Raw genomic sequence first — 461,373 nt, 5'->3', positions numbered from 1 at the left:
TCCATCATGACACTGAGATTTGGTGGCCATTTAACAAGCGCATGTTGTCGGACTGGTTTTCCGCTGCGCTCCAAACCAGCCGCAAATGCGGGCGTTATGTGTCAGAGATAAAATGAGCGATTCTAAACTAACAAAAGAACAGGCTTTCTTGGCGATGTACGCATTTCTAGATGAGTACTACCAAGCAACAAAGTCTGACGATGTTGGCGGCTTACTCGGTAGCATGTCACTACTTAGCGATGGTGGATCAGCTGACCCAGCAGTTCAGAAAGAGTGGGAAGAGGCTATTCAAAAAGTTATGGATGGTAGTGTTAATGCGCAGCTTAGTATCAAAAACACATAACAAGTTTGTCAACGATCGCCCTTCGGGCTGGACCGCTAAAAGCGTGACTTCGCCACAACGCGGCCCGTTACAAAGGCGTTAGTCAGAATAAAGCGTGAAAGAAGTATTAATCTTAATATTGTTTTTTGTGTCGAGTACAGTTATGGCAGAGTCAATACCCGAGGGTGCAGATCTGGACATCCGATCTGAAATCGGTCACCCACCCTCTATAGAAAGCTTGCACTTTAATTTGCAGAGTGCAGGAGAAGAAGGTGTCTACATCCTTTCTGTTTATGAAGGTCTTGAATATTATCTTGGCTCTGAGTCATTTGATGGACTAGAAGAAAGGTTTTCCGCAATTGATGGCGTATCCGGTGCTGAGCACGCGGATCGAGAAATCTTCGTGGTTTATTCACAATCACTGCCATTAGACGATCTGCGTAGCAAGCTCTGGGCAGTGCTCCTGTCGGCAGCTAGCGAGTCATTCCCCGGTGCCTAACAAAGCAAAGCACGTTCGCCAGCATAGCTGGCTGGACCTACATTGAAACCTTCCCCCATTGAGTAGACGCCTACCTTTTGAATAGGGTAGGAAAAAATGCCGAAAATACTGAGTGAAGAGCGAGTTGTTGAATATTCAACAGAGTTCAAAGTTAGAGTGGTAGCTCTCACTAATCAACTGAAAGTAGATACGACTACTATCGCCAACATTATTGGTTTGCATCCAATAATGGTGTATAGATGGCGACAGGAAAGTAGAGAAGGCAAGCTGGTCGAGAAGCCCAGCCGTAGAATAAGTATGACAAAAACAACGAAAAATTGGTCTCAAACCGATGATAAAGAGATAAGACGTCTAAAAAAGCAGGTCGAGAAATTGCAAAAGGAGAATGATTTCCTAAAAAAGTGGGAAATGTACCTGAAAGATCCAAAGCCGAAAGATTCTCGTTCATAGCTCTTAATCGATCAGACTTTGGTGTCAGGTACTTATGTAGATACTTGAATGTTTCACCCCAAGGGTTTTATAAGTGGCTCAACCGCGATGAGAGCACTAGTGACATAGAAAATAGGCGAATTCTAGGGTGTATCGAAGCTATCTATACGCAGCATGATGGTAATTATGGAAGTCCAAGAATTAGCGCAGAACTGAAAGCTAAGGGTGAACGAATAAATCACAAACGCGTTGAACGCCTTATGAGAGAGGCTGGAATCGTGGGGAAAGCTGGAAGGATCTATCGTCGACGCCCTTTGCCTGGAAATCCTTGCATTAAGGTTGAAAATTTACAAAGAGAGCATGGTATGCCGAGTAAGCCAGACTCTCAATGGGCTGGTGATGTAACTTATCTGAAGATCAATGGGCAATGGCAATATTTAGCAGTGATTATTGATCTTTACTCCCGGAAAGTGTTGGGTTGGGAGCTATCGGATACTCGAACTGTTGAACTAACACTGTCAGCGCTAAATAAAGCCGTCCGTCGCAGAAATATAGAATCAGATCTAATATTTCACAGCGACCGAGGGTCTGAGTACGGTGCTTATGCATACCAAAACCGACTCAAAGAACTGGGTATTGAGCCGAGCATGAATCGTCCAGGATTTATGAATGATAATGTGTATGTAGAATCATTTTTTCAAACACTGAAAACTGAGAGTTTTAAAGGATTTAATTTTGAGTCCGTTGAGGAGCTAAGAGCTAACTTAGCTTGGTATCTTGATAGGTACTATAACTTTAAAAGAAGACATGGTTCACTTGGGTTCAAAAGCCCAGATGAATATGAAAGAATGGCCGCATAAGATGAATATAAGGTGGCGTCTACTTTAAGGGGGGAGGCTTCGTTTCTTAAGGAAGGTATGGAGTTTATCAGTTTAATTTTCTATATTGCTTTTGCTATTCTTGTGTGGCACGTAGTTGTAGCAGTAAAAAGACACGTTAGGAGATAGGCTAGGGTGAAATTCCATAGAGAACCAAAACCCTTGACTTTCTCTGTGTCAGAACTGTATAAAAACCCCATGCTGGGATAAATATGCAGCTTCCTAGCGAAGCTCTCTGAAGCCCGTTTAATACGGGCTTTTTCATTTCTGCTCTCAAATAGATTCCTCGGTATTGGAGTCTTGCGGGTGTAGCTCCATCGTTGATTTATAGTGGATACTTAAGCATAGTAGGAGTTCTCGCTAAGTATCATGTCGCTGGCGCGACTATAGCTTTAATGAAAAGAAACTATATGTATGAAAGTCTCCAGGACTTGCTTGGAGATCTATGTGTTGATTATGGATTTTGCCTATCCTCTCCTTTTTGGGAGGCAATTTCGTCACGAAAACAATACTCAGCTGGTGCATTTGTTCGTGATGTCTTTATTGCGGATAGAACGGGCCCCAAAGATAGAGAGATATATGGTCCTGTAATCAGGAAGCTGTTCATAGATAAGTTTGGTGCTGAGGCTTACTTCTGGAATCGAAGATTTCAGGCTAGACCAGGAAAGCGCATATCTATGAAGGAAAAAGATATCATATTGCTAGAGTTTGCAAGACGAGAGCGCTCCATAAATAGAAGAAACCCTAAGGCTGACCAGCTCAGGGCTAGATACAGAGGTTTGGTTGGGCTTAAACAGGGCAGAAAAAGGCCCATAGACTGTGAGTTAGGTGCTGGGTAGTAGAATTCTAAATATAAGTTTCCAGGAAAAGGCAATTAAGCAATGGCGATAGCTATAAATAGAACGTCTACGATTACCTGTCCAAAGTGTGGTTCCAAACACACGGAAACTATGCCTATAGATGCTTGCCAGTGGTTTTATGAATGTAAAAAATGTGGTGAGTTACTAAGCCCTAAGAAGGGCGATTGCTGTGTATTTTGCTCTTACGGAACGGCTCCATGCCCGCCAGTTCAGCAGGATGGGAAGTCTTGTTGTTCTTCCTAGAGGCCCTTAGCAAAAACCCCAAAAACCAATCAATTGGAAACCCTTGACTTTCTCTGTGTCAGAATTGTATAAAAACTCCATGCTGGGATAAATATGCAGATTTCTAGCGAAACGCCCCAAAGCCCACCTGAGGACGGCAAGCTGTATCATCACTTCCAGTAGTTGTTAGCTGCTGCAATGGTTTGAAATTCAATTGCTACAACCTGGCTTGCAGCTATTAAACTATCTGGATCAGTTGCATATTTTTCACGACCGGCTACAAGCTTATCAAGGTCTGATTGGATGTTATGGATCGTATGGCGAGCAATCATCATCGCTAAGGATCTTCCCTCTTCTGGGGTAGCGGTGATTAAACTCCCGCCAGGTATCATAGTTAACTCTTCTTTTGGCAATTGATTCATTATGTGCTCCTTAACTGGATACATATGGGTTTTCGCCAAAAGAGTAGCAGGGGAAGTGGTACTTAGAGAATATTTTATCTTTCCGTTGATTTGTACTTAACTTGTATATTGCGATCTTTTTAGGACTAAGATTGCGTCAGGCCCCACTCCTCAGGTGTGATCCAAATCATTCCTGAGCCCCACTGTTGGGTTTTTGTGTGTCAGATTCTTGAATTGTCGCATAAGTAAATTGTTGTATATGTATACAGTCTGTATGTATTGATAGTACTTGTGGCTAGGGATTACTGTGCCCATAGCTGCTCTGGTTTTCATGCAGCGACCATCCTTTCTTAAGCCGGCCCCCAAGCCGGTTTTTTTATGCCATAAATCCATCTGAAAAAATGATGCCTTAGTTTCTATGTCTGAACTTGCCTCTATAGCTAAATGGTAGCGAAAGTGGACTAAATCTAATCTGGAATATCTTAGTCATTCACTCTAGGGGCTTTGCGCCTGGAGGGCACTACAGTAGAGCCTCCTTCAGGTCTGCCCCGGCATCAGTGCTTTCTAAGTTGGGAACTGAGAAAGCATTTTTCACGGTCGATGTGTCACCAAATGACAATCTGAGTGTCGCCAATTTAAATGTATAGTTATTGAATGGTGGGTCACGGTATGAACGCTGAATATGTGTGTTGCCGAGATGTATATTTAGATAATAAAAATAGAACGTGGTGAATATGGCAGGGTTATCTGATATTAGAAATGGGCGAGAATATGAGTTTACTGAAATTGTAAAGCAAAGGCACTTTGTATATGAGGGGGGAGTGTCTGTTCTTTCAGAAATTAAAAACCTCCATGGTTTTTCTGTAATCATAAAAACAGGGAATGTTTCAGGGTCAAAGAATCAGTATATATCAGCTATCAGTGATGCCTTTAAGATACTTTCTTCATTTGGCTTTCATAAAGGTCTTAATAAAAAGATCATAATATATCTTAGTGATCATAAAATGGTAAAAAATATTGCCTTCATGAACGGTGAGAATATTACTATTTTTCTAGGGTCAAGAATAAAGAATCATATGTCGGCAGCTAAACCAAGTAAAAAACCTCCAAGTGTATCAGTTAAAGGTGGAGTTACCGCTGGAGTGGGGCGTGCTCGTGGTATTGCGGACTATATGTATGATGTTACTTCTCGGCAGCTTTTCAAAAACCCTAAAGAATCTTCGATGATAAAAGCGGTTGTGATCCATGAAATGGGGCATGCATTGCATGAACATTTTCATCCTGAAATCTTTTGGGACTTGAAGAGAGAATCGACAGCTCAAGCTTACAACTCTTGTGGATGGATAAATGCATCTTTTGATGTTAGCCAATATGCGACCACGAATGCTCTTGAATTTGTGGCGGAAACTTTTACTGGAATGTCTCTCGGAGAAAAATATGGCAAGATTGTAGAGAGCGCCTACTCAGCGCTTGGAGGGCCGCAATAATCTTTGGCTAGTTAAATATCCCTATAATCTCAAGGCCCGCTCAATGCGGGCTTTTTTGTGTCTGAAAACCCCTGAGGCCCCATGTTCCAAAACGACTATTTCACTGAGTCGGAATTGGCCTGTCGTTGTTGTGGCAAAAATTATTTTAAAGAAGAAACGCTAAAGCGCCTGATAAGAGTCAGGAAGCGCTTTGCCAAGCCAATGATTATCAATTCCGGTTACCGCTGCCTAGTTCATAACGCTAGGCTAAACGCCACTATGACCCATGCCACCGGGCAGGCTGTTGATGTTCAAGTGGCCTTGGGTCGAGCTTACCGGTTAATTCAAATCGCCCAAGAGGAGGGCTTCACCGGTATAGGTGTAAAGCAGAAGGGACAGTTTAAAAGCCGGTTCCTTCACTTGGATGACCTTGAACCAATACTCAGCGAGCGCACCCGCCCCACAATCTGGAGCTACTAATGGCTTTTGACCCACTAACGGCAATTTTTGATGCCGGGAAGATGGCCATTGAACGTATATGGCCTGACCCGGTTAAACGTGCTGAGGAAGTGCGGAAGCTGGAAGAACTGAGACAGAAGGGTGACTTGGCAGAACTTGATGCTCGGGTTCAATTACTCCTGGGCCAGTTGAAGGTTAACGAAGCTGAGGCGAGACACAAAAGCATATTCGTTGCTGGCTGGCGTCCCTGGATTGGCTGGGTTGGGGGCTTGGCTCTCGCTTATCAGTTTGTTTTATATCCATTGCTCTGTTGGGTCTGGGCTATCTACAGCGCTAAGGGCTCAATACTTACAGGGGTGACTCCACCGCCAGTGCTAGAAACTGGTGCACTGTTCTCAATGATAACGGCCATGCTCGGTATAGGTGCTATGCGCTCATACGATAAAAACCGAGGTACCCAGACGGACAATCTCTAATGGCACTGAACGATGCGATGAGGGAACTACCGGATAAGGCTAGTTACATCATAGTGGTAGGTGCTGGCACATTTGCCGGCTGGCTCTCTGATAACTGGCTTGGTCTTATAGGCGTAGTGATAGCTGCACTGGGTTTGGCGGTGAATTGGTATTACTCACACCAACGGCACAAGCTTATGAAAGAGCAACAGAATGACCAGACGCAATCACAATAATCTTACTGATAAGTGGCAGGTCTTCGCAGATGCCTATCTGGTTGATAAAGATCTAAATGCAACTAAGGCTTATAAGTTAGCCTACCCCAAAGCAGCTCAGCGCAGTGCAGAAGTAGAGGCGGCAAAACTCCTGAGAAAACCTGAGGTAGCTGTATATATCGATAAAGCGCAGAAAGCCCGCTCAAAACGCACTCAGATTAATGCGGATTATGTATTGAATCGCCTGGTTGAAATCGACCAGATGGATGTGCTGGACATTATCGAGGATGACGGCTCGCTTAAAGCTATCAGTGAGTGGCCAAAAGTCTGGCGGCAATACTTGGGAGGAATGGATCTTGCCGAATTCTGGGAAGGACGCGGCGATGATAGGCAGATGATTGGCGTACTCAAGAAGATCAAGTGGCCGGATAAAACGAAGAACCTGGAGCTTCTGGGTAAGCATGTGAACGTCCAGGCCTTTAGCGAACACAGAGAAGTAAAAGTTACTCTGCAATCGCTGATTGACGAGCTGGTTGAGTAGTGGATCTTGAGGCTGAAATTTCCCCGGATGAAGTGGAGTCGGTTCGGGGGTTACTGCAGAACTGTGTTCAAGACTTTGCCTTCTTTGCTTTAAAACAACTCAAGATCGCCACCAAGCGCGGTGCATTAGAACCGCTAAAGCTCAACCGCGCACAACGCTATGTGCATAGCCGTCTCGAAGATCAGCTGTTTGAATTGGGCATGGTCCGAGCCCTGATCCTGAAAGGGCGCCAGCAGGGGATCAGCACTTATGTCGAAGGCCGCTACTACTGGAAGACCCGGTTTCGTAAGGCGGTAAAGGCTTTCATCCTGACTCACTTACAACAGGCAACAGATAACCTGTTCGATATGGTGTTCAGGTACCACGACAACCTGCACCCTCTGCTAAAGCCAATAACGACCAGCGCAAGCACCAAGGAACTGCACTTCGCACAGAACGACAGCGGCTACAAGGTGGCTACCGCCGGCAGCAAAGGTGCTTGTCGCTCCAGCACAATTCATTACTTTCATGGTTCTGAAGTCGCTTTCTGGCCTCATGCTGAAACCCATGCAGCTGGTGTACTACAGGCGGTACCGGAAGGTGAGAACAGTGAGATCGTATTTGAAAGTACTGCCAATGGTATTGGTGGCTACTTTCATGAGCTGTGGCAAAAAGCCGAGTCCGGCGAATCGGAATTTATTGCGATCTTTCTACCCTGGTATTGGCAACCGGAATACCGCAAGACAGCGCCTATTAATTGGAAGTCCAGTGATACAGAGCTGGAAACGGCTAAGACCTACAATCTGGACAGAGACCAGATCTACTGGGCGCATCAGAAAAATATTCAGCTCGGTGGAGATGTTGGCGAGTGGGGATGGCTTTTCCTGCAGGAATATCCGTTTTGCGCAGCGGATGCTTTCCAGCAGTCGGGACAAGACACGCTAATCAATACGGCGCATGTTGCTTCTGCACGCAGGAGAGTTGAAAACTCTGTCAGTCATTACGGCGCTCATATCGTTGGGGTTGATCCAGCACGCTACGGCGGTGATCGAGCCAGCTGGATTCATCGGAAAGGCAACAAAGCCTGGGGCCTGAAAAGTTTGCAAAAAACCAGCACCACGCAACTTGCCGCGAAGATTGCTAATGAGTGCGATGTCTGTGCGGGAGAGGGTAGTCCTGTGGAAGCCATCTTTGTTGATGAAGTAGGCCTGGGCGCAGGCACTGTTGATGCCCTGGAAGATATGGGTTACCCGGTAATTGGTATTAATGCGGGTACTGCGGCCAGTGATCCGGAGAAGTATTTTAATCTGCGCGCTGAGATGTGGGACAACACAGCAGATTGGTTGAATGGACCCGTTTCTATTCCCGATGTAAACAGTTTGCATGCAGACCTGATCGCCCCGCAGTACACCTACAACGTAAAGCAACAGCTGGTGCTGGAAACCAAAGAGCAGATGAGAAAACGTGAAGTGCGCTCTCCGGATGAAGCGGAAGCGCTGGCTTTAACACTGGCTATCCCTGTGGCTGCGCCTGAAAAACCGAGAGGCAAGCGTGGAAGGCGTCGGCCACCGCGCAACTGGAGGGCTATGTAATGTCCTTTGGAATTGACTATGCGGAAAGCCACGATGGCCTCGCGTTGAAAAAACTGGAGCGATTCCTTGATGATGTGCGGGTTCAGCCGGAATGGCGCAGTGAAGCGGACCGCGCCTGCGCTTACTACGATAGCAATCAGATTACTCCTGAAATGCGCAAGGTGCTGGAATCCCGCGGCCAGCCGATTCTGATTCACAACTTGATGGCGCCGGCGATTGATGGAGTTCTTGGTCTAGAGGCGCGTACCCGTGCGGATTGGGTAGTACGCCCTGACGATGACGACAGTGTTGAAGTGGCTGCAGCTATTAACGAAAAGCTCAATGAAGCGGCAAGGATGACACGGGCAGATAAGGCCTGTGCCGATGCCTTTGCCGGGCAGGTGAAGTGCGGCCTCGACTGGGTGGAGATATCCCGCAATAGCGACCCCTTCGCCTATCCCTATCGCTGCAAGCGTGTGCATCGCAATGAGATCTTTTGGGACTGGCATGCGGAACCGGATCTCTCCAATGCGCGATGGTTGTTGCGCAGGCGTTGGGCGGATAAAGATCAGGTGGTTTTTGCATTCCCCGGTTACAAAAACCTGATTGAGTTTGCCTGCCAGGGCTGGGATGGATTTGATACTGAATACCAGCTGATGCAGAGGGATGATTTACTGGGTGCTTACTCGGATTACACTTCTACCGATATGTTTTTACAGGATTGGTGGGACAGTGATCGGGAGCGTGCACTGATCTATGAGGTTTATTACCGCCACTATGTTCAGCGACCGGTGATATTTACCCGGGACGGCCATGTAATGGAAGTGCAACCGCGTAACCGAATGCATCAGGCATTACTCACCAGCGGTAAGGTGCAGGTGCGCAATATGGCATTTCCCAAGATGCGCTTGGCTTATTTTATCGGCCCTCATCGACTGGTGGATGTACCCAGTCCGCATCCACATAACAACTTTCCCTATGTGCCTTTCTGGGGTTTTCGTGAGGACAATACCAGTGTGCCCTATGGATTAGGGCGTCGCATGATGCCGGCACAGAATGAGGTGAATGTGCGTCGACAAAAGCTGACCTTTCTTTTAAACAAAGTGATGGTCATCAAGGATGAGGATGCACTCGCCGGGGATCTGTCCGATGAAGATATGCTCGATGAGTTTTACCGCGCCGATGGTGTGGTTAACCTAAATCCTAACCGCCGCAACAAAGACAAGAATGCATTCCGTATTGAACAGGAGACCCATGTTGCCGCCCAGCAGTTTTCCATTATGCAGGAGGCACAGCAGATTATTCAGGAGACTGCTGGAGTCTATTCGGCTTTTCTGGGCCAGGAGAGCGGAGCCAAGTCAGGCGTTGCCATAGATTCACTGGTAGAGCAGCAGGGCAGTACAACACTGGCGGAGCTCACTGATAACTATCGCTTCGCTCGGCAGCAGGTGGGTGAGATGCTGATGGCCCATGTAATTAATGATCTCAGTCACCGCCAGGACTATGAGGTAGCGCGCAATGTGGGCACTCCAGACAAAACCAAAATCATTGTGCTGAATGGCAGTGAAGGTTCTGGTCAGCCGCACTCCAACCTGGTTACTAAAGCCAAGCTGCAAGTTGTTTTGGGCGATATCACCAGCACGCCGAGTTATCGCGCTCAGGTTTCCCAGCGGATGATGGAGCTTGCCAGTAGTCTGCCACCAGAGCTGCAGATGGTGATGCTCGACTTAATTGTCGAGAGTACGGATTTACCCAAGCGCGATGAAATCGTGAAGCGTATTCGTGAAGCCACTGGGCGCGGTCTCGATCCCGATGATATGACACCCGAGCAGCGCGCGAGGATGGAGCAGGAACAGCAGTTTGAACAGGCAATGAAACAGTTGGGCTTGGCTGAGGCCCAGCAAAAGGTGGCCAAACTCTCTGCAGAAGCGCGCAAGTTGGAAGCCCAGGCCGTTGGGGAAGAGGGCAAGGCCAATATGTCCGAATCCGAATTGCGCCACCTGGATATGCAAACTGAAAAATTGATTGCCGAGATGAAGAGCATCATCGCCGATGTCGCTCTGAAGCGCTCGCAATTTCGATTCCAGCAGAAGTATGGAGAGACTGGATAACGTATTGGCCGGCAGTGGCCAACTGGATATGAAGAACCCGCCTTGTGCGGGTTTTTTTATGCATTCGCACGCCTGAGCGATAGACGGCAGCAAACCTCGCAACCATGCGACAACTGGTAAAGGTGGAAGATGAGTAAGTTTGAGTTGAATGATGTCGATCTCGATGATTTGGGTAAGTCTTCAGAGGAAATCGAGGAGATTCTTGAAGGTGGTGATGAAGACGCTATCGAGGAGCTGCTAGGTTTTGATGATGAGCCCAAAGAGGAGTCAAAGGAGGAAGAGGTTAAGAAGGAGGAAATTACTCCGCTCGAAGTTGATGGCGATAAAAAACCTGGAGAGCATGATGCTGGAAAACAGGGCGATAACGACGGCACCCCGCCCGATGCCGACCAGCAGAATGAACCTGACAAATCTGATGAGGGTATGCAGTTTGTAGAGAGTCGGGATGGCAAGCACAAGATCCCTTATGAAGTGCTGCAGGCAGCGCGGGACCGAGCGAACTCTCTGCAAAATTGCACCACAGAATTGGAGCAGGATCTCACCGGTACCAAGGCAGAGTTGGACCAGCTGCAGACGTTGAATGACCAACTGAAACAGCAGCTGCAGGACAATAACCTTACACCTGGAGAGGTACTGAAGCAGGCTGATATTGACGATGCCACGCTCGAAGCGCTGGGCGAATACGGCGATATCGGTGAAGTGGTGCGTGCCCTGGCGTTGCAGAATAAACAGTTGCAAGATGCCATTAGTAAGGGGCAGGAAGAGCCGGGTTCTCAGACAAAAGAGTCCGAGTCAGAGCCTGATGTGCTCCAGCAGCAGGTTGAAACTGCCATTGCCAATAACCCGAGCCTATCCGACTGGAGGGAAAATGATCCCGACAAATGGGATATGGCCACTATCGTCGACAACCAACTCAGACAAGATCCCACGTTTAAAAATGCATCCTTCGAAGATCGTTTCAATGAGGTTGTGAAGCGCACTCAGGCTGCATTTGGTATCCCCGACATTCCTGCATTGGGCTCTGAAGCAGAAGATAAAGAGCTTGCTGATAAGGCCAAGGAAAAAGTCGAGGAAGCCAGTAAACAACAACACCCTCAATCACTCTCCGATTTAGGCCAAGCCCCTACCGCTCAAAAGTCCCGTGCCGATACATTTGCCGAGATGTCCGAATCCCAGTTGGAATCGGCCCTGGCCAATATGTCCCAGGACCAGATAGAGGAGCTGATGGCTGAACTCGGGGAATAACCGGTAAACAATTATGTCTACGTCTATTCCGGCGGGTAGCGCTGCGCGCAACCGTATCTTCAACGCGGCACTCTTTATGGAGGCTACACGCCGCAATTCCTTTACCAATGTTCTGACTGGGCCCGCACCGAAGAAAGCCGATAAGAAAAAGATCGATGGCAAGAAGCAAACCAATCCTGGTGCGCCTATTGTTCGCATTACTGACCTTTCCAAGGAGGCCGGTGATGAAGTTACCGTGGATCTTTACCACCAGCTGCGTCAGAAACCCGTAATGGGTGATAAGAAGTTGGCTGGTAAGGGCGCAAGCTTGACATCCAGCCAGTTTAATCTGCTGATCGATCAAGGCCGGACCATGGTGGACTCCGGCGGTAAAATGAGCCAGCAGCGCACTGCGCATGACCTTAAGCAGCTGGCGCGTACTCTGCTCGGGCCTTACTACAACACTCTTGAAGATCAGCTGGTGTTGATTCACCTGGCTGGTGCTCGTGGAGTACACAACGATTCTGACTGGATTGTGCCGCTGGAAAATGATGAAGAGTTTAATGAGATCTGCATTAACTGGCTGACGCCGCCAACTTATGACCGCCACACCTATGGGGGTGATGCTACTGCGCTCGAGAATATCGATAGCGCTGATACGTTCACTCTTTCGAGCGTGGACAATATGCGGTTGATCCTTGATGAAATGCCATTCCCACTTCAGCCGGTGAAGTTTGAGGGTGATCCTCAAGCAGAGGATGCGCCTTTCTATGTTCTGTTTGTGTCGCCGCGCCAATGGCATGACTTCTGGACTTCTACCAGTGGCAATGATTGGCGTGCTCTATTGGCAAACGCGCACAACCGTGCGGCAGGTTATCGGCACCCCGTATTCCTGGGGGAGTGTGCGATGTGGAATGGCATTCTGATCCGCAAGATGAAGAGGCCAGTGCGCTTTATTGCCGGTACCAGTGTGAAGGTTTGCACCAACAGCGCTGGTGCAGCCACAGCTATCCAAACGGCTAATACCACTATTGACCGCTCAATCTTGCTAGGTGGTCAGGCTTTAGCTAATGCCTACGGCCGTAGTGGCAAGAAAGCCAAAGGCGGTATGCACTTCTCCATGCACGAAGAGAAGACCGATCATGAAAATGTGGTGGAACACTCTATTGCCTGGATGAATGGTAAAGCCAAGATCCGCTTCAAGGGCACTAATGGCCGAGTAAATGACCATGGTGTGATGGTGCACGATACGGCCGTGAGTGGTAACTAAAAGGCCTACCTTCCAGTTAAATTCTCGGAGAAATCCAGATGAAAACCCCAAATATCAATACGATTCAGCAAAATGGTGAGTATGGGAATCTTTGCGTGGCTACAGGGAAAGCTATTTACGAAGGTGATCCTGCAGGCACCATTGGCTCTATTATCAAGCTGCCGGCGATGACCAAAATCATTGGGCTGCGTATGGTGAATGACGCCCTTGGCTCATCGACAACTGTTGAAGTGAGTGCGGTTAGTGATTCAGATGGTACGCAAGTACTGCCGGCAACCTCCACGGCCTCCGCCGGTGCCGAGTCCTACAGCGGTAAATCAATACTCCTACCTGAACCCACAGCGTTACAGCTTACCCTGGCGGGAGGCAGTGCTACCGGGGATGTGGAGTGTATTGTCGAGTATGTCTATGTCGGGGCATGAGCGGCTCCTATTTTAGGCTGGATTGACGGTTGAAATATTATTTTGATAGTTAAGTTCTGTGGCAAATGTCAGGCGTCAAGAGCAGCTTCATTTGTCCAGTAGGGAAAACAATCGTGCATTCAGCTGAGAGCTCTGCATTCCAAGCCCAGAATTAAAGAGCCATGGCTGACATCCACAGAAAAGCCTCTCTAAGTTGTTGATTTAGTGAGGGGCAAAATCTGTTAAAGAGCCAACGGATGAACTGGGCAACTTGAGCAGTGGCTCACTATCTCTGGTTGCTATATGATTGGAGATCTATAACCTATTGTAAATAGTGGATTTTCTTCAGAGCTTGCACGGGCGACGCCAGAAATAGTAGCCAAGGTGATAAAGAGCCACTGGCTCTTTATTAAACTGTTATCTTTCTCTACAGAATACTGACTTAGGTTTTAGCTTGATGAAAAAAATATTATTAACGACTGTTCTAAGCTTTGCCTGCATAATAGCACCAGTATTGTCCGCATCTAACTCAAATCTCATGACCAATGAAGCGATTGGCCATAAGGCTTCAATCGATTTTCCGAATAATGGTGCTGAGTATTGGGCAGTGAGAACCAAAGCCGTAGACTACGCAAAAAATAGTGAGTGGGACAAAGCCATCCCATTGCTAGAGCAACTGACGATGCAGTATCAGGACGATGGAGATACTTGGTTTTTATTAGGTCATGGGTACTTGCAAGCTGAACAATATCAAAAGGCGATACCGGCATTGGAGAAAACGCTTAAGATTGGCACAATAATGTCAGGGATAAAGTCAGCATCATCTCCATCAAACGATATAATGATCAAAATTGCTCAATCCTATTCCGCTATCGGAAATAAGGCTGAAGCACTAGCATGGATTCAAAAATCACTTGAATTTAGGTGGGACGACAGAAAGTCTCTTATTAACAACGCCAAATTTGAGAATATTTCTGGTGATGTACACTTTCAGAAGCTTTCAGGTGAATTCCTCGCTCCGGATTTATCAAGAAACGATGCCTGGGCTAATGATTTACAATTCTTATTAAGTGAAATAAAACGTCTTCACGTTGACCCATACCATAGTGTTTTTGTCGAGGAGCTCGAATTAAAAGCAAAATTAATCGTCGAAAAAATCCCGAAATTAAGCGATGAGCAAATCGTATTTCAATTTATGGATCTGCTAGCTAGCGTGGGTAATGGGCATAACTTTATTGTGCCGACCAACTCCCTGAAAGGCGCTTTTACTCGCCTACCGGTACAGTTCTACTGGTTTAACGATGGTATTTACATTGTTAGAGCTAGCGATCGCTATAGGCATTTAATTGGCCGAAAAGTCATTTCAGTGGCAAATATTCCTGTTGAACAAGTAATGGAGCGGATTGAGAGGATTAATGCCAGAGATAATGAAATGCAACAATATTGGCTAGGACCTTACTATCTAGCTATCCCCGAAGTCCTCAAGGGGTTAGATGTAGTGAAGGACACCAAAGGTATTGCTTTTTCTTTAGTTGATGAGAACGGCGAAGAGGAAAAAGTAATGTTTTCGGGAGAGCCATTTAGCTTTGGCGGTTTTCCGAGATTGCCGGAGCTTGAAAATGCTGATAATCCAGAATATCTGACAAGGATTAGTGAAAATTACTGGTATTTTGAAAACAGAGAAGATAATTATTTTTACATACAGCTAAATGCCGTTGCCCAGAGCAAATCACAATCTCTTTTCGAGTTTAGTGGCGAAGTTCGCCAAAATATTAAGAAAAGCAATATAAAAAATGTAATTCTGGATTTGCGACATAATAGTGGAGGAAATGGATCTATTACTCCTCCTCTCACAAGAGCTTTAATTCACTTTGTAGAGCAAGATACAGATAACAAGTTGTTCGTTATAGTTGGTCGCAATACATTTTCAGCCGCACATTTATTACTGGCAGATATCAACCGGCTGACAGATGCGATCATAGTCGGCGAACCCAGTGGGAGCAGGCCGAACCATCTTGGTGAAGCCGGTTGGTTTAAGCTTCCATACAGTGGTGTTTGGGGAATAATTTCTTCTCAGTATCATCAAGCTTCGAAGGCTGAAGATCATCGTATATGGATTGCTCCGCATTTACCTGTATCTCTGTCATCCGCGAGCTACTTTTCGGGTGAAGATCCTGCCATGAAGCAGATAATTGAAGTCGTTAAAAACCAATAATTATGCTTAAAAGATAACAAAGCGTTGCACCGGACAAGCCGGTGAACGCGGCGTTAAACGTCTCAGATAATTATGTCGTGGATTGAGGGATACAAACCCGAGTGGGTGCTTGAGAAAGATAAGGCAGAAGAGCTTGTCAAACGCTGGTCCAAGAATTGGATCGGGAAAAGCATTGATAAGACTTTTGTAGGTTGGTACGAGCCTGATGACTCCTGGTACGAAGACTTGCCCATTATTCTAATCATCGGTGGTGATCGTATAGAAATATGTTGGCAAAAATTTGATAGTCTATCTATCACCAAGAACCAAATTGATATTAACAATTGCATGTCGTACGAAAAAAAAATTCCGTACAAAGAAAATGCTCACCAAGCATTAAATGAAGCTATCGGTAAGAAAATACTAAATGTAAAGCTTGGTATGTCATCAATGACATTAGAAGAAAAAATAATACCCATGATAAATAGCTTAGACTTTGAGCTGGAAAATGGCTTCCTTACTATATTCAACGCACTTGATGAGAACGGTTTAAGTAATGTGCCAGCCAACGTTTAACAAGTGCAGGTTAGGGACGCGCGTAAACGCGCGCCCCAACTACAGGCGTTAGAGTTTTCATTTGCCATCTGCCGATAGGGGCATTATGTACATTAGAAAAATTATTAGTTTTGAAGATTCTTGGACAAAACTGGATAACAAGATTGAACAAATCAACGATATCCATGGTTTTATAGAAAGTATTACCGTTGAAAAAATACGAGAAACGGAAGTGCCATTTGCTAGAGATATTAAAAATAACGAGCTAAGCCCTCATAAATTCAACAAATGCTGGAGGGAGGTTCTAAAAGCATCGAGCTGGATTCAAGCAAGAAGTTACCTATCAGATGATGTTGAAAACCGTAGTTATTATGGCTCTTTAGGTTATTGCTCTAAAGATGTTTCTTTAAATTTCATTATTCATCGTGATTTGGTAAATCGCTGGCTATTTAGTTCTACACCAATAGCCTACAAGAACTCTATTATTGATATTCCAGTGGCTATCATGTTAACTCCGGATGCGGAAAGCACCCTTTGGGGCGAACGAAGACCAGGTATGATGACAGCTAATGTTGAAAAGACAGTTGCTGAATTAAAAGCTTTATCTCCATTATCTCATTCTCATCCGTTTGTAGTTATAGGTATTTCTTTTGAAGAAGGGGATATTGACGTTGTAAATATTGAATCCGAGTTAGGGATCGCAGAAAAGCAGATAGTAATAAATAGGGCAATAGAGTTTCCTCCAGAGTACCACAGCGCTGGCCTAGGAATACTTAGCTATTTCGGTACAGTTCTCAGAGAAAAATACCCAGAGCAGGAAGCTAAAGTAAAAATAGAACAAGATGATCTCAATGTTCGAATGATAATAGAAACTAAGGACGGTAATAGGGAAATAATTGAAAAAGCACTTCAAGAATACGAATTAGTTGTGATTGGTGAAAAACCACCTGAAAGCTTATATGACGATGCTCTTAAAGTTATAGAACTTAAAACGGAACTAAGAGTTGCATATACAAAAATTGAAGGTCAGAGAGACTTGTTAGCTCATAAAGGCGAAGAGCTGTCCAATTTAAAAGCTCTTTTTGAAAATGTACTTAGTGGTAATTCGCAATCGCCTGCACTTACAGTGTCTCCAGTAATAAACGTAACTACAAGCCAAACTAATAATACAGTTATAAATAATGATATTTTAGATGTTGCTGATGAGATTAAATCTTTAATATCAAAGAGTGGCAATGATGCAGGTACGGAGTTAAGACTTTTAGATTTAAATGAATCTGTAGATCACATAAATTCAACTGCCTCTCCAGATGAAGTCAAATCTTCGATTGGATTTACAAAATTAAAGCGCTTTATAGAAGAGGCAACAACTGTTGGCAGTGATGCAAGCAAATTCTTTGAAAATATTTCTTGTGGTGCAGATAAGTTAAAATCTCTAGCTTGTAAATATAATTCTATTGCAGAGTGGTGTGGTGCGCCTCAGATACCTAAGGTGTTTGTAGAGTAAAGCTCTAACAAATCGTTTAAAAGGACAAAAAAACAGTTGGCTTTTGCTCCTTCGTCGCTAATTTTAGCCAGCTATTTTATTGCCTCTTAACGATGCGTTCAGGATGTAGAAAAACTAATTTGCTTGTCTGATCTATCAAAATTGATCAAATTATGGGCAAAAAAGACAGCTCTATGTGAATTCTGAGTAAGTTTTCTTAGCTGAACACTCTAATTTTCACATAGAATAACAATAGGAAAAGTGGCGTGGAGTTTTTCTACACCCTAGTTAAGTGATACAAGGAGAGCAAATGAAATCATCCATAATTAATCTTGCCGGCCTAGTTGGGTCTTGGTACATGATCGATCTTACTTCCGAAAAATTGCTTAATTCTGTTTTCGCTCCGTTGGTATTTACGGGTTTCCTAATTTACAGTGTACTGTGGTTTGTTGTGAAGTTTGGAGTAACTCAGGGATCTAGCGCTGGTGGTTACTTTGGCAGTGGTGATTCGGGAGGTTTTGGTGGTGGAGATGGAGGGGGTGGTGATGGTGGGTGTTAAATCACTTAACAAGCGCATGTTGTTCGCCGCTATTGCGGCCGGACGGCTTACGCTACGCTTAACCCTCCGCAAATGCGAACGATAGGCTTCTCAAGGCCTGCACCATTAAAAGGAAATTTTGACTATGTTGTTAAAGTCTAAATTCAGTAAATCTATTATTGTTTTTGCTGCTGCTTCAGTGCTATTTGCTTGCGATAATTCTTCATCATCCTTAAATGGCGTGGCGAAAACGGATGTTTGCAAAGCTGCTATCCAATATCTTTCCTCGATGAATGGTGATCGTAACGAGGCCGTAGACCAAGGCGGCATGGTAAGAATCAACCAAACAAGAGCAAGTGACGGTAAACGTTTTTATTACGACTGCAAAATAAGCGGTAACAGAATTTCTTGGCGAATGAATCAAGCCGATGGAAGCATGGGGAGATGGAGAGACGGCGAATATGACCCAAAAGTTACGTTCTCTGTATCTAATGGCCGTATTTCGATTCATGAAAACTGAAAAAGCCTAACAACTGCCGGCACAATCGCGCACTTCGTGTGCTGGACTCGCAACAAGTTGCTCGAATATGGATCGGATAGATTGATTTCATGAAAGTTGTAGCATTTGGCCCAGAACACACAAAAGACAAACATGAAAGTGATATTTTCATAGTTAGTGACGATGAAAATGGTTTAACAATTTCTGTGGATACGGTTGATGTTAAGGGAAACCGTATGTGCCTCATTGTAAATTTTGAATTCATTCGCGGCTATCGCTATCTAGATGAAGGCGATCTAATGTGCTACTGGAAAAGTGGCGCTTTTGCTTCACCTGTTCACGTCTTTCAAGTTTTGGCAGGCGGTTGGAGCAATGGAGAAGCTTGCGAGCCTGGCGTGCTAAATGTAAGTAAAGCTATAGACATTAAAGAGTGGTTTGTAGGTACCACAAATGGTTGCATTTCTATACTTTCTGATGCAATCCCAACGATTGAGAGCAAAAATGCATAACAAGACAATTAAAGGCGCCCCTTTGAGGCTGGACCTCCGCACTGTGTGCTCCGGCCCATGCTGACGGCGTTATACGTGAGTAATGCACAAACACATGAGAAATATAATTAATACAATTAATAATACCTTTGACATTGAGTTGCCATCTTTCTATACCGATGCTCTTATAAATTATCCATTCCCACCATCTGATGATCCAGATCGTATTGAAGGACAACTTGTAAAAGACCTAGACTGGCTTATAAAAACTAACCGGAAGCTTCGTGAAAATGGTTTCTGTTATCAAGATTATTGGCCAAATCATTTTTTTGCAATAGGCTTCGACGGCTTCGGAAATTATTATTTTATCAATTTACGCCAACAAGATACTTCTATATATATCGCAGATCATGAAGAGGATTTTAATCACAAAGAAATTTCAAGTATGGAACTAGCTTCAAACATTGAAGAATATATCAATGACTGTCTTGAAGAGTAGAAAATTTTAACCGAAAGCATATAACAAAGTCATTAAATACGTTTCGGCCAAAAAACGGCCTTCACCGGGCTGCCTACGCGTTGCTTCGGCATCCGTTTATGGCGGCGTTAGCTTAAATATGAATCGAAAGAAATCGTTATCGATTCTAGTTTTAACAACTCTATTAATAGGGGTTGTTTTCTCTATGGTGCCTTTTTTTCATCGCTTCAGCCTAATGCTAAAGCTGAAGCAACCCTGTTTAGGCTAGATATATCAAAGATTAATAATGGCGAATTTATAATTTTTGATCACCCAAACTACGGTGATTCAATCAGAGGCTATAAATGGAGCGTAATGATCTACAAAAGCCATAGTGGCTCCATTACTGCTTTTGATATTCCCCGCAAAGGTAAAGCAACAGGGCTTCCCGATATGTACTGGTGGAGGCCTGCTTGGCCATGCTTTAATTTTGGGCCAACCTTTTCAGGAAGCAAGGTTGATGAAAGCATGCCCATTAAGTGCCACGACAACAGAGAGGAGCTTGACTATTGGCTTCCCCAGGTTGAATGGGACCTAAGTGGAAAAACCATAAAAGGAGGCATGGATAATATGCTCCCAACATTAGGTACAGTGGAGGGAAAGCACTTTGTATTTGGAAAACGAAGCTAACAAAGGCCTGCACAATCGCCAAATGCAAAAAACGCATTTGACTGGACTCGCTAGACTGCGTTTCGTTCGCTTGAGCTTAGAAAATTATACAAAAGGATAATATAGGAATGAATGTCAAAGATGTTAAGGATTTGGTCTCAGCTTATAATTCAGCAATGTCAGAAGTTCCAAATATTGATAAGAGTGATCACTACCCAGTCTATCCTGATGAAATATCCGAGTTCATGCGGATTTTGCAATTAGATCCGTGGATCGCAAACGATTACAAACCTGTCAGAACACGTGAGATATTAGATACTATCGAAAGTGCCTCTATCAAAGAGGTTAGATGGGTGCTAACCGCGGCTGCCAGATCTGAGAGGTTTGGTGATGGCTCATGGGTAAAAATTCTCGAAGAGAAGATGTTAGATCCTGTGATAAAGAGATTGCAGGTGCTAAGTGTTTCATAACAGATAAGGCATCTGCCATCTATTCCACTGATCGATTTTGTGATGGCGGTATCGCTATCATCCGACCCTTACAGCTGCTTGCGTCGTTATGTGTAAATGTAAGTTATGACATGCCTGATTCTCACAATACTTATAGTTAGTATTTTTTCTCCGTTAGTAATTCCTTGGGGGAAAAGGTTGCTCACTTATTGCTTGGCTGTTTGGTTCTCACTATGGTTTTTGTTGTTTCTTCAGCTTGATAGTGAAAAAGTGCCAACTTATAATTCGGGTATTATTAGCGATAGCGTATTTATTTTTGTTGGTGTTATTGTTTTTGTTGTGGTTATAGCGCTCCGTAGTTTCGCACAGTTTATTTGGTCTAAATGCAATAAAAAAATCAAGTAAGATTAGCTGTGCAAGTTTCTGCAGCCTGATTAAGAAACTGACAATGCTTTGCGAGCGTCGTACAGGCTATCGCACAATTGCTAGTGACGTTAGAGGATACTTATGAGTCTTTACTCTCCACCAGAATCACAAGTTGCAGAGCCGGCAGGCCCAGTTCCGGCTCTTGTAAAAATAGTTTTATCGATGTTGATTTTTTTATTCATTTTGACGATATTCAGTTCGTTACTCGTCGCTATGAGTGAAGGGCATTTAGAGCTTAATGATCCTATTTTTATTGGCTTTAATCTAGTGTGGCTAGCTATCGTCATTTGGATTTCACATGACTTGCTCAAAGCAAGAAGTAACCCTCAGTATACTTTTTTAATGCTTGCTATTGTTGTGATGTTTATGACTGTTGCTGACCCTGTTAGCAAAATGGTCTTTTATACAGGGCTGTTAGAGTCTGTTTGCTACCTCGTGTGCTTCATTATTCTTCGGGCTAAATCACTGGATTTATGGTTTTTAAAGTGAGTTTCATACCGTTTTTTAAAACTAATAGTGCGGTGACCAAATGCCGTATTTTGTTCGAGTTTGGCGTTTTCTATAACTGTTATACACATTTGAATTGTAAGTGTGTGTGGAATGCAGATGGCTACTTTAAATAAAGTAGAAGTTAAATAATCTAATATTGATGACCCTGTTGTTTTGAAAATAAATTGTAAGTTTATATGTCGTAGCATCAATTCCCACAAGCCTGTCATGGCGGGTTATATTTAGGAGATTTCCTATGACTGAACCCACAGTCCTGATTAAATATATTGGCGATAAGCCAATAAAGAAGGATACCGTTTGCGGAACCAGTACGCTTTGGGCGGGCAATGGTGATGTGCAGCCTTTTCCGCGCAATAAATCTGCATTACTCCTGAGGCACAAGTTTGTTTGGTGTGCTGCCAGCGAACAGGAGGCCGCTGGTAATGGTTATGGCCCAGCGATCGGTATTGCTTCGGTAGATAAACCACCGCTACAAGCGGAGGCTTCTGTACATGATGAAGAGAATGATGCTCCACCCAATGAGCGTCGTGCAGTTGGGCAGCCAACCCTGACGAGTGAGCCGGTAAAAGAAATCGGTCATGAGGAAAATGATCCGGAGCTGATGAATTTTCCTCAAACAGAGCATGAAGTGTTGGCAGAGGCCCCCGAGGAAAAGCCAGTTGTTCCCGAAGCTAAGCCTCAAAATCGCAAGGCTGATTTGGTAACTCTCATTCGCTCAATGCCCAAGGATGCTGAGCACTTTTCGCCGACCACCGGTAAACCGATTGTCGCCAAGGTGCGGGAGTTGGCCGGAGATGAATCCATTGCTGCAGTGCATGTAAAGAAGGCTTGGAGACAGGTCAGTGGCGGCCGTTAGCGATCTGATCGCAGAACTTCGTGGAATGCTTCGTGATGCTGGCTTTGACTTGTACAGTGATACTGCAATAAGTAACGCGCTCTACGATGCTGAGCTTGTTACTGTTGCCTATAAGCCTGAAGCGACGGCAAAGGATGTAGAGATAGCCACGGCTGATGGTGCCCGCCAGGAGGTTCCTTCCGAGTATCTGCGAGTGATGGATATTAAGTACAACGGATCTCTCGCCGCTCCAGGGCGTGGAATCAGCATGGTTGCTCGAGAGCATCTGGATCTGATCTCGCCGAGTTGGCGCAGTGCTAACCTGGTCGAGGAGGCCCGCCAGTACGCTTATGATGAACGCAATCCCAGGGTCTTCGAATTGTTTCCGCCGGTTGTCGCCGGTTCGATAGTGGCAACATTAGTGCTGCGCCCGCTTAAGTACGGCGATCTGACCAGTGCTACAACGACGGTCGGCGATGAATATCGCCCGGCCCTGATTGAATATGCACTCTATCGCTTGTTCAGCGAAGACACTGAAGGCACGCCCAACGAGTCTCGTAGTCGGAAGCATTACACCAACTTCTTTAACTTCCTTGGGATAAAAGTGCAGAACGAAGCTCGGGTTTCCCCTCGGCAGCCGGAGCATAAAACCTGATGCTCGAGCATGAACTTGCCAGTATCGATACATTTTTTCCGGGGATCTTAGTCAATGTACCCGATGTCCCTGAGCCCCTGATACGACACCAGTTATTGTTGGTGTTGCAGGACTTCTGCGAGCACAGTTGTTATTGGCGTGAACCGTTGGCCGATGTGTTTACCATCGATGGCATTACCAGCTATTTCCTGGAAGGCCCTGGCAATACTGATATTGTTAAGGTGTTGGAGGTGAAAGATGCTCAAGGTACAGATCTCACTCTACGCTCAGGTCCACTCTCTGGTGAACAGTGGTGGTGGCAATCCCAACCTGGAGTTTTAGAGGTCTCCACAAATATTGGTGGACAATTTTTAAAGGTGTCTGCGGCGGTAAAGCCTGCTGTTGGTGCAACGAAAGTTTCCCGCAGGATTATCATAGACTATCGTACTGCGATAGAGCAGGGCACATTGGCCCGCTTATACAACATGCCAAAAAAGCCCTGGTCCGAACCGCACCTTTACCAGTTGGCCCAGGGCCAATATATCTCACAGCGCGACCAAGCCGCGCGCAAAGCCGGTCGTGGGTTTTCTACCCAACCACGTCGAAGCCAGCCCAAGCCTCGCAATTTCTATTAAATAGGTCCTTCGATGGCTAGCAAACTGAACCTTACCGATACCGTGATCGGGGATAGCCTGAGCCTGCCTCTCGTGTTTAAGGATGAGAGTGGTGAGCCTATTGATATTTCAGGTCGCACATTTTGGTTCACCTTAAAGCTTAACCCGCAAGTACCTGACGATCAGGCTGACGCGCAGGCAGTGGTGATTGCTCCGGTCGATGCCAACAGCCAAAACGGTGAGGTGTTTATCGGTTACACCGCTGAACAGACAGAGAACCTGAATGCTACCAGCTATAACTATGACGTGCAGATGGCTACGCCAATTCCCGGTGGTGAACAGGAAGTGAAAACCATTGTGTATGGCCGTATCCGCTTTGTGCAACAAATCACCCGGAGTCGATTAAATTAATTCCTAGCTTTGCTATAATGCCCGAGCTAGTATCGCTGAAAACGTATAACTTTTTGAGAATTTTTAAAATGAAGCGCTTTCGTAATAATTCAATTTCTATGCTCCTTGCTTTTTTCATTCCTTCAGCTTTTGCGCTTGAGGATTTTGGGGCCTCTCAATATTATTTGACGGAAGGAGCTTCTATTATCGGTGGAGGGGAAGGTTATAGCGATTATTGCATTAGCAATAAACCTGTCGTCAATAATCTGGAGGAGTTTATCAATACTATTAGTAGTGCTGTTGCTGGAGATGTTATCTACATCGACGACGATGCCATAATAGACTTGACTGGGCGTGCCACTATTAATATTCCTAAAAATATCACGATTTGTAGTGGAAGAGGGCGTGAGGGATCACTTGGAGGAAAGATTACTAAAGCCCATAGTGGAAGTCATGATGTTATGTTTAATGCAGTGGGTGAAGGAATTACGATTACAGGATTGCGGTTAGATGGCCAAGATCCTGAGATTCGAGGTGATCTTGAAAGTACATATGATGAGCCACTCATATCGGGAATATATATTTGCGACAATCAGATTACTGCTCAAAACCCGGTTGTAGTATCTAATAATGAAATAACTGGGTTTAGTTACTATGGTGTGGCCACAGAGAGAGGGTACAATAACGGTTTGGGTGAGCTGTCAGTAATAATTAAGAATAATTATATTCACCACAATCGTAGAAAAGGACTTGGGTACGGTGTAATGGTGGATGGTGATAGTAGTGTTTTAGTCGAGGCAAACTATTTTGACTTTAATCGCCATGATATTGCTGGGACTGGTGATCCCGGACAAACTTACGAAGCTCGCTATAATTTGGTAGGTTCAGGGGGGAGTAGCCACAATTTTGACATGCACAGACAGAATGGTGGAGATGGATACACAAATGGTGGTGATCTAATTCGTATTCATCATAATTCATTTAGTTTGACTTCGTATCCAAATGTAGTTATTCGTGGGGTTCCTGATACAGGCGCATCTATTTCTTATAATAGTTTTCCAAAAATCAGCTCTGAATCGGCAGTTCAATATTATGGAAGTGGTCGATTTGATGTCTCCAATAATTTGGAAAATACACGTGAATGGATGATTTCGGAGTCTGCTTCGAAAGACTGGCGGATGATAAATACTAGCCGGATTGGGAAAGAAAACCTTCGCTATGGGGATTTTGTTGGAGATGAAAAAATTGACGTATTTACTAGCTTTCAAGGGCAGTGGTACGTATCGGATGCTGGCATTAAACCTTGGCAACCGCTTGCGCAATCTGAGTATGCTATCACTGACTTGAGGTTTGCGGACCTTATTGGTGATGAAAAAACAGATGTATTTCTCGTGAAAAACGGCCAGTGGTTTGTATCTGAAAGTGGAGTAAAAACTTGGGTTAGTATAGCGAGCTCTAACTACTCATTAGATGACCTTGTATTTGCCAATGTGATAGGTGACGCTAAAGATGATGTGATTTATATGTCGGGATCGGAATGGTTTGCTTCTGATGGAGGACAGTCAGCGTGGATTTTTTTGGGGAAATCAACTGTAAGGCCTAATGATATTTTGGTAACAGATATCATAGGTGCTAGTAATGATGATTTTTTTATAGCCACTGGATATGAATGGTTCGCATCAGAGGGTACTCCAAACTGGCAGTCATTGACGACTTCTCAATCTTTAGTTGGTCAGTTGAATGTTGGGGATGTGGTAGGCGATGAAAAGGGGGATATTTTAATTTCAGAGAACGGAAAGTGGCTGGTGTCTGAAAGTGGAGTGGGGTCTTGGCAGCCGATAGGGAGTTCAACTTATGATATAAGTGGGCTTGTTGTTCGGGATTTTATTGGTGATGCAAAGGATGATGTTTTGCGGATCAAGTAACACAGGGTCATTTTCTAGGATCTTTCGACCCTAGAAAAGTAGTGTATTGTCGGCTTCCTTTTTTTTTGGACTTATGAAGGTGTCGCAGCACTTAGAGTGTGTTGCGATAGCTTTATTTTTCGACGGCCAGTGGAGCCAGGGCTAAACCATAGTATCCAGGGGCAGTTTTCCCTGATAAATTTTCTCCCAATACGTATTCCTAGTAACCGAGCCCATAAATGGGTCAAGAACAGTGCCGCCTGGCGGCACTATCTTCACTGGCTGATTTAAGTGCTTGCTATCATTGTTATTAGATTTACCTACCTAGCTAGATTTCTACAGTGCGGAGGGCCTTTATGTGTTACTCCTTTGCTGTTCCTAATGACAACTTGTTGGCAGAACTTCCAGTTGATTTTTTGCGTGATGAGAAGGCTTGGGGGCAATTAAACTTCGACCAGGAATGGGAAAACTCATCAGGCAAGGAGGAGATTAAACATGTATTGGGCCTGAAGGGGCAGCCCCGAGTGAGCCAATTCCGGCTTGCAGCGCCTGGTGAGCGTGTATATCCACGGTATTTTGCTCCTGGTATCGCAAGTGATGGGGGTAAGAATTGGCTACGCCCACTCCGTTACTCGATACGCCCGTCCAATTCAGTTTGGGATCTAGCAACAAAGTACAGTCTTTATAACGCCCGATTAGATAGATTACTTGAAGCCAAAACTTGGAGGCCTCTGATAGGCCGCCAACACGGTATATTGCCTTTCACGAGCTTTTTTGAGTGGGTAGAGCGTAAGGGTAAGAAGGCTCAAGTCCAGTTTATCCCAAAGGGTAAAGATTTGATGTGGGCACCTATTCTTTGGGACTACTGGGAATCTCTGGGAGGTGAGGTTGGGTACTTCTCCTGCACCTTGATAACAGATGATCCAGCTCCAGAGGTTAAGGCGGCTGGGCATGACCGAAGCCCCATCTTTCTAGGGGCAGACCATATGAAGACCTGGTTAGAAGCAGAATCTCAGTCAGCTGATAATTGGCAGGAGTTCTTAAAGGGCCACCGTGAGTCGGTAGCCTACAACCATTACTTGATAGCATGAGCAATGAAGGCTGTTTGGTCAGGTATTAAGCTTGCCCGACAGCTTTTCATATTCATATGCTGTATATATAAACAGTATTTGGTGCTTGTTATGAAGTTATCTCCGCTTTTCAGCAGTGGTGTCGCCTGCGGCTTCCCCTCTCCAGCAGATGATCATAAAGAGGCTGCTCTCAGCCTTGATGAACATTTAATAACTAATCCACCTGCGACCTTCATGGCTCGTGCCAATGGCGACTCTATGCAAGGCGTTGGTATCTTTGATCGTGATGTTCTCATCGTTGATCGCTCTCTTACGCCTGGTCATGGCGATGTAGTGGTGGTCGCCCTGGATGGCCAGCTGACCTGTAAAATTTTGGATAGAAGGTTAGGGCAACTAATACCGGCAAATGACAAGTACAAACCCATTCCCATTTGGGAAGGGCAGGAGCTAATAGTGGAAGGGGTGGTGAAGGCTTCAATTCGCTACCACCGTGGCGGTTAGCCTGGGGGCCTTGAGGTCAGAAAAGCACCTACGGGGGTATAGGGGGAGCGTTCTTTAGCTTTTGCCGAGTGGGGGACCAAGTGGGGGACCGCAGAGGGTAGAAACAAAAAAGCCCTGATAAATCAGGGCTTTATGTTTAAAAATGGCGGTGGGGCAGGGATTCGAACCCTGGGACCTGTTACAGTCAACGGTTTTCAAGACCGCCGCTTTCGACCACTCAGCCACCCCACCAAATTGTGCTGCGCATTATACATAGCTTCGTGCTACATACAAGCGTCATTATGATTTTTTTTAAGTAGTTCAATGGGTTAGGTGATTTATTGACCAGTCCGGACAAATGCTTCGGGCATAAAAAAGCCGCCAACCCTGTAGGGTTGGCGGCTTTAGAGGTTTCGCTTAGCCGGCTTCTGCTGAGTCGCGGTCGTTATTCGCGTCAGTGTTTTCCTGGGTTGTCTGGCGCGCCATACGGGGGTCGTTGGCGGGGCGAGACAGTGAACGAGGGCTGTGCGAGATTGCTGCTGGTTGGGCGGTATCCAGCGGTTGCTGGGAGCCTACCTGGCGGTGCTCGGTCACGATGGACAGTTCGAGTAATGGTTTGGGGTTGTTGCGCGGGTCGTTACTGGCGCGTCCCTGGGTTGCAGGGGAGGCGGCCAGTTCGGAGGCCTCAGCTTCCTCGACTACAACCTCCACCTGGGCAGCAGCATTGACTGATTCACTGCGCTGCTCCAAAGCTTCTGCAGCTGCACTGGCTTCGGTCAAGGCAATTTCCTCGGCGTCCTCCGGCACAGTCTTTGTAGCTTCTGCTGCGACCGTGGATTCCACAACCTGCGCCGCTGGAACGGCTGGCTTTTCGCTAACTGGAGTTTTAGGAGCGCTTTCTGCTTTCGTTTCTCTAACGGTAGGAGCGGCAGGCTCTTTTGCTTCAGTTTTAGCCGGAGGTTTTTTTGCTGTTATAGGTGCAGTTTGCTCTTTGGCCTGTGCTGGTGCTGGAGTCTCCTCCGCTGCTTTTTCTACTTTTGCAGTAAATGCAGCATAGGGCTCAGCCTGTTTTGTCTCAGCAGATGGCTCTGCTGTGGACTCAGTCTTTGCAGCCATTGGTGTGCGCGTGGGAGCTACTACAGCCGGTTTGGATTGCGTCGCCGGGTTGGCGGACTTTGCAGGTCTTTGCTCTCTTCGCTCGCTTTTGCGCTGGGGCGCTTCATTGTGGCCCCCGGTAGCGGTTTCGCGAGATTTTCTGGCTTCACCTTCCGCTTCATCGATAGCTTCGTTCACTTCACGGTTCAGCTCTTCCTGATTTTGAGCGACGGAGGACGCAGCGGGATTTTCTGAACGACGGCCGCGACGGCGAGCTTGCGGGCGACCACGAACATTGCTCGGGCGGCGCGCTGGGCGTTGCTCGGTGCTTTCGTCAGCTTGCTCGATGGATTCGCTGGTGCTTTCGTTCTCAGTCACTACATTTCGATTGTCGTCTCTGCGGCGGTTGTCGTTGGTGCGACGTCGACGGCGACGGCGCTGGCCTTCGCCGCGCTCAGCTCCAGATTCGCGTTCTTCGAATTGCTTGGCCTGTTGTTTTTCTTCTCGCTGATCATCACGTTTGGAGTCCTCGCGACGATCGTCCTTGCGGCGAGAGGGGCGCCCACTGCGGTTACCGCGACCACCGCGTTGATTGCGGTTGCGATTGCGATCACGATCGCGCTGGTAGTCCTTCCCTCGATTTTTTGACTTCTGGTGCTTCTTGGGCTCTTCCTCTTTGCTCTCAAAGAGGGAGGCAATCGCAGTCATCAGCCGGCTGAAAAGACTGGGTTCCGGTTTCTTTTCCGGGGTGGGGGCCGGCGCGGTGTGGGTAATCTGCTGAACGGCAGGTTGGGCCGGGGCGCGCTGGGGTTTTTCATCCTTCTTGGTGATGGATTCTTCCACTGTTCCGGAAATCTTGTAAGAGGTTTCCAGGGTGGCGGTATCGTCATCACGCAGGCGCTGTACTTCGAAGTGCGGGGTTTCGATATCTGCATTGGGTACAACAACAACACGGGTATTGTTGCGGGATTCAATCTGGGAGATCGTCTTACGCTTTTCGTTGAGTAGGTAAGTAGCGACATTCACTGGAGTGATGGCGCGGATCTCTGCGCTGCGTTCTTTCTTGGCTTCCTCTTCCACCAGGCGAAGAATGGATAAAGCCAGGGATTTGGTGCCGCGAATAGTGCCTTGGCCGCTACAGCGCGGGCATACACGGAAGGTGGTTTCGCCAAGAGATGGGCGCAGGCGCTGGCGTGACATTTCCAAAAGGCCGAAGCGGGAGATACGGCCAACCTGAACGCGGGCGCGGTCCATGCTGAGAGCTTTCTCCATGCGCTTTTCAACTTCGCGCTGGTTGGATTTGCTCTGCATGTCAATAAAGTCGATTACAACCAGGCCGCCCATATCGCGCAGGCGTAGCTGGCGAGCGATTTCGTCGGCCGCTTCCAGGTTGATATTGCGTGCAGTTTCTTCGATATCGCCGCCCTTGGTCGCGCGGGAGGAGTTGATATCAATGGATACCAGTGCCTCTGTGACATCAATCACGATTGAGCCGCCAGAAGGTAGTTTCACCTCGCGTTCAAAAGCGGTTTCGATCTGGCTTTCGATCTGGTAGCGATTGAAGAGCGGAATGGCATCTTCGTAATACTTGACCTTGTTGGTGTAGTGCGGCATTACCTGGCGGGCAAATTCCGCAGCCAGCTCGAAGGCGCCTTTGTCATCGACTATCACTTCGCCAATGTCATCGCGCATGTAATCGCGGATAGCGCGGATAATGACGTTACTTTCCTGGAAGAGGAAGTGCGGTGCCTTGGAGGTGTCGGCCTCTTCCTTTATGGCGACCCACAGCTTCAGCAGGTAGTTGAGGTCCCACTGCAGTTCTTCGCCGCTGCGGCCGACGCCGGCGGTGCGCACAATTATGCCCATGCCGGAGGGAACTTCGACGCTGGACAGTGCATCCCGCAGCTCTGAACGCTCATCACCTTCAATACGGCGAGAGATGCCGCCTGCGCGAGGGTTATTTGGCATCAGTACCAGGTAGCGCCCAGCGAGGCTGACGAAAGTAGTCAGGGCTGCGCCTTTGTTGCCGCGCTCTTCCTTGTCCACTTGCACAATAACTTCCATACCCTCTTTGACGACATCTTTGATTTTGATGCGTCCTTCAATGTCTCTGGGCTGTTTGAGGAAGTACTCACGAGAAATTTCTTTCAGGGGGAGGAAGCCGTGGCGCTCTTCGCCATAGTCAACGAATGCGGCTTCGAGAGAGGGTTCTACGCGGGTGATCTTACCTTTGTAGATGTTGGCTTTTTTTTGTTGACGTGTGCGATTTTCAATATCCAGATCATATAGCCACTGGCCGTCTACCAGGGCTACACGCAACTCCTCAGGCTGGGTTGCGTTGATTAGCATTCTTTTCATGCGTGTCGTTTTCCTTGCGTTGCGCAAAGGTATGACACCGCTGTTTGCAGGCTTGCTTGTTGGCCGCCATCCGGAGAGGACCAGATGGCGGGGCAGGGAAAAGGGTGGCACTTTCTCTGCCGCAAATTCGATCTACGCGGCTTTTCGAGACGAGTGTTCGCCCATTGTTCTCACTGCAAAAACTCCGGATAAGCATTGCTGTGCTGTTATCCGCTGGTACCGTTAGTACCTTTCTTCCTTAAGTACCTTTTGTTAGTACTGCCCTGTACCTGTGCCATAGGCTCCCATGGCAGGGTTGGGCGCCACCCTTCGGTCAGTTTCTAGCTGGGTGACAAGGTCTGCGTCAATATAGCTGGCTCTGTAGCTCGGCTTTTGGCCGATATCTATCTTCTGTATTTTGTTCGCTGGATATGCGGAAGCTGGAATATCCAGGTTGCCAGTGCGGTCGCTGGCATTATTTTCTACAGAGCGGGACGCAAGTTTATGAGTCGTCCTTTCAAGCGCTGCGGGTCACGGCCCGTCTTACCTTCGCGATATTTACCCACTTAACTGTGGGATGTTTTTGCCGCTGAGGCCCCCATAAGGTTCTCGTTGTCGGGAGGCGCTCATCAGCTGAGTTTTTATCAATGACGCGGCATTCCCGCGCACCGGCCGAACAGCGGTATTTTCTCTGAAGCCATGGCTATCTCTTCATGTGGGAAGCTGCCAGTGGCCGAAAACCAGCCGAATTCAGGCCGGCCGAATATAGCACGGGCAGAAGGGTGCTTCAATTGTCCTTGCTGCGGCGCTATGATGCGCGTCATGCGAAGTATACCCCCCCTTAAAACGGCTGAGGCCGATACCCCCTCTGACACCTGGAATCCCTCTGGCGGCGTACAGTTTCTGACTGTGCCGGATGAGTTGGCCGGGCAGAGGATCGACAACTTTTTGCAGGCGCGCCTTAAAGGTGTGCCCCGTTCAAGAGTCTACCGAATCCTGCGTAAGGGTGAGGTAAGAGTAAATAAAGGACGGGTGAAGGCGGAATACAAGCTGGTGGCGGGTGATGTGGTGCGTGTACCGCCAATACGTGCGGCAGAGCAGGCGCCGGCACCGGTTGCGGGAGAGCAGCTGCGCCAGCTGGTGAAAGAATCCATACTGTACGATGACAATGGGCTGTTAGTGATTAACAAGCCTGCGGGGCTTGCCGTGCACGGCGGCAGTGGTGTGAGGCTTGGCTTGATTGAGGTACTGCGGCAGATGTATCCGCAGAGCCGCTTCATCGAGCTGGTGCATCGCCTAGACCGGGATACCAGTGGAGCCATTATGGTGGCGCGTAAGCGCGCAGTGTTACAGCATGTACAGTCTGAGCTGCGCAATGGCAAAATCGGCAAATCATACCTGGCTCTCGCTGTGGGCAAATGGCCCCGTGGTCGGCGGCTGGTAGAGGCTCCCCTACGCAAAAACACTCTGAAAAGTGGTGAGCGGATGGTGTCGGTTCACCCGGAGGGCAAGTCCTCTGAAACGCGCTTCCAGCTGCTGGAGCGCTTTAAGGCGGCCACTTTACTCTCTGCTGTTCCTGTGACAGGGCGCACCCACCAGATACGGGTTCACGCCCAGTTTGTGGGTTGCCCCCTTGCGGGTGATAGCAAGTACACCCCGGATGAGGTGAATCGAGAGTTCCGCGGTCGCGGGCTGAAACGCCTGTTTCTCCATTCTGCCTCGGTGCGTTGCACGCTCCCTGGTGGGGAAGAGGTTCATGTTGAGGCGCCTCTGCCGGGGGAGTTGGAGGTGTTGCTGAAGAAATTGAGGCAAGAATAGGATTGCAAGTTGTATGTTGGTGATTCTCGATTGGGATGGCACGGTTTGTAATTCCGAGTCCCGAATTGTGGCTTGTATGCTGGGCGCCGCTAAGAGAGCGGGCTTGCCGGTACTTGAGCCTGAGGCGGTAAGCAATATTATTGGGCTCGGCCTGCCAGAGGCGGTTGCAACACTATTTCCGGAAGCGGCAAGCGATGATAAGCAGGCTTTGCGTCAATTCTATTCAGAGGAGTGGATGGCCGCCCGGATTGAGCCGTTGCCATTATTTGATGGGGTGCTGGACACCCTTGATAGGTTGCTTTGTGCTGGGCATCAGCTGGCAGTTGCAACCGGGAAAAGTCGAAGGGGTCTCAATCGCGAGTTTCAGGAGCATGGAATGGGGCACTTATTTGTCGCTAGCCGCTGTGCTGATGAGACGGCTTCCAAGCCTGATCCATTGATGCTTAACGAGTTACTTTCGGAAACTGGTCGTACCGTTGAGCAGGCGGTAATGGTTGGCGACACAGTGTACGATCTGGACATGGCGGCAGCAATTGAGATGCCTTCCATTGGGGTTAGTTACGGCGCGCACTGCCCTTCGCGCTTACAAGGGAGTCGCCCGAAAGCGATAATTGATGAGTTCTCCGGCCTGCTCAGCTGGCCGCCCCTGACCCCTTAGCTACTGGCGCCAATGGGCTGACGCCGAATTCTCCAAGAAAGTCTACCAGGCGAATTAGTGGGAGGCCCACCAGTGTATTTATGTCTGAACCTTCCAGTTTTTCAAAGAGGGTAATCCCCAGCCCTTCCACCTTAAATGATCCCGCGCAGTCGTAAGGCTTCTCCAGTTCTACGTATCGCTCTATTTGCCCTGCATTGAGTTGGCGGAAGTGGACGGTATAGGTCTCTACCGAGCTAATTTGTCTTCTAGTTGCGCTGTTAAAGACAGATAGGCCGGTATAGAAAGTAACCCGGCTGCCTGAGCAGGCGCTCAGTTGCGCTATAGCCTGCTCCCGGCCACCGGGTTTGCCCAAAATACGGCCATCGCACTCAGCTACCTGGTCAGAGCCGATAATCAGAGACTGTGGATTGATTGGTGCCAGTGCAAGAGCTTTTTCCTCCGCGAGCCTCAATGCCAATGAGTTGGCGCTCTCTCCAGGCTTTGCCTCTTCATCTATATGGGGTGCGGCGTGCCCAAAGGGGAGGCGCAATTGCTGCAGCAGTGCTCTGCGGTAGGGGGAGCTTGAGGCTAGTATCAGTGAGAAGGCCATTCTTGGGGCGTTTCCGTGGTTGACTGGTCGAAGTTTGTGACTGGGGGATACTGCAGTGCCTTAATTGTTTTGACAAGGGTAGGGGGAGTCCATAGAATTGCGCGCTTATGTCGATAGCCCCCTCAAAATCAGTATTGCCGAAGAGCATTGATGCTCGAAAATTGGTGCAGCGCGAACAGTATCTGGATGGTATTTTGCCATTGGAGTCACTGGATCGGCTGCGTGCAGCTGTGGAGTCTGTGGATGGGGAGATTGTGTCTGAACTGCAGTTTGGGCGCGACCTGCAAGGTCATCTCACGGTAAGCGGCAAAGTGCTGTGCATTGTTGAGTTGCTGTGCCAACGCTGCTTGCGCCCTGTGCGCGAACAGGTTGAGGCGCAGTTTTGCTGGGGTATCGTTTGGACCGAGGAGCAGGGTAAAGCCCTGCCCAAGGATCTGGACCAGGTGATTCAGGATGGCGATGAGCTGGATCTGCACCTGGTTCTTGAAGATGAAATTTTGCTCAATCTGCCGATGGTTGCTTATCACAATGAGGAATGTGTCTCCAAGGAGAGCTTTCACGTTGGTGAGGAGAAGGCGGAAGCAGGTGAGCAACGGGAAAACCCCTTTAAAGTGCTGGAGCAGTTGAAGGGTTCCTCGGGTAAATCCTAGATTTATTTGGGGAGTTTGGGCTCGCCGGTAGGCGCCCCGGTTCCAGCGAAATTTGTTTATTTTAGGAGCTAGCAATGGCTGTTCAACAAAACAAGAAGACTCGTTCCCGTCGCGGTATGCGTCGCTCTCACGACGCCCTGGGTGCAGGTGCAACTCTCTCCGTAGATCCGACTACCGGTGAGAAGCACCGTCGTCATCACGTGACCAAAGATGGTTTCTATCGCGGTCGCAAAGTGATCGAAATCGGCGGCGGCTCCGAAGAAGAGTAAGCTTTGTCCAGCCAATTGCGATTGGCCGTGGATGCTATGGGCGGGGACTTAGGTCCCCGCTCTGTCGTTCCGGCCTGTGTTAGATTCCTGCGAAACTTCCCCAAGGCGCAGCTGAAGTTATTTGGTCCCCGCGCCCAGCTCGAGGCTCTTGTCCTGGAGCTACACAAGCCCCCATTTTTAGACCGCCTCGAAATTGTCGACTGCGAACAAGTGGTTACGCAGGAGTGCAATCCCCTGCAGGCCGTGCGCCATAAGCGTGAATCCACTATGGCTGAGGCGTTAAAAGCAGTTGCCTGTGGCGATGCCCAAGCGGTGGTCACCTCTGGAAATACCGGCGCGCTTTTGGCTTTGAGTCGCAGTATTCTGGGTAACATTGACGGTGTCCGGAAGCCTGCATTGGGTAAGTCGGTCCCATCGGGTCATGGCTCCTGCTATCTTTTGGACCTCGGTGCGAATGTCGGTTGTAGTGCGGAAGACCTGCTGCAGTTTGCGCGCATGGGGATAGAGGCCCAACACATCCATACAGGGTTCCCCCGTGAGAATATTGAGGTTGCCTTGCTGAATATTGGTGCCGAGGCGCACAAAGGGACTGCTGAAATTCGCCGTGCTGCAGAGATGCTTGAGGCAGATCCGAAGGTGAATTATGTGGGTTTTGTTGAAGGGCACGACATATTTACCGGTTCTGTGGATGTGGTGGTTTGCGATGGCCTGATGGGCAATGTGGCAATGAAGTCCGCCGAAGGCGTAATCCGACTAATGGGTCAAAAAGCATTCACTATTGAAAAAAAGGGGTGTTTCAAGCGTTTTTTTGGCCAATTAGCCATAAAGCTGTTGCGAAAATGGCGTACACAGGTAGAACCTGCCCGCTATAATGGCGCCAGCTTTGTAGGGGTGAAGGGTAACGTGATCAAAAGTCACGGAGGAGCCAGTAGCGAGGCTTTTTACCGGGCAATGGTGACGGCGAAGGAGTGTGCTGATGCCAACCTGGCCGCCAAAGTCGGTGCCGCCATGGCGCAGGCCGGTGAGCGAAACTCAAAGGAAGTGGGGTAAGAAGTACGTTCCCCTCCTACAGAAATTTGCCAAATAGGTTTAAGGATATTTTATGACTAATGCTGCGCTTGCATTTGTCTTTCCGGGGCAGGGATCTCAGAAGATCGGTATGCTCTCTGAGGTTGCTCAGGAGGCCCCCGAAATCCAAGCCACTTTTGCCGAAGCTTCAGAGGTCCTGGGTTATGACCTTTGGGATCTCTGTCAGAACGGTGAGCAGGAGGCGATCAACCTCACTCAGCGCACCCAGCCTCTCCTTTTAACTTCCAGTGTTGCTCTGTATCGCCTTTGGCGTGCTCGCGGAGGTGCTGTGCCTGCACGCATGGCAGGACACAGTCTGGGCGAATGGTCTGCTTTGGTTTGTTCTGGTGTTCTGAATTTCAAGGATGCTGTACATCTTGTGCGGGAGCGCGGCCGCTTGATGCAGGAAGCGGTTCCTGTGGGGGCCGGTGCCATGGCTGCGATCATTGGCCTTGAGGATGAGGTGGTAGAGTCTGCTTGTGCTGGGGCCGCAGAGGGAGAAGTGGTTTCAGCTGTAAATTACAATTCCCCTGGGCAAATTGTTATTGCCGGCAGCGCTGCCGCAGTTGAGCGAGCGATTGAAGCCTGTAAAGCGGCTGGCGCGAAAAAAGCCATGCCTCTGCCTGTGAGTGCGCCATTTCATACTGAGTTGATGCGCCCGGCGGCGGATAAACTTGCCCCGCAGATAGAGGCGGCAAAATTTAATGCGCCTGAAATTCCTGTTGTGCACAATGTCCATGCGAAAGTTGAGTCAGACCCAGTGGCAATCAAGGCCCTGATGATCGAGCAAATCTATCGACCGGTGCGCTGGACCGCCTGCACCCGCAAGATTATCGATGATGGTGCTGAGCAGCTGGTTGAGTGTGGGCCTGGTAAAGTGTTGTCTGGGTTGACCAGGCGCATTGATCGCAGTGTTGCTTGTCATAGCATCGATAGCCCTTCCAGCTTTAATGAAGCACTGAGAACTACAGCGGTTTAAGTCGTGCAATGGCGGCTGCCATTAGCTGAATAAGGATAAAGCAAGTATGAGCTTAATGATTTCCCTCGAGGGTAAAGTGGCCCTGGTTACCGGCGCCAGTCGTGGTATTGGTGCGGCAATTGCAGATATGCTGGGTGGTCAAGGTGCGACAGTGATTGGTACTGCCACTAGTGAAGGCGGCGCTGAAAAAATCAGCGCGCGCTTTGCTGAGAAAGGTATCAAGGGGGCCGGAATGGTGCTGGATGTCACCAGCGCCGAGAGTGTTGCCGGGGTGCATGCTGCAGCGAAGAATGACTTTGGTGTGCCGACCATTTTGGTAAACAATGCTGGTATCACCAAAGACAATTTGTTAATGCGTATGAAAGACGACGAATGGGACTCTGTTGTGGAGACGAATTTGTCCGCAGTCTTTCGCATGACTAAAACATGTCTGCGGGACATGGCTAAGGCGCGCTGGGGGCGAATTATAAATATTAGCTCTGTGGTCGGCAGTATGGGGAATGCGGGGCAGAGTAATTATGCGGCCACCAAAGCTGGGGTTGCTGGATTTGCTCGCTCTCTGGCCGCCGAAATCGGCTCCCGTGGAATTACCGTGAATACTGTAGCTCCGGGCTTTATTGATACTGACATGACCAAGGTGTTACCCGAAGCTCAGCGCGAAGCGCTACTTGGAAAAATTCCCCTGGGCCGACTTGGGCAGCCTGAGGAGATCGCATCTGTGGTAGCCTTCCTGGCGAGTGATGCCGGTGGCTATGTCACTGGCGAGACAATTCATGTCAATGGCGGCATGTACATGACCTGATATATATTTGAAAATATCTCTTTAAGTCATTGATTTTTAGAGTATTTTGTTATTTGCTGATGGTGGTGCAGGGCCGTGCATTACATCCCCAAAAACTTGGGGTACAATGGCCTCTGAATTATCCAAAAGCTGTGTGAGCCGGTCGTTATCACCGCTAACTGAATTGGTGAAATACACAATAGCGACTAAAACAGATTTTTACCCACTAGGAGTTAAATTGAATCATGAGCAGCATTGAAGAGCGCGTTAAAAAGATCGTTGCTGAACAACTGGGCGTGAAGGAAGAAGACGTTAAGGCTGAAGCCTCTTTTGTTGAAGATCTGGGCGCGGACTCACTTGACACAGTTGAGCTGGTTATGGCTTTGGAAGAGGAATTCGAAACTGAAATTCCCGACGAAGAAGCTGAGAAAATCACTACCGTTCAGCTGGCAATGGATTACATCAAGGACAACCTTGGTTAATTCCTGCTGGGTAGTTTAGGCGCGAGCAGTTTAGTTTCTGAGCGTGGCCAAGCGATTTTGAGAGCCGTTCTATGTCACATAGCGCGGCTCTCTTTTTATGAGCATTATGGAATTGTGACCGCTGACCGAATGTGGTCTCCCTCACTGTGTTGGGGGAGTACAGCGGCAGCAAGAGTTTCGGGGGGACCGCAGTGTCGCACAGAAGAGTTGTTGTAACCGGAATGGGTGTAGTCAGCCCTTTGGGTAACACCGTAGGAGAGACTTGGTCTGGCATTCTGAAGGGGGCCAATGGCGCAGCCCCGATAGAAACCTTTGATGTTTCAGCTTTTTCAACCCGCTTTGCCGCTACGGTAAAAGATTTCGATCCCACTCCCTATATGCCTGCAAAAGATGCGCGCAAGATGGATACGTTTCTGCAATACGGTCTGATTGCGGGTATCCAGGCAATGCAGGATTGTGGCCTTGAGGTGAGTGAAGAGGGTGCCCAGCGTATGGGAACCTGTATCGGTTCCGGCATGGGTGGCATTATGGCCATCGAAGACAACGCAATGTTGATTGCCGAGAAGGGGCCGCGCCGCGTGTCGCCTTTCTTTGTACCGGGCGCCATTATCAATATGGTGGCTGGTAACCTGTCGATTAAATACGGTCTGCGTGGTCCCAACCTTGCAGTGACTACTGCCTGCACAACTGGTACCCACGCACTGGGGCTCGGTATGCGTACGATTCAGTACGGTGATGCCGATGTCATGGTGTGCGGCGGTGCGGAAATGGTCACCACGCCGGTCGGGCTTGGCGGCTTCTGTGCAGCCAGGGCGCTTTCCACACGCAACGATGACCCCAAGGCGGCCAGCCGTCCCTGGGATAAAGACCGGGATGGCTTTGTTTTGGGCGAGGGCGCGGCAGTACTTGTGTTGGAAGAGTACGAGCATGCGAAGGCGCGCGGAGCGACTATTTATGCTGAGCTGACTGGTTTTGGTATGAGTGGTGATGCCTACCATATGACATCCCCACCAGAAGATGGTGCGGGTGCAGCGCTTTCTATGCGGAATGCGCTCAAGGATGCTGGCGTGAGCATCGATACGATCCAGTACATTAATGCCCACGGTACCTCCACACCCTTGGGGGATAAAGCGGAAATCCAGGCGGTACAAAAGATTTTTGCAGGTGCCACTGAAAAGCTGGCTGTAAGTTCAACCAAATCCATGACGGGCCACCTGTTGGGTGCTGCCGGTGCAATCGAGGCTGTTTTCTCAGTGATGGCGCTTCGTGATCAGGTGGCTCCACCCACGATGAATCTTGTTGATCCAGATGCAGCATGTGCTGGTATTAATCTGGTGCCCCAGGAGGCGCAGCCAATGGCGATTGATTCAGTACTCTCCAACTCATTCGGATTTGGTGGCACTAACGGGTCACTAATCTTCAAGCGAATCTGATCCAGTCCTGCCCGCCATTTCGGCGGGCAACTCCCGCCTCGAGGAGAGCATGTCCAAGTTACCGCAATTCTATTTTTGTGGGAAACCGGCAACCCAGCTGGTGCCTGATGGTGACTATATAAATGGAATCCTCGAAACCATGCGTTGTCACAACGGAAGTCTGCCGTTGTGGCCATTGCACAGATCCCGACTGATACGCAGCTGCGTAGTAAGTGGGGTAATTCTTTCTGAAATTGATAGTTGTATCGCACAACTGGCCCCTAAATGTAGCCAAAGTGCAGCTATTGCACGGCTTCGGGTAGGTTTTCTTGATGGGGATGAGTGTTGGGATCTGTCCTTTCTGCCCCTGCTACAGGCTCCTGAGGTGGAGCTGGGTGTTCATTTGTATCCGTGCAGGACTAATTTGCCGGTTTTGAAAACTAAGAACTTGGGCTGCAAATTTTTGGCCCGCAGCCGATATAATGCAGCGCGAGCTGAGCTTCCTGAGGGTAAGCGTCTCGATGGCTTGATGTTTGATAGTTCGGGCAGGGTGATTGAAAGCCTGCGTTGCAATTTGCTGGCGCGCTTTGGCGATACCTGGGTGACTCCAGATCTGAGCAGATGTGGTGTTCAAGGTGTTATGTTGAACTGGCTTTCTGGTCATACCCGGTGGCAGACGCGGGACATGGATCTCCAGGCGCTCTGTAAGGCCGATGAAGTTATCCTGTGCAATAGCGTTCGTGGGGTATTACCCGTTGTCGAGATTATTGGCTATAAAAGTTGGCCGATTGGGGCCGGTGCACGGAGGTTGCAGCAGTTGATCGTGGAAGCATTGTGGTGAAGAAAAAACGGTCCGGTTTCCTTGGAACGCTGGGGAAGATCCTTTTTGGAGGAATATTGCTGGCGTGCCTGCTGACGGCGGCATCCGTATGGATGTTGCAAGCAGCTCTGGCGACTCCTCTTCAGCTGCAGGAAGACGGCTTGCAGTTGCAGGTAGAGAAAGGCAGTAGCCTCTCTAGGACGCTTAAGCAGTTGAAGCGTGATGGGATAATCAGCTGGCCGCGCTTGCTGCTCGCTTATGCCTACTGGGAAGGCAAGACCAATATCCATTCTGGAGAATATCTGGTGCCCCATGGCAGTACCGCTATGGACCTGATCGCCCGCCTACATCGGGGTGAGGTCACCAGTTACCGGGTAACGCTGGTAGAAGGTTGGACTTTCCGCCAGGCACTGCAAAGAATCAGGGCCGGGCAGAACATAGTAAAGTCTGAGGCGGGCAGAACTGTCAGAGCTGCGGCCAAAGCTCTGGGTCTGAAAGAGGGCGCTGTGGAGGGGTGGATTTTCCCCGATACCTATGTCTACCGCTCCGGCACTACTGATATTGAACTCCTGCGTGAAGCTTATGAGCGCATGCAGCAGGTTTTGGAAGAGGAGTGGCAGGCCAAGGGGGATGACCTTCCCTATAAGTCTCCCTATGAGGCGCTGATTATGGCCTCGCTGATCGAAAAGGAAACCGGACAGCCCTCTGAGCGCAGCGAAATTGCTGGTGTTTTTGTCCGTCGTTTACACAAGGGTATGAGGCTGCAAACCGACCCTACTGTAATCTATGGGTTGGGAGAGGATTACAATGGTAACCTCACTCGCGCACACCTGCGCCAATCAACCCCCTACAACACCTATGTGATCGATGGTCTTCCCCCTACGCCGATTGCTTTGCCGGGACGTGCGGCGATTAGGGCGGCGCTGAATCCGAAACCGGGTAAAAGCCTTTATTTTGTAGGAAAGGGGGATGGTTCCCACCATTTTTCAAGCACTCTGACAGAGCACAACCGTGCGGTACGGGAGTATCAGCTGAAAAGGCGAGCGGATTACCGTTCAAGTCCGGCAAAAGGAAATTAGAGATAGTGTCGCGCGGAAAATTTATAACCCTGGAGGGGGTGAGGGGGTTGGTAAATCCACCAACCTGCAATTTATTACCCAGTGGTTAACAGATCGTAATATCCCGTTCATTCAAACTCGCGAGCCTGGCGGTACGCCACTGGCTGAGCAGTTGCGTGAATTACTCCTGGCTAAACGTGAAGAGGCTGTGGACCCAACCGCTGAGCTACTGATGGTATTCGCTGCCCGTGCCCAGCACTTAGCCCAGGTTATTGTGCCGGCACTGGATCGTGGTGAGTGGGTGATTTGTGACCGATTTACCGATGCCACTTACGCCTATCAGGGTGGTGGGCGCCAGCTTGATAGGTCATTGATTGAGCAGCTTGAAAAAACAGTACAGGGGGAGCTTCGCCCCGACAAGGTATTACTTTTAGATCTCGATCCCGAAATTGGTCTACAGCGTGCGGCCCGCACGGGCGCCGCGGACCGTTTCGAAAGTGAGCATCTTGCCTTCTTTCATCGAGTGCGCGACGCCTATCGCGAGCGAGCGGAGGCTTCGCCATCCCACTATGCTATTGTCGACGCCAGCCAATCGCTGGGCCGCGTCCAGCAGGATCTTGGTCGGGAGCTGGAACACCTACTGTAACTAATCGGGTATCCGCTCTGCATTTGCTGTGCCGGGCTCGACGATTCCAAGATCATTTTCCGGATTACAAACTTGGCGATAGTCAGTGTCTGAAACTTTTGAACATACTCCAATCCCTGCATTGATGCCCTGGCAGGCCCCGCAATGGCAGCGCCTCGGTGCGCAGTGGCTGGCGGGACGCTGCCCGCATGCTTTATTGTTGACGGGCCAGGCGGGCCTGGGTAAGCGCGCTTTTGCCGAGGCATTTTCTGCTTTGGCACTATGCGGGCAACCTAGAGATGGGCAAGCTTGTGGAAGCTGTAAAGATTGCCGTTTGTGGCAGGCGGGTTCCCACCCTGATTTCCTGCGCGTGGAGCCAGAGAAAGTCGGCTCTCCGCTGAAAGTGGAGCAAATTCGCCAACTGGGTGATTTTGTCTCGCGCACCAGTGGCCGCGGCGGGGCCAGGCTGGTTTGGTTAGCGCCGGCAGAGGCGATGAATATTAATGCGGCTAACGCCTTGCTAAAGAATCTTGAAGAGCCGGCAGCATCGGTTATTTTCCTGCTGATCAGCGATGCTCCAGCGGGACTGTTACCCACGATTCGTAGCCGCTGTCAGTCAGTTGCCTTTCCTTCTCCAGCGGAGGGGATGGCTCTGCAGTGGCTGCATGATCACGGTTTGGAGGAGCAGCAGGCGCGGAGAGCCCTGGCCCTTTCTGGAGGTGCTCCATTGTTGGCCGCCAGGTTGGCAAAGCCTGATGCCAGCGAGGTGCGCGAGCAGTTTTTGAACGAACTTACCCGCGTAGCTGAAGGAGGCGCCAGTGCGGTTACAGCAGCTGGGCGCTGGGAAATGCCCCCTGAACACACGAGCTTGGGGCAGCTTCTGCATTTTTGGCAGCAGTGGATCACGCAAATGGCCCAGGTGCGCAGTTGCGATTTAAGCGGTGACAGTCAATTGATGTTGTTGTTACAGCGGTTGCCCGGTGTTGGCGAGGAAAGCCTGCGCCCGCTATTTGGTTTTTACGACCATCTGTTACAAGCGCGTAAGGGCTTGACGAGCGGGGCCAATCCTAATCGCCGTCTGCTGCTCGAGGAGTTGATGATTCGCTGGGCGAGGCTTTTTGCTGTTTAGCAATCACCTACAAAGGGGCGCGAAATTACTGTTGATTTCTCGCAAAAATACAGAAAAGCGCTGTTTCTGGACAGAATCAGTGCGCTCAGATAAGTTAGCGCAACATTAAAAACATTGAGGTTGAGCATGAAAGCCATGGGAGGCGGTGCCCGCAATGGCATCCTATCGCTGAAGATCCAGGACAAATCTGTTCTCTACGCAGCTTATATGCCTTTTGTGAAGAATGGGGGCTTGTTTATCAGTACAGACAAATCCTACAGTCTTGGCGATGAAGTGTTCTTGCTATTAAGTCTGATGGATGAACCGGAAAAAATTCCAGTCGCTGGCAAGGTGATCTGGATTACGCCGAATGGAGCCCAAGGAAATCGCACACCGGGAATCGGCGTTCAATTTGGCGATAAAGACAATATTGCCCAAAACAAGATAGAAACTTATTTGGCTGGCACACTGGAGTCCAGCCGACCCACTCACACGTTGTAACTCTCACATGCTCGTAGATTCCCACTGTCACCTGGACAGATTAAAGCTCGATAAATTTGATGGCGATCTCGACGCGGTGCTCGACCTGGCTCGTAGTCGCGGTGTCGGTAAATTCCTTTGTGTTGGCATTAGTCTTGATAATGCTGATGCCGTTGTTGAAATTGCTTCCCGCTATAAGGATGTTGTCTGCTCAGTAGGTATTCATCCGCTAGATGTAGAGTCCGGCTTGGCCGGAGTGGATGAATTAATTTTAATGGGTGAGCGTCCCAATGTGGTTGCACTGGGGGAAACTGGTCTCGACTACTACTACAGTACGGAAACCAAAGAAGTTCAGCAGCAGAGTTTTATTGCCCACCTGCAGGCAGCCGGGCGTGCGGAATTGCCAGTGATCGTACATACCCGTGACGCACGTGAAGATACAATTAAGCTGATTCACGCACATGGTAATCTGGAGACTGCCGGGGTCCTGCACTGTTTTACTGAGAGTTGGGAAATGGCAAAGTCTGCCTTGGATCTCAACTACTATATTTCCCTGTCTGGTATTGTCACTTTTAAGAATGCCGAGGAGCTGCGTGATGTAGCGCGCAAGCTGCCACTCGATCGCTTGCTTGTGGAAACTGATTCACCCTACCTGGCACCGGTCCCTTACCGGGGAAAGGCCAATATTCCAGCCTATGTGCGCGAAGTGGCGGAATTTATCGCCGAGCTGAGGGGCATCCCATACGAACAGCTGGCCGAAATTACCACAGAAAACTTTTTCAGATTATTCCCTCGGGCAGCTTAACCTGATCCCGACTATAGGAAGCACCCCAATGATGAAGCAGCAGTTGCAGGTCATGCTGACCCTGCAGGATAAAATTAATACAGTAGTTAATGAAAACTGGCGGGCCCAGAATTTTGCCTGGTATCGCGCTATCTGGGTGGAAAGTGCCGAGCTACTGGATCACTACGGTTGGAAGTGGTGGAAAAAACAGCAGCCGGAAATAGATCAGGTAAAACTGGAGCTGGTGGATATTTGGCATTTTGGTCTCAGTCTGGAGTTGCAGCAGGGGTCTCCTGAGCAAGTGGCTGCGACCATGCTGGGTGAACTGGAAGTAGGGCAGCGTATGCCGGGAGAATTTCGTGAGAACCTGGAATCCTTCACTCTCAACACCCTGGCTAGTAAGCAGTTTGATCTGGTGGGATTTGCGCAATTACTCGCTGATGTGGAGATGTCCTTTGCTGAGCTTTATCAGCGCTATGTCGGTAAAAATGTACTCAACCGATTCCGTCAGGATAACGGCTACAAAGACGGCACTTATGTGAAAAACTGGGCAGGCCGTGAAGACAATGAGCATCTTGCTGAAATCGCCGGGCAGCTCGATCCCTCAGCTGAAGATTACAGTGATCAGGTTTACCGCTCACTGCAAGAACGTTATCGGGAAATTGCACTGGCATAATCTGCCTTTGTGCGTACCGGCCGAATGTCAGAGGCTTCTGTTAAACAAATTGAGCCGGTAATTTCTCTGCTTGAGGTGAAATTTGCTCGCGAAGCCCTATAATGCGGCCGCTTACAAACGAGGAGAACTATCGTGAAAGCACCTGTTCGTGTTGCTGTTACCGGCGCCGCCGGTCAGATCAGCTATTCGCTGCTGTTCCGTATCGCTTCCGGTGAAATGCTGGGTAAAGATCAACCGGTTATTCTGCAGTTGTTGGAAATTACTCCAGCGCTGGAGGCGCTGAAAGGCGTAGCCATGGAGCTCGAAGACTGCGCTTTCCCGCTGCTCTCGGGTATTGTTCAGAGCGATGACGCTACTGTTGCATTCAAAGATGCCGACTATGCCCTGCTCGTGGGCGCACGCCCCCGTGGACCGGGCATGGAGCGCAAGGATCTGTTGGAAGCCAACGCAGCCATCTTCTCCGCACAGGGTAAGGCCCTGAACGATGTTGCCTCGCGCAATGTAAAAGTACTGGTTGTTGGCAACCCTGCTAACACCAACGCTTTGATTGCCCAGCGCAATGCACCGGACCTGGATCCGCGCAACTTTACCGCTATGACTCGCCTGGACCACAATCGCGCCCTGTCGCAACTGGCCAACAAGACTGAGTCCAGCGTTAATGACATTACCCACATGACTATCTGGGGTAACCACTCCTCCACTCAGTACCCTGATCTGTACCAGGTAAAAGTTTCTGGTACTCCGGCTATGGATAAAGTGGAGCAGGACTGGTACGAGAACGATTTTATTCCGACGGTCCAGCAACGTGGTGCAGCAATCATCAAGGCACGTGGCGCTTCTTCTGCCGCATCTGCGGCTAACGCTGCTATTGACCATATGCACGATTGGGCGCTGGGTACTGCTGAAGGCGATTGGACCAGCATGGCTGTATACAGCGATGGTTCCTACGGCATTCAGGAAGGCCTGATTTACTCTTTCCCCTGCACCTGTAAAGACGGCGACTGGGAAATTGTACAAGGTGTTGATATCAGTGAATTCTCCCGCGAGAAAATGTCTGCCACTGAGCAGGAGCTGGCGGAAGAGCGCGACGCAGTGGCGCATCTGCTGCCATAAGCGCATTGATAGGCCAGCCTGGTGGCAGGCTGGCCAACCTGAAAAACCCGCACAATTGTGCGGGTTTTTTTATGGTGTTTCCTCTATGTTACAAAGAGCTGAACCGATGGGTCGCCATGCACATGTGGGCTGGTGGCGCTGGCACTACACTGATTGTAAGTATTTGCCGGAAGCGTTTGCCATGGTCACAGAAGTCGGCCGCCACTCCTCTCGATGCGCCTGTATTCTCTTGCAGCCAAACCAATCCCTGTCGGTTTCTGGCAACTTATGGGTATTTTTCTCTCTCGTGGCAGTTTCTCTGGGTATCAGCCTAGCCTTCGCCTTTGCTGGAGCCTGGATGATTCTGCCGTTCGCCGGCCTTGAGATACTGTTGCTTGCAGTGTTGTTCGCCTATGTGTGTATTGAGGGTACCCGTCGTGAAGTAATACGTATCAATGACGAGCGGGTGGTACTTGACTGTTGTAAAGGCTTTAGGCAGCAAAGTGTTTACCATCGAGAGTTTTCCCGTGAGAAGCTGGCACTTTTGGTGCGCATGGGAGCCAGTTCGGCCGAGCCAGCCAAAGTGAGCTTTAGTGGGCCTGAGGGTTGCTTGGAAGTGGGGGAGTTCCTCACAGATGCGGAGAAGGCCGACCTGGTGCAGAAGCTAGGGCGGATAGGCATCGCTGCGCGTAAAGAGCAGGAGTTTCACCTGCGCCAGTTTTGATATGGCGTCCCGTTAAGCACTTTTCGATATAATCCCCGCATTATTTACAACAACTCCCCAGGGGATCTCTAATGGCTTTTCCCAAAATTGGCAATCTGGCACCGGCTTTTACTCTAACAAACCAAAGTGGTGAGAAGGTTTCGCTCAAGGATTTTCGAGACAAGGCTAATGTAGTGCTGTATTTCTACCCGAAAGCGCTGACGCCAGGTTGCACTACCCAAGCCTGCGGCATTCGCGATAGCGAGAGTGAGTTTAAGAGACTCGATACTGTAGTGCTTGGAGTCAGCCCGGACCCGGAAGCCAAATTGCAGCGTTTTATCGACAAACATGAACTGAATTTTGATCTCCTGTCTGATGAAGATCACAAAATTGCTGATAAGTATGGCTGCTGGGGCCTGAAAAAATTTATGGGCAAAGAATATGTGGGGCTGATCAGAACCACTTTTGTCATCGATAAGGGTGGCCGCCTATGTCATATCATCGATAAGGTCAAAACCAAGACCCACAGTGAAGATGTGCTCAACTGGATTAAAGAAAACCTGGACTGATTTTGGAACTCAATGGGCGCTAGGATGGGGAGCTCGTTTGTGAGCTGTCCCCGCTCCCCAAGGTCAGGCCGGGGCGGAAAAAACGAGAGCTATAACCATGCGTTTCTGCCCTATACAGCACAATAAGATGAAAAAAACCGCTGTCGCCCCTTGCATTCTCAATTCTTGGTCTATACTGGTCGTTGTAAAGGAAAGGTGCGCCGGCGAAAGAGTTATTCTCTGAGGGGTATTGCCGGAGCGGTTAGTTTAAAAATTGTACATCTCTGTGAAGGATTCGATGTCTGTTTTTGGTGCATCCCGCATCGAGTAGTAGTCCACCGAAGAAGTTGGTGTGTTGGTGTGGGCAGGGGCAACCGGGATTCGCTGGATGCGGACATAGAAAAATAACTGCGGCTCACGGAACTCAAAAGGAGCAGCTCGATGAACCATACTCAGCCCGACCAGACTTCGCTCTCTGAAGATAAATCCCTTCAGCAGGCCAGGATATCCGGTGACCCGAATATTCTCGACCAGCTGCTGGCTCCCCCGGAGGCTACCAGCTTTGGCATTGCTGCCAGGGTGATCGATGTGCTTGAGCAGCGCATCGGCAAGGCCTCCCTCGCAATTCGCCCCGTTGCTTCCGACTTAAGCATGTCCACCCGGACCCTGCAGCGTCGTTTGCAGGAGCACAACCTGAGCTTTGCCTCGCTGCGCGATCACGTACGTTTTCGCCATGCGGTGCACTTCCTCAAGGATACCGCGCTCAGTGTCGATGGAATCTCAAGAATTCTGGACTTTTCAGACAGAACCAGCTTCACCAGCGCCTTTAAACGCTGGACCGGTATGTCACCTACTGGCTATCGCCGCCAGGTTCGCCAGCGCTTTTAAGTGGAAATTGGTTTGGTCGATCCTTTTTGGATCGGCCCGATCCGTTGCCTCAGCGGGGCAAACCCGTTAGAGTTGGCGGCAATTTTATAGGCTGACTCTTTGAGGTTTTGCATGAGCTTTTTTATTCCCTCTGCGATGGCACAGGAAGCGGCGCCAGCAGCGCAGGGTAATCCGATGATAACCCTGTTAATGTTTGCAGGCCTGTTCGCGTTCATGTGGTTTTTTATTATCCGCCCTCAGCGCAAGCGCCAGAAGGAGCACCAGGAGTTGGTTGGTGCCCTGAAAAAAGGTGATGAAGTTGTAATGAGCAGCGGCATGCTGGGTCGCGTGGACAAAGTGGATGAAGACTACATCGTGCTGGAAGTTGCAGACAATATGTCCCTGAAGTTCCAGAAAGTGGCAGTTCACGCAGTTTTGCCGAAAGGCACGATTAAAAAGATCTGATTGCCCCCAGGGTTCGATCTTTCAGCTGCTTCGCAGGAAAGCCCGGTAATTGCCGGGCTTTTTTATTGATGCCGCCAGCGGGTGATTAATCTTTAATCAATGGAAAAAATGCAGGTAAATGGCTACATGGAATATTGGTTGGGAATAGCAGGGAACCCAGTGTTTTCACAAAGGTAGATCTTTCTACGTAAATCGCGACCTTTTTACCCAGCTATGTCTCCATGTTTTTTGGGAGCCAGAATTATCTGAGAATTGAGGCCGCAAACTGTGATTAGCCCTGTTACCGTCGAAATGGTGTTGGTTTATAAAGGGACTTGGAACTCCTGCTGACTTCGCAAATATAAAGGTAGGAAAGAGCTGGCGGACCCCTATTAATTTCGATTCTATCAATTGAAGTGGAGTTTGTTTTGCCCAAGAGCCTGCCAGTCAAACTACCTGAGCGCCTGCACTTAGCCAACTTGCCAACTCCTTTACAGTCCCTCGACCGAGTTAGTGAACTCTACTCTTTTCCTTTTAATGGGCCGAAGATATGGGTAAAAAGGGATGACCTGACAGAATCCGGAATGTCCGGCAACAAGCTGCGCAAACTTGAGTTTGTTACTGCTGAGGCTCTCAGAAGGGATTGCGACACCCTGATCACCTGCGGGGGTATTCAATCCAATCACTGCCGCACCACTGCCCTTGTTGGCGCCCGCCTTGGGCTTAAGGTTCATTTGTTGCTGCGCGGCGAGAGTGATGTGGCAGTGGATGGGAATCTGTTGCTGGATCATCTCGCTGGTGCGGAAATTACAATCTACCCGCGTTCAGAATACGCTGGAAATTTAAGCCGGATTTTTACTCAGTGGCGCGAGGAGTACCTTGCGCGGGGTCGCCGCCCATTTGGTATCCCCACTGGAGCCAGCGATGGCCTGGGCATCTGGGGTTATCTGGCAGCTGCACGGGAGTTAATAGAGGATTGCAATACTCTGGGGTTTGAGCCCGAGCATATAGTTTGCGCTACTGGCAGTGGGGGAACCCAGGCAGGACTGACCCTCGGTTGCAGGTTGCTCCAGGTTAAAGCCGGGGTTACTGGATACGCGGTGTGTGATGACGCAGGTTACTTTCAGGATAAGGTTCGCGAAGATATTCGTCACTGGAAAGGCTTGACTGGGAATGATATCGACCTGAAGTCCCTGAAGGTTCATGTGAACGCGAAACATATAGGGCCCGGATATGGTGAGGCGGACCCTGCGATCTATCAAACAATTTCCGAAGTGGCGAAGCTTGAAGGACTCTTACTAGATCCGGTCTATACCGGAAAAGCCTTTCATGGACTTTTACAGGATCTGAGTAATGGTAAGTACGTTGGCTGTCATAACTTGATCTTTGTCCATACTGGCGGGCAGTTCGCCTTATTTCCCCATCGGCAAAATTTTCCATTTCAGCGGGTTTAGTCCCCCATTACTGTTCTACTGCTGCGTAAGCTGCTAACCTGCGCAACAAAATTACGGCTACAGCTGTATATAAAACAATCAGAATTAAGTCAGAGGAGTGGGGGGTTAGTTTGGATTTCTTTAATCAACTGTTGCTGTCATTGGATGGTATGCTCGGTTCGGCACCTTGGTTTCCCTGGGTGTTGCTCGGAGTAGGTTTCTTTTTCACCATTTATCTCGGGTTCCCGCAAATTCGCTACTTCGGGCACGCGATCAAAATTGTACAAGGCAAGTACGACAAGCCCGGAGACCCTGGCGATACCTCTCACTTCCAGGCTCTGGCCACAGCGCTTTCCGGTACCGTTGGTACCGGTAATATCGGTGGTGTAGGCCTCGCTATTTTCCTGGGAGGGCCGGCAGCATTATTTTGGATGTGGATGACTGCCTTCCTCGGTATGACAACCAAGTTTGTCGAAGTCACCCTTTCACACAAGTATCGTATTAAAGCGGCGGATGGTTACTATGCTGGTGGCCCCATGTTCTATATGGAGCGCCGTCTCAATATGAAGTGGTTGGCAATTCTGTTTGCCATTGCTACGGTGATCTGCTCGTTTGGTACCGGAAGCCTTCCGCAGGTGAACAATATCGCCCAGGCGATGCACGATTCATTCGGAATCGAGAAAGCTTTGACCGGTGGTGTGCTGGCCATCTTGCTGGGTATGGTGATCATTGGCGGTATTACGCGGATTGCCAAGGTGACTTCCACCATTGTTCCCGCGATGGCCCTGATCTATGTGATCGGTGCTCTGGGGGTGATTTTCTATAACATCGAAAATATTATCCCTTCCTTTGCTACTGTTTTCCGAGATGCCTTCAATGGCAGTGCTGCAGCTGGAGGCTTCCTCGGCGCCAGCTTTGCTTACGCTTTCAATCGTGGTGTAAACCGGGGTCTCTTCTCCAACGAAGCGGGGCAGGGTTCGGCACCAATTGCCCACGCCGCGGCACGTGCAGATGAGCCTGTTTCTGAAGGTATGGTTTCCCTGCTTGAGCCCTTTATCGATACGATCATTATTTGTACGCTGACTGGTTTGGTGATCCTTTCATCCGGTGTTTGGACTGAAAAGCATGAGAACCTTTTTGAGGGTGCGGATACTTATGTGGTTGCTGGCAGCTATATCGAAGAAAATCCGGAACAGGTCAAACAGCTGTTCAATTACCTCAGCAGCCAGCCGAGCGACGTGAAACCCTATAATGGCTCGGTGGTTGTGACCGATGGCCATCCGCTGAATGCACAGGAATTTACTCTGATTCATGCACGCTCCATTGCTGAAGATCTAGACTTCCGTGTGGGTGATGACCAATTCAGCGGTGTCCTCAATGTGGTGGATGGCAAGTTTACCAATGAAGATGTGGATATTTGGGGTAAATCCCTGGTTCACTCAGTCGCACTTACCAGTAAGGCCTTCCAGCGCGGCTTCTTTGGGGAGTATGGTGGCCTGATTGTGACTTTGGGCATTCTGATGTTTGCCTTTTCCACTGCGATTGCTTGGTCCTATTATGGCGACCGCTCCATGATTTACCTGTTTGGTCCCAGGGCGGTTATGCCATACCGGATTGTATATGTGATCGCCTTCTTTTGGGCTGCAATTGAGGATACGACCGTAATCTGGAATCTCTCTGCAGTAGCCATTGTGATTATGACTTTGCCTAACCTGTTTGGTATTACGGTGCTGGCGAAGGAGATGAAGGACTCAGTAAAGGATTACTGGAAGGACCCCAGCCATAAGTAGTGTGATGGCTCGGGGAAAATCCTGAATTAAAAAAGGCAGCCAAGGGGCTGCCTTTTTTATACCCGGCCTGACTGGTATGGCAGCCAAACCGGGAATTGCTCAGAAGAAAAGCTTATTCTGCCTGAGCGCTGAGCGCCACACCTGAGTAAGCTTCGTAGCCACGAATACTGATGTGCCAAGTGCCAGCCTGCGGGTTGCTGATGCTGCAGCTTTCATCATTACCCCACTTGTATGGGCGGCAATCCCAGTCGCTGCGGGTAGGGGCTGAACCGTAGCGTACATAGAGGTCGCCGTCGCCACTGCCACCGGTCATAACTGCATTCAGGGTTGACATACCGCTATCCACTTCCAAGGTGAAGTGTTGCCAAGCATTGGAGGAACCGGATAGATTGGTTTCTTCCCAGCCACCGGAGTTGCCGCCGCCACCGGTGAAGCTACCTACCAAGCTTACGCCTGAGAAGGAGCTGTAACCGCGAACCATCACATAGTAGGTGCCGGCTTGCACATCACCATCGTCGATATCACAGGTCTCGTTATTGCCACCACTGAATGGGCGACAGTCGTAGGTGGAGGTAGTTGGAGCCGCGCCGAAACGCACGTAGAGGTCTGCATCACCACTACCGCCAGACATGGCGAAGCTCAGGCCGGTAGCACCTGCTGGGACTTCCATGGTGTAGTGAAGTTCATCACCAGAGCCGCCAGATAGGCCATCCACGGACTGACCGTTTTCCAATTCGCCGGGAGGGGGAGGAGGGGTATCGTCACAGGTAACGCCGACAGTATTAAATGCAGCAGTAACATCTGAAGAGTTGTAGCCTAAATCCTCTGCTGCGGAGACCACACCACAAGCGGCTTCATCATAGTCAGAGTACTGGCCCCAGTACATTTGGTTGGCGAGCACAAAGACGTCAAAAGCTGTGCGGGTATTCCAGCCACTGGTATTGGCGAGCAGGTAAAAAGCGCGGTTGTACACACCGGAGCTATAGTGAACGTCCAGGCCATCGTAATAGTCGCTGGCATGCCCGATAGATCTACCATCCTGAGTGGGGTCTTCAAAATAACGAAGGGCACCATTGCCTTTAAATATTTGTCCTCCAACTAGCCAGTCGTTACTACCGGTCATAAAGTACTCAGCAGCCTCACCTGCGATATCGGAGAAGGCTTCATTGATGCCTCCAGGCTGACGACTGTACTCAAGATTTGAGTTTTGCTCGGTAAAGCCGTGGCTGACCTCATGTGCGGTAACGTCCAGGCTGACCAGTGGATAGAAGGTGTTGAGACCATCACCGAAGGTCATCTGGCTGCCATCCCAGAAGGCGTTTTCATAACTGTTGCCATAATGTACGCGAAGGCGCAACTTCTGAGTTAGTGGCGAGGTGTTGTACCAGTCGCTAAACATATTGAAGACTACATTACCGAAGAAGTGGGCATCATTTAGCGGTGAGTAGGCACCATTGATTTCCTTGTGATCATTGTAGGGGCAGGTGAACTGGTGAACGCTGCCGCCACTAGTGCCGTGGTTAAGGTCCACTGTTTCTACATTTGCGGTATCCATGCGGCAATTGTTATCAACTTCCATGGAAGGGAAGTCCGTGCCGTACTCATAGCGACCTGTCTTTTGGTTGCCACCGGGGCCCTGGGCATCCTGGAAGGTCAGGCCGTCCCAGTGCTTGATGACTTCCCCAGTCATTGCATCAATAAAGTAGAACGGACGTTTGGGCTCCTCTCCATATTCAACCCAATTTATCAGGTAGGCTAGGCGAGCCTCATCCTGTTCATTGATGTAGACGTAGAGTTCTTTTTTCTGGTTCTTGGCTTCCAGTTTCAGAACAGGGACAGAGAGAGCTCCCTGCACAATACCCTGCTGGGCTCGCTGAGTGATCTGGTGGCTCATGGCGCGATCTAAAGCATTATCGGCATTGATTGTCGCCCGCACAGTGGGGACCTCAAGCTCCAGTCCGGTGAGGACGTTGCCATGCATTTCTGTAATCAGGCCCTGGCCGGAGCTGGTGACGGTTTGGCCCCAAACAGGAATACCCTTGTGGGTCTGTTGGTAGCGGGCAACCGTTTTACCATTTCCGAGAGTACGTTCACGGACTTTTACCAAGGCCATATCAGACCCCGCCGTGGCGGTCAGTGTCTGGGACGAGAGCATATCCGGGGTCGCGGGGACGCGATCGGCTGCCTGGGCACTTATAGCCAGGGCTAAAGTGCAGGTAACTCCTATTAGATGCTTCATTGCTAGCTTTCCCTATATTACTTTTTATATGAAACCGGATGCCCGGAGCCGAGGAAATCCTTGAGGGTTTTCACAATAAATCTGGCTGTTCGGTACGGCCGGTCTTTTAGTACGGTAAGACAGCAGAAGATGGCCGGGCGTCAAGGGTAGGGCCGCAGTTACGGTAATGACGCACGCTTTCTCAAACCTGTTACCCGATATTAGCGGGCAACCTGAGATTACCTTGCGTACGCATAGTGGCAACAAAAAGGTGATGACAAACCTATATATTTGAATTGTTTTCGATATTTTTGCTCAGGTAGTCACAAATCAGCAATTAATATCCTGCCGGGGAAATCCAAAAGATGCGTGTAATTAATCCTGCTGAACGAGTAGAGCGCCAGTTAATTATTATTTTTAAGAGAGATTTGTGATCATTTTTCTGGTGGAGGTTTACACATTAAGGAGAAGATATTCTCTTTCCCATGAACTTATTACTCTGTTGAATTTTTCATATTCATCACGTTTTATTGCACTCCATGCTTTTACGAATTTCCTGCCAAACATTTCAGCCGCTTCTTCACACTCCAATAAAAGATTTAGCGCGTGTTCCTGTGTGCGAGGTAAAGTGATGGTTTCTTTGGAACAGTCGCCCTGATAGGGTGCGCTGGGCGCCACCTTATTGATCATTCCCAGGTAGCCGCAAGCGAGAGAGGCAGCGATGGCAAGGTAAGGATTGCAGTCTGCACCGGGAAAGCGATTTTCAAGTCTTTTTCCCTGGGGAGAGCTATCTGGAACCCGTAATCCTGTGGTGCGATTGTCGTAACCCCAGTGCAGGCTGGTTGGCGCTGCCATCTCGGGGGTGAAGCGCCGGTAAGAATTTACATTTGGGGCAAAAAAGCTGATGAATCCAGGGGTGTATTTTTGCATGCCGCCAATAAAATGCATGAAATTATTGTTTTCTTTTCCGCTATCATCCGCAAAAATATTTTTCCCGTTTTTTTTATGAACAACACTTTGGTGCAGGTGCAGTGCGCTGCCGGGTTCATCCTCCATCGGTTTGGCCATAAAGGTCGCATAAATTCCGTGGCGCAAGGCGGTTTCGCGCACTGTGCGTTTAAAAGTGAAGACCTGGTCGGCGAGTAGTAACGGATCTCCATGCAAAAAATTAATTTCCATCTGGGCGGTTCCGGATTCGTGAATTAAAGTATCCACATCCAAACCTTGCGCTTCGCAAAAATCATACATGTCCTCAATAATGGGTTCATACTCGTTGGCCGCGTCAATGCTGTATGACTGTCGCGTTTTCTCTGTACGGCCGGAGCGTCCTACAGGAGCGGATAGTTTTTCATCCGGGTCCAGGTTGCGCTTTATCAAGTAAAATTCTACTTCCGGTGCAACAATTGGCCTCCACCCTTTTGCTGAATATTTTTCTAGAACAAATTTGAGGATATTCCGTGTGCTAATCGGATGTGGTCGACCATCTCGTGTATAGCAATCATGAATAATTTGAGCAGTGGGGTCGTTGGCCCATGGGTTTAGACGAACAGAATCGGGATCCGGGACCAGCAGCATGTCAGTATCAGCTGGGTCAACAAGTTCATTGTGCTCATCGACATAGTCGCCAGTAACAGTCTGGACCAGGATGCTTTCGGGGAGGCGGCTGTCCTGGGTGAGGAACTTATCTGTCGGGGTAAACTTCCCCCTGGCATTTCCCGACATGTCGGGTACCAGGCACTCCACTTCGGCGATGTTGTGCTCGGCAAGCCACCTGGTAATCTTTTCCATCGTAATCCTTTAGCTAATATGACCCTGCCTGGGAGTTGCTTCAGTATATGCTTTGGCGCCTGTAAGCGCTGTTGTAAGGTACATCCTTTGCTGGGTGGGCATTACTGAATAGTGTGGCGGGCAAACTTTGATTATGGCAAAAAGCCGAATTATTATTCAGTCGTGCGCCGTTAATAACCCGCTAAATCAAAGACCTTTAACTGGTCTTGTAAGCTCAAGGAGCTGCGCCAATGAAAGCATTGGATGGACATACGGAATCCTATTACGCGGCGACCACCAATATGGCTCTGGATTACCCGCAATTGGATGAGGATGTCGAAGTAGATGTTTGTGTGATTGGCGCGGGATATACCGGCCTCTCGAGTGCATTGCACCTAGCCCAGCGAGGCTACAAAGTGGCTGTCCTTGAAGCGGAGCGAGTAGCCTGGGGGGCGTCAGGGCGAAATGGTGGTCACGTGGGTGTGGGGCAGCGTCGGTGCCAGAGCGATCTGGAGGATATGTTTGGTAATGATATTGCGGTGCGCCTCTGGCAATTCAGTATTGAAGCGGTGCAGCTGGTCGAGCGGCTGATCATGGAACACGGAATCCAGTGCGACCTCAAGCGCGGAATTATGCACCTTGCGGCTAAGCCCAGCCATGACAATTACCTACGTGAGGAGGCGGAGTTATTACAGGATCGGTATGGCTATAGCGGCGTCCGCTATGTTGATGAACAGGGAGTACAGGAAATTGTCGGCTCTGAACGTTATCTGGGAGCGCAGATAGATAGCGATTCCCTGCACTTGCACCCTTTGAATTACGCTCTGGGGGTGGCCGGGGCTTGTGCCGGGATGGGGGTTAAAATTTATGAGCGCAGTCGAGTTTTGCGCTACCGGGGCGGGAGCCCCTGTGAGGCCGTGACTGCAAAGGGGCGGGTCAGGGCGCAAAATATTGTATTGGCCTGCAATGGGTACCTGGGAAATCTCGAGCCGCGCATGGCTGGCAAAATTATGCCAATTAATAATTTTGTACTCGCCACCGAACCGTTGCCTGAGCCTTTGGCGCGTGAATTGATTGCCAATGATCACGCTGTGCAGGATACCTACTTTGTTATCAATTACTGGAAGCTCTCTGGAGATAACCGTCTTATTTTTGGCGGCGGGGAAAATTACACTTCCCGATTTCCCACTGATATTCGGGGGTTCGTGCGTAAAAACATGTTGAAAGTCTATCCGCAGTTGAAGAAAACTCGTATCGACTATGGCTGGGGAGGTACCCTGGCGATCACCTTGAACCGCATGCCGCATATGGGCAGGTTGGAACCTGGCGTCTACTACAGCCAGGGGTACTCAGGACATGGTGTTCCCACAGCTACTTTTGCAGGAAAGCTCCTCGCGGAAGTGATTGCCGGGACTGAAGAGCGCTTCGATATTATGGCCAGGATACCAACAGACACCTTTCCCGGTGGTACTTTGATGCGCTGGCCGGGGCTTGTGTTGGGAATGCTCTACCACAGTTTGCTGGATAAGTTTGGGCGATGACCCCGAGGAGTTTTGTCCCACTCGAAATTGTCAGTAGATGAGAGGCATAAGTCCTAAATTAAACGAAAACAGGCATAGCCTTTGGCGGTAAAATGCCAGCTACTGAAATGCAGGAATCCAAGTTTGTCCAATGCCGAGCAGCGAAAACGTAAAAGTCAGCTTACTGCCAGACGTGAGCCTGTGCAGGCCCGTGCTCGCGAGAGGACCCGCCAGATCCTCGATGTCACAGCGCGCTTGCTCGAAGAGGTTGGACTCAATGATTTAACCACAATTTTGATCGCTCGCGAGCTGGATATTTCTGTGGGCTCCCTATATCACTATTTCCCCAATAAACACGCGATACTCTATGCCATGGGTGAGCAGTGGCTTGCCAGTATCAGTACAGCTATGCATGAGCTGGCACAGCGGGACCTGGAAACTATATCTCTCGAGAGGTTCATTGATGACTTTAGTGGTTGCTTACTGGGCGTATATCGCGAGCAGCGCGGGTTATTGCCGTTGGTGCAGGCTATGTGGGGGATTCCTGAATTGCATGAACTGGACAAGCGTCATAACGCGCTGGTTATCAGCCATCTGGTGGAAATCTACCGGCGCCTTGGCTTTAAGTGTCCACCGAATGAATTAAACCGCCTTGGGAGGCTTGCGCTGGAGACTTGTCATGCCTTGCTGTTGGTAGTGATTAATCAGGCGGAAAAGCGCGCTCAACGTACCCTGGAAGATCTACGGCAGATGCTGTTGGTCATACTCAATGAGCGGCGTAACGATAACAGGCCGGCGGGGCTGAATGATGTGGAGGCGCCCTGATGGCTGCTCGACCGGATAAGTTGGTAATTGCTATTTCTTCACGGGCGCTGTTTAACCTGGGCGAAAGTCATCGGGTATTTGAGGAACAGGGATTGCAGGCCTTTTCCCGTTATCAGGTTGAGCGGGAGAACGATGTGCTGGAAAAGGGTGATGCCTTTCCTCTGGTGGAGAAGTTTTTAAAAATCAATGAGCTGCTTGGAGGGGAGCCCCGGGTCGAAGTTATTCTGCTATCCCGCAATAGTGCCGATACCGGACTGCGGGTGTTTAATTCCATCGAACACTACGGTCTGGATATTACCCGCGCGGCATTCTGTAATGGTGAGAGCCCCTACCGGTATATCGGCCCCTTTGGCTGCAATCTGTTTTTGTCCACAGATGGGCTGGATGTGCGCCGTGCACTTGAGCAGGGCGTGGCTGCTGCAACCCTGGTGGCGGGTGGTAGCCGAGCGCATCGGGATAATGTGTTGCGCTTTGCTTTTGATGGTGATGCCGTTATTTTTTCTGACGAGGCGGAGAAAATTTATAAACGCGACGGGCTCGCCGCTTTCACCGAGGCGGAGCGCGCTTCAGCACAAGAGCCCCTGGAAGGCGGGCCATTCAAGGGTTTTCTTGAGGCTCTGCAAAAGCTCCAGGCAGAATTCGGTCTGGATACCTGCCCTATTCGTACGGCCTTGGTAACGGCTCGATCTGCACCGGCTCATGAGAGGGTGATTCGTACACTGAGAGCCTGGAATATCCGCGTGGATGAATCGGTGTTCCTGGGAGGTTTGCCAAAGGGGGAGTTTCTGCGTGCTTTTGGAGCAGATGTCTTTTTTGATGATCAACCTACACATTGCGCCTCAGCCGCTGAACATGTGGCAACAGGCCACGTGCCTCACGGTATCGCCAATGCAGAGGCCTGATCAAATAATTCCGCCAGAATGGGACAGAATTCCCAAAGTCGATTGACACTTGCCACTCTTCACCGGATATTCATCTGCCTGTTGGCCCGGACTTTGATTCGCTGCTATTCTTTTCGCGCATAACTCAATATGTTTTTTATAACAAACAACTAATCTGTCAGGGTTGCGCTCGTCCTGGGACGGGGTGATTGATAGCAAGGGAGGACCTATGAAGCTGCAGCAGTTGCGATATATCTGGGAAGTGGCACATCACGATCTCAACGTTTCTGCTACTGCGCAGAGCCTTTACACCTCTCAGCCGGGCATCAGCAAACAGATCCGTCTGCTTGAAGATGAGCTTGGTGTGGAAATCTTTGCTCGCAGTGGTAAACATCTTACGCGGGTAACCCCCGCAGGTGAGGCGATTCTCAAGACCGCTGGCGAAATTATGCGCAAAGTCGAGAATATCAAGCAGGTTGCACAAGAATTCAGCAACGATAAAAAAGGTAGCCTTGCTGTTGCCACTACTCACACCCAGGCTCGCTATGCATTGCCTCCGGTCATAAAGTTGTTTATTTCCCGCTATCCCGATGTGTCTCTGCATATGCACCAGGGTACTCCGATGCAGATTTCGGAAATGGCGGCGGATGGCACCGCAGATTTTGCCATTGCCACTGAAGCCCTGGAATTGTTCAGTGACCTGGTGATGATGCCAGTTTACCGCTGGAACCGTTGCGTACTGGTGCCAAAAGATCACCCCTTGTGCCAAGTCAGTAAGCTGAATCTTGAAGAGGTCGCGAAATACCCGATTGTGACTTATGTATTTGGTTTTACTGGCCGCTCAAAACTGGATGAGGCCTTCCTAGAGAGGGGGCTGTCACCAAAGGTTGTGTTTACCGCCGCGGATGCGGATGTGATCAAGACCTATGTGCGCCTGGGGTTGGGGATTGGTATCGTAGCGGATATGGCGGTGGATGGTGAGGATGAGGACCTGGTTGCCCTGGACGCCAGCGACTTGTTTGAATCCAGCGTAACGAAAATCGGTTTCCGTAAGGGCATTTTCCTGCGTGGCTTCATGTACGAATTCATCCAGCAGTTTGCCCCGCATCTAACTCGCGAGCTGGTTGACCAGGCTGCCCACGCTACATCCCGTGCAGAGGTTGATGCACTTTTTTCTGATCTGGAATTACCAGTGTATTAATTCAACGGGCTAAAGTGGGGAAAGGTAGAGGCTAGGAGGCCTCTACCTGAATCATCGGCTGTAACACTTCTTTGGCGAACTTAAAGTAAACGGTGTAAATTTCCGCTTCCTGGCCTTCCTGCTCAACTACAAAAAAAGGTGCGCGTTCCACCTGGTGCTGTTGAGCGATTTTCATGCCTGCACTCTGCGAGTCGCGGACATCGGCTATCAGCGTCTGGTCGATAAATCTGAGCTGATCATTTCCCTCCAGCTTCTCCTGCACGTCGCGGCATTTGGCACAGGGAGAGCCATCGGCGAGTACTTTTTTGACCATTGTGATCTTCACAATAAATTCCTTGATCCGGTTGTAGCATCGACATCGGTGCTACTGGCCAAGAATCTATCAGAAGGTCTAATAACTTTGAAATATCGATCCTGGATAAATTTATAACCAAAAATTGTAGTGAGACTACAAAATTGGACACCATGGGCAATTTTATTCCAGTCTCAGATGTGGATTAGCACAGAAATTGCTCGGTAGTATCCAGTAGCAAGCGTACCTTGGCCAAGCATTCACGATGTTCGGCAGCCGGATCAGAGTCTGCGACAATACCGCCGCCCGCTGCACAGGTCATACGGCCATTGCTGGCACTGAATGTGCGGATCGCAATATTGGTGTCGGCACGGCCACAGCTACTGATGTAGCCGATACTGCCGCAGTAGATTCCACGGGGGCTGGATTCAAGTTCGCGGATAACTTCCATCGAGCGCCGTTTAGGGGCGCCGGTAATAGAGCCGCCGGGAAAACAGGCGGCAAGAAGGTCGCTGTAAGCGGAATCCTCCGGCATCTCTCCGGTAACAACACTGACCAGGTGGTGGACATTGGCAAAGCTTGCCAACTGGAACAAGTCAGGCACACGCACACTGCCACTGCGGCACAGTTTGCTGAAATCGTTGCGCAGCAGGTCCACGATCATCAGGTTCTCGGCGCGATCCTTGGGGCTTTTCTGCAGGGTGAAAGCTGCTCTCTGGTCAGCTGCTGGATCGGCAACCCTGGCAGCGGTGCCCTTGATGGGCTCTGTGCGCAGGCTGCCACCATCAGCGCGAATAAAGCGCTCTGGTGACATGCTCAGCAGGCTTCCCTGGGGCAGTTCCATGTAGGCGGAAAAGGGCCCTGCAGCCCGGCTGCGCAGGGCCAGGTAGGCGCTCAACAGGTCACCCTCGTAGGGAGCGCAAAACCGTTGGGTGAAGTTTGCCTGGTAGACATCACCGGCGGCGATATATTCGAGGATGCGCTCGATACGTGCGCGATAATCCTCGGCACTGAGCTCGTGCTCAAAAGGTGCCAGCAGGCGGAACTCGCCCGAGATCAGGGGTTTTTCCCATTCCACCGATGCAAAGCGTTTGCTCACTTCCCGCACTTGCCTGGGAGGGCAGGCAGGGTGAAATATCAAATGGCTACTACCCAGTTGGTGATCGGCGATATAGGCCCAGCCGTAAAGGCCAAAAAAGCCTGCCGGCAAGTCGGTGGAGCGGTTGTCGGACGGCAGGTAGTTACCTTCCACTCCAAGTTCATACCCCGCGTAGCCAATTACGCCACCACAAAAGGGCAGTTGCGAGTCCCGTTCCTGGGGGCACAGCTCGCAAATCAAATCGTCAAGCTGCGAAAAAGGCTCATGACTGTCGGCATGTAACTCCAGACTGTTAAGTGGATCTGCGCTGATAATGTCAAAGCGCCCGCTACTCAGCGGCCGGCCACTATCGAGCCACACCGGTGCGGGCAGGTCCGACACGGTGGCAAAGGCTGCTGCGGAGTTCAGCGAGTAGGGCAGGGAGACAATTTGCATATATCAAAACATGGCAGTCCGGAAGACGGCGCACACTACACATTTTACGGCGATGTGAAAAGGCCGTGTGGCTCTTTAGTCAATTCTGCGCTCGATACCTGCCTGGGACATCAGGCGGGTAGCGAGCTCTTCAACCGAAAGCTGTGTGGCATTAAGGAAGGGCACTTGTGCCCGGCGCAACATCTGCTCGACCTGGCGCACCTCAAATTCACACTGCTCCTTTGAAGCGTAGCGGCTATTGGCGCGTCTTTCCTGGCGGATTTGCATCAGACGCTTTGGATCTATGGTCAGTCCAAACAGTTTGCGACGATAAGGGCGCAATATTTTTGGAAGGGTAGTGGAATCCATATCTTCTTCGGTAATGGGGTAGTTGGCGGCGCGCAGGCCGAACTGCAGGGCCAGGTACAGGCAGGTGGGTGTTTTGCCGGATCGGGAGACGCCGAGAAGAATTACATCCGCTTGCTCAAACTCACTGATTCTGCGCCCATCATCGTTGTCGATGGCGAAGTGAACAGCTTCAATGCGCTCACTGTAGCGGCGATTATCGGCGATACCGTGGGAAACATTGACGGTTTGCGCCGGGTCGCAACCGAACAGGTTGGCCAGTGGGGTCAGATAATTTTCAAAAACATCCAGCATCAGGGCGGGGCTCTGATGAAGTTGATCGCGGATCTGATCTGAAACAATACTGGTGATAATGATCGGTTGCAGGCCGGATTCTTTGGCGACTTTCCCTATACGCTGGAGCGCTTGCTGTACCTTCTCGGTGGAATCGATATAGGGCAGGGTCACCTGTTCCACTTGCTGGTCCTGGAATTGGGCCAAGAGGCTGTGACCAATAGCCTCTACGGTAAGGCCGGTTCCGTCGGAAATAAAAAAGGCGGTGCGCTTGTCTTTTGCCATGTTTCTTCTCTGTCTGTTGGCATGGGCCGGGTGGCGAAGAGGCGTTCAGTATAAAAGGGGTGGGGCGAAAGGTCTTTTATTCTGGGGTTCTATCTTTTGTAGAAAATTTACAACATTTTCAGTGTTTTTTACGGGCTATTTTTTACAAGACTCATCCTTATAATCAGCGCCCACTAATACCTGATTTCATAGGGGCTTCACTTGACGAACTTCACCATCGACTTCGCAAAACTGGGTATGGACGATGTCGACAAGGTCGGCGGTAAAAACGCATCGCTCGGCGAGATGATCTCTTCTCTTGCCGGCGCTGGTGTGAGTGTGCCGGGCGGCTTCGCAACCACCGCGGAGGCCTTTCTGGCCTTCCTCGCCCACGAGCAGTTGGAGCAGCGAATCGCCGAGCGCCTGAAAGGGCTGGATGTTGCTGATGTTGTGGAGCTGGCAAAGGCTGGAGACGAAATTCGTAATTGGATCTTGCAAACACCTTTCCCTGCACAGCTCGAGAAAGAAATTCGCGATGGCTACGATGCTCTGGGTGGTGGAGAGACCGCTGTGGCAGTACGCTCTTCCGCAACTGCAGAAGATTTGCCGGATGCTTCTTTTGCGGGCCAGCAGGAGACTTTCCTGAACATTCGTGGTGTCGATGCGGTGCTACAAGCGGTGAAGGAAGTATTCGCTTCCCTCTATAACGATCGCGCTATTGCCTACCGCGTACATACCGGTTACGCAGATGTGGGCGTGGCCCTGTCTGCCGGTATCCAGCATATGGTGCGCAGCGAAACCGGTGCTGCCGGTGTGATGTTCACCCTCGATACCGAGAGTGGTTTCCGCGATGTGATCTTTATTACCGCGGCCTTCGGCCTGGGTGAGACTGTTGTGCAAGGTGCGGTAAACCCTGATGAATTCTACCTATACAAGCCTGCTGTGGATGCCGGTCGCCCGGCAATACTGCGCCGCAATCGCGGTAGTAAGGCGATTAAGATGGTATACGATCAGAGCGGTGAGTGTGGTCGCTCAGTGAAAACTGTCGAGGTCGCAGAAGAAGACCGCCAGCGGTTTGCTCTTAATGATGATGAGCTGACCAGCCTGGCGGTACAGGCGCGCAAGATTGAAGAGCACTACGGTCGCCCGATGGATATCGAGTGGGCCAAAGATGGGGATACCGGCGAGCTGTTTATTGTGCAGGCGCGTCCGGAGACAGTGCGCTCCCGTGACCAAGGCACCAGCATTGAGCGCTACAGTTTGCAAGAGCGTGGCGAAGTACTATGCGAAGGGCGTGCGATTGGCCAGCGTATCGGTGCCGGTCGCGTGCGCAAGCTGAAGTCTGTTGAAGATATGGCTGCGATGCAGGACGGTGAAGTCCTGGTGACCGATATGACCGACCCAGACTGGGAGCCTGTTCTGAAAAAGGCCAGTGCGATCGTTACCAACCGTGGTGGTCGTACCTGTCACGCCGCTATCATAGCCCGCGAGCTGGGTATTCCTGCCGTAGTCGGTTGTGGCAATGCCACTGAGCTACTGGAAAGCGGTACTCCGGTGACTGTGTCCTGTGCTGAAGGTGATACCGGTTTCGTGATGTCTGGTGAGCTGGATTTCCAGCGTGAGGAAACTGAAGTTTCCGAAATGCCGGATCTGCCTTTCAAAATTATGCTCAACGTGGGTAATCCGGATCGCGCCTTTGCCTTCAGCCACTTGCCCAACCAAGGTGTTGGCCTGGCGCGCTTGGAGTTTATCCTCAACCGTATGATCGGTATTCATCCAAAGGCCCTGTTGGAGCTGGACAGCTTGCCGGAAGACCTGCAGCAGAATATCCGTGAGCGCATTGGCGGTTATGCCTCTCCGGAAGACTTTATTGTTGAAAAACTGGTTGAGGGTATCGCTACCCTGGCTGCTGCGTTTGCGCCTAACCGCGTGATCGTGCGCCTGTCGGACTTCAAGTCGAATGAATACGCGCACTTGGTCGGCGGCCAACTGTATGAGCCCAGTGAAGAGAACCCGATGCTCGGTTTCCGCGGCGCTGCCCGTTACCGCTCAGAGGATTTCCGTCAGTGCTTTGCTCTTGAGTGTCGCGCCTTGAAGAAGGTACGTGACGAGATGGGCCTGACCAATGTGGAAATCATGGTGCCCTTCGTGCGCACTCCGGAAGAGGCTGCGGAAGTTGTTGGTCTACTCGCGGACAACGGCCTGCGCCGTGGTGAGGGTGGCCTCAAGGTCATCATGATGTGTGAACTGCCCTCCAATGCTTTGCTGGCCGAGGAGTTCCTGCAGCACTTCGATGGCTTCTCCATCGGCTCCAACGATCTGACCCAGCTTACCCTGGGCCTGGACCGCGATTCCGGCCTGGTGGCAGACCTGTTCGATGAGCGCAATCCTGCAGTGAAAGCACTGCTGTCACGTGCCATCCAGGCCTGTAAGAAAGCCGGCAAATATGTCGGTATTTGCGGGCAGGGCCCCTCTGACCACAAAGACTTCGCCCGCTGGTTGATGGATGAGGGAATAGACAGTGTTTCCCTGAACCCTGATACCGCTGTGGATACCTGGCTATTTTTGGCCAATGAGGAAGCCTGATTTCCTCTCTTAAGCGGCCCTTTTGGGCCGCTTTTTCATTTTGACTGCCCCCAGATCCAGCAGAATTGCCTCAATTTATTTTTCCAGGCCGGCCGTAACAGTGTCGAAAATTTAGGCGGCTGTTGCCAATTCTGATAAAAATGCCGGATTTTTTCCCAGTATTTTATGTGTGAGACCTCACCATCACACCCTACCCAAAAAGTTCAAACCTCTATCAGCGTCTGCCAAGAGAATAATTCAATCTAAGTGTCCTCATGCATCTCTATAGAATCGGAAGGGTCCTGAGGCTGCGCGTTAACCGGAATAAAACTTCGCGCAATTTGCTTTGGTGCTGATTCACCAGCAGAGGGAGTTTCCCGGTGTTGAGCTTTAAGTGGTACCGGTTTGGCTGTTTTCCTTTCCGCCCGCTTTGGCAAAGCAGAAAAAGTTGTTGAGGTGAGCTATGCATATGAGCAGACAGTTACAGATCCCCATTCTGCACATTTTCCTAATGTTAAGCCTTTTAGCGTTTTTGGCAGTGCCTTCCGCAATGGCGAAGCCGCGTGGCGGTAACTGGTTTGACGACCGGGCTGCCGCTAGGGGAGGGAGTCCCTCTATTAGGATTGATTTAAGTGAACAGCGTGCTTACTTGTATAAGGGCGGCAAATTAGTGGGAGTATCCAGAGTATCCTCTGGCAAACGAGGATACAGTACACGCGCTGGGCACTTCCGTGTGCTTTCCAAGCATCCATATCATCGATCTTCGATTTACGGAAGTTATGTAGATAGACGTTCAGGTCGTGTAGTGAGATCCAACGTAAATACCCGCAAGCACCGCCGCCCCGCCGGTGCTGTGTACCGCGGGGCCAGGATGAACAACTACATTCGTTTTAACGGTGGTATTGGTCTGCACGCATCGGGGCATGTGCCCGGCTATCCCGCTTCGCACGGTTGTGTGCGTATGCCTCCGCATATGGCGAGAAAATTTTATCGACACGTGCGTATTGGTACCCCAGTTCGTGTGACACATTAGATTGATTTGTAACAGCGAAGGCTTTACCGGGTATTATCCACAGCGGTGATACCCGGTATTTTTTTTCATCCCTGCCGGCATTGTTGCAGTATCGCTATCATCCTTCTTTTGCCAACGATTGCGAGATAGCTTATGCCAATTTCAACCCCCGATCTGTGTGATGCCCATGGCGATAAGGTTCAGGTCGTTGAGCCGATGTTTGTCAATTACGGAGGTCGAGAGCGCTTTGGCGGGCAAATAGTAACCATCAAGTGTTTTGAAGATAATTCTCTGGTGCGTGAATTGGTGGCGGAACCGGGGCAGGGCAAAGTGCTGGTAGTGGATGCCGGTGGTTCAATGCGTCGCGCCTGCCTGGGAGATATGCTGGCCGAGAAAGCGGTAGTGAATGGCTGGGAGGGGATCGTGATGTACGGCTGTATACGTGATGTGGATGAAATATCTGCACTGGATTTGGGGGTGCAGGCCCTGGGGGCACATCCGATGAAAACCGATAAGAAAGGTATTGGTGAGAGGGACCTGACAGTTACTTTTGGTGGTGTAGCTTTTCGTCCGGGAGAATATCTCTATGCAGACAACAACGGTATTATCATTGCAGGCAAAGCCCTTGTCTGAGCTGAAGCTGTCCTTTTAATCTGGGGGCTTACAAGTTTGCCGATAAAAAGCTAATACAGAGACTGTGCACAGATTTTTTGGAAACGGCAGCAGGAAATTAAATTGAACTGCTGCCGGTTTCCTTAGCGATAATTTATCTGTACTTGGCACCTAACGGGCGCCAATAAGGTCAACCACCGGATCCTCCGGCATTCGCAGTGACATCAGAAAGTTGAGAATTTTATTTTGTTGTCCTTCACTGAGAACCTTGAAATTCTGTGCGGCAGCGCTGGCTTCACTGCCGGGATTATCGTGTAGCAATATGGCCTCCACCAGCGTGAGTGCCCGGCCGTCGTGCAAGTAGGGCGCGGTATCCGCAACCCCCCATAGACGTGCGGTAATAAACTCCCGGTTTTGTTGCTCATTGAGAAAGAAAGCACTTTCTGCAAGCTCCTCGCCCATGTCGTGACGTTTTAGGTCGGAAAACATGGGAACTGCAATTCCTCCATTGTTAGTTGGCTTAAAAAACATGGGACCTTTGCTGAGGTCAACCTCGTAAAACGTATCTGTAAAAGGTGCTTCCGGGGAGCCAGTCAATTTATAGGGCAGGGTTTTACGCTCTGTGACCATATCGGAGCGATGGCATTCAGCGCAGCCGATATCAGAGAATAATTTTCTGCCCTGCCGGTGTTTTCTGGACTCAACTTCAATGGGGTGCTCCAGTGTGGTGATAAATATACTGAGGGCAGACAGGTCGCCGACGGAAATCTCGTTGGTAATCCCATCTTTATCGGCGTCTGCATACTCACCGCCAAATGCTTCTGCTGCCTGCATACCGAGGTGAAATGCGAGGGCGGTTACATCGAATTCCCTGACGGAGGCATTGTCTCCCTTCCTACCGAAAGGCCGTACAATCAGATCCTCATCGATCCCTTCAACGTTGCTGGTGTTCAGATTGCCATGCTCATCGGCGATGATTGTGCCGAAGTTCACCGATTTGGTATCCAGACTGACAATGGTTCCCGGGTTATCAAGGGCATACTGTTTGAGGGCCTGTAGTTCGAGGGTCATCTCCCTACCAACAAGCTCAATACCGCCAGCACCAAATAAAAAGAGGGGGTTGATTAAGCGGCCATCATATTCAGCGTGCCCATCAAAGTTTTCGTCAATCATGTCAAAGTTGATCGGACGGAACATGGCGCTGGTGCTGAATCCACCACCGCCGCCAATACCCAGAGTCGCCGGAACGGTCCGGTTGCTGACAATAGTGTGGCATTCCAGGCAGTTTTGAGAATCGAGGCCATTGGTGCGCAGGAATACCCCGTTACCCTGGAGAGTGGGTCGATTTCCCGTATCTGGAGAGTGGTTGTCTGGTTCAGATAGATCGTGCTCACCATCTCCATAGCCGTCAAAGCGGTTGAAGGGGGTGGAGAATATCAACAGGCCCGCTTCACGAATCTTATCCAGCGACAGTTCGCCACCGGCAATTTGTTCCTGAGTAATCCTGTCTCCTGGATCGAGTCGGGGGCCTTCTCCTACAAGGTCAGCATGGAGTATTGGGGATACTGCCAGCCCGAGACCGATAAACGATATTGTTGAAATAAACTTCATGAGAATACCCTTATTTTATTTTTACCCCCAATTCTTCGCAGGGCCAGCTTTCTTATTGGGCCTGTAAAACAAGTATTTGAGAGGGATTTCCGGTGATTTGTGCTGAGTTATGAGCCGGGGGCCCTATTGGAACCGAGTGAAGGATAGGTCTATTCACGATAACTGCCGTGCCCCAAAGCGCCAGCCTTCGCTACCTTGATAACAATAACTCCAGGCGGGTCATCCATTTCTTCAGGGATAAGCTCACCAGCAGAAATCGTCACCTATCATTGTGCTTTGATAACCCTCAATGACCCGTGGGAAATGGCAGGGTATTTCGCCGTTACTGCCACTATGGAAGGTAAAAAATGAGCGAATGGCGCAAGAAGTTCTTTACCGGACCTCTCTTGAAAATTATCAAGCGGGTTCTACCGCCAATTTCCGAGACTGAACGCGAGGCGATGGAAGCCGGTGAGGTCTGGTGGGATGCCCAGTTGTTGTCGGGAAAACCGGACTGGAGCCAGCTGTTGGAAATGGGGCCACCGGAATTGAGTGAGGAGGAGCAGGCCTTTTTGGATGGTCCTACCGAAGAGCTCTGCCAAATGGTAAACGACTGGCAAATCAGCTTTGTCGATCACAATATTCCTGAGCATGTGTGGGACTTTCTGAGAAAGAACCGCTTCTTTGGAATTATCATCCCCAAAAAATATGGCGGGCTCGGCTTTTCCCCCACGGCGCACGCCGAGATAGTTACCAAGATCTCCACCCGCAGTAACTGTGTGGGTGTGACGGTGATGGTGCCAAACTCTCTGGGCCCTGGAGAGTTATTGTTATCTCACGGCACCCAGGAGCAGAAAGATTACTATTTGCCCCGCCTTGCTGATGGCACTGATATCCCCTGTTTTGCCCTGACCAGCCCCCAGGCAGGCTCGGATGCTGCGGCCATGATTGACCGGGGTGAAGTTTGTTACGGTGAATATAAGGGCGAGAAAGTCCTCGGAATGCGCGTGAACTGGCACAAGCGCTACATCACTCTGGGGCCTGTAGCCACGGTACTGGGGCTCGCATTCAAGCTCTATGACCCGGAGCAGATTCTGGGGGATAAGGAAGCGCTGGGTATTACCGTGGCACTGGTGCCTACCGATACACCGGGAGTGACGATTGGCCAGCGTCACTTACCGGCGATGCAGTCTTTCCAAAATGGTCCCAATTGGGGGAAGGACGTCTTTATCCCAATGGACTGGATCATCGGCGGTGAGGAAAACGTGGGTAAGGGCTGGGAGATGCTGATGAGTGCTCTCGCTGCCGGGCGCGGTATATCCCTGCCTTCACTGTCGACGGGTGGGGCCAAAATGGCGGCTCGCACCACAGGTGCCTATGCGCGTATCCGTGAACAGTTCAATGTACCGGTAGGGCGCTTCGAAGGCGTGCAGAGACGCCTGGCTGAGATTGCCGCAATTGCCTTTGTGCTCGACAGCGCCCACAAAACGACAACCTGTGCCCTTGATCATGGGCGTAAACCAGCAGTAATCACCGCCATTATGAAGGCTAATGCGACCTCTGGTTTGCGCCATGCCATTAATGACGCGATGGATATCCACGCCGGCAAGGCGATTATGGATGGCCCAATGAATTACCTGGGGAATGCCTATCGAGCAATACCGGTGGCTATTACGGTAGAGGGTGCCAATCTGCTCACCCGCAGCCTGATGATTTTTGGCCAGGGCGCGATTCGTTGTCATCCCTATTTATTGGATGAAATGCTCGCGGCAGAGAACCCGGATACTGAAGAGGGCCTGGATCAGCTGGATAAGCTGTTGCCCAAACATATGTGGTTCCAGGTAAAAACCCTGCTGCGTGGCATTTTTCATGGCTGGACAGTCGGGCTATTTGCCAGCAGCCCACGCAATGTTGGAGGAGCGGCAAAATACTACCGCCAATTGAATCGTTACTCGGCGGTACTCACTTTGGTGACTGAAATCTCATTGATGAGTTTGGGGGGTGAACTGAAGAGAAAAGAATTGATCTCTTCCCGCCTGGGGGATGTGTTGAGTCAGCTCTATTTGTTGAGCTGTACTCTCAAGCGTTTTTATGATGATGGTAATCCGAAGGATGATTTACCCTTGCTGGAATTTGCCATGCGCGATGGCCTACATAAGATAGAGGTCAATCTTCTTGAGGTGTTCCAGAATTTCCCGCGTCCTTTCTTCGGCCAGGTGATGCATTTCCTGACTATGCCCTGGGGGCACAGCATACACACCGCATCAGATCGCCAGGCTCATGCCTGTGCCGAATTACTGCTGAGTCCCTCTAAAACCCGCGATCGCCTCACCAGCGGAGTCTTCCTTGGCAACCCCGGTGATGGGGTAGATATCGTCGAACAGGCTTTTATAAAAGTCTGTGCCACAGAGCGGGCAAGGGAAAAACTTAAGAAAGGTGGGATACGAAGCCTCAGTCGTGAATCGGTGGATGAGGGACTGCAACGCAACCTGATAAGCGATGAAGAGGCCAGTGCGTTGCGAGATGCCGCAGATGCAGTGGATAAGGCGATCCAGGTAGACCATTTTGATCACCTGGGGGACGAAGCTGGGAAGATAGAATAACGCTGCGTGGAAAAACAATTTTCCATGGAAGCCTTTTCCAAAGAAGCCCCCCAGCGCTTTGCCAGTGTTGAAAAATGCATTGATGCGCTGCTGGAAAAAACTGGCAATAAAATCGTGCTGGGGTTGCCCCTTGGCCTTGGTAAAGCCAATCATTTTGCCAATGCACTTTATGCTCGCGCCGTTGCCGATTCTTCAATTACCCTGACTATATTTACCGCTTTGACACTGGAGCGCCCACGGGGCGACAGTGATATCAGCCGTCGTTTTATTCAGCCATTGCTGGATCGTCTCTATAGCAGTTACCAGGATCTCGGCTATGTCTCGGCCCGCCGCAAAGGGCGGCTGCCGGATAATATCAATGTGGTTGAGTTCTTTATGGAGCCTGGTGCGCTGCTGGGTAACCACTATGCCCAGCAGCATTATGTGAGTGCAAATTACACTCTGGTGCCAGATGATCTACTGCGTTTTGGTGTGAATGTCATTGCCCAGATGGTGGCGCCGGCTGAGGGGGGAGGTCGCTACAGCCTGAGTTGTAATCCAGACCTGACCCTGCCGCTGCTGAAAATGACTGCGAACCGTGGACTGAATCCGTTGATATTGGTGGGTGAGGTCAACCCTCAATTACCCTATATGACCGGTAGCAGTGAGTTGGATGAGAATGCGTTTGATTTCTTGTTGGAAGGGATGGCTTTTGACACTCCTCTCTTTGCTGCTCCAGCTATCCCGGTCAGCTTTACCGAGTACAGTATTGCATTTCATACCGCCAGCCTGATTGCCGATGGTGGCACTTTGCAAGTTGGGATAGGAGCGCTAGGGGATGCAGTCTGTCACGCGCTACGCTTGCGCCAGACGGAAAATGCCAAATTTCGCCAGATCATTGAAAAACTGATTCGTAGCGACCCCCTTGCTTACCGGAAAGATCTGCCCCTGCTGTCTGAAACTTTCCAGCATGGTTTGTATGGTGCCAGTGAAATGGTGCCTCATGGTTTTCTACACTTGCGGCGGGCAGGTGTTCTGTCCCGTGAAGTCTACGCAGATGCTGTTTTGCAACAGTTGCTGGATGGAGATGAAATTACCGAGACGGTGAATGAGGAAACCCTGCTCGCATTAAAAAAATCCGGCCGGATAAGTTGTCCACTGACCCCCGAAGATACCAGATTCCTGCAGAGTTTCGGCATAGTGGATCCCAGCTACAGTTGGCGCGGGCACAAATTGTTGACCCCTGATGGAGAGGAGGAGGAATGCGACCTGCACAGCGAGCATGGTCGCAGGCGCTTGATAGGCAACTGCCTGAATAAAAAGCTGTGCGGTGGGACCTGGTTGCATGGAGGGTTTTATCTCGGCCCCGAGCTGATGTATCGGGAACTGCGCGACCTGCCTCCAGGGGAACGTGCGGGAATTGATATGACCGCGATTGATTTTACCAACGATCTGCGGTCCGAAGGAGCGCTGAAGCAGGTACAACGCAAGCATGCCCGCTTTGTTAATTCTGCCATGATGGTCACCTTGGGCGGTGCGGTGATTTCCGATGCGCTGATGGATAATCAGGTCGTCAGTGGGGTGGGTGGACAGTACAACTTTGTTGCCCAGGCCTTCGCCTTACCGGATGCGCGCTCCATTATTGCTCTTCCCAGCACACGCGTACGCGGTGGTATATGTGAGAGCAATATCGTATGGGAATACCCTCACGCTACAATTCCCAGGCACTTGCGCGATGTAGTGGTCACGGAATATGGCGCTGTGAATCTGCGCGGTAAAACTGACCGGGATGTTATGGTGTCCATGTTGAGTATTTGCGATGCTCGTTTCCAGGCTGTATTGCTGGAACAGGCTAAGTTTGCCGGCAAAATCGAGAAGAGTTTTGCCATTCCACAGGAATTTAATAACAACACGCCTGAGCATATTGCAGAGGTGTTCTCTGAGGAAACATCCCTGGCAATGCTGCCTTATTATCCTTTGGGAACCGATTTCACTGATGAAGAGGCGCTGCTCGCTGTTGCACTACAGCAGCTGAGAGCTGCGGATCGCAGCTGGTGGAAAATGCTGATGGCAGTGATCAAGGGGCGCAAGGTGTGGCATGACAAGTCTGCAGGGACTGAAGCGATCCAGCGCTGCCTGGAGCGCATGGGATACGACCACACCGAAACTTATGAGCATCGCCTTGAAGCCTATATCGTTGCAGCGGCACTGTGGGAATATATCGATAAGCGCCGTCCCCTGCGCTGGGAATAGTCAGTGATTGGCTCTGTGCTGGTTATCCCTTTGTTGGGCCTGGATTGCCGTGAGGGCGATTGTGTAGACAATATCGTCTACCAGAGCCCCGCGGGATAAGTCATTTACAGGCTTGCGCAATCCCTGCAACATAGGCCCAATGCTCACCAAGCCAGCACTGCGCTGTACCGCTTTATAAGTAGTGTTGCCGGTATTAAGGTCAGGGAAGATAAATACAGTTGCACGTCCGGCCACCGGGCTGTGTGGTGCTTTCTGTGCGGCTACATTTTCTGTTACCGCAGCATCGTATTGCAGGGGCCCATCAATTATCAGCTTCGGCCTTTTGCGTTTGGCAATTTCAGTAGCCTCACGCACTTTGTCTACATCGGAGCCACTGCCAGAAGTGCCGGTGGAGTAGCTGATCATGGCAACACGGGGCTCTATGCCGAAGGCCAGTGCGGAATCTGCAGATTGTATGGCAATTGCGGCCAGCTGCTCCGCGTTGGGGTCCGGGTTGATGGCGCAATCCCCATAGACTAATACCTGTTCCGGAAGCAACATAAAAAATATGGAGGATACCAGTTCTTCGCCCGGTGCAGCTTTAATCAGCTGCAGGGCTGGGCGGATGGTGTTTGCCGTTGTGTGAATTGCGCCGGATACCAATCCGTCCACTTCATCCAGTGCCAGCATCATGGTGCCGAGTACCACATTGTCATGCAGGTGCTCCATTGCCACCACTTCGGTCAGGCCCTTGTTTTTGCGTAATTCCACCATGGGTTCCACATAATTATCACGCACATGCTCGGGGTCAGTAATGTGTACTTTATCGGAGAGTGTTAAGCCCTGTTGCTCCGCCACCCTGGAAATAGTTTTGCTATTGCCAAGCAGGATTGGTTGGGCAATGCCGCGTTCAGCGCATATCAATGCCGCACGGATGGTGCGTGGCTCTTCACCTTCTGGCAATACAATACGTTTCTGTTCTCGACGTGCCAGCTCGGTCAGGTGGTAACGGAAGGCTGGGGGTGACAGTCGCCGGGGACGGTTGGAGACCTGGCTTAGTGAGTTAACCCAGTTTTCATCCAGGTGACTGGCGAAAAAGTCCTGCACCCGGTCCACCCGTTCGCGGTCGTCTGCCGGCGTGCGCAGGTTGAAGGTCTGTAAGTCCACTACAGTGCGCCAGGTATTGCCACTGACCAGCATTACCGGTAACCCGGTTTCCATTGCCGGTGTGCAGAGTTTGTGCACTTCGCGGTCAAGCCGGTAACCCCCGGTTAACAAAAGGCAGCCGATTTTTACTCCATTCATCGCCGCCAGGCAGGCTGCAGTGACCACATCGGGCCTGTCTGCGGAAGTGACTAGAAGGGCGCCCGGCTTAAAGCGTCTGAGCATATTGGCGAGGGAGCGCGAGCAGAAGGTGACATTGTGCAACCGTCGGGTTTCCAATTCGCCCCGGTTAATCACCTGTGCGTTGAAATGCCGTACCAGATCCAGCGCGCGGGGGGCTAGCAAGTCTGCATTCCAGGGGATGCAGCCGACAATACGCAATGGCGTCTGCCGGTAAAGGGATTCCCTGGTGATAGTCGCTGTGTTTTCTGTCGGGGTTTCCCGTCCGGCTCGCATGCCCGCGGGTTGGGCGCCGGGAGTATCGGTTTGTTCAATGGGGGCGCCCAGTTTGTTGATAATGCAGCCCACTACCCGGTTGGATTCATCGCCGCCAAAGGATCGAACTGCGAACTGCAACCGCTCTCGTAGTTGCCGGGCATCTCCACCGTGGGGGCAGGTTACCAGTACCACCTCCGCATCCAGGGTTTTGGCGATTTGGTAATTGAGTTGGTTGGCGAATTGGCTGTCACTGCTGGGCAATATGCCCTCGATCACTGCGACATCCGCATGTCGGCCGCCGCTCCGGTATCGTGCCAGTATGTCTTCGAGTAAATCCGGCATTTTGCCGGTGGATACCATGGATTCGACGTGTTGTGCGCTAAAGGAGCGTGGAATTTCCAGGCTGGAAGTTTGCCGCAGAATTTCGGTAGTGCGCTCAATGGTGCCATCCGGGGGAGGTGGCTCTGCCACGGGCTTGTAAAACTCCACCTCTACACGGTTGCGCTCCAGTGCGCGGATCAAACCCAGGCTGACAGAGGTGATACCCACACCCGCGCCGAGAGGAACCAGCATAACGGTGCGGCTACTGTGGGGCATTCTTAGCGCTCTCCGGATGCCAGCCTGGCGGCATCCCTGGCGATCACCCAGTCTTCCCGAGTGGGGATCACAAATATATCCACTGTGCCGGCTTTGGAGATCAGTCCCTCAGCACCAAAGCGGGTGGCCTCATTGCGTTCACGATTAATCTGGTAACCCAGAGCGCTGAGCCAGTGGATTGTCCTGTGCCGCACCCATGCAGAGTTCTCGCCTATACCGCCGGTAAAGGCCAGTGCGCTTACCCGGCGCAGTGGGATGGAATAGGCTGCAATGTATTTTGCCAGTCGGTAGCAGAAAACCTCCAGGGCCAGACGCGCACCTTTGTGGCCATTTTCCATCGCTTCTTCCAGCTCGCGACAGTCGTTGCTTAATTCTGAAAGGCCAAACAGGCCACTCTCCCGGTTAAGCAGCTGTTCCAGTTCGGCCAGGGAATAGTCCAATGCCTCGCCAAGGTGCAGCAGCAGTCCTGGGTCCAGGTCACCGCAGCGACTACCCATAACCAGTCCCTCGAGGGGAGTCAGTCCCATGCTGGTGTCTACACTTTGCCCGCCTTTGATCGCAGCGACGGAAGCTCCATTGCCAAGGTGCGCGGAAATCACATTGGTCTCCGTGATTGGTTTTCCCTGTAGTTCAGCAGCGCGCTCGGCAATATAGCGGTGGCTGCTGCCGTGCATGCCGTAACGGCGAATATGATGCTCCCGATATAAACGGTAAGGCAGGGCATAGAGGTAGGCGTAGTCCGGCATTCCCTGGTGAAAAGCTGTATCGAATACAGCGATTTGCGGTAGCTGCGGAAAGGCAATCAGGGCGACCTGGATTCCCTGTAGGGCGGCTGGATTGTGAAGTGGTGCCAATTCACAGCAAGATCGGATTGCAACGAGAACTTCTTGGTCTATCAGTACTGAATCGGCAAACTGCTCACCGCCGTGCACCACCCGGTGTCCGATAGCGACCAGACGGGTCTTGAGATCTGACCAGGGTCCGTCCAGTTTATCTACCAGTCCTCCCATTACACTTTCGAAGTCGTCACTGGGGGAGAGCTGCCGGACATGATCTTCGCCATCATGGCGCCACTTCAGTACAGCGCCAGAACTACCCAGGGCGTCGGCCTGGCCAGATAGATGCTCTTCTCCACTGAAGGGGTTAAGTACGGCAAACTTTAGTGTAGAGCTGCCGCAGTTAAATATAAGTACTAGGCCTGGGTTGGGCATAATTCGGTTGTTCCGACGGATATACCCTAAGGCTAGCTAAAATGGCGTAAAAGTCCTCTGAAAGCGTATATGTGGCTAAGAATAAAAAAGGGCCGCGATTGCGGCCCAAATTAAAAGTGCAGAGACTAAAGCGCAGTTTACTCCAACTGTTCTTCTTCGGCAGAAGCATCACCCGCTAATTGATAAGCGCATCGGGTTAATACCTGATGAAGGCGGCTCAAGCCGCCCTCAATGTAACGAAAAAGTATAAAAGCTTACTTAGCTGAACTGGTTCATGGTGTTGTCTTTACCAGAGGCTTTCAGGGCAGCTTCGCCGGCGAAATACTCTTTGTGGTCGTCACCGATATCGGAACCAGCCATGTTCTGGTGTTTAACACAGGCGATACTCTGGCGGATTTCCTTGCGCTGTACACCCTTCACGTAACCCAGCATGCCTTGTTCACCGAAGTACTCTTTGGCCAAGTTGTCGGTGGACAGAGCCGCGGTGTGGTAAGTCGGCAGAGTGATCAGGTGGTGGAAGATACCCGCTTCACGGGCAGCATCTGCCTGGAAGGTACGGATCTTCTCGTCAGCGGCGGCAGAAAGCTCGGAGTCGTCGTACTCTGCGCTCATCAAATTGTCGCGGTTATAGGCGGAAACGTCCTTGCCTTCTTCAGCCCAGGCATCGAATACCTGTTGACGGAAGTTCAAGGTCCAGTTGAAGGATGGGCTGTTGTTGTAAACCAGCTTCGCGTCTGGAACCACTTTGCGGATTTCGTCCATCATGCCGCCGATCTGGCGAACATGGGGCTTCTCGGTTTCGATCCAAATCAGGTCAGCGCCGTTCTGCAAGGAAGTGATGCTGTCCAGGATACAGCGAGCTTCACCGGTGCCTTTGCGGAACTGGAACAGGTTGGAAGGCAGGCGCTTAGGACGTAGCAGTTTACCTTCGCGATTGAGGACAACGTCGCCATTGGCCAGGTCGGAAGGTGCGATCTCTTCGCAATCCAGGAAAGCGTTGTACTGATCGCCCAGGTCGCCCGGTTGCTTGGTCACGGCGATTTGCTTGGTCAGGCCGGCACCCAGAGAGTCGGTACGGGCAACGATAACACCATTATCTACACCCAGCTCCAGGAATGCGTAGCGAACAGCACGGATCTTGGCGAGGAAGTCTTCGTGGGGAACGGTCACTTTACCGTCCTGGTGGCCGCACTGCTTTTCATCGGAAACCTGATTCTCGATCTGGATACAGCAGGCACCCGCCTCGATCATTTGCTTAGCCATCAGGTAAGTGGCTTCAGCATTACCAAAACCGGCGTCGATGTCGGCAATGATGGGTACAACGTGAGTCTTGTGGTTGTCGATCTTGTCCTGGGCTGTTTTCTCGGCAGCTTTGTCACCGGCTTCGCGGGCAGCATCCAGCTCACGGAACAGGTCGTTCAGTTCACGGGCATCGGCTTGGCGAAGGAAGGTGTACAGCTCGTTGATCAGGTGTGCAACAGAAGTCTTCTCGTGCATAGACTGGTCAGGCAGAGGACCAAATTCGCTGCGCAGCGCGGCGACCATCCAGCCGGACAGGTACAGGTAACGGCGATCAGTATTGCCTTCGAAGTGCTTCTTAATAGAAATCATCTTCTGTTGACCAATAAAACCGTGCCAGCAGCCCAGAGACTGGGTGTACTTGGAGGTATCCTTGTCGTAGTTCTCCATATCTGCACGCATGATATTGGCAGTGTATTTTGCAATATCCAGGCCGTTCTTGAATTTGTTCTGGGCGCGCATGCGGGCAACAGATTCGGGATTAATAGCGTCCCAAGTGCCGCTTTTGCTGTCACGGAGCTTAGCTACCGCATCGATGTCTTGAGTGTAAGTGGACATGACAGTGTTTCCTTAAAACGGTGACTGCGATTAGGTGTTGAGTATCTTAGGAGGAGTGGCATAATTTGCCTAATTTATTGATTTTATTTTCACTATCGATCTGGCGAATGATGTATGCAACTGGAAAGAGCTGACCTGAACCTGCTGGTATACCTTGATGTACTGCTGCGTGAACGTAATGTCACCCGCGCGGCCAATTACTTGGGACTCTCACAGCCAGCTATGAGTAATGGCCTGAAACGCCTGCGGGAACTGTTCGATGACCCCCTTTTAGTGCGTACCCGCGAGGGTATGATGCCCACTGAGCGCGCCCTGGAATTACAACCTATGGTGCGCGAAGCACTATCCAGCATTGACCGGGTGATTCAGCCAAACCGGGACTTTGACCCCGCTAGCACCCGCCGCACTTTTCGTATCATGGCCAGTGATTATGCTGAGTCCACTTTGATACCGCCGCTGCTTAAGCAGTTGCGCGAAGAGGCTCCCGGTATCAGCCTGGATATCATGACACCGAGTGATGTGAGCTTTGTGGATGTGGAACAGGGTAAGGTGGATATGGTGATTAACCGCTTTGACAGCATGCCGCAGAGTTTTCATCAGGCCACGGTCTGGCGCGATAGTTTCTCCTGTGTAATGCGGGCGGATAACCCCATGCTCGAAGATTACAATCTGCAAAGTTATTTGAAGGCTCAGCACATCTGGGTGAGTAAAACCGGTATGGGTGTAGGGGTTGGGGTCAACCCGGAAGATGTTCAACGGCTCGGCTGGGTGGATGAGGCGATTGGCCGGTTGGGGGAGAAGCGTGATATTTCCGTGTTTACCCGTCACTACCAAGTGGCCATGCTGCTGGCAGAACAGAGTGACCTGATTGTGACTGTTCCCACTCGCTTGGCACAGCTGGCCAGGGATAACCCCAGAGTGGTGCGCAGGGACCCACCACTGGATATTCCCCCACTGGAGCTCAAAATGGCATGGAGCCCTCTGTTACAGCAAAGCGCACCTCACCGTTGGCTGCGCCGCCTGATCCTAGATATTGGTCGGGCTCTGTAACTGACCAGCCAGTAAGGAACCATGCGCCTTAGCGGTGGACGGGCGGTTTTAACAGTAAAGTTTCATCCGCCAACCACGCTCATAAAAATTCGATCTATGAATAGTGGAAATTGCGCCTATAAATTAGCGGTATGTCGAAATGGCTGTTTAGAATGCCGTAATTCCAACAATTAGCGAGAGGCCCAGGGTATGACGGAACGAGTCCAAATCGGTAATTTGCAAATCGCGCCAGAGCTTTACAATCTGGTCTGCGAAGAAGTGATCCCAGGAACGGGGGTCGATGCCGATAAGTTCTGGACTGGGCTTGATGCCATCGTCCGCGATCTGGCACCGGTCAACCGCCAACTTTTGCAAAAGCGCGACGAACTTCAGGAAACTCTGGACCGTTGGCATATTGAAAATCCAGAAGGTTTTCGCGATTTGGAGGGTTATCGTGAATACCTGCGTGAAATTGGCTATTTGGTTGATGAGCCTGATGATTTCACCGCTACTACCGAGAATGTTGACGAGGAGATCGCCAACCTAGCCGGTCCACAGTTGGTTGTGCCGGTGATGAATGCTCGTTATGCCCTAAACGCCGCCAATGCACGCTGGGGCAGTTTGTATGATGCGCTCTATGGCACTGATGTAATCAGCGAGGAAGGCGGCGCTGAAAAGGGTACGGAATACAATCCCGTGCGCGGAGCCAAGGTCATTGAATTCGCACGCAACTTTCTCGACCAGTCAGCTCCACTCACCTGTGGTAGCCATAGGGATGCTGTGCAGTACCGTGTAAATGGCTCCCTGCTGGAAGTGGTACTGGCTAGTGGCGATATAGCCACCGTTAAAGACGGCAAACAATTCGTCGGCTATCGTGGCGACAGTGAAGAGCCCAGCTGCATTCTGTTCAAGCAACATGGCCTGCATTTTGAGGTTCAGGTTGATCGGGAAAGCTCTATCGGCAAGACCGATGACGCAGGTATTAATGATGTATTGGTAGAATCCGCGCTAACTACCATCATGGACTGCGAGGACTCGGTAGCCGCAGTGGATGCCGAAGATAAGGTGGTGGTTTACCGCAACTGGCTCGGCTTGATGCGGGGTGACCTGAAAGAAACCATTAATAAGGGTGGTAAAACCTTCGAACGTAACCTGAATGCTGACCGTGAATACACTACTCCGAACGGCAATCAGCTATTCCTACCTGCTCGGAGTCTGATGTTTGTGCGTAATGTCGGGCACCTGATGACCAATGATGCCATTTTGTATGGCGATGGCCAGGAGATCCCGGAAGGTATTCTCGATGGTATGGTTACCAGCCTGATTTCTCTTCACGATCTACGTGGTGATAGCGAAATCAAAAACTCTCGTACAGGAAGCATCTATATCGTAAAGCCGAAGATGCACGGCCCGGAAGAAGTGGCTTTTGCCAATACCTTATTTAACCGTATCGAGGATGTCCTTGGCTTGCCACGTTTCACTGTGAAGATGGGCATTATGGACGAGGAGCGACGCACCACGGTAAACCTGAAAGCGTGCATCGCTGAAGCCAAAGAACGGGTGGTATTTATTAATACCGGCTTCCTTGATCGTACCGGTGACGAAATCCATACCTCCATGCTCGCGGGCCCAATGATCCGTAAGGGTGATATGAAACAGTCCACCTGGATCAACGCCTACGAAGAGTGGAATGTGGATGTAGGTCTTAACTGTGGTTTGAAAGGCAGGGCACAAATCGGCAAAGGTATGTGGCCAATACCTGATCAGATGTCGGCCATGATGCATGCCAAGTTAGCTCATCCTATGGCTGGTGCTAATACCGCTTGGGTACCGTCACCTACTGCAGCCACATTACATGCACTGCACTACCACAAAGTCGATGTGAACCGCCGCCAGGAAGAGATTCAACACCGTCACCACGCGAAGCTGGAAGATATCCTTACTGTGCCGGTTGCCGAGAACACTAATTGGAGTGCCAAAGAGATCCAGCGGGAATTGGACAATAATGCCCAGGGCATTCTCGGTTATGTAGTACGTTGGGTAGAGCAGGGTGTGGGCTGTTCCAAGGTGCCGGATATCAATGATGTAGGCTTGATGGAAGATCGTGCAACCCTGCGTATTTCTTCTCAGCATATTGCTAACTGGCTTAAGCACGGCATTGTCAGTGAGAAGCAAGTACGTGAAACTATGGAGCGTATGGCTGCTATTGTTGATCGTCAGAATGCTGGTGATACCAACTACAACAATATGGCTCCAGACTTCGATAAGAGCGTCGCCTTCCAGGCAGCCTGTGAACTTGTTTTTGAAGGCTGCGCGCAACCAAATGGCTATACCGAACCGGTTTTGCATCGTCGTAGACGAGAGTTTAAGGCCTTAAATGCATGATTGCTAATTGATTGGTTAATAAAGGCCCCACGAGGGGCCTTTTTCATATGCTTAATTCACTTATACCGATAGAAAGTGTCTCTCGATATACCACGCATCTTGCAAGCTTTGGATATGTTGCCGAGATCTTCTGTCAGATTTAGCAATCCAGTCTTTTGTTTGATGATGCGATCATTAGTATGGATCATGGGGTTTATCCTTGGTTTTGCTTTTAGGTTTAGGCACCTTCATCAAAATCGGTACACCCCTCTTTTTCAAGAGGATGTGTCAGATTTGGTCTGAAACAATCCGGTTTAAGCAAGTTTTGTGCGCTTTTTTAAAATAAATAAGTCTCTGTAACTTACTGCTTTATTTGAGATGTTTGGCAGCGTTTTCCCAGCTTCATTGTGAAGATATTTTTATGTAAGTGTTTACTCACATAAAAATCTATTCGGTGGTCAGTTTTTCTATTCTCACAAGTTTTTTAAATTTCTCCTGCACGATTCCCCTCAATCTCCGGATATATATCTAAACGACATCAAAAACTTGGCGCCAAGCCGAGTTAACAAAGCCTGTAGTTGTGCAGGTTAGACAGGATATATCTTAGGGGGAGTTATGGTCGCCGTTATCAGCGGAGAAGCACTGGGTCTGTTTAATAGCATAAAGACCGGTGTGGGTTCGGCGAACTTTGGACAGGGACGTGAATCTATCTACGTCAATGCATCCACTGGCAACCTGGTGTTGCGCCAGCAGGATGAGTTTGTTGCGGCCTCTGGCCTGGACTTGTCCCTGTTGCGTACTTACAACAGCCAGGGGCAGTTGGATGGCGATAACATTGACGGCTTTCGCTTTAACTTCTCCAATCAGCTGACTAATTTGGTTGGTACGCCCAACCAGCCCGGTAGCCAGATCACCCGTATCAGTGGCGATGGTGCCGAGACTTTATACACCTACGATGCCAGCCTGCAGGCCTATATCTCCCCTGATGGTGCCGGTGCACACGACCAGATTGTGTTCGACAGTGGTAATAATCAATGGGTGTGGCGTGAAGGCTCCAGTCGCACCGAAGAGGTCTACGGCAATATCAATGGCAACTGGAAACTGGTGGCCCGCGTCGATGCCGAAGGCCGCCAAGTAGCCTTTGGCCACAACAGCAGTGGTTTGGTGAACAGTATTACCGATGCCGCCGGCCAGACACTCGCGATTACTTATACCGGTACCCGCGTTACCGCAGTGACCGTCAGCAGTGATGGCGCCACTGAGCAGCGCCTGCACTACAGCTACGATACCCAGGGCCGCCTGGAAACTGTCACCGTCGACCTGTCCCCGCAAGATAGCAGTATCGCCGACGGTAATGTGTACACCACTACTTATGGGTACCATGATGACAGTACCCGCGTCGCTTCAGTTCAGCAAAGCGACGGTACCCTGATGCTCTTTTACTACACGAATGTAGATGGGCAGGGGGATTACCGTATTTCCGAAGTGCACACTGGCCGGGTAAATGCCAGTGGCATGGCGCAGGAATTTGATAACAGCGACCGCCGTATCACCACCTACAGCTACGACCTGGCCAATCGCAAAACGACGATTACTCAAATCAGTAATCCGGAAGCGGCAGTGAGCGGCCGAGTTGGTATTCAAACCGAACTGACTTTCGACAGCGCCGGGCGCATCACCGAGATGGAAGCCCCCGCCGACCAGAGTGGCGTGCGCGAACTGACCCAGTACAGTTACGATGCCGACGGCAACCTGTTGAGCCTCACCGACCACAGCGGCGATACCACCGTCTATGAATATGACAGCCGCGGCAACCAGACCCTGGTACGCGACGCCCAGGGCAATACGGTCGAACGGGAATACGACAGCTATAACCAGCTGAGTAAAGAAACGGTCTACCTGCGCCCGGACCCCGATGGCGATGGTGCCGAGCAACCGGCCGAAGCTCGTGTCACCCACTATGTCTATGACGACCAGCAGCGCCTGCGTTTTGTGATTGGCCACGACGGCACCGTCCAGGAAACCCGCTACAGCGATGCCGCACAGAACGCCGAGTACGGCATTCCCGCCCGCACAGTAAGTGCCATTACCTACTTGCAGCACGGCTACTTCGACCAGTTCGATGCCGCCAACTACAGCGAAGCGAGTAGCGGAAACCCCGTCGACTTCACTTATGCCAGCCTCAATAGCTGGGTGCAAAATACCCAGGGCGATATCCAGGCCAACAACCTGCACAACGCCACCCGCAGAAGTGACACCCGCCTGGATTTCCGCGGCCAGGTCTACAGCATCACAAGCTACAGTCAGGTGGGCAGCAACGGACAGGGGATTGCCGACGGCAGTGAATCCACTCAATACACCGTCTACGACGCCAACGGCCAGCTGCGCAGCACCATAGATCCCCGCGGCAGCGGGCAGGACTCAAGCACCTATAAAGCCAGTTATGTCTACGACGGCCTCGGCCGCCTGCTCAGCAGCACCGATGCCGAAGGGCACACCAGCACCACCCTGTACAACGACGCGCAAGCCCAGGTGATCAGCACCGATGCCGACGGCCTGCAGGTCACCCGCAGTTACGCCACCAACGGCAGCCTGATCAGCGAAATCCGCCACGACACCACCAATGGCAATGCCACCCTCGGTGAAACCCGTTACTTCTACGACACCCTCGGGCGTATCCGCGCCACCCAGGACGCGATTGGCGCTATCAGCCACAGCCTCTACGACGACAAAGGCCAGATGGTAGCCGTGATCAGCGCCTCCGGCGCCATCACCGAATTCCACTACGATACTGAAGGCCAGCAGGTACAAAGCACGCACTACGCCAACCGACTCAGCGGCAGCCAATTGCAGAGCCTGCTGCAGAAAGACAATGACGGCAATGTGATTGGCATTGAGCAGAGTGTCACCCTGGCAGACCTGCGCCCAACTGCCGTGCCCGGCAATGACCGCAGTACTTACCAATACTACGATGACGCCGGTCAGGTGCGTTTCTTTGTGGACGGCGAAGGTTACCTGAGTGAAACCCAATACAATGCCCAGGGGCAGGTGCTGCGCACCACCCAGTACGGTGTAAAAATACAAAATCCCCAGGGAGAGACCACCGCAACCCTAGCGGCTAACTACGCAGCCAGTAATGCCAACCTCAGCGTTACCAGCGACAGCGCCACCCAGTGGGTAGACCCGCAGCAGAGTTATGCCCAGGCAGACAGCCTCGGTTTTAACCAGCGCAGTATTGTCAATCAAAGTGGCAGTATCGACCTCAGTCAATCCGCCACCACACGCCCGGCGCAAAATCCCTACGTCCTGAGTGGCACCACTAATGCGCGGGTCGAAAATACGCAAATAGAAAGGGTGAGTGGCAGTGCTATTACTACTGCCTATACCCGCCCGCCGGTACAGCCCTATACTTATGCCAGCACGGCGATTGTTGCAGAGCAGTTTACGGATACTGATAGCCGCACGTTGAGTGTGGCCAGCCCCCTCACGAGCCGGAATCCACAGTTGGAAGGAGATTTATCATTCTCCACAGTGGCTCTACAGAATATTGGTGGTGCACAATCACAGAGCAAGACGGTTACAGTTTACCGCGAGCATACCAAGGTAAATTCAACTAATAGTAGTACCAAGCTTATATCGGGAGCATTTACCTCTAGAACTGCAGGCCCCGATCACTCTTCAGATAAGTTTCATAGCTGGAGGCTTTCTGTAACAGTTACAAGAACTGACACATCTTTGCCTTCTGGATATGACGGGATATTTTCATACTCAATAACGAGTAAAACCTGGGATGGTAGTGTAGATTTAACTAAATATTATGGTGACAACTTACCAGCGGGCACATATAAAATAACAGTAAAGGCTGAGGAAAAAAGGGAAACATTTCGCTATATTAATAGCAATCCTGGCGAGCCCGGAGGAGAGATTTGGATTTGGGAATCTCAAGGAACCTATACTAAAAATACTTATTCACAAATAAAAACTTATAATTTGGGAGTTCGTTTAGTCTGGACTGATCCAACTTATGCTCAGGATAAAACCACTAAATTTTATTATAAGAGCGGTAGTGGCTCTTGGATATCCAAGAGTTTTTCTTCTAGTGGCCATGCAAATACAGTAAGATTTGATAACCCCGGCAGTGGAACTTACAGCTATCGAATAGACTACTATTCAGGTAGTGAAGTAATGATGCGAGGTGAAAATTCTTTTACTGCTATCGCTACTTCAAATCAAAGCAAGAGCACAGTTTTTCGGGCCCAAGTAAAATCTGTTTCTGGCTCGACTGCTGTCAATAAATATTCCTCAGCAGTAAATATTAAATCTATAAAGGCTATTTCAAAAAACCAAGAAACAGGACAAACATATACTACCTGGACTTACCCACAGGATATTTCGGGTGATGGGTTTGCTTGGGGTGGGAAAGTCAATTTACGTATTGGGAGTGCGCTACCGTCTGGAAAATATGATGTAACCCTGTCGATAACCATGGCCGATGGGAGCACTTCCAATGATAGCTTTGTATATGAGTCAGGGAAGCAATATTTTTATAATCCTACAGAAGTTATCTGGCCCGCCTCCACCCAGCCAGATAGTGCCGCAGTTGTTTTTAAATATCGTGTAGATGGCAGCAACGATAATTGGACCAGTGTTTCCCCAACTGTAGAGGGTGCCAATCACATTGCGGATCTCGGTGTGATAGGTGATACGGGGACAAAAACAACTTATGAATACCTGATAGAGTATATCGACGGCAATCAGGTGGTGAAGTCGGCTGGTGGAACTTTTGTTGTTGATAAAGATGGTAAAACCACCGATAGCAGTTCTGCCACTGCGAACTTTAAGTTCGCCTCCACTAAATATGTCCAAGTGGGTACTGCATCCAGTGTTTCCGGGTATTTTTCTGAAGGTACAGCAGCATCGGTCTCCCGCGCCGATATCGTGGTGCGGGATAAGGTTAGCGGTCAGGTTATTTATAGCGGTACCGATTACCCGGCGGATTATTTAGCCTGGCTCAAAGCGGAAAATCCCAGTAACTATACCTATAACGGTAACCTCAATATTTCTGCGGACTTTGTCCGTCACAGCTTTAACACCAGCCAGAATATCAATAACAAAAATTGGCAGATTTACGACAGCACTCCAGCTGGTGCGACCCTTAATAGCGTGTATGACAGCACACTAAAGCGCAATGTTATCGAGATCTCCGGCGATGGTACCAGCAATGGTTTCCGCACATTGCAGGGTGGCCAAATCGATGCCTGGAATATCACCGATGGTACCAAGGCTCGGGCGGAGCTGAATCTGTCCGGCGAAGCAATTCTTTATTATCGACTGGAGACTTCAAAGGGGCCGGCCTATGTAAGCTACAGTTCCGGTGTGCAGGAACCTTATATCAATTTTTCCTCTTCATCCAATACGACCTATTATACCTTCCCGCTGGAAGATAAATATCTGGATGGCAACTGGCATACCTTCGAGCGGGATATCCTCGCCGATGTGGCCTTCCTGGATCCGGCTGCCGAGGTGCAGCAGATTAAAGCCTTTTATATCCGTGGCAATGGGCGGATAGGCACCATTGAAGTGGATACCCATACGCCCACCGGCAAGGGGGAACTGGGGAATGGCCGCTACGAAGTGGAAGTCACCACTTATGACCTGCACGGGAAAAAGGCTGGCACCAACACCTTTGACTATGAAATCGGTACCCAAACCGAATACCACCCCACCACTTTCCAATGGCCTGAGAGCTCGCGCCCCGCAGGCAGCACTGCCATTTTCGAATATGAAGCATCTCCCAATGTCTGGAAGTCGGTGCCGGTATTAGAGGACGGTGCCAACCTTAAAGTCATTCTCGGTGATGTGGATGATGGCACGATTGTGGAGGGCAATTACAACCTCCGTATTCGCTACGAGCAAAACGGAATTGAAGTTAAAAAGACCACAGGCAACCCGTCGCTGACAGTGGGCAAGGGCTCTACCAAAGCCAGCAGTTTCGATTTCGAGTACAGCGTGGTCTCCCTGCAAAGTGGCAGTGGCCACGCCATTCAGGGTTACCCGGTTTCTATTGGCAGTGATCCCGCTCTCAATAAAATTGTCGCACAGGTTAAAAATAGCAGCGGCCAGTTGGTATCCACTGCCGAGACCTATCCGCAGCTGTTTGGCAACTACAACGGCGAAGTCAATTTGGCTATCGGCTCTGAATTGGCTGCGGGGCAGGCCTATAGTGTGACCTTGGCCCTGCACTACGACGACGGCAGCAGTGTGAGAGCGGCTTTCCCGGTGGAAGTGGGGGAGCAGCCGGTACAGGACCGGGTAATCCAGTGGTCCGAGTCCGTCTATACCCCTGTTGCGGGCGAAGTTACCCGCTTGGAATACCGCCGTGTCGTTGGCGATAGCAATGTGGTGAGTTATCGTTTTAATGATGTCGATAATGTCAGCAGTAGTAATTGGCAAATCTATGACAACACCCCTGGTGGAGCTACCGCCACTAAAGTGTATGACCTGCAGTTACAGCGGGATGTGATTGAGCTGAGTGGTAGTGGTATCGATAACGGTTTCCGTTTGCGCAATGGTACTAATGGTCAGTTTGAAAGCTGGAATATTACCGATGGCATTATGGCCAAAGCTGAGATTCAACTCAGCGGCGAGGCCACGGTTTACTATCGGTTGAGCACTTCCAGTGGAGTTGCTTTTGTAGCATACCGCTCATCAACCAGTAAGCCTTACACTTTTACCGATAGTAATGGGGTAATTTTTTATAATTTTCCCTTGGAAGAAAAGTACCGGGATGGTAGCTGGCAGACGTTTAAGCGGGATATCAGGGCTGATGTTGCTTACTTTGATACCAGCATTGAAATAGCAGAGATTGATTGGTTTGCTGTGCGCGGTAGTGGCCGTATTGGTACTGTTGAAATCACAAATAATGATGGTTGGTTAAGTGCCGGGGTCAACCAAAGCGGCAGCGGCTTCACCGCCAACCTGGGCTATGAACTGTCCGGCGACTACGAATACCGTATCGCCACCTACCGCGATGCCGACGGCAACGGTCTCAGTGATAACGATCGTTTATTGCGCACCCTGTCCGGCACCTTTGCCGCCAACGACAGCGGTACCAAACCCGCCAGCTGGGCGGTGCCGGGCTATGAGCGCAGCAGCGCCGAAGGCTATGCCATTGAAGGCTATCTGAGCGCCGCCGAAGCGGCGGATATCGCCTATCTGGAAACCGTGGTAATCGACAATGCCACCGGTTCCCCCATCAGCGCGCAGCCGGTGCAGACCTGGATCGACCCCGCCACCCTGCGCGACGGCTCCTTCGCCGGGCGCCTCAACCTGCTGGTGGGCGAGACCCTGGCCGATGGAGATTACAGCGTGCAGGTGACCCGCCACTATATCGGCGGCAGCAGCCAAGTGGATGCCAGCTTCCAGCAGCAGGTGGGGCGCCAGCTGCAGTCGGTGACCAACCCGCAACTGAGCCTGGGGCTGGACGAACCCTATGCTGCCAGCGGAGTGAACCTGTCTATCCGCCCGCTGGGCAGTTCTAACTGGGAGAGCCTGTCGCTCGACCCAGCCACAGGCGCGGTGGAGCTGGACAAGGCCAGCCACCCCAACGGCGTCTATGAATACCAGTTGTCCTACACCCTGGATGTGGGCGGCGCCCCGGTGAGCAAGAGCGGGGTGGGGCGCTTTACCCTGGCCGCCGGCGAGAGTTATACCCAGGCACTCAGTGCCGCCGCCACGGGGGTGGACCTGGCAGATGCGCGTATTGAGCGCAGCTTCTACGACGATGCCGGGCGGGTCTCGGCCACCCTGGATGCGGAGGGTTATCTAACCGAGTACCGTTATAACCGCGCCGGCCAACTGGTATCCAGCACCCGCTACGCCAACCGCGTGGCGGATTACGACCAGAGCAGTCACTGGCTCAACAGCGGCACCTTGCAGACCCTGCGCCCCGCCGCAGATCCGGCGGCGGATCGCAGCAGCTACTGGCTCTACGACGGCCAGGGCCGCGAAGTGGCCGAGATCAATGCCGAAGGCTATGTCACCGAACACAAATACGATGTAGCCGGCAACCGGGTGAAGAGCACTCAGTACGCCACGGCTCTCGGAGATCTGGATAGCGCTCTAACAGCAGTGCAGGGGGATCCCGCACGCCTGAGCCTGGGCGGGGTGGACTTTGTGCGTCACCGTTTTAATAGCGGCGATAATATCGATGCCAGTAACTGGCAGCTTTATGACAATGACCCCACTGGCGCCAGTGTTACCCGCGCTTACGATGGTCAGTTACAGCAGGACGTGGTCGAGCTGGCTGGCAGTGGTACCGATAATGGCTTCCGCCTGCGTATCAGTGATAACGGCGGGTTTACCAGCTGGAATATTACCGGTGGCACCATCGCCTCTGCGCAAATCAAGCTTACTGGGAGCGTTAATCTCTACTATCGGGTCAGTACCTCTTCCACCAGCAGTGCCTATGTCGCTTATCGTTCATCGATTAGCCAGCCGAGCACCTTTATCGATAGTAACGGAACCACTTTTTATAATTTCCCACTGGAAGATCGCTACCTGGACGGCAATTGGCAGACCTTTGAGCGGGATATCCAGGCTGATATTGCTTACTTTGATGACAGTGTTGAACTGAAAGAGATCGACTGGTTTACCGTGCGCGGCAGTGGCCGTATCGGTGGAGTAGAGATCCTCACCGATACCCTCGAAGCAGCAGGCACTGATATTCCAGGACAACTGCGTCCGCAGGCCTCCGGTGCCGACCGCATCAGCGAATGGCGCTACGACGGGCGCAACCAGGTGACCCACGCCACCGATGCTTCCGGCAACACCAGCACCTTTACCTATACCGCCGGCGGCCAGCTGGCGAGCAGCCGCAGCGGCATTATTGCCAGTGGCTCCATCCTGGATAACTACCTGGATAACTACCAAGGCGACCCCACCTTCAGTGCCAACGACAGCGAGGCGCGGGATTACCAGTTTGAGTACGACGTACAGGGCCGGGTGATCGCCGAGCGGGATCACCAGGGTCGGGTGGTGTTGAGCCACAGCTACGATGACAGCGGTCGCCGTATCAGCAGCACCGATGCCAATGGCTACACCACCCACTTCGCCTACAGAGCCGACGGCCTGCTGAAGTACAGCCTGGCACCGGTGTTCAACCCCGGTAACAACGCCCTCGAATGGCAGTTGAGCAGCTTTAGCCACAACGCCTTCGGCGAAGTGACCGGCACCCGCCAGTATGCCAGCCGCCTCAGCAATACCGCGCTCAACAACCTGGGCCTGGCCGGCGACGCCGCCACCCTGGACAGCCTGGCGGCCAGCCTTGTCGATGGTGAAGACACCGTCACCAGCACCGTCTACACCCAGCGCGGCCAGGTGGACAACAGCACGGACGGCGAGGGCTTTGTCAGCACCTCCCAGTACAACGCCTTTGGCGAACGCACCCGTTTAAGTCGGGCGATTGATGTTGCCAACAGCCGCCAGGCGGTCACGGACTTCAGTTACAGTCGCCGTGGTGAACTGGAAACGAGCAGTGCGCAACTGAGCAGTGGTCCCTTCGCCAGCGTGGGCACCAATACGGTGTACAACGCCTTCGGCGAAGCGGTATCCAGTACCGATGCGCGCGGTTTTAGCACCGACTACGCCTACGACCGCCTGGGACAATTGGTGACTCAGACCAATACCCTGAAACAGCAGACCCACTTAAGCTACGACGCCTTCGGCCGGGTACTGACCCGCACCGATGCGCTGAACCGCAGTACCCGCTACGAATACGACGACGCCAGCCGCAGCCAGACTGTCACCACTCCAGAGGGAGTACAAACTCGCACCGTCAACAATATCCACGGTGAGACCTTCGAAGTCTCCATCAAAGTCGGGGACAGCTGGCTGCGCCAGGTGCGCTATGACTACGACACTCAGGGCAACCTGACCGGTACCACCGACGCCCTCGATAACCGTGCCCGCAGCGAGTACAACGCCGCCGGCCAGCTCACCGCCAGTGTCGACGCCAGTGGCGTGCGCACCGAGCTGACCTATGACCCCCAGGGGCGGGTACTGACCCGCACCCAGGATGTGGGTGGTCTCAACCTGACCACCACCCAGCGCTACGGCCACCGCTATGAGGAAAGCGTGGACGCCAGCGGCAGCGTGACCCGCACCGAGTACGATAAAAATGGCCGCGTGAGCCGGGTGATTGTCGATGCCAGCAGCGATGGCTCTGGCCTCAACCTGCTGACCCAGTACCGCTACGACGGCCAGGGCAATGTGCTGCAAGTGCAGGAGGGCAGCCTCAGCGGGGGTATTGATGGCAGCGCCACGATCAAGCGCACCACCGCCTACAGCTACGACGAGCTGGGCCGGGTGTTGAGCGAGACCCTCGATCCCAATGGCCTCGCCATTACCACCCGCTACGAGTACGACCAGGCCGGCAACCGCACCGCGATAACCAACGCCCTGGGGCACAGCACCTACTTTGTCTACGACGAACTGGGGCGTGAGCGCTTTGTGTTGATGCCACACTCAGCGGATGGCACTTGGTATACCGCTAGGGAAAGGCAGTACGACGCCGCCGGGCAACTGGTTGTTAGTACAGAGCATCACGGCGCCCTCAGGCTGCCGGCGACCCTGGATATCCCCTCGGTGGCAGCGATATATAACAGCATCACTGGCTGGGACCGCACCACCCGCTACGTCTATAACGACGACGGCCAGCTGACTCACACTATCGACGCCCTTGGGTATGTGACGGAGACGGTGTACAACAGCAGTGGGCGCGTCAGCGCCGTGATCCGCTATGCCGACAGGATAGATCCGTCCAGCGAAACTGTGGCCGACCTGGTGCGCGACAGCAGTAAAGATCGCGAGACCCGCTACCAGTACGACGCCGCCGGCCGCCAGACCCACACCCTGCGGCTGTTCGAACAGGGCGGGGTGCAATACGCCTATGTCACCGAGAGCCTGTACAACAGTCGCGGTGAAGTAGTCGGTGAGATCGCCTACGCCCGTGCCCTGAACCTCGCCAGCGAGACCACTGCCCAGCTGAACGCGGAAGCCGCAGACAACCGCCACAGCACCTTTATCTACGATGCCGCCGGTCGCCGCACCCATACTGTCGACAGTCTCGGCCATGTCACCGAGACCCGCTACGACGATAGCAACGATACCGAGACGGTGATCCGCTACGCCAACGGCATCAGTGTACCCGCCGCCAGCAGCTGGACGGACCTCAGAGCAACGGACCTGGGCATCAGCGCCAGCAGCCAGCACGACCAGGTGATCGTCACCCAGTTCGACGCTGCCGGGCGCAAGGCCAGCCTCACCGAGAAAGTGTGGGCGGATGGCGCCCTGCGGGATTACGTTGAAAGTTACCAGTACGACGCCCTCGGCAATCGCACCCAGATCAGCGACCCACTGGGCTACAAGACTTACCTCAGCTACGACGCCGCCGGCCGCCTGACTCACAAGCAGGTCCCAGCCAACGGAACCCAGGGCTATCTGTCCACCTGGAGTTACGATGCCCTGGGGCAGGTGTTGAGCGAGACCCACTACAGCCAAGCGGTGGCGCAAAACACCGACCCCAGTGCTATCAATACCAATACCCTGGCCCACGCCCAGGATCGCAGCAGCCAGTACACTTATTTATCCAGCGGCAAACTGCATACAGAAACCGATAGTGCCGGGGTAATCACTGAGTATACCTACACCACCTTCGGCGAAATCTGGCGCACGATTGAGGCCAAGGGTCTGGCCGAACAGCGCGTGACCTTCCGTAGTTTCGACCAACTGGGTCGCCTGATGGAAGAGACCAGTGGTCTGCCAGACTGGGAACAGAGCACCATAGACAACCGCCACAATCTCACAGAAGCGGAGCTGGGTGCCGACGAGCAGGTTGCGACAACCCGCTTTGGCTATAACGCCTTCGGCGAACTGGAGAAGCTGGTCAGCCCCCGCGGCCCCGGCTATATCAGCCAGCAGCTGCACGACCAGCTGGGGCGCAAAGTGGGTGAGATCGACGCCCGCGGCGGCAGCACCCAGACGGTGCTGGACGCCTTCGGCAATATCGTCGCCACCACCGACCCCAACGGCAATACCGGGGTCTTCCTGTACGACGCCAACAACCAGCTCACCCACCAGGTGACCCCGGATGGTGCCGTTACTACGTACAGTTATGACGCCTTCGGCCAGGCCGTGGACGTGCGCACCTATGCGCAAAAGCTGGCCGACAGCACCGATATCGCCGCTCTCAACCGCGCCGGTTTGGACGCTTTACTCAGCGGTTTACAGGATGCTGTGCGCGACCGCCACAGCGTCAGTGTGTACGACAACCGCGGCCAGCTGCTCACCAGCACCCAGTACGGCTACGACCTGATCAACGGTCACGCCACCGCCAATGTCACCACCTATAAATACGACGCTGCCGGCAACCGCACCGCCATGATCGACGCCCGCGGCGCGCGCACGGATTATCTCTTTGACGCCCAGGGGCGGGTGACCCAGGAGACCGGGCACGAGTACTACGCCACACTGACCTCGCATCAGACCAGTACCACCCTGGTGCGCGCCATTACCAAGTACAACTACAACGCCTTCGATAAGACCTTCGAAGCGGAAGGCTATTACTGGGATGTCAGCGCCGGGGAGGAGAAGGCCTCGGTATACGGTATCCAGAACCGCTATATGCGTTACGACCACAACGGCCAGCTGCTGACACTGCTGGGTCCCGCCTTTATCGGCACCACAGGCAACGCCCAGAGCAGTGCCGACTTCGACGGCACTATCGACACGGTGCCGATGCGCACGGTGACCGAGCGCCGTTACGACGCCCTCGGCCGCCTGGTGTATGAAGGCCAGCGCGGTCTGCAGAATGCCAGCCTGAACGACGACGGCAGCGCCAGCGGTGTCCAGCACGGCCAGATCCAGGCCAGCGCCTACCACTACAACCGCCTGGACCAGCAGGTGTACGCCCTGGATACCGACGGCGGCCTGACCTACAACCGCCACGACGCCGCCGGCAACCTGCGCAGCGAGACCCGCTACGACCAGCGTCTCACCATTAACGGCAGCCCCTGGGACGGCAGCCTCAATGGGCTCAACCTCGACAGCAGTGTCGAGCACTGGCGCAGCGACGCCCAGGCTTTGCAGAGCAGCGAGTCCAGCACCGGACGCACGACCCATTACCAGTACAACGCCAACAACCTGGTGACCAAAACCGAATCCGATGCCGGGGTCTTCTTCGACCTCAACAACCTGGTGGCCCCGGACTCCACCAGTGGCGACCAGCAGGAACTGCAAAACGGCTTCAGCCTCGGCAGCACCCAGGGCAGCCAAGCGCTCTACGATGCCAACGGCAACCCCATTATCCAGATCGACGGCAAGGACCAGGCCAGCTTCGCCCTCTACGATGCCGCCGGCAACCGCGTACTGGAAGTGGACCGCCTCGGCTATGTCACCGAGTATATTTACGACGGTCTCGGCCAGATCACGGCACAAACCCGCTACGCCGGCGCCCTCGACTTCGCCAAGCTCGGCGCCCCCGCCGACAACGAAGCCCGCCACGCCTGGCTCGACAACCTCTACGGTGGCAACCGCGCTGCCCTGGTGGCCAATGTTGCCACCGGCGACGAGCGCACCACCGAATATGTGTACAGTGGCCGCGGACTACTGCTGGAAGAGCGCACCAAAGGGGAATCCTTCGTGCGCATCAGCAACTCCGGCACCGCCCTCAATGTCAGCCGGGTCAGCAGTGACCTGGTGACTCGCCATGACTACGACGGCAACGGCTGGGCCACCACCACCGTGCGCTACGACGGCGATGAAAACGCCGCAGACAGCCGTGTGGAAAGTGTTGACTACAACGTGTACGGCCAGCAGGTACAAACCCGCGGCGCCGAGTACACCGACTACCGCGGCCAGAGTGTGCGCGGCACCATCAGCTACCGCTACGACCTGTTCGGCAACCGCACCGCCGAGATAGTGCACAACGACAGTGGTGGCCAGGTTACCAGCCACCACTACAACATGATCGGCAAGCGGGTGGAGACCCGCGACGCGCGGGAAAACCGCGGTGAAGCCAACTACGAAGGCAAGACCCGCTTCTACTTCGACGCCTTCGGCAACGCCGTCTACCAGAGCAAAACACAGACGGATATCGACAACGCCCAGAGCCAGGTCACCACCTGGCTGCAGTACGACGCCCTCGGCCGCGAGATCGCCCGCAGCAACAACGTCGACAAGACCGAGCAGGGCGGCCTGGTGCAGCACGATATGGCCTACAACACCCACGGGCAGATTATCGGCAAGGGCATTAATACCGATGTCCGTGACTCGGTGATTGGTGGTAAATACCAGGAGTACTACGTCTACGACGAACTCGGACGGTTATTTAAAACCAACGCCGACAACGGCTCCCCGCGTATTTACCTGTACGACCAGAACGGCAATGCCACTTTAGAAATTACCGCGATCAACAACAACAGCCTGAGCGGAATCCAAACCGCGCGGCAGGCTATGAATGAACTCACCCAGAGTGAGACCCAGTGGAAGTACAGCCTGTACGATCAGGAAGACCAGTTGATTACCGTAGTGGATGCCCCGCTGGCGACGCCCACTGATAATTCCGATCTGGATGTGAACTGGGACGTGGACAACGACGGCTCTGAAGTGATCAATGCGGTGGACAGCAAAGCGGGCACTAACCCGAGCATCACCAGCACTGGCTCCAGCAAAAAAACCACCAACAGCACCAGTAACTCTACGGTCTGGGTCAGCCTCAACAACAGCAATATGCCCAGCACCGCCGATGCCGCGGTGAATAACAAACACAGCATGCCCGCCGAGCGCGTGCAGAAGACTGTGCGCGATAACAATATTGGCTACGTGGGCAATGAAGGCGAAGGCTATGCCAGCAACCCCGGCGGCGCCACCGCCGTGGACAGCAGCCGTTCCTGGGAGGACAACACCGATGAACTGTTCTACCTGAGCAGCAACGACCCGCGCCTCAACTTTGAAGACCTCGGGCTCACCGCCAAACAGCAAACCGATCTCGCCGGGCTGCTGGGCAGTACCAGCTACCAGCTCGATGGCACCAGCCAGGGCAGCCACAAAGGCTATATCGAACGGGATACCCGGCACTACTACACCAGCCGCCAGGTCACCCTCGACAGTGGCCGAACCATTACCGTGTTTACCAACCGTATCGAAGTGGAAGAGCAGGTACATATCTTTGTGCCCCTGTCCAAGGGCAACACCGAGTACGGCTGGCGCGAAGTGGTGATCACCACCAACACCTACAACTACGACATCACCAGCGACTTCCTGCAGGCGGATGACAGTGCCGCGGACAGCGCCCTGGAAGATGCGCAGAACAACCCCCTGCAGGTCATGCCGAGCCTGGACTGGTCGGTGAACGGCAACACCCTGAGTCTCGACAGCAGCGACGTGGCCAGTGTGTTCGGCAACAACACCAAGGTCAAAGTGCTGGCGAAGAATGCCAGTGGCCAGGTGGTGATGAACAACACCCAGTACAACTGGAGCGATGGCATGGACATCGCGCTCAACAGTAATGCCGCAGCGGTATCGCTGACATTCCTGAGCGCAGATGGGCTGGTATTGCATGCAGTGGACCTCTACAGCAACAGTGCCGACAGTTTAAGTGGCAGCGTGGGTCTGCCGGGGGAAGGGGTTGGCCTTGAGCATCTACCGGAGGTGAATAAGTTCTGGTTGTCCGCCGGTTACCAATCCTCGAAGCAGGGCAGTTCGAGAAGTACGAGTCTAGCTTACAGTGACTCGGCGAAAATCAATGAGACTACTTATGCTGCAGTTGGTGGGCAGGGAGCTATCAGTAAGCCTGGGAGTGTCGATACAAAACGAATTACTGTTGAGTTTACGAATGCCGGCACAAATGTCATTAGCCGAGTGGTTACTGGAAGTGAACCAGGATTTATATATTACGACTATACCTATGAACAATTAGTAACAATAAAAGTATCTGGTCTGCCTACTAATGAATCTGTATATCTATATATTAATAACAAGGCGGTATTAATACCTGGAAACGGGGTACACATGCTTTCTGGTGGAGAAAAAACTACCAGTAAAGTTGTGAATTCTAACGGAGGCAGTCCATCACTGGAGTATAGTACCTCTGTTAAACTAAAATCCTTTGGGCAAGAGTGGGGAGCGCAGACCATTGCTCATGGTCGACCTGGGACAACAAAAACCTCCGATGAATACGTCCGTATTTTTAACCTCGACAGCTCTGCAAAAACAGTAGAATTCACAGCCGATGGCAAAACTGTAACGGCCAGCGTTGTCAACGGTATGGCTAATGTTGGTACCACTGGTATGTCCAACAGCAGTAGCCTTGCCTTCACCATGAAGGTAAAAAACAGCAGCGGTACAGTAATTAATGAAGCTAAAGGCAATTTCAATAATACTGCCCCAGCGACCGTTAATAATTTAACCAACGCAGTAAAGAAAACCGTCACCACCAATACTTATACCCGCAGCGTTTCTTCAGAGGGCGACAGCTACACCTCCGTCTTCTACTCCCAGACCGGCCTGTACAACCGCGAGGCCATCCGCAATATCGCCTTGCAACTGACCGGTGCCGCCAACGACGAGACACTGATCGCCCACCACGCCAGCTACAACGCCTTTGGCGAGAACGTGGCGTCGATCGACAACAACGGCAACACCACCCTGTACGAGTACGACCAGCGCGGCAATGTGGTGAAGGAGCTGAAGCCGGAAGCGGACGTCTACACCGAGCAGATGACCAAATTCCGCGCCCACACCGCCACCGAATACGGCGTCAATGCCTTTGGTGAAATGGTGATGGAGAAAGTCGGGGCTGAGGCTGCCGCTGGCGCCAGCAGTGCCACCCGCAGCGCTGTTACCAACTACAACACCCAGCACGAACAGGTGCGCCTGCAGGACTATGAGGCCGGCTTATTGATTGCCAGCCAGGACGGCGAGGGCGATTACGACAGTCAGGTCTACGACCAGGCCGGCAACCTCAAGGGCAGCAGCCAGTTGGTGTACCGCGCCAACGAGCGCGGCAACGGCACCAGTGCACTCTACTACCAGGTGGCCTACCACTACGACGCCAATAACCAACTGGTGCGTATGAACCGCTTCCAGGACAGTTCCCTGGCGATTGACTACGGCTACAGCGCCTCCGGTCGCTACGACGAGTGGGACTACGACGAGTTTGGCAACCGCATCCGCCACCGCAACGCCCTCTACGGCGACACTAACCCTGTGCTCTACGCCAGTTTCAACAGCGGTGGCAGTGTCGGCAGCAGCGGCACCGTCGGCCAGGAGACCTACCGCTACGACGGCATGGGCCGGGTACTGCAGTACAAGAGCTACAACGGCAAGATCACCGACTACGCCTACGCCTGGAGCGATGCGGTGAGCCGTAATGTGCTCGCCGCCACCGGCCAGCAGGCCCAGGGCGCCGCCGATCAAGTGCAGCTGGGGGGGTATATCACCGCCATCGCCAAGTCCGGTATGGGCGGCGTGGTGGACACCGACTGGAACCAGTCCTCCCACGAGGATGTACTCAGTGACGCCGTCGACTACTTCGGCAAAGCCGTCTGGCACGACGACCTCGGCGGCCATCGCATCGAATACGCCTACAACTACGCCGGCTGGCTATCGCGCCAGACCGGCAATACCGCCCTGAGCGGCGACGGCACCTGGGAAGCGCGCAACAACCAGGATATCCGCTACACCTACTACCACAACGGCAACCTGTTCCGCACCTACGACTACGGCAACAACGGCCTTGCCGATGGCGACCAGACCGCCGCCAACAGCGATATCGCCCCCGCCGTCACCGAATACCGCTACGACAAAGCGGGCAACCGCACTGGCGAGCTCTACTACCGCTCCAACGACCTGTACAACAACCTCGGCCGCGTGGTGTACCAGCACAGCAATGCCGTCTACGACGAACAGGGTCGTATCACCAGCATCGAAGGCTACGACGAATACGGCAATGCCTACCAGATCGACTACACCTTCGACGCCTTTAGTAACCGCCGCAGCGTCAGCAGTGTTTACGACGGCCGCTACGTCGACAACCTCGACGGCACCATCGACGGCAAGACGCAATCGTTCTACTACACCTACGACAAGAACAACCGCTTCACCCTCACCCTCGGCGAGTTTGAAAACGGCCAGATTGTCCTGGGTAAAACCGGCACCGCCATCACCTATAACGGCCTCGACCAGCGCTATCTCGCCAGCCGCGCCAGTGACGGCAGCATCCGCGAGAAGTACGCCTACGACAGCAACGGCCGCCTCACCACCGTGCATATCGACCAGGGCAGTGGCTTTGTTCTGCGCGCCAGCCGTGTCAACAACGATGCGGGGCAGGTCACCGCCTACTACGAGTACGACTCCGCCGGCAAACTGTCCAGCGCCACCGACAACTACTACAACGCCGACGGTATCCAACTGGGTTACGCCACCACCCAGTACGATGAGAATGGTTTAGCCACCGACGAAGTCATCCGCAGCCGCAACACCTTCCTCGGTGACGGCCAGACGGTGGACACCAACATCACCAGCGCCTACCCCGAAGACGGCGCCGCCCCCACGGTGACCACGCTGTACAACTCCTACGAAAAGTGGGATAGCTACAAAACCAAGTCGGTGGTAATCAGCGCCGACAACAAGGACCTACACCCCAAGCAGCGCGACAGCTGGGAGAACGGCGAAGCCTTCTACACCTACGACTCCAATGGCCATATCCGCCGCGTCTACGACGTGGAAGGTCAGCGCGCCATCGCATATGTCACTGACAAGGAAGGCCGCACCCTGGTGCGCGAAGAGATCAACGACGACGGCCAGAACAGCTACGGCCGCGAGATGCGCCACTTCTACTACTTCAACGGCCACGCCGTCGGCGATGTGGGCAACGACCAGGTACCCAGCCGCTACGACTACGTCAAAGCCCTGGCCCAAGCTGAAGGAGCAGGCAATCGCCACTCCCACAGTAATGGCGACCACGTACAGGCGGTGCAATCGGCGGACTTCGACCAGAACTACCAGCCGATCAACCCCAACTATCCCACGGCCAGTTACTCAAGCTTCGAGGCCCAGGGCGGAGAGACCCTGCAGAGCATCGCCGCCATGGTCTGGGGTGACTCCAGCCTGTGGTATCTCCTGGCCGATGCCAACGGCATGAAGGGCGACGAGGTACTGACCAAAGGCCAGCGCCTCGAACTGCCCAATGTGGTTACCAATATCCACAACAACAGCGATACCTTCCGCCCGGTAGACGGCGCCCTGCAGATGGGGGATACCGCCCCGACCCTGCCGGATGTGCCGCCGCCACCGCCGGTGGATAACGACGGCGGTTGTGGTGCGCTGGGTATGATCCTGGTGATTGTGGTTGCGGTGGTGGCCACGGTGTTGACAGCAGGTGCTTTCGCTGCGGCTGCCGGCGCTAGCATCGGCGGTATGATGACGGCGGGCGCGAGTGCTATTGCCACTGGTAGTCTCGGTTTTGGGGCCGCATTTGTGGCGGGTGCCGCGGGCTCGATTGCCAGCCAAGTAACTGCGATGGGCCTAGGGATGCAGGAGGACTTTAGCTGGAGCGATGTGGCTATAGGAGGCTTTACCACGATGGCAACGGTGGGTGCGGCCGGCTACCTGAACGGAATTGACAGCTTCACCAAAGTGGTCGACGGGGTGAGTAAGCTCAACTGGGCTGGCTCAGCGCTCCTCGGCGCGAGCAATGTGGTTAGCAGCTACGGCATCAACAAAGCGTTTAATAAGGATGTGAGCTTTAGCTGGCGCAACGTGGCCACCTCTGCGGTTACCTCCGGTGTTGCTTCGGGACTAACGGAAGGTTTTTCACAAACCAGTGAATCGGGAGTACTCGGTGGAGTTCTGCAAGCTGGAGGCTCAATCGGAGCCGACGTGGGCCGAGAGCTGACCAGCGCCCTGATCAACGAGTCAGTGCAGAGTGCTATCTGGGGTGACAGTTTTGACTGGGGTGGTGTGGCAATTGCCACTGCTGCCGGAGTCGCTCAAAGCTCGATCAAGCGCTTAGGTGGTGATGGTGAGCCGGTTGCCGGCGGCGGTCTGGATGCGGGTTCAGTTACTAGCAATGAAAAAACCAGTACTGGAGAACAACGTCTTACTGAACAGTTCAGTAGCTCAACAAGCAATATAACTTCCAGCTGGTCAGGACAGGAATTGGTGGTGACTGCTAGCCAAAGTGGTATTTGGGGCAGTGAAAAGGACTACTGGTCTAACAGTTCGGTGATCCAGCGGAATACGCAAGTGATGATGCACTCCGCCGGTTTTAATAGCCGGCTAGATGCAAAGCTGGCGAATTATGAAGCACGCACGATACAGGCCAGGGCCGGTGTACAGGCTGTTTGGGATGACTTCCATGCAGGTGTTGCAGCGTCTGCAGCGAATACGCATTTTGCGAGTGTGGGGGGGACTGATTTTTCTGAACAGGTTGCGTCTTTTAATAGTTACTCTACTTGGCGCGAAGGTGAAATAGCCCGTTTCAATAGTGAATGGGCGGGCGCCAATGGCGGCATCCGTATGCTCGGAGAGTTGTCGGCTGCTGTCTGGGGTGCCTATGAAAGCTTCGGCCGTACGGTTGAATATGGTTTTGGGCTCACTGGCGCTTTAGGCAGTGATATCCAGTCTGCGAATTGGGAAAGCTTCACCGATGGTCTGGTAGTCGCCGGCAAGTTAACAGCCGGGGTTGCCCTACAGAGATACGCTCCGGAGCACGAGTACGCTCAATTTGCCAGGGAAACTCTGGTTAATGGTGCGGTGACGTACAAAGATTCGGTCGTAGCTACCTATGAACGGTCTGGCCTAGCCGGAGCGATAGGTAAGGTGGGTGGCGATATCGTTGGCGGTGCCGTGGTGAGTATTATCACCGGTAGTGGGTCCGTTAGCTCGGTTCGTCATGTCAGCTTGGCCGGAGGGCAGATGCTTGAAAATGCGCTTACCAGAACCTCAGGTGGTAGAATGGCAGCGCAGTGGGGGGCTGTTGGGGACTTGGAGACTAATCCGCTTAGGGCTGGAGGTGTTCCAAACTTACGAAGTGCGTATTCTGGAAGTGTTTACGATTCAGGTTTCGTAGGGCCTGTAGACTGGGTTACATTCTATCGGGGTGAAGGTACTCCAAATACCCAATTCTTATCATCTCTTGCTCAAGAAAAAGGTATTGGTGCATCAAGAGCAAGCTTTTTAGATGCTAAAGCCAATGGTACTTTAGATAACCTTTTTGATACTCATGGTAATGTTGGTAGCCAAGGTCTTCCAACTATTGGGGTGACGAAAGATCCTGTAGTGGCTGAGTACTTTGCAAAAGGGCCTAATGGGAAAAATTTAGAACCGACTGTAACTGAGTTTAGAATGCAGCGGCATGAGTTTGATGCCCAAGCAATGAGAAACTATGAAAATAGGAGAGATGTCTTTGACATCAATTTGAATATTGGTCGTCAAGAACAAGAGTTTCTGTTTAATACGGAAATTCCTTCTGAAGCCTTGGTGCGACAATGGTTGGTAAAATAGTATGAACGATAATATCCGGCTGAAATGGGAGCCTTTAAATAGGACTCCTTTGGATGAAATTGAAGTACAGTTAAGTGAATTCTTTGCAGATAAAAGTACAGGTGTAACTATTTTAAAAAATGGTACTCTGCTTTTTATAGATGATGAGGGAAATAGTGTTGAGAATGCTAAAGAAGCTATGAATGAAGCTCGGTTCATCTTAGATTTTAGAGTCGCTCCTATAGGTGATGAAGCTTTTCTTGTAGTGTTACACAGTGCTATTGCTGTTTATGTTAGCAAAGAAGAATTTGAATCAGTAAAGGATGAAGTGAAGGCTAGAATTTCAGAGCTAAGGTTTCCTAGTGAAGAACATATTGTGCCTAGTGGCTGGTCTGAAAATGACTATCTTGTTGGAGTATATGGTAGAGGGAAGCTTCAATTCGATGCATATAATTTTGAATATCACAAAAGACTAGAGTTTGGTAATAAATAAGCTGTTGTTCCAAACAGTTCAATTTCTGCTGCCCAGATAGAAGAGATTGCAGGAATAAATGCCTCTGGCGTTAAAGCTCAACGAATTCTCCCCGGCACTAATGGCAAGGTTGCAATTATTGGTCGTAATATGGGTGGTCGAAAAGAGAAGAAATTCTGGACACCCATAGATTAGAGAAAGGCGCCAGCAGCGTTGCTGGCGCTAGTCCCAGTGGCTATTCCTTTCTGCTTTATAGTTAAGGGGACATGAAATGCTGCATATCTATGCTTGGGCTTAGAAAAACTGTGACTTTAGAGAAAAAGTGGAAAGTAGTATCGAGAGAATCGGTGGGAACTAGCAGGGTGTGGCAGAAAGGTAGTGTCGACAGTCGCTTATGCCGTGTACCCAGCTTTATGGAGTTGAATACGGGTTTGTCGTACAGTCTCCACTAATCCCTAAGCCTTTAAAGCGGGTATATAAACTTTCGCCTGATATAAAACCAGTATTGGGTGAGTCGCTCAGCCTTATAGAATAGGGGAGGTGACTTCGGCAATAAAACCTTACTTTCCGAGACCCAAATACCGGTCACCCCGGCCCGCTAGCCCAAAAATGATAAACCGCAACAAAAAAGATCGCACTCCGGCCCTATTGGTCTTCTCTTTCCTGTTACTGATAGTAAATAGAAAAGTAAACAGGAATAGAGGTCAGTCACCAAGACCACACTACATAAAAAACGATCAAAAAGCACCCAGCATCAACTGGTCAACCTTAGCTAGGAAATAAAAGGCAAAAAAAAGTCTTGTCGTCTATAATCAAACTGCCAACCACTCCAGCCACTATTCTAAATAATGACCGAATAGCAAAAGAATCGCGTCACCGGATTTAGTGGCTATCTCCTTCTTGTCGGAGATGGTAAGCAGAATGAAGAATAGGGGAGTGTCTGGAATCAGGGTTGCATAAGCAATAAACAACCGGTCAAAAATATCTGCTACAGATTGATCTGGGCTTGGTGGAAAGTAAGCCTCGACAATCGTACAACCGGCACCCTAGTACTTGCGCACCTTTATCTAGGAGCAATTCTGGACACCCATAGATTAGAGAGAGGCGCTAACAGCGTTGCTGGCGCTAGTTCCAGTGGCAATTTCTTTCTGCTTTATAGATAAGGTGAGGTGAAGCCTGAAGATTTATACTTGGGCTTAGAAAAATTGTGGCTTTGAATAAAAGTGGAAAATGGTATCGAGAGAGTGGGAGGGTGTTAGCAGGGTGCCGCAGAAAGGTAGCGTCGACAGACGCTTATGCCTGTACGCAGCGCTTATCGAGTTGCCTGCAAGCGTTTCGTACGGCCTCAGCAGAACCTACAAAACCTTTAAAGCGGCTTTCAAAATTCCGGCTGAGATAGTGCCAGTGCTTAGGTGAGATAAAGATAAAGGAGAGGGTAGGGGCGTAAGCTTTAAAAATTCTTATAAGTATGTTGTTGCTACATTTTAAATGTAGAATGCGAGTTAGAAGTAAGTTTAACCTTTCTCAATTTTTACATAAGAAAACCTTCTTTACGCCATAAACACCTGGATGCCAAAATAATCGCTTTTGCGTGTGGACAACATCTAGATGCAGGATAGATTAAGGCGCCTTCACGGGTGATGAAGTGGGTTAAACTTAGTTGAATTAGCTTCTTAAGTCTCTGATTTACCTGTCCCTCTATATGCCATACTACTTTCGGCCAACCGTCACAAATTAATCGTATACATGCCCTTTAGCGCCAAAGAATAAACAGGTGTTGTTGAGGTATCGTGAAAACTGTTGGAGATAACTTTGCATCTGTCCCGTAATGCGAAAGAGTCGATAAAAATTGCGCTGTCCTTAGTAGTTGTTTATGCCATCGCAATGAGTATTAATTGGGAGAAGCCATTTTGGGGCGGATTTGCTGTTATTGTATGCAGTCAGGCAAATCTAGGGCAGTCTTTAAATCGCGCCATTTTGTGGATTCTCGGGACTCTCTTTGCTCTACTGGGGGGGTGGATAATTGTCGCGCTGTTCCCCCAAGATCGATGGCTCTTTATGATCGCGCTCTCTATTTGGGTTGCCGGTTGTGTATATTTTCTGCAAAGGTCAAAGCGCCAGTATTTTTGGATGACATGTGGTTATGTCATATTATTATTGTGGGATGCGACAGGCGGAGATTTATCGATCTCTTATGAGGAGGGTATTTTACGTATTCAGGAATCTTTGCTCGGGATTATCGTTTATGGTCTCATCGCGGTATTAATATGGCCTAATTGTAGTCGTGAAGAGCTTCACAAGGCCGCAATTGCTCTTTTAGAGTCGCATCGGATTTTTGCGGATAGATGTTTTAGCAGTATCCAAGATCGAAAAAAAGTAAAAATTCTTAGAGAAAAGCGTGTTGAACTGTTAAAGGCTGACTCACGTTTACGCGTTGCGATTAATGATGCCACTTCTGACAGTTACGAAATTTGGGAATGCCGTAAGCAATGGGACCGTTTTGGGTATTGTGCAACGGCTGTGACACAGTCGCTACTTAAGTTGGAAGAGAGCCTGGCGCTTTCCAGTGATCTGGGAATAACAAAATACCTTATAGGAATGAGGGATTATTTGAGGGAAATGTCGAGTCGTTTTAAGAAAGTGAGTTTTGCGATTGAGGAGGGGAAGCCGGTAGGCAGCGCACAGGAAAGGGTTGTCAGGGGGAATATTGAAAAAGTAAAAGAGTTGTCGACTTCCGAGACGGCGGGGCTAGCGGTAACACGCCGCTCGCTAAATGATCTGGAGGTTGAATCCCGAGCACTAATATATTCTGTAAACGATATCCAAGATCCTGGGGCCTCATATTTAAGTGATTCAGGTGAAGGAGAGGTATATTGGTTTGGTCTCTTTATGCCGGACCCTGACAGGCTCGCCAATGTTGTTCGTGTACTTGTCGGTATATGGATCTCTTACCTGGCCTATTTGTTTGTTCCAGATATGATTGGTGGTTTGTTAGTTGTACTATTAATTACTATTATAGCGATCATCGCAGCCGTTAGCCCGCAAATTAGATTGTTTGAAACATGCTTGTATACAATTCTGGTTTGCTTAATGTCTGCGCCTCTATATTTTTTTGTTATGCCTAAACTGCCTGGATATTATTCTTTGGGGTTGATGATATTTGTCTGGACTTTTGTTATTTCTTATTTTGCAAATAAGGCATTCGGGGCTCAGTCAATGATAAGAACCCTGGTTCTTATCTTTCCACAGATTATCTTTAATTTTAGCAATGAGCAGGTGTATAGCTTTGTTGTGTATACAAATTATATATTTGTGTTGGCGATAATTTTTTGCATACTGGCTATTTCAAGAAATATACCTTTCACTTCACACCCTGAAAAAAATTTCAAAAAAAATATAGATAGACTTCTGAGTAGTGCTGCTCGATTGGTGGTGGAGGGTGATGTATCGCCATCTAAAAGATACTCTATCTTTTATCGATTATATATATTGTATCATTTGAATATCGTCATGATTTCCCATAAGAATATTCTTTATTGGAAAGAGGGTATCGATAAATCCCATGTCAGGGGTATGTCTGAAGATCAATTGAAGAGGATTATTGACTTGTTGATGTTGGTTGCCAACCAGGTCAGGATTTTACATGGAATTGACAGTTCCAAGATGAATTTGGTTGCAACGAAAAGAATGCTTCGTGAAGCTTTCATTTGGCGCTGTCTTGCCGCAAAAATACTGTTCTATCTTTCTGGAAAGAAAAGAACAATTAATATTGAGTCATTGAGGAGGGGGTATAAAAGGATTTTTGACAGGGCGAATGTTGATGTCAGTGAGTTGATGGAGCTGCGAGAATGTAGTGAGCAATCAAAAGAGGGAGTGTCAAACTTTCTGTATTTCCTGGGTGTTACACACTGTATTAATAACTACCTGGCTGAATTCTTTCGCCTGTCAGAATCTGTAGATTGGGAATTTTTTTGTGAAGAAAGATGCCTTTGAGTTAAATAGGTTAATGTATGGAAAAGATACCCCATGATGTGTCAATAGGTGGTTTTTTTCTTTCCCCGGTTTTGGTGGCTGGGGTGTTGGGAGTAATTGCAGCATTAGTGACTGCAAGGCTTCTGGATCGTTATCGCCTTTCGAGATATTTTGCAAATCCTCCGGTTGTTGTTATCTCGTTGAGCATAATATATTCAGTTTTTATCGGTTCCATATTTGTGGGTATATAAGAGTGAAGAAGTATAGAAAATACATCTTTACCGCAGGTGTAGTTTTTATTGCTCTACTTTCGTTGGTACTTCAGTTTTGGAAGTACCTTAATAACCCTTGGACCAGAGATGGAAAAGTTCAGGCAGATATAATTCAGGTCACTCCAAGAGTTTCTGGCCAAGTCGTTGAGTTGCCAATAAAAGATAATCAGTTTGTCAACCAGGGAGAGCTTCTGTTTCAGATAGATCCAAGAACCTATGAAGCTGCTTTAGCAGAGGCCAAGGCTCAGTATGAAGAGGCTATCGATACCTATAACGCTGACAGAGAGAATATTCTCGCCTATGAAGCCAGGCTACGTGAATCTTCCGCAGCGATAGATCTGGCAAAAAGTAATATCAATGCACTGGATGCCGAGATTATCAAAGCCAGGGCTGAGTATGAGCGCCAACGGGAATTGCTTCCGCAGCGCGCTACTTCGGTGCGATCCCTTCAGGCAGCCGAAGCTGAATATGAATCATCTATAGAATACCGTGCTGGTGCAGAGGCCAGCCTTGCCGAATCCATAGCTGCTCTGGAGCAATCACAAGCAGACCTGGCAAGAGTTCGGGCACAACTTGGAGCCCTTGGAGCAGATAATCCAGGTGTACGTGCGGCTCTTGCCATGGTACGCCAGGCGGAGCTTAATCTTGAATATACTACTGTAATCGCACCTGTTTCGGGTTTTGTGACCAATCTAGACTTTCGCTTTGGTGATCAGGCGGTAGCCAATCAACCGGCACTGTCGATTGTAGATGTCAGCACCTATCGAGTAGAAGGCTATTTTCGTGAAACCTTTATCCGACGTATATCGCCAGGAGATCGTGCAATAGTGACATTGATGGCCTATCCGCACAGACCTCTTCAAGGCTATGTAGAAAGTATTGGCTGGGGGATAGCGCAGGACGATGGAACAGCTGGTAATGACCTACTACCGAGAGTCAACCCGACATTTGAATGGATTCGCCTTGCTCAAAGGATACCCGTTAGAGTCCATTTAACTGAAACTCCTGAGCTTGTGGAGCTTCGTGTTGGTTTCACTAGTTCAGTGCTCATATTGAGCGATACTGCGAGCGCCGAACAAGATGAAGCGGCGCACTCACCTTAAGCTCAATAATATAAGCTCTTTATGCCTGCAAGTAGTTGTCGGTATTCTTTCAACTTCCTTAAGTGGCGGTTGTATGTTAGGTCCAGATTATCAGCCGCCTCCTGTCACGGTGGAGGATTCTTGGATTTATGGAACTGACATGCGATTAGATACTCTGGAAGCAATCAACCCATTTTGGTGGAAATCCGCATTTGCTGATCCAGTACTGGACGAACTGGTGGCCCAGGCGATCGACAATAACTTGGAACTGAGATCTGCTGCCTTGAGGGCACTACAGGCCCAGCAGATAGTGGCCATTGCTATCGGTAATCAATATCCCCAGCTGCAGCAAATTGAGGGGCTTGTGGATCGTTCAAAATACGTGCGATCAGGGTTGCCGGGTGATGTACAGAGTGAATACTATTTCAATTTCAACTTGACTTGGGAATTGGATATGTGGGGGCAATTAAGGCGCTCTGTAAACTCTGCTGCGGCGGACTTTGAGGCCAGCTTGGCTGAGTATGATGGTCTCCTTGTCTCAATCATTGCCCAAGTAGCCCAGTCATATATCAATATTCGCACAGTGAAGCGCCGCCTCGAGGTTGCAAGGGAAAACATCCGTATACAGAGGGAGGGTTTAAGAATTGCCGAAGTTAAATTTCGAGCTGGCGAAGTCAGTGCACTGGATGCTGAGCAGGCCCAGACCTTACTCAGTAATACTGAGGCTACTGTACCAGGGCTGGAGATTATTCTTCAGCAGCTTAAAAATACTCTGGCAATACTCCTTGGAATGCCCCCTCATAGTTTGAATGATTTACTTTCGGTATCTCCAACAGTGCCATATGCCCCTGCTATAGCAGTTATTGGAATGCCTCAAGACCTTTTGAGGCAGCGCCCGGATATTCGTCAAGCTGAACGTCTGCTTGCTGCACAGGGTGAGCTTATAGGGGTGGCAAGAGCAGAACTCTACCCAAATTTTTCAATTGGTGGACTGATCGGCGCAATTAATATCAGGGGAGGGCAGCTTAACGGTAGCAGTGATGCTTGGGATATGTTTGTGGAGTTTGATTGGAATATATTCAACTATGGACGACTACGTAGTAATATTCGGCTTCAGGACGCAATTTTCCAACAGCTGGTTTCTGATTATCAACAAGTTGTTTTGCAGGCACAGGTAGATGTCGAGAATGCAATTGTTTCATATCTTAAGTCACAAGAGCAGGAGGCCTTTTATAGAACCGCGGCAAGGGCTTCTAAAGAAGCCGTAGATCTTTCTTTAACCCAATATATTGGTGGTGAAATAGAATTTAATACAGTCATTACTACCCTGCTGTCCAATCTTAACCAGCAAGATATACTGGTGGTAGCGCAGGGTGCGGTTGCTACTAGTCTGGTACAAGTGTATTTATCTTTGGGGGGAGGCTGGCAGATACAGGACGGCCTTATGCCTTTGGAGCTGCTTCCAGAAGAAACAATAGAGGATTTACTTCGACGTACGCATTATTGGGATAAATTGCTGAATTAGATTAAAGGTATCCATCTTTGCCTAATTGTGAGGTACCTTTGTAAATACAGACTTATATGCCTGAAAATTAGTTAAGTGGTCAGCCAGCGCCGAAACTTAGAACTTTTTGTCTTGCTGGAAATTAGTGGTTCATCAATATTCAATAAATAGATAGCTAAAGTGTCCTTGCCATAGTTTTCAAATCGTTGAATATATTTAATGTTGATTATATCACTGCGACTGATTCGGAAAAAGTCCTGAGGGTTTAATTGAGATTCTAGATCAGTAACTGAATTCTGTATTAAAATGTGACTTAACCCCCTTTTATCGTAAGCAATAATTATACCTTTGCTTGCCCGTAGGCAAATTATATCTTCTACATCTAGAACCTCCATGCTTTTTCTTTTTTTTAGTAGTAACCTGCGTTTGTAGTCACTATTTTTGGTATCTATTTTCGTGGAGCACTTTTTTGAAAAGGCAACTTTAAGTTGTTCGAAAGCAATCATGGACTCTATAAATCGCTTATAAGAGAATGGTTTGAGTAAATACTCTATTCCCATATTTTGGAATGCTTGCATCCAATAATTATCATAAGCAGTGATAAATATAACTGGGCACGGCAGGTCTAGTTCGTTTAAAGATTGAAATACAGATCCATCAAGTAATTCAATGTCGGAAAAAATAAGATCTAAAGGTCTATTCTTGTTAAAGAACACTTTAACCTCTTCTACTTTATCGAGCGGGCCCTGAATTTTTGCCTGAGGGCTATATCTAAGTATATATCGTGATAACTTTTCAGCTGCTAATGGCTCGTCTTCTATTATTAGTATATTCATAATATTTTTCGATTTATGGGCGGATAAGTGGAATTTTCAATGTAAAGTCACTGGCTGTTTTATTGAGCTCTATGGGTTTTCCCAGAATTGACCTTGATCGAATCTCTAGGTTTTTTAATCCAAAACCACTTGAAGCTTTCACATATGATTTTGGTCTGATTTTATTGTGGATGTTAAGCCAGGCACCATTAATTTCAACCTTAATTGGTAATGGGTTTTCCTTGTCACCCTGGTTGTGCTTTATTACATTCTCCAATGCCAGTTGAAGAGAGCAGGGTAAGGTCAAATATTCCAAATCAAGCTCTCTTTTGTAGTCCATGCTAAGATGATAGGCGCCAGCAAAACGCTGGTTTAATAGGGACATGTAGTCTTGGGCAAAGGAAATTTCTTGATCTAGAGTGATGGTTTCCAATTTTTGACTGTCGAAAACATAGCGATAGATATTGGTGAATGTATCAAGATAATTTTCAGCCATTTCAGGCTTGGATATAATTAGAGCAGATAAGGTGTTGAGATTGTTAAACAAGAAATGAGGATCCAGTTGCTTTTGTAACTGCTTGACCTGATTCTCTAATAAGGCCTTTTTGGTTAATTCAAGATCCAATTGTTGAAAATTCAGATTCTCTATTAGTTTCAGGGCAATGACCGCTCCACCATTGAGTGTGTGCAATAAAAAAAGGCTGATTGTAAGCGCTAAAATGTGGCTTTTGTCAATTTCCTGGTAACCGAAGGCCCATTCTATGAGTAGAGTAAGTACGGTTAATGGAAAAACGAAGCACAGATTGCTAAGTACAAATACTTTTATGTAGTGCGTGGAGGTCGGTATAGCGATATTAGAATTGACGGTTAGCTTTTGGTGAAACTTAGCTGTAAGCCATTGGGCACAGAAACACTGCATAGCGATCCAAAAAGGCGCATCGTAATGGATTTTTATTGTTTCTTCTGGCTCGGTTTGTAGAATGGCTGAATATAAGACAACCAGAAATGAAAAGCAGACTGTTATTATGATAATGGTTGTCTTATTCAAGGCTTTACTATTCCGCTCTACTTACTTTTGGGGAAGGCTCATGATAACTTCTCCCTTTGGGCTAAGAAACTCTAACTTTGCCTCTCCAGATTTGGTTACTATCATTTGGATCCGGTTATTGCCATCGGCATCATTAAGTTGAAGTTTTGAATCTCCGTTTAGAGTCCCATAAAAAGCCCTTCGAGTACCACCAAGCTTCTCTTTATCATATTTTTTTGCAATTTTCTTGGTTTTTCTCGTGTTCCCATGTTTTTTTGCTTCGATATACTCCCTGGCTAACTCAAAATCCATGTCCTGATCCGGGCGATCCATAACAGTTAATCCTGTGACCATATAATTCGGTTGTTCTATATGTTGCACCATCAAAGTTTGGTCTTGATTGTACCGGTCAAAGGATAAGTGCAGGCCATGATTAGTTGTACCATCTTCCTTTTTCCCCCGGAATATAAAGCCTCCATTTTCTGTCCCCTCATCGTTATAAAAGATCATTCCGGGTCTGGGTGAGGATGTTCGGAAGACTTCCTTGCCAAACTTTTCTGCCCCCGGAGCCTTGTCTGAGTTCGCAAGTACCATGCGCTTTAGCCCGCTCTTTTCGACGATATTGATACGTTCTGCTGAAATCTCTTCAAACTCTGTCACAGAATTGGCAATAGCTACGTATAACCCCAAACTAATAAGGCCCACACTGAGTAGAATGTTGATTCTCTTTTGTTGATTTATTGCCTTCTCATAGCTTTCCATAATTATCTCCTTGTTTCTTTAGTGATTTAGGCTAAAGAGTAGGGGCTGGTCATGGGAGGATGAATAAATGTAGAGGGGGATAATTCTTCTAAACAGGGGGAAATCTGCACTGACCAAAGTTTGCTAGTTTGCGAAAGGGGAGATCTCTGTGAATCAGCAGCCCAGCTAATATTAAGTATCTAACAGAGAGCTAATCTGGCCTTTTCATGTAGAACTACAAGTTTTTGTTCAAACTTTTTGAATTACCTGGGTTAGCCACGTTTTTAAGAGATAAATGGTATGGTTTGTCCTCTCTTGATCTGGTACACAATTACTATACATGAAGCATCTCCCCAGAAAACTGAACTGTGGTCCCAATGCTAGGACACTTGCTGCATCTGCGCCAGATCTAAGTACGATCTTCATTAGTGGGGGATTTTATCCTGGTAAGTTGCTTTAAGTTTATAAGCTATAGGTATAGTGTCTTCTCTCAAGTCGAGTTGGCGAGCGCCGTGGATTGAAATGATCACTCCATCGGCACCTAAAATAATTTATTGACTAAGTGTACTCAGCGACAAATTAGTTCGGAGGGTTTGATGCTGGGTGCCTTCCCCACGGTCGATCAGGTTCCAGTCTTTTCCCTGGCTTTCAATTAATGTGAGGGCGGTTACTTTTTGATCTTTTGTGGGTATACCGGACGATGTACCTATAAACAGTAATTCGAATGCTTAAATGTCTCTGTAATCACTTTCCAATCATACGCTATCAAGGCAGGTAGGGAATCTATGATCAGTGGGTTTAATAATGACATTGCGAGAGCTGTATTTGATAAATCTTCTACTTGGTATTGACCTCAAGCAAGGTTGAGGTAATAGACTGTTTTTCACTGTTGAATGGCCAAGAGGAGTTTAGTCATATGACAAAGAGTGCAAATAATATCGATCTGCAAGCTTATTTTAAGCGCATTGGCTACGATGGTGTGCCCGCCAATGACCTGCAAACCCTTAGGGACCTACTTACCCATCATGTTCGAACTATACCTTTTGAAAATGTAACCTCTTTTCTTGGAAGCCCGGTGGATATTGAGATATCCGCTATTGAGGATAAATTAGTGCGGCACCGGCGAGGGGGCTATTGCTTTGAGCAGAATGCTTTGTTGCGCGAGGTGTTACAGCAGGTAGGTTTTACTGTCACTGGGCTTGCCGCCCGGGTCTTATGGCAAGCTTCTCCGGATCATCAACCTGCTCAGTCCCACATGATTTTACAGGTGGAAGTGGGTGGGGCCCCCTATCTGGTGGATGTGGGGTTCGGCAGTAATACTCTGACGGCACCGGTGCGCTTGGACTCACCAGCCCCTCAAAGCACACCTCATGGAACCTATCAAATAACGCGAACAGGTGAGGATTACCTTCTGCAAGTAAAGGTCGAAGGAGTTTGGCAATCTATGTACAGCTTTGATCTCAGGTCCCGTACCTTGGGCGATTACAAAATTGCCAACTGGTTTTGTTGTACTAATCCGGAATCCCGTTTTGTACAACATCTGATTGCAACGCGGGCGTTCCCGGAGGGACGCCATGCGTTATTGGATCGTCAATTGAGTTACCAGCCAATTGTGGGCCCGAAGAGTGTCATTATGCTGGCGAATGTGGAGGAACTTCGTCGTACTCTCCTGGATATATTTGGTATTGAAGTTCCAGCCGGGCTCATAGCTGAGCAAAAACTTGAGGCTATCTTCCCGGAAAAATCTTTATCCCAGCTGGTGAAAGGCAAGGATCTCCTTATGAACCGGGAGGTGTCATGAGTAAAGTTGGTGTTGTGTATCATTCTGTTTGTGACAGTACCAGAGGTTTAGCACAAGCCGTTGTTGAGGGAGTAAATAATGTATCTGGCTGTGAGGGCGTAGAGCTCACTATTCTAGGGGAGGATATTCAACTTGGACGCTATAGAAATTCTGAACTCATGGTCCAGCTGGATCGTTGCAAAGCGATAGTGCTGGGCTCACCTACTTTTATGGGATGTGTCTCGGCGCAGTTTAAGGCTTTTATGGATACAGCGAGTGAACGATACAGTGATCGCAGTTGGATGGACAAGCTGGCAGCAGGTTTTACTATCGGTGGAAACTTCAGCGGCGACCAGCTGAATACTATTCAGACTATGCAAATATTTGCTGCGCAAACGGGGATGCTTTGGGCTCCTCTGGGTATTTTGACTGATTCGGAAGGGAAGGGGAGAAACCGCGGAGGCTGTCAGTCGGGCCTTGTTGCTGTTGCGGAGAGAGATGGGGGTTTACATCAGCTGGATCTCCTTACCGCCCAGTATCTGGGGGAGAGGGTAGGGGGGCTTTCATTAAGGCTGTTGCCTCATTAGCTTTTTCACAATGCTGGCATGGGGGTATCAGGGCTGAAATAGGGCCTTTGGGTAAAGGATTGTTTATCTGCCCCTTGTCCGCATTAAGTCAGGCTTTGACGGCTGGTCACCTTATATAGGTAACAATTGTTGGGGGCTGGGAAGAAAACCCAACTACTTTCACTCCGAAACCAATCTTGCTACACAGGCTAGGACCTGGAAGACACACTAGTGCTCTGGTGAGCTTTCCATGTGTCTACGGTGACTTTGTTTTTAGCTAAAAGTAGGGTCAAGAGGCACAGAACTCCTTGAAGGGTGGCTTCGCACGGCATTCAGATGTCGTATTTAGCTATCTTGGGTGCTGAGGGAGTACTTGATAGTAAAGCCTAAATGTATACACTTAAAAAGTCGTTATCAAGTTAAATTTTATTTGGTGCCAATAATATCCGAAGACTAAGTAATCAGGGGTTAAGCTTGTGATGGGTTAAAACTCAGATAGCTCCCACCAAACCAAAGGTTTGGTGGGCTTTAATTTAAATTTAATCGTCTCAACTTGGTGAGCATGCGTCACAAGTCATTTCTCTCCAGCCGTATTAACGCTCTTAGCGATGGCGTTTTTGCCATTGCCATGACGCTTTTGGTGTTCAATATCCAAATTCCTGATCTGGGGGATTTCAAGCCAGAAGAAAATTTTCAAACAAAAATGCGTGAGCAAATACCGCATATATTTTCCTGGTTATTGAGTGTCGCGATCCTTTGTCGGCTATGGCTTAATCACAATCATTTGATGTCCGATCACGAAACTAAGTCGGTAGGCTTTACCAGTTTTAACTTCCTGCTGCTCGGAGCTGTTGCTTTTATTCCTTTTCCATCGGCATTACTGGGAGAGTATCCAGATCAGGCTTGGTCAGTAATTTTGCTATCCATCAGCTATGCGGTGGCAGCATTGGCGATTGCAGGAATGTGGTATATAGCTCCGAATCGGTCGAGTTTAAGTGGAAAAAGGGTTTTATTGGTGAGCATGGTGATGTTGCTAACCAGTATACTGGCTTGTCTTTTGACGGCCTTTAATCCCTATTGGGGGCTGGCTCTCTGGATCGTTTATGTGGTAGGGATTGCGCCATTCGCATATTTGATGGAGCGTTATGTTTTCACCGAGGGTGATTAGGGCCCATGGAAGCGGCACATAGAACATTATGGGCCCGTCTTCCCGGTGAAAGTTATCTCAACTCTCGCGCCATTTTGATATGGGGGATACCAGCTTCGTAAAAAACAGGCCCTTTTTTACAGAAACCGGCCTTGGTATAGAAGCCCTCGGCATGTTGTTGAGCATGTAGGTAAATTCGGTGATAACCAGATTGCTGAGCGTAATCGCAAATCGCCCTTAGTAATTGAGCACCAAGGCCCTGGCCTCGAACTGTCCTACTGATCGCCATACGACCAACTTTGCCCTCTTTGGTTAGCCGACCAGTACCAACAACTTTTTCATCAAGAAAAACCAGGAAGTGTTGTGCGCTCTCTTCCTGATCATCCCACTCGAGATCCGCGGGAACCTTTTGTTCCTGTACAAAGACCGTCTCACGGATGGTACGAATACTACCTCTTTCACTATGCCAGTCGGCTGGGCGAACGAGAATTGCCATGTCAGAAATCCTCTGGTGGGTAGATTAAGGTGCCTTGGGATACCAGCTGGTCAACCAGTCCGTCAGCCATGGCGACTTCTGGGAAAGCTTCGATATTATTCCAGGAAATTTCGTGGAATTTGGCAAAGTGTTCTGCGAAAGAGATTGGTGCAGGGAAGGCTTCTCCATCGACAAACAGAGTGGCTGGTTCCCTGCAGAATGCCACACGTGATGCGGGGTTCAGAATCAGCTGTAATCCTTGCGGTAGCTGTTCGCGCCAGTCGGCGGCATCATCTGCATCCAGGGCAACAGTATCTGGATACTTTGCCTCGGTCATAACCGCGCCAAACCACTGGGCGATTTTCTCCGGTTGCTTCAGCCACTCCCCAAGTTGTTGTTGCAATCGGGTGACAGAGGAGGGGTCAATTTCGGCGGGGCTCGTCGAGGGCTCAGCTCCGGCATCGGTATAGCGCAGGCTATCCGGTAATCCCATAGCTACTTCGGCAGCCAGGTCTTCGAGAATTGCGGCAGCCGAAGGAGCGCGGAAACCAATGGAAATGGTGGTACAGGCTCCATCGGCGATGCCCCAATGACTGTACTGTGGTGGGAGGTAGAGCATGTCGCCAGGTTCCAGCACCCAGCTATTCTCGGCATCGAATTCTTTAAGAATATTGAGGGGAGTCCCCTCCAGTCGTGGGTTCGTTTCGTCCACTTTGGGCCCCTGGTGCCAGAGGCGATTGCCTTCAGCCTGCAGCAGGAAGACATCGTAATGATCGTAGTGGGGTCCGACGCTGCCCTTATCGGCAGCGTAGCTGATCATTACATCGTCCAGGCGCCAGTCGGGAATAAAGCGGAAATACTCTTTCAGTTCAGCAATTTCTGAAAGCCATTGGTCCACGGCTTGTACCAGCAGAGTCCAGTGACTTGGGGGGAGCGAGAGGAAGTCCTCTTCGGTAAAAGGGCCGGTACGCAATTCCCATGGGCCGCCTTCGCCATTCTCCAGTACCAGGCGTGATTCAATTGTTTCTTCCAGAGCCATGCCGGCGAGCTCCTCACCAGATATCGGTGACTGGAAATCGACAAAAGCATTGCGAATCAGTAGTGGCTTTTGCTGCCAGTAATCGCGCATGAAAACTTTGATCGGTATATCACCGAGATGGGTAAGGGGGCTGGCCACGGTAACTCTCACTGTCAGTAAAGCTGGGTACGCTTTATCCCGGCACTCAAGGTAGTGCAGATAATTGCCGGGGGCGAAGTTCTTTTTTTAGGGTGCCTGCAAGCCACTTCTTGTGGCCTGCAGTGGAGCTCATTTAGATTTTTTGAGCTTGATCTATGGCATTACCGATATAAGAAGCCGGTGTCATTTCTAACAGGGCGCCCTTGGCTTCTGTAGGAATGTCCAGGTTCTCAATAAATACTTTTAAGGTTTCACGGGTGATACCCTGGCCGCGAGTGAGCGCTTTCAGTTTTTCGTAGGGCTCTTCGATATTGTATCGACGCATCACGGTTTGAATAGGCTCTGCCAGGACCTCCCAGGAATTGTCCAGATCTTCTGCCAGGCGTGCACGGTTGATTTCCAGCTTGCCCAGGCCCTTCATAGTGGCGGCATAAGCGATTGTGGAGTAACCAGCGCCCACACCCATATTGCGCAGTACAGTGGAGTCGGTCAGGTCGCGCTGCCAACGGGAAACCGGCAGTTTAGCGGCCAGGTGCTGGAAAACTGCATTGGCCAAACCCAGGTTACCCTCGGAGTTTTCGAAGTCGATGGGATTAACTTTGTGCGGCATGGTGGAGGAACCCACTTCACCGGCGACTACTTTTTGCTTGAAGTAGCCGAGGGAGATGTAACCCCAGATATCGCGATCAAAATCGAGCAGAATGGTGTTAAAGCGTGCAATGGCATCAAACAGTTCGGCAATGTAATCGTGTGGTTCAATCTGGGTAGTGTAGGGGTTCCAGGTCAGGCCGAGGGAGGTTATGAACTCTTCAGCATTCTTTTCCCAGTCGATATTCGGATATGCCGACAAGTGCGCATTGTAATTGCCTACTGCCCCGTTGATTTTACCCAGCAGGGGCACAGCTTTTACCTGGCTTATCTGCCGACGCAGGCGCGCTACGACATTGGCTAGCTCTTTGCCCACGGTTGTAGGGCTTGCAGTCTGGCCGTGGGTTCGGGACATCATGGGTACGTCGGCAAAGTCTTGCGCGAGATTGGCAACTTTTTCTACCAGGGCGTCCATAGCAGGCAGCATTACGCTATCGCGTCCGGCACGTAGCATCAGTGCGTGGGATAGGTTGTTGATGTCCTCGGAAGTGCAGGCGAAATGTACAAACTCGCTGACTTTAACCAGCTGTGCATTGCTGCTGATTTTTTCTTTGAGAAAATACTCAACTGCTTTTACATCGTGGTTGGTGGTGCGTTCGATATTCTTGATGCTTTCGGCATCTTCTAGGGAGAAGTCGGCTACGATGCTATCCAGCAACTGGTTTGCTGAGTCATCAAACCTCTCAACCTCGGCGATTTCTGTATGCGCGGAAAGTTTCTGTAGCCAGCGTACTTCCACTTCAACGCGGGCGCGGATTAGACCGTATTCACTGAAAATTTCACGCAGGGGGGCAGTCTTGCTCTCGTAGCGACCATCAATAGGGGATACCGCTGTGAGTGCGGAAAGCTCAACTGTCATAGTAAATCTCCGGGGTTAATCATTTGTAGATTCGATTTTCGCGATCCATTCGTTGGTCGCTTGCAGTAGTTTTTTGCGTTGGAAAAGTAGGTGCAGGCGGCGTCCACCCAACTGTCGCCACAGAGTTGCCGAGCGAACGCCGGCAAATAACATAGAGCGAATTTGGTTGGCGATACGCTGCTGTTGCAGGTAATTGAAATCACCGAGTACCTGTATGCGAAAACGGAAAGTGCCTAGGGTGTCGCTGTAAATGCTGGCGAGGTTGGAGAAGATATTTTCGTGAGTGAGCGAAAAATGCTCAGCCTGGAGCTGGGCCTTTTCCAGTCTACTGCCAACAATTGAAAGCAGGTCTTTTTTCTTACTCAACTGTCGCTGCAGGTAAAGAACTGAGAGCGTGTAGCGCAAGCAGTCAGTGTATTCGGGGTGTTGCCGGGACTGCAGTATCTGCTTGGAAACCTGCAGGCCGGGCAGCAGGTGCTCCGCTCCGACGAATATATCCTCAGTGCGTTCGGGGTTGATCTGGAAGAGGCTATGCACCCCGGTTTCCAGCTGTGCCTGGGGCGCTGTACCAGTTTTGGCCAGGCGCTCTACCAGTGTTGCGGATTGAAAAATTCCGGCCAGTGCTAATGCCTGATCCCGCCAGTTATTCAAAATTGCTCCTTAGTGCTTCTTGTATTTTTCCGGTACGGCGGAGCCGATGCCCGTGGCTCTCTCAATAACTGCGCCGCCGAGGCATACCTCGCCATCGTACAGTACCAATGATTGCCCTGGTGTGATGGCGCGCTGTGGCTCATCAAATACGACAATCAGGTCTCCACTCTCCTGAACCTGGACTGTGCAGCCCTGGTCCGGCTGGCGGTAGCGGGTTTTAGCATTGCAGCGGAACGTTTCACCCAGTGAGGAGCCATTAATCCAGTGAGTCTGGGTTGCCTCTAACCCTGTCGCATAGAGCAGCGGATGATGCGCCCCCTGGGCTACCAGCAGAACATTACGCTCCAGATCCTTACCCACCACATACCAGGGTTCTTCGCCAGCGCCTTTGACACCGCCAATACCCAGGCCCTGGCGCTGACCTATGGTGTGGTACATCAGACCGGCATGGCGCCCCATGACTTTGCCTTCGGGAGTCTCCATGTCTCCCGGCTGGGCGGGCAGATATTGCTCAAGGAAGTCCTTAAAGCGACGCTCGCCGATAAAACAAATGCCGGTGCTGTCTTTTTTGTTATGGGTGATAAAGCCGTTTTCTTCGGCAATGCGCCGGACCTCCGGCTTTTCCAATTCCCCCAAGGGAAAGAGGGAGCGGGCAAACTCCTCCTCTCCAACGGCGTGCAGGAAATAGCTCTGGTCCTTATTGGCATCGAGCCCCTTGAGCAGGTGGGTGCGGCCATCTACGTCGCGGCGGCGTGTGTAGTGCCCGGTAGCAATAGCATCCGCTCCCAGAACTTCGGCATATTCCAGGAAAACTTTGAACTTGATCTCCCTGTTGCAAAGGATGTCCGGGTTCGGTGTGCGCCCGGCTTTATATTCTGCCAGGAAGTATTCGAATACATGATCCCAGTACTCGGCGGCAAAGTTGGCTGTATGCAGTTTGATACCGAGCTTCTCGCAGACAGCCTGGGCATCTGCCAGATCGGCTTTTGCAGTGCAGTACTCGGTGCCATCATCCTCGTCCCAGTTTTTCATAAACAGACCTTCCACCTGATAACCCTGCTGCATCAGCAGTAGTGCGGCTACAGAGGAGTCCACACCGCCGGACATACCGACGATGACGCGTTTTGGCTGTTTGTTGTGCGTGGAATCAGGCATAAAAAGGTCAGTCACTACTTCACTGAATTGGAAAGGGGGCGAATTTTACCCGCGAATAGCCCCTCTGACCAAGACTGCTTTGATCTTCGCTTATAGTTTATTGTTGCCGGCGGGGGCGATTTCGCTTTTGGGGTGGCTTCTGTTTGGGTGTTGGCGGGCTGAAAACCTCCTCTATTCGATATTCACCGGGTTGTAGGTTTTCCAGGTGCCAATTACCAATCGCCATGCGTACCAGGCGCAAGGTAGGGAAGCCGACAGCGGCTGTCATACGTCGTACCTGGCGATTGCGGCCCTCGCGGATAGTGAGCTTCAGCCAGCTGGTGGGAATGGATTTACGTTCGCGGATTGGCGGAGTGCGCGGCCAAATATCAATATTTTTAAGGCGCTTGGCCTTGGCCGGCGCAGTGCGCCCATCTTTTAATTCCACACCCTGGCGCAGTGCCGCGAGCGCATCATCGTTGATTTCCCCCTCTACCTGGGCCCAGTAAGTTTTAGCTACCTTTCTCTTCGGGTGGCTGATTTGATGTTGTAGCGCTCCATCATCAGTTAGGAGCAGTAGCCCCTCCGAGTCATAGTCGAGCCGGCCGGCCGCATAGAAGCCTCTGTGCCGGATATAGTCGGCCAGCGTGGCGCGACCCTGATCATCGGTGAATTGGCTTAGCACGCCAAAGGGTTTGTTGAGGAGAATAATCTTGGCCATAAGAAAAATTGAGTATTGTAATCCAACTACAAAAATTAACCGATGCTGCTATAATCCCGCCGATTTTTAACCCCGCCCAATGGTCCCGGGGGAGCGGTGGAAGCAACGCTGGACCTAAAAAGTCATAGAATTTTGGGAGTTTACGCAATATGGGTCACATCCAAGTGCCGGCAGACGGCGAAAAAGTTACAGTCAATTCCGACGGTTCGCTGAATGTTCCGAATCGCCCGGTAATTCCGTTCATCGAGGGTGACGGCATCGGTGTGGATATCACCCCGGTAATGCGCAAAGTTATCGATGCAGCCGTAGAGAAGGCTTACAGCGGCGATAAGAAAATCGAGTGGATGGAAATCTACTGCGGTGAGAAAGCGGCAGAGACCTACGCTGGCGACTGGTTCCCGGCCGAGACCCTCGAAGCTATCAAAGAGTACGTTGTTAGCATTAAAGGCCCCCTGACCACCCCGGTCGGCGGCGGTTTCCGCTCCCTGAACGTAGCTCTGCGCCAGGAGCTGGATCTGTATGTCTGTCAGCGCCCTGTTCGCTGGTTCAGCGGTGTACCTTCTCCGGTAAAAGAACCGAACAAGGTAGACATGGTGATCTTCCGTGAGAACTCCGAAGACATCTACGCTGGTATCGAGTGGAAAGCTGATACTGACGAAGCGAAAAAAGTCATCAAGTTCCTGCAGGACGAGATGGGCGTTAAGAAAATCCGCTTCCCTGAGCACTGTGGTATCGGTGTAAAGCCGGTTTCTGCTGAAGGTACCAAGCGCTTGGTACGCAAGGCTATCCAGTACGCCGTTGACCAGGATCGCGATTCCGTAACCCTGGTACATAAAGGCAACATCATGAAGTTCACCGAAGGTGCCTTCGCCGACTGGGGATACGAGCTGGCTCGTGAAGAGTTCGGTGCACAACCTCTGGATGGTGGCCCGTGGCACAGCTTCAAGAACCCAAAGACCGGCAAAGAAATCGTTGTTAAAGACGTGATTGCCGATGCCATGTTGCAGCAGGTCATTCTACGCCCGGCTGAGTACGATGTAATTGCCACCCTGAACCTCAACGGCGACTACCTGTCCGACGCACTGGCTGCGCAGGTTGGTGGTATCGGTATCGCTCCGGGTGCCAACCTGTCTGATGATGTTGCCCTGTTCGAGGCGACCCACGGTACCGCGCCCAAGTACGCTGGTCAGGACAAGGTGAACCCTGGTTCTCTGATTCTGTCCGCGGAGATGATGTTGCGCCACCTGGGCTGGAATGAAGCTGCGGATCTGGTCATCAAAGGTGTAGAGGGTGCTATTGAAGCCAAGACTGTGACTTACGATTTCGAGCGCCTGATGGACGCTGCCGAGCTGAAATCCTGCTCTGAGTTTGGTGGCGAAGTCGTCAAGCATATGGCCTAAGTTGCCGGATTTGAGACTGGGCCCTGCGGTCCGGTTTTGAATAAAAAAGCCCTTCACCGCAAAGTGAAGGGCTTTTTTGTGTGTGCGGGCTGCCAGAGGCGAGATTAGTCGATAGCCTCTGCTTCCTTCTCCAGGACACTTTCGGCGTGGGCCGTTTCGGTGCTGGGTGTGGAAGGCGTGCTGGGGGGGCGGAATCGCCCGAGGATACGGGCGAAATATTAGCTGCGTGATAGCCTTTGTCACCCCTGACGATGTCAAAATTGACTTGCTGGCCGGCCTTCAGGGTTCGGTAGCCTTCCATCTGAATAGCGGAATAGTGCGCGAACAGATCCTCCCCTCCTTCATCTGCAAGAATAAACCCATATCCCTTTGCGTTGTTGAACCACTTCACGGTACCGGTAGGCATAACGATTCCCTCTAATTGCCTGAGTGGCCAATTGGCCACCTTACAGAGTTTTTATATTTATTTGACCTGCGGATTAATCGACTGCGATCCTATCTGCGATTAACGGTTGTGAACGTGCAGGCACTAACTCTTGTAGACAACTGGTATGGGAATGTCAAGAAACCCAGGTGGAGTCTGTGATGTCTCTGTGTCGTTGGACAAATAAGGTTACAATGGCAGGTCGTTGATGGTTGCGTTAGTTGCAACATCGAAGCTCGAAAGAATTCATTGATAATTGTTATGAGTATTCTGCAGATCATTAAACTAAGCTCCGATGAGATTGATGGAGACCGCTATGACCAGGAAGATTCCGAGGGCGATCTCGCATTGGAGGAGGCGCCACCACAGCTAAAGCGGCCTCCAATGTATAAGGTCATCATGCTTAATGATGACTACACCCCCATGGACTTTGTTGTAGAAACCCTGGAGCTGTTTTTTTCAGTCAACCGGGAGCGCGCCACACAGTTGATGCTGCAAGTACACACGCGGGGAAAAGCAGTGTGCGGTGTCTATACTCGGGATATAGCGGAGACAAAGGCCGCGCAGGTCAATCAATTCGCCCAGGAGAATGAACACCCCCTGTTATGCGAAATTGAGGCGGATGAAAGTAAAGACGATTGATCTTGAGTAGAGCTGTTTTTATGCAAGGGTCCCGTCACCTGAAGGGAATCAGCCAGGATATAGACGCCGGCAAAGGGTGCGCGCCTACCAGCGGAGTCGGCGGGAAATATTGGCGATTAGGGTTTGAGGTTTAGATGCTCAGCAAGGACTTAGAGGTAACGCTTAATCTGGCGTTCAAGGGTGCGCGCGCAAAACGGCACGAATTCATGACCGTAGAGCACCTATTGCTGGCGCTTTTGGATAATGAATCGGCTGCTGATGTGTTGCATGCCTGTGGGGCCGATCTAAGCGCGTTGCGACGTGAATTGCTGGAGTTTGTAGACTCCACAACACCATTGATTCCTGAGGCTGACACCGATCGTGAGACTCAGCCAACACTTGGATTCCAGAGGGTCCTGCAGAGGGCCGTTTTCCATGTCCAGTCATCCGGCAAGAAAGAAGTTACCGGTGCCAATGTCCTGGTCGCCATCTTTTGTGAACAGGAAAGCCAGGCGGTTTACTACCTGAAGCAACAGAGCGTTGCACGTATTGATGTGGTGAATTACATCACCCACGGTATCTCCCGTGTTGGGTCCAGCGGCAATAATCACCACCACGGCTCCGATACAGCACCGGAGCAGGTTGATGAGGAGATTAGTGGGGGTGCTGAACCCGGTGGCTCCGATCCCCTGGAGAGCTACGCGACCAACCTTAACCAGGAAGCCATTCTCGGCCGTATTGACCCCTTGGTAGGACGTGGGCCTGAAGTCGAGCGGGTTACCCAGGTTTTGGCCCGCCGCCGCAAGAACAATCCGCTATTGGTTGGCGAGTCTGGTGTTGGCAAGACTGCCATCGCCGAGGGGTTGGCTCGTCGTATTGTTGATGAGGACATCCCCGAGCCACTGAAAGACAGCACAATTTACTCACTTGATCTCGGTTCCCTGTTGGCCGGGACCAAGTACCGCGGTGATTTCGAGAAGCGATTCAAGGCATTGCTGGCCGAGTTGAAGAAACGAGAGCATGCGGTACTGTTTATTGATGAAATCCACACGATTATCGGTGCCGGTGCGGCTTCCGGTGGTGTGATGGATGCTTCCAACCTGCTCAAACCATTGCTTTCCAGTGGTCAGCTGCGCTGTATAGGTTCCACTACATTTACCGAATATCGTGGTATTTTTGAGAAGGATCGTGCACTTTCCAGACGTTTCCAGAAGATCGATGTGAATGAGCCCTCGGTCGATGAGACCATACAGATTCTGCAGGGCCTGCGGAGTTGTTTCGAGGACCACCATAAAGTGCGTTTCACCGATGCAGCTCTGGATGCGGCGGCACAGCTTTCCAGTCGCCATATTACCGAGAGATTCCTGCCTGATAAGGCGATTGATGTGATTGACGAGGCCGGCGCCTATCAATCCCTGCTGCCGACAGAGGATCGCACGGAAGTGATCGGTGTTTGTGAGATTGAATCCGTAATCGCAAAAATGGCCCGGATACCGGCCAAGAGTGTCTCCGCGTCGGATAAAGAGCAGTTATCCAGGCTTGATGACAACCTTAAGATGGTTGTTTTTGGTCAGGATGGTGCGATTGAAGCTCTCAGTACGGCAATCAAGCTAAGTCGCGCAGGTCTTGGTGCCGAGGAGAAGCCTATAGGTTCCTTCCTGTTTTCGGGCCCCACTGGCGTTGGTAAAACCGAGCTGTGCCGCCAGCTGGCGAAGGTGATGGGCATCGAGCTGATTCGTTTTGACATGTCCGAATACATGGAGCGTCACACGGTTTCCCGCCTGATTGGTGCACCACCGGGTTATGTGGGTTTTGATCAGGGCGGGCTGCTGACAGATTCTGTGACCAAGCACCCACACAGCGTGGTGTTGCTGGATGAAATTGAGAAAGCACACCCCGAGGTATTCAACCTGTTATTACAGGTGATGGATCACGGCACATTGACGGACAACAATGGGCGCAAGGCCGATTTCCGCAACGTGATCTTGATTATGACCACAAACGCGGGCGCTGAATTGATGAGTCGACGTTCAATCGGCTTCTCCAGTCAGGATCACTCCAGCGATGGCATGGAGGAGATCAAGAAGATGTTCACTCCGGAGTTCCGCAATCGCCTGGATAGTATTATCCAGTTTGGTTCCCTGCCATTGGATGTGGTCAAGACGGTGGTGGATAAGTTTATTGTTGAGTTGCAGGCGCAACTGGACGATTCCCGCGTAACGCTGATCGTGGATGATGAAGCGCGCGAGTGGCTTGCTGTTCGTGGTTACGACGAAAAAATGGGTGCACGCCCTATGTCGCGCCTGATTCGCGACAAGCTGCGTAAGCCCCTGGCTGAGGCGGTCTTATTTGGGGAGCTGGCGGAAGAGGGCGGTCGCGTAGCCGTTACCATCGAGGATGATGAGCTGGCGATAAAAACTGCAATACCCGCCTGATTTTAGGCTGGCGCAAATCAAAAAAGCCACCGAAAGGTGGCTTTTTTGTGTCTGGACAAGCGGCCGGTAAAGGCGCTTTCCCAGGCGAGCAGTTTAACGGGCGCGGTAGGTAATACGCCCTTTGCTCAGGTCGTAGGGGGTGAGTTCCACCTTGACCTTGTCGCCAGTGAGGATGCGAATGTAGTTCTTGCGCATTTTTCCAGAAATGTGCGCAATTACCACGTGTCCGTTTTCCAGCTTTACGCGGAAAGTGGTATTTGGCAGGGTGTCAATCACCTCGCCTTCCATTTCAATATAATCGTCTTTTGCCATGCGGCAGCAACCTTCAAATAAACTTGATCAGACCATTTACCCCGGTGGCACACTGGCCTAGCCGCGGCTCGACGGGCGAGCATTTTGCACGAAAAGGCTGGATAGAGCAAAGGGCGCGTATTAATCCGCTAGAGAGGCTTTAGTCTCCAGCGGTTTTCCTTGAGCATTTCAATTGGCCGAAACTGGCTTTTATAGGCCATTTTGTGGCATTTCTCGATCCAGTAGCCCAGATAGAGATTGGGAAGCCCGAGTCGCCTGGCCCACTCAATCTGATAGAGGATACAGTAGCTGCCCAGGCTGCGTTTGTCCTCATCCGGATCGAAAAAAGTATAGATTGCGGAAAGGCCCGCAGTGAGCAGGTCGGTAACCGCCACAGCAATCAGCTTGCCCCGCGCGCGCAATTCGATATAACGCGTGGCTCCCCAGGCCTGGCTCAGGAAACTGCGGTACTGATCACGGCTCGGGGGATACATCTCGCCATCGGCATGGCGTTGTTCGATGTAGCGGGCATACAGCTCGTAATGTTCGTCGGTGTCGATGGACTCAATGTGGAAGATATCCAGGTCCCGATTGCGCCTCCAGCAACGGCGCTGGTTGCGATCCGGAACGAACAGGCTCACAGGTACCCTTGCCGGTACGCAGGCTTGACATGTAGCGCACTGTGGTCGATACAGGTAGGCGCCACTGCGCCGGAAGCCCAGCTCGGACAGACGATTGTACAGGCGTTGATCCACCTCTGTCTGTGGGTCCACAAATACAGTAGTGGCCTCCCGGTCCGGCAGATAGCCGCAAGGGTGAGGAAGAGTGGCTAACAAGCGGACAGAGTCCAGTTGAGAATATTTACCCATAAGTCCACGAAAGCTTCCAAGGCTGTGAAAAGGCAGGCTGCTTCACGCCGCTTTCCAGCAAGTGTTCGAAATCCCGGCGACACAATTCAACAGCGCCCAGGCTGGTCAGGTGCGGGTTGCTTACCTGGCAGTCGACCAGCTGGCAGCCCCACAATTCTAATTGCCGGATGAGGTGGACAAAAGCGACTTTGGAGGCGTCGGTTTCACGGTGAAACATTGACTCCCCAAAAAACACTCTACCGATGGCCAGACCATACAGTCCGCCGACAAGTTTGCTCTCCCGCCATACTTCCACAGAGTGGGTATGGCCAAGGCGGTGCATTTCGATATAGGCCTGACACATCTCATCTGTAATCCAGGTGCCATCCTCGCCGGACCTGGGTGCACGACAAGCCTCGATAACATCTTCGAACGCCTGATCAAATGTAACCTGGAAGGTCTCCCGGCGCAGTACTTTTCGCAGGCTGCGCCCGATCTTGAACCCCTGGGGAATTACCACGCAGCGAGGGGAGGGGCTCCACCATAGAATTGGTTGTTGATCCGAATACCAGGGAAATATACCGCGCCTATAAGCTGCGAGTAGCCACTCGGGAGTCAGGTCGCCACCAACTGCGAGCAGGCCATTGGGATCATCCAGAGCGGACTCTGTGGGAGGGAAGTCGATATGGTTTTGATCGAGCCATATCAAGCGGCTTTGGGTATTCCTTGCCACGAGCTGACTCCTGTCAAAATTGGATGGGGGTACCCGGGTGGAGAGGTTTCCTCCCGGGTCGGGGGCCTTTATTGAGCGTCGAGGAAACGCTCGGCGTCCAGGGCCGCCATACAGCCAGTGCCGGCAGAGGTCACTGCTTGACGATAGATGTGATCAGAGACGTCGCCTGCAGCAAAAACACCGGGTACAGAAGTCTGGGTCGCATTACCTTCCAGGCCGCTTTGGACGATGATATAGCCACCATTCATTTCCAGCTGGCTTTCAAAGATGCCGGTATTCGGTTTGTGACCAATGGCGATAAACACACCGGAAACGTCTAGCTCCTTGGTGGAATCGTCCTGGGTACTGCGAATGCGCAGCCCGGTTACGCCATTGTCATCACCCAGAACCTCGTCGAGGGTGTGGTGCCAGCAAACCTTGATATTGCCGTTTTCCACTTTGTCCATCAGGCGGTCTTGCAGGATCTTCTCTGCTCGTAGTTCATTGCGGCGGTGAATCAGGGTCACTTCACTGGCGATATTGGACAGGTAGAGCGCCTCTTCAACCGCAGTATTACCACCGCCAACAACGGCAACTTTTTGGTCGCGATAGAAGAAACCGTCGCAAGTCGCACAAGCGCTGACGCCGCGACCCTGGAAGGCCTCTTCGGAAGGCAGGCCGAGGTATTGAGCGGAGGCGCCGGTGGCGATAATCAGCGAGTCACAAGTGTAGGTTTCATTGCCCTTAAGGGTGAACGGGCGCTGTTTCAGATCTACCGATTCGATGTGATCGAAAATGATCTGGGTATCGAAGCGCTCGGCATGTTGTTGCATCTGAACCATCAGGTCAGGACCCTGCAGTTCCGGTATGCCACCTGGCCAGTTTTCGACTTCTGTAGTAGTGGTCAACTGACCACCTTGCTGCATACCGGTAATGACTACCGGGTTTAAGTTGGCACGGGCAGCGTAAATGGCGGCGGTATAGCCAGCGGGGCCCGAGCCGAGAATGATCAGTCGATGATGGTTATTGCTCATGAAACTCTCTTTTTGACTGTCGGTGTGCAAAGTTTACCCGGCTAACCGGGGTTTCACTCTCCCGGCCATTTTTTGATCAGCCGAGACTATCAAATTGGCCGATATAATAGGCGATAGTTACAAGTCGGCGAAATAGTTTGGCTTAATTTGTTCCATTGGAAAGCGCTATTTGTGGCTGGCCTTGCGTCATGGGGGGTAGCGAAGTGGCGATGAATATATTCAAAATATATCCATAATTGGCATTAAGAAAAGAAGTTAATTAATTGATTTATATGGATAAAAATAATTTTTTTGAGCAAGGTTTATTCTAAGGCGGAAACATAAATTTGGCTATGAACTAGACATCGGTCAATTTTGCGGCAGTCCAGGTGCTATCGCTGAAGCCTACAAATAAGGCGGTGGTTTCATGCAATACCGCGAGTAACAGGGCAGGTCACCAGGATGAGACTGAATAGAAGATTTGTCCCACTCAATCTGGATGAGGATATTACTGGACACCCAATCATGCTTTTTAGCTTGAGCGAGGAAGCTCAGGCTTTCGTTTCGGAGATTGTGGATGATCAGGCTCTCTATCGACCTGGAGCCGTGAGGGCAACAGCGAGCGAGTTTGCATGGACCGCCGGATTTGGCTGAGCTATTTGCATCGCACAATCTGCAAGCCAGGTGCGATATCGTTGCGGATGGGTACAATGTCGGCACTAAGGTTCTGGACTTGATGTGTGGTGATGGTGAAGTGAGCTAGGCGCTGGGTGAATGCGCAAAACTCGCAATTTCTGCGCATTGGCCCGGGAATTCGCGCTAGAACTGTTGAGATCAAGGTGGGAGATACCAGGGCACTGCCTTATACCGGGGAATCTTTTGATGTGCTAGTGCTCAAAATGGGCCTCCATGAGGTACCCAGGATTGACCAGACACTGGTCTTTCGGGAGGCTTACCGGGTAATAAAACGGGTGGCCGTTTTGTTGTCTTGGAGCTGTTACCGGGCTTTGGTGTTTTGCAGGATGCTATTGCAGGTGTTGTACAAAAATCCAGCATGTTGGCACTTTGTGAATCCCAGGCATTTGACCGCTATTTTCCCCGGGAGGACCAGTTGCTGTGGTATTTAAAAAGTACGGGGTTTGTGGGCACTGAGCAGGTTTTCAATTCTGTTTTTTGATTCAGCACTCAGGCAAGGCTGGATGCCGAACTGGCCGGTGACCACAGCAAACTGGATATTTTGAACCGTTTTGCGCGGGATAGGATGACGCAAGCCTTACTTGATGAGGCATCCTGGCGGGAAAATGGAGAGGATATATCCATGGATATATCCGAATGTATCTTTCGCACTTACAAGCCACAGTCAGGCTCGCGACAATAGAAACAAACCGCGAGCCAACTAACTGAATGTTGTTGGTAAAAAGTTTAAGGTTGGGCGCCCACCGGAAACATTGGGCTGTACGATGATTGATTAAAAATTGACTGTGGTCAGGCTTCACTGTCCAAATTTTGCCCGACAAAAAAGTGACTATCGGTATAGATTCCAAACAATTGCCGATCTGCTAAAAATTCTGCATACAACAAAATAGTATTGAGGTAAGCCATTGAAGGCCGAAAGCGCAACTGAAGAGACCTCTGAGAAGAGCGGTGCTTTGCCGGATTCACTGATCGCCCGTTTAATTCGTGAAGGGGCATTGATCAGTCTGCTGGCTGGGGCACTGTTAATCGCCATCAGCCTGCTGAGTTACGATTCGCAGGACCCCGGCTGGTCCCATACCGGACAGTCCAGTCAAATTCACAATGCCATCGGTCCAGCCGGAGCCTGGCTTGCCGATGTGTGTTTGTCACTGCTCGGCTGGATGGCTTATTTATTTCCATTACTTATCGGTTTAAGAGCCTACCGCATTTTGCGTGATCGCAATGCGCGCTTCCATGGCCCCCTTTTTGCTCTTAGGGTTTTTGGCCTCATTCTGGTATTGGTCAGTGGCGCCGCACTGGCAACACTCTGTTTTGCCCCTGCTGAGAACCCACTGCCATTTTCCAATGGTGGAATTATTGGTGCGGCGCTGTCCGGTGTGACCGCTGCCAGCCTTGGCTATGTGGGTGCTACGATTTTATTGCTGGCGGTTTTTGCTATTGGTATTACAGTATTTACCGGTCTGTCCTGGCTAAAGCTTGCGGAATCCATTGGTCGCAATGTACTCGGGTTGTTCGCCCTGCTTGCCAGTCTCTTCAAGCGCTGGCGCCAGAAGCGCATAGAAACCCGTGTGGCGCGGGAGGCCATAGTCGTGCGTAAGGCGGCAGTAGAAGAGGAGAAACAGCGCACGGCCAAACGCATACCGCCAAAGATTGAAGCAACAGCGCCAAAGCCCAAGCAGAGCCCGCGTGCGGCCAAGGAGAAGCAGGGTGAGCTTTTCAAGAGTGGCCCGGTTACCGGCATCTTGCCGCCCCTCGGTTTATTGGACCCTGCTGACCAGAATAAGAAGGCGGGCTTCTCGCGGGAATCCCTGGAAGCTTTATCCCGTCTGCTGGAGTTAAAGCTGAAAGATTTCGGTGTTGTGGCTGAAGTGGTATCCGTTCTGCCTGGCCCGGTAGTGACCCGCTTTGAAATCCAGCCGGCTCCGGGAGTGAAGGTAAGTAAGATTTCCAACTTAGCCAAGGACCTCGCTCGCTCCCTGGCTGTAATCAGTGTGCGTGTAGTAGAAGTTATCCCTGGCAAGTCGGTAGTGGGGGTTGAGATCCCCAACGAGAACCGCCAAATGGTGCGCCTCAGTGAAGTTCTGTCAGCGGATGTCTACGATAACGCCAAGTCCCCTCTGACCCTAGCTTTGGGGCACGATATTTCCGGCCAGCCAGTGGTGGCAGACCTCGCTAAGATGCCGCATTTACTGGTGGCGGGTACAACCGGCTCCGGTAAATCTGTGGGCATCAATGTGATGCTGCTCAGTCTGCTGTACAAGTCGACCCCTGATGAAGTGCGCTTGATACTGGTGGATCCAAAAATGTTGGAGCTGTCAGTTTACGAGGGTATTCCCCACCTGCTTACGCCGGTCATTACCGATATGAATGATGCTGCCAACGGCCTGCGTTGGTGCGTTGGCGAGATGGAGCGCCGTTATAAGCTGATGGCTGCAATGGGGGTGCGTAACCTGGCCGGTTTTAACCGCAAAGTGAAAGAGGCTGAAGAAGCGGGTGAACCCATACTTGACCCGCTGTGGCAACCGGACCCCGCCTTGAGTGTGCCGGAAGAGAACCAAACTGCGCCGGCGTTAAAGGCCCTGCCCGCCATCGTGGTGGTTATCGACGAGTTTGCTGACATGATGATGATTGTCGGCAAGAAAGTAGAACAGCTAATCGCGCGTATTGCACAAAAGGCGCGTGCTGCTGGAATTCACCTGTTGCTGGCCACACAGAGACCCTCGGTGGATGTTATTACCGGTCTGATCAAGGCGAACGTGCCTACCCGCATCGGTTTTCAAGTGTCTTCCAAAGTGGACTCTCGCACCATTCTTGACCAGGGCGGCGCTGAGCAGCTACTTGGGCATGGCGATATGTTGTACCTGCCTCCGGGTAGTGGCGTACCTGTGCGTGTGCATGGTGCGTTCGTGGATGACCACGAGGTACACAAGGTGGTCGCGGACTGGGGTCGTCGCGGCCAACCGGATTACATCGATGGCATCATCGATGACAGTAATAACAGCATCCCGGTGCCTGGCCTGCAATCTGAGGGGGGAGAGGATGAAGATCCCGAATCCGATGCCCTCTATGATGAGGCGGTCGCCTTCGTTACAAAGTCGCGTAAGGCTTCTATTTCCTCTGTGCAGCGTCAACTGCGGATCGGCTACAATCGGGCCGCGCGAATTATCGAAGCAATGGAGGCGGCCGGTGTTGTTTCCCCGCCAGGGCACAATGGCAATCGCGAGGTACTGGCCCCCCTCCCGCTTGAGCAGGAGGGCTTTCCGGGCGGGAGACAGGTTAAGCTACCGTTCACCTGGCCGTGGATAATCTTTATGGAAATCAACACACTGGAATTCAAGTATGAAAAGTGTTCTGCGCAGTTTATTAATAAGTCTGGCTGTTGCGACCAGTGCAGCTTGGGCCGATGCTACCGATGATCTCAGTACTCTGTTACAACCACTGGCAACTTTGTCCGGGAACTTCAAGCAGACCCTGATTGATGAGCGCGGCAAGGTGACCCAGAAAAGCAATGGCAGTTTTTCTGTGCAGCGGCCCGGTAAACTGCGCTGGAAAACCGGTGAGCCTTATGCCCAGCTGTTGGTAACCAACAATAAAACCCTGTGGCTCTACGATCCCGACCTGGAACAGGTAACAGTACGTCCAGTTGATGCGCGAATCAAAGAAACTCCTGCGTTGTTACTCGGCGGTAAGGTTGAAGAAATTCGTAAGTCTTTTAACGTAAGCAAGAAGGATGGGGTCTATCATCTGACACCGAAAAACCCCAAGGCGCCTTTCAAGTCGATGGAAATCCATTTTACAGAAAGCGGTCTGCCAGCTTCAATGACTGTCCGAGACAGCATGGGGCAAACAACCAAAATCAAATTCAGTGGTATGAAGGCTAACCCCAAACTTTCCGCTTCTCTTTTTACTTTCAAACCACCAGCGGGTACCGACATTATCAAAGATGAGTGATTTGTTTCAGTCTCCTCAAAGACATCAACCACTGGCTGCGCGTATGCGGCCTGACTCCCTGGCCTGTTATGTGGGCCAGTCGCATTTATTGGGAGAGGGAAAACCACTGCGCGAGTCAGTGGAGCGTGGCCAGCTGCACTCGATGATCCTTTGGGGGCCACCGGGAGTGGGGAAGACCACCTTCGCGCGTTTGCTCGCCCAAGAGTGCGATGCGCGTTTCGCAACACTCTCCGCGGTGCTGGCTGGGGTAAAGGATATCCGGCAGGCGGTAGCAGAGGCCGAGCAGCACCGGGCGCAGTCGGGTCGCGGCACTATCCTGTTTGTGGATGAGGTTCACCGCTTTAACAAAGCCCAGCAGGATGCGTTCCTTCCCTATGTGGAAGAGGGCACAGTGACTTTTGTTGGTGCAACTACAGAGAATCCGGCCTTTGAACTGAATAATGCGCTCCTGTCCCGCTGTCGTGTCTACCTGTTGCGCAGTATCCCCGAAATCGATCTGCTGGAACTGCTGCAGAGAGCATTAAAAACCGATCATCAATTGCTCGATCGCAAAGTTAGTGTATCGGAGGATGTATTGTGCAAGATTGCCCGCGCGGCAGATGGCGATGCGCGCAGTGCGCTCAATCTGCTCGAAGTAGCCTGCGACCTGGCTAGGGAGGAATCCGGAAAACTGGTTGTTGATGAAAGTGTGCTTACGGAGGTGCTTAGCGCGGACGTACGTCGCTTCGACAAAGGGGGCGATTACTTTTATGACCAGATTTCCGCCATGCACAAGTCCGTGCGTGGTTCAGACCCAGATGCAGCACTTTACTGGTTTGTGCGAACGCTCGACGGTGGCTGTGATCCACTCTACGTCGCACGCCGGGTAGTGCGCATGGCCAGTGAGGATATTGGCAATGCGGATCCGCGGGCACTTCAACTGGCACTCAATGCCTGGGATGTCCAGGAGCGCCTCGGAAGTCCCGAAGGTGAGCTGGCCATTGCTCAGGCGATTATGTATCTCGCTATAGCAGCGAAGAGCAATGCAGTTTACTCCGCATATAAACGCGCAGCGGCCGATGTACGTCGCGATCCAAGTTATGATGTACCTGTACATTTGCGCAATGCGCCCACCAAGCTGGCTAAAAGCCTGTCCCATGGGGCTGAATATCGCTATGCACATGACGAGCCTGATGCTTTTGCTGCCGGCGAAAACTATCTTCCCGAGGAGATTGCAGACCGCCAGTATTACCAGCCAGTTCCCCGCGGGCTGGAGCTGAAGATTTCAGAAAAGTTGCAGATGTTGCGACGTCTCAATGCTGAAAGTGCCCAGCAGCGCTACAAACAATCCGTAAGTAATAGGGGAAAGTAGCAATGCAGTGGCTCGCTATTGCCGTTGGAGGTGCACTTGGGGCAATCCTTCGTCATCTGATCACAATTTGGTGCTCCCCGGTTTTTAACGGCAAATTTCCCCTTGGTACCTTGGTGGTCAATATAACCGGTTCATTTTTGATCGGCATTGCTTATATATTGATCATCCACCGCGCGATGCTGGGAGAGGAGTGGCGTCTCCTGCTGATGACAGGGTTGTTTGGTGCCCTCACCACCTTTTCCACTTTCTCCCTAGAAAGCCTGATACTGTGGCACAATGGCCAGCCATTGGTGGCAATTGGCTATATTGTCGGCAGCTTAGTGAGTTGCCTGTTAGCCACTGGGGCCGCTGTCGCTTTAGCGGCACGGTATTTTTAACCCAAGTTTATTCAATATTTTGTTGTAGGAGCCTGATTACAGGCGAACTGGAAACGATGCTCGATCCCAAACTGATTCGCACGGATATGGACCAGGTGGCCGCGGCCCTGAAAAAGCGCGGTGTGGAACTGGATACTGCCAAACTGGAAGCCCTCGAGGAGCGCCGCAAAGAATTGCAGGTACGCACTGAGAGTTTGCAAAACGAGCGCAATAGCAAATCGAAAAATATTGGTCGTGCCAAGGCCAATGGTGAAGATATTGCGCCACTGCTCAAAGAGGTGGAATCCCTCGGCGGTGAGTTGCAAAATGCCAAGCATGCACTGACTGAATTGCAGGAAGAGCTCGATGCAATCCTTTCAGCAATTCCCAACTTGCTGGATGCGTCTGTACCCAAAGGCGAGAGCGAAGACGATAATGTTGAGGTTCGCCGCTGGGGGCAGCCCCGCGCATTCGATTTTGAAGTCAAGGACCATGTGGACCTGGGTTCCCAGTTGGGTGGCCTCGACTTTGAAATGGCTGTAAAGCTGACAGGCTCGCGCTTTGCTGTAATGAGCGGAGAAGTGGCTCGCCTGCACCGTGCCCTGGCTCAGTTTATGCTGGATACCCATATTGAAGAGCATGGTTACAATGAAACCAACGTGCCGGTTATTGTTAACAGTGATTCTCTTTTCGGTACCTCCCAGTTACCTAAATTTGAGGAGGACCTGTTCAAGCTTAAAGATGAGCGAGGTTTCTACCTGATCCCAACTGCCGAAGTGCCGCTGACCAATATGTACCGTGATCATATTGTCGAGGAGGGCGGAACCCTGCCGCACAAACTGGTTGCGCATACAACCTGCTTCCGCTCTGAGGCCGGTTCCCATGGTCGCGATACCCGCGGAATGATTCGCCAACACCAGTTTGAAAAAGTGGAATTGGTCTGGATAACACGCCCGGATCAGTCTGAAGAGGCCCTGGAGACTCTTACCGGCAATGCCGAGGCTATTCTGCAAAAGCTGAACCTGCCGTATCGCACTGTGGTACTGTGTGGTGGCGATATAGGCTTTGCCGCACGCAAGACTTACGATATCGAAGTCTGGATTCCTTCCCAGGATAAGTATCGCGAGATTTCTTCCTGCTCCCTGGTAGGTGATTTCCAGGCCCGCCGGATGAAGGCACGCTGGCGCAACCCGGAAACCGGCAAGCCGGAACTGGTGCACACCCTCAATGGTTCCGGCCTTGCAGTAGGCCGCACCCTGATCGCAGTTCTGGAGAATTACCAGCGCGAGGATGGCAGTATTGATGTTCCTGAAGTATTGCGCCCCTATATGCGCGGCCGGGAAGTGATCACAGCTTCCTAAGCGCAGCTATTTGAAGGGCGGGCATTGTGTTCGCCCTTTTTTGTTGTCGGAAGTCAGTTTCACATTGCCTGCTATTTGACGGAATAAGAAGTTGCGCTATTTACCTCTCGCATTTGATATCAAAAGCCGCTCTTGCCTGATTGTTGGTGGGGGCTCCATAGCTACTCGCAAGGCCCGCTTGCTCAACAAAGCAGGTGCACGCCTGTTAGTGGTTTCCCCGGAAATTACCGATGAACTCCAACAGCTGGTTGCCGGTTCAAAAGGGAAGTGGTTTGAGGCAGGCTATTCTGTGGAATATCTGCAGCAGGCAGAGTTGGTGGTAGCGGCATCCGATAGTGCGAAAGTCAACGCACAGGTGTCTGCTGATGCACAAGCACAGCGCTTACCAGTCAATGTGGTAGATGCGCCGGAATTGTGCACTTTTACTTTCCCGGCAATTGTGGAGCGGGGGGACCTCTCTATTGGTATTAGCAGTGGTGGCGCTGCACCAGTATTAGCACGGAGAATTCGTGCCCAGCTTGAAGCATTGCTTTCACCGGGTGTGGCATCACTAGTGGATTTGGCTGCCCGGATGCGCGACAAGGTAAAAGAAGCCTTACCGGAAGCCCGCCGCAAGAATTTTTGGGAGTGGGTATTTGCCGGACCTGTTGCCAGCCGGATGGAGGCAGGGAAGCTTGCAGACGCAGAAAGAGAACTGCTTAGTGCCCTGCAAGACTGGCAGGAGAGCCCCAACCCGGTTGGTGAGGTTTACCTGGTGGGTGGCGGACCCGGTGATCCCGACCTGCTGACATTTCGCGCACTGCGCCTGATGCAACAGGCGGATACTGTACTTTATGACCGACTGGTTTCTCCGGAGGTTCTGGAGCTGGTACGGCGAGATGCTGAGCGGATTTATGTCGGCAAGAAAAAAGCATTCCACTCGGTACCTCAAGGCGACATCAACCAGTTGCTAGTGGACCTGGCCCGTGAGGGCAAAAAGGTGCTGCGCTTAAAGGGCGGAGACCCCTTTATCTTTGGTCGCGGTGGCGAGGAGATTGATAAATTGGCTGAGGCGGGTATACCGTTTCAGGTGGTACCGGGAATTACTGCGGCAGCAGGTTGCGCCAGCTATGCGGGCATTCCTCTGACACACCGCGATCACGCTCAATCGGTGCGCTTTATAACCGGGCACCTGAAAGAGGGGAATCTCGACTTGCCATGGCAGGACCTCGCGTCACCAGGTCAAACACTGGTTTTCTATATGGGCCTGACCGGGCTTCAGACAATTTGTACAGAACTTGCCCGCCATGGACTCCCGGCTGATACACCGGCGGCACTGATTGAAAAGGGGACCACACGGGCCCAAAGGGTGACTGTGGGAGATCTTACTACCTTGCCAGAGCTAGCGGAGGCAAAGGCTGTACGCGCGCCAACCTTGACCATTATCGGTGGGGTTGTCAGCCTGCATGAAAAACTGAATTGGTATCAGCCGGATTAAAAGTGCCTGGAGAATAGAGAGAACGGGCTTATAGCCGGGTTTGGCACAGAACCTATACTGAGGTGAGTTTCTCGGTAGGGTATGAAGTATGCTGTTGGCGATCCTTCGCTTCTATTGCACTAATTTTGTGCGTTTTTTTCTTCCGCAACAGCGGGAGTTTCCACTTTTTGACCGTGATTTTTTTCACGCTCGCCGTTACAGCTATCAATATCGACAAAAGAAAGGCCTGGTAAGATGGTTGTGGATCGCCGTGTTAGTGGTGATGCTGTGCTTTCCATTGTTGCCCTTGATGCTCGGGCTCGGCTTTTTCACTACCTTCCTATCATTTGCCATTCTCGATGAAACTGCCTGATACCCCTGAGAAAAGAGGCGCTCAGGCAATTGAGTAGTCTTCCGCTGTGTTAGTGCAGAGTGAGTTGGTAGCGGGTTTCCCTCTCGATCATGGGGGAAGGATTACCCTTCACCCAGTCGCGGTGACCGCGGTCAAAAAATGGGGAGAGAGGGTGGGCGCTTTGCCCGGTTGCCATATGAAAAATACCTTCAGCTTCCCGCCCCGGTGAAATCACCATTCGTTCAGACGCACCGTGGGTAGGCGACTGAAAGCGCGGCATATGGGTATCCCCATCCAGTGGGTCACTGGGCATTGCGGTAAACCAGTTTATTGCAGGAACTGCTTTGGCAAGTGGGTGGTGAATTGCAGCTGTGTTTTGAATACCCCAGGTTTGTTGTTGCAAAGGTTTCCCAGTCGATGCCATTTTGTCCAGAACCTGATCCAATGCCGTGAGCTTAAGCGCTGTCCATGATTCAAAATCCGGATTCAGTAATTGCTGCGGTTCCTTTTGTGTCAACGCCCACATAGGATATTCGAACTGTCGTTTCAGTTGGCCAAAGGAAAAACCCGAGTTGTACCTGCGCATGTAGGTCAGGATTGGAGCTGTACTCAGCTCCATAAATTTCAGTCGATAATTGCGTACGATCCGATAGCCTACAGAGTCGGTACTGGCGTGTGCGCCCCAATCCTGAACTTGTCGATAAACTTCGCGGTAACCTTCCTGGTCCTGCAACAGTTCGACCAGGTGTTGTTGCCAGCGTTGCAGAAAAACGGCGCGGTCATCAAGCTGGATGTCCAGCAGGGCTTGTTCATCGAAGTGCTCACGGGAGAGCAGGCCGTCGCGAATCTGTTGTTGACGGGCGCCGAGGGCATAGCCGTGATCCCCCATCAAAGTCAACCAGTTACCGCTTGTGGTGCGGGCGTTGGCGGTCCAGATGCGGTGTGAAGGCGGGTTGTAAATACGCGGTTGCTCTTCGGCAGAAAGATATCCATCCCAGTAGGCCTCCCCATCGGCCCAGCTGACTGATCGGCTACCATCAAAGCCAATACGTCGGGGGATCGCTCCAGCGACAGTCCAGCCGATATTGCCGTCCAGGTCGCCGACGACAAAGTTTTGGTGGGGGATACCAATTTCTGGTCCAAGGTCCAGGGCCTGGTTTGCTGTAGTAGCGGCCTCAATACGCAGCAAGTTCATATTGCCGCCGGGAATGTCGTGTGCAATCCAGCGATAGGCTAATGGAATTCCGCGATGATTGCGGCCGATGACCGGCCCCCAAATTGTTTTGCGGATCTCAATAGTTTCATCTTCAGCGCCATTAACGGTGATGGTTTCTTTTTCAATAGTGAAATCCCGCCAGCCATCCGGGGTCCGGTATTTACTACCGTTCTCATTCAATTCGAGGGGAATAAGATCGCCCCAGTCCCCACCGGTGTTGGTAAATCCCCAGGCTACTGCGCCATTACTACCCGCAACAATGATTGGACCGCCGGGTAGGGTAACCCCCCGTATTTTCCTGTTGGTGCCGGGGATATTCCAGCCGGCGCGAAACCAGATATTGGGAACGTTCAGTCTCAGGTGCATATCATTGGCCACGATAGCGCCACCATGTTCGGTCAATGCTCCACCAACCACCCAGTTATTACTGCCGTACACTTTGTCGTCGCTTTCCATCTCCTGGTAAACAATGGGGTCAGGCGAGTTCAGCAGGGTGGATATGGGAGTTTCGGGAATTTGAACCTCAGCTGCACTCGTGCCGATAAGAGGAGCATCCCAAAGGCCGCCAGCCGGAAAAAAGAATGAGTAAAGATCTTCTGGTAATAATTCGGCCAGGGCGGTATCGCGCCTTTCAAAATTTCCCTCTTCGCTTTGTAACGTCAGGTACATGCTATAAGTGGTCAACAGGCTGTCAGCTGCATTCCAGGGTTGAGGTTCCTGGCCCAGCAGTACATATTCCCAGGGTTTCGCCCCCAGCTGGGCCAAGCCAAAGTTGACTCCTTGTACATAATGGTCGAGAAGTTGCCGTTGCCCTTGGGGCATGGCAGCGATATTTCGTTCCGCCCGTTTGCGGAATTGGTGCCTTCGTACCTTTTTGTCGTTTTTCAATACGGCCTGGCCCAATAGTTCGGAGAGTTCACCCGCAGAACGGCGTCGCAACAGGTCCATCTGGAAAAAGCGCTCCTGCGCATGCAAAAAACCAAGTGCAAAGGCGGAGCTGTTTCGGTCTTTGGAGAGGATCATGACCACTCCCTGGGCATCGCGCTGGATTGAGACTGGTTCCTTCAGGAATCCCGTATTGATTTCGCCATTTAATATAGGCAGGCTCAAGCGCCACCAGGCCCATATTGAAATTACAGCCAGGGTAGAAAGGGCTGCGAAAACAAGTAGTAAGCGGACAATTCTGCTTTTTAAATAAGACGGGCGCGCCATAGCTCTTCCTGAAAGAAATTATTTTATTGGATGTTTACCACATCGGGTAAAAACACTATTTACAACTGCTGGGTTACTGCAAAACACACTTAAGTAACTTTTCGTGACGCTACCTTGTGCACTACCTCAAGGATTAACCTGTCTTTTCATGCAATTTTTCACAAAACTGACCAGTCACCAGAAAAAGGTCATGTCGGGGTTTTAAATCCGAAAATGCGATCGTAAGATGGCGTGGAATAACAAAAATAATAAACGAAGAACATCACGCTGTATAACAATAAACGCGAGGACGCGATGATGCACGATGTTGGTAGAACCGCAAAAACCCGTCAATTTAATCTTTCTATCCTCTCCGGGGCCATTGCCTTCATTACTGCTGTCAGCAGTAATGTGCAGGCCGCTGAAATCGAAGAGGTGGTAGTTACTGCACAGAAACGGGCGGAAAATCTACAGGAAGTTCCTATCGCGATTTCCGCTTTTACTGGAGAAAATATAAAAGAGTCAGGTGTCAAAAATCTGACGGACCTGGGTAAATATACGCCAGGTGTGGAAATGCATAACGATACTGCGCTTCAGCCGATGTATAGCATTCGCGGTATCCAGACTAATGATTGGACCGTGGGATCAGATCCCGCTGTCGCTGTCTATGTCGATGGAGTCTATACAGGGCGCTCTGCAGGTGCAGAAATCCCCCTGACTGATATCGAAAGGGTTGAGGTGCTCAAAGGCCCCCAGGGTACATTGTTTGGACGCAATGCAACTGGTGGCGCAATTCACATCATTACAACTAAACCGCAAGCTGATAACTCCATGGAGTTAAATCTCACAGCGGGTAATTACGGGCGCCAGTCATCGGATTTACTGGTAAACCGCCAGTTTGCAGACAACCTCTATGGTCGTTTCTCTGCGTCAACCAATCGCCGCGACCCCTTTGCCGATAACCTGGCTGGTGGCTTCAATGTAGGTGATCAGGATACCCAGACTTATCGAGCATCAGTATTGTGGGAACCGTCCCAGGATACTGAAGTGCTATGGCGCGCTGATTACGGTGTGATGGATCAGGGCAGTGCCCTGCGCACGACTATAGTGCCCAGCTTGCAAGGTGAAACTGATGTATTTGGTGATTTCGCCCTGGATACTCCCACAATCGAAGACAGGGATTCATTTGGTACTTCTCTAACGGTAACCAGTGATTTTGATAATTTTACTTTCACCTCGATCACTGCTTATCGAGAATTCGATGCGCATCTGCAGCAGGATGAAGATGGCACCGCAAACCCGGACCATATGTTTGGTTCGGCCAATACCGATGACCAGAGTCAGTTTTCCCAGGAATTCAGGCTGAATGGCGCCACTGATAATATCAAGTGGACTTTGGGAGCTTCCTACTCCCAAGAAGAAGTGGATCATACAACCTATGCCTACTTTACCACCGGGTCTGTGGAATCCTTTGCTGTCTACGAAGGCGTTAAGGCTGCCAATCCGGACCTGAGCCAAACCGAACAGGAGGATCTGGCTGTAATTACCCGCCAGCTTCTGCAACAAGCAGGCCAGGAAGGTGTGGCCAGCGCCACTTTTGTCTACGATTTAATGCTGCAAACCGGACAGGTGGATGATCTTCTACTTGCCCTCGGTGCGCCGAATTATATCTCGGGAAGCATGTTGAATTCCCAGCAAGTTGTTGGGCAAATGATGGCTGCGTTTAATCCCTGGATTGCTTCTGATACGCCGTGGAATGAGAGTGTGCGCAATACAGGCGATTATCGCTCCAGTGCCATATATGGCGATATGACCTGGAGTATCACAGATAAAATGGACCTGACAGTGGGTGCCCGCTACACCTACGACCAAAAAGATTTCACTATTGAAACTGCCTATGCAAATGGAATCCCATTGGCGCTGTCGGGTGGAAGTGTTGATCTCCATGATGAGGACGGTAATTATCTTGGTGCTATAGATCTGCCTGCGATTGACCTTGGCTACCAGTTATTTGGTATTGCCTTCTTCAATAATGGTCAACCTATGCTCGACTCCAAGCTCAGTGACAGCTGGAGCGATATTTCCGGTCGCATAGTGCTCGATTATCGCTGGACAGAGGAGATGATGACCTATGTGTCCCTTGCGGATGGCTTTAAAGCCGGAGGATTCAACAGTCTTAATTTTGGGCCGGGTGTTGATGCCTCGTTTGACCAAGAAGATGTCGTAAACTTGGAAGTCGGTCTCAAGAGCAGTCTGTTCGACAACCGCGTGCGCTTAAACGCTTCCGTATACTCCTACGAATACAAAAACCTGCAGGAACTGGATCTGGTGGGCGCTCCTATCCCCAGTTACAACCTGAGGAATGCTGACGCAGAGGGTACGGGGGCTGAAATAGAAGTGCAGTGGGCAGCTACGGATAACTTCTTCGTCGCCGGTAATTACTCCTACCTGGATACCGAGTTCACTGATTATCAGATTATCGAGGCTATTGGTGAAACCGAAGAAGATTCCAGGGTGGGCCAGGCCAGGGTTTCCACGCCTGAGAGCAAGTTCAACTTAATGGCTGAGTACACGGTTGATATGGCTAGTGGGGGTGAATTTAAATTCCGCGGTGATTACAACTGGACAGATGAGCGTATAGGTTCAATTACCGATAGAACCCGTATCGTTGAAGACTTCCAGTTACTTAACCTGCGAGCTGCCTGGAATAGTGCCTCGGATAATTACTCGGTAGCTCTTTGGGTGCAGAACATTACCGACGAGGAAATTGCTGGGGGATATGGTGGCACAGGTTCAGCTATAGGCGCGAGCCCGGCTTGGCGCTTTATGCCGAGAATGTATGGGGCTGATTTCACTGCACGATTCTAATTGATTATTTAGATTAGTATGATGAGAGTGTGGGCCGGTTTTACCGGCCCTTTTTTTTGCGCAGTTCTTCTTTTGTAAACAAACTGGCGTGTGTTTATTCCTGTAGGCCTGCAAGCTGATAGGAATACACCTAAAACTGCGTATTATGATTTCAATAGAACTGAATTGTGTCGCAGCTGATTACCGATATGGCAATATTTGCGGGTGAAGTATCCCAAGAAGAAGTACAGCAACAAGTTCTCACAGCATATCGAAGAGTTCGTGGGGAGACAGAGCGTCTTGCTGAGCCTTTGTCTGCTGAGGATATGCAGCTGCAATCCATGCCGGATGCCAGCCCTACCAAGTGGCACCTGGCTCATACCAGTTGGTTCTTTGAGACTTTTGTACTCTCTTTGCGCCTCCCTGGTTACCAGATCTTTGATCCCCACTTCCATCATCTATTTAACTCCTATTACAACAGCCTGGGTACACCATTCATGCGGTCCCAGCGGGGGTTGATATCCCGCCCGGATATTGATCGTGTCTATGCCTATCGCATGGCTGTAGATGCGGGGGTTGAGAAGCTGCTGAGTGAATATCCCTATTCAGCAAGTCTGGGGTCTTTAATCGCCTTGGGGCTCAATCATGAACAGCAGCATCAGGAGCTTCTACTCACAGATATTAAACATGCCCTGTCACTAAATCCCGGAGCGCCTGCCTACAGCGATGGAGTGCCTGAGGATGAGCTATCCGGTGCCGAGCCACTACGCTGGCTGGAGATCCCCGGAGGTTGCTACGGTATTGGCAGTGAGGGGGAGGACTTTTACTTTGATAATGAGGGGCCTGTTCATCAACAGCTTTTACAGGATTTTTCGATTGCTTCACGCCTAGTCAGCAATGGTGAGTACCTGGCGTTTATTGAAGATGGTGGCTATCAGCAACATAGATTGTGGCTGTCTGATGGGTGGGCATTACTTCAACAGAATTCGCAACGGCATCCTTTGTATTGGAGAGATACCGAGAGTGGTTGGCAGCAGTTTACCCTACATGGTTTACAGCCCGTAAATGAGGCTGAGCCAGTTCATCACTTGTCATTCTATGAGGCCGATGCATTTGCCACTTGGGCTGGCAAGCGTTTACCCACAGAGTTTGAGTGGGAGGCCGCCGCCTGTTATTTGCGCCAGTTGGACCAGCTGGCCACAGCTAACCTGTTGGAAAAGCGCTTTCTCAAACCTTTGCCAGCCAGGCGCGGGCAGACCCAGTTCCTGGGGGATTTATGGGAGTGGACTTCCAGTGCTTATCTGCCTTATCACGGCTTTAAGGCCCGTGAGGATGCGGTAGGCGAATACAATGGAAAGTTTATGTGTAATCAAAAAGTTTTGCGCGGTGGTTCATTTGCTACACCGTCGGATCATATCAGGATCAGTTATCGAAACTTCTTTTACCCACATCAAGCGTGGCAATTTACCGGTGTCCGTTTAGCAGGAGACTAAATGTGAAAGCAGCCTTATCGTCCGTTCCAGAAAAGCAACAACAGGATAGTGAGTTTCTCAGGGAAGTACTGGAGGGATTGGGAGGTAAAAGAAAAACATTGCCCTGCAAATATTTATATGACGAGGTAGGTTCCCGACTTTTCGAGGATATCTGTGAGGTTGGCGATTATTATCTGACCCGTACCGAAGCAAGCATATTCGCAAACAATCTTAGGGATATTGCCAGTGAAATTGGCCGCGATGCACTATTGATCGAGCCAGGCGCAGGTAATTGTGAAAAAGTGGAAGCGTTACTAGCTGTACTGGAGTCTCCACGAGGCTATTACCCGATTGATATTTCTCCAGAGATACTTCTCGATGCTGAACGCAGGATCAAGGCAAACCTGCCTGAAATGCAGGTTTGGAGTGAGGTTGGGGATTTCACTCAACCGGGCGTTTGGGACAGGTTATCCATGATTCCCTCGCGTAAACGGGTTGTTTTTTTTCCGGGTTCAACTATTGGTAACTTTGAGCCGGAAAAGGCCGAGGAGTTGCTGGAAATGTTTGCCGCCAATCTGGGGACTGGGGATGGCCTGCTGATCGGTACCGATTTAGTCAAGGACTCGGTGAGGCTTGAACGAGCCTATCATGATAGTGAGCATGTTACTGAAAAATTTAATAAAAACCTTCTCAGCCGTATCAATTCAGAGCTCGGGGCGGATTTTGACCTTTCCCTGTTTGCCCATCGCGCCTTCTATCATCAGCTGCGCAAGCGGGTTGAAATGCATTTGGTCAGTTTGAAAAAACACAGTGTGTCGATAGCTGACACACGTGTTGATTTTTCTGAGGGAGAGACTATCCACACGGAAAACAGCCATAAGTATTCAGTTAGTGATTTTAATCAGTTGCTTGCCAGAGGAGGTTTCAGGCCAATTTGTCACTGGAAAGATAGCGCTGACTCTTATGCAATCCACTATGCTCAGGCGATTTGATATTCACGCGCGAACCCTTTTATTCTCGCTCCTGTGCGCCCTGTTTATTGGTAACGCTACTGCTGAAGAGAGTAGTGGCGATACCAGCCATTTTATTGTTTATAAGCACCCCCTGTGCTTTTGCTGTAAAAAGTGGATTAAGCATTTGCAAGACAATAAGTTGCAAGCCTCATCTATCTTTAAAGTAGATATGCAGTCAGTAAAGCGGCAGTGGGGTATACCCAGGGGAATGGAGGGGTGTCATACGGCTGTGTGGCAAGGTCGTTTTGTATTTGAAGGCCATGTGCCAGCACAATATATACAAAAATTTTTGACTTCGCCCCCTGAGGGTGGTATTGGCCTGATTGTACCTGGGATGCCGATAGGCAGTCCGGGTATGGAGGCAAAAGATAAATTTGAGCCTTACAACATCTATTTACTGTTGATCGATGGGGATTACCGCCTCTATGCACGTATTGAGAAGCCGGATGCTGTATAGTTAATTCTATTAACCTCTCCACCTGAAACTGATTCCTTCCTGATTTCTTTCTTTCCTGTCTCAATTCCAAAGTGCGGTTTTCTCGTAGATTCAATTTTACTTTGCTGCGTACCACAGAATCCAGAAGTAACTTATGAGCACGCTGGCGATACTTACAGGAAACATCAGGTAGAAGAATTGCCAGAAAGTAAATGGCGTGATGCCAAATTTCTCTGCTTGTTGCAGGACAATGACGTTACTTGCCGCACTGATAATAAACAAGTTGCCGGCATTGGTAGAAGTGGCGGATAGCATCATCAGTGTTTGTGTTTGTGTTTGTGTTTCATGTTGATGTAATAGCTTCAGGTATATCTCCACCACGGGAACGTTGGAAAATAGTTGGCTTGCGAAAAAACTTACAAAGGCAACGGTTCCCGGTTCGTCTAAATCAATACCACTTTCCTTGAGAAAAAATTGCAGTGATCCCGATTTTAAAAGGGAGCCTGTAACTACAAACATCGAGATAAAGAATAACAGGGTGGGCCAGTCAACTTCGCGTAAGATGTGGCGTCTTTCATAACCGAAAAAGTAAATGGGCAGGCATGCAATCAGCCCTATCTGACCTATGGTAGGGTGATAAATGCCTTCTACATTATGTAAGGCACTGCCCAGAATAATAAGAATCAACAACAGCACCGCAGACAGCAGGGCAGGCCATTTTTGTGTAACCTTTGACTCCTCTTGATATTTTCTTGTCACCTCATAGTTGTCGATATCGTTGGTTTTAAGGAAGCGTTTAAGCCATATCGTGGATACCAGCAAGGTTATGGCCGCAGGAATAAATATCCATTGAGCGAAAACGGTGAACATATTTTCGAAATCGCCTTCATTGGCAATCAGTATGTTTTGTGGGTTCCCTACCGGTGAAACCATACTACCGATTGTTACCGTGGCACATAGGATGATAAGTAAAGGAATCAAGCCCCAGTTCATTTTTCGTGCCAGCATCATTGCAATAGGGACGCCGATCACTGCAGCGGCATCATTGGTAAGTATCGCTGCACAAATCGCCATAGTCATGACATAGGCCATCAGAACCAGATTCGGATGTTTAACTGACAGGATAAGATTACTGGCCTGCACGGAAATCCCAGCGTTGTATAAAGCGGAGGCGATGGAAAAAACCGAGAACAGATAGAAAATAAGATTCCAGTCTACAGCAAAGAAAGCTTCCATTAGTGAGATTTGACCCATTAGCAACAGGACGATCGCACCTAGAGTCATTATGTGCCAGATACGTATCGCTGAGGGAAGCCACTGACGTGCGGCAATCAAGAGAAAAATGATTGCTGAGACAACGAGGCTTATCGACATGAATGCTGACCTAGGCCTGGCCCCTTGTAGCATCTACGCTGGAAATCGATACTTGCTAGTACTGCAAGTGCTAAAATAACAGTACAGGTGAAAAAGGATCAAAAATAAGGCTGAATTATGAGTTTAAACAAGCTTGCAGCGTTTTTCTTTTCACTTTGTCAATGCTGCCTCTGGTAAGCCAGTAGCCCTCACTCAATTCCATTGTTATTTAAGCTGTAGCCTTTACCTCGGTCTGTATTATAAGCGGATTGTTGAGGATGATGTTTTTCAAATGTGCGGCGAAGGCCAGTACCTGGAGGCGCAAAATTATTTGCCTGGTCGACGTCTGTATAAACTTGATTTGCGCCATCTTTTTTATATCGGCGGGCAACCCGCTCTTTTTATTGTGGCGATTATGCGCAGTGTTTTGACTGCGGTGTGGCATTTCTGTCGTTGGCAGGGACTGCTGTTGTCGCCGCAACTTTCTTGTGAGGCTCGCTCCAGTAACTATTCGTAGGCAGGTTGGGTGCTGGAAGGTTGGTGGCTGCTTGGGTTTTATGCCATGCGACTCCTGGATAAGCTGATCCGGTCGCGGAATACCTTCCTTCATGCAACCGATGCAGGTTATATACTGAATACAGTCGTGCCAGTTTTGGGATACCAAAAGCGACCTGATTTGTGGCGACTGCTTTGGCCTGTTTGTTAGTAGAATACCCTGTCGTTGGGGTTTATCAGGTGCCAGATTTGCCTGCATGACCGCTGATTGTACGCAGTGCAGGGGAGGATTCATTGTGCCAGTGGGACTTGATGTATGACTGGAAAGTTTATTCCCGCAACAGGCCTTGGAAACTGCCATCTTCAAACCGTATTTGGCCGCTTGCACAGGCCCTCTCCCTGGATAAACACCAGTTACCGCTGGTATGAAACCCCCGATGGCGATTGCCTGGCGATGCATTATCCCCGCCCACTGGTGGATGACCCTGATCTTCCGCTGGTACTGATCCTCCATGGCCTGGAGGGGTCTGTAGCCTCTCCCTATGTACAGGGTCTGATGCAATCATTGCTTGAACGGCACTTTCAGGTTGCTGTGATGCATTTTCGCGGCTGTGGAGGCATCCCCAACCGCCTGCCGCGCGCCTATCACAGTGGCGACAGTGAAGATCCCCGATGGATGGTAGAGCAATTGCGGGGGCAGCTACCATCCACGCCCATACTGGTTGTCGGCTATTCCCTCGGAGGCAATGTACTGTTGAAGATGTTGGGAGAGGACGGCTCCTGCAGTCCGGTAGTTGCTGCGGTAGCGGTATCCTCACCGATGGACCTGCATGCCTGCAGCCGCAGGATCAATACCGGTTTGTCCAAGCTTTACCAGCGCCACCTGCTTGGCTGTCTGCGCCTCACCCTGAAGCAAAAGGCGGAAGATCCCTGTATCGCTGCCGCCATGCCCGATGTGGATGATGTTACTTACTTTGTAAATTTCCGCCGCTTTGACAATATATTTACCGCGCCCTTACACGGTTTTCGTGATGTCGATGACTACTACACTCGAGCTTCCAGCAAAGGACTACTCAAGGAAATCCGTGTACCGACAATGATTATCAATGCAATTGATGACCCTTTTGTCTGTCCGTCCGCTATCCCGGCGCAGAATGAGGTCAGCGCAATGGTCAGCCTTGAGATCAGTGCGCGGGGTGGACATGTGGGATTTGTCGGTGGCACGGTGTGGAACCCTTATTATTGGTTAGAGCAGAAGATTCCTACTTTTTTGGACTCTGCCCTAGGGCGCAATCGTTACCGTTAAAGATGCCGGCGCCCTGCTCATTTCTGCTGTGGCGGGGTGTATAGAAGCGGGGCAGCCGGATCAGACTTTGGGGCTAAGGGTGCCTAGCAACACTGCTCGCCCGCACCGCCACTTTGTTCTCCCCCCTCAGAGAAGGGCATTTCACGGCCGCAGCCAGGGAACAGGCCGAAGTGCTGAGAGAAGTCACCGACATAATCAAAGTGGGCCGCCAGCCTGGTCTCCGCCAGCATTCTCCAGGTATTTCCACATACTGGAAAAACCCGTCCTTTCTCAATGACATGGTGCCCATCCAGGACAAATTCCTGCGGATTGCCGGGAATGGTGCCTTTATATACCACTGCCTGGCCATAATCCTCACAGTCCTTTTCCAGTTGGGCCAGCTTGAACAGACGGTAGGTGGCGGAATAGAAGCGTACGGAGCCGCAGCGTGCAGCGAGGGCGGGGTTAGTAACCTCCAATGGGCGGCTTTCCACCAGGCGGCTATCGCGGAATCCGTTATTCTGAGCCAGCTCCAGAAAGTCATTCCAATAAAGTGCACCGCCGAGACACTCGCCAACCAATTCCGGATCGGTTCGCAGGGTGTCGGGGACACGGCGGTCTGCGTAGACATCAGAGAAGTAAAATTCCCCCCCCTCCTTGAGCAGGCGATACAGACCGCGCAGTACTGCACCTTTATCGGTTGAAAGGTTGACCACGCAGTTCGACACTATGACATCAAAACTGCCGGGCTCCAGATTCAGGTCTTCCAGCTGTTCGATATAGCCGTGCAGGAAGGTAACGTTGTCATAGCCAAACTTTTCTGTGTGATAGCCCTGGTGCTGTTGAGCAACCTGAAGTTGCTCATCGGTCATATCCACCCCGACCACTTCGCCACTCGGCCCTACCAATTGAGATAGCAGATAGACATCGCGGCCGGAACCGCAGCCGAGATCCAGAACCCGACAGCCCTCAAGTAAAGGAGGGCACACAAGGCCACAGCCGTAGTAGCGTGACAGGACTTCAGGGTGAATATTGGCCAAAAGTGGCTTCAACCATTCAGGGACGGCGCTGGCGTCACAGCAGGCATCGGTTTTCAGGTCCGATGAGCTTTTCAGTTGATGTCCGTAGTAGTCCTGTACAATGTCGTGCATCGGTTTTTACCTTTCGCAGAGTTATTTACCCAAGTGACGCCAGCGCGCCTTTGCGGGGATCTTTTTACCTGTGCTTGCAGTCTGTAACAAGTGCAGGGTTTTCACGACCAAGTATTAGTACCTGGCAAAAGGTTAAAGTTGCCTTTTGATGTCAGTGCGAGCTGGTTGTTAGATAATCTCTGTTTTTTAGTTAATATCCCCAGTTCCGCGTTGATATTATGAGGGAACGTAATTGAGCGATTACCTTGTCCCGAGCACCTCGTCAGAAGCGAGTGCCGAAGACTCACTGCAAAATTCACAATTCCTTGTGGATTTGCGTCAGCAGATGCTCCGTTTTGCCAGTTTGCAACTGCAAGATACCCAGCTGGCTGAGGATGCCGTGCAGGAGGCCCTGATGGGGGCGCTGAAGAACTCCCGCAGTTTCACCGGCCGCTCTGCGCTCAAGACCTGGGTTTTTGCCATCTTGAAAAACAAGATCGCCGATGTCCTGCGTCAGCGCCAGCGCTTCGTGGATGCAGACCAGCTCGTACATGGCGACAGGGAGGAGCATGATCATGATGAATTGTTCGATCAGACAGGTCACTGGCAAAAGGATGAGCGTCCCAAAAAATGGGCCGATCCTGAGTCCGCAATCCACGATAAGCACTTCTGGCGAATTTTTGAGGCTTGTCTCAATTACTTGCCTTCCCGCCAGGCCCAGCTCTTTATGATGCGCGAATTCATAGAACTGGAAAGCCACGAGATATGTGCTGCGGCAGAAGTTTCGGTGAGCAACCTGAATGTGACCCTGCACCGGGCGCGCTTGCGTCTGCGTGAGTGTCTGGAAGACCACTGGTTTGGTGTGGAGGGCTGAGCTTATGAAATCGTGCCGGGAAGCTACACGGCTGATGTCAGAGTCTCAGGAGCGCAACCTGCTTTTGCGCGAGCAGGCCAGCCTAAAACTGCATTTGGCAATGTGTGCACCATGCAGGAACTTCAGCAAGCAAATGCAAATGCTTCGCCGTATCAGCAGGTCTTATACTGAGGGTGGGCCAGAGAAAACAGAAGAATAACCCCGCCGTGTATACCAGCGGGGTGCTAGCAGGTTATCTGACTTTTACTCGCCGCGGGGGTGGCACATGCCGGTAGGCGATATGGCCTGCTACGAAGTGGGGTTCATACCAGTAAGCTCCACAGTGCTCATATGTCACATTGCCGATAGAGACCCTCACACAGCTCGGCGGTAGTGTATACAGCCAACCCCCCACTCCCACCGCAGTTACCCCCCAGTATGTAGGGCCAGGGTAGGGCCAGTGGCGCGGCCTCCAGGGTGGAGGGTAGGGCGGATGATGCGGATGCAGGGGACGATTAGGGTGAAATGGAGGATGATTGGGGAATCTGCGCTCAAATTCTCCAGATCGGAATTCGCCGTGAAAGCCACCTCCGGGCATGGGCCGAACGGCATTGAAATGCCCGCCAACATTAAAGTGGGCCCCGGCTCCGCCAAAATGACCGCGTGCTGCAACTGTGGTGCTGAATAGAGACATCAACAACACAGCGGATAACAATAGAAGGGGCGTCGGCCCGACCAGGACAGTGGGCCTTATGGGAGTAGTACTGTTCATTGGGTACCCCCTACCTGCTTATTCGGCTCTGCTTTCTTGAATTTTATCTGCTTGAGCTTTTCAGTAGACGGCTTGAATTTACCGGCTGAGCCTTGCTTGGCTTCCATCCACTTCAGGGTTGCAAGGAAGCGAGGCTTGGAAGGATCACGGGTGTTTACCGTAGAGATGCGCAATGGCAGCGGCTGGTCGCCCACTTTGATCCAGATCTCCCAATCCAGGTTTTCCGAGCGAAAAGCCCAATGCTGTGTACGCTGGCCATTCACCATCGGTGAGTTCACCAGGAACCCCTCCTTTATCCCGGCCCAGGTTTCCGGCTTGCGACCCCATTCGAGCATGTCGGCAAATGGTATCTCGATACCGTAATCCTTGGCAGCCTGGGTGAGCACCTCGGCTGTGGGCTGGGAGGCCTCCATTTCGGCAAAGTAGCCATTGCGTGGAGCCAGCATGGTGAACTTGTTGCCATTGTGGAAGAACTGGCGGGTAATTGAATCGGTGGTCAGGTCTACCCGAAGTTTGTCGGGGGGCGTTGCCATGTACATGACCTTGCCGCCGATCAAAAGCTTCTGCTCGTTATCCAGCACAACCTCGGTAAAAATCTGTGCGTTGAACATCAATGTCTTCATGCCCGCCAGGTATTTCCCCATACGCTGCAAAGCTTCCATAGCTTTGGGATCAATTGGCTGACCGGATTCAGCATTTTCCATTTGGCTTGTAGGGGTTTCTGCCCCAGGTGGTTGGCTTGGCGGCTGACCTGGTGGCGGAGAAGGTTTGGGGACCGAGCCATTAGGTTCAGCTGGTTGGCTCTGGCTTTCAGCGGTTTCAGCTGGAGAAGTGGTTGAAGTCTGGGCTATTGCGGTGGGGACTGCAACGACTACCACTGTGAGGATTAGGGCACGAGCCAGGCCACCTAAATGTTTCGGAGCAAGCATTTAACGGTACCTCATAAGTCACAATCATGGCATTAAAATCAGTGTAGAGGACTTACTGAGCGAAGCGAAAAGGTGAGCTATGGAAGATTGAAAACAACTCCCATATGGAAGGCGGTCTCGCCAAGGGGAAACTTCTGGGTCAACGATAGCGGCTGGCGTAAATGAGTGACCAACTAGGCATTTTGTCGTTAAAAATGAATAACTTGAGGTAAACCTATTTGAGCTGATCGGACTTGTTTGCTAGAGTCCAGCGTAAGATTCTCTGGTTTTGTCGTTTTCATGAATGTTGTTCGACTGTCTTTTTTATTGATCGCTCTGCTGGTCTTCCAGACTGCAGGTGCTTTCTATGACAGTCACGAAGAGCTTCAGGATGTCAACAGCCACCTGCCACTACACCATGTGGATCAGGAGGGGCCCTCAGGGCATCCGTCGCCTGATGAGCAGGAAAATCCCTCAATCGATCTAGATATTCAGGTATCCCAAACCGGGGGTGAACCTGGTCAGTCTGCTCCACTTCTAGACTTTTGCAATCACTGTTGCCATTGTCACGCCAGTTCTCTTACTGGACTGTTAGGGCAGGCATTTCAACCTATTCTCCTGGGCAGTATCACCTATCGTGAACTAGCAAGCGCCGCTGTGCCCAGTGGTTACTTTTCTCCTCTACTGCGCCCACCTATAACCCAAGTCTGATTCTTTATTTTGCGAATGGGCAGTTAATAGCCCGCGCGCGCCAAACGAGATGTGATTTGGGAGATATCCATGGATTTATATCGCACACTCATAGCGAGTGTGATTCGTCGCCGTGCCCTGTGGCCGATGGTGGTGACGTTGCTGTGTTTACCTGTGCAAACTGTATTTGCGCAGGAGGGGGACTTACTGACACTACCGGATGCGGTTGGGCTGACGCTCGCTCAGAATCCGGAGTTCGCAGTGTTTCAATTACAAAAGAGAGGATTAGACGGCGAAGGGCAAACGGCAGCGTTAAAACCCGCCTTGAATTTGGGTGGTGAGGCCCAGTACAAGCGCTTTGGTGACGGCGGTGCGAACGTTGCACCCGATCCCGAGGATGATGCTGACAACGAACTTGAGCTGACAATTACTTTATCCTCCGTGATTGAGCTGGGCGGTAAGCGCAGGGCACGGGTAGATGTGGTTAATGCCCAGCGCGATTTGCTGATTGCCGATGAACAGGTCAAAGCCCTCGATCTATTCTCGGAGGTAATTCGTCGCTATGTCCAAGTTCTTGCTGCACAAGAGGTTGTGCTGCTCGCTGAAGAGAAAGTCTCTCTGGCGAAAGAAACTCTAAGGGCTGTCGGTGTGAGGGTGAGTGCTGCTGCGAGCCCGGTGTCAGAACGGATGCATGCTGAAGCTGCTTTGTCCAAGGCAATTCTCGCCGAACAGACAGATAAGAACATGCTGATTTACTACAAGCATGCACTTTCCGTCCTGTGGGGGCAGCCGGGCGGAGATTATCAGGTGGACTCCAGTGAACTCTACCGTTTTGAACCCGCTGCCAGTTTTGAGGAGCTTTATGCACGTGCGCGGGAAAACCCGGCAATCGCCCGCTTTGCTTCTGAAGAGCGTCTCCGGGTATCGCAATTACGTCTTACCCAGGCCCACTCAAAGCCCGATGTGGGCTGGTATGCAGGCTACCTAAAAAATAGGGCGGTAGATGAAAACACTTTCCTGGCGGGGTTTGAGGTTCCACTCTTTACCTCAAAGCGCAATCGCGGAGCCATTACCGCTGCGATGGCAGAGCTTGACCAAGTCATACTGCGCCGTGAAGCGGCCTTGTTGCATCTCTACCCACAACTCTTTCTTGCAGTGACCAGTCGTGAGCAGGCTCTCAGTACGGTTTCTACTCTGCAAGACTCCATCATTCCCAAGCTTCGCCAGGTATTAAAAGAAGTTGGTCGCGCATACCGCAGCGGCCGGAGTTCTTATGTCGACTTGATCGCTGCCCGGGAAGAGTTACTTGATGCAGAGCACTCACGAATCGAAGCAGCGCGATCCGTACTTCTTTTAGGCGCAGAGATTGAACAGTTGACCGCCAGGCCCCTAGGGCCAATTGGTGTTGATAGCAGCAAATAATTTTGGATTGAGATATGAGCAAACCAACAAAAGTGATTTGGCTGGCGATGTTGTCCCTACTTCTTTCAGGGTTTTGGCTGGCACCACTGAGTTTTGCCAGCGGTGATCACGGTGGAAGCCATGGTGGGCATAATGCGCATGAAGTGGAAAAAGGCCCTAATGGTGGCCGTTTATTAAAAGAGGGCGATCTCACCGTCGAACTGCTTATTTATGAAAGCGGGCTATCGCCGGAATTCCGTGCCTGGGTTAGTCGCGATGGTAAGCCTCTGGAAAATGCCCGCCTCTCTGTCGAGCTGGAAAGGCTCGGCGGTCATGTGGATCAAATTCCTTTTACCTGGGATTCCAATACCGGGTATTACCGTGGCGAGGGCATGGTGAGGGAGCCTCACTCTTTCAATGTAGCAGTATCTATTTTTTACAATGGCGAACGTACCGATTGGAATTTTGAATCTCATGAAGGCCGTGTGCAAATTACAAAACAGATGGCAGAGAAGGCTGGGATTAAAACGGCTGTCGCTGGTCCTGGCACTATCAAACAAAGTGTGACTCTATACGGCAAAACCGCGATAGATCACCGCAGTATCAGTCATGTGCGTGCCCGCTATCCGGGAACTGTACTCAGTATCGAAAAAGCGCTTGGTGATTTGGTGGAGAAGGGGGAGAAGCTCGCTACTATCGAATCCAATGACAGCCTGCAAACTTATCCTTTGGTAGCGCCTATAAGCGGCCAGATAATCGATAAGCAGACCAGTCGTGGCGAGTTCAGCGGTGAGCGCGTGTTATTTACCATTGCCAACTACAGTCAATTATGGGCCGAGCTGCAGGTATTTCCCACCCGTCGCGGCCAGATCAGCCGGGGTCAGAAGGTTTCCATTGTTGCTGGAGACCGCACTTTTGACTCCACCATCACCAGCCTTGCTCCAGGTGGCAATGGCCAACCCTTTGCGATTGCACGGGCAGTTATTGAAAACCCCAATGATCTCTGGACTACAGATCTGATGGTTCAGGGGCAGGTAGTGACTAGTGAAAATCCTGTGCCTTTAATAGTTGAGAACCGCGCGCTGCAACCCTTCCGACAATGGACGGTGGTGTTTATCAAAGTGGGGGATACTTACGAGATTCGCCCGCTGAAATTAGGGCGTAGTGATGGCAATGTTACCGAAGTGTTGAGCGGCCTCAATGTGGGTGATCGCTATGTCACCGAGAACAGCTACTTGATTAAAGCGGATATCGAAAAATCCGGCGCTGCGCACAACCACTAAGTGAGGCCAGAAGATGATTGAAAACATCCTGCGCTTCTCTATTGAGCGGCGCTACTTCGTTTTGTCCCTGATCTTTATATTGGTAGGGCTGGGGGTTTGGAGTTACCAGAAGCTCCCGATCGATGCGGTACCCGATATTACTAATGTTCAGGTGCAAATTAATACCGAGGCACCCGGCTATTCCCCCTTAGAGGCAGAACAGCGGATTACCTACCCAGTGGAAGCTGTTCTCGCCGGTCTGCCAAATCTGGAATATACCCGTTCAATTTCCCGCTATGGGCTGTCCCAGGTAACGGTAGTTTTTAAGGAGGGCACGGATCTCTATTTTGCGCGGAACTTAATTAATAGCCGCCTCAGCGCCATTAAGAGTAATCTGCCCCCGGAACTGGAACCGGAAATGGGGCCGATCGCCACTGGGCTCGGTGAAATTTTTATGTACACCGTTGAGGCATTACCCGGTGCTACCCAGCCAAATAGGCAACCCTACGATGCCACCGCCTTGCGCGAAATCCAGGACTGGATCATCAAACCGCAATTGTCCCTGGTACCCGGTGTTACTGAGTTGAACACCATTGGCGGCTATAACAAACAATATCACGTTACTCCCGATCCCCGGCAGATGCTCAACTTTGGTGTATCTATGGAAGATATTGCCGAGGCCCTGCGTCGCAACAATGAAAGCCGCGGTGCCGGTTATCTGGAGAAGAATGGTCGCCAATTGCTGGTGCGCTCACCAGGGCAGCTGCAAAATATCTCCGAAATTGAAGATGTAGTGATTGCCAGCCGCGCCGGCGTGCCGGTAAAAATTTCCGATGTGGCGGAAGTGGCTATTGGCAAGGAACTGCGCACCGGTGCCGCCACCCGCGATGGGAAGGAAACGGTACTGGGCACTGCCATGATGTTGGTGGGGGAGAATTCCCGTGAGGTAGCACGTAATGTAGCGGAAGCCCTGGAGCGGGTAAAAACTACGGTACCGCAAGGTATCAAGGTGGAGGCAGTTTATGATCGCACCACTCTGGTAGATAAAGCCATCGCCACAGTGCAAAAAAACCTTGTCGAAGGTGCGCTGCTGGTTATTGTCGTGCTGTTCCTGTTGCTGGGGAATATTCGTGCGGCCTTTATTACTGCTGCAGTTATTCCGCTCTCTATGCTCGCTACGATTTTCGGCATGGTGCAAACCGGCGTTTCCGCCAACCTGATGAGTCTTGGAGCCCTCGACTTCGGCCTGATTGTCGATGGGGCGGTCATTATTGTAGAGAACGCCATCCGCAGGCTTGCAGAGGCGCAGCACCGAAATGGTGGCAAGTTGCCGCTGCAAGAGCGCTTGGAGCTGGTATTCCAGGCCACCAATGAAGTTATTCGTCCAAGTTTATTCGGTGTACTGATTATTACTGTTGTATATATCCCGCTGTTCACCCTTACTGGTGTGGAGGGCAAAATGTTCCACCCAATGGCTGCAACTGTGGTGATGGCTCTGTTGGCTGCGCTGGTGCTTTCTCTGACCGTGGTTCCCGCAGCAGTTGCCGTTTTCCTCACTGGTAAAATCAGTGAGAAAGAAAACAAGGTGATCGTTGCCACCAAATACCTGTATAAGCCACTGCTTATTGCTGCGATGAAGGTTCGCTGGCTGGTGCTTTCCGGAGCTATGACGTTGGTATTGTTCTGTAGCTGGCTCGCCACCACACTTGGTTCGGAATTTATTCCCCAGCTCAACGAAGGCGATATCGCAATGCACGCCTTGCGCATTCCCGGTACCGGTCTGGAGCAATCGGTAGAAATGCAGCGTTTATTAGAGCAGCGTATTAAGGAGTTTCCACAGGTAGACAAAGTATTTGCCAAGATCGGTACACCAGAGGTGGCTACTGATCCAATGCCACCGAATGTGGCCGATAACTTTGTGATCCTGAAACCCAGGGACCAATGGCCTAACCCTAAACTGCCTCAGGAGCAATTGGTGGCGGAAATCGAAGAGGCTGTGCGCCAGTTGCCGGGCAATAATTATGAGTTTACCCAGCCAATCCAGATGCGTTTTAATGAACTGATTTCCGGTGTGCGCGCAGACCTGGGTATTAAAGTGTTCGGCGATGATCTGGATCAGCTGGCGGCATCTTCCAATGAAATTCTCGGCGTGCTGAATGGGATAGAAGGTGTTGCCGATGCGCGTGTAGAGCAGGTGGAAGGCTTACCGGTTCTCTCTGTGGTACCCAAACGCATCGCACTCGCCCGTTACGGTATCGATCTGAAAACTCTGCAGGATCTAGTGTCTACCGCTATTGGGGGTGAAGAGGCTGGCTTGATTTACGAAGGTGACCGTCGTTTCCAGCTGGTGGTACGTTTGCCGGAAAGTTTGCGCCGCGATTATGAAAACCTTGGTGATTTACCAGTGCCGTTACCCGCTGGCAGCGCATTGGGTAGCTATGTACCCCTGTCTGAAGTTGCCAGCCTGGAAATGACTCCAGCTCCCAACCAGATCAGCCGCGAAAACGGCAAGCGCCGGGTTGTGGTAACAGCTAACGTGCGCGATCGCGATCTGGGATCTTTCGTTGAAGAGGCGAGGGCGCGTATCGAGCAGCAGGTTTCTCTGCCCGCGGGATACTGGCTGGTTTACGGTGGTACTTTCGAGCAATTGGAATCTGCCAGCACCCGCCTTTCCATCGTTGTCCCACTGACGTTGCTGGTAATCCTAGGATTACTGGTAATGGCCTTTGGCTCATTCAAGGATGCCTTGATTATCTTTACCGGCGTTCCACTGGCCCTAACGGGAGGAGTCTTGGCCCTGTGGTTGCGTGATATGCCTTTGTCGATTTCAGCAGGGGTAGGATTTATTGCGCTTTCTGGTGTGGCAGTCTTAAATGGTTTGGTAATGCTCTCGTTTATCCGCCAGTTGCGCCAGCAGGGCGGTGAACTGCTGACCTCCATTATTGATGGAGCCATGATCCGCCTGCGCCCGGTATTAATGACCGCGCTGGTGGCCAGCCTCGGTTTCGTTCCGATGGCATTAAATGTAGGTACAGGAGCAGAGGTACAGAGACCGTTGGCAACGGTGGTGATTGGGGGGATTATTTCCTCTACGCTCCTGACCCTGTTTGTTCTGCCTTTGCTGTATCGGATTGTGCATGGAAGGGATGGAGTGATTAGAGAAATTACAAACCTGGCTTGATATTAATCCACTGCTGCCTGCCTTTTCTTGCGGAGTGGTAGGCAGCACCTTAGGAAAACTACTTCTACTATTTTAGGTTTTCACTGCTTGTTTCGAGTGGATGGTTAAGGTGTAAGGTGTACGGTCGTACGATATCTGTTGGTGGTATATATATTACTGAGCGGAGTACTTTTAGTGCAAGAATATTCCCACCTCTAACCAATACTTTTAACAATTTATATATGGGAATGACTTGTCTGATATTAGTAAATATCACTCTATAGTGAAGGTTCCAGTTTCCGCTTTTATAAGGGTATGATATAAAAATTAGAATAATGGTTGCAGTTATAGCTTTTGTATTGACACCTGCAGCATCCCCGCTGAGAAAAAATGCTCATGGTGAAATTAAAGAAATTATTGAAGCTTTTCGGTTATTCATAATTGAAAAGGATGAGGGAGAGTTCCACAGTCTTTTTCGCGATAAATCTGTTTTATTGTGAGGGATTCTTGTGTATAAAAGAACAGGGTTATTACCCGATCAGCTGTTCTGACTACCCATCAATGATCATCTAGGCACAATGTATAGGGGAAAGAGATGCACCATCACAAGCTGTTTAATGACAAGTCAGCGTTATATGAGGGTGCCAGGCCAAGTTATCCATCAGAACTGTTTGAGTGCTTATCTAATTTGAGTCCCTCGAATGAACTTGCGTGGGATTGTGCTTGCGGGAATGGGCAGGCCGCCGTAGGGTTGGCCGACAAATTTGATAATATATATGCTACAGATATTAGTGAAGAGCAGATCAAGAACTCCAAGGCACACTCTAAAATTAACTATACGGTAGCGCCGTCTGAGAAGTGTGAACTACCTAGTGAAAGTTGTGATCTTGTATGTGTGGCCCAGGCATTACACTGGTTTGATTATGATGCCTTTTGGCCAGAGGTTCTGAGGGTATTGAAGCCTGGAGGTATTTTTTCAGCCTGGGGTTACAATTGGCCAATCTTAGAGAGTAATTTGGAGTCTGTTTTTAATAGGCACATACTAAAAATAATAGCCCCTTACTGGGCGCCTCAGAATAAATTAATGTGGAACCATTATGCTGAGGTCAATTTCCCTTTCGAGGCCATAGTTGTTCCAAAACCAACCATGGAAGTTAACTGGAGCCTGGACGAGTTTTTTGATTTTATACATACATTCTCAGCTACACGTCGATGTATAGAGGCTATCGGAGACGGATTTTTCAGTCATGCCTATGATGAGGCGAGTAAGGTTTGGGGGATGCCTGAGGAAAGGAGGGGAATTACTTTTGATTTTGTACTATATGTTGGGCGTAAATAAGCTTAACAAGATGATATGGGTGCCTATTTTTAATTCTCTTAGTATGACCCCTATCAAGTTAAAGTGGCGGTGTTGTATAAAATCAGTGGTGAGTTATCTGTCCAATATCAATTATTAGAGGATTTTCAAATGTCTTATGCAGACGGTTTTGTAGCGGCTGTGCCTACAGCAAATAAAGAAAGCTATCTTGAGCATGCAAAAGTTGCTGCAGAAATCTTTAAAGCGCAAGGTGCTCTGAAAATTGTAGAGACGTGGGGGGATGATATACCGAGCGGTGAAGTAACTTCATTTCCTATGGCTGTAAAATGTGCTGAGAATGAAACAGTGGTATTCTCATGGGTTATATGGCCTTCTAAAGAGGTTCGTGACAGAGGGTGGCAAGTTGTTATGGATGACCCAAGAATGCACTCAGAGCAAAACCCAATGCCTTTTGATGGCAAGCGACTCATTTATGGTGGCTTTAATGTTATTCTTGAACAGTAATTGATATACGTAAACTTAGATCGAGCCTGACGCTGCAAGTTTTACTACTTTGTACTTGGCTTCACCAAGTAACCTTAAAGCTCCTCTATGCTTCATCCGCATTCTTGTAATATTAGGCTCTTTATGTAGTGATATTGTTAATCAGACCACCACATGAGGTGCATCACGATAAAGACATGTAATGCAGTCCAAACTGAGGGTGAAAGGTCAATCTGTTTAAATTTGATGTAAGAGACTAATCGAAGCTTGCCTGAGGCAGAAAAAATTTTTACACAGTCACCCGCGTGGCTCTTTCGTGGGAATGCAGCAGTTGGCTACGGTAGATTAAAGGATTGTATCGGGTTTCGGGCTGGCTAAAGGAGGAAGGACTGTCAATCAGTCTCGAAGCCATTTATCTGAATGTCTGGGCTGATAAGCATGGTAGCGACACACTGTACAAGAGCTTACTCAGTGATTTCCCTGGCCGTGAGTGGGTGTTCTTTCCTTAGCACTTCCAAGCTTAATTGCTCTTGCTCAAAGTATGGTGAAGTTGAGTGAGAGATATTTAAGGGTGGGGCGATGACTGCCAATTTTATCAGAAATCAATGTCCCGGATAAATAATATCTGGCGCTGTTTTGATTTATTTATAAGCGTGAAGTGGCTGCCCAAGGGATCTGTCGCAATAAGCATCTGTTCTGCTTCAACCTTCTGAGATTTCCGTGGGAACTCAAGTCCTCAAAAGGCTGGGGAGCAAGTGCCAATTTAAGAAAGTGTGGAAGTGATGTTCTCCAATCCCTAATTGAATGAATCTGCTATAAACGATTTCTTGCAAAGTTTTTATGCATTCTGTTTAGTCTGGATTTTTGTGTCATGAGGTAGTCTTATGTCAATCTGGGTGGATTATTATGTCATCAGCAGATAAAGGTTCGTCAAAAGAAAACCTTAAGTTGAAGCTTAAGTCAAAAAAAGAATGTGATTCTTGTGTTGAACCCGTAGTTCATAAATATGGAGCCAATAAGCTTTGTGTCACCGACAAGGTTGGATTTCCTACTTTAGGTAATAAATCCCCGTTGGATCTGGTGTTGCATAGCGGTGAAGGGTACATTCCATTATGGGAGAAGGGCGCGACTCTGAGATGGAAGTTTGATAAGGAATCACTGAAGTATTTTAAAAATCCAGATGAGATAAAGGGGTATATTCGTGCTCTCCTGGGAGAGGCATTGTTGAAGTGGGGCGATGCTTCCCCTGTGAGATTTAACGAGAACCCAAATGTTTGGGATTTTAAGATTAGGGTGGAGCCCACAGAGAACTGTAGTGTAGTTGGTTGTACTTTAGCGCGTGCCTTTTTTCCAAACCCGGGGCGCAATGAGTTAGTGCTTTATCCCACAATGTTTGAGCAAAGTCGGAAGGAGCAGGTTGACACAATGATTCATGAGTTGGGTCATATATTCGGGCTTAGACATTTTTTTGCAGATGTGAAGGAAAAGGCCTGGCCCAGTGTGATTTATGGTGAGCACAAGCCTTTCTCAATTATGAATTATGGAGAAAAAAGTGAACTCACAGAAGCTGATAAGAATGATTTGAAAAATCTGTATAAATTGGCATGGGCAGGTGAGCTTACAGAAATTGATGACGCACAAATCAAGTTTGTTAAGCCATGTCATGAAACTATCCTTCTTGAAACAATGCCTTATGAATGTTCACATGGATAAAAGAAAAGCTCGATTAGAGATGTCCTAGAGGCCTGAGGCACTTTAAATAATCAAATTTATGTTATTAGCTTGTCAGTGAATGGCAATGTTTCAGCCTCTCTTGGTTTTAAGTTAAAAAGTCGCTGTATCTTAAGTCGAAAAATCTCCTCTACAGACGCAATAGGTAATCCGGGCTTCAGAGAATCGGATCTAGTGTTTTTGGCAGATAGTTGGGTTTCACTCCCTTTTTTGGGCCTCAGTTGACATTCCAGTACCTTTCCACTAGTTTCGCGACCACGATAAGAGGTGCCTTCTGCCTGTAATTGGCTGGGAAGGTTAAACGGGAAGTCCGGTATTCCGGCGCTGCCCCCGCAACGGTGATCCGCTTAAGAGAGCGGTAAGCCCGATACCGGCCTCTATTCGAAACACGATGGAGCGGAGGGCTACCATCTTGCAATACGATCTACCACGCTTTTGCGTGCCGCATTGCTATTCCTCCCTCGATCCCATGAGCTTATGTCCTTAGGGGTTGAAACTTGAAAAAGTCTTTATTGAGTCTGGCTGTACTGTCAGCTGCGAGCTTGCCAGCTTTTGGTGAATCCACCGATAGCGAATCATCTATTCCTGACCTGGAAACTGTAGTCGTAGTGAGCTCTCGTCAAAGCGAGCCACTACGCAGGGTTGCTACCTCGGTGACGGTACTGGACGAACAACAACTAAAAGCGCGGGGGTTGGCTTCCCTGGCTGATGTCCTGCGTAGTGTGCCGTCGGTTTCCGTAACCAATACCGGCGGAATGGGCCGGACAACCTCCCTGCAGGTGCGAGGTGAGTCTGGTTTCAGAACCCTGGTGCTGATGGATGGTATCGATATTTCCGATCCCTCAAACCCCCAGGGCGGCGCACATGTTGAACATATTATGAGTAGCAACCTGCAGCGTGTTGAGCTTCTACGTGGTCCTCAAGGTATGCTCTATGGTGCGGATGCTGGTGGTGTACTCGACATCTCGACTCGACGTGAGGATGAAGGGCAGCAATATGAACTATCTGCTGAGGGTGGCCGCTACGATTCCCAGCGCTACAACGCCAGCGCCAGCGGTGGTAATGACACACTGGATTATTTTCTGTCCGTAGCGAAGGCGGAGACTGACGGCTTTAATACGAGCAGTGACGATACCGAATTTAGAGATGATGATGGCTACGATAATGAGACGATGCACGGTCGCGCTGGGTGGAATCTGTCGGAGCAATGGCGAGTAGAAGCGGTAGTGCGGGATACTGATGCCATGGGGGAGTATGATCGCTGTGGTGGGCCGGAAAGATTGGATGACTGTACATTTGAGTATAGCCAGGAGAGTGCGCGAGTCAGCTTGGCCCACAAAGGTGAGATTGGGCAACAGGAGTTGTCTTATACACACTTAGATACGAGTCGTACTTATGTTTCTGGCTGGGGTCCTTACCATACTGAGGGAGATGCTAAAAAGCTAAATCTCACCGGTTCCCATGACTTTTCTAACGATCATTCAATGCTTTATGGAGTGGAGCAGCGAAAGGACACTATGGGGGATGCAGATCGGGATCAGTGGGCCCTGTACTCTGAGTATCAGGGAAACTATGCCGATCAGGCATTTGTCACCTTGGGACTTCGCCATGATGACAGCTCAGATTTCGGCAGCCATAACAGTTTTCGGGCCAGCTCGGCTTACCTGTTTGATCAGGTGGCAGGTGGTGCAGTAAAGCTAAAGGCCAGCTATGGTACCGGCTTCCGTGCTCCCAGCTTGTATGAGGTTAACCACAATGCCACCGCAACTGATTGGTTGACTTTTGAGCCGCTAGAACTGCCAACACTATCGCCGGAAGAGAGCCGGGGCCTGGATATTGGTGTCGAGTATTTTGGTGAAGATACGCTGTATCTTGAGATTGTGCTGTTTAACCAGGTCATTGAAAATGAAGTTGGCTGGGATGGGAATGCGAGTGGATATCTTCAGAGCAGTGGAGAAAGCAAATCCCGTGGAGTTGAATTGAATACTGAAACCCAGGTTACCGATACCCTGTTGTTATCGGCCAACTACACCTTTACCGATACCGAAGAGGCTGATGGTTCACCGCGAGCACGCCGTCCAGAGCATCTGGCTAATCTGGGCTTTACCTATAAGCCGACCGGCGCTCTCAGTCTTCTGGTGAATCTCCGTTCCAGTGCTGGAGCGGAAGATAAAGATGGCTCCTCCATAGATGATTACCAAGTGTTGGATGCTAGCGTACGTTACCAGTTGAATAAGGCTACCACTGTTTACATTCGTGGAGAAAACCTCACGGATGAAGACTATGAGGAAGTGCCAGGGTATAACACCGCAGGCGCTGCTGCGTATGCTGGTGTGGAATTTAGCTTCTAAAGCACTCTCTATAATAGATTCTTGAACTGAGGTGACCATGTCGGAAGATCAGCAGAAAAAAAATGCCAAGCACAAACAGGCAATGCAAAAACACAAGGCCAAGGTTGATGCAAATATTGCAGCGGCCGATGTCCAGCGTGGAGTTGCTGTATTGTTAACTGGTAATGGTAAGGGAAAGTCCAGCTCTGCTTTCGGCATGGTTATACGAGCATTGGGTTATGGCCAGAAAGTGGGTGTGGTGCAATTTATTAAAGGCGCGCAGCACTCTGGGGAAGAACTCTTTTTGAAGAATCACTGTCCGGAAGTAACCCTTTACCAAATGGGTACCGGTTTTACCTGGAATACCCAGGATCGCACTAGCGATATAGCGGCAGCGGAGAGAACCTGGACAGAGGCAGAGAAAATGCTTACCGATACCAGCTATGACCTGGTGGTGTTGGACGAATTGACCTACATGCTCGCCTACAAATACCTGGATGAATCACAGGTATTGGAAACGCTGGCTCAGCGTCCGTTAGAGCAGAGTGTAGTAGTGACCGGCCGCGGTGGCGGTAGTGCGTTGCAAGAGCTTGTGGATACTGTGTCCGAAGTAAAAGATATAAAACACGCGTTTAAGGCTGGAATAAAAGCCAGAAAAGGAGTTGATTACTAAGGTCTGTTAGCACTACTAAGTTGTACTCACTATGTCCGTTTTGATGATCCAGGGCACCACTTCTGATGCCGGTAAAAGTACATTGGTGGCGGCGCTCGCCCGCTATTTCTCCCGCCGCGGTGTACGTGTTGCACCATTCAAACCGCAAAATATGGCACTTAACAGCGCGGTAACTGCGGATGCGGGTGAAATAGGGAGGGCACAGGCTCTGCAGGCGCAGGCGTGTGGAATAGAGCCGCACAGCGATATGAACCCCGTGCTGCTTAAACCTGCTTCAGACACTGGGGCCCAGGTGATTATCCAAGGCAGGGCGCTGGGAAATATGCAGGCTCTGGATTATCACCATTACAAATCCACTGCACAAAATGCTGTGCTGGATTCCTTCGAACGCCTTAGTAACGAGTATGATTTGTTACTGGTGGAAGGTGCCGGTAGCCCGGCGGAAATTAACCTGCGGGAAAACGATATTGCCAATATGGGTTTTGCCGAGGCAGTGGATTGCCCGGTGGTATTGATTGCCGATATTGATCGCGGTGGTGTTTTCGCTCACTTAGTGGGTACCCTCGAATTATTGTCCCCTTCAGAGCGTGAGCGCGTTGTTGGTTTTGTGATCAACCGGTTTCGTGGTGACCTGCAATTGTTACAGCCAGGGCTTGACTGGCTGGAAGAGTACACCGGTAAACCTGTGCTCGGTGTATTGCCCTATCTCCACGACCTGTACCTTGATGCGGAAGATGCGATTAGCACACAGCAGGCTGATACTGATGCCCGGTTAAAGGTAGTGGTACCTGTGCTACCGCGCATTAGCAACCATACAGATTTTGATGCACTGAGATTACATAGGGATATCGACCTGCAATTTGTCAGTGTCCGCGAGCCAATTCCCTCTTGCGACTGGATTATTCTGCCAGGAAGTAAAAATGTACGGGCTGATCTGGCCTATCTAAAGGAAAATGACTGGCCTACACAGCTGGATCGACACTTACGTTACGGTGGAAAACTCATAGGTATTTGCGGTGGCTTACAGATGCTGGGAAAAGAGGTACAGGACCCAGATGGGATAGAAGATGCGCCTGGAAGTGAACGGGGCCTTGGATACCTGGATTACACAACCAGGCTGCAGCCAGTAAAGGCACTGAAAAATGTTACCGGGTTTCTTTCTTTGGGAAATCAGGAAAAAGAAAAGACGAATATCGTCATACATGGCTATGAAATTCACTGCGGGACTACAGAGGGACCATCCTTGGAGACTCCTGCGGTATACCTGCATGAAGAGGATGGAAACCTCAGGCCAGATGGTGCTATCAGTGCGGATGGCCAGGTGATCGCTACTTATGTGCATGGATTTTTTGATTCACCCCAAGCGCAAAAGTTGCTGCTTGCCTGGGGCGGTCTAAAAGGTAGCCTGCCGCTGGATCTGAATGCCTACCGCCAGAAACAATTGGACAGACTGGCTGATTCGATTGCCGAACATATGCAGGGCACTTGGCTCAAGCAGTTTGAAACGACTCAGAATATGGCGGCTCTGCGAGGGGAGAGCCAGTGACTATTACCCGTATCAGAGCTTTGAGTCTTGCCTGGTGGGTGCTGCCGGCATTACTTGCGTCATGTTTCGTCACCGCAGTGGCGATAGGGGCGGTGTACTTATCTCCATCGCAGGTATTCGTCGCGCTGAGTGGGCAGGGCGAAGGGGGACTGGCCCGTGATATCGTTCATGCAATACGTCTGCCTAGAGCACTACTGGCCGCAGCGGTAGGAGCGGTGCTCGCTATCTGCGGCGCCATGTTACAGGGTTTATTTCGTAATCCACTTGCGGATCCATCATTAATAGGTGTTACCGCTGGCGCTTCTTTCGGTGCCTGCCTGGCTATTCTACTCGGCGCGGAAGTGGCGGGAGCCTTTGGAAGCTTGCCAATGGTATCGATAGCTGCGTTTTGCGGCGGCCTGATAGCGGTGGCACTGGTTTATAAGGTGGCAAAAGGTATCAATGGAACTTCAGTGGCAACCATGCTGCTGATGGGTATTGCCGTTACCGCCTTTTCTGCCAGCTTGGTCGGGTTGATGGAGTATTTTGCCGACAATGAAATGCTTCGCCGTATCAGCCTCTGGCGGATGGGCGGACTGGATGCGGCGAGCTATCCCCGCGCTTTTCTGGTTTTGGCGGTGCTAGGTTCCTTGCTTGTTAGCATGTCCCGATTCGGGGCTTCACTTAATGTTCTTCTTTTGGGGGAGTCCCAGGCGCGGCATCTTGGAATCGATGTCGAGCGGGTAAAAACCACCCTGATTGTGCTCGTTGCTGCAGGGGTGGGAACTTCGGTCGCCGCTGCCGGCAGTATCGCTTTTGTCGGCTTGGTGGTACCGCATATGGTGCGCTTGTGGGTGGGGCCGGATCACCGCCAGCTGCTGCCCCTATCCGCACTGGCTGGGGCAATCCTGTTACTGATCTCCGATACCCTCGCGCGCACGGTTATTGCTCCGGTGGAGATACCGGTGGGACTGATTACCGCACTGATCGGGGTACCGTTTTTCGTTTCCTTGTTGCGCAAAAGCCGAGGGGGTCTCTAGTGGCTCTGCTATACGCAGAGGGAGTCTCTGTCAGTGTGGACAATCGACCACTACTTACCGACGTACACCTTGAGGTTGATGTCGGCGAACTGGTTTGTGTAATTGGTCCGAATGGCGCTGGTAAGTCGACTCTGTTACGTGCACTTTGTGGCGAAGCCGCGATGGAGAATGGGCGGGTTTATTTTAAAAGTGAGTCTCTCTCCAGTTTGCCTGCCCGTAATCGAGCAAGGCAACTGGCCGTTTTACCGCAGAACAATTCGCTTTCATTTGCTTTTACCGGGCTGGAACTGGTGGCTCTTAGTCGAACACCACATGCGACAGGAACTGAGCGAGATAGGAAAATCTGTCTGGAAGCCATGGCGGCGCTAGATGTTAGCCACTTATCCGAACGTCTCTATCCCACACTATCGGGCGGTGAACAGCAGCGATTGCAGCTGGCAAGGGTAATGGCCCAAATCTGGCGTGCTGAAGACGGAGGCGATCGTTTGCTTTTGTTAGATGAGCCGGCCACCAGCCTCGATATCGCACATCAGTATGGAATGATGAGGGCTGTGCGGGATTTTGCCCGGAGCGGCGTGGCTGTTGTGATGACGGTGCACGATCTCGCCCATGCCAGTGGTTACAGCGACCGGATTCTCGCCCTGAAGCAAGGGCGCAGTATGGCTTATGGGAGCGCTGAAAACGTGCTGACAGCAGAAAATATGCAACAGCTTTATGGGTACAGTGTCACGGTGATACCACATCCAGTGACGGGTAAATCTCTGGTGGTGGCTGATGTATAGCAATAGTGAAGTGCACTTGATACTGGGCGGCGCCCGCAGCGGTAAAAGCCGACTGGCACAGCAGCGCGCTGAACACTGGTTACAAAGCAATAACGCAAGCGGGCTTACTTATGTGGCAACTGCCACTGCAGGGGACGAGGAAATGCGTTCGCGTATCGCTCAACACCAGAGTGAACGGGATCAACGCTGGCAGACCATAGAAGAGCCCATCGCTCTGGCTGAAGCTCTGATAGCAGCTCCACACACCCACTGTATTCTAGTGGATTGCCTGACCCTGTGGCTCAGCAACTGTATCCATCAGGGGGTATGGGAACGCGAACGTAACGCACTGCTGCAATGCATCGAGCTAAAGCGTAGCAATCCAAACAACGGCGCTACTCCCTGGATTTTTGTTAGCAATGAGGTTGGCTCGGGCATAGTGCCACTTGGGCAGTTATCCCGGGAATTTGTGGACGCTGCAGGGTGGTTGCACCAGGCGTTGGCGGAAAGGGCAGACAGCGTAACCCTGGCCATTGCCGGTTTACCGCTAACTGTTAAATAAATTGAGCGCGAGAGGCATATAACCATGGCGGATAAAATGCACTGGCTTTATCAGCCGGCTCCAGCGCCGGACCAATCTGCTCGACATGCAGCTACAGCTCGACAGAAACAATTAATAAAGCCGGAAGGTGCGCTCGGCCGGCTGGAAAGTATCGCTATAGATTTTGCCGGATTCCAGGGCAGAGAGCGACCTCAGCTGGAACACCTGTCTGTACGTGTGTTCGGAGCCGATCATGGTATCGCTGCCCAGGGAACATCCCGGTTCCCCCAGGCAGTCACTTCGGTGATGCTCAATATTTTTTGCGAGGGTGGTGCTGCAATCAATGTGTTGAGCCGCGAGCATAATGCCGATTTTGCTGCAATCAACCTGGGCTGTGTGGTACCTGTTGAGCATCCTGAACTGATAGATGAATTCATAGCGCCCTCTACGGCAGATTTTTCTCAGAGTAATGCTGCGATGACTCAGACGCAGCTGGTATGTGCACTTAATGCTGGGCGCCGACAGTCCAGCAATAGTGACTGTTTTATCGGCGGTGATATGGGCATCGGCAACACCGCCTCAGCGGCTGCTATTTTTGCAGCGCTGTTCGATTTGAAAGTGGTCGATATCACAGGCCGTGGAACTGGTATTGATGATGAGGTACTCGCTCGCAAGGTTGAGCTGATTGAATCGGCGCTGGAACAGCACCGTTCAGCGTTGAGCTCTCCACTAGACATTCTGCGTATTCTGGGCGGTTTTGAAATTGCCGCATTGGTCGGGGCTTTTATCGCCAATGCCCAGCGCAGTACTCCGGTATTGGTCGACGGATTTATGGCCACGGCCGCAGCCGCTATTGCGGGGGCTATCAACCCCTCAGTAAAACCCTGGTTACTTTATGCCCATTTATCTGATGAATTCGGTCACAAATTGGCTCTAGAGTGTATGGGGGTTAGCCCCATGCTTAACTTCAATATGCGGTTGGGGGAGGGCACCGGTGCTGTATTGGCGGTGAGTATTATCAGGCAAGCACTTAACCTGCATAACAAAATGTTTACCTTCAGCGAAGCAGGTGTACCTATTGCGGATTGATTTGTTACGCCATGGTGCCTGCTCTGGCGGTAGTATATTTCGTGGGCAGATTGATGTCCCCTTGACTGACGAAGGCTGGGCTCAGATGACTCGTGGGCTTGAGGAGCTAGCTGGCTCATGGGATCGAATCGTTACTTCCCCACTGGGTCGATGCCAGGCTTTCGCTGCCCAACTTGGCTTCGATAAAAAGTTGCCAGTGAGATCCTCTTCGGGTATCCGCGAAATTGGTTTTGGGGAGTGGGAAGGGCAGTCGGTCGATAAAATCTGGACCGAGCAACAAGCATTGTGTGATGCATGGAGCCGTGAGCCAGACAAGTACTCCCCCCAGGTGGCGAATCTTTTACAGCTTTTAAGTCCAGGGTACTACAGACTATTAGCGAGCTGGCTGTTTGCTACTCGGGAGAATCCTTGCTATTGGTGACCCATGGTGGCGTGATCAAGTTATTGCTGAGCATTGCCCATGGTTGGGGCCCCAGTCAGATGATGTCGTTACAGGTGGGGTATGGATTTGCCGCATCAATGGAATACGACTGCAATAGCGAGACTTTTGGGATTCCCTACCCGGAGCAGGGTGCCTATGTTTATTGTCCGTAAGTTTTCAGATCTTATCCAGGCATTCCTATATGCACTGGTCTTTCTCACCCGGCTGCCAGTAGCTGGATTGTTGCGACGGGTCGATAACGAAACAGTAGAGCGGTCAATATACTTCTATCCGTTAGTTGGGGTTGTTATTGGACTCCTATTATCTGCCGCAGCATACCTGCTGGCCCCACTGGGAATTCAGCTACAGGCGTCAATATTGCTGGGATTTTGGGTCATTTTAACTGGTGCCTTACATCTTGATGGCCTTGCCGATTGTACTGATGCCTACTTTGCCGGTCACAAATGCGCTGCCCCTGAAGAGCGGCGCAATCGAATCCTGACTGTAATGCATGATCCACATTGTGGCTCAGTTGCGGTTGTTGCCCTTGTTGTATTTCTACTGATTAAATTCGCAGCGATCGCAACTCTACTTACAACCCAGCCGGATGCGATAGAAAACTGGATATACCTGCCGCTGGTACTGTCGCCGATGTTGGCCAGGGCAGCAGCGTTATCTCTAATGAGTATTTCAGACTACGCCCGTGTGGAGGGTTTTGTTCCACCATCTGGCTCAAAGAGAAGGTGGGAACTATTACCTGTGGTAGTTATCGTTATGGCCATCGCCTTTGCAGCAGCTCCTATAGCCATCGTAGTTGGAATGGCTATTGCTTTACCTGTGCTGATTCTTTGTTGGCGCCACTTATGGGAGAAAACTATCGGTGGCTATACCGGTGATTGTCTGGGTGGCCTGGTCGAAATTATCGAACTTACAGTACTAATTCTGTGGGTAGCTCTTGCCAGTATTTGAAATTTGAGTGTTACAAAACAATAAATTTAGAGTTAGACGAGTTAAATGATGTCTCGCAGTATTTTCACAATCTTCATTACTACCCTGAGCCTTTTTTGGGTAGGCTCTTGTTGGGCCGATAAACCAGTACGTGTACAGGATGCACGGGGGCACTGGATCGAATTGGCAGCGCCGGCAGAGCGTATTGTTGCCCTGGCTCCACATATTGTAGAAAATTTCTACAGCGCAGGTGCGGGAGAGAAGCTGGTTGCTGCTGTTAGCTACAGCGATTATCCCGAGCAGGCAAAGAAGTTACCAAAGATTGGCAATTACAAGGCACTAAGCTATGAATCTTTGCTGGCTCTGAAACCGGATCTGATTGTCGCCTGGGGGTCGGGAAATGGCGATGAAATGATTCAAAAGCTGGATGATCTCGGCTTTACGGTATTCGTTACTGAGTCCCGAACTCTGGAAGATATTGCAAAGAATGTAAGACTATTTGGTGAGCTTGCCGGCACAACGGAGAATGCGGATCGCACCGCAAGCGAGTGGCTTAAGAGGCTAAATGAACTCCAGCATAGCAACAAGAAAAAAACACCGGTAAGTGTATTCTACCAGGTATGGAATGACCCACTCCAAACACTCAACGGCGAGCATTTGATCAGCGATGTGATCCAAACTTGTAGTGGTCGTAATGCATTTGCTGATGCAATGGTTTTAGCGCCCAAGATCAGTATCGAGTCTGTTCTTAACCGGAATCCTGACGTGATTATTTCCAGCGGCATGGGAGAAAGCCGACCAGATTGGCTGGATGCCTGGAAAGACTATCCGACACTCACTGCAGTGAAAAATGACAGCCTCTATTTTGTACCCCCAGATATTATCCAGAGGCATACCTTTAGAGTGTTGGATGGGATGGAAATGGTTTGTGATTATCTGAACAATGAGCGAATGAAGATTGATGCAGGTACTACAGCTAAAGATGGTCTGTAATTCTCAATGAAGTGGAAAAATAAAAAATTCCGGCGAACACTAAAGGTAATTTATATATTAGGCAGTGGTGGCATTCAGTGTTTGAGAGGTGCACATGCTGAAAATATTCTCCTAGTTTATGAGTAGTACAGTCGATATGGACCAATTCTGCTTAAACCATCCGAAGATTTGCCCTCTTATAAAGAATTAAGTGCCAGGGCTATTGACATATCGGGGAATACCATAAAATATTGAGATCGCTTTCAGGCAAAAGCGTGTATACCCATGGTCTATTCGTGAGGTGATCAAGTATTGTTCGTCCTGATTGCCTGTCATGATTATCTGTTCCGCTATGTATGATGTGCTTTGTATAGCGCTCCTTAAAGTATCTCCGTAATCAGAAGGAGATGGATTTTTTATGATGCATAAATAAACTGATAATTATATTTTAAATTAATTTCTGGGTTTTAATAAAAATTGGAGGGAAATGATGTTTACAATAGACGAAAATGACTTCAATCGAACGTATGATGAAAAGCGCGACACTCTAGTTTTAAAAGATGACTTGCCTGTTGCGGTTAGAGATGAGCAAGTCTTAAGGAGTCTTGGAACCGTTATATCAATCCCAGGAGTTACTTCAGATAATGCTCTCCGCCTAAAAAATATTACAAACTCGACACTGAGGGATTATATTCCAGAGGAAGAGCATATTTGGGTCAACCCTAATTATACAAGTTATGGAACTGCGTGGGAGAAAGCTGGTTTCGAAAAGCCTGATAGTGGTCTGGGTGACTTGGATCACCTTCATTCCAAAGAATGGGCAAAAAAAGGGGGATATGGGTATGTTGTCCTGATTCCCGTCAGATCGGGCGTAAATAGAAGCGCGGGTACCCTCGAAAAAAGCCAGGTAAGTTTAACCTCGCGAAATCATAGCCTCAAAGAACCTATTTTCTATGGCAATCATATTCACTGGGGCAAAATATGGAAACTTAAAATCGATCTTAGACGTGATTGAATGCAGATTTTATAGTGTTAAATCTGATTTTAGGCTTGATTCCACAGTGACATTTTTAGAGGGTGCTTGTCAGGTGAATTCTAATTTAGTAAAGATAAACTAGCATAATTGACCGTATTTTGGTTTCTCACTTATTGTTATCAAATAGACCTGAATCGTTCAGTATCTCCTCCTGGTTTTTCAATTTAAAGCCTATTCAATTAAAGGTAACTTTACTCAAAGTTTGTTAGCCTATCATTGCCTTTCCGTATCTTCCATGTTCCTATTTATTCACTGCTAAGAGATCCTGCCGGGGAGAAATTGCGGTGTTGTCACCCTTGGCTTGTAGTAGTCCAAACTAAAATATCCAAATAAATTCCAGTATAAAAGGAAAATAGTTTTGAATAAGGTTATATTGACGGTTCTGCTGGTCGTATTCAGTTTTAAGGTGTTCGCATCAGATCCTAATGTAGAGCAAGCACGAGAGTCTCTGGATATCATCAAAGAACTGACTCCCTGGCCTTGGGAAGAGCCCATTACCCCGATATTTGATAGTTACTTAGCTGCTGATTTCGATCAATACCAGGGAAGGTATAAGTCTTTATACATGGTAGAAGATCTACTGATGCATAAGTGGGGCCAGTCTATTACTGAGTTTATTGTGCTGGCTGAACTATTGTACACTTTCCAGCCGGAAGATTATCAACAAGAGCACCTGCCGGCATTTGAAGCAGCTATTCATGAATTGGATGAGTTCAGGTTAGCGATTAATGAATTTTTATTGCCCTATGTGCCGAGCTACAGTCTCAAACAGCAAAGTTTAGTTAGGCATTTTGATGGAGAAGGGATCGTTATAGCGGTATTCGATTTATTTGACCCTGCGCGATTACAGCAGCAACGCGAGATGTATCCAAATATTGAAGCTGAAGTTCAATTTGGAGATCCCATAACATTCCTTCACGGAAATACCGTGATTGATATCATTCTGGATATCGCGCCTAAGGCCACTATTGTTCCAGTGAGTACAGAGAGTAAAACTTACAATGAAGCTATGGAGTATATGCGTGCTCGTGAGGACATCAGTGTTATCAACATGAGTAGGGCATTTCACATTACTGACGATCAGTTAGATCAGGAGTTCGCCGATCATTTATCCAGTATCCTGCAGACAAAAATCTTTACAAAATCCATTGGTAATACAGGAACAGACTTGGATGGAGCAAATACAGATGTTCGTGAGCACTTAGGTCTGCCGCCGCTAGGCAGCTTTTTCACTTACGATCTGGAGTTAATAAAATCTTTCCTTGCACAAAATGAAGGTCAGCCAGGTGATAAGAACTTAATGTTCGCAATCAATTTACAGCCTTTTTCAAACGAGGTTTCACTGACCGCTACCGTGCCTGGGTACAATCAGTTGGCTAGTGATCGAAGCTTTGCAATCTCGGGTGATGCGGTCTACTCAGCTTCAAGCACCAATTTTGAGTCCGGCAGTTCCTTTTCCGCACCGCAACTGGCAGCAGTGAGCGTTCTTTTGCTGGATGCTGCAGAACACTATGGTTTCTCCGGGAGTGAGGCAGCTCAAAGGGTAGTACAAGCTCTTCAGTCGACAGCAAGACACTCACACTTGGGGGCTAACAATACAGGTCTCGGTTTTGTTGATGCTCAAAGAGCGTGGCATAAGGTGAAAGGTAAGGGCAGATATAAGCCCCATCCACGTACTGCAGAAAAGTAGTTATTACTTGATACTTAGAAGATTTCTAATCTGGCAGGGATTACTCTGCCAGATTAGAAAACATAGATTTACTGGCGGAATCAAGTCATATAAGGGTGTCCTCAGAGTAGGCATCTGATGATATTGGGTAAAGGGTTGGATGGTGAGTGAACGCTTCCTATTTGATAATGATGGTACTTTAGTTGACAGTGAATATTTCTGTAATCTTGGGTTAGCTCTAATGTTTCAGTAAAGCTATGTGGCCTGAATCAGTGTTTTGGAGATAATATATACCGCTCTTATATAGCTGCTATGTTTGTGCTCTATTAGGCCCTGACTGGCGGTGTTTAGTTTTTTTGGCAGATTTATAGTGTCTGAATCAATGTAAGGTATATTAGGACAATGAATGTTACGAAACGCTGCCTGAGAATAATTGCTTTTTATCTTCCTCTAGTATCCGGCTTTGCCTGGGCCTCTGAAGGTTTGATCTGTGATGAATCATGTACTTTTGTTCTGAAGAATGAGCGGGAGTCCAGATTTACGGTTGTCAATGAGAATAGGGCGGATATCAGGCTTTCACCTTTTTCCACTTTCAAAATACCAAATACCCTGATTGCCTTGGATTTGGGTGTTGTAAGTAGCCTAGAGCAGGAACTCACCTACGATCATGAGAAGTATCCTGCACAGAAATGGTGGCCTACGGTTTGGTATGAAAAACCCCTTCCGATAAGGGCGGCATTCCAAAATTCTGCGGTTCCAATCTATCAGCAAATTGCCTTTCAGGTCGGCGCGGAGAGAATGAATCAATACTTGACAAAGTTTAACTATGGAAATATGGATATATCTTCTGGAGTGGATCGTTTCTGGTTACACGGTAGTCTGAAAATTTCTGCCCGAGAGCAAGTCAATTTTCTGCATAAGCTGTTTAGTGGGCAACTGCCTGTGTCCTCAGATACATTGGCTTCATTCAAGCAGGTAATGTTGGTTGAGGAAACTGACAGTTACAAACTCTACGCCAAAACTGGCGGAGGACAGATAGCCAAGGGTTATGCTTTGGGTTGGTATATTGGCATCGTCGAGTCCAAAGATAATGTGCATTACTTTGCAATTAATATGGATCGGGAGACCTTTGGAGGCGTTCGACAGGAAAGGGTTAAAGTAGCTCGACAGCTGCTGAAAAAATATGGCGTTCTCTAATTCTAGGTATTTCTTGCATTACCAATTGGATAGTGTGGCTCGAAAGGCCAAGGTACACGGCTACTCACTTTAATTTTAGATATAGCAGTTGTGATGTGGCGATTGTTTTCAATGGCTGCTTGGCAATGCGAATGAATTGAAGTTGGCATAGCCCCAAATGCCCCCCTGCTTTGCCGACTCTTTTATTTGGAGCATTGCCCAAAAAAGATCTGAAAAATAAAAACCTATTGACGATCGGTTTTTACATGACTACCATCGTTCAACGAATTACTTTCACTATTGGGATATCGGTCTATGCGACTGGGTGATCTTGAGAAACAGGTGCTCCAATACCTTTGGAGTGTGAAATCTGCAGACGCCAAACAGGTCCACTCGGACCTGAGCAGGGTCCGTGGAGGTTCTCTCAATACCATCCAGAGCACGCTGGATCGCCTCTACAAGAAAGGTTTGCTGTCCCGGGAGAAGCAGGGGCATGCATTCCAATACAGCCCGGCAGTGGAGCGCTACGAATTTGTCGGGCAACTGATTCAAGACGTTACTCGTGAGTTCGTTGATGATGAGAACGGGCTGGTAGCCGCATTTACCTCCATCTCGTCGGAGCTGAGCGAAAGCCAATTAGAGCAGCTGGAGCAGTTGATCGAAAGCCAGAAGATTAAGCGCCAGCAGGGTGATCGCTAATGATTTTGGGGCAGGTTGCACTCTGGCTAAACCTGCTGACTATTGCAGCGCTTGGCCTGTTTGTCGGTATTATACTGGTATCAGCTGCCTGCCTTTCTGCTTCCCGGTATTCACTTCGCTTGTCTGCCAGTAGCCGACGTTTATTGCTATGGAGCGCGGTATTGTTGCCGTGGTTCGCGGCTTCCACTGCCGCTGTTATCCTGGCTTTCCCCAGCCTTTTGGGAGGCGTTGTATCATTGGCGCACTGGCACCATATCAATGCTTTTAACCTCTACAGCTGGCATGGTGTTTTTACCATTGCGTTTCTTTTCCTTAGCGGGTTTTTGGTGTTTCAAAGTTTTAAACGAGCTCATCATCATTTGGCGCAGCTCCGTTTGTTAATGCAACTTTGCGAAAGGGATAAGTCTGATCAGAGTATTATCCAGGCAAAGGGGCCCCAGGCTTTCACCAGTGGTCTGCTCCGTCCGCAAGGGTTTTATACCAGCGGTCTGCGAGACCAGTTAACAGCGGAAGAATTTGAGGTGGTGCGACTTCATGAGGAAGCCCATGCGCAAAAATTTGATCCTCTGAAGAAATTAATATTCGCTTTGTTTGCCAGCTTTTTCCCTACGCGTTTGGGGAATTACCTGAATCGGCAGATGGCGCTGTGTATGGAGCAGCGTGCAGATGCTTATGCCCATAGGCAGGGGTGGAGTGAGACCTTTATCGCCCAAACTCTACTTAAAGTAACCCGTATCTCCAATGGGTTGCAGCCCAAAGAGAGAAGTTCAGCAATGGTCTGTTATTTCGCTCTTGACCAGCTGGATGCCCGTATTCGTTACTTGTTGTCTGATGATAAGGGGCGCAACTTATCCCCTTTATTATTAGCTGGATTGTTTGTGGTTCTTACTGGTACTTGCCTTGTTTCGGTGGATGCACTCCACCACACCGTCGAAACCCTGTTCTCCCACTAAGGAAGCTGAAGTGTTTAATTGTTTGCGTTTCGTCATAATCAAAAAACCGACTATAGATCGGTTTTTTGTGGCCGGGGCTGTGTTCTTTTTAGTCGCATTAAGTGGGTCCCTTAAGGCAGAGCAGGGCGAGGAGTTATCGGGCCTTACTTATGAGCAGGCAATCCTTAAAAGCTTGCAAAATCATCCTGAACTGGCGGGTTACCGATATCAGTTTGAGGCTGTGGATGCTTTATCCAAGCACGCCAAGCTTGGACCACGCCCGGAGCTTAATGTTGCCGCCGAGGGGCTGGGAGAGGACAAGAGCAGCGATGGCAATGGCAGCTCCCAGGTAACAGTAGGCATCAGTTGGCTATTACAGGGTGATCTCGCAGAAAAACGTGTAATGGCTACACGCAGTAAGACTTCCGTGATTGAGGCCCAAAAGCAGGTTCTTGAGTTAGAAGTTGCCGCTAATACCGCACGTTACTTTTTCCAGGTCCTGGCGCAACAGGAACGCCTCAAAATTGCTAAAACAGCTGTCGACCTGGCTCGCAATATGACCGCTGAAATTAATCGTCAGGTTAGTGTTGGCAGAACGAATGAAGCCGATGCTTTTCGGGCGGAAGTCGATTTGCAGCGTCGACTCTTAGCTGTGGAAGATGTCGAACACGAATTGGATATAGCCAGATATCAATTAGCTGCCCAGTGGGGTTCCAGAGAGCCCAGCTTTCTTGGGGTGGCGGGCTCCCTTTCCAGTGTCATTCCAGAAGCCGATTTATCTAGATTGCGAAGCTTGGTGGCGAGCAACCCAAATTTGGAAATATTCATGAGCCGCGAGCGCGTGGCGCAGGCGGAAATTGATTTGGCACGTGCAGAAGCTGGCATTCAGTGGCGGATTGATACAGGAGTTCGTCACAACGATGCGAGCGGGGATTATGGATTGGTGGCAGGTTTCGCAATCCCACTAGGTAAGGGCGATCGCAATCGCGGCAAGGTATCTGCTTTGAGGGCGGAACAAAATCGTTTCCGAGCAGAAAGAAATGCGAAAGAGATTGAGTTGGATACACAGCTCTTTGTGATGACCCAAAGGCTACAACATCACCGGCACGTGGCTGCCGCCTTGAATGAAAAGATGATTCCTAGTCTGGATAAGGCGCTCACCGCTACGCAAAAAGCCTATCGACGTGGCCGCTATAACTACTCGGAATTGGCACTTGCCCAACAGGGACTTACCGATGCGCAGCTTTCACTGCTCCAGGCACAGTACAACGCACACCTTAGCCTGATTGAAATTGAAAAACTCACCGGCCTGTCAGTGGCACAGATAAGCGAGAGCGAGATATGAGATCCGCAGTTTTTTCCAGCCTGATATTCAGTGCTCTACTTTCCTTGTTACTTAGTGGCAGCGGCAGTGTCTATGCGGCCGGAGCTGTCGCGGGGGCGGAACCGGAAAAAGGGCCCAATCGTGGGCGCATGTTGCGTGAAGGTGATTTTGCCGTTGAGCTAAGTATTTATGAAACCGGTGTTCCCCCGGAGTTTCGGGTTTGGGTGAGTAATGATGGAGAGCTGGTTAATCCTCAGCAGGTTGATCTTAAAGTGGTTCTTACAAGGCTTGGAGATGGAGAGGATCATATCGAGTTCAGGCCTGAGGGGGATTACCTGCGTGGTGATATGGTGATCTATGAGCCCCACTCATTTGTTGTGACTCTAACCGCCAAGTACCAGGGGCAAGAGTACCGTTGGCAATACGATAATTTTGAGGGGCGAACCCGTATCGAATCCGGTATTGCTGAATCAATGGAAATTGATACGGAAACCGTCGGCCCCGCCAGGATGAGTGAGACCAGCCGCGCTTATGGCAGGCTTATTGTAGATCCAGAGCAGGTACGTGAAATTAGTGCGCGTTTCGATGGCTTTGTAGAAACTGTGCAGGTGGGGTTGGGGGAGCGCGTTAAAAAAGGGCAACCCCTAATTACCATTAACAGCAATCAAAACCTAAACACCTACACTATTCAATCCCCAATTGCCGGTGTAGTAGTCCAGCGCAATGTAAACCCTGGCGAACAGACCGCAGGTCGAGTTTTATTAACAGTTGCCGATGATACTGCTTTGTTGGCAGAGCTGGATGTTTTCCCCTCGACACGCCCCCAGATTCGCCAGGGCGCGCCCGTTTCCGTCAATATAAGGTCCCTGGAAACTCCTCTGCTCGGGGTAGTGAAACAAATTGATACTTTGATGAAACCCAACCAGGCCACCGCCGTTCGAGTGTCACTGCAAGATATTCCCCCAGGCCTCGCACCAGGTTCTTTTGTAAGCGGCGATATCCAAGTTGCTGAATATGAGGTGCCTCTCGCCGTAAAGCGCTCCGGTTTACAGGCGTTCCGCGATTTTACTGTCGTTTATGCCAAGGTGGGCGATCAATATGAGGTGCGTATGTTGGAGCTGGGGCGTGAAGCAGGCGATTGGGTAGAGGTGCTGGGGGGGATTCGACCGGGAATCGAGTATGTCACCGGCAACAGCTACATCATTAAAGCGGACATTGAAAAGTCCGGTGCATCCCACGATCACTGAGGGTTCGACATGCTTGAGTACTTGATAAGAACCTCAATTCAAAATCGCGGGCTGGTTATTACCTTTGTGCTTTTACTGTGCGGTTTGGGCATTTGGAATTTCACCCGGCTGCCCATTGATGCGGTACCGGATATCACCAATATCCAGGTGGTTATTAATACGGGGGCACCGGGGTATACCCCAAAAGAAGTTGAGCAACGGGTTACATACCCTGTGGAAAATGCAATGGCTGGATTGCCGAGCCTTGCTTATACCCGCTCCGTTTCGCGGTATGGACTATCTCAGGTTACGGTGATTTTTGAAGATGGCACCGATATTTATTTTGCCCGCCAGTTAGTGAATGAACGGCTCACTAGTGTACGTGGCGCACTGCCTGCTGGTTTGGAACCCGAGCTCGGACCTATCGCCACAGGCCTTGGTGAAATCTTTATGTTCACAGTGGACTCCGAACCGGGAGCCACCAATGCTGACGGCAGTGCGGTAACACCCAAGGACTTGCGTTCGGTGCATGACTGGATTGTGCGCCCGCAGTTACTGCGTGTACCTGGTGTGGTGGAAGTCAATCCGATCGGCGGCTTCAAGAGAGAAATTCTAATTGCTTTAGAGCCGGAGAAACTGCTGGCATTTGGCCTGACCCAAGAAGACCTGATTCGCTCGATCGAGGAGAACAATCGTAACCGCGGTATAGGCTTTATTGAACACAGTGGCGCCCAGTGGTTGTTGCGGGTTCCGGGGCAGGCAAGCTCGTTAGAGACACTGAAGGATTTCCTGGTTGCGGAAGTGAATGGCGTTGCTGTTCGCCTTGGCGACTTGGCCAAGATCGAAGAGGGGCGCGAAATGCGCACCGGGGCGGCTACTCAGAACGGCAGGGAAGTGGTGATGAGCACCGTTTTCATGCTGGTTGGCGAAAATAGTCGCACCGTTGCAGGTGCAGTTGGTGAAAAGTTAGAGGATATCAAACAGAGTCTACCACCTAGTATCACATTGACTGCAGTTTATGATCGTACCGGTCTGGTTGACCAGACATTGCGCACGGTCCAAACCAATCTTATGGAAGGTGCGCTGCTGGTTATCGCGGTTCTTTTCCTGCTACTTGGGAATGTTCGCGCAGCAATCCTAACCGCGCTGGTCATTCCGGTGGCCATGTTAATGACCGTCACCGGCATGGTACAGGCCCGCGTAAGTGCAAACCTGATGAGTCTGGGGGCGCTGGACTTTGGCTTGTTGGTGGATGGGGCCATCATTATTGTCGAGAACTGTCTGCGACGCCTCAGCGAATCCGCCCGCGAGCGTGGCCAGTTAGATCTAAAAGAACGGCTTACCCTGGTATTCCAATCGACGCGGGAAGTGATTCGCCCGGCCATGTTTGGTGTGTTCATTATCACAGCAGTGTATTTACCCATTTTTGCCCTGACTGGAGTGGAGGGCAAGATGTTCCATCCAATGGCTATAACCGTGGTGATTGCGCTGCTTTCTGCGATGTTTCTTTCCATCACTTTGGTGCCAGCCGGCATAGCGCTGCTATTCCGCAAACCGGTGATCGAAAAGAAAAATCCTGCACTTGAGAAGCTGAATAGCATTTATCGCCCGGCCTTGGAGTTTGCACTGCGCCAGCGTGTCATGGTTGTCGCTATTGCTGCGCTACTGGTGTTGGTTTCCGGCTATACGGCAAGCAGAATGGGTAGCGAATTTGTGCCGAATCTGGATGAAGGCGATATTGCCATGCACGCCTTGCGCATTCCCGGCACATCCCTGGAACAAGCGATTGCATTACAAAAATCCCTGGAGGAGCGGATTAAAGAGTTGCCCGAAGTGGAGCGTGTATTCGCCAAAATTGGTACTGCAGAAGTGGCTACCGATGCCGTTCCCCCAAGTGTTGCCGATAACTTTATTATCCTGAAACCCAGGTCTCAGTGGCCAGATCCGGATAAGCCAAAAGAGCAATTGGTAGAAGAGCTGGCAAAGCTGGTAGAGCCAATTCCCGGCAACCGCTATGAATTTCTCCAGCCAATCCAGATGCGCTTTAACGAGCTTTTAGCGGGGGTGCGTGCGGAATTGGCGATCAAAGTCTTTGGCGATGACTTTGAGCAATTGGAGCGTTTGGGTGATGAAATTGAAGCGGCTATCGGCAGTGTAGAAGGCGTTGCTGATATACAGATGGAGCAAACCAGCGGTTTACCGGTTCTCGCCATTGTTCCTGACCAGGCCGCGCTAACACAGTATGGGCTGGCCATTAGCCAGGTACAGGAGCAGCTGGCAACCGCCCTGGGAGGTACGGTTGCTGGCCGCTTTTATGAAGGGGACCGCCGCACCGATATTGTTGTGCGTTTGCCAGAGGTATTGCGCCAGGATTTGGATGCGCTAAAGAAACTGCCGATTCATCGATCCAATGGCAACTATGTGCCCCTGGAGGAAATTGCCAGCTTGGAGCTCACTGCCGGTATCAACCAGGTTTTCCGCGAGAACGGTAAACGCAGGGTAGTGGTAACGGCTAATGTGCGGGGTAGGGACCTGGGTAGCTTTGTTGCTGATGTACAGCAGTCCGTTTCCGATAAAGTGGAAATACCACCCGGCTACTGGGTTGAATACGGCGGAACCTATCAAACCCTACAGTCTGCTACTGAACGCTTATCGATTGTAGTGCCGCTGACCCTTGTGTTGATTATGGGGCTTCTCCTGCTGGCGCTTCGCTCCATAAAAGATGCGGCAATTATCTTTACCGGTATACCCCTCGCATTAACCGGCGGTGTGCTCTCTTTAATGTTGCGGGACATCCCTTTCTCCATTTCCGCAGCCGTTGGTTTTATCGCACTTTCCGGGATTGCCATCCTTAACGGCCTGGTGATGGTTTCCTTTATTCGCGACCTGCGTGACCACGGTTACAGTATAGAAAAGGCCATTATTGAGGGCGCCCTGATCCGATTACGTCCGGTCATTAGTACTGCTCTGGTTGCCTCACTCGGTTTTGTGCCCATGGCCCTGAATACTGGTATTGGCTCTGAGGTACAGCGCCCACTGGCTACGGTGGTTATTGGCGGTATTGTCTCATCAACAATCCTGACACTTTTAGTGTTGCCGGCACTCTACAGAATTTTAGATGGCAGGGAGTCCAAGTCGAAAAGCTCACAAGGGAACCCTGAAGTGGCTCTGGCTGGAGCCAGTTAACTGGGCCTGTGTGCGCTTTGGTTCACAAGAATTTAGAACTTTAATAACGGGAGATAGTAACGTTGCACAATAGTTTAAATACAGTTTTCGGCTTGATGGCGCTGATAGCAGGTATGGTGATATCCATGCCGCTATTTGCCCATGGAGTGGACGATGCTACCAAGACTTTTCTTGCCGGCAACGAAGGGGTATCTATTATTCCCTTTCTATATATTGGCGCCAAGCATATGGTGACTGGCTATGACCACCTGCTGTTCCTGGTGGGAGTCATTTTCTTTTTATATCGATCAAAAGATGTTCTTATCTATGTAAGCTTCTTTACGCTCGGTCATAGCTTAACTTTGTTATTTGGAGTGCTTAACGACACCCATGTGAATGCCTATTTGATCGATGCCATTATTGGATTATCCATTGTCTATAAAGGCTTCGATAATCTCGGCGGCTTCAAACGGGTTTTTGGCTTCCAGCCTAATACCAAGGCTGCCGTACTGATTTTTGGACTCTTCCACGGTTTTGGTTTGGCAACCAAATTACAGGAATTCAAGCTGTCCAGCGATGGGTTGGTGGAGAATATCCTGGCCTTTAATGTCGGAGTAGAAATTGGTCAGTTTGTTGCGTTGCTGTTTATTCTTCTCGCCATCAATTATTGGCGTCGCTTTGACAGTTTCCTGCGCTTTTCCACCATGACAAATACCTTACTAATGAGTGGTGGACTGATGTTGGTGGGTTACCAGATGACAGGCTACTTCGTAGGTTAGATAGCCAGAAAGTGACTTTATAAAGTTAATTGAACAGAAAGAACACAGATTTAGAGCTTACAGAATGAATACAACTGAAATGCCAGTGCAGACTGCACAAACGCTGATTAAATCCACACTTGCTGCTGGCGTGCTTGCAGCCATTATGTTGACCACAGTGATCCTGCCAGCTGAATACAATATAGATCCTACTGGAATCGGCAGTGCACTGGGGCTGACTGAATTAAACAGTCAAGAGCAGGAAATCGCTGTACCGGAAATAGTGCAGCGTGGTGAGCAGTCCTTCGCTTATCGGTCCGACACCACAACTATTGAAGTGCCGGCTGGCCGTGGGATTGAATACAAATTTCAACTGGGTAAATACGGCCATCTGGAGTACGAGTGGGTAACGGAGAGTGGTGAACTTTACTTTGATTTTCACGGCGAACCCGCAGGCGATACTACCGGTTACTTTGAGAGCTTTGCTATTGCTACCGCAAATAAAATGAGTGGCTCTCTCACCACGCCTTTTGATGGTTCCCATGGCTGGTATTGGAAGAATAACAGTCAGGAGTCTGTGAATATTACTTTAAAGACAAAGGGTTTCTACGAGGTTATTGGACTTAAGCAGTAACACTTTTTTATCAACATTTACTCAAGCCGAAAAGAAAGAGAGCATTATGAACAAACTCATTCGAGTTATTTGTGTATCAGTTACCTTAGGCTTCGCAAATCTTGCTTTCGCTCATGGTGACCATGAGAGAGACAATTTTTCCAGTGTCTCTATGGTAGAAGCCAAGGGCATCGCCAGCCAGGAAGTAGCTCGTCTAATCAAAGAGGGTAAGCTCAACAAATCCTGGGCTGACAAGTCGCTCAGCGCCGCTATGCAGCGTATTAACAACCAGCGCCAGTGGGTTGTTACAGCAAAAGAGCAGAGCGATGTTTTGAACCAACAACTGCAGGTTTTTCTGAGTGCTGAAGGCTACTTTCTCTCATTCGAAGTGGTGACTCGTTAAGCAGTCAGTTAGAGCTCAGGCAGTGGTAGATTAGATTTACCGCTGCCTATCATTTTAGAGTTCACTTAGGCACTTTTATCAAAACCGGTAACCCCTTTTTTTCAAGAGGATGTGTCAGATTTGGTCTGAACTAATCCAGTTCAGTAGCTTCAATTACGTTCGGGCCGTTACAGGTATTTACAGTCATTGTTCTCATTTTGATTCCCCAAAAGTGTACTTTCTGTAGAGTTTTATCTAAGTATCAGAAGTAAGTAGGGCACCGCAGTCTGCAAATCGACCGATGCCCGATTGCTACTGTTAGTTTATTTTTTGTACATCCATTACGAGTTGGTTCCAGTTCCGCTGATTTTCAATATCGTGTTCCAACCCTTGTTCATCTGCGATAGAGAAGCGTTTTAGGGCAGGTGTTTTACTGGTTGCTTGATACAGCCAGTAGGCCTCCGCTTTTAGCGCTTCACTGATAGGCTTATCGATTGACTCATAGACCGCTTGCTTACAGGCATTGATTGATTCTGCTGGAAATTGAGCAATTCTCTTCGCCAGGTTATCGACATACTCTCCAATTTCATCTGGGTTTAGTGCTTTGTTGATTGTTCCGAGTCTTTCCGCTTCGTCAGCATCGAAATCACGGGCGCTGAGAATAATTTCCAGAGCTTTACCCAGTCCTGTCTGGCGAGCCATCCTTGATGCGCCTCCCCCACAGGGGAGGATTCCCATACCGACTTCCATTTGCATAAACGTATATTTTCCTCGAGCTGCGAAACGCATATCGAGTGCCAGGGCCAGCTCATGGCCACCACCTCTAGCGAAACCTTCTAGTTTAGCGATCGTTGCTTGGGGCACTTTGCTGATTCGCTCGCAGATAGCCTGTAAATCCAGAAGCTGAGCTTCTTCACGAGATACAGCCTCGTCGGACATGTCTTTTAATAGCTCCGTATCGTAATGACACACCCAAACCTCCGGATTCGCAGACTGAAACACAACGACTTTGGTTTCTCGATCCCGTTCCAGCCGCATTGCCAGGCTGTTTAAGTCGGCCAGCATTTCTTGCCCTTGAACATTCACTGGACCAAAGTCAAATGTCACAGTTAGGATACCGTAATCTTGTTTCGCCGTGAATGTTGTAAAACCTTCATATTTCATGGTGAATTCCTTTTAATTGATTGCGTTAATGTCTTAGGTATTTTTAATGTCGAGTTTGTCGAGAATGTTCTCAATTTCTTCAATAAGTACCTTTCTCTTTTTCTCATCTAGTGCGTCTGGGTGCGGCTGGGACCAATTGCCTATGTCATTGTCAAAGTATTTACCGCTAGTGTTTGAGAACTCATCATCGAGCGCAGCCCGAGCCAATATGTTGGCGCCGATGCTTAAGTCTTTTCCTTGGGTTCCGTAAGCATCTTTCACCATTTTACTACCCAGAAATGAGGCGGGATTGATTGCAATAAATGCCGGAGCTTTGTTTCCAAGTGAGTGGGCAAGTTGAAAGGTCCACATGGTGAGAGCCAATTTACTTTGGGCATAAGCATCACTGTCGGATAGTTGTTGGTGACCATTGAGAGCTTCTAGGTTCACAGTTGCTTGTGCCGCAGAGGACAGATTGATAATACGGCCGTCGGTACTAAACAGCGGCAATAGCCCTATCGTTAACAAGTAGGGGGCAATAACGTTTACGATAAAACGAACATCGTAACCCGTGTAAGTTATTGGGTCCTGTACTTTAAATATGCCGGCATTATTGATAAGAATATCAATATTTGAATATTGATTTTTTACCTTTGAGACCAGTGCCAACACATCTGATAAATTGGATAAGTCTGCTCGGAATGTATCTATGTGAGCCTTAGGAGAGCTTTGCTTTATCGCTTCTTTTGCACTTTCTAGTTTTGTATCGCTACGGCCATGTAAGAGCAAAGTTTGATCCTTTGCTGCTAGTAATTTTGCAGTTTTTAAGCCGATACCGTCAGTACCGCCTGTTAATAAAATAATCTTCCGCATATGCTAATCCTTTTCACTAAAGCGTGGGAGAATGACTTCTGAATTTGTTCTAAGAATTCCTTCAATATGTGCTTTTTTAAATCGGAGGTTCAGAGCAACATGATAAAGCATCGTTGGAACTGGATTTGTTGCTTAATTTTCTCTGGGGACCACAAGTCCCACCGAGCGTTTGCCCAGCTTAAATACAGCGTTGTAACCCGCATTGATACTAGCAAAGTAACTGGCTTGATCTTTGTAATTTGAGTGCAATATGGTAGCTCCTATGCATCTCGAATAGGAGAGAATTGGCGGCTAAAGCTGCAGGCTACGTCGCTATGGGCTGCTAGAGCCTGGTCACTTTTTGCGCCGCCGTTCATAAGCATCCTTACACTCATCTTGATCCTACCCACCAACGACGGACACTCTGTTAAGCGATAAACTACGCAGCAGAGGTGCTCTATGACAAGACCAAATAAACCAACCAAAACCACTCGTAAACAATACCCAGAGGAGTATAGAAAAGATGCTCTAGCCCTGGCACTCAAGGTCGGAGTAAGCGTTGCCGCTAAACAGCTTGGGTTGCATCCTTCCCAGATTTACGGATGGCGCAGTAAGGCTAAGCTACATCAGAGCCGTGGAGATTCCGAGAGAGAGCTGGCCACAGAGAATGCTCGACTTAAGCGGCAGCTGGCTGAGCAGGCAGAGGAGCTGGCGATCTTAAAAAAGGCCGCAGCGTACTTTGCAAAGAGCCTGAAATGAGGTACGCCTTAATGCATATAGGGACTGACGACGTGCTTGGATTGGTTCACCATATCGACACAACAGCAGCCAATGCCCATGATATTACCGCGACAAAAAACCTCTTACATGGCGATGAAAAAAGAGTTTGGGGTGATTCTGGCTATACCGGAGTGGAGAGACGCAAAGAGCTGGATAGTAAAGAAGTAGATTGGCATATTGCGATGAAGCCCAGCAGGCAGAAATCCCTTCCTGGAGGGGATGCTGTAAAGAGAGCTGAGAAGATCAAAGCGCAGATCCGTGCAAAAGTAGAGCACCCATTCCGCTATATCAAGCGAGTTTTTGGATACAGCAAGGTACGCTATAAAGGATTGGCCAAGAATACACAACGTCTACACTTGCTGACAGGCATTACCAACTTACTGATAGGAAAAAAATATCTCATCACTTAGGGAAAGTGCGCCCAAAATCCGATCAATACGGATTTTGGGCATGCAAATTTGAGGGGTTTAGCCATGAGAAGGTAATTTACGACCAATATATAGCCAATTTTTATGATTTAAAGCAGGATAGGGAAAGTCTGCCGTATTCTTCAGAGGTTCCCTAGCACAACCCTTTATAAGTAACATTGATTGCTGCGCCAGATATTTTTCTATAAGTGATTTTTTACTTAGGATGGCGGCAAGGTTTTCTTTATTGCTAAAGTGACGATTTGTTTTTATATTAAATAAAGTAATCATTTGGATGAACCCGTAAGATAATACTATGATTAACGATGGGGGACACCAGGTGGAGAGTTTAAAATTTAGGAATAATGTATGAGTAGTTAGCTGCCAGGCTGGTCGATTTTAGTGTAAAGTGCATAGCATTATACTGACATATAAATATTCTTATGGCTGGTTGAAATCATTAATAATGTTTTAAGAGTCGGAGATTTGATTAACACAAAATACCTACATAATCATGCTCAGTATAGCTGTTGAAAATAGATAAATGTTTTATGCGGAAATATTATAATGATTAACTCTTTAAATATAAATTTTTCATGTTTAGCATAAGGTTTGTCAAAAATACAAGACATATACTTCACAATTACTATATTTTGGAGAGGCAGATAACCCTAATTTGAATGTAGTGAAAATTAGAGGATCATATGTGTGGAATTGCAGGTGTATTTAACCACTGTAGAAATAATTATGTAGAGGAACAATTATTAATTAATATGGCTGCAATCCAAGCACATCGTGGACCAGATGGTTACGGCTATATTAGTTTAAAGAATCTTGGTTTAGGTATGAGTCATGTTAGGCTAGCAATAATTGATTTAGATATAGATCGAGGGAAACAACCATACATATCAAAGGATAGTAATTATTACTTAGTACATAATGGCGAAACTTATGACTATCAAAAAATAAGAGCTCAATTAAGCGTAGTTGGTGTCAAATTCGAAAGCAAAAGTGATTCAGAAATTGTTCTTCACCTGTGCTCAAAATTAGGAGTAAATAGAGCTGCAAGAATTTTAAGAGGTGAGTTCGCATTTGCGATCTATGATAAATATGAAGATTGCCTGTGGTTGGTGAGAGATCGTTTTGGAATAAAACCTCTATATTGGACCGAAACGCACGATGGCATTATATTTGGATCTGAGTTGAAGGCTATATTTTCACATCCGAGTACTCAGCCACAGTTTACCGGTGAGCTATTATATCATCAATTAATCCAAGTCATAATCCCTGGAACTACTGCTTTTAAAGGGGTTAATCAAGTCAATCCAGGCTGTATTCTTAAATGTAAAAGAGTTAATAATAGTATTGAGGTAAGCGAAGAGAAATACTGGGATATCAGTTTCTCTGTCCTCGATAAATCATCCACAGAAGACGAAGAGTACTATATCGAGGGTATAAGGGAGAATTTAATTAATGCCGTACAACTTCGTATGAATAGTGATGTCCCTGTCGGCTGTTATGTCTCAGGAGGTATTGATTCCTGTTCAATTTTAGGAATTGCCTCTGAGTTATCTCAAACCCCTTTAAAAACATTTACAATTGGGTTCGATAGTGTCGAATATGACGAAACTCAAGATGCATTAAGTATGGTACATAAAACAGATGCAGATCCATTTGTACTTAATATTCAATCGGAACATCTATATAAAGAATATGCTAAAACAATTTGGCATACTGAACGAACCATAGATAATTGTTATGCAGTAGCAAAATATATAATGAGTAAAAAAGTTTATGAGCATGATTATAAGGTGGTTTTGACTGGTGAGGGGGCTGATGAATTATTCTCTGGATATCCATTTTTTCGGCAGGATATGTATAAGTATGGTTTGAATAATAAAAACCCTAAAAAAATTCAAAAGTTACTAAATGACCTGGAGAAACAAAATGAAATATTTAAAGGATGTATGTTTTCTTGTAATGCACTATCATCCCCAGGAATAGAAAAAAAGATAGGTTTTACACCATCATTTTTCCAGGCTTGGCTTCAATACGATCCACTTGTTACCAAAATTATGGATAAAGAATTATCTGTTAGCTTGAAAGATTATGACGCTGGAGACGCTATAGTAGACGCGCTTGATTTAGGCAAGATGGCTGGAAGACATCCTTTGGATAAAGCTCAGTACATGTGGATCAAAACTATGTTAGAAGGGCAGATATTAACATGCGGCGGAGATCGTGTTGATATGGCTAATTCAATTGAAGCGCGGCCTCCATTTTTAGATCATCACTTAGCTGAGTTTGCGGCTACTATACCGCCTAATTTAAAGATTAATGGAACAACAGAAAAGTATATTCTAAGAAAAGCAATGAAGGAATTACTTCCGAAGAAGATTTATAATAAACAGAAATTTGCATTTATGGCACCTCCAGGCCACTCAAAGCCAACAAACTGGGTATTTATGAAAAATTTGACTGACCGGTTTTTAGGCAAAAAAATATTAAATGATTCAGGTCTTTTTGACCACAAGGAAGTAAAAAAAATTATTAAACGGTATGAAGATCCCACGATAAATTTTAGTTGTAAGGCACAGTTAGACACCTTAATTAATAATGCCTTAAGTGTTCAAATTTTACATCATTATTTTGTTTCTAAAAATATCCCGAAGTTGGCATACATGAAAGCGCAAGAGTTGGGGTGGTTGGTGGGTTGAGGATTGTTGATATGTTTATATATTTCCAATTGCATTTAAAATGCAAATAAAGTGGAGTCTTCAGGTTTTGAAAACTTTAAAAAATGTATCACACAAAGATTTGCTGGAGTTAAATGGAAAAAAAATGCTTCTTGAAGTTGAAGTTGAGGGGTTAGACATCTTTGAATGGGCAAGAGAATGTCATGAGGATATAGATCGGCTAATTAGAGATAGTGGAGCCCTCCTAATTAGAGGGCTTACGTTTTCTGGAGTTAGAGATTTTGGAAAGGTATTATCTATCTTATTTAATGATGATTTACTCAACTATACATATCGATCTACACCTCGTACTGAATTGGAAAATAGAGTATATACTGCGACCGAATACTATTCAGATCAAACGATCCCTCAACATAATGAGAATTCATACTTCAACAGTTGGCCAATGCGGATCGGCTTTATGTGTATAAAGCCTGCTGAAAACGGTGGAGAAACTCCAATATGCGATAGTCGTGAAGTATATAGTAAGATACCAAATAGAATCAGGAGCAAGTTTGAAGAAAAAGGCGTGATGTATATCCGTAACTATTCTGATATAGATTTGCCATGGAAAGATGTATTTCAGACAGAGAAAAAGAATGAAGTAGAGGCATTCTGCAAATATAATAAAATAGATTTTGAGTGGATTGGAGATGAACATTTAAAAACTAAACAAGTGAATCAAGCATCAGCTGAACATCCTGTATCTGGTGATAAAATATGGTTTAATCAGGCTCATTTATTTCACATTAGCAATCTAGAGAAAGAAATTCGTGAGACACTTCTTTTACTTAAAAAAGAAAGCGAATTACCTAGGAGTGCATGTTATGGAGATGGAAGTTTTATTGACTCTAATGACTTAGATGAAATAAGAATGATATATAAACAGAATTTAATATCATTTATGTGGAAAGAGAATGATATTCTCCTATTGGACAACATGCATTTTTCACATGGAAGAGAGCCATACACCGGGGAACGTCAAGTAGTAGTGGGTATGGGCTGCGCAAAAAATTCCAATGTAATTATGACTAGCCCACGTCTTTTATAATTTGATTGGCATGTGGATTTGTAAACTATTCAATTAGAATAATTTTAATCTAGTATAACTATCAGAGGAGTATATGGATAAAAATGCTACTAAAAGGAAAAGTTTTGTGTGTTAGCTCACAGGAATCCAAATTAGTTGTCTTATATTTAGCAGTTTTTTTATTGGGGTATGATTTTACTGCTTTGCCAGTCGCTATACCCAGTATTCAAAGAGAGTTTGAAGTAAATCTTACGACCGTACAATGGATTATCAATGGTTATACCCTGGTACTGGGTGTACTTATTATTACCGGCGGGCGTGTGGCAGATATGTTTGGGCGGCGCAAAATGTTTATTTGGGGCGCTATCATTTTTATTTTTTTCTCAATTTTAGCAGGAATTTCCGATAATATAGGACTGTTAATTGTATTTCGCTCCTTAATGGGGATCGGTGTCGCGTTGATGTGGCCAGCGCTACTAGGAATGATTTACGACTTTATGCCCGGTGAGCAGTCAGGTTTTGCTGGGGGTATGATTGTTGCAATAGTCGGTATATCCAACGCAATAGGACCAATCATTGGTGGGGTCTTAACCGATTTAATGAGTTGGCGTTGGATTCTTTTTGTAAACATTCCGTTTACGGGGGTATTAATTTTCCTATTTTATAAGCTAGTTCCAAAAATTGATATTGAGGTGGACAATAAAAAAATAGACTATATGGGTGTAGCTACATTATCAATCTCACTTTTATGTATACTCATTGCTTTAGATCTTTCGGTTGATATGGGTTTCAAAAGCCCACTGATTGTTATCTTAATTAGTGCATTTTTTGTATTCATTGGAATTTTTAGCATTGTAGAATATAAAGAAGGGAAGAGCGCTCTAATTCCATCCGATGTGATTGGTAACTATAAATTTTTATTTGCTGGAATTTCAACCCTATTAATTTCAGTAGTATTTCTTACCGCACTACTACTTGTACCACAATATCTTAATTTTACTAACGGTAATTCCGTAATTTCTATTGGGTTAAGTCTATTACCGATGATGTTAGCACTCGGTTGCGTATCATATGTATCTGGACAATTTTATAAAAAATTAGGTGCTAAATCACTTGCTTCGGCTGGTGCACTATGTGTATTTATTGGGATGTTTATACTAGCTCATATTCATAAATATAGCAGCAATTTACAGATGGTTTCTGGGTTGATTCTTCTTGGAGCTGGTATAGGAATGTTTTTCTCCACGATTACAACACTCGCTATTACTGTAGTCGATTCTTCCAGAGCAAGCTTGGCTGGTGGTATTATTTATATGCTTGACATTATGGGCGGATCACTCGGTTTAGGACTGAGTACAACAATTGTCGCATTAGCACCGGATTTTTTAACGGGGATAAGTCGTGCTTTTACCGTAAACGCTTATCTTGCGCTTGCTGGATTTATAATTTGTATCTTTTATGTTAGCGAAGGATCTATAACAAAAAATTGGAAATAGTAAAAAGTTATTAATTTTGTGTATAGCTAAGTAATGTAGACCTTCCTTATAAAGAAATCTATTTTGGTTAAAGTAATAACTACAATTCCTTTATGCTGCAAGGAGATCATCTTGTTGCCCCATAAATAATTCATTCGGCGACCTTGCACCCCGACTTGCTCTTGGTCTGCTATTCAGGCGATCCATTACAAATTGAACCTGCTCGTCTGTTACTTTATTAAAGTCGGTACCCTTTGGGAAATACTGTCAAATGAGGCCGTTAGTATTTTCATTGATCCCCCACTCCCAAGATGAGTATGGGTGAGCAAAGTAAATAGCAGCGCCTAAGTCTTTCGCAATCGTTTCATGACCAGCGAATTCTAGAACATTGTCGAAGGTAATTGTTTTGATTTTATCTTTGAATCTCACCATATGACTAACCGCCGCTTCAGCCAACAGGTCTGATCGTTTACCTGTCAATCCAACAATAACCGTAAATAACGTCTTGCGTTCAAGCATAGTCAGTAAAGCTCCGCCACGTCCCTTGCCTATAACGGTATCGCCTTCCCAGTCACCTATCCGATTCATCCGATCAACAACAGCTGGCCGATCATCTATGCTCACTCTGTTTTTGATCTTTCCGCGTCGATCATAATTCCCGTAGCGCTTGCGATAGCGCTCAGGTACAACCCTAAGATGCTTGTATAAGTCTCCACCATTTGTCTGATCTAAATAATAATTTGATAGATCGTCTCATGATGTAACGATACACCCGTATGCTTCCTTAAATAGCTTGCGGCCCGCTGAGGACTTAATTCTTTCCGAGTTAGGATATCTATTTGTTGCCACACGCTATCAGTCACTTTCTGTGCCTTATACGCTTGATGGCGTCTTAGCTCCGCAAGCGTATGTGCTTGTGCTGACCGATATCCTCGTAAACCTGTATTACGACGCAGCTCTCGGATGATCGTCGAGGGATGCCTCTCTAACAATTTTGCTATTGCTTTCTGAGTTTCTTAAGCTGTAAATCTGGTATCGTTCGTTCTCGCTCAGTTGGTTGTAGCTCATCAGTGCCTTTCTCTTGGTTGGGATAGGTGCCAACTCTACCAGCTGAGTCCTCCCTTACTAATTGCACTTATTATCCGAAATCAAGTTATTTAATAAATAAAGGCACCCTTATTCACATCGTGGATCTTGATTTAGCTATGATCCTAGCGGAGGTTTATATTTTGGAAAATACAAACCTGTTTAAATGGAGAAATGAAACTATTCCATTAGTTTCGAAGCCTAATTAAGGGTGCCATTCCAAAACATAGATGTCTGAATATACCATTAATTTTATATATCTAATACGCAAATATCCTCTAAATATTTACTTAGCTGGGAAATAATGATGTCCAAAAATATCAAACAAATACAAGAAAAATATAATCAAAATTGTATCTCTGAAATCTTTGAAAACGTAGTTAAAGAGAAACCAAACGATATCGCTATTACCTTTGAAGGTAAAAATTATACTTATAGTGAAATTAATGAAACAGCAAATAAGCTAGCTAGATTTATTCGAGATGAATGTAGTACTCTTGAGTTAAGTTCAACTATAAATTTGATAGTTGGAATATGCATGAGCAAAAGTGTTGAAATGATACTTAGTATTATTGCTGTACTCAAAGCTGGAGCTGCATATACACCGATTGATCCAGAATACCCTGAAAACAGAGTTAGATATATTTTGTCAGATGCTAATATAAAATTTATTTTAACGGAAGATAAGCTAGCAAAAAAATTATCGTCAATAAGCGAAAGTAAAGTTATTGCCTTAAATCCTAGTTTGTATAACAATAAATCTAATAAAAATTTAAGCTACTCTAGTGATGTCAATGATTTGGCATATATTATATATACTTCAGGAAGTACCGGACACCCCAAAGGTGTCATGATAGAGCAGAGATCTGTAGTCAATTATATGATCAATGTTTCCAGTATACTTTTAGGTGAAGTTAAACGCATAGACTATTCCACAAGTCTTTCTTTCGATCTGAGCGTGACCACAACTATCGTGGCTCTTATGTTAGGTAAGCAGATATGTATTTATTCTGGTTCTCTAGAAGATACTGATTTGTATGTAAAGCACCTCATTGATAATAAAATAGATTTTGTAAAATCCACTCCATCATATTTTTCTCTTATCCCTGATTCAAGTTTTAATGGTTATAAAATTAGGCAAGCCTTTATTGGAGGCGAGAAGCTAACAACCTATCAAGTTGAAAAAATATCCAAATTTGTAGAAATTATACACGATGAGTATGGCCCTACTGAGGCAACTGTAGGGGTAACAATTTGTCAAAAAATACAAACTACAGAAGAGGGTTTAATAGGTGAGCCATATTCTGGGATTAAATTATATATAGTCGATAAAAATAATAAGCACGTAAGTTATGGAGAAGTTGGAGAGTTACTTATAGGTGGATTAGGTCTAGCCAGAGGGTATATAAATAACGATAAATTAACAAAAGAAAAATTTATAGAGAATATATTTCCTGATCAAGATAATTTAATAAATGGTTGTAGCAGGCTGTATAGAACTGGTGATATGGTGATGCTTCTTCCGGATGGGAAATTAAAATATTTAGGTAGAAATGACGACCAAGTTAAAATTAGAGGCTATAGAATTGAGTTAAGAGAAATTGAAAGCTTAATAGTGGGAATCAATGGCGTTGAGCAGGCTATAGTCATAGCCGAGAGTGATCATGAATGTAGAAATTTAGTTGTATATTATACTTTAAATGAAAATTCTCATATAAAAAAAGAAGATATCGAAATAAAATTATCAGCTGAATTGCCTAATTATATGTTACCATCTACATATATTTATATGGATGAAATCCCACTAACTCAAAATGGCAAGATTGATAGAGGTAAATTACCAAAAATAGTATCAGTTCAAAAAAACCTTTCGCTCTCTACTAATGCAGAAAAACTTCTCCAAATATTGACTGAACTAATAGGTAGACCTATAACTAGTCTGTCTGAAAGTTTAGTTTCACAAGGCTTCAATTCCTTATTACTTATAAGGCTCTCAAATACCTTAAAAAGAGAATTTAATATTTCTCATGATGTGAAATTTATTTTCGATAAGTGTTCTTTTAATTCCATTCTAAAACGGATTGAAAGTGTATCTAATAAAAAAGCATGTAGTAATGCAGCCAGCCCCAATAGGATAAAAAAATCCAATACTAAAACTAATGTACCTTTGAGTTATCAGCAATTACCACTATGGTTTATCCATCAAACATCGCATCAAAGTTTGGCTTACAACGCTCAATTTACTGTGCACTTTTATGGAGAGTTAGATATTGGCGCTTTGAAGTCTTCCCTTGATTCTATGATAGAAAGGCATGAAATATGGAGGACAACTTTTCATGCTGATGAGAAAGACAATGGATATCCAATACAAAAAATGAATCCCCCTTGGGAAGCTGAAATAGAGATAATTAATTTAATAAAAATTGATAGAGATGAAGTAAAAGATGCCATTTCGAAAGAAATAGAAAGAAGGGTTAAAGTCCACTTTAATCTCGAAGAGCTGCCATTGATTACATGGACTCTTTTTAAAATTAGCGATAAAGAAAATATTTTATTACAAACTGATCATCATTTTTTACATGATGGTTGGTCCGTTGCAGTATTTTCTTATGAGCTAAATATATTATACGGCCAGTTTTCTAAAGGCATCAATCCAGTAATTGAGAAGTTACCTATTCAATATAGTGACTTTGTATTATGGCAAAGAAGGTCTTTACCTACTTTAGAGATAAAAAAAGGAATCAATGCATTTAAAAAGAAGTGCTCAGGTATACCACATCGATTAGGATTGCCAACTGACTTCCCTAGGCCCGTTGTAAACAACTATCAGGGAGAAAGATTAGATGTTCCTCTACCCAATAGATTGCTTAGCAAATTAGAAAGATTCGCCCATGAGCATGAGAAAACACTATATCCAATTTGTCTTGCAGTTTTTGGATATTTGATGAGTATTTATTGCCGTCAGGATAAAATGCTGATCGGTACTTCTAACGCAAACCGGTCAATAAAGGATTTAGAACCCCTAATGGGGATGATTGTAAATACTTTCCCATTGAATTTAGCAGTTAAACATAATGAAACGTTCAACGAACTATTGTCGAAAACAGCTAAATCTCTGAGGGATGCCGAAAAATGGCAGCATATTCCATTTTTCGAAATAGCGAAAGAAGTATGCTTAGATTTCTCATTGACCACAAACCCCCTTTTCCAAGTATTATTTGGATTTCATGATGCCCCATTATCTGATTTAAAGTGGGAAAAATTGAGTGGCGTGATAACTCCCCAGCATAATAAAAGCGCTAAGATGGATCTCAACATTATATTTATCCCAAAAGTACAAAGACAAGAAAAAAAGAACTTAGAGAAATGTGATTTTTTGATGACCTGGGAATATAATGCAGATTTATTTGAAAGATCTACTATCTATGGCATGATATCAAATTATATAAATATTCTTGATGCATGTTTACAAGACCCGAATATTACTTTATCAGAATTAAATCAAAAAATGATTTTCGAAAAGTATAATTTTAGGGAGGTAGCGTCTAATAGACAACATCTAGTACCAATAAGTTCCCAAGAAGGAAGTGTGATCGGCTTATTTGAAAGTCAAGTAAAGAATAATCCAGAAGGAGTGTCTATCTGTTTTGATGGATTGCGCTTAACTTACAAAGAGCTTAATGAATTATCCAACCAGCTTGCTAGAATATTGCTAGAAAATAATACAAGTAGAAATAAATTAATATTTTCTATATATCTAGAAAGATGTCCTGATTTCATAATTAGTATATTGGCTGTAATGAAGATAGGTGGTACATATTTACCGATGTGTACCGAGGATCCAATACAACGCACTATAAATATTTTAGAAAATAGTATGTGTCGAACTATATTAACGCATACCTGTCATGCTGGCAAATTCTCAGATGATGTAGATTATGATGTGGTTAAACTCGATGAATTGAAGTATATAAATGTAAGCAAAAAAAATATTAAAATAAAGAAAAACCTAAATAACATAGCATGTATAATTTTCACCTCGGGAACAACCGGCAACCCAAAAGGTGTTATGCTTTCATATAAGAATATTTTTGACTTCATTTGTAGTAAATTTATAAATTTAGAGTCAAATGATACCTTTACTTTTTTTGCATCCCCTGCATTTGACGCATCTATTTTTGAGATATTATTCCCCTTGAGTTTAGGGCTAAAGTTAATTATACCAAAGCAGTTTAAAGAGTTAATATCAAATCCGAAAGGATTAAATAACTTCTTTGAAAAATATGGCATAAATATTTTATGGTTGACAAAGACACTGTGTAATGAATTATTTACATCTGAACCTTCAATATTTAAAAATATTAAGTTCTTACTAGTCGGGGGGGAGCCTCTTGATGTTAATTTAATTAATTCTATGCTGGCATCTAAGTATAAGCCAAAACACATAATAAATGGATATGGTCCCACCGAGTGTACAGTTTTTTCTTGCATTTACTATATTGATAAGCCTGTGAAACGTAAGTCAGTTCCAATAGGTAAGCCAATACCTGGGAAGAAAATATATATTTTAAATAAAAATGGAATACCTGTGCCCAATGGAATAATTGGAGAGTTATTTATTGGTGGTTTAGGGGTATCTTCCGGCTATTTGAATAATGCTAGCTTAACACGTAGGCATTTCTTATATAATTCAAATTTTGATTATAATGATAAACTAGGCAGGTGTGGCTTTTTATATAGGACTGGGGATCTAGTGAGAAAATTAGCTGATGGGAATTTAGAATATATTGGCCGTGATGATTCCCAAGTAAAAATAAGAGGGTATCGTGTTGAATTAAACGAGGTAGAGGGAGCATTGCTCGCTATAAAAGGAATAGAACATGTGTATTTAGATATAAAGCGCATTGGTAACATAAAGCACATCGTTGCTTACTACATTTTGGATGAGAGTTCATTGTTAACAAAAATAAAAATTATAAACCTGATTTCTCGAGTTCTTCCAAGTTATGCTTTGCCTACTTTTTATCTAAAATTGAAACGTTTCCCAATGACAACTAATGGTAAGATCGATAGGGGCGCATTACCAGATCCTTCCAATCTCACAAAAGAGATTGTATTGCCATCGGTATCAGATGTAGAGAGAAAAATTTCTGGTATTTGGCAAGAACATCTTACGATAGATAAGGTTGGTATATTTGATAATTTTTTTAAACTTGGTGGAAATTCTATAAGTCTCATAGGTGTTCTGGCGAAAATAAATAAAGAATTTGAGGTGAATATATCTTATTTTGATTTTTTTAATAACCCTACTGTTAGACAGCTAGGCAACTTACTTGATCTCGAAGAAAATAGTAATATCGACACTGAATTACCGGAAATAAACAATGATCACAAGCTATCTAGCTTTAAGATTCCAAGTGAAAATGTAAAATTCCAATCACGAAATGTTAATAATATATTATTAACAGGGGTTACAGGATTTGTTGGTTCCCATCTCTTAATTGAGCTTCTAAATACAACTAAGGCTAATATATATTGTGTTATTAGATCTGATTCGGAATATGGGTTGATAGAAAGAGTAAATGGTTCATTAAATAAATATCAATTGTCTCATCGAGATATTGATAAACGTGTGATTTTTATGAGGGGCGATCTTAGAGAACCCTTATTAGATTTAGATAAAAATTTATACAATTTTCTTTGCGATAAAATAGACTTAATTCTACACTGCGGTGCTCATGTAAATCACGTTCTTCCATATGATGCTCTACGTTCTGTAAATGTTCTAGGCACTGTTGAGCTTATTAAGATTGCTAGAACAAAATGTATAAAGCCTATGCATTATATCTCAACAATTGGTGCTGCAACCAAAAATACTAATAGGGGAGAATTGGCCGAAGATTTTCCTGAAGGAGAACTATTGACATCCTCAATGGGGTATTATCGGTCGAAATGGGTTTCGGAGAAAATACTCACTGATCTTAGAGACATTGGTCATCCTGTTTATATATACAGACTTGGGCGGGTAACAGGCCATAGTAAAACAGGCGTTTGCAGTTATAGTAAAGACCATTTCCAGCTGTTCACCAAGGGGTGTATACAAATGGGTACTGCTCCCAATTTTGATAAAATAGTAGATATGCTTCCAGTAGATGTTGCCTCTCGTGTAATTGTTAACTTTATGTTAACTATGAAAAATAAAAGTCAAGTTTATAACCTATTCAATGATTGTGCAATTGACTGGGTCACCTATATCTCTCAATTGAGAAAAGTAGGATACGAAATTAAGTTTTTGCACTATAACGATTGGATAAAATGTCTTGAGGAAACTGATGAGGAAAATGCTTTATATTCATTAAAACCATTCTATTTAAATTCGATAAACAAAGATATTTTAGGGATTAAAAAACCTGTTGAAAATAATAAGATGAGGTACTGGCTATGGGAGCAAGGCGTTAGTTTTATTTCGCCTGAAAAGTCCTTGTTGAAACTTTATTTTAGATATCTTTCTAAAGCTAATTTTTTTCCTCCGGTTGGTCGATGAATGATAAGGAAAATTAATATTTCTTCTCGGCAAGGTAAAGTAAATTTCTAATTATATGGTTTGTTTAAAATGAATGATAAAAAAATAATTGATGTTGAGTTAAAATATGATTGTAACTTTGGCAATAAGCATCACTTGGCGCTAGTAAAGGGTAAAAATTCAAAGGTTTGGGATTCGAAGGACAATATATATATTGACTGTGTATCTGGAATGGGTGTTATGAATGTTGGCCATGCGAATCCGGAAATTATTGATGCAGTAAAAAATCAAGTAGCTAAATTATCTATATGTCATCAGTCTTATCCAAATAATAAACGAGCGGAATATCTTAATTCATTAGCCAGCATATTACCGAAAGGATTATCAAAGATCTATCTATGCAATTCAGGAACTGAAGCTACTGAAGCTATGTTAAAAGTAACTTTAGCTGCTACTAAACGCACAAAAATTGTAGCATGTAAAGGTGGATATCATGGTCTGACCCTTGGTGCGACAGGCCTTGCTTCGCTCCCCTCACTTCGTGAACCATTTAAGAGTATCATCCATGAAGCCACTTTTATAGAATTTAACAATATTGAAGAACTTCATGGGGCTGTTGATAATAATACAGCAGCAGTAGTATTTGAATTAGTTCAAGGTAGTTCAGGAGGGGAGGCTGCTACTAAGGAGTTTGTGCAAGCCGCAAGAGAACTGACAGATAAATTTGGTTCATGTCTTATTTTTGACGAGGTTTTAACTGGATTTTGCCGGACAGGAAAATGGTTCGCTACAAATCATTATGATTCATTTCCAGATGGAATCATATTAGCAAAAGCAATTGGCGGAGGGCTACCGATTGGTGCATTCGCCATGACAAAAGAGTTGGCTGACAATTTTCCCAAAGGTATTCATAGTAATACCTTTGGTGGAAATCCATTGAGCATGGCTGCTGGATTGGCAGCTATTGAATATGCTAAAAGAACTAACTTATGTGAACAAACAGAAAAAAAATCAGACTTTTTTGATTGTCTAAGTAAGAATTTGATAGGAAGAAGCTTAAAAAGTATAAAAGGTATGGGTTTACTAAAGAGCTTAGCTCTGAGAGGAGACAGTCAGGAGTACATGCTATTATTACGTGAAAAGTTTAACATACTAACAATTCCTCGAAATGAATCATTACTTCTTTTACCCCCGCTTACTATACCTTATAAAGATATAGAAGTGATTGTAAGAGCGCTCTCAAATACTTTTTGTAAATTTGATTCTTAAAAATAGCTTATATTAACTTTATTAAATTTTGCATATATCGAACGCTCAATTTTTGCGTTATTACCAATTAACATCTATAGGTGGTAACCACAAAAACTTAACTTAACACCAAAGTCTAAATATTTTATGACTTTAAGATTTAACGAGATCCCATATTATAAACGGACTTTGTGAATCAGAATAACTATTTCTTTCATAGTCGCCATAAATGTTTTTAATTTTGAAACCTACACGGTTTGCCATTTCCTCAAAAGAATCTTTCGAAATTAATTCAAATTTCATTTTTACAATATGTTTTGAGTTTAATTTTCCCGATTTGTCAAATTTCTCATAGAATCTAAATCTATCCACAGTAGGGTGCCCACCTTGTTCAAAACCGGAAACATGTAGCAACCCATCTTCTAATGAATAGACTCCTATAGAGTGTAAGCAACCATTAACTGAATCTTTACGCACGGTAGGGTTGTGTATTGGACAGAGGAATCTACCACCGGGAACCAGAGCTCTATATATACGAGATAGAGTACATAATTGTTTGTTCTCGCCGAGTAGCTCCATGAATGAATGAAAGGGCAATATCGCTAGTTCAAATTTTTGATACAGTGATATTTTAGTAACATCTTCACAAATGACTTCTGCAGAGTACTTGTGTTGAGTGATTTTTTCTTTGAGTATTTTTAACATTTCAGGTGATATGTCAATGCATGTCAGTTTTGCCCCAGCCTCTAAAAGTGGAATTGATACTCTACCTGTTCCAGATGTTAGCTCCAATACATTCTTTCCATAAACTTTCTCACTCTTGTAAAAATCTAAATCAAAATCTAGATCTTTACAGATGATGTCATAATAACTAGCGATTGTTTTATAGTATTCTATGTTCATATCTTTTTTATGAAGTTTAACCCTGTTGTGTTTAAGTCCGCCCGGACACCACTTTAAGCACATTTCTCAAATTTGATGGGGGTTACATACCCCAGCGTTGTTTGTAACATATATGAGTTGTAATACGTAATATAGGCTCTCAAATCGGATATCGCCTCTTCCCTTGTCGAATAGAGATTTCCCGACAACTTCCCTTGTGGATCATTGAACACACCATTTCAACTGTCTCAACAGCGTTTTATAGGTATTGGCATACTGGCTGCCTCGATCAGAGTGGTGTAGAAGCCCCTCTGTTGGTGTACACAAATTGACAGCCATCATCAATGCACTTCTTACCAAGGAGGTTCCTTTTGGCCATCTAGATGCCAACCAACAATCCTGCGTGAATAGAAATCAATCATTACTGTCAAGTACAAAGAGTCCCGCAAAGTCCAGATGTACATAATATCAATAGTCCAAACTTGATTTTTAGCACTCGGTGAGGATTTCCTATTCAGGGGGTTCTCTTCGACCGGCAGTTGACGTTTACTGTCTGTAGTTAGTGTAAAGCGCTTATTGCACTTTACTACCAATCCTAGCTCTTTCATTAGCTTACGGACTAGATAGCGCCCGATTTCAAAGCCTTCCTTGCGTAAAAGCTTCATTAACCGACGACTTCTGAGACTCTGTCGGGATTCTGCAAATAAGGCCTCCAAACTATGGCATAGTTACCAAGTTTGGCTATCTATTGAGCTATCATTACGGCGACACCAATCGTAATAGCTATTCTTATTTACCTGCATTACTCGGCAGATCACCCTAACTGGAAAGCTGCCTTGCAGCTTCTTGATAAAGTTGTACTTTATTTTATTTCTTCCGCAAAGAAGGCGCTGGCCTTTTTAGGAGCTCCTTCTCCATACGCAACTGCCTTACTTCACGCCGCAGCCGGTTTAATTCAGATCGCTCATCAACACTCAGCCTCACACCACCTTCTTCCTGCTCCAGCTCCTTTATCCAGCGTCGTAGAATGTTGGTAGTGGTACCAACAGCTTTAACTACGTTTGAAATCGAATACCGTTGCTCAGAGACTAGGGTTACAGTGTCTTTCTTGAACTCGGGCATGAATTGCCGGCGTTGTCAATACTCCACCTCGCTTGGTGGTTTTATCATCTTAGCGAAGTGTCCGGAAAGATTAGACCAGTACAACTCCTGCATCACTAGAATATGAGAGAGTTGGCCGTCAAGGTTGTAATAGGGGAGTTTATCCTCATTTTTATGAGATTAATTTTGAGTTGTGTTGAGCCAACTAATGATTGCTTTATGTTCGACTTCCCCTATTGTATTCATGCTCGGATGATACCTGTCATGAATTTTGATAATCTTGATGTTGTCATTACTCAACTGTTCGAAATCTGCGTAAGGAGAAATTTTGTCCGAATCTGAGAATATTAGTAGTGTAGGGGCCTGGGAGGACTTAATAATAGGTAGTATTTTCGTATCATTCAAATTGACTTCGGCTTTTTTTAAGGCTAAAAGTGCACCCTTACGGAAGTCCCTCTCAGGAATAATTCTGCTTAGTAGGGGGTGGTCACGTTTTGCATAATTGTAAACAGCTTCATCAAATGGTGGCATCGGAGCCAAAAGAATGATTCCACTGATATCTGTTCTTAAAGAGGAGATATATGTGGCCGTTAAGGCGCCCATAGAATTTCCGACAATATAAATTCCTCCATCGCCGATAACCCCTTCCTCAACTAGGCTGTCAATAAGATTGTTGATATATTTACTGTCTTCTACCCCATATTTCTTTCTGCCATCAGAACCGCCATGGCCAAGTAGATCAGGAACAACAACCTGAAATCCAAGGAAGCGGAAATACAGAGCTGAATTAAGCATAAATTCTTTGGAGGTTCGAAATCCATGTAATAAGATTACAGTGCCAGAGTAATGTTTTTCTAAAGAATTTCTATTTAAGTTAATCTCTACAAAATTTTTCCTGTCTCCCTCTCCAAATTCCACAGAGTACTGGAGGTTGTTGCTGGTTGAGGGTGGTCCGTAATAATAACTAATGCAGTTGTTTATTTTGACTGGACAATATTTATCTTTTTTGAAGCCTAGGCCTTCAATTTTTTCATTGCTTACATCTTCATCAAGAGGGAAGTTTTCAGCTTCCTCTATAAATCTGGCAATTCTTTTAGAGCAGGCCGAGGTGGCTAGACATATTAAGGCGACAATGCTCGCTCTAATTAAATTTTCTTTGAATGTCATTATGCTTAGCTGTAGTTGATAGCTATAATTAATTCATTCGACACTTAGATCATCATGATACTCAATGAATAATTTATCCGATGATCTTCCGCTGCTGCTCGCTCTTGGTCTACAGTATAGTCGACCTGTCTCAAATTAGATCTGCATATCTGTTACCTTATAAAAAATTAGTATCTATTAGCGAATGATAATAGATGAGCCCGTTGGTAATTCATGAATGGATCCCTCCCAGGATGTGTAAGGGAGCAAAATAAATATCTGACTCTCATGTCCCGTGAACTCAGGACTATAACTCAACATGATCCTTTGACCTTATCTTTGAGGTATATCATATGAGTAATCTTCGCTTCGGCCAACAAGCTAACAATGTGAGACGTTTCGATCTACATTTGGATCTCTTTTAATTCCATCCGTTATGCTCAGAGATTTTAGGCAATTGACTAAGTTCTTAATCCCCGCCATCTCTGGATTGTTTCCTGTTTGTTCAATGAGGGGTAATCTCTCAACATGTGCAGGATGTTACTGATTAACAAAATTTTGCTTTAAAAGTAGTAGCTACGTAATTTTTATTTCTTTAATTTTTATCAAAATTTAACGAGGCAAAATAAATTAATTACAGAAGTTAAAGCGCCCTAAAAGGCACACTGTCAACATTGACAGCTCAGGCACTCCCCCATGTTCCTGAACGCTGTCAAGAATATCAGTCAGCAAGAAGCTGAGTATCTCTAGTGTTTCCGCGAGGGCCTGTGTTGTTTTCATAGCCTTATCAGCGACTAAGGGAGGCTTTGACGTCCATGTAGCAGTGATAATTGCTTTCCGTTCATATTGTCTGAGGCGGGCATACCCAGTAGTTCCTGGTCATTGGTTTGTGACACCTAATGACCGTCTAGTCGTATTACCTTGTTTGACTTGAAATCTTTTATGGATGATATAATGTATCATTTTGTTGGTCGAAGTATGGCTACCTGTCTTAAATACTCGAAGATTAAAAGGATTGTTGTGAGAGATACTTTAGGGATTTTGGCTTCTGGAGTTTGCCTGGTGCACTGTCTTTTGACCCCTTTATTACCATTATTGGGCGGTTTAGGGATATTGGGTGCACTGCAGGACGACCAGTTTCTCCACTTGCTTTTGCTCGTGCCGGTAGTGACCCTGGCTTTGGCCAGCTTCCCAGCCTCCTGTCGACGTCATCAACGCTATGCGGTAATGGTCGTGGGCTTCTCTGGGGCACTGCTATTGGTTGGGGCGCTTTACCTGGAGGGAGCATGGGAGCTAGTCGCCAGCATCCTCGGTGCTGGCTTGTTAATCATCGCCCACTGGGTAAACCAGCGCTTGATATATCGAGTGGCTTAAGTTGATTAGGTGAGGATAATGAATTTTGCACGGGTTCCGTTGGTTGCTTTGTTTTTTGCCGGTCCAGTTGCCGGAGATATGGGGGGCATACTCACGGTGAGGCAATAATGTACCTGGTGGCCGAGGTAGATAGAATCCGTATCGAGCTGGAGTCACCTTCAGCCAATCTGGTGGGGTTTGAGCACGCGCCACGCAGCCATGCTCAACAGCAGTTGTTGGATCAAGTGTCTCTCGAACTCTCTAAGCCTGATCTTTTCTTGGAGTTTGTTGGAACCAATTGTAAGCCCCGAAGCGTGGATGTTGAGGTGCCTTATAGCGCTGAAGTTAGCAGTGATAGTTCGGTACATAGCGGTTTCCATGCTAGCTATGAATTCAAGTGTGATAATCTGGCACAGTTCAACAGCGTTATTGTTACCCTGTTTGAGAGATTTCCCGGTATTCATGGGATTGCAGTGCAATGGGTCAGCTCCGGTCGACAGGGTGCTGAACTGCTCACTGTTAAAGACAACAAACTGCAAATGAAATAGCTATGAAAGCATCCCAAATCAGACAGACCCTGAGTGTGGCAGAACAAGCCTGCCGTAGCTCAGGGGCGCGCCTGACTGAAAAGCGCAAGAATGTCCTAACCGTTTTGCTGCGCTCTAAAACCCCGCTCTCAGCCTATGAAATAGCGGAGCATTACAATAGTGACGTCGGCGACTCAATTCCTGCCATGTCAGTCTATCGAATGCTGGACTTCCTGGCCGCAGAGAACTTGGTTCACAAGCTTAATTCAGAAAACAAGTATCTGGCATGTGCTCATATTGCCTGTGATCACAGCCACCAAACCCCACAGTTTTTAATCTGCAACCGGTGTAGCAAAGTACGGGAAATTGGCATCAGACCGGAAGTCATCACCGCGCTGCGCGATACAGTTGAAAGTGCTGGGTTTCATCTTCAAACGTCGCAACTAGAGTTGGATTGTGTCTGTGATGAATGTAGCCGGGAAGCAGCTTAGTGGCGGCTAGTCAGTTGATACGCGGGGTACCCGCCAACGTTATCACCGGTTTTCTGGGTGTTGGCAAGACGACCGCAATCCGCCACCTTCTGGAAAGTAAGCCCGATGATGAACGCTGGGCTGTTCTGGTCAATGAGTTTGGAGAGGTGGGTGTTGACGGTGCACTTTTTGAACCGGGCCAGGAAGATAGCATTTATATCCGAGAGGTACCCGGTGGCTGTATGTGCTGTGCGGCGGGCTTACCAATGCAGGTTGCTTTAAACCAGTTACTGGCCAAAGCCAGGCCCCATCGTTTATTGATCGAGCCCACGGGCCTGGGGCATCCACGAGAGGTGCTCGAAGCGCTGTCCGACGCTGTACGCGGCGGTGTTTTGAACCTTCGCGGTACGCTTACTTTGGTGGATGCCCGCTGTATAGGGGACGACCGCTATTTGCGTAGTGAGACTTTTCGGCAGCAATTAGAAGTTGCCGACCTGGTGGTTGCCAACAAGTCTGACCTCTATGGCCCTGAGGACTTGCAGAACCTTCAGCGTTTTCTCTCATTTTTAGGTGAAGGCACAGAAAAACCTCTTCAAGTGGTGGAGCAGGGGCGTATCGAACTAGGCTGGCTTCAACTTCCCAGTGGTTTCCAGGTTTCTACAGGGAATAATCACCAGCATCCGGTAAATCAGTTGGTGGATGAAGTTGAGCTATTACCGGATTGTGGTTATCTCCGCTCAGAGAATAGTGGAGAGGGCTACTACAGCTGTGGCTGGCGTTTTAGCCCTGAATTTATATTTGACCATGATGCGCTCTTTTCACTATTCAGCGGCGCTGAAGCTGAGAGAATCAAGGGTGTATTTATTACCGAGCAAGGTGTATTTGGATTTAACAAGGCTGACAAAGTGCTTACAGTCTTGGAGCTGGATGACACTTTGGAAAGCCGGGTGGAGGTGATTAACCAGGCACCTTTGGGCTGGGATGAGATGGAGAAGTCCTGGATCGATGCTCTGGTAGATAATCAAGATATCGAGCCGAAGGTTTTTATAAATCCAAATAGTTGTTAGGTGAGATACACAAATCTGGCCATCCTCACAGGAAGTCTCTGACTTAATTTAAAATTTCCGAGTAAATATGAAAATAAAAAATTCGATCGTTTTCAGGGTTGCAACTGCTGCATTATTTGCTGGAGTGAGTTACTCCAGCCTTGCCACAGAGAAAGAGAGTGTTTCGACCGAAGGCATGTGGCAGCCTCACCAGTTGCCTGAACTGTCCAAAGAGCTTCGGGGTCATGGGCTCGAGCTGGACCCAGCCAGCATGACCAAGCTCACTGAATTCCCAATGAATGCGGTGATCAGCCTTGGGGGCTGTTCCGCTTCCTTTGTTTCTCCCCAGGGATTGGTGATTACCAACCACCACTGTGCCTACGGCTCAATTTCATACAATTCAACAGAATCCAAGGATTTACTGGCGGAAGGTTTCCTGGCCGGGGACTTATCAGAAGAGCTGGCTGCTGCACCTGGCTCCCGTGTCTATGTCACCGTAGAAATGAACGAAGTGACAGATAAGGTCAACAGTCGCCTGACTGATGAGATGGATGGCGCTGCACGTTTTGCCGCAATCGAAGAAGCCGAGAAGTTACTGGTTTCCGAGTGTGAAAAAGATCCGGGACATCGCTGTGAGGTCTATAGCTACTACGGCGGTTTGAATTACTACCTGGTCAAGCAACTGGAAATCCGCGATGTGCGTTTGGTTCATGCACCAGCGTCTTCAATCGGAAAATTCGGAGGTGATATCGATAACTGGATGTGGCCGCGTCACACTGGCGATTATGCTTTCTACCGCGCCTATGTTGGTAAAGATGGCAAACCGGCGGATTACTCCAAAGATAATGTCCCTTACCAGCCCAAACACTACCTACCTGTAGCGGCAAAAGGCCCTAAGGAAGACGATTTTGTGATGGTTGCCGGTTACCCTGGTCGCACTAATCGTTATCGCACTGGCCAAGAAGTGGAAAGCAACTTCAATTGGTATTACCCAAACATGCAGCGGGTATTGGGTGAGTGGTCAGAAACGATTGGTGCAGCTACCGACGATAATAAAGATGCAGAGTTAAAGTATGCCAGCCTTGTAGCAGGTTTGAATAATTACTCTAAAAACTTTACTGGCATGATGGAGGGGTACCAGCGTAGCGATCTATTGCAGCGTAAAGAAAAGCTGGAAAAAGATTTGCAGGCTTGGGTGGATTCAGACAAAGCCCGCCAGAAAAAATACCAGTCGACGATTGATGACCTTCAGGCACTGGTTGTAGAAAAAGAATCAACCCGTGAACAGGACCTGGCGATTGATTACATGGATCGCTCTGCCATGCTGGGTGCTGCGAGCAAACTGTATCGATTGGCCAAAGAGAATGAAAAGCCTGATGCTGAGCGTAAGCCGGGTTATCAAGAGCGGGATCTGACTCGATTCACGGAGGGTATGCGTCGTATTGAGCGCAGCTACCATCCATCAGTCGACAAGCAGATCTGGCTCTACTTCCTGGACCGTTACCAGGCACTTCCAAAGGAGCAGCGTATAACCAGTTTTGATCGTTACCTAGGCATCGATAAAGGCAATGCTGGTTTAGAGCCAACTCTCGACAAAATGTATAAGGGCACGGAGCTTTCCGATGTCGAGGTACGTGAGGGCTGGATCGGCAAAAAGCCTGAAGACTTCAAAGAGAGCAAAGATCCGTTTATTCAACTGGCGGTAGCCATGTACGATGACATGCTTGCGCGCGAAGAGCATGAGGAGTCCATGAAAGGGCGCTTTGCCCAGTTGCGTCCACAGTACATGGAGATGCTGATTGACTATTACCATTCACTGGGTAAGCCGGTCTACCCGGATGCAAATAGCTCCCTCCGTGTAACCTATGGTTTGGTTAAAGGTTATGAGCCACCAGCTGGAACAATTAAGAAGGCCGCTGATGGCAATGACGGTAAGCAAGGTTTTGTACCTTTTACAACTTTGCGTGGCATTAAGGCCAAGTATACCGGCGAGGACCCCTTTGATGCCCCCAGAGCTTTGATGGAAGCTATCGATAAGAAGAACTTTGGCCGTTACTATGAAAAGCAGCTGGATTCAGTGCCGGTTAATTTTTTAAGTACCGTAGATATTACGGGCGGTAACTCAGGATCCCCGACAATGAATGGTCGCGGTGAGCTGGTGGGTGTTGTGTTCGATGGAACCTACGATAGCATCAATGCCGATTGGGATTTCACCGATAGTACCCGGGCGATTCATGTCGATATCGCTTATATTCTCTGGGTAATGGAGAATATTGACGGTGCTGGATATCTGGTTCGGGAGATGGGCCAATAACCTTATTGCTGGACAGTAGCATCACTAAACGAATCGAAATTGATTGTTTAGTGATGCACTGAGACTAATCTATCCAATTACTGGCTTTCATACTCCGAGAGTTTCTTCTTATCAATTTTACCCACGGCGGTAATCGGAAGGCGAGATAATACATTAAGGTGCTCTGGTAGCTTAAAGGGGGCCCACCTCTTTTGGTCAGGAAGTCGCTTAATATTTGTAGCCTGGGCGCTTTATCTGCATACGCAATAGCTGCACCAACTAGCTCTCCCAGCTCTTTGTCCGGCAGGGGGGGTAACAACTGCCTGCTGAATATTTGGATGGGCGATCAGGTGCACTTCAATTTCGTCGTATGAAAAATTTACCCACCTTGATAATCAATATTACAGGCAGTGTAATTTAAAATTAAGAGAATGTTTCCTGGCGATCCGTCTGAAAATAAATCGCATAATCCGCAGCATGGAAAGACCGGAAATTTGACTTGTAAGAGTTAGGCGAAGAGTTGAAGTTGGGTAGTTCGACTTTTACTCTCTAAAATAATCTACGAATTCAGATCATTATAAGTTCATCCATCTGGACGAGAGTAGTTGCGGACACATGGAGGTATGCGATTGCACTCGTAGCAGGGCGCGATCTTTATCTGGGTGTCTCATAAACCCATACCGAAGAATCAAATAGCACCCCCATTCCGAGTTCACTAATGAAAATGCAAGCGACAATATAGCTATTATAATGCCGCTCTCACTACGATTGTCCAAATGCTTGGCCAGGACGGTCTATTTGATTGTGATAATAACCTTCAGATCTCCAAAAATGGCTGAAACCCTGCAAACGATATTTTTATGGGAAGCGGAATACCGTGTCTTTAGTGGAAGAGCAGCTTAAAAGCATAGAGAAAACATGTGCCAATATCACCGAAAATTACGTCAAGAACCGTAAGGGAATTTGCCTAGAGTTTTTTTGCGCCTTCTGATCGTGTTTTCATTTGCAAGTCTTACAATCCGGTGTCATACAGAGGCGGGGACCAAGGATATATAATTGAAAAGTACCTCTGTTATTAAAAGTTCTTTTCATTTGCCAGAGATTAGCAACGGTTTACTCCGAGTGACATGATCCATCGTTGTGAATCTCACAAGAAGAGGTTTCAGAAGCTACTTTATTTGGGTTTCCCGCCGCTTACCAGTAGGCCGAAATAACAAATGATGTGCCAGTAGAGTATTAAGTTAGGAGCATCTTGCCCATCTCATACCACTGAGTGTCACCTAAATAAGCGCTGTCCATAGTGCCAGCGATCATAGGAGCCGTAACAATGAAAGCATCTGATCTGTTCGTTCACGCCCTGGAAGCCGAGGGAGTCGAGTATATTTTCGGTATTCCCGGCGAAGAGAACCTGGATGTGCTTGAGTCTCTGCGCGGCTCCAAGATCAAGCTGATTCTTACTCGACATGAGCAGGGAGCTGGATTTATGGCTGCCACCTATGGCCGCCTCACTGGTAAGCCGGGCGTCTGTATGGCGACTTTGGGCCCCGGCGCTACCAATCTTGTGACAACGGCGGCTTATGCCCAGCTTGGGGGTATGCCAATGGTGCTTGTCACCGGGCAAAAGCCGATAAAAAGTTCGAAGCAGGGCCAGTTCCAGATTATCAATATCGTGGATATGATGCGCCCGCTAACCAAGTTCACCAAAACGATAGTCGGCGGAGACTATGTGCCCTCCTATGTCAGGGAGGCATTCAGGCGTTCTGAGGAAGAGCGCCCTGGGGCTACACACCTTGAGTTCCCAGAAGACATTGCCCGTGAGCACTCCACAATGCCCGTACTCGAAGCCAGTTATACACGCAGGCCAATTGCTGAAGAGAAGGGTATCCGCCATGCTGCGGAAGCGATTTCGGCTTCTCGAAAACCCTTGCTATTGATTGGCGCAGGAGCTAACCGCAAGCTCACAGCAAAAATGTTGCGTAAGTTCGTCGATAAGCTGGGCATACCCGCCGTCACCACACAAATGGGCAAAGGGGTCATCGATGAGTCTGGCCCGCATTTTATTGGTAATACTGCACTGTCTGACGGGGACTTTGTGCATCGGGCGATAGAGCAGGCAGACCTGATTATCAATGTTGGCCATGATGTTGTAGAAAAGCCCCCTTTCTTTATGCGTCCAGGGGGAGCGGAAGTAGTACACATCAATTTCAACTCCGCCCAGGTAGATCCGGTTTACTTCCCCCAGATCGAAGTGATAGGGGATATCTCCAATAGCCTCTGGCAGCTGACTGAGCACCTGGAACCCCAAGACCACTGGAGCTTCACAGATGCCCATCGTATCCGCGCAGCACTGTTAAAGCAGATTGATGAGGCATCCAAGATAGACACTTTCCCAGTTCGTCCGCAGAGGCTGGTCAGGGATGTGCGGGAAGTCATGCCAGACAAAGGCATTATCGCCCTCGATAATGGCATGTTCAAAATCTGGTTTGCGCGTAACTACCCAGCGCACTGCCCCAATACTGTACTTTTGGATAATGCTCTGGCGACTATGGGTGCAGGTCTGCCCTCGGCTATGGCAGCCAAGCTGGTTTACCCGGATCGCCGTGTAGTCGCAATCTGTGGTGACGGCGGCTTTATGATGAATTCCCAGGAGATTGAGACGGCAGTTCGATTGAAAATGGACCTGATCGTGTTGATTTTACGAGATGATGCCTACGGCATGATCAAGTGGAAGCAGGCTATGATGGAGTTCAGCAACTTTGGGCTTGATTTTGATAACCCGGATTTTGTTGCCTATGCGCAGTCCTATGGCGCTCATGGGCACCGTATTGAGGCGACGGGTGAGCTGCAGCCAATGATCGAAAAGTGCTGTAAAGAGGGTGGTGTACATCTGATTGATGTTCCAATGGATTACAGCCACAATGACCGAATCCTCAACCATGAGATTCTGGAATTATCCAGTAAGCTGTAATACCCAAGTGAAAGGGGACAGGACGGCTCGGCTGTAATGGGTAGCTTTCTGTCCCTCGCAATACAGTTGATATGTATCTATTACCCCCGGACCGGTAATTACTAGATCTAAGAGTATTCAACCCCTGTTTTCATTTATTACTTACGCTATCCGTCATTGGGGATGACGCTAAGGTGTACATTAAGCAAAAGCATGTACAGGTTTCCTGAGAATATGATAAAAGTGGTTATCTCTCGGACAATGGAAGTAGGCGATAGGAAGGCAAGTTATGAAAATTGTTTCCGTCAATGTATCCAGGAAGAAGGTTGTTGAATATAAGGGTGAGCCAGTTTCTACGGGCATCTTTAAGAAACCGGTAAAGGGCAAGGTATTTGTCGGTAAGGGTAATCTGGAGGGGGATGAGCAGGCCGACTTGAAGCATCATGGTGGAATTGATATGGCCGTTTATGCCTTTGCGAGTGATCACTATAATTATTGGCAACAAACCCTGTATAAAAGCCATTTACCCTATGGAACTTTCGGGGAAAATTTGACAGTCTCTGGGCTTATCGAAGATAAAGTCTTTATCGGCGACCAATTTCTCATAGGCGATTGTCTCCTCGAGGTAAGTCAGCCAAGAATTCCCTGTTTTAAACTCAATATGGCTTTAGATAATGATAATACCGTTAAATTATTTAAAGATTACTTCAACACTGGTGTGTATTTTAGGGTGCTTGAGGAAGGTTATATAGGACAAGAAAAAAAACTCAGTAAAGTTGCTGAGGTACCTGGTTCTGTCAGTGTAAATTCCATGTTTCGAGCCTTGTTTGATAAGGAGTATGCTTTTAGCAAACAAGTACTTGAGGCCGCCCATCAATTGCGGCCCCTCTCCCAAGAGTGGCGAGAAAAAGTGGAAAGACGCCTGAAGAGGATTGGCTAGGTGAGCAGTCTTTGAAAATTTCCCATCTTTTGTATATTCACCTGAATGATACCCCGGATACGGTATAACTTTAACCTGGGTAAGCGCCGTATTGTTTTCTGCGCGAGATTGTTTAATTTTCCCTCTAAGATTAAAGATGTTTAGCTTGTCAACATGGCCAAAGTGTACGACTTCCATTTGTACTAGCCTGTATTCATCAGTTTAGAATCGATTTTTATATTTTTGATTTATCCGTTAAGCGTTTGGGTAAAATTAACCATGAGTTTTGATGAGTACACCATTTTCTTTTGGGGTTACAAAACATTACACGTGAGTTACTGAATTAACTTGAGCAATTGACTGGTTGAAAATTTGTTTAACTCTTCCTTAACAACCCAACATATACCCCCAAGTTGAGAATGGCTATTCTGACTTGGATTATGGCCAGAAGGATTCCATGCTGTTCTCATGTCCACTGTAACTGTGTAGATTTTTTAATAATTGAGTATAAAAATAAATGCGTCACCTGGTCGAGTAGCCAGTAACTTTAATCAATTTTTCGATACAGTTTAAAAAATTAATTTTCAGATCTTTAATAAAGATAAAGGTAAGAATCTGTGAGTAGTCCAGTTAAAAGTTCGAAAATACAGACCCAAAACGATATTTCAATCTGCGATTTGATCACACAGCAAATGATGAAGCACCCTGATCGTGTAGCGATTTTCGATGGAGAAAGTAAGGTCAGCTTTAATCATTTACTAAAGCGGGCTGATGCAATTGCGCAAGATCTTCGGGCTCGTGGCGTTATGCCTGGCTCTTTGATTGGGGTATGCATGAACCGCTCCTGGGAACTAGTAGCAACTTTAATTGGCGTAATGCGAGCAAGGTGTGCCTATGTACCTCTGGACCCAGCATATCCAAAAGATCGCGTACGTTACATGCTGGAGCACTCGCGTGCAGTGGCTGCTATCGTGGATAACAACGGTTCCGCTGACCTGTGCAGGGCAGTACGTGAGTTAGTGTGGATCGATCAAGTGGATGAACATACAAGTGAGATTGTAGGTGACTCTGCAGGACCATCAGCAAGCGACTTGGCCTATGTTATCTACACCTCAGGCTCCACTGGCCGGCCAAAAGGTGTCGCTGTTGAACATAGGAGTATTGTGGCCATGAGCCACTCCATGGGCGAGTTGTTCAATGAGGAGGAGCTCAAAGGGGTATTTGCTGGTGCTTCGGTCTGTTTCGATACCTCGGTGATGGAAATCCTGGGCACACTGTCCCTTGGGGGCACTGTAATACTGGGCAAGAACATATTGGAGCTGCCAAATCATCCGGCCGTTGATCAGGTGAGAACCTGCGTATCGGTAGCATCAGCAATGCAGACTCTACTCTCCACGGAAAAGTTACCCGAGGGACTTCAGTGCCTTGTATTTGGCGGTGAGGCGCTGAAGCGGTCACTTGTTGAACAGGTTTATGCCTTGAAACCCGGGCTGCGAATATTCAACGCCTATGGTCCTACTGAGGATACTGTTTACTCAACCATTGCCGAAGTTACGCCGGGCACAAAGCTGGTTACGATTGGAAAGTCAGTGCCAAATTCCCGTGCGTACATTCTGGATGATGCTATGCAACCGGTATCTCCCGGAGTAGCGGGAGAGCTGTATCTTGCGGGGAGCAAACTTGCAAGGGGCTATCTCTATGATGAAACACTTACCAAAGACCGTTTTATCGAGTTGGAGCCCAGTGCAAAGATTCCAGATACCCGTTTGTACAAAACGGGGGACATGTGCCAATGGGCAGAGAGCGGCGAGATAGAGTTTCTCGGCAGGGCCGATCAGCAGGTGAAGGTCCGGGGCTTTCGTATTGAGCTTGAAGAAATTGAGTCGACACTCGAATCGATGCCTGGCGTTAATGCCGCAGCAGCTGCCGCTGTAGATGGTGGCATTGGCCAGAAAATGCTCGCGGTCTATGTTGTTAGCCGGAACCAAACGGTAACAGATACAGCGGTTAAAGAGTTCTTGGCGCAGAGACTTCCAAAATATATGGTCCCGCAAATTGTGAGGCACCTCGAGGCATTGCCAGTATTACCCAACGACAAGCTCGACCGCAAAAAGCTTATAAAGCTGGAAGTGGGTAATCAAGTTAACCTCGACTCAAGTGATAACTCACCCAACAGTTCTAGCAATTTAATACAGCGCTTGATCGGTTCCAAGTTAGAGCAGCAAGCCACTATCCTGTCGATTATTCAAAGAGAAGTAGCCGTTCTCCTTAATTTTGTTGATCCGGAACAGGTCTTGCCGGATCTCTCATTCTCCACCCTTGGTCTCGATTCCCTCACAACCCTGGAATTAGCTCGGCGGCTGAGTAACAACTTGGGCCGTTCAATTGCTTCCCAGGCGATTATTAATTATGCAACTCCAGATTCTCTGGCGGGCTATATTCTAGGTACCTTGGATGATAGTGCAGGTGAGGCTTCAGTTAAAAAGGTGAATCGTGCAGCATCGGATTCACTTTCCAGCTTCCAGTCGCATATTCAGTCCAGTCACCCGACCTTCCAGGCCGCAAAAGCGCCATCCTGGTCTGCTATGGACAAGAGTAAGCTGGTACAAGAAGTGATGTACATGGTTAATGGCCAACGTAGAAACCCCTACAGCAAAGTGCTGCGCACAGGCAGCGCGACACGAGGCACGGTTAGCGATGTATATAACGATGAAGAACAGGAAGCCATCATCTGGACAACCAATTTATATCTCGGGCTGAACCGGGATAAGAAGGTTATGGAGGAGGCCGCCTCTGCTGTCGCAAAGTTTGGAACCGGGATGGGGACTTCTGCAGCAGCGTCGGGTTTAACCGATCTACACCTCGAATTCGAAACTGAGTTCGCAGAACTGGTTGGAAAACCCAGCGCCTGTCTATTCCCGACCGGGTATACCGCAAATGTCGGGGTGGTTGCTGGGCTTCTTGGTAAAGACGATGTGGTAGTTATTGATCAGTTATGCCATGCATCCATTGTTGACGGCGCTCGCCTTTGTGGCGCAACGATCAGGACATTCAAGCATAATGATGCCGCCGACCTGGAATCGGTGCTTGAGTCTGAAATGTCCCCTTACCGTACTATCCTGGTTGCCCTTGAGGGCGTTTACAGTATGGGGGAGGGCGCTGCACCCGTTACAGAAATTGTACGCACTGCAAAGAAATATAATGCGCTCGTCTTGGTTGATGAAGCGCATTCATTCGGCTTTTACGGAGAGCGAGGTGCCGGCATTTGTGCGGCTCAAGGAATCACCGATCAAGTTGATTTTATAATGACTACTCTCAGCAAGGCCCTTGGCAGTCTTGGTGGCGTTATTGCGGCGAAGGCGGAGTATGTTGACCTGCTGCGGTCGTCGGCAAGAGCTTATATCTTCCAGGCCTCAATCAGCCCTGCGGATATAGCCGCAGCACTGACCGCTTTACGCCGTCTCAGTTCTGACGATGATCTGCGAGAGCGACTCTGGGAGACAACCCGCTATATGCGGCAGCGTTTCGAACAGGCTGGCTATGATTTGGGAACGGGAGATGGGCCTATTGTCACACCGCATTTCAGTGACAAAGACAAATTGTTTGCGATTGTGCAGGAACTCTACAAGCGTGGTATTCAGACATCGGCGGTAACCTATCCCATTGTGGAGAACGGGCGCGGTCGGCTCAGGCTCATTTGCTCGGCAGCTCATACGAAAGAGGATGTGGATAAGACTGTCGAAGCCCTTATTGAGGCCGAGCGGGAAGTTGATAGCTTGGCAGTGGTTGCTGAAGAGGAACCCTTGGACTTGAGTCTGGTGCAATCTCAAGTGGAAGAGTGGGCTAATAATTTCACCAGCCATCTCAAGCGGTTGATAGCGAAGAGCTCTGGCCCAACTCCCAACCTCGCGCTATCTGTGAGTGTCTCTGAGCAGCTTGAGCCTGTCAGGATTTTGTCCTACGACGGGAATGTTACATTGAGTGATCATAAGGTCTCTGGCTTACCTTCATGTTCAATGGTTCTTAAAGGTAAGGGGGCAGTTTCTGCCCTGTCTTCATCGGATGTACAAGGACTGCTTCAAAGCATCTGTTCAGGAAGTTGTGTGCTGAATGGCCAGGTGGAACCATTTATTTGGTTTATCGCCCGCATGGTTGACTTGCGGCAGGCTTCAGAGGTTACGGATATGGAGCAGCATCAAGCTCGAGTCGTATGCTAGTTGGGTGAAGAAGTAACCCTGTAGGTTGGCCCCTTAGTTAATTCTGGGGGCCACATTCTATATATAGTCTTATGGGGTGGGGTTTATTGCTTCCCTATTTCTCTTACTCCCAGATTACGCCAACCCAGCTGAATCAATAGCAGGACCAATATTGCTGCGAATGCGGTGATGTAAAAAGGTAGTCGAATGTTCACTTCCATGGCCCCGCCGCCCACAAGGGATATCAGGCTCGCTACCAGCGTAAAACCCGCGGTGGCTATTCCCATAACCCAGCCCTGCTCAGTTTCATCGACGCTACAGGCGAATGTATTCAGGAGAGCGGGGTAGGCCAGCCCAAAACAGAGATAGGCAAAGAAAATACTCAGGTAACAAAGCCATATCTGATTACTGAATACGAAGACTAAAGCACTACCTCCCATCACCAGGGCAGACATTTTAATGACGAGCGGCTTACTCCAGCGAGATAAGACTGGTTTAACCATAAACAAGCTGGATATGGCTACGGCGATGCCCATTGTCAGCATAGCCATACTGGTCACCAATAATCCCACTTGGAACCGGCTGCTCAAGTAATTGGCAATGAAGATATAAAAGCTGAGGTGCACAAGCATAAAGCAGAGATAGGCTGGACAAAGTCGTGCTACCTGGGGGCGGTCTTTTAAATGTGCAAACTGTGTAAAGAGGTCCCGGAATCGGAATTCAAGCTGCATCGGTGCCTTTCGGCTGTCATGGTAGAAGATCAGGATTAAGCACAGGGTGATGGCCACAAGAGCCAACGCAAAGTAGAAGGGCAGCTGAATACTGGCGATATTTCCCAGCAGTTCTCTATCTGCCAACAGGCCGGCCATAATTGGGCCGGCAACAGCACCGGCACTCATGCCTGCCACTAAAAGCCCCAGATTTCTGGAGGCCTCCAGCTCATTGTTACTGGCGTCAATCATTGCCGCCTGGGCGATAGGCTGGTTTCCCGCAGTAAAACCACTGATCACCCGCCCCAGAATCAGAAGCCAAAGGTTACTATTGATCAAAGAGAGAATGGTTATTGCATAGCCAGAGAGTGCGCCTACCAGGCATAGAACCATGGCGCTCTTCCGCCCAATACTATCGGACAACTTGGCGATATACACTGAGCCGACAAACCAAGCCAGAAAGAAACTGCTAATAACGACGCCATAATATAGATGGCGTGTTGTCTGGGGAGTATCGGTAGGTAGGAACTGGAATTTTGTCGACATAACCAGTTCGTTGATGATCGGAAACAGCAGTCCCTGGCCCATCAGGTCAACAAATACCACTGCCAGCAGAGCTAAGCGGCACATTGCAGACATGGAGGGCTCCTCGCTTCCTCTTAGAGTATCAATTCCAATTAGCAAGATAGCAGCTGGGTAAATCTGGCGATTGTAAGTTCTGGGCGCTGGAGAGCTAGAGCGATTGCTATTTTGGGTTATTTACTCAGTTAAGTGGCGCTTCCTTGCGCGCTCTGCGGCTTTGAGTATTTTTTTATTAAAATAGTTGCCGATGATTTTGGCTGATTTCGACCATCCAACTTGTGGAAACGCCAGCAGTTTTGGCAAAGCCCTCCCATTTTTTCACTGCTGCTGCCACCTCTTCAATGATGTCCATTGGCTGCTTGATGCTGATTGCCCTTCCTACGGCCAGTAAGTCCTCTAATTGGAAATGGTCCCGTTTGCCGTTGATGCTCATTTGATGTTGGCTGGTCCATGCGCCACCGGGATTGTGGGCATAGGTCACGTCGAACGCCGGTGAAAGGGACCACTCGCCTTCGGGTTCCATCAGGAACGCAATGTTCTTGGTGTGATCATCCTGATTCCTGGCCAAAACATTGAATACCATCCGTCGATATTGCTGAATCGCTTCACTTTTGGGCAGGTAAAGCTCGCGCATAACGCTAAAGGCCTGCTCGTATGAGTGGGCACCGGCCATATTGAAATCTAAGTGGGCGATGCCACAGAGGGACTGCATGTGCAGCTTCTTACCATGCATTCGGTCGAAGCGTCGCGTCATAAAGTGCGCTCTGCCGTTTTCTTCCAGCAGCTTGCACTCAGTCATGTTAATGCCAGCTTCCAGGGCCATAAGATGGTAAGCGTATTCAATTCTCCCAAACCCGTCGGTAGTACCGAGCTCCAGGTCCCCGGCACCATCGAATTTCAGCAGCCAGTAGTCGTAATCTTTTGGTGCGGGAACTTGGCCTGAGCGAATATCTCCCGCGTCATTCATGGCGATTACCGCCTTTGCTCTGGCGCCCCCGGCACTGGTTCCCACTCTTAAGATATCCAGCAAGGCGCCTGATCTCTCTGCATCGCTTTTACCAAATTGGGCATTGAGATCGGTTTGCCTATGGGTAATCGCGGCCGCCAGTTTCACCAGCTCCTCAATATTGAGATCGACAGAATCCTTAAAGCTACCATCCACGGCAGGTTGAAACTCCAGCGCGCCCATACCACGCGTACCGGTGTAACAGAGGCGCTCAATAGGGTTAAAGCTCTCTGGGGTGCGTCCCTGTCGGGCGAGCCAGGCATCAATGACGGCGTTACCGAACTTATCAGGTAAGCAATCCGCAAGGAGCCCCGGTAAGCCCTTGAAGGTGTCCCGGCTGAGAGTACGGAAAATATAGGGCTCCACCGAAGCCTCATTGGGCATAGTAATAGGGGCAATATCCAGTCCGCGCTGCAGAAATTCCGGGGCGTATTCAAATGAGCCATACCCGGTTTCATCCCAATGAACAGCGCCAACCAGCTGCCCCCACAGATGTACTGTGGCGGTATTTGTTTGCTTTACCATTCTGGCTTATCTCTCTTTTTTATTTTGCTTGTCTGGGCCTTGGGGGTGCCTTTCACAGAGCTTTCTTTGACAGTCTTGGTGTTGTTAGAAGCCCTGGCTCTTTTTCGTTGCTTTCCGTGGGTAGCAAGTTGCATGGGGCTGACTGCTGGAGCTGGGAGGAATGCCTCCAGAGCTTCCAGCCGGCGGAGCACTCTCAGCGCAGCAACCAGGCTGTCGAGCCTGCCGCGACCAGCTTCCAAGCCCTTGATGGTAGAGGAGGACAATCCAGCTCGCTCAGCCATATCATCCTGGGTGAGATTCATCCGCAAACGGTACTCCCTAAGGCGGCTGCCGAGTGTCTCAAGTATCTGCTTATCCGATTGCCCGTGAAAGGTCATAATAGGTGGTTTTCAATCTCTTATTGATATATTTGGGGCTTAACAGCTGTAATTTAAGCTATTATAGCAGGTTGATATCTTGCTTGATTAACCAGTAAAAATCCACCTATTAAGCAATTAAAAGTTAATTAATAGTTAGAAAAGCAACTATTATGAGTTTTGAAAAGGGCCTGAAATGGTTGACCATTTCAGAAAGAGTGAAAGTACGCCAAAAATGTCTGTACTGAGAAGCCCCTCGACATGGCCTTCTGAAACCTTTCTGTGCCTCGGTCAAGGTGTTGAGGGAAAGGCCCGTTGTTCTAGGGGATAGCAATAAGGCCGGCAGTAACAAGGATAGTTTTTCCAGGTAGCTTGCATCGCTCCTACAATATTCTCTCTATGCAACTCTTTCTACCTGAACCGCCAAGCTAGAGTCAGAACATAGATAGTTCCAGCACAGGAGTAAGAATTTATAATTTGGGCCTCATAGGTCAATACTACTCACCATTTATATGTATAAAGTTAATTTCCTCTGTAAGTAACAAGCCTCAAAAATAGATTCATTTAACTGCAGAAGAGAACCTTTCACTGATTAAGTAGTTTGATGTTTCCAAAGTAAAATTTATAAATAATAATGCTGAATTTAAAGCAATTTGTATATGTTAATTTATCAACGTAAGTGTCAGATATAATTAATGTGCTTATTGGGTGGTATTATTTTTGTTCAGAATTTACGAAAATTTAAGGGAAGTAAGCGTATGAAGTATATAAAGGAAATTATTTTCTTGGCCTTGTTGGCCATTTCATCCACGGCAAGCGCCATTATTATTCGTGATGATATTGAAGATGAGAAGTACCGAGTTCCCTCTACGACGCTACCAGCATTGGCTGATTTTCCAGGAGAAGGGCACGGTGTCCTGATTTTTCCTCAGTGGGTTGTTACAGCGGCGCATGTAACTTGTACACAGCACCCTGAGGAGATCACTATTAATGGCCTGCCGCGGAAAGTTAAGTCCGTTTTCGTACATTCTGGACACAAAATGCTACCTGAAAAACTGATAAAAGAAGCTTTAGCCTCTGGCGAAGGTTCTAAGTTACAGGCATTTCTCGCGATGTCAGATGATATAGCACTTATTAAACTGGAAGTGCCAATTACTGATGTCAAGCCAATCCCTCTCTATCGTGGCAGCAACGAAGTTGGCAGAACTGCTCAGTTAATTGGCAAGGGAGCTACCGGTAATGGCAAGGAAGGGCCGGAACCTCATAGTCCACATCGCACCTCTTTACGCAGAGCTTTCAATGTTATTTCCAGTGTTGATAAACGCTGGATCTCTTACCGGTTTGATTCGCCAAAAACTGCCAATCAACTTGAAGGTATGGCCGGTAATGGCGATAGTGGAAGCCCTGTGCTGATCAAAGAAAAACAAGAGTGGCAACTTGCCGGTCTTGTTGCCTGGGTTTCCAGTGAAAGAGATTTGCGCACATATCATGGTGCGCGTTATGGCGATAATGGAAATAATGTTCGTGTTTCTCAGTATATAGACTGGATCGAAAGCACTATATCTGCGGAAGAGTAGAGGTTGGGCTTAGAGCTCACGAGAGGCTAAACCAGCATCTATGCGAGCGTGTTTCAACAGGCTGATAAGGAGCTTCTAAATAATTCCGTAATGTCTCTGTGGGGCTTGAAGGCAGTTGATGTTAGGCGCATCCAGCCGTAAATGGCCATATCCTTTGCCGGATTCAACTCAGTGGATGTGGTCTGCAAGGCCCGCCTCGCGGGGCTTGCCGAGCGTTCAGATTCTGCGTTATGGCTTTTAGAATGGTCTACATATTCCTGTACAGTCACGCCTTAATTGTGAGCCACTCTGAAAGCCTGTGCTATCACGAAATCATTGGAGAACCTGCCTTGCCCATACAGTAAAAATGCAGTAATGGAAAGGCTAAGAGGATGAAAGTCGCGCTCCCGGGTGGTAGAGTAATCCCCCGAATCTAACATCCAACAACTCCAGGACTCACCTTGACCGTCCCCTTTTCTGACCTGCCCCTGAAGCCCGCCTTGCTGAAAAACCTGGCGTCACTGAACTACACAGCCATGACCGAGGTCCAGGCCAAGACACTACCGATCGTACTTGATGGGAAAGATGTTATCGCACAGGCAAAGACCGGTTCCGGGAAAACCGCGGCCTTCGGTTTAGGTGTGCTACATCGGCTCAATGTTGACCGGTTTCGAATTCAATCGCTGATTTTGTGTCCGACACGGGAACTGGCTGATCAGGTAGCGCAGGAACTGCGCCGACTGGCCAGAGCGATTCACAATATTAAGATTCTGACCCTGTGCGGCGGCATGCCGTTTGGCCCGCAGATCGGCTCCTTGGAGCATGGCGCTCACATAATTGTCGGTACTCCCGGGCGTATCGAAGAACATCTGCGGAAGGGAACCCTGTCCCTTGAACATGTCGACACGCTGGTCTTTGATGAGGCTGACCGGATGCTCGACATGGGGTTTCAGGACGTCATCGATACCATTCTGGCCCAGGTACCGGCAGGGCGACAATCGTTACTGTTCAGCGCCACCTATCCGGATGAAATCGAGGAGCTCAGCGCTCGAGTAATGCAAAAACCGGTGATGGTGCGAATTGAGTCCGCACACAGTGAGGACGTAATCGAACAACGTTTTTACAAAACAGAGAGTTTTGATGATCGCCTGAAGATGACTCGGCGCATTCTGCTCCATGACAAACCGGTCAATTCCCTGATTTTCTGCAACACCAAGCGTGAAACCGATGAGGTGGCCGATAGCCTGAAACAGGCTGGGTTCGATGTGCTTGCCTTACATGGTGATATGGAGCAGCGTCAACGTAACGAAACGCTGATTCGCTTCGCCAATGGCAGCGCCTCCATTCTGGTGGCCACTGATGTGGCGGCACGCGGTCTGGATATCGACAAGCTTGATGCCGTCATCAACTTTCATATCGCCAAAGACCCGGAGGTGCACACCCACCGCATCGGACGGACTGGTCGTGCCGGTGAGCGCGGTTGCGCTTACTCCCTTTTTGCCGAGAAGGAAGGCCATAAACTTCTGCGCATGAACCTGACACAGGACCCACTGTCCGATCCAGACACGCCGCCACCGGCCAATATTTTAAAAGAGCCTCCGTTTCAGGCGCAGATGGCTACCCTGCAGATTGATGGCGGCAAGAAGCAGAAAGTTCGTCCGGGCGATATCTTGGGAGCGCTCACCGGTGGTGACCGTCCGATCAACGGGCAAGATGTTGGTAAGATCAATGTCCTGGATTTGACCGCTTATGTTGCGGTTAAACGAAACGTGGCAGCGCAGGCGCTTAAAAAGATCGAAAACGGAAAACTAAAGGGCCGCAAATTCCGGGTGCGCCGTATTCGGGGGTGAGTGGTTTGATCTTCACCGAGCGCCTTGGCATGCTGCCCTAGAGCAGCTTGCATCTGGCGAGCATCAGAAGAAGGTTGATAATTCGGTAGAGCACTACCGTTAATATCTTGTCGTGCGAGCGGGCACCGAGGCCGATTCCGATCGGTGCCAACGGCAAGAACACTAGTGACGGCATCAGCTTTTGAGTATTCAACTGTTCCCGCACAAATATGGAATGCTATTTGTGCGAGGAAAAGGGCCCCTGAGTAAATCCTGATGCTGATTTATCCAAATACATTTTGCCTTTACATAAAGTACCTGGGATATTGGAGCTTATTTTCTCCGTGTCCTCATTAGATTCATAATCTACTCAGAGGTTTTTTAAGGGTAGATAGCTGCTAATAATTGTTCTACTAGAGCTGGTGCCATACAATTCATCTGCCGGCTTAATATGCTTTTTTGTTGTTATGTAAATTCCAGAATTGTGAATTAGATGATGATTGGAGAAGTTATGGAAACAAGTATTGAGCTAATTCGACCAGTGGTAGCATTAGTAATTTGGTCTCTAATAATGTGGCTGTGGATGTATGCTACGAGGCTGCCAGCTATTGCGGCTATGAAAATGCAGTTGGATCCAGAGGCTCCAGCTGGCACCCAGATGTCGAATTTACCGCCAAGAGTCCGCTGGAAGGCTGATAATTATAACCATTTAATGGAACAGCCGACTATCTTTTATGCCATTGTGCTTTGCCTGGTTTCCCTTGATGCTGCCACAGAAGTGAATATTATCGTATCTTGGGTATACGTGGGGTTGCGGGTGGCTCATAGCCTCTACCAGGCACTGGTAAACAAGATTGAAATTAGATTTGTCATTTTCTTATTGTCAAATATTCCACTTTTTATTTTGGCATTTAATGCGGCAAATGTAGCTTTTTAAAAGAAGAGTAGGCAACGTGGGTGGTGGAAATCGATCTCTGGCAAGGTTCAATGCCTTTATTTGCCCCTATGACCGTGTAAGATATGCCTAGGTCTACTTGCGATTGAGTGATGAGAGCGTTAAGTTCTATAAATATTGCAGTAGATGATTTTTACCAAAAGAGCTTGTTTAAATTAGATTTAGCCGATTAACTCAATTGCTATATGTTTGTGGGTTCAGTATATGACTAGTGAGAATACGATCGCATCCGGCGGTTGCTTGTGTGGAGCTGTGCGGTACCAAGTGAAAGGGCCACTTAGAAATATAGTAAATTGTCATTGTAGTATGTGCCAAAAATTGCATGGAAATTTTGGGCCTCATACGAAGGCTCGCAAAGTTAATATCACCGTTACAAAAGATGATGGTTTGGCCTGGTATAAAACGTCAGATGTTGCTCAAAGGGGCTTCTGTCGCGAATGTGGATCCAGTCTTTTTTGGGAGCCATTTAACCTGGATGCAACTGGCATTATCGCTGGATCGCTGGATGGTCAAACTGGCTTGAAAACGATGGGGCATATATTTGTCGGTGAAAAGTCTGATTTCTACGAGATAAACGACGAATATCCACAGTTTCAAAAGTCGTCAGATGGCCAGTTGGTTAATGATTATAAGTAGGCACAAATTGTAACTGTAAATGGCACATTTCAGCGTATCTACTGTTTTGTGAACTTGGTAGGATTTCATGAGAAAGTGTCGTATTTGAAGGAAGGTTGAGGTGAATTAGAAACAGGGGGAGTAACCAATATGGCGATAATTGATGTGTGGGCCCAGCATCCTACAGAACGCTTTCTTGCTGAACCTTTCTTGGACACCTTGAAGAGATGGATGGGGCAGGACTTCAAGGAGGTTCCCTTAGAGTGGACATTGTTGGCCATGGAGTCTGCAAATGTCTCCAAGGCGTTGATTTCCGCTTGGTATGGCCCCAATGGTGCGCTTATTAGCAATGAAGAAGTCCTTGAAGTTACCTCGGCCCATCCAGGTAATTTTTGTGGGCTTGCCTCTGTTGATTTGAGGAATCCAGTAGAAGCCATTCAAGAGCTGCGTAAATATGTTTCTGAGCATGACTTCAAAGGCTTGCGGATCGTGCAATGGCTTTGGGAGCTTCCTTGTACACATCCTTTATATTACCCATTGTACGCGGCCTGTGTTGAGCTTGATGTGCCGGTTTGTCTTCAGGTTGGGCTCACTGGTCCGTTGCGCAGCTCTGAAACTGGTCGGCCTATTCATATTGAGCGGATTGCACTGGATTTTCCAGATTTGAAGATAGTATGCGGTCATATAGGTTATCCTTGGCACAATGAGATGATCGCATTTGCCACCAAGTTCCCGAATGTTTATATAGACACCTCTGCATATAAACCTAAACGCTACCCCCAAGAACTGGTTTCGTTCATGAAGGCCCATGGCAAGCATAAGGTGATGTTTGGCACTAATTACCCAATGCTGACACCGGAGGCCTGCCTAAAAGAGATGCACTTGTTGGGCTTGGATGAGGAGGTTTCTGATCTGTTTTTATATAAGAATGCAGAGAGCGTTTTTAAGCTTTAGTCGGTCATAAAGAAAGCTTCAGCTGGCAAGGTTCGCTTGGATAGTGAGTTTTTGCCAGATGAAGCCGTTGTAAACTTATGACCGTCAATGTGATCGTTTTCTAAGCTTACTCTTTCTGCTTATATGTCACTGTGAGGACCAAATATTTCATAAAATATTCTGTCGGAATTTACCCCCAGTTCCAAAAGCTGATCTTTAATGTTCTTCATAAATCTTGCGGGTCCGCACATATAGAATTCACCCTGGATAATCGGAAGCTGCTCCCGAACAAATTCCAGGTTCATAAGCCCCGAAAAGACATCCTTCTTTACGCCAGATGCATACCAATAATAGTGTTTGATATTTGAGTTGTCCGAAGCAAGATCTGAGAGTCTTTTCTTGAATGAGTGCTGTTGCTCTTTCTCACAGGCGTGCAGAAAAATAATTTTTCTGCCTGGTCGCTTTTCGTGTATGGATTCCAGCATGGAAAGTAGTGGTGTTACCCCGACACCAGCAGAGATGAGGACAACCGGATTTTCTGAGTCTCTGAGAAAGAAAGCGCCGCTTGGTGGGTAGGCCTCTAAAACATCCCCCACGGCCACAGTGTCATGCAAGAAAGAAGAGACAATACCTTCCCTTGGTTGGCTTTCCCTTTTAACGCTGATTCGATAAGTGGCACTGTTGGGCTTATCGGAGAGTGAATACTGGCGTATTTCAAGGTAGTCATGTGCTGGTGGTTTTACTCGAATCCCAAGATACTGGCCTGGTTGGTACCCAATCACACTGTCGCCATCCTCTGGTTTTAGGGTAAAGCTGGTGACCAGATCAGACTCAACGGTTTTCTCCTCAACGACAAACTGCCTGGGTCCATGCCAGCCCCCTGCAGAATTTTTTGAGGAGTCATAAAGCTCATGCTCTCGCTCTATTAACAGTTTTGCAAACAATCCATAAGCTCTTTGCCAGGCATCGATAACTTCGGCAGTAAACGTATCAGGTATAAACTCTTCTAATGTCGCAAGTAAATGCTTTCCGACAATTCCATATTGATCAGGCTGAATAAAATAACTGGTATGCTTCTGGGCAACCCGTTCAATCAAAGGCTGCAGGGCAGGGAGGTTATCTATATTCTTTGAGAATGTTGATATAGCACTGAAGAGGGCAAATGGCTGCTTGCCACTCTCCTGATTGCTCATGTTGAATATATTTTTTAACTCTGGGTTACAGGAAAACATTCTCCTGTAAAAATGTTTTGTGATATCTACGCCTGCACCATCAAGGGTCGGGGCAGTAGCTTTAACAATTTTGATTTCTCTAGATGTCAACATAATTTGCTCCTTTATACATCTAACGGAAAATTTATCGTGGACAATCCAAAACGGAGGTATCAGAAACCCAATACCTACAAAAAAATTGCTGACAGTTGCGTTCAGCTAATGGAAGAGAGAACGACTGCTTATTTAACCTCTAGAGAGAGGCTATATTGTGCGACGCAGCGGCTTATGTATCCGACTTTTATAAGTGTTGCGCTGATTACCATAAAGATATGGCCGGCGACCTGTGCCGGAAGAGAGAAGTGGTGGGACATTGGGTAGCAGATGATGACGGTTACTATCAGGAAAGGTACCGATAGTAGAAGGGTAAGGTTGCCAGCTTTAAGCAGGAGCTCGAATCGTCTGCGCAGAAGTGGATTTTCGGTAGCGAGCATTTTGGCCTCTATGACAATTTCATTCTTACCTCATAGTTAGCAAGCGCCATGCCAAAAATAAAAATCCTTAAAATACAATAAGTTACGATTTATACAGGATACTGTAGTGTCATTTTGACATCTTTGATATGTGTGTCACAATGACTCAAATAGATTTTTTGGACTCGTGACGGATGACGGATATAAACGCCAATCTCCTATTGGAAGTCGCGCTGGACCTGGCCAACAGCCTTAATAACAGTGACCGCTTTGAACGCCTTCTATCCACTATTCGAAAGGCCATCAAGTGCGATGCTGTAGCGCTGCTGGGGCTAAATGAAAATGTGCTTACGCCTTTAGCGGTGCAGGGGCTTGCTAGGCGGACGCTTGGGCGCCGTTTTATTGTCAATGAGCATCCTCGTCTCGCAAAAATCTGTGCTTCGGAAAATCCTGTTCGCTTCCCATCGGACTGTGATCTCCCAGATCCTTTTGATGGCCTGTTGCTGGATAGGGAAGGGGATTTGCCCGTGCACTCTTGTATGGGATTACCACTGTATTCGGATAACCATCTAGTCGGCTTGTTAACCCTTGATAGTATGGCTGCTGATGCCTACGGCCGAATCAGCGACCGAACTCTCGAACTAATCGCAGCCCTGTCAGCCGCTACGCTGAAAACAGCACTGGAACTGAAAGCACTTTCTCTTTCTGCGGAGCACGCAGAGCAACTGGTAAAAGAGCTTACACAAGAAGCTTTCCTGCGAGATGGAGGAGAGTTGATTGGTGAGAGCCAGATAATGAAAGTCCTGCGAAGTGATATCGAGTTAGTAGCAGGTTCTGACTACAATGTCCTGATACTTGGAGAAACCGGTGTCGGCAAAGAGTTGGTGGCGCGTACCGTACACAGGCTCTCCTCTCGCAGGGAGAAGCCCCTCGTCTACCTTAACTGCGCCTCCTTGACTGAGACTTTGGCTGAAGCTGAGCTTTTTGGGCACGCTAAAGGTGCTTTCACTGGAGCTGATCGTGAAAGGCCGGGCAAGTTTCTCCTTGCTAATGGGGGGACAATCTTTCTTGATGAGGTGGGCGAGCTACCTCTAGCGGTACAGAGTAAATTGTTAAGGGTGTTGCAGAGTGGTGAAATCCAACCAGTTGGGAAGGATACGGTCCAACATGTGGACGTTCGCATAGTAGCGGCAACCAATCGGGAGTTGCTGAAAGAGATAGAGGATGGCGGCTTCAGAGCTGATTTGTATCACCGTTTATCTGTTTACCCGCTGGAAGTCCCCCCCTATCGCGAAGAGAGAATGATGTCTTGCTTCTAGCGGACTACTTTCTGGAAAAGTCCCGCAGAAAACTGGGGTTTCGACAGCTTAAGCTGTCGGTGGATGCGTCTGGCAAGTTAAAGCGTTATGCTTGGCCGGGGAATGTCAGGGAGCTAGAGCATATCATCAGCCGTGCGGCCCTCAAGGCAAGAAAGGGCTCATCCCCCTCCGATATAGTATCTCTTACTGCATCGCATATAGAGATCCCCGATGATATCGCGGCTCAACCAGAGTTTGTGAAGCCTACTCAACCACCGCTTGAAATAGTAAACCTAAGGTCTGCAACCGAAGATTACCAGCGTGAACTTATAAAGCATATGCTGACTAAGTGTGATGGAAATTGGAGTCAGGCAGCGAAATTACTTTCTATTGATAGAGGTAACTTGGTTCGTCTTGCAAAACGGCTGGGCGTCTATATCAAGAAGGAGGTTGTGGGAGGAAAGTGATGACGTTTCCCAATACAAATAGTTATCAATTATTGTTATGAGATAAGTATGAATAAGGATGTTAATTTTTCAATCGTGGCTGGAGTGATCGCTTTATTGGTTGGTTTAGTTGCTTTCACATATAACTGGGTGATCATTGGCGGAGGCTGGCAGTACTTTGGTGTGTTTCTTTTTCCGGGAAATCTTGTATTATCCATGTTTTCTGAAGAAATAGATTTTTGGCCGAAGTTTGCTTTACAAATGAGTGGCCAGTTTTTAGTGACCTTTTTTATAGCTTACCTTGTGCGGAAGGGGCTAAACATACACTTGCGTTAACCTTATGCCTTTGTACCAAAAATAATAATAGAGTCCAATGGGTACTGCTTAAATTGAGGAAGGTTGATAGCGGGTCAAAGAGAACTCTTTTTTACAATTGACTGGAAAGGACCTGTTGTGAACCTAGGACTAAGAAGAAATCTACCACTTATTTTTTTGGCTTGCATCTCCCTTTTCTGGGGTGCTTACTATAGTACCAACACTTGGTTGAATGAGTTTGGCGAAGAGAACAGAGAGTGGTTTTTTTTGGTCGATGGCTTAGTTGTACTTCCTATACTGTGCCTTATATGTATTAAAGACAAAAAGCAAGCTCTGATAAAAGCTATTGTATACACCTGTATCGCTATTCTTATTGGGAGTTATATTATCCCGGAGGAGAGTAAGTCCCTCTGGCTGTATCTAGAGGCAGTTCGGTTTGTGGTCTTGGCTTGCTTTATATTGCTGGAGATCATGGCGATTATAACGATGGTAACAGCAATAAGGGTTGCCATCAATGAAAGAGAGGATCCAGATATAGCCATTGAGGCCTCGGTTGAGAGATATGTAGGAAGAGGGATCCTTTCAACTATTTTAAGCTTTGAAACCCGGTTGTGGATGTTTGTTTTTTGCTCAAAATCTATTGCTTTCAAGCAATATTTAGGGGATCGACATTTCAGTTATCATTTGAAGGATGGTGCACAAAGTACAGCCCTTGGCTTTATTTTTATAATACTACTAGAGTTGCCGATAGTTCATCTTATAGTTCATTTTGCATGGTCATCCATTGCTGCAAATATTATAAGTTTTCTAAGTGTCCTGGGGTTATTGTTTTTAGTTGCGGATTGTCGCTCTATGTCGAGACGGCCAATATCAATTACATCGGACAAGCTGATAATTCGTTACGGGATTTTAAGTAGTAAAGAAATCCCACTGGGTGATATTCGATATGTAGAAAAAAGTTCTGGGCATATTAGAAGGCAAAATAAAATAAAACGCTATAACCACTCTGGAAATCCAAATGTTGTTGTTGGATTATAACAGAGCGGTACTCAAGTTGAGAAAATCTATATAGGGCTTGATTACCCTAAAGACTTTATCAAATTTCTCAGGAACTCACTCCCATCAAGTTAAGTTTCTGGATGGTAATTTTTACACTTTGTTAAATCATAGCTATTGCTTTAGTGTGGGAGATTATATTCAAAATGGGTGCCTTGAAAGGTTGTTGTTCTTAAGTGCCATAGAAAGGCAAAATTTTTGATTGCTTTTCAGTGAGTTAAGTTTTTCAACCTAAGGAGATATCTTTAAATTAAATCTAAGCGACTTGTTAGTGTAACAAAAATAACATCTTAAGTTAATTTGCTCATAGTAGCTTCTGAGTAGTTAGTGGGGACCAATAAGGGCTTCACCATTTAGCCAGAGGTGATTATGATCCAAAGATATACAATTTATACTATAGCTCAGATGGTAACGCTGAGTTTGTTGATTAGTATAAATACGGTTCAAGCAAAAATACCTGCTGATAGAATTGAGCAGAATTCAAAGTGTCAGATCGAGTATAGAGCAACTAATCATTGCAGTTCTCACTGCAAAAAAAATGAAAATATAATGATTGCCTCGCATAGAGGGGATTGGCGAAGCGCACCAGAGAACTCTATTGCAGCGATTGAATCTGCAATTTCTCACGGGGCAGATATTGTCGAGATTGATATCCGTGAGACCGCAGATGGTCAACTGGTACTTATGCATGATAGTAGCGTTGATAGAACGACCGATGGCACTGGTTATGTTTCAATGTTGACGCTTTCACAATTACAATCTCTCAGGTTGCGTTTATTACAAGGAGGGGAGACTCAGCTCACTGAGCACAAAGTGCCCACCTTTAAAGAGGCTATTGCAGCAGCTAAGGGCAGGGTAATACTTAACCTGGACAAAGCGTGGGAAATAAGGGAAAAGGTATATGATGAATTGAAGTCTATGGATGCTGTCAGTATAGGTTTGTTTAAAAGTAACGCTAACCCTGACGAGGTACAAGAATTCCTGGATAAAGATGACTCGATTCTGTACATGCACAAGCTCCGTGAAGATAACCTTTCTCATGTAGATGGTTTTGAACGTCATACCCCCTATGCATGGGAAATTGGTTTTGAAACACTAACAGAGCCACAAATTAATGCTGAATTAGTTGAGAGCTTAGCACAAGAGAGTGCTATTTGGATCAACACTCTTTGGTATGGGCAGGCAGCAGGGTTTACTGACGAGGTAGCACACTTAGATCCCATTTCCGGTTGGCAAAATGTTATTGATCACTTCTCAGTAACAATTATTCAAACGGATAACGTGGTTGAGTTAGATCAATGGCTTAAGTGTGGTAAAGATCGTAAAAAGAAAACCATTAGGGTAATGGCATATAATTTTGAGAGGCAGGGCCCTGGTAGATCCTACTACGATACTGACGCAATAAACTCTCGTCTTGCGGCTAGAAAGTATGAAGGAGTCGATTTCTGTAATACCAATGGGAATACCCATATGTGTTTCATTCGTGAAAGCGAATGGGTCAAATATAGTATTAATATACCACATAGTGGTTGGTATAATGTTAGTGCTCGCCTGTCAGCAAGGCAAGAGATCGCTGGTACCTTTGCTCTGGAATTTGAAGATGACAATAATTTATATCACACGGTGAAAAATACCAGTGCACATGATTTATTTATGCTTCAACCCATTGGTGAGCGTTACTTTGAAAAAGGTGTGCAGCAAATGACCTTCAGAGTAACTCCTTCAAGTAACACCAATTTTAATTTGCAGTATTTCCAAATAGAAAGATAAATAGTTTTTTCTTGTGCTTAGGAGTGGGCGAAAGTAAAAAGTAAATAGAACACTAGTGGGATTAGGGCTGTGAGGTGTGCAGCCCTTGTTTATAGATATCAAAAATTAAATTTTCGGTACACGGTAAGGCTTACTATGACTCTCGTTCATTTTAGGGGTTATAGAGGTGGAAGGTTCTCTATCCTTTCTTGTAACACAAAAAAACATACAGTTTACCGGCTAATATTAGAATACAGGATTTCTTTGCTTAGGGCCTGTTATTAGATGCAGTCACTAATAGGGAATTATGTTCTTTGATGCGCTAAATGTGTGATTATACGTCAATGCACTATCCCTTATCCTGCTTGGTTTCAAGTAATAACTGCAACCCCTTTATGCTGCAAGCAGATCTTCTTGCAGCCCTATAAATAATTCATTCGGTGATCTTTCACCCCGACTCGCTCTTGGTCTACTATTCAGGCGATCCATTACAAATTGAACCTGCTCGTCTGTTACTTTATTAAAGTCGGTACCCTTTGGGAAATACTGTCGAATGAGGCCGTTAGTATTTTCATTGATCCCTCTCTCCCAGGATGAATATGGATGAGCAAAGTAAATTTCAGCGTCTAAGCCTTCTGCAATCGTTTCATGACCAGAGAATTCAAGACCATTGTCGAAGGTAATTGTTTTGATTTTATCTTTGATGCTCACCATATGACTAACCGCTGCTTCAGCCAACAAGTCTGATCGTTTACCTGTCAATCTAACAATAACCGTGTATAACGTCTTGCGTTCAACCATAGTCAGCAAAGCTCCGCCACGTCCCTTGCCTATAATGGTATCACCTTCCCAGTCACCTATCCGATTCATCCGATCAACAACTGCTGGCCGATCATCTATGCTCACTCTGTTTTTGATCTTTCCGCGTCGATCATACTTCCCGTAGCGCTTGCGATAAGGCTTTGATGCAACCCTAAGATGCTTGTATAAGTCTCCACCATTTGTCTGATCTAAATAAATAAGTTGATAGATCGTCTCATGATGTAACGATACACCCGTATGTCTCCTTAAATAGCTTGCAGTCTGCTGAGGACTTAATTCTTTCCGAGTTAGGGTATCTATTTGTTGCCACACGCTATCAGTCACTTTCTGTGCCTTATACGCTTGCTGGCGTCTTAGCTCCGCAAGGGTGTGTGCTTGTCCTGGCCGATATCCTCGTAAGCCTGTATTACGTCGCAGCTCTCGGCTGATCGTCGAGGGATGCCTCTCTAACAATTTTGCTATTGCTTTCTGAGAGTGTCCGGCTTTTCTTAAGCTGTAAATCTGGTATCGTTCGTTCTCGCTCAGTTGGTAGTAGCTCATCAGTGCCTTTCTCTTGGTCGGGAGAGGTGCCGACTCTACCAGCTGAGCTCTCCCTTACCAATTGCACTTATTATCCGAAACCAAGCTGGATAAAAATATTTGTTTATGGGTATAGGAAGGATACCTGAAAACAATATTGAAATACTCTCGAATCATTCTATATTCATACCGCCGATAATATCTCTAAATTTCTACTGGGGAATGTTCGATGAGCAAGTTATATAGAAATATAGTTACCTTTCTTGTTTTAATGTTTCATTTGTTGATTTCTTTTGATGTGTTCTCTGATGAATCTAAATTACTTTATCCAAATTCTGATGTATTTCAGGGTTATGAAGACGCCTTTAGCCTCTACAAAACAGGTCAAATAGTTCCTAGCCAAGAAATTATATATATTGATTATGTTTGTGATCCAAATGATGAAAGCAAACCTTGCCTATTGGATCTGACTGGCAACTTCCCATCTGTTGAGTATGTAATTGGAGAGGGAGCATATATACATGAAGTTCGCCTTTCTGGGCAAACAACAGTTGTGACCATGGGAGGGGGCCAGATTACCAGCTCCTTTCAAGTATTTAACAATTCAGAATTATATCTACTGGGGGGCGAGATAGTATCAGTCAATGCCAGAGATACCAGTCGCATAGTATTAGATGGCGGAGAAGCATCAATTGCACATGCATATGATAGCTCAACGATTTATAGTTCTAGTAACTCACCCACAAGATCTTTATTGTCTTACCAAAATGCGTCAATCTATATCTTTGGAGCAAACTACGCAGAGGGTGAGCAAGTTCAATTTTTCTCTTTTGATAATTCGAATTTAAACCTATATGGCGAGAGGTTTATCTATATATTGAGTACTAACGGTTGTGAATGGGCTGATAATAACCCTCCAGAAGGTGATCCAGGCATATACACAAATATCTCGGGCCAATGTCTCTCCGTCGGTAGAATAAGTGGAAGCCAGGTATTTATTACGTCCACTGCAACTGAAAATGGGAAGGTAAGATTTATTGATGCCGAATAGTACCTTAATCCCCGAAGGGTAAAATTCATCCATCCTTGGGCCAGCGGGATGGATGAAGTTTAAAGCATATGACTAAACTGAAGTTGTATATGAAGTCCCGTAGAAGATTACTTGCGCATCAATCGTAACCCATTGAATACCACCAGCAAACTGGTACCCATATCCGCAAACACTGCCATCCACATGGAAGCCTCCCCGGCGAAAGCGAGAACAAGGAATATTGCTTTGATACCGAGGGCAAGGACAATATTTTGCCAGAGTATGCGGGTCGTAGTGTATGACAGGCGGATAAAGCCGGCGATTTTGCCCAGGTTATCATCCATTAGGGCGACATCAGCGGTTTCTATGGCGGTGTCTGTACCCGTAGCTCCCATGGCAAAGCCGATATCGGCTCGGGCCAGCGCCGGTGCATCATTAATACCATCCCCGACCATGCCAACTCTTCCGTGACCCGCAAGGGATTCCACTTGCTGCAGTTTATCTTCTGGAAGCAGGTTGCCCTCGGCACGATCTATGCCTACTTCGCGGGCGATAGCATCGGCGGTATGTTGGTTATCACCGGTTAACATTAAGGTTTTCACCCCCAGGCCGTGGAGTTCCTCGATAGCTTGTCGGCTGGATTCTTTGACGGTGTCGGCTACTGCAAATAAGGCTATTACGCCGGATTCTTCCACCAGCATAACAACTGTTTTTCCCTGGGATTCCAATTTACTCAATAGAAGCTCCAGATCTGGGCTGCAGACCTTCAGCTCTTCTACCAAACGATGATTGCCCAGGTAGTAACCTTTGCCGGCGATTTCACCGCGGACTCCACGACCGGCCAGGGCTTCGAAAGCCTCGACTTCCTCCAGAATCGACTTTTCCAGGTTGAGGTATTCTGCAATGGCTTTGGAGACCGGGTGATCGGAACGGGAGGCCAGGCTGGCTGCGATTATCTTGATTTTATCGGAGTCTGCCCCGGACCAGGGTTCGAAGTTGGTCACTTCGGGCTTACCGTGGGTAATGGTGCCGGTCTTGTCCAATGCAATCCAGCGCAGGCGACGCCCTTGCTCGAGATAAGCGCCGCCCTTGATCAGGGTGCCATGGCGGGTTGCGGCTGCAAGGCCACTGACAATTGTAACGGGGGTTGCGATTACCAGGGCGCAGGGGCAGGCAATAACCAGCAATACCAGAGCCCTGTAAATCCACTCCATCCAGGCGCCGCCAAGAAAGAGCGGGGGTAATAATGCCGTAGCCAGGGCTACGGCAAAAACCAGGGGCGTGTACCAGCGGGCAAACTGGTCGACAAACCGCTGTGTCGGTGCGCGACTTCCCTGGGCTTCCTCTACTGCATGAATAATCCGGGCCAGCACAGCATCACTGGCTGTTGCGGTAACTTTGTATTCAAGCGCGCCTGACTCATTGATAGTGCCAGCAAAAAGCTCATCGCCAGCTGTCTTGTCTACGGGCAGGCTCTCCCCGGTAATAGGGGCCTGATTAACCGCAGAATTGCCTTTTATCACCTCCCCATCGAGGGCGATACGCTCGCCTGGCCTAACCCTGACAACGGCCCCCAAAGGCACTTTTTTTGCGTCGGTTTCATGCCAATGCCCATCTTCCTGGCGCATAGTGGCTGTTTCGGGGGTTAGATTCAGTAGCTCCCGGATGGCATTTCTGGCGCGGTCCAATGATTTTGCTTCAATCAGCTCCGCCAGGGTAAATAGCACCATTACCATGGCGGCTTCCGGCCAGTGGCCGATCAGTATGGCGCCAGTGACCGCAATCGACATGAGAGCATTCATGTTCAGGTTGAGGTTCTTAAGCGCTATCCATCCCTTTTTGTAGGTGGAGAGACCACCGCCTGCGATAGCGGCCAGGGCCAGTACAAATACCAGCCAGGTATTGCCGCCTTGCAGCCAGTACACCAGTTCTGATGCCAAGGCAGCTAAAGCTGCGGCGCCAAGCAGCCACCAATTGGCTTTGGATGCCGGAGGAGCGCCCTCGGTATCTTCCGGGGTAGCGAGCCTTGCATCCAGGTCGAGTGGGGTTAGTACATCCAGGATCAGCTGTTCCATGCCGGGTTTGTGGCCGACAGTCAGGATTCGCTGTACCAGATTGAAGTCGAGGCTGTAGATCCCCTGAATACTGGAAAGCTTGGCGCGTATCAGGCCTTCCTCAGTTGGGCAGTCCATCTTTCCTATGGAGAACAAGGAGGTCTTTCCGTCTTCATTGACGGTATTATTGTTCGGCTGCTGAAGAGGCTCTGTGGGCTTTTCACAACCGCAGCCAGTATCACGCTTTTCCATAGTCAACTCTCGGATAGCTCAAAAGGTGAGCCAGTATTACTATCCCTCTAGTAACTATAGAGTCAAGGGGACACCTGCATGCCCTATATGATTGGCGAAGCCAGCTGTGAAGTGGAGACAGTGCATTACTACGATCAGGTAGAGTCGTTGCCGGAACCTGTGCGGACCAGGGATAATTTACAACTTTATTCTGGAGCTCAATTAGAGTAATTACACTGCATTCGCCACTGCCGTTCATTGGGCATACCATAGGAAGATACTCGAAATCTGTTTGAACTCAAAGTGCGGCCAATTGAGAACTGCCTGGAAATCAATAAGCTGGTTGATGAACATATCCGCCGTATTGAGGATCAAATGGGTCTGCAGGTACAACTTCGACAAAGTTTGAAGTAACTACGAGATCAATGTATCGACCTGGAAGCTGCAGGCAACTGTGAAGTCATGCGAGTGCTTAGCGATCTCGAATTCTATGCTAAAACAGATTCCCAAGTTTGAAGAGTTAAATTTTCGGCAAACTAATCCACTGAGATTCATGACTAAGATCTCTTATATTAAAATTCCCTAAGATGCTCCTGATTTTTTATAGGGAGGCCAGTGATATTAAGCTAGTCATGAGGTGGAGTTAAGGGCAATGAGACCTTTCCAGTTAATCACAAATTTACCCAGCGAATAGATGAGCTTTTCTTTGATAATATCGATGTCTACAGGTGTAGAAGGTACATAGTTCTGCATACGTCTAGATGATGGAAATAAGCCCTTATCAATCAGATGCTGATAGCGCTTCAGAATGGTATCGCAATGAGAGAAGCTCAGCGTTACCGCCTAGTATAGCCAGCCGCTCTTTTTGCCCTTACCCTACATAGAGACAATATAGCCTTTTGTCGAAATTAGTAAGCGCTCGTGATCAATCTTTCCAGTTCGATCAAGTGCTGCTTTTTTAGTGTCTTGAAGGTTTTTGCAGGGTAGAGCTTTTTCAAGGTGGGTTCAGATATCAAAAAATATTGAACGGCCCCAAGTAATTGGTAGATAAAGGCAAGCGGCTTTACCTCTTGAAAGTGTCCCAGTTTCTGGTCCGCTTTCACCAGTCCTTCTAGATGATCGAGAACGGGTTTTAGAAACCACTGATGGGCGTGTTCAGAGCGCTCTTTATTATCTAATAGCTCTCGCATCAGAAGAAGAATAACGCGGTGGGTTCTTTTGTCGGGTGCTGCCAGTACGTTTAATAATTTCAATAGCTGTTCTTTGGGAGCTAGCTCATGCTCAATATTGGGGTCCAGGTTCTCAACCAGATGGGTAGCAGCGGATTCAAGTACCGCAGCATAGAGTTTTTCTTTGCTGGAGAAGTGGTGCAGCAGCCCTTGTTTGCTCATAGTCAGTTCTGCGGCGACATCATTGATGCTGGTTCCGTAAAAACCTCTCTCAGAAAAGAGAATTTCGGCCTTGAGCAGTAACTTTTCTCGTGTCTTCATTGAGCTTCAATATGGGCTGGGTTGACAGCTTGACACCTTACCGATTGGTAGGTAGCCTGTCAATAAACTTACCGGTTGGTAGGTTGGTTGCCATAACGCAAGGGATGGAGATTATGGACAGACAAACAGAGCTCGATCTTATCCAGCAATGCTGGGGACTGATACAAGATAAAACCACAACCCTAGCGGATGAGACGGCCAGCGCTGATACACGGCGATACCGCAGTAAAGAGGTGTTCGAACTTGAGATGGCGCAGATTCACCGTCGTTGGCCATGGCCTCTGGTGCATAATTCTGAACTGATTGGAGCGAATAGCCTCAAAGCGGTCGAGACGCCACTCGGCTCTTTGATTGTCAGTCGCGATGCTTCAGGCCAATGGCATGCCTTCCACAACAGCTGTCGTCATCGCGGTGCCACACTACTAGCGGAGGGAGAAAGCCGGCAGGCAAAACGCATTAATTGCCCCTATCATGCCTGGTCATATACTACAGATGGCGAGTTGGCCTCGGTTCCTGGTAAGCAGCAGTGCTTTCCTGATCTTGATAAGTCAGACAATGGCCTACTTGAACTGCCTGTTAAAGAAAAGCATGGGTTCATTTGGCTTTGCCCTGATGGGGCTTCGGCTCCAGACTTGGATGAAGCTCTGGAGGGTGTGTCGCAGCCGCTAGCGGCCTTGCAGCTAGATCAGCTCTCTGTGTTTGCGCAACATCGCAAGGTTTGGAGCACGAACTGGAAAATAGTGGCAGAAGGCGGTATTGAAACCTACCATTTTTCCTATGCCCACCGCGAGAGTATTGGCCCTTATTTTTATAACAACACTGCGGTCATCGATGTCCTGGGACCTCATCTACGGGTAGTAATGCCGACCAAGGCTTTAGCTACGATGGTGGAGAAACCCGTCGAGCAACAATCCCTGCGAGAATGCAGTCATACATTGTATTCATTGTTTCCTACCTCGGCCTTGCTGATTCAGCATCAGCATATTGACTGGGTGCAGTTCAGGCCCCTGACCTTTGATAAAACGGCCATCGCTATTACCACACTGGTTCCAACTGAGTTGCGGGATACCATGGGGGATCATTGGCAGCGTAACCATGATATTACTGTAGCGGTGTTGAATGAGGACTTTGAGCTAGGAGAGGGTGTTCAAGGCTCCATGAATAACGGTGCGCTGGAGCGTATCAATTACGGCAGGAACGAATGGGCCCTAAAACGGATGAATGATTTTATTGACGGCCTGTTAACGGAGAAATAGTAGAGTTATATAGCGTTTTAGAGAGTGTATTGCCTAATTTTACAGCCATAAAGGCTGGTTTTTCAGAGTATCCCTAAATAGTAGATACCGTACTGTAGCCTGAAGTGTTCCAGGTTTGTTAATTGAGTGAGTATATTTCTTGAGCAAACGTCGTATCATTTCCGCGATACTTTTTATTATTGGTCTAATCATCGCTATATGGGCTTTCTTTGCGGAGCCAAATAGTTTCAGAATCCGAGAGCAGGCGATAACGATCGGCTCCTGGCCAGAAGCCTGTAATAACAAGAAGGTGGCCATCCTTGCTGATTTACATGTGGGCTCCCCGTATAAAGGGACCGATAGCCTTCGGTGGTTAGTTGATGAAGTAAATGCTAGTTTGCCTGATTTGATTTTGTTACCAGGTGATTTTGTTATTCAAGGTGTTGCAGGTGGCTCTTTTGTTTCTCCCGAAGAGGTTGCCGAGATACTGGAGGAATTGAAAGCGCCCATGGGCGTTTTCGCAGTGTTGGGAAATCACGACTGGTGGCTTGATGCCAAGCGGGTAGAGAAGGCATTCGCTGATCGAGGGATTACGGTACTCGAAGACCGATCAGCAATGCTGAATAGTGGCGCTTGTAAATTACGCCTGGTGGGTATCAGTGATTTTTGGGAAGGGCCGCACGATATCGCAAAAGCGATGGATGGCATTAATACCGCGGAGACCATTCTGGCTTTCACGCACAATCCCGATATATTTCCCGAATTACCGAAGCATATCTCACTGACTATTGCTGGGCATACCCACGGAGGACAGGTTTACCTGCCATTTATTGGGCGCCCGATAGTTCCCTCTCATTACGGGCAGCGATATGCGATTGGTCACATCGATGAAGATGGTAAAAATCTGTATGTAAGTCCAGGAGTAGGGACGAGTATTTTTCCCGTGCGATTCCTGGTTCCACCGGAAGTGACTCTTTTGTCGATAACTAGTGGTTAAGTATCGAACAAATACAATCTAAAGCCTGATGGATTTGGTTATTTTGTTTGGCGAGAATAGAGTAGGCACCTTGCCATACAATAGTTGCACTGCGTAAAATTTATAGGGCTGATTAAATGATTACCGTTAAACGCAAGGTGTTATTCGGCGATTGCGATCCCGCGGGTATTGTATACACTCCAAGATATTCCGACTTTGCTCTGGAGGCAACTCATGATGCTATGGCAGTACTCCTTGAAGGGCCAGCCATTTCTAAAATGAAACAGCTGGGCTTTATCACACCTGTACGAGCATTCAATTTGGAGTTCTTGACCCCCGTGACTTGGGATCAGGAACTAGACATCCAGGTTTCTGTTTCGGATATTGGTAACCACTCTTTTAGTTTCCAGCTGGAGGCGTTTTTAGAGGGTGGGGTACTGGCTTTTACCGCTCACATCACATATGTCACTTTATCAACCTCTGACAAGTTCAAGATCCCACTGCCGGGACGCTTCAGGGAGATCTTGATCCAAGCAAGTTGACAGGGTGTGCCATCCGGGTAGGGGAGTTTTGAATGTGCTTCCCGTTTAAACACTCCACTCGAAGAGACCTTTTTCCTCATTGAGGAAGTCGAGTAATGCTGCCAGTTTTTTGGGTTTGTTCAGACCTGTCCGGTAAACAGCATGGATATTCATTGGCGGGACATGCCATTCAGGGAGTACTTTTATCAACTGCCCCCCAGCTAACTCCTCGACAATATTATTAATTGGTAATTGGGCGATCCCCAGCCCATTCAAGGTTGCATTCTTTAATGCCTGTATGTTGGCACAAAAGAAATTACCGCTAACGGACAGGTTAATGATTGAATCCCCAGATGTCAGGGTCCATTCCGATTCCCCTGGATTAAACTGAAACCTGAGGCAATTGTGACTTGCCAGTTCTTCTGGAATTCCGGGGGCTCCGTGTACTGCCAGGTATTCGGGGCTGGCCACCAGTATTCTGGTGGAATAGCCGAGCTTGCGGCTAATCAAGCGGTCATCCCGGATATCGCCCACCCTGAAAGCCAGATCAATCCCCTGGGCAAACAAATCCTCAAAATCATAAGTAAGGTTTAAGGAAACCGTGATTTTAGGCCAGCGCTTTAAAAAAGGGGGTAGGACCTTCTGTGAGAGAAATTCCCCCAGGGCTGGTGGAGCGGAAACTTTGAGGAGCCCCTGTACCTGCTGCTCCATAACCAGTACGTCATGTTGCAGGGCCTTAAAGTCTTCCACCAATTGAAGTGCTCTTTCGTAAGCAATAGCTCCGACCTCTGTCAATTCAACTCGGCGGGTTGAGCGATCAAGCAACTTAGCCTTCAGGTGGGATTCCAGTCTGGATATCTCCTTACTGACCGTCGATTTAGGCAGGCCCAGCTGCTCGGCTACAAGTGTGAGATTCAGGGTCTTACTGACATGCACAAATACGGAGAGGGTTCTCAAGCTTACTGTTTCTAAATCACGAACATTCATTTTCAGATGTGCCAATTGTTCATTATCGGTAGGATAATAGAATAGCTCCGTTCTCGAAACAACTCGATTCACAGGAGATTTAACCATGTCGAATGAACGAATTGCTCTAGTTACTGGCTCTAATCGCGGTATTGGCCTCGAAGTTGCCAAACAGCTTTCTGACCAAGGCGTCAAGGTGATCTTATCTGGCCGAAGCCAGGAGAAGCTTCAAGAAGTGAAAGCAGCCTGGACTGGTAAAGTAGCCCCCCTGGATACCATAGAACTGGATATCACCAAGGCAAACGATAGGGCGCGAGCAGCCCAAAAGATTGCTGAGCAGTATGGCCGACTGGATATCCTCGTCAATAACGCCGGTGTTATTGTGGAAGGAGAGTGGGCGCAGAATAACAGTGAGACCATATCTCAGGATGACCTGCAAACCACCTTCGATATCAACCTGTTTGCGCAGATTGGTCTGACTCAGGAACTTCTGCCACTCCTTAAAAAGAGTAAGGCGGCTCGTATTGTAAATGTGAGCAGCATTTTGGGTTCTCTGGCAGTGAATGCGGATGCTGAATCCGGCTGGAGCGCGGTGAAGCCTTTCGCTTACAATGCATCAAAAGCGGCTCTAAATATGTTTACCGTATCCCTGAGCCAAAGCCTTGCGGAAACTGGTATCAAGGTCAACAGTGCACACCCCGGTTGGGTCAAGACCGATCTGGGTACAAGCGCCGCGCCAATGGAAGTAACCGATGGAGCCTCGACGGTCGTAGACCTGGCCCTGATCGATAATGATGGTCCCAATGGACAGTTTGTCCATCTCGGTGAAGCGCAGCCCTGGTAAGCATGTATTGATATATCGATAGGCTAATACGCTAGCTACCCTCTCATATAATGAAGGGGTAGCTAGCAAGTTTACGCCCTATTTGGAGCGTATGTTTGATCAGCTATCAATCAGTTTCCCTCAACAGACCAGTTGTATCTATACATAATGGAGGTCTGAACCTCAGGGCTCGCCTAACCAGGAAAAACGATTTAGGTACTTTGGCGGCAGAAATTTATCTTCGATCAATGATTTTTTTTACCTTCCCAGGTTTTTGACTAATTTCTCCTGGTTGTAAAATCTCTATATTGAGCCTTAATGCAGATTTGAGGCCAAGAAAAATCATACGAAGAGTAACATCTGAGCCAGACAAGTTACTATAAAACAACTGCGCTAAACCTATTTTTCCCTGTTTATCGACTGCCTCTCTTGCTTCAATTTTGAATGTCAAATGATCATACCCATCGACCTTCTCAATAATACAGTGGTAAAAGGAACTCAAACCAGTGGTGCCGGTAATTGTGTTCTCCAGCATAATCGGATAGACATTGGCACCATTGACAGTGAACATATTATCGCTACGCCCTTGGATGGGACCCAAGTATGTGCCAGGATGGCCACACTCGCAGGGGCCACTATGCATTTCCACAAGATCATGTGTGTTGTAGCGAATCAGCGGAAGGGCTTCACGTTGCAAGGCAGTTATCACTAATTCCCCGGTAACACCAAATTCACATGGTTCACCGGTGTCGGGATCGATTACCTCCGCATGAAAGTAATCCTCCCAGACATGTAAATTATGGTGCCGACATTCAGTTGCTACTAATCCGAACTCCGTGTTCGCATACATATTAATCAGTTTAGAATTAAATAATTTTTCATAATAGCTGCGAAAATCTTCAGAGAATAATTCACCTACCATAAATATATTGCGGACATTCAAAGATTCTGGTGATATGTCTTTTTCTAGGCAATGTTGTTCCAGCCTTGGTAACAGCGAGGGCAGGCAGACCATGTAATTTAGCTTATCTTTCTGCAAACTCTGGAGTTGATGGTCAAGCCCCAGAAATGAGTCAGCAGGAATAGTGAGGCCAAAAATTTCACTGGCCGCATGGCATATCATACCACTGGGCCAGGGACCATAGGTCATTGCACACAAGCACTTGTCGAATGGCTCGACACCTGCAAATAAATAACTGCGTGCTTGTGAGGTAACCGCGTTATCAATATCTTTGCGAGTGTAAGGTACTCTTTTAGTTGTACCGGTGCTGCCGGAAGTGTGACAGTAACGAACAATATCGTCAAAAGCCATGCTGACTTTTGACATGGATTCCGAGAAAATTTCCGAGCTTATTATCGGCAATAGATGTAAATCCGCACAGCTTTGAATGACACCTATATCAATGTTATTATGATCAATTAATTCACGATAATAATTTGATTTGGTGATTGCTTCCTGCAGCTGCCTTCTAACTAGGCGATCTTTAAAAGCCCGCTGTTCAATTTCTGACTGATTATGTATTTTCTGAAAATCAGCCAGTAGTTCGTTGTAGTTCATAAATTGCACTAGCTAACTATTTATTGATGCTTGACTGGTTGTTCTGCGGAAAAATGCACACGGTGTAATTCTCGTCGCTGATTATAATCATTGACGGCGTAATGTAAGACCTGGTGATTGTTCCAAAGAACCAGGGTACCCGGTCGCCATTGTATACGGCAATTGAATTCCGGTTTCTCGATATGTTGAAAAAGGTAATTTAACAGACCCATACTTTCATCGCATGTCATACCTTCAAACTGGGAGGTGGTGGTTCGATTGAGGTAGAGGAAAGGCTTACCAGTTACAGGATTTTTGCAAACTGCCGGATGTGTAGCAGATTTCAAGGGCATCAGCTTTAGTGCTCGCTCTACACCTGACTCACTCCCACCGGAACTTTCCATTAATTTTGTTAGCGGTTGTTTTTTAAGCATCAGTTCTGTGGTGTGAATCACATTGAGAGAATTTACTACCTGTTGCATTTTGCTTGACAGGGACTCATAAGCGATCGTGGAACTTGTGAAAAGGGTATCGCCACCCCTGGGGGGATATCGATACCGTATAATGCGATTCCTTTTACCGGAGTGGCATAATAGCCCTGATCATGATGCCAGATCCCACCAGTATTTTTCTTTTCGCCTGCCTCCTTAACTATTTTGGCAACTTGTGGGTACTTCTCTGAGAGGCTTTGGAAAAAGAAATAGTTTTGTTGAAGCTCCCCAAACAGGCTACAAAAGTTAACAAATGCTTGTGTATCCAGGTCCAGATCTCTGACAACCAGCAATTCGTGTTCATGCCACAAGTTTTGCAGTGTTTGCCCTGTACTTTGATCCATTCCGGTCAGTTCGCTAGCCGGAATCTCAATGCCGAAATTGCCTGTTAAATAGTTAAAATTCATAAGATGCTCTCTACCTGCGATGTAGTAAATTGTGGCCAGTTCTTTAAATTTAGTGCTTCGGGTAAGTCATCGGAGGAGCGCATCATTGCTGCTCTGGCTGAACAGAAGGTTGCTGCGCGTACAATTTCCCTAAGTGTATCCAGCTGGTCGTTGACATTGTTGAGGGCGGCCATTCCGCAGGGGACCAGGTCCTGATTGTTGCCTTCACAGGAAAAGCTCATCTGCCTTACGGGCGTTGACCTGGCTTTTATTTCCTGAAACAGGGCCGATATCAGTTGGTGAATGCCTTTACAGTGATTGAATGTTTCAACATTTAGATTGTCCGGCAGGCGCCCATTTAATCGGTGGTCCATCAAGATCAATATTTGTCGATCAAGCATCTCAGCCAGGCGATGAATAATTTCCTGCATAAATTCAGCAGAAGATGCCAGCCCAATGGCATAGAACAGACCGCCGTGCCATGGCCCGGACTCAAGAATCAATGGGTTGTCGGCAACCGCAGTGGCTTCTGAACGGATTTTGGCTTCGGAGTATTCCAATAAATCAAGACAGTGGCCCAGTATCTGGGGTGCACAACGAACCGAATAGCGAGCTTGCAAGAGAGATTTCTCACCTTCAGAAACCCTGGATGATTTCAGATAATCGTGCCGTAGTTGTGTAAGCAGATTACCGGCTCGAGCATAGCTGGTGTGCACTTCTCCATGATGCAGGCCCTCTGAGAAATGTTCGTCCCCAGCGCCTATGGCCAGGGACATCAGCGCTACAGACTTAAAGCAGTCTCTCAACAACTTTCTCAATCGGTTATCATGTTCAATGGCCCATGAAGCCATCATCGCATTGGTATTCACCAGGCCGATCACATCACGGGGGCCTCTGGGGCCATGCTCGAATAGCGGAGTTATGGCATGTGCCATGGAAATCAAATCACCGCTGGCGCCCAGGCTACCTTTCCGGGGAACCATAGGAAGTGAATCACCGTTTGCTAATTTGAGAAGTGCCTGGTATGTCGAGGGATGTATACCAGACAAGCCATGAGCCGTTTTTTGGGCCTGCAGCTTTAGTGCACGTCTGACTACCGTTTTCGGCAGTGGTGCCCCAATACCAACGCGTAAATATTCCAAAAGATTGACTTGTGTATCTTTCCACTGATTTGGGTCCAGGTGATTACGCTCATTTTCCCCGTAGCTGGTATGCAGTCCATAGATGGGGTTTTCACTATTGCCAAGCTGATCCTGTAGCAGTGCATAAGAGTGCTTAACCCTGGAAATATCTATTTCGCTAGCAGTAAGTGGATTGTGCTGATATCCCCACTCATACCATTTCTGTAGAGGGAAAGTTAAAACTGAACTGAAATTAGTTTCAGAGGATACCGTATTACTGTCCGCTGCAGGGGGGTAGCTGAGAGATGATGTAGACACTCTGACTCCGGGTAAAAATTTTTTAATAAAATGGAGGCGATGAAACTAGCATGGCGGTGTAGGGATAGAAAATAGAAGTAGACGCTGCTTGTCATAGACAATATCTATGGCAAGCAGGAGTTTGTCATTGTAGACTCGATGCCTGTGTACTTTCTTGGTTTAAGTGGTTAAATAAGTTGCGCCCTATGTTCCCACACGCTGATGAACTTAATTACTTTATTGAAGTTGCAAAAACCAAAAATATATCCAGGGCAGCAGAAAGGTTGGGAATTCGACAGCCGAGCTTAAGTGCAGCCATCAAAAGACTGGAAAGGCAGTTGGGTACAGAAGTAATAATAAGAGAAAAAACCGGTGTGCAGCTATCACGTGCCGGATTAAGATTATTAAAGAGTGCTCAACAGCTGTTGGATGATTGGGATGAGGTTAAGTATTCTGCGCTGCGCGAAAACAAAGAGGTTGTTGGGCATTTCACCATTGGCTGCCATAGTTCTATTTCTCTACATATGTTGCCTAATAGTCTGCCTTCATTTATTGCACAAAACCCGGGTATTGAATTGAGTTTTCAGCATGCACTATCTCGCGAGATTGTCGAAGCAGTGATCAGTTGGAAAATTGATATCGGTATTGTGGTAAATCCTGTATCTCATCCAGACTTAGTGATCAAGCACTTATGTCACGATGTGGTGAGCTTTTGGCATAATCCAAAAAAAATTCAGTCAAAAGATGTACTGATATATGATCCCGGGTTAATGCAGACTGACTGGCTACTGAAAGCTGTCGGTCATAGCAATAAATATAAACAATACATCACTTCCTCCAGTCATGAACTGATCACAAATATGACATTAGAGGGGCTGGAGTGGGTATTATCCCTGGGCGTGTTGCTCAAGTGCTTGGAAAAAGCAAACTGAAATGGTTGTGTGAAGACCAGCCAGGCTTTAAAGATGATATCTGCCTGGTTTATCGGAGAGAGATAACTCATAGCCTGGGTGCTGAAAAGCTGATTGAAGAATTTAAGACTGCTAATTTTAGAAATTTTGAATATTGAGCCTCTGTGTAACTAAGATATTTAATCGTATTTATATTGCAAATATTTTAAACAACACGGTTATGGGACAGGCTCTTTGATCTGTATGAGTGCCTTTCATCCTGTCCACGAGGAACATCAGTGGGTTACGCTGGACCATATTCATTGTTTGATCACGAGCGGCTCCGAAAATGGGTTGCTGCGAAAACCATATGCTCGCCCTTGTGCGGTGGCAAACTCGTCGGCCCAGCCGATTATTAACCTGACACTATTTGCGGCATCTTCCAGAATAGCCGACTGTTCAGAGCTTAGCTTTAGCCAGGCACTTTGATCCTTGTTTGGTGTTACGTAGGCTGATAGAACTTTGTCAAATTCTGCACCGGTAATAATGTGTGAGGCAACCCTTACTCTTAATGCTTCGGACATTGCCTTGCGGAAATGAACAGCTCTGGTTGGGTGTAGCTTTCCCATCTCTTCCAGTTTAGAAAGCTGGGCAAGGGAGCTGACTTCATCAATATCATAGAACCAGGCAAGCCCCTTCAATATAAATTGTGGTGCTCGGTAAAACTCCCGCTTTACACGCTTAATATCAGAATAAGGGGCTGGTGGCTGAAAGCTCTTATCGTTTATGGCAACCTGCATAGCTTGCAGGCCTTGTTTCCTCTTCCTTGACAGAAGTGTATTGGAACCAAATTCAATAGCTTGCTTGCCTAAAATAAATTTAACTTCGTCTACCAATTCCCTGTGCAGCTTGGGGTTTCCAAAAGCGTGAGCACACTCCTGAAGCCCGCTAACAATATGTTTCCGAAGGTTGCGCTTTGGATCACTTGGGTATCGGTAGTAATCTTCCAGGATGCCCGTTAGAGCAAGTGTAGTATTGGTTAGATCAAAAATGACCCCATCTTTCTTGATTAAGCCATCTCTATTGTTCCTATCCATCCACTTCTTTGTAACCATTCCCAGTGGATTTAACCCTCCAGTACAAAAAACAAACCCTTTTCCGGGGCGAAGTGTTTTCACACGGCTATCATTGATATCATCCAATCGTTTTTTGACGGCTAAATTGATCTTTCTCCACTGCTCCCTTTGTTTTTGGGATATCTTGGGCACGACGATAAAAGCATCCAGATCTGATTGTGGGCAAGCCTCGTTTCTTGCACCAGATCCAGTTATACAAAAGGAGAAATCGGAAGGGCAGCCATGAGCTGTAAATTGGTCTTTATATAGCCTCTCGATGAACGCAACTAATTTCTTTGTCCACGATGACATCATTTGCCAGGCAGTTTTATTATTATCCAACATTTCCTTTATTTCAGACCTTTGGCCATCTAAAAAATCTGCAAGGCAATGGGTGCATGTGTTTGTTAAAGTACTATTCAAGACCGGACCAGAGCATAGTTGCTCATTATATTTACATGGCATGGGTTACCCTAGACAGCTGAAAAATTGATATGAGTAAAGATGATAAGAGTTAGTCGGTCAAGGTCTCATATTCTTACATGAATATGACCCTTGAAGTGGGAACGGGCTCTCATCCAGATAGAAAATGCTTAAGAAGGAGTTATTGAATTTGGTTGTTTAGTAGCGCTGATACATTGGGCTATTGGCTGTTTTCGTTCTGGCTATTTTTAAAAATTGTAGTGGGAACTCCTTTTATTCCAGAATAGAAAATGATTAGGATGGCCGGTTCATTCCCTTCATTGTGCCCATAATGCCACTTATCGGTAACCTCGATAAATGCCTTCCCCTCATCCAGAGTTAAGGTTTTCTCCTGATCTAATAGGGTAACTTTTAACGACCCCTTGGCGACATAGACCCCGTTTAGCACCGGGTGCTTGTGCACTGGAAGGCGTGCTCCAGGTGCAATGGTTACTTTTACGATACTAAGCTCAGGTTGTCCTTTTTGGGAAGCAGGTAGAGTATCGCCAGCCCAGTCCTTGGTAGATGCAACCAAGGTTTCAAATTCCACCCCTTTGATATCTTCTTGTGGTTGTGCGCCTAGGGGTAGGGACAAAAAGATTAATAGGCTAGCTGAAGGTTTCAATAGATTCATAATGTATATCACCAATGATGGAGCACTAACTCGTTTAGCCAGAGTAGTTTTCTACTACTTTCATACGCGTTCCAAATAGGCCGCAGTCGCCATACCGCCCGCCGTGCAGACACCGATTATTGCTTTCTCTTTATCCCGTCTTCCCAATTCCATTAAAGTGGAGCCAAGATAGCGGATTCCAGACATTCCATAGGGATGCCCGAGAGCAATGGCACCACCATTGACATTGGTAATATCCCAGGGTGTGTCTAGTTCAGCCTGGTTGAAGAGAGTGGTAACTGCGAATGCTTCGTGTAACTCCCATAAATCAATTTTGTCCATATTGAGGTTGTGATGCTTCATCAGCTTTTTGACTGCAGGTGCAACGGCAATACTCATCTCTTTCGGGGCCACTGCAGCTAGTTGCATTCCTCGGAACAGACCAAGGATTGGCAGGTTTTTACGTACAGCCAGCTCGGCATCCACCATTACCACAGCGGCAGCCCCATCAGAGAGCTGGGAAGCATTGCCAGCAGTAATTGTGCCGCCAGAATTTACCGGCTCCAGGGCCGTTAGCCCTTCCATGGTGGTATCAGGGCGGGGGCCTTCATCTTCACTTAGGGTTACGTGTTTATTACTTACCTCGCCGGTTTCCCGGTTTTTAACCGACATTACAGTTTTAAAAGGGGTAATTTCTTCGGCAAATTTTCCTGCTTTCAGCGCTGCAGCGACTCGCTTTTGGGAGTCCACTACATACCGGTCCTGAGCTTCGCGGGTAATGGCGAACTTATCGGCGACATAGTCCGCTGTTTGGATCATAGTCCACCATACAGCCGGGAATTTTTCCTGAAGTGGACCGTAGACAAAGTGATCAAGGTTCAAATTGAACTGGACCAGGCTGATACTCTCGACGCCACCGGCAACTCCTATTTGCATCTCACCCGTAGCAATGCGATTTGCCACAATTGAAGCGGCATTGAGGCCGGAGCCACAATAGCGATTAATGGTGATACCGGGCACCTTGGTTCCACACCCGGCGAAGAGTGCGGCATTGCGCGAGATATTGTGCCCTGTAGCCCCTTCAGGTAAGCCGCACCCCAGCACAACATCTTCAATCTCGTGTGGTTCCAGCTTGGCTCTGGAAACGGCCTCCCTTATCACATGAGCTGCCATAGGAATACCGTGAGTCTGGTTCAATGCGCCACGCCGGGCTTTGGCGATGGCAGTTCGACAGTAGGCAACAACGGCGACATCTTTCATGAGAAGCACCAGGGTAGTTGGATGAGCTGTAATTAAAGTAGATTAGATAATGAAAAGAGGGCAGTTTTGTCATTTCTACCTACCGGTACCTCAGGGATCATTGCTATATCTTCTGTCAAAGTGGTATTACGTGACTATGGTTTATCGGGTGGGCTTACACTTTTATCACGTCTTAATCGATTTGATGGGTTTTTGATCGTGTTGCTTATAAGTTGCCTTTCAAATTTCACCATGTGCATTAGCAGGGGCTACACCTGTGGTTGGTATGTTGTGTGAAACAAGAGTCAACTCCCTACGTTAATTTTTGAAAAAAGGCAGTAGCTAAATTTTCCATCAATTAGTGTATATGCAACTTAATAGGCTATGAGTGCTTCCCAAAGAAGGGGATTACAGAGTGAAAGTCGGTCCAAATCTACTCAAGTCCATCCAATTATCCGGTACTAGCCATGGGCAGTATATTAAAGCCTAGTTGAGACATTAAATATTCAATAGGGAGTTCAGGAATAAAATTTTTACTTTTATCTGTTTGCTGGTTATTAGTTTAAATGCGGCCTCAGAGCCGATATGGTATCGTGGCGAAATTAATAGGGTATGGACGTATGGCCAAGGTGATTTCATCGTCACTTTTGGCAGAAACACTGGACCTAGTGATTGCAGGCATAATTGCGCTTATTTTATTTCGGCGGACTTTCACCCTGAAATGCTTAAAAGTTCTCTATCGGTGGCGCTGTCTGCATATCATACAGGTCGGACTGTTGGTGATGATCTCCTGTACGTATTCCCCAACTGAAAGATAGTCACATTAGTCAGACTGTATCCATCTCTTTTGTTTCACTTCTAGTTGCCCTTTGTTCGATTTCCTTTAAACTCCCGCATGATTTTCTATTCGACTTGAAGTGGGTAGAGCTAATTTATTGTTGCTACTTGGTAGGTAAACGGATGCGCTTCGGGGTTGCTTTATATTTCTTCCTAACATTTCTTGTGAGTATATCTGGCTATGCATCGGATGCAGCCGCCAATATCTCAGGCCCTACGACCAACGCAACTGGTAGATACACATTAACTCACGCAACTAAAGCCGAGTACTTGAAAACTGGAATATTTTTTTCTGGTGGAGGGGCTAGTTACCGGTCTATTTCAGTTGGAAACGGCTCGAAGGATGTCTATATCAGAGATAGTGGGGTATATACTTACAGAGCCCAAGCTGACGGATCCTATCTTTTTTATGACCCAATGAACCGTTGCGGTGAAGAATATGGTGAACCACTTGAATATGGCAGCCATACTTTATATGTCATCGATGTAGGCTTTACGCCCTTCATATTTTCAGTTGATGACCCTCTCCTTAGTGCCGTTGATTCAACACTTGAATTTAGGCGTTTCTGTATTGATAGGCTACTTGATACAGATATTAACTCTCGGGAGAAGATTGCTGTGGAAAGTTAGGGGCTTTCTATCATGTGAGGCAATCAATATAATATAAATAACATTTTTAGGGTATGGCATGTCCTTTTCTTTTCTGGAGTTTCGTAGTCTTACTGCTCCTTTTTCTATTGCGCGCTTTTTTATCTATGTGGCTGTGCTTTTTTGGTCCTCCCAGGCTCATGCACTGCTAAATCTAAGGGGGCCTTCAGAAAACTATACTGGCAGCTTTACTCTCACATGGAGTAGCGGATACACCAACTATGTTTTGCAAGAATATAAAAATGGTGTGTTACAGCGCGATTGGGAACTGAATAACAAAACCAGTCTTAGTATTACGGGAAGAAGTACCGGTGAATGGGAATATCAGATTCGCGGTTATGGCGGTGGTGGTGGCGGTGGCACAATTCCATTGGTTGCCGCAAAGTCGACCGTTCTACCTGTAACATCAGCAGCCAGTTCCTCAAATAACTTTTCGTGGCTAAAAGTCAAGGTTTACCGGCCCCCGGCAGTCCCTAGTAAACCCTCTTCATCTACTCAAATTACGACCTCGAGTACCAATGTTTCCTGGGGCGCGGTGAGTGGGGCCACTTTTTATAAGCTACAGAAACGGAAGAATAGTGGTGGCTGGGTCAACCAAAATACCAATGTCGCTGGTACCTCAGCCTATGCCACAGGCCTTTCTGATGGTAATTGGAACTTCCAAGTAGCAGCCTGTACACACGTCAATGCCTGTTCCTCTTATAGCAGTATAAGTAGTACTGCAATTGTCCGCCTCAAACCGCCATCCCCTGCGACTCCCACGCTTTCTGCGAGCACAAGCACGAGTGGCAGTGTTGGTCTCTCTTGGAATTCAGTTTCTAAGGCAACTTATTACGATCTTCAGAAACGTGTCAATGGCAGCCTTTCTTTGGTGCAGTCCGGCATTAGTGGTACGTCAAAGACCGTGACGGGCCTGCCCGATAGTACAGCGGATTTCCGTTTGCGCGCCTGTAACCAGTACAGTTGGTCTTGCTCTGCTTATAGTGTCTACAGCAGTGATGTAGTGGTGAGGGCTAAACCGCCCACCCCATCTGCGCCAATACCTGGCGCAACGACCAGCACAGGTAGTCTGAATCTATCTTGGAATGCCGTGGGAAGTGCTACTTATTATGATGTTTACAAAAAAAGCAGTGGTGGTGGCGAGGCTATTGCTATTTCGGGTGCGACTGGAAACTCTGGGACTATACCGGGATTAACAGACGGGATATGGAATATTCGGATTAGGGCATGTAATGGGTATAGTTGGGCTTGCTCAAATTACTCGGGGTACAGCACTGATATCACTGTACGGCAAAAGCCTACAGGTCTATCGGCCCCCACTGTCCCAAATCATAGTAGCACAGGGTATTTTACCGTACGGTGGGTGGAAGCTACTGGTACGGTGACGCACTACAACATCCAGGAGTCTGTAGATGGTAGTGGCTGGCAAACCATCGATACTGTTACAGGTATACCTTATACGATTCAATCGTATAAGGAAGGAAATTATCTTTTTCGTATTGTAGCTTGTAATGAATTTTCATGGGCTTGCACGACTAGTCCCAGCTCAAGTACTACTGTGGCCTACCCAAGTGCCGATACAGCGCCTACGCTTACGAATTATAGTGATGGCAGCAATTACACTGTGTCTTGGCCTTCAGGGAATGGGGCCATACGCAGGCTCCGCAGTTACCCCAGTGGGGGAACTCAGTTTTTCTATAACAATGAGCTGTCCACGACCATCAAGCCCACTGAAGATGGGATCTTCCAGTATGCGATTGCCTACTGCAATAGAGTTCCAGAACCGGGTGGTGATGATGCTACAAAAATCGTGTGCGGTAATGAGAGTGCACTCAGTGCTCCCATAGAAATCTTGTCCAAACCAGCCACCCAAGGGGGGCTATCCGTTTCAGCGAATACAGATACTGGGGATGTTTCCGTAAGCTGGGAGCAGGCGAAGCCCAATGCTGATTACTATAACGTTAAGGAAGTTACTTCAGGGGCTCTCCAAAAAATCAACGAACCGGTCCGCAAGGCGATATTTTCCAACCGTAATAACGGGAATTACAGTTACATTTATAGTGCCTGTAATAAATATGATTCCTGTAGTGATTGGAGCGATAGTCAGAGTATAGATCTATTGCGAAAACCCAATAGTGTTAACAGCTTGGCTGTTACTGGGGATCTGGAAAATGGCGAATATACGATTACCTGGAACAGTCCTACGGGGCCGGTAGACTATTATGAGTACCGGGAAAAGCTTAACGGCGTTTGGCTTGATTACCAGAATATAGACTTGACCCAGCAATTGGGGCCTATCCTAAAACCAGACGGTACTTACGAATACGCAATCCGTGCGTGCAATACCCAAGGCTGCGGTCCTGAGGCCAGTACCGGTAGCCTCCGTATTGTTCACCCTCAACCACAATCCCCCACCGAACTCAAAGTCGAGCACTTAAGCGGCGCATTGTATTTAAGCTGGATAAGATCTGCCGATGGTAACGATGATGCCTATGAATTCCGGCTAAACGGGGAAGGGTGGCAGGCGACAGACACTCTCACTGGCACCACTCAGCGTATAGGTGGCTATGGTTTATACCAGTTTGATGTACGCGCTTGTAACTTAATTCCAGAGGGCAGGAAATGTTCGGATCCCGTGGCCGTCAGCTACGACTATGTGGACCCTGATCCGAGCTCTCCTGGATGGGCCAAACGCGCTTCTCCTGAGCTTTACATTCCGGGCAGCGCAACAATCCAGCCCTCACTGGCAACTCATCACAACGTTCAGGTTCTTGCAGGTGAGGGTAGTGTCAGCGGTGGTGCCGCGAGTTATCAAGTTCCGCTAACTCTGCCTCTAGGGCGTAACAATGTAATGCCCTCGGTATCCTTCGCATATTCCAGCCGGTCTGGCAGTAGCACAATGGGGATGGGTTGGAGTTTGGCCGCGGGGTCTGCAATCAGTCGCTGCCCTCAAACCCTAATTCATGATGGCCGTAAAATTGGTGTTCAATACAATGCTACCAATGATCGCCTGTGCATCGATGGCCAGCGATTGCTCCTGGTAGCGGGCACTTATGGCCAGTCCGGCGCCGAGTATCGAACAGAGCTGGACACCTTCGCTCGTATTACTCAAAGCGGGGCCATTAATAGCTCTGGCACCTCTTTTAAAGTGGAAATGAAGGACGGCCGTGTACGCCACTACGGTGTTAACACTAACAGCCGGCATATTGCCAGTGGTCGCAGCCAGGTGCTTACCTGGGCTCTATCCCGTGAGGATGGTTTAGCGAATGGTAATAATTCCATTCACTATGAGTACCAAAGCTTTGGTTCTGGGGAGTATGAACTAGCGGATATTTATTACACAGGGAACAGCAGTACGGTTGGTAATCGCCACATTGAGTTTATTTATAGTGGCAGGCCTGATCGGTCATCGCAGTACCTGGCTGGAGGACTCACCCGGCAAACTCAGCGTCTTGATAGCGTACAGATTAGCCTGGAAGGCTTACCAGTACGTGAATATCAGCTCGGCTACGGCACAAGTGCCGCCTCCAGCCGCAGTTTATTAAACAGTATTACTGAGTGTGGTTACGATGCCTTGGGGTTATCCCAATGTGGAGAGCCCACCACTTTCACCTGGCAGGATAGTAGTAACGCCTACCTATTGGAGAAATTTGGTTATAGGACTGGTGCTGGGAACTGGCAAGAGAATGGGGCAGAGCCAACAGGCATACTCCAGGATGTCCGCCGCATTGATCAGGCGTTGCCGCGCGGAGATTTTAATGGCGATGGTGTACGTGATTGGTCCGGATACCATATCTCTGCGGAAGGTGAGCTTACCGGGACCTTTATTGCTGGCGAGGAAAATTGTTTCCGTAATAGTTATGCCGGCCGCTATGAATGTGCGGAGATAGATATCGACCAAGACGGTAAAACCGACGGTTGGCGCCGGCAAAGTGATCAGTTACAAATTGCCACTAAGCGTGATAGCGCCGGGAATTTTATCTGGAATAGTACATCGATTGCGTTGACAAACTACGATCGAATCCTTAACAGTGATGATTATAACGGTGATGGATGGCCGGATCTCTTTATTTTACGAGATGTAGGCCCTGCAGCGCCCACGAATAAACTCCTATACCTCTATTTGCATACTGGCAATCCTGACAATGCCTTTATCAACAATGGTAGAGAAATTGTTGATTATGAATATCACATTGTACAAAGGCTTGCTAAGTACGACGTGCAGTTTATGGGGGATGTTGATGGTAATGGCCTTCCGGACCTGCTGGTCTCGGAAGTCCGGATCAATATTACCGGTGCTGATGTTGTCAGCGCACCCCAGCCGCGTCCAAGTTATTTTCTCTATGCAGAAAGTGACGGAACCTCTGTCAATTTTGTTCCGGTGGATGCTACAGCTGAACTGCCTGCACTGACGGTTGATGATCTCATCATCAATCACTACACCTTTATCGATATGAATGCCGATGGCCTTACGGATTGGCTGAAGTGGAGTGGTGCGGGGGAAAACCTGCAGTATCGTTTAAATAAAGGCAATCGTCAGATGACCGGCTGGGTAGACCTTGGGTTGCCCGATGCCATTCCCTCCAGGTCATATCGCCACAATGTGAGTATAGGCGATCCGGCGATTGCACATGTGCGGGCGCCCAAATATTTAAGCGCGTTCAAGCAGATGGATACCGATAATGATGGACGCGCGGAACTGCTGTTTCCCGGGCAGCGCCTGGTCACCAGTTGCCAAACACGTTTTGATTATCAGGACTTTAAAGAGTTTTGCGGCGATGATCTCTATGGCTGGCGCCGTCCCTACGACCGGGAACCGCCTATTTACAGTAATATCCCCGCTAGCAACTTTGACCGCGGCATTTATCAGTTCGATGGCATTCGTTTTGTTGAACAGTCAAACGGCAGTATTACGGCTGAATACTTTACCTCAGATATTGTCGGCTCCGCTTACCAGTCCGCAGTAGTGGATGCCACGGGCAACGGCTTGATGGACCTGGTCTTTGCCTATGGCTGTGACATAGGAGATAACGACTGTCGTATCGAAACTGCCAGTGGCGTTATGGCAGGCAAGGCGCAAGGAGTTTATATACTGCGCAATCGTGGCTCGGTGAGCGATGAGAGTCGCTACGAACCTACCGATATGCTTATCGCTGTAGAAAATGGCTTCGGTACTCGCGACGAATGGCACTACCGGCCCTTATCCTCCCGCGATGACCGCTACCATTCCAGTGCAAAACCCTTTTACGAGCGTGGCGGATACCTCGATAGCTTATCCTCCTCGGTTCAGGAAGATCACTTCGAGTTCACCTCCAGCATGTATGTGGTGGCGGAGCACCGCCAGTCCAATGGCGTGGGTGGTCTGAATAAAAAGCAATACCGCTACAAGGGAGCGGTATTTAATAATAAAGGCCGCGGCTTCCAGGGCTTCCATAGCATTATTGAGGAAGATCTGGCCGCGGATATTGAAACTCAATCCGACTTCCACCAAATATTCCCGCTGGCGGGCAAACTGCATAAACAACGTCAATGGGAGCTGGCAGATCGCACTGCTGATACCAGCGGCGTCAATGCCTTTAAGGAATCCACTTTTGAATGGCAGTTCTGGCCGAAGGGTGGTCACTCATCACCAACAGTTGTAGATGCCTTGACCGACTCGTGGAACGTCTCCGCCAATGATCCTTACTTTGTCGGCCCTAAAGAACAGAGTTCAATTTATCGCACCCTAAAAAGGTCGGGCAACAGCCGTACGCATTTGTACACCCAGAGCCAAACCACAAGCTTTGATGCCTGGGGCAACGTGCTGCTGGCGGAAAATCGCTATGAGGAGGCCAATAGTTCTCATATTGTGGTGTCCACCACGGATACCCAGTATGCGGCTGCAGATCAGACCAACTGGTGGATCAATAAGCCCTCAAAGCAGACGGTCACCAAAAAATCCATTCAGAGTCGCAAAGGGGTAGCCATTGCCGCAAATACGGATACCCAGCAATCCGTAGTGGTGGATTTCCTGCAGTGGGACAGCAACGCCCGCAAACCCAAGCAGGTAAAAACCACGCCGTCTAATGGCAAGTGGACCCAAGTGGATACGGTTTACAACAATTACGGCCTGCCAACCAAGGTCACCACCTCCGCAGAAGGAGAAGCGCAGACACGGGTTGCGGAGACCACCGCGTTTAGCACCGATGGTTACTTCCCCAAAACGGTTAAAAATGCCCTGGGCCACACGGCAACCACCGAGACCAATGCCAAGTTTGGTAAACCGGATTCCGTCACTGATGCCAATGGTTTGACCACTCGCTACAGTTACGATGCCTTTGGCCGCGCTATTAAGGTCACGGCGCCCTCTGCGCTTGGCCTCAAGGCCGCACCGGATATCTATACAGCCCTGCAGTGGTGTAACTCTGGCTGTAGCCGCGCACCCGCCGCGGTATTTAAAACCATTCAGCAGCAGGCCGGCACGCCGGAGCAGATTACCTACCACGATCAGCTCGGCCGCGTGATCCGCACCGAAGTGCAAGCCTTCGACGGCAGCGACTGGATTGCACGAACGGTAACCTATAACACACTGGGCCAGACCACCTTCGAATCGGTACCGCACTACGCCAGCAGTGGCACCAGTTATGGTACTCGCTATCTGGATTACGACACCTTCGGCCGCGCCCTGCGCAAGACGGTAAACCAGACCAACGGCCAGCAGCTGGATGTAACCTACACCCACGAGCAGGCCAGTGGATTTACCACTGATATCCTGGTGAACGGCCGCCTGATGAGCCGCACCTACAACGGCCTGCAGCAGCTCACTGAAACTGTCGATGCTCTAAGTGGCACCACCCGCTATGCCTACGATGGTGCCGGCAATCCCATTGTCTTACAGGATGCCAACAGCAATCGCATCACCGCCAATTACAATGCCCTCGGCCAAAAGGAATGGGTGGACGACCCCAATATGGGGGCTAAATCGTTTACCTATACCGGCTTTGGCGAAGTGGAAACGGAGATCGACGGCAACCTGGATATCACCAGCTTTACCTACGACCGCCTCGGCCGCATGGAAAGTCGCAGTGTCAACGGCACAGAGGAAGCCAGCTGGAAATTCGACAGCGCCGCCAACGGCAAAGGCCTGCTCGCACGGGAGAGCCGCAGCGATGCCAGCTATGCGCGCAGCTACAGCTACGACGCCCTGAGCCGCCCCTACAAAGTCACCACGGCTATCGATGGCGAAGACTTTGTTACGCAAAGTCATTTCGACAGCAACTACGGCCGTTTAAAAGGCCTCAGCTATCCCTCCGGGCTGACCCTGCAATACGGCTATAACAGCACCGGCTACCAATTCCGTACCAGTAATGCCGCCAGTGGTTATACCTATCGGGAAATCACCCAGATGGATGCCTGGGGCGAATGGGAGTTTGCCAGTATCGCCGCCGGCAACTACACCATCGGCCGCAGCTTCCACGGGGAAACCGGGCAAATGGCCGGCACCACCTTCGACAGCCTGGTGCAAAACCACCAGGGTATTGCCTACAGCTACGACAGCTTCGGCAACTTGTTTGAACAGGTAGTACAACTGCCCTCAGAATCCCCGGCGTTGAATGTAGAGAATCACTACTACGATGTCCTTAATCGCCTGGATTACAGCACCCGCACCGATGGCCCCGGTATCGATTACGACTACGATGCCATCGGCAACCTGCTGAAAAAAGACGACTTCGCCAGCAGTTACAGCTACACCGGCGGCAGCAATGGCGGCCCCAGCGCCGTGAAGAGCGTTAGCCTGATCAATGGTGGCACCAAGACCTATGGCTACGACCAGAACGGCAACCGCACCCATGAAAATGGTGCACAGCAGATCTGGTACAACGCCTTTAACAAGCCCACCCGCATCAACCGCAACGGCGCCAACCTGTACTTCTACTACGGCGCCGACCAGATGCGCTACAAGCAGGTCAACCAAACCAGCGGCAAGACCACCCTGTATATCGACAAGCTGTTCGAAAAGATTACCGGCGGCGGTGAAACCCAGTACCGCCACTTTATCGGCGATATCGCCGTGCTCACCACCACCGAGAAAGGCAGTGATGTCACCCACCAGATCGGCTTCAGCCACCGAGACCGCCTGGGCTCCACTGCTGCCGTGGGTGATGAAGCCGGTAACCTAAGAGAAAGCCACAGCTTCGACCCCTTCGGCAAACCGCGCCAGGGCAATATTCTCGATAAAGACACCGCAATCCTGGAAAGCACCTACAGCACCCGCGGCTTTACCGATCACGAGCATCTGGATGATGTGGCATTGATCCATATGAATGGCCGGGCTTATGATTATAATCTTGGGCGGTTCCTCTCCGTGGACCCGGTGATCCAGAGCCCTGGTAATAGCCAGAGCCTGAACCCCTACAGCTACATCATGAATAATCCGCTGGCGGGGACCGATCCGAGTGGGTATACGCCTGACTGTATACAAAGCGACGATGGGACGACTACTTGTACTGGGACAGTAAAGGTTAATCAAACTGGTAGCCGAATTGTCCAGAGGGTTACAGCGACGACAACCACTTCAGGTGCCACTACCTCGGTTCACTTGTCAGGAGGGAATGGTGGAGCTCAGCAAACGGTAGCTGGAATAATCACCGCTACTTTAAAAAGTACTGGTTTCCGGGCGGTGGATATTGGTAGCCAGGCCAGTCGTGGGAATTTGCAGGGAGATCAGGGTGCTGCCGATTCTGGGCAGAGTGGTGGGGTTGGTAATTCAGGTCTAAATGAAAATGGAGTACACCACCAGCAAGTCTGTCATATGGGGTGCCATGGGATTGAGTATAGTGAGCATCGTCAAGCAACAGATGAAGAGTTAGTTCCACTTCATATTACTGCAGCCGTCATAGATCTTGCTACACCGTTACCTCCTATAGTTACTGCTTTCAGGACCCCAAAAGCTGCTGATGCGATAAATACTCTTAGAGCGGCTAGTGCAACAAAAGGTGCAAGTAAAGCTCTTCGTCCCGTTGGCAGTATTCTAGAAAGCGTTAATGATGTATTAGCAAACCCGAAGCTTCTAGCGGGTAAAACACCGGCACAAGTACATGCCATAATTGGGAAGACACCTGGATGGAAGGTGGAAACCTTGAGAAAAGGCTCAAGAAAAGGTGAGGGTTGGGTTTTCAGAGAGTACAAAAATAACGGTAAGCTCACCGGGCAAGTTATTAGATGGCATCCTGGAAGTGCGCGTAAGGGCGGAGATGCCTATTGGCGCGTTACTGATTTAATCAACGGTAAGTCGGACCCAATATTTTAGTTATGTCAAAATATATAAATAGCTTATTAGAAGTATTAAAAATACTAGCATCTTCAGCGCAAGTGCAGTTGAGATACTTGAATGGTCTAGGTAATCCTTCTGTCGATGAGTTGGCGCTAGATTTTGATGATTTGTTTCTAATGGCACCCTCTAAATTGGAAGTAGGAGAATTAACGTCTCAGCAGTTTAAAAATCTTGAGGACTTAAATTCCATGTTTGATCAGATAAGTGGCGTAGATCGGTATTGGACTGCATCGTCTTTATCTGAGGACAGGGAGTGGGAGGAGATAAGAAAATTAGCGAGCGTTTGTTTAAGGCAGTTTAATTAGTTGCGTGAATTTTAACCTTAAGTGCATACCGCTTATGCGGCCTGTGGGGCTTTATTTTTAACCGGGATATTCAACAGTCACTACCAAACACACCTCCATCCCCAGGCTTTGATAGGCGTATCCACCTAAAAACCGGCCTATTCAAGCCAGTGGCCCCTGATTGTGGTCTATTGTCCCTGATTAAAGTCATCGAATAAGGGGTACTACCGTTCTAGCGACCAATCAGGAGGGGAAATCGCCCCTCCGCTTTAGCCGTTCCTAAGCGAAAAAGTGCCTTGGGGGTTGTGACCTGATAATCTGGGGTTCGCCTTGACGCGAGTGCTCTTTAAGTCCTTGATTGCATTGGGGTTGTAGCGGAAATAGCGGCGGGTTCGCGTCGGAACAACTCTTCTGGGCAGAGTGGTGAAGGATCGGGAGGATGGTTTGGAAAAGCTGTCTCTGGAATCGTTAGCACTTTGGCTGGGCCTGCTATTAACGGGATGCAGCGTGAGTACCAGTCTGTTGATGGCGCTGAGTTCGGAACGATAAATGCAGAAGAAGCGGCACTTTATGCGCAGGCTTTGGAAGCTATTCCCGGCGAAGGGGTTGCAGCCAAATTTATAGCAACGAAGGCTGCCGGATTAGTTTTGATGCGAAATGCCAAATCTATCCCGGCAAGCTTGGTAGAGCAGATTTCCCTTAGTCCAAATATACAACGAATGCTTTTAAGGTCTGCTTTAGGAACTGCGAAAGAAGCAGATATGGTTGCTCACCATATTATTCCTCTGGAAGCGATAAAAGCGTTTCCCGAATTGATGAAAAAGGCTGCTCATGGAGGGTTTAATATGAATGGTGTTGGCAATGGGATTCACTTGAAAAATGTATCAGGTCATTACTATGGACACCCTGTTTATAATAAGGCTGTTTTGCAGGAGTTATCGGTGCTTAACCATAACCTGTCTAATATGAGTGCCCCAAGAGCTGCTTTTGAAGTGCAACAGAGGGCGAACATGTTGAGGGATTCCATTAATGCTGGAACATTCGGGCCTTGGCAGTGAGAGTTTTAATATGAGTCATTTGTCGTGGCAAGAATTTTTGAGAGCCTTAGTTGATCAGTATTTGTCAGGGGCTGATGATCGTGACCTAAGCGCTGTGTTTGGCGGGAAAGAGGTTGATTGGTCTGGGGTTGTGAAAAGCATAGACTTGACGAATGAGTATGCCCCCGGAGTGTCAGTCGAAATGGATGATCCGAAAATAACTTTGGGTGACTCAAAAAAATTGATTGCTAATAATGTTTTTTTAAATGTTGATGGCGCTCATAAGTCTTCCTGGGCTGATACTCAAATTAACGAGCGCATTGCATTCTCGGCGCGTATTCGGCGGGTAAATGGGCCTTTCCCTGGGGTGCGTTTGTCTCAGTTCGAGTCCGAACCAGAAGTTATATTGTTGTTGGGTTTAGAAGAAGCCAAGCGGACTGATTGAGCTTAGAAAGTCGTCACTCTAGAAAAGCTATCAAAGCCCCGTCAGGGTAACCTGTTCGCTAGATGTAGGCGTTGGAGGGGGTGTCCATTATGGTGAGGTTGAGACGGTCGAATTTCTTTCATGGTGAACAATGATTAGAATTGATAAAAGAAACCATGTGAAGCTGCATTATTTTTGTGCATCTCTCGGGGTTTTATCTTTTTTTGCAGTAGCATCTTTTTTGGTCTTTGTCTTTATTTTCAAAGATTTTGCGTTATCTATTGTGGTCAATAAAGAAGCTTTTGTTCGGGATTTTTCATCGCCCACATATTTCATGATCCCATTGATGATTCTAGTTGCTATTTTTTTGCCCTATTATTATTTTCTTGTTTTTTCAAGATCTATTTATCTTGATTTGAGTAAAGGTGTCTTTGTTATTAATGGGAATTCCTTCCCAAGTAGCTCGGTTCGTTTCTTCGATTACTTTGTGTATTTTGGGCTTTGCTTTTCATTTGTTGAAACCACTGTGAACGGTCAAAAATGCAAAATTCCATTTATTGCTAAAGGTGGCATTGTTAAAGCTCTGTTTTGGGTTGCTCACAATTCCCACAAAAGTGGCATTGAGTTATCAAGTAAATATCGTGACTAACCCAGTAGTGGGCGCTAGCTGTTAATAGTTAGCGCTCCAGCGGCCGCATAGCATGTTCGACCTGACGCTGAGCGATAATCGCATCGATCACCCGAATCACCGTGTCCTTGTCTTGATCATCAAAAGTCTCTAGCAGCTTGAAACGCTTAAATAGCACTTCGTTGGCGCGCCTGCGAGGCTAAACAGAAGGAGCCGTTGCCTCAGGAAAAACATCTCGCTAAGGTAAAACCCGCGTCGGGGCAAAAAAATGGTGAAGAGCCAGTGGCGCCGGGGAAAATGGTTGCTAACTCGTTGATTGCGCTAGGGAAAATGGCAAGTTAAGGTACGACTGGTCTCGGGGTGATGTCTTTGCACAAAAGGGTGTGCAGGTAGGTCAAACTGCGCAGGGCTCAGCAGGGGCGGCTCTTACATTGCCTGCCTTTATGACTGATTCAACGGTTATTAGTGAACTTAACCGGGCATGGGTAGAGTCAAACCCTAACGCGCCTGATGTACCAAGGGGAACTCCGGGCTCTCCAAAGAAAGAGCAAGGTGGTTGGGTCGTTCAAAATGTATGGACGGGTAAATATACTGTAATACGCGTTCCCGCAGGCACTAGAGATAGCCTTGCAACGATTAGTGGAACAAGGCCGGGGTGGTCAATTGTTCACAAGACTGTTGGTTGGTTTCATACTCACCCAAATACCGTAGCGGAGGGGTATACCCATACACCGAGCCCTGGTGATATAGGCTTTACAAAAAATTACGCTAAAGTTCCTGGAGTTATTAAAACCCATAATGGGGATCAGTTTACTCCATACCCATAAAGACCGATATGAATATGAAAAAAACAAAGTTTGCGTTTTTTTTGCTTCCGTTATTTGTCGCACCTAATTTTAGTGGTGCTTCATCATGCCCAGAACCGGTAAAGGAAAATATGACCGTAGAGCGAGAGAAAAAAATTTATTCCTTGGTTCAAACTTATGTTTCAGACGTAAAAGGTTGGCCGGATGATAGTTTTTGTGTCGAATTAAATCGACAAGAAGGTGGTGTGATAGTTTTTTGGGTTATACATAAGGATGACAAGGCTAGTCTTATTCCTGGCGGTGGAAAATCTATAGAGGTTTATGTTGACCAAAAGGAAATGAAGATTATTAAGGAGCTGGCTTTCCAGTAACAACTTTGCCCTGAGATGAGCCAATTTTGGACATCCCCGACAAACAAGAAACATTAAGCGCTAACTGTTAATGGTTGGCGCTCCAATGGCCGCATGGCATGTTCGACCTGACGCTGGGCGATAATCGCATCAATCACTCGAATCACCGTGTCCTTGTCTTGATCATCAAAAGTCTCCAGCAGCTTGAAGCGCTTAAATAGCACTTCATTGCGGATGGGGCTTTCCTCCATCGGCTGGCCCATCACCAGATAGTCCAACGATTGGTTTTACTCAAAAACAATTCTGGACCAACATTACTCAAGCAAGAGCTTTTGTTACTGCATTGGGAAAAATGGGTGAAACCACAAGCGGATTGACAGCAGTTTATACACGGGTATCAGATGCAACTTTCTCCCTTGGTGTTAGGGTTAATGAGCCTGGTATAGGTACGTTCCTGTCATATGATGCGATTTCCTTGCAAGCGGTAAATGCTGACGCTAAAAGATATGGAATACATGTAATTGACAATTATTGATGCGATGAAAACTTTTATTGTAACCGCCCAGTTTGAGTGTTTTGTTTCTTCTGTGGGTGAATACAAAAGTACTCATGCAGTAAAAAAGGGCTTGCGCCCCAATTTTCTCTATAAGAATCATTACCATACTGGTGTTATATCTAAGTGCAATTCAGATATAGCTCCCGGTGAATCAGGTATGCTTCAAGCTAAATTTATTTTAGATGAAGAATCCGTTGCTCTTTTGGTGGTTGGGGACAAAATAGGAATTTATGAGGGCCCAGAAAACAAACTTGCAGAGTGTAATATTTTGGAAGTATGTGAAGTGGATCCGCTAAATTAAGAGTTCAGCATCCCCAGCCGCCTGTCGGCGGTCAGGCGCTGGCGCGCCTGCGCGGCTAAACAGAAGGAGCCGTTGCCTCAGGAAAAAAATCTGGCTAAGGTAAACCCCGCGTCGGGGCAAAAAAATGGTGAAGAGCCAGTGGCGCCGGGAAAAATGGTTGTTAACTCGCTGATTGCGCTAGGGAAAATGGAAAGTTAAGGTACGACTGGCCTCGGGGTGATGTCTTTGCAAAAAAGGCGCAAGGACAGAGCGGCGGTGGCTTTTGGTCAGGCGTTAAGAATGTGGCAGGAAAAATCTGGAATCTCCCAAATACAATGATAGGGCTAGGAGTGTCTACTCTTGCATTGGGAGCTGACTTGATTCAATCGGCTGTATTGACAGCTTTTACTTTTGAAAATCATTTTCAGAACATAGGGTTTAGTTTTGGGAATAATGCTCTTCAAATTAGAACTGGGTTAACTCTACCGGGTAATACAGGTGGTGGGCTGACCATTGGTAATGTAATTCTCTACAATAACTCAAGGCCGGGTCAAAATATTCGAAGTCCTTATGCTGGCAATAGGCAGGTTAATTTGGGGCGCCATGAGGGATTTCATACCCGCCAAGGAGAGAGGCTAGGGATTTTTTATCTGCCAGCTATGATATGGCACGGTGTAGCTGCGCCGAATAATCCGCTTGAAATTCAAGCCGATGATAATTCGTTAGTGAGATGATTATTATGAATTTTCAGAAGTTAATTTTTCTATTCCTATTTTTATTCATGGCTGGCTGCTGGGATGAATCGAAAAGCCCCCTGATTAAAAATCAGTCTGGCCAAGAAATAACTTTGCGGTTAATTTTTAGTGATCACGAGGAGGCGTTTAAAATCAACAACAATGATTCCTTACTACTTCCTAATCTAACTGAGAATGAAGCCATACTGTTTTTGCAAGTAGTTAGCGAAAATAATGATTCAGTGGCTTTAGCAAGGCAAGAAATGATTGATTTTATGGAGAAGAAATATAAAGTTTTTATTGTTAATGAAAAGCTTTCTGTTTATCCAGAAAATAAATCACCCGATGGCTCAGGAAAAAATTTAGAGTAATATGCGACTACGACGTCGGTCTGGATCTATTGTGTGCAAGCGTTTGCACAAAAGGGCGGCTTCACAGATGGCTTTAAGCAGTACTTTTCTGATCAGGCGAAATTCTTGTCTCACCTTGATGATTTGTCTGGTGCAAACGGGCCAGAAGCGCAAGCGCGCGAAGAGGTTTCACACGGAATACTTATGGCGGGGGTTAGGGCAGTCTCTCTAGACTTGCAGGTTACATATAACGGGAAAGTTGTTAGTGCTCGCGATATGGCATTAAAGCAAGTTGGTCAAATGATCCAGAATAATCCAAGTTATTTCGCTGGACGATTTACAGCAAGTCTTGGCACTTCTGGTACTTTGAGTTTACCTTTTTATACATCAGGCCCTGGTGGGCTTATATCAACATTTGTGCTTGGTATGTCTCTACAAACTACAGCTACTTTAGGTGGTGGGATAAGGGCAATTGAGAGTGGAGTGAACAATCCAATTGACGTAATTTCCCAAGGCTTTTATGGGGCTAATTAGAATTAAGGCTATGAATCTGAAATGTAAGAATTGCGGTAAGTCTGGAATTCCGCTTCTGGGAAAGTTGTTTATGAGGAGGGGGCATAATGCCCGGTGCACCGAGTGTGCCTCAGAATTTAATTATCCCAGTTGGTATGGAATTCTTGTTACTTTTATTGCAGCAGGTTTAGGGACTTTGTTTTTTTTCCTGTTTTTTTTGATGAGCCTTGGTTATGCAGTAATTTTATCTCTGCTAGCAGCAATCGTGTTTGCTGGAGGAGCGATGTTACTAGCTCCTATAAAACCCATTGAGTCTCACAATCGCAGTCGATAGTCTTCTTTCTTGAGAATTAAAATTTTCAAAGCCTCGGCAGAGTAATCTGCCGGGGCTTTGTCGCTATGGACTATCAAACCTGTTTCTTCAGTTTGGCATTCTCGATAAACGTGTCGATCACCTGAATTACCTGCCACTTGGTGGCGGCGTCTGGTCATAAGACTTCATAATTGAAGGGAGATCTATTTTCTATCTTTAACAGGGCTATTTAACAGTCAGCACCAAACACCCCGCCATCACCCTGACCTTGACCGGCGTAGGGGGACTGCGCCTTGAGGCGGTATTCATAGTAGGTCTCGCTCACCTTGATGTGGCGCTCTTCGCAGGGTTTGCTTTTACGCAGGCGTACGCCTGTTTTACCATTGCCGGTAGCCATGACTCACTCCAATCCAGTGGGTTGTGGTTAGCTGGCTGGTTGGGTTGCCCCCCAACCAGTCAGCGCCTTGTAAACGCCTCAGCCTTTAGCGGCTTGTCTCCCCGAGTCCCAGCGCCGGGACTGGTATTTAATAATCAGGCTTTCCAGCACTTCGCGTACCACCATCTGCTCATCAGCGGGCATCTGACTCACGGCTTCGAGCTGTAATGCCAGGTCTTCACTGAGCACACGCTCATGTTCATCAAATAGCAAGAAGTCGGTACTGACATGGAGGGCTAGGGCCATCTTCTTCAAGGCGTCCAATGAGGGCTGGGCTTGTCCAGCCTCGTACTTCTTAAGGCTATCGACATGAACGCCAACATGTATTTGGGCATGGGCAGGCTCGTCTCATTGACTCGCCCGCTAGTGTAAGCCCGGTTCTCGTACATGCCGGTTGTCCTGTGTTCGTCAATGTTCCATGATCGTACATTTTGGTGCCCCGAGGATCAATCACAAAGCCACTGAGATCTTTGCCCTCATACAAGGCTTTGATGGCGGCATCCATATCGAAAGAGGGTTTAGTCATGAGTCATTTACTTTTTGCTAATAGTAAAGAAATGACGCAGAACTCTGAGCACTACCAGTTGGATACGCTTGTTGTACGGCCTCTTGAATACCCCAATCCACTAACTCCAAATAATAATCAACCTGAAAGGAGAGATCTTATCTATAGTTCAGTTATGAAGGTTGCAAGGGGGGGGCGATGAATAAGTCGAAAGATCTTGAGATGCTCACATAGTATAAGTAAATTATTCAGTGGGCCAGACTATAGAAAATGAAAAGGTTCGTGCTTCCTCTCCATTGATCATAACCACAAAGAAATAGTCTCCAGGATTAAAGTCGGTCGATTCTTCAATCAAAAAGGCTTCATACAACTCGTTAATCGGAGGAGCAATTTTCCAGTGCCCGCCGTTAGTTACTTCTTTAAATTGACCGTCAAACTCATCCTTCCGTAGTATTTCGTAGCCTAAGGCATATTCATTTCTCGATATGTTCTCTACGCGAATTCCAAATTTTTCTCCTGGAATCCATGCTATTTCACTTGAGTAATCATCTATTTTATAAAATTCACCATCTTCTATAATAGTGCCAAAATTGTATAAAAATTTATCCTCAGGTTGTGTCTTTATATTTGAGGTGCAGCCGCTGAGCAAAATCACTAGAAAAAATAACGAAGACCTAATTTCCTTAATCATTATCTAATTTTTTTGTGGTTTATATGGCGCAAAGTATAATGAATTGTTAGGTGTTTTTGAATGTTATCTGAAAAGGTTGGTGCGAAACCTAAAATAAAAATTTCTTGTTTCATGTAAGAAGGTAAGTCCGACCATCGATCAGCAGCTGGATGTAACCTACACCCACGAGCAGGCCAGTGGATTTACCACTGATATCCTGGTGAACGGCCGCCTGATGAGCCGCACCTACAACGGCCTGCAGCAGCTCACTGAAACTGTCGATGCTCTAAGTGGCACCACCCGCTATGCCTACGACGGTGCCGGCAATCCCATTGTCTTACAGGATGCCAACAGCAATCGCATCACCGCCAATTACAATGCCCTCGGCCAAAAGGAATGGGTGGACGACCCCAATATGGGGGCTAAATCGTTTACCTATACCGGCTTTGGCGAAGTGGAAACGGAGATCGACGGCAACCTGGATATCACCAGCTTTACCTACGACCGCCTCGGCCGCATGGAAAGTCGCAGTGTCAACGGCACAGAGGAAGCCAGCTGGAAATTCGACAGCGCCGCCAACGGCAAAGGCCTGCCCGCGAGGGAGAGCCGCAGCGATGCCAGCTATGCGCGCAGCTACAGCTACGACGCCCTGAGCCGCCCCTACAAAGTCACCACGGCTATCGATGGCGAAGACTTTGTTACGCAAAGTCATTTCGACAGCAACTACGGCCGTTTAAAAGGCCTCAGCTATCCCTCCGGGCTGACCCTGCAATACGGCTATAACAGCACCGGCTACCAATTCCGTACCAGTAATGCCGCCAGTGGTTATACCTATCGGGAAATCACCCAGATGGATGCCTGGGGCGAATGGGAGTTTGCCAGTATCGCCGCCGGCAACTACACCATCGGCCGCAGCTTCCACGGGGAAACCGGGCAAATGGCCGGCACCACCTTCGACAGCCTGGTGCAAAACCACCAGGGTATTGCCTACAGCTACGACAGCTTCGGCAACTTGTTTGAACAGGTAGTACAACTGCCCTCAGAATCCCCGGCGTTAAATGTAGAGAATCACTACTACGATGTCCTTAATCGCCTGGATTACAGCACCCGCACCGATGGCCCCGGTATCGATTACGACTACGATGCCATCGGCAACCTGCTGAAAAAAGACGACTTCGCCAGCAGCTACAGCTACACCGGCGGCAGCAATGGCGGCCCCAGCGCCGTGAAGAGCGTTAGCCTGATCAATGGTGGCACCAAGACCTATGGCTACGACCAGAACGGCAACCGCACCCATGAAAATGGTGCGCAGCAGATCTGGTACAACGCCTTTAACAAACCCACCCGCATCAACCGCAACGGCGCCAACCTGTACTTCTACTACGGCGCCGACCAGATGCGCTACAAACAGGTCAACCAAACCAGCGGCAAGACCACCCTGTATATCGACAAGCTGTTCGAAAAGATTACCGGCGGCGGTGAAACCCAATACCGCCACTTTATCGGCGATATCGCCGTGCTCACTACCACCGAGAAAGGCAGTGATGTCACCCACCAGATCGGCTTCAGCCACCGAGACCGCCTGGGCTCCACTGCTGCCGTGGGTGATGAAGCCGGTAACCTAAAAGAAAGCCACAGCTTCGATCCCTTCGGCAAGCCGCGCCAGGGCAATATTCTCGATAAAGAAACCGCTATCTTAGAGAGCGCCTACAGCACCCGAGGCTTTACCGACCACGAGCATCTGGATGATGTGGCATTGATCCATATGAATGGGCGGGCTTATGATTATAATCTTGGGCGGTTCCTGAGTGTGGACCCGGTGATCCAGAGTCCTGGTAATAGCCAGAGCCTGAACCCCTACAGCTACATCATGAATAATCCGCTGGCGGGGACGGATCCGAGTGGGTATACGCCTGACTGTATACCGAGTGACGATGGGGCGATCACTTGCACTGGACCAGTAAAGGTTAGTCAAACCGGTTCGCGCATAAAACGGACAGAGACTGGCTCTGTAACTATGGATACCAATGGCAAGCTAACAGGGAGCATAACAAGTGGTGGAAAAACACAAAGCTTTTCTATCGGTAGTATTGGCGGACAGAAGTCGGGTGGAGCAGCAGATATTGGTAGCCAGGCCAGTCGTGGGAATTTGCAGGGAGGTCAGGGTGCTGCCGATTCTGGGCAGAGTGGTGATGAAGGAGGTGTTGACTCAAGCAATCTAGGAAATCGACAGGGCCAAGCCATAGATTACCTAGATTTCGTGAAAGGAAAGCTCTTGGCGGATGAGCCAAATAGTGACACCGCGTATTATTTGCAGCGGGAGTTTGGGGTGAAGCCGGGAGATGAGAATTTTCGCCCTGTTGTAGATGGGCTGGTATCAAATATTGATAATACTATTGCCGCTTTGAGATCGGCAACAATTGTAGAAGTAACAGCGGCGACGCTAGCGAGGGTTCATTTAAATACCGGGGATAGGAGTCTTAGTGAGAAAGAAATTAGCCGTTACTTGGAAAAATATGGAGAAAGCCATAAGGCTGCAGCATTTGTTTTTCTGGGTGATAGGAACAGAAATATATTTATTACCAATAAATTTCCAAGGTCAGCTGTTCAGCAGATTAACACGCTGATTCATGAAGGTTCTCACTTTCATCCGAATGGATATGACGGGGGAATGGTGCATCCGGGTGATGTGCCTGCTATGCAAGGGCCTCGAGCCATACACAACCCATATAATTTTTCTAGGTTTATAACCAGTCATTACATGGGTCCTCTGGATTAACAAGAAAGTATTTAGGGGTTGTATAATATGAAAATTTTGAAAATCACAGGTGTGATTATTGGTTTCGTAACAATTTTCTTAATTTCTTCCTTAACTTTTTCAGGGGGTAATATGAAGCCCACTATTGAAGTCAAACTTCTCGGCTCTAAAAATATGAGATTAGCTGTGGAAGTAATATTCAGAAATGAAATGAGAAAGCCTTTTTATTTATATGAATACTATTTTTGCGAAGGCGGGGTTGTTTTGTCAGATATATTTTCTATTAACCGGATAGAAGGCGGTTTAAAAACTACAGTTTCGTATGGCGGGCTGATGGACTTTCACAATAAAAATGAGGCCACTAAAGATGACTTTATTAAAATTGAGCCTAATACTGAAGTTTCCTGTGAGATCATTGTGAGTGACTACTATGATTTGAGGGGCGCTGGGGAATACGAGCTTACATACTATGTAGATAACCCAAAATATAGAGATAAACAACCAAAGGTGGAGCTAAAAAGCAACGCTATTAATTTAGTGTTGCCAAGTCCCTACTAGGGTAAACACAAAAAATAGGGCAGATCTAATTGCTGATTGGAGGCTAGTGCATGGGCAGAGTGGTGAAGCCCTAGGAATTCCCAGTGCAACTGCGACATCTACCGATTCTTATCAGCCGACAATGAAGGTAGGTGAATCTAGATTTTTGACTGAAGGGGAAAAGGAGCTCGCAAGCTCTATTTTTGGGGAGGTAATATCAGATTACGACAGTGTTAAGGTTATCAGGGATAAATATATTTTCTTCCAGACTAAGAATGTAGTGATGGCTCCAGATGGGAATATCTATTTCCATCCCAAAAGTGCTGCTTACCGAGATGATTTTTCTGTTGATGGAAATATTGATTTGCAAGGGTTGTTTATCCACGAAATGACGCATGTCTACCAACATCAGTTAGGCATAGATGTTAGGAAGGCGGCATTGAATCGAAATTATAAATATGAGTTGCCCATTGTTTTGCCTAGCAAAGGAGGGAGACCGTTCTCAAAGTATAGCTTGGAGCGGCAAGGAGATATTGTTCGAGACTACTTTTGGTTAAAGAATAATTCCAGACCAAAATCAATGCTTAATAACCCAGATGCTCCATCTTTGAAAACGTATGAAGAATTAATACCTTTTTAGGGAGGTGATTTTATGTTTAGGATCGCTGTTTTTTTAGGAGCGTTATTGATTATATCGTGCAGTAATGCTGAGGATGTGCCGGCAAAAGACAAGGCTGCTCAGTACGTTGAAGCAGGAAATTTTGATAAGGCATATAAAGTCTTGTTGCCCATTGCACAAGCTGGTGATGCGGAAGCCCAGTTTGGTTTGGCTATGCTAATTTCTAATGGTTATGGTTCTGCGCAAGGGAAAAGTGACGCTGAGCAAGACAAGCTTGTTTTACATTGGTTAAAGCTTTCCACGAAAGGTGGGAACGAGAAAACCAGGCTTTGGCTGGCAGATAGTTATAGCAATGGTTGGTACGGCCTAGAAAAGAATCAGGAACTCAGCAATTGCTACAGGGATATAGGCTTAGATGTATCTCGTTGCTTTCAAATGAGTTCAGAAATTACTAACGAGTAGTCTCTGAGGCTATTTATCTAAAGAATAGCCATCAAGAGCCCCGGCAGAGCAATCTGCCGGGGCCTTTATTATCCAGTACGCGTCCAGCGCCGGGCCTCGTACTTCACAAGGCTCTGTCGCAAACTTTCCGTATGGCTGAAATACACCTATGACCCGGACACAGTTATTCTGCGAGCGCCATAAATTGGCGATAGGCCGGGATATCTTGCTGCCCCAGCTGCCCTTCTCGGATCATATGCGCCGTTTCAATCCCATCGAGAGTGGCAGCCGCTGAGTGGAAGGTCTTAAAGCCCATCATAGGCTTGGTTATTCGTTTGATAAACCGGTGGTCCTGTTCAACGATATTGTTGAGATATTTGACCTGTAGGGTATCGATGAATGAAAGCCAGAAGCCCATCAGAAACAGGTAGATATTGATGTTGGTCAAACCGACCTGATTGGCTCCACTTTTATCGATGACCACCTTCTCTGGCAAGCCGTTATTGCCAACGGATTGCGCAAAGAAGCGTGTTGCTGCGGCTTCATCTCGGGTTTCTGAGAGCATGAAGTCAACGGTTTCACCGGACTTATCGACTGCTCGATACAGGTATACCCACCTGCCCTTAACTTTGATATAGGTCTCATCCATACGCCAGGAGGCACCTACCTGGCTCTTCTTCTTTCTGGCCTCTGCGGCAATTTGCGAGGCGTATTTGACCACCCATCGGTTGAGAGTGGCGTGATCAACAGTAACCCCGCGCTCCTGCATAATCTCTTCCTGATCGCGATAGGAAACTGCATAGCGGACATAGAAGAATACGGCATACAGAATCACATTTTTCGGGTAGTGGGTTCCTTTAAAGCTGATCAACGGTACAGACCTAAAACTGCAGATTCAGAGCCAGCGCTTATAACTGAGATGCAGGGGCGCCCGCAAGACCGACGAACTTTGCGACAGAACCCAATCACAAAGCCACTGAGATCTTTGCCCTCATACAAGGCTTTGATGGCGGCATCCATATCGAAAGAGGGTTTAGTCATGAGTCATTTACTTTTTGCTAATAGTAAAGAAATGACGCAGAACTCTGAGCACTACCAGTTGGATACGCTTGTTGTACGGCCTCTTGAATACCCCAATCCACTAACTCCAAATAATAATCAACCTGAAAGGGGAGATCTTATCTATAGTTCAGTTATGAAGGTTGCAAGGGGGGGCGATGAATAAGTCGAAAGATCTTGAGATGCTCACATAATATAAGTAAATTATTCAGTGGGCCAGACTATAGAAAATGAAAAGGTTCGTGCTTCCTCTCCATTGATCATAACCACAAAGAAATAGTCTCCAGGATTAAAGTCGGTCGATTCTTCAATCAAAAAGGCTTCATACAACTCGTTAATCGGAGGAGCAATTTTCCAGTGCCCGCCGTTAGTTACTTCTCTAAATTGACCGTCAAACTCATCCTTCCGTAGTATTTCGTAGCCTAAGGCATATTCATTTCTCGATATGTTCTCTACGCGAATTCCAAATTTTTCTCCTGGAATCCATGCTATTTCACTTGAGTAATCATCTATTTTATAAAATTCACCATCTTCTATAATAGTGCCAAAATTGTATAAAAATTTATCCTCAGGTTGTGTCTTTATATTTGAGGTGCAGCCGCTGAGCAAAATCACTAGAAAAAATAACGAAGACCTAATTTCCTTAATCATTATCTAATTTTTTTGTGGTTTATATGGCGCAAAGTATAATGAATTGTTAGGTGTTTTTGAATGTTATCTGAAAAGGTTGGTGCGAAACCTAAAATAAAAATTTCTTGTTTCATGTAAGAAGGTAAGTCCGACCATCGATCAGCAGCTGGATGTAACCTACACCCACGAGCAGGCCAGTGGATTTACCACTGATATCCTGGTGAACGGCCGCCTGATGAGTCGCACCTACAACGGCCTGCAGCAGCTCACTGAAACTGTCGATGCTCTAAGTGGCACCACCCGCTATGCCTACGACGGTGCCGGCAATCCCATTGTCTTACAGGATGCCAACAGCAATCGCATCACCGCCAATTACAATACCCTCGGCCAAAAGGAATGGGTGGACGACCCCAATATGGGGGCTAAATCGTTTACCTATACCGGCTTTGGCGAAGTGGAAACGGAGATCGACGGCAACCTGGATATCACCAGCTTTACCTACGACCGCCTCGGCCGCATGGAAAGTCGCAGTGTCAACGGCACAGAAGAAGCCAGCTGGAAATTCGACAGCGCCGCCAACGGCAAAGGCCTGCTCGCACGGGAGAGCCGCAGCGATGCCAGCTATGCGCGCAGCTACAGCTACGACGCCCTGAGCCGCCCCTACAAAGTCACCACGGCTATCGATGGAGAAGACTTTGTTACGCAAAGTCATTTCGACAGCAACTACGGCCGTTTAAAAGGCCTCAGCTATCCCTCCGGGCTGACCCTGCAATACGGCTATAACAGCACCGGCTACCAATTCCGTACCAGTAATGCCGCCAGTGGTTATACCTATCGGGAAATCACCCAGATGGATGCCTGGGGCGAATGGGAGTTTGCCAGTATCGCCGCCGGCAACTACACCATCGGCCGCAGCTTCCACGGGGAAACCGGGCAAATGGCCGGCACCACCTTCGACAGCCTGGTGCAAAACCACCAGGGTATTGCCTACAGCTACGACAGCTTCGGCAACTTGTTTGAACAGGTAGTACAACTGCCCTCAGAATCCCCGGCGTTAAATGTAGAGAATCACTACTACGATGTCCTTAATCGCCTGGATTACAGCACCCGCACCGATGGCCCCGGTATCGATTACGACTACGATGCCATCGGCAACCTGCTGAAAAAAGACGACTTCGCCAGCAGTTACAGCTACACCGGCGGCAGCAATGGCGGCCCCAGCGCCGTGAAGAGCGTTAGCCTGATTAACGGCGGCACCAAAACCTATGGCTACGACCAGAACGGCAACCGCACCCATGAAAACGGCGCGCAGCAGATCTGGTACAACGCCTTTAACAAACCCACCCGCATCAACCGCAACGGCGCCAACCTGTACTTCTACTACGGCGCCGACCAGATGCGCTACAAGCAGGTCAACCAAACCAGCGGCAAGACCACCCTGTATATCGACAAGCTGTTCGAAAAGATTACCGGCGGCGGTGAAACCCAGTACCGCCACTTTATCGGCGATATCGCCGTGCTCACCACCACCGAGAAAGGCAGTGATGTCACCCACCAGATCGGCTTCAGCCACCGAGACCGCCTGGGCTCCACTGCTGCCGTGGGTGATGAAGCCGGTAACCTAAAAGAAAGCCACAGCTTCGATCCCTTCGGCAAGCCGCGCCAGGGCAATATTCTCGATAAAGAGACCGCTATCTTAGAGAGCGCCTACAGCACCCGCGGCTTTACCGATCACGAGCATCTGGATGATGTGGCATTGATCCATATGAATGGGCGGGCTTATGATTATAATCTTGGGCGGTTCCTGAGTGTGGACCCGGTGATCCAGAGCCCTGGTAATAGCCAGAGCCTGAACCCCTACAGCTACATCATGAATAATCCGCTGGCTGGGACCGATCCGAGTGGGTATACGCCTGACTGTATAAAAAGTGACGATGGGACGACTACTTGTACTGGGACAGTAAAGGTTAATCAAACTGGTAGCCGAATTGTCCAGAGGGTTACAGCGACGACAACCACTTCAGGTGCCATTACCTCGGTTCACTTGTCAGGAGGGAATGGTGGAGCTCAGCAAACGGTAGCTGGAATAATCACCGCTACTTTAAAAAGTACTGGTTTCCGGGCGGTGGATATTGGTAGCCAGGCCAGTCGTGGGAATTTGCAGGGAGGTCAGGGTGCTGCCGATTCTGGGCAGAGTGGTGATTCCATGCCCATTACTGGGTCTTCCAATGTCGCTTGCGATTCGTGCCACCCGACTTCAAATTTTGAGTTTGACGGTTCTGGGGTTGATGCAGGTGCATCGTTAATTGCAGATTTATTTCCGGGAGTTGGCTCAGCAAAAAGCTTGGGGCAAGTTTTTACCGGCACCGATTTGATAACAGGAGAACCTGTCAATCGATGGCTTGAAGGGGGAGGTATTTTATTAGGGATGGTTCCCTTTGGTAAGACGCTAACCAAAGGGGATGAGATGGTTGATTTATATCGTGTAGTAGATGATGTTGAATTGGCTGATATTAGAAACACAAATGCATTTAGATCCGCCCCTGGTCAGTTTGAAGGTAAGCAATTTGTTGATAACTTGGAAGACGCACAAAATCTTCAAAAGGTATTTTCAAGTTTCTTTGGTGGCAATCAAACAATTATCAGAGCCCAGGTTCCTCAATCAGTTGTTGATTCTGCTAGTAAAGTGCCATTTGCAGATATTCCAAAAGGGACAGCGATTACAATTCCTACAAATGATCTGCCAAAACTTAATCCGCAATCGTGACGAGAATACTTATGAGTAATCATAATTCAATTATTGGAACATTAAGGCTGAATACCGAAACAAATATAATACCTGCGGATGGGCTTATGGTATCTCGGCACAGAGTTGAGCTACTTGAAGAAGGTAAATCAGACCTTTCCTGGATGGCTGAGCTTAACGTATTAGGTGATTTGCCGTGGTTTAAGGGTGAAGAACGTCAAGTTGAAGTACGAATAATGTCTGATGAGTTCAGGCAACACGTAGTTTCTGAGCGACCCAATTTATTAGTAAAGCGGGGAAGAGAAACAGTCGGTACTTTAGAGTTGAAAAGTGGAAAGTGATAGGATGAATAATTGAGAGCAGAGTAAAATTATGTTTTTGTCAAATTTTATAAAATCGCAGTAGATAAAAAACCTTGCCGAACCGAATGAAAGCCTCGGCAGAGTAATCTGCCGGGGCTTTTATTAGGTTCTGTCGCGAAGTTCGTCGGTCTTGCGGGCGCCCCTGCATCTCAGTTATAAGCGCTGGCTCTGAATCTGCAGTTTTAGGTCTGTACCGTTGATCAGCTTTAAAGGAACCCACTACCCGAAAAATGTGATTCTGTATGCCGTATTCTTCTATGTCCGCTATGCAGTTTCCCATCGCGATCTGGAAGAGATTATGCAGGAGCGCGGGGTTACTGTTGATCACGCCACTCTCAACCGATGGGTGGTCAAATACGCCTCGCAAATTGCCGCAGAGGCCAGAAAGAAGAAGAGCCAGATAGGTGCCTCCTGGCGCATGGATGAGACCTATATCAAAGTTAAGGGCAAGTGGGTATACCTGTATCGAGCAGTCGATAAGTCCGGTGAAACCGTTGACTTCATGCTCTCAGAAACCTGAGATGAAGCCGCAGCAACAGGCTTCTTTGCGCAATCCGTTGGCAATAACGGCTTGCCAGAGAAGGTGGTCATCGATAAAAGTGGAGCCAATCAGGTCGGTTTGACCAACATCAATATCTACCTGTTTCTGATGGGCTTCTGGCTTTCATTCATCGATACCCTACAGGTCAAATATCTCAACAATATCGTTGAACAGGACCACCGGTTTATCAAACGAATAACCAAGCCTATGATGGGCTTTAAGACCTTCCACTCAGCGGCTGCCACTCTCGATGGGATTGAAACGGCGCATATGATCCGAAAAGGGCAGCTGGGGCAGCAAGATATCCCGGCCTATCGCCAATTTATGGCGCTCGCAGAATAACTGTGTCCGGGTCATAGGTGTATTTCAGCCATACGGAAAGTTTGCGACAGAGCCACAGAGCCACAGGGCGCATCCGTCGCAGCAATCTGGAATCCGGCTGCTTGATCTTCTTCACCGGCTTTACACCGAGTATCTCGTCCGTGCTGACCTTGAGGGCCTGCGCCAGGTCAACCAGCAGGTTGGCCGGCGGGTGTTCGCTCTCGGTCTCTTAATAGGCGATGACCCTTCGCGTCGCGCCGATCTCTTCCGCCAGTTCCTTCTGCGTATAGCCGGCAGCCTTGCGCAACTGCGCCAGGCGTTTACCAAAGTCGGCCAGGTTCTCGTTCATGTATTTGGGCATGGGCAGGCTCGTCTCATTGACTCGCCTGCTAGTGTAAGCCCGGTTCTCGTAATTATTGATGTCTTGTCAGGTGCATCTCAGTATATGTTAGGAACCAAGGCCGGTGGGTTTAAATGTTCGTCAATAGAAAAATTTTTGCTGGTGAACTGTATCCAATTAGCTATCGGCGGTAGCCTATTATTATTTTGGCAATGTTGTCGGATAATCAAGAAAATGCGCTTTAAGTAAGCTGAAGCGAAAAAGGGAAAGCTTGGACTTTCTTCAAATCGTAATCTTACTGAACCGAACAAAAGCCCCGGCAGAGAAATCTGCTGGGGCTTTTGTTATCCGGTACGTATCCAGCGTGGGCCCTAGTGCTTCACATCCATCCCTTCCAGCAGCTCGCGGATAATCAACTACTCCTCCTCGTTGAGTCCTCGAACAGTAACTTCATGGGATGAGTTGTATGTTGAGATTTTATGCTTTGATAGCCAGGATGATAAACCAGGCTATCGAAGATATTTAGAGCTTTCCCTATAAAGGCTCCAGATTAAGGGATTTTCTAAAAAACTGGTCTAGCTCGGCATAAAAGGAAACTACATTTTTAAGGTAGAGGAATCCATGCCCTTCCTCTTCAAACAACATACTGTCATAGTTAATATTATGCACATCTAAGATTTTAGTCATTCTATTAAAGTGCTCTAAGTCAACAATTTTATCCATCCCCCCTGGGCTATAAATATTGGAATTTTGATCTTGTGTGCTTGATAAACAGGAGAGTACTCTTTAAGTGTTTCGATATCGGTATGGGGATCCCCAACGATTCTCTCAATAATGTTATTTAGTCTCTCATCACCGGTTAAAACGTTATTGCTAAAAAGCAATGGCAAATCGGTAACACCAGCATAGGAGGCAGCACATTTAAAGATATCTGGACGGTTTATAGCAGAGATTAAGGCAGAGTATCCTCCATAGCTTATCCCATAGATACAAATATTACTTGAGTCAACCAACTTTTGACTGATAACTTCCTCAATGCTTGAATAGATATCATCTTCGATCAAGCGCCCCCACTGTCGCAAACCTTGATGTTTAAATTCTTTACCGTATCCAGAGGAGCCTCGGTAGTTAGGTTGAAGTACTGCATAACCTAATGTGGCTAGAAGTTGAGCGTGGGTATTAAAATGCCTAGTGTATCTTACTGAAATTGGGCCTCCATGAGGTATCACAATTAAAGGTGGTTGAGCTGTATTAGTAGAGGTGGGTAATGTCAAATATGATTCAATTATTTGCCCATCGCTTGATTTTGATTTTATCACTTGGGTGTCGGACAGATTAAACTCTTTGAGCCATGGGGCTTGTGATGAGAATTTAATTAATTCATTAGAATGTCTCTTAAACAAATGAAAAGCTCCAGGATCAGTAGAGCTAGAAGTCTGCACAATTGCTACACTTTTGTCTTGGTTTAAATCAACAACATAGGCTCTGGATTCTCTTAATGAAAGCTCTAGCTCTCCTTTTAGGAGCTTTTCTACTTGCATCAAGTATTCATGCTTTATAAATCCATTTTCAATAAATGAAACCCCTAATATTTCATCTCTGTTCGGTCCTATGATGGCAGAGTTGATGTCTGTGTTAGGGTGTCCGTAGATTTTATCTATATATTTTTTTTCTGGTATGCTGTATCGATACAAACTAACTAAATTATCATTTTCATTTGACAGGACATATAGTATTTTGCTGTCTTTAGATATTAGAACTGGGTTGAAAATTACATCTTCTTCTCCTTCCCAAGCGACTTCCCATTGTCTTGTTTTGTGGTTTCTGGCCCAGATTTCATTTTTGGAATTAGCTTCGTTGAGTGAGTACCCAATGGATATCTGTCCTTTCGAGTTTGTCAGCCAATATGATGTATCTGGAGCATGTCTGTTAAGCCTAAACTCCCTTCTGAGTTGTCTATAAATATTCTTTTGTGATGTATCTATTTTATATAGGCTTGCTTTTCCACTTCTATTTCTTCCAATTATAAGTTTGTTTTCTGATTGGGGTAGGGGGTCAATTAGAAAGGTGTTTTCAAGTAGTTGGTCGGTTTTAACGGATGTTACTTTTGATTCACTTAGGGTTAATTCGCTTAAATAAAGATCCCAACCTTTGCCTTTTGTAAAGGTCTCGCTAACGATGGAATTGTTATCCACCCAGTTGTAGTCAATAATTGCTAAGGGGTCGTTGTTGGCATGTTGAAGAATTAAGGTTTCATCAAATGATTTTGTGTTCAATAATGAGATCTGAGCTTTTGTCCCTGAGTTGCTCATTATGGCAATGTTTTTTCCGTCAGGGGAGATTTTTAATTTTTTAATGTTGTTTGGTTTGAAGAATTTTTTGGTGATCTCCAGAGTTTTTCTTTGAATAGATTTGTTTTCTTTTTCTAAGTCTGCTACGGCGAAGCCTGGTAATAAAGCAAGAATAATGAATAGTATTGTTTTCATTTGGTCTGCCTCGACTGGATGGAGTCAAAGTAGAATTTAATAAACGGATCTTTTGCCCTTTCTGTAAATAAAAGTGGATATTCGTTTAAAAGGGTTAGGCAGCACTTCTCTAGTTCTTCTATTGTTTGAGATGTTCTGTTGATATAATCAAATTCAGCTGTTTCAAACTGCCAATTAGTATTTATGGTGAGATGTCCTCCATAATTAATTGATCCTTCTTGAATGTTTAGGTTGAATTCTTTCTCCTTGATTTTGTAGTAAGAGTTTCTGTTGGTGGTTACTTTTGTCCATCTGTACTCCCCTGCAGGCAATCTAATTATCTTAAAGTTATTCCCATCAGAAAGATCTTCGAATAAATAGCTTTTCCCAAATAGCTTTGGTGTTTGTATTTTTACAGATTTAGGTACTTCTCCAGAAATAACTAATGCTAAGACTGCATAACCCTCACCTGGTGATAATGGCTCGATGAACTCTTTTGCTAGGCCGTCTTGGCTGGCTAAGTATAAAAAAATGTAGAATAAGATTTTATACATAAGTGTACACATTCCTCATGTTTTACTTTATGTTGAGCTTATTTATATGCAAATTTTACTTTAGACTGTGATAATTTGCATTACTTGGGCTTGTTGTGTATGGATAACAGACGGATTGTTTGTTTTTTACGCTAAGTGTTACGGTTGCTTTGATCGGGAAAAGGACCAGTATAAAAAAGTAACAAAAGGTTCTATTTGGGTATGTATATAGGTTGAAATAGTAAAATACTTAGTCTATGGGTGCTTGCGTACAATTATTTTGGACATCCATAGATTAGAGTGAGGTGCTAGTAATGTTGCTGGTACCTACACGGTATATTTTTCTCATCAACTTAAACTTTAAAGCGCATAAAAAGAGTGCATTTTAGATTGGCTCTCATGGTTTTTGGTGACAGTTAGAGGGATAAGTAACGTGGGATTGGCAGGGTGAGGCAGAAAATAAATGCCCACAATCTCCTATGCCTATACCCAGCATGTATCGAGCTGGGTACAGACTTGTTGTACTACCTCCACTGACCCCACCAAGCCTTTAAATTGACTCTCAAAATTCCGATTGAGATATAATCTCTGTTTGGATGAAATACCCAGACGTTTAAGGGTGGGGGGTGTGTTTTGGTAATACGGCCCCGGTTCCGGGGTCTAACTCTCTACACTCCGGTCCACTAGCTCCGAGTGGTGATTCAACTGAAAGGGCAACCCTTTAGGCATACTCAGGTGGTCACTTCCTATTTCTTCTTGATACGCCTATAAATCTCTTCACGGTGAACAGGCAGGGATTTAGGGGCGTTTATTCCTATCTTTACTTGATTCCCCTGAACTTCCAAGACTGTGACCGAGACATTCGCTCCAATCCTTAAGTTTTCTCCAGTGCGGCGCTTTAAAATCAACATGCTCATTTCCTATTGATACTTAAACAATGGGTGGTCTTTCTGCGGTGGGAAAGATTGGGAAGTAACGTCTGAAGGAGATGAGAGGAGGTGCACGAGAACGGTAGGCGTAGAAGAAGAAAAGGCGGGCGCAACGCTCCCAGAGCTTGAGGACACACTCCAAGCTGCTGAATCTACTCGACTTTATTGAAGACGAGCGGGTTTCTAGCGTATTATCCATTGAGCCATTTTGATACTTGCTTATCAATTTGGTTAGCTGGCCCCAGGTGTGTCCGCACCTTGGGTCAGCGCCTTTTACTTACTCTTATGTCACGCTACCGTTCTCCTTGGAGAGATGGGTTTTTAGAAAGCTCTTGGGTTTCTTGATCTTTCGGTCGCTAGCCTATACGGGCTTACTCAATTACGGCCAAAATATCGATAAATATCTGTCAATTCTACGCAGCTTTGACATTAAAACAATCTTAATAAAATCCAATAAGATAATTTCCGCGCCTATATTTGTTGCGCTGTCGTTTAGAGTAAATTTTATTTCCCTCTAAAAATTGCGGGCTAAATTGACTCTTTTTTCTAGCTCCCAGGCTTGAGCTCAATAAAGAAAACATCAGTAATACAGCGGCTTGAAACTGTTTCCTTATGTCGATAGAAAGCGTTTGATTGGCTTTGGAGATACGGCCTTCTAAGTGATAACACGCTTAAAATTTATGAGCATACTCTTCAAGGAAGTATCTCAAATCTAATAATTTTGATCGATTTTCCTGGAGTTTTATAAGAAAACTATTTGTTTTCTCCATGCATTAAAGTGCTTGTTTCCTTTCTGGGAGTACCTGTCGTTACCGCATAACTAATGTTAGTGACTGTTTCAGAGGTTTAGTATCTGTAAGTGATTTTCAATTAAGGCTAAATAAGATGACATTACTGTCATTTTATTATTTTCATCTTCGATAATCCGTTTGCTCGGACTTTATAGCCCGTCAAATCTTCTTTGTTGGTACGTTCTTCTATAGAATCCGCCCCCTTTCACATTTTGCAACTCATAACTAACAGGAAGTGGGGTTTATGACTGTCTCTCGTCGTACGTTTGTCCAAGCTATGGGGCTTGCACTGTTAACACCGTTTACCGTTCGCTCTTTGGCTGCCAGCAACAGCGAAACCTATGCGCGCTTTAATCTTGGTAGTAGCCCATTCAATTCTGAAATTGATAATGACGGCCTTGTCTTTGATCTATCCGTTGCCTCTGGAGATCCTAGCCAAACTGGTGTTGTACTTTGGACTCATATCAATCCGGCAGCGTACATATCTGGCCAAACTCTCTATATTGATGTGGCATTAGATGAAGGGTTTACCCAGCCGATTCTAAGTGCTGAGGTCAGTGCCGATGACATCACCGCCGATCGTGATTACACGGTAAATATTGACCTGGAAGGTTACTTATCACCCAACCAGCGATACTACTACCGCTTTAAGTACGGCAACCTTTGCAGCCGTACTGGTCGTTGCCACACGTTGCCAACTGGCAGCTTGGAAAGTATCAAGATGGCAGTGGTGACCTGTCAGGATTACACCACCGGTTATTACAACGCCTACAACCACCTGGCGGATGAGGATGTCCACTGCGTGTTGCACCTGGGCGATTTTATCTATGAGTATGCGGAGTATGAAGGCTTCGAAGATTCCATTGTTCACTCCTTAGCCTTGCCTTCCGGTGGATCAGTGGCGATGAACCTGGAAGATTACCGCCATATCTATAAGGAATACCGTAAAGACAAGAACCTGCAGCGCGCAATGGAAATGCACTCGTTCATCATCACCTGGGATGATCACGAAACTGCGGACAATGCCTACTGGGACTACGACCGCGATACCCTGGGCGTACCATCTCACCCATACCAAACCGGGAATAATAACCCGGATCAGTTGCGCCAACTTCGCCGCGATGCCCAGCAGGCCTGGATTGAGTATGTGCCTGCGCGGGTAAAAGTGAATGAGGCAGCCAGCCACGCTTTTGATTACCTGCAGATTTACCGCTCTTTCCAGTTTGGTGATCTGGTCGATCTCTATATGACCGACAGCCGTACCTATCGCACCAAAGAGCCTTGCAAGGACGGCACCGCCTGGGAAAATTACTGGTGTACTGACTATGAAAATGAATCCCAAACTATGCTTGGGAAAACACAGCGCGATTGGCTTATTGATGGCATTGTGAATTCATCTGCACGCTGGAAAGTTTGGGGCAACCAGACCTTGCTGGCGCAACTTGCCGGTACTGCATTGGGTCGTCCACTGGTGTTTGCCAATTATGATGCCTGGGATGGGTACCAGTGGGAGCGAGAGAAAATTCTCTCCAGCATCAAGGACAGCAGTATCGATAACTTTGTTGTACTGACTGGCGATCTGCATTCCAGTATTACGTCTTACCTAAAAGTAAACTTCAATAATATCAACAACTGGAATTACGATAACCTGGTAGGTGTTGAGTTGATGACACCCTCCATCTCCTCGCCAAATATGAACGATACGGTGGAGAAGGGCATTGATGTAGGTAGTGTGTTTACCTCCTTGCTAAATGGCGGAGTGCAGCTAAACAACCCACATATCAAGGACTTCGTCAGTAACATCTATGGATATGCGGTAATTGAGTTCAATCATAGTGAGCTGAACTGGACGGTGTATAACATCGACAAGAAATCTGATAATCCAAGCGCTGCAAAGAAGATCTATAAAGAGTTCAACTACGAACCTGTAGGAATGTGGTTGACTGAGAAGTAACCCTGCCCATTTGTCGCTCTGACTTAGAATCGCCACTATCGTGGAGTGGCGATTCTTTTGCGCAAACCCTGTTTCAATTCTCCTCACTTTTTCAGATTGTTTTTCCTTAATCTCGCCGGCCTTCAGGCAGGTGGATAGGTGCGCCTTGGTTGATTATTGGCCAGCCGTAACCTATACACTCGGGAGGCCTAAAGCCGGCACAGTGCTTTGGCATGCCTGAAATTTTAGAGCCACCGGTTAAAAGGAAAGAGCCGTGCTACAAAAAGCATACCCATACTATCTCGCCAATGAAGCCGTATACGCAAACTCAGAGCTTGATGTCACCGATAAGTATTCTGGCGAGGTAGCAACCCGGGTGGCCATGGCGGATGCCACTACTATCGATAGTGCAATCGATTGGGCGCTTTTGGCGGAAAAGCCAATGGCAAAATTTCCGCCTTACCGACGACAGGAAGTGCTCAATCATTGTGTGCAGCGCTTTCATGAGCGCTTTGAAGAACTGGCGCAGTCACTATGTATTGAGGCTGGCAAGCCAATTCATGACTCCCGTGGGGAAGTAACCCGCTTGATCGATACTTTTCGGGTTGCCGCTGAAGAATCTGTGCGTATCAATGGCGAGATTATCAACCTGGAGATTTCCAAGAACACCAGGGGCTACCGTGGTTTTGTCAAACGTGTACCGGTGGGCGCCTGCTCCTTTATCTCTCCTTTTAACTTTCCACTCAATCTGGCGGCCCATAAGGTGGCGCCTGCAATTGCTGCAGGTTGCCCCTTTGTATTGAAACCGGCGAGCCGAACACCGATAGGTGCACTGATAATCGCAGAAATCCTGGCCGAGACCGACCTGCCCAAAGGGGCTTTTTCTGTGCTGCCCTGCCATCGGGAAGGAGCGGATCTTTTCACCGTGGATGATCGCTTCAAGCTGCTCAGTTTTACAGGTTCACCCGCTGTGGGCTGGGACCTAAAGGCCAGGGCAGGGCGTAAGAAGGTGGTGCTGGAGCTGGGTGGCAACGCCGCCTGTGTGATTGATGAAAATACCGACCTGGAAGATGCCCTGGAGCGTTTGATCTTTGGCGCTTTCTACCAGTCAGGCCAGAGCTGTATCGGCGTACAGCGAATCTATGGCCATAAGAGCTTGTATGAAGAGCTAAAGCGGCGCCTAGTTGAAAAGACGCGCAAGCTCAAGAAAGGGGACCCGAAGGATGAAGGGACTTTTATTGGCCCGATGATCTCCGAGGGGGAGGCAAAGCGATTGCATGGGTGGGTTGAAGAGGCGATTAATGAAGGCGCCACACTTTTGTGTGGCGGTAGCCGTGATGGCGCCATGCTGGATCCAACTCTATTGGAAAATGTGCCGCACGAATGCTCAGTAGTTCAACAGGAAGCCTTTGGCCCTGTAGCAGTACTGGAATCCTTTGATGATTTCGATGAGGTCCTTGAGCGAGTCAACGATAGTGCCTTTGGTTTGCAGGCGGGGATCTTCACCAAAGACTTATATCGAGCACAGAAGGCCTGGGATACCTTGGAAGTAGGGGGCGTTGTTATTGGTGATGTGCCCAGCTGGCGTGTGGACAACATGCCTTATGGCGGAGTAAAGGGCTCAGGCCTCGGCCGTGAAGGTGTACGTTGGGCAATCGCCGATATGACAGAAGAGCGCTTGATGGTGGTGCGAACGCCTTAAGAGGGCTCAAAACTATTAACTTTGCGATTCTGAATTTTGAAGATTGTATATAACTGGGTTTCTCCTTGTAAAAACATTCCCTGAGTGCCTTTGTGCTTCGATAAATACGTTGCTTTTGAGTGCGTTTGTCTCTTCATGACTAAAAGACTCTTTGATCGATTTGATTATTTCTTTGGTCTGCACCCTATACAGAACAGTTTTATTGTGCTTGAACAAACATATAGGAAATTCACAGTAATTGCAGTAGCTGTAGTTCTCGAAACTGTATTTACTTAAACAAAATTGGAAATATCTCTATGCCAAAAAATCTAAAATCAAGAAGGCGCAGTGGAATATATTTTATGGCCTGGAGTGCAGCTTTGATCTTGGTAGTGGGTAATGTTTCTCTCTCATTTGCCAAGACCGAGGTAACACTCAATGATTTTTATCGTCCGTTCGATCTTTCTGAAATCAATCAGAATAATATGCAAAGTTGGCCTTACTATAGATATACGTCCATGCATTGGGATGAGTATGGCATTTTCGGTACAGTACATATCATGGAGGCAGAAAAACCAGCCAAGCTGGAAGTCGTTAAAGAGCCCTTTAATATAAGTTTGGATATTCGTAAGGGATGGTCTTTCGTTGAGTCACTAACTGCGACTCAAACCAAAGGTTTCCTGGTTATGAAGGGTAACCAAATTATTGGAGAGTTTTATGATAATGGGCTAGATCACAATCAAACTCAGCTTTTGCAGTCTTCTTCTAAAACTTACGCAGGGATCATTATTTCAAAGCTGATTGATGAAGGTAAGATCGACCCTAATCAGTCGATTGAAAGCTATCTACCTGATTTTGTCGGTTCAAAAATTGGCAAAGCCAAAGTCCAAGAAGTACTTGATATGACCTCCGGCCTGCTGCCCGCTACGGATTATCATGTGCCCGGAGGTGAAGCCTTCTTATTTGAGATCGAACAAGGACTAAAGCCAGGCAAACCAACGGGACATCGTAATGCTATCAGGAACGCTAAAGTCCAGAATAAACCGGGTGAGGTATATACTTACAATGATAAAAATACCGATTTACTGGCCATACTAGCAGAAGAAGTTTCAGGGCACCCATTCAACAAGCTTCTTTCGGATCTCTTTAATGACTTTGGAGCAAATAGTTCTGGTTCTATTGCCTTAACGGTTGATGGAACCGCTAGCCCTTCCTATGGTATCAGCACCACCCTGCGCGACTATGCACTTTTCCATCAGTGGATCGCCCAGGGCAAGGCTCCAAAGAGCTTCTATGATTCAGTAAAGAATCTTGACAAAGACCTTCTTGGAAAATCAGAAAGTGGTAAGTCGCTTGCCAATGCACTGGGGACTCCTGTGGCATATGGTTCTCAAGCCTGGTATTTGCCTGAATATAATGTCATCTACACAGCGGGCTCCTATGGGCAATATGGGTTTAGTGATCTCAATAGTGGAATGTCTGTGGTTTTTATGCAGGACTGGGAAGACAATGCTGTACCCAATAAATTAGTTGAAACAGTAGGGCGTGCTAAATTCCTTATTAATAAGCTTGGAAAATAATAAGATTCAAAGTTTGGGATTAACCCATGCTTGAAAAGCGCTTCAATTCAAGGGGGGACGATTTACATCTGTTTGTGGAAAGAAGTTTTGCCAGACAACCCAGTAAGCTTCAGATTTCATCGTTTCAACACGAGCTAACTTCCCAACATTACTCTCGCCGCCGAACTGGACCTTGCTGATTGGACTACCGCTGTCATTATAATATGTACCAACACTATCAAGGTCTGAATGGTAAGCGATGACAATATCTCGGTTACCAATTTGTACGTTTAATAACCCATCGTGAGCCTTAATAAAATCTTCCGTATAAGCTACATAGTCATCGCCGATGTTAACACCGTAAATCTTGGTTTTATTCGGCAACCGATTGTCGAATTTTTTTATGGTTGGGAACGTGGGTTCATCTTTTTTGGCTTGGTCTGAGATGCCGTGAGTGAAGATCATATGCATTAGGCGGTCATAGATGGCTAAAACCGGATTATCTTTAAAACTCGGGATCGGGTTCAGAAATACCTTTCCATTGGGGAAGGCTTTTTCAAAAGCCCACAGTGGCATCCGGTAGCTGGGCCACTCAGGCATCTTTGGCCCACTGGGGCCTGCATCTTCACGGGTACCCCAAAACTGCTGTATTGGCTGCCCGGTTTTTTTATCCCACATCACCAAATTGTTCTCGATCTGGGTCATAACACCTAGATCCAGAGCTTCGCCATTAATCTCGGGCGTGTAGGCGATCCCCATATTGGTCAAGCCACAATATGTCATTACTACGTTCTCTCCGGCCAGCCCCTCTTTCGTACCGGCAACGTGTGGCCGAAGTATATGATCATCGGGATGACCTCTGGCCTCACCGTGGGCATCAATTACGATAAGACTGGTATCAGGGGATAGGGTCTCTCGGGCTTCGGCTATGGAGTAGTAGCGCGCATTGTATTGTTGTGCACGCATCATAATAGAGGGATTGATATACCCGGAGTAGAAAGCGAGGGCAGACAGGGCCGTGATAATCCAGAAAATTACAACAGAGCCAGCGCCAGCAAGCCATAACGTCAGTGCTGATACCAACCACAATAGCCCGGCAGCAATAGCAATTTTGTGTCTCCGGTAGAAGGTCCACATTGTCGCTTTTCGTGGAGTTTGCACAATCCACTGGCTGAGATCTGCCAGATCTCGAAATAGTCGCAGGCACAGATAAAAGCAACCGAGAAGCGATAACCAGTGTATGCACTGAATAAGAAAGTTCATAGACAAAGTTCCTGGACTAAGTTGTCAGAAAACCTAGCAATGCACCTCGTCGCCAATCAGAGTTATACCTGTTTTAAAGTCTCTGTACCACTAGGGTAGTAGTGGTACAGGCTTTAAGCCCAGTCCTTTGCGGGCACTGGTGTTCTCGCGGTACCACCACCATTATGATTACTCAGGGTGGTGGTACAGAGCGGCTGATCAAAAAGATCCACCTTGTCAATGAAACTTATTTTCCTTTGTGAGCCTTCCACTGATAAAACACCCCAGGCATCACCAGCAGCACAAATAACAGTGTCGTAATAGTGCCACCCACCATCGGTGCAGCAATGCGTTTCATTACATCCGCACCGGTGCCATCGGAAATCATCACGGGAATCAGCGAGATGAGCAGGGTAAGGCTGGTCATCAACATTGGCCGTATACGCCCAGCTGCGGCTTGAGCCACTGTGTTAGTGGCAGAAGCACCTTGCTGTAACTTGTTATCTCCGGTTGCAGATAAATAGTGCAGCATCAGTAGCCCCATCTCTGCGGCAAGCCCTGCCATAGCGATCATGCCGACCCATACGGCGACGCTTAGTTTGTAGTCGAGTAAATACAGCAGCCAGAAGGCACCGATTAAAGCCATTGGCATGGCGGTGAGCACAAACAGGGTATCGGACAGCCTTCCGCGGTGCAGGTAAAGCAGGAAGCACACGGCAAGAAAGGTCAGTGGCACTAACCATTGCAGGCGGGATTTGGCGCGTTCCAGGTATTGATACTGGCCGGCCCAGGCTAAGCGCTGCCCTGGTACCAGGTTTACCTGATCAGCTACAACCTGTTTCGCGCGGTTTACATAGTCCGCAACGCCAACATCGCCTTTCAGGTCGACAAACACCAGGCCTACTAATTGCCCGTCTTCATTGCGAATCATAGGTGGGCCGGTGCGGAAGCCGAGGTCAGCCAGCTGGTTCAGGGGTACCTGGGAACCGTCTGAAGCCGGTACCAATATTTGCTCTAGTTGCTCCGGGGTATCCCGATAATCGCGGGCGTAGCGCACTAATACGTCGTAACGCTCACGGCCCTCAATTGTCTGGGTTGCGGCCAGGCCACCGGCAGCTGCGGCAATCACGTCCTCAATATCCTGCACGTTCAAACCATGGCGGGAGGCACGTGCGCGATCGATATCAAAGTCTAAAAAGTAGCCCCCAGTTAGACGCTCGGCGAAAACACTGCGGGTTTCTTCTGCAGTGCGCCGGTCGCTGCGCAGGGCTTCTTCGATGGCTAAGGCTGTCTGTTCGATTTCCTTCAGGTTATCACCAAACACCTTGATGCCCAGCTGGCTACGAATGCCTGTTGCAAGCATTTCTGTGCGCGTTTGGATCGGCATCCACCAGATATTCGGCATACCGGGGTAGCGCAGCTTTTCATCCATTTCCGTCAGCAGGTTATCCCAGGTCATTCCTGGCCGCCATTCGCTTTTGGGTTTCAGGGTGATAACCGTCTCTACCATGGAGAGTGGTGCCGGATCGGTAGCACTATTGGAGCGGCCGATTTTGCCGAATACCCGCTCCACTTCGGGGAAGGTTTTCAGTTCCGCGTCCATTTGCTGGAGTACTTTACCCGCTTCAGTTACAGACATACCGGGCAGGGCAGTGGGCATATACAAGATGCTGCCTTCATTGAGCGGCGGCATAAATTCACCGCCCAATTTACTTACCGGGTAGACTACTGAGACCAGGGCGATTACCGCGAGGGCGGCCACTACTTTACGTTGCCGCACGCAGAAATGGATCAGCGGCTGAAGCGTATTGATCAAAATACGCGAAACCGGATTTTCTTTAGTGCGGATTTTACCGCGCATTAACAGCACTGCCAGTGCTGGAATCAGTGTGATTGCCAGCAGTGCGGCGAAGGCCATGCTGTAAGTTTTGGTGTAGGCGAGGGGCTTGAACAGCCGCCCTTCGGTCGCTTCCAGGGCGAATACTGGCAGGAACGATACGGTGATAATAATCAGGGAGAAGAAAATACTTGGCCCAACTTCCTGCATCGCTTGAATAATGAGCTTTCTGCGATCTCCTGAGGACAGTTCCTTATTGCCACTAGCCGCGAGCTTTTTGTGGATGTTATCCACCATTACCACAGCGGCATCCACCATTGCGCCGATGGCGACGGCAATCCCCCCTAACGACATAATATTGGCGGTTAGCCCCTGCAGAGAAAGCGGGATAAAAGCCAGTAGCACGGCAATAGGCAGGGTGATCACTGCTACCAGTGCTGAACGGGCATGTAGCAGGAAGAGGGCGATTACTGCAGCAACCACCAGCATCTCTTCGATCAAAGTGCTTTTAAGATTATCGATAGCACTGTTAATCAGCTGGGAGCGGTCATAAGTCACTACCAGCTCAACCCCTTCGGGTAATCCGGCACGAACTTGTTCGATACGCTGTTTAACTCTTTCGATCACTTTGAGAGCATTTTCACCGTAGCGCATTATCACGATACCACCGACGGTCTGGCCCTCACCATCCAGCTCGGCGATACCGCGTTGCATCGCTGGTCCCAACGTAATGTCAGCAACCTGATCCAGAGTTACAGGAATTTTTGCCGCGTTTACTCCGATCACTACTTCTTCGAGATCCTCAACGCTACGAATATATCCGCGGCCGCGGACCATATGTTCGTGACCGGCGATCTCCAGTACACGCCCACCGGTATCGTTGTTACTGCGGCGAATTGCTTCAACCACTTTGCCCAAAGGAACCTTAAACATTCCCAGGCGGTGGGGATCAATTTGAACCTGGTATTCCTTCTCGTAACCGCCGATGGAGGCCACCTCGGCTACGCCCTCTACAGAGGTGAGCCAGTAACGCAGTTTGAAATCCTGTAGTGCCCTCAGTTCTTGTAAATCGTGCTTACCACTGCGGTCCACCAGCGCGTACTGGAATACCCAGCCGACCCCGGTGGCATCCGGGCCCAGTGTGGGCTGCACATCTTCCGGGAGCTGCTCGGCCACCTGGTTGAGGTATTCGAGCACCCGTGAACGAGCCCAATAAATATCGGTGCCGTCCTCAAAAATGGCGTAAACAAAGCTGAGCCCGAAAAAGCTCTGGCCCCGCACATATTTGACCTTGGGCAGTCCTAACATGGCGGTGGAAAGCGGATAGGTGATTTGGTCTTCCACCAGGTCTGGACTGCGGCCGGGCCAGTCTGTCATTACAATGACCTGGGCATCGGACAGGTCCGGAATGGCGTCCAGGGGAACACTGGTGAGGGCACGATATCCAGCCAGGGCAGCAATCGCCACAAGAATTAAAGTGACTCCCGGCTTGCCGGCACAGAGCCCGATGACTCGGGCAATCAGCCCTTTGGGTTCGCTATTTACCACTGTTGTACCCCCGACTTCAGGCGGCTTTCCGCCGCAATCAGAAAGACACCGGAAGTGACAATCTTGTCACCGGCCTGCAGCCCGGAGCGAATAACGATCCGCTCGCTGTCACCGTAGCCGGTACGCACCTGAACTGGCTCCAGGCGACCCTGGCCCAAGTCGCGGAATACGATGCGCTTTTTGCCGGAAATGAGTACAGAATCCCGTGGAACGACCAAAAGATTGCCTAATTCAGCACTCAACATAATGTCAGCAAACAGACCGGGACGAAGTTCGCCATTAGTATTTGGCAGGGTGACGCGCAGGCGAGCGCTTCGGTTACTGTGGTTGAGGAAGGGATCGATCTGGGTGAGGGTAGCTGGGATTTCCTCATGGTAGACATTGGTCAGGCGTACTTTAGCCGGCATGCCCTTGTGAATCAGCGGCAACTGGTCCTCATAGGCGTGAGCTTCAATCCAGACATGGCTGAGGTCGGCGATACGCAACAGGTTGTCGCCTTTTTCGAAGGCTGAGCCGGCGACGATATTCTTCTCAATGATCACCCCACTGGCGGGGGCAAAAATGGGAATATAATCCTGGGCTTTTTGTTGCTCTACCAGCCAGTCGATCTGCTCTTCAGACAGCCCCCATAAGAGCAGGCGTCTGCGCGCCGCTTTTTCCAGGGAATCACCGCGGCGGCGTGCCTTCAGGTACTCATCCTGAACGGCTAGCAATTCGGGACTGTAAACAGAAAATAATACCTCCCCTCGCTTTACCTGCTTGCCCTCAAAGTCCGCATCCAGCTCACCGATCCAGCCATCAAAGCGCAAACTGATATCCCGCAAGCGAGTTTCGTCATAAGTCACCTGGCCGTGCAAGTGAATGGGCAGGACGAAAGGTTGTCTTTCCACGGTACCCGTTTTGATGCCGATGGCCTGGCGGCGTCCACTATCCACCACAATGCTGCCACTTCGCAGTTCATCATGGCTTACCGGTTGCAGATCCATCCCACAGATAGGACATGTGCCTGCCTCCGCTGCCCGCACTGAGGGATGCATAGCACAGGTGTAGTAGGCGGTATCAGATGCCTCCGGTGCTGACTTAAAACGCAACCCTTTGCGATTAGTGCTCATATCGAAGGCCAGGTCTACATGACGATCGTGGCCAGTGGCTACGTCAACAACCATGGGCCATGTGCCCACCATAGCGAGCTCAATCTCTCCTTGGAAAACACCAGGGCTGGTTTCGCTGATGTCCGCCTGGGCGCGCATTGCCGGCATGGCTCCCATCGCCGGCATCTCTGCCACAGCGCGCACTTCGGCATCAGTAACTGGCTGGTTTTCCATATCTCGCACTTCAATGCGAATCAGGTTTTTACCTGCGCGAGGTTGTATTGGGTCCAGGGAAACGGCGATCTGGAAGGGGCCGGCATGGATAAATTCAGCATTGTCGGCAACGGCCTGCCCCGCGGTCTTTTTCCAGTAGAAAGCGGCGCCTGCTGCGGCCAATACTAGAGCGAAGGCAACGTAGCCTAGCGTTCTTGAGCGACTCATAGCCCACCTCCAAGTAGAGAAGTGGTGGGCATTTGGGCACCGCAGGCGCCGTCCATTACTTTGCTACCACAGGCAGCAATGGCTTGTTGGAAAATCAAAGGGTTCACTCCTGGAACAATCTTTCTGAAGCCCGCCAGCAATAGGGAAGCTGCGGGAAATTTCGCAAATCAGAGAGAGGGAGTGATCAAATACGCAGGCGCAGGGTAGTTAGCCAGGTGCGATTACCTGGAGAGGAGTGGGAAGGGGGAGATCTTAAGCCAGCAGAAACTGTCGGTGGGCCCAGGATTGGGGGCCACTGGTATGAGGGTGGTGGAGCCAACTGCGGTAATTCAAGGTTCATGAAGGCGGCAGTGAGTGCGACTTCATGGTCATCCAGCGAGGTTTTCAGGGATACCTGGGTATCATACTCACAACAGTCTTCATCAGGCTGTGAGCCTTTGGCCAGATGGTCACAGCAACACTCTGCTGCGGGCTCCGGGCTATCCATCATTTCACAGGCAAGCACGGTCTGTACTTGGAACATCAGCAAGAGCAGGGCCGCCATTGCTATCAGCTTGGCGCGGAATGTGGATGGAGTGTTGTTCATTACTGGCGAATCATACAACAGGGATCCTGTGTTCGACAAAGGTTGGGCGTACACTGCAACTGATCTCTTTTCCTTCCGTCTATTCATCAGCATAGAAAATGGACTGAAGGGACTTTGTAGCTGGTAACAGTCACCTTGATGATAATACCGGCAGATCTTACCTCGCCGCCGGGAAGCTATCGACGATAGTTAAGGACAGGTACTCTTTTCAGCGTAGTTGCCCAAGGTTTTCAAGGTGATGGAGTTGACCATGGGCTATTTCCTCTCTGGAGGACTGCATATATCCACGAGGGAGTCATTGCAGAGACACAAAGAGAGAAGGCGGGCAGAAAAAGAGCTGGTTGCTGTGAAGTTCATCCCCCCGATGGATGAACCGGTAGATAAGTGTAACTGCCCCCCGGAGGAATGCTCGTATAAGAATCCATGATTATACTTCTCATTAGCGATATCTGATCTTATCGACTAAGCGGCAAGGCCTTTACTTTGAGTGGTAGTAACAATGGCTGGAAGAAGGATCTGCATTTGGGTTGTCGCGCTTTTTATTTCGTTGCCTGCCCTGTCAGAAGACTCTGTGACCGTACAGGAGAATTACAGTCCACTCGCAAAAATGACAGACCTCTGGCTAAAGGGTGAAATCTCCAGAAGGCAGATCAGGGAGTTAGCTCTAAGAGGGCGCTATGTGAATAACTCGAAAGCGAATAATGCCTATGTGTCATTCTTTCTTGATGAGATGCAGATAGTTGCCCGCGGTACCTCTGTGTCCGGGCGATCTGCGCAAATACATATACAAGTAAATGAGTCAAAATTTGATTTGGATTATGACCTTGTTTCAATGCACTTGCTAATTAACGGGCATGGTACTGGCTTATCCAACGAGCAAAAATTTCTTTTAATCGTTATGAGCTATCGTCTGGCTGCAGAGGGGTGGAGCAAGTCCCTTGGGGTAGATCAAATGGAAAAAAGCATGATCTACCGTACACTAAATTATCTTTCCGAAATGCCAACAGACTACAAAATGTGGGGGATGGCTAAGGAGATTAATTATCCTTTGCATTAACCTTTAATACTATTAGAGAAAACTATGGAATACAGCAAACTTAGTTTTCCGACATAAATTCAGCTTTCCGATATGAAAAAATGTGCTGTACATAGTCTGCCTTTCCAAGCTCAACCTTTTGTGCCCTTAAGATGGCGTAAGCTGTATTCAGGTGAAAATAGAATTGGGGTAATGCCCAATCCCTTGCATATTGCTCGCTTGTCATTTCGAAAGTCATTTTATTCGGAAGGCTTAAAACGATCACCTGATCAGTGCAGACATCAAGCGCACCGGGTTCAAGACTGCATAGGTCAGTTAAGGACTCGTTAATTCGAGCCTGGGCTTCTGCAATGGAGCCAGGTCGATCCCCTGCATTCTGCCCCTCACGCCCCAATTGATTCAAACAGTCCGGGATAAGTTCGGCCCTTAAACGAAACCTGGCCTCTTGTGCTTGCAGGCAAGCAAAGCGTATTTGAGATGACAGGGGATACATATCTGGAGTGAGGCGAGCAGAAAGCAATTCCTGTGACTCAACTTCGGGTAGTTGTTTATCCGCTTTATCAAGCCAACTTGATAAGGCCCGAAGCATTTGCACGTAGGTAGGGACGAGCAGGTCTGTTAGTGACATGATTTGCTCTCGTGAAGCTCACAAGCTATTGATGATGATTTGGGTTCTTTTACAATTCACTTTTGTTTCACATAGTGAAAACTCGCCTAATCATTTTTTGCGTTAATCATAGGGGGCACTTTGCTGAAATAGCGCGAGAAGTTGGGCGGGTTTCACGAAGGCGTTGATGTGAGGATCTAGGATCCTGGCGTCGCTACCAGGTATTTGCATACTACCAAGTTTGGATAGTTTTTGGACTTGTGATAACACTGAGTGCCAATCCAGGTGCTCAATGGTCATGAGTTTTCCTTAGCCATTTCAAGGCTTTGTTGCTGATATTACGGCAAAATACCCCAGGGCTTGATGTTGAAGAGGGTTCCTAAAGCCGGCGTTTTCTAACAACTGGGATAACTCCGTAGCTGAGAATAGCTGTGAACCATGATTCATAAACAGGTGGAAGCTGAATAAACCTGGGGTAAGGGAAGTTTCATCAAAGAGCATATCGTGAATAAAGATACTGCCACCGCTCGGCAAGGCAGTGAAGGCTTTACCCAATAGTTCACTACAGGTATCAGGCTTCCAATCGTGAAGTACGTTACTGAGACAGATTCCATCGCAACCTTTGGGCCAGTCGTGTTTGAAAAAATCTCCCTTGACTATGCCAATCTGCTCCTCCTTATTAAATCTAGCGATATATTCTTTGGCTGTTATACACACAGGAGCGAGATCGAAGAGAAGGGCCTTACGCTTTGGGTAGGCGTCACAAAAAGCTAGTGCAATTGTGCCTGAGCCAGCGCCAGCATCCAATAAGGTTGAAACGTCATTAAAGGCGCCATGCTGAACTGCTGAAACAGCTGAAGCAAAGCCTTGTGAATGCATTAAATGAGTGAAAGCAGCCGCTGAATCATTATCCATTTCATCATGCTGCCACATATCTGTGACTGAGTGTCCTTTGCACTCAAGTTCATACTCAAGCTTGAGGCTGGTCAGGATTTTCTTATCGAGGTGGTTAACGTTATAGATTCCAAAAGGATCAAGGAGAACTTCACCCCAGTAATACGGACTGTTTTTATTCAGGAACTGCTTGGCTAGATCTGTATTTCTAAGCTGATTATTTTCAAGGCTTATGTACCCTAAGTGTCGGAGTACTAACACAAAAAGCTCCATGCCCTTGCGGCTGAGCTGTAATTTATTGCTCAACTTTTCACAGGTATCAAAGCCGGCATTAATAAGTCCTGTTACATCAATCTGGGCAGAGACCATAATGCAGGCGAAGGTATAGTTACCCATTAGGCGATCCCATAAGGGGGAATCTGAAGTTATAGGCGCTTTTATCTGCATCTGGTCTCTTTCTGGTTGGATGTACCTTGATTTACTCAATAAAACTAGCTTAACCTAAAGAAATTTACCTGGAAGGAAACATTCATAAACTGAATTTGACCTGACAGAACACCCTCAGAAAAACCGATAACTGTCAGATCAAGCCTTAACTACTGCACTTATTATCCGAAACCAAGGCAGATAATGAATTGACCCATCTTCCTTATCTCAAATTGTAGGGTATATGGAAACTAATCAGAAAAAGCTGAATCCTCCAATTAGTTGCCATAGTTCACCACTGCTGTGCGGAATTCAATTAAAGTTGATACTTTTGCTATCTCTACTGTTTCCTACCCTTTAATAGGCAATGGAGCGGCATTATCGACCAGGTTTTCTTTACGGAGTTCCTCCCACAATGACGTGGGGATATATGTTTCCAGCGCCTCTTTATCCTCTTTGATTCTACTTGGTTTGCTTGCACCTGGAATGACAGCCGCTATTGCAGGATTAGCCAATACAAATTGCAATCCGATAGCTTTAGTGCTCACTCCATATTTATCACCAACCGCTTTGATTTTAGCGACCTTCTCTAATATGGTCACGGGTGCGGGGGCATACTCAAAGTTTGGCCCACCGACCAGAGCGCCTGAACTATAGGGACCACCAGCCACAATACCCAGTCCGCGTTCCAGAACCTGGGGTATAACTCTCTGCAGGGCTCGAGAATGATCCAGCAGGCTATAGCGGCCTGCAAGTAAGAATCCGTCAGGTCTGGGCTCCTCCAGATCGAGAAGCAGTTCGATCGGCTCAACCCGGTTTACGCCCAGGCCCCAAGCCTGAATTACGCCTTCATCGCGCAGTTTATCGAGCGCCTTGAAAGCACCTTTCCGTGCACTTTCAAATATGCCCAGCCACTCATCGCCATAAATATCCTGGGCGACGTCATGAACCCATGCGATTTCAATCCTGTCGGTCTTGAGGCGGTTTAGGCTGCCCTCAATCGAACGCATTGTGGCATCGTAAGAATAGTCGTTGACAATCTTGTTGGGGCGGCCGTATTTGAAGATATCACTTTTCTCTCCAAAATCTCGGTCGCTGATGTCTTCAACTTCATCGAGTATTAAGCGGCCGACTTTGGTGCTGATAACATATTCATCGCGCGGGAATCTGGATAGAGCCTCACCCATGCGTATCTCAGCCAGGCCGGCACCATAAAATGGAGCATTATCGAAGTAGCGTATGCCGCTACTCCAGGCGGCTTCCACCGTGGCCTGAGCCTCCGCTTCCGGAATCTCGCGAAACATGTTGCCAAGGGGTGCGGTTCCAAAACCGAGTTTACTGGGAAGCAGGTCTTTCAATTTCATTGTGAACTCCCGATATTGAGATTCTTGAAGTCGGATAGATTTCAAACAACTGGTCTACCAAGGATTGATCTCAGGGTAGCCTGTTACTTACTAATGCCATTGGATCTGCTTTGACCGCCACTGCTTGTTGAGGTAAGCGGAACCCGTGTGGTATTTGCATTCAATGGCACTGGATTAACGGGTCCAGTCTGCTTTGATTGCTTTTGATGAAAAAGCCATCTATAAGCACAATACTATTGACTCAGGATCAAATATGCAGATTACCCTTCAAGAAATACAGGTGTTTACCGCGGTAGTGGATACCGGCTCAATCACCGGGGCTGCCGAGGATTTGGAGCAAACTGTCTCTGGAGTCAGCCGGGCACTGGGCCGCCTAGAGCGAAAGCTGAAAACGACCTTACTGCGTCGAACAACCAGGCGCTTGGAGTTATCGGAAGAGGGGCGGGCTTTCTTACAACATGCCAGGGGTATCCTCGCATCAGTTGATGAAGCTGAGGAACAGATGGCGGCCCGTGTGGGGCGGCCCTCAGGCCGCCTGCGCGTAGACGCTGCTACACCATTTATGCTGCATGTGATCACACCTCTAGCGAACAGCTTCCGGCAGCATTACCCACAAGTACAGCTTGAGTTCAATAGTAACGAGGGGATAACTGACCTGATAGAAAAGCGTACTGATGTAGCATTCAGGATCGGGAAATTGCAGGACTCAAGCTTGCATGCACGGTTGATTGGCAGCAGCAGAATACGTGTGTTGGCAAGTCCAGACTACTTACAAAATTACGGCTCACCGACAAATGTAGAACAGCTAGCGCAACATATTCTGCTCGGCTTTACAAAACCGGAGCTCCTCAATCAGTGGCCGCTACACGACAGCAGCGAGAATATGCTGCAGATTAAACCTACGATTATCTCATCCAGTGGCGAAACCGTGCGGCATCTGGCACTGTCAGGAGCAGGGATTGCTTGCCTGTCAGACTTTATGACTCGAGGAGATCGCCAAGCTGGGCGATTAGTACAGATCTTGCCCGATCAAACACTAGAAGTGAGGCAGTCTATCAATGCGGTTTACTATCGCAATACGGCACTGTCATCACGTATCACCAGCTTTATTAATCATATTGTAGAAGAGTTAGGTGAGCAGCCTTTTGATGAGTGAGATTTATAACAATCCACATCATCGCTCGATAATAATAGGTAACATTGCCTGGAGAAATAGCTAGTTGTAATTCCAGGTATTTTCTCTGTTTCTCATACATGGGCCCTATATACTTCCTTAAGCTAAAGTTCCTTTACCATAAAGTACTTACAGCCATCCTTGGGGTATCCATCCTGGGTCCATTTCACTTCATAACCTTGATTTTTGTAGAATGGCATAGCCTGGAAATTTAGGGTATCTAGCAAGCATCTTTTACAGCCACGTTTCTTACCTGAACGTTCAGTTTTGCTTAACAATTGGCTGCCAATATTTTGCCCTCGAAGCTCTTTAGATACCCAAAGGGTATCAAGCAAAAGCCAGTCTCCGAAAGACCTTGCCGCTGCTCCGGCAATGACCTCACCAAATTTATTTTTAAGTTGAACGGCGAGAGGTCGCCTTTCTTTAACTTCCCAATTCTCCCAGTTAAATTCATCTATTTTTTTATCCAAAAAATCGATTAATTCCTGCTCAGGATTTTCAAGTATTTCAAAGTCCATAACCTTTTCTCTTTCGGGTAATCTAAAGGGGCGACTGAAAACACAACGCTTTATTTTAAGTATGCTTGTATCGAAAGCAAGATGGAGCGGAATGCCAAATTCTATATGGCTTTTACGGTTCTTTCGTGGCTGATATTCAGGGGATTTTATTGTCCATTGGTGTATTGACAGTGCAGGCAAAAAAAGTTAGTGCCAATAAAATCAGTAGTTGCCAACCGGTAAAATTATGTGGCGTCACTATTCACAATGGATAGTGCCCGATTGTACTAGCTGATCGATTTTTTCTTCAGTAATACCAATTCCTTTCAAAATTTCTCGGGTGTTCTCACCGTAAAGAGGTGCTGCCTGAAACTCCATTGGGGCAGTATCTGGAATAGAAAAAGGCGCACACAGAAACTCAATATGTGTACGTTTTTCACTGCGGGAGTAGGGGATAGATATAATCTTGCCATTGTTACGGACATAGGGGTTGCCCAAGGCTTGAGCAATGTCATAAACGGGAGCGCAGGGAACCTTTCCTTCCATCTGTGTGGCCCATTCTAGGTTGGTTTTCTTCTGGAAATGTTGGTCAAGAGTTTCCGTCAGCTCTTCCCGGTGCTGCATTCTACTCTCGTTGGTTACAAACCGTGTATCATTCTTAAGCGCATCATCTCCCAACTCTTGGCACAGGATGTCCCAGAACTTTTGTGTTAAACAAGCAACATAAAACCAGCCATCGGCAGTTTTCACCAATTGAGATGGTGCCTGTGATGCGTGGGCGGAGCGAGGCTGTTTTTTCTGAACAATCCCCTCATTGAGAAACCATAGACCTTGATAACAAAGGCAGTTCAAGGCGATATCGAACAAGTTAGTGTCAAAGTCACCACCTTTCCCCGTGATTTCGGTACGCAGCAGGCCCGAAACTGTACAAAGGGCGGAATAGACACTGCCAAGCAGGTCAACAACAGATACCCCAACTTTTGTTGGTATTGATCCCGGTTCTCCCGTGACAGACATCCAGCCGGTTTCAGCTTGCATGAGGAAGTCATAGCCTGGCCAGCTTTTTCTGTTGTTATCCCTACCATATGCTGAAAGGTGTGTGCAAATGATTCTAGGGTTGACCGTCTTTAAGTCTTTATAGGTAACGCCTAGTTCCTCTGGCAGTGATCCGCGAAAGTTATCAATTACCGCATCCGAGTTCTTTACAAGGTCCAGAAAAAGCCTCTTCCCTTCTGGCGATCTAATATCGAGCGCTAGGCTCTTCTTGTTGTGTAATGTGGATTCGCCGCTCTCATTGTCTTCCAGGTTTTCATCTAGATATAAGGAGCCCATTTTCCTCAAAGGATTCCCGTTTTGTTTAGGGTCTTCAATGTTGATCACTTCGGCGCCCAGCATAGCTAATAAAGTGCCATGGAAGGAACCTGCCCCCCAGGTTTCGAAGGATAAAATACGCTTATCTTGTAGAGGTAACATTGTGAGCCTTCTGGATCGATAATTTGAAAGTTACTATAAGGAAGTATGTATTGATAACTTATGGACTTGAAAATGAGGGACACTTTAAAAACGGAGCAATACTCCAACTCCTCCATGATATTCATTGTGATAGCTGGCAGAAAAGGACAGGAAGTCCGAATGCCAGTAAGTAAGTTCTACTAGGTATTCCGATTTGGCAAAAGAATCGTATTCGTACTCAAAACCTATGCCGAACTTATCAATGATCGCGATCTCCCGATTGAGCGTCACTCTACCGTTACCGCGATTATCAATCCATATCAGAGAGTTGACTTTGAAAGGTAATAGATAATAGAAACCCGCTACAGCGCGGGTACGATGGGGGCTTAGATCAGTGTCGGTATTGACACCAATAAATCCAGAGAAAAAACGGTTTACGTAGCGGTAATAGCCTAACGTAGCTTGATATTCTTTTTCCCAGTTGCTTTCCCAGGTCAAAAATACATCATTGAGGTTGTTACGTGCTATTGCGAAACCGGTATTCATATTACTTTGCAAGCCGATATCTGCCCATGTATACCAGGGATCTTCCAGTGCCTTATAACGAATTGCTTGAATTTCTGGAGAAACGGCTGTGCCTTCATAATGAACAATACGAGCCATGCCGGACTCCAGATGATAAAGAATATGGCAGTGGAAGAACCAATCCTTCTCTTTATTGGCTTTGAACTCAATCATAGTGGTACTCATCGGGGCTATATCCACTGTATGTTTAAGAGGGGAATAATCGCCCTGGCCATTTACTACCCGAAAAAAGTGTCCGTGCAAGTGCATGGGATGTCGCATCATGGTGTTATTTGTCAATACAAATCGTACATTTTCTCCCTTTTTGATCCTGATATAGGCATCCTCGCTCAAGGTCTTTCCATTCATAGACCAAACATAACGCTTCATATCGCCGGTCAACTTTAATTTCACAATACGGGTAGGGGCATGTTTCGGTAGAGCGCTGGAAGTTACAAAACGTAATTTCTGGTAAGGAGCGGGAGGACGATTTAGTTCATTGCCGCCCGTTAGTATAGGGCCCTCGATATTTGTAATATTCTCTGTATTTAATTGATTTTTATAATTGATATTATCGCGTCTGTTTTTAATGCGCTTAATTATTTCAGTGCCTACATTGGCGGCATAAGTATAGATATTTGGTTTTTCGATAGTTGGTGCATAAATTTTTTCGCCGTGTCCAATCCAGCTGGATGTATAGTTCGAACCATCGTAGTTAGTGGCACGAAACTCCAGGCTTTCATCTTCAGGCACGGTGACCAATATATCGTAGGTCTCAGCTACAGCGATTAACATCCGGTCCAATTGTATTGGCTCTACGTCCTGACCATCGGCAGCAATAACCGTCATTGGACCACCGGCATAACTCAGGTAAAAATAGGTGGAGGTGCTGCCATTAATTACTCGTAGCCGAACTTGACGACCTGCAGGTTGGAATACATTGAAGTCCGTTAAACCGTTAGTAATAACCCTGTCATAAGCAATATCAGATACCTCGGCATTGACTAGAGAATACAGGTTGCGTTTAGTAACATTGCCTATGGTTCCCGCTTTTATCGCACCAATGAGGGTCTGCGCATTACCAGTGCGAATAGCAAAGCCTTCATTATTACGCTTGAGTTTTCTCAGGGTTTCCTCCGGGCGCTCATCATTCCAATCCGCTAACATAATAATTTGATCGGCAGGTGCATTGTCGGGACGCTCTTTAGGATGAATAATGATAGGACCGGTTAAGCCATATTGCTCCTGTAACCCGAAGTGTGAGTGATACCAGTAGGTTCCGCTTTGCTTGATGGGGAATTCATAGGTAAAGCTGTCGCCAGGCATGATTGGAGCATTGGTTACGTAGGGAACTCCATCCATGTTGTTTGGCACTAAAAGACCATGCCAGTGGATTGTAATGGGTTTTTCCATGCGGTTTTCGACATGCATTATAGCGTGGTCCCCTTCGGTAAACTCTAGCGTAGGACCAGGTAGCTGGCCGTTAATAGTAATGGCTTGCACCGTTTTTCCGGTAATATTTCTGGGCTCACGGTCAACGACCAGTGTATATTCCACATGTTTTGAAAATGTTGGCAGTGATAAAAATACTAATAAAAGCAAACTTGCCCACAAGAACAGAGTTTTCATCAACGTAGGATTACTTGAAGGGAAGGGCATGGAACATTAACGTGTTTGTATTTAAATAGCATAGCTGCGGCCTCTATCTTTATCCTATGTAGGCCATTGTTCAATAGGCATTGTGCTTTCTAGGAGCATTCATGCCAAAACAAATTGAAATCAATATCAGTGATTTTATTTTGAACTTACAGTTAAGAGAGTATCCTCATCGCGTAGCAAATACAGAGCAATGAGAGCCGCCAGCATTGGGAATGCGGCAAAAAACAGAAGATTTGGAACTTCCCATGGATTTAGATACTTATTCCAGGCACTAACTGTTGAAACCGTATGCATAATCAGCACAAGCCCATAGCTGAGACGCTTCTTGAAGCCCACTAAGAAAGCAAGAATTATAGCGGCTTGAATGATGCCAACTATATATACAGTACTATTAGAAAGACCCGGAATTTGGTAATAGCGTTCAAAAATGCTTGAACCATGCTGGGGGTTAACAAACTTATCCAGTGTCCACATGCCAAGTACAAGAAAAGTAGAAATTCGTAATAGAAAAAGAGAGGAGGTAAGTCTGGAGGTTGATGATTTCATGAGGCCCGGCTCCTTTTATACGCTAGTAACCATTAAAAAATATATGTACTTACAGCAACATCTTGTATAGGCGCTCACATCAATTATTGTTGCCGACGCGACTACCTAATCCACCTTTTTTCTAAACTCGCTGTCATTGTTCGGAAAACATCCCTTTGCCTACCAATCTGAAAACACTGACAAATACTAGTCAGTCAATACATTCGCTTCGGCTCTGAACCAATGCCTGGTCCTGTTAGTAAAGTATACCAGTGACAACATCACTGGCACTTCCACCAGCACACCTACGACAGTGGCCAGGGCCGCACCCGAATGAAGGCCAAATAAGGAAATAGCCACCGCTACAGCTAACTCAAAGAAATTTGAAGTCCCGATCATTCCAGCCGGAGCTGCAACACAGTGCGGTAGCTGCAGTCCTCGGGCACACAGGTAAGTGATCGCGAATATACCGTAAGTTTGAATCAGTAGTGGAATAGCGATTAATAGGATAGTCTGAGGCTGGCCTAAAATCGCCTCAGCTTGGAAACCAAACAGTAATAGCACGGTGCATAGCAGACCTACTATCGACCAGGGTCTAATTTGGCGTAGAAAATTCTCTACCTGGTTTTCACCGTTGCGCTTCTCTAGTTTCTGTCGAGTTATAACACCTGCCATCAATGGTAGAATCACGTATAATCCAACTGACACCAGTAAGGTTTGCCAGGGCACTTGGATATCGCTGATACCAAGTAATAGGGCAGTTATTGGCGCAAAGGCAAAAATCATTACTATGTCATTGATAGAAACCTGGACCAGGGTGTAATTGGGATCACCTTTAGTGAGATGACTCCAGACGAATACCATTGCTGTGCAAGGTGCCACACCCAGAAGAATCATGCCCGCTATATATTCGTCAGCTGATTGGGGGTCGACCCATCCAGCGAATAGTACACGAAAAAAAAGCCAGCCTAAGGCAGCCATAGTAAACGGCTTGATCAGCCAGTTGACCACCAGAGTTAGCGCTAGCCCTTTGGGATGCTTGTGAACCTGTTTGAGGGAAGTAAAATTAATTTGCACCATCATCGGATAAATCATTATCCAAATGAGTAGCGCTACAACTAAATTGACGTGAGCAATGTTTAAATTGGCTACTAAGGTAAATATTCCAGGGAACAAACTTCCCAGAGATACGCCAGTAATTATGGAGAGGCTAACCCAAAGTGTCAGGTAGCGCTCAAAGTATCCCATGGCGCTTGCCGGCTTCCTGAAAAATGGTTTTGATCTGTTCTCGAGTCATTTCCTCAAAATTCTGCTGTAGCAGATACTGTATACGCCGCTCCAGGGTAGAAATGATGCTTGAAAAGAGTGCCTCTTCTTGGACTTTGTCATCGAGCTGTGTTGGATCCGGTAAGCCCCAATGTACTTTGATCACATTGCCTAACCAGGTGGGGCAGCGTTCATCCATGACCTGATCGCACACGGTAATTACGATATCGGGTGACAACTCACTGACAGAGCCCCAGCCTGTGCTGATTAAGTCTTCAGTTGGATAGTTGTATTTACGTAGATATTGTAGAGTAGAGGGATGAACCGTACCCGCAGGATGGCTACCAGCACTACTAACACCAAGCCTGTCTCCCGCCAGTTTCCGCGTGATGGCTTCTGCAAGAATGCTCCGACAGGCATTATGAGTGCATAAAAACAACAAGTTCATTGGCTACTCTTTCAATATTATGGTTCTTGTTGCCGTCTTAACTGGCGCCGGGCTTAGCCAGAACTTCACCAGTATTTCACTGGTGACGCTTATACCGTTCTGTCGTCATTAGTTTGCTATGATAAAGGATAGGTTGGCTTCAAAAGTTCTGCCACAGAAACTGATATGCTCTGCAATACCTCAATCTGTAGATAGAGCGACTCTTTGGGCCTGATATCAGAATACATTCAATCCAGGTATGGCTGCTTCCTCAGGGAATAGGCAGTGGTGCAAAAATATCGCTAGACCGGCATCACCTGTCCATAGGGAATATCGACCTTGCCCATAGTATTTCCTGGCTTCACGGCATTGTTCTATGGCCATCATTGCAAAAGCTCTCGCTTTATCTAGCCAATGGGCATTAGCATATCTTTTATATAAATAGAGGAACGCGTAGCCATTGCCTGCAGTCCCATGACAAATATTTGATCCCTTTCGTAGTGGGCCAGCCTTCCAAACCAGATTGCCTCCCATTTGCATCAATTGCTCCAATAGATTATCTGTCGTGGATGTTCTAGTTGGTATCGCAGCCATTGAAGTAATGACTCCAGCGGCACCATGGCACCACTGAATCAATAATTTATTACTCGGCTGTTGATCGTATAGCTGCCAATTTACTAGATTCGAAGTTATTAAAGCTGCACGATTGAGTGTAAAAATGCTGCGTTTAAGAATTGAATTGCTGACATCTCGGTCGAAGAACTCTTGACCCTGTAAAAGGATACTGGTATTACCTGCGACGCCATGACAGGCACCATAGTACCGACGAGAGAACCCAAAAACTTCACTTGTCCATAACCATTGGGAAGAGTTTTCATCAAGCTTCCAAGCCTTGAGGAGTGAAGATGCCCCTTTTAGATAAAGCTCACACCAGCGCTTATCACCTGTTTTATGGTAAAGAAATAAGGCAACATGCATCATACCAGTCTGACCTGATGTGATATCAAAGTAGGGCAAATCAAGCATTTGCTCCATGCACTGAATAATACGGTCTTCAACTTCTCGTTCAGCAGTATTGGCTAGATATGTAGGAACCAATATTCCTAATTCTCCCAGTTGCAAACCGGCTTCCCAATTTGAATTATGTGAGAGGCGATATGCTTGAAGAATAGTCGGTAGATTTTGCTCAAATGTGATCTCTGTATAGCCGTAGCGACGTAATATTTGCATCGCTGTGATTACCCCTGAAGCACCCGCATAAGCATCCCACTTTGGTTTTGCACTTCCATAACTCTCAGCGTCAAGGGGATGTGTGGGCCAGCTGCAATCCTGCTGAATTGAATGTACAAGGTCCTCGACGATTGAATGAATAAAGAGCTTTACAGAACCCGGATCCCATTCATGCTTACCAGGCTTAAAGTGGCGTGCAGGGTCATATAAGATTTTTTCTGCCTCTAAATTCATAGTATTTATCTGCGGGAAGTGATAAGGCCAATGAGGCCGAGCATACTCAACCAGAATTAGGCGAATGTAAACTCAGCAATAAGCTGCCAGCTGCATCACGAGATTAGGTTTATAGTGACGTTACCGATAGCATGCCTTCCATTCGTCGAAGTGATTGAGCCCAACTGACTGCCGCCAACTTCTCGTAGTCAGTGTTGAGAAGTGTATGTGTCAGAGAAACGACGGTGCCAAGTTCACTGCCCCTGAATACAACTTCGACTAAAGACGAATTCCTTTGTGGCTTGGTACCGTGTGGTAAATCAAGATTGCAGTGCTCATAAACTTCAAAAACCAGGCGTTTTGGTCTGTCGACACTGCGATATACGCCAGACATAATACACGAGTTGCCGTTTGGGGCAGTCATCTCAAAAGCGAATTCCCCACCGGCCTTCGCTGTGAGATTTAGCACGCGCATCGTGAAGCCGTCAGGTCCCCACCAGGCTTCAACCATACTTGGTATAACCCAGGCATCAAAAACCTCACTCGGTGTAGCTCTCACTGTATAGGTGATAGGTTTGGTTTGAACTTCACTTGGAAGAGAAAAGTCGATCACTATTGCACCTTTTTATTGTTTGATAATGGTTTTGTTACAATATTTCATTATTGGGCTCCAGTGAGACACAGTCTACTTCACAGACACCTACGATCCAAAGCGGATACTTTAGAGTGAAGTTGTCGCGGTTACTCAGCCTTCCTACGATCAAACCAGAAATAGTTACACATTGACTAAATTTTTGGCACTCACTATAGTTATCTAAAAAGCTAACTATACCTGTCATGGAAATTCAGCCTTGCACGCTGCAACACACCAAACGGTATTCAGTCTCTAGAAACCATTTTTTGCCAAGAGTTTTGGTTTAACAGTTAACTTTCTCGAAAAGGGAAGCACCAGGGTGCCTCCAACAAGCTATGACAAAAATGAGGAAGATCGACATTGCCTCCCTCGAAGCCACCTGCACAGGCAATTAAGCGCAGAGGGAGGATTTCCGGTGCCAAAACGGGACATTACGGTGAACGCGGTGTATACGAGCGTACCTCTGAATCTTGAAGTGTGGAGGCTTACAGACAGGATCAGCATCTCACTTCCGATGTGGCATTCACATCTGATCTAGAGGAGGCAATCGCTAAAGTTTCTCATATGCCCTGTGCGGTCGCCCAATGCTTACTTGAAGTCTGGCTACTCAAGACGATTGGCCAATCATGGCTATTTCAACACCTGGAGGTTTCATAAGCATGATTAATATCCATGCAAGCAATGAGGCTGAGAGAACTTCAGCTCAATCAGACCTTAAGAAGTTTTACCACGGCTCGCGAAAAAATCTCAGCATGGGAGAAGTCGTTACACCTGGTGACCCATTTGGCGTTACAGACGACAATACTGATGCGTCATTCACCTATATGTCGCCCGATCTGGATGTAGCCATATGGGCTGCAGAACTTGCCGAGGGCAATGGGCCGCCGAGAGTATATGTTGTTGAGACGGATAGTGGTATTGAGGATGCGACCGAATTATTTGCCAAAAGAGCACCGGGCCACCCTTATATGTCATATCGATCGAACGAACAAGTACGAGTCAAATCGGAAGTCCTAGAGTGGACTTACTATCACGGGACACGAGCAGACCTCAAAATAGGGGATATGCTAATGCCGGGAGGCGATCCCAACTTCGGTAAAAAGGCGCTTGGTCATATTTATTTGTCTCGGACACTTGATGCTGCAATTTGGGGGGCTGAACTGGCGCTCGGCAACGGCCGTAAACGGATCTATATCGTGGAAGCGACGGGCCCAATCGAAGATGATCCCAATGTGACCGATAAAAGGTTTCCAGGTAACCCTACAAAGTCATTCCGATCTCGCGAACCTCTGCGCGTGATAGGCGAGGTAAATGAGTGGCGAGGACACCCTATTGAAGCACTCGAAGCTATGAAGAATCGCATCGCAGAGCTAGTCAAACAGGGCTTGGGTCCTATCGACGATTGACAATATATAAGTAACAACACATTACCAATATAGGAGTCAATCCCACGTCCTTGATAGTAATGGCTTTTAGGTACATCCCCAAACCTTAGGCATTGCCTAACGATTTTTCATCTATATACTTAGATAGATGGGTAACAATCACGAAAATCTGAATACCGTTTTCCAAGCTCTGGCAGATCCGACACGTCGTGCTGTCATTCAGCACCTGACAAGCGGACCAGCATCGATCACGGAACTCGCCGAACCATTTGCAATGGCACTGCCTTCTTTCATGAAGCATATTGGTGTGCTGGAGGATGCGGGATTGATCCATTCCAAAAAAATTGGTCGGGTGCGAACTTGTGAGATTAAACCGAATCAATTGACAGCTGCGGAAAAATGGATCAATACACAGACGTCACTGTGGGAAGGCCGGCTGCAAAGAATGGCGAGCTACGTTGAGGCACGGGCTGCCAAGGGGCAGGATAATTGACTACATCAGAAATGCATTTGCTTGTATTACGAATCCTATAGGCCACTACTCACTATTCTAACGAGAACCAGAACCGTGTCATTGTCAGCTGGTGCTATAACGAATCTGTTCTTGGCGAGCATATTCATTGTGCAGTGGGCTATCCGGTACCCTAAATTACATGGATTGACGGCTCTTCCACCCATTGAATGCTAGGCGCATGCTAACTCCCTTACTCATTTGAACCATTTATTAGTTATCCATTGACCTAACTATTGTTGTTTTTTATAGTTATCTAAATGGCTAACTAAGATGGGTGTGGAGCCGCCATTGCTTAACTAGCAAGGGTGACAGAGGGAATACTATGAACCTGCAGATACTCCATGACACTATATCGATCAACAAAACAATAAAAGCGCCAGTAGAACATGTGTTTTCAGCATGGGCAGACCCGAAGGCCCGCTCGATATGGGGGGCGCCCTCTGAGGATGTAACAATCGAGTTTCTCGAAAGCAACTTTCGTGTTGGAGGGGTTGATGTTCATCGGTGTGGTCGAAAGAGCAATCTTCGATTCCTTGTCGAAACTCGCTACTACGACATCAGTAGACCAAACCGACTATTGTTTACCGAGCGCGTTGAAACCGATGACGAGCAATTGAGCTTATCTACGGTCACCGTGGAGATTGAGGACTTTGGGAAACTGGTAGAACTGAACGTAACTGTACAGATCGTCTCCCTGGTTGGTTCAGAGATGATCGAGGGAACACGAAAAGGATGGGAAAAGGCCATCGCCCAACTTGGGGAGTTCGTGGAAAGTCCAGAACGAGAAATAAGTTGACCTACCAGAGCTTTCAAATGTAAGTCTTGGTGCTGATCAAAGCTACGGCAGCGGCTGAGGTGGGTAAGATGCACCACAAACAGCATGTAATGCAACTTCGCACCTACGATACGTTCGCAAAGGATGCAAGGATCATAGAAATAACCCCCGTTGAAATATTCTGGGCAGAGCATTTCGCTTTACTGACGGATAAGTACGGAATGCCGTGAAAATTGAATTTCGAGGGCACCAGGGCAGAAACCGCGAGGGAAGGGAGCAGACCTGAATGAGGAAGCTAGTTTCACATTTAATTATGACGCTCGACGGAGTTATCCAGTTTGATTCGGTCCATAAACAAATAGCTGAGCTTCGGGATAATGATGAAGTTCTCGATAACTTTTTCTCAAAGGTAAAAAACGAAGATGCTATGTTGCTTGGGCGAAAAACGTATGAAGATTGGAAAGATTATTGGCCTACATCTGACATTCAACCCTTCGCTGATCATATTAATGGTATTAATAAATTTGTCATTTCCAATACTTTACGTAAAGTTCATTGGGGCGATAGGAATAATATCTCCCTGGTTCGCAACGATCATTTGGAAAAGATATCTGCCCTAAAAAACCAAGCTGGTAAAAACATAGGAATTCACGGCAGCGGCAAGCTCGTATCCTCCCTTCTTTATGCGGGAATTCTGGATGAATTAAGGCTGGAGATTTACCCGGTAGTCGCTGGCTCCGGTGATCGGCTATTCCCGGAGGGCAGCGCGATACTCTCCTTAAAGTTATTGGATCAAACGGTAACAAAAAGTGGAGTTTCGATAATGACATACCAGCCTAGCGCAGAAGTAAATCCTGCATATCTGAAGGGTGGTGAAGAGATTGCAAATCAACAGTCAGTGCCAGAATAGAGGATAGGGCTAAACACCGAAGGCTAAGGAAAACGTAAATGGCCATGATTTCAAATGTCGAGGATTTTTTCGTGAAAGGCTGCGGGCGCTGTGAACGTTTCGCGACCCCCGATTGCTCTACCCAGAAATGGCAAACAGGCCTAATCGAGTTGCGCCGGATATGCCTGAGCATGGACCTGGAGGAGGTCGTTAAATGGGGCCAGCCTTGTTACACATTTGCCGGTCGGAACATCGTTATTCTGGGGGCATTTCGAGAAGAATTCCTCATTAGCTTCATGAATGCAGCCCTTTTGAAAGATCCCGAAGGCCTCCTTCAAAAACGCGGCGCCAACGTTCAGCACGCTCATATGATCCCCCTAAAGGCCAATGACCAGGTGGAAAAACTCACACCAGTCATGCGAGCCTATATTGAGGAAGCTAAGGGTTATGCTAAGGCGGGCGTTAAGCCCCCAAAAATAGAACGCGATATCGAGCTTCCCGATGAATTGATAGAAGCGATGGATGCCGATCCTGAGCTTGCGGAAGCGTTTCATGCATTAACACCGGGGCGTCAGAGAAGCTATGCCTTCAACCTAAATTCAGCCAAAAAATCGGCTACACGCGTTTCGAGAATAGCGAAGTTTCGAAACAAAATAATCGCTGGAAAAGGCGCTATGGAACGGTAGAAATGGAGCTATGGATTATCAAACCACTACGGGGCAACAAGTCTTGGTAACTTGGCCTAGGTGATCTTTATCATGCTTGGCGAGTTAACAGAATATCTTTCTCGGGAGAATACGGAGGTCGCCATGCATGATTAACACCAAAGGGGCAGAGGTTTTTATCGAACCTGAAGGCGGGCGAACTTATGATATGGGACGCATCGCGGCTATCTTCAAAGCTGACGGCGAGGAGACAGCAAATCAATGCGCAGTGTCGGAATGGTGGATTGAACCGAACACTAAAGGCTTTGGGGTACACTCGCATAAATCTGAGTTTGAGCTTTTTTATGTGTTGGAAGGCAGGATGGCATTCCTGGTGGATGATCGGTGGCGCGATGCGAAAAAAGGTACGTTCATTTTCATACCTCCCGGTGTCCAGCACGACTTTGAAAACCGTAGTGATCAGCGTGCTGGTGTTCTTAACGTCTATATGGGCGGACCGTTTGAGATGAGCATGCCCAAAATCGTCGAGTGGTTCGCGGAGCACCCGCCGGAGGACGCTATATGACCATAAATGCCAATACCACCTAATACAGAGCCTAATTGAAAATAGTCAACGTGTTTACAGCTACATATGTGAACTTTAATTTTCATTGGTTCGAAAGAAGTCTTGGTTCGAGATCACCAACGATCTTACCGAAACATGAGCGATTGGCATGAGACTTTCAATACACCAAACAATCAAACCATCCAAAGTATGAGGAGAAGAAATATGACTGAACTCGTCAACTGTCTGTGGTTTAACCACGGCGAAGCGAAGAAGGCAGCGGAATTCTATGCCGCCACCTTTCCAGACAGTTTTGTCGACCGAGTTAATCAAGCGGTAACTGACTATCCCGGCGGTCAGGAAGGCAACGAACTCACTGTCGAATTCACCGTACTCGGACGCAAATTTCTCGGCCTGAATGGCGGTCCAAATTTTACGCCGAATGAATCGGTCAGTTTCATGGTTATTACCGAAAACCAGGAAGAAACCGACTGCTACTGGGAGGCAATTGTTAGTAATGGCGGGCAAGAAAGCGCCTGTGGATGGTGCAAGGATCGTTGGGGACACTCCTGGCAAATTACGCCTAGGCAGCTTCTAGATCTTACAACAAACCCTGATCGAAATAAGGCGAAACGGGCCTTTGAGGCGATGATGACTATGCGCAAGATCGATATCGCAATGATCGAGGCGGCGGTCGAGGAAGTTTGAACTCACAGAGAAGCTTTCCACTCAACTTATGACCGGGAGTTGATTATGATCGAAATTCAAAGCAGGAAAACTAAGCAGATCTCTGGAGTCATCCGGCACATTGTGTCGCCCATGGCCTGGAAGGATGAACTCGCTAAACTCCGCAAGGCAGAAAAGGAGCTGACCCATGCGCATGATCGGTTGGCAGAAAAACGCCGGCATTCGGGGTGGGTGAAGGTCGACCAAAATTATGCCTTTACGGGCCCTGAAGGCGGCCGAACTCTGGCTGAGCTGTTCGACGACCGTACTCAATTGATCGTTTACCACCATATGTTGAGGCCCGATGATCCCAGCCCCTGCGAAGGCTGCTGCATGGTAGCCGATCAGATACCTCATCTTGCACATCTGCATGCGAGAGATACCTCTCTTGCCTTCGTTTCAAGAGCGCCGATCATTGAGATAGAGGCATTCCAGAAATGTATGGGTTGGGCAATCCCTTGGTACGAGACGAAGGATAACTTCAACGCTGATTTCGACGTGACTACTGGATTTGGCCTCAACGTCTTTTATCGCGATGGAGATGATATCTATCGAACCTATTACACGGACGGCCGAGGTGTTGAGACACTTGGCACAGTGTGGACGCTCCTAGATCTCACGCCACTTGGTCGCCAGGAGAGCTGGGAAGATGCCCCCGAAGGTACTCAGCAGACACCGCCTTATCATTGGTGGCGGAGACACAATGAATATGACTGATAAGGGTGTCTGCCACGTATTGTCTAGTTACAACGGGAGGAAGCTTTTACCTGCTCACCCAAAAAACGGGCATTGATTATAAAAGCGGCACTCAATGACGGTCTGCTTTTAAGCATACTGGATGTAAATTATGCGCTTTCTGCTGCTGTTGACAGGAAGTGATATCGGGTCTGCGTTTTGCCGTTGTCGTTCCAGATTATGATTCCACTCGTTTAGGAGAAACAGAACGTGAGACGTTTAGTTGTTTGGAATGTAATGACGTTAGATGGGTGCTTTGAAGGCACCAGACCCTGGGCGCTGGACCATCACGAAACAGTGTGGGGGGACGAGTTAGAAGCCTTCTCACTCCACCAGGGCAATGAGATCGGCACCTTGTTATTTGGACGCCGTACCTATGAGGGGATGGCCGATTATTGGCGGAATGAAACTGGTCCGATTGCGGATATGATGAATACGCTTGAAAAGGCTGTCATCACGCGGACACTCCATACAGCTAGCTGGGCAAATACGCGGCTTTTAAAAGGTGAGGCTGCAGAGTATGTTCGAACCCTTAAGGAAGAAACGAAAAAGAAGGATATCTTTGTATTTGGTAGTGCAGACCTTGTAGCTACTCTGTTTAAAGAAGGCCTTGTCGACGAATGCCGGATATGCCTCGCGCCCATCGCCCTTGGAGCAGGCTCGCCTCTATTTAAAAACGACTCCATCCAGAAAAACTTTGAACTCATAGAGGCAAATGCCATTGGTTCGGGCGGGGTGATCCTTCGCTATAAATGCCTGACGGGAGACGGAAAATCAGAAGCATTGGTGAATTGAGAGTAGGGGACAAGACTATTCCATTTCCTTAACCCGCTTACTGCGTCCACTTTCATGCCGCTCACGCATATCCGAATCGATATACCGATCAGTGGTAGCCATACTCGCATGACCGGCGTCGTCACGGACATGTTCACGGGGTCGGTATTTCACATCTTCTGAGATACCGGTATGTCTCAGCCAGTGTACTGTTGCGGCCTTCAGGTCCTCGGCATCTTCACCCAGGCCTTCTTCCAGCATGCGCTGGTAGGCTGCATCAAAACAGTTTTGTACAATAATTCGTACCTGCCGTGTACTTGTAACCGGGCCTTTACCTCGGAATTTTTGCACTAGTGGTGTCTGTTCGTTGATACTGGGCAGAGCAGGGAGCTGCAAATGGTTTCTGTAGCGCTTCAGGGCGTTTAACATTTGGTCACAGACGGTGATGGCTCGGCCTTTATTCCCTTTTCCTGTGACATGAAACCACCAGTTTCCGTCGCGATCTTTCTTGAAATCACCCATAACAGGAGCTGATCTCTCATCGGCAACCAATTCAGAGATTCGCAGATACATGGCGAATAGGGCGTTCATAATAAATAAGGTACGCTCATGGTCACCAGGTGACATTTCAGCCATGACCTCGGCGGTTTCCAGTACGTAATCCCATTGCAAATTACTGATACGGCGTACTACCTGGCTTTGCTGTTGGCGCCGCACAAACTTACTTTTCTGGCGGATTAGAGCTACAGGATTGGCTGGGACCAGGCCTTCCTGATATAGGAAGTCAAAAAAGGATGACAAAGCGGTAAAGGTGCACTTGATAGAGGCCTGGGATGAACGAAAGTCTTTAGGTGAAGCCGTCTTACCAGCTCGAAACTCAACCTTAGAGACACTGACTACAAATGGTCGCCAATCTGCATTTACTTCGCGCTCACCATTACGTGTCTTGAACCTGGCTACGTTTTTGGTACCGATCCAAGCGATTGGTGGCTCAATGCAAAACTGTACAAAGTCCTCAATGTGTTCGCGTTTGAGCGTCATGATTGATGCTTCTTCAACACGCCACGTCCATTGCAGCAGCCGTTCGATCTCACGGCGGTAACTATTAAATGTTGCCTGGCTGCCGTTGTAGCTGTATAGAAACTTAAGCGCGAACTCCAGATCAGTATCAGCACCAGGGATCTGCTTTTTGAGATACCGGCCCGATGAAAAGCTTGTGCAGCGAAATGGATTCTCAAGATTGCTGAGGTTGTCGATGATCGGCGCTGGAGGTTGGCTGGTGGCAGACATAAAAATACTGGAGGTTGTTGTTTGAATGCGGCTAAGTATACGGGAAAACACTCCACTTACAAATATTCCGATATTCACAAATATCGGAATTACCACAACCTATTGATCCCCCTCACGTTTTCAATTTTTTCTTGGCAGCTAATTCCGATAGCCAAGTTTGACCCTGTTTTCCGAACGATTGATTGCGGTGTTCGTGTCGAACAGTGATCAGATCAAGCTCTCCGATGATTTCCTGTAGCGCTCCCATTAGGTTAATCAGGTCGGTGTTTATGCTCGCGAGGAAGTCCCGAAGTGGCTGTACCTCGTTAGCAAAAATGGTTAAGTGCAGAATCCTCACTGACCTTCGTGTTGATCGCTCGAAGGATGCATCATTAGATCCATACGAATACCCAATTCATCTGATGAACAGAAACAAAGTTGACCATTTAAACGGGATGGTGATATCTCCCCGATTTAATAGGAAATAAAAGCAGACTGCATGTCGTTTCTTACATTACTCTCAGCAAGTTCCACTTCCTTTAACTTATCCTTGATAAAAGCACGGGCATACCCACCCATTCACCCTGAACAAGCCCAGCTAGGCTCTGCTCTATCCAGCTAAATTTCTCATCACACAGACCTACCACTTTTGCCCGCTTGTAATACAAGTGAGAATTATTACCGTATAAGGTCATCACTTACAGGTGTTACCGGAATGATAGCTCTACCCCCACCGCAGCAATAACCGCCCATTTTCGACGATTGTCCATCGAATCAGCCTGCCGTAGTGGAAAAAACTGTTAAGTGCTTAATACACAGGGCAAAGCCAGTGAACTGAATGGAATTCAAGGGACGCTCAACGGTCCTAGCCGATAGCTGGTTGCGTCCCGGTGGTTGTATTTATTACCACCAGAAAATGTGCCCTTTCCCAGGATCGAATCCATCTGAGATACTTATGGCCTTGCCTAAAACCGTAAAACCAAATACCAGTACTGCGATCCTTCAAATTATCCAGCAAGCGCGGGAGGTACTGCCATTCACTATGCCCGCTGCTCAGCTCTGTGCTGGCCCCTGTAAAGTCTGCCCAAAGAAACTCTTGGAGCTATTAGATAATGAAATCATAGATTGGGAGCAGAAACTCGAAAAAGGCGAGACCCCTACTCTTGGCGACGTTAATAAATTTGGCCGTCTATGTAAAAAGATCCATCGAGCAATTTCGAACAATGGGCTTATTTAGTGTGACTTAAAGGTCGGTGTTCATGTACCTTGAGTATGTATATAGGGCCAAGGAGCCTCAGATTAAAAATCACAACCAATTTACAAAACTGGCCAAAAACTCTTCACACCCTATTCCAAAATCAGCCACGAGAGGGTCTGAAATACTTTAACGGGTATCTCTAACCAAGAGGTTGAGGCCATTGAGCGGGTGAAGTCCATAAACTCTACTTGGACACTACGCATTGTGGTAATTTGGCGTGCAAACGTTTTTCTTGTAGCCGATTTCATCATGAGCCAAAAATCACCTGCACAATTCAATATCCTGATCGTTTAAAATTGTTTTATGGAATCGTTCGCAGATGCCGTATTGAGCAATCAGGTCTTATGTTTAATGATGCGATCATTATTCTCTATTACATATCACATTAATTAATATATCTCTGAGCCCAGGCTCCAATAACGCTGCCGACATATTCAGCATCTGATTTTTTCATAAGCAAGTGATCGGCATTATCTAAGGAAATAAAGCTTTTAGGATGGTGCGCAGCGCCAAATATTTTTGCAGCATGATCAATAGAAACAGTGCTATCTATTGGTGAATGCATAACCAGTAAGGCTTTCCTTAATTCCTTAAGGTTAACCAAGATGTCTGCTTCATTTATGTCGTCGATAAACTGCTTTTTAAGTGTAAACTCTCGGCCAGCAAGCACCACTCTTGCCTGTCCTGTTTTATTGATGTTATCGAGCTTATCTTTAAACATATGCTGGATATGTTTAACATCACTTGGAGCGGCTATAGTAACAACAGCTTTAGCTGCCTTTAACATACAAGCGGCTTTTAATACGGCAGCACCACCAAAACTATGCCCAATTAGCAATTTTGGTGCTTCAAAGCGGTTTTCGATTTCATTGTAAGCACTAAGCAAGTCTTCAACATTAGATGAAAAATTAGTATTGGAAAAATCTCCATCACTGTTACCTAACCCAGTGAAATCAAATCTTAATACTGATATTCCTTTGTTAGTCAATGATTTGCTAATAGCGCTCGTAGCAATGATATCTTTTGAGCATGTGAAACAATGTGCAAAAATTGCATATGCCTTTGGGCTCCCGGTGGAATTCTCTAATTTACCCTTTAATTCCACGCCATCACGATTTGGGAAGTTAAACTCCATAATGCTATCCAATATAGATTGATTATAAAACACTCTAATCTTAACAAAGAAAAACACCTCTCTAAGTGCCCCCACCCGAATTGGATTGCCTCCAGACACATAGATCGTGATGGCTGAACCTATACCACTAAGCCTACTGAAAAAGATCATAGGTAAAATAAGTTTGTTTTCATTTCAAGCTCCTATAACAATTGGCTAATGTCCAAAACTTGCGATTTATCGTAGTACATATTGTTAGCTCAATAATCGGCTCGATTGGAGGAGCAATGTTTCCAAAATAGACACAATCGAGTGGCCTTGATAAGTTTCCAGACTGTTTTGAGTTGACTGGACTTCAACCTATTCCAGGACTCCGATGATCCCATTTGAGGCTCCATTTACCCTGAATGATTTTAACTAAATCAATAATCAACGTATTCATATCTGAACTTTTGAACCTTTCTTACAGTCATACTTTGCCAATTGAGTTCTGCAAATTTTTAATAGGTACTGACCGACATGGACCGACGTGATTTCACCAAGCTTTTCTTTGGGGCCGCTACTACGTACGCTTTACCCCAACCACTCCTTGCCTTAGACGTTTTACCAAGTAATTCAGTGAATGCTGATGACGAACTTCAACGCCTTGTTCGCTACCGTATTCTCAAGCAACACGTGGCATATGCAGCGGTTGCGGGCACTCTGAAGTCTTCTGATCGCGGTATCATTACTGTTCGAGACCCTGAAGCCAAGGACAATTATCGGCTAGGGGGCGATACGATTTTTGAAGTTGCGTCGCTGACTAAGATTTTTACGGCCCTGTTATTAGCTGTTGAAGTCGTGCATAAGCGAGTACGACTCGATGATCCTCTTCAGGATTATGTACCAGACGGTGTAAAGACTCCAACTTTTCAGGGGCAGCAAATCACCCTCGCCGACTTGGCCACGCATGGCGCTTCCCTTCCGCTAAGACCAAATAATCTTGCGGCATCGGTACCCGATGCGCCTAATAAATATGCAGGTTACTCCTTTGAGCAGCTCTATGGTGGCTTGCCAAGCTATCATCTGGAAGTCAGTCCGGGTTCTCAATTCAATTATTCAAACCTGGCTTTTGGGCTCTTAGGCCAAGGAATTGCTTTGAAGGAAGGCAGCTCTTATATGGAGTTATTGCGAGATCGTGTGGTAGAGCCTTTAGGGTTAAGAGATACCACTTTTGTGGATGATCCCAAGAAGTCTGCTCGGCGAGCCCAAGGCCATGACTTTTATCTCAGCCCGATCGGCCCGACAAGCGATGGAGTGCTCTCACCAGCTGGCGGTTTACGATCGACCGCCAACGACCTCCTCACTCTTCTCGACTTATTTATTAATGGTCGTGGTCCCAAAGATCTGGTAGCTGCATCACGTCTTATGTTGTCAATTGATAGGCCGGGAGGCAGTGATATCACTCGTATGGCCCTGGGTTGGCGCAGAACGACCACCCATGGACAAACTTACTATTGGTCAAACGGTAGCAGTGATGGATCGCGCACATTTATGGGCTTTAATCCGGAGCAGAAAGCTGGCGTTGTCGCCCTTGCAGATGCTGCGAGTGGCGAAGGGCTGGATGACATTGGTCATCATTTCTTAAACCCCCAGCAGACGGTATCAACCGACATCGTCCCTACCCCAACTTTTGTAACTTTACCGGAGGATGTACTTCTAAGAGGGGTCGGACGCTACGAGCATGCGCCGGACGATATAATTGAGATCAGCCGTGGTCATACAGGCCTTATTGTTTCAGCAGGGTACGGGGAATTCGTAATTCGGCCACAAGCGCCCACAATTTATGCATCGAAGATGGTGCCAGGGCTGACCATCGAATTTGAAGGTGCCGATATGGGCCCTGCCCGCTCGCTTATACTCCGTCAAGATGGAAAAACTTATATTTACAAGCGTGGGTCATAATTTGTACAGCAATCAAGCAGGCCAATCTATCCCAGGGTTTTGGATTATTCCTGTAACTAGTAGGGGGTTAAAGTTTTGCTAACTTTATCAAGCCTTAGAAAGCGTATTAAAAGCGGGGATTGAGAGGCCAGCACTAAAGCCACCATCTACATTAATAGCTTGGCCATTTACAAACCCACAGTCAGGAGCTGCCAAGAAATGTATTAGTGCCGCAATTTCCTCAGGACGGGCTATACGCTGCAAAGGCACTGCCAGCCGTTCCACTGCGTGCTGCCGCTCTCCTCCTCTAGCATGTGCCATTGGTGTATCTACTGAGGTGGGGCATATTGCATTAACCCGAATATTCCTTTCCCCCAATTCAAGCGCTGCCGTTTTAGTAATACCAATAACAGCCCATTTTGAAGCAACATATGGTCCCAGGTTAGGTACCCCAGATACTCCGGCAACTGATGCAATATTAACGATGGCCCCACCTCGCCTCATATATGGCGTGGAATGCTTAATACCATGAACAACACCCATGGTATTAACCCCAAAATTACGCATAAAGTCTTTGCTGCTGCTGTTACTTAAGGCATTGTAGCCCTCATTGATTCCCGCACAATTAACAAGGATGTCAATTTCCCCATATTTCTTTCCAGTCATTTCCATTAATTCTTCAACCTGAGATTCCACCGAGACATCTGTTTTTACATAGTCACCCCCGCCAATCTCTTGCAGAGCCTTTTGCCCTCTTCCTCGTGATGCAATAATTATTTTTGCGCCGGCCTGATGGAATCGCTTTGCCGTACTTAAACCTATACCGGAGCTTCCACCAGTAATAACGGCGACCCTGTCTTCTAAACTAAAAAAATCACCCATAGTCTCCAAGTCCAAATTAACCAATACAGTACATATCGCATCAATTATATGATGCGCTGTCCCTAGCTCCTGACTTTAGTACCCTACTCTGGCGATCAATCCGGTAATATCGGTGCTTACACATACAATAGTTTTCTGTTGTGGAACATATTATTTCTGTAATTTTGGAGGCTACTGAAGTAATAGTTAGATAAGGGCACCCAAAACGGGGAAAGCTCGTCAGGATGCCCAGTTTATAGTTTATTAATTATCGCTTAGGTCGTTTACGATAAACTTTTCCCAAGAACCCACCGCCTTGCGGTTTGCATTTGCCCTGCCATCCTGCTCAGCTACGATATAGTTACCGTGTTGAGTGTTAAATAAGGAAATTTCATCACCATGTTGCAAGCAATCCGTATCGTCAGTGTGGTTGATTAACTTAAAGGTTTCCCAGCTGTACCGAGCAGTTCTATCAACATCCAGTGCACCACTTTGTTGGGCACTATAGTAATAACCCTCAGTGCTTTGAAGCCATACTTCATCACCGCTAATAAGGCAGCCCTGCACTATACTATTACCAGTAAGAATAATAGTCTCATAGCTACCTATTGCAGAAGCCTTGGCGTTGGCTGTTTCACCATAACCTCCATTACCCTCTGCGCCCAGGTATTTCCCATGGGCCCCTTTTAGAGCAACTTTTAACGACTTCACTGCAGGTTTACCCACAGCCATATATCCTACAATAGCTTGTATATTATCCCCTTTATTTCTGTTCGCCTCTTGTACCATCAGGCTAATTTCAAAGGTACCCGTTTTCTTGTTTCTGATGCGAGTATCCAGAGTTTCATTTTTGTCTTTACCCTGGACTTGGCTAATGAGTAGATAGTCCTGTAAATCGACCCCAACCGTTTCAAAGTCCGGGGATCCGTTCAAGTCATCTTCCAAGGCAACAGCACCAACATGGAGTTTTAGGCCATTTGCTATTGTGTAAGTACCTGCCTCCATCACCACATAATGTAGTGTTTCTGAAGTATGGTTGCCATCATTCCAGGCAAATTCTGCCACACGCACATCGAAACTGGTCGATGTAATATTGCGAATCTCAGTTGTTACAGGGTCAGTGCCTGCAATACCAATAACCGAGGCAAATACCACCGGATTATAGTAACTGAAATCCAACTCGATTGTGGTCCATTCATGATTTACATCATACGCCTTGTCTGCCTCACCACCCACAAAGCGATGATTTTTAAAGCGTATGACATCGACCTGTTCACCTTCATGGTTTAATTCTGAATCCTGTGACTGATCCTCTACGTTAATCAGGAAGCATTCACCGTTATCGGCCTCAACCATACGTAAAATTGTTGGGTCAACACCATTAAAGCTGACATTTTGGTGCAGCAATACATCACTGGAGCTCTCACAGTTAGTATGGCCTGTATTAGTTGCTGCATCTGTCACGCCGCTTACTTGGTATCCGTTCACCGAAGCTGTTTCAATCGTAGATGTGTTGTTGGCACCAGCCAATTCCCACATTTCTCTATCTGTTAAATCATCTACATTAGCTTCCCAGCTATAGCTCAGGGTTTTACCATCTACCTCTAAGGTTGTCTCCCACACATGTCGGTTTTCAGCCCAGCTCCAGTACCATTTGCTTTTGATCTTGGATTGCGAAACAGTGAAAATAAAGTTGCTGAAGCTATCATGCGTCTGGGTGTTGCCGACAACTGTTGCCCATACTTGCTCATCATCATTGCAGCTGTAAATTTCTATAGCTTCCTCATTACGCATGAAGGTTTTTGTATCCAGGCAATGACGATAAACAGCGATATACCCATCACCCTCACGGGCAAATAACCAGTTTTGAAAACTGGTTGCTTCATCGAATTGCTCCGTTGGCCAATGCAAGTTTACTGGCGCTGTTAAGAAGTCATCTACGGGTAAAAAGCTCGTTGCTCTGTTTAATCCATCCATAAAACGTAGCTCCATCGCAGGTTTATACAAAACTAAAGCTACATTTTCATTTTGCCTGACATAAGGTAAGTGCGTATTCATTTGCTCCTGTCCACCGGCCTTCCAACCACCGTATTCCGCACCTGATCGAGTATAAACCGGGATGGTACCGGTTGTGGCTATCCAGGGCAGCTGCTGCCAGCCAGCATTGCCTGCATGGAAATCCTGATATGATGATAGCTGTACATTACCGTGGCGATACAGATCCATGGTTTTCTCTGAAATAATGGAGCTGGTAGTGAAAGGTGCACTGGTTTCTGTGAGGAGAACACCAGACATATCCACTACATCGTCGGCCAAATTAGATTCCACTATCAAATCTTCTAAAAAGAAATTCAACCCGGCAAGCGGGTTCAGATAATATTCCAGCATTTCATCAAGGAGCTCTGGATGTGCATAGGCACCGGCTGATTGAGAAAAAATCAGCTTATCCTGGAGGTCCAGTCCAGCCCACACTGAGTCAACTTCGGTTATGGGGTGACCTGAAGAATAGCTTATGTTGATTTCGCCACTAAGCTTTTCAAGGCGATTGTAAGCAACACTACTCACATCCAATGTAGTCATGGCAAATATATCCATATGGTTACCGCCGGTAAAATCTTGTGGACCTTTGCCAGTGATCAAAGCTGTATATCTCGTAAATTTATTATTCAAAAAGTTTAGATCTTGATGAACATTCTCGTAAGTTCGCGAATCGACCGCTATAGCAGCACCAAGGTCATTGGTAACCATTGCAATATCATTGAGAAGAATGAGGGCAACCTGCCCGGCCAGGGTTTTGATCTCCTGGTCCTGAGCATAGTCATATAAATTTAATAATGCGGTTAGAGAGAACGGGCTGTAAATATTTGATGTGGACTCATAAATACCATATTGCTTTTTCACTCTTAGATAACGCACCAGTCGCTCTCTTAGCTTTTCAGGCCCGCCACCGATATTCCAGCCTTCCATCTCAGATAGCAGCCAGCCGGAAGATAACCACATAAGTACGTGGTTCTCAGAGGTGTAGACTCTTTTTCCCTCTGTATCTTCATCCTGCCAGTAAGGAAGCTTAATTATTTCATTGAGAATAATTTCATCGTACTCATCACTTTCCGCCAATATGCGAATATATTCTATCAGGCGCATATCGGGATTTTTATAAGCATGTTTTCCTGGTGTAAAAAGATCGGTCAAACTTTGGGACAGCGCTTCTTTGTCTAGCGGCAAGTCGAAGTAAGCCCTGAGTACGGGATGATCGTTATTTGGCTCTGATTTAGCGGAATCGAGGTAACGCTCCATATAGGCCATCTGTCGATTACGAAAGCCCTCTAAATAGGTAGGGTATGACGTTGTATCATAGTCTGCCAGCGTCCATTGCTGCGCATGATCTTCAGAATTTTGGGCACCGGTACTGAACCAGTCAGATATATCGAGATCCAGTCCAAAGTAATTTAATGCTGTAACCGTGCCGTCCGCCACGCCATAGAAGAAATTTAGTGAACCTTCAATCACTGTTGTTAGTCCATCGTATATCCATTCACCGGTATCCACAAAGAAGCCGATGGCTGCAGTTACGCCATCTTCTACAGTTGTCACTATATCTTCGACAACTTCCTCAACTCTCTCTTCAACCGTATCCCAAGTATCGACAACCCAGCTTGTAAATCTGTCCCATAGACCGGCATGGGCGTATGCGGGCATGATAAGAATAAATATAAGTGCGAAACACGCACCTATTTTCTTAATTTTCATGAATAAGTCCTAGGTTATTATTTTTGGTTAAATAAAAATTATCTTGGTGGGTGGGCACTTATATTGTTGGAATTTAATCATATAAACTGGGCATGATTTGAGTTTTTATTTGATGCCGTATATTAGATCTAAGTCCACGTTGTATAAGTGAAGCATGCACGGCTTGATGGGCCTTTGCGCAACGCAATAATAATGTAAGGCTTTACAGCGTACCAAGTCAAAAGGAATGACTAGATATAATTAAAAAGTCACATAAGTTGGTCTGGGTCGAGATGTTATTTTGCAATTAAAGGTGGTGCTTGATTGCATTTTTAGGCTATAGGTTGTCCGATATTTTCTAATGTCTTCAGTGATTAAACGGCTAGAGCAAGTAGTTTTTTCACCTCGCAAGTAGCTCGCTTCCATGTCGGCATGGAAGGTAGATGCCTGGCTGATCAAGCTAGTCAATCAATAATAGTTACCATAATGATTAGATTACTAGCAGTCAGATCTTCTGATAACTAACTGTTGGAAAATTAGATGTAATAGAAAAACCGAAAGGTAGGGGTTGCCTTTTTCAGATTGTTATCTCGTCAATTTCCAAGAAGGCACAATAGGGAATCGATTTGCAGGGCTGGTTGCATATAATTCCGGTCATCCATGATGGGATATTATTGCTCTCAACAATTGTTGGTAATGGTGTGAGCTAAATAAAGTCACTCAACTCCTGTGCGAACGGGTCTTCAAGTGCACATTCGATCCAGGTCAATGAGAAGCATGGTGTAGAGGTGTTTGAGTTCATGTACTGCCCCTTCATTTAATGCCGTGTTTCAATCTCGGGCCCTTGATGAGTACTATCAGCACCTAGGGGCCGGGAAAGGCGTATCCGAATCTGTTTCTCAACCTCGATAATTGCAAATAGGGCTATTCCTATCCCAACGATGAGTACTCCATCCCGTAGTGATACGGCTTCGGTGACGAACACGCTTTGTAAAGGAGGAAGATAGGTAATGGCGAACTGACCTGCGGTAACCATGATTACAGCCAGCCATATAACTCTGGTGCCGCAAACTGCTCTCCATGTCAAAGAGGTACCGTACATGTTACGAATAAAGAAGAGGTGGAATATTTCCATCACCACTAGTGTATTCATCGCCATAGTACGCGCCAGATTTACTGAATATTGCTGATCAATTGCATAGGTGTAGATCCCAAATACGCCACAAAGGAACAGAATACTGACCAGTGCGATATGCCATATCAGCACTCCTGTCAGCAACGGCTGGTTGCGAGGCCGGGGGGAGCGACGCATGGTGTTTTCCTCGGTGGGCTCAAATGCGAGCGCAATGCCGAGTGTGACCGCAGTTATCAGATTCACCCACAGAATCTGTATAGGTGTTATCGGCAGTACCATCCCAAACATCAGTGCCACAATAATGGTGGAGGACTCTCCGGCGTTGGTTGGCAGGGTCCAGCTGATCACCTTCTTGATATTGTCGTAAACAGTACGTCCCTCGCGTATGGCGGCGTCAATCGAGGCAAAATTGTCATCAGCCAGTACCATTTCTGCGGCTTCCTTGGCAGCCTCACTGCCCTTTCCGCCCATCGCTATGCCGACCTCGGCGCGTTTGAGAGCGGGTGCATCGTTAACACCATCACCGGTCATCGCTACAGTCATACCGTGCGCTTGCAAGACAGTCACAAGCCTCAATTTATGTTCCGGGCTGGTGCGGGCAAAAATATCGACGTCCAGAACTTCTGTTCCCAATGTCGTATCATCGAGGTTGTCAATATCCACACCGGTCAGCGCATTTTCGATGTTCTGCAGACCGATCTGCTGCCCAATGGCTTTAGCAGTTGCACTATGGTCTCCGGTGATCATCTTCACTCGGATACCGGCCCCGCGGCATTCCGCCACCGCCGCAATCGCCTCCTGACGAGGTGGGTCGATGAATCCGACCAGGCCGAGAAAGATCAGCGCACTCTCCAGGTCAGTTTGTTCCAATACGGTGTGTTCCGGTTTTACGGGTTTCGTAGCCAGTGCAAGCACGCGCTGGCCCTGTGCGGCAAGCTCGTTAACTAATTCCCGCCAGTGGGCTTCATCTAATGGTGCGGTATTCCCTTCGGTAGTACGACAGTTTTTACACATTGCCAGAATCTGTTCCGGCGCACCCTTTACAGCAATCAGGGCGTGGTTTTCATGGTCGTGATCCAGCGTCGCCATAAACTTGTGGGCAGAGTCAAAGGGGATGATATCGGTACGGGTCCACTGACGGCGCGCTTCACCGTCTTCCAATCCTGCTTTTGCAGAAAAGGCCAGCAGTGCGCCTTCCATGGGATCACCTTCGACGCTCCATATGCCTTCGTGTTTCCGAAGTGCTGCGTCGTTACACAGGGCCGCCACACGGGCAAGTTCGAGTAAGGGTGGATAATTCGATACAGGAACCGGACTGTTCTCGAGGGATACCTCTCCCTGCGGCTCATAACCATCACTCTCCACGACATACCGGCGTTGGTACATAATCACCGATGTAACGCTCATCTCGTTGCGTGTGAGCGTCCCGGTTTTGTCTGTGCAGATTACCGATACCGACCCCAGTGTCTCAATGGCCGGAAGGCGGCGGACGATGGCACTGCGGCGCGCCATGGCTTGCACACCTACCGCCAGTGTAATGGTTAATACTGCTGGCAGGCCTGCCGGTATGGCTGCCACTGATAGACCCACGACCGCCATGAACAGCTCGGAAAAATCACGGTGCAGAACAAATAGTCCGAAGACGAAGATCAGCGCGGCAACTGCCAGAATAAAAATTGCTAGCCATCTGGCGAATGTCCCCATTTGCTCCACTAATGGGGTTGTCAGGGTTTCGACCTTGTCGATCATACCGCTGATACGCCCGATTTCGGTATCTGCTCCGGTGGCTACCACCACGCCCATACCCTGCCCGCTGGTGACAGTGGTGCCACTGTAGGCCAGGCAGGAGCGGTCACCCAGTGCAATATTGGCGTTAACCGGGTCGGTTTGTTTTTCCACAGCGAGTGACTCGCCGGTTAGTATCGCCTCTTGGATCTGCAGGCCGTGAGTCTTTAGCAGTCGGAGATCGGCCGGCACCTTGTCGCCGGCCTCGAGCAATACGATATCACCGGGAACGAGCTTTTCGCTCTCAACGGTAATTCTCTGATTGCCTCGCAATACTGCAGCTCGTGGTGCAAGCATATGCCTGATGGCATCCATCGCCTTTTCTGCCTTGCCTTCCTGGACAAAGCCGATAATGGCATTAACGACAACCACAGCAAGGATCACGACGGTATCCACCCAATGTTGCAGAAGAGCTGTGATAAGCGCCGCACCCAACAGGACATAGATCAATATATTGTTGAAATGTGCGAAAAAACGCCGCAACAGTCCGTGCCTGGGCGGCGTCGCTAAGCAGTTGGGCCCGTGGGTTTTGAGCCTTGTTAGTGCTTCGCTTTCGCTGATTCCTGTAGTCGTCGTCTCCAGCTCGGAGAGCACCTCATTTCGTGGCAACGCATGCCATTTCCTTTCAGGTTTCATCTAGAATCCGGGTTGCCTTTGCTGGAATCCATATTTTTATCTCCGGCTGAGGATAGCAACATCGCGAAAATCGGTAGGTGGTGCGACTGACGGGTAGTAGAAAGTGTGTAGGTAACTGAGCCTCACCCTATTATTCTGCGGCCTCTGCAAAGCTACATTACAAGGGAAAATGAAAATTCACCCTGCGGTACAATCGGCGACAGAAGCAGCTCAAGCCTCTGTACAGCTTATGCTGGAGATCAGGTTTAGGGAATTCCATATTTATCTGCCAGCCTATCGATATCTGCTCGGGACCTGGAATTACTGGGACATTTAGCTCGGAACCATGGATTCAGGTCGCTATCAGTATTGCCAGGTGGTGAGTCTTTAACATCAAAACAGCGATCCCCAACTTGAACAAAGGTACTGGTAGCAGTTCTATAATTAGCCTCCGTGGGTTGGAACCTCCCGACTTTACTGCGCTCCCTGACCAGCTTCTTTTCTAAAACGGGATCAAAAACTGTGGCTTGGCGTTTGGCACCTGAATCAGGCGACACATTATCCATGTTCTCAGACCCCAACAACGAGCGTGTCCTTGGTTTGGGAAATGGCATGCTTTCCCCCTCTTGAGTCTGGGCTTCTATCTCAGTCCGAGGAACCTCAGGTATTGAGGTTGATTTACCCCGACCCTGTTTATCGGGATGGGAAGAGGCTTGAGGTTTCTCTAACTCAATCTCCTGTGGATTTGCCGGGCCAGTGTTTGGCGCGAGTGAGGCTTCAGTATTCTTACTGCTCAGCAGTATTATTTCGAGTGGTGAAGGAAAATCTGTTGTCGTATCTGGAGTCGGCGTAAATGGAATGGCAACCAATGCTGCATGTATGCCAAGTGCAATAACCGTTGAGATTACCAGGCGCCAAACATTCGTGATATCGCTGTTGGTACGCAAAGGAACTGTTGTCTTGAAATCCATCAACTGCATAGACCAAATCATCAGAAGAGATGGTCAGAGTCCTTTTATCAAAAAGTAATTATTGATCGCTTGGTTTCCAGGTATGACTTGACAGAGATCCAAAAGTTCTTGAATGCTTTAAAATATATAGCTGAGTGAGAATTTGTGGCTTGATATGAGCAAGGAGCTAAAGTTGCCTCCTCCTTTATTTGTGATTAAAGGCGGCAATCCCTACTCGCTAAATTCTTTGTCTGCAGCCAAGATTTACCCGTGAAGGCACACTATCGCAAGCCTACTTCCACAAATGTTTCTATTCTTTAGTAAGTGCAACCTCAAGCCAATCAAAGAGCTCTATAAATGGATAAGGTTTTAGTCACCGGCTTTGAACCATTCGGGCATACTCCTGTAAATCCTGCAGAACTGGTGATGCGTGTTTTGGATGGAACACGTATTGGAAACTCAGAAATTATTGGGGTCCTGGTTCCAAGTAACTTTTTTGAAAGTATTGATGTTGTAACTGCCGCTATAGAGGAAATTCGCCCACAGATAGTTGTGATGATGGGTGAATATGGTGGAAGATCGATGCTAACTGTGGAGCGAATAGCTCAGAATTTTAATGATTCCAGTCGTTACGCTTTGAAAGACAATCGCGGAGTGCAGATGCAAGGCGAGCCCACTGTGCCCAATGGCCCTGTAGCGTATCGTAGCAATCTTCCACTCAGAGCAATGGTCAGTGCCATGCGCGATGCAGGTGTGCCCTCAGATATTTCTGATACGGCCGCCACTTTCTGCTGTAACCATTTAATGTATGGCGTACTGCACTACATTGCCACCAATCAACTGAACATACGAGCAGGCTGGATACACCTGCCACAATTGCCTCAAGTCGCAGCATTGCCAGAAAATCTTGGCACGCCCAGTATGTCCAGGGAGACCGCGGCACTTGGTGTTCATGCTGGCATAGAGGCCGCCTTGCTACACTCTGTTGATATTGATATTCCTATCCCATCTAGACTTCAGATATAACTCATTAGAAAGGACATAGAACGTTGGAAATTGAATGCCTATGGGAATGTAATGATGGCTTGGGTGAAACGCCTATTTGGGTAGCAGAGGAAACATCTGTTTACTGGGCTGATCATGTAGGGCCCTCAATAGACTTGGCTGGCCCTCGAAGACCATCAATTAGACGACTGAATGTTACCACGGGTGAGCGTAAAACTTGGGAAATGCCTGAGCAAGTTGGCTCCTTTGGTTTCCGCCCGGGAGGCGGAATGGTTGCCGGCGCCAACTCAGGGTTCTGCACCATAGATTTGGATACGGGTTTATTTGAAAAAATAGTCAATCCAGAGCCAGACAAGCCCTTTAACCGTCTCAATGATGGGAAAATCGATCGCCGTGGACGTTTCTGGTGCGGCAGTATGGATACACAATTGAAGGATAAAACGTCGCATATTTACTGTTTGGAACCCGATTTCACCTTTCGCAAAGTTGCAAAAGACTTCTCCTTCGTATGCTCCAATGGGATTGCTTTTGACCCTCAAGATACTCGGATGTATTTCGGAGACACCTTTGCCGGAGTGATTTACGTCTTTGACCTGGATATTGATGAGGGGCAGATTAGCAATTGCCAACCTTTCTTCTCCGTGAAAGATCGAAAGCCCGCGATTGTTGATGGCGCCACTGTCGATGCTGAGGGTTACTACTGGTTTGCTCTAAATTTGGGGGGTAAGATCCTGCGAGTTGATCCTAAGGGACGCTTGGACCGAGAGATTGATCTGCCCATCCGAAGCCCTACATGTGTCACATTTGGTGGCGCTAATTATGAAACACTTTATGTCACTTCTCAGCAATCATTCGTTACGAGTGAGGAGCTGGCCCGCCATCCTCAACCTGGCAGTATTTTTGCCATCCATGGCCTTGGTGTCCGTGGGCTCCCAGAACCTAAATTCGGCTCATGACATTCTCATATTACCTTGCTTGAAAACTATTTTACGGCCAGTCACTCAATTTCAATTTGTACATTGAGTGCCAAAGGCTGAACAGCAAAAGTGATCCTTGCTGGATATGGACATGAGAAGGCTTTTTTATAAATCTTATTAAATTTAGGGGATTTTTTTGGTATCTATTAAGATAAACATGTACTTAACTTCATCCTCCATTTAGTAGCCATATTGATAGTTTCCAGCTCAAGCTAATTCTTGCCTTTCGACTTAATTCTGTTTCGATCACTTTTTCGTTACCATTTTAGTTATTGGTTTTGCGAAATGCTTCTCAGAAAAAACATAAAACAGTTCTATTTAATTTAACGCTTTGCAATCCACTTTAGATATCATACCGACTGTAAGTAACTGTCTGTGAACGCAGTTGTTCTTCGAATCTTTCAGTATGGATTTGCAGTCGTGAAAACATGAGGTTTCCATTAGTCATATAAGAGATCGCATCAACAATTGCTGTAGCAACTTATAATCACTAAAAGTTATCAGGAATAATAATGATAAATATCCAAATAAGCAGGTTGTGTCAGTGTTTGAAAAAGCTCTGCTCAGCGCTACTTACCGGTTTTACTTTGATTAGCTCGACACTCGTAGCAGAGACTGATCCATATTCAATGCTGGTCCAGTTCAACCTCTATTATGATTATGATACTGAACAACGTACTGATGATCATGCAAAGTATGCCCTGGAACTCCAACGTCGTCTTACTTACTCAACGCCTATCCGTTATACCCAGGTATTGGCAACACATAATAGTTATAACTCTGACGCTTATGGTGCAATCTGGGTGGGAGCAGAGCAATCTCTTAGGGTAAAAGATCAGATTGATGTTGGTGCTGAGATTATAGAGTTGGATTTGCATCAATTCAGCGGCGAACAGGTTTTTTGTCACGGGTCCTTTTACTGTAATTTCTGGTTTGATCCACAGCGTATACCTATTGCAACAGTATTAGGGGACCTGAAAGATTGGGCTTACAAGCAGGATCAACACGGCACCGATCGAACGGTAATAGTACATATCGAAAATGCAGTATCCTCTGGGGCGCAAGCCACTTTTAAAGCTCATCTTATTAGTCAAATAGGTTTGGATTACATTTATACCCCAGAGGATTATAAAGAGGACTTTCCCAATGGTCTTGAGGTTGCAAGTCACAAGCGAACTTCACTTCCGACCCGTGAGTTATCACGAAAAACAATCCGTCAGCATGATGGTCTGAATGGCAAAAAAAGATTCGTATTTTTTTGGACAAAAAATGACAGCAATACTGATAATAACCATGAGTCATTCGATGTGGTATTTGATGGTTGGGGAGGACTGAACCGACATTGGAAAAGTGGCGACGATGATAGCCTGGACAACTGGGATGACGGCATTAATACCATTGAGCACTATGATGTCAGTGCCACGGATAGCCGGTTTCAAAATAAAGGCTTGTGGTCCTGGGGCGAGGGTGAACCTAATGACCATGGTACCGGTGAGGACTGTGCTGTTATCAGGGGCGATGGACGCTTTAATGACCGCCAGTGTGACCGGTCCAGTGTATTTGCCTGCAAGAAACGTTTGAATGGCGCATTACATGTGGACGACTTAAAGGATGATGGTGCTACTGACTATCTCAGTATGTGGACTCTCACGACGGCAAAAGCTGCTTGGTCAAGTGGCGAGAGTGAATGCCAGTCCCTGGGCTCACAATGGCACTTCGACGTACCTCGGAATATGCTGGAAGCCCTTGCGCTAAAAGATAAGCTCGCAGCCGTAGGAGAAACAGTTGCCTGGGTAGCCTATACGGACCAGGAAGATGAGGGTGCAACGGAAGGGGACTTTATCATAACCACTGTCGATTACTGACAAACTGATTGCCCGGCCTGATCATCTAATGGTGATCAGGTTTCTAATTACGATCTTGCTAGCCCACACAGTGTTTGAATAAAATCAAGCCTACCCGCCTAATTCCACTGATTTGCGTATCCCTGGATTTCAGCAGCTAGAATTTACCTTATTGCGATGTATCTTCATGCCCGATTTCTAAGGAATTAATTTATGCGTATCCCCGCTATCCCACCAGATGATCTCAATGAAGAGCAGAAACCTATCTATGACGATATGAATGATGAGATGAGCGGCTACTTTTCTGGATTCATTAAAAAGCGTAAAGATGGCGCAATGCTCGGCCCCTGGGCTCCAGCTCTCTGTTATCCCATTTTTGGCAAACCCTGGTGGGAAAATATCAAGGCTATTTCCGATAAATCGTTGCTTCCCCCGTTAGTACGGGAGGTTGCTATTCTGGCTACTGGCGCTCACTTTAAGGCCGGATACGAACTCTATTCCCATACGGCTATTGGGGAGAGTGTCCACTTGGATTCCGATAAAATTGCCACTATTGCCGCTGGACAACGTCCCGGTGATCTGCCGCGTGAAGAAGGGATTGCCTACAGCATTGCCACTTCACTTGCCTCTGGTGGGCGACTTCCCGAGGCTACCTGGATAATGGCAGTTGATGAGTTTGGTGAGGATGGTGCTGCAGAGCTGATCTTCCTGATAGCTGGGTATCATCAACTATCAGCAATATTGAATGGCTTTGATGTTGGTATTCCCTGTGAGGAATCCCTGTAAAGTCAGTGGTTGAAAGATTAGCCTCAGCCCCTTGCTGCCACAAAAATACCGCTACCAATCAATAAAACTCCTGAGCCATACTTCAATGCGGGTACCTTGTTTGACCTACCGATAGTTGTGTGTGCCTTGATGGAAAAATAGACATAGCAGACCATCACCCCACCCACTGATAGTGTTGCTATCGTGAAGATAGCGAGAATATCTAGGGAGGTTACACTGGTTAGGTCGAGGAATGCAGGTAAAAAGCTCGCATAGAACAGGATTGCCTTTGGATTGCCCAAGGTAGTCAATAAGCCTAGAAGGAAGCTTGAAAAGTTGCCGCTAGAGTACAAAGCAGGCAACTTTACCTGGGCCTGTAGGCCTCTGACTTTACATTGGCTGAATATTAGGTTTACTCCAAGCCAAATAAGAAAGGCTGCTCCAGCATATTTAATGATGACAAAGAGACTACCCATGGCCTCAGCCAGGGTGGTCAGCCCAAATAGTGCCAACAAGATAAATAGATAATCACCTGCAACAATTCCCATAACCGCAATCAAACCCTGCCGGAGTCCCGATGTGAGGGCCCGGGAAACTACTGCCAGTACACCAGGCCCCGGTATCAGGGCCAAAACCAGCATTGAAATGAATAGTGCCAAAGATGCTGAGATTGTCATTTTGCTTTTCTAATTAGTATTTTTACAATTGTGATCTTATCGCCTAACAAATTCTCGGCAACTGCTCCCCCGGCAAGCGCTGTAACAGCCGGTCGCAACCCAGGTCGTTTCGAAGGATCACCTGTGCATGGCCCTCGCTTCCGACATGACCTATGATTTCACAAGATGAACCCACTTCGGTATTACGAAGAATTGAAGTTGCTAGTCTTGAGGATTTCTCAGGTATAAAAGCAACAAAACGCCCTTCATTGGCCACATAGAGAGGGTCAAGTCCGAGGATTTCACAGGCGCCCTGCACTGCTTCGCTTACCGGGATGCTGGACTCTTCCAAGACAAGCCCCCTGTTACAGCTTTCTGCCAACTCCACCAGTGCTGTGGCGAGACCGCCGCGCGTAAGATCTCGCAGACAATGAATTTCGACACCTCCTCGCAACAACTTGGCCACGGCACCATTGAGTGGTGCGCAGTCACTTGTCAGGGAGCTTTCAAACTTCAGGCCTTTGCGGTTGGCCATCACAGAAATCCCGTGGCGCCCGATATCCCCTGAGAGCAGAATCAAATCTCCACTACGAATGCGACTGGGGTTGATGGGCTGATTTCCCTGCAGGACCCCAACGCCGCTGGTGTTAATATAGATTCCATCGCCTTTCCCCCTCTCCACCACCTTGGTATCACCAGTAACCAGCTCGACTCCGGTTTTCCTTGCGGCTTCAGCCATTGACGCGAGTACCTGTTCGAGAGTTGCCATTGGCAGGCCCTCTTCCAGAATCAGTCCGCAACTCAGGAATTTCGCCTCGGCGCCCGCCATTGCCAGGTCATTTACTGTGCCGTAAACAGCAAGCTCGCCAATATTACCACCGGGAAAAAACAGTGGAGTAATCACAAAGGAATCAGTAGTAAAGACCAGTCGATCCGAGTCCCATGGGAGTGTTGCGCTGTCGTAGGCCTGGGATATCCAGGAATTATTAAAGAATGGCTGGATGTGGTTGGTGAGTAGGTGCTGTGTCATCTCACCGCCACTACCATGGCCGAGCTTGATGGTTTGTTCAGTTCTTGAGGGTAGCGGGCACTGGATGTTCATTAGATCTCTCCTGCTGGCTATAGCGATAATATGCAGAGCAGGCGCCCTCTGAGGACACCATCGGTGCTCCCAAAGGCTGCTCCGGGCGGCATTCCTTGCCGAAGTGCGGGCAGTCTTTTGGTTTCTTATGGCCGAGCATAATGTCTCCGCTCATACAGTCGTGCCGTTCGGTGGTTTTTATATTATTGATATCAAACTTTACCGTGGCGTCGAGGCTAGCAAACTCATCGTTAAAGCTAAGCCCACTTTGTGGAATCGATCCGACACCGCGCCAGTGTTGTGTTGAAATCCTGAAAACACTCTGTATCAGATCCTGGGCTTGTCGATTGCCAACCCGCTCGACCGCCCGCCGGTACTGGTTCTGTACCTGGCAAGCCCCCTGCTCCAGCTGGTCAACACACATCAGGATTCCCTCGAGGATATCCAGTGGCTCGAACCCGGTAATGACAATGGGAATACGATACTTCTCCGCGAGTGGCAGATAACGCTCATAGCCGGTTATTGAGCAAACATGGCCTGCGGCAAGGAACCCCTGCACCCGTGAGTCCGGTGCCGAGCAAATAGACTCTATTGCCGGAGTTACCAAAAATTGGGAAACCAGCATGGAGAAATTGCCTAGTGCCTTAGTTTTAGCCAGGGAAGCAGCCATAGCATTGGCTGCTGCGGTGGTTTCAAAACCTACGGCAAAAAAGACAATCTCCTTAGTCGGATTCTGCTCGGCAATTTGCACCGCCTGCAACGGTGAGTAGACAATACGGATATCGCCCCCGGCGGCTTTGACAGTCAGCAGGTCATGCTCCGAGCCCGGCACACGCAACATATCCCCGAAGGAACAGAAAATCACCTCGGGCAGTCTGGCAACGGCGATTGCGCGATCGAGCATTTCTAGTGGGGTAACGCAAACCGGGCAGCCGGGACCGTGTACCAACTCCAGCTCTTTTGGTAACAGTTGGTCGAGCCGGTTTCTGACAATGGCATGGGTCTGACCACCACAGACTTCCATCAGCGTCCAGGGGCTTGTCGTAATCCTGTGAATTTCTGCAGCGATCTTTTGAATACCATCGCTCTGGCGATACTCATCGAGGTACTTCATCGTCCCTCCGGTTTTCCGGAACTTCCAGTGCCTCCAGGTAGTGAAACACCTGCTCGGCCTCAGCTTCCTTAATCTGGCTGATGGCGATACCGACATGGACGATGACATAATCTCCAACTTGGGCATCGGGCACCAGGGACAAGTTAATTTCTCGAGCGATACCACCAAAGCGCACCTTACCGGTGCGTTCCAGCGGTGAATTTCCAATTATATCTTCTATAAGACCGGGAACGCCGAGGCACATGGATATCTAACCTCCCAGTGGCTGGCCTGCGGCGGCCATACAATGGGCGTAGTACACCTGACCAAGTGCTATACCACCATCGTTTGGCGGAACCAGACTGTGGCAGTGCACCGTAAAGTTGTTCTGGCGCAACAATTTAGCAACAGTTTCTGTCAGGCGCTTGTTCTGGAAGACACCACCAGACAGGAAAACTTGCGATTCACCGACCTCTATGGCCACAGATAAGATCATCTGGGCGAGAGTATTGTGAAAGACCGCTGCACGCTGTGGCAGAGATCTTTCTTCATCGTAAATCAAGGCACTGACGCTCGGCGCCCAATCCAGTTGCCACTGGTTACCGCGCCTCTGAAGATCAAAGGGATAGGCATCCGGGCTTTGAATACCACGGGCGGAGTGCTCGATGGCCATTGCCGCCTGGCCTTCATAACTGATGTGGCTGCTGAGCCCGAGCAGTGCCGCGACAGCATCAAACAGGCGCCCGGCACTACTGCACTGGGGGCTGTTAATTTCTCCCTTGAGCATAGTGACCAGGTTGCGGCGTTCGCTACGGGAGAAGCAGCGTTTTAGTAAATCATGTTGAAGCGCCACAAAGCCGGATATTTCAAAGAGGAGCCCCGCTGCAGCGCGGCGTGGCTCACGCACAGCCTTTTCGCCACCTGGCAGCGGAAAAGTGCGCAGGCTGGCGATACGTTTGACTGTAGATGCGCCATTCCAGTGAAGAAATTCGCCCCCGCGGACCACGCCACTGCTGTCATAACCCGTGCCATCCCAGCAGATCCCCAGTGCTGAACCAACGTAGTTATGCTCAGCCATGCAGGAGAAAAAGTGTGCGGTATGATGCTGTACCCCCAACTTGGCAGCTGACTTTTTTTGTGCCCAACGGTGGGAGGTATAGCCGGGGTGCAAATCGTGAATCAGGGTTTGTGGTTCACACTGTTGAAAACTGGTTAGCTCCTCAATCGCCTGATCAAAACGTTCAACACTGGTAGCATTGCCCAAGTCGCCAATGTGCTGGCTTGAGTAGATCCAGCCGGACCGAGACAGGGCGACGGTATTTTTCAGGTCCGCACCCAGCGCCAGGTAAGTTCTATTGTTCTCAGTGTTTTCCTGTGTGATTTGTGGACGTACCAGCGGCAGGGGCGCAAAGCCTCTGGCACGACGCAGCATCAGCGGACGATTCTCGATGACTCGAAGTACAGAATCATCGAGGGGACGCAAAATTTGACGATTGTGTATGAGGAAGCAATCGGCAATTTTCCCCAGTCGCTCCAATGCCTCATTGTTCTCGATACAGATCGGTTCCTCAGCGAGGTTGCCGCTGGTGGCAACTAGTGGTGCACCATATTTCTGGGTTAAGAGTTGGTGCAGGGGAGATGCCGGTAACATCACCCCCAATTCCGGGGAATCCGGTGCTACCAGGCTATGTACTCTGTGTCTTGCTTCGGCTTTTGCCTCCAGTAATACAATCGGCCTCTCCCGGGATACCAAGAGGACGGACTCGAGCTTCGAGATCTGGCAATCCCTGCGCACAGCTTCCAGCGAAGAATACAAAAGCGCGAAAGGTTTGTGCGGGCGATGTTTGCGCTTACGCAACTGCTCCAGGGCTTGGCCATCAGCTGCATCCACAAGCAACTGGAAGCCTCCGACTCCTTTTAGTGCAACAACCTGCCCTTTTGATATTGCCGCCAGGGCGCTGTCCAGGGCTTCATTATTTACAGCCAGTGTGTTGCCTTCGCGACTGGTCAACTGCAGTTCTGGGCCACACTGCGGGCAGGCATTGGGCTCGGCATGAAAGCGGCGATCGGAGGGGGTTGTGTACTCCTTGCGACATTCTTCGCAAAGTGCAAATTCCGACATCGTGGTATTGGCCCGATCATAGGGGAGTGTGTCGATAATACTGAAGCGCGGGCCGCACAGGGTGCAGTTGATAAACGGGTAGTTATGGCGCCGGTTGCCGGGGTCTGCCAACTCGGCCAGACAATGATCACATGGCGCTAAATCAGGCAGGATAAGCGTCGATTTCTGCGAGTTCGCGGTACTTTCACGAATCTCAAATCCCCCATCCCCCTGCATGGGCATCAGTTTTGTGTGGATACTGAAAATTTGGCTGTGAGACGGCTTTTCCTGCGCTAGCCTTCGTAAAAACTTGGCAATGATCTGGGGATCACCCTCTACCTCTATCCGTACACCGCCACTATGGTTGGCCACCCAACCATCCAGTTTGCATTCATTGGCCAGACGATAGACAAAAGGGCGAAACCCCACCCCCTGCACCAGGCCGGTAATCTCTACCTGCTGGCGCTCATTGTCCATCCCTGGCCTCGAATTGCAGGTTCTCCAGAACAATATCCTGGGCCTCGGCGTGATGAATATCTGTGAGAACTTCTATCTCCAAGCGTAAGCCTTCCAGCGCAGTGCCAAAGATTTCCTGCTCAAAGTGCTCTCGCAAGTGGGAGGGGGATATATGCGCAAGCGCCCCAAGACGCAATTTAACACCTACCACCTTGCCATCTTCATCGGCAGAAAGCTGGCGGATCTTTTCTATCAGGTTTTTGATCAGGGATTGTTCGTGCATTGCTGACCTCCATTGTCAGCCTGTACAAGCGCAATGATTTGTTGTTCCGCAATAAGCGCGGCCTTCTCTACCTTGGCTGAGAGGTGATGCCCGCAGATGAAATCCTCTGCACAGATAGCAAAAATCTCCAGCTGCCGCGGTAGTGATTGCAGGGTTCTGCCCAGCTCTACAGCCTCTGCCAGGTTGAAGCCATGACAGGAGGTGTTACACAGACTGGGGGCCAGTGGTTCCAATAACCCATTGGCGCGTATTAAATTCCCCACATTTTTTCCATTTGAGAGTACTGCATCGAGCAGGCAGACCCGGCGATCTTTCCATTGTCCCAGCAGGCGCACCATATCCCCGCCACTTTCGAGAAATTCTGCTGAACCATCGAGAGATTGCCTTAACCTATGCAGCAGAAAAGGCCCCACTCCATCGTCACTTCGAAAGCGATTTCCCAGGCTAATTAATAGCCAGAGTTCAGGAACATCCTCGTTGGTCATGTTGCAAATGTAGCTGCAGGAAGTGGGTTGAGCAGGAAATACAGGGGTCATAGTTGCGAATGGCGCGCTCGCATAGACCTTGCAACTGGCTCTCGGGCAGATGCATGAATTTGGGGAGCATCTGGCGCAGGTCATGCTCGATTGTTTTCTGGTTTTGCGAGGTGGGCGCAACAATTTTTGCGTGGGTGATTTTGCCCCGTTGATCGATTTCGTAGCGGTGATATAGCAGGCCACGAGGGGCTTCAGTGGCCGCGCAGCCACTCGCTCGCTGAGGTTCGGTGGCGAGATATGGCTGAGCCGGTGGCTGGTAGTTATCAATAATGCGCAATGCTTCATCGAAGGCATAAAGTACTTCCAGGCAGCGAACAACAATACTCTTAAAGGGATTGTTACAGGGCGGTTTGAAGTTCAGCTCATCTGCGATCTGCCTCACCAATGGAGAAAGCCGCGGGTAATTAAGATTGAAACGCGCCAGGGGGCCGACCAGGTAGGCACCCCGTTCAACCAGCACACTATGCAGTGCGGTACTGTGTGGTACCTGCTCTTCACGAAAGTGCTTTTCGTAATCTTCCACTGAAATATCCAAGCCGCGACTTGAGCGGATACGCCCCTCATTCATCGGGTATTCGTCGGGATTAACCAGGGATACGTACTCGATTTCCTGTGTATTGTCGGGGAATGGCAGTTTGGCAGCCCAGCGACATATTTGTCCGGCCAGGTCGCGAGCAGTAGAGAGCTGGTCGCGCAAACCGTCCATTTGTTCAGATTTCGGAGCGCGGTAAAAACCACCAACCCGCACATTGATTGGGTGAACTTCCCTGCCCCCCAGCATGCGCACCAGGGCATTGCCTGCTTTCTTGATTTCCAAAGCCTGCCGGACGACTTCCGGGTGATCCTTGGCCATGGCCACCGCATTGGGATAGCCAAGAAAGTCTGGCGCATGCAGCATGCTGACATGGAGCATATGACTCTCTATCCATTCGCCACAGTAGAGCAGCCGTCGCAGGGTTCTGAGTTCAGGGGTGACGACCAGATCCAAGGCATTTTCCATCGCGTGCAGGGCACTCATCTGGTAAGCCACGGGACAGATACCACAGATACGGGCAGTGATATCCGGCGCCTCGGTGTAATCGCGTCCGCGCAGGAAAGCTTCAAAGAAACGCGGCGGCTCAAAGATCTTCAGCTTTACCTCATGGACCTCGGTGTCGTCATAACGAATAAAAAGCGCACCCTCGCCCTCAACACGCGCAAGATATTCGACTTTGATGGTTTTACTATTGCCCGCCATTCTTAATAAAGTCCTTTAAGTCTTACCTTTCCGCCCTTGATCCCACTCCTTACTTTTTACTTTAAAATGTTTTGCTAAGGCATTGTAATTGCGAAGATTTTCAATGATTGTGGCTTTGTCCGCGCCAAGCTTTTCCGCCCACCAATGGCAAAGGGATTCGCTGTTTGGGTTTTCCTTGGGGCCATAGCATGCATAGCAGCCGCGGTTGTAACTCGGGCAAAGTGCACCGCAACCGGCATGAGTGACCGGGCCCATGCAGAGGGTGCCATGAGCGACCCAGACACATACATTGCCTTTCAATTTGCACTCAATACAAACAGAGTGCGCAGCAACCTGTGGAGCCCGTTGATTCAGGAATGCACTGATAACTTCCAGTAGCTGAAGCTTATTGATAGGGCAGCCCTGCAGTTCAAAGTCCACTGGGACATGGGCGGAAATGGGCGTAGAGTCCTTGAGTGTTTCGATATACTCAGGCTCGGCATACACTACTGAAGTGAACTCACTGACATCGGCAAAATTGCGTAATGACTGGATGCCACCAGCCGTGGCGCAGGCACCGATACAAACCAGAAAACGGGACTGTCGCCTGACCTCCTGAATCCTGAGCACGTCGTTCGGTGTAGTAATTGATCCTTCCACCAGGGAAATATCGTAGGGGCCCTCTTCCACTTTACTGGAAGCTTCCAGGAAGTAGGCAATCTCCACTTCCTTGGCCAGGAGTAACAGCTCATCCTCACAATCGAGCAGGCTCAGCTGGCAACCGTCACAGGAGGTGAATTTCCACACCGCCAGTTTGGGCTTGTGCACATCAGCCGCTATAAGCTGTGTATCTGGAACCATGTACGAATATCCCGATAGCAGAATACAGGGCCGTCCTTACAGATAAAGTTTGGCCCCCACTGGCAATGTCCACAAAGGCCGGTCGCGCATTTCATGTTGCGCTCCATGGAAAGGTAGATTGCTGATTCCGGCACACCTTTACGCAGCAGTACCTGAATGCAAAAGCGCATCATTATTTCTGGTCCACACAGGAAGGCCACACTATTGGCGCCATCAATCCCGGTGGCCTGCAGGGGATCAGTGATCACGCCAATATGACCTGGCCAATTGTTATCGCCATAATCGACCGACATCACCACTTCAAGAGACCTCGACCACTGCTGCAATTCTGTCCGGTAGAGCAACTCTGATACTCTACGGGCACCATAGAACAGGTAGGTTTTATGGGCGCCGAGCAGATCCCGTTGAGCTTGGTAAATAACTGGCCGCAACGGTGCCAGTCCTAAACCACCGGCAATAATCAACAGATTTTTCCCCTGTGAGACTTCCAGGGGCCAGCCTCTACCAAAAGGGCCGCGTATACCCAGGCTATCGCCTTCGCGCAGTCGTTCGAGGGCCTGAGTCACAGAGCCCTGGGCGCGGATGGTATGCACCAAGGTACCGTCATCATTGGCGAGGTCACTAAAAGAAATAGCGGACTCCCCAGTACCAAATGCATAAAGCATGTTGAATTGGCCGGGTTGGAAACCTTCAGTGCTCTGTCTGGGCTTTGCCAGATGCAGCGTGAATGTGCCGGGATATTCCACGTACCGGTGTACCACCTGAAATACCGATGGAATCACGGTGACTTTCCAAGGTGCGAGGGATTGGGACCATAGATATCCAACAGCTGTATACGCGCGGACTGCAACCGCTCAGTAGCGATACGGGCAAAGCGCTTCATTAACTCAAATCCCAGACTCGGTTCCTTCTCGCACTTCTCCCTCAAGCAGGCACCGCCCAAGCGCAGACTGCGTACCTCATCCAGGGCCTTAGCATCAAAGGCGGAGATATAGGGCGGGAAAAGCCACGACCAGCCGAAGATGTCACCGGCATGTAGTGTAAGCAGGCACAGGGAGCCATGATTTGGCACAAAGCTTTCGACGGCCACCCGCCCGGCTCGGATGAGGAAGAAATGATTGGCCGGAGTATTTTCCCGAGCGAGGTAATCACCAGAGTGATAGACACAGTTCTTCGCGCAGGACGCCAGAAAATCAAGGTCGCTGTCCGGCAAGCCCTGAAAAAACGGGTGTTCGTGCAACAATGCGGCGATCGTCTTCACGGCTGCTCCAGGTTGCGAATAGTGCGAACTTCCTCGGTGAGGTCGATGCCCACAGGGCACCAGGTGATACAACGGCCACAGCCCACACAACCAGAGCTGCCAAACTGGTCGTGCCAGGTTGCCAATTTATGCGTCATCCACTGGCGGTAGCGGGAGCGGGTATCGGCGCGCACGGAACCCCCAGTAATGTGGCTGAAATCCGCGGTGAAGCAGGAATCCCAGCGCTCCCAGCGCTCGGCATGTTCGCCACTGAGATCCGTTGTATCTTCAACCGTAGAACAGAAGCAGGTTGGGCAGGCCATTGTACAATTGGCGCAGGACAGGCAGCGCTCTGCCACTTGCTCCCAGCTGGGGCTCTCATAGTTGCGGTACAGTAGTTCCTTCAAGTCGGAACTATCGAAGTGACGCGGCCCCTGGCGTATTTGTTCACCAGTCCGATCTACCGCCTCTGTGGCGAGTCTTCGTTCAGCCGCTGATGAGTTACGTAGAGGTAGCTGCTTCAGTATTTTTAATCCAGCCTCGGAACCACTCTCGATCAAGAAGAAATGCTGTTCACCATCAATTACTTCTGTCATGGTCAGGTCACTGGCCAGGGTTACTGCGGGGCCAGTATTCATCGAGGTACAAAAGCAGGTCTGAGCGGCTGATGTACAGTTAACTGCCACAGTAAACAGTTTGGTCCGCCTGTCATGATAACTATTATTCGGATAATCACCCTCAATCAGGACACGATCCTGAATAGCAATAGCGTGTAATTCACAGCTGCGCACGCCAAGAAAAGCCAGTTTGGGAGCCTCCTCTTTTAGCTCAATGACTTCAACATCCTGTCCTACACGGGAGGATTTCCAAACAGGGCGGGAGGATAATTGCAGGTACTTCTTCCAGGAGTGGGGTCCAACAGCATAACCAAAGTAAGCTTTATCAGTCCGGTGTTTTACCCGGTAACGTCCGCCCTCCTGTTCATCGGTCCACCCTTGTGGAAGGTCCGCAACCGAATTGACGGCACTGTAGCCGATGGCCTGGTCTTCAAGTACCGGACCATATAACTGGTAACCCTCATTGCGGATCGCTTGAATCAAGCGACCCAGATCGGCAGCTGTCAGCAGATTAGTCATAGTGCTTATAGGGAGTGATACCTGAAACCACCGAAGGGAATATCTGCATAATTGATTCCTTAAAAATCAAGGGATTAGTTCTGTTGCTGGCTATGGATTGATTCAGGTTTCAGCTGGACAGCTATTCAGGCGGAGCATGCACTTAAATCAGAGTCATTAGTATCGAACTAGAGTCACCTCTACAGCATTTCATCCTTAGAGAGTTCCTACCGCTTATATGGCCTTCCAGATAAAACAGAGGTGACATGAGAATTGTAGACTTGAGTAATGGAGTCTCGCTTTAGGAAAAATATCTCAATTAACTAGGAATAAAGTTTATGCTGGCAAGAACCTGTAAATCCGAGTGAATGGCCCATATCCTTTTTAATGCCAAAGCCTAAGTACACTTAACTTATTGAGCGACGACAATAATATTTCCCTGTCCGATCTGGGATGCGTATACGGAATTGCCTATAGAAGCCTGACTAATGTTTAGTGCATTGGATGCCCCCGCCTGAATTGCCATTACTACATTTAAGGTGCCTGATTGGCTAATAATTGCTGTATTCAGTGTTCCAGTCTGGCTCGCTGTTACCGAGTTCAAGCTGCCAGATTGCACAATGCTCAAGGAGTTTTCCGTACCATTCTGATGTGAAGTGGCTTTAATATACGAACCCACTTGCAATACTGTAGCGATATTTGCCTGGCCGGCTTGGTTAATCTCCGTTACGCTATTAGATAACAGTTCCTGCTCAATCTCAGCACTATTAAGTGATCCATCCTGGAGTATTGAGCCAATACTGTCCGATGTTGATATTTGATTGATTGTGGCATTATTGGAATTTCCCCTCTGGTTGATTGCCAGGGTATTTGTTGAACCTGTAATTTGGCCAAAGTCTGCTGAATTGGAGATCCCCTTTTGAATAACTACCGCCTTGCTGGAGGTTGCAGATTTCTGGGAACCAGTCGAAATATTGTAACCCCCTCCTGGGTAATCTCGACCGTGCTGTTTATTGTGGTGTCTTGGCTAAATGCCCCCAGGTTTGATACCCCCTTTTGATTGACTGATCCACTATTTCCACTGGAGTCTACTTGTGAATTGTTAGACCGGTTTCCAGTGCCTGTTTGGAACAAACTAATTGAACTGGATGTTGTATTTTCCTGCAAAGTTTCTGCTAAGTTACCTTGTCCTACTTGTTGAATTGTGACCGTGGCTTCAACACTGTCATTTTGCTCGATAGCAGTAACTGTATTGCCTTCACCACTCTGGGTGCTGTTAATTGTATTGTTATTACTACTATTGACTTGATAAGCCACAACGGAATTATTGTTACCGCTCTGTATCAAGTTGGTAACATTTCCGTTTACTGAGGAACCGGTTTGGTCGGAATTGGCTGTATTTTCTAATCCATCTTGAATGATTATTGTGGTGTTATTTTCTGCAATAACACTTCCACTGAATACTAACGCAGCTATGGTCACAATCTGAGTGTGGGACTTCATATCCACCTCCTATCCATGCAGGACTACATTTGACCAGGTGCGCATATGATGAACATGCTACCCAGCGCTCTGCTGAACCGGTGTTCAAGCGGATGATGCGCTAAAACCTCCGTCGGTTATACCTGATGCAGAATGATGGAAGTGGCGTTAATAAGCATAGATTCAGTAAATTTAGAGACAATAAATAAAGATTAGCGTCACTGGCGCGTTTGAGCTGTAGGAAAAAACTCCCAATTCCATGAGAAGAAAGTTTGGTACGATAACCGTATTACCAAGTCGGTCGATGTGATTGAGGCGCTGGATTATAGTGCCTCTGTCACTTAGTATTGTGCCAATCATGGATGAACCAGCCCATGGGCTAGGCAAAGCTTAACCGGGAAAATTCTGGGTTCTATTTGAGAGAATGGCTGGCAGGCCCCGCCTATCCAATATGAGAGTCAGGGGATATAGCAGTGAGACAAAACAGCGAAGATATCACCTATACCGCAACACCGCCGTTAGCCAAAGGATGGTTGCGTTGGTTATGGGGAGCACTGGCCTTTTTTTTTCTGCTGGTAGGGATAGTAGGAGCAATCCTGCCGGGTTTGCCTTCGGCCGTTTTTATTGTTCTAAGTGCCTGGGCGGCTTCCCGCAGCTCTGAACGTTTACACCAGTGGATTGAGGATCATCACCTGTTTGGACATCTGTTGCAAACCTGGCGGAGCGGCTATATCAGCCGTCGGACCAAGTTGCTGGCCACGCTGACAATGGTGCTATCCATAGCTGTGGCTATTCATCACTTCGGCAACCCCTATTTATTGCTGTTTATAGTTGGCGGTATTGGGTGCGGGATGCTTTGGATTTGGACCAGACCCGAGCCGAAAAAATAAATTCTCTTTTAATTGATCCTGCTATAGCCTAGAAATGCCATTAAATAACGTAGGTACAAGCTACTGAATAGTTCACATCAATGGTATCTCAGGCCAAAATGTTCCTCCTTTTATTGCAGCAAAGGACTACCCTTAAATGGGTATTGACCGCTAAATCTTGTCATTATGTTCTCTTTAACTGGTAGGAATTTGAATAGAATAAAAAAGTTAAAGATTAAAGTCTCATTGTGGTCAAATTGGCAGTGTAAGCGGTTGACATTGAGTTTCAGAAGAATATCCTCTCCGCCCTTCTGTTGATCGGGACGCCCAGTTTAAGACGCCCAGTTTAATTGGTACCCTACTTACAATATGAATGTATCGGGAAGGTCTGGCCATATAAGTACTTAGGTACTTTTGTTCACCAGGCGATAACAACAAGGATGTTTTAATGCAGAATTCCTATCAGGTATCGGAAAGTACGGTGGAAAATGAAATCCATATCTATAAGCCCAGTATTGTCTGGAAGATATTGTTTTTCCTGCTGGTACCCCTTGAGATCTGGTCACAATATGAAGCTTTCGTACTAAATGAATACAACCAGTCTATTTGGTGGCTAGCTGCCAGCCTCTTCATCTACATCACTTACTTTGTGGGCTTCTATGGTCTGGCTTTTGCGAAGAAAATCGCCACTCGAAAGTTTTGGGGTTTCTTTTTGCCGGTCATAATGGCGACTGATATCTATGAGGTGGGCACTGTGGTAGCCACTATGAATATGGCTGTACTTGAAAACCAGATGATTCTTCTATTTATCTCACCAATTATGCTACTCCTCTGGTTTGTAATTTTTAGATATAGAAATGTCCTGAGATATATAAAGTAAAAGCCAGCGGATAGACTGATAGCTGTTTTTTGGCCCCAACAGCTGGCTTATGTCTGAGGTATATCCGAATACCATTACTACTTAGTGTGCATCCCCATACAACCTGTGCCTAACTGGGTAACATTGATCGACTCACTTGTTCCGGATTCTGTAGCTATTTCGGTATTGGAAGTACTAACTTGCTCTAGCTGCTGCCTATTGTGCCATTCTGCGAAAGACATACATCGTTGAGATTCCTTATTTGATTTGTAATAAGCACGCTGGTAAATCAAGTCAGAAGTTTCTTTTTCCCTCTGGCAATAGCTGATTATCTGAGAGGAAAAGCCTGGGAGAAGCACCTATTGCCTGTTGTATGGTAGAAATCTATTACTACCCCAGGTCTTCTGGCCACAGGCACCAAAAGACAAACATTCTGTGGCGAACGATTCAATAAGAGTATTTGTCCAGTCCTTACGCTTGCTGTATAACCATACAGTCTTTTCACCGCCTAATAGCCCATGACTGAGCCAGTAGAACTAGCACCCGATTACTACCTAACCAACTTCTTCACTCTGGTCGCCTTCGTTATGGACCGGTATGGGACATTGCTTTCGAAGGAAGAGAGCAAGTTTTATCACGATTTCCAGTCGCTTGGCATCGATAGCCAAAAGCTCTATGTGAGGTTATTGTCACGCAAAGGTAGCCCCTCATCGGCTGGAGCTGTATTTCGCCTAAGCAAACTGAAGTACACAGAGATAAAAGACCTGCCCTCTGCCGCCGAGGAACTACAAAAAATTGGCTTGCTGCACTGCAACCCTCAAATACCGTTTGAAGAACTACTCCCTCTCTTCACCAAGCCCGAATTATTTAGTGCAAGTACAAGCCACCTGCCGAAAACACTGAAGCGTACCGAATTAGAGGCAGCCCTACTGGAACAGGCTGGATTGGAACAAGAGGGGCGTGCTGATTCTGGTATTAAGGCGATGCTGAGCGGCGAAACCCTATTGGCAGTTCAATATGCCAGCTGTTTTGAAACGTTTAAACTGTGCTTTTTTGGCAACCTCAACCAAGACCTGACGGACTATGTCCTGCGCGATCTCGGGTTTTTCCGCTATGAAAACTACCCTCTGGATCGTCAAAACCTGCCTTTCCAAAGCCGCGAGCAGCTAGATCAGCACCTGGACTATTACCGTAGTTTAGCTTTGGCTGAACAGGCCTTGAAAGGAGATGCTTCAGATATCCTCGCCCTGGTAGAACAGTTGCCCCTAGGCATTCGTGGGGATGTAACACTTCACCGGCGCCTGGACCGCTTGCGTCTAAAGCTGGCCCGTCAATTGGAACGCCTGGATCAGCCGGAAGCGGCGGACCATTTATATCAAACGTGCCAGCGCCCACCTGCAAGGGAGAGGCGGGCTCGTATTGCAGTAAAGCATGGAAATACCCAGAAGGGTCTCTCTCTTTGCCTGCAGATTCTGGAAGAGCCTTTTGACGAAGCGGAGAGAAATTTTGCTGAGAGCTTTGGACACCGTACGGCCAAAGATCTGGATTGTGCCCATAAGTGGCCTGCCCCAAAACGCTATCGCCCCCCCACTGAACTGATTACTTTACCCGAGGGGCCTGAGCGAGTTGAGATCCAGGTTGCCTCACACCTTGAGCACTTGTCGGACGGTAGCTGTTATTACGTGGAGAACTGCCTGCTTAACGGTATCCTGGGGCTCTACATCTGGGAGATCCTGTTCGCACCAGTACCGGGGGCTTTCTTTAACCCGTTCCAGTCTGCTCCCAGTGACTACCGGACACCTGATTTCTTCCTCGCACGCCGCTCCCTGTTTGAACAGCGGCTGGCAAATCTCAACAAAGAAATTCTGCAAGAGAAGGTATGGCGTACCTACCGTGAAAAGAGGGGTATCTCAAACCCACTGGTTGCCTGGGATGCCCTATCAGAGGAACTATTGACGAATGCCATAGAGCGAATCCCGCCTGCACACTGGAAAGCCTGCTTTCGGCGCCTACTGAGTGATATTGGACACAATAGCAGTGGACTTCCAGATCTGATTCTTTTCCCGGCAGCAGGTGGTTATGAATTGGTCGAGGTCAAAGGCCCCGGTGACCGGCTACAGCAAAATCAGCAGCGCTGGCTCACGTTCTTTGCCGGTCAGCAGATTCCCCACCGGGTTATCCATGTAGAGTGGCAATTGCCTTGAGTGATTCGAAGGTAGAAGCCTGCTTAGCAATTGAAGTTGGTTCTGCTGAAGAGGCGCCACTCCTGCGCCTGTCGGTAGGTGAGCTGGTTGCATTTTCCTGCCGCAGTGGTGACCTGATTAACGATACGGGGCCTGGCCCCTCCGCGCTGGAGGGTATTCGCGCGCATCAGAAATTGCAAAAACAACGCCCCAAAGGCAGCGAAGCCGAGTACTTCTTACAGGTTCAAGTGCCAATTGAAGACTATAAAGTTGTATTGAGCGGCAGGGCCGATATCTTTCACCCACAAACCGACCTGCATACTCCGGCGCAGATCGATGAAATCAAAACCACTTACTGCCCCCCTCGAAATTACCTGAGTCTATTCGACAATTACAGTGGTCACAGCTGAAAGTCTACGGATTTTGCTACCTGCTCCAACAAGATCCAGAGCGAGACGCTCCTCGTGAGCGGGTAATGTTGCAAATGCTCTGGCACAACCTCAAGGAGAAAAAGTCTTACCCGGAGCAGCAGGAGTTCACCTGGAAAGCACTGGAGCAATTCACGCTTACCGCACTCGCAAACTACATTCAATGGCATCGTCAGTGGAAAGCACATCGTCGGCAGGTAATCGCCAGTGCTCGTGCTCTGACTTTTCCTTTTCCTGATTACCGACAAGGCCAGCGTCAGTTGGCAGTAGCTACTTACCGCTGTCTGAGAGATGGTGGTGAATTGGTCACCGAAGCCCCTACCGGAATTGGGAAAACCATCAGCACCCTGTTCCCGGCCATTAAAGCTTTGGGTGAGGGTCAGCTGGAGCAGTTAGTTTACCTCACTGCAAAAAACTCGGGCCGGCAGGTAGTAAAAGAAACTCTGACCAGCCTGCACAATAAAGGTTTGAAGTTATCTCTGTTAGAAATTCAGGCGAGGGATAAAACCTGTGCCTGTAATCTTGGCCTTTGCAGCCGGGATGAAGGCGGAGTTTGCCCGCGCACTCGAGGATTTTTCGACCGTTTGCCACAGGCGCGCGCTCAGCTCCTGGGTTCGCCGCTTATCACTCCGCAAGTGCTGGCGGAAGCTGCAGATGAATTCGAGTTATGCCCCTTTGAGCTGTCCTTGCAGATGCTGCCTTGGGCAGATTTGGTCGTATGCGATTTCAACTATGTATTTGATCCCTTGGTGCGTTTAAGCGCATTGCGGGATCACAGCCTACGTCGTGCGCTGCTTGTGGATGAAGCTCACAACCTGAGTAGCCGAGCGCGTGAAATGTATAGCGTAACCTTGAGCCGCGAAGAAACCCGCCGTGCAGCTGCAAGTTGTAAAGGAAGCCGCCCCCAGTTACAGCGCAGTATCCAGGCCCTGAGCAGGGCAATTGACAGGTGGGTTAAACAACTCAAAATTTCCGAAACCCCCACAGTAAGTGGTGTTCAATTCAGTAAAGAAAATGCTGAAGTCTGGGTTACCTCCCTTGCAACGACAGAGAATCGCCCCGCGACAGTTTCCAGGGCCGCTCATAAAGTGCTCTTAACAGTCAGTGAGCTATGGGGGAAGTCCCAGTTACCACCAGAGGAAATTAACGAATGGCTAAAGTCCGTTTACCGCTATGTCTGCATCGAGCAAGACCTATCTGAAAAACATCAAGCCCTCACTCGGGTATATGATTCGGGCACTCCATGGCAGGAGCAGCAACTCAAACTATTGTGTTTGAATGCTGCAAGCTACCTCCGACAAATATTTCGCCAGTTTCACGGAGTTATTTTATTTTCTGCCACTTTGCGCCCAGCAGATTACATCTTTCAGCAGCTGGGGGTGGACAACTCAGCTCCATACCTGAAGCTGCCATCTCCCTTTCTTCCATCACAGCAAGGTGTCTTCCTTTGCCCCTATGTTGATACCCGCTACAAATCACGAAACCAGGCTACAGAGAACTTGGTGGAGATTATCGCTCGTACATACCGGGGCCATCCAGGTAACTACCTGGTGTTCTTTCCCTCGTATAAATTCCTCCAGCAAGTAGCGGTGGCTTTCGAGCAAACCTTTCCTGATGTTAATTTGTTACATCAGGAGCCGGAAGCCAATGATAGTCAGCGCGCAGAATTCCTGGCAGCCTTCAATGAAGGTTCCTGTACTTTGGGCTTTGCAATCATGGGGGGCGTTTTTGGGGAAGGTGTTGACTTTGTGGGAGGTAAACTGATTGGTACCATCATTGTCGGTACTGGTCTGCCACTAGTTAATGAAGAGCAGGAATTGGTCCGCAGGGCCTTTGATCCTGAATTTCAAAATACCATAGGAACTGGTTTCGATGTTGCCTACCGTTACCCAGGATTAACCCGGGTTTTGCAAGCAGCAGGACGAGTTATACGCTCAGAGTCAGACCGTGGAGTGATTGTATTGGCGGATTATCGCTTCACTGACAGGTTTTATCAGGCATTGTATCCGGAGCATTGGAGCCTGGAAGTTTGTAGTGACGGTACAGTGCTTTCGGAGAGTCTGAAGACTTTCTGGAATAACTGACCGAAAGAGGCCGCTTTAAGAAAAGACCGGGGCAAGTAAAAGCTTGCCCCGGCCGATCAAGATCAGTTCACACTTTTTGAGTGGTAAACAATCGCTTGCCAGATGTTCTGCTGTCCGCCAACATAATTTTCAAAGGAGGGATTCTTGATATAACTCCAGGCTACTTTGCCGTTACCCAGATACATTGGCTCATCCAAGCCGCCCCATCCGTAATCGGTGAGTTTTACCGGCCCTTCCAGCACATTCAAGTCCGCATCAATCTCCATCACATAGAAGGCTTTAGGTACCAGCATACGCATGGCCTCACCTCTCTTATTGTAACTGCGGTTGTATGGAAGATTATCGGAAATACATTGGAATTGTGCGTAACCAAACAGGTAGCGACCGTTCTTCAGGTCGACCAGCTGAGGGTCACTTATTTGACAATCGGAGTCTTCCGCCAGCCACTTAATGCCAACACCCTCAATATTGCCTTCCCAATCAACCTTGGCAATACCCACGCGAGTTAAGGAAGATTTATCCAGGGCGCCGCCAGAATAGAGATCTTGCCTTGGTATAAGTGAATAGTCACCCTCATCATACTCGATCTCTTCGAGATACGAGAAGAAGCAATTCTTATTAGCCTTAGCACATTGATCATCAAAAGGGCCATCTCCACTGGTATCAATACCAAGAGTATCCCGCAAGTACCTATCCATATCCTCATCTTCGATATACTTCGGAGAAACAACCACTGAGAGATTGGTATTCGCATCTACCGGAACGACTGTGTGCCCTCCCCCGTTGGAGATCATTGCACTTGTTGTAGGAACCACGTGATTGTAAGTGCCTTCAAGAATAGATGAGCCATCATCTTCCATTTTGATAGCAATTGCTTTCAAGCCAGGTGAAGGATGATATTTATTTCCATCACTGGTACAAAGTGCCCCAAACATTTCATTCCCAGGGTTATAGAAAGCCCGAATATTAAGTACGTGGCCGTGACCACATAACCAGTCCCAACCTCTACGGTCATCTCCTGTCATAGTTAGAGACCAATCATCCCGATCGATCACAGTTAATCCTGCTGAATAGTGGGAGCCACTCGAGAGTACGCGCGCGGTTACCGAGAATGCATAATTTGTACGCCCTTTACTGTCATTCTCAACATATAACAACTCTTGGGTACCCAAGTGGGTACCGCCATGCATTTTGTTGACTACGTAGGCGTCTGGTTTTTCCGATAAGGGCTTGCTGTCCCACTCCATTAACCAAATTTGATCATTGTATTTTTTCGCATTATCGGTACCTGCAACACTAGCGAGGTTATCCTCGTTAATCTTCATCTTGCTAGTGCCATGCTCTTCAACTATGTCTTTCTTAATGTCATAGCGCTCGCTGGCCTTGTATTCGGTATTACACAAAACAGCAACTCTTGAGCAATCTGCACTAGCTGTAATACCGTGGGATTCATAACACTGTTTGAGAATCGTGGTATTTCCAGTTTGATCAAAGCTGGAGGTTTCAGGGTTGTACTGGAGTTCGTAGACAGAACCGTAGGTTGTATCGGATGCACTTTGTCCTTCGGACAGTGTGGTGGATACAAACATCCTTGGCTTATCTGTGTCCGTTGCACAGGTTGCCGTATAGCTGCGGATAGGAATGTCGATATTTTCCTCATCCTGCTCACTATCTGTACGGCCGATATAGTGCGCAAGCTGGTAGACTTCCTGGGCATTTACCATTGCGTCAGGCAGGGTTATATCTGTAGCTGTAATTGTGGCAAACCCCAGATCAGAGGAAGAGACATCTCCTGTGATTACTGTCGAGGGGTCATTATCAGGGAGGGTTGTGTCTCCGCCGGTATCACCTGAGCCACTACCACCCCCCTGGTCACCACCCCCTGGTCACCGCCGCTACTACTGCCACCATCTCCTGTTGCTGCAGGCTCAGGGTCGGAGCTTGAGGAACCGCCCCCCCTCCGCATGCGGCCAAGGCCGCGGTTAATGCCAATACCAATAGTTTCTTGCTAAATAACTTGTCCATAAACGCCTGAAATATCTTATCTTTTTGATTTTGATGTTAGGTGAGGATTCAGAAATTAGTTCCGGGTAAGTCGCGAAATGAAAATACGAAAGGAATTTTATTTTTTCGTGAATAATTTTCTGTGTCGCATTTAAAAAAATGAAGAAAATAAAACCTGTCTATTTCAGCACTTTTCTGACAATATTTGTCACCAACATACAAATTAGGAAAAAACACGCTCCCACCCACAACTAAACTCATGAAAACTGTAGGTCATGCTCGTTTAGCCACTTTCAAAGCTAACTTAGGGGGAAACCAATTTTTGATTCCTGTCAAGAAGCGGTAAATTTGCCAATTAGATAAAATGAGTGCCTTTCCTGGAGTGACTCAGCCTGTGCTTATCTGTTTGTCCTAATCAGCTCTATGATAGGAAAGCCTCTATATGCTATCTTGCCTCCACGGTTGAACTGGCTAGTGAAACGCCCCTTTCCATCACGTCTTGCATTAACTTAGGAGCCTGCCCCTACTGAGTCAATGTAACCATAAGCTCAATAACGAATGACCAATAAGGATAAGAAATGTCTTTGAAAAAGAATGGTTTATGGATTTTATTTTTCCTCTTTGCTTTCATCGCAATGTATCTGCATGATGGCGAGCCACTTTTTTTGAGCGAGAGTAGTTATCCTGCTGGCAAGTCAATTGCCTGGATTCTATTTATCTCCTTTCTGGGATACTCGATTTATTGCAGCTCAAAAGAGAATATATTTAAGACGATCAAAACGATTTACCCTTTTCACTGGGCCAGGCAGATAGGTATAGACCTCTATTTAGGTTTGGCCATATCAATGTTTATTATTTTTCTTAACGAGGGCTCTTTCTGGGTATTAGCGCTTTGGCTGATACCGATTATTCTTTTTGCGAACTTGGCAACACTGCTTTACATTGCAATGAATTATGACTCCCTAATATCCCAATTTATTTAAGTATAAATCTCCTAGGAGCCTTGAATAATTTGAAGGCTCCCCTAGAGCAACTTTTTCGTACCTATACTGCCCAGTTGCCCACGGCCAATATCTTGTTATTTCAATAATTTCCGGTACTCACGCCAAAAACAAAATCTATATATTGTATTAAAATTTTTATATAGACACTATATATAGTGATCCAGATCAAGATCTTCTCTTTTGCACTTCTATAAGCTTCCACCACAATCTGTGAAGGAAGGCCCATGACAAGCACCTCTAACCCCGAAATTGACAGAGAATCATTTCCTGCTCAGAACCTAAGAAGCCTCCTGGTACGAAAGCGGGATGGCAGAGCTGTAGCTTTTGACTCTCAACGTATTTCCTCCGCACTGGTGCGAGCTGGTCAAGCTACGGGTGAATTCGGTGAAGATGAAATTGATTGGCTTACTCAGGAAGTACTGAAAGTCATTAACTATCGTTTTGACGCGAGCATACCGATAGATATTGAAGAGATCCAAAATATCGCCGAACAAATATTGATCAATTGCAATTATATAGAGTCAGCACGCGCCTATATCGCATATCGGGGCCGACATGCCCAAATACGCAATGAGCGACAGACATTAGTAGACGTCGGTGCCTCCATTGAAGAATACCTGGAGCAAGCAGATTGGCGTGTTGCGGCTAATGCCAATCAAGGGTATTCACTCGGTGGCTTGATCTTAAATAGCTCTGGAAAAATGATTGCCAATTACTGGTTGAATCATGTTTATTCGCCGGAAATTGGCGCAGCACACCGGGATGGGGATCTGCACATCCATGATCTGGATATGCTGGCAGGTTACTGCGCAGGCTGGTCCCTGCGCACTCTGCTACATGAGGGGTTAAACGGGGTACCCGGTAAAGTGGAATCATCACCGCCGGCTCATTTAACCAGTGCAGTTGGCCAAATTGTTAACTTCCTCGGTACTTTGCAAAACGAGTGGGCCGGAGCACAGGCATTTAGCTCTTTTGACACCTATCTGGCCCCCTTCGTGCGCAAGGATCAACTGGATTACGCCACAGTTCGCCAATGTATGCAGGAGCTGATTTTTAATCTTAATGTACCATCCCGCTGGGGCACCCAGACACCTTTTACCAATCTAACATTTGATTGGGTTTGCCCCGAAGATCTGCGTGAGCAGGTTCCGGTTGTCGCCGGCAAGGAGATGCTGTTCACATATGGTGACTTGCAGGAAGAGATGGATCTGATCAATCGTGCCTATATCGAGGTAATGAGCGAGGGGGACGCGCGCGGTAGGGTATTCACCTTTCCCATCCCAACTTACAATATTAGCGAGGATTTTCCCTGGGAAAGCGAGAATGCCGAACGGCTGTTTGCTATGACCGCTCGCTACGGCCTGCCCTATTTCCAAAACTTTATTAATTCAGACTTGAGTCCGAACATGGTGCGCTCCATGTGCTGTCGCCTGCAGTTGGATTTGCGCGAATTACTGAAACGCGGCAACGGACTGTTTGGTTCCGCCGAGCAAACCGGTTCCCTCGGTGTTGTAACCATTAATTGTGCGCGCCTGGGCTATCTGTATAAAGGAGACTGGGAACGCCTGCTTGCCCAGCTGGACAAGCTGCTGATACTTGCACGTGACTCACTGGAAGTGAAACGCAAGGTGATCCAGAGGCACATGAACGCGGGCTTGTTCCCCTACACGCGTCGCTACCTTGGCACTTTGCGTAATCACTTCTCCACGATTGGAGTCAATGGTATTAATGAAATGCTGCGAAATTTCAGTGATGACTGTGAGAGTGTTGTCACTGAGCTGGGTAAAGACCTGGCCGAGCAATTACTGGATCATATCCGGTTACGAATGACCGAATTCCAGGAACAAACAGGACACCTGTATAACCTGGAGGCAACGCCGGCTGAGGGCACCACTTATCGCTTTGCCCGTGAGGACCGAAAGCGCTTTAAGGATATTATCCAGGCTGGCAGCGTTGAAGCTCCCTACTACACCAACTCATCACAGTTGCCTGTCGGCTTTACCGATGATCCCTTCGAAGCCCTGGCCCGGCAGGAATCCCTGCAGTCCCGCTACACCGGCGGTACTGTGCTGCATCTCTACCTGGGTGAACAGTTGCCGGACGCCGATAGCTGCCGCCGCCTGTTAAAGCGCGCCCTGGAAAACTATCGCCTGCCTTACATCACCGTCACACCGAGCTTTTCCATCTGTCCGGTACATGGTTATTTAAGTGGTGAACATGAATTCTGCCCCCGCTGCGATGAGGCCCTTCTCACCAGAGAGCAAGCCTGTTGCAGCGATTAAAAACCGACCTCAAAGGAGAGACACCATGGAATCACAAACCTCCGTATTAAAAGACGAAGACCGTACTCGCTGTGAAGTCTGGAGCCGGGTAATGGGCTACCACCGCCCGGTATCCTTTTGGAATCCAGGCAAACAATCGGAACATAAGGAGCGCCGTTTCTTTGTGACCGGCAGCCACTCGGGCACCGCGCAAAGACATGGGTGAGAAACTACGCGTTGGCGGGTTTACTCCGTTTACTGCGATTGATTATCCTGGAGCACTGGCAGCAGTCGTTTTTTGCCAGGGGTGCCCCTGGCGCTGTCGCTACTGTCATAACACCGACCTGCTGCCAGCCAAGGCCCCCAGCGCCTACGACTGGGAGCAAATACTGGGATTTCTTGCCAGTCGGCAGGGGCTGCTGGATGCGGTAGTGTTCTCCGGGGGGGAGCCTACTGCCCAGAATGCGCTGGAGACTGCTGTCATCCAGGTTCGAGCACTGGGTTTCAAAGTGGGATTGCATACTGCCGGAGTCTACCCGCGAAAACTTGATCGTTTGATTCCCAGCTTGGATTGGGTTGGCCTCGACATCAAAGCGCTACCAGAGAACTACGCAGCTATTACAGGAGTGGAAGGTAGTGGAAAAGCCCCTTGGCAGTGCGCTGAATTACTTGCCCGTTCCGATACTCCCCTGCAGGTGCGCCTTACCAGGCATCCTGTGCTCACCAGTGATACTGAACTGGAGCAGATTCGGCACAAGTTACAGGAGCTAGGGATTCCCCACCTGGAAGTTCAGCGTTGCAATAGTGAAAAGGCACTCGACCAGACATTGAAGTTCCTTTCTTGAATATTCGCAGCTTTAGCAGGCTTTCACAAAATTGGCCAGACCCGACAATATCTACCGCTTGCCTTGCTGGTAAAGCAGAGGCTGTATTAGTATCTGGAGTTTACTCGAAACAGGTTCTCTACCCGGCCCGGCCATGGTGTTATCCCGACAGTTTTATCGCCGTGGACCCGATTTGCGGGAAAGCTACCCAGCAACTTTTGTCGATATCAGGCGGCGCTTTGGCTTCAGATCAATTGCAGTTGGGCGCTGGGTAACTGATAAGGAACGAGTCCGGGCTGCGGGCCTTTTTTACGACGCCCTTGTCGATTTAATGACCATACTCAAGGGGCCAGAGCTACTCATATCGTTACGAGGTACCTTGTCCTTTCAGTATGGTATCGGTGGCCGCCCTGGAATGTCTGCCTTTTACGACCCCTCTACTCAATGCTTTTCCCTGGCCAAAAACGCGGGGCCCGGTTCCATAGCTCACGAGTGGTTCCATGCATTGGATCACCACCTTGCCCAGAAAGCATTCAGTGATACTTCGCAAACTATGTACGCATCAGAAGCCTGGCTTCGCGATGCCACTCCTATACCTCACCGGCTAAACGATCTCCTTTTCGCCTGCTTTAAAGCTATTATGCTGGACGAAGAAGGCAGGAAACCCAGCGGCCTGGTTAAGGCATCTCTAAAAGTCGATGAGGCAAATGGCTCCATCTATTACAGTGAGCCAGTGGAACTTTGTGCCCGCGCTTTCGAGGCCTTTATTCAGGATTCCAATATCAGCAATAACTTTCTGGTGGCGGGCTCAAAAGCCAGTGAAGAAGCCAAGCTGGGGCTTTACCCTTTGGGGCAGCAGCGCCGGCAAATTAACCAGGCTTTTGAGCATTACTTTGCTTGTTTGGGCCAGGCTCTATTGGCAAACTCCGGTTTAGCATAATTAGCCGGAACTAAACACATAAGCTCTTTTTGGGGCCCCAATAACTAGCGGAAAGGGGTGGTGGATTACTGACTGTTTGCCAGTTTTAAGGCCAGCGTTTTGCTTTGAAGTAATGCCCGGGTTACTGAATTCCTGTGCCTTTTATCGCTAAATTCTTGAAATTCAGCGTTGATTTCAAAGAGCTGTTCAACACCCAGGTAGTGGCTCAATGTTTTGATATGTGGCCCCAGGTGATTCATCTTTTCCCGTATTCCACCCTCGCCAAAACCAAATTCCCCGGCGGATGTTATTAGCACCAGAACCTTGCCCGACATTATGGGTTCTAGTGGGTAATCCCCTCGGGCTAAATCAAAGGTAAAAGTCTTATTAATACGTATAACCTGGTCAAACCAGGCTTTTAGGGCAGCCGGCATACCGTAGTTATACATCGCGGTAGACATCACAATAATATCAGCCTTATCAACCTCATCGATCAAAGTATCTGACAATATAGTCAGGGATCTTTGCCTCTCAGTGCGCCGTTCCTCGGAAGTAAATACCGCGGCTATCCAGTCTTGACTGATGAAAGCGGGCGGGCTCAGGCCAACGTCTCTATGGATGATTTCATCTTGGGGTCTTTGTGCTGACCAATTTTGCACAAATGATGCAGCAACTGTCTTTGAGATAGAGGTGTGCCTAGGTATGCTATGACTCTCGTCAGATGAGTGATTACGGCTAGATCGCTGGGCACTAGCATCAATGTGAAGCAGGGTTTTCATTCTATAGACCTCATATAAACCAATTGAAGGCCTATCTATGTTGCGGCTCCAACCGTTCATTGACAATTGACTTATTTCTGCCTATAGATAAGAATTTCTCATCTATAGGCAGGGCTTCCCGATGTACCCTACTCTCCCATCACTTAATTCACTGAAAATATTTGACGCTGCGGCGAGGCTGGGGAGCTTCAAAAAAGCCGCAGAAGAACTTTTCATTACCCCCACTGCGGTATCACACCAGATAAAAACGCTGGAAGAAGCGTTGGGGACACAACTGTTTGAGCGCAAAACCCGTGCGGTGTTATTAACTGTAAATGGGAGGCTTCTAGCAGAGACGACTTCAAGAATTTTTCAGCAACTTGCAGTTGCAGTGAGTGAAATTTCCGGCTTAAAGGATACCCTTACTATTAGCACGACTTCCTCTTTTGCGGCTATGTGGCTGGTGCCCAGGCTGGAGCGTTTTTACCGGAAGTATCCCGGTATCGATATATCTGTGATGACTGGCGAGGAAGTGAATAATATCGAACGCGATCGTCGCATTGATATTGCAATTCGATATGGAAAGTATGATCCAAGCATAAAGAACACGGTGAAACTCAGCACTGAATCTTTGGGTATGTATGCTGCGCCAAGCTATTTATCTCATACGAAAGAAATCAGTCAGGCCCAGCTTTTAGAAACCAGGTGGGTTAATCAATCCCTGCCCCCACTTAGCTGGAAGTCTGTGCTTGGCAGCACAGGTGAAAAAGTCAATATCCGCCAATTCGATCAGGAGCATCATGTTATACAGGCGGCCCTTGCTGGCCATGGTATAGCTTTGGTCAGCTCACTGCTGGTCCAGAATGCGCTGCAGAACGGTTGGCTTGTTCCTTATAGGAGCACTTCACTAGAGAGCGAGATTAGTGGATTTACTTACTATACGGTGATAGCAAACCATAGCAGGGGAAACAAAAATGTAGAGACTTTTATTCAGTGGCTGTTAGAGGAGATAGAGTAAACGACCTGACTCAAAGTTACTTGTGTGCTGAAGAAGACTGGCGGGGTGGAATATGGCGGGTCAGACAAATTTTGCGGGTCACTAAATGAACTCTCCCCCATGTCGTGAAACATGAGGGAGATTCATGAGCACTATCCGGGAATGGATAGCAGCTCAAAAATTATAGGCAGACAATATTTTCTGCTTGCGGGCCTTTGGCGCCCTGGGTAACTGTAAATTCTACAGCTTGCCCTTCCTGCAATGTTTTAAAGCCACTGCTGGCAATGTTGCTGAAGTGTGCAAAAACATCGGGGCCAGATTTTTGTGCGATGAAACCAAAACCTTTGGACTCATCAAACCACTTAACGGTACCGGTAGTTGTGTTAGACATAATAAATATCCTGAATAAAATAAAAATGTACTCCAAGTGACTTGGAGGTCAGATGGGTAAAAGTAAGAGTTTAACAAGGACAGAACGAAGGATTATGACTAAAACTACGAGTTGAACTAAAATGAAACATGGCTTTTAACCCAGCGAGGCGAATACTAGCATTTGTTACCCTTCTCTGTCCATAGTTTAGAGCGAAATTGCAGAATTAACCTACTGGAGAAGCAGCGGCCTCCTTCCAGCCCAAGGTTTGCCGGCTCGTCATCACTTGTTCGCTACTTCCAGCTCACTCCGGAAGTTCTTTACCATTTGCCTGAGAAACAGCCTCGGGGCCAACCTGTACAGGTAAGTCCCGAGTAAGCTCTTGTCGTGAGGAAACAATCGCTCTTGCCCTCTTCCAAGGGCAGACACTATCTTGTTGGCCATCCACTCAGCACTGCGGACTTTACCAATAGTGCTGCGGGCATGTGTGACTCTGCCGCCACTTCCAGACAGGGCATTTTGCTCGATATCCGTAGAAAGAAAGCTCGGATAGACCATTAGCACCCGAATCCCCTGATGGCGGACTTCCTCGCGGAAAGTCTCGAAGTACTGGTGCAAAGCACTCTTTGCCGCACAATAGCCTGCGCGCCCTAGTAATGGCATCCATCCCGCCATTGAGCTGATATTCACTACCCACCCAGAGGCCGATTTTAACTCTTTAATCAGCCCCTGAGCCAGGTCCACCGCAGCATGATAATTGACATCCATCACCTTTCGGGTCACTGCACTGGAAGTTTGAGTGGAGAGACTGCGGTGTGTGATCCCAGCATTGTTTACCAACAGGTCAACTCTGGAATATTGTTGGCGCAGGGATTGAACCAGCTCCTCTACCGCTTGGCTACTTGATAGGTCTGCTGCAAAAACCCGGACTGGAGATCCGCAGGCTTCGAGCTGCTCCTGTCGATGACACAGTGCTTGAGAATCAATATCAACCAGGGCAAATTCGGAATCGTGCCTTCTTGCAAGACATTGCGTTATCGCCCAACCCAAACCTCCCGCGGCACCAGTAACCACAATGACCCTTCGCCCTCGACTAGTTTGCTCCACAACCATCTCAGTTCCTTCCCACAGGTAGTTGACGATTGACTGAGTCCGGGGATATGCCGAGGGCCTCTTGCGCAAACAGGTGAAAGACCTCTTTAGAGCTTTTTTCCGGAAGGAATCCCAGTACTTCTTTCAGAAGTCGATTATCAAGAACAGGCCTGTATTGCAGAAAGGCCACATGCCCAGGTTTTGTATTGGTTAAATGAAGACTGTAACCAATCCAAAGAATTGCCTTTACCAGCCAGATCGGGGGTTTAATAAGCGGCTTGCCTAAAGTTTGAGCAATTTCACCTGGGCGGAGACTACCATCTCCGGCCAAATTAAATATGCCGCTGGCTCCAGCATCCAGACCGTGGGCTATTGCGCGGATTACATCCTGGTCCCAGATAAAAACAAACGGTGAATTGTGACCCCCGGGGTCCAAAATAGCCTTCTGGCTAAATAAGGCACTGATCTTGTTGTTGGTCTGCGCCCCCAAAACGGAAGAAACCCGAAAAATCAGCTGCTTTAAATGAGGGTACTTTTCTCGATATTCCCCCAGTAGCTCCTCAACTTTGCGTTTGTTGTTGGAATAAGCAAACTCCGGGTTTCCACGCAGAGGGTGGTACTCTTTCAGCCAGACAGGATTATCAGAATGATAGCCGTAAGCCGCTCCACTGCTTGTCACAGTGATATGTTCAATCCCCGCGAAGAGGCAGGCATCCAGCACGTTTTTTGTCCCCTCTACATCAATGCGGTACTCGGCAATCTGGTCTCGCCCTGCTGACATGATCGATGCCAGGTGAATCACATGGGTAATAGATTCTGACAGCATCAGCTCCCCCAGGGTGGCATCGCAGATATCCTTTACAAGGATCGGGAAACTTGCGGCTTTTGTATGGATGTCTACACCCGTGACCGGAAGGCTTCTGCATAATTGTTCGCCCAGTTGGTGACCGATATACCCCGCAGCCCCCGTTATTAAAATTCGTCTTTCCATTTTGGGAGCACTTTTCAAGAAGCCACTGATTCACCAGCCGGGAAGAATGCGGTTTGCGCTATTAAGTCCCTTTGCATTTCCGCCCTATGAGTTCTTAGCGCTTTCAGGTAAGTATCCTTGTGCACGTAGTACGCCATGCGCTCAAGGTCGAGATATTGCATACCACCATCGGCACGTTTCGCCGACCGTTGTTTGATAACTTTCCTGAACCGGGTGGCGGAGGGTGCCCCAGCGGCTAACTGATGGATATACAGCGCGACAAGTTCCGCCTGCTTGTTACGCCCCTCCCACCCCAAACCTGCTGCCTCTACCATGCCCATCATGAAAAAATTGTCTGACTCCGGGTGGAAAACATTCAAGTACAGACTGGGCGCATATCCACTCCAGTTCAGTTCATTGGCGTCGATAAATGGATAGTGCAATTTATAGCCTGTAGCCTGCACGATCAGGTCATACTCACGGTATTTGCCATCAGAGAAGTACACTTTTTTCCCAACTACCGATGTAATATCTGGCCTGGGGTCAATGTCACCATGCCCAATGTGGTGCAGTAACAGGGAGTTGACTACCGGGTGGGATTCAAACAGCCGGTAATCGGGCTCGGGCAGCCCATATTGGACAGGGCTGCCTAAAGTAAACTTGATTAGCGCCTTAGTAATACGCCGTTTAAGGGAGTGCGGTATCTTGAGTGAGCTGCCCAACTGATCAATAGGCTTGCCCGCAATAAATTTTGGCAGAAAGTAGTAGCCGCGGCGCAAACTCAAATCCACACTCTTGGCCCTATGCACTGCATCCACAGCGATATCCGCTCCGCTATTGCCACAACCAATTAACAGGACTTTTTTATCGGCAAAGATCTCTGGAGACCTGTACTGCGCGGAGTGCATCTGCTCCCCGAGGAATTGGCCTGGTAGCTCTGGTTTGTTTGGGTGATGTAAAGTGCCGCTGGCAATAAGCAAGCCCGTAAATGACCGTGTTTGCTCCACCCCATTACTTTGAGTTGTAATTAACCAGCCTTCTCCGCCACGTACGCATTTCACAACTTCCGTGTTGAATTCATAGTGATTGTAGAGACCGAATTTCCTCGCATATGCACGAAAATAAATGCACATCTCCATGTGACTTGGGTATTCAGCAACCCTCTCATCCATCGGAAACTCTGTAAATTCTGTCATTCTCTTTGAAGAGATAAGATGTGCCGATTCATACATTGTGCTGGTCGGGCTATCAATATCCCACAAGCCGCCCACATCGCTGTGTACTTCAAAGCCAATACAGGGGATGCCAAACTTGCGTAAATTTCGCATAGTACAAAGCCCCATGGGCCCTGCACCAATTACTGCATAGGGTTTCATAGTGGCTCCCTCATCCATAACCATTTAATTCAGAACCAAGATGAAAGGAATATACCGTGACAAATCAGGCGTAGATTGTCATTATCGGGCAGGTACTGGTTAATTTGGGACATTCAAAATGGATTTGGCTGACTCGAGAAGCGTAAACCTTAGCTACACCAGAGCGTTACTTGGGGCATTGTCCAGTTTGGGTCTACCCGTGCCTGAAAGCGCAAGGAAGGTACTTTCTCAAATTGACCAGTTGGATCGTGTCCCAATTCATCTGCAAGAGCAGCTTTGGGAGGCGGTGGCTCATTCTTATCCGACCCCTCTGCTGGGAGTAAGGCTAGGACTTGCGATGCAGGCCAGCCAGATTGGACTGGTGGGCTACTTACTGATGACCCAAAAAAATCTTGGGGCATCGATAGATCAATTGATTGCCTACTATCCATTACTGGGGGAAGGTGGTCACTTTGGCTTGCATCAAGATGCGCTTACCGTAAATCTCTGCTACAAGCCCAACTTCCTCAGCTTCGTGCAAATCCGGGTGGAAACGGTACTTGCTGCTTGCATAGAGCAAACCCGTATTATGACTGGAGGAAAGTTTCAGGCCCAAAGGCTGCTTCTCTCCTATCCTGCCCCCAGTCTTGCAGTACAACAACAGTATCAAGAACTTTTGCAAATACCGGTGGAGTTCAGTGCGCCGGCCTCAGCAATCCAATTTCTCACTAAAGATCTGGCCCTCCCTTTAATTGCAGCTGATAAAGAAGTGGTGAACTGTTTAAAGCCCAAAGCTGATGCCCTCTTGCGGGCGCTTGAGGAAAAAACTCTGCACCAAAAAGTATCACTTTTAATTCAGCAGGACCCCGGTTTAACACGGGAACAAGTTGCCCACCATCTCTGTCTCAGCCCCAGGCATTTGGGCCGTAAATTACAAAAGGAGCGGTTTAATTTTCGAGCACTTCAGGATGAAGTTCGCAGTTATTATGCAAAACTATGGCTAAGAGAGGGGAAAAAAACTAATGCCGAAATTGCTACCGCGCTAGGGTACTCTGATGAGAGTGCTTTCGGTAAAGCATTCAGGCGCTGGGAGGGTGCCTCGCCAGGTTCTTTTAGAGAGAAGCTTAAAATTTTGAGTACCCCAATATTTCAGCAATAGCTGATCAACCTTTTGGTGAAGCTCTACGGCAAAGGCAGTCAACCCAAGCCCTATAAAAGCCGATTGGCTACCAGAATAAAATACTGGAAAACTGTCTTCGTAGATGCCTTTTAGTTAACGGATCAAAAAATTCTACTTATGCTTAAGTATGTTCAAACTAAACAACTCACCCACAAGTTGGATAGCCTGCGGTCTAGTCTGGAGCATTTTGTACAAGAATATTTGCCTTAGAATTTGTAATTCAGCATTAGTAAAGCACGGCTAGAGCTATCCGTGGCCACTATAGGACTATTCATTATCTCATCACCATACAAGGTCTGATTTATCCCACCCATCAACATCAGTTTAGGGGAGAAAAGATAACCAACTTGCAAGCTGAGCTTGGTGGCGATATCCGCATTTACTTTATATGCGACTCTATTGGAAGTGGCTTCATCAGCATCCACTCCATAGTAGTAGTCCAAAGCATTCTCACTCCGCCAGCTGACATTGAGTTCAGGCTTAATAAACCAACTGCCCTGCCCATAAGGAAAGCCGTACCCTGCGGATACTTTATAACCACCATGGGTATTGCTGATATCCTGAGCCAAACCGAACGTCCAAAGCCCTATTGGACTGCGGTAGTTCATTGATAAGTTGGCGAGGACGGCGATATCCAGCTCTTTCATATCATCTAGGTTGTCGCTATCTCCCCGGTCCTTATCTCCAGTAAAGTCGCCCCCAATCCCGAGCTTTACACGAACCCTGCTATTGCGGTATAGGTCTGCTCCCAACTCAAAGCCTTGAAAATAGAAACGCTTATAGTGACCGGAGAGCAATGGCAACACTCGATGCTGATCCTTGCCTCCAACATAAATCGATTCGGAACTAAAGGCACCAATTCCCAGGGAAAAGCTTGACTCAACCTGTTCTGCGGACTGCTTCACACCTTCTTCAGCCCAAGCAAAATGTGACAGAATCACACCGTAAAATGCCACACAAATAGCTAAGGGGTCTGAAAATGAGGGGCGGCTTCTTTTTTCTCGTGTGATTATCATATGTTGACACCTGAAATGGCTTTGGCTGAAAATCCCGAAGAGCAGTTTATGCCACTTAGGTGAACATTAAGTAAACGTAATCCACACTAGAAAGGTTAAATCACCAGCTCTTCTCTGCAGGGGGAAGTATAATTTGTTCTCTGTGCCGATGATTAGGCATCGATCAGCTTACCCCTTCAATACCCTTCATAATCTGGAGTATCCATGCCTGATTGCTACGCCGCTACAGAATTACGGCAATTTTCCAGCGCTTTGTTTCAGCGGGTGGGACTCCCCGAGGAGCGCGCCGATGTAATGGCCGATGTTTTTCTACAGGCGGATCTACTTGGCTTTACCACTCATGGAATGAACCGGGTAGCCAGCAATTTGGAATGGCTGCAGAGTGGAGATTCCAGGCTTGCCGGCGAGCCGCAAGTACTTTCGGATCTCGGTAACTGTTTTAATTGGGACGCACAATTTTTACCCGGCCCCTGGGTGATGACCAAGGCGATAGAGATGGCGCTGCAGCGTGTGCCAGAGTTGGGGGTTGTCACTGCAACGATACGCCGCAGCCAGCATATAGCGTGTCTGGCGGCATATCTGCCACAGATTGCCGAGGCTGGTTATGTGGCAATACTCACCTGCTCAACCCCATCAGAGAATACCGTGTCACCGCAAGGGGGACATGACCCCCTGTTCTCTGCAAACCCTCTGGCATTTGTTGCACCTGCCGGAGATTACCCCCTTCTATTTGATATCAGTATGTCCGTTACCGCGGGTGCCTATGTGGCGCGCGCAAAGCGCGAAAATAAGAAGATGCCATCAGCCTGCCTCAAAGACTGTAATGGCAAGCTCTCCGATGACCCGCAGGATTTTGAGAGTGGCGGCAGTATTCTGCCAGTTGGCGGGGTTGATCACGGTTACAAGGGGGCCGCTCTGAGCGCCATGTTGGAAGTGTTGTCGATGGCACTGGGGGGGTATGGGCGTGGAGACGAGTCTGCCACCCATGATAATGAAGCAAACTCGGTTTTCCTGCAGATTATAGATCCTCAGTCTTTTGGGCCAAGGACAAACTTTTTACGCCAGACGATTGCTCTATGCAATTTATGGGAGCAAAACAGAAGTGATGATGCTAATGCCGTGAGGGTACCTGGCCGTCGAGCCTGGGCTATGCGTGAGCAGCAATTGCGCGATGGTGTAAAGCTCTACCCCTCAATTATGCAGGATCTGCAGCCATGGGCAGAAAAATTACAGGTGGTCCCTCCTTCTGCGATTCTAAAGAACTGATCACTGGATAAGAGAATCAAGGTCAGTGAACCGAAATATATCCTCAAGGCGCCAACAGTAACCAAGTGTTGAAGTGCCTTTGTTTCCATTTTGTCGTACTTCTCCAGTTGACGGGGCGATAGGTTCTCTCTTTGAAGTTTGTGGGGCCTGCCCTTTTAGGGCGTGTCGCAGACAAATCCTGATTCCATATCAGTTCTCGCATTTTTCGGGCTGGGCCCCGTTGCTTTCACCAAGTTCACAAAAGAACTGGGTTCAGGTTGGGATATTTCTTGTTATGGAAATTGTGATCTCGAATTAAATGGGAACTTTGTGGATTGGGGCGGTTTAGACCACGTGAAAACATCAGGCGCAGTGTTCGCTGGTACTACGATTGGGGCATAAACGGAAAATAAGAGGATAAGCTGATGAATGATTTTGTCGGTATGACTGCCTTGCAGCTGCTGCAAGGTTACAAAGACAAGTCATTTTCTCCCGTGGATGTCGCAGAAGCCCTTTTAAAGCAGATTGAACTTTGCAATCCAATTGTAAACGCCTACTGCTTGGTGGATAGAGAGACTACCCTCACTTTCGCTCGAGACTCAGCCCAACGTTATAGCAAAGGGGAAACCCGCGGTATCTTAGACGGGGTACCGGTGGCAATCAAAGATGTTTTCCTCACACCCATGTGGCCCACGATAAAGGGCTCGAAGACCATCGACCCCAAGTCAACTCTAGGCAAAGAGGCGCCCAGTATCGCAGCGCTGAACCGCAATGGTTATGTCCCTTTGGGCAAAACCACGACACCGGAGTTCGGCTGGAAGGGGGTGACGGATAACCCGGTTGATGGCATTACTCGCAATCCTTGGGACACTGACAAAACCGCCGGTGGTTCCAGCGGCGGTAGTGCTGTGTCCGTGGCTCTCGGTATAGGTCCGCTCGCCCTGGGTACTGATGCGGGAGGGTCCATTCGTATCCCAGCGGGGTTTTGCGGTGTTGTAGGACTTAAACCTAGTTTTGGGGAGGTACCTCACTGGCCACCAAGTCCATTCGGAACACTGGCGCACGCAGGGCCCATGGCCTTGACAGTAACTGATTGTGCATTGTTGATGAATGTACTGAGCGAAGCCGATTACCGGGATAGCAATGCAATCCCTAGGCGCAATATTGATTACCTGAAGGCGATCACCGGTGAGCCGCGTGAACTGCTTGAAGGGTTGAAAATTGCCTATAGCCCGACCCTGGGATATGTACAAAATGAGCCGGATGTAGAGGGGGCCGTACACGATGCCGCAGACTTGCTGCAGTCCCTTGGTGCCGAAGTCACTGAGGTAGCACCAGGGTTTGATGATCCTCTGGCGGCCTTTGGACACCTGTTTTACGGCGGGGCTGCCAATGCCCTGCGCCCTCTTGGTAAGCGTCAGCGCTCACAGATGGATAGTCAGCTGGTCGCTGTGGCTGAAAAAGCTTCACAATTATCGATGCTGGATTACCTGTCAGCCGCTAACGAACGTGCAATATTAAGCGAGCACATGGCGCATTTTCATCGTAAGTATGATTTGTTGTTGACGCCTACACTGCCGATTACTGCTTTCAAAGCTGGGTGCGAAGTGCCAAATGATTGGCCCAGCACGCGCTGGCCTTCTTGGACACCATTTACTTACCCGTTCAATATGACGGGTCAACCTGCACTGTCTGTACCCTGTGGATTTTCTTCCAGCGGTCTGCCCATTGGCCTGCAGATTGTTGGGCGTCGCTTCGAGGACGCTACGGTACTACGCGCAGGGCAAGCCTACCAACTGGCTGCGCCATTAACTGATAAGCACCCAAATCTCTTTCGTAATGATATTGCCGAGGGAGAACGCGCGTGAGTGGACTGGAATTTGATTTTTACGAATCTGAAGATCCTGTCTGGAATCCGGCGCTTCTAACAATCCCGGTACCAGGTATCCGCAAAATGGTTAACCTGGCGGCAACCATGGATGATGTAATTCATTTATCCATTGGTCAGCCGGACTCACCTGCACCACCTCACGTTATCCAGGCCACGGTAGATGCTGTGGAGGCCGGACAAACAGGCTACACGATGGATGCTGGCTTGCCAGAACTACTTGAGGCGCTCGCAGAGTATAATGGCGAGCGCTATGAGCGCGAAATAACTCCGGAAAATGTACTTGTTACCACAGGCGCGACAGAAGCGATTTATCTGGCTTTAACGGCCATGTCGGCTCCGGGGCGCGAGTTTATCATGGCCGACCCATCCTTCCTGTTGTACGCGCCGCTCATCCGTATGAACGGTGGCGAGGTTCACTATATACCCACACGAGCAGAGAACAATCATCAGTTGGATCCACAAGAGGTGATTGACGCAATCGATAAAAATACCCATGCAATTATTTTAAACTCTCCCAGCAACCCCACCGGGACAGTATATCCACGTGAGACTGTGGAAATGATTGTGCAGGAGGCGGCATATCGCGGAATTTTTGTGGTTAGTGACGAGGTTTACGACCACTTGATTTATGATAATCGTGATTACGCCGGTGTACTTTCGTGCTGCTCAGATCTCGATCATGTGATAATTATCAGCAGTTTTTCTAAGACTTTTAGTATGGCCGGTATGCGCATCGGCTGGATGATTGCAAGCCAGGGTGTTATTCGTAAGTTGCGTCGCTACCATATGTTTACGACTACGGTTGCAAACACTCCCTGCCAGTGGGCTGGAGTGGCAGCTTTGAAAGGTGATCGCAGTTTCATTGATGATATCATTAAGACTTACAAGAAAAGACGAAACAGACTGGTGCAACTGGTGGAGCAAACGCCCCACCTTGAAGGTTATATTCCAGAAGGTGCCTTCTATTTGTTTCCATCCTTGCCTGAAGGGGTGAACGGTAATAATGTCGCACTGCGTATATTGCGAGAGACCGGAGTTTGCACTATAGCCGGCGATACTTTTGGTGAATCATGTCGCAATGCACTTCGTTTCAGTTACGCGACCTCCATTGAAAATATTGAAAAGGCTTTCGAACGGATTATTCCGTGGATGGAAAAGCAGGAATTTTCCTGAAACCTTTTATTCAATCCAATCAAGAACAATAACAAGCCCACCTGCAGGGATATTCGTGCCTTTTGTTTTTTTCCAGAAATGTATTTCTGGTGGGCTAACTGTGGTATTCGGCTTCAGCAAAAATAATTTAGTGCGTATTTAGAGTTAATATGGATCGCTCCACTCCATCAGCCTGGAATAATTTATTAGCTACAGATCAAACTGAAATCCACTGTTTCATAAAGGCATGATGTAAGGGAGTTATAGAAGATATACTCTTGACCGAGAGCCAGAAAAAGGCCTTTGCCAGTGGGTTCCCAGAAGATATCAGGTATCGTGCAATTTCAGTTTTCCTCACAACAGATATGCCCGCTTTACGGCGCACCTCGGAGTATTGATCAACATTGCCATTTACTATAGCCGTAGCCGCAGCTACTGCATCCGCCATTCCCAGATTCATTCCTTTCCCTCCCACGGGGGAGTGACAGTGTGCTGCATCCCCAGCTAATAAAATACGGTTTTTACGGTATGTTTCCGCTTGCCTTATGGAAATTTGAAAAGTCCCAGTGCGCCGGACATTGCCAATATTTAGCGGTAATTTCATATTCGCCAGGGCATCCTCCGTTGAGGATGCAATACGGGCACGGCGCTTCTCGATTGGTAGAATCAGCGTGAACTGGTTATCCCTGCCGTAGAGATCCAGAGTAATTTCCTCAGGATCAAAATCTCCGGCCAAATCAACATCAGCTATGGACCATTTGCCTGGCAGGTCGATCCCTGGATATTGAATTTGAAGCTGCTTCCGGGTTGAAGACTGAATACCATCGGCAGCAATAATCCAGTCGAATTCAGCTCTCGTATTGTCTGAAAAATGGACCTCTGTCTTCTCGGAGGTTGAGATTATTGTATTTACAGAGAGGTCGTACTCAACTTTGGTGCCCTTCTCCAAAAGCGCATCCCGTAAAATACCTTCTGTTCGATTCTGCGGAAGCCCCAAGGGAACCCTATTCTTAAACTCATTACCACGATTGTCCAAGTAAGCCAGAGTTCTCTCATCGCGTAATATATGCATTTTACGCAATGGCATTGCCTCTTCGAGAAACGCCTCTGCGACCCCCAGGGTCTTTAAGGCATCAATGGTTGCCGGCATTATACCGACAGCACGGGATAGCTCAGACGGTTCACTTTTGCGTTCGACAATACGACAAGCTATACCCCTGGAGGCCAAAGTTGTCGCGGCAGTTAACCCTGTTGGCCCAGCGCCAACGATTAAAATATCCATATCTGTGGCTTGCAGCCCAAGGTTTCTGAGAGGAACATGAAATTCAAAGAAGTAATGCTTAAGAAGCCCACCCCACCCTAAAGAGTACCTGCAGTAAGCTTAGACGAGTGACGATTGGCAATAGCAACTGCAAGGAGCCCGGCTAAATTAGTTGCTGAGAAGTGACCAATTTCAGTTCACTTCTCTCTTATTCTGGGTAGAGTTGATTGCGCGAAGTTTACAGTTCGAGCAATTGAGTCTATTTTTTATCTGCTGATTCTTCTGTGCTTTCACTGTAACCAAGTGCGGCACCTGACTTGTCCATAGAGGCCCCCTGGCGATCCAAAACACCAATATCCAACACCGGTGAAGCATCGATATGCTGGGCATCCATCATTTGCGCCACACGTTGTAACGAAGCAATAATCATGCTCTGCTCCCAGTCTTTCAGGTCGCCAAACTGGCGAGCAAACTGGTCCTGGAGGGGGATGGGAGCATCACGCAATGTCTCCGCAGCCTGCTCGGTGAGATAAGCATGCACCTTGCGCTTATCCGTCTGAGAGCGCTGGCGATAGACTAAATCTCTTTTCTCCAGGCGATCCAATATATTGGTTACTGTTGCCTGGCTAAGACTGACCTCATTGGCAAGCTCTCCAATGGTGACTTCCCCCTTATTCCTAATGGCCTGCAGCAATAATACCTGCGGGGCGGTCAGCCCGGTGGTTTTAGCCAGATGCTTGGAATGCAGGTCGGTTGCCCGTATCACACGCCTTAACGCCACTAACACTTGTTCAATACTGTTCAAAACTACCTCTCAATCTCAGAGTTAGGGTGATTGAGAGGATTATATAGGCGCGAAACCCAATCACTAAGAACTTCTGAAGCAGTAAAGAAACAACGTCAAATCCCTTCTGAATCTTCAGCCAACCCAACTCAAGATGTTCAAATATTGATCATGGGTGCCCACAGCAGAAGTTCATCCACCCCACTTTGAGAAATAAATGTAGGGGTGTTTTGTCTAACTCTGGGCTAATCATCCCAAGAATTGAGACTTTCTTAGGTTAAATATTGTGACCAGGTTGGCCCCGACGCCTGGACATTGAAATTAATATGTGTACGATATTTAGCGTTCAAAACATTTTTACATGAAATTCGACACGAAAACACCTTAATGGGCTATTTTGCGTGCTAAATGTACATATATTGCACAGCAAAATATTTAGAGGTGAAATTATCTTGTGTTGGTCAGGAAGGTTTTTTGTCTAGTTCAGAAAATATTTTACTGAGGCCCCCTACTCTCGAAGATGGTATGGCCGTGCATCATTTGATTGGGAGTTGCCCCCCGCTGGATACCAACTCCAGCTACTGCAATCTCCTCCAATGCAGCCACTTTGCCAACACCTCGGTAGTCGCGGAACTCAACGGGGAGAAAGTAGGCTTTATTTCGGGGTACATAGTCCCTGACCGCCCAGACACCCTATTTGTTTGGCAGGTCGCTGTAGCTGAACAGGCCCGGGGGCTGGGGCTCGCCTCGCGTATGCTCTCCAACATCACCGGCCGCCCTCATTGCAAGTCTGTCAGGTTCCTTGAAACGACAATTACTGAGGACAACGATGCTTCATGGGCGCTATTCAGAAGCGCAGCACAAAAGTTCTCCACCGGCCTCCATCCTTCTCCGTGGATGGATTGTCAGGCTCACTTTGACGGGCAACATGATTCCGAAATCCTTGTCCGCATCGGACCTATTACTCAATTAACCCAACTTCACAAAGAGAAGAGAATGAAAATTTTCGATGAGATTGAATCTGAAGTGCAAAGTTATGCCCGCTCTTTTCCTCGAGTATTCAATCGCGCAAAAGGCGAGCTGATGTGGGATGAGGAAGGAAATCAGTATTTAGACTTTCTGGCTGGTGCCGGCACCCTTAATTACGGACACAACAACCCGCTGTTCAAGCAAGTCCTGCAAGACTATATTCAGGCGGACGGCATCACACACGGCTTGGATTTGCATACCAAGGCAAAGGGTGAGTTTTTACAGGCGCTCAATGAGAAAATCCTCAAGCCGCGAAATATGGAGTATGTCGTTCAGTTTACCGGCCCAACCGGTACAAACGCCGTTGAGGCGGCGATGAAAATTGCTCGTAATGTCACCGGCCAACAGAATATTGTTACATTTACCAATGGCTTCCACGGCGTAAGTCTCGGCTCCCTGGCAGCCACCGGAAATTCTCATCACAGGGATGCAGCTGGGGTCAGCCTGAACGGCACTCACCGCTTGCCTTATGATGAATACCTGGGCAAAAATATTGATACCACAGAATATCTGGACAAGGTGCTTTCAGACTCTAGCAGCGGCATTAACTCCCCTGCGGCCGTTATTGCCGAAACGGTACAAGGTGAAGGCGGTATCAATGCTGCCAGCATCGAATGGCTAAAGAACCTTCAAACCGTTTGTAAGAAGCATGGCCTGCTTTTTATTGTTGATGACATCCAGGCTGGCTGTGGCCGCACTGGAGATTTCTTCAGCTTTGAAGAAGCCGGCATTGAGCCAGATATTATCACCCTGTCAAAGTCTCTCAGTGGATATGGATTGCCGTTCGCCCTGGTGCTGATGAAACCAGAGCTCGACCTGTGGAAACCCGGTGAGCACAACGGGACCTTTCGCGGGAACAACCTGGCTTTTGTGACCGCAAAAGCTGCAATCGACCACTACTGGACTAACGACAACTTTTCACGTGAGATCAAGCGAAAAGGCGAGTATATCTCAGAGCGCCTGAACAACATTGTCAGTAAATATGGTGAAGGTAACTTCACCAAAAAAGGCCGAGGCATGTTCCAGGGTATTGATTGCGTGAGCGGTGAACTCGCAGGAAAGATAACCAAGCTCGCATTCAAGCAAGGGCTGATTATTGAAACCAGCGGTGCCGATGATCAAATCGTAAAGTTGCTATGCCCGCTGATTATCACCGATCAAAACCTGAAGAAAGGCATCGATATTATTGAATCGGCCATTCAGGAAGTTTGCGCTGGTGAGCAGGACATCCCAGAAGAAAGGGTCTATTTCGAGGCCTGCTAGACTTAATTTCACCCGAAAACCAACAGCGCAATCAGTGAATCATCAATATTGATGACCAATTTTGGGCTGGCTGCGCACACTTTATTGTGGAATGTCAATGATTGTTAGAAATTTACAAGAAGCCAATGCTTCCAGCAGACGAATTGTTTCACCTGATGGCAATTGGGAGAGCACGCGCCTATTGTTAAAAGATGATGACATGGGTTTCTCTTTCCATATCACCACCATATACACCGGTGCTGATTTTCAGATGCATTACCAAAACCACTTAGAGGCGGTCTACTGTATTTCCGGCAGAGGAGAGGTAGAGACTCTGGATGATGGCAAGAAGCACTCCATTGAACCTGGAACTATTTATATCCTCGACAAACATGATCGACATGTCCTGCGAGCCTTTGGGGAAATGACCATGGCTTGCGTTTTCAACCCTCCACTGAATGGCAAGGAAGTACACAATGCCGAAGGTGCTTACGAGATCGAAGCCGACTCTATTGATAAATAGTTAGTCGCCTGTGAGGGCAGCCCTAAGGTGAAGCGCCTGCTGGATAGCTTGCAAACGGCCAGAATTGAGCTGTATTCCCCCCGAAAACGGGGGGTTACCGTTCAAATAATACCTCGTAGAAACCCAATGGTTTACGGGGACTCAAGGCCCCATACCCATCTGGAGCTCACAGAGATAAATATCTACAGAAAGCAAAGCCGGACCGGATCAGTAATTACTGTTTCAGAAAGTGATGAGCTGCACTCAATATTTCATATTCATGAGAGCGGCCCGCTATTCACTAAGCTCTACAGTGATAACCGACTGGCCAGTATCGGAACATATATTTTGGTTGACGCAGTTTATCTTGCAAGTGGCAAGCCGGGCAGCTCTGTAGCGCTTGATTGCGGTTCAAACGGCAAAACCAGCCTCGATCCGAGATTCAATCTCTTCTTTAACTTCAATCCGCTAAGCAACACAGTAAGGATACCGTTTTGTGACCTTCCCTAACGCCCGGAATATATCTGCACCAGGAGATCAATTTCTGTTATCTGACGTGAAACCCATTAGAGAGCATCCCCCACTACGTAACACTGTTATCAAGAGCAAGAGAAAGAAGGAACAGTAAAGAGACAATGCATACGATAGAAAAGATTGGCGGCACCTCTATGACGGACTATGAGTCAGTCCGCGACAACATTATTAATGGGGACCCCAAAGGACTCTACAATCGCGTTTTTGTAGTCTCTGCCTACGGAGGCATTACCGACCTGCTTCTGGAGCATAAAAAAAGCGGCCAACCTGGTATTTACGGTTTGTTTTCCAGCAGTATTGAAGATGACAGCTGGCTGGAAAAGTTTGATGTCCTTCGCTCAAAGCTGCGACAGATCAATGGCAGTCTGTTTGGCGATAGCGATCTGCTTGAGGAGGCCAACCTCTTTCTGGATGAACGACTGGAAGGTGCTAAGAAATGCCTGCGGGATTTGCAAAGCCTCTGCCAGCATGGTCACTTTTCCCTCGACGCTCACCTTGGCACAGTACGAGAGATGCTTGCCAGCATCGGCGAGGCCCACAGTGCCTGGAACACCTCAAAATTGCTGCAAAGAGATGGCGTCAATGCCTGCTTTGTGGACCTCACCGGCTGGCGTACGAGTAAGCATATTCCCCTGGATGAACGCATTCGTGATGCATTTGCGAATATTGACCTGAGCCAGCAGCTGCCGATTGTCACCGGCTATGCCCATAGTGATAAAGGTTTGCTTATTTCCTTTGATCGGGGTTATAGCGAAATGACCTTCAGTCGCCTGGCGGTCCTCACCGGTGCAAAGGAAGCTGTGATCCACAAGGAGTTTCACCTCAGCAGCGCGGACCCGCGTCTCGTGGGAGCTGATAATGCCGTACCCATCGGGCGCACAAACTACGATGTCGCCGATCAGCTGGCCAATCTGGGCATGGAGGCAATCCACCCCAAAGCCGCGAAAGGGCTGCGCCAAAAGAATATTCCCCTCAGGGTCAAGAACACTTTTGAGCCAGAGCATGCCGGCACACTGATTACCGGCGACTATATCAGTGACTCCCCCTGCGTGGAGATCATCGCTGGCTGCAAAGGGGTCTATGCCCTGGAGCTATTTGATCAGGATATGGCTGGCAGCATTCATGATTACGACCGGGAGGTATTATCGGTCATTAAAAGATTTAAGGCGCATATCATCTCCAAAGACACTAACGCCAACACCCTGACCCACTTCTTATCCACTAACCTGAAAACCATTAAACGTATTCAGGCATCAATAGAGGAGCATTTTCCTGAGGCTGAGCTAAATCAGCGGAAGGTTGCCATTGTCTCCGCCATAGGAAGCGATATGCAAATCCCTGGCGTACTCGCCAAGGCAGTTCAATCAATCTCCAACAAAGAGATTCGCGTACTCGCCATGCACCAGTCAATGCGACATGTAGATATGCAGTTTATCGTCAATGAACCAGACTATGATGCCACCGTCAGGACCCTGCATAAGGCGCTGGTTGAGATCCATGATCACGGAACAGCGATATGTCTCGCATCTTGAGAGCCAGCATTCTGGCTTTTCTATTTATATCCCCTGCCTCCATTTCCCAGGAGGCAGATGAGGAGAGGAAAGACAGCGCGCAGAAAGAGGTGGAGGCTTTACAGAAGCCAATGTACACACCTTTTGTAGAGCGTTACATGCTGGATGAAATTAAGCAGTTACGTATCGACCAGGCCAAAGCCAAGCAGGAACTTATCCAGCAAATTGTCGACCGTGAGCACAACTCAGTTGATCGAGCGGTTGCCTACGCTACGGATACCGTGACCTATTTCTTTTACTTGATAGCCGCCGCCACCTCGATTTTGGTTTTAGTGGGATGGCGATCTTTCCAGGATATCAAGGAACGTGTGCACAACCTGGCAGATGAAGAGATTTCAAAGCTGGTTCAGGAGTATGAGAAGCGCCTGGAAGTTATAGAGAGGCAGCTGCAACAAAAAACCCTGCATATTGAGGAAAACCGTGAGGAAATTGAGCTTACTCAAGAGGTTCAATCTCTATGGTTACGCGCCCAACAGGAATCCTCAGTAGCCAACAAAATTGCAATCTACGATGAAATTTTGCGTCTTCGTCATGAAGATGTTGAAGCACTGACCTATAAAGCGGATGCAGTACTTGAGCTGAATGAACCCCAGTGGGCAGTCAACCTTTGTCATCAGGCCCTCGGCATAGACTCGGACAATAGCCACGCTTTTTACCAGCTGGCTTGTGCCCATACCGCAATGGGCCAGTTTGACGAAGCGCTTCGCTATCTGGCCGAAGCCATCATAAGGCGCGAAAGCTATCGCGATGAAATCCTCAGTGACAATGCCTTGCAGCCATTGGCGGAAAGTAAAGTTTTTAAGGATCTCGATAAAGTCATCGCTAAAACACCATCACCTCAAACTCGAGAGAAAGGCAATTAGCAAGCTGTTCGTGTGTGAAGCCAAACCACACCGCGAAAATAAAACTGAAGCGAAAAAATATCGCCTCGAAAACAACAATAACGTTTGATAAAAAAGGGTTACCGGTGATTTATTCATTTATTGGGTTTTTACTTCTATTCACACTGATCGGTATTTCTTCCGCGCTATTAAGTCGTGGCACCAAGGCTGACTATTACCTCGCCAGCAGCGGGGTCCCCCCTTGGTTGGTCGGCCTGTCTGCAGTAGCAACAAACAACAGCGGCTATATGTTTATCGGGGTGATTGGTTATACCTATATTACCGGACTGGCTTCTATCTGGCTGATGGTGGGATGGATTGCCGGAGATTTTCTGTCCTCCCTGTATGTACACAAAAGGTTGAGAAGTGCTACCAGTGCCAGTGGTGAGGTCAGCTATGCCGGGGTACTCAGCAATTGGTACGGACAAAAGCATTCCACCTTGCAGCGACTGATTGGCATCATCTCTTTACTATTTTTACTGACCTACGCATCCGCACAGATGGTAGCCGGCAGTAAAGCGTTATATGTATTGCTGGACTGGCCACTCTGGTCTGGAGCTGTAGTTGGGGCTCTGCTTGTTTGCCTCTATTGTTTGGCTGGGGGCATTCGCGCGTCCATCTGGACAGATGCCGCGCAGTCCATCGTCATGGTTGGTGCTATGGGTACGCTACTGGTTGTTGCCCTTGCTGAACTGGGGGGAATTTCGAGTGCCCTGTCACAAATGCAGGCGGTCGAGGGATTCACCGATTGGTTTCCGAAGGAGTTAGCCATCCCAGGCTGGGGTGGTTTTGTACTCTTCATTATCAGCTGGGGGTTTGCCGGGTTGTCTGTGATCGGTCAGCCCCACGTTATGGTCCGGTTTATGACCCTGAGTGATTCCAGCAAAATGTATCGCGCAAAGGCCTGGTATTACCTGTGGTTTATCCTCTTCTATTGCATGGCTACTGGGGTCGGCTTGCTATCCAGAGTATTTATTGCAGATATCGGCAGTTTTGATGCTGAGCTCGCACTACCTACCATGGCGATGGATTTACTACCGCCCATCGTTGTTGGGTTGATTCTAGCCGGGATCTTTGCCGCGACTATGTCCACAGCCGATTCGCTGCTACTGAGCTGCTCAGCTGCCATCACCCACGATATTCTTCCTCGTAAAACCGAGAAGACCTGGCTACTGAAACTGGCCACCGTTGCCATCACTGGCGGAGCACTATTGCTGGCGCTAGCCAATAACCAGAGTGTATTCAGCCTGGTGATCTTTGCCTGGTCCGGCCTCGCCAGTGCATTTGGCCCCTTGTTGTTGGTGTTGTGCTTTGGTGGAAAACCCTCTCAGCTGACCTCCATTGCAGCAGTAGTGGCTGGCTTCGCCACAGCGATTCTCTGGCGGGTACTGGAGCTTCACAGTTCGATCTATGAAGGCTTGCCTGGCATTGCCGTTGGACTACTAGTGTTTTACCTGGCTAGCCTAGTCCGGAGGCCCGTTACTCTGGGCGATGCGAATTACTAAGGCCTCCAGGAATTTCCGGGGGAGGTCTCACCCTCCCTCCTATTAATTCAAAGATTCTCAACCACCATTCTCACGGAAACCCTCCCCCTTTTCAGTACTTGCATTCAGGCTCCTGGGATTACTTACAACACCACGACCATCGGTGGATGATTTTCATACAACTCTTTTATAGAGTTCAAATGAGATTATTAGCCCAATTAAGACCCATTTTGTGCCTAGAATAAACGCTTTTATGCGCTTTTCGCGGGAAAATTGAACCACTGGCTAGCTACCGGTTTTGTTCTATTGAGTGCTAACAATTAGAGCTCAAATTAAAAATATGTTACATTTCGTGTCATATCGCCCGACAGTTCACCGTCGGGCCCGGGCTGGAATCTGGCGATCTGGGATTTAAATCCGCGCCGGACCGGCCCCTTTTTTTGCGATGACCAAAGGTTCACAGAGCGGCCAATTCCAGTTGTGCCCCTCCTGCCCCATCGCTGACAAACAACCGACTGACCCTCTGTTAAAGCAGTATGGAGAGACAGATGTCACTGGATAAGCAACGGAATTTTGTGGACGGCCGCTACCTAACGAATGAGAGCGGCGTGTGCTTTGATGTTTTTAACCCGGCTACCAACGAAGTCAGCTACCAGGTAGAAATTGCTGATGACAAGGTGCTCTCCGAGACTATCGAGAGCGCCAAGCGCGGTTTCGCACAGTGGTCAGCAATGGCCCCGATTGAGCGCAGCCGTATCCTACTGAAAGCTGTGGCTCTTCTGCGCGAGCGCAACGACGAATTGGCAGCTATCGAAGTCGCTGATACCGGCAAGCCCTGGCAGGAAGCGAGTGTTGTCGATGTTGTGACCGGCGCTGACTCAATCGAGTTCTTTGCTGGCTTGGCGGTAGGAATCGAGGGTAACCAACAGCAGGTCGGTGAGGATTTTTACTACACCCGGCGAGAGCCCCTCGGCATCTGTGCCGGTATTGGTGCCTGGAACTATCCGTTGCAGATTGCCTGCTGGAAAGCAGCCCCTGCACTGGCCTGTGGTAACGCCATGGTCTTCAAACCTTCCGAGGAAACCCCCAAAGGTGCCTTGAAGCTGGCTGAGATCTTTATCGAAGCCGGCATGCCCCCTGGCGTTTTTAATGTAATCCAGGGTGACGGCGCCGTAGGCGCCTGGCTGACCAACCATCCGGATATCGCCAAGGTCTCCTTTACCGGCGAAGTCGGTACCGGTAAGAAAGTAATGGCGGCAGCGGCTTCTAGCCTGAAAGAAGTCACCATGGAATTGGGTGGTAAATCTCCGCTGGTTATCTTTGATGATGCCGATCTGGAGCAAGCAGTTTCTGCAGCAATGCTGGGCAATTTCTACACCCAGGGGGAGATTTGCACCAACGGTACGCGAGTATTTGTACACCGCAGTATCCACGATCAGTTCCTCGCACGCCTGAAAGAGCGTACTGAGCAGAACATTATTGCCGGCGATCCGATGAACCCGGACACCAACTTCGGCGCATTGATCTCCGCCAAACACCAGCAGCTGGTGATGGACTATATCAGCAAGGGCAAAGAGGAAGGCGCGACCCTGCTCTGCGGCGGCCACACACTCTCCCCTGAGAACGCCCCCAATGGCTACTTTGTCGCCCCCACCGTATTTACCGATTGTCATGACGATATGACCATCTGCCGCGAAGAGATATTCGGCCCGGTAATGTCGGTATTGGTCTTCGATGACGAAGAAGAAGTGATCCGCCGTGCAAACGATACCCGCCTGGGCCTCGCTGCCGGTGTATTTACCCGCGATATTACCCGCGCCCACCGCGTGATTCACCAGATGCAAGCGGGCATCTGCTGGATTAACGCCTATGGCGCCTCCCCGGCGGAAATGCCGGTGGGCGGATACAAGTTATCCGGAATCGGACGCGAAAATGGACTTGCGACCCTGAACCACTACACCCAACTCAAGGCGGTGTATGTAGGCTTGGCACCCCTGGAAAGTCCATTTTAAGCGGTATCCTGAATGAGTGAGTTTGACTACATCATCGTCGGCGCCGGCTCTGCCGGCTGCGTATTGGCTAACCGCCTGTCTGCCCAGGAAGACAAGAAAGTCCTCCTGGTAGAGACCGGCGGTAGCGACCGCAGCATCTTTATCCAGATGCCCACCGCGCTGTCCATCCCCATGAATACCAAGAAGTACGCCTGGCAGTTTATGACCGAGCCTGAGCCGCACTTGGACAACCGTAGCATGCACTGCCCCAGGGGCAAGGTGCTCGGTGGCTCCTCCTCTATTAACGGTATGGTGTATGTACGCGGGCACGCAAAAGACTTTGATGAGTGGGCGGATCACGGTGCCAAAGGATGGGATTACGCCCACTGCCTGCCCTACTTCAAGCGCTCCGAGACTTGGGCTTTTGGCGGTGATGAATACCGGGGCGATGAAGGTCCGCTGGGGGTCAATAACGGCAACGAAATGGCCAACCCTCTCTATGGAGCCTTTATCGAAGCCGGTAAAGAAGCCGGCTACGACTACACTGCCGATTACAACGGTGAACAGCAAGAGGGCTTTGGCCCTATGCATATGACGGTAAAAGATGGGAAGCGCTGGTCTACCGCCAACGCCTATCTTAAACCGGCCATGCAGCGCCCCAATTTGACGGTATTGACCCATGCCACTGTGCATAAGGTGATTCTGGAAGGTAAACGGGCCGTCGGAATCAAACTTGAGCGCAAAGGAAAGATCCTGGAATTCAAGGCGCGGCAGGAAGTCATCCTCAGCGCAGGTCCCATCGGCTCCCCTCACCTTCTTCAGCTCTCTGGAATTGGAGATCCCGACACACTGGCGGAAGCCGGTATCGAACTCCAGCACGAACTCCCCGGCGTCGGCCAAAACTTGCAGGACCACCTGGAGTTCTATTTCCAGTTCCGCTGCAACCAGCCGATTTCCCTGAATGGCAAGCTCGACCCCTGGAATAAATTCCTGATCGGCGCTCGTTGGATACTGAAGAAAGATGGCCTCGGAGCCACCAACCATTTCGAGTCCTGCGGTTTCATTCGCTCCAAAGAAAACGTGGAGTGGCCGGACCTGCAATATCACTTCCTGCCAGCAGCCATGCGCTATGACGGCCGTGAAGCTTTCGATGGCCACGGCTTCCAGGTGCATATCGGGCACAACAAGCCCAAGAGTCGCGGCAGGGTCAAAGTGGTGAGCAGTGATCCCAAACAACCCCCTTCCATCCTGTTTAATTATTTGCAGGAGAAAGAGGATATTGAGGGCTTCCGCGCTTGTGTGCGACTGACTCGCGAGATTATCAATCAGCCGGCTTTCGACGAATATCGAGGCGATGAAATCCAGCCCGGCAGCGATATCCAGACTGATGAACAAATTGACGCTTTCGTACGGGAATCCGTCGAGAGTGCTTACCACCCATCCTGTTCTTGTAAGATGGGCACTGATCCAATGGCAGTGGTAGACCCGCAAACCCGTGTACACGGTTTACAGGGTTTGAGAGTTGTAGATTCCTCCATTTTTCCAACCATTCCCAACGGCAACCTGAATGCGCCCACCATTATGGTGGCGGAGCGGGCTGCTGACCTGATTTTAGGGCGCCCCGTATTGGCACCCTCCGAGGCACCGGTGGCCAACGTAGCCACCAGCACCCAGCGACCAGGCCGCCCAGTGCGGTCAGTGAGCTGACCTAACACCGGCGCTTTGTCAGAGATTTGACTGTCCCCTTCCGCTGCGACGGGGATAGTCAAATCTCGCGCAGCTCTGCCTATTGGGGGCGCCGGTATACCAATAACCAGCTGGAGACACAGCATGACAGCCTGGCTTTCTGCGGGATTGTTGTTTACTTTTACGGCAATAATTTTCGTAATGATTCGATGGGGAAATGTGAAGTTGGTCGGGGTTACCCCGGTTAAAACTTTCACTTTCATAGCAATTCTTTTTACTTCCGGCCTCGATGTAGGCTTGATCATGTTCCCCTTGACCGAGTTTAGCGGCTACGCAGATTTGGCCAAGAGCCCGGAATACGGTTTTACCAATCCACTGGCCATTGAGTTCGGCTTTTGGGCCTTCCTGATCTGGGGCTTCTACTTCCTCACCTGTTTTTACTTCTGCATTATTGAGCCCAAAGTCAAATTCTTTGAAATCGGCCTGGTAAAGCTGATCAATAACGTGGTGATTATCGGTACTTGTGCCTTTACCGCCTACTTGCTACTCAGCAACCTGCCCTGGTACCTGCCTCAAGTAGGTGATGGTGAAACGATTGTTGGCACCTTCTACCTGATCGTTTTCGCAGTGATTGCCGCTGCGGTTTACTCATCCACCAACCTGCGCTATGTGCGTTTCCTGAGCCTGGCAACCACCTGGCTGTTTATCGGCCTGATCGCGCTGATGTGGGTGGGTGCCTTTACCGGTGAAAACGGCAATGTCGGCGATTTCGCTTCCACCTTTGCTCTACTCGGCGGCTACTTCGGTAATATCCACCAGTTTGTACTGCCCCTAAATGATTACCACGAGTTCTACCTGTTCTGGTGGTTTGCCTGGAGCATCATGATCGGCCAGTTCACCTCCCGTTTTGTGGGTGGCCTGCGCACATACCAGGTACTGGCGGCGATGCTGGTGTTCCCCTCTATCCCCATCGCGCTCTGGTTTACCGTGCTCTACTACTACTCCAGCCAGGGCCTGGATACCAGCGGCTTTTACAACCTGGCCATGGTGATTGTCGGCATCACCTTCGTGATCAACTCGCTGGACTCCCTGATCCGCCTGTACACCGACAACCTGGGCATGACTGTCGCGCGCCTGGGTAAGTGGAAATACTTCGTACTTAACCTGGCCGCAATGAGCTTGCTCACCCTGCTGTTCAAGCTGGACTTCCTGCAAATTCAATGGATCGGCGCACTGGTGATTGGCATCTTCTTCTGTTGCCTGGGTTACATCCTGGTGAAGCGTTTCACGGCGGTTGCAGCCATCAACTCCTCACCTGAAGAAAATAAAATTGATTTCAACAAGATCGAATTAGCGAGCTAAGCCAGCCTGCTGGCTCCACCCACCTTTGGGTGGGGCAAATGAATTAGTAAATGGATAATGACAATGAAACTGAACTTGAAACTCTCTGCCCTGACTTGCGCCTCTTTGCTGGTACTTTCACAGCAGTCCCTGGCCGAACTGTCTTCCACCGTTAACCTGACCACTGACTACACCTTCAACGGTGTCAGCCAGACCCAAAATGATCCCGCATTGCAGGCCAGCCTGGATTACGGTTTCGATAACGGATGGTACATCGGCACCTGGGCTTCCAATGTGGATTTTGCAGGTGATGACGTCAATCTCGAGCTGGACTTCTATGGTGGTAAGTTCTTGCAGCTTAACGACAAAGTGAGTCTGGACCTTGGCGCTGCTTACTACACCTATCACGGCGATGATGATGTATCTAATGACTACAACTATCCAGAGGCCTACGCCAAACTAGGCTACAGTTCTTCCCTGGGTACATCTGAAGCGAACGGTTGGTATAGCTGGGATTACTTTGGGCAGGGTGGCGGTCACTACATTATGATGTTGGCCCATACTTTTGAACTGGCTGAAGGCCACGACCTGCGCCTGAGCGTTGATCGCTCCACTTCAACCGATGAAGACAAGTGGGCTTGGGGCAATAACGACGCCTACAATCACTATCGTGTTGAATACATGACCTCCTGGAATGGTTTTGACTTCAATATCGCTGCGGAAAACACCAACCTCGATTGGGATACCGCAGACGAGCGTATTGTCTTTTCCGTTGCTCGTACCTTCAGCCTATAAGGCAAAGTTGAGTACCGGGGCCCAACGGGCTCCGGTACTGAATTCTTACAAACCTGCCGCTAAGAAGTCTCCTTTCCCCTATCCCTGCCGACCTCTTCTACCTTTTCTAGCGCAGGCTCAGCCTTGCTTGTACTCCAAGGGTCCTCGGCTGATACTTCTTCCAGAACTATTTCCTTCTCCACCAGAAGTGGATAAGAACACAGATCATGTCGCGCAACCTTAACCATTGAGATACATAGTAAGGGGGCAATTAGTAATAAAGGAACACCGGCAATAATGCTCGCTGCCTGTAGTGCCTCCAATCCACCGAGAAACATAAGGGTGACAGGCATTACAGCCAGAGCAAATGCCCAAAAGATACGATTCCAACGTAAAGGTTCTCCATCCACTTTTGTTTGTGCAACTGCGGCCAGAATGTGAGAAATTGAATCAAAGGTAATGGCAGTGAAGATCAAAGCAATTACTGTGTACACCAGCATAACCAGTTTATTAGCCGGCAAAGTGTTCAATATAGCGAAAATCGTAACATTAGCACCTTGCCGGTTAAGTGTTTGTACCAGATCCAGTTCACCTGAGAAGTGTAGGTAAACACCGTAGTTACCGAGAATCATAAAAAATAAAAAACATCCGAGAGAACCGTAGAATATTGCACCGGCAATCATCGCCCTAATCGTCCTGCCGCGTGATATGCGCGCAATAAAAAGCCCTATACTGGGTGCAAATACCAGCCACCAGGCCCAATAGAAAATTGTCCACTCCTGGGGGAAACGGGTATCGGGGAACTGCTGAAAGTGAGAGAAAGACTCAGTCCAGGTGGCCATTTGCAGGAAATTGTGAAGGACCCTGCCCAAAGCATCCAGTCCACTATTGATCATAAACAGGGTTGGTCCAGCAACACACACAAAAAACAACATCGCCAGTGCAAGCCCAATCGTAAGATTGGATAAAGCGCTGATGCCGCGCCTCAACCCGGCAATAGCACTGTAACAAAACAGCAGCGCACAGAGTGTGAGCACAGCTACTTGGGTCATCAGTCCTGTCGGCAGTCCAAAGATTTCGTGGAAACCCTGGGTGATTAGTGGTGCAGCAATTCCCAATCTGGTGGCGGCGCCACCCAACATGCCAAACACCAAAGAGATATCCACCAACTTGCCAACTACGCCATTAGCCTTTCTTGCACCCAATACAGGTACAAGGGCCTGGCTGAACTTCAGCACTTTGCGCTTACGCACATAGTAGTAATAGGCGATGGGGAGTGCGGGGATTAAGTAGATAGACCAAGCCAACGGGCCCCAGTGAAATATGCCGTATGCGACTGCCCAGCGTGCGGCTTCTGGCGTATTTGCCTCAACTTGGAATGGCGGCTGTTGGTAACAATACACCCATTCAACCATTGACCAATAGAGTATGGATGCACCAATACCAGAGCAGAACAACATGGCCGCCCAGGATACTGTGGAAAATTCAGGCCTTTCATGTCGGCTCCCTAGTTTTATCCGCCCTATATCACTAAACGCGATATAAAGCACAAACAGCATCGCACCAAGCCCCAGCAGTAGATAAAAGACACCTAGCTTCTCTGTTACCAGGTCTTTTACTGCCAGCAACCAAGCAGAGCCGGCTTCAGGAAAAAGAAGCAAAGGCACTGTTGTCACCAGCAACAATACAAGTGAACCCCAGAAGATAGGTTTGTCGATATGATCGTTTGGTATTCTATTCAATAAATCTATCTCCGCCCTTTCGGGCATACTTGATAAGGACGAAAGAGATCGATATTTAGGATTTTTTGAGGATAATAGATTTTATAAGCGAAGTAGCTTTACCGGTAGACATTAAATCCGCCAGAATACGGCTAGCCTTATCTGATAACTGGGTAGGTGCGGCATGTTTTTTTGTGCAGTGCTTATAGCTTGATTTTAAATATTTTCAACAAGCCCGACTATATTGTATATGTGATAAAGATTAGAGAAAAAACACATTTGGATATATTCAAACCACATTGAGTTCCGCCTCACGGATACCGCCGCACTGTAAAGTAAAATATCACGCACGTTAAAAATTTAAAGCGTCAATCAGCGTTGTATAAGATGGCAATCTCACAGCCTATATAGGTATACACATTTAGGTAACCACTACACTCATGTAAATAGCCAGACTTCATTAAGAGTAACGGATGAAGATTTTCGATGAGGTTGAATCGGCAGTGCAAAGCTATGCACGATCCTTCCCTAGAGTGTTCTGTCACGCAAAAGGTGAGTTCATTTGGGACCAGGCAGGCAACCAGTATTTGGATTTCCTGTCCGGCGCTGGCGCTCTAAACTATGGACATAACAACACCATTTTCAAAGAGGCTTTGCTGAATTACATTCAGGCTGATGGTATTACTCATGGCCTGGATTTACACACTAAAGCCAAAGGTGAGTTCCTTCAAGCCTTTAATGAAAGAATCCTTAAACCCAGAAATATGGAATATGTGATTCAATTCACCGGACCTACAGGTACGAATGCAGTAGAAGCCGCGATGAAAATTGCCCGAAAAGTTACTGGGCAACAGTCGATCATTACATTTACTAACGGATTTCATGGTGTAAGCCTTGGTTCACTGGCTGCAACAGGTAACTCGCATCACAGGCTTGCAGCTGGAATCGGCCTGAGTGGTACTCACCGTATGCCCTACGATGGCTATCTGGGGGAAGAAATCGATACTACAGAGTACCTGGATAAGGTGCTGTCAGATTCGAGCAGCGGTATCGATTCCCCGGCTGCTGTTATTGTTGAGACAATTCAAGGCGAAGGCGGCATCAATACAGCCAGCGCACAATGGTTAAGGAATCTCCAGGCCATTTGCAAAAAGCATGGGTTATTGCTGATTGTTGATGACATCCAGGCTGGCTGTGGCCGCACAGGTGATTTCTTCAGCTTTGAGGAGGCCGGAATTGAACCAGATATTATCACCCTGTCAAAGTCCCTAGGTGGATACGGGTTACCAATTGCGTTGGTATTGATGAAACCTGGGTTGGACCAATGGAAACCCGGCGAACACAATGGCACCTTCCGCGGTAACAACCTGGCTTTTATTACCGCACAAGCAGCAATCGATCACTATTGGTCAAATACGAGATTTTCAAAAGAGATAAGGCACAAAGGTAACTACATTACCATGCGCCTCGAAAATATTATCAGTCAAGTTGGCAATGGAATATTTACCAGGAAAGGCCGCACGATGTTTCAAGGGATTGACTGCGTAACAGGCAACCTTGCTAAAAAAATCGCCAAGTATGCATTTGAGCATGAATTGATTATTGAAACCAGCGGCGCTGACAGCCAGGTTCTGAAGCTACTATGTCCGCTAACCATTAGCGAGAAGAATCTTCAGCGGGGTCTTGATATTATTGAATCAGCATTCAACGATGCACTTGCAGGCGAAAAGGTCCCAATGGATATAGGAGGCCATCTCGATTCATGTCGCACCTAATATAGGTAGACATAAAAAATTTTTTTAAGCTTCCGAAAAACTAAATATACATGGATGTATTAAGTTATGTTAAATGAGCATCAGTTTGATTTAAGCGGCATTCTTAATAAGGAAAATGATTATTCAAATTCTCCCCTGTTAGATATCAAAGGGAGAGATCTCAGCCTACCGATTATCACTAAAGAAGCCGAGAGGCTGGGATGCACCTTCAAGTCCCATAAAAAATCCATATATGAAATCATAAGTGGGGATAAGCGAATCCCATTTCTTAGTAATTCTCCTTCAAGTTCTTGCGTTCATAGCTACTGCGCAAGAATCAAAAATATTGCAAAGAAGATGCTGATCGAAAATGATGTGCCAGTTCCCGAGGGGGAGGCTTTCAAAGACTTGAAGAAAGCACTAGCTTACTTCAAGAATCTTGGGGGTAAAGTTGCCATCAAGCCAAATAACGCCTCCATGGCCAGGGGGGTCACCACCGGTATATCCACAAAAGAAGAGTTCATTAAGGGCTGGGAATTTGCAGCATCTTACAGTAAAGAGGTTATCGTTGAGAGAAGTATAGATGGTTATGACTTGAGGGTTTGGGTGATCGGTGGCAAGGCCGTCACGGCATTTGTCAGGATTCCTGCAAATGTGGTTGGTGATGGGGTCGATAATATCAGGCAATTGATTGAAAAGAAAAATGCACGAAGAAAGCTTAACCCAAATTTGGTTCATGACCCCATTAATCGATATGATTTGATTGAACGACAAGGAATAACATTAGACTATGTTCCTGACAGCAATGAGAGAGTCTGGCTGGCAAGCGTTGCAACGGTTGGGGGGGAGATAGTCAATTTTATTGAGCATGTGGACAACGCAGCTCTTCAGGTAGCTGAAAGGGCTGCCGCCACATTCCCAGGGATAGTACAGGCGGGTGTTGATTTAATTGTTAGTGGAGAAAAGGATGGTGGTGGACCTGTTGTCCTCGAAGTTAACTCCAATCCGGACATATCTTCTCCAACATTCCCAGGGTATGGTGCCCAAATCAACACCCCTAAAGCATTACTCGAATATGTTTTGAAGCATCCATCCGCGACCTCCAAGACAAAAAAGAGCAGTTACAACCCAGCCCCTTCTTATTCATATACTATTAATGATCATAAATCACTGAGAGGACTCGGAAATTCAATTAAATTTATCAAGCAAGCCGCCTTGAGAAAAGGGATTGAAATTGAGGATGTTGATGAGAATGTATTTGTTGCCAAATCCAATCAGCAGTCACATCTGTTTCTGGGATGTATGCCAGAGAGTACATCATTGGTGTCACGCATAATTTGTAATGATAAGAGTTTTCTTTCAAGTTTCCTGAAATATAAAAACATCCCCTACTCTAAAAATACTGAGATCGATGAAAACACTAAGATCTACAGGCTGGCATTAATTGACAATGAGGTGGTATCTGTACTTCAAAGCATTCACGAAGACTATAAGTTAAGCACCGAGTTTGGCGTTAATCATAAGTGGCGGGAGTCCACCAAAGATACACATCATAAGTTTTGTGAAATCGCTGGAAAGGTCATCTCAGAGCTATTTAACCCATATCTTGCAGGGGTAACCCTTATTGCAGAAGATATCTCAATATCTCCTGACGAGCAAAAATGGGCGATAAGTGATGTCACATACAAGCCATTTCTGGCATGGCACCATTATCCGAATATTGGCATTGGACGGGATGTGGCTGGCGCTTTACTGGATTCTATATTTAAAGATCTGGATAAGCCTAATACCATTCAAAAATCTATCCAAGTTAAATTAGATGATGACACAATATCCTCAGATATTACCGATAGAGTCCAGAAAAGTGCAGCAAAATTTGGCATCTCAGGGTGGGCAAGACATACTAATAATGACCACCTTGAAATGTTTCTTGAGGGTACACCAAGCGCACTGAATGAATTTCTTATAACTTGCCAGGAGCTGATTGGAGCAGACTTTGGAGACATAATCCGGATTGTAGAACACAATAAAATGGCACACGCAAGCTTTTTGGTGATCACCTGAGAGATATTCTTTATACAAAGGGAGCAACTTGGAAGGCACCACCCAGATATCGGTGCCTTCTGGAATCCAGCCGGAGTTACCCTATTTCGCTAAAGCCTGGATGGATGGCTTCCTGGATCTCCTTCAATATGAGGCTTGTCATCATGTGACACCCCGTGGGAGCCATGTATAGGTACCTCCCAATCCCCCTCTTTACTCCAGGGGTCCTCTTTCGGGAAGTCCTCGATGTAGATTTCCTTTTCCTCGTAATCCGGCTGGTAGCGTAAGTCATAGTTGGCGGCTTTAACAATCGACATGCACAGCATAAGCGCCACTACAAGCAGTGGGACACCGCCAATGACACTGGCAGTTTGCAGGGTGTCGAGCCCACCAAGGAACATAAGGGTCACTGGCATCACAGATAAGGCAAATGCCCAGAACAAGCGGTTCCAACGCGCGGGCTCCTCATCCACCTCCTTCTGTACCACGGCTGCGAGGATATAGGAAATTGAGTCAAAGGTGGTTGCGGTAAATATCAATGCAAGCACAGTGTAAGCCAGGATTACCAGCTTACTGCCGGGGAGTGTTTTTAGTGTGGCAAATATTGCAGCCGTAGGCCCCTGCTCATTCAATACCTGCACCACATCCAGCTCTCCGGAGAACTGCAGGTACACTCCATAGTTACCCAACACCATAAAGAACAGGAAGCAGCCAAGCGTGCCAAAAAAGATGGAGCCAACTACCATGGTCTTGATAGTCCTGCCCCTGGATATGCGCGCTATAAACAGGCCGACACTTGGTGCGAATACTAACCACCAGGCCCAGTAAAAGATGGTCCAGTCTTGCGGGAAGTGCGTGTCTGGAAATCGTTCAAAGTCAGCAAAGGGCTCAGTCCAGGATGCCATGTGGAAGATATTGTCCAGCACCCGCCCCAGAGCATCCAAGCCAATATTCAGCATAAACAAGGTCGGCCCAACAAGAAAGACAAATACCAGTAAGGCGATTGAAAGCCACATATTTACATTGGAAAGCGCCCGAATACCCTTTTTCAAACCAACAAAAGCGCTATAGCCGAATATCAATGTGCATATCATCAGCACAGTAACTTGCGTTCCCAGCCCTGTAGGTACGCCAAATAGCTCATGGGCGCCCTGGGTGATCAGTGGTGCAGCAATCCCTAGGGTAGTGGCGCCACCACCAAGCATGCCAAATACAAACAGCACGTCGATCAATTTACCGATACCCCCTTGTGCCCGCTGTTCACCTAAAACTGGCATCAGCGCTTCACTAATCTTCAGTACGCTGTGATTACGAACATAGTAGAAGTAGGCAATGGGTAGCGCCGGTATCAGGTAAATTGACCATGCCAATGGCCCCCAGTGAAATATGCCATAGGCGACCGCCCAACGAGCAGCCTCTGGAGTGCCCCCCTCCACCTGGAAAGGCGGGGACTGGTAATAGTAGATCCATTCAACCATGGACCAATAGAGAATCGAGGCCCCAATTCCGGCACAGAAAAGCATGGAAGCCCAGGAGAGCGTAGAAAATTCTGGATTCTCTTCAGGACTACCCAATTTGATTTGGCCTATATCACTAAATACGATATAGACCATAAAAAGAATCGCCCCAACCCCAAGCAGCAGGTAGAAGACACCTAGCTTGTCAGTGACAAAGTTCTTGGCCACCAGAACCCAGGCTGCGCCCACCTCAGGATAGAGTACCAGTGGCACAGTTACCGCTAGCAACAGTGTGAGCGCCCCAAAGAATGTGGGCTTGTCGATAATTTCTTTAAAGTTATTGGACAAAGCTTGCCTCCAATTTGCCTTGAAAACCACGGCAAAATAAAAGCAAGTGTGACTTTATATAAAGAACTAAAAATAAGATGGTGCTATTAATTCGAACTTATACAGGAAAGGGAGTCAGAATGAATTGCTTTTTGATTTTGCTTTTATAGAGGTCAATTCTATCAGTATCGCAAGGTAATTCAACGCGACTTCCAGCTGTATCCATACAACTCCGATCCGAAAGCAGGCAGAAAAGAGAAGCAGCCCTCACCTTATGAGACAGATGCCATCAAGTATTCTATTTTGCGCAACATCTTTCAATTGGATCACAGCCGACAATTCTGTTTAATTTAGGTGCTCACTACTCTGACTTCAATGAAGTCTCCAGCTGGGTGAATTGTCCCTGAATCATCGCCTTCTCCTGCAGAACAATACGATTCTCATCCTCCAATTGTTGCGTTCGATCTCTTGCTGAAGCCAACTCCAGCTCCAACTTCTCAACCGACTGCTGCTGTAGCTGAGCTTCTTTACTTAGGGCCGAGTTGTCACTTTGCAGCCGGATGACCTGCTGCTGCAGCCCGGAAACCTCCACAGCTCTGGTACTCTCCAGCTTGCTCTGCACTTCAGCTTGCCGTGTGAGCGCCTCCATCTCCGCTTGAGCGACCGCTATCTGTTCTCGAAGGTCCCGCTTGTCACGATTTGCTTCGACCACCAGCGCCTGGGCCTGTTTATTCAGCAGGTCCTGGTCGCCCAACTTACGCTCGGCCAATGCCAATTGCTCTGTGAGCGTGTCAATCTGACTTTTAAGCTGCTCACTGGCAGAGCGGTATTGATCACGCTCTTGTTGGCGATCACTGGCCGTTCGCTGCTGGAAGTGTTCAAAATGCTCGCGGATATCACGGTTCTCATGCCTCATTTCCGCTACAGCCTCTTTCTGCTCCCGGATACGAGCTGCAGCCTCTTCCCGCTGATACTCGCTCTTCTCCAGCGCCACCCCGGTCTCATCCAGTGCCTGCTTGAACCGACGCTTTTCGATCTCTGTAGTGGCCAGTTTTTTCTCCAGCTCACGAATGCTGGCCACCTGCTTTGAGGCAGTTTCCTTGACCTCGATAAGCTGAGCTGAAATTGATTCTTCCTGGGCTTTGAATTCCTCTTGCATCTCTTCAACCCGCTGGTCTGCCTGTCCCTGGATGCGCTGGTGCAGCCCTTTCAGCGCCTCCACTAAATCCTTAGGTAAGCCACTAATATCCGTGTCACTTTCCATCTCACTACGCCAACGCTTCAACAAGGGAGCGATGGTGCTTTTACTACCAGTACCCAATTGGGCTCGCACTCGATCTACCGTGGGCTCATCCCCGCGGGCCTTTATTGCCTTGGCGGCTTCAACAATATCGAAATATGTAACCCCTGTGCGCGCCATCAGCCATCCCTCTCAGATTATTTCGTTATAAATTACGTAATACGTAATATTACATATAATTCAAAAATTAATCAATTCTTGAACTATGCAAGCTAACCTTCGATAATGATTCTTATCGAAGGCTATAAATACATGGAAACCCTTATTTACTGTACCTGCGGTACAAATTAGGGTTGTTAAGGTGATCTTAAATATATGGGAAAGCCCCCCTTCTCCCCCGAAAAAACCCAGGCAAAGCCCAGCTCTCCCAGTACAGCTGCACGGGCTGGTACGCTGCTATCGGAAGAAAACATCCAGAAATATTTACGCGCAGCCACTTCAGATAGCACCCGTAAGGCCTACCGTTCAGCCATTCGCCAATTCGAGAAATGGGGTGGAAGGTTGCCGACTGATAGTCACTCACTTGTGAGTTACCTTCTTAGTCGAGCAGACACGTTGAATCCCCGCACACTGGATCTGCACCTCACTGCCATTGGTCAGTGGCATCTGTATCAGGGGGTTTCAAATCCAGTCAGTGATCCGCTGGTACAAAAGACTATGCGAGGCATCCGTCGCACTCATGGCAAACCCAAGCAGAAAGCGAAAGCTCTCAGCCTTCAACACATAGCCACCCTTGCTCGCTATCTGCACACGCAACCGGAATCCAAAAAGAAAGCACGAGATCTCGCACTGGTTCTGGTTGGCTTCTTTGGAGCTTTTCGACGCAGTGAGCTGGTGGCTATCCAGGTGAAGGATCTGACCTGGGAAGAAGAAGGGCTGATTGTGCGGCTCCCCAAATCGAAAACTGATCAAAGTGGCGAAGGTTTAGTGCGCGCCCTGCCCTTTGGCAGTCAGGAAGTATGTCCTGCCCGCGCACTTCGATCCTGGCTTGAGGTTAGCGGCATTTCTGAGGGGCCTGTGTTCAGAGCAGTAAACCGCTGGGATACCATTCAAACTAGACAGTTAAACCCCACCGCGATCAATGGCCTGCTTAAAAGACTGGGCACCGCTTGTGGCTTTGAGTTTGTCGATGAGCTCAGCAGCCACAGCTTCCGCCGCGGCCTTTCCACATCCGCTGCACGTGAGAAAGTCGGCTTTGAGCTGATCAAAAAGCAAGGGGGCTGGAAAAGTGATGCCACGGTTTGGGAGTATATTGAGGAAGGGCAGCAATTTACTGAGAATGCCTCCGCGATCCTAATGAAGAAGATGGCGGAGTTACTGTAGCCGTGATGAAGTATTCCTAAATAATCTTGGGGTTATCAAACTGACACAAAAGTCGATACCTCCTCGGCCCCATATTTCTAGAACTCGCGCCAGCCTATAGCCTACGGCGGTACATCTTTGTACCGCATTGCCCGCAGGCTGGTTAACTGGTTGTTTATTCACGAATCTATACTGAATGGCAACCTGAACTCTCAAGACACCCACAATACACGCAATTAGTCTTGAAGAAATTTCAACAGGTCTCGATTGAGTCTTTCCTTGTGAGTGTCGACAAGGCCATGCGGCTCACCGGGATAAACAACCAACCTGGCATTGCGGACAATTTTTGCTGCGGCACGAGCCGAATTGTCGATGGGTACGATCTGGTCATCATCACCATGAACTATCAGCGCGGGCACATCAAATTTCTTTAGGTCCCCACGGAAATCTGTTGCCGAAAAGGCAGCAATAGAATCGTAGGTATTCTTATGTCCACCTTGCATTCCCTGCGCCCAGAATGGCTGAATCAAACCTTGCGAGGGCTCTGCATCCGGACGATTAAATCCGAAGAATGGTCCAGATGCGATATCGAGGTAGAGTTGAGACCGGTTTTCCAGGGACCCTTTGCGTATGCCGTCAAACACTTCCAACGACAAACCAGCCGGGTTGGTCCTGGTCTTGAGCATACGCGGTGTAACGCTGAGATCAGTGCGGCTTTCTTGACACGATCAGTACCATGACGGCCGGTACAGCGCGCGACCTCACCGCCACCGGTAGAAAGCCCAACAGAGTCACAGCAGAGGCTCTATGTGGCACCAATGACCTAGGTGGTGAAAATGGTTCACGGCAGCATTCAAAGCGCCGCCTTCACACCAGCCGCATAATCTGGATGTACCTTGGCAAATAGCGCCAACTGACGCCGTACTATATCGTCAGGGACTCCCGCCATAGCTTCGGCGATATTTGTATAAAGGCGCTGCTTTTGTTCATCATCAAACAGGTCATACAATACGCGTACTTGGCCATAGTCATCGTTACCTTGATGATGATCGTAGCGATCCATTGCGCCTGAAAGTACCAATGGCGGCTCTTTTACATTCGAGTCCTGTACCGGACCATCAAAACTGTTGGGTTCGTAATAGGCATCCGGATTACCGGTGCGAAGGCCTGTATAATTCATCTCGCCATCGCGGTAATAGTTGCGCACAGGGCATCGCGGTATATTAACTGGCAAGTTTTCATAGTGAGTACCCAAGCGATGGCGGTGGGCATCGGCATAGGAGAAAATTCGAGCCTGCAACATCTTGTCTGGGGAGAAACCTATGCCTGGAACAATATTGGAAGGCGAGAATGCGGCTTGCTCCAACTCCGCAAAATAGTCATCGGGATTGCGATTCAGCTCCATTACACCCACATCGATAGGGGGGTAATCCTTGTGGGGCCAGACTTTGGTCAGGTCAAAAGGGTCGTAGGAGGTTTTGGCCGCATCTGCTTCAGGCATTAATTGCACCTGCAAAGTCCACTTTGGATAATCCCCTTTTTCGATAGCGCCGAACATCTCTTCTTGATAGCTCTCGCGACTGCGCCCAATCACTTCCTCAGCTTCGGTGTTGGTGTAATGTTTGTGGCCTTGCTGGGTTTTAAAGTGGAATTTTACCCAATAGCGCTCGCCGTTTTGATTCCATAGTGAAAAAGTGTGCGAACCATAACCATTCATATGCATTGGTGTTATGGGTAGGCCGCGGTCAGAAAAAAGTATGGTGACCTGATGTAAACTCTCCGGTGACAGCGACCAAAAATCCCACATCGCCGTTGGTGAGCGTAAGTGAGTACGAGGGTGGCGCTTCTGGGTGTGAATAAAGTCAGGGAATTTGTAGGGGTCACGTACAAAAAACACCGGTGTATTGTTGCCAACCAGATCCCAGTTGCCTTCCTCAGTGTAAAACTTCAGGGCAAAACCGCGCACATCACGCTCAGCATCGGCCGCCCCCAATTCACCGGCAACCGTTGAGAATCGTGCTAACACCGGTGTTTCAGTGCCCGGCTGCATGACCTTGGCACAGGTATATTTGCTTATATCTCCAGTGATTCGTAGGGTGCCGAATGCGCCCCAACCCTTGGCATGCACTGTACGCTCAGGTATACGTTCGCGATTTTGGTGCGCCAGCTTTTCAAGTAATTGGTAGTCCTGTAATAACAGGGGCCCGCGTGGACCCGCACTGAGGCTATTCTGGTTATCCGGTACGGGTGCGCCAGCATCGGTAGTAAGTTTGTTTTTTTCTACCATGATAAGTTTTCTCTTTTTAGAATGTCAGGAAATGTCAGTTGTTCTGGATGTCAGGCGAGCTGCTAAACATGCATTGGGCAGATACAATCCCGGCTGGCCACCACCTACAATTGTTATATTTCGAATTCTTTCCACCCTTTTTTACCTATGGAGGTACTGCGAGGTAAGATTGCTAATGTCAAATCTTAGAATAATATTCTTGGAAGGTGCCCTGCTTTCGCAGGGCACTCGTGGTGTGACTCATCTATCCTGTAAAAACTTCAGTAGGTCTTGATTGAGTCGGTCTTTGTGAGTGTCGGCAAGGCCATGCGGCGCGCCGGGATAAACAACCAACTTGGCATTGCGGACAATTTTAGCTGCGGCACGGGCTGAATTGTCGATGGGTACAATCTGGTCGTCATCCCCATGAACTATCAGCGTGGGCACATCAAACTTCTTCAGGTCCCCACGAAAATCTGTAGCCGAAAAGGCAGCGATAGAATCGTAGGTATTCTTATGTCCACCTTGCATTCCCTGCGCCCAGAATGACTGTATCAAACCTTGCGAGGGCTCTGCATCCGGACGATTAAATCCGAAGAATGGTCCAGATGCGATATCGAGGTAAAGTTGAGAGCGGTTTTCCAGGGACCCATTACGGATACCATCAAACACTTCCAGCGGCAAACCACCCGGATTGGTTCTGGTCTTGAGCATAAGCGGTGTCACTGCTGAGATCAGTGCGGCTTTCTTGACGCGATCCGTACCATGCCGGCCGATATAGCGCGCGACCTCACCGCCACCGGTGGAAAAACCTACCAAGGTCACATCTTTCAGGTCCAGCGCTTTGATGACGGCTGCCAGATCATCTGCGTAATGATCCATATCATTACCATCCCAGGGCTGGCTGGAGCGGCCGTGCCCTCGCCTATCGTGCGCCACGACGCGATAGCCTTTAGATGCCAGGAATATCATCTGGGATTCCCAGCTATCCGAGCTTAGAGGCCAACCATGACTGAAGGTAACAACCGGCCCGTCTTTTGGCCCCCAATCCTTGTAATAAAGCTGTACTCCATCACGGGTGGTGATGGTGCTGGCGGTTTTGGAATAGCTAATAGCGGGTTCGATAGCTTGACTAGATTTTGAGTCAGCTAAAGATTGTGTTGCGCCGAAGGTAGTAAGGAAAGCTACACCGAGGGCACCGATATTGCGAACTAAGGGGTTCATACTCGTTTTTCCTTTAAAATCTGTAGATCAAGTTTTTATTGAAGTCCGAGCGCTCAGTTGCCGAGCACAAGGTTTACATCAATGTTTCCGCGGGTCGCATTTGAATAGGGACAAACAATATGAGCCTTGTCGATCAGCAACCGCGCCACGGGCTCCGCCAGTCCGGGCAGAGTGATACGCAACGCCACCTGGATGCCAAAACCGGTGGGAACCGGACCTATGCCAACCTTACTGGTAATCTGTGAACTATCAGGGAGCTTGATTTTTTCCTGAGCTGCGACATGTTTCAATGCGCCCAGGAAACAGGCGGAATAGCCTGCTGCAAATAGCTGTTCTGGGTTGGTGCCGCTACCACCTGCACCGCCAAGCTCTCGCGGCGTTGAAAGTTGGACATCGAGGGCATTATCAGTGGATAACGCTCGTCCTTCCCGGCCACCTGTAGCAGTGGCTTCGGCCGTATAGAGGACTTTTTCTAATTGCATGTAAATACACCTTGGTTTACAGAGAGGCAGACTCATATCTGCCAACGGGATTAAATTTACACCCAGAACCGATACGATATGTAACAATAAGTCTTTATAAGTTAACTAGGAGTGTCAAAATGGGGGATCGGCTGGCAGCCTTGCTGGATAAATTTTCAATCACAGCACGCGTGTTCCACACAGGCACTTTATGCGGCATCAATAGGCTAAGTGGTGAAGGGGACTTGGGACAGCTCCATTTGATTCGCCAGGGTACCGTCGAGGTCAACCACAATAGTGGCCCGGCATTAAAGATCACCGAGCCCAGCCTGCTATTCTATCCGCGCCCGTTGGCACATCGGTTTGTTACAGACTCTGAGAGCGGAGCAGATTTTGCCTGTGCCAACCTTAGTTTTGATGGCGGCTCTGGCAATCCTATAGCAGCAGCCCTGCCCGACTTTGTCTGCCTTCCGTTGTCAGCTATATCGGATTCAAAAAATGTGCTGGATTTGATTTTTGAAGAAGCTTTTGCACAAAACTGTGGTCGCCAGGCGATACTGGATCGCCTATTCGAAGTTATAGTAATTCGGGTGCTTCGTCACTTGATGGAGGAGGGGCTGACACAGGTTGGTATGCTGTCTGGCATGGCACACCCACGCTTGCGTTTAGCTTTGATTGCCATACATGAACAGCCCGCACATGAATGGACCTTAGAAGAGCTGGCCCATCAAGCTGGCATGTCGCGCAGTGTCTTTGCCAGATCATTTCGCGATCAAATCGGCACAACTCCAGCAGCATACTTACAGCGGTGGCGGATATCGTTAGTGCAGCGCGCTTTGAAAGAAGGCCTGCCATTTAAACTGGTGGTAGAGGAAGTTGGCTATGGAAGCGAGGCCGCATTATCGCGCGCCTTTAAAGCCTGCGTGGGATGCTCCCCTCGACAATGGCTTAAGCAACAATTGTCATAAAAGAGGTATCCTCAATAACTCTTAGGTGGACCATACCGAATGAAGGAGTTGCTAAACTTGGCAACGCTTCCTTGCAATTTCTTCTCTCCGACTAAACTCACCTGCCTTTCTATTTCACCATTACTCTTGGCTTATTAAGACTATTGGAGGCATCACCTATGGCTAATATACGATTGCCAGAGCCGCCATCGAAGCTAAGGTTGGCACAGGCAAAATCTGCCCCGCTCTCGGAGTCTGTAACAAACCGATGTGCCAACGGGCGCGGATAGAACAGCAGGCTGGGCTCTGTAATCTGCAGCGTCGGAGCGCACTTCGATAGTGCCCTGGCGAATCAAAAGGGGCTGTCCACCACTTAGCCTATTGATGCCGCAAAGGAACACGCTTGCTGTGATTGAAAATTTATCCAGCATGGCTGCCTGCCGCCCCCATCTTGATACTCCTGGTTAACTTATAAAGACTTATTGTTACATATCGTATCGGCTCTGAGTGTAAATTTAATCCCTTTGGCAGAAAATGAGCCTGCCTCTCTGTAAACCAAGGTGTATTTACATGCAATTAGAAAAAGTCCTCTACACAGCACGTGTGTTCCACACAGGCACTTTATGCGGCATCAATAGGCTAAGTGGTGAAGGGGACTTGGGGCAGCTTCACTTGATTCGCCAGGGCACTGTCGAAGTCAACCACAGCAGTGGTCCGACATTGCAGATTACAGAGCCCAGCCTGCTGTTCTATCCGCGCCCGTTGGCACATCGGTTTGTTACAGACTCCGAGAGCGGGGCAGATTTTGCCTGTGCCAACCTTAGCTTCGATGGCGGCCCTGGCAATTCTATAGCGGCAGCCCTGCCCGACTTTGTCTGTCTCCCGCTGTCAGCTATACCCGACTCAAAAAGTGTACTGGAGCTGATATTTGAAGAAGCTTTTGCCCAAAACTGTGGTCGCCAGGCGGTACTGGATCGCCTATTCGAAGTTATAGTGATTCGGGTACTTCGGCACTTGATGGAGGAGGGGCTGATACAGGTTGGCATGCTGGCTGGCATGGCACACCCTCGCTTGCGCTCAGCGCTGATTGCCATGCATGAACAGCCCGCACTTGACTGGTCCTTAGATGAGCTGGCTCATCAAGCTGGCATGTCGCGCAGTGTATTTGCCAGATCATTTCGCGATCAAATCGGCACAACTCCAGCAGCATACTTACAGCGGTGGCGGATATCGTTAGTGCAGCGCGCTTTGAAACAAGGCCTGCCATTCAAACTGGTGGTAGAAGAAGTTGGCTATGGAAGCGAGGCCGCATTATCGCGCGCCTTTAAAGCCTGCGTGGGATGCTCCCCTCGACAATGGCTTAAGCAACAATTGCCATAAACAGTGTACTCGAGGCCCCCTCAATAATTCTTAGGTCAACCATGCCAATTGTGGGGGTTGCTAAACCCAGCTCCCTCCCTTGCAAATTCCTCAGCCCGACTAAACTCACCTGGCGGAGACAGGCAATTTCATTACCAGCCCCTCTATTCCACCTTTATTCTTGGCTTATTTAGATTTTCCTGGAGGCCCTACCTATGGCTAAACCCACTTGTGTCGTGATAGGCGTTGGCCCTGGAAATGGCGCGGCATTTGCCAGGAAATTTAATTGTGAAGGCTATCAAGTCGCTCTACTCGCCCGAAGCCAAAGTTTCCTGGATAAGTTACAAACAGAGCTGGATGATGCACAAAGCTACATCTGTGACGTTACCAAACCAGATCAAATTAGCGATGTATTTAGCCGCATTCAAGGTGAAATGGGCCCCATCGATACCCTTATCTACAATGCTGGCTCTGGCCATTCCTGCACTATCGAGAACCTGGATATCTATGAATTTGAATCTGACTGGAGGATCAACAGTCTTGGCTGCGCATTCTCAAGTCAGCTGGTAGCTACAGAGATGATCAAACGCAGTAAGGGAAATATCATTATTGTGGGGGCGACCGCCTCCCTGCGAGGCGGGGCAAACTTCACATCGTTTGCATCGGCCAAGGCCGCTCAACGCAGCTTGGCTCAATCCATGGCCCGGTACTTATGGCCCAAAGGGATACATGTGGCATACCTCATCATTGATGGACCGGTCGGGAAAAATCATGGCTTAGACGGAAGAGCAAGAGACGACCAAGCATTCTTGAAGCCATCGGACATCGCCGATAGCGCCTTCTTTCTGACCACTCAAGCCAAATCAGCCTGGACTTTTGAACTGGACCTCAGGCCACATGTGGAGAAGTGGTAACAAAGATCATCTTACCCCGTATTTGATACCTTTATTTAAAAGAAATATCAGCAAGGAAGCCGAAAATGACCTTGAACAAAAAACAGATAGAAGACTGTGAATCCAGCCATTGGGACTTCTCCGATCTGAAAGCAGTATTTCTTAACTGCACACTAAAACCCACACCGGAACTCTCCCACACCGATGGCCTGGTCGCCATCTCACGGGAGATCATGCAGAGAAATGGAATATCTGTGCAGGTGCTGCGACCTGTTGATCACGATATCGCCTTTGGTGTATATCCAGACATGACCGAACACGGCTGGGAAAGTGATGACTGGCCGCAGATATTTAAGCAGGTTATAGAAGCCAATATCCTGATTTTAACTACACCCGTATGGCTCGGTGAAAAATCCTCTATTTGCACCCAGGTCATAGAACGTCTCTATGCCAATTCATCAGAACTGAATGATAAAGGACAGTATGCATACTACGGTCGTGTTGGTGGATGCCTGGTTACGGGTAATGAGGACGGGGCCAAGCACTGCTCAATGAACATTCTCTATTCTCTACAACATCTCGGTTATGTAATCCCACCCCAGGCAGATGCCGCCTGGGTAGGCGAAGCTGGACCTGGGCCCTCTTACCTGGACCCTGGTTCTGGCGGACCACAAAATGACTTCACCAACCGCAATACCAGTTTTATGACCTGGAATCTGATGCATATGGCTCGCATGATCAAGGGTGCCGGTGGAATACCAGCCCATGGCAACCAGCGTTCCAGATGGGATGCGGGCTGCAAACCAGACTTTCCCAACCCGGATTACCGCTAAGACTATAACCGCACTGGCATGGCAAAGTAGCCAAAAAAGTCTGTATTCTCTCCAGCCCATTTACAAAGTGAGGCGCCTAGAGATACATTGCGCGTCTCCTTTTAGATTCCACTTCCCGCAGCATTCAATATTGCCCTGCACCCCAATTACCTTATCAGGTAAGGTGCCGGCTTTTGAGGTCGCGGCTACAGAAAACAACGAGGTCCACTGTCCCGAATGAAGCCCGAGTTACTGGAGCAGATTCTTCATAGCAAGCTCTTTATCACTCTCTGCGTAGTCACTGTAATTCTTCTGTTACGCGGATTCCTGACCCTTACCATTGCCCGCAGCAGCTGGGCAAAAGCGGACAAACGTCGCCGTATAAATACCGTACACAATATTGGGAACCTATTGCTGGTTATCAGTGTTATTGCCGTATGGGTAACTGAGTTACGGGATTTTGCCCTATCTATTGCCGCTTTCTCTGTGGCGATTGTGTTGGCTCTGCGTGAGGGTGTGCAGTGCCTGGTTGGTGGCTTATACCAAGCAAATATGCGCTCTTTTACTGTGGGTGATTGGATCAAAGTGGGCAATCAGTTTGGTGAAGTAACCGACAGTGACTGGTTGAGTACCACTCTGCTGGAGATTGACCCTCACGGACTCGGCAACGGTTACACTGGCACCACCCTTTATATACCCAACAATGCCTTCTTTACCCAGCCTGTGAAGAACTTGAATTTTATGCGCCGCTATATCGAGCATACCTTCTCGATTACTCGTGAAAGCAACGGGGTAAACCCTTTTGAAGCCAAGAAATTCATGGCGGAGCGATTGAAAGAGCATTGCGACTCCTTCCTTGATGTAGCCGAGCGCTACTGTAAGCTAATTGAGAGTCGTATGGGCGTGGAGCTATCGGGCCCGGATGCAAAGGTGAGTATCAGCACAAATGACCTGGGTCATGATGTCATCACCGCTACGATATTTTGTCCGCGTGAAGAGGCTACAAATATCGAACAGCTGGTAACTGAGGATTTTTATAACTTCTGGTTTGAGAAGACTAAAGCTTTGAAAACTGAAAACTAACAGCTGCACCCAATCTCAGGCGCTGGTGGATAAATTTCTCCAGTGCTTGGGGTAGCTCCTTAGTGATCCGCAAAAACTTCGCTCAGCCACTCAATAAAAGCCCGGACTCTGGGCGATAGGAAACGATTCTGGGTGAAAACTACAGAAACTGGCTCACTTGGAGGGCGAGTAGTAGATAGTATTTCCACCAAACTACCTGCAGCCAAGTCCTTTTCGACATGAAACCAGGGAAACTGGGCAAGACCGATACCTAGCCTGACGCCATCCAGATAACTCTCGGTACCAGTAACCGTCATGGGAGCTGGAACCTCCAGAGTTTCAACCCTATCCCCAACACAAAAAGACAGCGGAGTGGAATTCCCGGTTGTTATCGAACGCAGGGCCACTACTCGGTGACTGCTCAAATCAGTCAGAGACTTAGGGGTGCCATAGCGTTCGAGATATTGTGGAGATGCACAAGTTAATCTTTCCAGCATGGTTAATCGTCTTGCAATCAGCTCGCTATCGGCCAAATGGCCATAGCGTATCGCACAGTCTACCCCTTCCTGAACCAGATCAACCCAGCGGTCACCTTCGCTCATCACTAAAGTGATCTCAGGGTACCGCTCGAAGAACTGGGGAAGTCTGGGCACAACAAAGTGACGTGCAATTGTTCCCTGCACATCGACACGAACCTCCCCTTTCGGCACTGAGCCCTTAAAGGCACCTTCTGCCTCTTCCACATCGGAAAGTATCGACAAGCAACGCTGGTAATACAGCTCCCCATCCAGTGTTGCTTTTACTCGGCGGGTGGATCTTTGCAGCAGCCTCACCCCAAGCTGCTTTTCGAGCCTGTTGATGACTTGGGTTGATGTTGATCGCGGAATGCACAGGTCGCTGGAAGCTGCAGTAAAGCTGCCACGCTCAACAATGCGAACATAAAGTTGCATCGCATCCAGTTTATCCATTCAGCCCTCATTGTTTATCTAAATGGAACAATGGGTTCTAGTTTAGCTGGATTATCTGTTCAAGCGACCAGATTATTATCTTCGAGAACACTCTCAATTATGGAGTCTCAACTAAGGCTTCATTCGTAAGCTTGGAGATTATCGTGGAAAAAGTTGCACTAGTAACCGGCGCTTCCAGAGGCATAGGCGCGGCCATTGCTACCCGGTTAGCAAAAGACAATTTCACCGTACTGGTTAACTATGTCGGTAATTCTAATGCCGCGGAAAGGCTGGTGAATCAAATTGAAAATGCCGGAGGTAAGGCCGTCAGCGCTCAGGCAGACGTCAGTGATATTAAAGCGGTTTCACGGCTATTTGAATCCACCGAAGCCTCCTTTGGTGGTATTGATGCCGTTATCAATAGCGCTGGTATCATGAAGTTAGCAACCTTAGCTGAATGCAAGGAGGATGACTTTGACAAACTGGTTGCCGTCAACTTTAAGGGCACATTCAACATTATGCGGAAAGCAGGCAAACACCTTCGCCAAGATGGACGAATTATCAATTTATCCTCAAGCGTTGTAGGCCTAAACATGCCGACCTACGGTATCTATGCCGCAACCAAAGCCGCAGTTGAGGCCTTGACACAGGTAATGTCCAAAGAATTGCGCGGGCGAAATATCACCGTCAATGCCGTTGCCCCAGGGCCGACAGCAACCGAGCTTTTTCTCGATGGCAAATCTGACGAGGTGGTGAGCAACCTTGCCAAATTGTCCCCACTTGAAAGACTGGGAAACCCGGAAGATATAGCTAATACGGTTGCCTTTTTGGCCGGGGAGCAAGGGGCCTGGATCAATGGGCAGGTGATACGGGCCAATGGTGGGATTATTTAAACTCTTTGCCAAGTTTGGCCCACTATCCATTGTGACTTTCTAATAAATTTAACGCTCATATTGATTAGATTTTTTCATGGGAAGTTACCATGCCTAACCTAATCCAGATGCGAAGCCTAAAGTAAAGTGAAAGCCAACTACTCGACTTCTAAATCATCCAGGCGCTGGCGGATAATCTCAGCCAGCCGCCGAGTGCCGGGACCAGAAATATCCCTATCGGCAAAAGTTAAGTACATGGAAGCATCCCTTTTATTGCCTCCTCGCAGTGGTAATAACTTGAGGCTCCCTTCCGCCAATTCTGAACGGATTTTCTCTTCCGGTAACCAGGCAAAACCGTAACCTCGACAGGCTGCACCAATAGAAGTACTCATATTACTCACAGTCCAACGCTGGGCCACTTCAACAGTTACTGTACGGCTAGTGCGTTGGGAGCCGGAGTCACGCACCACCAGATGGCGATGCTGGCGTAAGTCTCGCAGGGTTAGTTCACGGCCAAGTTTGTGAAGGGGGTGCTCTGGGTGTGCAACCGGTATGATTCGTACAGGGTTTGGTAAGAGCTCTCCGTTAAAGCCCTTAGGGATATGTGGACTTATTGCAAAATCCACACGCCCCTGTTGTAACGCTTCAGGAGCCTCTCCAATCACTGTCTCATACACTTCAATACGGGTTTGCGGGCTCTCTTTTCCAAACTGATCCAGACATTCAAGTAATAACCAGGTAGGAAATAATACTTCCACTGCTATGGAGATTTCTGACTCCCAGCCAGCGGAGGCCTTACTCGCAGCCAGCTCAATAGCGGCCGCATCCTCAACCAGCTGCTTGGCATGTCGATACAGCATCTCCCCGGCAGGGGTCAGCACTGCCTTACGGCCACTAATGGTAAATACATCCACCTCAAGCACAGACTCCATTTTCTGCACCGAGTAGCTCACCGAGGACTGACTCTTGTGCAACTGGTCGGCGGCCTGAGAGTAACCGCCAGCCTCGACAACGGCGATTAAACAGCGCCACTGCTCCAGGGTAATTCTTGGCATCACAGTTTGCACTTAGCCTACCTCCCGCCTTAATATCGAATAATTCGATCTTTTAGAGCAAATATTTGTTATTTTTAATCTAAATGTTCAATGTTTCAATAGCTCCATAGCAAATTCAATCTCAATGGAGCCGATGATGAACAAATTACTGAATATCCAATCCAGCCTGTTCCAGGCCGGAGGTCTGTCCTCCCAGCTGGCGGCCAAGTACGTTGATAGCTGGAAAGCCAGGAACCCTTCGGGTGAAGTGGTCAATCGCGATTTACTGGCAGAACCTGTCCCCCACCTGACGTTGGAGCGGTTTCAAGCCTTCACCACCACCGCTGAACAACGCACCCCTGAGCAACAGGCTATTGTCGATTTTTCAGACAGACTTATTGAGGAAATCTCTTCGTCAGATGTACTGGTACTGGGTGTACCTATGTACAACTTCACCATCCCCTCTACCCTACATACCTACTTTGATCATATCGCCCGAGCTGGAGTTACCTTCCGCTATACCCCCAATGGTCCAGAGGGGTTACTAAAAAATAAAAAAGCGATCGCCTTTGTCACTCGAGGTGGCTATTACGGCGATGATCATGCACAGAGTGCATTTCTACGTCAGTTCCTCGGCTTTGTAGGCATAACCGATGTGGAGTTTGTCTATACGGAAGGGCTTGCGACCGGTGATGAGGCCAAGGCAAAAGCTGTCGCAGCGGCGAATGAGCGTATTACTGAGCTTGCTTAAACCTACAAGTGCCCCAGCAATATTTAAAAAAGCCAGGCGGTATTATCCGACCTGGCTTTTTAAGGCTTAAGATCTATAAAGCTTCCACAGCTTCAGCTTTTCTGGTTTCAGGAGTTTCGGCTTGCGAAGAGCCAGCTGTATTGGTTTTTCGACCAAACAGCCTCTGCACCACCACAAAGAACAGTGGAATAAAGAAGATTCCCAGTATTGTGCCCACGAGCATGCCGCCCAACACCCCAGTACCAATAGCACGCTGCGCGCCGGAACCCGCTCCGGTAGCAATGGCCAAAGGAAGTACACCCAGTCCGAACGCCAGAGAAGTCATCAGGATTGGGCGCAGGCGATCACGCACTGCATGCATGGTCGCCTCCACTAATTCCATTCCGCTTTCCAGGTTTTGCTTGGCAAACTCCACTATCAGAATGGCATTCTTACTGGTCAGGCCTACTGTGGTAAGCATGGCCACCTGGAAATAGATATCCCGTTCCATACCACGCAAACTATTCGCGAGCACCGCTCCAAGGATACCCAGAGGCGCCATTAGCAATACTGCCGTCGGTACGGTCCAGCTCTCGTAGAGTGCGGCAAGGCACAGAAACACGATCAGTAATGACAAAGCATATAGCAGTGGTGTTTGCGCACCAGCGGCGCGCTCCTGATAGGAAAGGCCGCTCCACTCAATACCAATTCCCGCCGGCAATTGGGCTACCAAATTCTCCACTTCCGCCATCGCTTCGCCAGAGCTGACACCCGGTGCGGCCTGGCCATTGATTTGCATAGACGGCACGCCGTTATAGCGCTCAAGTCGGGGAGATCCATACTCCCAGGTGAAGCTGGCGAAAGAGGACAAAGGCACCATATCGCCTTTATCATTGCGCACGGACCATAGCTGGAAGTCTTCCGGCACCATGCGATACGGCGCATCCGCCTGCATATAAACCCGCTTGACCCGGCCGCGATCGATAAAGTCATCGATATAGGACCCGCCCCAGGCAATACTCAACGCACTGTTAATTTCAGCGATAGACAATCCTAGGGCCGCAGCCTTGGCGTTGTCGATCTTCACGCGGAACTGTGGCGTATCTTCCTGGCCATTGGGGCGCACGTTAGACAGTAATTTACTCTGCCCTGCCATCCCCAGAAACTGGTTGCGCGCAGCGGTAAGTGCTTCGTGCCCCAGATTGCCGTTATCCTTCAGGTAGAAATTGAAGCCGCCAGAAGAGCCAAGCTCTGGCAGAGGCGGCGGCGCGAAGGCGAATGCCATGGCATCTTTGATTTGCATCAGCGCGCCCATTGCGCGCATGGCTACCGCTCCAGCACTTTTAGATTCCTCTTCCCGATCAGACCAGTCCTCCATATTCACAAAGGCGATACCGGTGTTCTGGCCGCTGCCAGCGAAGCTGAAGCCTTGTACAGAAAATACCGACTTCACAGTGCCCTGTTCATTATCCAGAAACTGGTCTTCCACTTTGCGAATCGACTTCATGGTGCGCTCCTGGGTCGCACCCACTGGTGCCTGCACCATAGAGAAGAGTACACCCTGATCTTCATCCGGCAGAAAGGAACTGGGCAGACGCAGAAATAGGAAGGCCATTACCGCTGACAAGGCAACAAACAGCAACATAAAGCGGCCGCTGCGCATAAGAATGCCCTGTACTCCCCCCTGATAACGCTGACTACCGCGCTCAAAGTTTCGATTGAACCAACCGAAGAAGCCTTTCTCTCCATGGCTTTCGCCTTTCGAGAGCGGCTTGAGCAGCGTCGCACAAAGTGCGGGCGTCAGGATAATAGCTACCAGTACAGACAGGGCCATAGCAGCAACAATGGTTGCCGAGAACTGGCGATAAATTACGCCGGTAGCGCCATCCATAAATGCCATAGGCACAAACACTGCCGACAACACCACACCGATGCCAATCAAAGCGGCGGTAATCTGGTGCATGGACTTTTTAATGGCTTCCTTCGGTGACAGCCCCTCTTCACGCATTACCCGCTCTACGTTCTCCACCACCACGATGGCATCATCCACCAGCAGACCGATGGCCAGCACCATCGCGAACATAGTGAGCATATTGACCGAGAAGCCCAATGCCGCAAGTACGGCAAAGGTACCCAGCAACACCACCGGCACTGCAATTGTGGGGATCAGGGTTGCACGGAAGTTCTGTAGGAACAGGTACATTACCAGGAAGACCAGCACGATCGCTTCAATCAAAGTGCTGATAACGCCTTTGATGGAGACCTCGACAAATGGCGTGGTATCAAAAGGTACGACCGAAGTTAGCCCCCTGGGGAAGAACGGCTCCAACTCCTTAAGCTTTGCTTTAACCCCCTCGGCAGTTTCTAGGGCGTTGGCCCCAGTGGCCAGATTAATGGCGATACCCGTTGCCGGCTGACGGTTGTAACGGGAGATAAATTCATAGTTTTCTGCCCCCAGCTCTACGCGAGCGATATCGCCTAAATGGAGCAGGGAGCCGTCTTCATTGGCGCGTACTACGATTTCCCGAAATTGTTCAGGAGTTTGCAAGCGCCCCTGAGAAGTTATAGAGGCATTGAGCTGCTGGCCCTGAACCGCTGGGGCACCACCAAGACTGCCCACTGCTACCTGGGCATTTTGTGCGCGCACTGCTGTTGCTACATCAGAGGGAGTGAGGTCGTAGGTGGTCAGTTTATTGGGGTCAAGCCAGATACGCATGGCGTATTTGGAGCCGAACACCTGTACATTACCTACACCAGGCACCCGGCTAACGGGGTCCACAATGGCCGAGTTGATGTAATCGGCAATATCGTTGCGGTTCATGCTGCCATCTTCGGACACAAAGCCCGCAACCATCAGGAAGCCACCACGGGACTTGCTGACGTTAACCCCTTGAAGCTGTACTTCCTGAGGCAACAGCGGCATTGCCAATTGCACTTTGTTCTGGACCTGTACCTGAGCAGTATCCGGATCAGTGCCATTCTCAAAGGTTAGAGAAATCGACAAACCACCGTTAGACTGGCTGGTGGCGGACATATAAAGAAGGCCATCGAGGCCTTTCATATTCCGCTCCAGAATCTGCGTGACCGAGTCCTCCACCACTTTAGCGGAAGCACCGGGATAGCTGGCCTCAATATTAATAGAAGGTGGTGCGATATTGGGATAGCGCTCCACTGCCAACTTGCTGATCGACAGTACACCCGCCAGCATGGTGATAATTGCCAGGACCCAAGCAAAGATGGGCCGGTTGATAAAGAAGCTCGCCATAAACCCTACCCTCAGGAACCCTGCTCAGCAGCAGCTTTTTCTTCGCCGACCGCCGCAGGTGGCTGTTCATCCTCACGCTCGCTGGGCTGTACCGGAGCGCCAGGGCGAATCTTTTGTAATCCGGCGACTACCACCCGATCACCAGCCTGTAAGCCCTCTTCCACCAGCCATTGATTGCCGACAGTGCGGCTCACCCGCACAGAGCGCTGGGCGACAATATTTTCTTCGTTGACGACCATGGCCGAAGTGTTGCCTTTAGGATCTCGCGCAATTCCCTGCTGGGGCACCAAAATGGCGTCGTCACGTACACCACTGCCCACAATCGCGCGCACATACATGCCCGGCAGTAACATGCTGTCTGGATTGGGTACGACTACCCGCAACAGCACACTGCCCGTGGAGGGATCGACACTCGCTTCGGCAAATTCAAGCTTGCCCTGGTGCTCAAATTCACTGCCATCCTCCAATAATATTTTCACTGGCAGATGAGTGGCATCTGCCAGGGTGCCCGCTTCCAAAGCCCGACGCAGGCTTACCAACTCTGCAGCCGACTGGGTGACATCTACATAGATGGGGTCCAGCTGTTGCACTGTGGCCAAAGTTGCGGCCTGATTGGCCGTCACTAAAGCACCCTGAGTAACGGACGATTTACCAATACGACCGGTAATAGGCGCCGTGATCTGGGCATAATCCAGTTGGATTTCTGCTCTCTGTAATTCTGCCCTGGCTGCAGCCACATCGGCGCGAGCCTCTTGTAAATCCGCCTCTGCAGAGTCGTTCTCCTGTTTGCTGACAGCGCCATTCTTAACTAGGCCAGCGGTACGTTCGGCCTTCAAACGGGCGATATTCAACGCTGCGCTGGCTCTCTGCAACTTTGCGCGAGCGCTATCTACATCCGCTTGGTAAAGGGCGTCATCCAGCTGATAAAGCGGTTGATTTGCGTCGACACGGCCACCTTCACGGAACAATTGCTGCTTTATGATGCCATTAACCTGCGGGCGAACTTCCGCCACCTTGAAAGGTGAAGTGCGCCCAGGTAGCTCCCTGGTAAGGGTCACCGGCTCAGATTCCAGCGTGACAACTGTTACTTGAGGCGCCATCATCGGCGGTGTGGCAGCCTTCTCCTCGCAGGCCACAAGAACTGAGGACGCGACCAGAAGACTGATTAGCGCTTTTTTATTGAGCATGATTACCTCGATAAGGGCTGACTACCTGGGCAATGCGGTCAGTTGCGGGAATACATTGAGCGAGACAGGAAAGTCCGGTTCCAGTAGCTTGGCATTTTATGTGCGAGAGTGAAATTCGATCAACTGTTCATCAACGCGTAATTATCGACTAAGATGCACTTTCACCCAGTGTTTTCAAGGGTTTGCACGAATATCTCATTTAGCCTTCGTGCGGCGAACTGTCGTGAATATGCGGTCAGATGAGACAAACATGATTAAAAAGAAGCTGCAGTCCCCATGACCAAACGCAGAAAAGAGCAAACAGTTACAACTCGTGAGCGTATTCTGGACGCTGCGATGAATGTTTTCCACGAGTTCGGCGTGTCTCATGCCTCTCTTGCAGAGGTGGCGGAATTGGCCGGGGTAACCCGTGGCTCGGTATACGACCATTTTCGCAGTAAGGCCGGTTTGCTCAACGCCCTGACGGAACGGATGGAACTACCTGGAGAGAGGCTGTGCGAGGCCGCTGGGGACCAGATAAAAGAAGACCCCCTAGGCACCCTGCGCACCCGATGGGTATGGTTGTTCCATGAGATTGCCTGCAATGAACAATGGCAGCGGGTCCTGGAAATTATCTTCCTGCCCTGCGAGGCGGTAAGCGAGGTCTGCGAATCCACCCGGCGTATCAAACAGGGACGCACTGAAGGCTTGGAGCGTATGGCACAGCTGATGAAAATGGCAGTTACTGCCGGGCAGCTGCCCGCCGACCTGGATATGGATCTGGCGCAACAGATGCTACACGGGGGCCTTTTTGGGGTGCTGGAAGACTGGTTTCAGTCGCCGCGGATGGAAGATCTTGGGGATCTGGGTGAGCATTACATCGATACCCTGCTGGATATGATCCGTTTCTCTCCTGCTATGCGCTTGGATAGATATCAGGTTCGCACCCTGCATTGATCCGCCCACCCCAAGCCGCGGTCTGTAATACCGCAACACGTGGTTCAAGGTTGGGGCAAGCAGCCTTCCTTATAGCGCTTGCTCCAGATAGATCAGGTTGGAGTAGCTTTCAGCCCAGCTTACTTTTTGAATCTTTCATCTGGGCGCCATCTACATCGCGAACAGCATAGTTAAATCCTGAATGGATGCAGTGAGCACCATAATTACCAGCTTTATCTAAAGCCAGAAAACCCACCTGGAACTTCTTATAGTCCCCAAGCTTGCGTGCAATACGCTCAACTGCCTCACGGCAGGCTTCTTCCGGTGTATAGCCGTGGCGCATCAGCTCCACCACTTGATGACAACCGACAGTTTTGATCATTAGCTCACCCATGCCGGTGGCGGTAGCCGCACCCACTTCATTGTCGACATAGAGCCCAGCGCCAATAATCGGCGAGTCCCCTACCCGCCCATGCATCTTGAAAGCAGCCCCGCTGGTGGTGCAGGCCCCTGAAAGATTGCCGTCCTGGTCCAATGCTAAGATGCCGATAGTGTCGTGGTTTTCAATATTGATTACCGGCTGGTAACGGGACTCACGCTTCCACTCACGCCAGGCGGCTTCGGCTTTCGGGGTTAACAGGTTCTCAATTTCGAATCCCTGCTCCACGGCAAAGCGCTGTGCGCCCTCGCCAACCAACATGACATGCGGGGTCTCCTCCATCACTTTTCGTGCAACAGAAATCGGATGTTTGATGCCCTGTAGAAAAGCTACTGAGCCACAGTTTTGCTTCTCATCCATAATGCAGGCATCCAAAGTGACTACGCCATCCCGGTCGGGAAAGCCGCCATAGCCTACACTCGTCACCTGCGGGTCTGCCTCCGGTACACGTGCGCCGATTTCTACTGCATCCAAGGCCCTACCACCGTCGGCCAGAACCTTCCAAGCTGCCTCATTGGCAGGACCACCATGATTCCAGGTTGAAATCACAACCGGTTTCTTTCCTTTCTTCGTATATCGCCGGGTCATGGCAGTCACCGAGGGGGCTGCCAGAGCAGCGGCACTACCAAGGAAGGAGAACTTCAGGAATTTTCTTTTACTGATCACGGTAAATTTTCTCTGAATTTGTAACGCGCAGACACATCATTGTGTCTGCGCGTAAGAGTTACAACGGGATCAGAAGCTGTAAGTCATCCCCATATAGGCGCGGCGGCCAGAATAGGCAGAGCCCAAGACCCTATTTTCCTCGCCCCAATATCTATCCACCTTTTCTTCGGTGAGATTAATGATGGAGGCAGTTAGGGTCAGGTTTTCCATCAAACTATACGAAGCATTCACGTCCAGCTGATCGTACTCATCGGTAAATGTATTCAAACCATTACTGTAACCATCCGCATAGGCGCTGCGATAGTTGTAAGAAGCTCTTACACTGAAAAGGTCATTTTCGTAGTACACCGATAGGTTATATTGGTCTTTGGAAGTGCCCGGAATCTCTGTCTTGATAGTTTCACCACTCTCGAGATCAAGGTTGGCCAACTCTGTATCTGTATAAGTGTAATTGGCGAAAACCCCAAAACCGTTATCGAAAGCATACTGCACAAACAGCTCTGCCCCCTGTGCACTGGCATCGGTACCATTCACCGGCATTGACATGTTCACATTCCAGGTACCACCATCGATTTCCCTGGTCACTAGTGAGCTACCGTTAATCACGAATGATGCAATATCCTTCCTGAATAGGGTTAATCCCATTGCGGAAGCATCATCGAAATACCACTCCAGCCCCAAGTCAAACTGATCCGCCTTATAGGGTTCCAGTTCGGAGTTCCCCGCAAAACCATCTCTTACCGTCGCTCCCGGCAACGGAGCGTGTATCGACTCGGAGCCACCCAGGTCACCGTAATTTACCCGGGCTACAACCCGAGCAAGAGCTGCGCGCATCACCAATTCATCGTTAATATCCCAGGCAATATTGGCGCTTGGCAGAATATCGGTATTGCTGCTATCGCGGACATTGGGTTCATCCTGCAAAACACCATTAATATTGTCGTAAGTACGAGCATATTGCTTGGTCTGTACCGCGCGAACACCAAAGTTACCCCGCAGGATTGCCGAAGTGAAATTCTGTTGTACATAGGCCGCACTGATCTCTTCACCAATACGATAATCCTGATCCCTTTCAACGATTACCGTAGGATCACCGTAGGTCTCATAGAGAAACTGTTTCAGCTTCTCAAACTCCAGGTGGGCGAAGTTGGGTACATTTACACCACCAATAATATTGTCGATTGGACCGCTGGAAAGGATGTCTATGGTGTCCGGCACGCCATTGGGGTCGGTGTGGAAGGAGTCATCCGGCCACCAGGGATAACAAGCCCCGTCCACATCGCCCCAGTTGATGGTTGGGCAAGGAGCATTATCATCATCCCAGGACTGCTTGGTGATCCGTCGGTTAATTTCGTGATCGCGGTATTTAAGCCCTACATCAAGGGAACTAAGCCAGCCATAATCCATATCGATGGAAACATCCAGCTGGTAATAATTTTCCTCATCCTCACTGCTGGTCCAGTGAGAGGAGAACCAGTCGTATAAGGGATAAGTATTTGGGTCCGCCAAATCGGCACTGGTATCAATGTCCGCAGTGCCACTACTGAGATCCCAGCTCCAATCAGTCACAGTACCATAGCGAGAATTCACCGAAGCAAATAGCTTCTCCGAGGGGCCACCTTCCGCACTGGAATTACCTACAGCCAGACGTACATTGAATCCATCCCCCTGGTAATTAGCATTGAAATCCAAGGTATCTGAAACGTACTCCGCTCGTGTATAGTCGCCACCCACCTGTGGAGACTGCAATTCTGCCTGCCCCCTGTCCAGCATACCGATACCGAGCAGGGTATCGCCATCCTCATCAAATTTTAGGCTGCCTGGTGCTATCGCATCACCATAGTTCCACTCCGGAAATACGATGCGATAGTTTTCAGAATTTCCACCCTTTTCAAAGCGGAAATAATTGACGCCAAGTTCAAGTTGCTCCACCGGGCGCCACTGGGCGCTAAGTTGTACCCCCTCGCGGGTGCGCTCCTCTTCCAAAACACTGCCTACAACGGCTCTGGGCGCATAAAAATCGCGGTACTCATTACCGTCGACATCTACCATTGGCCCCCGGGCCTCTACACCACCATGTGGTTGCTCATCACCCTGCCAGCCCCAGTTTTCTGTAGTGGTGCTAATCACACGATTTTGACGATCCTGCTTGGAGTAACCGACCAGTACACCAAATGTTTCCTGGTCATTTTTCCAAGAGTAAAAACCGGTGTACTGCGGCTCATACTTTTCCGTGACATCCGCATAGGTTGTCTCTACGGATAACATGCCCTCCCCTGAATCCAGATCCAAAGGCTTACGGGTATGTAAAATTACAGTACCGCCTATGCCGCCCTCATCCAGCTTTGCCTCGGGGCTCTTATAAACATCAGTACGGGCAATCAACGTTGCAGGCAACAATGAATAATCCAGTGATCTCGACGGCTCATCTCCCGGAGTGGCGATATAGTTACCGTTAAGCTGGGTAAAAGTAAGTTCAGGATCTGTACCACGGATACTTACCCTTACACCTTCACCACCACTGCGAACTATTGAAACTCCAGGCACTCGCTGTAAGGCATCTGCTACGTTTTTATCGGGAAATTTACCGATATCTTCAGCGGTGATCGAATCCACCACCGCATTGGAAAAGCGCTTCACATCGAGATTTTTCTCCATGCTCTGGCGAATTCCCATCACCTCTACTTCCTCAAGAACCAAGCCTTCTTCTTTTTTTTCTTCTGCACTCTGCGCTTGTGCCATGCCGACAACACCGCATAACACCAAAACGCTGGCTGATGTACGTAATAATTCTGCTCTACGATTTATTTTTAGGGTTTTCTCTATCACTGCTCTGTGTCTCTTTTATTATTTTTCGAGCTTTCCCTTTACACACTAAACCTGGCACGCTCAAATGCCAGGCCACCGGAATAAGCCCTGTTTTTTTCCTATCCCTTGTTTATTTCAGTTAACAACCCCTTCCCTGCGGGTTGAAGCCATAAACGGTTATTAGCTATTCAAGCCCAGTCGTTTGAGCACTTCAGGCGGTGCTCCTGGGAAGCTGGCCATGGGGCGATTGCCCACGTAGCCAATATCCGCCATACCTTCCTCAGTGGTATAAAAGGCGGTAGACACAAGGACTCTCACTTTGGCAAAGAAACGTGCACCGGCCTGGAATTCAGGCTTTGCAGTGCGGGCCCATTTGATGTCCTCACAGATTGCAGTTTTTTGCGAATCATTCAGTTCGACAAATGAGTCTTCAAACCTGCGCCTGGACTCTCCCTCCAGCCAGACAACCCCGCCGCGAATCGTGACCAGATCCGCTTTGTTGTTTGAATAAGGCGCAGAGACATATTCATTGATGTAGTGATGAGCCCCTACTGAAGAGGCGCTCGGGGAAATTTCATCTGCCGGGATAATTACATCGCAAAGCGCTGCCAGTACTGCCAGCTCACCCGCATCCAGCTGCATTTCCCAAGGCACGACGGGATTGAGCAGATCCGGATCTGTAGGCGTGCCTCTGGCCAAGGTTTGTTTTGGGGCATCCAGGTTTTTAACCGCAGGTTTCGTCGCTGGCTTTTCTTCCTTAACCACAACCTTCTGCGCTACTTTTTCCGAACAACCAATCACCGGAACTGCGGCAGCGGTGGTGGCAATCAAACGCAGGGCATTGCGGCGGCCCAGATTGGTTTTTTCCTCGCTCATATCAGATGTTCCTCTTCTTGAACTGGTCCACGATGTAGTCACAAGTACGCCAAGCCAGGGCCATAATGGTCAGGGTTGGGTTCTTGTCGGCATTGGATACAAAGGGGGCGCCGTCGGTAAGGAATAGATTGGGAACTTCCCAAGACTGGCAGTAAGGGTTGAGTACAGAATCTTTCGGGTTAGAGCCCATCCGCGCGGTACCCACCTCATGGATAATCGCACCACCGTTGATAATTGCCTTGGCACCATCTGTTTGCACGGTAGAGGTTACCTTGCCGCCCATGCCTTCGATAATTCCGGCAAAGGTTTTATGCATGTGGGCGGCCTGGTTAAGTTCTTGGTCACTCCATTTCCAGTGGAACTTCAGGACCGGAATACCCCACTGGTCCACCTGGTTTTTATCGATTTCACAGTAGCTGTCTTCGTTGGGAATCATTTCCCCACGGCCATCAAACCAAACGAAGGAACCGTAGTAGCGACGGCAGGCCTCTTTCAAATCTTTACCGTAAGCACCACTGGTGAAGTCGCCCATACCACCAAAGGCCCCTGCACCCGGCATACTGCGGCCTCCGCCAAACTCGATGTGGTAACCTCGGGCAAAATCCAGATCTCCTCGCAATTGCTCTTTGTACAGCCACCAAGGCATATACATATGCATCGCCGAAGCACCGTCTTCGTTATGAGCGGGCATATTTTCCAGAGCGGGAATCTGCCCGCCGATACCAGCACCCACGGTATCCATCAGGTACTTGCCTACAACACCACTACCGTTGGCAAGGCCATCGGGGAACAGTGTACTTTTCGAATTGAGAAGAATGCGCGAAGTCTCGGCAGCACTTGCCGCAACCACTACGGCACGGGCACTGGCAAACTTTTCCTGGCGGGTGTTTTTATCGATATAAACAACCCCATTGGCATTACCGCTCTTATCAACAGTAACCTCGCGCACCATGGCATCAGTGATGATATCCAGATTTCCAGTGGCCAGCGCCGGGGGCAGAAGCACTGTAGTTGACTGGAAATTTGCCTTGATGGAGCAACCGCGCCCGCAGGGAGTAGCCCAGAAGCAGGCGGCACGGGATTTCATTGATTCCTGGGTCACTTCCTGGGCAAGCTTGTTGTCCGGAAACAGTTTCTGAGGAATATTTTCGTGGTCGAGGCGTTCGCTGAGAATTGCCAGGTGAGAAGGGATCACCGGAATACCCAGCTTATCGCAGGCCTTTTTCGCCAGCAGCTCATAAGCCCGGGGCTTAGGGGGCGGTAAAAGTACCCCATCGGAGGAGTCGGGGGTGTTTTCCAGTCCTTCGTTAGTGCCGTAGACACCGATCAGCATCTCGGTTTTGTCGTAGTACGGCGCCAGATCTTCATAACTGATCGGCCAGTCAAAACCGAGCCCATCCCGTGAATGAGGTTTAAAATCGTATTTCCCCATCCGCAGGGAAATACGCCCCCAATGGTTGGTGCGCCCTCCGAGCATACGCGCGCGCCACCAATCAAATCGCCGGCCTCGGTCATTGGATGCCTGAGTGTAGGGTTCACCAGGCACTTGCCAGCCGCCATCCACAGTGGCATCGTAAAAACCGAACGGCTTTTCCGGTGTGCTGCCACCGCGCAGGGGGGCGTCTTTGGGCAAGTTAAACATGGGGGTTTCCTTGACCGGGTCATAGGATCGCCCCGCTTCCAGCAAAAGCACTTTTAGTCCGGCTGTGGCAAGCACGTAAGCCGCCATACCGCCTCCTGCACCGGAGCCAACAATTAGTGCGTCGTACTCTTTTTTCTCGAAGTCATCATTCGGCATTGCCTCTCTCCTACTTCATCAATTATTTTTGTTTTGTTCGTTAAATTTATCTTTATCTATTAACAGAAAACTGTAACCGGTTACATTATTCGTTAAAAATTTTTATCGATTTTTACTGATCGCTATCTATTAGACGAAATAGATCCGACTATCAGCAGTTATTTTGCGAAAGTTGAGCGATAATTGGCCGCACCTCTCTCATCTTGTCAATTTTAGAAAAGTAACCGGTTACATCTGTAACCGATTTTTATTCTTTATAATTAAACTGCTAGCGGCTTCAGCTGCTGAGACAAACTGAGCAGTAACTTTTGGGTGGCTTTAATTCCCCTGTCCTCATCTCCGGGTCCTTCGTATTCAATACCGATATGGCCTTTATAACCGGCATCTCGAATAATCCGCAGCATGCGAGCAAAATCTGTGTTGATCTCATTACCCTTTCCATCAAAAGAAAAGCTTTTTGCACTGATTCCTCGCGCAAAGGGCATTAATTGCTGCACTCCCAGGTAACGGTCGTAATCTCCGAAATTGCCAAAGTCCGGCAGGCTGCCACAGTTCGGCATATCCACATTCCGCAGTAACTGAGCTAACCAAATCCCGTTGGAGGAATAACCACCGTGGTTCTCCACCACAATGTTGATATTAAAATCCTGAGCAAACTCTGCAAGTGAGCGCAATCCCTCAGTACATGCCAGCTGTACTTCCTCGCTACTGCCCTGTCCACCGGCATTCACTCTGATAGAGTGGCAGCCTAAGTAATTGGCAGCTTCAACCCATTTGAAATGGTTCTCTACCGCTTGAAGCCTCTCTGCCTTGCCTGGATTGCCGAGGTCACCTTCGGCATCCACCATTATCAGCAGGCTCTTAACACCGTGATCCGTCGCCCGAGATTTCAACGCTGCCAGGAATTTCTGATCCCGCGCCTTATCAGGAAAAAACTGGTTTACGTACTCCACCGCATCAATGGCAAATGTTTTTTTTGTCTTGATCGGGAAATCCAGCACCTTGAGTGCACCACTTCGCAGCTGCCTATGTAGAGACCACTGGGCCAGGGAAATTTTGAAGAGCCCGTTTTTCTGATTAACAGCGAGGCCCCCGCTGTTACCAAATAAAGGTGCAGCAACTGCAGCTGCAGCTAATCCGGCACTAGCCTGTAGAAAAGTCCTGCGTTTCATTGCCGCTCCCCTGACTGAATCAATTTTCCAGACAAATCATCTTGGGAATCAACATCAAGGCTATCCCCTTCGCCCTTTCGCAACGACCTGCGGAATCCACTAATAGTCCCACCAAGGTCCTCTCCCATACGGCGGATCTTGCCGCTGCCGAACAGCAGCACCGCCAGCATAAGGACTATCAGGATTTGCCAAACGCTGATTCCGGAAATACCCATGATTTACAACTCCCGGATTCGGATGTTGCGATACCAGACTTTATCACCGTGATCCTGCAGGGCAATAAAACCACTCTCGCTACGGGCAAATTCCGGGTAAGAGGAAAATTTACTATTGGCGAGACGTGTATCCCAATCCTCTGACCAAAGTTCATAGCTGACGACCATGTTGCCGTTAAGCCAGTGCTCTACCTTGCCATCTTCTACACGAATACGTGTTTTATTGAACTCCCCTGCAGGCTTGACTTCATCCTCATTGGGAGCGTACATATCGAAAACCGATCCTGCACTATGGCTGAGCTTTTCGAGGTTCGGGAAAGCACTGTTATCCAAAACCTGATATTCCATACCTGACATCCAAACCGGCGCATTGTCACCCGCTACCCGATAAATAATGCCGCTGTTACCACCCTCAGATATCTTCCACTCCAGCTCAAGCTCAAAGTCAGCAAACTGATCAGCAGTCACAATATCCCCGGCCCCACCATCAGTGAGTACCAGATTGCCATTGATTACCTGCCATGCTTCCCCTACCTGAGAACCATTTGCACCAGTCCAACCGTGCAGGGTTTCACCATCAAACAGGTATCTCCATTGATGATCCGCTTTTACATCGGTTTTCTCGGGCACCTGTTCACAGCCACTCGCAGCGAGTAGCATGGCTGCCACAGCCAACAGAGAAGTACCTGGTTTTATCACAGTGAATTTTTTCATCATTTTTATCTCCACATGAATTGGTGGTTATCTATTCATTTCATCGATGACAGGCTCGACAATGAAACATTGTCAATCCTGACAGTAGTCAGTGCTGCCACGTAAAACCAAATCAAACGGTAAAATGGTTCGGCTCGATTTAAGTGGCTTTCCATCAATAATTTTACGCAGCGTTTCCATTGCATATCGGCCCAGTGATTCCGCCGGCTGGTCAATAGTAGTCAGGGGTGGATCCGTAAATTGCGAGAACTCGATATTATCGAAACCCGCTATTGATACATCCGCAGGTACCTGCAATCCCATCTTCTTTGCCTGATGGATGGCGCCTATGGCCATTTCATCATTCATACAGAAAATGGCGGAAGGTGCGCGTGAACCCGAAAGGAGCTTGTAGGCTCCCTCGGCACCGGATGACATAGAAAACTCACCGTTGACCACCAATTCTGGGTTCAACTCGAGTCCATGTCTGTGCATCTCCTCATCAAACCCGGCCAGGCGGTCCCGCACAATTGGGCTTTTAAGTGGACCAGTGATCACGCCGATACGGCGGTGCCCCAGCTCAATCAGATGGCGAGCCATCGTCTGTGCTGCTCCGCTGTTGTCCAGTTCAACTACAGGGTAACGATCATCTTCAACAATACGCTCACAAGCATTCACCATTGGGACAGATGCCGCCACAGCTGCATCTTTTTCTGCAAATGGGTAGCGGCTATCCAGTTGAATTAGGCCATCAGCCTGATTTGTGAGCGCCATACCAGCATAAAATTGCTCAAGATTCGGCTCCCCCTTGGTATCTCCCAGTAACACGGAGTACCCCTGGTCCTGTGCAGCTTTTTCTATTCCCCGGATTACCTTGGAGAAAAATGGGTTGGCAATATTTGGAACCAATACCATCACTGCAAACGACTTGCCGGAGCTAAAATTTCTCGCCAGCAGGTTAGGCCGGTAACCGGCCTCTTCCACCGCCTTCAGGACCCGCTCTCTGGTTCGCGGAGAAACCATCTGCGGATCTTTCAGGGCCCTGGAGACGGTCGCGACCGAAACGCCGGAGCGACGTGCAACTTCGCGAATGTTTGACATACTTTCCTGCTAGTTTCTTGTTATAAGCGGGCTATTTTCGCACAGATAGAAACCATCTACTGATCACCCACTGCTGCGGCACTTTGTAACTTGCTTGCGGACTGCCTGCGATCCCAAAGCCAGATAACGGCAAATATCGGAAGCAAGATTAATGGGACCACCGCCAGGGACTGGAAAGACTCCACAGAAGCTGTCACCAATACAGCGTCCAGTTCATCCCCACTCAGTTTTTCAAAAGCCTCTATGCCTCCAGCCGCTTCAATTTTTGCACTATCAAAGATGGCTCCAAGTTTTGGCAGGACAAACTGAATAGACATACCGCCGGCAAAACCCAACAACCCCAAAAACAGCGCCCCACCGCGAACAAAGCGTTCGGAGACAGTGGCGAGCATGGTCGGCCACATATAGCAAACACCAATACCCCATACTGTGGCTGCAAGAAATGCTGTCACCGGGGTACGCGCCATTCCCAAACAGTACAGCCCTACTGCGGCGAACAGGCTACTCAACCAAAGAAGCCCGACCGTGGATAATTTTTTGGCAAGGTGTCCAGCAAAATGCCTCATTACGAACATCAACATACTGACGTACACCAGGATCAGGATGCCCTTCATTCCTACTACCCGTGAGAGTGTAAGGTCTACCCATTGGCCAGGAGCAAGCTCTGTTGCAGCTGTCAGCCACATGCACACCCACAGCACGATAAACATCGGCTGCTTGAATACTTCTTTAAACATCTCACCATAACTGATACCGGAAGAGACACGCTCAGTTACCGGGAACTCCGTTCTAGCTACAAGCCAGGCCATAACTACAGCCGGCAGGGCCAGAACTACCAGATTCAGTTGCCAAGGTAGATCAAGGGCAGAAATGGCCAAGCCCAACAAGCCTCCCACCACGATACCTGCAGGCCACCATGCATGCAGCACATTCAAACGATGGGTTTTATTCTCTGGATCGACAGCCGCAACCATCGGGTTGCTTGCGGCTTCCACTGCTCCCCAGCCCAACCCGGTCAGTAGTAGCCCGGCAAGCACCAGGTTTTCTACACCTTCCGTTGGGCCAACCAGAGATGCTGAAATAATCAACAGACTACCCAGCACATAACCTACCGAAGAGAGCAGAAGCATTCTCTTGATACCAACCAAATCCACCAGGGCACTGCCAAATAGTAAAGTGAGAGCAAAACCGGTAAACGTAAAGCCCAGCGCTTCACCAACCATGGCAGTAGAATTAGCGATATCAATATGATCGTAAATGTCCGACTGTAAGTTACCGGCAATTGACGCCCTTACCGCGAACCCTAAGCCGATCATAAAAATTGAGAGATTCCCTATCAGGAAGACATTCCTGCTCAGGGTCTTTGTCTGCGTGCTCATCTATCCGGTCTCCGCATAAATTATTGTTATAGGTCGTGCAATGACATCAGCTTTAACTCACCAATACCGGTTACTAAGGGCTAATCCAAGCCAAGAATCCGACGATTCCTGGCACTATCTGTTTGTGCCCCCGCGAAATCATCGAAAGCCTTCTCGGCCACTGTTATCAGGTGGTCCTGAATAAATGGCGCACCCTCGCTGGCGCCCTGTTGCTGGTCCTTGATGCAGCACTCCCACTCCAGAACCGCCCAGCGATCATAACCAAACTGGGTTAGCCGACTGAAAATTCCACGAAAGTCTACTTGACCATCCCCCAGGGAGCGGAAACGGCCGGGGCGATCAATCCAGGAGGCGTAACCGCCGTAAACACCGGCCCTGCCACTCGGGTGAAACTCCGCATCCTTTACGTGGAAAGCCTTGATACGTTCGTGATAGATATCGATAAAAGCGAGGTAATCCATCTGTTGTAAAAGAAGGTGGCTTGGATCGTAGAGAATATTGGCCCTTGGGTGATCCTCAACTTCCCGGAGAAAACGCTCGAACGTCAGCCCATCGTGCAAGTCTTCACCTGGGTGCAGTTCGTAGCAAACATCGACCCCAGCATTATCAAATGCATCCAAAATGGGGCGCCATAGACGGCCCAATTCACGAAAACCTTCCTCTACCAATCTCGCTGGGCGCTGTGGCCATGGGTAAAAGGTATGCCAAAGTAGCGCACCAGAAAAAGTGGCATGTGATTGAAGTTTCAGGTGGGCACTGGCACTGGCCGCTTTGAGCAGCTGATCGCTGGCCCACTCGGCACGGGCTGGCAAGTTACCGTGCAACTCCTGGGGGGCAAAGATATCCAGCATATCCTTGTATGCTGGATGAGCCGCAACCAGTTGCCCCTGCAAATGGGTGGACAGCTCAGTGATTTGCACTCCTGCCCTCTCACAAATTCCCAACACATCGTCACAGTAAGCCTGGCTGCTACTGGCCAGCTCCAAATCAAAAATCCGCTTATCCCAGGTGGGGATCTGTACGCCTCTATAGCCAAGATCCGCTGCCCAACTTGTCATTGATTCCAGCGTAACCGGCTCATTCGCTGGCGGCAGGAATTGGGCAAGAAAAATTCCGGGCCCCTGAATTCTGGGTGCCTTCATTATTGTTATCCTTTTTACTACTGTTTTACTGCTTTACTTTTTAGCCCCTGAATCAAACGGGTCATGCTTGCCAATTTGATCGCCTCTCTTGAAAGCAGTGCAGCGATAATTTCTTCAAGAGTTGACAGGCAATGAGTCGGCAACGGCACTTCCCTGTGCCGTACTATCAGCCAGACTACCTACCCTGCCAGGGAACTGCATATACGGACAACGACCAACAACTAACAACAGGAGATCGCAAAGGGTTAGTTGATCACTCCCAGTAAGGTGCTAATGACACCCAGGAGGATTGGTTGCGGCTGCTCTCCAGGGCACCGCGCACGAATGCCATTGCTCTGACACCCGCATTTATGTCTCCAACTGAGTGATCACACTCCAGAGGCAAACTATCCCGGTGACAGCGAACCATTTGCGCAAAGTCCCGATAAATATTCGCAAACGCCTCTATATATCCTTCTGGGTGACCCTGTGGAGTCCGGCAACGAGCTCGAACTTTTTCATCCAGATATTCGCAATCAGCGCCAGCCCGCAGAATTGCAACCGGCTGCCCCCGGCGTTTCAGTTGTAACTGATTGGGGGACTCCTGCTCCCAAAAAAGTGAACCTCGCTCACCGTAAACGCTAATATTGAGGTTGTTGCCTTCACCGCCACAAACCTGGCTGGCAGTGAGAGTGCCCCGCCCGCCTTCGGTCAATTTGAACAGGGCCGCGCCGTCATCATCCAAGGCGCGCTCATCAACTACCGATTGCAAGTCAGCGCAGACTTCAGAAATTGTTTGGCCAGTGAAGAACTCCACCAAATGGTGTGCATGGGTGCCGATATCGGCGAAGCAACCGCTTTCTCCTGAGCGTGCAGGATCTATACGCCAGCTGGCCTGTTTACTGCTATTGGAATCACCCGCCAAAGCCAGCCAGCCCTGGGGGTAGGCAACAGTTACCCGGCGAATTTGCCCTAACTCTCCCCGGCCTATGATCGCCCTAGCCTGCATCGCAAGGGGGTAAGCAGCATAGGTGTGGGTCAACCCATAGAGAAGTCCACTCAGTTGCACCTCTTTTTTAAGCTCAAGAGTTTCCTCCAGCGTGGAAGCCGCGGGCTTGTCAGAGAGCACATGGAATCCTGCACGCAGTGCAGCAATAGAAACTGGTAAGTGCAGGTCATTGGGGGTGACAACCGCTATGAACTCTACGCGATCACCGCAACTGCGCTTGGCTTCCTCAGAAAACATCTGATTGTAACTCTGGTAGATGCGCTCGGGAGCCAGCCCCAACTTCTCACCAGTGGTTCTCCCCCTGTCCGCATTACTACTGAAGCAACCCGCCACCAATTCAATTTCACCATCAAGAGCTGCCGCCATACGGTGAATGGCTCCAATAAAAGCACCTTCACCGCCACCAACCATGCCCATTCTTATTTTCTTGCCCATACCACTTCCCGTGGGGCCGCAGGATGCCTAGTGGAGGCCACGGCCCGGATATTTTTATTCTTCTGGTCTCTACTTCGTGCGGAGCGCATGTTCCCAGCGTTTAGGGGCGGTTCGCAGCGTAGAAAGCCGGTTCCAATAAAATGTAACCGGTTACATTTCTGTTTAAGATACAGAAAAAAAATGTCATTGCAAGCGACCAATGCGAAGCATGGCGTTTAATTCATTCATAAATATCAAATTTAGATCCTGAAATAGAAACAACATCAATTAATCGTGGTAGCCCACTTGTCGGGCAAAATCCTTCCACGGCTGCCAACCCAACTTATCACTTTGCCATCTATTTTCTATCACGTGACCACTACCTGCCCCAGCAGGTAATCCACTCTGCACACCTGGCTGGGGATGCCGGCTTTTCAGTTTTGAGCCCGCCCACTCATGGGCGTCAGCAGCCACATCCCCGGCCAATCCCCAATGGTTGGGCCAGACTGCCAGGAAATTCTGTAAGCCAAAATCATCCAGCTGGTAGGGAATTGGATATTCAAGTCGCACTAAGGGGTCGCCATCAGGACCTGGTGCATCAGTTTTCCAGCCCGCATAGACCGACCATTGACATCCTTGCGCCCAGGCCTCAAATGCAACCATTGCACTGGAAAGACGCTGAAAGGAAGCGCAGAGCAGGTCATTATCTATCTCAGGAGGGATGCGCATGTCGACAACACCCGCTTTGAACCTGGGAAGCTCCGGATTGAGTGTAAGAATCCAAAGGCCCTCCCCGTTTTCGAGTGGGTGATACATTACTATCAGGTCAATCAGGAAAGCGGAAACCGGTGGGATGTTGGGGCCTCGGGCCAATAACATATGCAGAGGACGAACCATCTGGGCATTCTGGATTTGCTCTTCCGCAATACCTAATTGCCGGATCACCTCTGCATTTCCCGCACCACAGGCTGAAATAACTAACTCTGGTTTTACCTGGCAGGATTGACCATCCATGTCCAGGGTAACCCTTTCAATAGCCGAGTCTTTGACTTGAAAGGATGCCAATCGGCCACGGTGTATTTGCTGTCGTAGAGGCTCACTGATACTGCGGTAGGCCTCAGCCCCATCGAAAATAAGGTCACCGGGGAATTTAAATCTACGATTTGATGGTAAGTTGTCAGGGGCGAATATCTCTGGAAGTTCTGCCTCTTCAAAAGGGATTGCCGCATCAATCCAGTTGCCCTCCACTTCCTTCAAAAAATCTGGTGTGAGCGCCGCGTGAAAATCAGTAATGTGACTGATCACGCCACTATTCGACAGTTCCCGGTTCCAGCGCTGTGCTGCATACCGGTAAATCTTCGCAGCTTGAAGGTTGGCCGCATTCCACCCGGATGAGAAGTAACCATGGAAATGCAGGGACTCAGCCTCGCCAAACTCGTCATCGACCAGTATCACCGAGTACTCTGGTATCAGCTCTCGCATCAGGGTTACTCCCTGGATACCACCGCCAAGAATCAGAACATCAACGGGGATAGTCTGCAACATAAGCGGCTCCCTGCAGGTTGAAAGGAATGGCTTTAAGAGACCTCAATAAGACCTCTGTTGCCGGGTAAATAGTAGTCAATCCCCTCCCCTTCAATGCCATGGTTACACGCCCATTGAGCGACCAAAATTCAGGCCTCTATGAATTTATTGTAAAGAGCCCATTTCCACGACTAACTAGTTAATCCGTTCCAGGTAGACCCCCGTAAAGAGAGAGTCGCTGCAACCGTGACGATCATGAAAGAAATCAACAAGGGAACGTAACTATGAATGGCTTTGTAAAAGGTTTGGGAATCGCTCTATGCGTTATTGTTAGTCAACATTCCTGGGCAGAGGGCGAACCGGAACTGGAAACGGTCCCCTATGTGGACGTTTTCCAATACGTAGGTAAGTGGTATGAAATTGCCAGGCTTCCCCAAATATTCCAACCTGCCTGTACTGCTGTAACTGCTGACTATGGACTAAATGACGACGGCAGTATCAGCGTATTCAATTTCTGCCGAATCCTTCACCCCAAGTACGGCTTCCCTATCAGCATCCAAGGTACCGGCGTACCCGTTGACGAGACCAATAGCAAACTCGCTATCTCTTTCTTTGATGGCCAATCCACAGGTGACTATTGGATATTGGAGCTGGACCCGAATTACCAGTGGTCACTGGTTGGTGATCCCGACCGCAGCAGCCTGTACCTACTGAGCAGAACCCCACAGCTAGATGAGGCCATCATTGATGAGCTCCTTAGTCTCGCCGTCACCAAGCACGGCTACAACATTGACCACATCATAATGACCAAGCAACTTCCCAACTGACACTGCCCGAAAATGAGTACGGCATTTGCCGTACTCACATCCAATGGACCTAGAAACCACATTAAACTTTTTTATTCTTTATTATCAATAACTTAAACATGCTTTTTAAAGTTAGTTATTTAATGGGGGCCTGTGACAATCAACATCTCTGCTCAACTCGCTCCCGCCATTTTCCATACACACGAGATTGTTGCGGCTATTCAATACCACAGAAGTTTTGCAAACTATTGAACGTAATCATCCCGGTATATCCAAGCCACTTTCTTTGTAGAGATTGACTACCTGGGATCTGCTAGAAGCAAACGCTAATCGCATTTTGACGGGCATCCGTAACGGGCTACACCCATTAGAAGTCATGGCCCCACCGCCCGCACATAAACGTGGTGTGTAAAATCGTACACAGTTATCAAAGCCACGTCGGCGTGAAGTTGAGCTACAAAGGAAAGGCACTGGGAGGACGATAGCTATCATACTGAGGCCTCTCCCTGCCGCATTTGCTTACTGCCTGCACTCCAGGTTGGGCTTTGACCAAAATCCACCCACCTCAGCCCTCAAAAAGCCTGACCTGCAAGTCAATCTAGAGTTGGTGGCGTAAAAATTTATGGTGACCATACATATCTGTCGCTCATAATTGAGAAGAAATGCCCTAAGCGACAGCATAAATAGAAATTCATTTTGCTAAATCCACCCAAAGCGGGAAGGATCCATCTCTGATTAGAGGTATTTCATGCCCATAGGAGCTTTCAGCCTTTATACTTGTCCTAAGCTATAGGTCGCCGAGCCATAAGGGCCGGCCTCCTATGAAGTAGGACGTATAAAGAGACTCCCTATGCTTAGCAATCGGATCGCCGCACTATTTTCCGGCTTCTTGGTCATTGGCCTGCTTTCCACAACCGCTCTGGCAGAGAATGAAAGCCTGGCCCCAGAAAAGGACCAGGGCAGCACTGCCAGGGAAATAGTCAGCAAGCTTGAGATGCTGCACTACAACAAGATCAAGGTCGGAGACGAAATGTCAGAAGACCTGTGGAATGAATACATTGATGCTCTGGACCCCACCAAGAGCTACTTCCTCAACTCGGACATTACTGAGTTTCGCGAGTGGCAAACCAGGATGGACGACCAACTACGTGCCGGCGATGTGAAAGCCGGCTTTGAGATATACAATCGCTTCCGCCTGCGCATGGGCGATCGCCTTGAGAATATCCTCTCCCAGCTGGAGAAAGGCTTGCCCGCTTTTGACTTCACTCGCGATGAGTCACTGGAGCTTGATCGCGAGAAAAGTGAGTGGCCCAAATCTATCAGCGCTGCTGACGATCTGTGGCGCAAGCGCCTGAAGAGCAGCGTCCTGAACCTGCGCCTTACCGGCAAGACCGATGAAGAGATACGTGATCTTCTGGAGCGCCGCTATAAAGGTCAGAAGAAACGCCTCGAGCAGCAGAACAGCGATGATGTGTTTGAGCTCTACATGAACTCACTGACACGTCTCTATGATCCGCACAGTAACTACCTGTCACCACGCTCTCTGGAAAACTTCAATATGAGCATGTCCCTCTCCCTGGAGGGTATTGGTGCTGTACTGCAAGCTGACGAGGAGTACACCAAAGTCGCCCGCCTGGTTGCTGGTGGTCCGGCTGACCGCACTGGCAAGCTGAAGCCGAACGACAAAATCGTAGGTGTTGGGCAGGATAAAGAAGGTGAAATGGTCGACGTCGTGGGCTGGCGCCTGGACGACGTGGTAGACCTGATTCGCGGTAAGGCTGGCACTTTTGTGCGCCTCGAAACCATCCCTACCGGTGGTGACGGCACCCACAAAACCATCCTGATTAAGCGCAGCAAAGTGAAGCTGGAAGATCAGGCGGCTAAGAAAGCCGTATTCGAATTTTCCGATGGCAAAAAGAGCTACAAGATCGGCGTAATCAATCTGCCGACCTTTTATATAGACTTCGATGCCTACCGCCGTCGCGATCCCAACTACAAGAGCACCACTCGCGATGTCGCCAGACTGTTAAGCGAACTGAAAGAAGAGGATGTCGATGGCATCATTCTCGACCTTCGCAACAACGGCGGCGGCTCCCTGCAAGAGGCAACGATGCTAACCGACCTGTTTATCGACCAGGGCCCGGTAGTGCAGATACGCCATGCCAACGAGCAAATTTCGCGCCACAATCGATCCCGGTCACGCGCTATGTATCGTGGCCCACTGATGGTATTGATCAATCGCCTGTCGGCTTCCGCTTCTGAGATTTTTGCCGGCGCCATCCAGGACTACAATCGCGGTCTGGTTGTCGGTAACCAATCCTTTGGTAAGGGCACTGTGCAGACTATGGCCCCCCTGAAGGAAGGTCAGCTGAAGATCACCCAATCCAAGTTCTACCGTGTATCTGGTGACAGCACCCAGCACGCCGGGGTTAAGCCGGACATTCCCATGCCGCAACTCATCGACGCGGAGAGCGTTGGTGAGAGCGCCTACGATACCGCCCTGCCTTGGGATCGTATCCACGCAGTGCCTCACGCCAAGTACTTCAACTTGAAGACGCTGATTCCCAGCCTGGTGACCAAGCACACCAAGCGCACAGCGTCTGATCCAGATTTCATATTCCTACGCAACCAGTTCGAGTTCGAAAGTGAGCGTTCAGACAAGAAGTACCTCTCCCTCAATGAGGTGATGCGCGAGCAGGAACGTGAGAACGTAAACCAGCGCCTGCTTTCCATGGAAAACCGTCGCCGTAATGCTAAAGGCTTGGAACCTTACAAGGATTTTGAGGCTTACGAGGAAAGCGAGTCAGAAGATGTGGCAGCCATTGGTGGCCCTGTTGAAATCAAGCTGGAAAAAGATCCAATCTTGAATGAAGCCGGCTATATAATGGCGGACTTTATCGGGCTGGCCACCAAGGCTAGCAAGGCTCCGCCTCAAGTCGCCAACTTCTAATATGTGACGGGGTGTGCGATACGCACCCCATCCACGAGGAACATCAGGTCGGGCAAGCCCGGCCTTTTTTATTTTTGGGGGGATAAATGAAAGTCGTTTCCTTTAACGTCAACAGCATACGTACACGCCTGCATCAAATGCAGACGCTGGTAGATACCCATAAACCGGACATCATCGGATTACAGGAAACTAAAGTAACCGATGAGGATTTCCCGGTGGATGCTATCCGGGACCTGGGTTATGAGCTCATCTACTTTGGTCAGAAAACCCACTACGGTGTTGCCCTGCTCTCACGTCTTCCCTTTGTCGATCGTGAGTACGGTTTTCCCGGCGATGACGATAATGCGCAGCGCCGTATGGTGATGGGTAAATTCGATATCGGCGGCCCGGAGCCACTTACCGTGATTAATGGATACTTCCCGCAGGGGGAAAACCGTGAGCATCCAATGAAGTTCCCGGCGAAAAGGAAGTACTACGCAGACCTGGACACCTACCTGCAAACCACCTGCAAACCCAGTGCACCAGTGCTGGTGATCGGAGATATGAATATCTCCCCAAGCGATCTTGATATTGGAATTGGAGAGCCCAACCGCAAGCGCTGGCTGCGTGACGGCAAGTGCAGCTTCCTACCGGAAGAGCGTGAGTGGCTGCAGAAAATCGAAGCATGGGGCCTGGTGGATACCTTCCGTGCCCTCAATCCAGAAACTGACGATGTATATAGTTGGTTCGACTACCGCAGCCGTGGATTTGACCGCGATCCCAAACGCGGCCTACGCATCGACCTGATCATGGCCAGCAATCCACTGGTGGAGAAGTGTGTTGCCTCCGGTGTGGACTATGACATCCGCGCTATGGAGCGACCTTCAGACCATGCACCGGTCTGGACTGAGTTCAAGCTCTAGCCATTCAGCGTAAGACCGGGAGATACTCCCGGTTTTTTACCTCTATGAATATACGGTTTTCCATATATAATGGTTAGGGTAAGTAAGGCCAGCTGGAGAGTCGATTTGAAGAAGCGCGTTCTTTTTGTCTGTGCTGGAAACTCGGCTCGTTCAATTATTGCCGAGGCCCTATTGCGCTATTACTCAGGGTATTTCTTTGAAGTGGAAAGTGCTGGAACCAGCCCTGAGCCGGTGGACGTTCGGGCAATCCGAGCTCTAAAGCGGCTTGGGATCCCTATCAAGGGGCTCCATTCAAAGAGCATGGACGAAGTATCAGACCAGTATTTTGACTTGGTAATTACCCTATGTGACAAAAGCCACAAGGAGTATGTGCCCTCACCCGGACACGGCAAAGTAATCGCATGGGATTTTGAGGACCCGGCTGAGCGCCGCTGCTTCAGGCCCTTTTACACAACAGTAAGAGAGTTGAGTACACGCATCAAGTTGTTGACCTTGGTGCTAACCAAAGTCGCCAAGGCGGCATAATAGGAATTTGGGGAAAGCCTTGAACCCAGTTCAGTTTTATAAGTGCCTGGCTGATGATACTCGCTTGCGTACTCTTTTACTCATTGCTCATGAGGGTGAGCTTTGCGTGTGCGAATTGACTGCAGCGCTCAATCTCAGCCAGCCAAAGATATCCAGACACCTGGCCCTTCTACGCAGTGCGGACTTATTACAGGACCGGCGTCAGGGGCAGTGGATTTTCTATCGTATCAACCCTGCTTTGGGTGATTGGTCAAAAGCCATTCTTCAAGACACCTTACAGGCAAACCGGCATTTCATCGCAGAGGATTTACAGAACCTGATCCAGATGGGCGAGAGGCCCCTGCGCGCCAGCCTATGCTGTTAATGGCCTGAATAATGCTCACACAACTGTAAAATTTTACCTGTATATATACGATTTTTCATATATACAGAAATGCCAGGAGAAGAAAGTTGACTATAAAAGTCGGAATCAACGGATTTGGACGTATCGGCCGTCTCGTATTACGTGTGGCATGGGACTGGCCGGAAATGGAATTTATCCAAATCAATGACCCCGCTGGAGATCCCCATACACTGGCTCACCTCCTGAACTTCGACTCTGTCCATGGACGCTGGCACCACAATGCCAAATCAACAGATCGATCCATTGAAATTGAAGGCAAGCAGGTCTTCTGTAGTGCAAATACCGCAATCTCGGATACCGATTGGAGCGGTTGCGATCTTGTTGTCGAAGCCTCAGGTAAAATGAAGACCTCTACGGCTCTGCAAGGGTATCTCGACCAAGGTGTTAAACGAGTGCTTGTTTCCGCTCCGGTGAAAGATGCTGGCGTACCCAATATTGTCCTGGGAGTGAATCAGCACATTTACGATCCAGCCAAACACCCAATAGCCACCGCCGCCTCATGCACCACCAACTGTCTTGCTCCAGTCGTGAAAGTGATTCATGAAAAACTGGGTATCAAACATGGCTCTATCACAACTATTCACGACATCACTAATACACAGACTATTCTCGACGCTCCCCATGCAGATCTTCGCCGCGCCAGGGCCTGCGGAGCCAGCCTAATCCCGACCACTACTGGGTCAGCCACGGCAATCACTGCGATTTTTCCTGAACTGACTAGCAAGCTGAACGGCCACGCTGTCCGTGTCCCCCTCGCCAACGCCTCATTGACAGACTGTGTATTTGAGGTTGAACGCCCAACCAGTGCCGAGGAAGTCAATCAGTTTTTGCAAGACGCATCTGAAGGGGAGTTGAAAAATATCCTCGGTTATGAAGAGCGCCCGCTGGTATCAGTGGATTACAAGACCGACCCCCGCTCAAGTATTGTCGATGCCCTCTCCACCATGGTGGTCAATGGTACTCAGGTCAAAATTTATACCTGGTATGACAACGAATGGGGTTATGCCAATCGTACAGCGGAACTTGCCAGGATGATCGGAAACATAGATCGCCAAGCAAGCCTATCTGGATCCTGAGTTCTCTAATATCACAGTAGTAACAAGATTGAGTTCAATGCAGTTTTTCACTTCTTTGCCTTCCTCCGTCCGCCAGTATTTGCTGGTTACCGGTAACTATTGGTCGTTCACCCTGACCGATGGCGCGTTGCGCATGCTGGTGTTGCTGCATTTCCACAACCTCGGCTACGCTCCCCTGGAAATTGCCCTGCTTTTTATTTTTTATGAGTTCTTCGGGGTGGTTACCAACTTGGTTGGTGGTTGGCTGGGCGCCTTTCTCGGTCTCAATCGCACAATGAATATGGGGCTTGCACTACAAGTGCTTGCCTTATCGATGCTGCTGGTGCCATCAAGCCTTCTCTCCGTGGCCTGGGTGATGGCCGCCCAGGCCTTTTCTGGGATTGCCAAAGACCTCAATAAAATGAGCGCGAAAAGCGCTATCAAATTGTTATTTCCCACCGGGGCCCAAGGCGCGCTCTACCGGTGGGTAGCCCTGCTTACCGGCTCAAAGAATGCCCTTAAAGGGATAGGGTTTTTCCTGGGAGGGGCTCTGCTCGCACTAATGGGATTCCGCGGAGCAATTCTGCTTATGGCTGTGGGCCTGGCAATAGTATGGGTACTGAGCACAAAATTTCTACGCGAAGAGCTGGGCAAAGCCAAGGCCAAGAGTCGATTTCGCGATGTATTCTCCAAGAGTCGCGCAGTAAACGTCCTCGCAGCAGCACGGTTGTTCCTATTTGCCTCCCGCGATACCTGGTTTGTTATCGCCCTGCCAATTTTCCTTTCAAACCAATTTGGCTGGGGCCACTGGCAGGTGGGAGCCTTTCTGGCAGCCTGGGTGATCGGCTATGGCATTGTGCAAGCAACAGCACCAAAAATCACAGCAGGCATATCCTCTACGGTGCCCGACGGCAAAGCTACGATGTCCTGGGCTGCTGTATTGGCCTTGATTCCGGCAATGATTGCCCTGGCACTACACTTTGGAGTTCATCCCCTACTCACAACCTTGGTTGGGTTACTGGCCTTTGCCGTTGTATTTGCGGTCAACTCCTCTCTGCATAGTTATCTCATTGTCTCCTATGCACGTGAGGATGGAGTGTCGATGGATGTCGGGTTCTACTATATGGCGAATGCCATGGGGCGACTGCTGGGGACCCTATTGTCAGGTTGGTTATTCCAGATAGCTGGGCTGGAGATGTGTTTAGTGGTTTCCTCCATATTCTTATTGGCAACAGCATTGATCTCTCTGGCGCTGCCCAAACATGGGATAGATAGCAATCCTACCGCTCCTGCTGTCAGCTAAACAGCTGTACTGCTTTTAACTTCTGCAAACCGGCTACCCCCAATGTCCATCACAAAACTAAGTCCTCAAAGTAGTAGTTAACAGCACCTAATGGCAATCTAAGAATAAAGGGCAAAGTGTTCCAGGTAATATAAAGACATTAGCTCAGGCTCCCCATCTCCCTCTTCTTACCGTTCAACAGCTGCCTGAGCCTTCCATCCTATTTTTATCACAGAAAAAAGATCTGTCCCTAAAATGCCATTCAACCAATGCAATAACACAGGGAATACTTTTTATGCAGCTTCTACAAATCGGAATAAATGGCGTTAGATCAGGATTGAAATCTCTTCTCTTTGCAACAGGTTTATTTTCCACTGCTGCAGTGGCTGGTAGCATCAATGGCGAATGGAAGGCAACCCTCCAGCTAGATGACGACGAAACATTACCAATAGTTATTCATATTGATCAAGAAAATGGCAAATGGACAGGCGCAATGGATAGTACATCCCAGGAGAAATATGGAATAGAAACATCCATGCTCAATGTAAAAGGCAACAGTATCACTTTCGAAGTAGAGGACTTGGGTATCAAGTACGAGGGTGCTTACAATACCGACGTTGACCTAATCTTTGGTACTTTCAATCGGGAAAAGCCTCTACCCCTAAATTTCAGAAGGGCATCTGCGGGCGATAAAAACAAAAACAAGAACCGTCCCCAGATACCTAAGAGCCCCTTTCCGTACGCAGTCGAAGAAGTGAACTTTAAAAATAAAAATGCCAATATCGTCTTGTCTGGAACACTTACAAAACCCAAAACTAAAATTAAGGCAACTGCAATCCTTATTAGTGGTTCTGGGCCTCAGGATCGTGATGAAACACTATTTGGACATAAGCCATTTGCAGTTATCGCCGATTATCTAACACGGCAAGGGTATGCTGTATTACGTTATGATGATCGAGGAATTGGCGAGTCTACTGGTAATTTCTTTACTGCAACCAGTGAAGATTTTGCCACAGATGTCAGTGCAGCCGTTGACTACCTGAACAGCCGCAGCGATCTTCCCAGTAACAAGATTGGCTTAATTGGTCACAGCGAAGGTGGTATGATCGCCCCCATGGTTGCCAGTAAACGTGATGATATCGCATTTGCCATTTTACTTGCCGGCCCAGGTGTTAAAATACCCGAACTACTTGTAGATCAGTGGTATCGAGATCGAAAATTTAATGGCTTAGAAGATCAGAAACTGGAAAAACTCCGCGAGTTAGACGAAGAGATTTTCAGCTTGATTGGCCAGCTAGAGGAAAACGAAGTTATCAGCAATGAGATTCACCAACTGCTCCTCAAGAGCGCCAGACTCGAGGACAACCAGAATCATAAACTGGAAGCAAAAGTTGAACAACTGAAGAAGCAATACTCTACACCTTGGTTTCGATATTTCCTCAAATTTAATCCCGAGCCCTATCTGGAGCACACAAAGGCCCCGTTACTGGCCCTCAACGGCTCCCTGGATTTTCAAGTCGATGCAAAAATGAATTTGAACAATATGCATAGAGTTTTAAGTAACATAGATCACCCCGACTTTCAAATTTTTGAGCTCAAACAAATGAACCACATGTTTCAAACAGCAAAGAAAGGTTCCTCTTCTGAATATGCTGAAATAGAGGAAAGCTTCTCTCCAAAAGCCCTGAAGATAATGTCTTCATGGTTAAACGAGCGCTTTGGCTTAAATCCTTAGGTGTAAAATGCGGCTCCTGATTAAGGAGCTGCATTGTCAATATGTAAAATTTTATGAAGTTTCTGAAATCCCCTACTCCAACAGCAAAATTTTTGACCTGTCACTTTGGTGGCTGGTTAATATTCGCTTTGGTGAATACTTTTTCACTTGGATTACTTACCCAGCACAATATTGAAAAAAATGCCATACAAGTAGCGACTGTAGTAATAACCCTTGGCTTCTCTACTCTATTCATCCGTGAAATTATATATCGCTTCGATCTTATCAATACAAACTGGCGTAAGCAGTGGATATATTTCCTCGTCACTTCAATTTCTCTTGGGTTCATATGCGCCTTTATTGCCATTGGCTTCGTATATGTTTATTACACCCGTGCTGGATACGCGGTTCCGCCATCTTTCTGGGGAGCCGTTCTTGACAACTGGCTTTTCCTTGTCCTTCTTAAGATCGCCTGGACTTTTATTTACATTACAACTGTTAATAAAGACCAATTACACAAAGCTGAACAAGAAGCTATACAGCTCAAACTGCAGCTAAATGAAGTCAAAATGAGTGCCCTAATGGGCCAACTCAATCCCCACTTCCTTTTTAATGGACTAAATAATATCCGTGCACTAATCCTTGAAGACGCCACAAAATCCAGAGAGATGCTAACTAATCTTTCTGACTTGTTACGCTATACGCTAATTGCTCACAAACATAAAACTGTACCATTAAGGGATGAACTGGAAATTGTATCCCAATACGCTGAACTCTTAAAAATACAATATGAAGATCGTCTATGCTTTAACCTGGAAGCTGATCCAACTTTAATGGGAGAACCAATCCCTCCACTTTTAATTCAGTTACTTGTTGAAAATGCAGTACGCCATGGAATCGATAGATCCAAGACAGGGGGAGAGCTACTGATAAAAATTCTCAAAGAGCAAGACCATATATCGATCACTGTAACGAATCCCGGCACCTTAAAAAACACGAACTCTGAATTAGTAAAACTGGACAAACAGGAAACCACAAATACGGGACTTGGATTAATCAACATTAAAAAACGCCTATATCTACAGTATGAAAATAAAGCTTCATTTAATTTACAACAGCAAGGTCCACTAGTTGTCGCCCAATGTTACATTCCCACCTCTTCTTTACAACTGGCGGTATAATTAGTGAAAGCAATTATCGTTGAAGACTCCCGACTCGCTCGTAATGAACTAAGAGAGTTACTTAAGCCTCACAAGCATATAAATTTGGTTGCAGAAGCTGAGAATTGCGAACAAGCCATTGCACTGATTTCAAAAGAACAGCCAGATTTAATCTTTCTGGATATCAACCTCCCCGATGGCAGCGGATTTGATATACTTGAACAACTGGACACTATTCCTCAAATTATTTTTACAACAGCCTATGATGAATATGCAATTCAGGCCTTCGACGTAAACGCCCTGGACTATCTACTAAAGCCAATCCATTCTGAAAAATTAAAGCGGGCTGTCAATAAGGTCCTAAGTGACACCTCACCAGTTGCCAGTTCCGATCAGGAGACTTATTTAAACACTGACAATAAGATCTTTATTAAAGACGGTGAGCGCTGCTGGCTTATTGAGCTTGGACGTATAAGATACTTTGAAAACTGTGGCAATCATGCTCAGGTCTTCTTTGATAATGATAAGGCTTTTATCTATAAATCATTGGTTAAAGTTGAACAACGCCTAAACCCGGAAACCTTTTTCCGCGTGAACCGACAACAAATCATCAACCTCAACTTCATCAAAGATATTCAACCATGGGTTAATAATGGGCTACTCATAACTATGACTGATGGAAAAGAAGTAGAGGTTGCCAGGCGCCCCGCCAGTCGCCTGCGGGAAATGTTAAGTTTTTAGCTGTTTATCGATACATCAATATGTTAAAGCGGGCTCGTAACGCCGAAACTATTTAAGGCTCAGCATAAGAAAATTAGGGTCGGTCATATTGATATCATATTAAGCCACCAATTACACACTCACCTTTCTTTTAAGGAGCCCCTGAATAGCTATTCAATAGCTGTAGGGCTTCGCCAAGTAACCCTTTATAGACATACTGCCGCTCTTTAAAGGAATTATTGTTCCCCCTTGAAAGATACCATTAGCCAAACTATGAACAGTAATACCCCTACAGACTGAACAAGATGGTAAATACCATTGTGATCAAAAGTCCAGATAAATGTAAATTGAAGATTGGTATTGACCTGGAAGAGCACCGCAATCATGGAAAAAATCCCAGCCGCCACCATCCATAATGCCGCCCCATGTTTTTGCTTAAAGGCTAATCTGGTGTAGCCAACTATTACCGGGATCATGATCAAGAACTGGTAAACCACAAACCCAAAGAAACCATTAGGTATACTTATAGCGAAAATAAAGAACCCTACTCCCGCCAACATAAGATAAGGTAATATTTTTTTTGAGAGTTCCTCGCTATGAAGGTCGCAGATGATGGCCAGGGTAAAAGACATCAGAAAAAAACCGAGGAAAAAAAACAAGATATGCCACAAGTGCAAGCGCGTCGAGTCTAGAAGATCAAACCCATGAACTACCGCTCCAAGCATACAAACTATAAACATAAGGTAGAAAAAATTTTTCCATATTGTACGCCGCCAACTTGGCACCTTTACAACTATTTTCAGATATAGAACACCCAAAACAGCCAAGGCAACCAGAATTAGATCTGTTACAGCCGCCGTTTGCTCGGCAGGTATATCTGTGAGTTTGATCATTTGGACACCTATTGAAAACAGTGATCAAGGCGCTATACACCTCCTTATGACATCGAATACAACCCACTTATTAGAAGATAAGTCAATAAGCTTATAAGTGCCATCTTTACAAGCAAAACCAGAATACATTTTAGCCTGCCTATCTAAATAAAGTAGTTTAAAGGAGCTTCTGAATAACCAGAAGTCAATGCAATCTTTGGTTGGCAGCGATATGATATGTCTGACTGCAGCGCTACTCGGGCCTTAAAGGCAATAGCATAAATTCTTAAAAACGAGCAAAAGCCATACTACAAACTACCTCCTAAATCCGACAACCCCCTCAGAGCGCTATAAATAATTCAGATATTTCTTCAAGAAAATTAATAGTCCACCTTCTTCCGGGTGGGCATTGTTGACCAATTTACATATGCGCCATAAGCAAGATTGCATTATCGCTTTAAAACTAAAAAAGTAGCAAAATGCCAGCATTCTATTTAGGGTGGTCATAATAAAATCAGTGATGAATATAAACCTAATCACTCCTTTTACCTGCCAAACACCGTCTCCTCTACGGTTCTGCATCGCTACAGGCACAATAAAAAGTGTAGTGGTCTACTAAACCCGGACACCAATTTAGGTGGTAAAGTCGCCGCCTGTTAAGCGAGCAGTAGCCCGTGAAATTGGTCTGTGAAGTGTTTGAGCTGCCTCGATCATGCTACTACGATTACAAGAATAGGAAGAACGTTATTGACGCGTCCAGGGCTCAGCTTCGGGCCAAGGTCAACGAGGTCTTTCATCGTAGCCGTAGTCCTGCGGGAAGCCGAATTGTCGTTGGGCTACCCAATCGGCAGGGAATTATATTGGCTGCTACAAAGCCCGTAACCTAATGCGCGAGGCTGGAATGACCTGCGAACAATCTGGCCATTACAAATACAAAAAGGCAACCGGCGAGCGACCGGATATACCGAATGCGCTTAATCGCGAGTTCAATGTGGAGAAGCCAAATAAAGTTTCGTGTGGTGATATTACGTATGTCTGGGCCGGTTCACGTTGGTGCTATCTCGCTACAGTGATAGACCTGTATACACGTCGTATTGTTGGGTGGGCAATCTCAGCGCAGCCGGACTCAGCTCTGGTGGTAATGGCGCTAGAAATGGCCTGGGAGCAACGCGGTCAGCCGGCAGGCGTCATGTTCCACTCGGATCAACGCAAGCCGTAAGATCCGACAGCGGCTATGGCGCTACCGGATGACTCAGAATATGAGCCATCGCAGAAACTGCTGGGATAATGCACCTATGGAAAGACTGTTTCGTAGCCTGAAAAGTGAATGGATACCGCCTCTTGGCTACGCCTCCATCACCGTGGCTTGATCTGTTTATGCATTTATAATCAGTCGGGTACTGACTAGTTCGTTATACAGGCTTTTTTGCTTTTTATTTCCAAACTAAGCCAATCGATATCAGATTTTTTTGACCGATTTTTTATTGCTCATGCAACCCTGGTTGCAGCGCCCCCTATTCTTCATTCTGCTTACCATCTCCGACAAGAAGGAGATAGCCACTAAATCCAGTGGCGCGATTCTTTTGCTTTTCGGTCATTATTTGGAGTGGTGGGCTGGGGGGGGGTGGTATTTGGTTCCCAAAAGGTGAGGTTTTATTGCCGAAGACACCTCCCCTATTCTATATGGCTAAGCGACTCACCCAAATACTGGCTTTATCTTCAGACGAAAATTTAAATGTCACTTTAAAGGCTTTGAGGAGTAAGCGGCGGCTGTACGACAAGCTTGCAGGCAGCTCGATAACCGCTGGGTACACGACATAGGCGACTGTCGACGTCACCTTTCTGCCGCACCCTGCTAGTTCTCACCCATTCTCTCGATACTACTTTCCACTTTTTCTCCAAAGTCACAGTTTTTCTAAGCCCAAGCATAGATATGCAGCATTTCATGTCCCCTTAACTATAAAGCAGAAAGGAATAGCCACTGGGACTAGCGCCAGCAACGCTGCTGGCGCCTTTCTCTAATCTATGGGTGTCCAGAATTTCTTCTCTTTTCGACCACCCATATTACGACCAATAATTGCAACCTTGCCATTAGTGCCGGGGAGAATTCGTTGAGCTTTAACGCCAGAGGCATTTATTCCTGCAATCTCTTCTATCTGGGCAGCAGAAATTGAACTGTTTGGAACAACAGCTTATTTATTACCAAACTCTAGTCTTTTGTGATATTCAAAATTATATGCATCGAATTGAAGCTTCCCTCTACCATATACTCCAACAAGATAGTCATTTTCAGACCAGCCACTAGGCACAATATGTTCTTCACTAGGAAACCTTAGCTCTGAAATTCTAGCCTTCACTTCATCCTTTACTGATTCAAATTCTTCTTTGCTAACATAAACAGCAATAGCACTGTGTAACACTACAAGAAAAGCTTCATCACCTATAGGAGCGACTCTAAAATCTAAGATGAACCGAGCTTCATTCATAGCTTCTTTAGCATTCTCAACACTATTTCCCTCATCATCTATAAAAAGCAGAGTACCATTTTTTAAAATAGTTACACCTGTACTTTTATCTGCAAAGAATTCACTTAACTGTACTTCAATTTCATCCAAAGGAGTCCTATTTAAAGGCTCCCATTTCAGCCGGATATTATCGTTCATACTATTTTACCAACCATTGTCGCACCAAGGCTTCAGAAGGAATTTCCGTATTAAACAGAAACTCTTGTTCTTGACGACCAATATTCAAATTGATGTCAAAGACATCTCTCCTATTTTCATAGTTTCTCATTGCTTGGGCATCAAACTCATGCCGCTGCATTCTAAACTCAGTTACAGTCGGTTCTAAATTTTTCCCATTAGGCCCTTTTGCAAAGTACTCAGCCACTACAGGATCTTTCGTCACCCCAATAGTTGGAAGACCTTGGCTACCAACATTACCATGAGTATCAAAAAGGTTATCTAAAGTACCATTGGCTTTAGCATCTAAAAAGCTTGCTCTTGATGCACCAATACCTTTTTCTTGAGCAAGAGATGATAAGAATTGGGTATTTGGAGTACCTTCACCCCGATAGAATGTAACCCAGTCTACAGGCCCTACGAAACCTGAATCGTAAACACTTCCAGAATACGCACTTCGTAAGTTTGGAACACCTCCAGCCCTAAGCGGATTAGTCTCCAAGTCCCCAACAGCCCCCCACTGCGCTGCCATTCTACCACCTGAGGTTCTGGTAAGCGCATTTTCAAGCATCTGCCCTCCGGCCAAGCTGACATGACGAACCGAGCTAACGGACCCACTACCGGTGATAATACTCACCACGGCACCGCCAACGATATCGCCACCCACCTTACCTATCGCTCCGGCTAGGCCAGACCGTTCATAGGTAGCTACGACCGAATCTTTGTACGTCACCGCACCATTAACCAGAGTTTCCCTGGCAAATTGAGCGTACTCGTGCTCCGGAGCGTATCTCTGTAGGGCAACCCCGGCTGTTAACTTGCCGGCGACTACCAGACCATCGGTGAAGCTTTCCCAATTCGCAGACTGGATATCACTGCCTAAAGCGCCAGTGAGCCCAAAACCATATTCAACCGTACGGCCGAAGCTTTCATAGGCACCCCAGACAGCAGCCGACAACTCTCCGAGCATACGGATGCCGCCATTGGCGCCCGCCCATTCACTATTGAAACGGGCTATTTCACCTTCGCGCCAAGTAGAGTAACTATTAAAAGACGCAACCTGTTCAGAAAAATCAGTCCCCCCCACACTCGCAAAATGCGTATTCGCTGCAGACGCTGCAACACCTGCATGGAAGTCATCCCAAACAGCCTGTAAACCGGCCCTGGCCTGTATCGTGCGTGCTTCATAATTCGCCAGCTTTGCATCTAGCCGGCTATTAAAACCGGCGGAGTGCATCATCACTTGCGTATTCCGCTGGATCACCGAACTGTTAGACCAGTAGTCCTTTTCACTGCCCCAAATACCACTTTGGCTAGCAGTCACCACCAATTCCTGTCCTGACCAGCTGGAAGTTATATTGCTTGTTGAGCTACTGAACTGTTCAGTAAGACGTTGTTCTCCAGTACTGGTTTTTTCATTGCTAGTAACTGAACCCGCATCCAGACCGCCGCCGGCAACCGGCTCACCATCACCACCTAAGCGCTTGATCGAGCTTTGAGCGACTCCGGCAGCAGTGGCAATTGCCACACCACCCCAGTCAAAACTGTCACCCCAGATAGCACTCTGCACTGACTCGTTGATCAGGGCGCTGGTCAGCTCTCGGCCCACGTCGGCTCCGATTGAGCCTCCAGCTTGCAGAACTCCACCGAGTACTCCCGATTCACTGGTTTGTGAAAAACCTTCCGTTAGTCCCGAAGCAACACCGGAGGTAACCGCAGAGGTGGCCACGTTGCGCCAGCTAAAGCTCACATCCTTATTAAACGCTTTGTTGATGCCGTAGCTGCTAACCACATTGCTCGCGCCGAGGAGCGCTGAGCCAGCCCAGTTGAGCTTACTCACCCCGTCGACCACTTTGGTGAAGCTGTCAATTCCGTTCAGGTAGCCGGCCGCACCCACCGTTGCCATCGTGGTAAAGCCTCCTATAGCCACATCGCTCCAGCTAAAGTCCTCCTGCATCCCTAGGCCCATCGCAGTTACTTGGCTGGCAATCGAGCCCGCGGCACCCGCCACAAATGCGGCCCCAAAACCGAGACTACCAGTGGCAATAGCACTCGCGCCCGCCGTCATCATACCGCCGATGCTAGCGCCGGCAGCCGCAGCGAAAGCACCTGCTGTCAACACCGTGGCCACTACCGCAACCACAATCACCAGGATCATACCCAGCGCACCACAGCCACCATCATCCACCTGTGGTGGCGGCGGTACATCCGGCAGGGTCGGGGCGGTATCCCCCATCTGCAGGGCGCCGTCTACCGGGCGGAAGGTATCGCTGTTGTTGTGGATATTGGTAACCACATTGGGCAGTTCGAGACGCTGGCCTTTGGTCAGTACCTCGTCGCCCTTCATGCCGTTGGCGTCGGCGAGCAAATACCAGAGGCTCGAGTCGCCCCAGACCATGGCGGCGACGCTCTGCAGGGTCTCTCCGCCCTGGGCTTCGAAGCTGGAGTAGCTGGCCGTGGGATAGTTGGGGTTGATCGGCTGGTAGTTCTGGTCGAAGTCCGCCGATTGCACCGCCTGTACGTGGTCGCCGTTACTGTGGGAGTGGCGATTGCCTGCTCCTTCAGCTTGGGCCAGGGCTTTGACGTAGTCGTAGCGGCTGGGTACCTGGTCGTTGCCCACATCGCCGACGGCGTGGCCGTTGAAGTAGTAGAAGTGGCGCATCTCGCGGCCGTAGCTGTTCTGGCCGTCGTCGTTGATCTCTTCGCGCACCAGGGTGCGCCCTTCCTTGTCAGTGACGTAGGCGATGGCGCGCTGACCTTCCACGTCGTAGACGCGGCGGATATGGCCATTGGAGTCGTAGGTGTAGAAGGCTTCGCCGTTCTCCCAACTTTTACGCTGCTTGGGATGCAGGTCTTTATTCTCGGCTTTAATCCACACGGACTTGGTCTTGTAGGTGTCCCACTTTTCGTAGGAGTTGTGCAGGGTAGTGACCGTGGGGGCGGCGCCGTCGTCTTCGGAATAGGCGCTGGTGACGGTGGTATCCACCGTCTGGCCGTCACCGAGGAAGGTGTTGCGGCTGCGGGTCACCTCATTGGTGGCCATGCCGTTTTCGTCGTACCGGGTGGTCTGATAACCGAGCTGGATACCGTCGGCGTTGTAGTAATTGTCCGTGCTGCTGAACCGTTTGCCCTTGGAGTCGTACTCGTGATAGGCGGTGACCTGGCCGGCGTCGTTGTTGACGCGGCTGGCGCGCAGAACAAAGCCACTGCCCTGGTCGATATGCACGGTGGTAAGGCGGCCGTTGCTGTCGTAGGCGTACTTCTCGCGGATGCTGCCGTCGCTGGCACGGCTGGCGAGATAGCGCTGGTCGAGGCCGTTGTAGGTGATGGCAGTGCCGGTTTTACCCAGGACAACCTGGCCGTTTTCAAACTCGCCGAGGGTGAGGGTGAAGCGGTTGTTCTTGTCGTAGGTGTAGTAGAACGATTGCGTCTTGCCGTCGATGGTGCCGTCGAGGTTGTCGACGTAGCGGCCGTCGTAAACACTGCTGACGCTGCGGCGGTTGCTAAAGGCGTCGAAGGTGTAGTCGATCTGGTAGGCATTGCCGTATTCGTCGTAGCCTTCGATGCTGGTGATACGACCCTGTTCGTCGTAGACGGCATTGCTGTGCTGGTACACCACGCGGCCGAGGTTGTTGTACAGGTCGTTGGAGCGGTAGTAGAGCTCGCCAGTGCGGTTGCCCGCTTTGTCGTAGCGGTATTCGGTGACGGCGGGGGCGATATCGCTGTTGGCGGCGGTCTGGTCGCCATCGGCAAGGCCGTTGTTGCCGTAGTCGTAGGTGCGGAACAGGTTGCCGTTGTGGTAGTAGGTGTAGCGGATATCCTGGTTGTTGCGCGCTTCCCAGGTGCCGTCGCCGCTCAGGGCGGTATTGCCGGTCTGGCGCGATAGCCAGCCGGCGTAGTTGTAGGCGTATTCGATGCGATGGCCGCCGAGGTCGTCGTGCCAGACGGCTTTGCCGAAGTAGTCGACGGCGTCACTGAGTACATCCTCGTGGGAGGACTGGTTCCAGTCGGTGTCCACCACGCCGCCCATACCGGACTTGGCGATGGCGGTGATATACCCCCCCAGCTGCACTTGATCGGCGGCGCCCTGGGCCTGCTGGCCGGTGGCGGCGAGCACATTACGGCTCACCGCATCGCTCCAGGCGTAGGCGTAGTCGGTGATCTTGCCGTTGTAGCTCTTGTACTGCAGTACCCGGCCCATGCCGTCGTAGCGGTAGGTCTCCTGGCCGACGGTGCCGCTGCTGCCGACACTGCCACCGCTGTTGAAACTGGCGTAGAGCACAGGGTTAGTGTCGCCGTAGAGGGCGTTGCGGTGGCGGATGCGGTTGCCAAACTCGTCGTAGTCCCACTCGTCGTAGCGACCGGAGGCGCTGTAGCCGTAGTCAATCGCCAGGGAACTGTCCTGGAAGCGGTTCATACGCACCAGTTGGTTATTGGCGTCGTAGTGGTAGGCCACCTGGTAGTAGAGTGCACTGGTGCCGTTGCCGCGCTCGTTGGCGCGGTACACCAACTGGCTGCTGCCCTTGAGGTTGCCGGCCTGGTCGTAGACCTGACTGTCGTAATCGCCCTCGCCGTCCTGGCTGGCAATCAATAAGCCGGCCTCATAGTCCTGCAGGCGCACCTGTTCGTGCTGGGTGTTGTAGTTGGTAACAGCGCTGCGGGTGGCACTGCTGGCGCCAGCGGCAGCCTCAGCCCCGACTTTCTCCATCACCATTTCACCAAAGGCATTGACGCCGTATTCGGTGGCGGTGTGGGCGCGGAATTTGGTCATCTGCTCGGTGTAGACGTCCGCTTCCGGCTTCAGCTCCTTCACCACATTGCCGCGCTGGTCGTACTCGTACAGGGTGGTGTTGCCGTTGTTGTCGATCGACGCCACGTTCTCGCCAAAGGCGTTGTAGCTGGCGTGGTGGGCGATCAGTGTCTCGTCGTTGGCGGCACCGGTCAGTTGCAGGGCGATATTGCGGATGGCCTCGCGGTTGTACAGGCCGGTCTGGGAGTAGAAGACGGAGGTGTAGCTGTCGCCCGTTGAGGCACTATCGCGGGTGTAGGTGACATCCTTGACAGTTTTTGTCACTGAAGTGGTGAGATTTGTGACCGAACCACCACTGGCATTGTTAAAATTACCCTTAATTTCAGTAAGGACTGTGCCACTCAGGTTATTGCCACTGTAGGCCCTCATCTCAAAAGCGAGGTTAGTCGCGTTATTGTTCATCGCCGAGGTATCTACATAGACCCAATCCTGGCCATTGGGTACATCGACTGTCTTTGCGATACCGTCGGCGAAGAACTGTATCGACTCTGTGCCATCAGGCAATCCGGTGACCTTAACCCGCTCCGGGGAGGTCTTTGTACCATTCCCATCGGAAATACCCCAAGTTTGACCATTCGTGGTCATTGAGACAGTGATATCACGATCTGGGTATTCCGTCCCTGTAAGGCTATCCCAAGGACCATCAACGGTATAGGTGCCATTATTAGTGACAGCAACAGACTTGGAGCCCACTCCCGCAACATAAATATTAATTTTTGCTCCAGTCGCATCTTTCAGTCCGGAAACAGTAAAAGTGACTTCGGCTTTAGCATCATAGATAAATTGGGCAGGCTGTCCCGGCTTACGATGCAAAGGTTCAGCGCCTACTATCCTCATACGAACACTGGAATAAGTGACAGTTACATCTCCGTAAGCTTCCACTTGAGGAATCACATCCGAGTCACCAGGAGACAACTCATAAGTAGTCTCTTTCACACGCACCGAGTCTTTATATTCCAGGTGGGAGCTTTCTCCACTGCCTTGCTTTGAGGAGCGGTAACCGGCGGACAACCAGAACTTATTCACCTCCGGCAGATGCTCAAGGCCAACCCCTTCCCCCGGCAGGCCCACGCTGCCACTTAAACTGTCGGCGCTGTTGCTGTACAGGTCCACTGCATGCAGTACCAGCCCATCTGCACTCAGGAACGTCAGCGATACTTCTGCGGCATTGCTGTTGAGCGCGATGTCCATACCGTCACTCCAGTTATACTGGGTGTTGTCCATCACCACCTGGCCACTGTCATTCTTCGCCAGCACTTTGACCTTGGTGTTGTTGCCGAACACACTGGCCACGTCGCTGCTGTCGAGACTCAGGGTGTTGCCGTTCACCGACCAGTCCAGGCTCGGCATGACCTTCAGGGGATTGTTCTGCGCATCTTCCAGGGCGCTGTCCGCGGCACTGTCATCCGCCTGCAGGAAGTCGCTGGTGATGTCATAGTTGTAGGTGTTGGTGGTAATCACCACTTCGCGCCAGCCGTTCTGGATACCGTTGTGGGACAGAGGCACAAAGATATGTAACCTCTTTTCTGTTTCAATGCGGTTGGTAAATACGGTAATTTCCCGTCCACTCTCGAGGGTCACTTGACGGCTAGTGTAATAATGCTTACTACTCTCCTCGACGTAACCCTGATTACTTCCTCTGCTACTTCCTTCTAAGAAATATTCATTGACCCCCAGTAGCGCAGATAGGTTTGCAGTATCTTCAAGGTTCTCAAATTTCAGGCGCGGGTCATCCGCACTGAGATAGGAAAGCTCATGACTGGTTTCTATCCAAGAGAGGGCATTATCCACAGCTGTAGCACCACCAGGATCTTTGGTATAGCCCCTCCCTTCTTCGTCAACAAAATAAATATTGTTATCGCGGGTAGTTATTTTCGGTAACTTCGGGCTCTGGAAACTGACATTTTCCGTAGAGTCAGATGCATGCTCCCCCCAGGTAACCCCTCCGGTCTCCAAAGAGACAGAAGTTTTAGCGTAGCGGTTCTCGGTCGAAACATAGTAAGTCGAAAGTGTATAATTCCCGTTTTCCTTCAGAACAACTTTCCGCTCCCCCCCCCTTCAATAGAGAGAGTCACTGTTACAGGGCTCTCCGCTGTTACACTGGAGATGGTGAGATTAACTTCTCCTTGGATGTCATAAAGGAATTCACCGTTAGGGCCCGGCCTAACCGAGCGAACCACTGATTCAATAGAATTATAAGTAACGGAGTTAGGCTGGTTATTCTGTAACCCTACAACCGGGTCTGTGGGTAACCCGTTACTCAAGTCAACCCATTCAGTGGTAACGTTGAAATTATCCTTTGTCGTTTTGGTACGGCCCCCAAGGGTTATATCTCCCGGGGCCTCTCCCGGCGTACTATCGATAGTATTTTCAATACCTGTATTTTCACTATCCACATCCCAGTTGACGTTCAAGTTCTGATTATCAGTGGGCGTCGCCAGCGGGGCATCCACTACGGTAATCAACTGGTCTTCCTGATCGTACAGGCTGTACTTCCACTGGGTCTCACTCTGGGTGAGTTCATTCATAGCCTGCCGCGCGGTTTGGATTCCGCTCAGGCTGTTGTTGTTGATCGCGGTAATTTCTAAAGTGGCATTGCCGTTCTGGTCGTACAGGTAAATACGCGGGGAGCCGTTGTCGGCGTTGGTTTTAAATAACCGTCCGAGTTCGTCGTAGACG

Annotated in this window: 372 protein-coding genes, 1 tRNA gene, 10 pseudogenes and 1 riboswitch (2 of these 384 running past the window's edge); of the genes and pseudogenes, 244 read left to right on the top strand and 139 right to left on the bottom strand. The window is 48.5% G+C overall.

What is annotated here, in order from left to right:
• The 7 genes from GL2_RS19060 to GL2_RS22230 all read left to right on the top strand — a co-directional run.
• On the top strand, positions 1-10 hold the final stretch of the coding sequence (locus GL2_RS19060; protein ID WP_143732313.1) for a hypothetical protein. It extends 188 nt beyond the left edge of the window; only the last 10 of its 198 coding nucleotides appear in the window; its start codon lies off the left edge, out of view; the stop codon is at positions 8-10.
• A 102-nt stretch (positions 11-112) separates the two neighbouring features.
• Positions 113-343 (top strand): hypothetical protein, encoded by a 231-nt coding sequence (locus GL2_RS19055; RefSeq protein WP_143732312.1) that lies wholly within the window; start codon positions 113-115, stop codon positions 341-343.
• A gap of 142 nt (positions 344-485) precedes the next feature.
• A complete protein-coding gene (locus GL2_RS19050) occupies positions 486-821 on the top strand; it encodes a hypothetical protein (RefSeq protein ID WP_143732311.1) in 336 nt (111 codons plus the stop codon).
• 96 nt (positions 822-917) lie between these two features.
• Positions 918-1,271, top strand: a complete 354-nt coding sequence (locus GL2_RS19045) for a transposase (RefSeq protein ID WP_143732310.1) — start codon at positions 918-920, stop codon at positions 1,269-1,271.
• Positions 1,223-2,110, top strand: coding sequence for an IS3 family transposase (locus GL2_RS19040; RefSeq protein ID WP_143732309.1), 888 nt, complete (start codon positions 1,223-1,225; stop codon positions 2,108-2,110). Before GL2_RS19045 ends, GL2_RS19040 begins: the two co-directional genes overlap by 49 nt.
• A gap of 428 nt (positions 2,111-2,538) precedes the next feature.
• Positions 2,539-2,967 (top strand): hypothetical protein, encoded by a 429-nt coding sequence (locus tag GL2_RS19035; protein WP_143732308.1) that lies wholly within the window; start codon positions 2,539-2,541, stop codon positions 2,965-2,967.
• Positions 2,968-3,009: 42 nt separating this feature from the next.
• Positions 3,010-3,231, top strand: a complete 222-nt coding sequence (locus GL2_RS22230) for a GDCCVxC domain-containing (seleno)protein (protein WP_143732307.1) — start codon at positions 3,010-3,012, stop codon at positions 3,229-3,231.
• A gap of 149 nt (positions 3,232-3,380) precedes the next feature.
• Here the strand turns inward: GL2_RS22230 and GL2_RS19025 are convergent, their stop codons facing one another.
• On the bottom strand, positions 3,381-3,632 hold the full coding sequence (locus tag GL2_RS19025; RefSeq protein ID WP_143732306.1) for a hexameric tyrosine-coordinated heme protein: 252 nt from the start codon (positions 3,630-3,632) through the stop codon (positions 3,381-3,383).
• A gap of 713 nt (positions 3,633-4,345) precedes the next feature.
• Here GL2_RS19025 and GL2_RS19020 point away from each other — a divergent pair.
• The 27 genes from GL2_RS19020 to GL2_RS18890 all read left to right on the top strand — a co-directional run bounded on the left by GL2_RS19020 (position 4,346) and on the right by GL2_RS18890 (position 27,522).
• Positions 4,346-5,098 carry a hypothetical protein gene (locus GL2_RS19020; protein WP_143732305.1) on the top strand — a complete coding sequence of 251 codons (753 nt, stop codon included), beginning with the start codon at positions 4,346-4,348 and terminating at the stop codon, positions 5,096-5,098.
• A gap of 81 nt (positions 5,099-5,179) precedes the next feature.
• Positions 5,180-5,557 (top strand): D-Ala-D-Ala carboxypeptidase family metallohydrolase, encoded by a 378-nt coding sequence (locus GL2_RS19015; protein WP_143732304.1) that lies wholly within the window; start codon positions 5,180-5,182, stop codon positions 5,555-5,557.
• Entirely contained in the window at positions 5,557-6,012 is a 456-nt protein-coding gene (locus GL2_RS19010; RefSeq protein WP_143732303.1) for a 3TM-type holin, read from the top strand. The genes GL2_RS19015 and GL2_RS19010 overlap by 1 nt, the downstream gene beginning before the upstream one ends.
• Entirely contained in the window at positions 6,012-6,227 is a 216-nt protein-coding gene (locus GL2_RS19005; protein ID WP_143732302.1) for a holin, read from the top strand. The genes GL2_RS19010 and GL2_RS19005 overlap by 1 nt, the downstream gene beginning before the upstream one ends.
• The gene (locus GL2_RS19000; RefSeq protein WP_143732301.1) at positions 6,205-6,747 is read left to right on the top strand and encodes a terminase small subunit; all 543 of its coding nucleotides are present in this window, start codon (positions 6,205-6,207) and stop codon (positions 6,745-6,747) included. The genes GL2_RS19005 and GL2_RS19000 overlap by 23 nt, the downstream gene beginning before the upstream one ends.
• Positions 6,747-8,318 carry a hypothetical protein gene (locus GL2_RS18995; RefSeq protein WP_197736480.1) on the top strand — a complete coding sequence of 524 codons (1,572 nt, stop codon included), beginning with the start codon at positions 6,747-6,749 and terminating at the stop codon, positions 8,316-8,318. Before GL2_RS19000 ends, GL2_RS18995 begins: the two co-directional genes overlap by 1 nt.
• Positions 8,318-10,408 (top strand): portal protein, encoded by a 2,091-nt coding sequence (locus tag GL2_RS18990; RefSeq protein ID WP_143732300.1) that lies wholly within the window; start codon positions 8,318-8,320, stop codon positions 10,406-10,408. The genes GL2_RS18995 and GL2_RS18990 overlap by 1 nt, the downstream gene beginning before the upstream one ends.
• Before the next feature lie 129 nt (positions 10,409-10,537).
• On the top strand, positions 10,538-11,653 hold the full coding sequence (locus tag GL2_RS18985) for a hypothetical protein (RefSeq protein ID WP_143732299.1): 1,116 nt from the start codon (positions 10,538-10,540) through the stop codon (positions 11,651-11,653).
• A gap of 13 nt (positions 11,654-11,666) precedes the next feature.
• Entirely contained in the window at positions 11,667-12,902 is a 1,236-nt protein-coding gene (locus tag GL2_RS18980) for a N4-gp56 family major capsid protein (protein ID WP_143732298.1), read from the top strand.
• Between the two features lie 38 nt (positions 12,903-12,940).
• Positions 12,941-13,324 (top strand): hypothetical protein, encoded by a 384-nt coding sequence (locus GL2_RS18975; RefSeq protein WP_143732297.1) that lies wholly within the window; start codon positions 12,941-12,943, stop codon positions 13,322-13,324.
• A 436-nt stretch (positions 13,325-13,760) separates the two neighbouring features.
• Complete coding sequence (locus tag GL2_RS18970) at positions 13,761-15,518, top strand: hypothetical protein (protein ID WP_143732296.1); 1,758 nt, start codon at positions 13,761-13,763, stop codon at positions 15,516-15,518.
• 72 nt (positions 15,519-15,590) lie between these two features.
• Positions 15,591-16,073 carry a hypothetical protein gene (locus GL2_RS18965; RefSeq protein WP_143732295.1) on the top strand — a complete coding sequence of 161 codons (483 nt, stop codon included), beginning with the start codon at positions 15,591-15,593 and terminating at the stop codon, positions 16,071-16,073.
• 85 nt (positions 16,074-16,158) lie between these two features.
• Positions 16,159-17,559: a hypothetical protein gene (locus GL2_RS18960; protein ID WP_143732294.1), complete on the top strand. Its 1,401-nt coding sequence runs from the start codon at positions 16,159-16,161 to the stop codon at positions 17,557-17,559.
• A 289-nt stretch (positions 17,560-17,848) separates the two neighbouring features.
• Positions 17,849-18,097: a hypothetical protein gene (locus GL2_RS18955; protein WP_143732293.1), complete on the top strand. Its 249-nt coding sequence runs from the start codon at positions 17,849-17,851 to the stop codon at positions 18,095-18,097.
• 124 nt (positions 18,098-18,221) lie between these two features.
• A complete protein-coding gene (locus GL2_RS18950; RefSeq protein ID WP_143732292.1) occupies positions 18,222-18,596 on the top strand; it encodes a hypothetical protein in 375 nt (124 codons plus the stop codon).
• An 89-nt stretch (positions 18,597-18,685) separates the two neighbouring features.
• On the top strand, positions 18,686-19,084 hold the full coding sequence (locus GL2_RS18945; RefSeq protein ID WP_143732291.1) for a hypothetical protein: 399 nt from the start codon (positions 18,686-18,688) through the stop codon (positions 19,082-19,084).
• Positions 19,085-19,178: 94 nt separating this feature from the next.
• Positions 19,179-19,562: an SMI1/KNR4 family protein gene (locus GL2_RS18940; protein ID WP_172621205.1), complete on the top strand. Its 384-nt coding sequence runs from the start codon at positions 19,179-19,181 to the stop codon at positions 19,560-19,562.
• 333 nt (positions 19,563-19,895) lie between these two features.
• Positions 19,896-20,210: a hypothetical protein gene (locus GL2_RS18935; RefSeq protein ID WP_143732289.1), complete on the top strand. Its 315-nt coding sequence runs from the start codon at positions 19,896-19,898 to the stop codon at positions 20,208-20,210.
• Between the two features lie 107 nt (positions 20,211-20,317).
• Positions 20,318-20,659, top strand: a complete 342-nt coding sequence (locus GL2_RS18930; protein ID WP_143732288.1) for a DUF6508 domain-containing protein — start codon at positions 20,318-20,320, stop codon at positions 20,657-20,659.
• 486 nt (positions 20,660-21,145) lie between these two features.
• On the top strand, positions 21,146-21,553 hold the full coding sequence (locus tag GL2_RS18925) for a hypothetical protein (RefSeq protein WP_143732287.1): 408 nt from the start codon (positions 21,146-21,148) through the stop codon (positions 21,551-21,553).
• A 256-nt stretch (positions 21,554-21,809) separates the two neighbouring features.
• A complete protein-coding gene (locus GL2_RS18920; RefSeq protein WP_143732286.1) occupies positions 21,810-22,430 on the top strand; it encodes a hypothetical protein in 621 nt (206 codons plus the stop codon).
• Positions 22,417-23,064, top strand: a complete 648-nt coding sequence (locus GL2_RS18915) for a DUF6682 family protein (protein ID WP_143732285.1) — start codon at positions 22,417-22,419, stop codon at positions 23,062-23,064. Before GL2_RS18920 ends, GL2_RS18915 begins: the two co-directional genes overlap by 14 nt.
• Positions 23,064-23,678 (top strand): hypothetical protein, encoded by a 615-nt coding sequence (locus tag GL2_RS18910; protein ID WP_143732284.1) that lies wholly within the window; start codon positions 23,064-23,066, stop codon positions 23,676-23,678. The genes GL2_RS18915 and GL2_RS18910 overlap by 1 nt, the downstream gene beginning before the upstream one ends.
• Positions 23,679-23,690: 12 nt before the next feature.
• Positions 23,691-24,068: a hypothetical protein gene (locus tag GL2_RS18905; RefSeq protein WP_143732283.1), complete on the top strand. Its 378-nt coding sequence runs from the start codon at positions 23,691-23,693 to the stop codon at positions 24,066-24,068.
• A 68-nt stretch (positions 24,069-24,136) separates the two neighbouring features.
• A complete protein-coding gene (locus tag GL2_RS18900; protein WP_143732282.1) occupies positions 24,137-25,972 on the top strand; it encodes a right-handed parallel beta-helix repeat-containing protein in 1,836 nt (611 codons plus the stop codon).
• A gap of 335 nt (positions 25,973-26,307) precedes the next feature.
• Positions 26,308-27,042 carry an SOS response-associated peptidase family protein gene (locus tag GL2_RS18895; protein WP_143732281.1) on the top strand — a complete coding sequence of 245 codons (735 nt, stop codon included), beginning with the start codon at positions 26,308-26,310 and terminating at the stop codon, positions 27,040-27,042.
• A 90-nt stretch (positions 27,043-27,132) separates the two neighbouring features.
• Positions 27,133-27,522: a LexA family transcriptional regulator gene (locus GL2_RS18890; RefSeq protein ID WP_143732280.1), complete on the top strand. Its 390-nt coding sequence runs from the start codon at positions 27,133-27,135 to the stop codon at positions 27,520-27,522.
• Between the two features lie 143 nt (positions 27,523-27,665).
• On the opposite strand, the gene GL2_RS18885 is transcribed toward GL2_RS18890, so the two are convergent.
• Together GL2_RS18885 and rne are read right to left on the bottom strand one after the other, a co-directional pair.
• A tRNA-Ser gene (locus tag GL2_RS18885) sits at positions 27,666-27,753 on the bottom strand.
• A gap of 165 nt (positions 27,754-27,918) precedes the next feature.
• Complete coding sequence (gene rne / locus GL2_RS18880) at positions 27,919-30,954, bottom strand: ribonuclease E (RefSeq protein ID WP_143732279.1); 3,036 nt, start codon at positions 30,952-30,954, stop codon at positions 27,919-27,921.
• Positions 30,955-31,755: 801 nt separating this feature from the next.
• On the opposite strand from rne, the gene rluC reads away from it, so the two are divergent.
• Positions 31,756-32,751 carry a 23S rRNA pseudouridine(955/2504/2580) synthase RluC gene (gene rluC, locus GL2_RS18875; protein WP_232053686.1) on the top strand — a complete coding sequence of 332 codons (996 nt, stop codon included), beginning with the start codon at positions 31,756-31,758 and terminating at the stop codon, positions 32,749-32,751.
• A 13-nt stretch (positions 32,752-32,764) separates the two neighbouring features.
• The gene (locus tag GL2_RS18870) at positions 32,765-33,409 is read left to right on the top strand and encodes an HAD-IA family hydrolase (protein ID WP_143732277.1); all 645 of its coding nucleotides are present in this window, start codon (positions 32,765-32,767) and stop codon (positions 33,407-33,409) included.
• On the opposite strand, the gene GL2_RS18865 is transcribed toward GL2_RS18870, so the two are convergent.
• Positions 33,384-33,998, bottom strand: coding sequence for a nucleoside triphosphate pyrophosphatase (locus GL2_RS18865; RefSeq protein ID WP_143732276.1), 615 nt, complete (start codon positions 33,996-33,998; stop codon positions 33,384-33,386). The genes GL2_RS18870 and GL2_RS18865 overlap by 26 nt on opposite strands.
• 107 nt (positions 33,999-34,105) lie before the next feature.
• Here GL2_RS18865 and GL2_RS18860 point away from each other — a divergent pair, with 107 nt between their 5' ends.
• The 21 genes and pseudogenes from GL2_RS18860 (at position 34,106) to GL2_RS18760 (ending at position 52,067) form a co-directional block, all read left to right on the top strand.
• The gene (locus GL2_RS18860) at positions 34,106-34,648 is read left to right on the top strand and encodes a YceD family protein (protein ID WP_143732275.1); all 543 of its coding nucleotides are present in this window, start codon (positions 34,106-34,108) and stop codon (positions 34,646-34,648) included.
• Between the two features lie 74 nt (positions 34,649-34,722).
• Positions 34,723-34,917, top strand: a complete 195-nt coding sequence (rpmF, locus tag GL2_RS18855) for a 50S ribosomal protein L32 (RefSeq protein ID WP_020415201.1) — start codon at positions 34,723-34,725, stop codon at positions 34,915-34,917.
• Positions 34,918-34,920: 3 nt separating this feature from the next.
• Positions 34,921-35,967, top strand: a complete 1,047-nt coding sequence (plsX, locus tag GL2_RS18850; RefSeq protein WP_143732274.1) for a phosphate acyltransferase PlsX — start codon at positions 34,921-34,923, stop codon at positions 35,965-35,967.
• A 52-nt stretch (positions 35,968-36,019) separates the two neighbouring features.
• A complete protein-coding gene (gene fabD, locus GL2_RS18845) occupies positions 36,020-36,964 on the top strand; it encodes an ACP S-malonyltransferase (protein ID WP_143732273.1) in 945 nt (314 codons plus the stop codon).
• A 46-nt stretch (positions 36,965-37,010) separates the two neighbouring features.
• Positions 37,011-37,766 carry a 3-oxoacyl-ACP reductase FabG gene (fabG, locus tag GL2_RS18840; RefSeq protein WP_232053685.1) on the top strand — a complete coding sequence of 252 codons (756 nt, stop codon included), beginning with the start codon at positions 37,011-37,013 and terminating at the stop codon, positions 37,764-37,766.
• Positions 37,767-37,990: 224 nt separating this feature from the next.
• Positions 37,991-38,227: an acyl carrier protein gene (acpP, locus tag GL2_RS18835; protein WP_143732272.1), complete on the top strand. Its 237-nt coding sequence runs from the start codon at positions 37,991-37,993 to the stop codon at positions 38,225-38,227.
• A 191-nt stretch (positions 38,228-38,418) separates the two neighbouring features.
• Positions 38,419-39,660 (top strand): beta-ketoacyl-ACP synthase II, encoded by a 1,242-nt coding sequence (gene fabF / locus GL2_RS18830; RefSeq protein WP_143732271.1) that lies wholly within the window; start codon positions 38,419-38,421, stop codon positions 39,658-39,660.
• A gap of 49 nt (positions 39,661-39,709) precedes the next feature.
• Positions 39,710-40,480 (top strand): aminotransferase class IV, encoded by a 771-nt coding sequence (locus tag GL2_RS18825; protein ID WP_143732270.1) that lies wholly within the window; start codon positions 39,710-39,712, stop codon positions 40,478-40,480.
• Entirely contained in the window at positions 40,477-41,538 is a 1,062-nt protein-coding gene (mltG, locus tag GL2_RS18820) for an endolytic transglycosylase MltG (protein WP_143732269.1), read from the top strand. Before GL2_RS18825 ends, mltG begins: the two co-directional genes overlap by 4 nt.
• 5 nt (positions 41,539-41,543) lie before the next feature.
• Positions 41,544-42,163 (top strand): annotated as a pseudogene (gene tmk / locus GL2_RS18815) (dTMP kinase).
• 85 nt (positions 42,164-42,248) lie between these two features.
• Complete coding sequence (locus tag GL2_RS18810) at positions 42,249-43,271, top strand: DNA polymerase III subunit delta' (protein WP_143732268.1); 1,023 nt, start codon at positions 42,249-42,251, stop codon at positions 43,269-43,271.
• 126 nt (positions 43,272-43,397) lie between these two features.
• Positions 43,398-43,751: a PilZ domain-containing protein gene (locus GL2_RS18805; RefSeq protein ID WP_020415211.1), complete on the top strand. Its 354-nt coding sequence runs from the start codon at positions 43,398-43,400 to the stop codon at positions 43,749-43,751.
• 7 nt (positions 43,752-43,758) lie between these two features.
• A complete protein-coding gene (locus GL2_RS18800) occupies positions 43,759-44,535 on the top strand; it encodes a TatD family hydrolase (RefSeq protein ID WP_143732267.1) in 777 nt (258 codons plus the stop codon).
• Positions 44,536-44,563: 28 nt separating this feature from the next.
• A complete protein-coding gene (locus GL2_RS18795; RefSeq protein WP_143732266.1) occupies positions 44,564-45,190 on the top strand; it encodes a dUTP diphosphatase in 627 nt (208 codons plus the stop codon).
• 132 nt (positions 45,191-45,322) lie between these two features.
• Positions 45,323-46,303, top strand: coding sequence for a malate dehydrogenase (locus tag GL2_RS18790; protein ID WP_143732265.1), 981 nt, complete (start codon positions 45,323-45,325; stop codon positions 46,301-46,303).
• A gap of 85 nt (positions 46,304-46,388) precedes the next feature.
• Complete coding sequence (locus GL2_RS18785) at positions 46,389-47,006, top strand: DUF2244 domain-containing protein (RefSeq protein ID WP_232053684.1); 618 nt, start codon at positions 46,389-46,391, stop codon at positions 47,004-47,006.
• 71 nt (positions 47,007-47,077) lie between these two features.
• Positions 47,078-47,554 carry a thioredoxin-dependent thiol peroxidase gene (gene bcp, locus GL2_RS18780; protein ID WP_143732264.1) on the top strand — a complete coding sequence of 159 codons (477 nt, stop codon included), beginning with the start codon at positions 47,078-47,080 and terminating at the stop codon, positions 47,552-47,554.
• 420 nt (positions 47,555-47,974) lie between these two features.
• Complete coding sequence (locus GL2_RS18775) at positions 47,975-48,421, top strand: helix-turn-helix domain-containing protein (RefSeq protein WP_020415217.1); 447 nt, start codon at positions 47,975-47,977, stop codon at positions 48,419-48,421.
• A 111-nt stretch (positions 48,422-48,532) separates the two neighbouring features.
• Complete coding sequence (gene yajC, locus GL2_RS18770; RefSeq protein ID WP_143732263.1) at positions 48,533-48,865, top strand: preprotein translocase subunit YajC; 333 nt, start codon at positions 48,533-48,535, stop codon at positions 48,863-48,865.
• Positions 48,866-49,272: 407 nt separating this feature from the next.
• Positions 49,273-50,298 carry a D-cysteine desulfhydrase family protein gene (locus GL2_RS18765; protein WP_143732262.1) on the top strand — a complete coding sequence of 342 codons (1,026 nt, stop codon included), beginning with the start codon at positions 49,273-49,275 and terminating at the stop codon, positions 50,296-50,298.
• A gap of 110 nt (positions 50,299-50,408) precedes the next feature.
• Entirely contained in the window at positions 50,409-52,067 is a 1,659-nt protein-coding gene (locus tag GL2_RS18760) for a sodium:alanine symporter family protein (RefSeq protein ID WP_197736479.1), read from the top strand.
• A gap of 112 nt (positions 52,068-52,179) precedes the next feature.
• Here the strand turns inward: GL2_RS18760 and GL2_RS18755 are convergent, their stop codons facing one another.
• Positions 52,180-54,306 carry a M4 family metallopeptidase gene (locus GL2_RS18755; protein ID WP_143732261.1) on the bottom strand — a complete coding sequence of 709 codons (2,127 nt, stop codon included), beginning with the start codon at positions 54,304-54,306 and terminating at the stop codon, positions 52,180-52,182.
• 432 nt (positions 54,307-54,738) lie between these two features.
• Positions 54,739-56,073 carry a glutamine synthetase family protein gene (locus GL2_RS18750; RefSeq protein ID WP_143732260.1) on the bottom strand — a complete coding sequence of 445 codons (1,335 nt, stop codon included), beginning with the start codon at positions 56,071-56,073 and terminating at the stop codon, positions 54,739-54,741.
• Between the two features lie 230 nt (positions 56,074-56,303).
• Between GL2_RS18750 and GL2_RS18745 the strand changes: the two genes are divergently transcribed.
• From GL2_RS18745 to cysB, 4 genes are all read left to right on the top strand, one after another.
• A complete protein-coding gene (locus tag GL2_RS18745; protein WP_143732259.1) occupies positions 56,304-57,593 on the top strand; it encodes an FAD-binding oxidoreductase in 1,290 nt (429 codons plus the stop codon).
• Positions 57,594-57,716: 123 nt separating this feature from the next.
• Positions 57,717-58,397 carry a TetR/AcrR family transcriptional regulator gene (locus tag GL2_RS18740; RefSeq protein ID WP_143732258.1) on the top strand — a complete coding sequence of 227 codons (681 nt, stop codon included), beginning with the start codon at positions 57,717-57,719 and terminating at the stop codon, positions 58,395-58,397.
• The gene (locus GL2_RS18735) at positions 58,397-59,299 is read left to right on the top strand and encodes a 5'-nucleotidase (protein WP_143732257.1); all 903 of its coding nucleotides are present in this window, start codon (positions 58,397-58,399) and stop codon (positions 59,297-59,299) included. Before GL2_RS18740 ends, GL2_RS18735 begins: the two co-directional genes overlap by 1 nt.
• Before the next feature lie 208 nt (positions 59,300-59,507).
• Positions 59,508-60,479 carry an HTH-type transcriptional regulator CysB gene (gene cysB, locus GL2_RS18730; protein ID WP_143732256.1) on the top strand — a complete coding sequence of 324 codons (972 nt, stop codon included), beginning with the start codon at positions 59,508-59,510 and terminating at the stop codon, positions 60,477-60,479.
• 31 nt (positions 60,480-60,510) lie between these two features.
• Here the strand turns inward: cysB and GL2_RS18725 are convergent, their stop codons facing one another.
• The 3 genes from GL2_RS18725 to GL2_RS18715 all read right to left on the bottom strand — a co-directional run bounded on the left by GL2_RS18725 (position 60,511) and on the right by GL2_RS18715 (position 63,208).
• Positions 60,511-60,804 carry a hypothetical protein gene (locus GL2_RS18725; protein ID WP_143732255.1) on the bottom strand — a complete coding sequence of 98 codons (294 nt, stop codon included), beginning with the start codon at positions 60,802-60,804 and terminating at the stop codon, positions 60,511-60,513.
• 172 nt (positions 60,805-60,976) lie between these two features.
• Complete coding sequence (gene pabB, locus GL2_RS18720) at positions 60,977-62,305, bottom strand: aminodeoxychorismate synthase component I (RefSeq protein ID WP_143732254.1); 1,329 nt, start codon at positions 62,303-62,305, stop codon at positions 60,977-60,979.
• Positions 62,306-62,380: 75 nt separating this feature from the next.
• Positions 62,381-63,208: a pyruvate, water dikinase regulatory protein gene (locus GL2_RS18715; protein ID WP_143732253.1), complete on the bottom strand. Its 828-nt coding sequence runs from the start codon at positions 63,206-63,208 to the stop codon at positions 62,381-62,383.
• 201 nt (positions 63,209-63,409) lie between these two features.
• On the opposite strand from GL2_RS18715, the gene ppsA reads away from it, so the two are divergent.
• The 3 genes from ppsA to rraA all read left to right on the top strand — a co-directional run bounded on the left by ppsA (position 63,410) and on the right by rraA (position 67,397).
• Positions 63,410-65,773: a phosphoenolpyruvate synthase gene (ppsA, locus tag GL2_RS18710; RefSeq protein WP_143732252.1), complete on the top strand. Its 2,364-nt coding sequence runs from the start codon at positions 63,410-63,412 to the stop codon at positions 65,771-65,773.
• Positions 65,774-66,302: 529 nt separating this feature from the next.
• Positions 66,303-66,785 (top strand): L,D-transpeptidase family protein, encoded by a 483-nt coding sequence (locus GL2_RS18705; protein WP_143732251.1) that lies wholly within the window; start codon positions 66,303-66,305, stop codon positions 66,783-66,785.
• A gap of 132 nt (positions 66,786-66,917) precedes the next feature.
• Entirely contained in the window at positions 66,918-67,397 is a 480-nt protein-coding gene (rraA, locus tag GL2_RS18700; RefSeq protein WP_143732250.1) for a ribonuclease E activity regulator RraA, read from the top strand.
• Between the two features lie 150 nt (positions 67,398-67,547).
• On the opposite strand, the gene GL2_RS18695 is transcribed toward rraA, so the two are convergent.
• Complete coding sequence (locus GL2_RS18695) at positions 67,548-68,987, bottom strand: di-heme oxidoredictase family protein (protein WP_143732249.1); 1,440 nt, start codon at positions 68,985-68,987, stop codon at positions 67,548-67,550.
• A 347-nt stretch (positions 68,988-69,334) separates the two neighbouring features.
• Between GL2_RS18695 and GL2_RS18690 the strand changes: the two genes are divergently transcribed.
• The gene (locus GL2_RS18690; RefSeq protein WP_143732248.1) at positions 69,335-71,569 is read left to right on the top strand and encodes an acyl-CoA dehydrogenase; all 2,235 of its coding nucleotides are present in this window, start codon (positions 69,335-69,337) and stop codon (positions 71,567-71,569) included.
• 6 nt (positions 71,570-71,575) lie between these two features.
• Positions 71,576-73,801 (top strand): acetyl-CoA hydrolase/transferase C-terminal domain-containing protein, encoded by a 2,226-nt coding sequence (locus tag GL2_RS18685; RefSeq protein ID WP_232053683.1) that lies wholly within the window; start codon positions 71,576-71,578, stop codon positions 73,799-73,801.
• Here GL2_RS18685 and pta read toward each other — a convergent pair whose 3' ends face one another.
• The 3 genes from pta to GL2_RS18670 form a co-directional block, all read right to left on the bottom strand.
• Positions 73,802-75,979 (bottom strand): phosphate acetyltransferase, encoded by a 2,178-nt coding sequence (pta, locus tag GL2_RS18680; RefSeq protein WP_143732247.1) that lies wholly within the window; start codon positions 75,977-75,979, stop codon positions 73,802-73,804.
• Between the two features lie 2 nt (positions 75,980-75,981).
• A complete protein-coding gene (locus tag GL2_RS18675; protein ID WP_143732246.1) occupies positions 75,982-77,190 on the bottom strand; it encodes an acetate kinase in 1,209 nt (402 codons plus the stop codon).
• Positions 77,191-77,448: 258 nt separating this feature from the next.
• Positions 77,449-79,047 carry an isocitrate lyase gene (locus GL2_RS18670; protein ID WP_143732245.1) on the bottom strand — a complete coding sequence of 533 codons (1,599 nt, stop codon included), beginning with the start codon at positions 79,045-79,047 and terminating at the stop codon, positions 77,449-77,451.
• A gap of 114 nt (positions 79,048-79,161) precedes the next feature.
• On the opposite strand from GL2_RS18670, the gene GL2_RS18665 reads away from it, so the two are divergent.
• Together GL2_RS18665 and GL2_RS18660 are read left to right on the top strand one after the other, a co-directional pair.
• Positions 79,162-80,097 (top strand): LysR family transcriptional regulator, encoded by a 936-nt coding sequence (locus tag GL2_RS18665; protein WP_143732244.1) that lies wholly within the window; start codon positions 79,162-79,164, stop codon positions 80,095-80,097.
• Between the two features lie 189 nt (positions 80,098-80,286).
• On the top strand, positions 80,287-82,461 hold the full coding sequence (locus tag GL2_RS18660; RefSeq protein ID WP_143732243.1) for a malate synthase G: 2,175 nt from the start codon (positions 80,287-80,289) through the stop codon (positions 82,459-82,461).
• A gap of 59 nt (positions 82,462-82,520) precedes the next feature.
• Here GL2_RS18660 and GL2_RS18655 read toward each other — a convergent pair.
• Positions 82,521-82,649 (bottom strand): annotated as a pseudogene (locus GL2_RS18655) (helix-turn-helix domain-containing protein); the annotation flags it as partial.
• Between the two features lie 406 nt (positions 82,650-83,055).
• Here GL2_RS18655 and GL2_RS18650 point away from each other — a divergent pair.
• The 6 genes from GL2_RS18650 to GL2_RS18625 all read left to right on the top strand — a co-directional run bounded on the left by GL2_RS18650 (position 83,056) and on the right by GL2_RS18625 (position 111,306).
• Positions 83,056-104,004 carry an RHS repeat protein gene (locus GL2_RS18650; RefSeq protein WP_143732242.1) on the top strand — a complete coding sequence of 6,983 codons (20,949 nt, stop codon included), beginning with the start codon at positions 83,056-83,058 and terminating at the stop codon, positions 104,002-104,004.
• Between the two features lies 1 nt (position 104,005).
• Positions 104,006-104,476 carry a hypothetical protein gene (locus tag GL2_RS18645; protein ID WP_143731802.1) on the top strand — a complete coding sequence of 157 codons (471 nt, stop codon included), beginning with the start codon at positions 104,006-104,008 and terminating at the stop codon, positions 104,474-104,476.
• Positions 104,477-106,267: 1,791 nt separating this feature from the next.
• Positions 106,268-108,448 carry an FUSC family protein gene (locus GL2_RS18640; protein WP_143732241.1) on the top strand — a complete coding sequence of 727 codons (2,181 nt, stop codon included), beginning with the start codon at positions 106,268-106,270 and terminating at the stop codon, positions 108,446-108,448.
• 17 nt (positions 108,449-108,465) lie between these two features.
• Positions 108,466-108,678 (top strand): DUF1656 domain-containing protein, encoded by a 213-nt coding sequence (locus tag GL2_RS18635; protein WP_197736478.1) that lies wholly within the window; start codon positions 108,466-108,468, stop codon positions 108,676-108,678.
• 2 nt (positions 108,679-108,680) lie between these two features.
• Positions 108,681-109,802 carry an HlyD family secretion protein gene (locus GL2_RS18630; protein WP_197736477.1) on the top strand — a complete coding sequence of 374 codons (1,122 nt, stop codon included), beginning with the start codon at positions 108,681-108,683 and terminating at the stop codon, positions 109,800-109,802.
• Positions 109,780-111,306, top strand: coding sequence for an efflux transporter outer membrane subunit (locus GL2_RS18625; protein WP_143732239.1), 1,527 nt, complete (start codon positions 109,780-109,782; stop codon positions 111,304-111,306). Before GL2_RS18630 ends, GL2_RS18625 begins: the two co-directional genes overlap by 23 nt.
• A gap of 71 nt (positions 111,307-111,377) precedes the next feature.
• On the opposite strand, the gene GL2_RS18620 is transcribed toward GL2_RS18625, so the two are convergent.
• From GL2_RS18620 to GL2_RS22495, 4 genes are all read right to left on the bottom strand, one after another.
• Positions 111,378-112,121 carry a LytTR family DNA-binding domain-containing protein gene (locus GL2_RS18620; protein ID WP_143732238.1) on the bottom strand — a complete coding sequence of 248 codons (744 nt, stop codon included), beginning with the start codon at positions 112,119-112,121 and terminating at the stop codon, positions 111,378-111,380.
• Between the two features lie 13 nt (positions 112,122-112,134).
• Positions 112,135-113,148, bottom strand: a complete 1,014-nt coding sequence (locus tag GL2_RS18615; RefSeq protein ID WP_143732237.1) for a sensor histidine kinase — start codon at positions 113,146-113,148, stop codon at positions 112,135-112,137.
• Positions 113,149-113,169: 21 nt separating this feature from the next.
• Positions 113,170-113,889, bottom strand: coding sequence for a hypothetical protein (locus GL2_RS18610; protein WP_143732236.1), 720 nt, complete (start codon positions 113,887-113,889; stop codon positions 113,170-113,172).
• Positions 113,890-114,117: 228 nt separating this feature from the next.
• Positions 114,118-114,294 carry an alpha-hydroxy-acid oxidizing protein gene (locus tag GL2_RS22495; RefSeq protein ID WP_143732235.1) on the bottom strand — a complete coding sequence of 59 codons (177 nt, stop codon included), beginning with the start codon at positions 114,292-114,294 and terminating at the stop codon, positions 114,118-114,120.
• A gap of 490 nt (positions 114,295-114,784) precedes the next feature.
• Here GL2_RS22495 and GL2_RS18600 point away from each other — a divergent pair, with 490 nt between their 5' ends.
• The 3 genes from GL2_RS18600 to GL2_RS18590 all read left to right on the top strand — a co-directional run bounded on the left by GL2_RS18600 (position 114,785) and on the right by GL2_RS18590 (position 117,382).
• Complete coding sequence (locus tag GL2_RS18600; RefSeq protein ID WP_143732234.1) at positions 114,785-115,669, top strand: arylamine N-acetyltransferase; 885 nt, start codon at positions 114,785-114,787, stop codon at positions 115,667-115,669.
• Positions 115,666-116,235, top strand: coding sequence for a flavodoxin family protein (locus tag GL2_RS18595; RefSeq protein WP_143732233.1), 570 nt, complete (start codon positions 115,666-115,668; stop codon positions 116,233-116,235). Before GL2_RS18600 ends, GL2_RS18595 begins: the two co-directional genes overlap by 4 nt.
• Positions 116,236-116,776: 541 nt before the next feature.
• Complete coding sequence (locus GL2_RS18590) at positions 116,777-117,382, top strand: TMEM175 family protein (RefSeq protein ID WP_232053860.1); 606 nt, start codon at positions 116,777-116,779, stop codon at positions 117,380-117,382.
• 52 nt (positions 117,383-117,434) lie between these two features.
• Here the strand turns inward: GL2_RS18590 and GL2_RS18585 are convergent, their stop codons facing one another.
• The 6 genes from GL2_RS18585 to GL2_RS18560 all read right to left on the bottom strand — a co-directional run bounded on the left by GL2_RS18585 (position 117,435) and on the right by GL2_RS18560 (position 123,026).
• Positions 117,435-117,857: a GNAT family N-acetyltransferase gene (locus GL2_RS18585; protein WP_143732231.1), complete on the bottom strand. Its 423-nt coding sequence runs from the start codon at positions 117,855-117,857 to the stop codon at positions 117,435-117,437.
• Position 117,858: 1 nt separating this feature from the next.
• Positions 117,859-119,013 carry a cupin domain-containing protein gene (locus tag GL2_RS18580; protein WP_143732230.1) on the bottom strand — a complete coding sequence of 385 codons (1,155 nt, stop codon included), beginning with the start codon at positions 119,011-119,013 and terminating at the stop codon, positions 117,859-117,861.
• Positions 119,014-119,146: 133 nt separating this feature from the next.
• Positions 119,147-120,520 carry an adenylosuccinate lyase gene (gene purB, locus GL2_RS18575; RefSeq protein ID WP_143732229.1) on the bottom strand — a complete coding sequence of 458 codons (1,374 nt, stop codon included), beginning with the start codon at positions 120,518-120,520 and terminating at the stop codon, positions 119,147-119,149.
• Positions 120,521-120,535: 15 nt separating this feature from the next.
• Positions 120,536-121,171, bottom strand: a complete 636-nt coding sequence (gene hflD / locus GL2_RS18570; protein WP_143732228.1) for a high frequency lysogenization protein HflD — start codon at positions 121,169-121,171, stop codon at positions 120,536-120,538.
• A gap of 9 nt (positions 121,172-121,180) precedes the next feature.
• A complete protein-coding gene (mnmA, locus tag GL2_RS18565) occupies positions 121,181-122,326 on the bottom strand; it encodes a tRNA 2-thiouridine(34) synthase MnmA (protein WP_143732227.1) in 1,146 nt (381 codons plus the stop codon).
• 97 nt (positions 122,327-122,423) lie between these two features.
• The gene (locus tag GL2_RS18560) at positions 122,424-123,026 is read right to left on the bottom strand and encodes a pseudouridine synthase (protein ID WP_143732226.1); all 603 of its coding nucleotides are present in this window, start codon (positions 123,024-123,026) and stop codon (positions 122,424-122,426) included.
• A gap of 149 nt (positions 123,027-123,175) precedes the next feature.
• Between GL2_RS18560 and icd the strand changes: the two genes are divergently transcribed.
• Positions 123,176-124,426, top strand: a complete 1,251-nt coding sequence (gene icd, locus GL2_RS18555) for an NADP-dependent isocitrate dehydrogenase (protein ID WP_143732225.1) — start codon at positions 123,176-123,178, stop codon at positions 124,424-124,426.
• Positions 124,427-124,616: 190 nt separating this feature from the next.
• Here the strand turns inward: icd and cspD are convergent.
• Positions 124,617-124,832, bottom strand: a pseudogene (cspD, locus tag GL2_RS22490) (cold shock domain-containing protein CspD); the annotation flags it as partial.
• A gap of 279 nt (positions 124,833-125,111) precedes the next feature.
• Here cspD and clpS point away from each other — a divergent pair.
• Together clpS and clpA are read left to right on the top strand one after the other, a co-directional pair.
• Positions 125,112-125,492, top strand: coding sequence for an ATP-dependent Clp protease adapter ClpS (gene clpS, locus GL2_RS18545; RefSeq protein WP_143732223.1), 381 nt, complete (start codon positions 125,112-125,114; stop codon positions 125,490-125,492).
• A 134-nt stretch (positions 125,493-125,626) separates the two neighbouring features.
• Entirely contained in the window at positions 125,627-127,906 is a 2,280-nt protein-coding gene (gene clpA / locus GL2_RS18540) for an ATP-dependent Clp protease ATP-binding subunit ClpA (RefSeq protein ID WP_143732222.1), read from the top strand.
• 93 nt (positions 127,907-127,999) lie between these two features.
• On the opposite strand, the gene infA is transcribed toward clpA, so the two are convergent.
• The 4 genes from infA to trxB form a co-directional block, all read right to left on the bottom strand.
• Positions 128,000-128,218 carry a translation initiation factor IF-1 gene (gene infA, locus GL2_RS18535; RefSeq protein WP_010130378.1) on the bottom strand — a complete coding sequence of 73 codons (219 nt, stop codon included), beginning with the start codon at positions 128,216-128,218 and terminating at the stop codon, positions 128,000-128,002.
• A 128-nt stretch (positions 128,219-128,346) separates the two neighbouring features.
• Positions 128,347-129,066 carry an arginyltransferase gene (locus GL2_RS18530; RefSeq protein WP_143732221.1) on the bottom strand — a complete coding sequence of 240 codons (720 nt, stop codon included), beginning with the start codon at positions 129,064-129,066 and terminating at the stop codon, positions 128,347-128,349.
• On the bottom strand, positions 129,059-129,778 hold the full coding sequence (gene aat / locus GL2_RS18525) for a leucyl/phenylalanyl-tRNA--protein transferase (protein WP_143732220.1): 720 nt from the start codon (positions 129,776-129,778) through the stop codon (positions 129,059-129,061). Before aat ends, GL2_RS18530 begins: the two co-directional genes overlap by 8 nt.
• A gap of 68 nt (positions 129,779-129,846) precedes the next feature.
• On the bottom strand, positions 129,847-130,791 hold the full coding sequence (trxB, locus tag GL2_RS18520) for a thioredoxin-disulfide reductase (RefSeq protein ID WP_143732219.1): 945 nt from the start codon (positions 130,789-130,791) through the stop codon (positions 129,847-129,849).
• A gap of 441 nt (positions 130,792-131,232) precedes the next feature.
• Here trxB and GL2_RS18515 point away from each other — a divergent pair, with 441 nt between their 5' ends.
• The 10 genes and pseudogenes from GL2_RS18515 to GL2_RS18475 all read left to right on the top strand — a co-directional run bounded on the left by GL2_RS18515 (position 131,233) and on the right by GL2_RS18475 (position 140,314).
• Entirely contained in the window at positions 131,233-131,424 is a 192-nt protein-coding gene (locus GL2_RS18515; RefSeq protein ID WP_143732218.1) for a hypothetical protein, read from the top strand.
• A gap of 116 nt (positions 131,425-131,540) precedes the next feature.
• Positions 131,541-131,681: pseudogene (locus tag GL2_RS22485) on the top strand (hypothetical protein); the annotation flags it as partial.
• A gap of 77 nt (positions 131,682-131,758) precedes the next feature.
• On the top strand, positions 131,759-131,947 hold the full coding sequence (locus GL2_RS22040) for a hypothetical protein (RefSeq protein ID WP_232053682.1): 189 nt from the start codon (positions 131,759-131,761) through the stop codon (positions 131,945-131,947).
• A gap of 424 nt (positions 131,948-132,371) precedes the next feature.
• Complete coding sequence (locus GL2_RS18505; RefSeq protein ID WP_370452078.1) at positions 132,372-134,882, top strand: DNA translocase FtsK; 2,511 nt, start codon at positions 132,372-132,374, stop codon at positions 134,880-134,882.
• Positions 134,806-135,417: an outer membrane lipoprotein chaperone LolA gene (gene lolA, locus GL2_RS18500; protein ID WP_143732216.1), complete on the top strand. Its 612-nt coding sequence runs from the start codon at positions 134,806-134,808 to the stop codon at positions 135,415-135,417. Before GL2_RS18505 ends, lolA begins: the two co-directional genes overlap by 77 nt.
• Complete coding sequence (locus tag GL2_RS18495; protein WP_143732215.1) at positions 135,410-136,768, top strand: replication-associated recombination protein A; 1,359 nt, start codon at positions 135,410-135,412, stop codon at positions 136,766-136,768. The genes lolA and GL2_RS18495 overlap by 8 nt, the downstream gene beginning before the upstream one ends.
• Positions 136,769-136,770: 2 nt before the next feature.
• A complete protein-coding gene (crcB, locus tag GL2_RS18490; RefSeq protein ID WP_143732214.1) occupies positions 136,771-137,145 on the top strand; it encodes a fluoride efflux transporter CrcB in 375 nt (124 codons plus the stop codon).
• Between the two features lie 56 nt (positions 137,146-137,201).
• Positions 137,202-138,485, top strand: a complete 1,284-nt coding sequence (serS, locus tag GL2_RS18485; protein WP_143732213.1) for a serine--tRNA ligase — start codon at positions 137,202-137,204, stop codon at positions 138,483-138,485.
• A gap of 91 nt (positions 138,486-138,576) precedes the next feature.
• Positions 138,577-139,962 (top strand): siroheme synthase CysG, encoded by a 1,386-nt coding sequence (cysG, locus tag GL2_RS18480; RefSeq protein ID WP_143732212.1) that lies wholly within the window; start codon positions 138,577-138,579, stop codon positions 139,960-139,962.
• Positions 139,963-140,050: 88 nt separating this feature from the next.
• Positions 140,051-140,314, top strand: a complete 264-nt coding sequence (locus GL2_RS18475; RefSeq protein WP_143732211.1) for a hypothetical protein — start codon at positions 140,051-140,053, stop codon at positions 140,312-140,314.
• A 49-nt stretch (positions 140,315-140,363) separates the two neighbouring features.
• Here GL2_RS18475 and GL2_RS18470 read toward each other — a convergent pair whose 3' ends face one another.
• Entirely contained in the window at positions 140,364-142,721 is a 2,358-nt protein-coding gene (locus GL2_RS18470) for a penicillin acylase family protein (RefSeq protein WP_143732210.1), read from the bottom strand.
• 294 nt (positions 142,722-143,015) lie between these two features.
• On the opposite strand from GL2_RS18470, the gene GL2_RS18465 reads away from it, so the two are divergent.
• The 4 genes from GL2_RS18465 (at position 143,016) to GL2_RS18450 (ending at position 148,489) form a co-directional block, all read left to right on the top strand.
• Positions 143,016-145,568, top strand: coding sequence for a TonB-dependent receptor (locus GL2_RS18465; RefSeq protein WP_143732209.1), 2,553 nt, complete (start codon positions 143,016-143,018; stop codon positions 145,566-145,568).
• 167 nt (positions 145,569-145,735) lie between these two features.
• Complete coding sequence (egtB, locus tag GL2_RS18460; RefSeq protein WP_370452077.1) at positions 145,736-147,040, top strand: ergothioneine biosynthesis protein EgtB; 1,305 nt, start codon at positions 145,736-145,738, stop codon at positions 147,038-147,040.
• A gap of 2 nt (positions 147,041-147,042) precedes the next feature.
• Complete coding sequence (egtD, locus tag GL2_RS18455; protein WP_143732208.1) at positions 147,043-148,011, top strand: L-histidine N(alpha)-methyltransferase; 969 nt, start codon at positions 147,043-147,045, stop codon at positions 148,009-148,011.
• Positions 147,995-148,489: a DUF411 domain-containing protein gene (locus GL2_RS18450; RefSeq protein WP_143732207.1), complete on the top strand. Its 495-nt coding sequence runs from the start codon at positions 147,995-147,997 to the stop codon at positions 148,487-148,489. Before egtD ends, GL2_RS18450 begins: the two co-directional genes overlap by 17 nt.
• 96 nt (positions 148,490-148,585) lie before the next feature.
• On the opposite strand, the gene GL2_RS18445 is transcribed toward GL2_RS18450, so the two are convergent.
• Positions 148,586-149,842: an SLC13 family permease gene (locus tag GL2_RS18445; protein WP_143732206.1), complete on the bottom strand. Its 1,257-nt coding sequence runs from the start codon at positions 149,840-149,842 to the stop codon at positions 148,586-148,588.
• Between the two features lie 133 nt (positions 149,843-149,975).
• Here GL2_RS18445 and GL2_RS18440 point away from each other — a divergent pair, with 133 nt between their 5' ends.
• Together GL2_RS18440 and GL2_RS18435 are read left to right on the top strand one after the other, a co-directional pair.
• Complete coding sequence (locus GL2_RS18440) at positions 149,976-150,338, top strand: hypothetical protein (RefSeq protein ID WP_143732205.1); 363 nt, start codon at positions 149,976-149,978, stop codon at positions 150,336-150,338.
• A gap of 294 nt (positions 150,339-150,632) precedes the next feature.
• Positions 150,633-151,622 carry a hydrolase gene (locus GL2_RS18435; RefSeq protein WP_143732204.1) on the top strand — a complete coding sequence of 330 codons (990 nt, stop codon included), beginning with the start codon at positions 150,633-150,635 and terminating at the stop codon, positions 151,620-151,622.
• Between the two features lie 83 nt (positions 151,623-151,705).
• Here the strand turns inward: GL2_RS18435 and GL2_RS18430 are convergent, their stop codons facing one another.
• Complete coding sequence (locus tag GL2_RS18430; RefSeq protein WP_143732203.1) at positions 151,706-152,752, bottom strand: methyltransferase domain-containing protein; 1,047 nt, start codon at positions 152,750-152,752, stop codon at positions 151,706-151,708.
• A gap of 232 nt (positions 152,753-152,984) precedes the next feature.
• On the opposite strand from GL2_RS18430, the gene GL2_RS18425 reads away from it, so the two are divergent.
• Positions 152,985-153,605, top strand: coding sequence for an RNA polymerase factor sigma-70 (locus GL2_RS18425; protein ID WP_143732202.1), 621 nt, complete (start codon positions 152,985-152,987; stop codon positions 153,603-153,605).
• Between the two features lie 4 nt (positions 153,606-153,609).
• On the top strand, positions 153,610-153,804 hold the full coding sequence (locus GL2_RS22480; protein ID WP_143732201.1) for a zf-HC2 domain-containing protein: 195 nt from the start codon (positions 153,610-153,612) through the stop codon (positions 153,802-153,804).
• Between the two features lie 33 nt (positions 153,805-153,837).
• Here GL2_RS22480 and GL2_RS18415 read toward each other — a convergent pair whose 3' ends face one another.
• A complete protein-coding gene (locus GL2_RS18415; RefSeq protein ID WP_143732200.1) occupies positions 153,838-154,356 on the bottom strand; it encodes a hypothetical protein in 519 nt (172 codons plus the stop codon).
• Complete coding sequence (locus GL2_RS18410) at positions 154,353-155,285, bottom strand: DUF2092 domain-containing protein (protein WP_143732199.1); 933 nt, start codon at positions 155,283-155,285, stop codon at positions 154,353-154,355. Before GL2_RS18410 ends, GL2_RS18415 begins: the two co-directional genes overlap by 4 nt.
• Positions 155,286-155,564: 279 nt before the next feature.
• On the opposite strand from GL2_RS18410, the gene GL2_RS18405 reads away from it, so the two are divergent.
• The 28 genes and pseudogenes from GL2_RS18405 to GL2_RS18260 all read left to right on the top strand — a co-directional run bounded on the left by GL2_RS18405 (position 155,565) and on the right by GL2_RS18260 (position 188,610).
• Positions 155,565-155,975 carry a hypothetical protein gene (locus GL2_RS18405; protein ID WP_143732198.1) on the top strand — a complete coding sequence of 137 codons (411 nt, stop codon included), beginning with the start codon at positions 155,565-155,567 and terminating at the stop codon, positions 155,973-155,975.
• A gap of 69 nt (positions 155,976-156,044) precedes the next feature.
• A complete protein-coding gene (locus GL2_RS18400; protein ID WP_143732197.1) occupies positions 156,045-157,376 on the top strand; it encodes a TolC family protein in 1,332 nt (443 codons plus the stop codon).
• 14 nt (positions 157,377-157,390) lie between these two features.
• Complete coding sequence (locus GL2_RS18395; protein WP_143732196.1) at positions 157,391-158,638, top strand: efflux RND transporter periplasmic adaptor subunit; 1,248 nt, start codon at positions 157,391-157,393, stop codon at positions 158,636-158,638.
• Between the two features lie 13 nt (positions 158,639-158,651).
• Positions 158,652-161,798, top strand: a complete 3,147-nt coding sequence (locus GL2_RS18390; RefSeq protein WP_143732195.1) for an efflux RND transporter permease subunit — start codon at positions 158,652-158,654, stop codon at positions 161,796-161,798.
• 574 nt (positions 161,799-162,372) lie between these two features.
• The gene (locus GL2_RS18385) at positions 162,373-163,116 is read left to right on the top strand and encodes a class I SAM-dependent methyltransferase (RefSeq protein ID WP_143732194.1); all 744 of its coding nucleotides are present in this window, start codon (positions 162,373-162,375) and stop codon (positions 163,114-163,116) included.
• A 72-nt stretch (positions 163,117-163,188) separates the two neighbouring features.
• A complete protein-coding gene (locus GL2_RS18380; protein ID WP_232053681.1) occupies positions 163,189-163,599 on the top strand; it encodes a DUF1428 domain-containing protein in 411 nt (136 codons plus the stop codon).
• Between the two features lie 885 nt (positions 163,600-164,484).
• Complete coding sequence (locus tag GL2_RS18375; protein WP_143732193.1) at positions 164,485-165,291, top strand: matrix metalloproteinase-11; 807 nt, start codon at positions 164,485-164,487, stop codon at positions 165,289-165,291.
• Between the two features lie 266 nt (positions 165,292-165,557).
• Positions 165,558-165,703, top strand: a riboswitch (cobalamin riboswitch).
• Positions 165,704-165,806: 103 nt separating this feature from the next.
• Positions 165,807-167,660 (top strand): TonB-dependent siderophore receptor, encoded by a 1,854-nt coding sequence (locus GL2_RS18370; RefSeq protein ID WP_143732192.1) that lies wholly within the window; start codon positions 165,807-165,809, stop codon positions 167,658-167,660.
• 37 nt (positions 167,661-167,697) lie between these two features.
• Entirely contained in the window at positions 167,698-168,312 is a 615-nt protein-coding gene (cobO, locus tag GL2_RS18365; RefSeq protein ID WP_143732191.1) for a cob(I)yrinic acid a,c-diamide adenosyltransferase, read from the top strand.
• 31 nt (positions 168,313-168,343) lie between these two features.
• Complete coding sequence (locus GL2_RS18360; RefSeq protein ID WP_143732190.1) at positions 168,344-169,858, top strand: cobyric acid synthase; 1,515 nt, start codon at positions 168,344-168,346, stop codon at positions 169,856-169,858.
• Positions 169,855-170,877 (top strand): iron ABC transporter permease, encoded by a 1,023-nt coding sequence (locus tag GL2_RS18355; RefSeq protein WP_143732189.1) that lies wholly within the window; start codon positions 169,855-169,857, stop codon positions 170,875-170,877. The genes GL2_RS18360 and GL2_RS18355 overlap by 4 nt, the downstream gene beginning before the upstream one ends.
• The gene (locus GL2_RS18350; protein WP_143732188.1) at positions 170,877-171,659 is read left to right on the top strand and encodes a heme ABC transporter ATP-binding protein; all 783 of its coding nucleotides are present in this window, start codon (positions 170,877-170,879) and stop codon (positions 171,657-171,659) included. Before GL2_RS18355 ends, GL2_RS18350 begins: the two co-directional genes overlap by 1 nt.
• Positions 171,652-172,200 carry a bifunctional adenosylcobinamide kinase/adenosylcobinamide-phosphate guanylyltransferase gene (cobU, locus tag GL2_RS18345; protein ID WP_143732187.1) on the top strand — a complete coding sequence of 183 codons (549 nt, stop codon included), beginning with the start codon at positions 171,652-171,654 and terminating at the stop codon, positions 172,198-172,200. The genes GL2_RS18350 and cobU overlap by 8 nt, the downstream gene beginning before the upstream one ends.
• Before the next feature lie 24 nt (positions 172,201-172,224).
• Positions 172,225-173,268: a nicotinate-nucleotide--dimethylbenzimidazole phosphoribosyltransferase gene (gene cobT, locus GL2_RS18340; protein WP_143732186.1), complete on the top strand. Its 1,044-nt coding sequence runs from the start codon at positions 172,225-172,227 to the stop codon at positions 173,266-173,268.
• Positions 173,249-173,862, top strand: a pseudogene (locus tag GL2_RS18335) (histidine phosphatase family protein). Before cobT ends, GL2_RS18335 begins: the two are co-directional and overlap by 20 nt.
• Positions 173,846-174,658 (top strand): adenosylcobinamide-GDP ribazoletransferase, encoded by an 813-nt coding sequence (gene cobS / locus GL2_RS18325; protein WP_143732183.1) that lies wholly within the window; start codon positions 173,846-173,848, stop codon positions 174,656-174,658. The pseudogene GL2_RS18335 and the gene cobS overlap by 17 nt, the downstream one beginning before the upstream one ends.
• A gap of 45 nt (positions 174,659-174,703) precedes the next feature.
• A complete protein-coding gene (locus GL2_RS18320) occupies positions 174,704-175,630 on the top strand; it encodes a cobalamin-binding protein (RefSeq protein WP_143732182.1) in 927 nt (308 codons plus the stop codon).
• Between the two features lie 466 nt (positions 175,631-176,096).
• On the top strand, positions 176,097-176,624 hold the full coding sequence (locus tag GL2_RS18315) for a hypothetical protein (protein WP_143732181.1): 528 nt from the start codon (positions 176,097-176,099) through the stop codon (positions 176,622-176,624).
• 379 nt (positions 176,625-177,003) lie between these two features.
• Positions 177,004-178,335 carry a hypothetical protein gene (locus tag GL2_RS18310; RefSeq protein ID WP_143732180.1) on the top strand — a complete coding sequence of 444 codons (1,332 nt, stop codon included), beginning with the start codon at positions 177,004-177,006 and terminating at the stop codon, positions 178,333-178,335.
• A 381-nt stretch (positions 178,336-178,716) separates the two neighbouring features.
• The gene (locus tag GL2_RS18300; RefSeq protein ID WP_143732179.1) at positions 178,717-179,511 is read left to right on the top strand and encodes a class D beta-lactamase; all 795 of its coding nucleotides are present in this window, start codon (positions 178,717-178,719) and stop codon (positions 179,509-179,511) included.
• 294 nt (positions 179,512-179,805) lie between these two features.
• Complete coding sequence (locus GL2_RS18295; RefSeq protein ID WP_143732178.1) at positions 179,806-180,189, top strand: BlaI/MecI/CopY family transcriptional regulator; 384 nt, start codon at positions 179,806-179,808, stop codon at positions 180,187-180,189.
• Entirely contained in the window at positions 180,189-181,142 is a 954-nt protein-coding gene (locus GL2_RS18290; RefSeq protein WP_143732177.1) for a M56 family metallopeptidase, read from the top strand. The genes GL2_RS18295 and GL2_RS18290 overlap by 1 nt, the downstream gene beginning before the upstream one ends.
• Positions 181,143-181,152: 10 nt before the next feature.
• Positions 181,153-182,466, top strand: coding sequence for a TolC family protein (locus tag GL2_RS18285; protein WP_172621201.1), 1,314 nt, complete (start codon positions 181,153-181,155; stop codon positions 182,464-182,466).
• Positions 182,463-183,692, top strand: a complete 1,230-nt coding sequence (locus GL2_RS18280; protein WP_143732175.1) for an efflux RND transporter periplasmic adaptor subunit — start codon at positions 182,463-182,465, stop codon at positions 183,690-183,692. The genes GL2_RS18285 and GL2_RS18280 overlap by 4 nt, the downstream gene beginning before the upstream one ends.
• Before the next feature lie 9 nt (positions 183,693-183,701).
• The gene (locus tag GL2_RS18275; RefSeq protein WP_143732174.1) at positions 183,702-186,857 is read left to right on the top strand and encodes an efflux RND transporter permease subunit; all 3,156 of its coding nucleotides are present in this window, start codon (positions 183,702-183,704) and stop codon (positions 186,855-186,857) included.
• Positions 186,858-186,982: 125 nt separating this feature from the next.
• A complete protein-coding gene (locus tag GL2_RS18270; protein WP_020415320.1) occupies positions 186,983-187,615 on the top strand; it encodes a HupE/UreJ family protein in 633 nt (210 codons plus the stop codon).
• Positions 187,616-187,679: 64 nt separating this feature from the next.
• A complete protein-coding gene (locus GL2_RS18265) occupies positions 187,680-188,228 on the top strand; it encodes a hypothetical protein (protein ID WP_143732173.1) in 549 nt (182 codons plus the stop codon).
• Positions 188,229-188,274: 46 nt separating this feature from the next.
• Entirely contained in the window at positions 188,275-188,610 is a 336-nt protein-coding gene (locus tag GL2_RS18260; protein ID WP_143732172.1) for a DUF6488 family protein, read from the top strand.
• A gap of 297 nt (positions 188,611-188,907) precedes the next feature.
• Here GL2_RS18260 and GL2_RS18255 read toward each other — a convergent pair whose 3' ends face one another.
• Complete coding sequence (locus GL2_RS18255) at positions 188,908-189,753, bottom strand: enoyl-CoA hydratase/isomerase family protein (protein ID WP_143732170.1); 846 nt, start codon at positions 189,751-189,753, stop codon at positions 188,908-188,910.
• Between the two features lie 33 nt (positions 189,754-189,786).
• A complete protein-coding gene (locus GL2_RS18250) occupies positions 189,787-190,605 on the bottom strand; it encodes an SDR family NAD(P)-dependent oxidoreductase (RefSeq protein WP_143732168.1) in 819 nt (272 codons plus the stop codon).
• 438 nt (positions 190,606-191,043) lie between these two features.
• On the opposite strand from GL2_RS18250, the gene GL2_RS18245 reads away from it, so the two are divergent.
• Entirely contained in the window at positions 191,044-191,343 is a 300-nt protein-coding gene (locus tag GL2_RS18245) for a transposase (RefSeq protein ID WP_143728962.1), read from the top strand.
• Positions 191,340-191,774, top strand: coding sequence for an IS5 family transposase (locus tag GL2_RS18240; RefSeq protein ID WP_143732166.1), 435 nt, complete (start codon positions 191,340-191,342; stop codon positions 191,772-191,774). Before GL2_RS18245 ends, GL2_RS18240 begins: the two co-directional genes overlap by 4 nt.
• A 57-nt stretch (positions 191,775-191,831) precedes the next feature.
• Here the strand turns inward: GL2_RS18240 and GL2_RS18235 are convergent, their stop codons facing one another.
• The gene (locus GL2_RS18235; protein WP_143732164.1) at positions 191,832-192,062 is read right to left on the bottom strand and encodes a hypothetical protein; all 231 of its coding nucleotides are present in this window, start codon (positions 192,060-192,062) and stop codon (positions 191,832-191,834) included.
• A 413-nt stretch (positions 192,063-192,475) separates the two neighbouring features.
• On the opposite strand from GL2_RS18235, the gene asnB reads away from it, so the two are divergent.
• The 3 genes from asnB to GL2_RS18220 all read left to right on the top strand — a co-directional run bounded on the left by asnB (position 192,476) and on the right by GL2_RS18220 (position 197,032).
• Positions 192,476-194,488 carry an asparagine synthase (glutamine-hydrolyzing) gene (asnB, locus tag GL2_RS18230; RefSeq protein ID WP_143732162.1) on the top strand — a complete coding sequence of 671 codons (2,013 nt, stop codon included), beginning with the start codon at positions 192,476-192,478 and terminating at the stop codon, positions 194,486-194,488.
• Between the two features lie 67 nt (positions 194,489-194,555).
• A complete protein-coding gene (locus GL2_RS18225; RefSeq protein ID WP_197736476.1) occupies positions 194,556-195,557 on the top strand; it encodes a TauD/TfdA family dioxygenase in 1,002 nt (333 codons plus the stop codon).
• 83 nt (positions 195,558-195,640) lie between these two features.
• Positions 195,641-197,032: an MFS transporter gene (locus GL2_RS18220; protein WP_143732159.1), complete on the top strand. Its 1,392-nt coding sequence runs from the start codon at positions 195,641-195,643 to the stop codon at positions 197,030-197,032.
• 90 nt (positions 197,033-197,122) lie between these two features.
• Here the strand turns inward: GL2_RS18220 and GL2_RS18215 are convergent.
• Positions 197,123-198,079, bottom strand: a pseudogene (locus GL2_RS18215) (IS30 family transposase).
• A 325-nt stretch (positions 198,080-198,404) separates the two neighbouring features.
• Here GL2_RS18215 and GL2_RS18210 point away from each other — a divergent pair.
• Together GL2_RS18210 and GL2_RS18205 are read left to right on the top strand one after the other, a co-directional pair.
• Positions 198,405-204,641, top strand: coding sequence for a non-ribosomal peptide synthetase (locus GL2_RS18210; RefSeq protein ID WP_172621200.1), 6,237 nt, complete (start codon positions 198,405-198,407; stop codon positions 204,639-204,641).
• Between the two features lie 69 nt (positions 204,642-204,710).
• A complete protein-coding gene (locus tag GL2_RS18205) occupies positions 204,711-205,889 on the top strand; it encodes an aspartate aminotransferase family protein (RefSeq protein ID WP_143732155.1) in 1,179 nt (392 codons plus the stop codon).
• 132 nt (positions 205,890-206,021) lie between these two features.
• Here the strand turns inward: GL2_RS18205 and GL2_RS18200 are convergent, their stop codons facing one another.
• From GL2_RS18200 to GL2_RS18185, 5 genes are all read right to left on the bottom strand, one after another.
• On the bottom strand, positions 206,022-206,771 hold the full coding sequence (locus GL2_RS18200; RefSeq protein WP_172621199.1) for a class I SAM-dependent methyltransferase: 750 nt from the start codon (positions 206,769-206,771) through the stop codon (positions 206,022-206,024).
• A gap of 53 nt (positions 206,772-206,824) precedes the next feature.
• Positions 206,825-206,983, bottom strand: coding sequence for an IS3 family transposase (locus GL2_RS22475; RefSeq protein ID WP_370452076.1), 159 nt, complete (start codon positions 206,981-206,983; stop codon positions 206,825-206,827).
• A 120-nt stretch (positions 206,984-207,103) separates the two neighbouring features.
• Positions 207,104-207,415 carry a DDE-type integrase/transposase/recombinase gene (locus GL2_RS22470; RefSeq protein ID WP_370452075.1) on the bottom strand — a complete coding sequence of 104 codons (312 nt, stop codon included), beginning with the start codon at positions 207,413-207,415 and terminating at the stop codon, positions 207,104-207,106.
• A gap of 202 nt (positions 207,416-207,617) precedes the next feature.
• A complete protein-coding gene (locus GL2_RS18190) occupies positions 207,618-207,872 on the bottom strand; it encodes a transposase (protein ID WP_143732150.1) in 255 nt (84 codons plus the stop codon).
• Between the two features lie 159 nt (positions 207,873-208,031).
• Positions 208,032-209,018 carry an alpha/beta hydrolase gene (locus GL2_RS18185; RefSeq protein ID WP_143732148.1) on the bottom strand — a complete coding sequence of 329 codons (987 nt, stop codon included), beginning with the start codon at positions 209,016-209,018 and terminating at the stop codon, positions 208,032-208,034.
• A 1,053-nt stretch (positions 209,019-210,071) separates the two neighbouring features.
• Here GL2_RS18185 and GL2_RS18180 point away from each other — a divergent pair.
• From GL2_RS18180 to GL2_RS18145, 8 genes are all read left to right on the top strand, one after another.
• On the top strand, positions 210,072-210,371 hold the full coding sequence (locus tag GL2_RS18180) for a MerC domain-containing protein (RefSeq protein ID WP_232053680.1): 300 nt from the start codon (positions 210,072-210,074) through the stop codon (positions 210,369-210,371).
• Between the two features lie 107 nt (positions 210,372-210,478).
• Entirely contained in the window at positions 210,479-210,898 is a 420-nt protein-coding gene (locus GL2_RS18175; RefSeq protein WP_143732144.1) for a DUF2796 domain-containing protein, read from the top strand.
• A 2-nt stretch (positions 210,899-210,900) separates the two neighbouring features.
• The gene (locus GL2_RS18170; protein WP_020415334.1) at positions 210,901-211,368 is read left to right on the top strand and encodes a Fur family transcriptional regulator; all 468 of its coding nucleotides are present in this window, start codon (positions 210,901-210,903) and stop codon (positions 211,366-211,368) included.
• The gene (locus GL2_RS18165; RefSeq protein ID WP_143732142.1) at positions 211,368-212,414 is read left to right on the top strand and encodes a GTP-binding protein; all 1,047 of its coding nucleotides are present in this window, start codon (positions 211,368-211,370) and stop codon (positions 212,412-212,414) included. Before GL2_RS18170 ends, GL2_RS18165 begins: the two co-directional genes overlap by 1 nt.
• Before the next feature lie 67 nt (positions 212,415-212,481).
• Entirely contained in the window at positions 212,482-214,707 is a 2,226-nt protein-coding gene (locus GL2_RS18160; protein WP_143732140.1) for a S46 family peptidase, read from the top strand.
• 1,306 nt (positions 214,708-216,013) lie between these two features.
• Positions 216,014-217,654: an acetolactate synthase large subunit gene (locus GL2_RS18155; protein ID WP_143732139.1), complete on the top strand. Its 1,641-nt coding sequence runs from the start codon at positions 216,014-216,016 to the stop codon at positions 217,652-217,654.
• 268 nt (positions 217,655-217,922) lie between these two features.
• Positions 217,923-218,573, top strand: coding sequence for an MOSC domain-containing protein (locus tag GL2_RS18150; RefSeq protein ID WP_143732137.1), 651 nt, complete (start codon positions 217,923-217,925; stop codon positions 218,571-218,573).
• A gap of 671 nt (positions 218,574-219,244) precedes the next feature.
• Positions 219,245-222,769 (top strand): amino acid adenylation domain-containing protein, encoded by a 3,525-nt coding sequence (locus GL2_RS18145; protein WP_232053679.1) that lies wholly within the window; start codon positions 219,245-219,247, stop codon positions 222,767-222,769.
• An 83-nt stretch (positions 222,770-222,852) separates the two neighbouring features.
• Here the strand turns inward: GL2_RS18145 and GL2_RS18140 are convergent, their stop codons facing one another.
• The 3 genes from GL2_RS18140 to GL2_RS18130 all read right to left on the bottom strand — a co-directional run bounded on the left by GL2_RS18140 (position 222,853) and on the right by GL2_RS18130 (position 225,948).
• Positions 222,853-224,097 carry an MFS transporter gene (locus GL2_RS18140; protein WP_232053678.1) on the bottom strand — a complete coding sequence of 415 codons (1,245 nt, stop codon included), beginning with the start codon at positions 224,095-224,097 and terminating at the stop codon, positions 222,853-222,855.
• A gap of 175 nt (positions 224,098-224,272) precedes the next feature.
• Positions 224,273-225,571, bottom strand: coding sequence for a type II toxin-antitoxin system HipA family toxin (locus GL2_RS18135; RefSeq protein ID WP_143732133.1), 1,299 nt, complete (start codon positions 225,569-225,571; stop codon positions 224,273-224,275).
• Positions 225,565-225,948, bottom strand: coding sequence for a helix-turn-helix transcriptional regulator (locus tag GL2_RS18130; RefSeq protein ID WP_143732131.1), 384 nt, complete (start codon positions 225,946-225,948; stop codon positions 225,565-225,567). The genes GL2_RS18135 and GL2_RS18130 overlap by 7 nt, the downstream gene beginning before the upstream one ends.
• Before the next feature lie 674 nt (positions 225,949-226,622).
• Here GL2_RS18130 and GL2_RS18125 point away from each other — a divergent pair.
• The 5 genes from GL2_RS18125 to GL2_RS18105 all read left to right on the top strand — a co-directional run bounded on the left by GL2_RS18125 (position 226,623) and on the right by GL2_RS18105 (position 231,836).
• Positions 226,623-227,504 (top strand): trypsin-like serine protease, encoded by an 882-nt coding sequence (locus GL2_RS18125; protein ID WP_197736475.1) that lies wholly within the window; start codon positions 226,623-226,625, stop codon positions 227,502-227,504.
• Positions 227,505-227,944: 440 nt separating this feature from the next.
• The gene (gene dbpA, locus GL2_RS18120) at positions 227,945-229,333 is read left to right on the top strand and encodes an ATP-dependent RNA helicase DbpA (RefSeq protein WP_143732129.1); all 1,389 of its coding nucleotides are present in this window, start codon (positions 227,945-227,947) and stop codon (positions 229,331-229,333) included.
• A gap of 490 nt (positions 229,334-229,823) precedes the next feature.
• On the top strand, positions 229,824-230,249 hold the full coding sequence (locus tag GL2_RS18115; protein WP_143732127.1) for an MAPEG family protein: 426 nt from the start codon (positions 229,824-229,826) through the stop codon (positions 230,247-230,249).
• 222 nt (positions 230,250-230,471) lie between these two features.
• Positions 230,472-230,903, top strand: coding sequence for a GFA family protein (locus GL2_RS18110; RefSeq protein WP_143732125.1), 432 nt, complete (start codon positions 230,472-230,474; stop codon positions 230,901-230,903).
• Positions 230,904-231,032: 129 nt separating this feature from the next.
• Complete coding sequence (locus tag GL2_RS18105) at positions 231,033-231,836, top strand: amidohydrolase family protein (protein WP_143732124.1); 804 nt, start codon at positions 231,033-231,035, stop codon at positions 231,834-231,836.
• A 119-nt stretch (positions 231,837-231,955) separates the two neighbouring features.
• On the opposite strand, the gene hmpA is transcribed toward GL2_RS18105, so the two are convergent.
• Positions 231,956-233,140, bottom strand: a complete 1,185-nt coding sequence (gene hmpA, locus GL2_RS18100) for an NO-inducible flavohemoprotein (protein WP_143732122.1) — start codon at positions 233,138-233,140, stop codon at positions 231,956-231,958.
• A 553-nt stretch (positions 233,141-233,693) separates the two neighbouring features.
• Between hmpA and norR the strand changes: the two genes are divergently transcribed.
• The 5 genes from norR (at position 233,694) to GL2_RS18075 (ending at position 238,384) form a co-directional block, all read left to right on the top strand.
• Positions 233,694-234,818 (top strand): nitric oxide reductase transcriptional regulator NorR, encoded by a 1,125-nt coding sequence (gene norR / locus GL2_RS18090; protein WP_197736474.1) that lies wholly within the window; start codon positions 233,694-233,696, stop codon positions 234,816-234,818.
• Entirely contained in the window at positions 234,809-235,264 is a 456-nt protein-coding gene (locus GL2_RS21760; protein WP_197736473.1) for a helix-turn-helix domain-containing protein, read from the top strand. The genes norR and GL2_RS21760 overlap by 10 nt, the downstream gene beginning before the upstream one ends.
• A gap of 48 nt (positions 235,265-235,312) precedes the next feature.
• On the top strand, positions 235,313-235,579 hold the full coding sequence (locus tag GL2_RS18085; RefSeq protein ID WP_143732118.1) for a hypothetical protein: 267 nt from the start codon (positions 235,313-235,315) through the stop codon (positions 235,577-235,579).
• A gap of 117 nt (positions 235,580-235,696) precedes the next feature.
• Positions 235,697-236,596, top strand: a complete 900-nt coding sequence (locus GL2_RS18080) for a hypothetical protein (RefSeq protein ID WP_143732117.1) — start codon at positions 235,697-235,699, stop codon at positions 236,594-236,596.
• A 387-nt stretch (positions 236,597-236,983) separates the two neighbouring features.
• Positions 236,984-238,384, top strand: a complete 1,401-nt coding sequence (locus tag GL2_RS18075; RefSeq protein WP_143732115.1) for a glycerophosphodiester phosphodiesterase family protein — start codon at positions 236,984-236,986, stop codon at positions 238,382-238,384.
• Positions 238,385-238,756: 372 nt separating this feature from the next.
• Here the strand turns inward: GL2_RS18075 and GL2_RS18070 are convergent, their stop codons facing one another.
• Positions 238,757-239,725 (bottom strand): IS30 family transposase, encoded by a 969-nt coding sequence (locus GL2_RS18070; protein ID WP_143732113.1) that lies wholly within the window; start codon positions 239,723-239,725, stop codon positions 238,757-238,759.
• 208 nt (positions 239,726-239,933) lie between these two features.
• Here GL2_RS18070 and GL2_RS18065 point away from each other — a divergent pair, with 208 nt between their 5' ends.
• Entirely contained in the window at positions 239,934-240,755 is an 822-nt protein-coding gene (locus GL2_RS18065; protein ID WP_143732112.1) for a hypothetical protein, read from the top strand.
• 107 nt (positions 240,756-240,862) lie between these two features.
• Here the strand turns inward: GL2_RS18065 and GL2_RS18060 are convergent, their stop codons facing one another.
• Entirely contained in the window at positions 240,863-243,040 is a 2,178-nt protein-coding gene (locus tag GL2_RS18060; protein ID WP_143732110.1) for a heavy metal translocating P-type ATPase, read from the bottom strand.
• 78 nt (positions 243,041-243,118) lie between these two features.
• On the opposite strand from GL2_RS18060, the gene GL2_RS22175 reads away from it, so the two are divergent.
• Positions 243,119-243,250, top strand: coding sequence for a hypothetical protein (locus tag GL2_RS22175; RefSeq protein ID WP_255505729.1), 132 nt, complete (start codon positions 243,119-243,121; stop codon positions 243,248-243,250).
• A 677-nt stretch (positions 243,251-243,927) separates the two neighbouring features.
• Here GL2_RS22175 and GL2_RS18055 read toward each other — a convergent pair.
• On the bottom strand, positions 243,928-244,509 hold the full coding sequence (locus tag GL2_RS18055) for a TetR/AcrR family transcriptional regulator (protein ID WP_143732108.1): 582 nt from the start codon (positions 244,507-244,509) through the stop codon (positions 243,928-243,930).
• A 113-nt stretch (positions 244,510-244,622) separates the two neighbouring features.
• On the opposite strand from GL2_RS18055, the gene GL2_RS18050 reads away from it, so the two are divergent.
• From GL2_RS18050 to GL2_RS18040, 3 genes are all read left to right on the top strand, one after another.
• Positions 244,623-245,765, top strand: coding sequence for an aromatic ring-hydroxylating dioxygenase subunit alpha (locus GL2_RS18050; RefSeq protein ID WP_172621197.1), 1,143 nt, complete (start codon positions 244,623-244,625; stop codon positions 245,763-245,765).
• A gap of 139 nt (positions 245,766-245,904) precedes the next feature.
• Positions 245,905-246,741 (top strand): metallophosphoesterase, encoded by an 837-nt coding sequence (locus tag GL2_RS18045; protein ID WP_143732105.1) that lies wholly within the window; start codon positions 245,905-245,907, stop codon positions 246,739-246,741.
• Between the two features lie 116 nt (positions 246,742-246,857).
• Positions 246,858-247,262 (top strand): thioesterase family protein, encoded by a 405-nt coding sequence (locus GL2_RS18040; protein ID WP_143732103.1) that lies wholly within the window; start codon positions 246,858-246,860, stop codon positions 247,260-247,262.
• A gap of 45 nt (positions 247,263-247,307) precedes the next feature.
• On the opposite strand, the gene GL2_RS18035 is transcribed toward GL2_RS18040, so the two are convergent.
• Positions 247,308-248,228 carry a LysR family transcriptional regulator gene (locus GL2_RS18035; RefSeq protein ID WP_232053677.1) on the bottom strand — a complete coding sequence of 307 codons (921 nt, stop codon included), beginning with the start codon at positions 248,226-248,228 and terminating at the stop codon, positions 247,308-247,310.
• An 85-nt stretch (positions 248,229-248,313) separates the two neighbouring features.
• Here GL2_RS18035 and GL2_RS18030 point away from each other — a divergent pair, with 85 nt between their 5' ends.
• Complete coding sequence (locus tag GL2_RS18030; protein WP_143732099.1) at positions 248,314-249,051, top strand: SDR family oxidoreductase; 738 nt, start codon at positions 248,314-248,316, stop codon at positions 249,049-249,051.
• Between the two features lie 214 nt (positions 249,052-249,265).
• Here GL2_RS18030 and GL2_RS18025 read toward each other — a convergent pair whose 3' ends face one another.
• The 3 genes and pseudogenes from GL2_RS18025 to GL2_RS18010 all read right to left on the bottom strand — a co-directional run bounded on the left by GL2_RS18025 (position 249,266) and on the right by GL2_RS18010 (position 252,883).
• Positions 249,266-250,588, bottom strand: a complete 1,323-nt coding sequence (locus tag GL2_RS18025; RefSeq protein WP_143732097.1) for a phenylacetate--CoA ligase family protein — start codon at positions 250,586-250,588, stop codon at positions 249,266-249,268.
• Positions 250,589-250,608: 20 nt separating this feature from the next.
• A pseudogene (locus GL2_RS18020) lies at positions 250,609-251,402 on the bottom strand (TauD/TfdA dioxygenase family protein).
• A gap of 59 nt (positions 251,403-251,461) precedes the next feature.
• On the bottom strand, positions 251,462-252,883 hold the full coding sequence (locus GL2_RS18010) for an aromatic amino acid lyase (protein ID WP_143732091.1): 1,422 nt from the start codon (positions 252,881-252,883) through the stop codon (positions 251,462-251,464).
• Positions 252,884-253,068: 185 nt separating this feature from the next.
• Here GL2_RS18010 and GL2_RS18005 point away from each other — a divergent pair, with 185 nt between their 5' ends.
• Positions 253,069-253,794, top strand: coding sequence for a LysR family transcriptional regulator (locus GL2_RS18005; RefSeq protein ID WP_143732089.1), 726 nt, complete (start codon positions 253,069-253,071; stop codon positions 253,792-253,794).
• Between the two features lie 278 nt (positions 253,795-254,072).
• Here the strand turns inward: GL2_RS18005 and GL2_RS17995 are convergent, their stop codons facing one another.
• From GL2_RS17995 to GL2_RS17985, 3 genes are all read right to left on the bottom strand, one after another.
• Positions 254,073-255,212, bottom strand: a complete 1,140-nt coding sequence (locus tag GL2_RS17995; protein ID WP_172621196.1) for a DUF294 nucleotidyltransferase-like domain-containing protein — start codon at positions 255,210-255,212, stop codon at positions 254,073-254,075.
• 298 nt (positions 255,213-255,510) lie between these two features.
• Complete coding sequence (locus tag GL2_RS17990) at positions 255,511-255,963, bottom strand: cupin domain-containing protein (protein WP_143732083.1); 453 nt, start codon at positions 255,961-255,963, stop codon at positions 255,511-255,513.
• Positions 255,964-256,023: 60 nt separating this feature from the next.
• Positions 256,024-257,202, bottom strand: coding sequence for a thiolase family protein (locus GL2_RS17985; RefSeq protein ID WP_143732082.1), 1,179 nt, complete (start codon positions 257,200-257,202; stop codon positions 256,024-256,026).
• Between the two features lie 939 nt (positions 257,203-258,141).
• Between GL2_RS17985 and GL2_RS17975 the strand changes: the two genes are divergently transcribed.
• The 7 genes from GL2_RS17975 (at position 258,142) to GL2_RS17940 (ending at position 271,529) form a co-directional block, all read left to right on the top strand.
• A complete protein-coding gene (locus tag GL2_RS17975) occupies positions 258,142-258,648 on the top strand; it encodes a hypothetical protein (protein ID WP_143732080.1) in 507 nt (168 codons plus the stop codon).
• Between the two features lie 58 nt (positions 258,649-258,706).
• Positions 258,707-267,955, top strand: a complete 9,249-nt coding sequence (locus tag GL2_RS17970) for an RHS repeat-associated core domain-containing protein (protein WP_143732078.1) — start codon at positions 258,707-258,709, stop codon at positions 267,953-267,955.
• 2 nt (positions 267,956-267,957) lie between these two features.
• Entirely contained in the window at positions 267,958-268,284 is a 327-nt protein-coding gene (locus GL2_RS17965; protein ID WP_143732076.1) for a hypothetical protein, read from the top strand.
• Positions 268,285-268,739: 455 nt separating this feature from the next.
• Positions 268,740-269,321, top strand: a complete 582-nt coding sequence (locus tag GL2_RS17960; RefSeq protein ID WP_143732075.1) for an AHH domain-containing protein — start codon at positions 268,740-268,742, stop codon at positions 269,319-269,321.
• On the top strand, positions 269,293-269,745 hold the full coding sequence (locus GL2_RS17955; RefSeq protein WP_143732073.1) for a hypothetical protein: 453 nt from the start codon (positions 269,293-269,295) through the stop codon (positions 269,743-269,745). The genes GL2_RS17960 and GL2_RS17955 overlap by 29 nt, the downstream gene beginning before the upstream one ends.
• 130 nt (positions 269,746-269,875) lie before the next feature.
• Positions 269,876-270,373, top strand: coding sequence for a hypothetical protein (locus GL2_RS17950; protein ID WP_143732071.1), 498 nt, complete (start codon positions 269,876-269,878; stop codon positions 270,371-270,373).
• 814 nt (positions 270,374-271,187) lie between these two features.
• Positions 271,188-271,529, top strand: coding sequence for a hypothetical protein (locus GL2_RS17940; protein WP_143732069.1), 342 nt, complete (start codon positions 271,188-271,190; stop codon positions 271,527-271,529).
• Positions 271,530-271,582: 53 nt separating this feature from the next.
• Here the strand turns inward: GL2_RS17940 and GL2_RS17935 are convergent, their stop codons facing one another.
• Positions 271,583-271,759 (bottom strand): hypothetical protein, encoded by a 177-nt coding sequence (locus tag GL2_RS17935; RefSeq protein ID WP_232053676.1) that lies wholly within the window; start codon positions 271,757-271,759, stop codon positions 271,583-271,585.
• Positions 271,760-272,029: 270 nt separating this feature from the next.
• On the opposite strand from GL2_RS17935, the gene GL2_RS17930 reads away from it, so the two are divergent.
• The 4 genes from GL2_RS17930 (at position 272,030) to GL2_RS17915 (ending at position 273,962) form a co-directional block, all read left to right on the top strand.
• On the top strand, positions 272,030-272,365 hold the full coding sequence (locus GL2_RS17930; RefSeq protein ID WP_143732067.1) for a hypothetical protein: 336 nt from the start codon (positions 272,030-272,032) through the stop codon (positions 272,363-272,365).
• Positions 272,366-272,646: 281 nt separating this feature from the next.
• Positions 272,647-273,078 (top strand): hypothetical protein, encoded by a 432-nt coding sequence (locus GL2_RS17925; RefSeq protein ID WP_143732065.1) that lies wholly within the window; start codon positions 272,647-272,649, stop codon positions 273,076-273,078.
• 5 nt (positions 273,079-273,083) lie between these two features.
• Positions 273,084-273,449, top strand: a complete 366-nt coding sequence (locus GL2_RS17920) for a hypothetical protein (protein WP_143732063.1) — start codon at positions 273,084-273,086, stop codon at positions 273,447-273,449.
• Positions 273,450-273,482: 33 nt separating this feature from the next.
• On the top strand, positions 273,483-273,962 hold the full coding sequence (locus GL2_RS17915) for a hypothetical protein (protein WP_143732061.1): 480 nt from the start codon (positions 273,483-273,485) through the stop codon (positions 273,960-273,962).
• A gap of 521 nt (positions 273,963-274,483) precedes the next feature.
• Here GL2_RS17915 and GL2_RS21570 read toward each other — a convergent pair.
• From GL2_RS21570 to GL2_RS17905, 3 genes are all read right to left on the bottom strand, one after another.
• Positions 274,484-274,651, bottom strand: coding sequence for a hypothetical protein (locus GL2_RS21570; protein WP_172621195.1), 168 nt, complete (start codon positions 274,649-274,651; stop codon positions 274,484-274,486).
• Between the two features lie 78 nt (positions 274,652-274,729).
• Positions 274,730-275,017, bottom strand: coding sequence for a helix-turn-helix transcriptional regulator (locus GL2_RS17910; protein WP_143732059.1), 288 nt, complete (start codon positions 275,015-275,017; stop codon positions 274,730-274,732).
• Between the two features lie 422 nt (positions 275,018-275,439).
• Complete coding sequence (locus GL2_RS17905) at positions 275,440-275,886, bottom strand: hypothetical protein (RefSeq protein ID WP_143732057.1); 447 nt, start codon at positions 275,884-275,886, stop codon at positions 275,440-275,442.
• Positions 275,887-276,085: 199 nt separating this feature from the next.
• Between GL2_RS17905 and GL2_RS17900 the strand changes: the two genes are divergently transcribed.
• From GL2_RS17900 to GL2_RS17885, 4 genes are read left to right on the top strand one after another with little or no spacing between them, the layout of a single operon-like run.
• A complete protein-coding gene (locus GL2_RS17900; protein WP_143732055.1) occupies positions 276,086-278,644 on the top strand; it encodes an RHS repeat domain-containing protein in 2,559 nt (852 codons plus the stop codon).
• 27 nt (positions 278,645-278,671) lie between these two features.
• Complete coding sequence (locus GL2_RS17895) at positions 278,672-279,181, top strand: hypothetical protein (RefSeq protein ID WP_143732054.1); 510 nt, start codon at positions 278,672-278,674, stop codon at positions 279,179-279,181.
• Positions 279,182-279,227: 46 nt separating this feature from the next.
• Positions 279,228-279,800, top strand: a complete 573-nt coding sequence (locus GL2_RS17890) for a vgr related protein (RefSeq protein ID WP_143732052.1) — start codon at positions 279,228-279,230, stop codon at positions 279,798-279,800.
• Positions 279,801-279,812: 12 nt separating this feature from the next.
• On the top strand, positions 279,813-280,241 hold the full coding sequence (locus tag GL2_RS17885) for a hypothetical protein (protein ID WP_143732050.1): 429 nt from the start codon (positions 279,813-279,815) through the stop codon (positions 280,239-280,241).
• 163 nt (positions 280,242-280,404) lie between these two features.
• Here GL2_RS17885 and GL2_RS17880 read toward each other — a convergent pair whose 3' ends face one another.
• Together GL2_RS17880 and GL2_RS17875 are read right to left on the bottom strand one after the other, a co-directional pair.
• Complete coding sequence (locus GL2_RS17880) at positions 280,405-281,091, bottom strand: IS6 family transposase (RefSeq protein WP_143732048.1); 687 nt, start codon at positions 281,089-281,091, stop codon at positions 280,405-280,407.
• A gap of 392 nt (positions 281,092-281,483) precedes the next feature.
• Complete coding sequence (locus GL2_RS17875) at positions 281,484-281,930, bottom strand: DUF3859 domain-containing protein (protein WP_143732046.1); 447 nt, start codon at positions 281,928-281,930, stop codon at positions 281,484-281,486.
• Between the two features lie 199 nt (positions 281,931-282,129).
• Here GL2_RS17875 and GL2_RS17870 point away from each other — a divergent pair, with 199 nt between their 5' ends.
• The 3 genes and pseudogenes from GL2_RS17870 to GL2_RS17860 all read left to right on the top strand — a co-directional run bounded on the left by GL2_RS17870 (position 282,130) and on the right by GL2_RS17860 (position 285,900).
• Positions 282,130-284,676: an RHS repeat-associated core domain-containing protein gene (locus tag GL2_RS17870; RefSeq protein WP_143732045.1), complete on the top strand. Its 2,547-nt coding sequence runs from the start codon at positions 282,130-282,132 to the stop codon at positions 284,674-284,676.
• 11 nt (positions 284,677-284,687) lie between these two features.
• Positions 284,688-284,996 (top strand): hypothetical protein, encoded by a 309-nt coding sequence (locus GL2_RS17865; protein WP_143732043.1) that lies wholly within the window; start codon positions 284,688-284,690, stop codon positions 284,994-284,996.
• Positions 284,997-285,213: 217 nt separating this feature from the next.
• Positions 285,214-285,900: pseudogene (locus tag GL2_RS17860) on the top strand (IS6 family transposase).
• A 208-nt stretch (positions 285,901-286,108) separates the two neighbouring features.
• Here GL2_RS17860 and GL2_RS17855 read toward each other — a convergent pair.
• The 4 genes from GL2_RS17855 to csrA all read right to left on the bottom strand — a co-directional run bounded on the left by GL2_RS17855 (position 286,109) and on the right by csrA (position 290,128).
• A complete protein-coding gene (locus tag GL2_RS17855; RefSeq protein ID WP_143732041.1) occupies positions 286,109-286,240 on the bottom strand; it encodes a helix-turn-helix domain-containing protein in 132 nt (43 codons plus the stop codon).
• Positions 286,241-286,920: 680 nt separating this feature from the next.
• Complete coding sequence (locus tag GL2_RS17850) at positions 286,921-288,705, bottom strand: prolyl oligopeptidase family serine peptidase (protein WP_143732039.1); 1,785 nt, start codon at positions 288,703-288,705, stop codon at positions 286,921-286,923.
• Positions 288,702-289,238, bottom strand: coding sequence for a hypothetical protein (locus GL2_RS17845; protein WP_143732038.1), 537 nt, complete (start codon positions 289,236-289,238; stop codon positions 288,702-288,704). The genes GL2_RS17850 and GL2_RS17845 overlap by 4 nt, the downstream gene beginning before the upstream one ends.
• A gap of 725 nt (positions 289,239-289,963) precedes the next feature.
• Positions 289,964-290,128, bottom strand: coding sequence for a carbon storage regulator CsrA (csrA, locus tag GL2_RS17840; protein ID WP_143732036.1), 165 nt, complete (start codon positions 290,126-290,128; stop codon positions 289,964-289,966).
• Between the two features lie 1,053 nt (positions 290,129-291,181).
• Between csrA and GL2_RS17835 the strand changes: the two genes are divergently transcribed.
• The 3 genes from GL2_RS17835 (at position 291,182) to GL2_RS17825 (ending at position 296,131) form a co-directional block, all read left to right on the top strand.
• Positions 291,182-292,891 (top strand): alkaline phosphatase, encoded by a 1,710-nt coding sequence (locus GL2_RS17835; protein WP_143732035.1) that lies wholly within the window; start codon positions 291,182-291,184, stop codon positions 292,889-292,891.
• A 253-nt stretch (positions 292,892-293,144) separates the two neighbouring features.
• Positions 293,145-294,572, top strand: coding sequence for an aldehyde dehydrogenase family protein (locus GL2_RS17830; protein ID WP_143732033.1), 1,428 nt, complete (start codon positions 293,145-293,147; stop codon positions 294,570-294,572).
• 341 nt (positions 294,573-294,913) lie between these two features.
• Entirely contained in the window at positions 294,914-296,131 is a 1,218-nt protein-coding gene (locus tag GL2_RS17825) for a serine hydrolase (protein WP_232053674.1), read from the top strand.
• 42 nt (positions 296,132-296,173) lie between these two features.
• Here GL2_RS17825 and GL2_RS17820 read toward each other — a convergent pair whose 3' ends face one another.
• From GL2_RS17820 to GL2_RS17805, 4 genes are all read right to left on the bottom strand, one after another.
• Positions 296,174-297,373 (bottom strand): DUF3179 domain-containing (seleno)protein, encoded by a 1,200-nt coding sequence (locus GL2_RS17820; protein WP_143732031.1) that lies wholly within the window; start codon positions 297,371-297,373, stop codon positions 296,174-296,176.
• A 226-nt stretch (positions 297,374-297,599) separates the two neighbouring features.
• Positions 297,600-300,737, bottom strand: a complete 3,138-nt coding sequence (locus tag GL2_RS17815) for an efflux RND transporter permease subunit (RefSeq protein WP_143732029.1) — start codon at positions 300,735-300,737, stop codon at positions 297,600-297,602.
• Positions 300,731-302,269, bottom strand: a complete 1,539-nt coding sequence (locus GL2_RS17810; protein ID WP_143732027.1) for an efflux RND transporter periplasmic adaptor subunit — start codon at positions 302,267-302,269, stop codon at positions 300,731-300,733. The genes GL2_RS17815 and GL2_RS17810 overlap by 7 nt, the downstream gene beginning before the upstream one ends.
• Positions 302,270-302,453: 184 nt before the next feature.
• On the bottom strand, positions 302,454-302,855 hold the full coding sequence (locus GL2_RS17805; protein ID WP_143732025.1) for a hypothetical protein: 402 nt from the start codon (positions 302,853-302,855) through the stop codon (positions 302,454-302,456).
• Positions 302,856-303,354: 499 nt separating this feature from the next.
• Here GL2_RS17805 and GL2_RS17800 point away from each other — a divergent pair, with 499 nt between their 5' ends.
• On the top strand, positions 303,355-303,912 hold the full coding sequence (locus GL2_RS17800; protein WP_143732023.1) for a hypothetical protein: 558 nt from the start codon (positions 303,355-303,357) through the stop codon (positions 303,910-303,912).
• A 40-nt stretch (positions 303,913-303,952) separates the two neighbouring features.
• On the opposite strand, the gene GL2_RS17795 is transcribed toward GL2_RS17800, so the two are convergent.
• From GL2_RS17795 to GL2_RS17785, 3 genes are all read right to left on the bottom strand, one after another.
• Positions 303,953-304,519, bottom strand: coding sequence for a DUF1993 family protein (locus GL2_RS17795; RefSeq protein WP_143732021.1), 567 nt, complete (start codon positions 304,517-304,519; stop codon positions 303,953-303,955).
• A 297-nt stretch (positions 304,520-304,816) separates the two neighbouring features.
• Positions 304,817-305,788, bottom strand: coding sequence for a methyltransferase (locus GL2_RS17790; RefSeq protein WP_172621194.1), 972 nt, complete (start codon positions 305,786-305,788; stop codon positions 304,817-304,819).
• A 380-nt stretch (positions 305,789-306,168) separates the two neighbouring features.
• Positions 306,169-307,182: an aldo/keto reductase gene (locus tag GL2_RS17785; RefSeq protein ID WP_143732017.1), complete on the bottom strand. Its 1,014-nt coding sequence runs from the start codon at positions 307,180-307,182 to the stop codon at positions 306,169-306,171.
• A 253-nt stretch (positions 307,183-307,435) separates the two neighbouring features.
• Here GL2_RS17785 and GL2_RS17780 point away from each other — a divergent pair, with 253 nt between their 5' ends.
• Positions 307,436-308,338 (top strand): LysR substrate-binding domain-containing protein, encoded by a 903-nt coding sequence (locus GL2_RS17780; RefSeq protein ID WP_143732015.1) that lies wholly within the window; start codon positions 307,436-307,438, stop codon positions 308,336-308,338.
• A 122-nt stretch (positions 308,339-308,460) separates the two neighbouring features.
• Here GL2_RS17780 and GL2_RS17775 read toward each other — a convergent pair whose 3' ends face one another.
• The 8 genes from GL2_RS17775 to GL2_RS17740 form a co-directional block, all read right to left on the bottom strand.
• Positions 308,461-308,874, bottom strand: a complete 414-nt coding sequence (locus GL2_RS17775) for an N-acetyltransferase (RefSeq protein WP_143732013.1) — start codon at positions 308,872-308,874, stop codon at positions 308,461-308,463.
• A 237-nt stretch (positions 308,875-309,111) separates the two neighbouring features.
• On the bottom strand, positions 309,112-310,326 hold the full coding sequence (locus GL2_RS17770; RefSeq protein ID WP_143732011.1) for a CaiB/BaiF CoA-transferase family protein: 1,215 nt from the start codon (positions 310,324-310,326) through the stop codon (positions 309,112-309,114).
• Between the two features lie 84 nt (positions 310,327-310,410).
• Positions 310,411-312,498 carry a multicopper oxidase domain-containing protein gene (locus tag GL2_RS17765; RefSeq protein ID WP_172621193.1) on the bottom strand — a complete coding sequence of 696 codons (2,088 nt, stop codon included), beginning with the start codon at positions 312,496-312,498 and terminating at the stop codon, positions 310,411-310,413.
• A 165-nt stretch (positions 312,499-312,663) separates the two neighbouring features.
• On the bottom strand, positions 312,664-313,074 hold the full coding sequence (locus tag GL2_RS17760; protein WP_143732007.1) for a hypothetical protein: 411 nt from the start codon (positions 313,072-313,074) through the stop codon (positions 312,664-312,666).
• 186 nt (positions 313,075-313,260) lie between these two features.
• Positions 313,261-314,301: an ACR3 family arsenite efflux transporter gene (gene arsB / locus GL2_RS17755; RefSeq protein WP_143732005.1), complete on the bottom strand. Its 1,041-nt coding sequence runs from the start codon at positions 314,299-314,301 to the stop codon at positions 313,261-313,263.
• On the bottom strand, positions 314,288-314,767 hold the full coding sequence (locus GL2_RS17750) for an arsenate reductase ArsC (RefSeq protein ID WP_143732003.1): 480 nt from the start codon (positions 314,765-314,767) through the stop codon (positions 314,288-314,290). Before GL2_RS17750 ends, arsB begins: the two co-directional genes overlap by 14 nt.
• Before the next feature lie 216 nt (positions 314,768-314,983).
• A complete protein-coding gene (locus tag GL2_RS17745; protein ID WP_143732001.1) occupies positions 314,984-316,210 on the bottom strand; it encodes a LanC-like protein in 1,227 nt (408 codons plus the stop codon).
• A gap of 109 nt (positions 316,211-316,319) precedes the next feature.
• Positions 316,320-316,802, bottom strand: coding sequence for an SRPBCC domain-containing protein (locus GL2_RS17740; RefSeq protein ID WP_143731999.1), 483 nt, complete (start codon positions 316,800-316,802; stop codon positions 316,320-316,322).
• Positions 316,803-317,449: 647 nt separating this feature from the next.
• Here GL2_RS17740 and GL2_RS22465 point away from each other — a divergent pair.
• The 10 genes and pseudogenes from GL2_RS22465 to GL2_RS17695 form a co-directional block, all read left to right on the top strand.
• Positions 317,450-317,785, top strand: a pseudogene (locus GL2_RS22465) (NAD(+)--rifampin ADP-ribosyltransferase); the annotation flags it as partial.
• 6 nt (positions 317,786-317,791) lie between these two features.
• Positions 317,792-318,229, top strand: a complete 438-nt coding sequence (arr, locus tag GL2_RS22025; RefSeq protein WP_232053858.1) for an NAD(+)--rifampin ADP-ribosyltransferase — start codon at positions 317,792-317,794, stop codon at positions 318,227-318,229.
• Between the two features lie 127 nt (positions 318,230-318,356).
• Positions 318,357-318,701: a helix-turn-helix transcriptional regulator gene (locus GL2_RS17730; RefSeq protein ID WP_143731995.1), complete on the top strand. Its 345-nt coding sequence runs from the start codon at positions 318,357-318,359 to the stop codon at positions 318,699-318,701.
• A 343-nt stretch (positions 318,702-319,044) separates the two neighbouring features.
• On the top strand, positions 319,045-319,518 hold the full coding sequence (locus GL2_RS17725) for an SRPBCC family protein (RefSeq protein ID WP_143731993.1): 474 nt from the start codon (positions 319,045-319,047) through the stop codon (positions 319,516-319,518).
• A gap of 265 nt (positions 319,519-319,783) precedes the next feature.
• On the top strand, positions 319,784-320,407 hold the full coding sequence (locus tag GL2_RS17720) for a dihydrofolate reductase family protein (RefSeq protein ID WP_143731991.1): 624 nt from the start codon (positions 319,784-319,786) through the stop codon (positions 320,405-320,407).
• A gap of 38 nt (positions 320,408-320,445) precedes the next feature.
• Positions 320,446-321,072: a YdeI family protein gene (locus GL2_RS17715; RefSeq protein ID WP_197736472.1), complete on the top strand. Its 627-nt coding sequence runs from the start codon at positions 320,446-320,448 to the stop codon at positions 321,070-321,072.
• A gap of 127 nt (positions 321,073-321,199) precedes the next feature.
• Positions 321,200-321,616 (top strand): cupin domain-containing protein, encoded by a 417-nt coding sequence (locus tag GL2_RS17710; RefSeq protein WP_143731989.1) that lies wholly within the window; start codon positions 321,200-321,202, stop codon positions 321,614-321,616.
• A 204-nt stretch (positions 321,617-321,820) separates the two neighbouring features.
• Entirely contained in the window at positions 321,821-322,303 is a 483-nt protein-coding gene (locus tag GL2_RS17705; RefSeq protein ID WP_143731987.1) for a VOC family protein, read from the top strand.
• Between the two features lie 45 nt (positions 322,304-322,348).
• A complete protein-coding gene (locus tag GL2_RS17700; protein WP_143731985.1) occupies positions 322,349-323,038 on the top strand; it encodes a DUF899 domain-containing protein in 690 nt (229 codons plus the stop codon).
• A gap of 228 nt (positions 323,039-323,266) precedes the next feature.
• A complete protein-coding gene (locus GL2_RS17695; RefSeq protein WP_143731983.1) occupies positions 323,267-323,851 on the top strand; it encodes a dihydrofolate reductase family protein in 585 nt (194 codons plus the stop codon).
• Between the two features lie 15 nt (positions 323,852-323,866).
• Here the strand turns inward: GL2_RS17695 and GL2_RS17690 are convergent, their stop codons facing one another.
• Positions 323,867-325,120 carry a site-specific integrase gene (locus GL2_RS17690; protein ID WP_143731981.1) on the bottom strand — a complete coding sequence of 418 codons (1,254 nt, stop codon included), beginning with the start codon at positions 325,118-325,120 and terminating at the stop codon, positions 323,867-323,869.
• Positions 325,121-326,054: 934 nt separating this feature from the next.
• Between GL2_RS17690 and GL2_RS21565 the strand changes: the two genes are divergently transcribed.
• Positions 326,055-326,336, top strand: coding sequence for a hypothetical protein (locus GL2_RS21565; protein ID WP_172621192.1), 282 nt, complete (start codon positions 326,055-326,057; stop codon positions 326,334-326,336).
• Between the two features lie 406 nt (positions 326,337-326,742).
• On the opposite strand, the gene GL2_RS17685 is transcribed toward GL2_RS21565, so the two are convergent.
• Complete coding sequence (locus GL2_RS17685) at positions 326,743-327,492, bottom strand: S9 family peptidase (RefSeq protein ID WP_172621191.1); 750 nt, start codon at positions 327,490-327,492, stop codon at positions 326,743-326,745.
• A 498-nt stretch (positions 327,493-327,990) separates the two neighbouring features.
• Between GL2_RS17685 and GL2_RS17680 the strand changes: the two genes are divergently transcribed.
• On the top strand, positions 327,991-329,415 hold the full coding sequence (locus GL2_RS17680; RefSeq protein WP_143731979.1) for a serine hydrolase: 1,425 nt from the start codon (positions 327,991-327,993) through the stop codon (positions 329,413-329,415).
• Positions 329,416-329,502: 87 nt separating this feature from the next.
• Here GL2_RS17680 and GL2_RS17675 read toward each other — a convergent pair whose 3' ends face one another.
• From GL2_RS17675 to GL2_RS17660, 4 genes are all read right to left on the bottom strand, one after another.
• On the bottom strand, positions 329,503-330,276 hold the full coding sequence (locus GL2_RS17675) for an SDR family NAD(P)-dependent oxidoreductase (protein WP_143731976.1): 774 nt from the start codon (positions 330,274-330,276) through the stop codon (positions 329,503-329,505).
• 243 nt (positions 330,277-330,519) lie between these two features.
• Positions 330,520-334,005, bottom strand: a complete 3,486-nt coding sequence (locus GL2_RS17670) for a hypothetical protein (protein ID WP_143731974.1) — start codon at positions 334,003-334,005, stop codon at positions 330,520-330,522.
• 796 nt (positions 334,006-334,801) lie between these two features.
• A complete protein-coding gene (locus GL2_RS17665; RefSeq protein WP_143731972.1) occupies positions 334,802-337,540 on the bottom strand; it encodes a cation-transporting P-type ATPase in 2,739 nt (912 codons plus the stop codon).
• A 245-nt stretch (positions 337,541-337,785) separates the two neighbouring features.
• Positions 337,786-338,499 carry a hypothetical protein gene (locus tag GL2_RS17660; RefSeq protein ID WP_143731970.1) on the bottom strand — a complete coding sequence of 238 codons (714 nt, stop codon included), beginning with the start codon at positions 338,497-338,499 and terminating at the stop codon, positions 337,786-337,788.
• Between the two features lie 327 nt (positions 338,500-338,826).
• Here GL2_RS17660 and pcp point away from each other — a divergent pair, with 327 nt between their 5' ends.
• The 4 genes from pcp (at position 338,827) to GL2_RS17640 (ending at position 343,081) form a co-directional block, all read left to right on the top strand.
• Entirely contained in the window at positions 338,827-339,495 is a 669-nt protein-coding gene (gene pcp / locus GL2_RS17655) for a pyroglutamyl-peptidase I (protein WP_143731968.1), read from the top strand.
• A gap of 23 nt (positions 339,496-339,518) precedes the next feature.
• Positions 339,519-340,430, top strand: a complete 912-nt coding sequence (locus tag GL2_RS17650) for an SMP-30/gluconolactonase/LRE family protein (protein WP_143731966.1) — start codon at positions 339,519-339,521, stop codon at positions 340,428-340,430.
• 569 nt (positions 340,431-340,999) lie between these two features.
• Positions 341,000-342,316: a hypothetical protein gene (locus GL2_RS17645; protein WP_143731964.1), complete on the top strand. Its 1,317-nt coding sequence runs from the start codon at positions 341,000-341,002 to the stop codon at positions 342,314-342,316.
• 192 nt (positions 342,317-342,508) lie between these two features.
• Positions 342,509-343,081: a carboxymuconolactone decarboxylase family protein gene (locus GL2_RS17640; RefSeq protein ID WP_143731962.1), complete on the top strand. Its 573-nt coding sequence runs from the start codon at positions 342,509-342,511 to the stop codon at positions 343,079-343,081.
• Between the two features lie 23 nt (positions 343,082-343,104).
• On the opposite strand, the gene GL2_RS17635 is transcribed toward GL2_RS17640, so the two are convergent.
• The 14 genes from GL2_RS17635 to GL2_RS17570 form a co-directional block, all read right to left on the bottom strand.
• Positions 343,105-343,701: a LysE family translocator gene (locus tag GL2_RS17635; RefSeq protein WP_232053857.1), complete on the bottom strand. Its 597-nt coding sequence runs from the start codon at positions 343,699-343,701 to the stop codon at positions 343,105-343,107.
• Between the two features lie 79 nt (positions 343,702-343,780).
• A complete protein-coding gene (hypE, locus tag GL2_RS17630; RefSeq protein WP_143731958.1) occupies positions 343,781-344,818 on the bottom strand; it encodes a hydrogenase expression/formation protein HypE in 1,038 nt (345 codons plus the stop codon).
• Complete coding sequence (gene hypD / locus GL2_RS17625; protein ID WP_143731956.1) at positions 344,784-345,911, bottom strand: hydrogenase formation protein HypD; 1,128 nt, start codon at positions 345,909-345,911, stop codon at positions 344,784-344,786. The genes hypE and hypD overlap by 35 nt, the downstream gene beginning before the upstream one ends.
• Positions 345,895-346,155, bottom strand: coding sequence for a HypC/HybG/HupF family hydrogenase formation chaperone (locus GL2_RS17620; RefSeq protein ID WP_143731954.1), 261 nt, complete (start codon positions 346,153-346,155; stop codon positions 345,895-345,897). Before GL2_RS17620 ends, hypD begins: the two co-directional genes overlap by 17 nt.
• A gap of 6 nt (positions 346,156-346,161) precedes the next feature.
• Positions 346,162-348,468 (bottom strand): carbamoyltransferase HypF, encoded by a 2,307-nt coding sequence (hypF, locus tag GL2_RS17615; RefSeq protein ID WP_143731952.1) that lies wholly within the window; start codon positions 348,466-348,468, stop codon positions 346,162-346,164.
• Positions 348,458-348,730: a hydrogenase/urease maturation nickel metallochaperone HypA gene (locus tag GL2_RS17610; RefSeq protein ID WP_143731950.1), complete on the bottom strand. Its 273-nt coding sequence runs from the start codon at positions 348,728-348,730 to the stop codon at positions 348,458-348,460. Before GL2_RS17610 ends, hypF begins: the two co-directional genes overlap by 11 nt.
• A complete protein-coding gene (locus GL2_RS17605; protein ID WP_172621190.1) occupies positions 348,712-349,215 on the bottom strand; it encodes a hydrogenase maturation protease in 504 nt (167 codons plus the stop codon). Before GL2_RS17605 ends, GL2_RS17610 begins: the two co-directional genes overlap by 19 nt.
• On the bottom strand, positions 349,193-350,503 hold the full coding sequence (locus GL2_RS17600) for a Ni/Fe hydrogenase subunit alpha (protein ID WP_143731946.1): 1,311 nt from the start codon (positions 350,501-350,503) through the stop codon (positions 349,193-349,195). The genes GL2_RS17605 and GL2_RS17600 overlap by 23 nt, the downstream gene beginning before the upstream one ends.
• A 15-nt stretch (positions 350,504-350,518) precedes the next feature.
• Complete coding sequence (locus GL2_RS17595; protein ID WP_143731944.1) at positions 350,519-351,343, bottom strand: oxidoreductase; 825 nt, start codon at positions 351,341-351,343, stop codon at positions 350,519-350,521.
• Positions 351,319-352,125, bottom strand: coding sequence for an FAD/NAD(P)-binding protein (locus GL2_RS17590; RefSeq protein WP_232053673.1), 807 nt, complete (start codon positions 352,123-352,125; stop codon positions 351,319-351,321). The genes GL2_RS17595 and GL2_RS17590 overlap by 25 nt, the downstream gene beginning before the upstream one ends.
• Positions 352,122-352,604 (bottom strand): cyclic nucleotide-binding domain-containing protein, encoded by a 483-nt coding sequence (locus tag GL2_RS17585; protein ID WP_143731942.1) that lies wholly within the window; start codon positions 352,602-352,604, stop codon positions 352,122-352,124. The genes GL2_RS17590 and GL2_RS17585 overlap by 4 nt, the downstream gene beginning before the upstream one ends.
• Positions 352,601-353,719 carry a 4Fe-4S dicluster domain-containing protein gene (locus GL2_RS17580; RefSeq protein WP_143731940.1) on the bottom strand — a complete coding sequence of 373 codons (1,119 nt, stop codon included), beginning with the start codon at positions 353,717-353,719 and terminating at the stop codon, positions 352,601-352,603. Before GL2_RS17580 ends, GL2_RS17585 begins: the two co-directional genes overlap by 4 nt.
• A gap of 391 nt (positions 353,720-354,110) precedes the next feature.
• The gene (locus GL2_RS22460; RefSeq protein WP_370452158.1) at positions 354,111-354,317 is read right to left on the bottom strand and encodes a hypothetical protein; all 207 of its coding nucleotides are present in this window, start codon (positions 354,315-354,317) and stop codon (positions 354,111-354,113) included.
• Between the two features lie 308 nt (positions 354,318-354,625).
• Positions 354,626-355,201, bottom strand: a complete 576-nt coding sequence (locus GL2_RS17570; protein ID WP_143731939.1) for a hypothetical protein — start codon at positions 355,199-355,201, stop codon at positions 354,626-354,628.
• A gap of 452 nt (positions 355,202-355,653) precedes the next feature.
• On the opposite strand from GL2_RS17570, the gene GL2_RS17565 reads away from it, so the two are divergent.
• From GL2_RS17565 to GL2_RS17550, 5 genes are all read left to right on the top strand, one after another.
• Entirely contained in the window at positions 355,654-356,070 is a 417-nt protein-coding gene (locus tag GL2_RS17565) for a YbaN family protein (protein ID WP_143731938.1), read from the top strand.
• A 427-nt stretch (positions 356,071-356,497) separates the two neighbouring features.
• Positions 356,498-356,929 carry a hypothetical protein gene (locus tag GL2_RS17560; RefSeq protein ID WP_143731937.1) on the top strand — a complete coding sequence of 144 codons (432 nt, stop codon included), beginning with the start codon at positions 356,498-356,500 and terminating at the stop codon, positions 356,927-356,929.
• Between the two features lie 497 nt (positions 356,930-357,426).
• Positions 357,427-359,112, top strand: coding sequence for a VRR-NUC domain-containing protein (locus tag GL2_RS17555; protein WP_143731935.1), 1,686 nt, complete (start codon positions 357,427-357,429; stop codon positions 359,110-359,112).
• Positions 359,109-359,501, top strand: a complete 393-nt coding sequence (locus tag GL2_RS22020; protein ID WP_232053672.1) for a hypothetical protein — start codon at positions 359,109-359,111, stop codon at positions 359,499-359,501. Before GL2_RS17555 ends, GL2_RS22020 begins: the two co-directional genes overlap by 4 nt.
• A gap of 65 nt (positions 359,502-359,566) precedes the next feature.
• Positions 359,567-361,603, top strand: a complete 2,037-nt coding sequence (locus tag GL2_RS17550; protein WP_232053671.1) for an ATP-dependent DNA helicase — start codon at positions 359,567-359,569, stop codon at positions 361,601-361,603.
• 62 nt (positions 361,604-361,665) lie between these two features.
• Here the strand turns inward: GL2_RS17550 and GL2_RS17545 are convergent, their stop codons facing one another.
• Positions 361,666-363,327 (bottom strand): hypothetical protein, encoded by a 1,662-nt coding sequence (locus GL2_RS17545; RefSeq protein ID WP_232053670.1) that lies wholly within the window; start codon positions 363,325-363,327, stop codon positions 361,666-361,668.
• Between the two features lie 148 nt (positions 363,328-363,475).
• Positions 363,476-363,628 carry a hypothetical protein gene (locus tag GL2_RS22015; RefSeq protein WP_232053669.1) on the bottom strand — a complete coding sequence of 51 codons (153 nt, stop codon included), beginning with the start codon at positions 363,626-363,628 and terminating at the stop codon, positions 363,476-363,478.
• A 557-nt stretch (positions 363,629-364,185) separates the two neighbouring features.
• On the opposite strand from GL2_RS22015, the gene GL2_RS17540 reads away from it, so the two are divergent.
• The 5 genes from GL2_RS17540 (at position 364,186) to GL2_RS17520 (ending at position 368,636) form a co-directional block, all read left to right on the top strand.
• The gene (locus GL2_RS17540; RefSeq protein WP_143731934.1) at positions 364,186-364,590 is read left to right on the top strand and encodes a hypothetical protein; all 405 of its coding nucleotides are present in this window, start codon (positions 364,186-364,188) and stop codon (positions 364,588-364,590) included.
• 245 nt (positions 364,591-364,835) lie between these two features.
• Entirely contained in the window at positions 364,836-366,893 is a 2,058-nt protein-coding gene (locus GL2_RS17535; RefSeq protein WP_143731932.1) for a ribonucleoside triphosphate reductase, read from the top strand.
• 25 nt (positions 366,894-366,918) lie between these two features.
• Entirely contained in the window at positions 366,919-367,098 is a 180-nt protein-coding gene (nrdD, locus tag GL2_RS22170; protein ID WP_143731930.1) for an anaerobic ribonucleoside-triphosphate reductase, read from the top strand.
• Positions 367,091-367,717 carry an anaerobic ribonucleoside-triphosphate reductase activating protein gene (locus GL2_RS17525; protein ID WP_143731928.1) on the top strand — a complete coding sequence of 209 codons (627 nt, stop codon included), beginning with the start codon at positions 367,091-367,093 and terminating at the stop codon, positions 367,715-367,717. Before nrdD ends, GL2_RS17525 begins: the two co-directional genes overlap by 8 nt.
• Positions 367,718-367,850: 133 nt before the next feature.
• A complete protein-coding gene (locus GL2_RS17520; RefSeq protein WP_143731926.1) occupies positions 367,851-368,636 on the top strand; it encodes a CLCA_X family protein in 786 nt (261 codons plus the stop codon).
• A 65-nt stretch (positions 368,637-368,701) separates the two neighbouring features.
• On the opposite strand, the gene GL2_RS17515 is transcribed toward GL2_RS17520, so the two are convergent.
• Positions 368,702-369,454, bottom strand: a complete 753-nt coding sequence (locus tag GL2_RS17515; protein WP_232053856.1) for an FMN-dependent NADH-azoreductase — start codon at positions 369,452-369,454, stop codon at positions 368,702-368,704.
• A 61-nt stretch (positions 369,455-369,515) separates the two neighbouring features.
• On the opposite strand from GL2_RS17515, the gene GL2_RS17510 reads away from it, so the two are divergent.
• Entirely contained in the window at positions 369,516-370,391 is an 876-nt protein-coding gene (locus GL2_RS17510; protein WP_143731924.1) for a LysR substrate-binding domain-containing protein, read from the top strand.
• A 160-nt stretch (positions 370,392-370,551) separates the two neighbouring features.
• On the opposite strand, the gene GL2_RS17505 is transcribed toward GL2_RS17510, so the two are convergent.
• The 4 genes from GL2_RS17505 to GL2_RS17490 all read right to left on the bottom strand — a co-directional run bounded on the left by GL2_RS17505 (position 370,552) and on the right by GL2_RS17490 (position 374,178).
• Positions 370,552-370,761 (bottom strand): cold-shock protein, encoded by a 210-nt coding sequence (locus GL2_RS17505; RefSeq protein WP_143731922.1) that lies wholly within the window; start codon positions 370,759-370,761, stop codon positions 370,552-370,554.
• Positions 370,762-371,022: 261 nt separating this feature from the next.
• Complete coding sequence (locus GL2_RS17500; protein ID WP_143731920.1) at positions 371,023-371,853, bottom strand: SDR family oxidoreductase; 831 nt, start codon at positions 371,851-371,853, stop codon at positions 371,023-371,025.
• Position 371,854: 1 nt separating this feature from the next.
• Complete coding sequence (locus tag GL2_RS17495) at positions 371,855-372,823, bottom strand: NAD-dependent epimerase/dehydratase family protein (protein ID WP_143731918.1); 969 nt, start codon at positions 372,821-372,823, stop codon at positions 371,855-371,857.
• 14 nt (positions 372,824-372,837) lie between these two features.
• The gene (locus GL2_RS17490) at positions 372,838-374,178 is read right to left on the bottom strand and encodes an NAD(P)/FAD-dependent oxidoreductase (protein ID WP_143731916.1); all 1,341 of its coding nucleotides are present in this window, start codon (positions 374,176-374,178) and stop codon (positions 372,838-372,840) included.
• A 118-nt stretch (positions 374,179-374,296) separates the two neighbouring features.
• Here GL2_RS17490 and GL2_RS17485 point away from each other — a divergent pair, with 118 nt between their 5' ends.
• A complete protein-coding gene (locus tag GL2_RS17485; protein WP_143731914.1) occupies positions 374,297-375,316 on the top strand; it encodes an AraC family transcriptional regulator in 1,020 nt (339 codons plus the stop codon).
• A gap of 227 nt (positions 375,317-375,543) precedes the next feature.
• On the opposite strand, the gene GL2_RS17480 is transcribed toward GL2_RS17485, so the two are convergent.
• On the bottom strand, positions 375,544-376,353 hold the full coding sequence (locus GL2_RS17480) for a MipA/OmpV family protein (protein WP_143731912.1): 810 nt from the start codon (positions 376,351-376,353) through the stop codon (positions 375,544-375,546).
• Positions 376,354-376,557: 204 nt separating this feature from the next.
• Between GL2_RS17480 and GL2_RS17475 the strand changes: the two genes are divergently transcribed.
• The 3 genes from GL2_RS17475 to GL2_RS17465 all read left to right on the top strand — a co-directional run bounded on the left by GL2_RS17475 (position 376,558) and on the right by GL2_RS17465 (position 380,662).
• The gene (locus tag GL2_RS17475; RefSeq protein ID WP_143731910.1) at positions 376,558-377,619 is read left to right on the top strand and encodes an Ldh family oxidoreductase; all 1,062 of its coding nucleotides are present in this window, start codon (positions 376,558-376,560) and stop codon (positions 377,617-377,619) included.
• A gap of 404 nt (positions 377,620-378,023) precedes the next feature.
• Positions 378,024-379,466 (top strand): amidase, encoded by a 1,443-nt coding sequence (locus GL2_RS17470; protein ID WP_143731908.1) that lies wholly within the window; start codon positions 378,024-378,026, stop codon positions 379,464-379,466.
• Positions 379,463-380,662 carry a pyridoxal phosphate-dependent aminotransferase gene (locus tag GL2_RS17465; RefSeq protein WP_143731906.1) on the top strand — a complete coding sequence of 400 codons (1,200 nt, stop codon included), beginning with the start codon at positions 379,463-379,465 and terminating at the stop codon, positions 380,660-380,662. Before GL2_RS17470 ends, GL2_RS17465 begins: the two co-directional genes overlap by 4 nt.
• Positions 380,663-380,858: 196 nt before the next feature.
• On the opposite strand, the gene GL2_RS17460 is transcribed toward GL2_RS17465, so the two are convergent.
• Together GL2_RS17460 and GL2_RS17455 are read right to left on the bottom strand one after the other, a co-directional pair.
• On the bottom strand, positions 380,859-381,923 hold the full coding sequence (locus GL2_RS17460; protein ID WP_143731904.1) for an NAD(P)/FAD-dependent oxidoreductase: 1,065 nt from the start codon (positions 381,921-381,923) through the stop codon (positions 380,859-380,861).
• 238 nt (positions 381,924-382,161) lie between these two features.
• A complete protein-coding gene (locus GL2_RS17455; RefSeq protein WP_143731902.1) occupies positions 382,162-382,707 on the bottom strand; it encodes a MarR family winged helix-turn-helix transcriptional regulator in 546 nt (181 codons plus the stop codon).
• A 387-nt stretch (positions 382,708-383,094) separates the two neighbouring features.
• Between GL2_RS17455 and ectB (GL2_RS17450) the strand changes: the two genes are divergently transcribed.
• From ectB (GL2_RS17450) to GL2_RS17405, 10 genes are all read left to right on the top strand, one after another.
• The gene (gene ectB, locus GL2_RS17450) at positions 383,095-384,978 is read left to right on the top strand and encodes a diaminobutyrate--2-oxoglutarate transaminase (protein WP_143731900.1); all 1,884 of its coding nucleotides are present in this window, start codon (positions 383,095-383,097) and stop codon (positions 384,976-384,978) included.
• Positions 384,979-385,075: 97 nt separating this feature from the next.
• Complete coding sequence (locus GL2_RS17445; protein WP_143731898.1) at positions 385,076-385,480, top strand: ectoine synthase; 405 nt, start codon at positions 385,076-385,078, stop codon at positions 385,478-385,480.
• Between the two features lie 27 nt (positions 385,481-385,507).
• Positions 385,508-385,969, top strand: coding sequence for a hypothetical protein (locus GL2_RS17440; protein WP_143731896.1), 462 nt, complete (start codon positions 385,508-385,510; stop codon positions 385,967-385,969).
• Positions 385,970-386,094: 125 nt separating this feature from the next.
• The gene (locus GL2_RS17435; protein ID WP_143731894.1) at positions 386,095-387,525 is read left to right on the top strand and encodes an aspartate kinase; all 1,431 of its coding nucleotides are present in this window, start codon (positions 386,095-386,097) and stop codon (positions 387,523-387,525) included.
• Positions 387,510-388,427, top strand: a complete 918-nt coding sequence (locus GL2_RS17430; RefSeq protein ID WP_143731892.1) for a tetratricopeptide repeat protein — start codon at positions 387,510-387,512, stop codon at positions 388,425-388,427. Before GL2_RS17435 ends, GL2_RS17430 begins: the two co-directional genes overlap by 16 nt.
• A gap of 104 nt (positions 388,428-388,531) precedes the next feature.
• Complete coding sequence (locus GL2_RS17425) at positions 388,532-389,950, top strand: sodium/proline symporter (protein ID WP_143731890.1); 1,419 nt, start codon at positions 388,532-388,534, stop codon at positions 389,948-389,950.
• A gap of 527 nt (positions 389,951-390,477) precedes the next feature.
• Complete coding sequence (gene betB, locus GL2_RS17420) at positions 390,478-391,941, top strand: betaine-aldehyde dehydrogenase (protein WP_143731888.1); 1,464 nt, start codon at positions 390,478-390,480, stop codon at positions 391,939-391,941.
• A 12-nt stretch (positions 391,942-391,953) separates the two neighbouring features.
• On the top strand, positions 391,954-393,627 hold the full coding sequence (gene betA / locus GL2_RS17415) for a choline dehydrogenase (RefSeq protein WP_143731886.1): 1,674 nt from the start codon (positions 391,954-391,956) through the stop codon (positions 393,625-393,627).
• Between the two features lie 123 nt (positions 393,628-393,750).
• Positions 393,751-394,968 carry a BCCT family transporter gene (locus GL2_RS17410; RefSeq protein ID WP_143731884.1) on the top strand — a complete coding sequence of 406 codons (1,218 nt, stop codon included), beginning with the start codon at positions 393,751-393,753 and terminating at the stop codon, positions 394,966-394,968.
• A 63-nt stretch (positions 394,969-395,031) separates the two neighbouring features.
• On the top strand, positions 395,032-395,742 hold the full coding sequence (locus GL2_RS17405) for a TorF family putative porin (RefSeq protein ID WP_143731882.1): 711 nt from the start codon (positions 395,032-395,034) through the stop codon (positions 395,740-395,742).
• A 59-nt stretch (positions 395,743-395,801) separates the two neighbouring features.
• Here the strand turns inward: GL2_RS17405 and GL2_RS17400 are convergent, their stop codons facing one another.
• Complete coding sequence (locus GL2_RS17400) at positions 395,802-397,463, bottom strand: BCCT family transporter (RefSeq protein WP_232053668.1); 1,662 nt, start codon at positions 397,461-397,463, stop codon at positions 395,802-395,804.
• Positions 397,464-397,915: 452 nt separating this feature from the next.
• Here GL2_RS17400 and ectB (GL2_RS17395) point away from each other — a divergent pair, with 452 nt between their 5' ends.
• Together ectB (GL2_RS17395) and GL2_RS17390 are read left to right on the top strand one after the other, a co-directional pair.
• Positions 397,916-399,217: a diaminobutyrate--2-oxoglutarate transaminase gene (gene ectB, locus GL2_RS17395; RefSeq protein WP_143731878.1), complete on the top strand. Its 1,302-nt coding sequence runs from the start codon at positions 397,916-397,918 to the stop codon at positions 399,215-399,217.
• A gap of 66 nt (positions 399,218-399,283) precedes the next feature.
• Complete coding sequence (locus GL2_RS17390; protein WP_143731876.1) at positions 399,284-401,260, top strand: hypothetical protein; 1,977 nt, start codon at positions 399,284-399,286, stop codon at positions 401,258-401,260.
• 89 nt (positions 401,261-401,349) lie between these two features.
• Here GL2_RS17390 and GL2_RS17385 read toward each other — a convergent pair whose 3' ends face one another.
• Both GL2_RS17385 and GL2_RS17380 read right to left on the bottom strand, forming a co-directional pair.
• Positions 401,350-403,044 carry a BCCT family transporter gene (locus GL2_RS17385; protein WP_143731874.1) on the bottom strand — a complete coding sequence of 565 codons (1,695 nt, stop codon included), beginning with the start codon at positions 403,042-403,044 and terminating at the stop codon, positions 401,350-401,352.
• A 340-nt stretch (positions 403,045-403,384) separates the two neighbouring features.
• The gene (locus tag GL2_RS17380; protein WP_143731872.1) at positions 403,385-404,443 is read right to left on the bottom strand and encodes a DNA-binding protein; all 1,059 of its coding nucleotides are present in this window, start codon (positions 404,441-404,443) and stop codon (positions 403,385-403,387) included.
• A 195-nt stretch (positions 404,444-404,638) separates the two neighbouring features.
• Between GL2_RS17380 and GL2_RS17375 the strand changes: the two genes are divergently transcribed.
• Positions 404,639-405,646 carry a site-specific integrase gene (locus GL2_RS17375; protein WP_143731871.1) on the top strand — a complete coding sequence of 336 codons (1,008 nt, stop codon included), beginning with the start codon at positions 404,639-404,641 and terminating at the stop codon, positions 405,644-405,646.
• 215 nt (positions 405,647-405,861) lie between these two features.
• Here GL2_RS17375 and GL2_RS17370 read toward each other — a convergent pair whose 3' ends face one another.
• The 4 genes from GL2_RS17370 to GL2_RS17355 form a co-directional block, all read right to left on the bottom strand.
• Positions 405,862-406,311 (bottom strand): alpha/beta fold hydrolase, encoded by a 450-nt coding sequence (locus tag GL2_RS17370; RefSeq protein WP_197736471.1) that lies wholly within the window; start codon positions 406,309-406,311, stop codon positions 405,862-405,864.
• A gap of 167 nt (positions 406,312-406,478) precedes the next feature.
• Complete coding sequence (locus GL2_RS17365; RefSeq protein WP_143731869.1) at positions 406,479-407,912, bottom strand: catalase; 1,434 nt, start codon at positions 407,910-407,912, stop codon at positions 406,479-406,481.
• 240 nt (positions 407,913-408,152) lie between these two features.
• Positions 408,153-409,115: an alpha/beta fold hydrolase gene (locus GL2_RS17360; RefSeq protein WP_143731867.1), complete on the bottom strand. Its 963-nt coding sequence runs from the start codon at positions 409,113-409,115 to the stop codon at positions 408,153-408,155.
• A 53-nt stretch (positions 409,116-409,168) separates the two neighbouring features.
• Positions 409,169-409,597, bottom strand: a complete 429-nt coding sequence (locus GL2_RS17355; protein WP_143731865.1) for an organic hydroperoxide resistance protein — start codon at positions 409,595-409,597, stop codon at positions 409,169-409,171.
• 119 nt (positions 409,598-409,716) lie between these two features.
• Between GL2_RS17355 and GL2_RS17350 the strand changes: the two genes are divergently transcribed.
• The 5 genes from GL2_RS17350 to GL2_RS17330 all read left to right on the top strand — a co-directional run bounded on the left by GL2_RS17350 (position 409,717) and on the right by GL2_RS17330 (position 414,670).
• Positions 409,717-410,544 (top strand): AraC family transcriptional regulator, encoded by an 828-nt coding sequence (locus tag GL2_RS17350; protein ID WP_143731863.1) that lies wholly within the window; start codon positions 409,717-409,719, stop codon positions 410,542-410,544.
• A gap of 549 nt (positions 410,545-411,093) precedes the next feature.
• Entirely contained in the window at positions 411,094-411,903 is an 810-nt protein-coding gene (locus GL2_RS17345) for an AraC family transcriptional regulator (protein ID WP_197736470.1), read from the top strand.
• A gap of 194 nt (positions 411,904-412,097) precedes the next feature.
• Positions 412,098-412,796 (top strand): SDR family NAD(P)-dependent oxidoreductase, encoded by a 699-nt coding sequence (locus GL2_RS17340; protein WP_143731859.1) that lies wholly within the window; start codon positions 412,098-412,100, stop codon positions 412,794-412,796.
• A 65-nt stretch (positions 412,797-412,861) separates the two neighbouring features.
• Complete coding sequence (locus tag GL2_RS17335; RefSeq protein ID WP_143731858.1) at positions 412,862-413,608, top strand: flavodoxin family protein; 747 nt, start codon at positions 412,862-412,864, stop codon at positions 413,606-413,608.
• Positions 413,609-413,824: 216 nt separating this feature from the next.
• Positions 413,825-414,670, top strand: a complete 846-nt coding sequence (locus GL2_RS17330) for a mechanosensitive ion channel family protein (RefSeq protein WP_143731856.1) — start codon at positions 413,825-413,827, stop codon at positions 414,668-414,670.
• 59 nt (positions 414,671-414,729) lie between these two features.
• Here GL2_RS17330 and GL2_RS17325 read toward each other — a convergent pair whose 3' ends face one another.
• Positions 414,730-415,617 carry a LysR family transcriptional regulator gene (locus GL2_RS17325; protein WP_143731854.1) on the bottom strand — a complete coding sequence of 296 codons (888 nt, stop codon included), beginning with the start codon at positions 415,615-415,617 and terminating at the stop codon, positions 414,730-414,732.
• A 143-nt stretch (positions 415,618-415,760) separates the two neighbouring features.
• On the opposite strand from GL2_RS17325, the gene GL2_RS17320 reads away from it, so the two are divergent.
• Positions 415,761-416,489 (top strand): SDR family oxidoreductase, encoded by a 729-nt coding sequence (locus GL2_RS17320; RefSeq protein ID WP_232053667.1) that lies wholly within the window; start codon positions 415,761-415,763, stop codon positions 416,487-416,489.
• Positions 416,490-416,626: 137 nt separating this feature from the next.
• Here the strand turns inward: GL2_RS17320 and GL2_RS17315 are convergent, their stop codons facing one another.
• Positions 416,627-417,535: a LysR family transcriptional regulator gene (locus tag GL2_RS17315; protein ID WP_232053666.1), complete on the bottom strand. Its 909-nt coding sequence runs from the start codon at positions 417,533-417,535 to the stop codon at positions 416,627-416,629.
• A gap of 121 nt (positions 417,536-417,656) precedes the next feature.
• Between GL2_RS17315 and GL2_RS17310 the strand changes: the two genes are divergently transcribed.
• Complete coding sequence (locus GL2_RS17310; protein WP_370452071.1) at positions 417,657-418,253, top strand: FMN-dependent NADH-azoreductase; 597 nt, start codon at positions 417,657-417,659, stop codon at positions 418,251-418,253.
• Positions 418,254-418,326: 73 nt separating this feature from the next.
• Here the strand turns inward: GL2_RS17310 and GL2_RS17305 are convergent, their stop codons facing one another.
• Positions 418,327-421,497 (bottom strand): efflux RND transporter permease subunit, encoded by a 3,171-nt coding sequence (locus GL2_RS17305; RefSeq protein ID WP_143731852.1) that lies wholly within the window; start codon positions 421,495-421,497, stop codon positions 418,327-418,329.
• 11 nt (positions 421,498-421,508) lie between these two features.
• Entirely contained in the window at positions 421,509-422,684 is a 1,176-nt protein-coding gene (locus GL2_RS17300) for an efflux RND transporter periplasmic adaptor subunit (protein ID WP_305072240.1), read from the bottom strand.
• 276 nt (positions 422,685-422,960) lie between these two features.
• Between GL2_RS17300 and GL2_RS17295 the strand changes: the two genes are divergently transcribed.
• Entirely contained in the window at positions 422,961-423,620 is a 660-nt protein-coding gene (locus tag GL2_RS17295) for a TetR family transcriptional regulator (RefSeq protein WP_143731849.1), read from the top strand.
• A gap of 109 nt (positions 423,621-423,729) precedes the next feature.
• On the opposite strand, the gene GL2_RS17290 is transcribed toward GL2_RS17295, so the two are convergent.
• From GL2_RS17290 to GL2_RS17235, 12 genes are all read right to left on the bottom strand, one after another.
• The gene (locus GL2_RS17290; protein WP_143731847.1) at positions 423,730-424,704 is read right to left on the bottom strand and encodes an isoaspartyl peptidase/L-asparaginase family protein; all 975 of its coding nucleotides are present in this window, start codon (positions 424,702-424,704) and stop codon (positions 423,730-423,732) included.
• 69 nt (positions 424,705-424,773) lie between these two features.
• Complete coding sequence (locus tag GL2_RS17285) at positions 424,774-427,533, bottom strand: TonB-dependent receptor (RefSeq protein WP_143731845.1); 2,760 nt, start codon at positions 427,531-427,533, stop codon at positions 424,774-424,776.
• 159 nt (positions 427,534-427,692) lie between these two features.
• Positions 427,693-428,388 (bottom strand): gluconate 2-dehydrogenase subunit 3 family protein, encoded by a 696-nt coding sequence (locus tag GL2_RS17280; RefSeq protein ID WP_143731843.1) that lies wholly within the window; start codon positions 428,386-428,388, stop codon positions 427,693-427,695.
• Between the two features lies 1 nt (position 428,389).
• Positions 428,390-430,186 (bottom strand): GMC oxidoreductase, encoded by a 1,797-nt coding sequence (locus tag GL2_RS17275; RefSeq protein WP_143731841.1) that lies wholly within the window; start codon positions 430,184-430,186, stop codon positions 428,390-428,392.
• 260 nt (positions 430,187-430,446) lie between these two features.
• A complete protein-coding gene (locus GL2_RS17270; RefSeq protein WP_143731840.1) occupies positions 430,447-431,358 on the bottom strand; it encodes a sugar phosphate isomerase/epimerase in 912 nt (303 codons plus the stop codon).
• On the bottom strand, positions 431,355-431,573 hold the full coding sequence (locus GL2_RS17265; RefSeq protein WP_143731838.1) for a twin-arginine translocase TatA/TatE family subunit: 219 nt from the start codon (positions 431,571-431,573) through the stop codon (positions 431,355-431,357). The genes GL2_RS17270 and GL2_RS17265 overlap by 4 nt, the downstream gene beginning before the upstream one ends.
• Before the next feature lie 3 nt (positions 431,574-431,576).
• Positions 431,577-432,290: a DUF1080 domain-containing protein gene (locus tag GL2_RS17260; protein ID WP_143731836.1), complete on the bottom strand. Its 714-nt coding sequence runs from the start codon at positions 432,288-432,290 to the stop codon at positions 431,577-431,579.
• 69 nt (positions 432,291-432,359) lie between these two features.
• On the bottom strand, positions 432,360-433,367 hold the full coding sequence (locus GL2_RS17255; RefSeq protein WP_143731834.1) for a LacI family DNA-binding transcriptional regulator: 1,008 nt from the start codon (positions 433,365-433,367) through the stop codon (positions 432,360-432,362).
• A 56-nt stretch (positions 433,368-433,423) separates the two neighbouring features.
• Positions 433,424-434,746 carry a sugar MFS transporter gene (locus tag GL2_RS17250; protein WP_232053665.1) on the bottom strand — a complete coding sequence of 441 codons (1,323 nt, stop codon included), beginning with the start codon at positions 434,744-434,746 and terminating at the stop codon, positions 433,424-433,426.
• Positions 434,747-434,826: 80 nt separating this feature from the next.
• Positions 434,827-435,888 (bottom strand): sugar phosphate isomerase/epimerase, encoded by a 1,062-nt coding sequence (locus GL2_RS17245; protein WP_143731832.1) that lies wholly within the window; start codon positions 435,886-435,888, stop codon positions 434,827-434,829.
• A gap of 253 nt (positions 435,889-436,141) precedes the next feature.
• Positions 436,142-437,311 carry a Gfo/Idh/MocA family protein gene (locus tag GL2_RS17240; RefSeq protein ID WP_143731830.1) on the bottom strand — a complete coding sequence of 390 codons (1,170 nt, stop codon included), beginning with the start codon at positions 437,309-437,311 and terminating at the stop codon, positions 436,142-436,144.
• A 267-nt stretch (positions 437,312-437,578) separates the two neighbouring features.
• Complete coding sequence (locus GL2_RS17235; protein WP_143731828.1) at positions 437,579-438,835, bottom strand: FAD-dependent oxidoreductase; 1,257 nt, start codon at positions 438,833-438,835, stop codon at positions 437,579-437,581.
• Positions 438,836-439,098: 263 nt separating this feature from the next.
• Here GL2_RS17235 and GL2_RS17230 point away from each other — a divergent pair, with 263 nt between their 5' ends.
• The 10 genes from GL2_RS17230 to GL2_RS17185 all read left to right on the top strand — a co-directional run bounded on the left by GL2_RS17230 (position 439,099) and on the right by GL2_RS17185 (position 450,352).
• On the top strand, positions 439,099-439,641 hold the full coding sequence (locus GL2_RS17230; RefSeq protein WP_143731826.1) for a lipocalin family protein: 543 nt from the start codon (positions 439,099-439,101) through the stop codon (positions 439,639-439,641).
• A gap of 829 nt (positions 439,642-440,470) precedes the next feature.
• A complete protein-coding gene (locus GL2_RS17225; protein ID WP_143731824.1) occupies positions 440,471-442,570 on the top strand; it encodes a carboxy terminal-processing peptidase in 2,100 nt (699 codons plus the stop codon).
• A gap of 86 nt (positions 442,571-442,656) precedes the next feature.
• Positions 442,657-443,472, top strand: coding sequence for an exodeoxyribonuclease III (gene xthA / locus GL2_RS17220; RefSeq protein ID WP_143731822.1), 816 nt, complete (start codon positions 442,657-442,659; stop codon positions 443,470-443,472).
• Between the two features lie 105 nt (positions 443,473-443,577).
• On the top strand, positions 443,578-443,997 hold the full coding sequence (locus tag GL2_RS17215) for an arsenate reductase ArsC (RefSeq protein WP_143731820.1): 420 nt from the start codon (positions 443,578-443,580) through the stop codon (positions 443,995-443,997).
• 19 nt (positions 443,998-444,016) lie between these two features.
• Positions 444,017-444,361 carry a metalloregulator ArsR/SmtB family transcription factor gene (locus GL2_RS17210; RefSeq protein ID WP_143731818.1) on the top strand — a complete coding sequence of 115 codons (345 nt, stop codon included), beginning with the start codon at positions 444,017-444,019 and terminating at the stop codon, positions 444,359-444,361.
• A gap of 86 nt (positions 444,362-444,447) precedes the next feature.
• Positions 444,448-445,476, top strand: a complete 1,029-nt coding sequence (locus tag GL2_RS17205; RefSeq protein WP_143731816.1) for an ArsJ-associated glyceraldehyde-3-phosphate dehydrogenase — start codon at positions 444,448-444,450, stop codon at positions 445,474-445,476.
• A gap of 37 nt (positions 445,477-445,513) precedes the next feature.
• Entirely contained in the window at positions 445,514-446,758 is a 1,245-nt protein-coding gene (arsJ, locus tag GL2_RS17200; RefSeq protein WP_143731814.1) for an organoarsenical effux MFS transporter ArsJ, read from the top strand.
• Positions 446,759-447,032: 274 nt separating this feature from the next.
• On the top strand, positions 447,033-448,472 hold the full coding sequence (locus tag GL2_RS17195) for a S9 family peptidase (RefSeq protein WP_143731812.1): 1,440 nt from the start codon (positions 447,033-447,035) through the stop codon (positions 448,470-448,472).
• Positions 448,473-448,525: 53 nt separating this feature from the next.
• Positions 448,526-449,632, top strand: a complete 1,107-nt coding sequence (locus GL2_RS17190; protein ID WP_143731810.1) for a sensor histidine kinase — start codon at positions 448,526-448,528, stop codon at positions 449,630-449,632.
• Positions 449,633-449,635: 3 nt separating this feature from the next.
• Positions 449,636-450,352, top strand: coding sequence for a LytTR family DNA-binding domain-containing protein (locus GL2_RS17185; protein ID WP_143731808.1), 717 nt, complete (start codon positions 449,636-449,638; stop codon positions 450,350-450,352).
• A 215-nt stretch (positions 450,353-450,567) separates the two neighbouring features.
• Here GL2_RS17185 and GL2_RS17180 read toward each other — a convergent pair whose 3' ends face one another.
• Positions 450,568-451,224 carry a hypothetical protein gene (locus tag GL2_RS17180; protein ID WP_143731806.1) on the bottom strand — a complete coding sequence of 219 codons (657 nt, stop codon included), beginning with the start codon at positions 451,222-451,224 and terminating at the stop codon, positions 450,568-450,570.
• Between the two features lie 653 nt (positions 451,225-451,877).
• Here GL2_RS17180 and GL2_RS22010 point away from each other — a divergent pair.
• Positions 451,878-452,552, top strand: a pseudogene (locus GL2_RS22010) (IS3 family transposase); the annotation flags it as partial.
• An 843-nt stretch (positions 452,553-453,395) separates the two neighbouring features.
• Here the strand turns inward: GL2_RS22010 and GL2_RS17170 are convergent.
• From GL2_RS17170 to GL2_RS17160, 3 genes are all read right to left on the bottom strand, one after another.
• The gene (locus tag GL2_RS17170) at positions 453,396-453,866 is read right to left on the bottom strand and encodes a hypothetical protein (RefSeq protein ID WP_143731802.1); all 471 of its coding nucleotides are present in this window, start codon (positions 453,864-453,866) and stop codon (positions 453,396-453,398) included.
• A 1-nt stretch (position 453,867) separates the two neighbouring features.
• Positions 453,868-460,650, bottom strand: coding sequence for an RHS repeat domain-containing protein (locus GL2_RS17165; RefSeq protein WP_143731800.1), 6,783 nt, complete (start codon positions 460,648-460,650; stop codon positions 453,868-453,870).
• 74 nt (positions 460,651-460,724) lie between these two features.
• A protein-coding gene (locus GL2_RS17160) for an RHS repeat protein (protein ID WP_143731798.1) crosses the window boundary here: on the bottom strand, positions 460,725-461,373 show its final stretch. The gene runs 12,590 nt beyond the window's last position; only the last 649 of its 13,239 coding nucleotides appear in the window; the start codon falls outside the window, past its right edge; the stop codon is at positions 460,725-460,727.

It is taken from the genome of Microbulbifer sp. GL-2 (assembly GCF_007183175.1).
Taxonomy (GTDB): Bacteria; Pseudomonadota; Gammaproteobacteria; order Pseudomonadales; family Cellvibrionaceae; genus Microbulbifer.
This window is presented reverse-complemented; position numbering and strand designations above follow the sequence as displayed.

Excerpts from the sequence above, each read along its gene's own strand:
- GL2_RS19055 (WP_143732312.1), top strand. The coding sequence starts at position 113 with ATGAGCGATTCTAAACTAACAAAAGAACAGGCTTTCTTGGCGATGTAC.
- GL2_RS19050 (WP_143732311.1), top strand. The coding sequence starts at position 486 with ATGGCAGAGTCAATACCCGAGGGTGCAGATCTGGACATCCGATCTGAA.
- GL2_RS19045 (WP_143732310.1), top strand. The coding sequence starts at position 918 with ATGCCGAAAATACTGAGTGAAGAGCGAGTTGTTGAATATTCAACAGAG.
- GL2_RS19035 (WP_143732308.1), top strand. The coding sequence starts at position 2,539 with ATGTATGAAAGTCTCCAGGACTTGCTTGGAGATCTATGTGTTGATTAT.
- GL2_RS22230 (WP_143732307.1), top strand. The coding sequence starts at position 3,010 with ATGGCGATAGCTATAAATAGAACGTCTACGATTACCTGTCCAAAGTGT.
- GL2_RS19025 (WP_143732306.1), bottom strand. The coding sequence starts at position 3,632 with ATGAATCAATTGCCAAAAGAAGAGTTAACTATGATACCTGGCGGGAGT.
- GL2_RS19020 (WP_143732305.1), top strand. The coding sequence starts at position 4,346 with ATGGCAGGGTTATCTGATATTAGAAATGGGCGAGAATATGAGTTTACT.
- GL2_RS19015 (WP_143732304.1), top strand. The coding sequence starts at position 5,180 with ATGTTCCAAAACGACTATTTCACTGAGTCGGAATTGGCCTGTCGTTGT.
- GL2_RS19010 (WP_143732303.1), top strand. The coding sequence starts at position 5,557 with ATGGCTTTTGACCCACTAACGGCAATTTTTGATGCCGGGAAGATGGCC.
- GL2_RS19005 (WP_143732302.1), top strand. The coding sequence starts at position 6,012 with ATGGCACTGAACGATGCGATGAGGGAACTACCGGATAAGGCTAGTTAC.
- GL2_RS19000 (WP_143732301.1), top strand. The coding sequence starts at position 6,205 with ATGACCAGACGCAATCACAATAATCTTACTGATAAGTGGCAGGTCTTC.
- GL2_RS18990 (WP_143732300.1), top strand. The coding sequence starts at position 8,318 with ATGTCCTTTGGAATTGACTATGCGGAAAGCCACGATGGCCTCGCGTTG.
- GL2_RS18985 (WP_143732299.1), top strand. The coding sequence starts at position 10,538 with ATGAGTAAGTTTGAGTTGAATGATGTCGATCTCGATGATTTGGGTAAG.
- GL2_RS18980 (WP_143732298.1), top strand. The coding sequence starts at position 11,667 with ATGTCTACGTCTATTCCGGCGGGTAGCGCTGCGCGCAACCGTATCTTC.
- GL2_RS18975 (WP_143732297.1), top strand. The coding sequence starts at position 12,941 with ATGAAAACCCCAAATATCAATACGATTCAGCAAAATGGTGAGTATGGG.
- GL2_RS18970 (WP_143732296.1), top strand. The coding sequence starts at position 13,761 with ATGAAAAAAATATTATTAACGACTGTTCTAAGCTTTGCCTGCATAATA.
- GL2_RS18965 (WP_143732295.1), top strand. The coding sequence starts at position 15,591 with ATGTCGTGGATTGAGGGATACAAACCCGAGTGGGTGCTTGAGAAAGAT.
- GL2_RS18960 (WP_143732294.1), top strand. The coding sequence starts at position 16,159 with ATGTACATTAGAAAAATTATTAGTTTTGAAGATTCTTGGACAAAACTG.
- GL2_RS18955 (WP_143732293.1), top strand. The coding sequence starts at position 17,849 with ATGAAATCATCCATAATTAATCTTGCCGGCCTAGTTGGGTCTTGGTAC.
- GL2_RS18950 (WP_143732292.1), top strand. The coding sequence starts at position 18,222 with ATGTTGTTAAAGTCTAAATTCAGTAAATCTATTATTGTTTTTGCTGCT.
- GL2_RS18945 (WP_143732291.1), top strand. The coding sequence starts at position 18,686 with ATGAAAGTTGTAGCATTTGGCCCAGAACACACAAAAGACAAACATGAA.
- GL2_RS18940 (WP_172621205.1), top strand. The coding sequence starts at position 19,179 with ATGAGAAATATAATTAATACAATTAATAATACCTTTGACATTGAGTTG.
- GL2_RS18935 (WP_143732289.1), top strand. The coding sequence starts at position 19,896 with ATGATCTACAAAAGCCATAGTGGCTCCATTACTGCTTTTGATATTCCC.
- GL2_RS18930 (WP_143732288.1), top strand. The coding sequence starts at position 20,318 with ATGAATGTCAAAGATGTTAAGGATTTGGTCTCAGCTTATAATTCAGCA.
- GL2_RS18925 (WP_143732287.1), top strand. The coding sequence starts at position 21,146 with ATGAGTCTTTACTCTCCACCAGAATCACAAGTTGCAGAGCCGGCAGGC.
- GL2_RS18920 (WP_143732286.1), top strand. The coding sequence starts at position 21,810 with ATGACTGAACCCACAGTCCTGATTAAATATATTGGCGATAAGCCAATA.
- GL2_RS18910 (WP_143732284.1), top strand. The coding sequence starts at position 23,064 with ATGCTCGAGCATGAACTTGCCAGTATCGATACATTTTTTCCGGGGATC.
- GL2_RS18905 (WP_143732283.1), top strand. The coding sequence starts at position 23,691 with ATGGCTAGCAAACTGAACCTTACCGATACCGTGATCGGGGATAGCCTG.
- GL2_RS18900 (WP_143732282.1), top strand. The coding sequence starts at position 24,137 with ATGAAGCGCTTTCGTAATAATTCAATTTCTATGCTCCTTGCTTTTTTC.
- GL2_RS18895 (WP_143732281.1), top strand. The coding sequence starts at position 26,308 with ATGTGTTACTCCTTTGCTGTTCCTAATGACAACTTGTTGGCAGAACTT.
- GL2_RS18890 (WP_143732280.1), top strand. The coding sequence starts at position 27,133 with ATGAAGTTATCTCCGCTTTTCAGCAGTGGTGTCGCCTGCGGCTTCCCC.
- rne (WP_143732279.1), bottom strand. The coding sequence starts at position 30,954 with ATGAAAAGAATGCTAATCAACGCAACCCAGCCTGAGGAGTTGCGTGTA.
- rluC (WP_232053686.1), top strand. The coding sequence starts at position 31,756 with ATGCGAAGTATACCCCCCCTTAAAACGGCTGAGGCCGATACCCCCTCT.
- GL2_RS18870 (WP_143732277.1), top strand. The coding sequence starts at position 32,765 with ATGTTGGTGATTCTCGATTGGGATGGCACGGTTTGTAATTCCGAGTCC.
- GL2_RS18865 (WP_143732276.1), bottom strand. The coding sequence starts at position 33,998 with ATGGCCTTCTCACTGATACTAGCCTCAAGCTCCCCCTACCGCAGAGCA.
- GL2_RS18860 (WP_143732275.1), top strand. The coding sequence starts at position 34,106 with ATGTCGATAGCCCCCTCAAAATCAGTATTGCCGAAGAGCATTGATGCT.
- rpmF (WP_020415201.1), top strand. The coding sequence starts at position 34,723 with ATGGCTGTTCAACAAAACAAGAAGACTCGTTCCCGTCGCGGTATGCGT.
- fabD (WP_143732273.1), top strand. The coding sequence starts at position 36,020 with ATGACTAATGCTGCGCTTGCATTTGTCTTTCCGGGGCAGGGATCTCAG.
- fabG (WP_232053685.1), top strand. The coding sequence starts at position 37,011 with ATGAGCTTAATGATTTCCCTCGAGGGTAAAGTGGCCCTGGTTACCGGC.
- acpP (WP_143732272.1), top strand. The coding sequence starts at position 37,991 with ATGAGCAGCATTGAAGAGCGCGTTAAAAAGATCGTTGCTGAACAACTG.
- GL2_RS18825 (WP_143732270.1), top strand. The coding sequence starts at position 39,710 with ATGTCCAAGTTACCGCAATTCTATTTTTGTGGGAAACCGGCAACCCAG.
- GL2_RS18805 (WP_020415211.1), top strand. The coding sequence starts at position 43,398 with ATGAAAGCCATGGGAGGCGGTGCCCGCAATGGCATCCTATCGCTGAAG.
- GL2_RS18800 (WP_143732267.1), top strand. The coding sequence starts at position 43,759 with ATGCTCGTAGATTCCCACTGTCACCTGGACAGATTAAAGCTCGATAAA.
- GL2_RS18795 (WP_143732266.1), top strand. The coding sequence starts at position 44,564 with ATGATGAAGCAGCAGTTGCAGGTCATGCTGACCCTGCAGGATAAAATT.
- GL2_RS18785 (WP_232053684.1), top strand. The coding sequence starts at position 46,389 with ATGTTACAAAGAGCTGAACCGATGGGTCGCCATGCACATGTGGGCTGG.
- bcp (WP_143732264.1), top strand. The coding sequence starts at position 47,078 with ATGGCTTTTCCCAAAATTGGCAATCTGGCACCGGCTTTTACTCTAACA.
- GL2_RS18775 (WP_020415217.1), top strand. The coding sequence starts at position 47,975 with ATGAACCATACTCAGCCCGACCAGACTTCGCTCTCTGAAGATAAATCC.
- yajC (WP_143732263.1), top strand. The coding sequence starts at position 48,533 with ATGAGCTTTTTTATTCCCTCTGCGATGGCACAGGAAGCGGCGCCAGCA.
- GL2_RS18755 (WP_143732261.1), bottom strand. The coding sequence starts at position 54,306 with ATGAAGCATCTAATAGGAGTTACCTGCACTTTAGCCCTGGCTATAAGT.
- GL2_RS18750 (WP_143732260.1), bottom strand. The coding sequence starts at position 56,073 with ATGGAAAAGATTACCAGGTGGCTTGCCGAGCACAACATCGCCGAAGTG.
- GL2_RS18745 (WP_143732259.1), top strand. The coding sequence starts at position 56,304 with ATGAAAGCATTGGATGGACATACGGAATCCTATTACGCGGCGACCACC.
- GL2_RS18735 (WP_143732257.1), top strand. The coding sequence starts at position 58,397 with ATGGCTGCTCGACCGGATAAGTTGGTAATTGCTATTTCTTCACGGGCG.
- cysB (WP_143732256.1), top strand. The coding sequence starts at position 59,508 with ATGAAGCTGCAGCAGTTGCGATATATCTGGGAAGTGGCACATCACGAT.
- pabB (WP_143732254.1), bottom strand. The coding sequence starts at position 62,305 with ATGCAAATTGTCTCCCTGCCCTACTCGCTGAACTCCGCAGCAGCCTTT.
- GL2_RS18715 (WP_143732253.1), bottom strand. The coding sequence starts at position 63,208 with ATGGCAAAAGACAAGCGCACCGCCTTTTTTATTTCCGACGGAACCGGC.
- GL2_RS18705 (WP_143732251.1), top strand. The coding sequence starts at position 66,303 with ATGGCGAAGCCGCGTGGCGGTAACTGGTTTGACGACCGGGCTGCCGCT.
- rraA (WP_143732250.1), top strand. The coding sequence starts at position 66,918 with ATGCCAATTTCAACCCCCGATCTGTGTGATGCCCATGGCGATAAGGTT.
- GL2_RS18695 (WP_143732249.1), bottom strand. The coding sequence starts at position 68,987 with ATGAAGTTTATTTCAACAATATCGTTTATCGGTCTCGGGCTGGCAGTA.
- GL2_RS18690 (WP_143732248.1), top strand. The coding sequence starts at position 69,335 with ATGAGCGAATGGCGCAAGAAGTTCTTTACCGGACCTCTCTTGAAAATT.
- pta (WP_143732247.1), bottom strand. The coding sequence starts at position 75,979 with ATGCCCCACAGTAGCCGCACCGTTATGCTGGTTCCTCTCGGCGCGGGT.
- GL2_RS18675 (WP_143732246.1), bottom strand. The coding sequence starts at position 77,190 with ATGCCCAACCCAGGCCTAGTACTTATATTTAACTGCGGCAGCTCTACA.
- GL2_RS18670 (WP_143732245.1), bottom strand. The coding sequence starts at position 79,047 with ATGTCCACTTACACTCAAGACATCGATGCGGTAGCTAAGCTCCGTGAC.
- GL2_RS18665 (WP_143732244.1), top strand. The coding sequence starts at position 79,162 with ATGCAACTGGAAAGAGCTGACCTGAACCTGCTGGTATACCTTGATGTA.
- GL2_RS18660 (WP_143732243.1), top strand. The coding sequence starts at position 80,287 with ATGACGGAACGAGTCCAAATCGGTAATTTGCAAATCGCGCCAGAGCTT.
- GL2_RS18650 (WP_143732242.1), top strand. The coding sequence starts at position 83,056 with ATGGTCGCCGTTATCAGCGGAGAAGCACTGGGTCTGTTTAATAGCATA.
- GL2_RS18645 (WP_143731802.1), top strand. The coding sequence starts at position 104,006 with ATGAACGATAATATCCGGCTGAAATGGGAGCCTTTAAATAGGACTCCT.
- GL2_RS18635 (WP_197736478.1), top strand. The coding sequence starts at position 108,466 with ATGGAAAAGATACCCCATGATGTGTCAATAGGTGGTTTTTTTCTTTCC.
- GL2_RS18625 (WP_143732239.1), top strand. The coding sequence starts at position 109,780 with ATGAAGCGGCGCACTCACCTTAAGCTCAATAATATAAGCTCTTTATGC.
- GL2_RS18620 (WP_143732238.1), bottom strand. The coding sequence starts at position 112,121 with ATGAATATACTAATAATAGAAGACGAGCCATTAGCAGCTGAAAAGTTA.
- GL2_RS18610 (WP_143732236.1), bottom strand. The coding sequence starts at position 113,889 with ATGGAAAGCTATGAGAAGGCAATAAATCAACAAAAGAGAATCAACATT.
- GL2_RS22495 (WP_143732235.1), bottom strand. The coding sequence starts at position 114,294 with ATGAAGATCGTACTTAGATCTGGCGCAGATGCAGCAAGTGTCCTAGCA.
- GL2_RS18600 (WP_143732234.1), top strand. The coding sequence starts at position 114,785 with ATGACAAAGAGTGCAAATAATATCGATCTGCAAGCTTATTTTAAGCGC.
- GL2_RS18595 (WP_143732233.1), top strand. The coding sequence starts at position 115,666 with ATGAGTAAAGTTGGTGTTGTGTATCATTCTGTTTGTGACAGTACCAGA.
- GL2_RS18590 (WP_232053860.1), top strand. The coding sequence starts at position 116,777 with ATGCGTCACAAGTCATTTCTCTCCAGCCGTATTAACGCTCTTAGCGAT.
- GL2_RS18585 (WP_143732231.1), bottom strand. The coding sequence starts at position 117,857 with ATGGCAATTCTCGTTCGCCCAGCCGACTGGCATAGTGAAAGAGGTAGT.
- purB (WP_143732229.1), bottom strand. The coding sequence starts at position 120,520 with ATGACAGTTGAGCTTTCCGCACTCACAGCGGTATCCCCTATTGATGGT.
- mnmA (WP_143732227.1), bottom strand. The coding sequence starts at position 122,326 with ATGCCTGATTCCACGCACAACAAACAGCCAAAACGCGTCATCGTCGGT.
- GL2_RS18560 (WP_143732226.1), bottom strand. The coding sequence starts at position 123,026 with ATGGCCAAGATTATTCTCCTCAACAAACCCTTTGGCGTGCTAAGCCAA.
- icd (WP_143732225.1), top strand. The coding sequence starts at position 123,176 with ATGGGTCACATCCAAGTGCCGGCAGACGGCGAAAAAGTTACAGTCAAT.
- clpS (WP_143732223.1), top strand. The coding sequence starts at position 125,112 with ATGAGTATTCTGCAGATCATTAAACTAAGCTCCGATGAGATTGATGGA.
- clpA (WP_143732222.1), top strand. The coding sequence starts at position 125,627 with ATGCTCAGCAAGGACTTAGAGGTAACGCTTAATCTGGCGTTCAAGGGT.
- infA (WP_010130378.1), bottom strand. The coding sequence starts at position 128,218 with ATGGCAAAAGACGATTATATTGAAATGGAAGGCGAGGTGATTGACACC.
- GL2_RS18530 (WP_143732221.1), bottom strand. The coding sequence starts at position 129,066 with ATGGGTAAATATTCTCAACTGGACTCTGTCCGCTTGTTAGCCACTCTT.
- trxB (WP_143732219.1), bottom strand. The coding sequence starts at position 130,791 with ATGAGCAATAACCATCATCGACTGATCATTCTCGGCTCGGGCCCCGCT.
- GL2_RS18515 (WP_143732218.1), top strand. The coding sequence starts at position 131,233 with ATGAGACTGAATAGAAGATTTGTCCCACTCAATCTGGATGAGGATATT.
- lolA (WP_143732216.1), top strand. The coding sequence starts at position 134,806 with ATGAAAAGTGTTCTGCGCAGTTTATTAATAAGTCTGGCTGTTGCGACC.
- GL2_RS18495 (WP_143732215.1), top strand. The coding sequence starts at position 135,410 with ATGAGTGATTTGTTTCAGTCTCCTCAAAGACATCAACCACTGGCTGCG.
- crcB (WP_143732214.1), top strand. The coding sequence starts at position 136,771 with ATGCAGTGGCTCGCTATTGCCGTTGGAGGTGCACTTGGGGCAATCCTT.
- serS (WP_143732213.1), top strand. The coding sequence starts at position 137,202 with ATGCTCGATCCCAAACTGATTCGCACGGATATGGACCAGGTGGCCGCG.
- GL2_RS18475 (WP_143732211.1), top strand. The coding sequence starts at position 140,051 with ATGCTGTTGGCGATCCTTCGCTTCTATTGCACTAATTTTGTGCGTTTT.
- GL2_RS18470 (WP_143732210.1), bottom strand. The coding sequence starts at position 142,721 with ATGGCGCGCCCGTCTTATTTAAAAAGCAGAATTGTCCGCTTACTACTT.
- GL2_RS18465 (WP_143732209.1), top strand. The coding sequence starts at position 143,016 with ATGATGCACGATGTTGGTAGAACCGCAAAAACCCGTCAATTTAATCTT.
- GL2_RS18450 (WP_143732207.1), top strand. The coding sequence starts at position 147,995 with ATGCTCAGGCGATTTGATATTCACGCGCGAACCCTTTTATTCTCGCTC.
- GL2_RS18445 (WP_143732206.1), bottom strand. The coding sequence starts at position 149,842 with ATGTCGATAAGCCTCGTTGTCTCAGCAATCATTTTTCTCTTGATTGCC.
- GL2_RS18435 (WP_143732204.1), top strand. The coding sequence starts at position 150,633 with ATGACTGGAAAGTTTATTCCCGCAACAGGCCTTGGAAACTGCCATCTT.
- GL2_RS18430 (WP_143732203.1), bottom strand. The coding sequence starts at position 152,752 with ATGCACGACATTGTACAGGACTACTACGGACATCAACTGAAAAGCTCA.
- GL2_RS22480 (WP_143732201.1), top strand. The coding sequence starts at position 153,610 with ATGAAATCGTGCCGGGAAGCTACACGGCTGATGTCAGAGTCTCAGGAG.
- GL2_RS18415 (WP_143732200.1), bottom strand. The coding sequence starts at position 154,356 with ATGAACAGTACTACTCCCATAAGGCCCACTGTCCTGGTCGGGCCGACG.
- GL2_RS18410 (WP_143732199.1), bottom strand. The coding sequence starts at position 155,285 with ATGCTTGCTCCGAAACATTTAGGTGGCCTGGCTCGTGCCCTAATCCTC.
- GL2_RS18405 (WP_143732198.1), top strand. The coding sequence starts at position 155,565 with ATGAATGTTGTTCGACTGTCTTTTTTATTGATCGCTCTGCTGGTCTTC.
- GL2_RS18400 (WP_143732197.1), top strand. The coding sequence starts at position 156,045 with ATGGATTTATATCGCACACTCATAGCGAGTGTGATTCGTCGCCGTGCC.
- GL2_RS18395 (WP_143732196.1), top strand. The coding sequence starts at position 157,391 with ATGAGCAAACCAACAAAAGTGATTTGGCTGGCGATGTTGTCCCTACTT.
- GL2_RS18390 (WP_143732195.1), top strand. The coding sequence starts at position 158,652 with ATGATTGAAAACATCCTGCGCTTCTCTATTGAGCGGCGCTACTTCGTT.
- GL2_RS18385 (WP_143732194.1), top strand. The coding sequence starts at position 162,373 with ATGCACCATCACAAGCTGTTTAATGACAAGTCAGCGTTATATGAGGGT.
- GL2_RS18375 (WP_143732193.1), top strand. The coding sequence starts at position 164,485 with ATGTCATCAGCAGATAAAGGTTCGTCAAAAGAAAACCTTAAGTTGAAG.
- cobO (WP_143732191.1), top strand. The coding sequence starts at position 167,698 with ATGTCGGAAGATCAGCAGAAAAAAAATGCCAAGCACAAACAGGCAATG.
- GL2_RS18360 (WP_143732190.1), top strand. The coding sequence starts at position 168,344 with ATGTCCGTTTTGATGATCCAGGGCACCACTTCTGATGCCGGTAAAAGT.
- cobU (WP_143732187.1), top strand. The coding sequence starts at position 171,652 with ATGTATAGCAATAGTGAAGTGCACTTGATACTGGGCGGCGCCCGCAGC.
- cobT (WP_143732186.1), top strand. The coding sequence starts at position 172,225 with ATGGCGGATAAAATGCACTGGCTTTATCAGCCGGCTCCAGCGCCGGAC.
- cobS (WP_143732183.1), top strand. The coding sequence starts at position 173,846 with ATGTTTATTGTCCGTAAGTTTTCAGATCTTATCCAGGCATTCCTATAT.
- GL2_RS18320 (WP_143732182.1), top strand. The coding sequence starts at position 174,704 with ATGATGTCTCGCAGTATTTTCACAATCTTCATTACTACCCTGAGCCTT.
- GL2_RS18315 (WP_143732181.1), top strand. The coding sequence starts at position 176,097 with ATGATGTTTACAATAGACGAAAATGACTTCAATCGAACGTATGATGAA.
- GL2_RS18300 (WP_143732179.1), top strand. The coding sequence starts at position 178,717 with ATGAATGTTACGAAACGCTGCCTGAGAATAATTGCTTTTTATCTTCCT.
- GL2_RS18295 (WP_143732178.1), top strand. The coding sequence starts at position 179,806 with ATGCGACTGGGTGATCTTGAGAAACAGGTGCTCCAATACCTTTGGAGT.
- GL2_RS18290 (WP_143732177.1), top strand. The coding sequence starts at position 180,189 with ATGATTTTGGGGCAGGTTGCACTCTGGCTAAACCTGCTGACTATTGCA.
- GL2_RS18280 (WP_143732175.1), top strand. The coding sequence starts at position 182,463 with ATGAGATCCGCAGTTTTTTCCAGCCTGATATTCAGTGCTCTACTTTCC.
- GL2_RS18275 (WP_143732174.1), top strand. The coding sequence starts at position 183,702 with ATGCTTGAGTACTTGATAAGAACCTCAATTCAAAATCGCGGGCTGGTT.
- GL2_RS18270 (WP_020415320.1), top strand. The coding sequence starts at position 186,983 with ATGCCGCTATTTGCCCATGGAGTGGACGATGCTACCAAGACTTTTCTT.
- GL2_RS18265 (WP_143732173.1), top strand. The coding sequence starts at position 187,680 with ATGAATACAACTGAAATGCCAGTGCAGACTGCACAAACGCTGATTAAA.
- GL2_RS18260 (WP_143732172.1), top strand. The coding sequence starts at position 188,275 with ATGAACAAACTCATTCGAGTTATTTGTGTATCAGTTACCTTAGGCTTC.
- GL2_RS18255 (WP_143732170.1), bottom strand. The coding sequence starts at position 189,753 with ATGAAATATGAAGGTTTTACAACATTCACGGCGAAACAAGATTACGGT.
- GL2_RS18250 (WP_143732168.1), bottom strand. The coding sequence starts at position 190,605 with ATGCGGAAGATTATTTTATTAACAGGCGGTACTGACGGTATCGGCTTA.
- GL2_RS18245 (WP_143728962.1), top strand. The coding sequence starts at position 191,044 with ATGACAAGACCAAATAAACCAACCAAAACCACTCGTAAACAATACCCA.
- GL2_RS18240 (WP_143732166.1), top strand. The coding sequence starts at position 191,340 with ATGAGGTACGCCTTAATGCATATAGGGACTGACGACGTGCTTGGATTG.
- GL2_RS18235 (WP_143732164.1), bottom strand. The coding sequence starts at position 192,062 with ATGATTACTTTATTTAATATAAAAACAAATCGTCACTTTAGCAATAAA.
- asnB (WP_143732162.1), top strand. The coding sequence starts at position 192,476 with ATGTGTGGAATTGCAGGTGTATTTAACCACTGTAGAAATAATTATGTA.
- GL2_RS18220 (WP_143732159.1), top strand. The coding sequence starts at position 195,641 with ATGCTACTAAAAGGAAAAGTTTTGTGTGTTAGCTCACAGGAATCCAAA.
- GL2_RS18210 (WP_172621200.1), top strand. The coding sequence starts at position 198,405 with ATGTCCAAAAATATCAAACAAATACAAGAAAAATATAATCAAAATTGT.
- GL2_RS18205 (WP_143732155.1), top strand. The coding sequence starts at position 204,711 with ATGAATGATAAAAAAATAATTGATGTTGAGTTAAAATATGATTGTAAC.
- GL2_RS18200 (WP_172621199.1), bottom strand. The coding sequence starts at position 206,771 with ATGAACATAGAATACTATAAAACAATCGCTAGTTATTATGACATCATC.
- GL2_RS22470 (WP_370452075.1), bottom strand. The coding sequence starts at position 207,415 with ATGAAGCTTTTACGCAAGGAAGGCTTTGAAATCGGGCGCTATCTAGTC.
- GL2_RS18190 (WP_143732150.1), bottom strand. The coding sequence starts at position 207,872 with ATGCCCGAGTTCAAGAAAGACACTGTAACCCTAGTCTCTGAGCAACGG.
- GL2_RS18185 (WP_143732148.1), bottom strand. The coding sequence starts at position 209,018 with ATGACATTCAAAGAAAATTTAATTAGAGCGAGCATTGTCGCCTTAATA.
- GL2_RS18175 (WP_143732144.1), top strand. The coding sequence starts at position 210,479 with ATGTACCTGGTGGCCGAGGTAGATAGAATCCGTATCGAGCTGGAGTCA.
- GL2_RS18170 (WP_020415334.1), top strand. The coding sequence starts at position 210,901 with ATGAAAGCATCCCAAATCAGACAGACCCTGAGTGTGGCAGAACAAGCC.
- GL2_RS18160 (WP_143732140.1), top strand. The coding sequence starts at position 212,482 with ATGAAAATAAAAAATTCGATCGTTTTCAGGGTTGCAACTGCTGCATTA.
- GL2_RS18155 (WP_143732139.1), top strand. The coding sequence starts at position 216,014 with ATGAAAGCATCTGATCTGTTCGTTCACGCCCTGGAAGCCGAGGGAGTC.
- GL2_RS18150 (WP_143732137.1), top strand. The coding sequence starts at position 217,923 with ATGAAAATTGTTTCCGTCAATGTATCCAGGAAGAAGGTTGTTGAATAT.
- GL2_RS18145 (WP_232053679.1), top strand. The coding sequence starts at position 219,245 with ATGATGAAGCACCCTGATCGTGTAGCGATTTTCGATGGAGAAAGTAAG.
- GL2_RS18140 (WP_232053678.1), bottom strand. The coding sequence starts at position 224,097 with ATGTCTGCAATGTGCCGCTTAGCTCTGCTGGCAGTGGTATTTGTTGAC.
- GL2_RS18135 (WP_143732133.1), bottom strand. The coding sequence starts at position 225,571 with ATGGTAAAGCAAACAAATACCGCCACAGTACATCTGTGGGGGCAGCTG.
- GL2_RS18130 (WP_143732131.1), bottom strand. The coding sequence starts at position 225,948 with ATGACCTTTCACGGGCAATCGGATAAGCAGATACTTGAGACACTCGGC.
- GL2_RS18125 (WP_197736475.1), top strand. The coding sequence starts at position 226,623 with ATGTGCTTATTGGGTGGTATTATTTTTGTTCAGAATTTACGAAAATTT.
- GL2_RS18115 (WP_143732127.1), top strand. The coding sequence starts at position 229,824 with ATGGAAACAAGTATTGAGCTAATTCGACCAGTGGTAGCATTAGTAATT.
- GL2_RS18110 (WP_143732125.1), top strand. The coding sequence starts at position 230,472 with ATGACTAGTGAGAATACGATCGCATCCGGCGGTTGCTTGTGTGGAGCT.
- GL2_RS18105 (WP_143732124.1), top strand. The coding sequence starts at position 231,033 with ATGGCGATAATTGATGTGTGGGCCCAGCATCCTACAGAACGCTTTCTT.
- hmpA (WP_143732122.1), bottom strand. The coding sequence starts at position 233,140 with ATGTTGACATCTAGAGAAATCAAAATTGTTAAAGCTACTGCCCCGACC.
- norR (WP_197736474.1), top strand. The coding sequence starts at position 233,694 with ATGACGGATATAAACGCCAATCTCCTATTGGAAGTCGCGCTGGACCTG.
- GL2_RS18085 (WP_143732118.1), top strand. The coding sequence starts at position 235,313 with ATGAATAAGGATGTTAATTTTTCAATCGTGGCTGGAGTGATCGCTTTA.
- GL2_RS18075 (WP_143732115.1), top strand. The coding sequence starts at position 236,984 with ATGATCCAAAGATATACAATTTATACTATAGCTCAGATGGTAACGCTG.
- GL2_RS18070 (WP_143732113.1), bottom strand. The coding sequence starts at position 239,725 with ATGAGCTACTACCAACTGAGCGAGAACGAACGATACCAGATTTACAGC.
- GL2_RS18065 (WP_143732112.1), top strand. The coding sequence starts at position 239,934 with ATGAGCAAGTTATATAGAAATATAGTTACCTTTCTTGTTTTAATGTTT.
- GL2_RS18060 (WP_143732110.1), bottom strand. The coding sequence starts at position 243,040 with ATGGAAAAGCGTGATACTGGCTGCGGTTGTGAAAAGCCCACAGAGCCT.
- GL2_RS22175 (WP_255505729.1), top strand. The coding sequence starts at position 243,119 with ATGCCCTATATGATTGGCGAAGCCAGCTGTGAAGTGGAGACAGTGCAT.
- GL2_RS18055 (WP_143732108.1), bottom strand. The coding sequence starts at position 244,509 with ATGAAGACACGAGAAAAGTTACTGCTCAAGGCCGAAATTCTCTTTTCT.
- GL2_RS18050 (WP_172621197.1), top strand. The coding sequence starts at position 244,623 with ATGGACAGACAAACAGAGCTCGATCTTATCCAGCAATGCTGGGGACTG.
- GL2_RS18040 (WP_143732103.1), top strand. The coding sequence starts at position 246,858 with ATGATTACCGTTAAACGCAAGGTGTTATTCGGCGATTGCGATCCCGCG.
- GL2_RS18035 (WP_232053677.1), bottom strand. The coding sequence starts at position 248,228 with ATGAATGTTCGTGATTTAGAAACAGTAAGCTTGAGAACCCTCTCCGTA.
- GL2_RS18030 (WP_143732099.1), top strand. The coding sequence starts at position 248,314 with ATGTCGAATGAACGAATTGCTCTAGTTACTGGCTCTAATCGCGGTATT.
- GL2_RS18025 (WP_143732097.1), bottom strand. The coding sequence starts at position 250,588 with ATGAACTACAACGAACTACTGGCTGATTTTCAGAAAATACATAATCAG.
- GL2_RS18005 (WP_143732089.1), top strand. The coding sequence starts at position 253,069 with ATGTTCCCACACGCTGATGAACTTAATTACTTTATTGAAGTTGCAAAA.
- GL2_RS17995 (WP_172621196.1), bottom strand. The coding sequence starts at position 255,212 with ATGTTGGATAATAATAAAACTGCCTGGCAAATGATGTCATCGTGGACA.
- GL2_RS17990 (WP_143732083.1), bottom strand. The coding sequence starts at position 255,963 with ATGAATCTATTGAAACCTTCAGCTAGCCTATTAATCTTTTTGTCCCTA.
- GL2_RS17985 (WP_143732082.1), bottom strand. The coding sequence starts at position 257,202 with ATGAAAGATGTCGCCGTTGTTGCCTACTGTCGAACTGCCATCGCCAAA.
- GL2_RS17975 (WP_143732080.1), top strand. The coding sequence starts at position 258,142 with ATGCGCTTCGGGGTTGCTTTATATTTCTTCCTAACATTTCTTGTGAGT.
- GL2_RS17970 (WP_143732078.1), top strand. The coding sequence starts at position 258,707 with ATGTCCTTTTCTTTTCTGGAGTTTCGTAGTCTTACTGCTCCTTTTTCT.
- GL2_RS17965 (WP_143732076.1), top strand. The coding sequence starts at position 267,958 with ATGTCAAAATATATAAATAGCTTATTAGAAGTATTAAAAATACTAGCA.
- GL2_RS17955 (WP_143732073.1), top strand. The coding sequence starts at position 269,293 with ATGCTGGAACATTCGGGCCTTGGCAGTGAGAGTTTTAATATGAGTCAT.
- GL2_RS17950 (WP_143732071.1), top strand. The coding sequence starts at position 269,876 with ATGATTAGAATTGATAAAAGAAACCATGTGAAGCTGCATTATTTTTGT.
- GL2_RS17940 (WP_143732069.1), top strand. The coding sequence starts at position 271,188 with ATGAATATGAAAAAAACAAAGTTTGCGTTTTTTTTGCTTCCGTTATTT.
- GL2_RS17935 (WP_232053676.1), bottom strand. The coding sequence starts at position 271,759 with ATGGAGGAAAGCCCCATCCGCAATGAAGTGCTATTTAAGCGCTTCAAG.
- GL2_RS17920 (WP_143732063.1), top strand. The coding sequence starts at position 273,084 with ATGAATTTTCAGAAGTTAATTTTTCTATTCCTATTTTTATTCATGGCT.
- GL2_RS21570 (WP_172621195.1), bottom strand. The coding sequence starts at position 274,651 with ATGGCTACCGGCAATGGTAAAACAGGCGTACGCCTGCGTAAAAGCAAA.
- GL2_RS17905 (WP_143732057.1), bottom strand. The coding sequence starts at position 275,886 with ATGATTAAGGAAATTAGGTCTTCGTTATTTTTTCTAGTGATTTTGCTC.
- GL2_RS17895 (WP_143732054.1), top strand. The coding sequence starts at position 278,672 with ATGAAAATTTTGAAAATCACAGGTGTGATTATTGGTTTCGTAACAATT.
- GL2_RS17885 (WP_143732050.1), top strand. The coding sequence starts at position 279,813 with ATGTTTAGGATCGCTGTTTTTTTAGGAGCGTTATTGATTATATCGTGC.
- GL2_RS17875 (WP_143732046.1), bottom strand. The coding sequence starts at position 281,930 with ATGATTAAGGAAATTAGGTCTTCGTTATTTTTTCTAGTGATTTTGCTC.
- GL2_RS17865 (WP_143732043.1), top strand. The coding sequence starts at position 284,688 with ATGAGTAATCATAATTCAATTATTGGAACATTAAGGCTGAATACCGAA.
- GL2_RS17855 (WP_143732041.1), bottom strand. The coding sequence starts at position 286,240 with ATGCCCAAATACATGAACGAGAACCTGGCCGACTTTGGTAAACGCCTG.
- GL2_RS17850 (WP_143732039.1), bottom strand. The coding sequence starts at position 288,705 with ATGAAAACAATACTATTCATTATTCTTGCTTTATTACCAGGCTTCGCC.
- GL2_RS17845 (WP_143732038.1), bottom strand. The coding sequence starts at position 289,238 with ATGTATAAAATCTTATTCTACATTTTTTTATACTTAGCCAGCCAAGAC.
- csrA (WP_143732036.1), bottom strand. The coding sequence starts at position 290,128 with ATGTTGATTTTAAAGCGCCGCACTGGAGAAAACTTAAGGATTGGAGCG.
- GL2_RS17835 (WP_143732035.1), top strand. The coding sequence starts at position 291,182 with ATGACTGTCTCTCGTCGTACGTTTGTCCAAGCTATGGGGCTTGCACTG.
- GL2_RS17825 (WP_232053674.1), top strand. The coding sequence starts at position 294,914 with ATGGCCTGGAGTGCAGCTTTGATCTTGGTAGTGGGTAATGTTTCTCTC.
- GL2_RS17820 (WP_143732031.1), bottom strand. The coding sequence starts at position 297,373 with ATGAACTTTCTTATTCAGTGCATACACTGGTTATCGCTTCTCGGTTGC.
- GL2_RS17810 (WP_143732027.1), bottom strand. The coding sequence starts at position 302,269 with ATGAGTCGCTCAAGAACGCTAGGCTACGTTGCCTTCGCTCTAGTATTG.
- GL2_RS17805 (WP_143732025.1), bottom strand. The coding sequence starts at position 302,855 with ATGAACAACACTCCATCCACATTCCGCGCCAAGCTGATAGCAATGGCG.
- GL2_RS17800 (WP_143732023.1), top strand. The coding sequence starts at position 303,355 with ATGGCTGGAAGAAGGATCTGCATTTGGGTTGTCGCGCTTTTTATTTCG.
- GL2_RS17795 (WP_143732021.1), bottom strand. The coding sequence starts at position 304,519 with ATGTCACTAACAGACCTGCTCGTCCCTACCTACGTGCAAATGCTTCGG.
- GL2_RS17790 (WP_172621194.1), bottom strand. The coding sequence starts at position 305,788 with ATGGGTAACTATACCTTCGCCTGCATTATGGTCTCTGCCCAGATTGAT.
- GL2_RS17785 (WP_143732017.1), bottom strand. The coding sequence starts at position 307,182 with ATGAAATTGAAAGACCTGCTTCCCAGTAAACTCGGTTTTGGAACCGCA.
- GL2_RS17780 (WP_143732015.1), top strand. The coding sequence starts at position 307,436 with ATGCAGATTACCCTTCAAGAAATACAGGTGTTTACCGCGGTAGTGGAT.
- GL2_RS17775 (WP_143732013.1), bottom strand. The coding sequence starts at position 308,874 with ATGGACTTTGAAATACTTGAAAATCCTGAGCAGGAATTAATCGATTTT.
- GL2_RS17770 (WP_143732011.1), bottom strand. The coding sequence starts at position 310,326 with ATGTTACCTCTACAAGATAAGCGTATTTTATCCTTCGAAACCTGGGGG.
- GL2_RS17765 (WP_172621193.1), bottom strand. The coding sequence starts at position 312,498 with ATGAAAACTCTGTTCTTGTGGGCAAGTTTGCTTTTATTAGTATTTTTA.
- GL2_RS17760 (WP_143732007.1), bottom strand. The coding sequence starts at position 313,074 with ATGAAATCATCAACCTCCAGACTTACCTCCTCTCTTTTTCTATTACGA.
- arsB (WP_143732005.1), bottom strand. The coding sequence starts at position 314,301 with ATGGGATACTTTGAGCGCTACCTGACACTTTGGGTTAGCCTCTCCATA.
- GL2_RS17750 (WP_143732003.1), bottom strand. The coding sequence starts at position 314,767 with ATGAACTTGTTGTTTTTATGCACTCATAATGCCTGTCGGAGCATTCTT.
- GL2_RS17745 (WP_143732001.1), bottom strand. The coding sequence starts at position 316,210 with ATGAATTTAGAGGCAGAAAAAATCTTATATGACCCTGCACGCCACTTT.
- arr (WP_232053858.1), top strand. The coding sequence starts at position 317,792 with ATGTCATATCGATCGAACGAACAAGTACGAGTCAAATCGGAAGTCCTA.
- GL2_RS17730 (WP_143731995.1), top strand. The coding sequence starts at position 318,357 with ATGGGTAACAATCACGAAAATCTGAATACCGTTTTCCAAGCTCTGGCA.
- GL2_RS17725 (WP_143731993.1), top strand. The coding sequence starts at position 319,045 with ATGAACCTGCAGATACTCCATGACACTATATCGATCAACAAAACAATA.
- GL2_RS17720 (WP_143731991.1), top strand. The coding sequence starts at position 319,784 with ATGAGGAAGCTAGTTTCACATTTAATTATGACGCTCGACGGAGTTATC.
- GL2_RS17715 (WP_197736472.1), top strand. The coding sequence starts at position 320,446 with ATGGCCATGATTTCAAATGTCGAGGATTTTTTCGTGAAAGGCTGCGGG.
- GL2_RS17710 (WP_143731989.1), top strand. The coding sequence starts at position 321,200 with ATGATTAACACCAAAGGGGCAGAGGTTTTTATCGAACCTGAAGGCGGG.
- GL2_RS17705 (WP_143731987.1), top strand. The coding sequence starts at position 321,821 with ATGACTGAACTCGTCAACTGTCTGTGGTTTAACCACGGCGAAGCGAAG.
- GL2_RS17700 (WP_143731985.1), top strand. The coding sequence starts at position 322,349 with ATGATCGAAATTCAAAGCAGGAAAACTAAGCAGATCTCTGGAGTCATC.
- GL2_RS17690 (WP_143731981.1), bottom strand. The coding sequence starts at position 325,120 with ATGTCTGCCACCAGCCAACCTCCAGCGCCGATCATCGACAACCTCAGC.
- GL2_RS21565 (WP_172621192.1), top strand. The coding sequence starts at position 326,055 with ATGGCCTTGCCTAAAACCGTAAAACCAAATACCAGTACTGCGATCCTT.
- GL2_RS17685 (WP_172621191.1), bottom strand. The coding sequence starts at position 327,492 with ATGGAGTTTAACTTCCCAAATCGTGATGGCGTGGAATTAAAGGGTAAA.
- GL2_RS17680 (WP_143731979.1), top strand. The coding sequence starts at position 327,991 with ATGGACCGACGTGATTTCACCAAGCTTTTCTTTGGGGCCGCTACTACG.
- GL2_RS17675 (WP_143731976.1), bottom strand. The coding sequence starts at position 330,276 with ATGGGTGATTTTTTTAGTTTAGAAGACAGGGTCGCCGTTATTACTGGT.
- GL2_RS17670 (WP_143731974.1), bottom strand. The coding sequence starts at position 334,005 with ATGAAAATTAAGAAAATAGGTGCGTGTTTCGCACTTATATTTATTCTT.
- GL2_RS17665 (WP_143731972.1), bottom strand. The coding sequence starts at position 337,540 with ATGAAACCTGAAAGGAAATGGCATGCGTTGCCACGAAATGAGGTGCTC.
- GL2_RS17660 (WP_143731970.1), bottom strand. The coding sequence starts at position 338,499 with ATGCAGTTGATGGATTTCAAGACAACAGTTCCTTTGCGTACCAACAGC.
- pcp (WP_143731968.1), top strand. The coding sequence starts at position 338,827 with ATGGATAAGGTTTTAGTCACCGGCTTTGAACCATTCGGGCATACTCCT.
- GL2_RS17640 (WP_143731962.1), top strand. The coding sequence starts at position 342,509 with ATGCGTATCCCCGCTATCCCACCAGATGATCTCAATGAAGAGCAGAAA.
- GL2_RS17635 (WP_232053857.1), bottom strand. The coding sequence starts at position 343,701 with ATGCTGGTTTTGGCCCTGATACCGGGGCCTGGTGTACTGGCAGTAGTT.
- hypE (WP_143731958.1), bottom strand. The coding sequence starts at position 344,818 with ATGAACATCCAGTGCCCGCTACCCTCAAGAACTGAACAAACCATCAAG.
- hypD (WP_143731956.1), bottom strand. The coding sequence starts at position 345,911 with ATGAAGTACCTCGATGAGTATCGCCAGAGCGATGGTATTCAAAAGATC.
- GL2_RS17620 (WP_143731954.1), bottom strand. The coding sequence starts at position 346,155 with ATGTGCCTCGGCGTTCCCGGTCTTATAGAAGATATAATTGGAAATTCA.
- hypF (WP_143731952.1), bottom strand. The coding sequence starts at position 348,468 with ATGGACAATGAGCGCCAGCAGGTAGAGATTACCGGCCTGGTGCAGGGG.
- GL2_RS17610 (WP_143731950.1), bottom strand. The coding sequence starts at position 348,730 with ATGCACGAACAATCCCTGATCAAAAACCTGATAGAAAAGATCCGCCAG.
- GL2_RS17605 (WP_172621190.1), bottom strand. The coding sequence starts at position 349,215 with ATGACCAACGAGGATGTTCCTGAACTCTGGCTATTAATTAGCCTGGGA.
- GL2_RS17600 (WP_143731946.1), bottom strand. The coding sequence starts at position 350,503 with ATGGCGGGCAATAGTAAAACCATCAAAGTCGAATATCTTGCGCGTGTT.
- GL2_RS17595 (WP_143731944.1), bottom strand. The coding sequence starts at position 351,343 with ATGGTTCCAGATACACAGCTTATAGCGGCTGATGTGCACAAGCCCAAA.
- GL2_RS17580 (WP_143731940.1), bottom strand. The coding sequence starts at position 353,719 with ATGACTAATCTGCTGACAGCTGCCGATCTGGGTCGCTTGATTCAAGCG.
- GL2_RS17570 (WP_143731939.1), bottom strand. The coding sequence starts at position 355,201 with ATGAAGTCCCACACTCAGATTGTGACCATAGCTGCGTTAGTATTCAGT.
- GL2_RS17560 (WP_143731937.1), top strand. The coding sequence starts at position 356,498 with ATGCAGAATTCCTATCAGGTATCGGAAAGTACGGTGGAAAATGAAATC.
- GL2_RS17555 (WP_143731935.1), top strand. The coding sequence starts at position 357,427 with ATGACTGAGCCAGTAGAACTAGCACCCGATTACTACCTAACCAACTTC.
- GL2_RS17550 (WP_232053671.1), top strand. The coding sequence starts at position 359,567 with ATGTTGCAAATGCTCTGGCACAACCTCAAGGAGAAAAAGTCTTACCCG.
- GL2_RS17545 (WP_232053670.1), bottom strand. The coding sequence starts at position 363,327 with ATGGTAAATGCCCAGGAAGTCTACCAGCTTGCGCACTATATCGGCCGT.
- GL2_RS22015 (WP_232053669.1), bottom strand. The coding sequence starts at position 363,628 with ATGGACAAGTTATTTAGCAAGAAACTATTGGTATTGGCATTAACCGCG.
- GL2_RS17540 (WP_143731934.1), top strand. The coding sequence starts at position 364,186 with ATGTCTTTGAAAAAGAATGGTTTATGGATTTTATTTTTCCTCTTTGCT.
- GL2_RS17535 (WP_143731932.1), top strand. The coding sequence starts at position 364,836 with ATGACAAGCACCTCTAACCCCGAAATTGACAGAGAATCATTTCCTGCT.
- nrdD (WP_143731930.1), top strand. The coding sequence starts at position 366,919 with ATGGAATCACAAACCTCCGTATTAAAAGACGAAGACCGTACTCGCTGT.
- GL2_RS17525 (WP_143731928.1), top strand. The coding sequence starts at position 367,091 with ATGGGTGAGAAACTACGCGTTGGCGGGTTTACTCCGTTTACTGCGATT.
- GL2_RS17520 (WP_143731926.1), top strand. The coding sequence starts at position 367,851 with ATGGTGTTATCCCGACAGTTTTATCGCCGTGGACCCGATTTGCGGGAA.
- GL2_RS17515 (WP_232053856.1), bottom strand. The coding sequence starts at position 369,454 with ATGAACGGTTGGAGCCGCAACATAGATAGGCCTTCAATTGGTTTATAT.
- GL2_RS17510 (WP_143731924.1), top strand. The coding sequence starts at position 369,516 with ATGTACCCTACTCTCCCATCACTTAATTCACTGAAAATATTTGACGCT.
- GL2_RS17505 (WP_143731922.1), bottom strand. The coding sequence starts at position 370,761 with ATGTCTAACACAACTACCGGTACCGTTAAGTGGTTTGATGAGTCCAAA.
- GL2_RS17500 (WP_143731920.1), bottom strand. The coding sequence starts at position 371,853 with ATGGTTGTGGAGCAAACTAGTCGAGGGCGAAGGGTCATTGTGGTTACT.
- GL2_RS17495 (WP_143731918.1), bottom strand. The coding sequence starts at position 372,823 with ATGGAAAGACGAATTTTAATAACGGGGGCTGCGGGGTATATCGGTCAC.
- GL2_RS17490 (WP_143731916.1), bottom strand. The coding sequence starts at position 374,178 with ATGAAACCCTATGCAGTAATTGGTGCAGGGCCCATGGGGCTTTGTACT.
- GL2_RS17485 (WP_143731914.1), top strand. The coding sequence starts at position 374,297 with ATGGATTTGGCTGACTCGAGAAGCGTAAACCTTAGCTACACCAGAGCG.
- GL2_RS17480 (WP_143731912.1), bottom strand. The coding sequence starts at position 376,353 with ATGATAATCACACGAGAAAAAAGAAGCCGCCCCTCATTTTCAGACCCC.
- GL2_RS17475 (WP_143731910.1), top strand. The coding sequence starts at position 376,558 with ATGCCTGATTGCTACGCCGCTACAGAATTACGGCAATTTTCCAGCGCT.
- GL2_RS17470 (WP_143731908.1), top strand. The coding sequence starts at position 378,024 with ATGAATGATTTTGTCGGTATGACTGCCTTGCAGCTGCTGCAAGGTTAC.
- GL2_RS17460 (WP_143731904.1), bottom strand. The coding sequence starts at position 381,923 with ATGGATATTTTAATCGTTGGCGCTGGGCCAACAGGGTTAACTGCCGCG.
- ectB (WP_143731900.1), top strand. The coding sequence starts at position 383,095 with ATGTACATATATTGCACAGCAAAATATTTAGAGGTGAAATTATCTTGT.
- GL2_RS17445 (WP_143731898.1), top strand. The coding sequence starts at position 385,076 with ATGATTGTTAGAAATTTACAAGAAGCCAATGCTTCCAGCAGACGAATT.
- GL2_RS17435 (WP_143731894.1), top strand. The coding sequence starts at position 386,095 with ATGCATACGATAGAAAAGATTGGCGGCACCTCTATGACGGACTATGAG.
- GL2_RS17430 (WP_143731892.1), top strand. The coding sequence starts at position 387,510 with ATGTCTCGCATCTTGAGAGCCAGCATTCTGGCTTTTCTATTTATATCC.
- betB (WP_143731888.1), top strand. The coding sequence starts at position 390,478 with ATGTCACTGGATAAGCAACGGAATTTTGTGGACGGCCGCTACCTAACG.
- betA (WP_143731886.1), top strand. The coding sequence starts at position 391,954 with ATGAGTGAGTTTGACTACATCATCGTCGGCGCCGGCTCTGCCGGCTGC.
- GL2_RS17410 (WP_143731884.1), top strand. The coding sequence starts at position 393,751 with ATGACAGCCTGGCTTTCTGCGGGATTGTTGTTTACTTTTACGGCAATA.
- GL2_RS17405 (WP_143731882.1), top strand. The coding sequence starts at position 395,032 with ATGAAACTGAACTTGAAACTCTCTGCCCTGACTTGCGCCTCTTTGCTG.
- ectB (WP_143731878.1), top strand. The coding sequence starts at position 397,916 with ATGAAGATTTTCGATGAGGTTGAATCGGCAGTGCAAAGCTATGCACGA.
- GL2_RS17390 (WP_143731876.1), top strand. The coding sequence starts at position 399,284 with ATGTTAAATGAGCATCAGTTTGATTTAAGCGGCATTCTTAATAAGGAA.
- GL2_RS17380 (WP_143731872.1), bottom strand. The coding sequence starts at position 404,443 with ATGGCGCGCACAGGGGTTACATATTTCGATATTGTTGAAGCCGCCAAG.
- GL2_RS17375 (WP_143731871.1), top strand. The coding sequence starts at position 404,639 with ATGGGAAAGCCCCCCTTCTCCCCCGAAAAAACCCAGGCAAAGCCCAGC.
- GL2_RS17370 (WP_197736471.1), bottom strand. The coding sequence starts at position 406,311 with ATGCTCAAGACCAGGACCAACCCGGCTGGTTTGTCGTTGGAAGTGTTT.
- GL2_RS17365 (WP_143731869.1), bottom strand. The coding sequence starts at position 407,912 with ATGGTAGAAAAAAACAAACTTACTACCGATGCTGGCGCACCCGTACCG.
- GL2_RS17360 (WP_143731867.1), bottom strand. The coding sequence starts at position 409,115 with ATGAACCCCTTAGTTCGCAATATCGGTGCCCTCGGTGTAGCTTTCCTT.
- GL2_RS17355 (WP_143731865.1), bottom strand. The coding sequence starts at position 409,597 with ATGCAATTAGAAAAAGTCCTCTATACGGCCGAAGCCACTGCTACAGGT.
- GL2_RS17350 (WP_143731863.1), top strand. The coding sequence starts at position 409,717 with ATGGGGGATCGGCTGGCAGCCTTGCTGGATAAATTTTCAATCACAGCA.
- GL2_RS17345 (WP_197736470.1), top strand. The coding sequence starts at position 411,094 with ATGCAATTAGAAAAAGTCCTCTACACAGCACGTGTGTTCCACACAGGC.
- GL2_RS17340 (WP_143731859.1), top strand. The coding sequence starts at position 412,098 with ATGGCTAAACCCACTTGTGTCGTGATAGGCGTTGGCCCTGGAAATGGC.
- GL2_RS17335 (WP_143731858.1), top strand. The coding sequence starts at position 412,862 with ATGACCTTGAACAAAAAACAGATAGAAGACTGTGAATCCAGCCATTGG.
- GL2_RS17330 (WP_143731856.1), top strand. The coding sequence starts at position 413,825 with ATGAAGCCCGAGTTACTGGAGCAGATTCTTCATAGCAAGCTCTTTATC.
- GL2_RS17325 (WP_143731854.1), bottom strand. The coding sequence starts at position 415,617 with ATGGATAAACTGGATGCGATGCAACTTTATGTTCGCATTGTTGAGCGT.
- GL2_RS17310 (WP_370452071.1), top strand. The coding sequence starts at position 417,657 with ATGATGAACAAATTACTGAATATCCAATCCAGCCTGTTCCAGGCCGGA.
- GL2_RS17305 (WP_143731852.1), bottom strand. The coding sequence starts at position 421,497 with ATGGCGAGCTTCTTTATCAACCGGCCCATCTTTGCTTGGGTCCTGGCA.
- GL2_RS17300 (WP_305072240.1), bottom strand. The coding sequence starts at position 422,684 with ATGCTCAATAAAAAAGCGCTAATCAGTCTTCTGGTCGCGTCCTCAGTT.
- GL2_RS17295 (WP_143731849.1), top strand. The coding sequence starts at position 422,961 with ATGACCAAACGCAGAAAAGAGCAAACAGTTACAACTCGTGAGCGTATT.
- GL2_RS17280 (WP_143731843.1), bottom strand. The coding sequence starts at position 428,388 with ATGAGCGAGGAAAAAACCAATCTGGGCCGCCGCAATGCCCTGCGTTTG.
- GL2_RS17275 (WP_143731841.1), bottom strand. The coding sequence starts at position 430,186 with ATGCCGAATGATGACTTCGAGAAAAAAGAGTACGACGCACTAATTGTT.
- GL2_RS17270 (WP_143731840.1), bottom strand. The coding sequence starts at position 431,358 with ATGAAACGCAGGACTTTTCTACAGGCTAGTGCCGGATTAGCTGCAGCT.
- GL2_RS17265 (WP_143731838.1), bottom strand. The coding sequence starts at position 431,573 with ATGGGTATTTCCGGAATCAGCGTTTGGCAAATCCTGATAGTCCTTATG.
- GL2_RS17260 (WP_143731836.1), bottom strand. The coding sequence starts at position 432,290 with ATGATGAAAAAATTCACTGTGATAAAACCAGGTACTTCTCTGTTGGCT.
- GL2_RS17255 (WP_143731834.1), bottom strand. The coding sequence starts at position 433,367 with ATGTCAAACATTCGCGAAGTTGCACGTCGCTCCGGCGTTTCGGTCGCG.
- GL2_RS17250 (WP_232053665.1), bottom strand. The coding sequence starts at position 434,746 with ATGAGCACGCAGACAAAGACCCTGAGCAGGAATGTCTTCCTGATAGGG.
- GL2_RS17245 (WP_143731832.1), bottom strand. The coding sequence starts at position 435,888 with ATGAAGGCACCCAGAATTCAGGGGCCCGGAATTTTTCTTGCCCAATTC.
- GL2_RS17240 (WP_143731830.1), bottom strand. The coding sequence starts at position 437,311 with ATGGGCAAGAAAATAAGAATGGGCATGGTTGGTGGCGGTGAAGGTGCT.
- GL2_RS17235 (WP_143731828.1), bottom strand. The coding sequence starts at position 438,835 with ATGTTGCAGACTATCCCCGTTGATGTTCTGATTCTTGGCGGTGGTATC.
- GL2_RS17230 (WP_143731826.1), top strand. The coding sequence starts at position 439,099 with ATGAATGGCTTTGTAAAAGGTTTGGGAATCGCTCTATGCGTTATTGTT.
- GL2_RS17225 (WP_143731824.1), top strand. The coding sequence starts at position 440,471 with ATGCTTAGCAATCGGATCGCCGCACTATTTTCCGGCTTCTTGGTCATT.
- xthA (WP_143731822.1), top strand. The coding sequence starts at position 442,657 with ATGAAAGTCGTTTCCTTTAACGTCAACAGCATACGTACACGCCTGCAT.
- arsJ (WP_143731814.1), top strand. The coding sequence starts at position 445,514 with ATGCAGTTTTTCACTTCTTTGCCTTCCTCCGTCCGCCAGTATTTGCTG.
- GL2_RS17195 (WP_143731812.1), top strand. The coding sequence starts at position 447,033 with ATGCAGCTTCTACAAATCGGAATAAATGGCGTTAGATCAGGATTGAAA.
- GL2_RS17190 (WP_143731810.1), top strand. The coding sequence starts at position 448,526 with ATGAAGTTTCTGAAATCCCCTACTCCAACAGCAAAATTTTTGACCTGT.
- GL2_RS17180 (WP_143731806.1), bottom strand. The coding sequence starts at position 451,224 with ATGATCAAACTCACAGATATACCTGCCGAGCAAACGGCGGCTGTAACA.
- GL2_RS17170 (WP_143731802.1), bottom strand. The coding sequence starts at position 453,866 with ATGAACGATAATATCCGGCTGAAATGGGAGCCTTTAAATAGGACTCCT.